The sequence below is a fragment of the Egicoccus sp. AB-alg6-2 genome, assembly GCF_041821025.1.
Taxonomy (GTDB): domain Bacteria; phylum Actinomycetota; class Nitriliruptoria; order Nitriliruptorales; family Nitriliruptoraceae; genus Egicoccus.
This window is the reverse complement of sequence record NZ_JBGUAY010000003.1, coordinates 170623-493968: the sequence shown is the minus strand read 5'-3', so window position 1 is coordinate 493968 and position 323346 is coordinate 170623. Positions and strand designations below refer to the sequence as shown.

Genomic DNA, 323346 nt, shown 5'->3' with positions numbered 1-323346 from the left:
GTGACTTGGTCAAGGAGAAGGCGTTGGGCCGCTGAGCATCGTTGGCGGCCGAGAGGTCGTGGGTGGGTGGGCCGAGCTGGCTGCGCCGACGGATGGTGTCGGGGGTGAGCTTCACGTCGTCCTCATGATTCGGTAGATCGTTTTGATACCTGACGGGGTGCTCGTGCGTCTGCGTAGTGTTGGCCGGACAAGGGCAGGAGGATCGGTGGCACCACCTGACGATCTGGTGGCGTTCTGCCAGCGGGAACACGCCCGGCTGGTTGGCGCCGTCACGCTGTACTGCGGCGACCGTGCCCTTGGTGAGGAGATCGCCCAGGAGTCGCTGGCTGCGGCATGTGAACGCTGGGAGAAGGTCCGGACGATGGACGCACCCGGCGCATGGGTGCACCGGGTAGCCATCAACGCGACGAACTCTCGGTTCCGCCGTCTTGGCGCGGAGCGTCGGGCCCGCCGCCGGCTCGAGGGACGTCACGACGACGTGGTCACGGATCCTGACAGTGCGGACGCGGTCGCGATCCGGCAAAGCCTGGCTGCTCTGCCTGCGCGTCAACGGCAGGCGCTGGTGTTGCGTTTCTACCTCGGCCTGAGCGTGGCTGAGACAGCCAGGTGGATGGACTCGAGCGAGGCTGCCGTGAAGGCGCTCACGCAGCGAGCGATCGCACGGCTGCGCGGGCTGCTCGACATCGACTTTCCGTTCGACGACACGATGGAGGTGGACGATGTCGCGCACTGACCTGACCGATCTGTTGGAGCGCGGGGCCGGGCCGTCCCCGGACCCGGTGGACACAAGTTCCGTGTGGCGCCGCGGGAGGCGCCGTCGTTCGATAAAGCGTCTGAGCGCCACCGCTGGGGTGGCCGCCGTCGTCGCCGCTGTCGTGCTGGTGCAGCCATTCTCCGGCGGCCCGACGCGAGGCATCTCCATCGCGCCTGCGGATCGCCCGACACCGGACGAGCCCGCCGACGTGGTAGCGGTCGACGACGCCGAGGTGGTGCGACTCGCTGCCGCGCCCACCGACGATCCTTCGTTGAAGGACGCGGTGGTGTCCGACGCGGAGGGGTTGCGTGGGCTGTGGCGGATGGCGGACATCGACGGCGAGGCGCCGACCCTGCCCGCCGGGACGGTGGGCATCTTCGTGATCGCACGGCACGCCGAGTCCACCTGCCGCGCCACTACCGACGTCACGGGCGTCGAGATCGACAACGGTGTCGCCGTCGTACTCCTCGACCCCAACGGCGAGTTCCTTCGTCCCTGCCCCGGCCCAGACGGCAGCGGGGCATGGACCGCCTTTGCCGTCGCCATCCCCGATCACTACGACGTGGGTCTTACCGGAGCCAGCTCACGTCTCGCCGCAGCCAGCCAGCCCTCCAGCGAGACGAGCGACGCGGCAGCAGACGATGAGCGCGGCCCGGCACCGGATGTCGGCACACTTCGACAGGCCCAGCTGTCGATCTATGGAAACGAGCCGTTCCTGCACCGGTTCGTCGTCTTCGCCACCGACGAACAACGACGCGAATGGTGTGTCGCCTCCTACCTGGGCGACGACGTGCCCGCCAGCCGCCCCGAGCACTGCCAGTGGCAGTTCACCCTGGACGCGATCCCCTACAACGGTCCGGCACAACCCATGGGATGGATCGACGGAGCTGACGCCGGACTCATCGTGTGGGGTATCGAACCGCGGCCCGACCCCGGCGAGTCGACGAGCACCACCGTCCTCTTCGACGGCGAACCCACCGGCCTCGGCCAAGCCGGATCAGGCGGGACCGTCCCGTTCGCCCTCTGGAGCGCCGGCGACCCCAGCGTCTCGCTCGAGAGCATCGAGATCCGACAAGCGGCCGAGACCGTCGCAACGATGGCGTGGCCACCCAGCGACGACGACCCATGGGGAGCGCAACAACTCCAGCCGCCCAGCCCCGACACCACAGGAAGCATTCGGTGAACGACTGAGCGAACGATCGATCGACGACTTCACCGACGAACAACGTGCCGCCCAGAACCTGCACCCCGACGACGACTTCTACACGATGCCAATCGATGGCACAGACCGGACCGTGGGCATCCACGTCAGAGACGGCGACAACCCCGTCATGTTCGCGACAAGCTGCGACGTACTCAACCAGGTTGAACTCCCCGCCGGATGGGACGGATGGTGCCTCGAATACATCGACGCCGACGAAGGACGCATCACCGGCGTGTTTCCGTACGGCGTCACTTCAAGATGAGGGCGAGCGGGCGTTGTCGCACTGTCTTGTCCTCGGCGGTGCCGGCTGTTCAACTTCCATACCGCCGATATGGGTAGGTAGCCGGTGAGCGTCACAACATGGCGGGGGTCCGTCGCCAACGCTGAACTGAACGCTCTGCACGTCGAGGGCTTCGGCGGCGCGCTCCTCGACGAGGACTGGGAACGCCAGCTCGCTCGTCACAGCCTCGGATGGGTCGTGGCTCGCGACGCGGATCGACTGGTCGGGTTCGTCAACGTTGCGTGGGATGGCGGCGCCCATGCCTTCCTGCTGGACACGGTCGTCGCGGTCGACCACCGGAGTCGCGGCGTCGGGAAGGCTCTGGTTGAGGCTGCGGTAGACGGCGCTGCGGAGGCGGGCTGCGAGTGGCTCCACGCGGACTGGGAACGCGGTCTCGACCGGTTCTACACGGACGCCTGTGGGTTCACGCCGACCTCCGCAGGCCTTCGTTCACTGCGCGGGTAGGCCGCCGACGCCGCAAACGCGTGGCGATACCGGGCGTTACCTCCCGCCGAGCAGCAGGCGCGAGCGCCGTTGGTCAGAGCGAGTGCTCGCTCGACTTAGGCCACTGCCAGGACCATCGGACCGAGCGCTGTCGAGCGAGCGAGAACGCCTCGTCGTCCGACCGGGCCTCACTGAACGGCGGACTGGGGCACCAGCCGCACACGTCGATGCAGCCTCCTGCGTGCTCAAACTCGAGCCATGCCGCACGGCGTTCGCAGATCTCGCAGGTTCCGTGGGGAGTGCCATCGGTCCACCAGCCGATTTCCCAACGCTCGTCCAATGCAGCCGAGAGCTTGGCCAGGTCGCACTCCCACCACCGGGGCATCCACATGGTGGCCTTCACCACGGCTGGACGGTAGAGCACGTCATCAAACAGCTCGCAGGTTCGTCCGAGGCCGCGAACGACCAGACGCCTCGCCGCGCGACCTGCTGCAGAACGCATGGACCTACCCCCTCGGGACGATGCTACTGGCGCGGTTAGGTCGTCATCCGGCACCGCGTGTCCATTGGCATAGCGGGCGTTGTCCCTATGCGTGCCTCTACCCGTGCCGCACGAGCTCGCAGTACACGTCCTGCGTCGAAACGTGTAATCTCTGGTCATGAGCGGACAACGATTGAACATCACCCTCGACGGCGAGCACGCAGCCAAGCTGGCCACCCTCGCTGCACGGGTCCACGTCAACGAGGGGACGCTGGCGCGATCACTGCTCAGCAGCGCCATCGACGGGCTCGATCCTGACCCCGCGAACGTCGCCGAGATGCTCGATGGGATCGATGGAGCCTTCGAACGCGCCCAGCTCGGCGCGGAGCAGGCCGCCACCGGCGACACCATCACACTCGACGAGCTGTAGGGCGTGGCGAGGGTCGAACTCGCCCGCGCGGCCGTTGCCGATCTGGATCGGCTCATCCGCACGCACTCGCTCCCGCGCGATACCCGCCAGCGGGTTCGCGAGTCACTCGAACCGCTGGGGCGATTCCCGCGACTCGGCCCGGAGCTCTCCGATCGATGGGAGGGGTTCCGGTTCATCCTCGGCCCTTGGCGGTGGATGCTGCTCGTCTACGTCTTCGACGAGCCCAGCGATCGCGTCATCGTCGTCACCATCCAGGACGCGCGAACTTCGAGTGCGGTGTCGGGTATGTGACACGGGCGTTCTGCTGCAGTTGCTACGCAGCGCCTCACCGGGGTTCTACCTCAGCATGGCGCAATCATTGTCGGCGCCGCCGGAAGCAGGCGTTGCGTCGCCGTCGGCTGGCGTGAGGTGCCGCGCAGACTCGGCCCAAGACACAGTGGCCAACACTGGGCCCGATGTTGGTGCCTTCGTGCGACACTGCAGCTGTTCCCAGGGTGAGGGGAACGACAGGGATCACGATGCAGGGGTGGCCGTGACCAACGTCGAAGCAGATTTCGTGGCGCGCGTGCCGTCCCGACGACGCCTGTGGCCGTCAGGTGTTGGCCGTCGGCCTCTTTGCGGTGGGGATCGTCGTCTGGATAGCGACCGTTCCCAACACGGTGCGGACAGCAGACATGGCCTCGGCCCTGGTCCCGATCGGTCCGGGCGAGACCTACTACGAGGGCTACTACGCACTCAACGATCGCGACATCGTCGTCGAGCAGGTGACGGCCGTCGCCACCCCTGGTGTGACCGCCGAACCGCTGCTGTGCGACCCCGTGCCCGACGTCGGCTACATCGGCAACATCACCAGCGACGAGCTTCACCAGTTCTGCTCATCGACCGACCCAGTCGTGGCCGGCACGGTGCTCCCCGGGCACAGTCGAGACGTCGTGCAGCCGTACGTCCTGGTGCGGATCACGAAGCACACCGACTCGACTGAGGCGTTCTGTGGCCTGGACATCACCTACCGCGACCGCTGGCGACATGGGACCAACCGCCAGGCAAGGCACCCACCAAGTGCTTCTCACAAAGGACGAGCTCGATCCGGCCGACGATTGGACCGAGCTGGCAGGCTGCCCTGTCCGCTCCAGCAACTGAACGGCGCCGACGTTCACCCTCCTCGCCGGGTCGTGCCGTATCGGTGAGGAGCGAGCGGTGGTGACTGCGGGCGTTCTCTACGGTTGGTCGACAGCCCATAGCCGTCGGGTTGGGTCGCATGCCGGGCATGGTGTCGCGTCCCACGGAACAACGACGACCTGGTCCGCGTCTTCGTAGACGATGCGGCCTGGCTGTGTCGAGAAGACCACCTCGTAGTTCACGGCGTGGGCACGGAGCACCTCGAGGTAGCCCTCGACGCGCTCCAGCAGGTACGCGGCGGAGACTTTGAACCAGGAGGTCGCGCCAGGGTTGAGCTGGTGGGAGTAGATGTCGGGGACGACGTCAGCGGGGTTCGTGTAGTTGCGCGTGTACCAGGCGTTGGTGTCGCGACGGAACCCCTGCTGGGCCTCGGTGAGCCTCCCGTCGAAGGCAAGGCCGTTGACCAGCGCGAATACGCCCGGCCGGATGCCATGCCGGTTGCCGTGGACGGCCTGGAAGCGCACGTAGCCTGTACCGAACACCCGTCTGTCACCTCCGCCGCGTGAGCCTACGCCCGGCTTGGAGCGAGATGAACGACGTCCCGTTCGACGTGTCGTACTCCATGCCGTCGGGTGGTCGTGCCGTGCCTCACGCGCCGCAGCAGATGCGTCAGGCTGTGGCGTGGCTGGAACGGCAGGCCGCTTCCGAGGAGGATCCGCCGACGCGGGTACGGCTCTTGGCACGCGCGGGCGGTTACGCGGGCATCCTGCGCGATCTCGACCGCGCGGAGGCCCTGTTGCTGCAAGCCATACGTCTCGCTGACGAGGTCGGCGAGAAACGGCAGAGTCTCGTGGCGCGGATCCGCCTGGCTGATGTGGCGGCCTTGCGCGGTGAGCCACACGAGGCTGTGGCGCAGCTCGAGCGGCTGCTCGACGCCCGGCGGGTCGAGTGCGAGCAGCATGGTTTGATCGACTTCGTGCACCAGCATCTGGGAAAGGCGCTGCTTGAGGCCGGTGATCCGAGACGAGCTGTGGACCACCTCGAGAGCGCCCGCGTGCTTCGGGAAATCAGCGGCGACCGCGAACTGCTCGACTCGACCATCGCCGCTCTCGAGGCCGCCAAGCAGCGTCTGTGATCACTGGGTGCATATTGTGCGGGTACTGCCCGGGGGGACGCATGAGCAGCAAGGGTCTCGCATGGAAGATCACTGCGGTCGTCGGCTGCTTGCTGCTGTCGGCCGGCGCCGTGTACGTCCTCGTGGGTCCCGTGGGGCAAGACCACGGTTGGTCCGAGCACGACTATGCGGCTTGGGGTCTGGTGGCCTCCGGCGTCGCGTTCCTCTTGTTCGTCGCGCTTCCGGCGCTACTCGTCGAACGCCGTCGCCGTCCCGCGTGAGGACCGACCCGACGGGCAGGCAACGGCGTGTTCCCCCGGATTCCTGATCGGCGTACCGCCACGCCAGTTCCCCAAAGGTGGCTGCACGAACCGGACGTGACCGGGCCGACGCAGCCGTGCCCTGCTGTTGACCGCAGCGCAGCCAGAGTGGCGGTGGTCCGTCCACAGGCATGCCAGTAGGCCTACGGTCGTACGGGGACACTCGGACACGGCAAGACCCATGAGCGCCAGGCAGAAGCGCCCATGACGAACGATAAGAACTGGGGACTACCGCAGGTGAGGCATCGCGGGTTCTGTCGGCTGTGCTGCACCCTCGATCAGATGACGTTCGAACACCTGCCGCCGAAGGTGGCAGGCAACCGCTCCACCGTACGCAGTGTGAGCTACGCGACGTGGAGCAACCATGGCAAGATCCGAGGCTTCCCGTCATCCGGCTGGACGCAGCAACAGAAGGGCACGGGCGGCTTCGTGCTTTGCGCGAGATGCAATAACTCAACGGGGCGACAGTGGGCCGGGGAGTACGGGCGTTGGGCGGTCGCCATCGGAAGCGAACTCCAACGCCATGGTCCCCTGGCGGATCCACCCGCGGGAGCACACCATCGCCTCAACGTGAAGATGGCCGGCGTATACCCCGGTCGGTTCGCACGGCAGGTCCTCACGATGCTGCTCGCCGTCTCCGGTGGCCCCACCACCTCCGCACAGAACCCGCAGGTTCAGTCGATCGTTCTTTAAGGCGCGACTGGGGTCCCGGGCCGTATCCGAGTGTTCATGCGCTTCTACGCCGGTCCCCACATCCGCCTGCTTCCGATCATGGGTGCAATGAACCTCAGGAGCCGCCGGATCGAAGTCTCGGTGGAGCTGGCCTTCCCGCCGTTCGCCTTCGTGGACGTGGTATCTGGCGTCCCCCACAAGGACGATCCCGGGCTCGAAATCACCGACTGGACCCAGTTGGCGGGCGACGATCGCTGCAATGTCGAACTGGATCTACCCATTGGTTTCGGTTTCACGCCGTTCCCTGGTGACTATCGCCCTGCCGAAAAGATCATCTCCGAGGCGGGCGACGGCTGATCGCCGTCCCAGCGGGCAGCTCGAACGGGCGTTGCGCACCGGTTCGAAGCCGCGTCCCTCCCGGCTTCTGCGGCCCTACGCCGGCAGCCGACCCGGTCGCCGTCGGGCAGCAGGACAACCGTTGCGGGGTTGCCGCCGAAGACGTCTTCGGTGAAGGCGCCCACGACCCCAGGCTCCACGACTTGCCCTCCGACTCCCGATTCGATGCACAGCGTAGTGCAGTATGCTGCACCATATGGACGCACATCTCACAGACGAGCTGGCCCTGGCGATCGGTGCCCGGGTCAAACAGGAACGGCAGTCGCGGCGGTGGACGCTGGACCGGCTGGCCGAAGCGTCCGGCGTGAGCCGCCGCACTCTCGTAAACGTCGAACAGGGCACGGCGAACCCGAGCGTCGGCACGCTGCTGAGGATCAGCGACGCGCTCGGCGTCGGACTGCCGGCGCTGGTCGAGCCGCCACAACCCAGGACGCTGAAGGTCACGCGCTCCGGTGACAGCGCCACCCTGTGGCGCGGCGAAGGTGGCGGTTGCGGCGTGCTCGTGGCCGGCACGCAGCCGCCCGATGTCGTGGAGCTGTGGGACTGGACGCTGGGGCCGGGCGACCGGCACGAGAGCGAGGCTCACGCGCGTGGGACCCGGGAGTTGGTGCACGTCCTGGAAGGCACGGTCACGTTCGAGGTCGCCGACGAGTCGGTCGTGCTGGAGGCCGGCGACGCAGCTGCCTTCGCCGGCGACGTCCCCCATGCGTACGCCAACACCGGCGCCGAGCTCGCGCGGTTCTCACTGACGGTGTTCGAGCCCGCTGTGGGCTCGGCGCCACGATCGGAGGTCACCGGTGGCTGACGTCACTGCACTCGAGGAGTTCCTCAACGCAGCCGTCGTTGACGACGCCGTGTTCGCGCTGCGACCCGACTACCGCGCGCTGCTCGTGGCGGTCGACGGTCTCGTGGGAGGAGCCAGCGACGCCACCAGCGACGCGCTGCTCACCACCGCCGAGACGGCGGCTCGCGACGCGCTGGCGGACCGTCCGGTCACTGAGCTCGACCACGTGGCGGCGTGGCGGGAGGCGTACCGGGCGTTCGGCGCCAAGCCGGGACGCACCCGCAACAGCGTGGAGGCGCTGCTGCGCCGTGCCGAGGGCGGACTGCCACGGGTGAACCGGCTCACCGACATCTACAACGCGGTGTCGGTCATCCACCAGATCCCGCTCGGTGGTGAGGACCTCGCCCGCTACGACGGACCACCACGGCTGCTCCACGCTGCCGGCGACGAGCGGTTCGACACCGTCGCCGACGGCGAACCGGTGGTCGAGAACCCGGAGCCGGGCGAGGTCGTGTGGTGCGACGACACGGGCGTGACGTGCCGCTGCTGGAACTGGCGTCAGGCCCGCCGTACGCAGCTCACCGACGACACCACGACGGTGTTGTTCATCCTCGACGCACTCGACCCGCTCAGCGACGAGGCACTGGATGCAGCTGCTGACGACCTCGTCGGTCACCTGACGGCGGCAACGCCGGACCTCAGGGTCGCCCGCCGCTTGATCACCGCCACGGCGGCGACCGCTCGGGGAGAATGACGTTGCTGATCCATCCCTGGGACGCCGCCCGCGACGCCGGCGAGTGGCAGACGTGGCTCGCCGCGACCGACCGGTTCGGGATCCTCGCGGTCAACAACGTCGACCCCGCAGCGGCGCCGCTGCTCGTGCCGACCCACTTCACCCCGGTCGACGAGCAGCTGGTGCTCCACTTGGCGCGACCCAACCCCGTCTGGCCCCATCTCGAGGCCGCCGTCGAGGTGAGCCTGGCCGTCACCGGTGACCAGGCGTACGTGCCCGGCTACTGGCGAGCCAGAGCGGATGTGCCGGAGGAGCAGGGGGTCCCGACCAGCTACTACACGTCGGTGCGGTTCGTGTGCCGTCCGGAGATCATCGACGAACCCGACGCCAAGGCCGCGATCCTCGCGGCCCAACTGGCGGACCTCCAGCCCGAAGGCCGCCACGTCGACGCCGACGCGGACCCGTACGCGCGGATGCTCCCCACCATCCGTGGCATCCGGCTCACGGTGCTGAGGGTCGAAGCGAAGTTCAAATACGACGACGACAAGCCCGCCGAGCACCGGCAACACGTCGCGGAACAGCTCGAAGGGCGTGATCAGCGCAGTGATGTCGCCGCGGCCGTGCAGCGGCGCCGGCGGCTCGCCGAGGTCGGCGACCGGCGGACGCACCGGGGTGGACGATGACCCGCGCCGCATCTGTCGATGCCACCCGCATGCCGCCGTGGGCGCTGACCATCGCGGCGATGTTGTCGGTCCAGCTCGGCTCAGCCCTGTCGGTCGGCCTCATCGCGGCCGTCGGCCCAGCAGGGACCGCCTGGCTGAGACTGACCATCGGCGCCCTCATCTTGCTTGCCCTCGGACGACCGCCGCTGCGGAAGATCCGTCGTCGGGACCTCCCCGCCCTGATCGGCCTCGGCGTCGCCACGGGCCTGGTCACCATCGCCTTCCTGGCCGCGATCGAACGGATCCCGCTCGGCACCGCCGTCGCGATCGAGTTCCTCGGACCGTTGACCGTGGCGGCCGTCCGCAGCCACAGCCGCCGCGCCCTCGCCTGCCCAGCCGCCGCGCTGGTCGGGGTCGTGCTGCTCACCAAACCCTGGCACGGCACCATCGACCCGAGCGGCGTCGGGTTCGCCGCGTTCGCAGCCGTCGGATGGGCCACCTACATCGTGCTCACCCAACACGTCGGCGACCGCTTCACCGGCATCACCGGGCTCTCGCTCACCGTCCCGGTCGCGGCCGCCACCGCGGCCATCTTCGGCGTCCCACAAGCCGCCGGCCATCTCACCCCGGGAGTGCTCGCCGCCGCCGTCGGGCTCGCCGTGCTCCTGCCCGTCCTGCCCTTCGCCCTCGAGATGCTCGCCCTGCGCAAGATGACACCCACCGCGTTCGGGACGCTCATGTCCCTCGAACCCGCCTTCGGCCTACTGCTCGGACTCATCCTCCTCGGCCAAGGTGCTTCGCCCATCCAGATCGCAGGCATCGCCATCGTCGTGTGCGCCGGCGCCCTCGCCCAACGCGACGGCAAGCGCCATCAAAACGTCGGCGACCAACCGGTCATCCGCTCGGAGCTCGACCTCGTCGGCTGACGGCGGCATGCCAGAGGTTCGAGCTCCGCCCGGCGGCGGAGCCATCGGTAGCCCGTCGTTTCCCTCTTGGTTCGCGCTCAGAGAGGCACGATCTTGCCAGCCACAGCCAGGTGCTCCACCCGCAACCACAGGGCACGGTCATTCCCGTGAACACGTTCGCGCAACTGCGTTTTCATCGCCCAAGCGAACGCCGTTGGTCAGCCGACCTACATGTAACGAACCGCCGTATCTACACGCTGCCCCGCCGTGGCTGACAATGGCCACCGGCGGCGACTGTCGGGCCTATCGAGCAACACCCGCTGCCGAACTCACCGACGAGTGAGTCCCGCGACGTCGACGCGGTGCCGCGACATTGGGCGCGGCCTACGCTGACGCCTCGACGAGTCGGAGGGCGACGGCGTGCACGTGCTGGTGACGGGCGGTGCCGGCTTCATCGGTGGGCACTTCGTCCGGCACGCACTCGCCGCCGACCCCGCGGTGCGTGTCACCACCCTCGACGCGCTGACCTATGCCGGCAACGCCTCGACCGTCGCCGACCTCGACCGCGAGCCGCGACACCGCTTCGTCCACGGTGACGTCCGCGACGCCGCGCTGGTGCACCGCCTCGTCAGTGAGGTCGACGCCGTGGCGCACTTCGCCGCCGAGTCGCACGTCGACCGCTCGATCGACGACCCTTCACCGTTCCTGCACACCAACGTGGTGGGGACCGGGGTCGTGCTCGACGCGGCGCGCCGCCACGGCGTCGACCGCGTCCTGCATGTGTCGACCGACGAGGTGTACGGATCCGTTCCCGCCCCCGACCACGTCGACGAGGACGCGCCGCTGCGGCCCAACTCCCCGTATGCGGCGTCGAAGGCGGCGGCCGACCTGCTGGTGCGCAGCCACCGTGTCACCTACGGCCAACCCGTGCTGGTGACCCGCTCCACCAACTGCTTCGGCCCGTTCCACCATCCCGAGAAGGCGATCCCGCGTTTCGTGACGCGCCTGCTCGACGGCGGCAGCGTCCCGCTCTACGGCGACGGCTCGCACCGGCGGGACTGGACCTTCGTGGCCGACAACGTCGCCGCCCAGTGGCTGGTGCTCACCGAAGGGGAGCCCGGCACCACCTACAACGTCGGTGCCGGCAACGAGCGCAGCAACCGCGAGTTGGTGGCGGCGTTGCTGGCCCTGTTCGGACGCGACGACACCGCGATCGAGTCCGTGCCCGACCGCCCGGGTCACGACCGCCGGTACGCCGTCGACACGACGCGGATCCGGGCGCTCGGCTGGAAGCCCGAACACGACCTCGAGGCGGCGCTGGCCGACACGGTGGCGTGGTACCGCGCCAACGAGGACTGGTGGCGGCCGCTGGTCGACGACGCACGACGGGGCCGCGGATGAGGGTGCTCGTCACCGGCGCCGGGGGACGACTGGCCCGCGAGGTCGTCGCGGCCTTCGAGGGCCACGACGTGACGGCGCTCACGCGCGAACACCTCGACATCTCGGTGGAACCGGCCGTCGCGGCCGCGGTCCAGGAGTTCGCGCCCGAACTCGTCGTCAACGCGGCGGCGGTCACCGACGTCGACGGCTGCGAAGCCGATCCCGACCGCGCGCACCGCGTCAACGCTCTGGGGCCGTGGTGGCTGGCTCGCGCCTGCGCGCGCACGGGCGCAACGCTGGTCCACGTGTCGACCGACGCCGTCTTCGGCGCCGAGGTGCCCACGGACGGCCACGGCACACCACGCCCGTTCACCGAGTTCGACCCGGTCGGTCCCGTCAGCGTCTACGGGCGCACGAAGGCCGCCGGCGAGACGCTGGTACGCCAGACCCTCGACCGTCACCACGTCGTGCGGGTCGCGTGGGTTCTCGACCGCGAGGGCACAGACTTCGTCGGCGCCATCCTGCGTCGCGCCCGGGACCGCGGCCGGGTCGAGGTGGTCCACCGCCAGGTCGGCTCACCTTCGTGGGTCGGCGATCTCGGCCTGGCGGTGCGTGAGGTCGCCGTCAGCGGTCGGTACGGGACCGTGCACCGCACCAACCACGGTGCGGTCAGCCGCGTCGAGCTGGCCAGCGCCGCGCTCCGCCTGGCCGGCGTCGACGCCGAGGTGGTCCGGGTCGACCCGGGCCGACGGCCCGACCTCGCGCCGCGGCCGGCGTGGTCGCCGCTGGACGACCAGCACGCCGTGTCGAGCGGACTGCGACGCCTCCCGGCCTGGGACGAGGCCCTGCGCAGCGCGATGGACGCGAGGGGCGAACTCGCGTGACCGGTCCGGACGTGCAGCGCCCACGTGCGGCGGTGGTCGTGGTGTCGCACCAGACCCGCGAGCATGCCCTCGCCTGCCTGCGGACGCTGTCGGCCGCCGGTGCGGACGAGATCGTCCTGGTCGACACCGGGTCGACGGACGGGACCGTCGACGCCGTCCGCGCCGCCCATCCCGAGGTCGAGGTGCTGGCCGTCGACAACCTCGGTTTCGGGCGTGCCGCCAACCTCGGCGTCGCGCACACCCGTGCGCCGGTGGCCGTGGTGGCCAACGCCGACGTGCGCTTCGAGCCGGGCAGCGTCACGGAGCTGGCCAGCCGGCTCCTCGCTGCCAACGACCTCGCCGCCGTCGGTCCGCACGTGCGCTACCCCGACGGCCGCCACCAGGCCTCGGCCCGCCGGCTGCCCGACCTCGCCACGACCTTGGGGCATGCCGCGTTCGCGCGGGTGTGGCGGACCAATCCGTGGACGTCGAGGTACCGCGCGACCGACCATGACCCGGACCACCCGCGTGACGTGGACTGGCTCTCGGGCTGCGCCCTCGCGGTCCGTCGCGAGGCGTTCGACGCCGTCGGCGGCTTCGACCCCGGCTACTTCCTCTATGTCGAGGACGTCGACCTCGGCGTCCGGCTTCGCGGGGCCGGCTGGCGGCTGCGCTACGAGCCCACCGGCCGCGTGGTCCACCGCGTCGGCGCGTCGACCGGCACCCGTCGACGATGGTGGTCGCTGACCACCCACGCCCGCAGCCTCGACCGGTTTTACGGCCGCCACCTCGCCACCACCCCACTGCGGCGGCTGGCGCGTCCGCTGGTGCGGGTCGGCCTGGGCGCGTGGGTGGTGCTGACCCTGGTCACGGAACGTCTGACGGGCCGAGGGCGCAGCACGACGGGTGAGTGACGCCCGCTACGGTCGCGTCCCCAGACGCGGATCGCACCAGCAAAGGACCGACGTGAGGCGAGTTCGCGAGGCGATGATCGTCGCCGGTGGCGCCGGCAGCCGGTTGCGCCCGTTGACCGACACCACGCCCAAGCCGCTGCTGCCGTTCTGTGGTGGGCCCTTCCTCGAAGGTGTGGTCCTACGCCTCGCCGCCGTCGGCGTCGAGCGGGTGCTGCTCGTCGTCGGTGCCGACACCGCCCCGTTCGCCTCGTTCGCCGGCCTGTTCCGGAACCGCGGCGTGCACGTCGACATCGTTCCCGAACCCGAGCCGCTCGACACGGCGGGCGGGGTGCGCAGCGCACTGGACCGGGTGACGGGCACCTTCCTCGTCCTCAACGGCGACATCCTCACCGACGTCGACCTCGCCGGTGCCGTGGCCCACCACCTCGACGCCGACGCCGACGCGACGCTGGTACTGACCCGGGTCCAGGACACCTCCACGTTCGGGGTGTGCGTGCTGGAGGAGGGACGGATCACCGCGTTCGTCGAGAAGCCCGAACCCGGGTCGCTGCCGGGCCAGGACACCGTCAACGCCGGCACGTACGTGCTCGAGCCCGATGCCATCGCCCGGTTCCCTCAGGGCCGCCTCAGCTTCGAGCGCACGGTGTTCCCACAACTCGTCGAGGGCGGAGCCGCCGTGCACGGCTTCGTCGCCGACGGGGTCTGGGCCGACCTCGGCACGCCGGAGCGGTTCCTCGCCGGTCAACGGCTGGCCCTGTCCGGCGCGATGCGGTGGCCGACGCTGGACGCCTTCGACGGTGACGCCGAGGGGGTGCGGCTCGCATCCGGGGTCGTGGTCGAGGAGGGCGCCAAGCTCGTCGGGCCGCTGCTGCTCGAACCCGGCGTACGCGTCCACGCGGGCGCCGAGGTCGGTCCCGACGTCGTGCTCGGCGCAGGGGTCCAGGTCGGCCGGAACGCCCGGCTGCAGGACTCGGTCGTGCTCGCCAGCAGCGTCATCGAGGCCGATGTGGAGGCCGACGGGCTGCTCGCCGGGATCGAAGTGCACGTCGGCCGCGGGGTGCACGTCGGCCGTGAGGTGGTGCTCGGCGACGGGCAGCGCATCGCGCCCGGCACCCGGTTGGAGGCCGGTGTGCGCCGGCCGCTGCCGGGCGCATGATCGTTTCGACCCCACGGCGGTGGCGCCGATGAGCCTCGAGACCCCGTTCGACGAACCGGCCGGGCGACGTCTGGCGCGCGCGGCTTCTGGCAAGCTCGTCGAGCTGTGGCGCGCCCGCGAACTGCTGCTGCAGCTCGTGCGCAAGGAACTCAAGGTCCGCTACAAGAACTCGGCGCTGGGATTCCTGTGGTCGATGATCACGCCGGTGCTGATGACGATCGTCTTCAGTGTCGTGTTCACGGTGGTGGTGCCCATCCCCGTCGACGACTTCCCCGCCTTCTTCGTCGCCGGCTACCTGCTGTGGCAGTTCTTCCAGAATTCCTGCCGGGGCGGCACCGACTCCATCGTCGGCAACGGCGACCTCGTCAAGAAGGTGTACTTCCCGCGCGAGGTGCTGCCGCTGTCGCACGTGCTGTCCCAGCTCGTCCACCTGCTGCTGGCGCTGCTGGTGATCAGCCCGTTCCTGATCTACTTCCGTGGTTGGGGTCTGCTCGTGCACCTGCCCGCCACCCTGCTCGCGGTCGTGTTGCTGACCGTGTTCACCAGCGGTGCCGCCATGTGGTTCGCGGGCGTCAACGTGGTCTTCCGCGATCTGCAGGAGCTGTTCATCGTCATCTTCCAGGTCTGGTTCTACGCGACGCCGGTGCTCTACCCGCTGGCGCTGGTGCAGGCCTCGCCCGAGCTCGAGCGGCGCTCCCTGGACTGGATCGCCACGGCGCTGACCTACAACCCGATGACGTGGTTCGTCGAGGTGTTCCGCGAACCGCTCTACGGCCCCGTCATCCGCCGCGGCGTCGACGACATCGAGTCGCTGGCACCGGCCTGGCCGAGTGTGTCCGCCATCGGTATCGCGGCGCTGTGGGCGCTCGGCGCGTTCGTGTTCGGCTACGCCGTGTTCCTGCGGCGCGCACGCACCTTCGCCAAGGAGGTGTGAGATGCGACGCACCATCGGGCAGTTCGCCGGCATGCAGGTCGACCCCTCGCGGCCCGCGGTCGTCGTCGAAGGGGTCACCGAGACGTTCCGGCTGTTCCACGAGCGGCCGGGCGGGCTCAAGGAACGGCTGTACCGGCTCCGCCGCGCGTCCTACACCGACTTCAACGCCGTCGAGGACGTCACCTTCCACATCGACCACGGCGAGTCGGTGGCCGTGATCGGTCACAACGGCTCGGGCAAGTCGACGCTGCTCAAGCTCATGGCCCGGATCCTGCCGCCCGACGAGGGCACGATGTTCACCAACGGCCGCGTCGCCTCCCTGCTCGAGCTCGGCGCCGGGTTCCACGGTGACCTGACCGGCCGCGAGAACATCTACCTCAACGGCGCCATCCTCGGCCTGAGCCGGGCCGAGATCGACGAACGCTTCGACGAGATCGTCGACTTCGCCGGGATCCGACCGCTGCTCGACACGGCGGTCCGTACCTACTCCTCGGGGCTCTACGTCCGGCTCGGCTTCGCGATCGCCGTCACCGTCGACCCCGACATCCTGCTGGTGGACGAGGTACTCGCGGTCGGCGACGCCGAGTTCCAGGACCGCTCCCTCGAGCGCATGCAGGCGTTCCGCGACTCGGGCAAGACCTTCGTGCTCGTCAGCCACGACCTCGACGCCGTCCGCGAGATGTGCGACCGCACCCTGGTCATGGAGCACGGGCGCGTCGTCTTCGACGGCCCCGTCGCCGAAGGAGTCGAGCTGTACCGGCAACGGGTGGCGTCCGCCTCGGCGCCGCCGGGACCGCGGCGCCGTGACGCCCGACGCGTCCGGGTCGAGGAGGTGGCCCTTCTCGGCCCGGACGGGCAGCCGGTCGAGGAGATCGCCCCCTCGACGTCGATGACCGCGCGGGTGCGGCTGCGTGCCATCGCCGAGGTCGACGTCTGCAGCGTCGGGCTGATCGTGACGCGCGGCGACGGCACCCACCTCTACGAGCTGCACACGACCTGGCAGGGCGTCGGGGTCGGCCCGCTCGTGGTGGACCAGGAGGCGGTGGTGGACATGCGGTTCACGGCGCACCTGCTCGCCGGCCACTACGCCATCACGGTGTCGGTGACGGACGCGTCGGGCCGCGAGACCTGGGCCGTGGTCCCGGACGCGACCCGGTTCTCCGTCGCCCCGGCGCCGGGCGGCGCCGGCCTCGTCGACCTTGCGGCGACCACCGCGGTCTCGGAAGGTCCCGCCCGGCGACTCAACGACGCGACGCAGACCGCGCCCATCCCGCTGGCGCGCCTGCAGCGGCGGCGGCGTCTGAACCGATGAGCCGGCGCCGATGAAGGTCGTCGCCGTGGTGGTCAGCTGGAACGCCGCGACGCAGTTGCCGGCGTGTCTCGCGCGCCTCGACGCGCAGGACCACGACGACCTCGAGGTGGTCGTGGTCGACAACGCCAGCACCGACGTGACCGCCCGGATCCTCGCCGAAGCCGAGACGCGGCCGTGGCGGCATCCGCTGCGGATCGTCCGCAACCACACCAACCGTGGCTTCGCCGGTGCGATCAACGACGGGCTGGCCGTCAGCGACGGCGACGCGGTGCTTTTCTGCAACGTCGACATCGAGCCCGATCCGAGCCTGGTGTCGCGCTGCGTCGCCGTGCTCGAGCAGGACGAGCGCATCGGCTCGGTCCAGCCGAAACTGCTTCGCACGGTCGCCGCCCCCGACGGCGCCCCGGTGATCGACACCACCGGTCACGTGCTCACCAGCGCCCGGCTGGTGCGCAACCGGGGCGAGGGCGAGCGTGACCTCGGACAGTACGAGCAGGCCGGCGAGGTGTTCGGTGCCTCGGGGGCGCTGGTGCTCCACCGCCGGGTCATGCTCGACGACGTGGCGTGGCGCGGCGACGACGGACGACGTGAGGTGCTGACCGAGGACCTGTTCGCCTACTTCGACGACGTCGAACTCGACTGGCGGGCGCGGCTGCTCGGCTGGCGTGCCTGGTACGAGCCGACCGCCGTCGGCCGGCACGAGCGCGGCGGCGCCGGGGTGCGGCGAACGCCGCTCGTCGAGGCGCTCAACTATGCCAACCGGCTGGTCGTGGTCGCGACCTGCGACGACCTCGCGGCCCTGGTGCGGGCGGCGCCCGTGGTGGTCGCCACCACCGCCCTCAAGACGATCGAGCTCGCCGTGACCGTCCCGAGTGCCCTGGTCCCGGCCGCGCGCCGACTCGCGTTGCTGCCCGGGGCGCGCCGGCGGCGGCGCCAGGTGTTGGCGCGCAGCCGCGTTTCGACCGGCGAGGTCGTCGCGCGCTGGGTCGAACCGTTCCGGTGGCGCCCGTGGATCGGGACCTGGTGGCGGCGCGTGACCGGCCGTGCCCTCGGCGTCGCGCGCTGACCACCCGCGTCACTCGTCGGCGGGCTCGTCCTCGGTCGTCTCCTCGGTTGGCTCGGCGTCGCCGTCGTCTCCGGTCGACTCCGTGTCCGCGTCGTCCTCGGGCTCCTCCATCAGCTGCCCGTCGACGGGAGCGTCGGTGTTGTCGTCGACCTCGACGTCCTCGTACTCGAGGACCCCTTCGGGGTAGGGGCCGAGCGGACGTTCCGGCGCGATGCCGTGCGTGCCGTAGTGGTCGATGACGAACCCGTTGGCGACGTCCTCGTCCCAGGAGTCGCAGTCCATCGCGACGCCCCAGGCACGGAACGCGATCGCCTTGCCGGAGCTGATGCCCGGGTCGGTGTAGGGGGAGACGAAGATGGCGGCACCGCCGCGGCTGTTCGCGAAGCCGTTGGCGTTGAGCGTCTCGCTCCAGTCGCCCATCTCCCCGCCGGCGTCGGTCTGGTCCGGGTCGTGCCAGACGATGACGGCGCCGTGCTCGAGGTTGTGGGTGGTCGAACGCTCGTCGAGCTGGCTGTTGGCGCCCGACGAGACGATCGGGTGCGTCTGCAGCATGTGCGGGCCCGAGTGCGTCGGCCGGACGTCGGTGTAGATCGCATCGGGCGACGGGGCGGCATTGGCCTCGAAGTGGCTGCGGTCCTCGAGCGGCTCCCGGTCGACCAGCATCTCGCAGCCGGCGGCGGCGCGGGCGTCCTCGACCTCGCTGGAGTTGACCAGGATGGCGTCGTCGAGGGTGGCCGGTCCGCCGATGAAGGCCTGCAGGAGCACGGCACCGACGACGGCGACGACCGCGGCGGTGATCAGCCCGTTGCGCAGCGAGTTGCGCTTGCGCTTCCGGGCGAGCTCCGCCTCGCGGCGCTTGCGCTCGTCACGTGACTGGGCACGGCGCTCTTTGTTGGTGAGACGTTCGCGTTCGGCCACGGGGGCAGCACCTCGTCGGGCAGGGGTGGGACAGGAGGCATGAAGCGTACCCATCCCGCGGACGTTGCCCCCGTCGCCGCCCGAGGCGGCTCAGCGCTCCTCCAGGAAGTCGGCCACGTCGATCGGCGGTCGCTCCGGCGACTCGGCGGTGTCGGGGTGGCCGACCGCGATCATGCCCAGCGGCTGCCAATCCGGCGGCAGCTCCAGGACGGCTCGGACCGTGGGGGCGCAGAACGCGGTCGAGGAGATCCATGCCGAACCGAGTCCGTGCGCCCGCAACACCACCTGCAGGTTCTGCAGCGCCGCACCACCGGACAGCAGGAACAGGTCGCGCTCGGCCGTGGCGCGGCGGGGGTCGGGGTAGGGATGCGCCGCGTCGGTCACCACGAACGGCACCAGGAGGACCGGTGCATCCCGCAGGACCGCGTCGGAGCGGGCGAGGCGGCGGCGCACGACCTCGGGATCGAGGCCGTCGCCGTCCAGGTCCGTCCGCCACTGCTGTGCCATCGCGTCGAGCAGGCGCTCGCGCGTGTCGGGTCGCAGCCGTACGAAGCGCCACGGCCGGCTGTGGTGGGGCGCGGGAGCGGTGGCCGCGGCGGCGACGGCGGCCTCGACCGCCTGCTCGGGCACCGGTCGGTCGGGGGCGAACCGCCGGACGGTGCGGCGCTCGGCGACGGCGCGCTGGGCCGCGGTCGGACCGCCGGCTCGGAACGCGTCCTGCCATGCGGGACGCAGCAGCTCACGCCCCGTCCCGGGCCGCCCCGCCTCGAGCCCCCGGACGAGGACGAACGGCGTGCCGCTGGCCTTGTGGCGGACCAGGTCGGCCGCACCGGCGACCTCGTCGGCGACGGCGGCCTGCGTCACGTCCAGCGGGCGACCATCGAGGTCCGTACCGCCGCGCTCGTCGCGCAGTGCCGCCGTGCCGGCGACCCCGAGCGCGACCTCGGTCTGCCCCAGCCGCCAGGGCCGCCCGAAGGTGTCGGTGACGACCACGCCGACCTGCCGGCCGGTGCGTCGCCGGAGTTCGGCGCACAACCGGGCCGCGGAGGCGTCGGGGTCGTCGGGCAGCAGCAGGGCGGCGTGCTCGCCAGGGACGTTGGAGGCGTCGATGCCGCCGTTCGCACAGACGAACCCGTGCACGGTCTCGGTCACGAGTACCGCGGGCGTGTCCGCCACGATCCTCGCCGCCAGTTGCCGGGCCAGGTCCCGTCGCGCCTGCCGCGGATCGTCGCCGGCGAGCGGATGCGTCGCGTCCTCGACGAGGCTGACCACCTTGCTCGCGACGCACAGGGTGTCGCCGTCGCGCAGGGTCACGCCGGCGTCCCCGGCCGCCTCGAGCAGGTGGCGGGCGAGGTCGTCGCCGGCCGCGAACCGGTGCGCGGTCGGAAGGGCGACCACCTCGACGCGTGGGGTCACGAGCCGCCGCCAGCCAGCGCGAGACAGGTGCGGGCCAGGGCGGCTGCGACCTCGGGGTCGTCCATCATGGTGTCGGTGGCGACGGCGCGGACGCCGGTCGCCTCGACCGTCGCCACGGCGTCGCGGTCGCGGTCGTCGACCACCCAGGCATCGAGGAGGTCGCCGTAGTACGCGGCGACGCCTGCGGCGCTGACCTCGGCGCCGACCGCGGGCAGGAGACGATGGGCCATGCCACGGACGACGCGGCCGCCCACGATCGGGGACACCCCGACCACCGGTGCCGGTGACTGGTGCACCGCGGCACGCAGCCCCGGCACCCGGAGGATGGGGTCGATGGACACCACCGGGTTGGACGGAGCGACCAGCACGACGTCGGCGTCGAGGATGGCCTCGACGACGCCGGGGGCCGGCTCCGCGTCGGCCGCTCCGGCGAACGCGATCTCCGCGACCTGCGGTCGGGCGCGTTCACGGACCCAGTACTCCTGGAAGTGCAGGTCGCGCCCGTCGCTGGTGTGGATGCGGGTCTCGACGGGGTCGTCGGTGACCGGCAGCAGGCGTGTGGAGACGCCGAACGCACGACGGATCTCGTCGGTGACGACGGAGAGTGGTGCGCCCTCGCGCAGACGGGCCGTGCGGTGCAGGTGGGTCGCGAGGTCGCGGTCCCCGAGCGTGAACCAGCCGGGGTCGCCGAAGCGGCGCAACTCGTCCGCGACCGTGTGCCGCTCGTCGGCACGACCCCACTGCTGCTCGGGGTGCACCACGCCGGCGAGCCAGTAGGTGATGGAGTCGAGGTCGGGGCAGATCCGCAGGCCGTGCAGCGTCAGGTCGTCGCCGACGTTGACCACCGCGACGATCTCCTCGCCCGGCACCGCCGCCGTCAGACCGCGCAGGAACCGGGCCGCTCCGACCCCGCCCGCCAAGACCGCGTACACGCCTGTGCCCTTCGCCCGTGGGACCGCCGGCAGGGTAGTGGCGTCCCCGGGACGGCCCGGCGCGGGGATGCCCCGTCCGAACGAACCTCGACAGACCTTGACAGAACCTGGACAGCTTGCCAAGCTTATGTTCCGCCCCCCGGTACTGCTTGGAGCCACCATGAGCGTGACCACCGCCGTCGCCGTCCCGATCGCGTCCGGCCGGTCGCGCCGAGCGACGCCGGCCGTGTCGCGGCCGCGCACCCGGCCGTCGGCGGCCGAGCCGCTCAGCGGTTGGACGAGCGAGGCGCTGCTGCTCGCGGCGGCCGGCGGCGACCAGCCGGCCTTCGCCACGCTGTACGACCGCGTCAGCCCGCAGGTGCTCGGCATCACCATGCGGGTGCTGCGGGACCGGGCGCTCGCCGAGGAGGTCGCCCAGGAGGTGCTGGTCGAGGTCTGGCGCAAGGCCGACCGGTTCGACGCCGACCGGGGCACGGCGTCGGGCTGGGTCAGCACGCTCGCCCACCGTCGCGCCGTCGACCGGGTGCGCAGTGAGCAGGCCAGCCGCGACCGCGACCAGCGCGTGTCGCGACGCGACCAGTCCCGTGAGTTCGACGAGGTCGCGGATGCGGTCGAGGTTCGCCTCGAGCACTGGCAGGTCCGCAAGGCGCTCGCCGATCTCACGCAGCGCCAACGTGAGGCGATCGAGCTGGCCTACTTCGCGGGTCACACCTACCGCGACGTGGCGCGGGTGCTCGGCATTCCCGAAGGCACCGCCAAGAGCCGCCTGCGCGACGGGCTGCTGCGGCTGCGCGAGGTCCTGGCCGACGAGATCTGATCCGCGCGGCCCACCGTCGGGGTCGGATGCGCCCGCACGGGCGGGCGCATTTGCGTGCGCGTGGCGCGCCCGACCCCACCCCTGGGGCCATTCCGGGCCTCAGGACCCCACCGCTAGTGGTGTTTCGCTTGACAGACCTGGCTGCATGTCCAGAATGACGACCGTGTAGTTCCATGGTTGTCGAGGATGCGGCTCCCCAGCGTGGGGGCGCGGTGACAGGAGTCAGCGGATGGGGGCCATTGCGGAGCTGAGTGCCCGGCTGGCGTTCGACGCCGACGACCGTGCGTGGATGCTCGAGGCCAAGTGCCTCGACGCCGATCCCGAGGCGTTCTTCCCCGAGAAGGGGGGATCCACGCGGGAGGCCAAGCGGATCTGCACCGCCTGCCCCGTCCGTGACGACTGCCTCGAGTTCGCCCTCAGCAACGACGAGCGCTTCGGTATCTGGGGTGGCCTGTCGGAGCGCGAACGGCGACGCGCGAAGCGCCTGACCGCCTGAATCCCGCCGCATCGCTCGGCGGAGGATCTTCGAGCCGCCGTCAGGTGGTACCGTCCCGGCGCGCTCCGCCAGGAGTGCTCCGGCGGCTGGATCCGGCCACCTTCGAGGGCTCCGCGCCGACGGCTCGGCCGCCCGCCGCCCGGTCCCACCTCGCCGCCCCGTCGCGAACGGCACGACCACGTGCGTCCGGCGCGGGTGCGCCGTCCGACGGATCCAGGAGCGCCCGCGACCGTGCCGGCTTCGCCCGAGCTCTCGACCGTGCTCGTCGTGCTCGTCACCCACGATGGTGCGGGCTGGCTGCCGCGTACCCTCGACGCCCTCGCCGCCCAGACCTACGGCTCCCTCGATGTCGTCGCCGTCGACAACGGCAGCACCGACGCGACGCGTGACGTGCTCCTCCAGCACCTGTCCCCCGACCAGGTCCTGGTCGCCGAGCGCGACCTCGGGTTCGGCGCCGCGGTGTCGATGGCGCTCGATGCCCGCCCTGCCACCACGGCGGGCGGCGCCCCGTTCGTGTTGTTCCTGCACGACGACACGGCACTCGAGCCCGACGCCATCGACCGGATGGTGCAGGCGATGCAGGCGGATCCCCGTCTGGCGATCGTCGGGCCCAAGCAGCGGGTCTGGGGTCGCGAGCACGAACTGCAGTCGGTCGGCTGGACCGTCGACCTCACCGGCCGCGCCGACAGCGGCATCGACGAGGGCGAGCTCGACCAGGGCCAACGCGACAACGAACGCCGCACCCTGTACGTCTCCACGAGCGGGATGCTGGTCCGTCGTGACGTCTTCGACACGCTCGGTCGCTTCGATCGCCGGTTCCACCTCTTCCGCGACGACCTCGACCTGTGCTGGCGCGCCTGGCTCGCCGGCCACGACGTCGAGGTGGTGCCCGAGGCGGTCGGTGCCCACGTCGCGGCCGCCACGAACTACCTACGGCTGGGACAGACGCGCCACATCGGCCCGCGCTACTTCGCCGAGCGGAACACGCTGGCGACGCTGCTCAAGAACTACGGGTTCGCGCGGCTGCTCCTGGTCGTGCCGCTGTACTTCCTCGTCGGCGTCGCCAAGGTCCTCGGCTTCCTGCTGACCCGGCGGGTCTCGGACGCGTGGCAGACCGTGCGGGCATGGCTGTGGAACGTGCTGCACCTGCGCGAGACCCTGCGACTGCGCCGCGAGGTGCAGGCCTCGCGCCGGCGCGGCGACCGCGAACTCCGGGAGCTGTTCGGACGCATCATCCCGCGCGTGCGGGCCTACGCCGAGGCCATCGGCGAGTGGATCGCGGGCGGCGACGTCGACCACGGCGGATACGCCGCGCCGGCGCCGCAACCGACGCCGCCAGCGGGTGGCTTCCGTCGTCTCGCCCGGGGCATCAAGCGCCGGCCCGTCCTGGCCGTCGGCGGCGTCCTGACGCTCGTGGTCCTCGTCGGCGCCTGGCCGTTGCTGCTGCCCGGCGAACTGCGGGGCGGCCAGCTGGCGCCGTGGCCGGCGAGCCCGGCCGCCTTCCTCGGCGACTACGTGTCCGGGTGGCACGGCGCCGGTGCGTTCGGCACCGCCACGGCGGCGTCGCCCGCACAGGCCGTGCTCGGCGCACTTCACCTGTTGGCGTTCGGCTCCAGCTACGCCGCCCCACGCCTGCTGCTGCTGGGACTGCCGCTGCTCGCCTGGTTGCTGGCGCTGCGCGCGGCCCAGGGTTTCTCGTCCCGTCGCCTCGCCCGGGTCGTCGCGGCCACCGCCTACGTGCTCTCGCCGCCCGCCTTCGCCGCCCTGACGACCGGCCACATCGGTGCGCTCGTCGTCCTCGCCGCGCTGCCGGGCATCGTCGCGGCCGGCACGGTGCTCGCACGTCCCGCCACCAGCTCGACCCGTGCCTGGCGCGCGGTCGCCGGAGTCGTCCTGCTGGCCGCGATCGCGGGCGCCTTCGAGCCGGTGGTCGTCCCCGCCCTGCTCGTCGCCGGGCTCGTCCTGCTCGTCGTCGGCTGGTTCGCGCCCGCCGCGGCGGACGGGGCGTGGCGACGGGCGCTCGCGGTCCGGACGCTGACGGCGTCTTTGGCTCCCTTCGTGCTGCTCATGCCGTGGAGCCTGCGTCTGTTCGCGGAGGACGGCCCGCTGCGAGCCACGGACGGCGAGGTCGTCGTGGACGAGCTGTGGCGGTGGCTCAGCCTGACTCCGGACCTGGCCGGGATCCCGGTCCCGATCGTCGGCGGCGCCTTCGTGCTGGCCGGCCTGCTCGGGCTCGTGCTGGGCACGCCACGGCGACCGGCCATCGTCGCGTCGCTGTGGTCGGTCGCGCTGGTGGGGGCCGTGGCCGCGTGGCTCTTCGGGCGGTTCGGGATCGTGACCTGGCCCGGCGTTCCGCTGATGCTCACGGCCGCCGCGTTCGCGGGACTGCTCGCGCTCGCCTTCGCGACGGCCGAGGCGCAACTGACCCGGCACGCCTTCGGCTGGCGGCAGCTGGCCGCGCTCACCACCGGCCTGGCCGTCGCCGTCGGGCTCGGCGTGGTGGCGGCCGAACTGGCGCGCGGTCCGTGGCAGGCCTACGCGATCGACCGTCCGGCGCTGCCGACATTCGTGAGCGCCGCCGCGGTCGAGGAGGGCCCCTTCCGGGTGCTCGTGCTGGCCGACGACGGCGAGCAGGTCCAGTGGGAGGTCGTCGACGGGCGGGGACCGACCATGGCGGCCTTCGGTGTCGCCGACGGCGCCGTCGCGGAGGCCCTGGTCGCTCCGATCGTCACGGCGACGCTCGGTGGCGGGGATCCGGCCGCAGCCGCGCGCCTCGGGGCCCTCAACGTCCGGTACGTGTTCGTGCCCGACGGCGGCGTGAGCGAGCGCGTCGACCTCGCGCTCCGCGCCCAGTTGGGCCTCGAGCCGCGCCCGATCGCCGACGGCCGCCTGTTCGCCGTTCCGAACTGGCTGCCGCGCGCGGCCGCGCTCAGCGGCGTCGACGCGGCGGACCTGGCCGCCGGCCTGGTTCCCGGTACCGCCGAGGTCACGCCCCTGGAGCAGGTCGAGCCGGGCGCCTTCCGCGGTCCGGCAGCGGGGAACGACGTGATCGCGATCGCCGAGGTCGGCGACCCCGGCTGGTACGCGGTGCAGGGCGGTCGCACGCTGTCCCGTACGCGCGGCGACAGTGGACTGGTCGTCTTCGGGTCCTCGGAGAACGACGGGCGTGTCGAGGTGCTCCACCTCGGCGACCGTGCGCGCGGCGCCGCCGTCGCCGGCCAACTGCTCGCCCTGCTGGTCGTGATCTCGCTGGCTTTGCGGCCGCCACGGTTCGCCCGCCGCAACGACGTCGAGACCGAGCCGCCGGCAACGCCCCCGACGGCGCCGAGCCGTACCCCCGAGGTGGTCGCATGAGGCGCCGCCGGACCTGGATGGCCGCCGCACTGACCCTGCTGGGTGCCGTGTCGGTCGTCGGCGCGGACGAACTGCTGGAGCTGCCCGGAGCGGCACCGGCAGGATCCGTGGTCGACGTCGACGAGGCCGTCTCGGGGGCGTGGACGTGTGCGGTCGGGGACGGCCGCAGCGGCAGCGAGCTGGCCGTGACCGCGGCACGCCCGGGTGCCGACGGCGACGAGCCGGGCACGCTGGACCTGCGCACGTTCGCGACCGACGGCGGTCGGGCCGTGGGGGTTCCCCCGGTCTTCCCCGGCGCGCACGTTCGCGCCACGCCGTCGGCGGGAGACGCGAGCGCCGTGTTCGGGCGCTGGAGCGACGGTCCGCTGACGTTGGCCAGGGAATGGCGCCTCGAGGAGGTGGACGACGTCCCCCGTGGGACCGTCGCAGGCCCGTGCCACAGCTCCCTCGCCGACCGCTGGGTCATCCCCGGACTGAGCACCGAAGGCGGCCACGAGGCCCGCCTGCGGGCGGCCAACCCGTTCCCGACCGACGCGACGATCGCGATCGGGTTCGTGACCCCGCAGGGGCCGCAGGAGCCACTCGCTCTGCAGAACCTGACCGTGCCGGCCGAAGGCGTGTTCGAGCTCACGGTCAACGAGTCGATGCCGGAGCAGGCCGACCTCACGGCCGTCGTCCGGGTGCTGTCGGGCCGCGCGGTCGCCGAGGGCTACCAGCTCGCGCGCAGCGCCATCGGCGACGTCGACGGCGTTTCGCTGCTCGGCGCCAGCAGCACGCCCGCGGAGACGTGGACGGTGCCGTGGGTGTCCGACCGCGAGGGCGACACGTCCTGGCTGTGGGTGGTCAACCTCGGCGATCGCCCCGCGCCGGTGGAGCTGACGCTGCACACCCCCGACGGTGGCGTGCCGCCCGTGGGACTGAGCGACGTGACCGTCGCCCCGGGTCAGGTGCGGCGCGTCGACCTGCGGGGCACCTTCCCCGAAGGCGTGACGGCGGCCGCCGTGACGGCGCGCTCGGACGGCGCGCCGATCCACGTTTCGGGTGCGGTGCTGCGCTCCGGTGACGGGGCGGCGAGCACCGGCTTCGCCGTCCAGCTGGGCATCCCGGCCGCGGACGACCGCTGGGTGGTCTCGGGCGGCGCGACGGCCGACCGGAACGAACGGCTGGACGTCGTCAACCCCGGCAGCGAACCGGCCACCTTCTCGGTCGCCCTGTTCAACGGCTCCACGGTGCTCCGACCGGAAGAGCTGGCTGAGCTGGAGGTCGGTCCCGGCCAGGCCCTTTCCGTGCCGCTGCGCGAGGTGCTCGGAGCCGTGAACGGCTGGTCGGCGTTCGTCGTCGCTTCGGAGGGCGAGGTCGTCGTCGCCCGGGTCGGGACCGGGGGCGCCGAGGCGCTGCACCTGGTCGCGCACCCCGCGACGCCGTCCGCTGCGTGGCGACCGAACGGCCAGGCGGTGCCGGCGACCGCCGCGCACGGTGTCGTGCAGCGGCTCGGGACGGCCGGCGGCATCGGCGTCGCCGAACCCCTCGGCCCGGACGTCGAGGAGGAGTTCGAGGATCCCTCGGCTCCGGTGCTCGACTCCGACGGTGACGGTTGACGCCACGTCGTCTGGACGACGGCGCCGACGGCCCCGCCCCTCGGATCACCGTGGCGCGGTGGCCGTGATGAGGTACTGCAGCCGGATGTCGTGGTCGCTCGGGATGGCGGCCTGGGTCTGGAGACGCTCGAGCGGTTCCAGCGGTTCGAGCGTGACGTCCTCGAAGCCGGCGGCTTCGACGGCACGGACCGCGGGCGTGATGCTGTCGGCCTCGGCCAGTGGCAGTCGGGCGGTCACGGCGCGGGTGTAGTGGCGCTGGAACTCGGGCAGCCTGGAGGCGTCGCCGGCGGGCCCGGTCGGGTGGATGCCCTCCGGGAACCAGGTGCTGTCGACGGCGACCAGCCGGCCGCCGGGGCGGAGCAGCGCCCGCCAGCGTTCGAGCGCGGCGACCGGGTCGCGCAGGGTCCACAGCACATAGCGGCTGGTGACGGCGTCGAAGCTGGCCGGTGGGAAGGGCGGCCGGACGGCGTCACCGTGCTGCCAGACCACCGACCCGCCGCCGGTGCTGTCCAGTGGGCGCTGCCTCGCGAGCTCCAGCATGCCCGCGGCGGTGTCGATGGCGGTCACCCGGTGACCGAGGCGGGCGAGCACGGCCGCGACCTCGCCGGTCCCCGTCCCGACGTCGAGGACCTCGATCGGCGCGGCGGGAAGCGCGTCCTGCCACAGCCGCGTCCAGAAGTCACGGATCGCGGCCGTCTGGGTGCGACGTTGATGGTCGTGGTAGTGGGGGGCGCGACGGTGCCAGTAGGTGTCCATCGCCTGTTGGACGTCGGTGGAGGTTCCTGAACTGGTCATGGGAGAACTCCTCAAGGGTGGTCGGGGACCGGCAGGAGGCCGACCTCGGCGTCCTCGGCGATGGGCGAGAACAGCAGCTGCGGATGGCCGTCGTGCTCGAAGCGTTGGACGTGCACGCCATAGACGGGTTCGAGGACCTCGGGGACGAGGACGTCGGCCACCGGACCGGCGCGGGCGACCCTGCCGGCGTCGAGCAGCACGAGGTGGTCGCAGTAGCGGGCGGCCAGGTTGAGGTCATGAAGGACCACGACCGTGGTGACGTCCAGCGATCCGACGAGGGCGAGGACCTCGTGCTGGTAGCGGATGTCGAGATGGTTGGTCGGCTCGTCCAGCAGCAGGTGGTCGACCTCCTGGGCGATCGCGCGTGCGATGAGCACGCGCTGCCGCTCACCACCGGAGAGGGTGGCGTACACCCGGTCGGCCAGGTGCCGGGCCCCCACCCTGCGCAGGGCCGCGGCGGCGACGCGGTGGTCGTGTCCGCGCGGGCGGCCGAACATGCCCTGGTGCGGGGCCCGGCCGAGCAGGACCATCTCCGCGACCGTGTAGGGCAGGTCGGTGGGATGCTCCTGCACCACGACCGCCAACCGTTCGGCGATCTCGCGGGCACCGAACGTCGTGATGTCGGTTTCGTCGAGCAGTACCCGGCCCGCGTGGTGCTGCAGCGACGCGTAGAGCGTGCGCAGGAACGTGGTCTTGCCGCAGCCGTTGGGCCCGATGACCCCGACCGTCTCGCCGGTCGGGACCTCGAGCCCCACGTCGTCGAGGACGAGCGTGTGGTCGTAGGCGAAGCGGACGCCCTCGGCGGTGATCATGAGCCGTCCCCGAACGTGGCCGTGATCCGCTCGAGCCCGTCGATCGACAGCGGCGTCGGTGGTTCGGAGAAGTTGAACAACTGCACGAGGATGTCGTCGTTGGCGACCGCGGTCAGCCCGTCGGCGCCGGGGAGCCCGCGGATCTCCGCTTCGACGCGCTCGGGGTCGCCGTCGACGTGCAGCAGGACCAGCACGTCGGGGTCGCGGTCGAGGACCTCCTCGAGGGTGACCTCGAAGACCCGCTCGTCGACGTCGGCGAAGGCGTTGGTGAACCCGGCGGCCTCGAGCTGGGGATGGGTCATGCTGCGGGTGCCGTAGGCGTAGCCGGCCCCGGCACCGACCGTGGGAAACAGCACCGCCGCCGTGCGCCCGCCGGCGGCCTGGGTCGTCAGCGTCGCGACCCGTGCACGCAGGCGTTCGATGGCCTCGGCGGCCGCGTCCTGCTGGTCGAACACCTCCCCGTAGAGCGCGACCTGCGCGTAGATGTCGTCGAACCCGGGGTCGGGGAGGCCCTCCGGGCACATGGCCGGTTCCTCCAGCACGGGGATGTCGGCATCGGTGAGCGCGTCCCGCGAGATGCCGTCCGGCAGCCCCAGCACCAGGTCCGGTTCGTGGGCCAGGACCACCTCCTGCGAGATCTGGAAGTGACCTGCGGCGTCGATGTCGTCCCCGCCGAGGGAAGGAATCGCCTCGAGCGTCGACCGGGTCGCCTCGTCGAAGTACGCGGGCGGGAAGGCGCCGGCACGCGCCACGGTCCGCTCGAGCACGCCGATGGCCTGCAGCGCCGAGGTCGGGGCGCTGTTGAGCAGCACGACGCGTTCGGGTGCTGCGTGGAAGACGACGGTGTGCCCACAGTTGGCGACCTCGAGCGGATACGAGGTCGCCGCGGGGCCGCTGCCGGGCGCCGTCCGGGCGCCGGCTCCCTGCTCGGTCGTGGGGGCGCTGGCGCAGGCGGTCAGCAGCGACGCCGTCGCGAGGTGGGAGAGGAGGCGGACACGTCGACGCATCGGGGCTCCGGTTCGGGGGAGGGCGGCGAGGGCGGACGAAGCGTCGTCCTGGGGGCGTCAGTCAGCGGCGGCGTGGAAGCGGCGGACCAGCAGCAGCAGGAACGGGGCACCGACCAGGGCGGTGATGATTCCGATGGGCAGTTCACGGGGCTGGAGCAGGGTGCGGGCGGCGACGTCGGCCCAGACCAGGAAGATCGCGCCGATCAACGCGGCGGCCGGGACGACCCGCGCGTGGGCCGCGCCGACGAACCGGCGGGCGACATGGGGGATCACCAGCCCTACGAAGCCGATCCCCCCGGCCGCGGCGACCACCGTGCCGACGCACAACGACACCAGCACGAGCAGTTGGGCGCGGAACCGGGTCGGGGAGGTACCGAGGGTCAGCGCGGTCTCGTCACCGATCGCCAGTGCGTCGAGCTTGGCGCCCGCCGCGGCCAGCAGCACGACGGTCGCGACCACGGTGACCACCGTGACCGTCAGCGCCGACGACCAGCGCGCCAGGCTCAGCGATCCCAGCAGCCAGAACAGCACCGAGCGTGATCCCTCCGCGGAGTTGGCCGCGAAGATGAGGAAGCTCGTGGCGGCGTAGAGCGCGTACCCGACGGCCACGCCGGCGAGCAGCAGCCGGACCGAGGTGACCCGGCCGGCGGCGCGGGCGATCAGGAACACCGCCACGGACGCCCCCATGGCGCCGAGGAAGGCGCTGCCGGCGAGGGCGTTGGCGCCCAGGCTGGAGCCGAACCCGAACAGGATGGCTGCGGCGGCTCCGGTCGACGCTCCCGAGGTGACCCCGAGCAGGTAGGGGTCGGCGAGCACGTTGCGGACCATCGCCTGAAGCGCCACCCCGCTCACGGCGAGGCCGGCGCCCACCATCGTCGCGAGCAGTACCCGCGGTACCCGGACCTGCCACACGATGGAGGCCTCCGAGGCGGACCACGTCACCTCGGCCGGGACGCCGAGCAGCTCGTGACCGACGATCGCGGCGACGGTGGCGGGCGCCACAGGGACCGCGCCGATCGCGACGCCGGCGACGACCGTGGCGACCAGCACCGACCACAGCGACGACATCCACCGTCGAGCGCGACGGCGCCGCCGTTCACGGCCGAGGTCATCGGCTCGCGCGGCGGAGACCGCCAACTCGTACGGCGGTGACGCCACACCCACACACCCTCACTCGAACGGGGGCACGACCTTATCGCGAACAGGTCGCAACAAGCCAGCCGAGGGTCTCAGCCCCAGCCGAGTTCGTCGAGACGGTCGTCGCCGATGCCGAAGTGGTCGGCGAGCTCCTGCACGACGACGAGCTGGATCAGCTCGAGCAGGTCGGCGCGGTTGTGGGCGCGTGCCTCGAGTGGGCGTCGGTAGACCGTCAACCGTGCTGTGGCGGCGCCCGGGCCGCGCGACGAGGCGTTCGCCGGTAGTCGCCGCAGACGGCCCAGCACCACCTCACGCTCGTCCGCGCCGCCGGGGGGCACCTCGGCCACCGCCATCTCCACCTCGTCGAGGTAGCGCAGCAGCTCGTCGGGCAGGCCTCCGACGGCGTCGTCGACGAGCCGGTCGAAACGGTCGGCGTCAGCGACGCGGTAGCCGTCGACCGGTCGCCGCCGGCGATCGGCGGGAGAGCGGCGGTGGCGAGCATGACGGTCGGACACGTTCGGGAGCGTAGCCAGGCCGCCGTCCGCTCCCGGTGCGGCGAATGACAAAACCGTCTTGGGCTCCGTCCCTCCCCAAGAAGCGATCAGGGAACGGTTGCTCGGGCGAATTCCACGCGTGTGATTCACTCCGCCGGTGTCCGAATCCGCAGAGATCCGACGGGGCGTCGTGCGCGGCGCCGTGGTCCGCCCGCTCGCGCTGGCGGCGGCCCGGGCATGCTCGCGTCCCGGTTGTCCCGGTCCCGCGAATGCGACGCTGACGTTCAACTACGCCGAGCGCGAGGCGTGGCTCGCCGAACTCGCCGAGACACGCGCCCCCCAGTCCTACGACCTGTGCGCCACCCATGCCGCGCGCACGCAGCCGCCGCACGGATGGCGCCTGCGTGATCGCCGACCGGCGGACGACCAGGCCGCTCCGCCCAGCGGCACGCGCCCTGCCTTCGACGGGCCCGACACCGTGGCGCTGCTCGCCGCGGCCCTCCGGGCCGTACCCGACCTCCCGAACCCGGATGCCGCGGTCCCCGCCGACGCGTCCGCCCCGTCGGGAACCGCCGCGTCCGAGCCCGCTGCACCCGGGCCCGCGGCGCAATCCTCCTCGCCGGCGCCATCGTCGGTCGTGCGCGACGCGCGGGACCGCAAGCCGGGCGAGGCCGCCGCCGCGACGCTCGAGGGCTGCACCACTTCCCCGGCCCTCGAGTCGTCCGCGCCGGCCACCTCGGTGCCGCAGGCGCCGAGACCGCGACCGGTCCTGGCCGAACGCCGACGACCGGTGGCGCCCGCAGAACCCGCCGCCGACTGGTAGCGGGCGCGCACGCCGGCGCGCCCCGGTGCGCGAGCCCGTGTGCCGTGCCGACCTACGATGGCCGTTCGACGAGGTCGCGAGGGGAGCAGGGCGTGGGCGTGCCGCGGGAGCTGATCGCGCAGGTCCGCAAGCTCGACGAGTACGAGCTGCGTCGCCTGCTGATCCTGGTCCGGGGCCTGCTCCACCAGGCGGACGGACCGCCGACACCGGCCGAAACCGACCTGCCGGACGGACTCCGCTACCGGCAGGAGCACGTCCGCTGCGGCAAGGCCGGTTGCACCAGGTGCCCGCACGGTCCCTACTGGTACGCGTACTGGAAGGAAGACGGCCGCAGCCGCAAGCGCTATATCGGCCGCACCCTCCCGGCGGGGCCGGCGGAGCCAGCGGAGTAGGCTCACCGCCGTCGTCGCGAAAAGGTCGTGCTGTGCCGGTCTCACGTGAGATCCTCGACGCGGTGGTCAAGGCCTACGACGTGCGGGGGCTCGTCGGCGAGCAGCTCGACGCCGACTTCGCGCGCGCGTTCGGAGCCGCGACCGCCGAGGTCCTGCTGCCCGAGGGCGGTCGCCTGGTGGTCGGCTACGACATGCGCCCCTCCTCGCCCGGACTCGCGCATGCCTTCGCCGACGGCGTGAACTCCCGGGGCGTCGACGTGGTCGACATCGGGCTGGCCTCGACCGACCAGCTCTACTACGCGTCGGGGGTGCTCGACGCGGCCGGCGCGATGTTCACCGCCAGCCACAACCCGGCCGCCTACAACGGCATCAAGCTGTGTCGACCCGGCGCCGTCCCCGTGGCCATCGACACCGGGCTGGGGGACATCCGTGACCTCGCCGTCGCTGTCGACGGGTTGCCGCCGGCCGAGCCGGGACGGCGCAGCGAGGACGACCTGACCGACCGCTTCGCGGCCCACGTGCGCTCGTTCGTCGACACCGCCGCGCTTCGCGAGGTGTCGGTCGTCGTCGACGCCGGCAACGGCATGGCGGGACACGTCTGGCCCGCCGTGGTCGACGGCTTGCCCATCCGCACCACGCCGTTGTTCTTCGAGCTCGACGGGTCCTTCCCCAACCACCCCGCGAACCCCTTGGAGCCCGAGAACCTGCGCGACCTGCAGGCCGAGGTCCGTCGCGGCGGGCACGCGCTGGGGCTCGCCTTCGACGGTGACGCCGACCGGGTCTTCGCCGTCGACGAAGAGGGCCGCCCGGTGTCGTCGTCGTTGATCGGCGCGGTCGTCGCCGATCGGCTGCTGGCGCGCCACCCGGGTGCGACGGTGCTCTACAACCTCATCTGCTCACGCACCGTCCCCGAGACGATCGAGGCGGCCGGCGGTCGGGCCGTGCGGACGCGCGTCGGCCACTCCTTCATCAAGCGGCGGATGGCCGAGACCGACGCCGTGTATGCCGTCGAGCACTCCGGTCACTACTACTTCCGTGACAACTTCCGCGCGGACTCCGGCGTGATCGCGGCGCTGGTCCTCCTCGAGGCGGTCGCAGACGCGGGCGCGCCCCTGTCGCAGGTCGTCGCCCCCTACGACCGCTATGCCGCGTCCGGCGAGCTCAACTACGAGGTGGCCGACCAGCAGGCGGCGCTGCAGCGGGTCGCCGACGCCTTCGCGGATCGCGGCCGCTGCGACACCGAGGACGGGCTGACCGTCGTGACCGCCGGTGGCTGGTTCAATCTGCGCCCCAGCAACACCGAGCCGCTCCTGCGGCTCAACGTCGAGGCCGACGACGCGGACGCCATGGCGCGACTGCGCGACGAGGTCGCCGCCCTCGCGACCAGCGCCTGACCCTTTCCCGACGGCAACGACTGCAGGAGCATCCCGTGGCACTGGACGAGCGTCTGCTCGAGATCCTGGTCTGTCCCGCCTGCCAGGCCGACGTCGAGCACAAGGAGCGACGCCACCTCATCGTGTGCACCGGCTGCGGGCTGCAGTACCCGGTGCGCGAGGGGATCCCCGTCATGCTCGTCGACGAGGCCACGCGCACCCGCCGCAGTGCCGGCTGAAACGACTGGTCCGTCCGGTTCGCGCCGCTAGCATCCGCCGGCCCAGCCGTCGCGTCCCAAGAGGTGGCTCCGTGCCCGACACCACCCAGCCGCGCTCCGACCCGCGTCCCGGGGTCGTGGTCGACCATCGGCCCTGGGGCCAGTTCCGGCGCTACACCTGCGACGAGGTGTCGACGGTCAAGCTGATCACCGTCCAGGCCGGTCGTCCGCTCAGCCTCCAACGTCACCAGCACCGCGACGAGCTGTGGATCGTGCTCGACGACGGCCTGGTGGTGCAGGTGGGCGACGAGATCACCGTCGCCACGGCGGGTGACGAGTTCTACATCCCCCGCGGCACGGTGCACCGCGTGACGGGCGGTGCCACGGCCGGACGGTTCGTCGAGATCTGTTTCGGTGCCTTCGACGAGGACGACATCGAGCGTCTCGCCGACGAGTACGGCCGCACCTGACCTGCCGTCGGGCGACGTCCACAGGCGGCCACGCAAACCCGTCGACGTCGCTGCCGGCGTGGTGCTCGGCTGTCGTCATGGCGCTGACCGACGTGGCCGAGCTGCTGGCACCCTCGCGGTGCCTGGCTTGTCGGCGGCGGGCAGCGCTGCCCTGGTGTGCGGGCTGCCGCGCCCACGTCGACCCACTCCCGCCGGGCTGTCCTCGGTGCGCGGGTGACCGCGGCGCCGGTCACCCCTGCTGGCCGGCCGGATCCCCGTACACGACCACGGTGGCCGTCTACGACTACCGCGGGCCGGTCGCCGCGGCGGTCGTGACCGCGAAGCTGGCTGGCGCCCGTCGTGGCTGGCAGCCGCTCGGCGAGCTGCTGGCGCAGCGGGTCGCGGCCGACCCACCCGACGTCGACGCCGTGACCTGGGTGCGTACGGCGGCCCGTCGTCGTCGGGTACGCGGTGTCGACCATGCGATGGTGCTCGCGCGGGCGGTGGCGGACCGCCTCGAACTGCCCACGGTCCCGACGTTGTCCGCCACGCACACGCGAGACGGCCCGGACCGGTTCGTCGTCACCACGACGCTGCCGGGCTCCAACCTGCTCGTAGTCGACGACGTGCTGACCACAGGCGCGACGGCCGCAACGGTCGGGAGGCTGCTGGCCGCCGCCGGTGCGGGACGCCTGCACCTGGCCGTCCTCGCGCGGGCGGGTTCGCACCAGCTCGTCTCGGTTCCTGACGCGCTGGGGCCGGACGTCGGTGTGCGCCGGGTCCTTGGACCCGCTCGCGGCGAAGGGGGCGACTGCTAGCGTCGCCCGCACACGGCCGGGAACGTCGCTTCCCCGCCAGATCTGCCGACGGCCCCGACGTGGCACCGCGGCCATCCGCCGCGGTGGTTCGACACCGCACGCGGTGCGGCCGACGGCCCCGTCGCTGTCGCATCCGGGTGGTGGTCACGCGCACCCGCCGGGTGCGACCACACGCCCCTTTCGGGGCGCGAGGCGAGGAGGAGCCGTGCGGATCACCGTCAAGGGCAAGAACTTCGATGTCCCCGAGCACGTGCGGGACGAGGCGATCGCGAAGCTGTCGCGCGTCCGGCGCCTGTTCGACCGGTTCATCGACATGGAGGTCGTGTTCTCCGAGGAGAGCAACCCCCGCATCGAGGACCGGGTGCACTGCGAGGTGGTGCTCCATGCGAAGGGCAAGTATCTGCGGGCGGCCGCTGCGGCGCCCGACCCCCTGACGGCAATCGACCGGGTCGAGGCGAAACTGACCCGGCAGGTACGCAAGCTCAAGACGCGACTGGTCAACCGGCCACGTCGCCAGGCCGTGGGCCCCGACCTGGTCGGGGTCGCCTCAGTGACGACTGAGCCGTTCGAGGACGACGAGATCTAGAGGTGCGATCGCCCGGGGCCGCGACGCGCACCTTGCGCCGCGGCCCCGTCCCCGTCCCGGTCTCGTTTCGGCAGGCGAAGCTGGTCACGACGACCCCTTGCGTGGTGCCGAACGTGGGGGAGGGGCTGCCCGCCCGTGTGCGCCCAAGGGGCTAGACTCCCCCGCCTGCGCACTTCCGCTTGACCCATGCGCCGCTGGGACGATTGGAGGCGTGACGCTCCCCGCTCGGGGAACGGGGACGGCGAGTTGGAACGAGGGCAACGTGGCCGACGACCGGATCCGCATCCTCATCGCAGACGACCACGAACTGTTTCGTCGTGGCTTGCGCATGGTCCTCGAGGACGAGGACGACATCGAGGTTCTCGGCGAGGCCGGGGACGGCCAGGCCGCCGTCGAGCTGGCGCGCGAGCACGCGCCCGACGTCGTGGTCATGGACGTGCGCATGCCGACGTTGTCAGGTATCGACGCCGCTCGCCGCATCAAGGAGGAGGAGCCGGGCACCAAGATCCTCGTGCTGACGATCAGCGACGAGGAGGATGACCTCTACGAGGCCATCAAGGCCGGTGCCAACGGTTACCTGCTCAAGGAGATCTCGATCGACGAGATCGGCAACGCGGTGCGTTCGGTCCATGGCGGGCAGTCACTGATCTCGCCGTCGATGGCCAGCAAGCTCCTCGACGAGTTCGCGGCCATGATCAAGAAGGACGAGGAGAAGGAGCAGGTCCCCGCGCCGCGGCTCACCCCGCGCGAGATGGAGGTCCTGCAGCACGTGGCCCAGGGCATGAACAACCGCGAGATCGCCAAGGCGCTGTTCATCTCCGAGAACACGGTCAAGAACCACGTGCGCAACATCCTCGAGAAGCTGCACCTGCACTCGCGCATGGAAGCGGTCGTCTACGCCGTCCGCGAGAAGTTGCTCGAGATCAAGTAGGCCACCCCGGACCGAACTGCGTCGCCGCGGGACAGGGCCCATCCTGTGTGGCGGCATGGTGGCGTACCATCGAGCGCGTCTTTCGCGTCGTCCGCCGTTGCGCGCGCGCGAGAGCCTTTCCGAGCGATGTCGCGAGCGTAGAAAGCCGCCCCCGATGGTGATGGACAAGATCCTCCGCATGGGTGAGGGCCGCAAGGCCAAGCAGACCCAGAAGGTCGTCGACGCGATCAACGAGCGCAGCGACGAGATGGCGGCGCTGTCCGACGCGGAGCTGCAGGCCAAGACCGACGAGTTCCGTGCGCGCCTGGCCGACGGCACCGATCTCGAAGACCTCCTCGTCGAGGCCTTCGCCGTCGTGCGCGAAGCGGCCTGGCGGGTGCTCAAGCAGCGCCCGTACGACGTCCAGGTCTTCGGTGGCGTCGCCCTGCACAACGGCAACATCGCCGAGATGAAGACCGGTGAGGGCAAGACGCTCACCTCCACGATGCCGGTGTACCTCAACGCCCTCGCGGGCAAGGGCGTCCACATCGTCACGGTCAACGAGTACCTGGCGAAGCGTGACGCCGAGTGGATGGGGCGGGTGCACAACTGGCTCGGGCTGACCGTCGGGGTCGTGCACTCGGGCCAGACGCGCGACAACAAGCGGGCCGCCTACGCGTGTGACATCACCTACGGCACCAACAACGAGTTCGGGTTCGACTACCTGCGCGACAACATGGCCTGGGACAAGCGGCTGCAGGTCCAGCGCGGTCACTACATGGCGCTGGTCGACGAGGTCGACTCGATCCTGGTGGACGAGGCGCGAACGCCGCTGATCATCTCGGGTCCGGCGGAGCAGTCGGCGGACCTGTACCAGGTGTTCGCCCGGCGCGTCGCGCCGAATCTGACGCGCGGCGAGGAGGGTGAGCGGCCCGGCGAGGCGAGCGGCGACTATGTCGTCGACGAGGCCAAGCGCACCGTCGCGGTGACCGAGGAGGGCGTGACCAAGGTCGAGCAGTTGCTCGGCATCGAGAACATGTACGAATCGGTCAACACCCCGCTGATCCACCACCTGCAGAACGCGCTCAAGGCGAAGGATCTGTTCAAGCGCGACCGCGAGTACATCGTCGTCGACGGCGAGGTGAAGATCGTCGACGAGAACACCGGTCGCGTCCTCGACGGGCGTCGCTACTCCGAGGGCCTGCACCAGGCCATCGAGGCCAAGGAAGGGGTGAAGGTCAAGGAGGAGAACCAGACCCTGGCGACCATCACCCTGCAGAACTACTACCGCACCTACGACAAGCTGGCCGGCATGACCGGTACGGCCAAGACCGAAGAGGTCGAGTTTCTCGAGATCTACGACCTCGGGGTGGTCGAGGTCCCGACCAACCGTCCGATCCAGCGCGACGACCGGGCCGACCTGATCTTCAAGAGCGAGGCCGCCAAGTTCCAGGCCGTCGCCGACGAGATCGCGGAACGGCACGAGGCCGGCCAGCCGATCCTGATCGGCACGACCTCGGTCGAGAAGTCGGAGTACCTCGCCACGCTGCTGACCCGCATGGGCATCAAGCACGAGGTCCTCAACGCCAAGAACCACGCCCGCGAGGCCCACATCGTGGCCCAGGCCGGGCGGCTGAACGCCGTCACGGTCTCGACCAACATGGCTGGACGCGGTACCGACATCGTGCTCGGCGGCAACGCCGAGGAGGTCGCGCGCCACGAGGTGGCCCGCATGCCCGAGGACACCCCGCCGGAGGAGCGCGACGCCGCCTACTTCGAGGCGATCGAACGACTCGAGCCCGAGTTCAAGGCCGAGGGCGACAAGGTCAAGGAACTCGGTGGCCTGTACGTCATCGGGACCGAGCGTCACGAGTCGCGTCGTGTCGACAACCAGCTCCGTGGTCGTTCCGGACGTCAGGGCGACCCCGGTACCAGCCGCTTCTTCCTGTCCCTCGAGGACGACCTCATGCGGCTGTTCAACGCCTCGGCGGTCGAACGGATCATGACCCGCCTGAAGATCCCCGAGGACGTGCCGATCGAGCACAAGTGGGTCACCAAGGCGGTGGCGAACGCCCAGCGCCAGGTGGAGAGCCTCAACTTCGACCGCCGCAAGAACGTCCTCAAGTACGACGACGTCATGAACGAGCAGCGCAAGGTGGTCTACGGGCAGCGGCAGGCCCTGCTCGAGGGCGAGTCCGAGACGATCTCGGAGTTGGCGCAAAAGTACGTCGAAGACACCATCGAGGGTCTGGTCGACGAGCACTGCCCGCCAGGGGTGTACCCCGAGGAGTGGGACCTCGATGGTCTCGCCGAGCGGGTCCAGATGGTCTACGACACCGGGTTCGACTTCGGGGCGATCGACCTCGAGAGCATCGACCGCGACCAGCTGGTCGAGTCGCTCATCGAGGACGCGTTCGAGGTCTACGAGCGTCGCGAGGAGGAGGTCGGCGGCGAGGAGGCCATGCGCGAGATCGAACGGCGCGTGATCCTGTCGGTGGTCGATCGCAAGTGGCGCGAGCACCTCTACGAGATGGACGCACTGCGCGATGGCATCGGTCTGCGCGCGGTCGGCCAGCGCGACCCGCTGACCGAGTACCAGCGCGAGGCCTACGACTCGTTCGTGGCGATGATGTCGGGGGTCAAGGAGGAGGCGACGACCTACTTCTTCCGCCTGCCGGTCAAGCAGGACGAACCCGAGGCACCCGCCGCGGACGCCGCTCCGGCCGCGAAGGCCGTCGCAGCCGGTGACGGTCAGGAGGCCGCCAAGCGGGTCGAGCAGGCCATTCCGCTGGGCCAGAGCGAGAACAAGGCGGCCCGCCTGACCTACAGCGCCGGTGCGCCGGCGGGCTCGGCGAGCTACGCCGTCTCCGGTGGCTCGACCACGGCGTCGGTGCAGACCGATGCCTCGGGCCGGTCGGTCGAGCAGAAGTCCGACGGGACCACGGTGCGGCGTGTCGCCGCCGGAGACACCTACCGCGCCGAGGACAAGGTCGGACGCAACGATCCGTGCCCGTGTGGCAGCGGGAAGAAGTTCAAGAAGTGCCACGGGGTCGAGGGCGCGGCACCGTAGGCACCTCGTCCGGTTCGAGCACTTCGTCGAACGCGTCGCGGGACCGCCACCCCGGCGGCAGGGGCCGGGTGGTCAGCGGCCCGAGCCCGGCCTCGGGCGCGGTCAGCTCCACCGCTCGCCAGCGTCCGAGGTGCCGTTCGAGCCGAACGGCCACCGCAGTCGTGCGCACGCCGTCGGTCACGGTGACGGCGGCCTCGCAGACACCTGCGGCGGGGCTGCAACCGCGGACGGCCACGACGCGGGCAACCGGTTTCGACGTGCGCGACGGGAGCAGTTGGCCCGCCAGACGCCGGTAGACGACCGGCGTGACGAGCGGCTCGAGCTGCGCCAGCGGCCGTACCCCGGCGCGGACCTCGAGCCAGACGCGGACGAGCAGCCTGGCGAGTCGCCGTGGATCCGGCGCGGACGGTGGCGGCCGGTGCGTGTCGCGGGCGGAGCGGCGCACCGGACGACGTGCCGGCGCGGGACGGACGGTGGAACTCATCGAACGACCTCCTGCCCCTGCATCGACGGCAGGGCCTCGGTGAGTGGGAGACCAGCGACGACGAACTCGTTGACGTGCCGGCGAAGCCACACGACGTGGTCCTCGTCGCCGTCCGGCCCCGAGGTTCGCACCGATGCCAGGACCGGCCAGCCGGCGGTGCGCTGGAGACCGCGGAGCTCGAAGTCGGTGAATCCAGCCGCGGTCAGCGCCTCCTCCGCCGCTGGCCGGAACGCCTCGTCGAGCTCGTCGGTCACGGCTGGACTCGTGACCGTGAACGCCGGCACCGGAAGCGGCCAGGGCTGCCCGGCCGGCTGTGGCTGCAGGCCCGACTCGTCGACCGGCACGGCTACGCGTCGCAGGTGCGCCTGCCCCTCGTCGCTGGCGTCGAGCATGACCGCCAGCAACGTCACCACGGCGGCGCCGGCGGCCGGCCGCTCGATGGCTTCGACGACGAGGTGCTCGGCATAGTGGTCGGGCTGTCGCGGGCCCAGGACGTCGACGTGCAGTTGCGGACCGAGGCCGGTCAGCCAGGCACGTGCGACGGCAAGGGCGACCACCACCGTGGCCCCGTCACCCGGCATCTCGCGCCACCCGCCACGCAACTGCTCGACGTGCAGGTCCGGATCGACGAACACCTCGTCGTCCGCGGCGCGCGCTGCGGTCGTGTCGCCAGCGGACGGAACGGTGTCGGCCGGCGGAGCTGCGACGTCATCGGCGTCGTCGTCGGCGGGTGGCGAACTCGACGGATCGGACACGCTCGGCCCGGCCGTCTCGTGCGTACCCGCCGGCCCGGACGTGGTGCGGGTGGGCTCGGCCGGCGCACTGCGCCAGGCGACGAGCGCGGCCACCACCACCCACGGCACGGCCGCGAGCACCAGGAGCCGATGGAGTCGCCGGCGGGGGGCGGCCGCGTCCTCGGCGGGCGGATCCATCCAGTCCGGCAGTTCGTCGCGCATCGAATGCCTCCTCGGGCAAGCGGTGGAGTGCCGGGTGCGAGCTCCGGGGGGCGAGTCGATACTCGCACCCGGCGTGTATCAACATACGCGGAAGAAAATCGAGACGACATGAAAATACACGAAAGACTGTGGAAGGGGCGAGGGTCATGGGCCCGCGCGGTCGTGACCGCCATCCCCCCCGGGCGGCGTTACGCTGGTCGATCCCGTCAATCGCCCCAGGAGGCATGACCCTTCGTGAGTGAGGTCCCCGCCCCCGAGATCGGTGACGGCCGCCAGCCAGACGGCTCCATCGCGCGCCAGGAGCTGTCCGAAACCGACCGCCAGGTCCGGTTCGAGGCCGAGGTCATGCCCCACCTCGACCGCCTCTACTCGGCCGCGCTGCGCTACACCCGCCATCGCGCCGATGCCGAGGATCTCGTCCAGGAGACGGTCGCGAAGGCGTACCGCTCGTTCCACCAGTACCGCCCGGGTACCAACCTGCGCGCATGGCTGTACCGGGTCCTGCACACCACCTACATCTCCATGTACCGCAAGGCGCAGCGGCGTCCGCAGGAGGACCTGCAGGAGACGCTCGACGACTACTCGTTCTACGACGAGATCGCGCGCTCCGGCGGGCGATCCGCGGAACGCGAGGTGCTCGAGGCGCTGACGGCGGACGAGGTCAAGCAGGCGATGGCGGACCTGCCGGAGACGTTCCGCCTCGCGGTCTACCTGGCCGATGTCGAGGGCTTCGCCTACAAGGACATCGCCGAGATCATGGACACGCCGGTCGGCACCGTGATGTCGCGGCTGCATCGAGGAAGGAAACAGCTGCAGAAGGCGTTGTCCGGCTATGCCCGTTCCCGAGGTCTGATCGACGAGACGGAGGTGGAAGCGTGAGCGCCGGATCCCCCGAGTGCGGAGCCGAGTGCCAGGAGGCACTCGAACAGCTCGAGCTCTACCTCGATGGTGAGCTTCCCAACACGACCCTCGAAGAGGTCAAGGCGCATCTGACCGCCTGTTACCCGTGCACCGACCGGGCCTCGTTCGAGGAGCAGCTGCGCGCCATCGTGCGGCGCGACTGCGTCGAGAGCGCGCCGCCGTCGCTGCTGGTGCGCATCCGGGAGCACCTCGCGGGCGTCGCCACGGACGGCTGAGCGTCCGCATCCGCGGGGGGTGGCGCCGGCTGCACCTGCCGGATCCGTGGAGGGCCGCCGATAGGCTGCGCGTCCACTTCGCCGCCGGTGCCCCTCGAGGTCTGTCGTGTCCGATCCTCCGGTCCTGGTCACCGGCGCCGCCGGCTTCATCGGCTCCAACCTCGTCGCCCGGCTGCTCGAGGACGGACGCCGCGTCGTCGGCGTCGACGACCTCTCCAGTGGTTCACTGGCCAACCTCGCGCCGGCCCGCGCCCGACACGCCGGCCGGTTCGAGTTCGACCGGCTCGACATCCGCCAGGGTGGCCTCGCGCGGCTGTGCGACCGCCTGCGGCCCGAGGTCGTGTTTCACCTCGCGGCGCAGGTCGACGTGCGTCGCAGCGTCGAGGACCCGCAGTTCGACGCTTCCGTCAACGTCCTCGGGACGCTCGCCGTGCTCGAGGCCGCGCGGCACGCCGGCGTCCGCAAGGTCGTCTACGCGTCCTCGATCGGCTCCTACGGGGAACCCGACGTTTCCGAACTCCCCGTCGACGAGTCCTTCGACCGGCCGGCGCTGTCTCCCTACGGGGTCTCCAAGCGCGTGGCCCTGGACTACCTGCGGACCTACGAGCTGCTCCACGGACTCGACTGGACCGCGGTGACGCTGGCGAACGTGTACGGGCCGCACCAGACCACCGCCGGTGAGGGCGGGGTCGTGGCCACCTTCGCCGGGCGCATGCTCGCCGGGCAGCCGTGCACGATCTTCGGCGACGGCGAGCAGACCCGGGACTTCGTCTACGTCGACGACGTGGTCCACGCGCTGGTCCTGGCGGCGGACCGGGCCGACGGGCAACGGCTCGTCATCGGCACGGGCCAGCGCACCAGCATCTCGCAACTGTTCCGGGCCCTGGCGGCCGCGACGGGCTACCCCCACGAGCCAGTCCACGCGCCGGCCCGTGACGGCGAGATCCAACACAGCAGCGTCGATGCCCGACGCGCTGCACGCGAGCTGGGGTGGAAGCCGTGGACGACGTTGGAGGAGGGACTGGCCGCAACGTTGGCGTGGGCCGCGGAAATGGCGGAGCGGTGATCGCAGCGGGGTCGCGCCCGCTACGGTTCCCGCTGCGGAACCGGAGGCCGAGATGACGTACACGCATGAGGTGGGCGAGCGCCTGCGTCGTGTCCGCGTCGATCGCGGCCTGTCCCTGCAGGACGTGGAGCGACGTTCGGAAGGGCGTTGGAAGGCCGCGGTGATCGGTTCCTACGAACGTGGGGACCGCAACATCACCGCGACCAGGTTGCTCGAACTGGCCGAGTTCTACGGTGTCGCGCCCGGTGAGGTCCTGCCGGGGGAGGCGCAGGTCCGCCATCCCGACGAGACGGTCGGCATCGTGCTCGACCTCGAACGCCTCGACGCCCTCGGCGAGCGGTGGCGTGCGCTGCGCCGGTACTGCGAGTCCATCCAGGTCCAGCGCGGCGACTTCAACCGCAGGGTGCTCTCCGTCCGTGGCGACGACCTGCGCGCACTCGCCGTGATCCAGGACGTCGGACCGGACGAACTGCTCGAGCAGTTGCGCGAACTCGGCGTCGTGCAGGAGGCCTGACGCCGCCCGCCACGTTCCGGTCGGGCGTCAGCTCTGCTCGCCGGCGACCTCGGCACAGAGCGCCGATTCGGTCACCGCCGGGTCGGTCGCCTCGGTGCAGGCATCGGCGAGCCAGACCTGCGGCTCGACGTCGCCGAGGGCGTCGGGGTGCTCGGCGGCGGCGCTGGTGAACGAGGCGATGTCCTCGCAGGCGCCGATCGCCGCCTCGAGCTCGCCGTCGCCGGCCGCAGCCTGCGCGAACGCCTCGGCGCAAGCTTCGCCCGCTGCCGTCGGGTCCTGCTCCTCGACCGCGCTGTCGTCGCCGCGTGGCGGCGGCGCGTCGCTCTCGTCGGTGCCCTCGGGGCCACCCGAACAGGCGGCGAGCAGGGTCGCGGCAACGAGCGTGGTGAGCAGTCGCGGACGGCGCATGAGTTCCCCCGTGGTCGGCGTGAACCCGATCCAAGCGCCGCCGCGAGTGTCCCGGCGTGGCGGGCGCGTCCCGACGGTCGGGGTAGCCGACGCTCAGCGGACGTTCGGCCGGGTCACTGGTCCGTGTCGTCGATGGTCCGGTTGAGGGCGTCGAGGACGCTGCGGACGATCGCGTCGACGTCAGCCTCGCGCACGATGGCGCTGCCCGTCAGGGTGGTCTCGTACCGGCCGGCCCGGAGGTGCACCAGCGTGATGGCCAGGCGACGCCCCATCGTCTCGACGATGTCCACGCCTTCGAGGTGCAGCGTCGCGCGCGGTCCCAGCAGTTCGGTGACGGCGTCCAGGGCGGCCTCGGCGGGGGCGCGGTAGCGACCGTGGCCCGTGGGGCTGCCGTCGCCGGTTCCGCTCAGCTCCCGGTCGCCGAAGCGCAACCCGACCTCGACGTGCAGTTGCCCGGCGGTCAGACTGGTCGAGACGCGTTCGAGGACGAGGCGCTCGACGCTCGCTCCCAGCGCGCGCGGAAGTTCGTCGAGTTGGACGACGCTCACCACGCGATGGTCGATGGTGACGCCGAACCGCGCCATCAGCAGGGTCTGGACGTCGCGGACCGCCTGCTTGGGTTGCTTCTCGAGCGAGGCCAGCACGTGCAACTCGTCGATCGCCCGCTCGTAGCCGGGGACGACCCGCGCGCCGATGATCCCGGGGATGGTCGCGATCGCGTTCTCGACCGTCTCGCGCGCCGCCGGTAGGTGCAGATCCGTGCCGACCGAGGCCGGCGAGAGGTCCACGTCCGCCATCAGGTCCCCACCGTTCTCGCTCCCCGACGACGGCTCCACGCTGACTCCTGTTCGACGGCCGCAAGCGTACGGGGCCGCGTACCGACAGGGAAAGAATCGCTGCAGACAGGCCGTGCGTGCGGGACAAGGTACGAGACGGTGCGAGAAGACACGCGCAACCTGTGAAATATCTTCGAAGTCGTTCACTGACGGTGGTCGTATGGGCATACTCTGCGGTGATCACTTGGGGCGGCCGGTGTTCGGCCGATGGTGATCTTCGATCGACTGACAACTGCAGAGCGAGCGGTGCACGGGGGAGGTCCGCGGTTTGCGATTTCCTGCTGCACAGCAACTCGCGAGCCCCGTGCTCGCCCTGAACCATGCACCCGTTACGACACATCGCCCTCCCTCGGGACGGGCGGACATCGAGCGAAGCGGAACCCAGCAGGAGCCAACTAGCGGCGGCTCGTGACCGGGACGAACTCGATGGAGGTGTTGCATGTCGAAGAGGCTTCTCGTCGCCATGTCCAGCCTGGCAGCCCTGGTGCTGTCGGCTGGTGCAAACGTCAGCTGGATTCGCTGACCCCTGGCCTCCCCCGTACACCGCTCGCCCTCCAACAGTTCGAAGGAGCCCCAGTTGTGAAGGGGCAACGCCGACTGGTCACCTTCATAGCTGGAACGGCGACCGCCGGTCTGGCCGCCGTGGCATGGGCTGTACCGCAGGTATCTCTGCTAGCGGCATGCATCGCCTGTCTGGCGGTGCTCTTCAGCGAGGAGTTCGCTTCACGGGTTCGCGACGATGTCGAAGCGTCGCTTACAAATGTCGTGATGCTGGTCATCATCATGGTCGGTGGACCCTCTCTGGCGGTCGTGGCTGCAGTCGGCGGGGTCCCGTCGTTCATCCGACGCGTTACGCACATGCGCGTCTTGCGCGTCAGCTTCAACTTCGGGCAGTTTGCGGTAACAGCGCTGTTGACCGGCCTCGTCTTCCAGTGGATCGCGACCGCTCTCGATGCGTCGTTTATCGGTCCCGCCTACTTGCTGGCCGTAGTGGCTGCCTCGATTGCGCACAGCGTTTCTAATCACGCCCTCGTGGCGGGCGTGGTTTCGATCGCGAGCAGCGAGCGGTTCTGGGGCGCGTTCCGTTCGATCGGGTCCTCTCTTGTCATGCAGGTCCCCTACGTGGGGATCGCGGTCCTCGCGGCCGTCGTGATGCAGGCGGCCTCCCCGTGGGCGCTGTTGCTGATGGCGGTGCCGACGCTGATCGCGCGGCATGGGTTGCTGGCGTTCCAGCGGCTCGATGAGTCCTACGACCGGCTCGTGCGCGGTTTCGTCAAGACCATCGAGATCAAGGACCTCTACACCCGGGGACACTCGGAACGCGTCGCCGAACTGTCCGTACACGTCGCCGAAGAGCTCGGCGTTCCGTACGACCAGCGCCGGTTGACCCGCTACGCCGCGTTGCTGCACGACGTCGGCAAGGTCGGCGTGCCGCTGTGCATCATCAACAAGCCCGGGCCGTTGGACGACGACGAGTTCGGCCGGATGAAGCAGCACCCCTCCATCGGCGCCGAGATCCTGCACGACATCGACTTCCTGGCCCCCGCGATCGACATCGTCCGCTTCCATCACGAGCGGCTCGACGGCGGCGGCTACCCCCACGGGGTCGGCGGCGAGGAGCTCACCGACATCGTGCGCATCGTGACCGTCGTCGACGCCTTCGACGCCATGACGTCCACGCGCTCCTACCGACGGGCCCTGCCGGTCACGGCCGCCGTCGAAGAACTCCGGCGCTGCGCCAACACCCAGTTCGACCCCCGCATGGTGGAGGCGCTCGCACGCGTCGTCGAACGCATCGGGTGGGAGCCGACGACGGACTTCGCCAGCGCTGAGCACCTCCACGGCCACGAGATCCCGGTCGGCACGGCCGAGGAACGCCTCGTCGGCGAGCCCGCGGGACCCGCGGCGCCGGAAGGCCTGGCATGAGGGTGCACGACCACCGGCCCGTCTGGGCCCTGGGCCTGCTGTTCGCGCTGGCCATCGGCGGCCTCTGGTGGCTGCTGCCCGGCGGCATCCAACGCGTGACGCCCGCCTTGGCCGTGCTGCTCTTCGCCAGCGCCGCCGCGATCACCGAACTGCTGCCCATCCGGCACCGGCGCGGGGACCCGATCCCGGCCGCCGTCGCCGTGATCGGCGCGGCGGCGATCATCGGCATGTCGCCGGTCGCCGTGGCGCTGATCGCCGGCCTCGGGTGGTCGGTGGCGCGCCTGTTCGACCGTGATCTGCGGGAACCGCACGGCCTGCTGTTGCGGCTCGTCAGCGGCTGGACGCTCAGCGGCATTGCCGCGATCGGTGCCTGGGCCAGTTCCGCCCGGTTCGTCGGCGCCGTCTCCGACGGATTCCGGGCCGCCGAGCTCGCCCTGGGACCCACCGTCGCCGTCTCGGCGGCGATCACGCTGGGCATCCCGGCGGTGTGGGCGGTGGGACGGCTCGGTGGACGCTGGCGCTTCGTCGGGCGACGCGTCCGGGAGGCGATCGCGACGACCTGGCTGATCAGCCTCGCGATCACCTCGACCGCGGTCCTCGGCGCCCTCGTGCATCCGGTGCTCGGCCACTGGACGCTGCCGACGATGCTGCTGCCGCTGCTGGCGGCACGCATCGGCCTCGACCGCTACGCGATCGCGTCGCGCGCCTACGACCAGACGATCCGGGCGATGTCGCGTCTGCCCGAACACCTGGGCACGATCGAGCGCGGCCACGGTGTCCGCGTGGCGAACCTGGCACACGACGTCGGGCTGGAACTCGGACTGGACGCCGGCACGCTGGCCGACCTCGAGCATGCCGCCCACCTGCACGAGCTCGGCCGCGTCGCCGTCGAGCGCGACGAGTCACGCGGCGGCGGTGGCCGCCGGGTGTTGGCAACCGCGGGCGCGTCCGTGATCGCCGAAGCGACGTCGTCGCTGGACCGCGTGGCGCGGATCGTGGCGGCGCACGGCGAACCGTCGCTGGCCCACCCGACCGACGTCCGTGTCGCCGCGCGCATCGTGGCCGCGTGCTGCGAGGTGGACCAGTACGCCCCCGACCTGCGGCGCAGCGGTCAGCGCGACGAGTTGGTGGTCCGGCTGGTGCGCGACATCGGCGACCTCGACGTCGTGTCGGCCGTTGCGCGCATCATGGACCGCCGGGCGTTCGGTTCCTGAGCTGCGGTTCACCCTCACCGGCGGCTCACGCCTCACCGGCGGCTTCGGTGGCCGGTTCCCGGTCGGCGCGTGAGGACCAGGTCATCAGGGCGTGCGTGAGCGGGACCAGCCCGGCGGCCAGGACGAGGTCGCCGACGGAGATGATGGAGCGGATGGGCGGCACGGGGATGATGTCGGCCAACCACGGCAGGCGGGTGTCGGCGTCGAGCAGCATGTGCTTGCCCGGGGGGACCTCGGCCCCTTCGATGCCGAGCGCGGCGATGGCCTCGGGGGACACCGGCATGGCGCCGTTGGCGGCCATCACGAGGGCGTTCGCGGCCAGGCCCGCCGCGACCAGCACCAGTCCGGGCAGATGGCGGTTCGCGACCACCCAGCCCACCACCAGCAACTGGCTGAGCAGCAGCAACGCGTAGGTCCACCAGGCCCCGGGGACCAGCACGTCGCGTGCCGCGGCCACGTCGACGCCGACCTGCAGTGCCACGCCGAGCGCGAGGAGCCAGCCGTGGTGCAGTGGCGCCTCGGCGACGTCGCGCAGTCGTCCGCCGCGGACCGCGGAGATCGCCACGGCCACGAGCACCACGAGCAGGACGAAGGGCACGGGTCTTGGCCTCGGCAGATGACGGCCCGCATGGTGCCACGCCGACCGGTCCGACCGCCAAGGTCCCGCGCGGCTACGCTCGGCGCGATGAACGAGTCCTCGAAGCGCGAATCCAGGGGCGGCGGCCGCGACAGCCGACGCGGCGGCGGCAGTGGGCGCGGGCAACCGCGTCGCCAGGCGGCGTCCGGTCAGGGCCGCGGCGGCCGCCCGCAGAGCGCCGAGAACGAGACCGTGTCGCAACTCGCCGGGCCGCTCGAGAAGGTGCTCAAGCGTCTGCCCGAAACCCAGCGGCGCGTCCTCGAACTCCGGATGGGGCTCACCGACGGGCACCCGCACGACCTCGCCGACACCGCACGGGCACTCGGTCTGTCCATGTCCGAGGCCCGCGACATCGAGAAGCGGGCGTTCGAACACATCCGCGAGGCCGTGCCGCTGCAGCAGCTGCAGCGTTTCCTGCCGAAGTAGCGCGTCGGTGTCCTCCCTCCAGGATCTGGTCGAAGAACACGGCGGGTTGTACGGCGCTGCGGTCGACACGCTGCAGGCGATCGTCTCGGACTGGCAGATCCTGGCCGACCTCTCGTTCGCCGATCTGCTGATGTTCTGCCGCGACCCCGCCACCGGTCAGCTGACGGTGGTGGCCCAGATGCGGCCCTACACGGCACAGACGATCTACTACGACGACCTCGTCGGAACCGTGTACGGCGAGGGTGAGCGTCTCGCCGTCCGACGCGCGTTCGACGAGGGCCACATCGTCCGTGACGGCGAACCCGACTGGTCGACCGGCGTGCCGGTCCGGGAAGAGGCCATCCCCGTGCCGTTCGAGGGGGAGGTCATCGCCGTCGTCACGCGCGAGGCCAACCTGTCGATGGTCCGGGCCCCTTCACAGCTGGAGCTGACCTACCTCCAGGTCGCCAACGAGTTGTCGAACATGCTGGCGGAGGGTTCCTTCCCCTTCCCCGGCGAGGATCCCGAGCGCGAGTTGGCCCCCCGGGTCGGTGACGGCCTTCTCCGTGTGGATCCCTCGGGCACCGTGGTCTACGCCTCGCCCAACGCCATCAGCGCCTACCGCCGCCTCGGTGTCGTCGACAACATCCTGGCGCGCAACCTCGCCAGCTTCGACCTCGACGACGTGGCGGTGCTCGAGGCGCTGGCGGACGGCGAGCCGCTCGAGTCCGAGGTCGAGGCGCGCGGCGCGGTCGTGCTCCGCCGGCTGCTGCCGCTCACGCGCGACCACCACGTGCTGGGCGGGCTGATGCTCGTTCGCGAGGTGACCGAGTTGCGCCGTCACGAGCGGCTGCTGCTCTACAAGGACGCGACGATCCGCGAGATCCACCACCGCGTGAAGAACAACCTGCAGACGGTGGCGTCCCTGCTCCGCCTGCAGTCGCGGCGGCTGACGTCCGAGGAGGCGCGTGAAGCCCTGGGGGAGTCCGTCCGCCGCATCTCCTCGATCGCGCTCGTCCACGAGACGCTGTCGCAGGACTCGCGGCAGCGGGTCAGCTTCGACAAGGTCGCGCAACGCCTGATCGAGATGCTCTCGACGGGCCTGACCGACCCCGACCGGCCGGTGCACATGCTGCTCGACGGCAGCGCCGGTGAGCTCCCGGCCGAGGTGGCCACACCGCTCGCGTTGGTGATGAGCGAACTGCTGCAGAACTCCGTCGAGCACGCCTACCCGGACTCTGGCGGCGACATCGTCGTCGCGCTCGAGCGCCGCTCGGCCAGCCTGCACCTCGAGGTACGCGACGACGGGGTCGGGGTGCCTCCGGGCTGGGCGCTCGAGACGGGAGCGAACCTCGGGTTGCAGATCGCCGCGACGCTGGTCGAGTCCGAGCTCGGTGGGACGCTCGAGGTGCGGCGCCGTGACGACGTCCCCGGCACCGTGTGCGAGTTGCTGCTACCGCTGCCCCGCTGAGGTCAGTGACAACGCGGGATCCTGCGTCTGGCGATCGGCCACCGCCTGCAGGGTCGAGAGGAGCAGGGCGCCGAGCAGGAGCGCCACGGCGACGACGTACCGACGCCGCCGGCCGGGCGACGCCGGCTCCGTGGGCACCGCCGGTCCGGGGACCCAACGTTCGACGACCCCGTCCGGGAACGCGTCCAGGAGTGGCACGCGGCCGGGCGGGGTCGTCAGATAGGTGCGGGTGTGCACCGTGTCGCTTCCGTGGTGGTTCGAGGTGGTCGAGATCAGCTCGCCATGCGGCGGCGCCGCTGGCGCGCGCGCTTGAGGGTCCGTCGCTCGTCCTCGGTCAGGCCGCCCCAGATGCCGGCGTCCTGGTTGGTGTTGAGGGCCATCTCGAGGCAGGGTTCACGTACCTCGCAGCGGGCGCAGACGCGCTTGGCGGCGTCGGCCTGCTCGACCGCCGGTCCGGTCGTCCCGATCGGGAAGAACAGCTCGGGGTCTTCATCGATACACGAAGCGCGGCTCCGCCAGTCCATGGGGATTCTCCCTGTCGGCATCACGTACGCAGCCCGGGGGGAGGCCTCGGCGTACCTGACGCGGGAAACGTGGTGGGGGTGGGGTGGGACGATCCGGTGCGCACGAGCGGGCCGTGGCAGGCCCGCCTCGCCCGAGGTCCGGCATCGTTCGGTTCGCGCGTTCAGGAACTTGCGGCGTGGGGGACGCCGGCTTGTGAACAAATTCTCGAACCGGAAACGGGAACGTAACGTCTGTGGCAGGCAAGTCAAGAGCTTCGGTGAGACCGTGCTAACTCTTGCGTGCAGTCGAGCGGGGGACGCACGGCGGCGCCCGTCAGGCGAGTACCCGGAGCGCGTCGGCGACGGCGGTGAAGGTGACGGCGAGGTGCTCGCCGGAGTAGTCGCCGTCGACCATCAGCGGCTGAGGCTCGGACGACGACAGGGTGAAGCTGCCGAGGTCGTGGTGGTAGTCCACGCCCTTGGCGTGGATGTGCGAGCCATCGCGGAACACCTGACCGATGATCTTCAGCAGCGCCGGCGTGCTCAGCCGCCGCAGTCCGATCAGGTCGAGTCCGAGGTCGAACCGGGCCGACGGATGGACGTGCATCGGTCGCTGACCCAGGTAGGTGTAGGGGTCGGTGTTGGCGATCATGGAGATGAGATACGGCCCCGCGAGGCTGCCGTCGGGCAGCGTCGCGGTGATCACCGGCTGTTCGCGCCCCTCGCCGACGGCCCACTCGCGGGTGGTCGAGGCCACGAACGCCGCCTGACGGAAGACGCGCTTCATGCGGGCGTGCTGCTCGACGTGGCGCACGACGGCGGCGTCGAACCCGAACCCGGCGTTGAACCCGAAGTAGCGGTCCCCGGCCCGTCCCAGCGTGATCCGGCGGGTCCGGTCGCTGCGCAGGTGCTCGAGCAGGACGGAGGTGGCCGCCACCGCGTCGTTGGGCAGGCCCAGTGCCCGGGCCAGCACGTTCGCGCCGCCGCCGGGGATGATGCCCAGGCGGACGTCGGTCCCGGCGAGTGCCTGCAACACCTCGTTCGCGGTCCCGTCACCGCCGAGGGCGAACACCGCGTCGACGCCTTCGTGCACGGCCCCGGCGACGATGTGGGTCGCGTGGCCGCGCTGCTTGGTCGCTTTCACGTCGAGGTCGACCGCCGACGCCAGGGCCGACGCGATCACGTCCCGGACCCGGTCGTCGGTGGTGGTCGCGTTGGGGTTGAACAGCAGCAGGGCGCGCACGGACGGTCGCTTGTCGGCAGGCTCGGACGCCGCGAGGTCGACGGCGGCGCGGGAGCCTACCGCTCGGGGTCCGCGACCCGGCCGGTCGGGACCGGTGGCTGCTGGTCCCGGAGGGCCTCGGTGACCGTGTCGGCGAAGATACGCGCCGGCAGCGTCCCACCCGTCACCTCGGCGACTCCGCGGACGTCGCGCAGCGGTATCCGGCCCTCGGCGTGTCCGATCCAGACCGCCGCCGACAAGTTCGGCGTGTAGCCGACGAACCAGGCGTCGGCGTTGTCCGAGGTCGTGCCGGTCTTGCCGGCGATCTGCCAACCGGAGACGTGGGCGGCGACGCCGGTGCCGTTGGTCACCACCTCGCGCAGCACCGCGCTCGTCTGCTCGGCCACGTAGGACGAGAGCACCGGCCGTGGGGAGCGGTCCGGCTGCCAGACGGTACGGCCGTCCCGGTCGAGGACACGCCGGATCGGCGAGGTGGGGACGTGGGTCCCGCCGTTGGCGAGCGTGCCGTAGGCGGCGGCGAGGTCGAGCGGCGTGACGGAAACACGCCCGCCACCGAGCGCGATCTGGGGCTCGTCGGACGGCAGCGTCGAACGCACGCCCATCGCGCGAGCCGTCCCCGCGATCCGATCGGCGCCGAGCTCCACCCCCAGACGGGCGTAGGCGGTGTTGACCGACGCGCGCGTGGCACCGGCCAGGGTCACGTCGCCGTAGCTGCGCCGGTCGTAGTTGCGTACGTCCCACCCGCCGTGGGCCGTCGTCACGACGCCCTGGCTGCCATCGACGAGATCGTCCGCGTGCCAACCGTCGGCGATGGCGGTGGTGAGCACGAAGGCCTTGAACGTCGAGCCGGGCTGGCGCCGGGCCTGGGTCGCGAGGTCGAACTGCAACTGTTCGTAGGTGCGGTTGCCCACGGCCGCCAGGATCTCGCCGCTGGCCGGCTCGACGATCGCGATCGCGCCGTCGGGACCGTCGGCCTCGGGCAGATGGCGCAGCAGGCTCGCGCGCGCGAGCGCTTGCAGGTCCTGGTCGAGGGTGGTGTGGATGTGGAGTCCGCCGGCCCGGAGCCGGGCGGCGCGATCGGCCTCCGTGGCGCCGAATCCGGGGTCGGCCAGCAGCGTGCGTACGACGAGGTCGACGAAGTGCGGTTCGGTCGCCGCGGGCGCACCCTCGCGGCCCGACACCTCGATCGGCGCGGCGACGGCGCGGTCGCGCTGCTGAGCGGAGAGGTGTCCAGCGGCCGCCATGCGTCGCAGGACGTCGTCACGGCGGGTCCTGGCGGCCTCGGGATCGTGACGAGGCCCGAACGCCTCCGGGGCGCGGATGATGGCGGCCAGCAGCGCGGACTGGTGCACCTCGAGGTCTTCGGGAGCGCGGCGGAAGTAGGTCCACGCGGCGGCAGATATCCCGTAGGCGCCCTCGCCGAAGTAGACCGTGTTGAGGTAGTCCGCGAGGATCTTCGCCTTCGACCGCTGCCGTTCCAGTTCGCGTGCGTGGACGGCCTCCTGCAGCTTCGTGGCCGCCGTGCGGTCGGCGCCGGGCATCGTCCGCAGCTTGACGAGTTGCTGGGTGATGGTGGAGCCGCCCTGCTGGGCGTGGCCGGCACCGTGGTTGGCGATGGCGGCACGGGCGATGGCCCGCGCGTCGATGCCGCGGTGGTCGTAGAACCGGTTGTCCTCAGCGGTCAGGACGGCGTCGACGAGGTGGGCCGGCAGGTCGGCGAGCGCAGCGGGCTCATGGGCGGCGGCGTGCAGCACCGCCAGTTCGTGGCCCTCGGCGTCGTAGACCACCGAGCGGGCGGGAGCGGGCGGGACGTCGGTCCCGATCCCGTCGGCGGCCGGCAGTTCGAGCGTGACGACGCTCCCGCAGCCGGTCGAGAGCACGGTGAGCAGGGCGAGCACGGCGACTCGCCCAATCGCTGACGCGTTGCGCTCCACCGTCACCTTCCGGCCGACCCGGTCAGCACAGGTATCGGCGGGTGACGGGGGGCACTGCAGCGCTTCCTGCGCCGCCGCGCGTCAGCCGAGCGCGCGTTCGAGGTCGGCGAGCAGGTCGTCGGCGGACTCGATGCCGACGGAGATCCGCAGCAGGTCGTCGGCCACTTCGAGGTCGGTGCCCGCCACCGAGGCGTGGGTCATGATGCCGGGGTGCTCGATCAGGCTCTCGACCCCACCGAGCGACTCGGCCAGGAAGAACAGCTCCGTGCGCTCCGCGACGCGTCGTGCCGCGTCGGCGCCCCCGGCGACCCGGAACGACACCATGCCGCCGAATGCGCTCATCTGCCGGGCGGCGACGTCGTGGCCGGCGTGGTCGGCGAGCCCGGGGTAGAGCACCTGCTCGACCGCGGCATGCCCGGCGAGGTAGTTCGCGATCCGCCCCGCGTTCTCACTGTGCTTCTCCATGCGGACGCCCAACGTCTTGACGCCACGCAGGGTCAACCAGGAGTCGAACGGGCCGGGCACGGCCCCGACCGCGTTCTGGAGGAAGGCGAGGTCCGCCGCGGTCTGTTCGTCGGTGCACACCGCCCCGCCGACGACGTCGGAGTGCCCGCCGAGGTACTTCGTGGTCGAGTGCACGACGAGGTCGGCGCCGAACTCGGTGGGCCGCTGCAGGTACGGCGTGGCGAAGGTGTTGTCGGCGACCAGCCAGGCATCACGGTCGTGCGCGAGCTCGGCGAGCGCCGCGAGATCGAGGATCTTGAGCAACGGGTTCGACGGCGTCTCGGCCCACACGAAGCGGGTGGTCGGCCGGAAGGCGGCGGCGACGGCATCGAGGTCGGTCATGTCGACCGCGGACACCTCGATGCCGTAGCGGGCGTGCACCTTGGTGATCAGGCGCCACGTGCCGCCGTAGACGTCGTTGGCCATGATCACGTGGTCGCCCGGGGCGAGCAGCCGCAGGATGGCGTCCTCGGCGGCCATCCCCGAGGCGAAGCAGACCGCCTGCTCGGTGCCCTCGAGGCTGGCGAGGCACTCCTGGAGCGCGGTGCGCGTGGGATTGCCGGTGCGGGCGTACTCGTAGCCGGTGTGTTCACCGACGGCCGGCTGCGCGAACGTCGACGTCTGGTAGATCGGGACCACCACCGCCCCCGTGCGGGGGTCGGGGTCCTGACCGACGTGGATGGCGCGGGTTTCGAACTGCATGGTGGTGACCTTCAGCGTGCGGCGAGGAAGGTGAGCAGGTCGGCGCGGGTCAGCACACCGATGGCGCGGCCGGCGTCGTGGACGACGATGGCGGGGGCGCCGGTGGCCAGGCCGGCCAGCACGTGGTCGAGCGCGTCGTCGGTCGAGGCCGTCGCCAGCGGGGGCTGCATCACCTCGATGACCGGCTTGCTCATGGCCTCGGGATCGCGCAGTGCGGCGTCGAGCAGGGCGTTCTCGCGGACGGAGCCGAGGATGTCGTCCGCGGTCGCGTCGTCGTGCACGCCCTCGCGGAACACCGGCATCTGCGACACGCCGTACTCCTTGAGCAGCGCGATCGCCTGGGCCACCTGCTCGCCGGGGTGCAGGTGGACCAGCGGCGGCAGGTCCTCGCCCTTGGCGCGCAGGACGTCACCGACGGTCCCGGTGCCCGAGGCGTGCTCGACGAAGCCGTGTTCGGCCAGCCAGCGCTCGTCGTAGAACTTCGACAGGTAGCCCCGGCCGGAGTCGGGCAGCAGCACCACGATGGTGGCGTCCTCGGGCTGGTCCTTGGCGTACTCGAGCGCCGCCCACAGCGCCGTGCCTCCCGATCCGCCGACGAGGATGCCCTCCTCGCGGGCGCAGCGGCGGGCCGTGAGGAACGAGTCGCGGTCACCGACGCGGTACCAGTGGTCGACGATTCCCGGGTCGAACGTTTCGGGCCAGAAGTCCTCGCCGATGCCCTCGACGAGGTAGGTGTGGATCTCGTCGCCGGAGTACAGCGAGCCCTCGGGGTCCGCGCCGACGACCTGCACGTCCGGCTTGCGCTCCTTGAGGTAGCGGCCGACGCCGGTGGCGGTCCCGCCGGTGCCGACGCCACAGACGAAGGCGTCGATGAGGCCGTTGGTCTGCCGCCACAACTCCGGACCGGTCGAGAAGACGTGGGTCTGCGGGTTGGCCTGGTTGAAGTACTGGTTCGGCTTGAACGCGTTCGGCTGGGCCGCCAGCCGGTCGGACACCGAGTAGTAGGAGCGGGGGTCGTCCGGCTCGACCGAGGTGGGGCAGACCACGACCTCCGCGCCGTAGGCCCGCATCAGCGAGATCTTGTCGGTGCTGACCTTGTCGGGCACCACGAACACGCACCGGTAGCCCTTGCGGGCGGCGGCGATCGCGAGGCCGACGCCGGTGTTGCCCGAGGTGGGCTCGACGATGGTGCCACCGGGCTTGAGGACGCCGGCGGCTTCGGCCGCCTCGACCATGGCGATGCCGATGCGGTCCTTCACGCTTCCGCCGGGATTGAGCATCTCGAGCTTGGCGATGAGCGTCGGCGGCACGGCACGGGAGAGCCGGTCGAGCCGCACCAGCGGCGTTTCACCCATCAGCGCGAGCAGGTCGGGGGCGACCTCGCGTCCGCGTTCGTCGACCGGCCGGTGCGGTCCCGTGAGCGGGTCGTGCGCGATGCCGAGCGTGCGCGTGTAGATCGAGCGGTCGGCGACGTCGATGGGGGCGGCCATGGGGTCCTCGGGAAGACGGGGGCGGCTGGCGCCCCGGACGCGGGCCTGCGTGGCGGGGGCGGCGCCGAGGGTAGTCAGGTGCCTTCGGGCGAACGTCGGGACGCACGACGTCCGCCCGTCGTGCTACGAACAGCCATCGGACAGGAGCACGAGCGGTGGACGCGTCGACGACAGCGGGCGAGGAGCGGACCGTCGACGGGCTCGCGCGAGCGGGGTTCGCGGCGAAGGGCGTGCTCTACAGCGTCGTCGGCGTCCTCGCGGTGCAGTTGGCCCTCGGCGGAGGTGGCGGGGAGGACGCGAGCCAGCAGGGCGCCATCAACGCCGTGTCGCAGCAGCCGTTCGGGCGCATCCTGGTGTTCGCCCTGGCCCTGGGACTCACGGGGTACGCGCTGTTCCGGGCGGTCCAGACCTTCCGTGGCACGGCCGCCGCGAACAGTTCGCTGCCCGACTGGCTCGCCAGGATCACGTTCGCGGTCCGGGCGGTCCTGTACGGGTTGCTGTCCGTCCTGGCCTGGCGCGAGGCCTTCGGTGTCGGGGACGAGGGCGGTGGGACGGAGGAGAGCCTGACGGCCACGGTGCTGGCCGCACCCGGTGGGACGTGGGCGGTCATGGCGGTCGGCGTCGTCATCGTGATCGTCGGCATCGTGCAGTTGCGCGAGGGCTGGACGTGCGGGTTCCGCGACCACCTCGACTTCCACGGCGTCAGCGGCGGCACCCGTCGGCGCCTGGAGTGGCTGGGGCGCATCGGACACCTGGCCCGGGGCGTGGTGTTCCTGGTGGCCGGCGGGTTCGTGGCCATCGCCGCCTGGCGCCACGACCCGGAGACGGGCGTCGGCCTCGACGCCGCCCTGCAGGAGGTGGCCGCGGCGCCCTACGGGACCGTGGCGCTCATCCTTCTCGGACTCGGACTGGTCCTGTACGGCTGCTTCTGTGGGGTCGAAGCCCGGTTCGTCCGGCCCGCCCGCGCGGACTGACGTGCCCCGGACAGGCGGAGGCGAGGTCGCCCCGGACGGCTCGCCGGTGCCGGTGTACCTCGCGATCCCCGCGGAGCGCGGGTTCGGTCCGGTCCTGGACCACCTCGCTGCCGGGGCGTCGGTGCTCGACCTCGGCTGCGGTGTGGGGCGGCTCGCCAACGCACTCGCCGCGCGCGGGCACGAGGTCGTCGGCGTCGACGAGTCGCAGGGGATGCTGGCGCACCTCGACGACGCGGTGGCGGCCGTCGAGGCCAGCATCGAGGAGCTGCGCCTCGGCCGTCGCTTCGACGCCGTGGTGCTGGCCAGCCATCTCGTGAACGTGGCCGATCCGGTCCAGCGTCGCGCGTTCCTCGACGCGGTCGCCCGGCATCTGGCGGTCGAGGGGACGGCCTACATCGAGCACTGGAGCCCGGACGTGATCGGCGGCCTCGCCGACGGTGACGGCCCGATCGGCGACGTGATGGTCAGGTTCCGGGTCCTGGCCCAGCGGGGGCGGGTGTTCGACGCGTCCGTGACCTACGAACTGGACGGGCGCGCGTGGACGCAGGCCTTCACGGCAGAGCTGCTCGACGAGACGCAACTCGACACGGAGCTGGCGGCGGCCGGGCTGCGCCGTCGGCGCCGCCTGGACCCCAAGTGGCTCGCCGCCAGGATGGGCTGAGGCGCTTCCCACCTCGCGGGCTGAAGCGTGAAGCGGCACCGCGCACCCGGACGGGAGCGGCGCATCCCGTTCACCGAGCGCATGAGCGGAATCCTCGACGAAAGTGAACCCGTCGATCGTGACGCACGCTGCGCACTTCAGGCATTCGGCGCCAGGTGGCCGTCTAGCGCGCTGCCAGCCGGTGCCTGCCCGTCGGCGGCAGGTCGGCGTCCACCGTGACGGTGCGGTGCCGGCGATGCCGGCCGAACACGTCGATGGTGCGGCATGATGCGCGGCGAACGACGAGAGCCGCCGGGCTCACCGGGAACGGGGCGCTCGGCGGCTCGGGTCGTACGGGTACCCCCGGTAGGAATCGAACCTACGCTTCTGGCTCCGGAGGCCAGTGCTCTATCCACTGAGCTACGGGGGCGTGCAAGGCGTCGTGGCGCCACCGGTCGGTGGGTCGCGGACGCGGCCACCGAAGGTAGCACGCGCGCCGATCGGCCCGAACGCGCGGCCCGAGCGCGTACGGAAGAACCGCAGGTGAAGGAAGATGTTCCGCGAACCGAAGGGGATAGCGTCCGATGCGATGGAGGTGGACGACGTGGCTCGGGTGCTCGCGGTCGATGACGACCCCACGATCCTGCGGTTGCTCCAACTCAACCTCGAGATGGAAGGGCACGACGTCCTGACCGCCGAGAACGGCAACGCGGCGCTCGCGACGATTCGCGCCGAACGGCCCGAGGTGGTGCTCCTCGACGTCATGATGCCCGAGCTCGACGGCTTCCAGGTGTGCGAAGCCGTGCGCGCCGACCCCGACATCGCGCACACGCCGATCGTCTTCGTCTCCGCCCGTGCTCAGCAGGCCGATCTCGCGCGCGGGTTCGCGATCGGCGGCGATGCCTACATCACCAAGCCGTTCGATCCCATCGACCTGATCGAGACGATCGAACGCCTCGCGGCCGGACGCCCCTGACGCTCGGGTAGCGTCGGCCTTCCGATCCGGCGTTCCCGAAAGCCCGCGCATGGCCCGTCCTGAACTCCTCGATCCCGTCCTCGCCGATCTCGGCGCACGCATCCGTGCCGCGCTCCTGGCCGCGGGACTGCCCGAGACGGACGCCGAACTCGAGCGCCCCCGCCAGGCCGAGCACGGCGACTGGGCGACGACCGCGCCGCTGCGGCTCGCCAAGCCGGCGAAGCGTCCGCCGCGCGAGATCGCCCAGGCACTGGTCGACCACCTCGAGCTCCCGGACGCCGTCGCCTCGGTGGACATCGCCGGACCCGGCTTCGTCAACTTCCGGCTCGCGCACCGCTACCACGAAGACCTCGTCCGGCGCGTGGTCGCCGCCGGCGACACGTTCGGGCGCCGCCAGCGTGCGCCGGAGGAGCGCGAGTCCGTCAACGTCGAGTTCGTCTCCGCCAACCCGACCGGCCCCTTGCACGTCGGCGCCGGCCGGTGGGCGGCCACCGGCGACGCGATCGCCGCACTGCTGGAAGCGGACGGCCACGAGGTGGTGCGCGAGTACTACGTGAACGACGCCGGCGAACAGATCCGTCGCTTCGGCGAGAGCGTGGTCCTGACCGCACGCGGACTGCCCCTCGGCGACGACCACTACCGGGGCAGCTACATCCCCGAGCTCGCCGCCGAGCTGCGCGAACAGCACGGCGAGGCGGTCTTCGAGGAGATTCCCGACGTCGACATCGCGTTCGGTGGTGGGGTCGAGCACGAGGGCGGAGCAGGCGGCGAGCTGGTCGAGGACGCGGCCGCCAGCGCCGATCCGCGGGTCGACCCGCGCATCGGCGCCCGGGTCGGGGTGCTGGCGGTCGAGGCGATGCGGCGGCGCATCGCGGCCCAGATGCATCAGCTCGGGGTCGACTTCGACGTCTGGTTCTCCGAGCGCACCCTGCACGACCGCGGCGCCATCGAGGCCACGATCGGTCAGCTGAAGGCCGACGGCCGTACCTACGAGCAGGACGGCGCCACCTTCCTGCGCACTGGGGACTTCGGCGACGACAAGGACCGGGTCATCGTCCGCTCCGACGGGCGTCCCACCTACTTCGCCGCCGACTGCGCCTACATGCGGGACAAGTGGACGCGGGCGAGCGCCAGCGGAGCCGGTGGCGGGGCGAGGCTGTACTACCTGCTCGGTGCGGACCACCACGGCTACGTCGGACGTCTGCTCGCGGCCGCCGAGTGCCTCGGCATCCCCCGCGACCGGGTCGAGGTCCGCATCGGCCAGATGGTGAACCTGCAGCGGGGCGGCGAACCGGTGCGCATGTCCAAGCGCACCGGCGAGATGGTGGCGCTCGACGAGGTGGTCGAGGAGGTCGGCCCCGACGTCACCCGCTACCACTTCCTGCGGCAGGGCCTCGACACGACCGTGGACTTCGACCTCGACGTCGTCGCGCAGCAGTCCATGGAGAACCCGGTCTACTACGTCCAGTACGCCCACGCACGCATCAACTCGCTGATCCGCACCGCGGACGAGCGCAACTTCGACCACGGCAGCCTCGAGTCGGCCGACCTGTCCCGGCTGACCCATCCCGCCGAACTCGAGTTGCTGACCGCGATGGCACAGCTCCCCCTGGTCGTCGACGACGCCGCCGACCTGCGCGCCACCCAGCGCCTGGCCCGCTACGCCGAGGAGTTGGCCGGCACCTTCCACCGCTTCTACGCCGAGTGCCGCGTGCTCGTCGAGGGCGACGAGCCGCTGGGGCAGGCCCGCTACTGGCTCGCGGTCGCGGCCAAGCAGGTGCTGGCGAACGCGCTGGCGCTGCTGCGCGTGAGCGCACCCGAACGGATGTGAGCCATGACTTCCCCTGGCCCCTGGCCGCTGACCGCTGAACGCGACGATGGTGGCGTGCTGCGCGTCGGCGGGGTCGCGATGACCGAGCTCGCCCGATCACACGGCACCCCGCTGTGGGTGGTCGACGAGGCGGACCTGCGCGAGCGGTGCCGCCGCTACCGGGACGGGTTCCCCGGTGTCGAGGTGGCCTACGCATCGAAGGCGTGGTGCACGATCGGCGTCCTCCAGGTCGTCGACCAGGAGGGGCTGCTCATCGACGTGGTGTCCGGCGGCGAGCTGCACACCGCGCTGGTCGCTGGCGTCGATCCCGCCAACATCGTCCTACACGGCAACAACAAGTCGCTGGACGAGCTCGACCGGGCGCTCGAGGTCGGGGTCGGCCGGATCGTCGTCGACTCGTTCGAGGAGCTCGAACGGCTCGAGAAGCTCGCGGCCGACCGGGACACCGTCGCGACCGTGTGGCTACGCATCACGCCCGGCATCGACGCCCACACCCACGACTACGTGCGCACCGGCCACGACGACTCGAAGTTCGGGTTCACGCTGTCGCTCGGCCTTGCCGACCGTGCCGTGATCACCGCCCGTGACCTGGCGCACGTCGACGTGGTCGGCATCCACGCCCACATCGGGTCGCAGATCTTCGGAACCGACCCGTTCGTCGCCAACGCCGAGGTCGCACTCGACCTGCTGGCCCGGTGGCGCGACGAACTCGGCATCACGCTCACCGAGCTCAACCTCGGGGGCGGCATGGGCATCCGCTACACCCACGAGGACCACCCCGTCGAGGTGGCCCGCTACGGCGAGGCGGTGCTGCGCGCCGTCGACGACCGCTGCGCGCGTCTGGACCTCCCGCGGCCGCGGCTGGTCGTCGAGCCCGGCCGCGCCATCGTGGGTCCCTCCACGCTCACCCTCTACGAGGTCGGCACGATCAAGGTCCTGCCGGGCCTGCGCACCTACGTCAGCGTCGACGGGGGCATGTCCGACAACATCCGTCCCGCGCTCTACGACGCCCAGCACGAGGTGGCGCTCGCCAACCGTTCCGGTGCCGACGAACCGATCTCGACCACGGTGGTCGGCAAGCACTGCGAATCGGGCGACCTCGTACGCGAGCACGCGGCACTGCCCAGCGACGTGGCGGTCGGCGACCTCCTCGCCGTTGCGGCCACCGGCGCGTACACGGAGTCGATGGCGTCCAACTACAACCGGCTGCCACGCCCCGCCGCCGTCCTGGTACGCGACGGCGAGGTGCGCACCATCATCCGGCGCGAGACCCTCGACGACCTCGTCGCCCGCGACGTCCCCCTTCCATGAGCGGGCGCCGCGGCGCTGACGTTCGGGCGACGACGTGACCGGCGGCGGCCTGCGGCGGGTCGACGAACGGCTGGGACTGGCCGTGTGTCGCGTGTCGCTCTCGGGACGTTCGCTCGTGACCTACGCCCGCGACCACGTCACCGTCCGCACCCCCTCGCGGCCCGACTTCCGCGACGGCAACACCCTGGATCTGATCGACCCGCCCGATGCGGCGGACGTCGCCCGCTGGATCGCACGGTTCCACGACACGATCGGGGTACTGGGCGTCCCCCACGTGCAGCTGCGGTGGGAGCTGCCGCTGGCGCCCGATGCGCCGCCCGAGCCTCCGGTGGCCGACGCCGCCCTCGGGGACGCGGCGCGGGCCCAGGGCCTGGAGCTCGCTCCGCTGACGGTGCTGCTGCTCGACGCCCCCGTCGTGCCGCCCCCGGCACCCGTGGCGATCGCGCCGGTGCCGCCGCCGTCGGCGGTCGACCCCCAGCCCACCGACCGCCGCTGGCACGCGGCCACGGTGCTGTACCGCTACGACGCTCCCGACCGCGACGATCCCGAGGTCTGGCGCACGTGGAACGAGGAGTTCGTCGCCTGGAGCGTCGACGTCCAACGTGAGCTGGCCGCGGCCGAACGGGCGCAGGTCTGGGTCGCGCAGCGGCACGGCGCGCCGGTCGCCCGGGCGACGCTGGTCCACGACCGGCAGGGGCTGGCCGCCGTCGAGGACGTGATCGTCCACCCGGTGCACCGGCGTCTCGGAATCGCCGCCGCCCTGACGCACACCGCCGTCGCCGCGCACCTGCACGTGGCGCCGTCGACACGCGTCGGCATCGCCGCCGAGCCAGGCGGTCCGGCGGACCGGCTCTACCGGCGCCTGGGCTTCGCTCCGCACGCCACGGTGTGGACCGCCCGGCGGGTCTGAGCGGCGGTAGGCTCGGCGCCCGTCTGTCGTCCCACCGCGAGGAACCGCTCTTGGACCGCGTCCTGCGCATCGGCCTGCTGGGTTGCGGCACGGTCGGCGGTGGGGTGGTGACGCTGCTCGACCGCGAGTCCGTCGACATCACGGCCCGCACCGGCGCCCGCCTCGAGGTGACCCGCATCGGGGTGCGCGACCTCGGCAAGGCCCGCGGGCGTGGGTTACCCGTGGCCGACGACGTCTTCGGCGACGACCTCGCCGCGATCGTCGAGGACCCCGACGTCGACGTGATCGTCGAGGTCATGGGTGGCCTCGACCCGTCCGACCGGCTGATCCGGCGGGCGCTCGAGCTCAAGAAGCCGGTGGTGACGGCGAACAAGGAACTGGTGGCGCACGCCGGTCCGGAGCTGTACGAAGCCGCCCGTGCCGCCGGCGTTGACCTCGCCTACGAGGCGGCGGTCGCCGGCGCCATCCCGATCATCCGCCCGCTGAAGGAATCGCTGGCCGGCGACCGCGTGACCCGCGTCGTCGGGATCCTCAACGGCACCACCAACTACATCCTCACCAAGATGGCCGAGGAAGGCGCCGACTACGCCGAGGTCCTCGCCGACGCGCAGGCACTGGGTTATGCCGAGGCCGACCCCACCGCCGACGTGGGCGGGCACGATGCCGCGAGCAAGTGCGCCATCCTCGCGTCGCTCGCGTTCGACACCGTCGTCCACGGCTCCGACGTCTTCCGCGAGGGGATCGAGGGCGTCACCTCGACCGACCTGCGGGTCGCCGACCGGCTCGGGTACGTGATCAAGCTCGTCGGGATCGCCAGCGAGGTCGACGACAAGGTCGGGGCGCGCGTCCATCCGGTGTTCCTGCCCAAGGAGCACCCCCTGGCCAGCGTCCGTGACGCCTTCAACGCGGTCTACGTCGAGGCGGAGGCGGCCGGCCAGCTGATGTTCTACGGACGGGGCGCGGGCGCCATGCCGACCGCCTCCGCGGTGGTGGGCGACGTCATCGACGTGGCACGCAACCTGCTGCAGACCGCGCGGGGCGCGGCCGAGTCGGTGCACCGGGCCAAGCCGCTGCGCCCCATCGAGGACCTGCAGACCCAGTACTACGTCCTGCTCGACGTCGACGACCAGGCCGGCGTGCTCGCCGACGTGGCGCGCACGTTCGGCGACCACGAGGTCTCCATCGCCCAGGTCTGGCAGGAGGGCGCCGGCGACTCGGCGCAGCTGGTGCTCATCACCCACCGCGCCCGTGAGGGCGACCTGCAGGACACGGTCCGGTCGCTGGCCGCGATGGCCAACGTGCGCAGCGTCGCCAGCGTGATGCGGGTCGAGTCCGAGGTCTTCTCCTCGTGAGCGACGGCGCCGACACCACCGCTCCGGACGCCGCCGGACACCGGCGTGGACCCCACGTGTGGCGCGGCATCATCGAGGAATACCGCGACCGGATGCCGGTCACGGACACGACCCCGGTCGTGACGCTGCGCGAGGGAGGCACGCCCCTGATCGCCTCCGAGCGGTTGTCGGAGCTGACCGGGTGCGAGGTCCATCTCAAGTTCGATGGTTCCAACCCCACCGGGTCCTTCAAGGACCGCGGCATGACGATGGCGATCACCAAGGCCAAGGAGAAGGGCGCCGAGGCGGTCATCTGCGCCTCCACCGGCAACACGTCGGCGTCGGCGGCCGCGTACGCCGGCAAGGCCGGGATGACCTGCGGGGTGATCATCCCCAAGGGCAAGATCGCGATGGGCAAGCTGGCGCAGGCGCTGGTCCACGGCGCCAAGGTGCTGCAGATCGAGGGCAACTTCGACCAGGCGCTCACGCTGTGCCGGCAGCTCGCCGACACCTACCCGGTCGAACTGGTCAACTCGGTCAACCCCTACCGCATCGACGGCCAGCGCTCCGGCGCCTGGGAGATCGTCGACCAGCTCGGTCGCGCCCCCGACGTCCACTGCATGCCGGTCGGCAACGCCGGCAACATCTTCGCGTACTGGCGTGGGTACCGCGAGTACTCCGCCGACGGGCACAGCGACGTGCTGCCGGTCATGCGCGGCTACCAGGCTGCCGGCGCCGCGCCGATCGTGCTCGGCCACCCGGTGGAGAAGCCGCAGACCATCGCGACGGCGATCCGCATCGGCAATCCGGCGTCCTGGGAGCAGGCGGTCGCGGCGGCCGACGAGTCCGGCGGCTCGATCCGCTCGGTGACCGACCGCGAGATCATCGCGGCCTTCCGCGAGCTCGCCGCCCATGGCGTGTTCGCGGAGATGGCGTCGGCCTCCTCGGTGGCGGGTCTGCTGCAACTGCACGCCGCCGGCGAGCTGGAGAAGGGCTCGGTCGTCGTCTGCGTCCTGACCGGGCACGGCCTCAAGGACCCCGAGTGGGCGATCGCCGGGGCGGCCGACCCCATCACCATCCCGGCCGAGCTGGACGCGGCCGCCCACGCGCTCGCGCTCACCTGAGATGGATCGCGTTGCCATCGTCGAGGCGGCGCTCGATCGCGCCATCGCCGAAGGAACGGCTCCGGCCGACACGCTCCCGGGGGACGCGCCGCTGCATCCCGGCACGTCGCTGACCGTCGCCGCCGCGCTGGCGCTGTTCGAGGACATGGTGCGGTCGCGGTCCCTGGACGTGGTCGCGCGCGAGATGAAGGCGCAGGGACACGGCTACTACACGATCTCGTCGGCGGGGCACGAACACACCGCCGTCGTCGGGGCGCTCACCCGGACCACGGATCCGGCGTTCCTGCACTACCGCGACGGTGGCTTCGTGGCAGCCCGGGCGCGACGCGCTGGTACGGACGTGACCTGGGACACCCTGCTCTCCCTCGCGGCGTCGCGCGAGGACCCGGTCTCGCAGGGCCGTCACAAGGTGTGGGGGAGCCCGAACAGCTGGATCGTGCCGCAGACCTCGACCATCGCCTCCCACCTCCCGAAGGCGGTCGGCGCGGCCTTCGCCGTCGGACGTTCCCGCCGGCTGGGCGCCGGCGTGGTGGCCGAAGGCGAACTGCCGGCCGATGCGCTGGTGGTGTGCTCGTTCGGGGACGCCTCCCTCAACCACGCCACCGCCCTGGCGGGTCTGAACGCCGCCCGTTGGGCGCGGCGCGTCGGCAGCCCGGTCCCGATCCTGTTCGTCTGCGAGGACAACGGCATCGGCATCTCGGTGCCCACCCCGCCGGGCTGGGTCGAGAACACCGCCTCGGCCCTGCCGGGTTGCAGCTACGTCCGGGCGGAGGGCGAGATCGACGAGGTCTGGGACCGCGTCGCCGAGGCCGTCGGCCTGGTCCGCTCCCGGCGGGCGCCGGTGTTCTTGCACCTGCCGACCGTGCGGCTGTGGGGGCACGCCGGCAGCGACCTCGAGGCCGCCTACCGGGGACGGAACGAGATCGAGGCGGCCGAAGCGGCGGATCCGCTGGCCCGCGCCGCGAGGCGGCTGCTCGCACTGGGCGCCGTGGACCGTGCCGGGCTGGTCGACCTCGTCGCCCGCGTCCGGGAAGCGACGAGGTCCCGCGTCGACGCCGCCGTCGCGACCGGAACGTTGCGCGACCGCGCCGAGGTCGTGGCCCCCCTCGCGCCGCACGACCCCGAGGCGGTCCGTGCCGACGCCGGCCGTCCGCTCGACGAGGCAGCGCGACGGACGGTGCACGGCCGGCGGTTGCCGGAGGCGGCGGTGACCGCCGGCGAGCGCACGCTGGCCGGGTTGCTCAACGCCGCGCTGCGCGACGAACTCGTCCGGCGGCCCGGTGCCGTCGTGTTCGGCGAGGACGTCGGCCGCAAGGGTGGGGTCTACGGCGTCACGGCGGGACTGCAGGCCGCCTTCGGCACCGGGCGGGTGTTCGACACCCTGCTCGACGAGACCTCGATCCTGGGGCTGGCCCAGGGGCTCGGGCTGCTCGGGCTGCTGCCCGTGCCGGAGATCCAGTACCTCGCCTACGTCCACAACGCGCTGGACCAGTTGCGCGGTGAAGCGGCCTCGACCCAGTTCTTCTCGGCCGGCCGGTACCGCACCCCGATGGTGGTGCGCATCGCCGGGCTCGCCTACCAGAAGGGGTTCGGGGGGCACTTCCACAACGACAACGCGATCGGCGCGTTGCGGGACATCCCCGGTCTCGTCCTCGCGGTCCCGAGCCGAGGCGACGACGCGGTGCGGATGCTGCGCGGCTGCCTCGCGATGGCCGAGGTGGACGGTCGGGTGTCGGCCTTCCTCGAACCCATCGCGCTCTACCACGAGCGCGACCTGTACGAGCCGGGCGACGGCGGCTGGCTCGCCGACTACCCACCGCCGGGTGAGGCGCTGCTGCCCGGTGAGGTCGGCGTCCGGGGAACGGATGCCACCGACGTCCTCGTCGTGACGTATGGCAACGGCGTTCGGATGTCGTTGCGTGCCGGGCGCCGACTGGCCGACCGCGGCGTGCGTGCACGGGTCCTGGACCTGCGGTGGCTGTCCCCGCTCCCGTTCGATGCCCTCCGGGCACATGCGTCCGAGTGCGGGGCGGTGCTGGTCGCCGACGAGTGCCGCCGCACCGGTGGAGGCATCGCCGACGCCGTGGTCGCCGACCTCGCCGAGTACGGCTACGACGGGCGTCTCGGCACCGTCCGCGCCGAGGACAGCTACGTGCCGCTCGGGCCGGCCGCCGACCTGGTGCTGCTGTCCGAGCAGGACATCGTCGATGCGGCCCTGCGGCTGACGCGCCCCTGACGCCGGGCGCGTCGCCGACTCCGGGTGCGTTGCCGAGTCCGGGCGCGTCGCCGAGTCCGGGCGCGTCGCGGACCCGGCGGGGGCAGACCGCTAGCCTGCGCGCGGCCGCTGGCGAGGCGGTGTCCGCACGCGCGACGAGGGCTGCCCAGTGACCGACGTCCGGCACGCGACGGTCCGGGTGCCGGCGACCAGCGCCAACCTCGGCCCCGGTTTCGACGCCTTCGGGCTCGCGCTCAGCCGCTACCTCGTCGTGCGTTCGCACCCCCGATCGGCATCCGCCGATCGCGTGGCCACCCGCGGTGACGGCGCGGGCGAGGTCGCGACCGGCGACGACAACCTGCTCTGGCGCAGCGTGGTCGCCTTCTGTGACACCTACGACGCGCCGACACCGGACGTGCATCTCGAGGTCGTCAACGACATCCCGCTGGAGCGCGGCCTCGGCTCCTCGTCCTCGGCGATCGTCGCCGGGCTGGTCATGGCGCGCGCGCTGACCGGGGTCGTGGTCGGTGACCGGCACCTCGTCGAGCTCGCCGACCGCTTGGAGGGCCACCCCGACAACGTGGCGCCGGCGTTGCTCGGCGGCCTGGTCGCCTGCGCGCTCGGCGACGACGGCCGGCTCGTCGTGCGTCGCGTGAACCCGGCACCGCACCTGCGGCCGGTGGTCCTCGTCCCGACGACACGCCAGGCGACCACGGCGGCGCGTGCGGTCCTGCCGGCGTGCCTGCCCCGCGAGGACGTCGCGGTGCAGGCCGGCCGGGCCGGGCACGTGCTCGGGGCGCTGGTCGGTGCGTGGCCGGCGGATGCCACCGCTTCCGGCGACCGCCTGCACGAACCCGCCCGCCTGCAGGTGATGGGAGCGACCGGAGCGGTCGTCGCGGGGATGCGGGCGCTCGGCATCCACGCCTGGCTGTCGGGCGCGGGGCCGAGCGCCGCGGCCATGCTCGCCGACGGCCCGGACGGCGAACGCGACGAGGTGCAGCGCCTCGCGGACACCCACGGCTTCGACGTCCGCGACCTACGGGTGGACCTCGGCGGCGCGGTCGCCTGCCTCGACGGCGGGTGCGCGTTCTCCGGCACGGCCGAGACCTGCGCGCAGTGTCCACGCCAGCGGATATGATGCGGCCTCGCCGCGCCGATCGGTCGCGGGTCGAACTCGTTGTTCTGGGGCTCTCCCTCCGCCGGTCGTCATGCGGCGAGCGTCCTTGCATCCACCGCCGTCGTGCGGTGCCACGTGTCGGCACGTCCCCCGGGTGAGGGGGCGACGTCCGGCGTCACCTCCTCGGGAGCGCACTCGTGAAGCTGTTCCTCGACACCGCAAACCTCGACGAGATCACCGAGATCAACCGGTGGGGCGTCCTCGACGGGGTGACGACCAATCCGACCCTGGCCGCGAAGGAGGGCAAGGACTTCGCGTCGATGATCAAGGAGATCTGCGCCGAGGTCGCGGGCGACGTCAGCGCCGAGGTGGTCTCCACCGACACGCAGGGCATGCTCGACGAAGCCCACAAGCTGGCCGGGATCGCCGACAACGTCGTGATCAAGCTGCCGCTGACGCCCGAGGGGCTGGCCGCCTGCTCGCAGCTCTCCAGCGAGGGCATCCGGACCAACGTCACGCTGTGCTTCTCGCCGACCCAGGCCATCCTCGCGGCGAAGGCAGGGGCGACCTACGTGTCGCCGTTCCTCGGGCGCATGGACGACCTGGCCAACGACGGCATCGCGCTGCTGACCGAGATCTGCGAGATCTTCCGCGTGCAGGGCTACGAGACCGAGGTCCTGGCCGCGTCGCTGCGCAGCCCGCAGCACGTCGCGCAGTCCGCCCTCGCCGGTGCCGACATCGCGACGCTGCCCGCCAAGGTCTTCCACCAGATGATCAAGCACCCGCTGACCGACGCCGGGCTCGAGCGCTTCCTGGCCGACTGGGACGCCTACCAGCAGGCGATGCGCTGACCGACCGCCGCTGCTGAGCACGACGGCAGCCCGGCGCCGGTTCTCGGCGTCGCCACGCCCGAACACAGGGAGACACATGGACCGCTCGACGCTGGAGCGCAAGGCGCTCGCCGAGCTGCGCCAGATCGCCTCGGCGCTGGAGCTCAAGGGCTACCAGCGCATGAAGAAGGCCGACCTGGTCGACCTCATCATCGACGCCGGTCAGGCCGGCGCTCCGTCGGCTGGCAACGGCGCCGCCGCCGAGAGCACGGCCCCGCCGGCCGCCGCTGCCGACTCGGCCGCGCCGGCTGCGGCCCAGCAGCCGGAACTGTCGGCCGATGGTGACCGTGGCGAGTCGGAGACGTCGGAGGGTTCGGGTCGCGTGCGTGCCCGTCAGCGGCCGACCGACCGCCCCTTCCGGGCGCGCGAGAACGACCGCGACACGGGCGACGGCAACGACCGGGCGCGTGAGCGCCGGGACGACGACCAGCGCTCGCGGACCCGCGACGACGACCGCGACGAGCGTGGACGTGGCGACGACCGCGACGAGCGTGGGCGGGGCGACGACCGCGACGACCGGGGCCGCGGCGACCAGCGCAACGACGACGACGGTGACGACGGCGGGCGGGGCAAGCGCGACCGGCGCCGCAAAGGCCGCGGCGGCGCCAACCAGGACAACTACGACGACGCCGAGGTCCGCGAGGGCATTCTCGACCTGCTGCCCGAGGGCTACGGCTTCCTGCGCTGCACGGGTTACCTGTCCGGTAGCCGGGACGTCTACGTCAGCCAGTCGTTCGTCCGCAGGTTCGATCTGCGTCGCGGCGATCGGGTCTCGGGACCCATCCGCCGTAACAAGAACAACGACAAGTTCCCGGCTCTGGCCCGGATCGACGCCATCGAGGGGGAGTCGGTCGACGAGGGGGCGCTGCCGCGCAAGCGGGTCGAGTTCAAGGACCTGACGCCGCTGTTCCCCGACGAGCGGCTCAAGCTCGAGGTCGAGGAGAACTCCCCGATCGCGATGCGCATCGTCGACATGATGGCCCCCATCGGGCGCGGTCAGCGCGGATTGATCGTCTCGCCGCCCAAGGCCGGCAAGACCTCGATCCTGAAGCAGCTCGCCGCCGCCATCGAGGTCAACAACCCCGACGTGCACCTCATGGTCGTGCTGGTCGACGAACGCCCCGAGGAGGTCACCGACTTCGAGCGTTCGACCGGTGGCGAGGTCATCTCCTCCACCTTCGACCGTCCGGCCGAGGACCACACGCAGGTCGCCGAGCTCGCCATCGAGCGGGCGAAGCGCCTGGTCGAGGCCGGCCGCGACGTCGTCGTGCTGCTCGACTCGATCACCCGGCTCGGACGGGCCTACAACCTCGCGGCCCCCGCGTCGGGACGCGTGCTCTCCGGCGGCATCGACTCGGCCGCGCTGTACCCGCCCAAGCGGTTCTTCGGCGCCGCCCGCAACATCGAGGACGGCGGCAGCCTCACCATCATCGCCACGGCACTCATCGAGACCGGGTCCAAGATGGACGAGGTGATCTTCGAGGAGTTCAAGGGCACCGGGAACATGGAACTGCGGCTCGACCGGCGGATGGAGCAGAAGCGCATCTTCCCCGCCGTGGACATCCAGGCGTCCGGCACCCGTCGCGAGGACCTGCTGTTGCCCCGCGACCAGATCGAGACGGTCTGGAAGCTGCGCCGGCTGCTGTCGTCGATGGACTCCGAGGCGGCCCTCCACCTGCTGATCGAGAAGCTGCGCGCCACCAAGAACAACGCCCAGTTCCTGCAGATGATCTCGAAGTCCAACCTGTCCTAGCCCGCTGGGCGCTATGGCGCGGTCGCCACGGCGAAGGCGGCGGTGTCGGTGAACTGACGGAACCGACGGATCTCGTCGTTCTCCACCCACCACAGGTGGCAGAACTCGGCCTCGATGCTCCGGCCGGTGGCGCGGTAGGTGCCGCGGTAGGTGCCCGTTGCGATCACGCGACCACCGGCGGCGATGAGCTCGTCGACCTCCTCGGTGAAGCCCTCCCATTCGCGTTCGAGCGGGACGACGACTCGGTCGATGAGGGCGTCTGCGCCGGTCGCCGTCTGGCCGGCGGCCGGCACGGCAGCGTCTGCCTGTCGCCACTGCACGTCCGACGCGAGGCAGGCTCGGATCGCCTCGTGGTCACCGTCTTCGAACGCCTGGTAGAGCCGGCAGACGAGTGCAGCAGCGGCATCAACGGTCACGGTGTCTCCATCCGGGTCGCGCGAGCAGCGTGCCGCAACGAGGTGGAAGGTGCGGACCGGTAGGCGTACGAGTGGGCCGCCTGCGAGGGCCCGTTCGAGCTGGCCGCGTCCGCGATCGGGGGCAAGGCCGCATCGGGGCTGGTCTCGGCGATCAGTTACCGTGCGGCGCGAGCCGATGATGATCGCCGTTCACACGATTGGGTGACTCCTGGTCCGCGACGGTCGGCCGTTCGGAACCCCGTGAGGATGTGGCCAGTGGGATGGGAGGCACTCGCGCGGTGGGGCGACGACGCCGCCCGAATCGAACGGCTCGCTGGCGGGGTCGCCAACGACGTGTGGCGCGTGCGAATCAGCGGGCACCTCGCGGTCGCTCGTCTCGGTGCCAGGAGCGACGCTGACCTCGCGTGGGAAACCGAGCTCCTGCAACACCTCGACCGTGAGGGTCTGAGCGTGCCGGTGCCGATCCCGGCGAACGACGGACGGTTGTTCGCCGATGGCCTGGTGATGATGACCTACGTGCATGGCGGACCGCCCGAGACAGATGCCGACTGGCGTCGCGTAGCCGACACGCTCCGCCAGTTGCATCGGTTGACGCAGGACTGGCCGCAGCGCCCGGGCTGGCGTTCGTCGACCGACCTCCTGCACGCCGCGACCGGGACCAAGATCGACCTCCGCGCCATGCCGCCCGAGGGCGTGGCTCGATGCCGAGCAGCGTGGGCGCGGCTCAGCGGACGTCGGACATGCGTCGTCCACGGCAACCCCAACAACCCCGGCAACGTCCGCGTGACCACGGAAGGGGTTGCGCTGATCGATTGGGACGAATCGCACGTCGACGTCCCGGACCTCGACCTGGTGCTGCCGTACAACGCCGCGGGTCTCGACCACGGCGCCCACGACATCGCCGCGCAAGCGTCGGCCGCATGGGAAGCCGCCGTCTGCTGGGACGACGACGACGCGCTCAGGCGGCTCGCCGAAGTTCGAGCGGTGTGAGCAGCGGTCGCGAATGCGTGCCCGATCGGCGGATCCGACGGGCTCCAGCCGGCGCGTCGCTGAGTACACTGGTTGTAATCGATTGCAACTCCATGAGGGACGCAATGGCGGACGTCGACGTCGCCGTCATCGGCGCGGGTCACGCGGGGCTGGCCATGAGCCACGTCCTGACCGAGTACGACCTCGCTCACGTCGTCCTCGAGCGCGGGCGCATCGCCGAGCGTTGGCGGTCGGAACGCTGGGACTCGCTGCGCCTGCTCACACCGAACTGGGCGACCGGGCTGCCCGGCTGGCGCTACACCGGTTCCGAGCCGGACGGTTTCATGGATCGCCAGGAGGTCGCCGCGTATCTCGAGGCCTATGCGGACGCCTCCGGCGCGCCCGTCCGTACCGGCATCGACGTCCAGTCGCTCGAGGCGACGACCGCCGGCGACCGGCTCCTGGTCAGGACCGACGCGGGCGATCTCGAGGCCCGCAGCGTGGTCGTCGCCACGGGAGCGTTTCAGGCCCCACGTCTGCCGGCCGTGGCGGGCCGGTTGCCGGCCGATGTCCACCAACTGCACTCGAGCCGTTACCGGAACCCGGACGAGCTGCCGCCAGGCGCCGTGCTGGTCGTGGGAACGGGCGCTTCCGGTCAGCAGATCGCGCACGAGCTCGTCGCCGCGGGACGTCGGGTGTTCGTCTCCGTCGGCAACCACAAGCGCGTGCCACGCCGTTACCGTGGGCGCGACTACTACTGGTGGCTGGAGAACACGGGGTTCTACGACAAGACGGTCGCCGACGTCCCGGAGGCGGTGCGCCGCGGGGCAGCATCGCCGGCGCTCACGGGGAGCAGGGGCGGCGGCTACGACCTCGACCTGCGCGGTCTGGCTGCGGATGGGGCCGTCCTGCTCGGCCGGGTCGAGGCCGTGGACGGAGCGCGGCTCCTGCTCGCTTCGGACCTCGCCGACAGCCTCGTCAAGGGCGATCGCGCCTACCAGGAATTCGTCGATTGGGTCGAGGCCCGCCTCGAACTGCCGGGTGTTCCCGTCGACGATGCCGTCCCGCCGGTGCGCTACCCGGACCCGCCCGAGGTCGCGGAGCCGAGGCGGGAGCTGCACCTCCGAGGCGAAGGCATCGGCGCCGTGATCTGGGCCACCGGTTTCCGTCCGACGTTCGATGCGTGGGTGCGGCTGCCGGTGCTCGACGACCGGGGCGAGCCGATCCACCGGCGTGGGGTGACGGATCACCCCGGGCTCTATTTCGTTGGACTCCACTGGCTGCACCGCCTGCGGTCCGCCTTCATCCGCGGCGCCGAGGAGGACGTGCGATACGTCGGTGAACACCTCGCCGGGCGCCACGGCGTCGGCCGTAACGCTCGGCGGGCGTGAGTTTCGGACTGCTCAGCTCATCGGAGCGCCGGCCCGGTAGCCCTCTGGAACCGCGCCATACCCGCCCCCGCTCGGTGCCCTACGCGGGGTCACCGCCCTCGTCGGCGCGCTCGAACGGATCCACCACGGCGTAACGCGCGCAGGCGAACGCCTCGTTGCGCGCCAGCTCCTCGAGCCGGAGGTCGAGCTTGCGCGGCAGCAGCGGCGCCCCACCGCCCAGCGTCACCGGCGCGATGTAGACGATGATCTCGTCGAGGAGGCCGGCGTCGGCGAACTGACCGGCCAGGTCGCCGCCGCCGATGATCCAGAGGTCGCTGCCCGCCGCCGCCGCGGTCATCTGCTCGTGCACGGCACGGACGTCGCCACGGGCGAACCGGACCTGGTCCCCGGCGGCAGGCAGGTCGCGGGTGGTCATCACCCAGGTCGGCAGCTCGTAGGGCCACCGGCCGTCCTCGTGGCGCAGGACCCACTCGTAGGTCGTGGAGCCCATCACCATGGCGCCGATGCGCGCCGAGAAGTCGTCGTAGTTGAGCGGCCCGGACGCGTCGTGCTCCTGGCGCAACAGCCAGTCCAGCGAGTGCCGCTCGTCGGCGATGAAGCCGTCGAGGCTGGTCGCGGTGTAGTACGTGGTCAAGCTCATCCGGTCCCTCCGTGTCGAGGGACCACGATGTCACGCGAAAACACCAATGTCGCGGCATTCCCGCACGAATGCGGAAACGCCGCGACATGGCGTTGCTGGCCCGACGTCGCCGTCGGAGCTCAGCGACGCATCAGCAGCTGCAGGACGTACCAGAACAGCAGCGCGATCGAACTGAAGAGGTGCATCGCGGCGATGACCTCGGTGCCCGGCGGGAACGCCCGATAGATCTTCTGCGTGTCGTAGAGGATGGCGCCACCCGCGAAGCCGATCATCGCCACGATGAACAGCGTGCCGAGTCCGTTGCCCGTCAGGACGCCGACCACGATCGCGACCAGGGCGAGGATGCCACCCCACTTCAGCAACGTGCCGAGGAAGCTGAAGTCCTTCGAGCTCCGGATCGCCACCAGCGACAGGCCGACGAACGCCACGACCGAGATCAGCGCGGCCGTCCCGACGGTGCCCTCGAGCTCGGGGACCTGGGTCGCCATGTACAGCGGGATCGCGAACAGCAGGGCGTTGGCGAAGATCAGCAGGCCGTAGCCGCCCCATTGCTGGGCCGGCGTGCGGGCGTTGACGCTGAGCCGGCTGGCCATCCACGACACCAGCATGAAGCCGCCCAGGATCAGCAGCCAGTTGGTGCTGCGCGCCAGCTCGAAGATGTAGGCGGCCGGCGGCGTCGCGAACAGGGTCTCGCTCAGCAGCACGAACTCGATGCCGATGAAGGCGACGATGCCGAGGACGAGATTGGTGTAGACCCCGCGCATGTAGCTCTCGCGGACGGCGACCGGTTGCTGCGCGATGGGGGCGTTGACCGGCGCGCTGGGCGGTGGGGGAGGCGTGAAGGCCTGGCTCATGGTCGGTCGATGCTCCTCGTCGATGGCGGCCCGGGAACCGCGAAAAACCGTCGCGGTGGCCGGTGCAGAGGCTACCGTCTGCGCCTTGTGCGAGGTGGCGGAAACGGTGCGACGGTGTCTGAGGTCCTGACGGGACTGGTGGCGGGGCATCGCGCCGTCTACGACGGGCTCCTGGCCGCCACCGACGGACTCGACGACCCGGCCTGGCGCATGCCGACCGGGTGCCCCGGCTGGAGCGTGCACGACCAGTTGGCGCACTGCATCGGGACGGAACGCCTGATGCTCGGACATCCGCTCGCCGACGTCGAGGTTCCCGACCTCCCGCACCTGCGTTCGGACTTCGGCCGGCAGGTCGAGCGCGATGTCGAGGCCAGACGCAACGTCGCCGCCGTGTTCCTGCGCGAGGAGGCCGAGGTGACCTTCGTCCGTCGGCAGGCCAAGCTGGAGGCGCTCGTCGATGCCGATCTCGACGCCGACCTCGAGACCCCGCTCGGGCGTATGCCCGCGCGCCGCGGCCTGCGGATGCGGCTGTTCGACCTCACCTGTCACGAGGAGGACGTGCGCCGGGCCCTCGGGCTGCCGGTCGCGAGCGGGCCGCACGTCGAGATCGCGGTCGTGACGGCCACGCGGTCGCTGGCCGCGGTCCTGCCACGACGATTGCCCGACGCGGCAGGCGTCGTCGCCGTGACCGTCGACGGTGCGGAACCGGTGGCGATCGACGCGGCCACGGGTGCCCTGCTGCCCCCGTCGGAGGCCACACCCGACGCGACGCTGACGTGTACGACGCGCCAGTTCCTTGCGCTCACCTGCGGACGCTCGGACGCACCCGCGGCTGCGGAGCTCGACCTGGCTGGCGATCTGGACCTCGCGAGGCAGGTGGTGGCCGTCGCCGGCTTCACGCCCTAGCGGGCCGCGCGTCAGGTGCTACCATCATCAGGTGCGCGCCGTCGGTGGCGCGCTGTCGTGTGAGCGGGCGACATCGCATCCCGGGACCCCGCACCGTCCCGACTCGCGAGACCAGCCGCGTTTCCGCGCGTCCCCACACGCCGACCAACGCCGTCCACTCCCGCGGTGCCAGCCGCACGGAGGAACCCATGAAGCAGGGCATCCACCCCGAGTACTCGCTCGCGACCGTCACGTGCTCGTGCGGCAACTCGTTCGAGACCCGCGCCACCGTCGACAAGATCAGCGTCGAGCTGTGCAACCAGTGCCACCCGTTCTACACCGGCAAGCAGAAGCTGGTCGACACCGGTGGCCGCGTGGACCGGTTCAAGCGTCGCCTGGAGAAGGCGCAGGGCTGACCGCCTGGAGAAGGCGCAGGGCTGACCACCTGCCACAATCTCGACACGCCGCCGGCTGGTGCCGGCGGCGTCGTCATTGGGGCGCAACCGTCGCCCCGCGTGCAACGAGTTCGCGGAAGCGCCCGAGGCGTCGGCGGTGGAGCTCGGCGGTGCCGGGACGTGGCTGTGCCGCCGGCGTGACGTGCGGCGCGAGCGGTCCGAAGACGTCGTCCTCGGTCAGGTCGCCGACGGCGACGGCGGCGAGGAGCGCGGCTCCGCGGGCCGACGCGGCCGGCGTGTCGACGGCGTGCAGCGACCGTTCGAGGACGTCGGCGAGCAGCTGACGGAAGCCGGGGTGGCGGCTGCCGCCACCGGCGATGCGGATGGTCTCGACGTCGTGCGCGTCGGGCAACGCGTCGAAGGCGTCGCGGACGGCGTGGGCGACCCCTTCGAGGGTGACGCGAAGCATGGTCTGCCGGTCGTGGTCGAGTCCGAGGCCGACCCAGCCGGCGCGTAGCCCGGGATCGAGGTAGGGGGTCCGTTCACCGGCGAGGTGCGGGACGAAGTACGGGTCGTCGGGGCGAACGCCCGCTGCGGCGTACAGCTCGTCCCAGCTCGCTGCGAGGCTGCTGCGCACCCAGTCGAGGACGAGGCCGGCGTTCAGCGTCGCCGCCATGGCGTACCAGCCGGCGGAGGTTGCGGCCCGGTACAGGTGTGTGCCCGACTCCGGTCGGCCGCGGGCCTGCGACGACGGCGCCACGAGCTGGCCGCCGGTTCCGAGCGTCAACTGCACCTGTCCGGGGTCACGCAACCCGCTGCCGAGTGCCGCCGCTGCCGTGTCCGCCGCGCCGATCGCGACCGGGGTACCCACCGGCAGCCCCAGGGCCGCGGCCGCCGCCGGGAGCAGGGCGCCGCCGACGGCCGCCGACGGCGCCAGCGGCGGGAGCAGGCCGTCGTCGATGCCCAGTGCCCGGCACAGCTCCCGGTCCCACTGCTCGCCGGGAACGTCGTAGAGCAGGGTGGCCGACGCGTCGCTCGGGTCGCCGGCGACGTCACCCGTCAGGCGCAACCGCAACCAGTCCTTCGGTTGCAGCGCCCAGCGGGCGGCTGCGAGCGTCGCGGGTTCGTGTTCCTGCAGCCAGCTCAGGATCGGGCCGGCCATGCCGGGGGACAGGGGGTTGCGCTGCCGCTCGCGCATGGCCGCCGGGAGTTCGGCGTACCGCTCGAGGTGCTCGACCGCCCGGGTGTCGGGCCACAGCACGGCGGGGCGGGTGGCCCGCCCGGCCGGGTCGGTGAGCACGACGCCGTGCATCTGACCGGACAGGCCGATGGCGCGTGGCGGCGCCGCCGCGCTGGGGGAGAGTTCGGACACGGCGGCGACCGTGGCCGTCCACCACTGCTCCGGGTCGATGTCGGCGTGGCCGGGCTGGGGACTGGCGAGCGCGTAGCCGGCGCCCGCCTGGCCGAGCAGCCGTCCCGCGCCGTCGGTGAGGACCGCCTTGACCGAACTCGTGCCGAGGTCGAGGCCGAGGTAGGTGACGTCGGACACGCGCGCTCCTCGACTCGTTGGACGGCTGGCACGCGGCCCGGTCTGTGGCGCTCGGCGCAGGCGGTGACTAGGGTCGGACGCGGTCCCTGGGAGGTGCCGGTATCAGCCAGCCTACTTGCCGACGTTCCGGCAAGACAACGTTGTCATTCGCAGTCGCCGGTGTGCAGCGATGACCGGCCGTCGGCCCAACATCCTCCTGGTCATCGCGGATGACCACGCCGCCCATGCCATCAGCGCCTATGGCAGTCGCATCAACACCACGCCGGGCATGGACCGCATCGCCGCCGAGGGCATGCGGCTCGATGCCTGCTTCTGCACCAACTCGTTGTGCTCGCCGAGCCGGGCGGCCATCCTCACCGGCACCTACAACCACGTCAACGGGGTCACGTCCAACTCGTCGCTCTTCGATGCCCGTCAGCAGACCTTCGTGTCGTTGTTGCAGGGCGCGGGCTACCAGACGGCGATGATCGGCAAGTGGCACCTCGGGCACGGCGGTATCCACGACCCCGTCGGCTTCGACCACTGGACCGTGCTGCCCGACCAGGGCACCTACCACGACCCCGAGTTCCTCGAGTCGGACGGCACCCGCACCCGACGTCCGGGGTACGTCACCGACCTCATCACCGACCTCACCATCGACTGGCTCGACCGACGCGACCGGGACCGGCCGTTCTGCGCCATCGTCGGCCACAAGGCCCCGCACGAGGCATGGGAGCCGGCGCCGCGCCACCTCGCACTGTTCCGCGACGACGAGATCGCCGAGCCCGAGACCCTGCGCGACGACTACGAGGGCCGGGCCACCCCGGCGCGTGAAGCCACGATGCGCATCGTCGACCACATGCCCGAGGAGGACTTCAAGGAGCCCGTGCCCGGAGGCCTCGACGACGACGAGCGGCTGCGTTGGAAGTACCAGCGCTACATCAAGGACTATCTGCGCACCGTGGCCTCGCTCGACGAGAACGTCGGGCGCCTGTTGGATCACCTCGACGCCGACGGCAGCGCCGAGGACACCGTGGTGGTCTACACCTCCGACCAGGGCTTCTTCCTCGGCGACCACGGGTGGTACGACAAGCGGTTCATGTACGAGGAATCGCTCAAGATGCCGACGCTGGTGCGGTATCCCCGCGAGATCGCGCCCGGCAGTACCAGCGACGACCTCGCCCTCAACGTGGACTTCGCGCCCACCTTCCTCGACTACGCCCGGGTCGAGGTGCCGCCGACCATGCAGGGCCGCTCGATCCGTCCACTCCTGGCGGGACGGACGCCGGCGGACTGGCGCCGCTCGATGTACTACCGCTACTGGGTGCACCAGGACGTGATGCACAACGTCTGGTCCCACTACGGCGTCCGGACCGCGCGTCACAAGCTGATCTACTTCTACGCCGAGCCGTGTGGCACCTCGGGCGCCAGCGAACGACGTCGTCCCCCCGAGTGGGAGTTGTTCGACCTGCACACCGATCCCCAGGAACTGCGCAGCGTGTTCGACGACCCCGCCTACGCCGAGATCCGGGCCGAACTGACCGCCGAACTGAGACGCCTGCAGCGCGAGATCGGCGACGTCGACTGCGCCCCGCTGCCCGACCCCCAGCAGCTGTGAGGAACCCCATGTCCGCGCAACGGTCCTTTCCGCCCGGCTTCACCTGGGGGGTGGCGACCTCCGCGTACCAGATCGAGGGCGCGACCGACGTCGACGGCCGCGGCGAGTCGATCTGGGACCGCTTCTGCCGGGAGCCCGGACGCGTCGACGACGGCCACACCGGCGACGTCGCCTGCGACCACTACCACCGGTGGGAGGCGGACCTGGACCTGCTCGCCGAGCTCGGGGTCGGCGCCTACCGGTTCTCGATCGCCTGGCCACGCATCCACCCCGACGGCGGCACGACCCGCAACGAGGCCGGGCTGGACTTCTACGACCGGCTCGTGGACGGGATGCTCGAGCGTGGTATCGCGCCGGCGCCGACGCTCTACCACTGGGACCTGCCGCAGGCACTGCAGGACCGCGGCGGGTGGGCCGACCGCGACACCGCGTACCGCTTCGCCGAGTACGCGAACACGGTGTTCGAGCGCCTCGGTGACCGCGTCCGGTTGTGGATGACCCACAACGAGCCCTGGATGGCCAGCTTCATCGGCCACCTGCGTGGCGTCCACGCGCCCGGCCACTACGACCTGCAGACCGCCCTGCGCGCCGCGCACCACCTGCTGCTCTCGCACGGTCTGGCCGTCGAGCAGTTCCGCGCCCTCGGCCTCGAGGGCGACATCGGCATCGTGCTCAACCTGATGCCGACCTACCCCCACACCGACTCGGAGGCCGACCGCGACGCCGCGTGGGGCTCGGACGGGTTCACCAACCGCTGGTTCCTCGATCCGGTGTTCCGCGGCAGCTATCCGCAGGACACGGTCGGCCGCTTCGAGCGGGCGGGCGGTCGCGTGGACTTCGTGGAGGACGGCGACCTGGCGACCATGTCGCAGCCGACCGACTTCCTCGGGGTCAACTACTACGCGCCGCGCCGTGTCAGCGCGGTCGACGTCGAGTTCGGCTGGAAGGTCGAGGAGCCGCCACCGCCCGGCGTGCCCCGTACCGGCATGGACACCGAGATCTACCCCGAGGGCCTCACGGCGCTGCTGCAGCGACTCCAGCGCGACTACGGCGGGATCCCGTTCTACGTCACCGAGAACGGCGTGCCCTACTACGACGACGAGGTCGCCGACGACGGCGGGGTGCACGACACCAGGCGGGTCGACTTCCTGCGCGACCACTTCGCCGCCGCGCACGACGCCATCGCCGCCGGCGTCGACCTCGCCGGCTACTTCGTGTGGTCGTTCATGGACAACTTCGAATGGGCCGCGGGCTACGGCCCCCGGTTCGGGATCGTGCACGTCGACTACGCGTCGCTCGCGCGCACCCCCAAGGACAGCTTCCATTTCTATCGCCGGGTGATCGCCGCCAACGGCCTGTACGACGAGGAATCCCGCCATGTCTGACGGCACGCTGCACCTGATCGGCCACGCCCACATCGACCCCGTGTGGTTGTGGCAGTGGCCCGAGGGCTACCAGGAGATCAAGGCGACCTTCCGTTCCGCGCTCGATCGCACCGACGAGGACCCCGAGTTCGTGTTCACGGCCTCGTCGGCCGCCTTCTACGAGTGGGTCCAGCGCAACGAACCGGAGATGTTCGACGAGATCCGCCAGCGGGTCGCCGACGGGCGCTGGCGCGTCGTCGGCGGCTGGTGGTGCGAACCGGACTGCAACGTGCCGAACGGGGAATCGTTCGTCCGTCAGGCACTGGTCGGCCAGCGCTGGTTCCACGAGCACCTCGGCGTCATCGCCACGGTGGGATTCAACCCGGACAGCTTCGGCCACCACGCCATGCTGCCGCAGATCCTGGCCAAGAGCCGGCTGGACTCCTACGTCTTCATGCGCCCCGGTGACCACGAACTGGGCCTGCCCGCCCGCACCTTCTGGTGGGAGTCCGACGACGGTTCGCGCGTGCTGACCTACCGGATCCCCTACGAGTACCTGACGTGGGGCAAGGAGATCGACGCCCACGTGGCACGGTGCGCCGCCGAGATCAAGCCGCCCCAGTCCCACATCATGTGCTTCTACGGCGTCGGCAACCACGGCGGGGGACCGACGCGCGAGAACATCGAGTCGATCCACCGGCTGCGCGAGAAGGACGACCTGCCCGAGCTGGCCTTCTCCGATCCGGACCGCTTCTTCGCCGCGGTCCGCGCCTCCGGCGTCGCGGTTCCGGTGGTCCACACCGAACTGCAGAACCACGCCCGCGGGTGCTACTCCGCCCACGCCGGCATCAAGCTGTGGAACCGTCGCGCCGAGCGCCTGCTCCTGACCGCCGAGCGCATCGGCACCATCGCCGCCCGGGTCACGGACTTCCGCCCGACCCAGGACCTGCAGCGCGCCTGGAAGAACGTGCTGTTCAACCAGTTCCACGACATCCTGCCGGGCACGGCGATCGAGCCGGCCTACACCGACGCGCGCGACGAACTCGGTGAGTCCGCCGCCATCGCCGGCCGCGCCATCCAGGACGGCCTGCAGTCGATCTCGTGGAACATCGACATCCCCCAGCAGGACGGCACGATCCCGGTGGTCGTGTTCAACCCGCACTCGTGGCGGGCCCGGGTCCCGGTCGAGCTCGAGACCGGCAAGCTGCCCGAGGCGGCCGTCGTGCTCGACGACGACGGGGTCGCGCAGCCGGTGCAGTCGGTGCAGTCGCTGGCGACGGTCGAGGGTGGTCGTGCCCGGATCTGCTTCCTCGCCGACCTGCCGCCGCTGGGCTACCGCACCTACCTCGTGGTGCCCGGCGAGGGCCACACGGTCGCCGACCCGAACCTGCACACGACCGACCTCAGCCTCGACAACGGCCGGCTGCGGCTCGAGTTCGAACCCGGCGTCGGTCTGACCCGCGTCCACGACCAGCGTCACGACGTCGAGGTCGTCGCGCCGGGGTTCCTGCGCGCCGAGGTGCTGCGCGACGAGAGCGACACCTGGTCCCACGGCGTCGTCGCCTACACCGACACCCTGGACCACTTCGAGGTGACCCGCGTCCAGCTCGTGGAGTCGGGTCCGGTCCGTGCCGTCATGCGCATCCACGCCAGCCACGGCACCTCGCAGCTGGTGCAGGACGTGATCCTCTACGACGACCTCGACTACGTCGACGTCCGAGCGACCGTCGACTGGCACGAACAGTTCCGGGTCCTCAAGCTGCGCTTCCCCGTGGCGATGCAGTCCCCCAAGGCGACCTTCGAGATCCCCTTCGGCACGATCGAGCGTGCCACCGAAGGTCAGGAGGTCCCGGGCCAGCGGTGGGCGGACCTGTCCGGGCGGGTGCGTGGGGTCGGCTCCATCTACGGCCTGACGGTGGCCAACGACGCCAAGCACGGGTTCGACGTCCGGGGCAACGACCTCGGCGTGACGATCCTGCGCAGCCCGATCTACGCCCACCACGATCCCAAGGTCCCCTCCGCGGACGAGAAGTACGCCTTCCACGACCAGGGGCCCCACGACTTCGCGCTGCGGCTCGTCCCGCACGCCGGCGGCTGGGTCGAGGCAGACGCCGTCCGTCGCGCCGCCGAGCTGGACCTGCCGGTCGTGCCGCTGATGGAGTCCCCGCATCCAGGCCCGCTCCCGCAGTCCGACTCGTTCGTGGACGTCGACGTCCGCAACGTCGTCGTCAGTGCGCTCAAGGAGGCCGAGGACGGTGGGGCGGCGGTCCTGCGCTGCTACGAGACCGCCGGCCGACAGACCGACGCCGTCATCACGCTCGACCGCTGGCAGCGCACCATCGAGACCGGGTTCGGGCCGAACGAGATCAAGACGTTCCGTCTGCCCGACGACGCCGCCGAACTGGTCACCGAGGTCGACCTGCTCGAGTGGGACCCGCAGCAGCCACCGCCGGGCGCCGCGGCGTGACCACCACCCCGACCCTGCCTCCGACCGCGCCGTCCGCGCTCGCCGGGACCAGCCCGTCGATCCCCCTCGACGGGGACGAGTGGTCAAGCAAGGGCTACGTCGGCGAGGAGTGGCTGCTTCGCCGTGCCCACACCCCTGACACGGGGGACGTGCACGGCTGGGTGCCCGCGCGTGTGCCCGGCAGCGTCGTCGCCGACCTCGTGCGTGCGGGGCAGGTGCCCGACCCGCTGGTCGACCGCAACTCGCTCGCCAGCGAGTGGGTGGCGCAACGCACCTGGGTCCACCGGCGCACGTTCGAGGTGCCGGCCGACGTCGAGCGCGCCGTTCTCGAGTTCGACGGCATCGACCACGCCGCCAGGATCTTCGTCAACGGCATCGAAGTGGGCGAGCACACCGGACCGTTCACCGTCGCGCGGTTCGACGTCGCCGCCGCGCTGGTGCCCGGGCGCAACCTGGTCGCGGTCGTGCTGGCCCCCGCGCCGGACGGGCAGCCGCACATCGGACGCACCGAGCTGGTGCGCACCATGAAGAGCCGGATGACCTACGGCTGGGACTTCTGCCCGCGGCTGGTCCACCTCGGGATCTGGGACCGGGTCCGGCTGCACCTGCCCGGTCCGGTGCGGATCACCGACCTCGCCGTGCGCGCCGACGTGGCCGGACCGAGCGGCGGCACGCTGGACTGGCAACTCGACTTCGACCGGGACGAAGCCGGCGCGGCGCGGGTCGAGGTCGTGCTGCTTCGCGACGACGCCGTGGTCGCACGCGACGGCGTCGAGGTCGCGGAGCCCGGGTCCGGATCGCGCGTCCGAGGCACCCTCGAGGTGGCCGACGTGGAGCACTGGTGGCCCAACGGCTCTGGCGCGCAGCCGCTGTACGAGGTGCAGGCACGCGTCGTGGTCGGCGACGCCGAGGACGTCCGGCGCGTCACGACGGGCTTCCGTCGGGTGCGACTGGTCGACAACGAGGACGCACCCGCGGACGCGCGTGGCTACACGCTCGAGGTCAACGGTCGGCGGATCTACCTGCAGGGCTGGAACTGGGTCCCGATGGACATCCACCACGGGGTCGAGGACCCGCAACGCCTGACCCACCTGCTCGAGATGGCGGCCGACGCCGGCACGAACCTGCTGCGCGTCTGGGGCGGCGGCCTGATCGAGAAGGCCGACTTCTACGCCACCTGCGACCGGCTCGGCATCCTGGTGTGGCAGGAGTTCCCGCTGTCGAGCTCGATGCACGGCAGCGTGCCGTCCGAGGCCGAGGACTACGTGCGAACCGTGGTCGACGACGCCCGGGAGATCGTCGTCCGCCGTCGCAACCATCCCAGCCTGGCGCTGTGGTGTGGCGGCAACGAGCTCGACGGCCGGGACGGCCGGCCCGCGGACGGCGGTCAGCCCGTCCTCGCGGCGCTGGCGGCCGTGGTGGCCGAACTCGACCTCGGCCGGCCCTGGTTGCCGACCTCCCCGACGGGGCCGACGGCGACGCTCACCGCGGCCGCGCTCGAGCAGGACCCGGACGCGCTGCACGACGTCCACGGCCCGTGGGAGCACCAGGGGCCGGCCGCGCACCGGCGGCTGTACAACCGGTCGACCTCGTTGCTGCACAGCGAGTTCGGCGTCGAGGGGATGGCCGACCTGACCACCATCGAGGCGTACCTGGACGAGGCACGCCGATGGCCGGCCGACCGGTCCAACCCCGACGTCGTGCACCGCGGCGACTTCTGGGTCAACACGCCGTTGCTCGAGCAGGTCTTCGGCCCCTTCGACGACCTGCGCAGCCTGGTCGAGGCGAGCCAGTTCCTGCAGGCCGACGGGCTGCGCTACGCCCTCGAGGCCAACCGGCGGCGGCAGTGGCGGCAGAGCGGCTCGATCCCGTGGCAGTTCAACGAGCCGTTCCCGAACGTCTTCTGCACCAGCGCGGTGGACTACGCCGGTCGCCCCAAGGCCGCCTACCACGCCGCCGCCGCGGTCTACGCCCCGTTCCTGGTGGCTGCCACCTCCCCGACCCAGGTGTGGGCCGGCTACGACGCCTTCACGGCCGAGGTCTGGGTCAGCAGCCGCCTCGAGGCACTTCCGGGCGGGTGGGTCCGAGCCTCGATGCACGCGGTCGACGGCCGGATGCTCGCCCGGCACGACGTCGTCGTCGACGTCGCCGGCGCGGCGACCACCGAGGTGGCGGCGCTTCGTTGGCCGCTGCCGGACGCGGCCGACACGCTGTTCTGGCTCGACCTCGTCCTGTGCGATGCCGATGGGGCGGTGCGGGCGACCAACCGCTCGCTCTTCGCCACCGGTGACGACCTCCGGTCGATGCGCAGCCTGCCGGCCGCACGACTCGAGGTACAGCGCGACGCCAGCGGACGCCGGGTCACGGTTCGCAACGCCGGCGACACGGTGGCCGTCGGCGTGACCGCCAGGGACGCGCGTGCCGTGACCGCCGCGGGTCACGTCCGTTTCCGCGGCGGGCACCTCACCCTGCTGCCCGGCGAGTCCGCATCCATCGCGGTGGACTGGATCGGCCTCGACGCCCCTCCGTCCCTCCGCGTCGACGCCTGGAACACCGCGAGCCGGCATGTCGGTTGACTCCGTGCCGCAGATCCACGTCGACCGCGACCGCATCACCGTCTCCGACGGCGACGCCCGGCTGCACGTGCGCGAGCTGCTCGAGTTGCGTGACGAGGACGGCACCGTCACCACCGTCCCCATCGCCGCCGTGGAGTCCGACGCCGACGGCGTCCTCGCCTCCGCCACCACCGACCGCCTCGACGCCGGTCTGCGGCTTCGTGTCGACGGTGGCGTCGTCACCGCCACCCTCGAGGTGAGCTGGCACGGCCCCGCCGCGACGGCCGGGCTGCGGGTGCAGGCGCACCTCGACGGTGGGGTCACCGCACCACGCTGGCTCGTGCCCGCCTGCTTCTACCGCGAGAACCGCCCCAAGGGCACGGCCGGGGCCTATCCACGCGCCGTCGTGCAGGGCGGCCGGCCCGAGGCGTTCGACTCCTCGTGGTGGTCGTTCCGGGCCGACCGCGCCGCCACCCCGGCCGTGTTCGGCTGGAGCGACACCACCTGCGGCGGGATCGCAGCGACGCATGCGACCCCCGTGGGCATGAGCGGGATCGGCTTCGCCGCGGAACCGGCTCCGCGGATCTGGGTCGACCTGCCCTTCCGCGAGGAGCCGGTCGTCTACCGCGGCGACCCCGACCCGTCACCTCCCAACGTCGCCCACCACCGCTGGGAGCCCGGCCAACGGCACCGCTTCGCGTTGTTGTTGTGGGTCGGACCGCCCGACCCGCACGCCTACGTGCCGCTGCTGCGGGCCGGCTACGCCCGCGACCGCGCCGCCCATCCGCTCGCGCCATGGATGGATGCCGCCGCCGGTGCCGAGCTCACGGCCCACGGGCTGCACGCCTGGCACTGGCGTCCCGAGCACGACGCGCTGTTCGAGACGGCCGCGTTCGACCGCGCGCATCCCGACCTCGACCGCCCCTCGATGCACGTCGCCTGGGTCAGCGGGATCCCCTGGGCGCAGACGCTGCTGGCGTACGGACGGCGCGGCGACGACCATCGCTACGTCGAAGCCGGGACGCGGGTCATCGACCACATCTGCGCCAATCTCACCCCCGCGGGAACGTTCTGGGGCGAGTGGCGACGCGACCGTGGCTGGGGGTGTGGCTGGAACCGCGATCCCGATCGCCTGCACGCACGCACGCTGGCCGAGGCGACCCTGTTCACGCTGCGGGCCGTCCGCGCCGAGCGCGCCGACGGCATGGAGCATCCCGACTGGATCGCCGCCGCCGCGAGCAACCTCGACCGAGCCGTCGCCAGCGCGGACGAGACCGGCAACCTCGGTTCGTACTACCACCAGGCGACCGGCGAGGTGGTCGACCGGCGCGGCGCCGCCGGGCTGCTGTGGGTCGCCGCCCTGGTCGAGGGCGCCGACGTGCTCGGTCGCCCCGAACTGCTGGCTGTCGCCGAACGGGCGGGCGGACACTATGCCCACCACGTCGAGGAGGCCTTCGTCCACGGCGCGCCCGAGGACGTCCACCTCGCCCCGACCAGCGAGGACGCCTACAACGCCGTGCTCGCCTACGTCGCCCTGCACCGCGCGACCGGCGACCAGCGCTGGCTCGGCCTCGCACGACTCGCCGCCGACTGGACCATGACGTTCCGGTGGAGCTACAACATCGAGTTCGGCGCCCACACGATCCTGCGGGCCTACGACTTCCGCACCCGTGGCGCCGACAACGCCTCGCCGCCCAACCAGCACCTGCACGCCTACGGGCTCATCGTCCTGCCCGAGCTGATGTACCTGTGGCGTGCCACCGGCGACGACTACTTCCACCAGCGCGCCCAGGACAACCTGGCCTGCTTCCTCCAGCTGATCGCCCGCGAGGACGGCGACTTCAACGCCCGGCGGGGCATGGTCACCGAGCGCTACTACCACACCGACTGCTTCCAGCCGAAGGGCTCCATCCTCACGCTGTCCCACGCCTGGTGCGTCGGCGTGACGCTGATGGGGTGCCAGGCCGCCCTCGACGACCCGGAGTTGCTCCCCGCATGAGTGTCCATGTCGACCGACGCCCCGACGGGGTGTACCTGCGCGCCGATGCCTACCTGCTGTGGCTGCCCGACGAGCGGCCCTACGCGATGATCACCGACACCGAGGGCGAGCCCTGGGTCGAGGTGCTGCTGCCGTGGAGCGTGCACACCGCCGGCGAGCTCGATGACACCCTGCAACTGCACCCGCCCGAGATCGAGCAGGTCGACAACGGTCAGCGCATCACGATCGGCATGGTGTCGACGGCGTGGGACGACAAGCGGCTGGTCGTCGACCTCCGCGACACCGAGGTGCAGTTCGCGCTGGTCGTCGAGGGCACGGGCCTGTTGACCGACGTGCACCTGCTGGGCGGCTACTACAGCGGCGACCGCCGCCACGGCAGCGGCTTCCACCACAGCGGCGCCGATTTCCGCAGCATCTGCAACCCCGAGCCGTGGGGGAGCGAACGCCGGGTGCTCGCGGCCGGCGAGAGCACCATCCTCGACGTGCTCGGCAGCTCGGTACCCGGCAAGGAGCACTGGCTGTTCACCCCGCCGCCGCTGTGTCTGGCGGTCGCACGCGAGCCGGTCGCCGGTGACACCGACGACCTGCCGGACGGACCGATCCTGGGCATCGGGATCGAGGCCGCCCCCGAACGGCACAACTTCACCGCGCTGCACTACGACGCGGTGGAGGGGGCGTTCTCGTTCCGGTTGGCGTACGAGGCCCAGACCCGGGTGGACGGGACGTTCACCACCCCGACCCTCAGCCTGCGGTTCGGCGCGGACGACCCCTACGAGGCGATCGCGCGCCAACGGGCGGCGCTGCAGGAACGCGGCTGGGTGCCTCGGGCCACCGGCCCGAAGACCCCGCCGGCCTGGTGGCGTGAGCCGATCTTCTGCGGTTGGGGATCGCAGTGCGTGCGCAGCAGCGAGGTGGGAGGCGGCCCGCAGGACCATGCCACCCAGGCCAACTACGACCACTTCCTCGCCGCCCTCGCCGCCAACGACCTGCGGCCGGGCACCGTCGTGCTCGACGACAAGTGGCAGCGCACCTACGGCGGTTGGGAGGCGGACCTCGACAAGTGGCCCGACCTGCGCAGCTGGATCGACGGCCGCCACGCCGACGGTCAACGCGTGTTGTTGTGGTGGAAGGCCTGGGATCCCGAGGGACTCCCCGAGGCGTGGTGCGTGCGCAACCGCGCCGGCGAGCCGATGGGGGTCGACCCCTCCAATCCCCACTATGAGGCCCACCTGCGCCAGACCGTGCGACGCATGCTGGGTCCCGACGGCTACGACGCCGACGGGTTCAAGGTCGACTTCAGCGCCCGCACCCCGTCCGGCCCTGGTCTCGAGCGTCACGGTGAGGCATGGGGCATGGAGTTGCTGCACCTGCTGCTGTGGATCCTCTACGACGAGACCAAGCGGGTGAAGCCGGACGCGCTCGTGATGACCCACACGCCCCACGCCTACTTCGCCGACGTGACCGACATGATCCGGCTCAACGACATCAACACCCGTGCGCCGGTGGTCAGCCAGATGGTGCACCGCGCCCGGGTGGCCGAGGCCGCCTGCCCGTCCCTGCTCATCGACACCGACAACTGGCCGATGCCCGACCCCCAGAGCTTCCACGACTACCTCGAGGTGCAGCCGGCGCTGGGCGTGCCCTCGCTGTACTACGCCACGCACCTCGACGACCTGCCGCCGTGGACCAAGGGCCGTGGGCACGTCGCCATCGACGGTTTCGTCGCGGCCCGCGCCGACGACGGTGCCCCCGGCGAGCGCCCTGCCGGGCAGCCCGTCCCCATGACCGACCGCGACTACGCCGCCATCCGGTCGGCGTGGGCGCGGTCCCGACGTCCCCAGGAGCGACCATGACGCCGCGCCAGCTGCCGCCACCACCGGGCGCGTCCACGCTCGGCGAACTGCTCCCGGCCGCGCAACGGGCCGGCTACGCCGTGCCCGCCTTCTCCCCGCGCTACCTCGCCTGCGTGCAGCCGGTCATCGAGGCCGCCGTCGAACTACGGGCCCCGTTCATCGTCGAGATCAGCCAACGCGAGCTCGGCTGGTTCGCGCTGACCCCCGCCGCCTTCCGTGACGAGGTCGACCGCGTCGTTCGTGACCTGGCGGTCGACGTGCCGTACGCCCTGCACCTCGACCACACCTGGGAGGAGGACCGCATCCGGCAGGCCATGGACGCCGGGTTCACCTCCGTGATGTTCGACGCGTCGCAGCAGCCCTACGACGAGAACGCGACGCGCAGCCGGGCGGTCGTCGAAGAGGCGCACGCGCGCGGGGTCAGCGTCGAGACCGAGCTCGGGAAGCTGACCACGACCGCGCTGATGGCGACCGAAGGCGGCCCCGACAGCTACACCGACCCCGACGAGGCGGCGCGGTTCGTCGAGACGACCGGCTGTGACGCGCTGGCGATCTCGGTGGGGACGGCCCACGGTGCCTATCCGCCCTCCGGCGCGACGATCGACTTCGCGCGCCTGGCCGCGATCCGTGCCGCGGTCGGCGACGTCCCGCTCGTGCTGCACGGGGGGTCCGGGCTCCCGGCCGCGATGGTGCAGCAGGCGATCGAGCTGCCCGGCGGCGGCATCTCGAAGATGAACATCGCCACCGACTTCGAGGAGGCCCTGCTCGCGGCGGTCGGCGGCGAGCGCCGCACCTCGGCGGAGCTCGCCGCGCTGCCCGACGAGGTGCTCGCGCAGGGCCGGGCCGCCGTCAAGCAGGTCGCCCGCGACAAGATCCGGCTCCTGCTCGCCGGGGGGCACGGATGAGTCGGCCGGGAAGTGGCGCTGCCGGCCCAGAAGCTGGCAGGATGGGACCGGCGGGGATCGATCGTGTTGACAACGTTGTCCCAGGTTCCCACGTGAAGCCGTCAGCGACCCGGCCCGTCACCTCGCGGCCGACCATGCACGACGTCGCCAAGTTGGCCGGCGTCAGCCTCAAGACCGTGTCCCGGGTGGTCAACAAAGAGCCCACCGTGCGGACCGCCACCTTGGAGCGGGTCAACGACGCCATCACCGCACTGGGCTTCCAGCGCAACGACCTGGCCCGCAGCCTGCGCCCCGGTCAGACCTCCTCGACCATCGGACTCGTGATCGGTGACGTCGGCAACCCGTTCTTCTCGGGCATCGCGCGTGCCGTCGAGGACGTGGCGCGTGAGCACGACCACCTGCTCGTCGCGGGCAGTTCCGGGGAGGATCCTCGCCACGAACGCGAGCTGCTCGCGACGCTGTACGCCCGCCGGGTCGACGGCATCCTCGTGGTCCCCGCAGCCGGCGACCACAGCTTCCTCGCGCCCGAGATCGCCCGCGGCCTCCACGTCGTGTTCGTCGACCGCCCCCCGGTGAACGTGGACGCCGATGCGGTGCTGCTCGACAACCTCGGCGGAGCCAGGCGCGGTGTCGAACACCTGATCGCCCAGGGACACCGCCGGATCGGTCTGCTCGCCGACGACCCGGACATCTACACCGCGCGCGAACGCATCCGTGGCTACCACGACGCGATCGCCGCGGCCGGGCTGACGGTGGACCCGACGCTGCTGCGCCTGGGCTGCTCCGACGTGGTCGCCGCGCGTGACGAGGCCGCGCAGTTGCTCGAGCTTGACGAACCGCCGACCGCCATCTTCGCGGTCAACAACCGCATGAGCCTCGGAGCGCTGCGCGCCCTGCACGACCGGCCGGACCGCGTGATCGCGCTCGTCGGATTCGACGAGCTCGAGTACGCCGACATGTTGCGCACGCCGGTGACGGTGGTCGCGCACGACCCCCAGGCGATGGGCCGCCGCGCCGCCGAGGTCATGTTCGAGCGGCTCGACGGCGACCACCAGCCCGTCCGCGAGATCGTGCTTCCGACCACCCTGCGCATCCGTGGGTCGGGCGAGGTCAAGCCATGACGGCGGCCCGGCGTCCTTCCGTTGCCGTCACGTGCCAGGTCACGCGGTGACCGACGGTTTCCTGCTCGGCATCGACATCGGCACCAGCAGCTGCAAGGCGGTGGTGCTGGGGGCCGACGGTGCCGAGTACGGCGGCGCCGAACGTCCGACCCCCTGGTCGACGACGTCCCGCTCGCCGACCCTGGATGCGCGCGACCTGCTGGCGACGACGCTCGAGACGTGCGCGGCCGCCCAGTACGGCATCGGGGGTCCGATCGTGGGGATCGGCGTCGCGAGCATGGCCGAGGCGGGCTTCCTGCTGGACGTCGACGGGGCGGCGCTCGCTCCTGCCCTGACCTGGGGTGACGCACGCGCCGCCGAACTGGTCCCGAGCCTGGCCGAGGACCTCCCGGACTTCACGGCCATGACCGGCCTTCCCGTCTCGGCCAAGCCGAGCCTCGTCAAGCACCGTTGGCTGGTCGACACCGACCCTGCCCTCGCCCGCTCCGTCGGCTGGTCGAACGTCGCCGAGTACGTCGTCCACCTCCTCGGTGGCGAGCGGGTGGCCGAACCCTCGCTCGCGTCGCGGACCGGCTGGCTCGACGTCGAGCGCCTCGACTGGTGGCCGGATGCGCTCGCCTGGTCGGGCGTGGACGCCACCTTCCTCCCGCCGCTGCGAACCGCGGGCAGTCCGCTCGGCGTCGTCGACGGCATCCCCGGGCTCGAGGGGGCCGCGCTGACCGTCGCGGGTCACGACCACCTCTGCGCCGCCGTGGGCGTCGGCGCCGTCACCGCCGACGACGTCGTCGACTCCTGCGGCAGCGCCGAGGTGCTGCTGCGCGCCGTGGCCCCGCCGCTTCCGCGCCCTCGGCGACGGTGGGCGGCGGCGTTGGGCTTCACCACCGGCCGTCACGTCGTCGCCGGGCAGCTGGCCCTGATCGGCGGCTTCCCGTCCGGCGCGCGCCTGCGTCGCCTCGCCGCGTTGCTGGGGTTCGCCGATCCACGGGGCGCCGACCGCAACGCGTGGCTCGGGTCGCCGTCGGCACCGCCCGTCGACGCCGAACGACTCGACCAGTGGATCGACGAGCTGACGGTGACCGGGCCGCCGCCCGACGCCGCGTCGGCCGGACAGATGTGGCGCGCCGCGGTCGAGAGCATCGCGGCGAAGGCGGCCGAGCGCCATGCCACGCTGATCGAGTTGACCGGTCCGGCACGGCGGGTGATCACCACCGGCGGCTCGAGCCGCGACGCACTGGTCGCCGAAGCCCGCCAACGGCACCTCCCCGGACTCGAGCACCGACCGGTCTCCCAGGCGGCCGCACGGGGCGCCGCACTGTTCGCCGCGGTGGCCGCCGGCGTCGACGTCGCGGACGCCGCGGCGCTGCGGCCACGGGGCGGGAGCGCCGGGCCGGAAGGCCGATCATGAGACTGCTCGACGCCACCACGCTGCCGCGGTTCGTCGCCTCCGACGACGGACCGCGCCAGGTCGTGCGGGTCCGCCTCGCCGGGCGCGGCACGGGCACCGTCCGTGTGCGCGGCGACGGGGTGACCGGCGCCGCGGCCGTCACCCTCGCCGACGGTGGCGAGCAGGCGGTCGAGGTCCCGGTCACCGTCGGCGCCGGCCTGTCGGCGGGCCACCGCGCGGACGCGACCGTCATCCTCGAGGCCGGCGGCGACGACCAACGGCCCGAGCTGCCGCTGGCGTTCGAGGTCGCCGAACCGGGCTGGCGCATGTTCATGGTGGCGCACTTCCACTACGACCCGGTGTGGTGGAACACGCAGGCCTTCTACACCGAGACGTGGGAGAAGCTCCCCCGCGAGGAACGACCGTGGGAGGGCCGTCGCCAGCAGCCGGCGTTCACCCTGATCGACGCCCACCTCGACATGGCCCGCCGCGACCCCGACTACCGCTTCGTGCTCGCCGAACTGGACTACCTCAAGCCGTACTGGGACACCTTCCCCTGGCGCCGTGACGAACTGCGGCAGTTGCTGGCCGACGGACGCCTCGAGCTGATGGGTGGTACCTACAACGAACCGAACACCAACCTGACCAGCGCCGAGAGCACCGCCCGCAACGCGGTGTACGGCATCGGCTACCAACGCGACGTGCTCGGGGGCGATCCAGGGTCGGCGTGGCAGTTGGACGCGTTCGGTCACGACCCGCAGTTCCCGGGCATGATGGCCGCGGCCGGGCTGACCTCCAGTTCGTGCGCGCGCGGCCCGTTCCACCAGTGGGGCCCGTCGCGCTCGCCCGGTGGCAATGCCTCGATGCAGTTCTCCAGCGAGTTCGACTGGGTCGCGCCCAGCGGCGTCGGGCTGTTGACCAGCTACATGGCCAACCACTACTCCGCCGGCTGGGAGCTCGACCACGCCACCGACCTCGAACACGCGATGGACGAGGCCGACCGGCTCTTCCGCGAACTCGCGCAGGTGGCGGCCACCCGCAACGTGCTGCTGCCCGTCGGCTCGGACTACACGCCACCCAACCGCTGGATGACCGAGATCGCCAGGGCATGGAACGCGCGGTACGTGTGGCCCCGGTTCCAGGTCGCGCTGCCGCGCGAGTTCTTCGCCGCGGTCCGCCAGGAGTTGGCGTCGGGCGTCGGCCCGAGCCCCCAGACCCGCGACATGAACCCGATCTACACCGGCAAGGACGTGTCCTACATCGACACCAAGCAGGCGCAGCGAGCCGGGGAGAACCGCGTTCTGGCCGCCGAGCGCTTCGGCACCGTCGCCGCACTGCTGGGCGCCCGCTATCCGGCCGAGGCGCTGGACAAGGCGTGGCGGCAACTGCTGTACGGCGCCCACCACGACGGGATCACGGGCACCGAGTCCGACCAGGTCTACCTCGACCTGCTGGGGGGATGGCGCGACACCTACGAGCTGGCCGGTGAGGCGCTCGACGACGCGCTCGACCACATCGGCTCCTGCATCGACACGCGCGGCGAGGGGCAGCCACTGGTCGTCTTCAACCCGCTCGGGTGGACGCGGAGGGACCCGGTCACCGCCCGGGTGTCCCTGCACCGGCCGGCGCGCGGGCTGCGGGTGCTCGACGACGCCGGCGAAGACGTGCCGTTCGTCGTCGAGGCGATCGACCGGTCCTCGGACGGGCACCTGCGCGCCTGCACGCTCACCCTGCTGGCCGACGCCGTGCCGTCGCTCGGCTACCGGACCTACCGTCTGGTGCCGGCACCCGATCTGCCGCCAGACGCCCAGTGGTCGCGCGACGACGGCCTGGTCATCACCAACGACGTGCTGCAGGTCACCGTCGACCCGCGACGTGGCGGTGCGATCAGCTCGCTCCGCGACCTGCGCGACGGCACCGAGGTCCTGCGCCCGCAAGGGCTGGCCAACGAGATCCTGGCGTACCGCGAGTACCCCACCCATCCCGAACACGGCGAGGGGCCCTGGCACCTGACGCCGACCGGCGAGGTCACGGCGAGCTCCGAGCGCCCGGCCCAGGTCGTCCGCGAGCACAGCGCGGTCGGGCAACGCCTGGTCGTCCGGGGCGGGATCGCCGGCTGCGACCTCGTGCAGACCATGACGCTCCACCCCGGCGTCGACCGGTTGTGCTGCCGCACCGACCTCGACGGCTTCGCCGACCAGGACGTGCTGCTGCGCATGCGGGTGGCCGCCGACGTGCCGGGCGGTCTGCCGTTGTCCGAGGTGGGCAACGCCGTCGTCGGACGAGGAGCCGGCTTCCCCGCCATCGACGTGGCGGACAGCCCGTACACGCTGGACAACCCCGCGTACAACTGGTTCGGCGTCGGGACGACCGCCGCGGTCGACCTCGTCGACGACGACGCCCCGCCGGCGTCGCGCGCGATCGCCGTCGCCGAGGTCGTCGCTCCCGACCACGACGGGCAGTCCGAGGGCGTCCGCGACCTGGTCGTGGCGCTGGTCCGTCGCGGCGTCACGTCCACGGTCTCGCGCGGCGACGGGCCGCGCTACGGGAGCATGGACACCGACTCCAACCTGCCCGACGTGCGATTCGCCGTCGGGGGTCCACAGGACAACGCCTTCGTCGCGCAGCTGCTGGCCGCCGCCGACCCGGCCTACGCGGCCCGGCTGAAGCAGCAACTCCACGACCGTGGCCGTGCCCGGCTCTGGGTGCCGGCCGCCACCCCGCTGCGGGAGGTCTGGTCGCCCGACGCCGACCTGCGCGGCGTCCGTGACCTGCCGGTGCTGGTCGTCGCCGGCGTCGACCCACGGGCCACCCACCTCGAACTGGCCGAGGTGACGACGCAGCTCGCCGGGACCGCCCGCGTCACGGTGCCCCAGCCGGCCGCCCTCCACGCCGACGAGGGGACGGCCGCCGACCGGACCGTCGTCGTCGTCAACCGGGGCCTGCCCGGTTGCAACGTCGACGTCGACGGCAGCTTGTACCTGTCACTGATGCGCTCGTGCAGCGGGTGGCCGTCCGGTGTGTGGCTCGATCCACCACGCCGCACGGTTCCCGACGGCTCCAGCTTCCAGTTCCAGCACTGGACGCACCGCTTCGAGTACGCCATCGCGGCCGGTGCCGGTGACTGGCGCGATCTCGGTCTCGTTCGCGCCGCCGCCCAGCACAACGAGCCGCTGCTGGCGCGCACCACCGGCGTCCACGACGGTGGGTTGCCGGCCGCGCAGGCCTTCCTGCTGGTCGAGGGCGACGACGTCGTCGTGACGACCCTGAAGCCGGCCGGCAATCCCATGGCGGTCATGGCCGATCCACGGATGGACCCGACGCACGCCATCACGGTGCGGGCCTACGAGTCCAACGGTCGCGGGGGACGCGCCTCGGTCGCGCTGTTCCGGCCGATCCGTTCGGCGCAGACCGCCGACCTGCTCGAGGTACCGCTGACCGGCGCCGAGGTGGTGGACGGCGCGCTCGTCCACGACTTCTCACCCTACGAGATCGCCACCTTCCGGCTCGCGACGGACCCGCTGCCGGCCGCGTCCGGCCCGCAACTCGGGCGCCGCCGGGAACCGGCGCAGCCGGTGTTCGGTGACTACTGGCTCCACAACAAGGGCGCGGCCCCGATCGGCTACCAACCGGTGACGGTCCGCATCGTCGACCGTGCCGTCCTCGCCGACGGGCCGTTCGAACTCGACGTCGTCGTCGCGTCCCAGCGCACGGACGCCGAGGTCGCCGGCATGGTCGAGCTGCGACCGCCCGACGGCTGGGAGGCGTCCCCTCCGCAGCGTTCCTTCCACCTCGCGCCCGGCGCCCACGACGTCTTCCGCGTCCGGGTCGAGCCGGCCGCGCACGCCGCTCCCGGCCGCTGGTTCGTCGCCGCACGAATCGGGGACGACGCCGGCCAGGTCCACGAGGACGTGCTCACGGTCGATCTGGGGCACCGGTCTCGTGCACCCGCGGACGGGCAAGCCCGGGTGCTCTACCTGGAACGGTCCACGCGCAAGGCGGCGATCGTCGAGCAGCCCACCGACGTGGACCGGGTCGCGGCCATCGGCGGTGAACTGACCGCCGAGGTGCTGACCGAGCGGGTGCACGCCACCGAGGGTCACCCCGGCGAACTCCTCGTCGACCTGCACAACCACGTCGCGGGCGACGTCCGCGGCGAGGTGCAGGTCGTGAGTCCATGGGGGACCTGGGACGAACTGGGGCCGTGGACCACCGGGTTCGCGGTCGCGGGGGGTGGGCGCTCCACCGTGCGCTTCACGCTGACGTGCCCCGTCGGAGCGTCCGGCGTCACGTCCTGGGCGTTGGTCAAGGTCATGTACTTCGGGCGCGTGCTCTACACGCGCAGCGTCCCGGTCGTGTTCGGCCCGCGTGAGGGCGACGAAGCGGGGGACCGGTGAGTCCGACCACGAGTCCCCGGGCCCATCGGGACGCGAGCGCCGCCGCGGTGGTGGCCGTCGTCGGTGATCTCGTGCTGACCGGACGCGACGTCGACGCACGCGAGCTCCTCGTCGGCATCGAGGCCGGCGCGTCCAACCTGCCCGCCCCGGGCAGCCCCGAGGCACGCCGCCTGCGCCGTTGGCTCGTCCACACCCTGGTCGAGGAGGCGATCGTCGAGGCGGAGGCCGCCAGCTCGGGGACGCCGCGTCGCACCGACCCGGCGGCGCCGCTCGCCCCCGACGTGGTGCGCCGGGTCTTCGAGACGGTCACGGCCGACGTCGCGGTCACCGAGGACGAGATCGAGTCGCACTACCGACGCAACCTCGACCGCTTCGTGCGCGCCGAGACCCGTACCCTCGCGCAGGTCGTCCTCGCCGATCACGGATGCGCGGCCCGGCTGGCGGCACACGCCCACGAGGTCGGGCTGCGCGAGGCCGGGGCAGCCGTCCCCGGGGCCGTGGTCGAACACCACGACGTGATCAGAGGCCAGCGGGGGGCCGCCACCGAGTCCGCCGTCTTCGGCGCCGCCGCCGGCGACGTGGTCGGGCCGTTGGCCGGACCGCTGGGCTGGCTCGTCGCCGAGCTGCTGCGCGTGCGTCCGCGACGGACGACACCGCTGGCGGAGGTCAGCGAAGCGATCGCTTCGGACTTGTGGGCTGCGAAGCGCGGCCGACGCTTCGACCAATGGCTGGCGCAACGGCGTCGGCGCGACGTCCGGCTGATGCCGGGAAGCGAACACCCGGGGGACCCACGCGTGCCCGAGCGCATGCACCGTCACTGAGCAGTACAAGGGAATCTCGTGCAGATCCAGCAGTTGTCCGAACACCTGTACCGGTTCGAGGACACGTGCAACGTGTACGTGATCCGGGCCGGCACCGACGCCGTGCTGATCGACTTCGGGTCCGGCGCGGTGTTGCAGGAGTTGCCCGAGATCGGGGTGAGCCGGGTCACCGACGTGCTCATGACCCACCACCACCGTGACCAGGGGCAGGGCTTGCCGCTCGCCACGGCCGCCGGCGCCAGGATCTGGGTGCCGCACGCCGAGCAGGAACTGTTCGACCGTGCCGAACAGCGCTGGCTCGCGCGCGACGTCGCCAACAACTACAACACGCGCGAGGACCGGTTCTCGCTCGTCACCTCGATCCCGATCGACGGGACCTTCGTCGAGTACGTCCCCACCAGCTACGGCGAGATCACCGTGACCGCCATCCCGCTGCCGGGGCACACGGTCGGCTCCGTCGGCTTCCTCGCCACCGTCGACGGGGTCGACGTCGCCTTCACCGGCGACCTGCTGGCCGGCCACGGCAAGGTGTGGTCCCTGGCCGCGACCCAATGGTCCTACGCCGGCCCCGAGGGGCTGGCCATGACGTGGCTGTCGCTGATGGACGTACGCGACCGTGCGCCCGACGTGCTGCTGCCCTCGCACGGCCCCGTCATGGACGATCCCGTCGCCGCGCTGGAGGACACCGCCGCCCGGGTCCGCGAGCTGCTCGACCTGCGCAACCAGCACCTCGGGCTCACCGGCCGCCGCGACGAGCCGTTCGAGTCGCTGAGCCCGCACCTGCTCTACAACCGCTCGTCGCACGCGCGCTCGTACGTCCTGCTGTCGGAGTCCGGCAAGGCCCTCGTGGTCGACTTCGGCTACGACTTCGAGGCGGGGCTGCCCGCCGGGACCGATCGCGCCGCCCGCAGGCCGTGGCTGTACACCGTTCCGGCGCTGAAGCGGCAGTTCGGCGTCACCTCGATCGACGTGGCGATCCCGACCCACTACCACGACGACCACGTCGCCGGGTTCGAGCTGTTGCGCCGCGTCGAGGGGACCGAGGTCTGGGGACCCGAGAACTTCGTCGACGTCCTGCAACGTCCCCGCGCCTACGACCTTCCCTGCCTGTGGTACGACCCGATCGAGGTCGACCGCGTCGTGCCCCTCGAGCAGCCGCTGACCTGGGAGGAGTACGAGATCGTCCTGCACCCGTTGCCGGGGCACACGCTCTACGCCGTGGCGATCGAGATCGAGGTGGACGGGCGCCGCGTGGTGGCCACCGGTGACCAGATCGACGACCACGGCCGCCTCAACTACGTCTACCAGAATCGTTTCAGCGCCAGCGACTACCGGGTCACGGCGGACCTGTTCGAACGCATCCGTCCCGACCTGCTGCTGACCGGCCACTGGGGCGCGATCCCCTGTGACGACAGGCTCGTCACGACCCTCAAGGAGCGCGGCCGTGACCTCGAGCGGTTGCACCGCGACCTGCTGCCCCTCGACGACACCGACTTCGACGCCGAGGGTCGTGGCCTGTGGGTGCGCCCGTACCACACCGACATCGTCGCCGGACAGTCGTTCGAACTCGAGGTCGAGGTCCGCAACCCGGCGCCCGAGGCCGAGGAGGTCGAGGTCGCGCTCGTCGTTCCCGACGGCTGGCAGGTGAAGCCGCCCCGCGCTCAGCTCGAGCTGGAACCCGGGGAGCACGGTTTCACGGGGTTCTGGCTGACCTCCCCGGCGGGCGAGCCGGACCCACGCGTGGTGGTCGCCGCCGACCTGACCGTCGCCCACCGCCGCTACGGCCAGATCGCCGAGGCACTGGTGCACGTCCGATGAGTGCCCTCGCCGTCCGAGGCGTCGTCGAGGGTTTCTACGGCCGGCCCTACACCTGGGAGGACCGGCACCGCATGGTGCAGTTCCTCGGCGGCTGCGGGGCCAACACCTATGTCTATGCCCCCAAGAACGACCCGCTGCACCGTGACCGCTGGCAGGAGCCCTACCTCGCCGAGGAGTGGCGCCGATTCGCCGAACTGGCCGAGGCCGGCGCCCAGGTCGGCGTCGACGTCTGGTTCGGGCTCAGCCCGCTCGGCCTGCGTCTCACCGAGGACGACGACGTCGCCGCGCTGCGCGCGAAGCTGGCGGCGGCCGACGATGCCGGGCTGCACCGGATCTGTCTCCTGGTCGACGACATGCCCGAGGACTTCGCCTCCAGCGGTGACGCCGAACGCTTCTCCACGCTGGCGGCGGCCCACGTGCACCTCGTCGACCTGGTCCGGAGCTTCCTGCGCGAGCGCGGCCCCGATCGGCGACTTTGGTTCGTCCCGCTGCACTACCACGGGGATCCCGACGACGCCTACGTCCGCGAGATCGGCGCCGGGATCGACCGCGACGTCCCGATCATGTGGACCGGTCCCGAGGTCTGCTCGCAATTCCTCACCCTGGAGCACACTCGGCAGGTGGCCGCCAGCCTCCGGCGGCCGGTGCTGTACTGGGACAACCACCCGGTCAACGACGGCGAGATGCGGCACGACCCGCACCTCAACGCGCTGACCGGCCGCGACCCGCGCCTCGGTGGCACCGAGACCCTCGGTCTGCTCGCGAACGTGGCGATCCAGCCCGAGGCGTCACTGATCGCGGTCGCCACCGCCATGGCGTACGCGACCGATCCCGCCGGTTACGAGGCGGATCGGGCCTGGTGGGCGGCACTGCACGAGGTGACCGGAGACGAGCGTGACGCCCGCGACGTCGCGGCGCTCGCCGACCTCGCGCGCCGGACCCCGCTCCGGCGCGGGGACTACCGGCTCGACAACCGCCTGGCGGAGCCGCTGCGGCGCTGCATCACGGGATTCGAGGCCGCGGCCGGCGACCGGCGGAAACCCCTGGACGAGGTCGGCGCGCTGCTGGGCGAACTCGCGGAGACGGCCGACCACCTCGCGAGCGGGCTCCGCAACGTCCGGTTGCGTCGCGACCTCGCCCCCTGGAGCGCAAAACTCGTCCACCAGTCCCGCGCCGCACGACTCGCCCTCGAGGTCCTGCGTCGTGCCGTCGACACCGGCGCCGGGGACGCCCCCGGCACCGTGGAGGTGCTCGACGCGCTGGAGCGGGCACGGGCGAGCTTCCACTGGGTCGCGGGTGACCAGCTCGAGGTCTTCGCACGCTGGTGCCTCCGTCAGGCCGAAGCCATGGCATCGTGAGCGCCACGACGCCGTTCGTGGTCGTCGACGACGACCCGACGGGCACGCAGACCATGGCCGGCGTCCGGGTACTGCTCGGGCTGGACCGCGAGGTCCTGCAGGCGGCGGCGTCGCGACCCTGGCCGGCCGTGCACCTCATGACCAACAGCCGAGCGGCGGCTCCCGAGGTCGCGAAACGCCTGGTTCGCGACGCCTGCGAGGCGGCGGCTGCGTTCTGGCCGGACGCCGAGTACGTCCTGCGCGGCGACAGCACCCTTCGCGGCCACCTCGTCGAGGAGTACGACGCCGTCCGCGAAATCCGGTTTCCGGGCCGGGAACCGGTGCTGCTGCTCGCCCCCGCCCTGCCCGAGGCCGGCCGGATCACCGTCGACGGGGTCCACCTGCTGGCCCGTGACGGCGCACGCCAGCCACTGCACGACACCGAGTACGCCCGCGATCCCGCGCTCGGCTACCCCGACGCGCACCTGCTGCGCTGGGCGGAGCATCGTTCCGCGGGCCGGTTCGCCGCCGCCGACGGCCTGCACGTCCCGCTCGCCGACCTGCGTGCCGACGGGACCGACGCGGTGCTGGAGCGGCTCCGACGTCTGGCTGCGAGCGGCGCCGCCGTGTGCGCCACGGACGCCGAGACGGTCGAGGACCTGCGGGCGGTCGCGGACGCCTTTCTGGCCGCCCGCGCCGAAGATCTTCCGGTCGTCCTCCGCTGCGCCCCCACCCTCGCCGGCATCCTCAGCGGCGCCACCGCCGACGGTCCCGCCGCACTGCCGCCTCCTGGTCCTGGTGGTGTCCTGCTCGTCTGCGGCTCGTTCGTGCCGACGACGACGCGACAGCTGGCCGCCGTCGCCCGTGCCCATCCCGACACCGTGGTCGAGCCGGACCTGGCCGCCCTCGTCGACCCCTCGTTGCGCGAGGTGCAACGCTGCGCGGCGGCGGTGGCCGCCCGTCTGGCCGCGACGGGGTTCGCGGTCCTGGCCACGCCGCGGCCCGACATCGCCGCCCCGGGTGGTCGCGAGGACCAGGAGCGGGTCGCCGACCGGATGGCCCGGGTGGTGGCGTCCCTGCCGGTCGCACCCGCGACCCTGGTCACCAAGGGCGGCGTCACGTCCGCGGTGACCATCGCGGCCGGGCTCGGTGCCCTCGCCGCGGACGTCGTCGGACCGGTCGCTCCCGGGGTGGGCCGATGGGACGTCATCACCGGTGCCGGCAGGTCGATGAGCTGCCTCGTCGTGCCGGGCAACGTCGGCGACGACCGCCTGCTGGTGGACCTGGTCGACGCGCTGCTCGCCCCTCCGGCGGCGCGTGCATGAGGTTCGCCGCGAACGTCGCGTTCCTGTTCACCGAACAGCCCTGGTTGCGCCGCTTCGAGGCGGCGGCCGAGGCCGGTTTCGGCGCGGTCGAGTTCCCCTGGCCCGACCACCCGCCGCGTGACGTGATCGCCGCCGTCGCCGCCGCCGGCGTCGACGTCGTCCTGCTCAACGTCCATGGGGGGGACCTGTCCGCAGGCGACCGGGGCTACGCCAACGACCCGCAGCGGATCGAGGCGTTCCGCCGTGCCCTCGACGAGGCCCTGCAGTTGGCGACCGACCTCGGATGCCCCGTCATCAACGTGCTCGCCGGACGTGCCGTCGGAGGCGTCCCGCCCGCCGTGCAGCAGCGAACCCTCGAGACCAACCTCGCCTGGGCGTTGTCGCGCGCGCGCGGCAGCGGCATCCGGTTGCTGATCGAGGTGCTCAACCACCACGACGTCGCCGACTACCTCTTCACGCGCCTGGCGCCGGCGGCGGCGCTGGTTCGCGCGTTCGACGATCCGGGACTGCGGCTGCAGTTCGACGCCTACCACGTGGCGCGGGTCGAACCGGACCTGCTCGACGCGTACCGCTCGGTCGCCGAGCTCGTGGCCCACGTCCAGCTGGCGGACACCCCGGGCAGGGGCGAGCCGGGGACCGGTGCGGCACCGCTGTTCGCGCTGCTCCGGCAGCTCGCGACCTCCGGCTACACCGGGGCCGTCGCGCTCGAGTACGTCCCCTCGGTCGAAACGCACGGTGCGCTCGACTGGTTGCCGCGCGCGTTGCGGTCGGGCGTGGTGACCGACCTGTCGGCGCTAGGACCCGGCGACGACTGACGCCACGTGGTCGGCAGCGAGTTCGGGGCTCGACAACACCGGGACGGAGGGCGGCTCGTCGAGCGTGTCCAGCACCCGGGCCATCGAGGCCTGGGCCAGCACCACCACCTCGACGTCGTGGTCCAGCAGTCGGTCGAGGCCGGCACGCACGAGTTCGTCGTGACGTTCGCCGTCCCCCTCGCGGACGGCCTCGAAGGCGCCCTCGCACAGCTGTGCCACCACCTCGACGTCCTGCCCCTCCTCGGCGGCGAGACGCTCCAGCAGCCCTACCGTCGGCTCGAGGGTGCTGGTGAGCGTCGCCAGGACCCCGATCCGTCCGCCCAGTCGCAGCGCCTCGCGGCCCATCGCCTCGTCGACGCGGACCACCCGGGGCCCGTCGCCACCGGCGAGCGCGTCCACTGCGGGACCGAGCGTCGAGCAGGTGACCAGCACCAGGTCGGCCCCCGCCCCGACGTCGCCGACGACCTCGGCCAACTCGTGCGCGGTCGCCTCGGAGAGGTGGCCGTCCGAGATCGTGCGCTGCAGCAACTGCTCGTGCACGGCGTGGTGCAGGTGGGCATCCGGCAGACGCTGGGCGAGCAGGGCCTCGAAGTGCTCGGCCAGGGCCGGGACGGTGTGGACCAGGGCGATCGTGGGGGCCAAGAGGGGTACTCCGGACGTCGCGGCGGCAGCGTCGCGGGGGTCACCGCCACCGATCCGACAAGGGGTCTACCACAACGGTCGTTGCGCGGGTAGGGTTCGGCGACGGTCGTCCCCTCGCGGGAGAGCGAATGGGGAGACCGCAATCTTCGAAAGAGGGTGTCATGGCGAGGCGTTCACGGTTTCTGTCCCTGATCTTCGCCATCGCGGTCCTCGGAGCGGCATGTGGCTCCGACGATGGCGATGGTACTGCGGCCCCGGATGACAACGATGTCATCGACAGCGGCGACGACGGCAACGGCGGCGAGACCGACGGTGAGACCACCGACGGCGACGCGGCGGCCGGCGACGTCAGCGGCGACCTGTTCGCCTTCGGCTTCGGCTACGAGACCGGCGACCAGATCGCCCAGGTCCGTGTCGACCGCTTCCGCGAGCTGTACCCCGACGTCAACCTCGAATTCAGCGAGAGCGGGTTCGACGAGCAGGGGTTCCTGTCGGCGCTGGCCAGCGACGATCCGCCGGACCTCGTCAACATCCCGCGCAACGAGATCGGGACCTACATCGCCCGCGGCGTGCTCGCTCCGCTCGACGAGTGCATCGCGCAGCACGACGTCGACACCAGTGTCTACTACGACGGTGCGATCAACCAGGTGACGGTCGACGGCACCGTGTACGCGTTCCCGGAGTTCTTCAACTCCCGCGTCTGGATCCTGAACAACGCGGCGTTCGAGGACGCCGGACTCGACCCCGAGACCGTCGACCTCTCCGACTGGGAGGCGCTGGCCGAGGTCAACGAGCAGCTCACACGCAACGAGGGCGGCCGGCTGGAACGAATCGGCCTCGACCCCAAGCTGCCCGAGTTCCTGCCCCTGTGGGCCTGGGCCAACGGCGCGCCGATGATCAGCGAGGACGGCCTCGAGGCCAACCTCGACGACCCGGGTGTCATCGAGGCGCTCGAGCTCACGGTGCCCTTCCACGAGCCGGCCGGCGGCCGCACCACGTTCCTCGACTTCCGTGACACCTGGGACTTCTTCGGCGGCGACAACCAGTACGCGGCAGACCAGCTCGGCGGCATGCCGATGGAGCAGTGGTACCTCAACGTGCTCGCCGGCTCCTCGCCGGACGCCGAGGTCACCGTGCGTCCCTTCGAGGGTCCCGACGGGCAGCCGATCACGTGGGCGGACGGCAACAGCTGGGCCGTCACGGCCTCGGCACAGAACCCCGAGGCGGCGTGCACCTTCGCCAAGACCATGACCGAGGCCGACACCTGGATCGAGGCCGCGCAGGCCCGTGCGGACACCCGCGCCGAGGAGGGCGCACCCAACACCGGTGTCTACACCGGCAACCGTGAGGCCGACGACGTGATCTTCAGCGAGATCGTCGACCTGTCGGACATGCCGTCGTTCGAGCAGGCGGTCCAGACGGTGGTCGAGAACCAGGAGAACGCGTTCGGCCTGCCGCCGTCGCCCGCCTCCGCGGCCTTCAAGGCGGCGTGGGAGGACGCGGTCAACGCGGTGCTGACCGGCGCCGACCCGGCGTCGGCCATGGCGACCGCCCAGCAGGAGGCCCAGGCGGCCATCGACGCGGCCCGATGAGCGCGTAATCTGCCCGGGGGAGAGGGGGAGGAAATGGACGCTCGCACAGAGGTGGACGAGGGTCGTGGCGGGTCGAAGATGACCCACAAACGACGTCAGACCATCTGGGCGTTCGTCTTCCTCTCCCCCTGGCTCATCGGCTTCGTGGTCTTCATGATCGGGCCGATGCTCTGGAGCCTGTGGCTGTCGCTGACCAACTACGACCCACTGGTTCCCGACACCCAGTTCCTCGGGATGGAGAACTACCAGCGGGCCATCGCCGACCCACGGGTGCGCATCAGCCTCTGGAACACGCTCTACTTCACGGTCTTCTACGTCCCCGGGACCCTGCTCAGCGGCCTCGGACTGGCGATGATGCTCAACCGCGTCGGCCGGGCCGGCGGGTTCTTCCGCACCGCGTTCTACGTCCCCAACGTCGCCCCCGCCGTCGCGGTCGGGGCGCTGTTCCTGCTCCTGCTCAACGGCCACAACGGCCTGGTCAACCAGGGTCTGCGGGCGCTCGGCCTTCCCGGCCCCAGTTGGCTCAACGACCCCACCTGGGTCAAGCCGGGCATCATCATGATGATGCTGTGGAGCGTGGGTACCACCGTCATCATCCTGTTCGCGGCGCTGCGCAACGTGCCGGCGGGCCTCTACGAGGCGGCGCTGGTCGACGGTGCCGGCCCCTGGCAGCGGTTCCGTTCGGTCACCGTGCCGATGATCAGCGGCGCGCTGTTCTTCGTGCTCGTCATCAACACCATCGCCTCGCTGCAGTTGTTCACCGAGGTGTATGCGATGTTCTTCGGCCAGCAGCCGACCGGCGCCGGGTCGCAGGCCGCCCTGTTCTACGTGATCTACCTGTTCCAGCAGGCGTTCCAGTTCTTCAACATGGGCTACGCCTCCGCGCTCGCCTGGCTGCTGTTCGTGGTCATCGGCATCGTCACGGTCGTGCAGGTCGTCACCAGCAAGCGCTGGGTGTACTACGAGGGAGGGTGAGCCATGAGCGACACCATGCCGCTGGAGGACGACGGCGTCGAGGTCGTCGAGCCTCCCAAGCGTGAGCTCGCCCCCCAGGACGTCGGCGCCAGGCCCGAGCGCACGCCCGGCTACATCGCTTCGCGCGTCGTCTTCATCGCCACGCTGCTGTTCTTCACGGTGCTGTTCATCTACCCGTTGATCTGGCTGCTGTCCGCGTCGCTGAAGCCGCCGTCGGAGGTGTTCAGCGCGGCGCTCATCGGTTCCGAGATCCGCTGGAGCAACTATTCGCGCCTGTTCGCCATCGCACCGATCATGCGGTGGACCTGGAACAGCGTGCTGGTGGCGACGTTGGCCGCCATCTCGGTGACCATCTCCTCGGCGATGGTCGCCTTCGCGTTCTCCTACTTCAAGTTCCGGTTCCGCGATCCGCTGTTCTACTCGGTGCTCGCGACGATGATGCTGCCGGGCGCCGTGCTGTTCATCCCCCAGTTCCTGATCTGGGACGCGCTCGGATTCAACAACACGCTCTACCCGCTGTGGGCCGGCAACCTGTTCGGTTCGGCGTTCTACATCTTCATGCTGCGCCAGTTCTTCCTGACGCTGCCCGGGGAGTTGTTCGAGGCGGCCCAGATCGACGGCGCGTCCTATCCGCGCCTGTGGTGGTCGGTGGCGCTGCCACTGACCAAGCCCGCGCTGGTGGTCGTCTTCCTGCTGGAGCTCAAGGTCGCGTGGACGGACCTGGTCCGGCCGCTGATCTTCCTGCGTGACTCGGAGCTGTTCACGCTCGCGCGTGGACTGAAGGCGATCATCGACAACCCCTCGATCGGGCTCGAGCAACGCTGGGAGCTGTTGGCGGCGGGCAGTGTGATCGTCACGTTCCCCATGGTCGTCATCTTCTTCGTGTTCCAGCGCCACTTCGTCGAGGGAATCGCGACCACCGGGATCACCGGCAAGTGACGGGCGGCGCCCCCGTGGACGTGCTCGTCCATGGCGCGACCGCCGGCGGGGTCGTCGCGGCGGTCGCCGCCGCGCGCCGCGGGGCCCGGGTGGTCCTGACCGATCCCACCACGCACGTCGGCGGGATGGTGACGGGCGGCCTGACGCGCAGCGACGTCGAGCGCCAGGAACACGTCATCGGTGGCTTCGCCCGCGACTTCTTCGTCGAGGTCGGTGCCCGCTACGGCGACGAGCACCGGTGGCGCTTCGAGCCCTCGGCAGCCGACGAACTGCTGCGCTCGTGGCTCGACGTGCCGGAGATCGAACTCGTGCCGTCATGGCGGCTCGCCGACGTGGTCGGTCGGAACGGTGGGATCGACGAGGTGGTCGGCGCCGACGGCCGCAGCTTCCGGGCGACGACGTACGTCGACGCCTCCTACGAAGGCGATCTGCTCGCGATGGCCGGCGTCAGCCACGACATCGGCCGCGACGGTCGTGACCGCTACGGCGAGTCGCTCGCCGGGAGGATCGAGCTGCTGCCCAACCCGCACCAGTTCCTGGTACCGGTGTCCGCCGTCGACGACGACGGCGCGCTGCTGCCCGGCATCCACGCCTACGACGAGATCGGCGACACCGGCCAGGGCGACGGGAAGCTGCAGTCCTACTGCTACCGCATGTGCCTCACCGACGATCCCGACCTGCGCGTCGACATCCCGGCCCCCGAGGGCTACGACCCCGCGACCTTCGAACTGGCGCGGCGCTACCTCGACGCCCTGGGGGAGGACGCGACGCTGCGGCACTTCATGGGGATCGGCGCGGTCCCCAACGCCAAGGCCGACATCAACAGCGGCGGACCCGTTTCCACCAGCCTCCTCGGCGGCAGCTTCGACTACCCCCGGGCGGACGCGCAGCGGCGGCGCGAGATCGAGCGCGCCCACCGCGACTGGGCCCAGGGGCTGCTGTACTTCCTGGGCAACGACCCGTCCGTGCCACCCGTCGTGCGCCGGCAGATGGCCGCCTACGGGCTCCCGGGTGACGAGTTCGTCGACAACGACCACTGGCCGCCGCAGCTGTACGTCCGCGACGCCCGCAGGATGCGCGGCGAGTTCGTCCTGACCCAGCACGACCTGCAGGGACGCACCGGCCCCGTCGACGACGCCATCGGCATGGGCGGCTACAACATCGACATCCGCGAGGTCCAGTGGGTCGCCGCGCCGGTGTACCGCTTCCCGGACGTGTTCCCCGAGGCCATGACCGAGGGGTACCTCAGCGTGCCGGTCGATCCCTACCCGATCCCGTACCGGACGATGTTGCCCCGGCCGGACGAGTGCACCAACCTGCTGGTCAGCGCGTGCGTCTCGGCCTCGCACGTGGCCTTCGCCTCGTTCCGTATGGAGCCCCAGTTCATGATCGCCGGGCAGGCCGCAGGCACGGCCGCGGCACTGGCCAGCGGCATCGACGGCCGCGTCCACGACGTGGACGTCTCCGAACTGCAGCGTTGCCTGCGCGAGGACGGCCAGATCCTCGAGGCCCGCGGCGCGTGACCGAGCCGGTCACCGACGACGACGGCGAGCGCTCCCTCTGGCAGGCACTGCGCCGGGCCGGCGAGGCCCTGGTCGACGACGTCTGGCCGTTCTTCGCGGTCTCGGCCGCCTGGCTGGCCCTGGCCATGCTCGGGTTGCTGCTCGGCCGGCTGCACGTCGGCCTCAGCGCGTCGCTCCTGCTGCTGCTGCCGCTCACGTGGGGGCTGGGCCGCATGGCCGCCGTCACGGTCCGCTACCGGCGGGCCCGCTTCCGCGACCTGGCGGCCGGTGCCACGGTCCGCTGGTGGGCGAAGGTCGCGCTCGCGCTGGCACAGGTGGTCGTCGGGCTGGTGGCCTGGCTCAACATCGAGCTCGCACTGGCGACCGGCCGGACCGCACTCGTCCTGGCCGCGGTCGCGTCGGCGAACGTCGCCCTGGCCGTCGCCGCGAGCGCCGTCACGATCTGGCCGCTGTTGCTGGATCCTTCGCGCGACGGACGAGCCGTCCGCGAACTGCTGTGGCTCGGCGTCGCCGTGCTCGTCCTCCGGCCGGCCCGGGTGCTCGCCACCCTGGCCGTCGGCGTGGTCTTCGCGGCCGTGAGTCTGCAGACCGTCGTCGCCGCCCTGCTGCTGGTGCCGCTGGGCGTGTTGCTGGCGGCACACGTCGTGCTGCCCATCGCCGACGCCGTCGAGACACCCCCGCCGTGAGGGGGCCGGTCACGGGCAGCGGGTCGGGGGTGCGGGCGGCACACTGGTCCGGGCTACCGTGGCCCGACCGTGCGTGACGGTCCCGTTCGTCGTCCCTGAACGGTGACGGTCGTCTCCTCGTCTCCGATGTGCCGAAAGATGCCGATTTGAGCGCTGGATCCTCGGGTCCGTCCACCGATCCCCTCCAGGCCGCCCCGCACTACTACGGGGGACAGGCCGTCATCGAGGGCGTGATGATGCGCGGTGCCGACCGGTGGGCGGTCGCCGTCCGCCGCCCGAACGGCGACATCTGGCTCGAGTGCCACGCCGTCTCCGACCTGCCCAGACGACGGCCGATCCTGGCCAAGCCGATGGTGCGTGGGTGCTACGCGCTGGCCGACTCGCTGGCGATCGGCATGAAGGCGCTCGGCATCTCGGCGACGCAGGCGTTCGACGACGAGGAGGAGGAGCCGCTGGGCTCCGGCGCCGTCGGCGCGTCGCTGCTGATCGCGCTGCTGATGTTCATCGGGATCTTCATCTTCCTGCCGTCGGCCGGAACCAAGGGCGTGGACGCGCTGTTCGGCCACCGGCTCGGTGACGGCGTCTGGTTCCACCTCGTCGAGTCCGCCGTCCGGATCGGCATCTTCCTGGCCTATCTCTGGGCCATCTCGCTCATGGCCGACATCCGCCGCGTGTTCCAATACCACGGTGCGGAGCACAAGACGATCGCGGCCTGGGAGCACGGCGAGGTGCTCGAACCCGAGCGCGTCGACACGTACTCGACCCTGCACGTGCGTTGCGGTACCAACTTCCTGATCATGGTGATGCTGCTGGCGGTCGTGGTCTACACGCTGGCCGGCGTCCTGGTACCGCCGCCGGAGGGCATCGGCCTGCTCGGTTCGATCCTCTACCACGTCGTGCTGCGCATCGTGCTGCTCCCCGTGGTCGCCGGCCTCGCCTACGAGGGTCTGCGCCTGGGCGCCTCCCGCGGCGAGAACCCCTTCGTGCGCGCCCTCATGAAGCCCGGTCTGTGGTTGCAGCTGATCACCACCAAGCAGCCGACCCGCGACCAGATCGAGGTCGCGATCCGCTCGTTCGAGGCCGTCGTGCCGCAGGAGTTGCGGGAGGGCCGGGTCCCGCACACGCTGGACAGCCAGATCACGCTCGCCCGGGACGGGATGCCGGTCCAGCTCACCGAGGCGCGGGTGCGCGTCGACGGTGACCCCGAGCCCTCACCGGATCCGGCGCCCGCGGATCCGGCCGAGTCGTCCGACGACGAAGGCTGAGCGGTGTTCGACAAGCTCGAGCAGCTCGAGGCCCGGTTCCGCGACCTCGAAGCGCAGTTGTCCGACCCCGAGGTGGTCTCCGACGGCCAGCGCTACACGACCATCGCGAAGCAGCACGCCGAGATCGCCGAGGTGGTCGCCGCGTACCGCGACTGGCGTCAGACCGGTGAGGACGTCGAGGCCGCGACCGAGATGCTGGCCGAGTCCGCCGGTGACGAGGCCGACCTCGCCAAGGCGGAACTCGACGAGCTCGCCGCCAGGCGTGCCGCGCTCGAAGAGCAGCTGAAGCTGCTGCTGGTCCCCACCGACCCAAACGACGACAAGGACGTCATCGTCGAGGTCCGCGCCGCCGCGGGCGGCGACGAAGCGGGGTTGTTCGCCGCGGAGCTGCGCGAGATGTACCTCCGGTACGCGCAGCGGCAGGGATGGCGGACACAGTTGTTGTCCGAGTCGGCCTCCGGTATCGGCGGCGTGAAGGAGGCGATCCTGGAGATCGTCGGCCGCGGCGCCTACGCCCACCTCAAGCACGAGTCGGGGGTGCACCGCGTGCAGCGCGTCCCGGCCACCGAATCGCAGGGGCGCATCCACACCTCCACCGCCTCGGTCGCGGTGCTGCCCGCCGCCGAGGAAGTGGACGTCGAGGTCAACACCAACGACCTGCGCATCGACGTCTACCGCTCGTCCGGCCCGGGCGGCCAGAGCGTCAACACCACCGACTCCGCCGTACGGATCACCCATCTCCCGACCGGCCTGGTCGTCTCGTGCCAGGACGAGAAGTCGCAGCACCAGAACCGGGACAAGGCGATGCGCATCCTCCGGTCGCGCCTGTTGCAGGCCGAGCAGGACCGGCAGGCGCAGCAACGCGCCGACGCCCGGTCCGGCCAGATCGGCACCGGCGACCGCTCCGAGAAGATCCGGACCTACAACTTCCCTCAGAGCCGCGTCACGGACCACCGGATCGGACTGACGGTGCACAACCTCGCCGATCTCCTCGGCGGCGACCTCGACGAGGTGGTCGGCGCCCTGCGGCAGGCGGAGCGTGAGTCACGGCTGGCGTCGATCCAGGACGAGGGGTGAGCCGCGACCACGAGCGCATTCGGCAGGTGACCGAGCGGCTCGCGGCCGCCGGCGTGCCCAGCCCCCGCGTCGACGCACGGCTGCTGGTCGAACACGTCGTCGCCGTCGCCGGCAGCTGCGACGGCTGCGGTGCGGCACTCCTCGACGGTCTCGTGTCCCGCCGTGCCGACCGGGAACCGCTGCAGCTGGTGCTCGGGCGGACCTGGTTCCGCGAACTCGAGCTGCGTTGCGCGCCGGGGGTCTTCATCCCGCGACCCGAGACGGAGATCGTCGCCGGCGTCGCCATCGACGAGGCGCGCCGCCACGGCGCGGCGATCGTGGCCGAACCCTGCACCGGGACCGGCGCCATCGCCTTGTCCGTGGCGGTCGAGGTGTCCGGTGCCCGGATCGTGGCCACCGACGTCGACCCACGGGCCGTGGCGACGGCGCGCGACAACCTCGGGCGGGTCCTTGCCGGCGAGGCCGGCGCGCCGCTGGTGGCCGACCAGGTCGAGATCCTGGACGGGGACCTGCTGGCGCCGCTCGCGCCCGAGCTGCGGGGCCGGATCGACGTCCTGGTCGCCAACCCGCCCTACCTCCCGGCGTCGGACCGCGGCAGCTGGCAGCCCGAGGTCGCCGACCACGACCCCGACCGGGCGCTGGTCGGGGGCACCGACGGCCACGAGGTCGTCGAGCGCCTGCTGGCCGACGCCACGGCGTGGTTGCGGCCGGGAGGCCTGGTCGTGCTCGAGATCGACGACCGCCGGGCCGGGGACGCCCGCGCCGCCGCGACCGCGGTGGGCCTGACGGCCGTCGACGTCGTGCGTGACCTCACCGGCGCCGACCGCGCCGTCGTGGCCCGCCGCGCGCGGTAGCGTCGTCCGACGAAACAGGAGTGCGGCCCACGTGCCTGGCGAACTGCTCGACGTCACCGGTGACGCCCGCGAGGAGGCGGTGCTGCGCGCCACGGAGGTGCTGCGCCGCGGCGAGCTCGTCGTGCTGCCGACCGACACGTTCTACGGAGTCGCCGCGGACGCGTTCAACGCCCAGGGCACCGGCCGGCTCTTCGCCGCACGCGAGCAGCCCCGGCGCGTTCCGCTGTCGGTCCTGGTCCGCTCGCCCAAGCAGCTGGCCGGCCTCACCACGATCGTGCCGGAGGCCGCCGAACGCCTCGTCGCCGCGTACTGGCCCGGGCCGCTCACCATCGTGCTGCACGCCGAACCGAACCTGCGGTGGGAACTGGGTCGCACCGAGGGCACCGTGGCCGTCCGCATGCCGCTCGACGACCTGGCCCTGGCCGTCGTCCGGGCGGTGGGTCCGGTCGCGTCGACGGCGGCCAGCCGCCGCGGTGGGCCGGCGCCCACCACCGCCGAAGCGGCCCGCGACCAGCTCGGCGAGGCGGTCGAGCTCTACCTCGACGACGGTGCGCGTCCTGGCCGGTCCGCATCCACCGTCGTCGACCTCACCCGCCGGCAACCGCACGTGTTGCGCGACGGACCGCTCGACAGCGCCGAGGTCCTGAAGGTGGCGCGCGGCGAACTCGATCCCTTCGCCGCGACGATGCCCGACGACCGGGACGCGTGACGAGGGCCGCCTCGTCCGGGGGTGACCACCGGGACGGGCAGGGGTAGATTGGCTCGGCCGTCCACGGTGCCGTCGCGCACCTCTCCTCGACGTGGAGCCTGTCTTGAGCACCTTCTGGGGTCCGGACTTCGACCAGTTGCGCGACCTCGACCCCGAGGTCGCCGACGGACTGCTCACCGAACTCGACCGCCAGCGCAGCAAGCTGCAGCTGATCGCCAGCGAGAACTTCGCGTCGCCCGCCGTGATGGCGGCGCAGGCGTCGGTGCTCACCAACAAGTACGCCGAGGGTTATCCCGGCCGCCGGTACTACGGGGGCTGCGAGGAGGCGGTCGACCCGCTCGAACAGCTCGCGATCGACCGCGCGAAGCAGCTGTTCGGCGCCGATCACGCCAACGTCCAGCCGCACTCGGGTGCCAGCGCCAACATCGCGGCCTACTTCGCCACGGTCGCCCCGGGCGAGAAGGTCCTGGCCATGTCGCTGCCCCACGGCGGGCATCTCACCCACGGCATGGCGATCAACTTCTCCGGCAAGTGGTTCGACGTCGTCTCCTACGGCGTACGCGAGGACGACCACACCATCGACATGGACGAGGTCCGTCGCCTGGCGCTCGAGCACCGTCCCAAGCTGATCATCGCCGGCTGGTCGGCCTACCCGCGCCAACTCGACTTCGAGGGCTTCCGCGCCATCGCCGACGAGGTCGGCGCGGTCCTGATGTGTGACGCGGCGCACTTCATCGGCCTGGTCGCTGCCGGCGTCCACCCGAGCCCGGTCCCGTACTGCGACATCGTCACCTTCACGACCCACAAGACGCTCCGCGGGCCTCGTGGGGCGATCATCCTCACCAACGAGCAGTGGGCGAAGCCCATCGACAAGGCCGTCTTCCCGGGAACCCAGGGTGGGCCGCTCGAGCACGTGATCGCCGCCAAGGCCGTCGCGCTCAAGGAGGCGATGGAGCCCGGCTTCAAGGAGTACGGTCAGCGGATCCTCGACGACGCCCGCACGCTGGCGCAGGCGCTGGTCGAACGCGGGTACCGGATCACCTCGGGCGGCACCGACACGCATCTGTTCCTCGCCGACGTCACGCCCCGTGGGCTGACGGGTGCCGAGGCCGAGGCGCGTTGCGACGCGGCCGGGATCGTGCTCAACAAGAACGCCATCCCGTTCGACACCAACCCGCCTGCGGTCGCCTCCGGCATCCGCGCCGGCGCCTCCTGCGTCGCCACGCAGGGCATGGGTCCGGACGAGATGGTCAGGATCGCCGATCTCGTCGACCGGGCGCTCACCGGCTCGGACGCCGACCGTGGCCGGGTGCTGGCCGAGGTGACCGAACTGGTCACCGCGTTCCCCGCCTACCCGCAGGCGGGTCCCGTGCCGCCGGCGCGGCAGCGCTGACGTGTACCAGGCCTTCATCCCGCATCTCGTCGTCGCCCTGACGGCGGCGGTGGTGACGGCCGGTGTGACCCCCTTCGTCGCGCGCCTCGCCCGCCGGCTGGGGGCGATCGACACGCCCAACGACGCGCGCCGCGTCCACCGTCAGGCGGTGCCGACGCTCGGCGGGTTGGCCATGTTCGCCGGCCTGCTCGCGGCACTGGCCGTCGCCGCCCTGCTCGGTGACCCGTTCAACGAACTGTTCGCCTCGACCTCCGAGCCGCTCGCGGTCCTGGTCGGATGCGCGGTCATCGTGCTGGTCGGCATCGCCGACGACCTCGTCGGGCTCCCTCCCACGGTCAAGCTGGCCGGCCAGATCGTGGCCGCCCTGGGCGTGGTGCTCTTCGGGGTGCAGGTGGTCTACGTCTGGGTCCCCGGGGTCGACATCGTCGCCCTGTCGTCGGACCTCGGGCTGCCGCTGACCATCCTCGCCCTGGTCGCCATGATCAACGCCGTCAACCTGATCGACGGACTCGACGGCCTGGCGGCGGGGGTCTGCGTCATCGCGGCCGTCGCCTTCTTCCTGTTCGCCGCCGCCACCGAGGGCTCCGGACTGCGCGAGGGCGTCCCCGCCTCCGCGATGCTGGTCGCCGCGGCCGTCGCCGGCATCGGGGCCGGCTTCCTGGTGCACAACTGGCATCCCGCCCGCATCTTCATGGGGGACACGGGGGCGATGCTGCTCGGCCTGCTGCTGGGCACCGCCGGCGTGTCGTACACGGCCCGGTCGACCTCGCCGTCCAACACCGACTTCTACGGCTCGATCCCGCTGCTGGTCCCGGTGCTCGTGCTCGCCATCCCGTTCCTGGACTCCGCGTTCGCGATCGTGCGTCGCGCACTGCAACGCCGGCCGCTGGCCGTCGGCGACCGGGGGCACCTGCACCACCTGCTGCTGGCGTTCGGGCACTCCCACCGCCGCGCCGTGCTGGTGCTGTACTACTGGTCGGCGCTGCTCGCCTTCGGCTCCGTCGGCCCCACCTTCGTGCCGCTGGTCCGGCTGCTGCCCTGGCTGCTGGTCGCCGCCGGCGTCGGCCTCGCCCTGACCGCCCTCGGCACCCGGACCGGCCGGGCGCAGGAGCCGGTGACCGAACTCGAGGAGCGGCGCACCACGAGCGCGTGAACGGGTGCGGAAGCCGCCTGCGCGCCAGCCCGGCGTTGGCGGTCCAGGGACCGAATTGGTAGCGTGCGGCCCGCTACGCGGGGTCGAGCGCGCTTCTTTGCTGTTCGCCGCCCTGCGCTGTCGCTCGACGACACCCGGACCTGTCTCTTGGCCCTCCCCGATTCCGATGCTGCCGACGCGCGTCCCGATGCGCGCGCGGCGGTCCGTCGTGATCCCACGGTCGCCACGCAGGGGGTGCTCAGCGACTCCTTCCGGCGCTCGTTGCGTGGGCTCGACCATGCCAACGTCATGAGCGTCGAACTCATCTCGGCGATCCTGTTGTGGGCCGGCCTCGGGTGGCTGGTCGACCGGTGGCTGGGGACCCCGCCCTGGTTCCTCGTGATCGGTGGCCTCATCGGCAACTTCGCGGGCCTGTACCTGGTCTACCTGCGTGGCGAGCGCATGAACGCCGAGGAGGAGCGCACCCGCGCCCTCGCGGCGGGCCGGGGTCCGGCGATGCCGACCGGAGGTGCCGAGTGAGCGGTGCCCCGGTGGCCGACGCCGCCGACGACCTGCTGCGCGGCACCCTGCGCGTGCTGGGCCTCGTCGCCGTCGTCGTGGTCACGGCCGCCTCGCTGCTCGCGGGACCGGTCGCCGGACTGAGTGCCCTGATCGGCGTCGGATTCGTCGCCGTGCTCTTCGGGGTCTCCACCGCCGTCCTGGCCTGGCTGGCCCGTCGGGGCGCGGGCAGCGCGCTCGGTGTGCTCGCCGGTGCCATGGTCGGACGCCTGATCCTCTACGCTGCCGCACTGAGCGTGCTCGCGCAGGTGGCCTGGGTGCACCGGACCAGCCTCGCGCTTGCCACCGCGGTGGCGGTCGCGCTCACCCTCGCGTACGAGCTGCGGGCACTGTCGCGCATGCCGCGCTTGTTCTGGATCGACGCAGACGCCAGCCACACGGCGGCGTTGGACACGACACGGAGTCGATAAGTGACACCGATTCTTGCCGCCGCCGAATACGGCGGGGAGTTCGACGGCGCCTTCGACAACATCAACGCGCTGTTCGACATGCCCACGCTGATCGAGTTCAGCATCGGCGGGCTCGACCTGTCGATCAACCGCACCATCCTGATCGCCTGGATCATGACGCTGGTGGCGGGCCTGCTGATGTGGGCGGCGTTCAAGAACCCGAAGATCGTGCCCAGCAAGATGCAGTCGGTGGGCGAGAGCATCATCGAGTTCGTACGCAACATCGCGCTCGAGATCATCGGCCCCAAGGGTGCGGCCTACGTCCCGCTGCTGACGACCTTCTTCCTCGCGATCCTGTTCCTCAACCTCGCCAAGATCACGCCGATCTTCATGCTGCCGCCGACCTCGCGGATGGCCTGGCCGGCGTTCTTCGCGATCGTGGCCTGGCTGACCTACGTGGGCGCCGGCATCAAGGAGCAGGGCGCGGGGCACTACTTCAAGGAGATGGCGTTCCCGCCGGGGGTACCGAAGGCGCTCTACCTCATCCTCACCCCGCTGGAGCTGCTCTCCAACCTCGTCCTGCGACCGTTCACCCTGGCGGTACGACTCTTCGCCAACATGGTCGCCGGCCACATCCTCGTGGTCATCACGCTGGTGACGGTCCACGTGTTCCTGTACCCGCGACCCGGCCTGCCCATCGGCATCGTCGGCCTGGTCGCCTCGCCCCTGGTGTTCGGCTTCGAGCTCGTCATCATCGTGCTGCAGGCCTACATCTTCACCATGTTGACCGCCGTCTACATCAGCTCTTCCGTGGAGCCGGCGCACTGACCATCACGTCCCAAGACGTGACAAACCACGCGTCGCCGAACCGGCGCCGCAAGGAGGAACAGAGAACAGATGGAGAACCTCGGTAACGGCGTCGTGTACGGGTTCGCAACGCTCGGCCCCGGCATCGGCCTCGGCATCCTCATCGGCAAGGCCATCGAGTCGATGGCCCGCCAGCCCGAAGCGGCGGGCATGGTCCGCACCACGATGTTCATCGGCATCGCCGTGGTCGAGGCGCTGGCGCTGCTCGGGTTCGTGCTCGCCTTCGCCATCTAGGAGTGACCATGCTGACCACCATCCTCGCGGTTGCCGCCGAAGGTGAGGCGGAGGGCTTCCAGCTCCTGCCCGATGCGGCGGAGCTGATCTGGGGGTCGGTCGCGTTCCTGTTGCTGCTGGCCTTCATGTACAAGTTCGTGTTCCCCAAGGCGAACCAGGTCCTCGACGACCGCTCCGCCGCGATCCAGGGGAAGATGGAGGAGGCCGACGCGAAGCTGGTCGAGGCCGAGGAGGCCCGTCGCAGCTTCGACGCGCAGATCGCCGACGCCCGCGGTGAGGCCAACGCCATCATCGAGGAAGCCAAGGTGACGGCCGAGACGCTTCGACGTGACATCGTCGCCAAGGCCGAGGCCGAGGCGGCGGCGATCGTCGAGCGGGCCCAGGCCGACATCAACGCCGAGCGGGACCGCGCCCTGCAGGAACTGCGCACCCAGGTCGGTGCCATGTCCGTCGAACTCGCCTCGCGCATCGTCGAACGCGAGCTCGACGCCACGACCCACCAGTCGCTGGTGGACGACTACATCCAGCGACTGGCCAGCCAGAACTGACCCGCCGTCGCCGTACCCGTCGAAGACACATCTCGACGGGTGGGTGACGCGGACCGGACCAACGAGGACCGGCACATGACGACCGAACGGACGGGCGCCTACGCGCAGGCCGTCGTCGCACTCGCCGAGGGCGAGGGCGCGCTCGACGCCGTCGGCAACGAGCTGCGCACCATCGCCAGCGCGGTGGATGCCAGCGACGACCTGCGGCAACGACTCACCGACATCCACCTGCCCGTCGGGCAGCGACTGAAGTTCGTCGAGTCCGACGTGCTGCAGGCGGCGCACCCCGTCACGCGCAGCGCGCTGGCGATGATCATCGCCGCCGACCGCGCGAACGAGCTGACCGCGATCGCCGACGCCGTGTCCGAGAAGGCCGCGGAGCTCCGCAACCGCGAGGTCGCCGAGGTCTACGTCGCGGCGCCGCTCGACGAGCCACGCCAGCGGGCGCTCATCGAGGCGCTCGAGCGGACGACCGGCAAGCGCCTCGACGTCCAGGTGCACGTCGACCCGACCGTCGTCGGCGGGGTGCGCGCCAAGATCGGCGACACCGTGATCGACGGTTCCGTCGCCCGTCGCCTGCAGGACCTGCGCACCCGCGTCGGCCGCTGACCGCCACGCACCGAGGCCCCGGGACGGGGTATCGGGATCCGACACACCGCCCCGTGGGGGCGACCCAGAGGACATACGAGATGGCTGACCTCACGATCCGCTCGGAGGACATCACCTCCGCGATCCAGCAGATGCTCGAGGGCTACGAGCCGGGCCTCGCCACCGAGCAGGTCGGACGCGTGCTCGAGACCGGTGACGGCATCGCCCGCGTCTCCGGCCTGCCGGGGACCCTGGCCAACGAGCTGCTCGACTTCGGCGGTGGCGTCTTCGGCATGGCCATGAACCTCGACGAGCACGAGATCGGTGCGGCGGTGTTCGCCGACGCCGCCCGCATCGAAGAGGGCCAGAGCGTCAAGCGCACCGAGCGCGTCCTGTCGATCCCGGTCGGTGACGCGATGCTCGGACGGGTCATCGACCCGCTCGGCCGCCCGCTGGACGGCAAGGGCCCGATCGACCAGTCGCGCATCGACGGGCAGCGCCCGCTCGAGGTCCAGGCGCCAGGCGTCGTGGACCGCCAGCCGGTGGGTGAGCCGCTGCAGACCGGCATCAAGGTCATCGACATCATGACCCCGATCGGTCGCGGCCAGCGCGAGCTGATCATCGGTGACCGCCAGACCGGCAAGACGGCGATCGCCATCGACACGATCATCAACCAGAAGCAGCTGTGGGGTACGCCCGAAGCCGTCAAGTGCATCTACGTCGCGGTCGGGCAGAAGAACTCCACCGTGGCCGAGGTCGTCTCGACGCTCGAGCGGCACGGGGCGATGGAGTACACCACCGTCGTCACCGCTCCCGCCTCCTCGCCGGCGCCGTTCCAGTACATCGCGCCGTACGCCGGCGCGGCCATCGGCGCCAACTGGATGTACAAGGGTGAGCACGCCCTGATCATCTACGACGACCTGTCGAAGCAGGCCGACGCCTACCGTCAGCTGTCGCTGCTGCTGCGCCGCCCCCCGGGCCGTGAGGCCTACCCCGGCGACGTCTTCTACCTGCACAGCCGTCTGCTGGAGCGCGCCGCGAAGCTCAACGACGAGCTCGGTGGCGGGTCCATGACGGCGCTGCCGCTGGTCGAGACCAAGGCCAACGACGTGTCGGCCTACATCCCGACCAACGTCATCTCGATCACCGACGGGCAGATCTTCCTCGAGACCGACCTGTTCTTCCAGGGCCAGCGCCCCGCCATGAACGCCGGTGTCTCGGTCTCGCGCGTCGGCAGCGCCGCACAGCGTCCGGCGATGAAGGCGGTCTCCGGCACCGTGCGCCTCGAGCTGGCGCAGTTCCGCGAGCTCGAGTCGTTCGCCCAGTTCGGCTCCGACCTCGACAAGGCCTCGCAGCAGCAGATCGCCCGGGGCCAGCGCGTGGTCGAGATCCTCAAGCAGCCCCAGTACCAGCCGCTGTCCGTGCCGTTGCAGGTGGCGTCGATCTTCGCGGTCACCAACGCCAAGCTCGACGACATCCCGGTCGGCGACGTGCGCCGGTTCGAAGCGGGCATGCACGAGTACCTGCAGTCCCGGCACACCGACCTGCTCGACGCGCTGAAGACCTCGAAGCTCACCGACGACCTGCGGGAGCAGCTGTCCGCGGCGATCGACGGGTTCAAGCAGAGTTTCACGCCGTCGGAGCAGGCGCCCGAGGACGACCGCAACGAGGGCTGGGACGCGATGTCGTCCACCAGCGAGGCCGTCGAGGCCTGAGCGGTCTGACCACGAGAAGGGACGCCCATGGCCGGTAGTGGCCAGATCCGACTGCTGCGGCGGCGCATCAGGACCGTCAAGAGCACGCAGAAGATCACGCGTGCCATGGAGATGATCGCCGCGTCGCGGATCATCAAGGCGCAGCGTCGTGTGCAGGAGGCACGACCCTACGCCGAGCAGATCACCGAGGTCATCAAGGGGCTCGCGCTCGCCAACGAGGTGCGCAACCACCCCCTGCTGCGCACGCCCGACGAGCCCGTCGGCCGGGTCGCCGTCCTCGTCAACACCTCCGACCGTGGCCTTGCCGGCGCCTACAACGCCAACGTGATCAAGGCTGCCGAGCGCACCATCCGCCAAGAGGAGGGCGACGGCAACACGGTCGACCTGTACGTCGTCGGCAAGAAGGGCATCGGGTACTTCGCCTACCGCGGGCGCCGCCCCGTCAACTCCTGGCAGGGCGTGTCCGACGAGCCCCGACTCGACGCCGCCGCCGGCATCGCCGAGGAACTCACCCGCCGCTACGCCGAGGGACAGGTCGACCGGGTCTGGGTCGTCTACACCGACTTCAAGTCGTCGCTGACCCAGCAGCCGGTCCGCATGGAACTGCTGCCGGTCAAGACCGAGGAGTTCGCGGGCGGCGACGAGATCGCCCCCGAGATCATCTTCGAGCCCAGCCCCGCCGAGCTGCTCGACGCCCTCATCCCGCGCTACATCGACGCCAAGGTGTTCCACAGCCTGCTCGAGTCGGCCGCGTCCGAGCACGCGTCGCGGCAGCGCGCCATGAAGTCCGCGACCGACAACGCCGAAGAGGTCGCCGGCAAGCTCTCCCGCGTCATGAACCAGGCCCGCCAGGACCAGATCACCACCGAGATCTCCGAGATCGTCGGCGGTGCCGAGGCCCTCTCGGCCGGCTAGATCCCCCACCTTTTTCGCAGCACCAGCTTCCACGAGCTCGATACCGAGGCGTCGCCGCCAGCACGGGCGCCCAATGAAGGAGCAAGAGATGTCGACCCAGACCGTCGGTGTGAACGAAGGCCGCATCGTGCGGGTCATCGGCCCCGTCGTGGACGTGGAGTTCGCGGTCGGCGAGCTGCCCGAGATCAACACGGCGCTCACCTTCGAGCGCACCTACGAGGGCGAGACCCGCACGCTGACCGCCGAGGTGGCCCAGCACGTCGGTGAGCACCGCGTCCGTGCGATCTGCATGCAGCCCACCGACGGCGTCTCCCGCGGCGGCACGGTCATCGACACCGGCGCGCCGATCTCCGTGCCGGTCGGCCCGGGGATCCTCGGCCACATCTACAACGTCCTCGGCGAGCCGCTCGACTCGCCCGCCGACTCGATCCAGGCCGACGCCCGCTGGCCCATCCACCGTGACCCGCCGCCGTTCGACGAGCTCGAGTCGCAGGCGACGATGTTCGAGACCGGCATCAAGGTCATCGACCTGATCGAGCCCTACGTGCAGGGCGGCAAGATCGGCATGTTCGGCGGCGCCGGCGTCGGCAAGACCGTCGTCATCCAGGAGATGATCAACCGCGTCGCCCAGCAGCACGGTGGTGTGTCGGTGTTCGCCGGCGTCGGGGAGCGCACCCGCGAGGGCAACGACCTCCTGCTCGAGATGCGCGACTCGGGCGTGCTCGACAAGGCCGCGCTCGTCTTCGGTCAGATGGACGAGCCGCCGGGCGTGCGTCTGCGCGTGGCGCTGTCGGCACTGACGATGGCGGAGTACTTCCGCGACGAGATGCGCCAGGACGTGCTGCTGTTCGTCGACAACGTGTTCCGGTTCGTCCAGGCCGGCATGGAGGTCTCGACCCTGCTCGGCCGCATGCCGTCGGCCGCCGGCTACCAGCCGACGCTGTCCAACGAGATGGGCCAGCTGCAGGAGCGGATCACCTCGACCAAGGGCCGCTCGATCACCTCGCTGCAGGCCGTGTACGTGCCCGCTGACGACATCACCGACCCGGCGCCGCACACGACCTTCGCCCACCTCGACGCGCAGACGGTGCTCTCCCGCGACATCGCGTCGCTGGGCATCTACCCGGCCGTCGACCCGCTCGACTCGACCTCGCGCATCCTCGACCCCGCGATCGTCGGCGAAGAGCACTACCGGGTCGCGACGGGGACCCAGGAGGTCCTGCAGCGCTACAAGGACCTGCAGGACATCATCGCCATCCTCGGTATCGACGAGCTCTCCGAGGAGGACAAGGTCACGGTCGCCCGTGCCCGCAAGGCGCAGCGGTTCTTCTCGCAGAACTTCTACGTCGCCGAGCAGTTCACCGGCAACCCGGGCGTCTACGTCCCCGTCAAGGACACCATCGAGGGCTTCAAGGCGCTCATCGAGGGCGAGCTCGACGACATCCCCGAGCAGGCATTCCTCTACTCCGCCGGCGTCGACGACGTCCTGCGCCGGGCCAAGGAACTGGGCAACTGATGGCTGCCTCCACGATGCACGTCGAGGTGGTGTCGGCGGAGCGCCACGTGCTCTCCGCCGACGCCAAGGAGCTGTACGCACGCTCCGTCGAGGGCGAGATCGGCATCCTGCCCGGCCACCAGCCCGCACTGATCGAGCTCGACATCGCGCCGGTGCGGGTCAAGCTCGAGGACGACTCGTGGGAGACCATCGCCGTCCACCACGGACTGCTCTACGTCGGCCGCGAGAAGATCATCGTGCTCGCCGACATCGCCGAACCGGCCAGCCAGATCGACGCCGCGCGTGCACAGGCGCGTCTGCGTGAGCTCGAGGCCGAACTCGCCGACGGCGAGGACCCCGTCGCGCGTGCGTCCCTGCAGCGCGCCCGGACCCGCGTCGCCGTCGCCGGCGGCTGACCCGCGGCCGTCCGTCGTCGCGGATCGCCCGTCATGCGTCCGCGGACGCGGCGTCCGAGGCGCCGTGGCCGCCGGTAGTCTCGATCGACATGCTGGATCCCACCTCCTCCTCCGACGTCTTCGTCGTCCGCGGCGGCGCCCCGCTACGGGGCACCGTCCGGCTGTCGGGCGCCAAGAACTCCGCGCTCAAGCTCATGGCGGCCGCGATCCTGTGCGACGGCAAGCTGGAGCTGTCGGCGATCCCTCGCATCGCGGACGTGCCGGTCATGGCCGACGTCCTGCGCGGCATCGGTCTCGACGTCGATCTCGACCTGCCGAACGAGCGCTGCACGATCGACGCCACCGACGAGCCGGACTGGTGTCCGCCACGTGACGCGGTCACCCGCATCCGCGCCTCCATCTCGTGTCTCGGGCCGCTCGTCGGCCGACTGCGCCGGGCGAGGATCGCGCTGCCCGGCGGGGACAAGATCGGTGCCCGAAGCATCGAGATGCACGTCCGCGGCCTGGTCGCGATGGGTGCCGAGGTCGACGAGCGCGCCGACGAGATCGAGGTGCGCGCCCGCGAACTGCACGGAGCGATCCTCACCCTCGACTTCCCGAGCGTCGGCGCCACCGAGAACCTCGTCATGGCCGCCGTGCTCGCCGACGGCACCACGGTGCTCGACAACGCCGCCCGGGAACCCGAGATCCAGGACCTGTGCCGCATGCTCGAGGCGATGGGGGCACGCATCGACGGGATCGGGTCACCGACGCTCGAGATCGAGGGCGTCGACCGTCTCGCGCCGATCAGCTGGGAGACCTGCCCCGACCGCATCGAGGCCGGCACCTACGCCGTCGCCGCCGCACTGACCGGCGGCGACGTCGTCATCGAGCGCGTCCGCCCGGCCGACCTGACGCTGCCGCTGCTGAAGCTGCGCGCCGCCGGTGTGGCGGTCGAGGAGGGCGGGGACTCGCTGCGGGTGAAGGCCGGTGACCTCGACCCGGTCGACTTCGTCACGCTGCCCTACCCGGGCTTCCCGACCGACCTGCAGCCGCAGATGATGGTGCTGCTCACGCAGGCCGACGGCACGTCGCGCTGCACCGAGAACGTCTTCGAGTCCCGGTTCTCGTTCGTCGCCGAACTCGCGCGGATGGGGGCCGACATCCAGATCGACGGCCACCACGCCCTGATCCGCGGTCCTGCGCCGCTCGTCGGGGCGACCTTCACGGGACTCGACGTGCGGGCCGGCGCGGCGGGCACCCTGGCCGGCCTGGTCGCGCGTGGCGAGACCATCGTGCGCGACGTCCACCACGTCGACCGCGGGTATGCGGACTTCATCCCGCGACTGCAGGCGCTGGGCGCCGATGTCGAACGGGTGCCCGCCGCCGATGTGGATGGCTGACCGCGACGGCGTCGGCGGGGTTGGCGGCCGACCGGCACCGGTGACGGTGACGCTCGCGTCGCTGTGCGCGCTCCTCGCCGTTCTGCTCGTGCCGTCCGCCCCTGCAGCCGCGGCCGAGACCGTTTCCGGTGTCCTGCGCGCCGAGGCCGCCGGTGGGGTCATCGAGATCACCGACGACGTACGCGGCCCGCGGCGCTTCCTCGACACCCTCGAGATGCGTGCCGGGAGCTCCGGAACGCTGTTGGTCAACGAACTGGGCCTTGACGACTACGTCGCCGGGGTGGCGGAGATGCCGCCGCGGTGGCACCTCGAGGCGCTCAAGGCCCAGGCCGTCGCGGCCCGCACCTACGCCTGGTACTCGATCCGCCTCGGCACCTTCACCCACTACGACATCTGTGCGACCGTCGCCTGCCAGGTGTTCCGCGGCGCCGACGTCGAGCTCGACGACCTCGGCGCCCGCTGGCGGCAGGCCGTGGACGCCACCGCGGGTGAGGTCCTCGTCGACGAGGAGGGACGGCCGATCCTGGCGCGCTACTTCTCGACCTCCGGGGGCCAGACGTACGCGAACGAGTTCGTGTTCCCGAACGAGGGACCGCGGCCGTACCTCGTCGGCACCGACGATCCGCTGGACGCCGTGTCCCCCTACCACCGGTGGACCGTGCGCTTCACCCGGGCCCAGTTCGACGACATCATCGGCCGAGGGGACACGCTGGGCCGGGCGGCGCCGGTCGCCGACGTGCGGCGCGAGGGCAGTCTCCACGACCCGTTCGGGGACATCACCGTGGTGGGCGAGGACGGCACCGAGGTCACGATCGGCGTGCGGCCCTTCCGCGAGTTCGTCAGCCGCATCGCGGCCGAGCGCTATCCCGACCAGTTCCCCGGCATCCGCGGCGACGGTCTGCGACGGCTGCCCGAGACGCTGCCCTCCAGTCGGTTCGAGGTCGTGGTCGACGCCGAGGCGGTCACGTTCGAGGGCCGCGGCTGGGGACATGGCGTCGGGATGAGCCAGTACGGCGCACGCGGCCGTGCCGAGGACGGACAGGACTACCGTCAGATCCTCGCGGCCTACTACGACGGCCGGGAACCGACCGTCACCGACGACCTCCCCTCCCGGGTCCGGGTCGGCCTCAACGTCGACGACCGGTTCACGCTCCGGCCGACGCGGTCGATGCGTCTCGTCGCCGGCGACATTGTCGTCGCCGAGGCCGCGCTCGGTACGTGGACCGTGGCGCGTGAGGGCGACGGGTGGTCCGTCTCGCCGCCCGACGGGCACGACCGCGACCTCGAGGTGTCCGCGACGCGTGCCGCCGACGGCCTCGAGTTCGGCGACGCCGTGGTGGTCGAGGCCGAGATCAACAAGCCGGCCCTGCTGCGACTCGTGGTGCAGGACGCGGACGGCGGGGAGATCCTCGTCAACGAGCTCGGCGCCGCGGACCCCGGCGTCCATGCCGCGACGTGGCGGTACGACGACGCGCAGGGCGACCCGGTCGCCCCCGGCGAGTACACGCTGACCCTGTTCGGCCGCGACGCGGCCGGTGCCGAGGACGGGGCGCCGTACACCGTGACCGTCGCACGCGACGACGTGGCCGCCGCAGAGGACACGCGCGACCGGGCCGCCGCCGGCGGCACGCGGGCCCGCGTCGTCGCCCTCGCGGTCGTCGCCGTCCTCCTCGTCCTTCTCGTTCTCGCCAACCGCTCCCGCAGGAGATCGGCATGAGTCAGCCCCCCGTTCCGCCGCCTCCCGCACCGGGGGGCGGTCCGCCGCCGAGCGCCGCCGGCCACCGCTTCGACCCGGCGTGGCCGGGCGGCGGGCGTCGCGACGGTGCCCGCCCCGCCGACGCGTTCCCCGTCCCGTTCACCGCGGTGGACGGCGCCCTGCTGGTGCTGTGGACGCTGGTGGCCCAGTTCGTCGTCATCGTGCCGGCCATCGTCTTCGGCGTCGTCAACGACGACAGCGGCCCGGTGATGCTGCTGCTCGTCGTGGTCGCCCAGGCGGTCGGCCTCGGCGGTGCCCTGGCCTACCTCGCCGCCCGGGGCCGGTTGTCCTGGCGCCTGCTCGGACCACTGCGGCCTTCAGGGCTGCATGCGGCCTACGGCGTGGTCGTCGGCATCGCCGGCTTCCTCGGCGTGAACGCGTTCATCCTCGCCATCCTGCAGTTCATCGGCCCGGTGGACCCGCCCGAGCAGCAACTGCTGTCTGAGCTGACCCAGGGGGGCATCAGCACCTTCCTCGCCATCGTCGCCGCCGTCGTCATGGCGCCGCTCCTCGAGGAGGTGGCGTTCCGGGGCGTGCTGTTCCAGGGGCTCAAGCGCAAGGTCGGGCTGTGGCCGGCCGCGCTCGTCTCCGGCCTGGTGTTCGCGGCCGTCCACGTCGAGGTCACCCAGCCGCTCTACAGCGCGGGCCTGCTCACCCTCGGCGTCGCGTTGGCCTGGTCGCTGCACCGCTTCGGCAGCCTGATCGTGCCGATCGCCGCCCACGCGGTCTTCAACGCCATCTCGGTCGGGCTCACCCTGCTGGGCGCCGAATTCGTCGACACCGTCTGACCATCCACACCATTTTCGTGCCGGGGCACGAAAATGGGAGCGCGGCCGGGGTGCGGGCGGCGAGGCGGCGCCGGCTTTCGTTCCGGGGCACGAACGTGGGAGCGCGGCCGGGGTGCGGGGGGCGAGGTGGCGCCGGCTTTCGTGCCGGGGCACGAATGTGGGGAACGTGGGCGGCCGGGATCAGTGGCGGACGAGGCGTTCGGCGAGCGTGCGGCCGGTGGGTGCCCGGCCGGTGCGGGCTGCCTCGGCATCGAGGCGCGCCAGGGCGGTCTGCAGGTAGCGGGCGGCGAGCCATCGCAGGGGCTCGGGCTCCCAGCGGCGTGGGCGGTGGCCGACCATGGGCAGGTCGGCGAACTCGGTCTCGCCGTGCACGATGAGGTCGGCGAGCACACGACCGGCCAGGTTGGTGGTCGCCACCCCCTGTCCCGTGTAGCCGTACGCGGCGCCGATCCCGGTGCGTGGGTCGAAGCGGAACGCGGGCATCCAGTCCCGAGGCATCGCCAGAGGACCACCCCATGCGTGTGCGATGCCGACGCCCTCGAGGTCCGGGAACCACGACGTCAGCTGGCGTCGTAGCTCGGCGTGGGTCGGCTCGTGGCGATCGAACGCCGGCGCGACCGCGGAGCCGAAGTGGTAGGGCGCGCCTCGACCGCCGAACAGCACCCGACCGTCGACGGTGCGGGACAGGTAGTCCACGGTGTAGCGGTGCGACGACAGGCACTCGTGACCCTGCCAGCCGATGCTGCGCCAGCGGGCGTCGTCGACGGGTTCGGTCAGCACGATCAGCGAGTACAGCGGCATGACGTCGCGGGCACGCCCGGGAAGCTGCGGCAACCATGCCTCCGTGGCGAGCACCACCGCCTCGGCACGGATCTCGCCCCGCCCGGTGACCACCACGGCCGAGGGCGGTCCCGGGCGCACGTCGGTCACACGCGTGCCCTCGACGATCCTGACGCCGCGCGCCTCGAGACGACGTCCGAGCCCGCGGACGAGGCGGCCGGGGTGCACCGTGGCACCGTGCGGATCGAACAACGCGCCCTCGGCGCCGGCCACCGCGACCCTCGCGCCGAGCTCGTCCCCGTCCAGCACCGTCAGGCCGTCGTCGACGCCGAGGTCGCGCATCGTCTGCATGCCGGCGGCCAGTGCCGGGCGTTCGTGCGGACCGCGAGCGATGCGCAGGATCCCCCCCTTGCGGACCTGGGCGTCGAGCCCGACCCGCACGCAGACGTCGGCCACCTCGTCGACCGTGGCCCGCATGGCCCGGATGGTGTCGGCCGCGATGCCGGGCGAGCTGCGGCGGGCCAGCTCGGCGGGGCTGACACCCAGTCCCGGCGACAGCCAGGCGCCGTTGCGACCCGATGCGCCGAAGCCGACCGTCTCGGCCTCGACCACCACGACATCCAGGGCCGGGTCCCGGTCCAGGAGGTACCACGCGGTCCACAGTCCGGTGTAGCCGCCGCCGACCACGACCACGTCGGCGCGCGCGTCGCCGTCCAGCGGGTCGCGCGGGGTCAGGTCGTCGCCCGATGTCGCCAGCCAGAAGCCCGGCATCAGCGCTCCACGTCCCGGCCGGCGGCCTGGCGGGCGTGCAACTCCAATGCCAGTCCGTACTCCAGCAGGTGCTCGCCGCCGCGTGGATCGCGACCCGTGAGCTCGCGGACCCGGTCCAGGCGGTAGGTCAGCGTGTGCCGGTGCACGCACAGCTCGGCGGCCGCAGGGCCCGGCCGACAGCCATGGGCGAGGTAGGCCCGCAACGTGTCGACGAGGTGGGTCGACTCGCGCGCATCGTGTTCCAGCACCGGGCCGAGGACCTGGGACACGAAGTCGGTCGCGCCCAGGTCGTCGCGTATGCCGGCGAGCAGCCCGGTGATGCCGAGTTGGTCCACGTCGTGGATCGGACCCGGATCGTCGATCAACAGGGCGACGTGGGCTTCGCGCATCGCCGCGCGGAGCGCGTCGAGTTCCTGCTTGGAACGGCTGCGTCCCACCCGCGGGGACGGCCAGCCGCGGGAGCGCATGGCCCCGACGACGCGTTGCGCCGCGTCACCGAGTTCGTCGCCGTCGTCGTCGCTCACGACCGCGTACAGGACGTCGTCGAGGTGGCCGACCACGGGCCGACCGAGCGGCAGCAACGCATCCTCGACCACCATGGACAGGTGCGCGTCGCTGACGCCGTCTGGACGGCCGACGCACAGGACGTGGAACGCGGCGGGCGGGGACACACCGAGGCGGCGCAACGCGCGGGCGATCAGTCCCGCCGTGCTGCGGCCGGCCGCGGTCTCCTCGAGCAGTTCGTCGACCCGCGCCCGTTGGGCCTCGCGGACCGAACGACGTCGCGACAACTCCAGCGACACCCCCGCCAGACCCTGCTCGAACAGCAGCACCTCGTGCTCGAGGAGTGGCGCGTCGGTCACCGCGACGACGACGGCCTCGAGCTCGTCGCCGATCCTGACCGGCCCGCTCGTGCGGGCCTGGCCGTCCGGCAGGACCCCGGCGTCGCCGCCCGGGCCGTCGGCGGCCGCCCGCCACAGTGGACCGAGTTCGACGTCGGCGAGCCGGCCTCCGGGGTCGTGACGGCCCAGTTCCGCCCCCGCGAAGTCGAACGCGACCAGCGCCGCGCCCGGCATCGCGCGACCGACGGTGCTCAGGACCGCGCCGATGCCGTGGTCGGACACCACGGCCGCGAGCACCTGGCGGTGCAGCGTGACCGCGCTGCGCAGCGTCGCGAAGTGCTCCTCGTACATGTGGCTGGACACCCGGCGCGTCACGGCCAGGAACGGCACCTCGTAGGGCACCGTGATCAGTGGCAGGTCGTTGGCGTCGCAGGCGGCGACCATGGCCGGCGGCACCTCGTCGAGGGACACGCCGGTGCCGAAGCCGACCGCGACGACGCCGCGCGCGGCGAGACCCGCGATGAGCCGTTGCTGCAGGTGCTCGCTGTCCCGGACGCCGAGGCCGGTCGTCAGCAGCAGTTCGCCGCCTTCGAGCCACGGCGTCGGGTCCGGCGTGTCGGAGATGTGCGCCCACCGGATCGGGCCGCGGCGGTCCAGGCCGCCGCGGCCGGCGACGATCTCGAGGCCGAGGCTGCGGTCGGCGAGCAGTTCCGAGGGCCACAGCGGCACAGGACCCCCACGGTCGGCGACCGGCCGAGCGTAGTCGATGCGCCCGATCGGAACCGCGGCCCGGATCGGGATGTCGAGCCCTGCCACCGGTGCGCCACCTCCCGTCGGTCGCCGGGCGCACGCTAGGCCCCGTGCGCCAGCCCGGCATCGGCCGAAGCGCCCATGGCGGTGTGCTTGGCTTGGCCGATCGGTGAAGGTGGGGGCAGGGAGCCGCACCCGTTTGCCAGGTGGCCAAGTCGGTACGGGCGACGAGCGCCGGACGGCCAACGACAGCGGTCGGGCGTTCCTCCTAGCGTCCGTCGGCGGAGAGCGAACCGGGAGGTCGTGAGCTGTGCGTGAGATCCAGAACCTGATCGGCGGGAAGCTGCAGGGCCCGATGTCGGGCGAGACGATGGACCTGATCGACCCCGCGACCGGAAAGGCGTTCGCCACGGCGCCCAGGTCGGGAGCGGACGACGTCGACGCCGCCTGCCGCGCGGCCGCCGACGCCTTCCCCGCCTGGCGGGACGCGACGCCGTCGGAGCGCAGCCGCGCGCTGCTCCGGATCGCCGACGCCATCGAGGAGCGCGGCGAGGAGCTGATCCGGCTGGAGTCGGAGAACACCGGCAAGCCGTTCCAGCTCACGATGGATGAGGAACTGCCGCCCGCCGTCGACCAGATCCGGTTCTTCGCGGGTGCCGCCCGTGTGCTCGAGGGCCGCTCCGCCGGGGAGTACATGCCCGGGCACACCTCGTACGTGCGACGTGAGCCGATCGGCGTGTGCGCCCAGGTGGCGCCCTGGAACTACCCGATGATGATGGCGGTGTGGAAGTTCGCGCCCGCGCTGGCGGCCGGCAACACCGTGGTGCTCAAGCCCAGCGACACCACGCCGGTGTCCACGGTGTGGATGGCCGAACTGATGCAGGAGTTCCTGCCGCCGGGCGTGATGAACGTGATCTGCGGCGACCGCGACACCGGCCGCAGCCTGGTCACCCACGAGATCCCGCAGTTCGTGTCGGTCACCGGCTCGGTCCGTGCCGGTATGGAGGTCGCCGAGGCCGTCGCCCGTGACCTCAAGATCACCCACCTCGAACTCGGGGGCAAGGCGCCGGTGCTGGTCTTCGACGACGCCGACGTCGAGCACGCGGCGGCCGGCATCGCCGGTGCCGGCTACTTCAACGCCGGCCAGGACTGCACGGCGGCCTCGCGGGTCCTCGCCAGTGCGCGGATCTACGACGACCTGGTCGCGGCCCTGGCCGAGCAGGCCCGCGGGACCACGACCGGGGCACCCACCGACGACGAGGAGGCCGACTTCGGTCCCCTCAACAACGTCGACCAGCACGAGCGGGTCAAGGGCTTCCTCGACCGCGCACCCGACCACCTCGAGGTCGTCGCCGGCGGGCACCCGCTCGCACGTGACGGGTTCTTCTTCGAGCCGACCGTCGTCGCGGGGCTGCAGCCGGACGACGAGATGAGCCAGACCGAGATCTTCGGTCCCGTGCTCACCGTCCAGCGCTTCGACGACGAGGAGCAGGCGCTGGGCTGGGCCAACGGCGTCAAGTACGGCCTCGCGTCGAGCGTGTGGACCAAGGACCACGGACGCGCGATGCGGATCGCGAAGGGGCTGGACTTCGGCGCGGTCTGGATCAACACCCACATCCCGATCGTGGCGGAGATGCCGCACGGCGGGTTCAAGCACTCGGGCCACGGCAAGGACCTGTCCATGTACAGCCTCGAGGACTACACGCGCATCAAGCACGTCATGTCGGACATCACGGTCTGACGGCGCGACGCATGGGGGCAACGGCGCCCCGGAAGGCGACGAACATGAGTACGGCGGAACTGAGCCACGGCAACCTCTGGTTGCACTTCACCCGCACCTCCGACTGGCTGGGCGACGACCCCACCGTCCCGACCCTCGCGAAGGCCGACGGCTGCTACGTCTGGGACTCGAAGGGGAAGCGCTACCTCGATGCCCTGTCGGCGCTGTTCTGCGCGCAGATCGGGTACGGCCATCCCTCCATGGGGGAGGTCGCCAAGGCGCAGATGGACACCCTGCCGTTCTGGACCAACTGGTCGTACGCCCACCAGCCGGCGCTCGACCTCGCGGCGGCGCTCGCCGAACGGTTCCCGGGCGACCTCGACCAGTTCTTCTTCGTCAACTCCGGTTCCGAAGCCGTCGAGGCGGCCGTGAAGCTCGCGCAGCAGTACCACGCGCTGGCCGGCGAACCGACCCGCAAGCTGGTCATCAGCCGCAACTACGCCTACCACGGCACCACCCTCGGCGCCCTGGGCGTGACCGGTCTGCCGGGCCTGCGCGAGGCCTTCGAGCCGTTGCGCCCCGTGCACCACTACGTGCCGAACACCAACGCCTACCGGCCACAGCACGACGACCCGGCCCAGGCGGTCGAGGACAAGATCCTCGAGCTCGGTCCCGAGAACGTGTCGCTGGTCATCGCCGAGCCGGTCCAGAACGCCGGTGGCTGCTTCACGCCGCCGGCCGACTACTGGCCCCGGCTGCGCGAGATCTGCGATCGGCACGGGGTGCTGCTCGCCTGCGACGAGGTCATCACGGCCTTCGGCCGGCTGGGGTACTGGACCGGGGCGGAGAAGTACGGCGTCGTCCCCGACCTGCTCACGTTCGCGAAGGGCGTCACGTCGGCCTACATGCCGCTGGGTGGCGTCGCCTTCAACGAACGCGTCGCCAAGATCATGCAGCTCGAGAAGACGACGATGTTCGTCCACGGCGCCACCTGGGGCGGGCACCCGGTTGCCGCCGCCGTGGCGCTCGAGAACCTGCGCCTGTTCGACGAGCTGCAGGTCCTCGAGAACGTGCGCGCCAACGAGGGCTGGTTCGAGGAACAGCTGCGCGGGCTGTACGACCGTCACGAGATCGTGGGCGACGTACGCGGCACCGGCTACTTCTGGGCGCTCGAGCTCGTCAAGGACCGCCGGCACAAGGTCATGTTCGACGACGCGGAGTCCGAGCTGCTGCTGCGCGGGTTCCTCTCGGCCCGCCTGCTCGAGCTCGGCATGATCTGCCGCGCCGACGACCGCGACGAACCGGTCATCCAGCTCTCGCCCCCGCTCGTGGCCGACCGCACGATCCTCGGCGAGATCATCGCGATCCTCGACCAGGTCCTCGGCGAGGCCACCAAGCGGATGGAGTCGTGGTGATGGGGGCTTCCCGGGTCATCGGCCTGCCCGCCGAGGTCAAGGACCGTGAGCGGCGGATCGCGCTGACGCCGTCCGCGGTCGCGTCCGTCGTCGACCGCGGCCACCGGGTGCTGGTCCAGACCGGTGCCGGCGAAGGCGCCGGGTTCGCCGACAACGACTACAAGGAGGCGGGCGCCGAGCTCGTCGCCTCGGCCGCCGACGCGTGGGCGGCCGAAGTGGTGGTCAAGGTCAAGGAACCACAAGCGGGCGAGTACCCCCACTTCCGCGACGACCTGACCCTGTTCACCTACCTGCACCTCGCCGCCGAGCCCGAGCTGGCCGCCGCGCTCGTCGGGGCGGGCGTGCGGGCATATGCCTACGAGACGCTCACCGAGCGCGGCGGACTGCCCCTGCTGGCGCCCATGTCCGAGATCGCCGGACGCGCGGCCGCCATCGTCGGCGCCGAGAAGCTCTCGGCCGCCCAGGGGGGCTCGGGCACGCTGATGGGTGGTGCGGCCGGGGTCCCGCCCGCCAAGGCGGTCGTCATCGGCATGGGGGTCGCCGGCACCATGGCGGCACGAGGCCTGCGTGGTCTCGACGCGCACGTCACCGGGGTGGACATCGACCTCCAACGCCTCTACGACCACCACCTCGACGGGACCGTCGACGCGACCCAGATCAGCGAGCCGGCAGCGGTCGCCGACCACGTCTGCGACGCCGACCTCGTCATCGGGGCCGCGCTGGTCCCCGGCGCCCGCGCCCCGATGGTGGTCACCGAGGCGATGGTCACCTCGATGCGTCCTGGCTCCGTGGTCGTCGACCTCGCCATCGACCAGGGCGGCTGCATCGAGACCGCCCGCCCCACGTCGTTGTCCGAGCCCACCTACGTCGAGCACGGCGTCGTCCACTACTGCGTCACCAACGTCCCGGGCCAGTTTCCCCGCACGGCTTCGGCGGCACTGTCGGCCGCGGTCGCACCGCGACTGCTGCGCCTGCTCGACGACCCCGACCATCCGGGCCTGGAGGGCGCGCTCAACATCGCCGAGGGTGCGGTCGTCCACCCGGCGGTCGCGGCGACCTTCCCCGACCTGCCGAGCCGGGACTGACATGACCGGCACCACCGCTCCGACGTCCGGCCGCGCGGTCAGCTTCTGGCTCGACCGCGACCCGGACACCGACGTGGTGGGTCCGGTGCTGCAGGGCCAGCAGGTCGCCGACGTGGTCGTCGTCGGCGCCGGCTTCACCGGGTTGTGGACCGCCCTGGCGCTGACGGGTCGGAACCCGTCGCTGTCGGTTCGGGTGGTCGAGGCGAACGTCGTCGGCCACGGCGCGTCGGGCCGCAACGGCGGGTTCGTCGAGCCGTCGTTGACGCACGGGCTGGCCAACGGTCGCAAGCACTTCCCCGACGAGATCGACGAGTTGACCCGGCTCGGCAACGACAACTTCGCCGACCTGCTCGACGACGCCCAGCGGTTCGGCGTCGCCGACGCGTTCGAGCGCACCGGCGTGCTCGAGGTCGCCACCGCACCGTGGCAGGTCCACGGGCTGGCCGAGGACGCCGAGCAGTACGCCGCCCTCGGCGAATCCCACGAACTGCTCGACGCGGGCGCCGTCCGGGCCGAGGTGGACTCGCCGACCTACCTGGCCGGCCTGCACCGCCCGGAGGCGGGCGCACTGGTGCACCCCGGCCGGCTCGTCCGTGGCCTGGCGACCGAGGCACGACGGCGCGGCGTCGTGGTGCACGAACGCAGCCAGGTCACCGACATCGAGGCGGCCGGCGCCGGCGCGATCGTGCGGACGGCCCAGGGAAGCGTCCGTGCCGACCGGGTCGTGCTGGCCACCAACGCCTACAGCCATCGACTCCTGCGACGCACGGCCCGCCACTTCGTCCCGGTCTACGACTACGTCCTGCTGACCGAGCCGCTGAACGCCGAACAGCTGGCACGGATCGGCTGGAAACGCCGCCAGGGCGTCGCCGATGCCGGCAACCAGTTCCACTACTACCGCCTCACCGACGACGACCGGATCCTGTGGGGCGGCTACGACGCCATCTACCGCTTCGGGAGCAGCGTCGGTCCCCGCAACGACCACCGGCGGGCGACCTACGACCTGCTCGCCCGCCATTTCCGGGCCACCTTCCCCCAACTCGCCGACGTGCGCTTCGAGCGCTGGTGGGGCGGTCCGATCGCGACCACGACCAGGTTCACGGCCACGTTCGGCGACGCGCTGGGCGGTCGGGTCGTCTACGCGCTCGGCTACACCGGACTGGGCGTCGCGGCGAGCCGGTTCGCCGGTCGGGTGCTCACCGACAAGCTGCTGGCGCCCGACTCCCCGCTGCTGCAGTTGCGCTTCACGAGTACGCATCCCTTCCCGTTTCCGCCCGAACCGTTGCGGTGGGCGGGCGTGCAGATGACGCGACGGGCGATCGCGCGCGCCGACGCCCGCGACGGCCGCCGCGGACCGTGGCTGGGACTGCTCGACCGTTTCGGCATCGGTTTCGACTCGTGACCGGCATGCTGCGCACCTCCTCCGGACCCGCACGAAAGGACCGTCGTGTCTGACGTCTCGCTGGACGCCGGTCGTCCTACCTCGCCGGCGAGCCCCGGCGACCCGGCCGCGGACGTCGCGGTCGCCCTGCACGGGGTCACCAAGCGGTTCCCCGGTCCGAAGGGCGCCGACCCCGTCACCGCCGTGAAGGCCATCGACCTCGACATCGCCGACGGCGAGTTCTTCTCCCTGCTCGGCCCCTCGGGCTGCGGCAAGACCACGACCCTGCGGATGATCGCCGGCTTCGAGTACCCGACCGCGGGGAGCATCCGCATCTTCGGGGACGAGGTCGGCCTGGAACCGCCCAACAAGCGCCCGGTCAACACCGTGTTCCAGTCCTATGCGTTGTTCCCCCACATGACGGTGGCGCAGAACATCGCATTCGGTCTGCAGATGCAGGACGTGGACAAGAGCGAGGTCTCGCGTCGGGTCGCCGAGGTCATCGACCTGGTGCAGCTGCAGGGCCGTGAGCAGCGGAAGCCGAAGCAGCTCTCCGGCGGTCAGCAGCAGCGTGTCGCGCTGGCGCGGGCGCTCGTGAACCACCCGAAGGTGCTGCTGCTCGACGAACCATTGGGGGCGCTCGACCTCAAGTTGCGCCAGGCCATGCAACTCGAACTCAAGCAGTTGCAGGAGCGGGTCGGCATCACGTTCGTCTACGTCACCCACGACCAGGAGGAGGCGCTGACCATGTCCGACCGCATCGCGGTCATGGAGGGCGGGCAGCTGCTGCAGGTGGGCGCACCGAAGGAGATCTACGACCGGCCGCGTACCCGCTTCGTCGCGGACTTCATCGGGGACACCAACCTGTTGGCCGCGACCGTGCTGGATGCGCGGACGGCCCGGCTGGGCGACGGCAGCACCATCCGTGTCGACAGCGACGCGGCGGCCGGCACGGCGGTCACGGTCGCGATCCGGCCCGAACAGCTCGGGCTGCGCCACCCCGACCACGAGCGTGACCCCGCGCTCGACGCGGTGCACGGGCGCGTGGACCGGCTGACGTTCCTGGGCAATGCCACCTCCTACGAGGTCGTGGCCGACGGCGACCCGGACCTGCGCATCCGCGTGCGGCAGGGCAACGCGCCGGGTATCGAGCACTTCGCGCAGGGTGACCGCGTGCGGGTGCGATGGATGCCCTCCAGCGCCTCGGTGCTCGACGACTAGGAGCGCCGGATGTCCACGACCGTCCCACCGCCCGACGTCCAGCCGGAGCTCACCGAGCCGGCGGCGCCGGCCGGTCCCGGGCTCGAACACGACGCCGAGCGGGCCGAGTCGCGACGCGGCTTCCTCATCGGCCTGCCGAGCTACGCCTACCTCGTCGCCTTCTTCGCCACGCCGCTGCTGATCGTCATCGTCTACTCCTTCGCGAGCCGGTCGGTCCGCGGCGCGACCGTCCTGGCCGGGTGGAACCTCGACTCCTACGCCCGGATGACCGATTCGCTGGTCCTCACCATCGCGTGGCGCTCGTTGTGGATCGCGACCGTGACGACCCTGGTGTGCCTGTTGGTCGCCTATCCGTTCGCCTACTACCTGGCGACGCGACCCGCACGCAGCCGGGCCGTGCTGCTCGTGCTGGTCATGATCCCCTTCTGGTCGAACTTCCTGGTACGGACCTACGCCTGGCGGATGCTTCTCGGCGGCGACGGACCGTTCACCCGGCTGCTGCACGCCATCGGGTTCACCGACGCGCAACTGCTGTTCACCCCGACCGGCGTCCTGATCGGGCTGGTGTACGGCTACCTGCCCTTCATGATCCTGCCCCTCTATGCCGCCATCGAGCGGCTCGACCACTCGCTGGTCGAGGCGGCGCGTGACCTGTACGCCAGCGGATGGCAGGCGTTCTGGAAGGTGACCTGGCCGCTGTCGCGCCCGGGCGTCATCGCCGGCTCGATCCTGGTGTTCATCCCGTCCTTCGGCGCCTACGTCACCCCCGAGATCCTCGGGGGACGCGGTTCGACCATGCTCGGCAGCTACATCGCCCGGCAGTTCATCGGCACCGCCAGCGACTGGCCGTTCGGTTCCGCGCTGTCGGTGACGATCCTCGTGCTCATGATGGTCGCCGCCACCGCGTACTTCCGCAGCGGAGGGAAGAACCTGTGACCCGGTCACGTGCGGAGGAACGCCGATGAGCGTCCTGGAGATGCCCGGCAGCGGCGGCGCCGACGTCGCCGAGGACTCGCTGGCACGCCCCAAGAAGGCGGTGGACCGGCTGCTGGCCGGCAACGCCTGGCTCGTGTTCGCGTTCCTGTACCTGCCGATCCTGGTGCTGATCGTCTATTCGTTCAACGACAACCAGCGGGTCGGGATCTGGACCGAGCCGTCGCTGCGCTGGTACGGCGAGATGTTCGGCAACGCCCGCGTGCTGGACGCCTTGTGGAACTCGATCCGGGTGGCCCTGGTGTCCACCGTGGTCGCCACCATCCTGGGCACGGCCGCGGGGCTGTCCATGGAACGCTTCCGCTACCGCGGCCAGCGGGCCTTCGACGGCCTGCTGTACCTGCCGGTGATCATCCCCGACATCACGATGGCCGTGATGCTGCTGCTGTTCTTCGTGCAGGCCTTCGACCTGATCTTTCTCGCCACCGGCATCCAGTTCAGCCGGGGCATCGGCACGATCATGCTGGCGCACATCGCGTTCAACATCTCGTTCGTCGCCCTCGTGGTGCGTGCCCGCCTCGCCGGACTGGACGGGGCCCTCGAGGAGGCGGCGGCCGACCTGTACGCCAACCGGTGGCAGGCGTTCCGGCGGGTCACCCTGCCGCTGATCGCGCCGGGGGTTGCCGGTGGAGCGCTGCTCGCGCTGACCCTGTCGCTGGACGACGTGGTCATCACCGAGTTCGTCAGTGGCGCCGGCTCGACCACGCTGCCGGTGTACGTCTTCGGTTCGCTGCGGCGCGGGGTGACGCCGCTGATCAACGCCGTGTCGGTCCTGATGCTGCTCGGATCGATCGGGTTGGTGCTGTTGTCGCTGGCGGTGTCGCGCCGGCGCGAGGGTTCGGGGGGATAGGCCCCAGCGGCCACGCTGCGCGGTCAGACACGAGTTCGAGACGATGTTCGACGACGAAAAGGGACGAGGATGAGGTACCGCATGACGGCGGCGCTGCTGGTCGGCGTGCTCGCACTGGCGGCCTGTGGCCGCGAGGTCGGCGAGGACACGGCGGACGGCACGCCCGAGGGAACCGAGACCGCCGCCGGCGACGGCGGCGACGCCGAGGCGGTGGCGTGCGAGATCGACGAGGTGGACGGCGACCTGCTGCTCTACAACTGGTCCGAGTACATGGACCCCGACCTGCTGGCCGCGTTCGGTGAGGAGTACGGCGTCAGTGCCACCGAGGACACCTTCACGTCCAACGAGGCCCTGCTCGCCCAGATCCGCGCCGGCGGCGCCGAGTACGACGTCATCGTCCCGTCCGACTACATGGTCGCGATCATGATCGAGGAGGGGCTGCTGCTCCCGCTCGACCACGAGGCGATCCCCAACGCGTCCAACGTCGCCGAGGAGTTCACGACGCCGCCCTACGACCCCGACCTGGCGTACTCCATGCCCTACCAATGGGGCACGACCGGGCTCGGCGTGAACCTCGACGTCGTCGGTGACGACCCCGAGCCGACGTGGGGCTGGCTGTTCGACGAAGAGCTGCGTGACGGGCTCAACATCTCCATGCTCGACGACCCGCGTGAGGCCATGGCCGCCGCGCTGTACTACCTCGGCCACGATCCCAATACCACCGACGAGGGCCAGCTCGAGGAGGCCGCCGACCTGATCGCTCAGAACGACCGGATCGTCACCTTCACCTCGGACCAGTTCACCGAGTTGCTCATGAGCGGCGAGACCGACGTGGCGCAGGGCTACAGCGGCAACTTCCTCGACAACTTCGGCGACGAGAACTACGCCTACCTGATCCCCGAGGAGGGCGCCACGATCTGGACCGACAACATGGCGATCCTCAACTCGACCAACAGCCCGTGCACGGCGCACACGTTCATCAACTTCATCCTCGACGCCGAGAACGGGGCCCAGCTCACCAACTGGACCTACTACGCCTCGCCGAACGAGGCCGCCACCGAGTTCATCGACGAGGAGGTGAGCGAGAACCCGGCGATCTACCCGGACGAGGACGTGCGCGAGAACCTGTACTTCCTCGAGAACACCGGCGACGCCGAGGTGCTCTACACCGACCTGTTCACCCGGGCGCAGGGGTAGTCGATGACCCCGCTGCTGTCCCACCACGTCGGTGGTCAGCCGCTGGCCGACGACACCGCCCGACGCGGGGAGATCTTCGACCCCGCGTCGGGACGGGTCGTCCGCCAGGTGCCGCTGGCCGACGCGGCGACCGTCGACGCGGTCGTCGGCGTCGCCCGTGACGCCTTCGTCGGCTGGCGCGAGAGCACGCTCGCGCAGCGCACCCGCGTGCTGTTCGCCTTCCGCGAACTGGTGGCGGCGCGACGTGACGAACTGGCCGCGCTGATCGTCGAGGAGCACGGCAAGGTCCACGACGACGCGGTGGGCGAGGTGCAGCGGGGCCTCGAGGTGGTCGAGTTCGCCTGCGGCATTCCGCAACTGCTCAAGGGCGGCTACTCGGAGAACGTCTCGACCGGGGTGGACAGCTACTCGTTGCGCCAGCCGCTGGGGGTCGTGGCCGGGATCACCCCGTTCAACTTCCCCGCGATGGTCCCGATGTGGATGTTCCCGGTCGCGATCGCCTGTGGGAACACCTTCGTGCTCAAACCGAGCGAGAAGGACCCGTCGGTCGCGGTCGCGCTGGCGGAGCTGTGGGCGCGGGCCGGGCTGCCCGACGGGGTGTTCAACGTCCTGCACGGCGACCGTGAGGCCGTCGACGCGCTGCTGACCCACCCGGGTGTCGCGGCGGTCTCGTTCGTGGGCTCGACCCCCATCGCCCGCCACGTGTTCACCACCGCGACCCAGCACGGCAAGCGCGTCCAGGCCCTCGGCGGCGCGAAGAACCACATGGTCGTGCTGCCCGATGCCGACATCGACCTCGCCGCCGACGCCGCGGTCTCCGCGGCCTACGGATCGGCGGGGGAGCGGTGCATGGCGATCTCGGCGGTGGTCGCCGTCGGCGACGTCGCCGACCGCCTCGTCCCCGCGATCGCCAAGCGCATGGAGGGACTGCGGGTCGGGCCCGGCACGGACCCGGACGCCGAGATGGGTCCGCTGGTGACGCGCGAACACCGCGACCGCGTCGCCTCCTACGTCGCCACCGGCACCGAGGAGGGCGCCGAGGTCGTCGTCGACGGGCGCGGCCTGACGGTGCCGGGAGCCGAGGACGGCTTCTGGCTCGGTCCGTGCCTGCTCGACCACGTGCGCCCGGAGATGACCGTCTACCGCGACGAGATCTTCGGGCCGGTGCTGTCGGTGGTGCGCGTCGACGACCACGGCGCGGCGATCGACCTCGTCAACGCCAACCCCTACGGCAACGGCACCGCGGTGTTCACCGACTCGGGGACCCAGGCGCGGCGATTCCAGCACGAGATCGAGGTCGGCATGGTCGGCATCAACGTGCCCATCCCGGTCCCGATGGCGTACTACAGCTTCGGCGGCTGGAAGGACTCGCTGTTCGGCGACACGCACGTCCACGGCGCCGAGGGCGTGCACTTCTACACCCGCGGCAAGGTGGTCACGGCCCGCTGGCCGGTGCAGGACACGCGTACCAGCCTGCACTTCCCGACCTCCGACTGAGCACCCGACCCCGGCCGTCGGGCCGGAGAAGGCGACGCAGCCAGATGAACGACCGCGCCATGTGGATCGGCGGCCAGCACGTGACCGCCCCCGACGCCGGCTGGATCGACAGCCGCGACCCTGCCACCGAGGAGGTCATCGGCCGGGTCCCGGCCGGCGGCGCGGCCGAGGTCGCGCAGGCCGTCGCCGCGGCGCGCGATGCGGCGGACGACTGGCGCTACACCGCCGCCAACGACCGGGCCGAGCTGCTGCACGAGGCCTACGCGAAGTCGATGGCACACCACGGCGAGCTGGTCGAACTGCTCACCCGCGAGCAGGGCAAGGCGCGACCGGAGCAGGAGGAGGAGGCCGAGTGGGCGCTGACGTCGCTGCGCTACTACGCCGAACTCGGCCGCAACGGCGTGGGGCGGGTCGTGCCGTCCGCGGAGCCCCGGACGCAGCTCAACCTGGTGCTCAAGGAGCCGTATGGGGTCGTCGGTGCCATCGTGCCGTGGAACTATCCGCTGCTGCTGTTGTCGTGGAAGCTGGCGCCGGCGCTCGCGGCCGGCAACACCGTCGTGGTCAAGCCGTCCGAGCTGACCTCGCTGGTCACGCTCGAGTGGATCGAGCGCTGCTTCGACCACTTCCCGCCCGGCGTCGTGAACGTCGTCACGGGCTACGGCACGGACGCCGGCGAGGCGCTGGTGGCGCATCCCGACGTCCGGGTGATCGCGATGACGGGCTCGGTCGCGACCGGGCAGCGCATCGCCTCGGTCGCCGCACCGATGATGAAACACCTGCACCTCGAACTCGGCGGCAAGGACGCCTTCGTGGTCGCGCCAGACGCCGAACTCGACACGGCAGTCGACGCGCTGGCGTACTCGGCCCTGCTCAACGCCGGGCAGGTCTGCACGTCCTCCGAGCGCATCTTCGTCCCCCAGGGGATGCGCGACGACTTCGCCGAAGCGCTCAGCGCCAAGGTTTCCGGCCTCCGCCTCGGGCACGGGCTGGAGGAGGGCACCGACATCGGGCCGCTCGCCGACGACCGGTTCCGGGACAAGGTCGACGCCCACGTCCGCGACGCCCTCGACCGCGGCGCCCGTGTGCTGACGGGCGGGGTCCGTCCCGACCGGCAGGGGTGGTTCTACGAGCCGACCGTGCTCGTCGACGTCGACGACGACATGGTGATCATGACCGAGGAGACCTTCGGCCCCACGATCCCGGTGGCGAGCTACGACGACTTCGACGCGGCGATCGAGCGCGTCAACGCCTCGGAGATGGGACTGGGAGCCACGTTGCGGTCGTCGGATCCCCTGCTGATCAAGCGCTTCTACGAGCGGGTGAAGGCGGGCACCGTCTGGATCAACGATCCACTCACCGACAACTACGCTGGCCCGTTCGGGGGCACGAAGATGACCGGCGGCGGCCGCGAACTCGGACCCGAGGGCCTCGAGACCTTCCTCGAGACCAAGCACGTCCACTGGGACTTCGACCAGGCCAGCAAGGACTGGTGGCTGCCCTACTGAGCCCCCGACACGTCCGCACGCCGACCACCATGCTGCGCGAGCTCGACCGCCGCCACGGCCGGTACGCGCTCGAGACCATGTGCATCGGCGGCGGTCAGGGCATGGCCGCCCTGTTCGAGCGCGTCGCCTGATCAGACCAGCGAGAGCTGCGCGTGGCCGCGTTCGAGGTCCAGTAGCTGCTGCTTGCGCTCGAGGCCACCGCCGTACCCCGTGAGCGTGCCGTTCGCGCCGACCACCCGGTGACAGGGGACGATGATGCCCAACGGGTTGCGTCCGTTCGCGAGTCCGACCGCCCGCGAGGCGGTCGGTTGGCCGATGCGCGTCGCGAGCTCGCCGTACGAGATCGTCTCGCCGTACGGGATGTCGCACAGGGCCCGCCACACCTGCTGCTGGAACGCCGTCCCACGTGCGAAGGACAACGCGAGCTCGAACGTCCGGCGGTCGCCGGCGAAGTACGCTGCCAACTGCTCTGCCACGTCGGCGAAGGCGCCGTCCTCCCGCGGCCCGAAGCCTTCCTGCTCGGGCCGGTGCCGCTGCGGCTCGAGGTAGCAGCCCACCAGGGCACGGCCGTCGCGCACCAGCGTGATCGGGCCGAGCGGACTGTCGACGATGCCGTGGTGCATGGGGGCGTCTCCTTCGGAAGCGGTCAGGCGGCGGTGCGGGGCAGACGGTTGACGGCGTGGTCGCCCGTCGCCCACAGGTACTGGACGGCGTAGGCGCGCCACGGGCGCCACGCCTCGGCACGGGCGACCAGCGCGCCGGGCGTGGTCGGCAGGCCGAGGTGTTCCGCTGCGGCCCGGACGCCCAGGTCACCCGGGAGGAACGCGTCGGGATCGCCGAGGCCGCGCATGGCGATCACCTCGACGGTCCAGGGACCCAGGCCCGGCAGGGCGTGCAGCCGGGACCTCGCCTCCGCGCGATCCGCCCCGGCACCGAGGTCGATCGTGCCGCCTGCCAGGGCCTCCACCAGTCCCTGCAGCGCCCGCACGCGGCTGGCGGGCAACCGCAGCAGCGACGGATCGGCATCGGCCAGGGCCGCCACGGACGGGAAGAGGCGGTGCAGGCCACCGTCGGGATCCTCGACCGTCTCACCCAGCGCGGCGGCGAGCCGTCCGGCATGGGTGGCGGCCGCGGCCGTCGACACCTGTTGCCCGAGCACGGCGCGGACGGCCAGTTCCTCGGCGTCGACGGCGCGTGGGACCCGCCGGCCGGGGGCGGCGCGGACGAGTGGCGCCAGGACGGGGTCGGCCGCGAGCAGGTCGTCCACGGCGACGGGATCGGCGTCGAGGTCGAGCAGCCGCCGGCTGCGCGCGATGGCGGTGCCGAGGTCGCGCAGGTCGGTCAGGCGCAGGTCGCAGGCGACGTGGTCGTTCTCGGGGCGGAGGGCGACGATTCCGCTGCCGTGGGGCAGCCGCAGGGTGCGCCGGTACGCCCCGTCGCGCCATTCCTCGACGCCGGGCACGGCCGTGGCCACGAGGTGTCCGAACAGGTTGTCGGGGCACAGGGGCCGTCGGAAGGGCAGCCGCAGCGTCACCGTGCCCGTCCCGGCGCTCGCCGCGCCGCCCCGCGCCCGGCGTCGCAGATCGCGAGGCGTGGTGGCGAAGACCGTCCGGACGACGTCGTTGAACGCCCGCACGCTGCCGAAGCCGGCGGCGTAGGCGACCTCGGTCAGGGCCAGATCGGTCGTTTCGATCAACAGCCGGGCGGTCTGTGCCCGCTGCGCCCGCGCGAGTGCCAGCGGCCCCGTCCCCACCTCGTCGCGCAGGTGGCGCTGCAGCTGGCGGGGGCTGTACCCGAGACGTGCCGCGAGTCCCGACACCCCCTCGCGGTCGACGGTGCCGTCCCCGATCAGGCGCATGGCCCGTGCCACCACGTCCGCTCGATGGTCCCATTCCGGCGAGCCCGGACTCGCGTCCGGCCGGCACCGCTTGCACGCCCGGAACCCGGCCTGCTGCGCCGCCGCCGCGGTCGGGAAGAAGCGCATGTTGTGCGGCTTCGGCGGGACCACCGGGCAACTCGGCCGGCAGTAGATACCGGTCGTGAGCACGGCGCTGAAGAACCAGCCGTCGAACCGTGCGTCCTTGGACTGCACGGCCCGCACGCAGCGTTCCAGGTCTTGGTACATGCGGGCAGGATGCTCGGTCCGGACGGCGCGGTCCAGCAGATTTGCGACATGACCCTGCCGCCGCACGCGGGCGCGCCCGGGGTCAGCGCGTGAAGCCGCCCCCGACGAGTCGGTGCTCGGGATCCTCGGGGTCGGACGGCGTCGCCTCCCGCAGGACCTCGTCCGCGTACGCCTCGGCATCGTCCTGGGGCTGGTAGCCCAGCTCACGCGCCCCGTCGAGGGACCACCAGTTGCGCGTGTTCGCGGAGACGCCCCATACGACGCGGAAACCGGGCGACGGGGCCGTCAACGCGGCGCCGACCAGCCGCGCCGCGTCCGCCGGCGACAGCCAGGTCGACAACGACCGGACGTTGTTCGGCCGCTCCCGGCAGGTGCCGATCCGCAGGCACACCACGTGCATGCCGTAGCGGTCCACGTACAGCGACCCCAACGCCTCGGAGGCGACCTTGGCGACCCCGTAGAAGGTGTCGGGTCGCGGATAGGACCAGTCGGGCGCGGGCCGTTCGCCGCGCGGCTGGAACCCGACCGCGTGGTTCGACGAGGCGTACACCACCCGCGTGATGCCGGCGCACCGGGCCGCTTCGAGGACGCCGCGGGTGGCGGCGATGTCGTCGCTGGCCGCCTCCCAGTCCATCGAGCGTCCCGTCGTGGCCGCCAGGTGCACCACCGCATCGACACCGTCGCAGGCGTCCCGGATCGTCCCGGCATCGAGCACCGATCCGACGACGGTCTCCTCGTCGGCGTGCCGGTCGGCAATCGGCTCGACGTCGAGCAGGCGCAGGTGCCACCCGAGGCCGGGCAGCCCCGCCCGCAGGTACCCGCCGATCCGTCCGGCGGCCCCGGTGATCAGCACGCGTCCCATGGTCGTCTCCTCGCCGTGTCCGCGGTGACCGTAGACGGCCTTTCGGTGACGGCCGGTGTGCAACCGGGTCGGCGACGGGGAACACTGCCGGTCCGAGGGCGAGGAGCGGACCATGCCACGGCGACCACCGGTCGAGGACCAGGGCGACGAACACCTCGAGGTCGGCCCACCCGAGCGGGCTGCTGCGGGTCTGCCGGCCGTGGCGTGGTCCCTCCGGCACGCCGCCGAGCAGATGGGCGTGCGTCGCAGCCTGCAGACGCTGCCGAAGCTCAACCAGCACGACGGCTTCGACTGCCCGGGCTGCGCCTGGCCGGAAGCCGACCGGCGGCACCTGGCCGAGTTCTGCGAGAACGGGGTCAAGGCCGTGGCGGCCGAGGCCACGGTCCGACGCGTCGACCGCGGCTTCTTCGCCGAGCACGCCGTCAGCGACCTGCGCCAGCGTTCCGAGCACTGGCTCGGACAGCAGGGTCGACTGACCGAGCCGATGGTCAAGCGCAACGGCAGCGACCACTACGAACCGATCGGCTGGGACGACGCCTTCACCCTGGTCGCGTCCCACCTCCGTTCGCTCGCGTCACCCGATGAAGCCGTGTTCTACACCTCGGGCCGGACCTCGAACGAGGCCGCCTTCGTCTACCAGCTGTTCGTGCGGGCATTCGGTACCAACAACCTGCCCGACTGCTCCAACCTGTGTCACGAGTCGTCGGGGGCGGCGCTGACCGAGACCATCGGGGTCGGCAAGGGCACCGTGCAGTTGTCCGACCTCGAGGACACCGACCTCATCTTCGTCGTCGGTCAGAACCCGGGGACCAACCATCCGCGGATGTTGTCCACGCTCGAGACGGCGAAGCGAAACGGTGCGCGGGTCATCACGGTCAACCCCCTGCCCGAGGCGGGGTTGCTCCGCTTCGACAACCCCCAGACGGCCCGGGGCCTGGCGGGACGCGGTACGGCGATCACCGACCGCTACCTCAAGATCCGCCTCAACGGCGACCTCGCGCTGTTCAAGGCGCTCAACGCCGGCCTGCTCCAGGCCGAGGAGGATGCACCGGGCACGGTGCTCGACCACCACTTCATCGCGGCCCGGACCTCGGGGTTCGAGGCGTTCGCCGAGGCTGCGCGGCAGGTCGACTGGCGTGACGTCGACGCGGCGACAGGACTGACCCGCGACGAGATCGCGGCCACCCTCGCCGACGTGCTGCGGGCGCAGCGGATCGTCGTGTGCTGGGCGATGGGTCTCACCCAGCACCGCAACGCCGTGGACACCATCCGGGAGATCGTCAACTTCCTGCTTCTGCGCGGCAACCTCGGGCGTCCCGGCACCGGCGTCTGCCCGGTGCGCGGCCACTCCAACGTGCAGGGCGACCGCACGATGGGCATCCACGAGCAGCCGGGCGACGACTTCCTCGACGCCCTTCGTGACGAGTTCGGTTTCGAGCCGCCCCGCCGGCACGGCGTCGACGTGGTCGAGGCGATCCGCGCGCTGCGTGACGGCCGCGCGAAGGTGTTCCTCGCCGTCGGCGGCAACTTCGTCGGCGCCTCCCCGGACACGGCGACGACGGAAGCCGCCATGGCCAACGCGCAGCTGACGGTGCAGGTGTCGACCAAGCTCAACCGCTCGCACGCCGTCGTCGGCCGCGAGGCACTGATCCTGCCGACCCTGAGCCGCCCCGAACGCGACGCCCGCGCTGCCGGACCCCAGTTGGTCACGGTCGAGGACTCGATGAGCCTGGTGCACGCCTCCCGTGGGGTGCTCGCGCCGGCGTCGGAACACCTGCGGTCCGAGGTGGCCATCCTCACCGGCATCGCCCGGGCGACCCTGGGCGCGGACGGCCCAGGGATCGACTGGGCCGGCATGGCCGACGACTACGACCGGATCCGCGACCACATCGCCAACGTCGTGCCCGGTTTCGCCGACTTCAACCGGCGGCTGCGCGACCTCGGCGGCTTCCTGCTCCCGAACGCGGCGCGCGACGCCGCCGACGAGTTGGCGACCGACACGGGCCGGGCGCAGTTCAGCGTCAACGAGCTCGAGGTGCTCCGGGTGCCTCCCGGTCGGTTGCTGCTGCAGACCATCCGCAGTCACGACCAGTACAACACGACCATCTATGGTCTCGACGATCGCTACCGCGGGATCACGCAGGGCCGTCGGGTCGTGTTCGTCCACCCCGACGACCTCACCGGGCTCGGCCTGGCCGACGGCGACACGGTCGACCTCGTCAGCGAGTGGGAGGACGGCGTCGACCGCCGCGCCGAGGCGTTCCGGACGGTGGCGTTCCCGACCGCGCGTGGCTGTGCCGCCGCCTACTTCCCGGAGACCAACGTGCTCGTGCCGCTCGACTCGACCGCCCGTCGCAGCAACACGCCGACCTCGAAGTCGGTCGTCGTCCGCCTCGAGCCGTCGGTGGCGCCCTCGTGAGCACGACCACCACCATCCGGGTCCGGTTCCACGAGCTCGACCCGAACGGGCACGTCAACCACGGTGTCTATGCCAACTACTTCGAGACGGCCCGTATCGAGCTGCTCGACGGACTCGGGTTCGGTCCCGGCGTGCTGGCCGCGAGGGGCGTGCACCTGGTCGTGGTCGAGTTGCGTATCCACTTCCGCCGGCCCGCCCACGCCGGACAGACCCTCACGGTGCGGACCTGGGTCGAGGAGCTGCGACGGGCGTCGTCGTGGTGGGCACAGCAGATCGTCGACGAGACCGGCCAGATCGTGGCCGAGGCCGAGGTGCGCTCCACCGCCACCAACCCCGCCGGCCGTCCGATCCCCCCGCCGCCCGAGCTCGCCGAGAAGCTGGCCACCTTGCAGGCCTGACGGAGCTGCTCAGCCGGTCAGCGAGCGGTACAGGGTGGCGGTCTCGGCGGCGATGGCGTCCCAGCTGAACCGCTCCTCGACGCGCGCCCGCCCGGCGCGTCCCATCGTTGCGGCCGCGTCGGGGTCGTCGAGCACGGCGACCACGCGGTCGGCGAGTTCGTCCGCGAACGACCCGGGATCGGCGGGGCTGCCGAGTTCGTCGTCCCCGGGTTCGAACCCGACCAGCCAGCCCGTCTCGCCCGGCACCACGATCTCGGGGATGCCGCCGACGGCGCTCGCCACGACCGGCAGCCCGCACGCCATGGCTTCGAGGTTGACGATCCCGAACGGCTCGTAGATCGACGGGCACACGAACACGGCGGCGTGGCTGAGCACCTCCAGCAGCTGCTCGCGGGGCAGCATCTGTTCGATCCACACCACGTCGACCGGCGCGTCCGCCAACTCCGCGACCCGGGTACGGAACTCCTCGGCGATCTGCGGCGTGTCGGGTGCGCCGGCGCACAGCACGAGCTGGCTGCCGGCGGGGAGGCGCTCGGCGACGTCCAGCAGGTGGGTCACGCCCTTCTGGCGCGTGATCCGTCCCACGAACACCGCATACGGGCGGGACGGGTCGATGCCGTGGTCGTGCAACGTGCCGGTGCCCTCGACCGGATGCCAGCCCTGGGGATCGACGCCGTTGTGGATCACGACCACCCGCTGCGGGTCGATCGCGGGGTAGCAGGCGAGAACGTCGTCGCGCATGCCGTGCGAGACGGCGATGACCGCATCGGCCGACTCGAGCGCCGTTCGTTCGCAGAAACTCGACAACGCATAGCCACCACCGAGCTGCTCGCGTTTCCACGGACGCAGCGGCTCGAGGCTGTGGGTGGTGACGACGTGGGGGATGTCGTGCACCAGCTTGGCGAGGTGGCCCGCGAGGTTGGCGTACCAGGTGTGGCTGTGCGCGAGGTCGACGCCCGCCACGCCGGCGGTGATCGCGAGGTCGGCCGACATCGTGCGCAGTGCCGCCAGCTCCGGCGCCTCACCCGCCAGCGCGTCCCACTCGCGGTAGGTGGCCGCCACCAGCGGGTCCCTGCGTGGCGCCCCGAAGCAGTGGACCTCGAGCGCGACGCGTCCGGCCAGCGCCCTGGCGAGTTCGGCGACGTGGACGCCCGCGCCTCCGTAGACCTCGGGTGGGTATTCCTTGGTCAGCAGGCCGACCCGCGGCGCGACGCTCATTCGGCACCGCCCGTGGCCGCGGTGTCCGGGTCCGGCGGTTCGATGCGGTCCTCCTTGCCGATCACGACGATGCCGCCCTCGGAGACGTCGAACCGGGCGCGGTCCTGCGCCGGGTCGACGCCGATCCGGGTGCCGGGCGGGATCACGACGTTCTTGTCGATGATGGCATTGCGGACCACGGCGCCGCGGCCGACGTCCACCCCGTGCAGGAGCACCGAGCGTTCGACCAGGGCGCCGGTGTGCACGTGGACCCCGGGGGACAGCACCGAGGCCCGCACGGTGCCGCCCGAAACGACCACGCCCGAGCACACCATCGAATCGGTCGCCGTCCCGCGACGGTCCTCGGTGTCGAACACGAACTTCGCGGGGGGAAGGGGGTCGTGCCAGGTGTAGACCGGCCAGTCGAGGTTGTAGAGATTGAAGATCGGATGGACCGAGATCAGGTCCATGTGGGCGCTGTGGTAGGCGTCGATGGTCCCGACGTCCCGCCAGTAGCCACGGTCGCGGTCGGTGGAGCCCGGCACGTCGTTGTCGTTGACGAAGTCGTGCACCGCGGCCTCGCCACGCTCGACCATCATCGTGATGATGTCGCCGCCCATGTCGTGGGTCGACGCCTCGTCGGCGGCGTCCAGCCGCAGCGCGTCGATCAGCGCTTCGGTCGTGAACACGTAGTTGCCCATGGAGGCGTAGACGCTGTGCGGGTCGTCGGGCAGCCCGGCCGCGTGCGCCGGCTTCTCGTGGAAGGCACGGATGCGGCCGCCTTCGCCCGGTTCGATGACGCCGAAGGCGAAGGCCTGCTCGACCGGGACCCGCAACGCGGCGACGGTGGCGCCGGCGCCGGAGTCGATGTGTGCCTGCACCATCTGCGCGGCATCCATCCGGTAGAGGTTGTCGGCGCCGAAGACGCAGATGTAGTCCGGCCGCTCGTCGCGGATGATGTTGAGGTTCTGGAACACCGCATCCGCCGAGCCGGAGAACCAGCTCTTCCCGGTGCGCATCTGGGCCGGCACGGGGGTGACGTAGTTGCCGAGCAGCGGCGACATCCGCCACGTCTTGGCCAGGTGGGTGTCGAGGCTGTGGCTCTTGTACTGCGTCAGCACCACGATGCGGCGGTACCCGGAGTTGACCAGGTTCGACAACGCGAAGTCGACCAGCCGGTAGTTCCCCCCGAACGGCACGGCCGGCTTGGCGCGGTCGCGGGTCAGCGGGTGCAGCCGCTTCCCCTCGCCGCCCGCGAGGACGACCCCCATGACCTTCGGTGCGCGGGCGGCCATCGCGTCGCTCCCAGTTCGATTGCGGCCGAGACTAGGCCCGGCAACTAGCGTCTGCCGGACCAGGAGGTGGTGCAATGGGCGACCGGGATCGCGCCGAGGTGCTGTTCGTGCTCGACGACCCGCGTTCGGCGTCGATCTGGACCGGCACCGGCGCCCACACCGATGCCGTGGCGGTCGCGGACGGACGGATCGTCGCCCTCGGCGACGAGGCACGTGCGCGCAGGATCGCCGGCACCGAGGTGGTGGCGCTGCGCGGACAGTCGCTGCTGCCCGGATTCCGGGACGGGCACCTGCATCCGCTCAACGGCGGCGCGGAGACCCTCGACTGTGACCTGGTGGACAGCAGCGACGTCGACGAGGTCCTGGCGCGGCTGGAACGGTTCGTCGCCGAACATCCCGACGCCGAGGCGACGCCGTGGGTGCTCGGGTGGGGCTACCCGCCCGAGATCCTGCCCGGCGGCGTCGGCCGCGCCGAGGTGCTCGACGCCGTGGTCGGGGACCGGCCCGCCGCACTGTGGTCCTCGGACCACCACATGGTGTGGGCCAACACCCGGGCCTTGCAGCTCGCCGGCATCACCGCCGCCACCGACGACCCGCCGCGCGGCACGGTGGTGCGGGACGCCGACGGTCATCCCGTCGGCACCCTGCTCGAGGAGGCCGAGCACCTGCTGGACGCGGTCATTCCGCCCCGCGGCGTCGACAAGCAGGCCCGGGGACTGGAGGTCGGCCTTCAGCGGATGGCGGCCGCCGGCCTGGTGTTCGGGCAGGACGCGTGGTGCGTGCCCGAGATGCTCGCCGCCTACCGTCGCGTGGCCGACGCCGGCGCGCTGACCGCCGACCTCGACCTCGCCTGCAAGGTCGAGGTGGACGCGTGGGACGACCAGGTCGCCGCGTTCGAGTCGCTGCGGGCCGAAGCGGCCGGTGACGCCGCACGGCGCCTGGCCGACGGCGTCCCCGGTGGCCGGCTGACGGCGACGACCGTGAAGTTCTTCGTCGACGGCGTCATCGAGGGCGGCACCGCGGCCCTGTTGGGCCCCTACGTGCCGCTCGACGGCTGCGGGGACGTTCACGACCACGGCATCGCGAACTGGGACCTCGACGAACTCGCTGCGGCGGCGACGGCCATGGATGCCTCCGGGTTCCAGCTCCACCTGCACGCGATCGGTGATGCCGGCGTCCGGCTCGCCCTCGACGCGATCGAACGCGTCGCGCAGCGCAACGGGCCGCGCGACCGCCGTCCCGTCATCGCGCACACGCACCTGGTCCACCCCGACGACCTGTCGCGCTTCCGTTCCCTGGGCGTGATCGCCAACTTCGAACCCCTGTGGGCCCAACCGAACGCGATCATGCGCGAGCTCACCGAACCGCGGCTCGGCCCGGAACGCGCGCGGTGGCAGTACCCGATCGGCGCCCTGCTGCGCGCCGGCGCGCCGATCTCGTTCGGCAGCGACTGGCCGGTGTCGTCGCACGAACCGCTCGACGGCATCGCCGTGGCGGTCACCCGCCAGATCCCCGTCGGCAACGCGGGCTCGGACGACGACGAGGTGCTGCAGCCCGAGCAACGGATCGACCTCGACGAGGCGCTCCGTGCCTACACGCAGGGCACGGCGTTCCAGGCCGGCGACGAGTCCGAGGCGGGCACCATCGCCGTCGGGCAGCGCGCCGACCTCGTCGTGACCGCGCAGGACGTGTCACGGGTCCCGGCACGAGAGCTCGACGCCGTCGAGGTGGACGGCACCTGGCTGGCGGGGCACCGGGTCTTCGGCCAGTCGATCGGTGTCTTCGGCTAGTCGATCGGCCCGGATCGGGTTCGGAGTTGGCCGCCCGTACTCCCTAGGCTCGGCGGACGCCCGGGTGGGCCGGTCGAGGAGGCAGGGACATGGCGGACCAGATCGTCGCGGAGATCCAGAAGGTCGGCATCGTGGGGTGCGGAACCATGGGTTCCGGCATCGCCGAGATCGTGGCGCGGAACGGGTTCGAGGTCGCGTTCGTCGACATCGACGGGGGCGCGGTCGATCGCGGGTTCGTCCGCATCCGGGCCTCGCTCGACCGGCAGATCGAGCGGGGGCGTCTGGACGCTGCCGAGCGCGACGCCGTCCTCGCGCGCATCCACGGCGACACGGAGTGGGAGGCGCTCGACGACTGCGACCTGATCATCGAGGCGGTGCCCGAGGTCCTCGAGGTCAAGCAGGACACGTTCCGCAGGATCGACGAGGTCGCGCGTCCGGACGCGATCATCGCCACCAACACCTCGTCGTTGCCGGTGATGGACATCGCGGTGCACACCCGCCGTCCGAACCGGGTGCTCGGCTTCCACTTCTTCAACCCCGCGCCGGTCATGAAGTTGATCGAGCTGGTGCGCACGGTCGTCACCGACGAGGCCGTGGTCGCCACGGCGAGCGACTTCGCGGCGACCATCGGCAAGTCGCCGGTGGTCGTGGGCGACCGCCGGGGGTTCATCGCGAACCAGTTGCTGTTCCCCTACCTCAACCAGGCGGTGTGGATGGTCGAGGGCGGCTACGCGACCAAGGAGGACGTCGACGCCGCCATGCGCTTCGGCGCCGGTCTGCCCATGGGCCCGATCTCGCTGACCGACCTGGTCGGGATCGACACCTTCGTCGGCATCATGGAAGCGATCCACTCCCAGTTCGAGGACACGCGCTTCGCACCCCGTCCGCTGCTGTCGCAACTGGCCGCCGCCGGGTTCACCGGCCGCAAGGCGGGTCGCGGCTTCTACACCTACGAGCAGCCGGGGAGCTCCAGGACGGTCCCGGACAGCGACGTGCGCGAGTCGGCCGACCCGGCCTCGATCGCCGGCTGGCGGACCATCGGCGTGGTCGGCACCGGCACCATGGCCAGCGGCATCGTCGAGGTGTGCGCACGGGCCGGGTTCGACGTGGTCGTGCGGGGCCGCAGCCGTGAGAAGGCCGAAGGCGTGATCGCCAGCGTCGCCAAGTCCATGCAGCGGATGGTGGACAAGGAGCGGCTCAGCGAGGAGGACATGGTGGCCGCGCTGCAGCGGATCCGGCCGACCTCGGAGCTGCTCGACCTCGGCGACGCCGACCTCGTGATCGAGGCCGTGGCCGAGGAGTTGGCCATCAAGCGCGAGCTGTTCGCGGAGCTCGCGGCGGTCCTCAAGCCACAGACGGTGCTGTCGACGACGACCTCGTCGCTGCCGGTCATCGACTGTGCCATGGTGACCGACCGGCCCGACCGTGTCGTCGGCCTGCACTTCTTCAACCCGGCCGCGATCATGAAGCTGGTCGAGATCGTGACCACGGTGCGCACCGAGCCCGAGGTCGTCGAACAGGCCCGCGCCTTCGTCGACCGCATCGGCAAGGTCGGCGTGCTGTGCGGCGACCGGGCCGGCTTCATCGTGAACACGCTGCTGTTCCCCTATCTCAACGACGCCGTCAAGATGCTCGAGTCGCACTACGCGACCGCCGAGGAGATCGACACGGCGATGAAGCTCGGCGCGGCCTACCCGATGGGGCCGTTCGAGCTGATGGACGTCGTGGGTCTCGATGTCACGCTGGCCATCATCCAGCGCCTCCGCGACGAGTACCGCCAGCCGTCCTACGAACCGGCCCCACTGCTCCGGCACATGGTCGACGCCGGCTTCCTCGGCCGCAAGGTCGGGCGCGGGTTCTACGTCTACGACTGACGAGCAGGTACCAAGCAGGTGTGAGCGAGACCACCACCGTCGAGTCAACGGTCCCCGGCGGGCCGGATGACGAGCAGGGTCTGGCGCCCGCCCGACCGCTGCCACGCGGTCGGTGGCGCGAGGCCGTGGCCATGCTGCCCGACCTCCTCCGGCTGTTGCGTGACCTCTCGAGCGACCCGCGGGTGCCGCGCCGTGCGAAGCTGTACGGGCTCGCGGCCGCGGCGTACGTCGCCGTCCCGATCGACGTCGTTCCCGATTTTCTCCCCGTGGTCGGGGCCCTCGATGACATCGCCGTGGTCGTCCTCGCCCTGCGTCGCCTGGTCGCGGCCGCCGGGTACGACCTCGTCCGCGAACGGTGGACGGGAACCGACGACGGGTTCGCGCTCTTGATCGTGCTCACCGGGGTCGAACGGTGAACTTCCCGCCCCGCCCCGATCCGTTCCTGCCCCAACTCACCGGCTACGAGGTGCAGCGGGTGCCGGCCTACCAGGCCAGCAAGGACTACGTCTGCCCCGACTGCGGCAACTCCATCCGGACCGGCCAGGGCCACGTGGTCGCCTGGCCCGAGGGCTACGTGGCGGATCGCCGGCACTGGCACCTGCACTGCTGGCGGCACGCCGCCAATCGTGGCTTCGCGTGACCCGATGCGGGGCCGGGGTCCGGTGCGCGGGTAGCCTGCCGGCGTTTCCGTTCCGAGGCACAGGGTGAGCAAGCGGCAGCACCAGAAGCAGCTCGACAAGGCACGCTCCCGGCGTCAGGCCGACGCGCTGCGGCGCCGCGAACGCCGGACGCGCATCACCGTGCTCGTCATCGTCGTGTTCCTCGTCGTCGGCCTGGTCGGTGCCGGGCTCGTCATCGGCGGCGATGATCCCGTCCCCGAGATCGACGACGTCGAGGCGCCCAACGGCGACGAGGACGGCTCCGCGGCGAGCGACGTCGAACCGTGCCCACCGGCCGACGACGCCCCCGAGGTGGACGCCCGCTACTACGACGACTCGCCGGCCGTCGACCTCGATCCCGAGGCCGACTACGTCGCGACGATGGCGACCACCTGCGGGAACATCACCATCGACCTCGACGTCGAGGGTGCCCCGGGGGCGGTCGCCAACCTCGTCGGGCTGGCCGAGGACGGGTACTACGACGGCGTGCTCTTCCACCGCGTCATCGACGGTTTCGTGATCCAGGCGGGCGACCCCGCGGGGACGGGCTGCGGCCAGGCGGACTGCACCGCGGCCGGCTTCGACCCCGAAGCGCCGACCTACCCCGGGTTCTCGATCCCCGACGAGACCTCGGCGGCCGAGGACTTCGCCGCCGGCGCCACCGGCGGGGTCGAGTACCCACGCGGCACCGTCGCGATGGCCCGCACCGACGCGCCGGACTCGACCGGGTCGCAGTTCTTCATCGTGCAGGGCGACCCGATCGGACTCCCCGACGCGAGCTACATCGTGGTCGGCACGGTCGCCGAGGGCATGGACGTGGTCGACCAGATCGCGGGTCAGCCCACCGAAGCGGGCGATCGACCCGTCGACGAGGTGCGGATCGTCTCCTTCACGGTCGAGCAGGGCTGAGTGCCGGGTGGCCATGCCGCGAGCGTTCACTACGCTCGGGGCTTTCCGTTCCCGTGCACGCAGGAGACCCCGTGGCAAAGCAGTGGAGTTCACCGCCCGAGATGGCGATCGACGCCTCGAAGACCTATACGGCGACGATCCGGACCAGCCGCGGTGACATCACCGCCAAGCTGTATCCCGAGGACGCACCGCAGACGGTGAACAACTTCGTGTTCCTCGCACGCGAGGGGTTCTACGACGGGGTGATCTTCCACCGCGTCATCGAGGGGTTCGTGATCCAGGGCGGCGACCCGACCGGCACCGGGACCGGCGGTCCGGGGTACCGGTTCGGCGACGAGCTGGAGTCGTCCCGCAAGCACGGCTACCGGATGGGCACGCTCGCCATGGCGAACGCCGGCCCCGACACCAACGGCTCGCAGTTCTTCGTCTGCCACCAGGACGTCGGCCTGCCCCCGTCGTACACCGTGTTCGGCAAGGCGACCGACGGCCTCGACGTCGTCGACGACATCGCCACCACCCAGACCGACGCCCGCGACAAGCCGGTCGACGACGTCGTCATCTCGACCATCGAGATCACCGAGTCGTAGGACGCCCGAGTCCGTAGCGGCGCCCGGCGTGGTTCGCGTCGGGCGCCGTCGTGTGCGGTGGGCGAGCGCCTGCAACTTCCGGGTCGCCTTCTGCGTCCTTTTCGGTGAGCGTGCGGGACGCACGCACCGTCGGTAGGGCCCGGGACCTCCCCGGGAGGAATGACACGTACGTGGGGCGACGCAGGTGGCCGGTCGTGATCGCACTGGCCGGGGCAGTGGTGTTCGGGTTGCAGGGCTGCGCGCAGCCGGGTGCCGGCACCGCCGGCGGACCGACGGCGACGGCCGGTCATGACGTCCGCATCGACGACGGTCGGCTGGTGCTGACCTCGCCGGACGGCGGGGAGCGCGTGGTCGCGCACACCGATCCCGACGCCGACGGGGAACTGGTCCACGCCGCCGTCCGGCCCGGCGACCACGACCGGCAGACGGTCCTGGCGTTGGCGCGGGCCGCTGGCGACGGTCGCAGCCGCTACGAGTTGCGCTACCTCACCGTCGACGGCGACACCGTCACCGACCTCTACTGGTTCCCGTGGCGCCTGCAGGTCGCCGACGACCTCGCCGACACGCTCGACCTGCCTCCACTGCCCGTGTGGTCTCCCGACGGCGACGCGCTCGCCTGGCTCGAGTGGGACGGTTCGGGGACCCGGCTGCGCACCGTCGGCTGGCACGACGAGGACGTGACGTCCAACCCGTCGGACGACGTGGCCTCCTACCGGGTCGACGAGGTCCCGGCGGGCACGCAGCTGCAGGCCTGGGAGACGGGCGACGGCGTTCCGGTCCTTCGCGGCAGCGACGGCGACACCACCTGGCGGATCGAGCTGGACCTCGATGCGGCGGCGGCGATCGCGATGGCCGAGGCCGGGAGCCTCCCGGCGTCCTGAGGTGGCTCAGTCGCCGTGGGTGACGACCATCCGGATGGGGTTGCCCTCGCGGGTCTCGAGCCGGCGCAGGGCGTCGGGGAACTCGTCCAGCGTGAGCCGGTCGGTGACCGACCGCGTCAGGTCGAGGCGTCCCGATTCCACCAGGTCGTACAGCTCGCCGAGGTCCTGCTGCGTGTAGCCGAACGAGCCGACCAGTTCGGTCTCCTGGGCCACGAACAGCGCGATCGGCACCGTCTGGATCGCCTGCGGCCCGAGCCCCACGATCGTGGCGCGACCGCCGGGCCGCAGGCTCTTGACCGCCTGGTCCACCGTTTCGGGCAGCCCGACGAACTCGAAGCTGCGGTCCACGCCGCCCTCGCTGAGTTCGCGGATGCGGCGGGCGACCGATCCCTCGGACGCGTCGACGACCTCGTCGGCGCCCCACGCCAGCGCACGCTGCAGGTTGACCTCGGAGACGTCGATCCCGACGACGGCTGCGCCCGCGAGCTTGGCCAGGAGGACGGCGTGCATCCCCAGCCCGCCGAGGCCGAACACGGCGACCGTCATGTCCGCACCGACGCCGCCACGCTTGAGGGCGTGGTAGGGGGTCGCGACCGCGTCCGTGACGATCGCGGCCTGGTCGAAGGGCAGCCCGGCCGGCAGGGGAACGAGGTAGCGGGCGTCGGCCACCGCGTACTCGGCCTGGACGCCGTCGTGGTCGACGCCGGCGACCGACGTCGTCACGCACAGGTTCTCGCGACCGAGTCGGCAGTACTCGCAGACGCCGCACGGGCGCGACATGACCCAGGCGACGCGGTCGCCGACCTGCCAGTCGCGCACACCGTCGCCGAGCGCGGCGACGACGCCGGCCGGCTCGTGGCCCAGGATCTGGGGCAGTTGGGGGCCGTGGGGCGTGATGCCGGCGACCACGTGGAGATCGCTGGCACAGACCCCGCACGCCTTGACCTGGACCAGCACCTCGCCGTGCGCCGGCCGGGGCAGGGGCACCTCGTCGATGCGCACGTCCTCGGCCTGCTCGGCGGAGCGCGGGCGGTGCAGGCGCGCAGCCCGCATGGTCTCGGGCAGGCTCATGGTCGGCTTTCGGCTCGTCAGTCGCGTGGCGGGGCGGGCGGCGGCGCGGGCGGGCCGCTCTCGTCGGTCCCGTCGCTCGGCCACGGCGGCAGGTCGTCGAGGTCGATGCGTTGGGGGCGGACGCCGCGGTCGTAGTCCTTCATGCGGCGCGGATAGCCGACCTTCGCCGCGTCGTAGAGCGGGATGTTCGTCTTCCCGCAGAACTCGACGGCGTGGGCGCGGTCGCGGACCGGACGTCGCAGGTACTCGCCGTCGTCGGCGACCAGCAGCAGCGTGGTCGAGTAGATCGCCGTCCGGGGCTCGAGGTAGGCCTCGACGCCGATCCGGCTCTCGACGAACGCCTCGAGTTCACGAACGGTCGTGCGGCTCGACCGGTCCGTGCTGGGGCTCGGCGCAGCACGCCTCAACTCGCCCTTGAACCAGGCGCGCAGGCGGTCGGAGAAGCCCATCGGGCACCTCGAGGTCGTGGGGAGCGTGCGAAGGAGCGGGGCGCCGAGGCTACCCGAGGGGGTCTCGGGCGGTCAGGCGGCGCCGTGGTCCTCGACGAGCTCGACGAGGACGCCGCCCGTGCCCTTCGGGTGCACGAACGCGACCGTGTGGCCGCCGCCACCGGGTCGGGGCTCCTCGTCGATGAGGCGGACGTCCTGGTCGCGGAGATGATCGAGGGCGTCGGCGACGTCGGCGACCCCGAAGCCGAGGTGGTGCAGCCCCGGGCCGTTCTTGGCCAGGAACTTCGCGATCGGGGAGTCGTCGCGGGTGGGCTGCAGCAGCTGCAGGTACACGCCACCGACGTCGAGCATCGCCTCCTCGACCCCGTCGGAGTCGACGCGTTCGCGCGAGTCGGGCGTCAGGCCGAACGCACGCTCGTAGAAGGCCAGCGCCTCGTCGAGATCCGGAACGGCGATCGCGATCTGGTCGATGCGGGTCACCTGCATGGCGCGCGCTCCTTCGGGGTCGTCGTCGTCGCCGGTGCTCCGGCTGTCGCCCATCCTGCCGGGTCCGCAGCGGCGGTCCCAACCGCCGGGGCGATCGCCTGGACGCGCGCCCGCGCCGCGCGAACTCGGGTTCGCACGGTTCGCACTCGAGCTGCTCGCCGAACCGCACGCGGCGGGGCACCTTTGCCCCATGGACGACCTCACCGCCACCTCGCCCCAGACGCCGACCGCAACCTCCCTGTCGTCGTGGCCCGTCGGCGACGTGATGCGCCGGGTCCAGGCCCAGTTGCGTGCTGGGGACGCCCCGTCGTTCGAGGCGTTGCTGGCGTTCGGGGCACCGGCCGGCCCGACGCGCTGAGCCGCGGTCGCCGGCCCCGGCCGGCCGGTTCGGTCCTGCTCCCCGAGCGGCCCTACGATGGCTGCGAGCGCCTCGTCGTGGCGGTACGCCGGGGCTTGATCTCCCAGGGAGGACCGTCGTGAACGAGGTCGTCGTCGTCGGCTATGCCCGCACGCCCGTTGGCAAGTTCGGTGGTGGGCTCGCCCCACTGAGCGCGATGCAGCTTGGCGGGAGGGCCATCGCCGGCGCGCTCGCGCACGGCGGCGTGCCGGCCGACCAGGTCGGCTACGTCGTCATGGGCCACGTCTTGCAGGCGGGCCAGGGGCAGATCACCTCGCGGCAGGCGGCGGCCGAGGGCGGGGTCGCCATGGGCGTGGCATCCGAGACCATCAACAAGGTGTGCCTGTCCGGCATGACCGCCGTGTCCCGCGCACGCGACCTGATCCGCGTCGGCGACTTCGACCTCGTGGTCGCCGGGGGCATGGAGTCGATGTCCAACGCGCCCTACGTGCTCGACAAGGCACGCTTCGGGCTGCGGATGGGCGACGCCAAGCTCACCGACGTGATGATGCACGACGGGCTCACGTGCGCCTTCGACGGGTGCGCCATGGGCCTGGCGACCGACACCTACCAGTCCGACAAGGGCCTCGACATCTCCCGCGAGCAGCAAGACGCCTGGTCGGCCCGGTCGCACGAGCGCGCCGCCCGGGCCTGGAAGGACGGGCTGTTCGACGACGAGGTCGTGTCCGTCGAGGTGCCGCAGCGCAAGGGCGACCCGTTGACCGTCGCCGAGGACGAGGGCATCCGCGAGGGGACCACGGCCGAATCGCTCGCCGGCCTCCGGGCGGCCTTCAGCAAGGAGGGCACGATCACGGCGGGCAACGCCTCGCAGATCTCCGACGGTGCCGCCGCCCTGGTGCTGGCGAGCCGGACCAAGGCGGACGAGCTCGGCCTGCCGGTGCTGGCGACCATCCGCTCGTGGGGGACCGTCGCCGGGCCCGACCCCTCACTGCACCATCAACCCTCGGCCGCGATCCGCGACGCCGCGCGGCGTGTCGACGTCGATCCGTCCGGGTTCGACCGCTACGAGATCAACGAGGCCTTCGCCAGCGTCGCGATCGCCTCGACCCGTGACCTCGGCCTCGACGAGGACAAGGTGAACGTCAACGGTGGCGGCATCGCGCTGGGGCATCCCATCGGCTGTTCCGGGGCGCGCATCGTCGTGTCGCTGATCAGCGCGCTGCGCCAGCGCGGCGGTGGGACCGGCGCGGCCGCCCTGTGCGGCGGAGGCGGCCAGGGCGACGCACTGCTGCTCGCCGTCGAGTAGGCGGTGACCTCCGGCCGGGTGGACCTCAACAGCGACCTCGGCGAGTCCTTCGGGCCGTGGGTACTGGGCGACGACGCCGCGGTGCTGGCCGAGGTCACCAGCGCGAACGTCGCCTGCGGCTTCCACGCCGGTGATCCCACCACGCTGCGCCGGACGTGCGCGCAGGCGGCCGCAGGCGGCGTCGCGATCGGGGCCCAGGTCTCCTACCCCGACCTGGTCGGGTTCGGCCGGCGGTTCATGGACGTCCCGGCCCCCGAGTTGACCGACGCGGTGCTGTACCAGGTCGGCGCCCTGGAGGCGTTCGCGCGGGTGGCGGGGACGCGGGTGGCCTACGTCAAGCCGCACGGCGCGCTGTACAACGCCGTCGTCCACCACGAGACCCAGGCGGCGGCCGTGGTCGACGCCGTCCATGCCTACGACCCGGACCTGCCGGTGCTCGGCCTGCCCGGATCGGCGCTGCTCCGGCACGCGCACGAGCGTGGCCTTCGGGGGGTCCCCGAGGCGTTCGCCGATCGTGCGTACACGCCGCAGGGCACCCTCGTCCCGCGTGACACGCCCGGTGCGGTCCTCGACGACGTGCGCGAGGTCGCCCGGCGGGCCGTCACGATGGTGACCGAGCGCGAGGTCGTGGCGATCGACGGAACCGGCGTACCCGTCGAGGCAGAGTCGGTGTGCGTCCACGGTGACACCCCGAACGCCGTCGCGATGGCCGCCGCCATCCGTTCCGCGCTGGAGGCCGCAGGCATCGAGATCCGGGCGTTCGTGTCGTGAGGCTGTTGCCCTGCGGCGATGCGGGCGTGCTGGTCGAGGTGGACGATCTCGACGCGGCCCTGACGCTGCAGGCGGGGCTCGTCGCCGCGGCCGTGCCCGGCGTCGTGGACGTGGTTCCCGCCCTGCGGACCGTGCTCGTGCGCATCGATCCCGGGCGGACTTCCATCGCGGCCGTGGCCGAGACGGTCGGAGCGCTGCCGCGCGGCGCGGACCACCGACCTGACGTCGGCACGCTCGAGATCCCGGTCCGCTACGACGGAGCCGACCTCGACGAGGTCGGAGCGGTCACCGGCCTCGGCCGCGCCGGCGTCGTCGAAGCCCACACGGGGCAGACCTGGACCGTCGCCTTCACCGGGTTCGCACCGGGTTTCGGTTACCTCCTCGGCGAAGACGACCGGCTCACGGTGCCGCGACGTCGTGATCCCCGGACACGGGTCCCGCAGGGGGCCGTCGGCCTGGCGGACGGCTTCAGCGGCGTCTATCCGCGGCCGTCACCGGGCGGGTGGCAGCTGATCGGCAGCACCGCGCGGCCGATGTGGGATCTGCAGCGCGATCCGCCGGCGCTGCTTCGCCCGGGCGTCCGTGTGCGGTTCGTGGCCGTGTCGTGACCGGCATCGTGGAGGTGGTGGACCCGGGGCCGCTCACCACGGTCCAGGACCTCGGTCGTCCCGGCCACGGCGGGTGGGGCGTCAGCCCGTCAGGGGCCGCCGACCGCGGGGCGTTGCGGCTGGCCAACCGCCTGGTCGGCAACGACGAGACGGCTGCGGCGCTTGAGGCCACCATGGGCGGACTGCGGGTCCGCGCGGACGTCGACCTGCAGGTCGCGCTCACGGGGGCCCGGGCCCCCGCCCGGATCGACGACCGTCCGGTCGACCACCTCACGGCGCTGCGCCTCGCGCGTGGGGCCACCCTGGAGCTCGGGTCACCCGCGGCCGGACTGCGCACCTACCTCGGCGTGCGCGGCGGGATCGACGCCGAACCCGTGCTCGGTTCGCGCTCGACCGACGTGCTGGCCGGACTCGGGCCGGCGGCGCTGGTCGCGGGCCACCGGCTCGCCGTCGGCCGCCCCACGGGACGCCTTCCGGTGCTCGACCTCGCGCCATGGCCGGACCCGCCTGGCGGCGAGGTCACCCTGCGCGTCCGCCTCGGCCCGCGCGACGACTGGTTCACCGCCGCAGCGCGTACGGAGCTGGGAACCCGTTCCTGGACCGTCACCTCGCAGAGCAACCGGGTCGGACTGCGGCTCGACGGGCCGCCGTTGGCGCGTGCCCGGACGGGTGAGCTGCCGACCGAGGGCATGGTGCGGGGTGGCCTGCAGGTCCCGCCGACCGGCCTGCCGACGCTGTTCCTCGCCGACCATCCCGTCACGGGCGGCTACCCCGTCATCGCGGTCGTGCTCGATGCCGACCTCGATGCCACGGGCCAGCTCCGGCCCGGCCAGCAGGTGCGGTTCCGCCCGCTCTGAGCGGCGACGCCGACCATGTCGCGGCTCCTCGCCGATGTCGCGGCTGCACTTCACCATTGAGGGCCAGGCGCGACACCGACGATCACGCGCGACACGATGGCCTGCGTCGCGCCGCGGTCAGGCCAACCGGTCGAGGAAGGCGAGGCTGCGCGACACGACCAGGTCGGTGGCCGCCGGGTCGTGGACCTCCAGGCTGGCGTCGGTGAACAGGTGCGCGTCGCCGGGATAGAGGAACAGCTCGCCTCCGGCCTCCTCCACGAGACCCCGCGTCACGTCGAGTTCGCACCAGGGGTCCTGCTCGCTGACATGGACCTGCAACGCGACACCCGTGGGCCACGGCCCGCCGAACCACGAGGACGCGACGCCCTCGTGGTACAGCAGTGCCCCATGCGCCCCGGGGCGGGTCTGCGCCAGCTTCTGCGCCGGCATGACCCCCAGGGAGAACCCGGCGTAGACCATCGTCTCGGGGAGTTCGGCGGCGGCCGCGACGCCCCGCTGAACGAGGGTGTCGAAGCCGATCTCCTCGGCGTGGGCGACGCCGGCGTCGAGGTCGGCGAACGTGGCGCCGTCGTAGAGGTCGGGCGCGGTCACCCGGTGCCCAGCGGCGCGCAGTCGCTCGGCGAACGCCTGGACGCCCGCGGTCAGCCCCTGGGCGTGGTGGAACAACAGCACGTCCGACATGGTGAACCTCGCTACGGGGGTGCCGGGCCTCGTCGCCGGCGGCTGGTGCAGCTTGCCCCACGACGCGGTCCCCGCGCGTCCGGAACGCCGAGCGCTGGATGCGGATCGGACGCGAACCGGTGCGATCGTCGCCGGCACTACGCTCGCCGCACGCACGAGCGACGGGACGGAACGGGTAGTGACGCAGACGGTCGAGGAACTGGTCGACGGGCTCGAGCGTGGCGAACGGCGCGCCCTGGCGCGGCTGCTCACCCTGGTCGAGGACGGCAGTCCCGAACGACTCCGCGAGGTCGTCGCGACCCTGTACCCGCGCACCGGCAATGCGCGCGTCATCGGGATCACGGGCTCGCCGGGCGTCGGCAAGTCCACGTTGACCAACGCCATCGCAGCCGAGCTGCGCGCGCAGGACCGATCGGTCGCGATCCTGGCCGTCGACCCGTCGTCACCGTTCTCGGGCGGTGCGCTGCTCGGTGACCGCGTCCGGATGCAGTCGCACCACGCCGACCCGGGCGTCTTCATCCGTTCCATGGCCTCCCGCGGGCACCTCGGTGGTTTGTCCTTCGCGACCCCACAGGCCGTACTGGTGCTCGACGCCGCCGGCTTCGACGACGTGATCGTCGAGACCGTCGGCGTCGGCCAGTCCGAGGTCGAGATCGCCGCGACCGCCGACACGACGGTCGTCGCGCTGGCGCCGGGGATGGGCGACGGGATCCAGGCGGCGAAGGCGGGCATCCTGGAGGTCGCGGACGTCTTCGTGATCAACAAGGCCGACGCGTCCGGCGCGGGGAAGCTCGAATCCGAACTGCGCGGCATGCTCGAGATGGGACACGCACTGGAATCGGCGGACGCGCCGGCCGGCTGGTGGCCACCGATCGTGCGTGCCGTTGCCGTCCGCGGCGAGGGCATCGGCGACGTCGTGTCCGCGTTCGGGACCCACGCGGACTGGCTCACCGACACCGGACAGGGGCAGCGCCGCCGCCGTGACCGGGCCCTGCACCTGATCCGCGAGATCGCGCTCGAACAGGTACGGCTGCGCTTCGCCAGGCTCGACCACGGCGACGACCCGCTGCTGGACAAGCTCGCTGAGCAGGTCGCTGGCCGCGACCTCGATCCCTACGCTGCTGCCGACGAACTGCTCGAGGCGCTGGACGGCGGTGAGGCATGAGCCTGCACGACGAGATCGTGGCGATGGAACGCGCGTTCTGGGGCGCCGGCGGGGATGTGGCGTTCTCCCGCGAGCACTTCGCCGAGGACGGGCGGTCCGGGTGGTTCCACATTCGTTCGGGGGCACGAAACCGGGGGGTACGCGCGCGGCAGCAACGGCCGCGCGGGTCCACTTTCGGTTCCGGGCACGAAAGTGGGGGCCCTGTGGCGCTGCGAGTCCGGGCGGGCGGCCCCACTTTGGGCTCCCGGGACGAAAGCGGTCGGAGTGCTCAGTCCGTCGCTGGCGCCCCGGGTGCCGATGTCCGCCGCAGCGCCTCGAGTTCCTGCTCCAGCAGCGCCAGTGTGGCCGTCAGCCGCTCGTCGGTCGTGCGCAGGTTGCCGAGCGCCAGCCGCAGCACGTAGCGCCCGTTCAGTTCGGTGTGTGACAGGTAGGCCGCGCCGCTGCGGTTGACGCGCGTGAGCCAGGCACGGTTGAGGGTGCGCAGGTCCTCCTCGTGGTCCCCGGCGGCCCAGGGAGGTACGGCCCGGAAGCACACGGTGGAGAACGGGGTCGGCGCCGCCAGCTCCAGGTCGGGGTGATCGCGTACCCAGGCCGCGACGCGCTGGCCCTGGGCGACGTGCTCGCGCACCCGGGCGGCGAGGCCGTCGCCGCCGAAGTAACGGATGACCAGCCACAGCTTGAGAGCCCGGAACCGGCGGCCGAGCTGCACGCCCCAGTCCATGTAGTCGGTCACGCCCTGGTCGTCGGTGGTGAGGTACTCGGGCACCAGCGAGAACGCCCGCGTCAGCCACTCGGGTTCGCGGACGAACAGCGCGGAGCAGTCGATGGGGGTGAACAACCACTTGTGCGGGTTGGTCACGAAGGAGTCGGCCCGTTCCACGCCGTCGAGGACGTGGCGCAGCTCGGGGCAGATCGCGGCCATGCCCCCGTAGGCGCCGTCGACGTGGAGCCAGATCGGGTGAGCGAGTTCGTGCTCGAGTTCGTCGCGCAGGTCCGCTACGGCCGCCACCGGGTCGATCGAGGTGGTCGAGGTGGTGCCCACGGTCGGCACGATCGCCAGCGGCCGGTACCCGAACCGGCCGTCCTCCCGCACCGCGTCGGCGAGCGCGTCCACCTTCATCCGGAACTGCGCATCCGTCGGGATCGTGCGCACGCTGTCACGGCCGAGGCCCAGGGTGATCGCGGCCTTCTCGATCGAGGAATGGGCATGCTCGGAGGTGTAGATCCGCAGCAGCGGGACGTCGGCCCGGCCGGCCAGGCCCCGCTGGCGGACGTCGAGGCCGGTGCGTTCCCGGGCCGCGGCCAGCGCCAACATCGTCGACATCGAGGCGCTGTCGGAGATGATGCCCCGCAGCCCCTCCGGCAGGCCGAGCAGTTGGCGGAGCCAGTCGAGGACCAGTTCCTCGAGTTCGGTCGCCGCGGGTGAGGTACGCCACAGCATCCCGTTGACGTTGAGCGCGGCCGTCAGCGCTTCACCGAGGATGCCGGGTCCCGACCCGGTGATGGCGAAGTAGGCGTGGAACGCCGGGTGGTTCCAGTGGGTGACCCCGGGCAGCAGCACCTCGTCGAGGTCGGCGAGCGCGTCGTCGAACGGCTCGGGCGCGCTGGGCGGTGACTGCGGCAGGCGATCACGGACCTGGCCGGGTCGGACCTGCGCCAGCACCGGCCGCTCGCCGACGCCCGCGAGGTAGTCGGCGATCCAGTCCACGACGGCGTGGCCGTGGCGCCGGAACGCCTCGGCGTCCATGTCGCCGAGTCCGTGTTGGGCGGCATCGAGTCCGACCTCGTCCGGGCCGCTGCTCATGGGGTGCCGAGGTCGGGCTCGCCGGGGTCGGGATCGACCGGGGGCTGCTCGGTCACGGGTGGCTCGACCGGGGTGGTCTCGGTGGGCTCGGGTTCCGGTTCCGTGGTGGCCGTGGGCTCCGGCGTCGGTGTGGTCGTGGGGGGCGGGTCCGGTGCGGCCGTCGTGGTGGGTTCCGGCTCGGGCTCCACGGTGGCCTGCGGGTCGGGATCGATCGTGGTCGGCAGGGGATCGGTCTGCCCCGAGGACTGGGGCTCTTCGTCGGGAACGCTCGGGAACGAGAACGTCGGCGTCGGCGTCGCGTCCTCGTCGGGCACCGTCTGCTCGGCGTTCTCGTCCACCACCGGGTGGGCCGACAGTTCCTGGACCTCGCGTGGAGGCGCCTCGTCGGCCAGGAACACCAGGGTCGGCACGAGTGCCGACAGCAGCACCAGGCCCACGACCAGGACCGTCCGTCGCAGGGCCGTACGGGGCGCACGCGGCCGCCCGGGCCACGCCTCGACGAGGCTGGCCCAGATGGCGTCGCGCTCGTCCTCCCGCAACGGGATGATGGGATCGGGCACCTGGTCGGTCCCGGCGATGTCGAGCAGCCACTCACGGACCGGGAACTGCGGATCCATCTGGGGCAGTTCGTCGATCGCGGTCAGGAACACGTCGCGCGTGGCGGTGATCGGGTCCGCCTCGTCGCGAACGGCGCTTCGCACGGCCGGCCCGTGGCGGTGGAGCAGCACCGCGAAGGCCGGGGACCACCCGGCCTGTGCCGACGCCATCAGGTCCGCGTCGGAGCGGTCGCCATAACGCACGAGGGCTCCCAGAAATCGTTGCCGGAAGCGTACCGGCGTACGGTCACCGTCTCGTGTCGCGCGAACCGGGGCGCGCCGGAGCGGTCCGCGGCCTGCGTAGGCTGCCCGGGAACCGTCCGACCGCCCGGCCACGCACGTTGCGGCGTCGGGTCGCGCGCACGGGCCGGTACCGCGACCGCAACCAGGAGACCCGATGGAGGAGCCCGCCGCGCCGTTGGCGTTCGACCCCATCGCCGAGGCCGAGCGCAACTGGCGACGACACGGCTGGCCGGCTCCCGCCGCCATGGCGGCGGTGACCTCCCTGACGCGGGCGCACCAGATCCTGTTGCGGCAGGTGGACGCGGCGCTGCGACCATTCGGCCTCACCTTCGCCCGGTACGAGGCGCTGGTGCTGCTCCACTTCTCCCGCGAAGGCCAACTCCCGCTGGGCAAGATGGGTGCCCGACTGCAGGTCCACCCGGCGTCGGTCACGAATGCGATCGATCGGCTGCAGTCGGCCGGCTACGTCGAGCGGGCGTCGCATCCGACCGACGGTCGCACCACGCTGGCCCGCATCACGCCGCAGGGGCGCGCGGTCGTCGTCGAAGCGACGAGCGCCCTCGGTGAGATCCGTTTCGGTGCGGTCGGACTCGACGACGCGGCCGCCGAGCGCGTCACGGCCGAGTTGACGGCCATGCGGCGCGCGGCCGGCGACTTCTGAGCCGGCGTTCCCGCCTACCGGTACCGCGACCACGCACCTGCGTCGGCCGCTCGGCCCGGATTTGCTTGGACGTCCAACTATCTGCGCCGTACGCTCGACGCCGGCGTCGATGTCGGGAGCAGACCATGTCGTGGCAGGAGCAGTACGAGCGCTGGAAGGCGGCCTACGAGGGCGCGGGCGAGCGCGATGCGGACTTCGAGACGCTCTCGGGCATCCCACTCGAGCCGCTCTACGGGCCGCACAACGTGCAGGTGGACGCCGAGCGCATCGGCGCCCCCGGCGTGTACCCCTACACCCGCGGTGTCTACGCCTCGATGTACCGGACCCGGCCGTGGACGATCCGCCAGTTCGCCGGGTTCGCCGACCCGACCGAGACCAACAAGCGCTTCCACGACCTGGTGCGTGGCGGCCAGCACGGGCTGTCGGTCGCCTTCGACATGCCCACCCTGATGGGCCTCGACTCCGACGACCCGCGCTCCGAGGGCGAGGTGGGCCACTGCGGGGTCGCGATCGACACGGTCGCGGACATGGATGCGCTGTTCCACGGGCTGCCGTTGGGCGAGATCACGACCTCGATGACGATCAACGCGCCGGCCGTCACCCTGTTCTGCATGTACGCCGTCGCCGCGGAACGCCAGGGGTTCTCGCTGTCGGAGCTCGGCGGCACGCTGCAGACCGACATCCTCAAGGAGTACATCGCCCAGAAGGAGTGGCTGTTCCCGCCCGAGCCGCACCTGCGCCTCATCGGTGACCTCGTCGAGTTCTGTACCCGCGAGGTGCCGCGCTACCACCCGGTGTCGATCTCGGGCTACCACATCCGCGAGGCCGGCTCGACGGCGGTGCAGGAGTTGGCGTACACGCTGGCCGACGGCTTCGCCTACGTCGAGCTCGGCATGCAGCGCGGGCTGCACCCCGACGAGTTCGTGCCACGGTTCAGCTTCTTCTTCGACGCCCACATCGACTTCTTCGAGGAGATCGCCAAGTTCCGCGCGGGCCGACGCATCTGGGCCCGCTGGCTCAAGGAGCGCTACGGCGCGACCGCGGAGAAGGCGATGCTGATGCGCTTCCACACCCAGACCGCCGGGGTGTCGCTGACGGCGCAACAGCCGGACAACAACATCGTCCGCACCGCCATCGAGGCGCTGGCCGGCGTGCTCGGCGGGACGCAGTCGCTGCACACCAACGCCCTCGACGAGGTCCTCGCGCTGCCGTCGGACCACGCCGCGAAGGTGGCGCTTCGGACCCAGCAGGTCATCGCCGAGGAGACCGGCGTCACCAACGTGATCGATCCCCTCGGCGGGTCCTGGTACGTGGAATGGCTCACCGACGAGATCGAGCGCCGGTGCGAGGAGGAGTTCACCCGCATCCTCGAGCTCTCGGACGACGACACCATGCTCGGCGGGATCCTGCGCGGGGTCGAGGACGGCTACTTCACCTCCGAGATCGCCGACGCCGCCTTCGCCTTCCAGAACCGGATGGAGAAGGGCCGCTTCAGGATGGTCGGCGTCAACGCGCACACCGACGATGACGACGACGAGCTCGAGATCCTGCGCATCGGCGCCGAGGTCGAACGTGGCCAGGTCGATCGCCTACAGGCCGTGAAGCGCGACCGGGACCCGCACCTGCTCGAGGCGGCGATGCAGCGACTGCGTGCCGCAGCGGACACGGACGAGAACATGGTGCCGCTGATCATGGACGCCGTCCGCGCCGATGCGACCGTCGGCGAGATCTCGGCGGTCCTGCAGGACGTGTGGGGCACCTACAGCGAGACCCCGCGCCTCTGAGCCCTCTCGACGCCGGCGACGGGCCGGCGACGGGCCGGCGGCGGCGTCAAGTGGCGTCGCGGGCGGTCGAGGGTGCGGGCGCGGGTTCGGGCGCGACGAGATCGCGCAACTGGTCGCCGTGGCCGGTCAGTACGACGAGTTCGTCGCCCGGCTCGAGCACGGTGTCGCCGCGGGGAACCACGACCTCGCCGTTTCGGCGGACGCTGGTCAGCACGCTGCGTTCGGGCCAGGGCACCTCGCGTACGGCGCTGCCGGCCACCGGTGACCCCGGCTGCAGTACGAGCTCGACGAACCCGACACCGGCGAGGTCACGCAACCGTCCCGAGGCGGCACGCTGCTGGGCGCCGAGGCTGCGCGAGATGCCGCGCTGGTAGGCACGGACCACGTCGGACCGACGCAGGACGCCGACGACCTGGCGGCTCTGCGGGTCGATGACCGGCAACCGGCCGACGTCGAGGCTCGCCATACGTCGCACCGCCCGGAACGCCGGATCGGCGGCCGTCACCGTCAGGGCCCTGCGGGTGCACACCTCGCCGGCCGTTTCGCCGTCTCGGGTCAGGTCGGAGACCGCGACGACGCCGACGAGCCGCTGACGATCGTCGACGACCACCAGCCCGTGTGCGCCGGTCTCGACCAGCCGACGTCGGACGGCGTCGAGGTCCTGGTCCTGCCGGACGACGTTGTCGGGCGCCGGCGACATCACCTCACCGACGGTCACGGTCTGCAGGACGTCGAGGTCGTCGACCTGGCCGAAGACCACGCCGCGCTGCCGGAGTTGGTGCAGGTACAGCGAGTCCCATCCCAGCAGCTCGGTGACGAACATCGCGATCCCGACGGCCAGCATCAGGGGGAGCACGAGGTCGTAGCTGCCGGTGAGCTCGAACACGATCAGGATGGCGGTCAGTGGCGCCCGGGCGGTCGCCGCGAAGACCGCCGCCATGCCGACGAGGGCGAAGGCGCCCGGCTGGGCCGCTTCCGCACCGAGCATCTGGGTGGCCGCGATACCGAAGGCGGCCCCGAGGGCAGCGCCGGTGAACAGCGTCGGTGCGAACGTGCCGACCGCCGAGCCGGAGCCGACGGAGAGCAGGGTGGCCACCAGCTTCGCGACCAGCAGGGCCAGCAGCAGTGCCGCGGCGGTCCAGGTGCTGCCGATGCGGCCGTCGAGCATCGCCTGGATCGGCTCGCGGGTTCCCGCGACGCCGGGCAGATGAGCACCCTCGCCCAGGACCTGGGGGAACACGAGGGCGACGAGTCCGACCCCGAAGCCGCCGACCGCCACGGTCAGCGGCATCCCGATCCGCCGCCGCAGCCGGGCGAACGACTGACGGGCGGCGTCCTCGCCGCGACGGAACCCGAAGGCCACCGCGACCGCCGCCAGGCCCAGCCCGGCGTACAACAGCAGCTCGACCGGCTCGCCGAGGCCGAACCCACGCTGGGCCTGGAAGATCGGCAGGCTCTCGCCCACGAGTTGTCGCGCGGTGACGGCACTGACCACCGAGGCGACGACCACCACCTGCAGCGACCCGGCGCGGCGCAGCCCGCCGAGCAGCAACTCGATGGCGAACAACATGCCGCCGATGGGGGCGTTGAAGGTCGCGCCGATGCCGGCGGCGGCGCCGGCGGCCACGAGCGACCGCATCCGGTCCTCGTCGAGGTGCATCGCGCGCCCCACGGCGGAGCCGATCGAGCCACCGATCAGCACGATGGGTCCCTCACGTCCTCCGGATGCGCCCGTGCCCAACGCGATGCTGGTGGCCGCGGTGCCCGCGAGCGGGATGCGGCGCGAGAGTCGGCCACCCCGGATCGCCAGGGACTCCATCGTCGGTACGACGCCGCCGCCGCTGCTCTCGGGGACGACGCGCCAGACCAGGAGGCCGACGACCAGCCCGCCCAGTGTCGGCACGACCAGCAGCTGCCAGGTCGGCACCTGCGCCGACCAGGCGAGCCGCTGCACCAGTTCGATGCTGCTGATCAGCAGCCACACCACCACACCGGTCGCCAGTCCGGTCGTGGCACCCAGTCCGAGCATGACCGGTTCCATCGCACCGGGCCGGAGCAACCGACGTCGCAGTGCGCCCGCGAGCGTCCGTGCACGATGGGCGACGTCCCGGACGGCGGCGTGCGGACCGGCGGCCGTACCTCGACCCGTGGGCCGGTCCGTCATCCGTCTGCCTGCAGCACCTGGAGCAGCGCCTCGGCGTAGGCCTCGTCGGCCTCGGCCGCGGCGACCTCGACCAGACGTCGGTCGACGCGCACCGTGCAGCGCCAACCGTCCTCGGCACGCACCAGTGAGAGCATCGCGCTGCCGAGTGCCTCGCGCAGCTGCTCCTCGCGCGGCAGCCAGATCGCCTCCGCCTGCTCGACGGCGTCGAGCGCCCACTCGGTCGTGCCGTTGAAGGCGATCAGCCGGCCCGCTGGGGCGTCGCGGACCTCGACGACCATTGCCGCGATGGTGAAGACGTCGGCGTCCATGCCGCGTCCGGGGAGCACGAACCGGTCCCCTTCGCTGGGGGTCCACGGCAGCCCGGCGTCGTGCAGACGCCTGGCGGTGCGGTTGGTGATCACGTCGATGGCCTCCGGCAACGTGCCCCGCACGCTAGGGCGGATCACGGTTCGTCGTCGTCCCCGGCCAGCTGCGATGCTGGCGGTCCGCTCGCCGAGGAACGTTCGTGCCCGTACTCGTCACCGGTGCCCACCGGCCACTCGCACGCCGCATCGCGCTGCGCCTGCTCGAGGAGGGCGGCGAGGTCCGCGCCTACGGTGACGGCGACACCGCGGTCCTGCGCAGTGCGGGGGCGTTCGTGGCGACGGGCACCACCGACGACGAGGGCCGCCTGGAGTCGGCGCTCGCCGACGTCCACACGGTGGTCCACGTCGGCGGCGGACTGCTCGGCCGCGACGCGGAGGCGGACGTCGCGGCTGCCGAGGTGCTGGTGACCGCTGCGACCAACGCGGGGGTCGCGCGCTTGGTCGTGCTCTCGCTTCCGGGAGCCTCGGCCGATGCAGAGGACCCCTACCGCCGGGCGCGCGGGCGCATCGAGGAGCTGGTCGCCGCCGCCGCACCGCCCAGCGTGGTGATCCGTACGTCGCTGGTGGACACGCCGGCGATGCGTGATGCGCTGGCGACGGCGGGCTTCGGTCCGACGGTGCTGGACACCGAGGTGGCGCCGGTCGACCCGGGGGACCTCGTCGAGCTCGTGGTGGCGTTCGACCGGGCCCGTTCGCGCAGCGAGCGCGGCCACCTGCTCGTCGCTGCCGACGGCCCGGTGCGGCTGTCGATCGGCGACTGGCTCGGGCGACTGGGCGTCGCGCGGCCGGGGCGTGGCTCATTGCTGGGACGCCGCCTCACCGACCCGGAGCAGAGCCCGCTGCTGGCCGACGCCCTCGCGACGGGTCCCTGGTACAGCGACGGGCCGGGCGTGCTGGACGGCTGGGAGTTCGCGGGATTCCATCCCTCCCCGCCCGGCGTCGGAGGCTGACCGCCGGTCCGCCCCCGCCGCGCCCTGTCCGGGTGCCGGCATCGAGGCGTCGGCGGCGGAGCGCGCCGTGGTTACGGTCGTCGGACGCGACGAGAAGGAACGTCCATGCGACGCATCCTCGGCACCATGGCCGTGGCCTCCCTGGCGCTGCTGGGCTGTGAGGGCGAGACCGACCAGCCCGGACCCGAGCTGGGTGAGCTCGACGACACGGCGATCGATCCGACGGAGCCGCCCGAGAGCTGATCCGCCTACTCGAGCGCTTCGCTGGGCGTGTCGATGAACGGCATCATCGCGCGCAGTTCGCGACCGACCTGCTCGACCTGGTGGTCACGACCTGCCTTGCGCCTGGCCGCGAACGTCTCGCCACCGCCCTCGATCTCGGCGACGAACTGGCGGGCGAAGGTGCCGTCCTGGATCTCGGCCAGGATCTGGCGCATCGCGGCCTTGGCCTCGTCACCGATGACGCGGGGACCCGAGACGTAGTCGCCGTACTCGGCGGTGGTCGACACCGAATGGCGCATCCAGCTGATGCCGCCCTCGTACATCATGTCGACGATGAGCTTCAGCTCGTGCAGGCACTCGAAGTACGCCGCCTCCGGCTGGTAACCGGCGTCGACCAGCGTCTCGAAGCCGGCCTGGACGAGGTGGCTGACGCCGCCGCACAGCACCGCCTGCTCCCCGAACAGGTCGGTCTCGGTCTCCTCGGCGAAGGTCGTCTGCAGGGTGCCCGCCCGGGTCAGGCCCAGCCCGGCGGCGTAGGACTTGCCGAGTTCGAGGGCGTTGCCGCTGGCGTCCTGGTGCACCGCCACCAGACCGGGAACGCCCTGCCCCTGCTCGTAGGTGCGGCGGGCGATGTGGCCGGGCGACTTGGGGGCCACGAGGAACACGTCGACGTCCTCGGGCGGCGTGATCAGGCCGTAGTGCACGTTGAAGCCGTGCCCGAAGACGAGCGCCTTGCCGGCGGTGAGGTGCTCGGCCAGGCCGCCTTCCCACATGCCCTTCTGGTGGGTGTCGGGGGCCAGGATGACGACGACGTCGGCTTCGGCCGCGGCGTCGTTGGTGTCGAGCACCCGCAGGCCCTGTTCCTCGGCGCGGGTACGGGAGGTGGAACCCGGCCGCAACCCGACCCGGACGTCGACGCCGGAGTCGCGCAGGTTGAGCGCGTGCGCGTGTCCCTGGCTGCCGTAGCCGAGGACGGCGACCTTGCGGCCCTGGATCAGGGAGAGGTCGGCGTCCTGGTCGTAGAAGATCGTGGCCAAAATGAGTGCTCCTCGAAGGTGCCCGCGGTGATCGACGGCGGCCGCAGCCTAGGGCGGCGGGCCGAAGGGGCCACAACCCCGGCTCGCCGGCCGTGCGGGCCCCGGAACGGTGCGAGCGCACAGACGCCCACGGTCACCCGTGCGGATGCAGGCGCAGGACGAGCAGCGCGAGTTGCACGTCCAGCCGCCGGCGGGCGTCGGTCATGAACGGGCCGAGGATCGATTCCAGCTTCTCGATGCGGTAGCGCAGGGTGTTGTAGTGGAAGTGCAGGCGTCGGGCCGCCTCGGCGACGTTGCCGCCGCTGTCGAGCAGGGCCTGCAGCGTCTGCCGCAGGTCCAGCGCCGCGGGATCGTCCGCGGCCAACTCCCGGAGCGTCTCGACGGCGAAGGCCCGCAGCTCGTCGCGATCGGGGACGAGCGCGAGCAGCCGGTAGGCCCCGAGGTCGTCGAAGTGGGTGACCGCCGCCCGACCGGAGATCTCGCGACCCAGTTCGACGGCGCGGGACGCCTGTTCGTAGGCGCGCGCCACCTCGCGGACGTCGACGACCGGTCGCGAGAGCCCGGCCGAGGCGGACACGCCCGCGGCGCGCCCCGCCCGCGCCGCCAGATCGGCGGCGAAGGCGCACGCCTCGGCACGGCCGTCGGGGGCATCGGTACCGGGCGGGGGATCGAAGGCGGCGGTCAGCACCACCACCTCGGAGCTGAACTGCACCACGGCCGCACCGGGGTCGCGTTCGAGCACCGAGCCACGGAGACTGCCGGCCAGCGGTGGTCGGGCGCGCGCGTCCGCGGCGTCGTCGACGCGCTCGTCGAGGCGCAGGACGATCGCGATCAGCCGGCGGTCGAGGTCCCACCCGAAGCCGGCCGCACGGCGTCTGACGTCGTCGACGTCCCCCGCACCGCGCAGCAGGTCGTGGACGAGGTCCGACTGGTACTTGCTCTCCACGGCCCGCAGTTCCATGCGTTGCGTCAGCACGAGCGCGGCGACGGTCGCGGCCGACTCGAGGGCGAGCAGGTCGCCCGTGCGGCTGCCGTTCGCGGTGATGGCCACGACGTGGCCGTGCTTGCGCGGGCCGGCCACGATCGGCACCGCGACACACGGCAACTGGGTCCCGTCGACGCGTACGTGACGGTCGTCCTGGGCGATCACCATGGGCGCAGGGTCGTCGACGTCGGCCAGCCCGAGGTCGGCGAGCCGCGCCGCACCGAGCACCGTCCCGTCACGGTCGACCACCGCGGCCGGCCCGTCGAGGAGCTCGGCGAGGTCGCGCGCGATCTGCTCGACGCCTTCCCCGCGCAGCACGACCTGCAGGAACGCCTGGTGGACCCGCTCGGCGCGCTCGAGCTGTCGCGCCTGGCGGTCGAGCATCGCCCCGAGCACGTCGTTGAGGATGTCGTCGAAGGCCACGCCCTCGGGCAGCCGGACGACGGGGAACCCGCGCCGGTCCGCTTCGTCGAGGGCGGCGCCGGGGATCGCGTCGAGGTAGCGACCGAGCTTGACGCCGAGCCCGGCGAGACCGCGGTCGTCGAGGTCGGCGATCAGTCGAGGCAGTGCATCCGGCCGGTCCCGCAGCGGATAGCCGGTGGTGAGCAGCAGCTCGTCGGGTTTGACGAACGCGAGGACGTCGGGCACCTCCATGACATTGAGGCGCGTCACGATCCGACCCAGGCCGCCGGCACCGGCCATGACCTCGGCGCCGGCGAGGATCGGCGTGGCCAGCACGCCGCGCAGCGGCAGCGAGGAGCGTGGGGCGGCGACGGTCACGGGGCGCTCGCGGGCGACGGAGTTGGCAGGTCACGCTAGCGAGGCAGGGGCCCGATCGTCGGAAATGCACATGTCGTCGCCGCTGGTCGCGCGGCTAGCGTCGTCGCACGTCGCCGCGTCTCGACCCCACAGGAGCGTCCCATGCCGTTCGAGGTCCGCAAGATCGAGATCAAGAGCGTCACCGACGCGTCCGGGCTCGCCGAACTCATCGACGACGGCGTCTTCGCCGCCGACGACGTCATCGCGGTCATCGGCAAGACCGAGGGCAACGGCGGGGTCAACGACTACACGCGCATCCTGGCCGACCAGGCCTTCCGCGGCGTCCTGCTCGACAAGGGCAGCCGGTCCGCGGACGAGGTCAAGCAGATCCCGATGGCGTGGTCTGGTGGTTGTGACGGGGTCATCACGCCGCACGCCGCCGTGTTCGCCCGCATTCCCGACGACAAGGGCGTGGACACCGACGAGAAGCGCCTGTCGGTGGGCTTCGCGATGTCGGACGTGCTGCTGCCCGAGGACATCGGGCGCCCGGCGATGGTCGAAAAGGTCGCCGAGGGCGTGAAGCGGGCGATGGCCGAGGCCGGCATCACCGACGTCGCCGACGTCCACTACGTGCAGACCAAGACGCCGCTGCTGGTCCAGGAGACCATCCAGGACGCACACCGGCGCGGCGAGACGGTGTTCACCGAGGACACGCTGTACTCGATGGACATCTCCAACGGCACCACCGGCCTGGGGATCGCGTACGGACTCGGGGAGATCGACGAGGTCCCGGCGGCCGAGGAGATCTGCCGCAACATGGAGCTGTACTCCAGCGTGGCCTCGTGCTCGTCGGGGGTGGAGCTCGACCGCGCCCAGATCGTGGTCGTCGGCAACGCACCGGGTGCTCGCAGCCGCTACCGCGTCGGGCACAGCGTCATGAAGGACGCCATCGACCAGGACGGCATCTGGGAGGCCATCCGCAGCGCCGGGCTCGACCTGCCCGAGCGCCCGCACCACACCGACCTCGGCGACCGCCTCGTCGGCGTGTTCCTCAAGTGCGAGGCCGACGCCAGCGGGCAGCTGCGCGGGCGGCGGCAGCTGATGCTCGACGACTCCGACGTCCACCACCACCGCCAGATCAAGGGTGCGGTCGGTGGCGTCACGGCCGCCACGGTCGGCGACACCGCCGTGTTCGTTTCCGTCGGCGCGATGCACCAGGGGCCGCAGGGCGGCGGGCCGGTCGTCGCGATCGTGCGTGCGGACTGACGGGTCCTCGAGGACAAGGCCCGCGGCGCGTTCCCGCGCCCCGGAGCTGCCCGCTCCGTGCGCAGGTTCCTAGGTTCTCGGCGAATTCGACCGGACACTGTCCGACGGGGGAATACCGTTTCCATCGGTGGCGCGCGGTCGGGAGCCGCGTGGACAACCGGACCGGGTGACGCCGCAGCCGGCGGACCCGCCCGCGACGCGGCAACCAGCCGCAGGACCAAACAAGGGGAGCACATGAGCGCGGAAGCGCCCAACCGCCCGCACGGGCTCAAGTACGGACTCGACGAGATTCCGAAGCCGCTGCCGAAGGCCATGGCCCTCGGCCTCCAACACGTTTTGACCATGTTCGGGGCGACGGTCGCCGTGCCGTTCATCCTGTCGCCGTTCCTGGAGTTCGACTCGGGGCAGCTGGCGATCCTCATCAGCTCGGTCTTCATCTGTTCGGCGATCGCGACCTTCCTGCAGGTGCAGTTCGGCTCACGCCTGCCGATCGTGCAGGGGGTCTCGTTCGCCTTCCTCGGCCCCTTCATCGGCATCGCCCTCACCTACCAGGGCGAGGACGCGATGCGCTACATCGCCGGTGCGATCATGGCCGGTGCCGTGGTCGAGATGGCGATCGGCTTCGGCGGCATCGGTGGGCTGCTGCGGCGCTACGTGACGCCGATCACCATCGCTCCGGTCATCGCCCTGATCGGTCTGTCGTTGTACGACGCGACCGTGATCAACGCCTCGCCCAACTGGTGGCTGGCGCTGGCCACGACCGCGCTGATCGTGCTGTTCGGTCTCGTGCTGGCGCCGCGTTCGCGCATGATCTCGCTGTTCCCGATCCTGCTCGCGGTGGTCACGGCCTACCTCGTCTGTCTGCTGCTGTCGGTCACGGGGGTCCTACCCGAGACGGTTGCCGGCTACGTCAGCTTCGGCGTCGTCGGTGAGACGCCGTGGGTGCGCGGCTTCGACGTCGGCGGTGGCGGGTTGATCTTCCCGTGGGGGACGCCGCTGTTCGACCTCGGCTTCTTCTTCGCCATCCTTGCCGCCTACCTCGCCTCGACCATCGAGTCGTTCGGCGACTACCACGCCATCTCGCGTATCGCGGGCGCAGGCGACCCCGACGCGAAGACGATCAACCGGGGCATCGGCATGGAGGGCGTCGGCTGCTTCTTCACCGGCATCTTCGGCGGGTTCTCCTCGACCTCGTACTCGGAGAACATCGGCCTGGTCGGCCTGACCAAGGTCGCCAGCCGGGCGGTGGTGCTCATCGGTGCGGTCTTCCTGCTCCTGTTCGGCTTCGTCGCCAAGATCGGCGCGTTCATCGCCACGATCCCCGGCCCGATCGTCGGCGGGGTGTACCTGGCGCTGTTCGGGCTCATCGCCGCGATCGGTCTGTCCAACCTGCGGCGGGTCGACCTCGATTCGCAACGAAACCTGATGATCCTGGGCATCGTGCTGTTCAGCGGCTTCGTGTTCCCGCAGTACTTCGGCAACTACGCCGGTGACGAGTGGTCGCTGTTCGGCATCGGCTGGTTGACCAGCATCGTCCGCGCCATCGGCAGCTCCGGCATCGCCGTCGCCGCCGTCCTCGGCCTGCTGCTCGACAACCTGGTGCCTGGCACCGACGAGGAGCGCGGGGTCGGCACCTACGACCTCGGCACCAAGGACCCCGTCATCCCACCGGGTGACATGCAGGGCGTCTGAGCGACACCTGCCCGATTCGGACGGGGCCGCGACCGGGAGGTCGCGGCCCCGTCCTCGTCGGTGACGAACGGCGGGTTGTGACGACGCGCGGGGTGTCGGATCGGTGAGAGTCGCCGAACCGTCGCCCACCGGGACTGCCTAGGCTCGTCCCCCGTCGACCAGGAGCAGCAGCAGGTGGCATCGCGCACGGTGCTCGCGTTCGGCGGCAACGCCATCGCACCCGACGGGGCGGGTACCGCCGCGCAACAGACGGAACGTCTGTGGTCGACGATGGGCCAGGTCGCCGAACTGGTCGCCGAGGGCCGCACCGCGCTGGTGCTCACCCACGGCAACGGGCCCCAGGTCGGCAACGTGCTGATCAAGAACGAGCTCGCCCGCGACGTCGTCCCGCCCGTCCCGCTGGACTGGTGCGTCGCCCAGACCCAGGCGACCATCGGGTTCACGATCGCCGACACCCTGACCTACGAGCTCGCGCAGCGCGGCCTCGACCAGCCGGTCGTGCCGGTGGTCAGCCGGGTCCTGGTCGCCGCGGACGACCCCGGATTCGGCGCGCCCAGCAAGCCGATCGGGCCCTGGCTGCGCGACGAGGCCGAGGTGCGCCGCCGGGAAGCCGAAGGACTTGCCTTCACCCACGTCCCCGGACGCGGCTGGCGACGGTTGGTCGCCTCGCCGCAGCCCCTGCGCTCGGTCGACCGGCCCGCCGTCGAACTGCTGCTCGACGACGGAGCGATCGTGGTCGCCAACGGCGGCGGCGGCATCCCCGTGGTCGACGACGGCGACGGTCCGCTGCGCGGAGTCGAGGCCGTCATCGACAAGGACCTGGCCGGGGCGCTGCTCGCCGAGGAGATCGGCGCCGACAGCTTCGCCATCCTGACGGACGTCGCCGGCGTCGCCGTCGACTACGGCACGCCGTCGCAGCGCTGGCTGGAGACCGTCACGGTCGCGGAGCTGCGCGAGTTCGCGGCCCAGGGCCAGTTCGGTGCCGGTTCCATGGGCCCGAAGGTCGACGCGGCCTGCCGCTTCGTCGAGCGGACCGGCCGGCGGGCCGTGATCGGTGCGCTCGAGGACATCGTCGCCGCCGTCCACGGTGACGCGGGCACGCAGGTCGTCGCCTCATGAGCGGGTCCCCCGCGGTCGTGGGTGCCAGCGCCAGCGACGCGATCCGCCGACGCGTCGCCGGTCCGACGATCCGGGTCGAGGTGCTCGCGGCGTTCCCCGCCGCGGTCTACCTCGCGCACACCGACGGCGTGCTCGCGCTGGTCACCGCGGACGGCGTCCGCCATCCCAACGCCATCGCCATCGGCGCCAAGGTCGACGACCGTCCCTTCGCCGGGATTCCCGTCGGCGGGCAGGGCACGGTCGGTGACCACCACGTCCGTCTGCCCGGATTCGCGGCCGCCGTGCGACGCTGGTGGCGTCCCCGCCCCGCGCTGCCGCCGGTCGTCCCCGGCGTCCTCGGCGACACCGTGTCCGCCCTCCAGCTGCTGCTCGCCACGGCCGCCGCGCCGCTGCCGCACGAGCTCGCGGTCCCACGGTCCCGCCTGCACCGTGCCCTGGCGGACGGCGACCGGGACGCCGCCCTGGGCCAGGCCGACGCGCTCCTCGGGCTCGGGCCCGGTCTGACCCCCTCGGGCGACGACGTGCTGTCGGGCATCTTCGCCGCGGTGTCGTTGCTCGGGCCGGTCGTCGACGGCCACGACCTCGCCGGTCTGACCGGCCTGGTCCGTCAGGTCGGCGATGCCAGCGTGCAGCGTGCGAGCACGCGCACCACCTCCATCTCTGCGGCCTTGCTCGCGCACGCGGTCGCCGGCGAGGTGAGCGACGCCGCCGCTGACGTCTTCACCGCGCTGGCCGGCGCGGCACCGATGACCCCGGCCGTCCAGCGGCTGCTTCGGGTCGGAGCCACGTCCGGCCGCGATCTCGGCGTCGGCATCCTGACCGGCGCGCGTCTGATCGCCTCCGTCGTCGTGCCCGCGCCACCGACGTCCCCCGTTCCCGAGGAGACCCGCTGATGGTCGACCACCTCGACGTCCGCCGCGGCGTCTACCACGACTCGGTCAGTCTCATGCAGGTCAGCCGCCGCGTCGGCGACCTGCCCGGCGTCGACAAGGTGCTGGTCGCGATGGGCACCGAGCTCAATCGCGAACTGCTCGTCGGCATGGGCTTCGCAGCGCCCGACGCAGGACCCAACGACCTGCTCGTCGCGATCCGCGCCCAGGACGACGCCCTGGACGCCGCACTCGCCGAGGTCGAGGTCGCCCTGGCCGCGACCCGTGGCGGCGCCAGCGGCGGCGGGTTCGGCGACGCACCCCCCGCCCGCACCACGGCGGCGGCACTGACCGGCGGTGCGGACCTGGTGCTGGTCTCGGTCCCCGGCGAGTACGCCTACCTCGAGGCCATGGACGCCGTCCGCGCCGGCGCATCGGTCATGGTGTTCAGCGACAACGTGCCCGTCGAGCAGGAGGTCGCGCTGAAACAGGCCGCCGCCGACCGGGGCGTGCTGGTGATGGGCCCAGACGCCGGCACGGCGATCGTCTCGGGCGTCGGCCTCGGGTTCGCCAACGTCGTGCGGCCGGGACCCATCGGGATCGTCGCCGCGTCCGGTACCGGTGCACAGCAGTTGACCTGCCTGCTCGACGACGCCGGCGTCGGCATCAGCCACGTCCTCGGTGTCGGTGGCCGTGACCTCTCAGCCGCCGTCGGGGGCAGTTCCACCCAGCAGGCGATGCGCGCGCTCGACGCCGACCCGGCCACGACCACGATCGTCGTGCTGTCGAAGCCGGCCGACCCCGACGTCTCCCAGGCGTTGCACGCGCTGGCCGACGAGCTGACGACGCCCGTCGTGTTCGCCTTGCTGGGGCCGGACGCGAACGACCTCACGAGCACGGCGGGGACCGTGGTGCAGATCGCCGGCGCGACCTTCACGCCCCCGGCCTCGTGGCCCGCGCCGCGCGAACGGCAGGGCACCTACACCGAACTCCGCGGCCTGTTCGCCGGTGGCACCCTCTGCGACGAGGCGATGCTGATCGCGGCGTCCCACCTCGACGCACCCATCGCCTCCAACATCCCCCTGGCGGACGGCCGGCCACTGGACGACGGCCTCGACACCCCCGGTCACGTCTTCGTGGACTTCGGCGAGGACGAGTTCACCCGCGGCCGTCCGCACCCCATGATCGACCAGGGGCTGCGGCTCGAGCGCATCGCCGCCGAGGCCGCCCGCCCCGGTGGCAGGGTCCTGTTGCTGGACGTCGTGCTCGGGCACGGCGCGCATCCCGACCCGGCGGCCGAACTGGCGCCGGCCATCGCCGAGGCGATCGCCGATGGCGAGGACCTCGCGGTGGTCGTGTCGCTGTGCGGCACGGCCGGCGACCCCCAGGGCCGGGACAAGCAGGTCCGGGCCCTGGTGGACGCCGGCGCCTCGGTGCACCTCAGCAACGCCGCCGCGGCCCGGAAGGCCGTCGAACTCCTGGGAGGCGCGCTGTGAGCAACGACCAACCGCTCGCCGGCCTGCTGGCCGGCCAGCCACGCATCGTCACCGCCGGCGTCGAGTTGTTCGACACCACGCTGCGGGCGCAGGGAGTGGATCCGGTGGTCGTCGACTGGCGACCGCCGGCCGGCGACGTCGCCGCCGAGCTGGCCACCGTCGCGGCCGACCCCCGGATCGCGGACGCCAACGCCACCGCGCTGGAACGCATCACGTCCGCCGAACCACGTTGGGTCGGCATCACGACCGCCCGCGAGGCGGTGGGCATCGACACCGGCCAGTTCCTGCACGCCGGTCCGCCGATCACCTGGGACCGCGCCAGCGGACCGCTGCGCGGGGCGTTGATCGGGGCGATGCTCTACGAGGGGATGGCCCAGACGCCCGACGAGGCCGTCGCCATCGCCGAGCGGGGCGGCATCGAGCTCGCGCCGTGCCACTCGCGCCAGGCGGTCGGGCCGATGGCGGGCGTGGTGAGCCCGTCCATGCCGATGTTCGTGATCGAGAACGCCGCCTTCGGCAACCAGGCGTACTGCAGCCTCAACGAGGGCCTGGGCAAGGTGCTGCGCTACGGCGCCTACGGCCCCGAGGTGATCACCCGCCTGCGGTGGATGCACGACGTGCTCGGACCGGCGATGGCCGCGGCCGTGGAACGTCTCGAGTCGCTCGACATCCGGGCGTTGATGGTGCAGGCGCTGCAGATGGGCGACGAGCTGCACAACCGCAACCGGGCCGCCTCGTCGCTGTTCGTGCGCGAGGTCGTCCCGCCCCTGCTCGAAGCCGGCATCGACCCGGGCGACCTCGCCGACGTGGTCCGCTTCATCAACGGCAACGAGCACTTCTTCCTCAACCTCGGGATGCCGGCCGGCAAGGCGGCGGTCGACCCGGCCCGCGACCTCCCCGGTTGCAGCGTCGTGGTCGCGATGGCCCGCAACGGCACCGACTTCGGCATCCAGGTGTCGGGAACGGGCGACCGGTGGTTCACGGCGCCCGCCCAGGTCCCGGACGGCCTGTTCCTGGGCGACTACGGCCCCGACGACGCCAACCCCGACATCGGCGACTCCACCATCACCGAGACCTCCGGCGTCGGCGGCTTCGCCATGGCGGCCGCACCCGCGATCGTGCGGTTCGTCGGCGGCGCGGTCGGCGACGCGCTGACGGCGACGCAGACCATGTACGACATCGCCCTCGGTGAGCACCCGCACTTCCAGATCCCGATCCTGGAGTTCCGCGGCACCCCGGTCGGCATCGACGTCACGCGGGTCGTTCGCACCGGCATCGTGCCCGCCGTCAACACCGGCATCGCGGGGCGCGAAGCCGGCACGGGCCAGGTCGGGGCGGGCCTGGTCGAGCCACCGATGGCGGTGTTCGTCGAGGCCGTCCGGGCGCTGGCCGCGGCCGGCTGAACACCGCCAGCGAAAGCGGGCGAAACGCGCTCGACGGGCGGCGGCGGGCGTTACGCTCCGGCGATCGTGGCCCGTTCGACGGCCACCGGGTGCTGGGGCGGTGTTGGACGACGTGACCGGGGCCGCCATCGGCCTGTTCATGGCGCTCGAGGACGGAGCCGTCGTGCTCGAGGTCCTCGACGACGACCTGCGCATCGTCGCGGTCAATCCGGCGATGGCGGCGCTGTTCGGCATCGATGCCGCGTCGCTGCGGGGGCGCCTGGGGAGCGAGCTGTATCCCCCGGCGGAGCTGGCCGACGTCGTGCGGCGCGCCCGCGAGACCCTCGCCGGCGGTCACCCGACCGACTACGAGGCGGTCCGTGAGCTGCCCCAGGGACGCCGGGTGGTCCGCGCGTCGATGATCCCGGTCGGCGGCGATCGGATCCTTGCCTACGGGCGCGACGTCTCCGACCAGGTCGAGGCGACCCGCAAGCTCGAAGAGCTCGAGACGCTCGCCGACATCGGCAGCTGGGACTGGAACCTCATCGACGACACGCTGCAATGGTCGGCGCAGTACCGGCGCATCATCGGACTCCGCGAGGACGAGCCGGCGTCGATGGACCGGGTCCTCGAACTGATCCATCCCGACGACCTCGATCGGGTGACAGGTCGGATCGATCTGGTCAGCAGCGGCCGGGACGTGGTGCGCGGCGTGACCTACCGGGTCGTGCGGCCCGACGGTGAGGTCCGCGTCGTGCAGGGTCGGGGCGAGGTGGTCACCGACGACGCCGGCAACCCGATCCGGATGTTCGGCACGGTCCAGGACGTCACCGACGTACACCGCGCCGAGGAGGATCGGCAGCGGTTGCAGCGCGCGATCGAGGGCCAACGCCAGGCCCTGGAACTCAACGACAACGTCGTGCAGGGGCTGTCGGCGGCGTGGCTGGCCTTCGAGCTCGGGCAGGTCGACGAAGGCGTCGCGCTGGTCCGTCGCACCACCAGCGACGCGCAGGAGCTGGTGACCACGGCCCTGCGCGAGGCGGCCCGCGACGAACCCATCGGTCCGGGCGACCTCGCCCGCGCCGCGCCCGCCAACGTCGAGAGCCCGGACCGATGATGACGTGGCGCCTGGTGCTCGCCGACGACGACGCGACGCTGCGGCGGCTGCTGCGGCTGCTGTTCGAGCGCGACGGACGGTTCGAGGTGGTCGGTGAAGCCGAGGACGGAGCCGAGGCCCTGGAGCTGGTCGCGGACCTGCGTCCCGACCTGTTGCTGCTCGATCTCGCCATGCCGCGGATGGACGGCCTCGAGGTCCTCACCCACCTGCACGACCCCTCGCCCCGCGTCGTGGTCCTGACCGGTTTCGCCGAGCCGTCGCTCTGCGAGCAGGTGATCGGTCTGGGTGCCCGTGCCTGCCTGCAGAAGGGCAGCGACTTCGCGAGCCTGACGGCGCAACTGGCCGAGATCGCCGCCGCGTGAGGCGTCACCCGACGGGCACGGTCGCACAGTCGGGCGGCGTTCGATTCGGCAGAGGTTGACGAGCAGCGCACGAGCCGCCTTCGCTAGCGTCCCGGGTTCGGCGGAGCGGGAGCCGTCCGGGAGCGGCGTCCGGCCAGGGGCGAGGGAGGCAGGACACGTGAAACCGCCGGTGTTCGCCTACCACGCCCCCCGCTCGCTCGACGAGGCGCTGGCGCTGCTGGGCGAGCTCGGCGATGACGGCAAGGTCCTCGCCGGCGGTCAGAGCCTGGTTCCGATGCTCAACATGCGCCTGGTCGCGCCGGCCGCGCTCGTGGACATCCGCCACCTCGACGCGCTGGACACCGTCGAGGTGGACGGCGACCGGGTCCGCGTCGGTGCCCGCGTCACCCACCGTCGTCTCGAGGGCGACGACGAGGTGGCGTTCGCGGTGCCGCTGCTGCGCGAGGCCCTGCGGCTGGTCGCCCATCCGGTCATCCGCAACCGTGGCACGAGTGTCGGCTCGATCGTCCACGCCGACCCCGCCGCGGAGATGCCGGCGGTCGTGGCACTCCTGGACGCCCGACTCGAGTTGCGCAGCAGCGACGGCGTCCGTTCCGTCACGGGCGCCGAAGCGTTCACCGGTCCGCTGGAGTCGGCGCTGCGGCCCGGCGAGCTGGCCACCGCCGTGGAGTTCGCCGTCCCGGACCCGGGGACCGGCATGGCGATCGAGGAACTGGCGCGGCGGCACGGCGACTACGCGCTGGCCGGCGTGTGCGCGCGGATCGACCTGGACGACGACCGCAGGGTTCGCAGCGCGCAGGGGGCCTTCTTCGGCGTGGGCGGTCTGCCCGAGCGCATCGAGCTCACCGACACCCTGGCGGGCCAGTCCGCCGACGCGCTGCGCCCGGCCGACGCGACGGCGTTCGCGCGCGAGGCCATCGATCCCGACGACGACATCCACGCCACGGCCGCCTACCGCCGCCACCTGGCCGGCGTCCTCCTCGAGCGGGCACTGGTCCGGGCCGCCGCGGCTGCCGGAACCGACACGGAGGTGCGCGCGTGACCGAGCCACACCACGAGGTCACGGTGACCGTCAACGGCGCGCTGCACCGTGCGACGGTGCCCGCCCGCCGGTTGTTGTCGGACTTCCTGCGTCACGATCTGCGGCTGACCGGGACCCACGTGGGTTGCGAACACGGGGTGTGCGGTGCCTGCACCGTGCTGCTCGACGGGCGCAACGTGCGGTCGTGCCTGGTCTTCGCCGTCGCCGTCGACGGCGCGGAGGTGACGACCGTCGAAGGGTTGGCCGCCGACGACGGCACCCTGCACCCGGTGCAGGCCGCGTTCCGCGACTGCCACGGGCTGCAGTGCGGCTTCTGCACGCCCGGCATGGTGATGTCGGCCTGTGGCTTCCTCGCCGAGCACCCCGACGCCGACCACGACGACGTCCGCGAGGGCATGGCGGGCAACCTGTGCCGCTGCACCGGTTACGCCGGCATCCTGGCCGCGGTCGAGCAGGCCGCCGGGGCCTTTCGCGCGACGGGCGCCGACCCACGCCAGCAGCACCGGCCGGAGGTGCAGCCGTGACCACGCGCCAGTTCGGTGCCGCGGTCGCCCGGGTGGAGGACCCCCGGCTGCTCCGCGGCGAGGGCCGCTACCTCGACGACCTCGGCCACGACGCCCTGGCGGTCGCCGTGCTGCGCAGCCCCCACGCGCACGCCCGCATCCTCGACATCGACGTCACCGACGCCGTCACCGTCGACGGGCTCGTCGCGATCTACACCTACGAGGACCTGCCGCCGCGGCTGCAGCAGTCCATGCCGTTGCTGATCCCGCATCCGTCGCTGACCGCGCCGGTGACGCAGAAGGTGCTCGCCGACGGCGTGGTGAACCACGTCGGCGAGGCGATCGCGATGGTGGTGGCCAGCGACCGCTATGTCGCCGAGGACGTGCTCGACCGGATCCGGGTCGACTACGAGATCCTTCCGGTCGTCGTCGACCTCGAGGCCGCCGTGGCCGACGGCGTGGACGTCCACGAGAGCGTCCCGGGCAACGTCGCGGCTGAACTGACCCAGACCATCGGCGACGTCGACGCCGCCCTCGCCCGCGCCCCCCGCCGGCTGTCGCTGCGCCTCGACATCGAGCGTTCCGCCTCGACGCCGCTGGAGGGCCGCGGTGTCCATGCCCGTTGGGACGCCGACGACCGTCGCCTGCGCGTTCACACCTCGACCCAGGCGCCGACGAGCGTGCGGGCCGCCATCGCGACCTTCCTCGAACTCGACTTCGCCCAGGTCGACGTTGTCGTGCCGGACGTCGGCGGCGGCTTCGGCGTCAAGATCATGCACCCCTGGCCCGAGGAGATCCTCGTGCCCTGGGCGGCGCGGCTGCTCGACCGCGAGGTCAAGTTCACCGAGGACCGGCACGAGCACTTCGTGTCCGCCAACCACGAGCGCGGCCAGGTCCAGTGGGTCGAGGTGGGCTTCGACGACGAGGGGCGGATCCTCGGGCTCGACGTCCGCTTCCTCCACGACCACGGCGCCTACATCCCCTACGGGCTGATCGTCCCGATCATCACCTCGACCCAGCTGCTCGGCCCGTACCGGATCGAGCACTACCGCGTCGAGTTCCGCAGCGTCTACACCAACAAGACCCCCGTCACACCCTATCGCGGCGCCGGCCGCCCCCAGGGTTGCTTCCTGATGGAGCGCACCGTCGACGCGATCGCGGCGGAGCTCGGCCTCGACCGCACGCGGGTGCGGGAACGAAACTTCATTCAGCCCGACGAGATGCCCTACGCCTTCGGCCTGACCTTCCAGGACGGCCGCGACTACACCTACGACTCCGGTGACTTCCCGGCGTCGCTGGCGAAGCTGAAGGAGCTGGTCGACTGGGACGGCTTCGCCCAGCGCAAGGCCGACGCGGCGGCCGAGGGCCGACTGCTCGGCATCGGACTCGCCTGCTACGTCGAGGGCACCGGCGTCGGTCCCTACGAGGGCGGCCACGTGCTCGTCGAACCGAACGGCACGGTCCAGGTCGCGACCGGCCTGGGCACCCAGGGGCAGGGCCATCAGACCGCCTTCGCCCAGATCGTGGCCGACGAACTCGGCGTCCCGCTCGACCAGGTGAAGGTCGTCACCGGCGACACCCGCCGCTTCCCCTATGCCGTCGGCACCTTCGCCTCACGTGCCGCGGTGATGTCGGGCAACGCCGTCCACCTCGCCGCGAAGAAGGTGCGCGAGAAGGCGCTGCAGCTCGCCTCCGACGCGTTGGAGGTCGACGTCGAGGACCTCGAGCTCGCCGACGGGCGCGCCCAGGTGAAGGGCAGTCCCGACACCTCCCTGCCGCTGTCGATGCTGGCCACCCTGTCGAACCCGCTGCGCTACGCCTTCGACGAACACGCCAAGGCGGCGACGCAGTTCGCCGGGCCAAACGACCCGACCAGGCCACCGGTCGCCGAGGGGCAGGCACCGGGCCTCGAGGGCACCGACTACTACTCTCCGGTGCGCTCCACCTTCGCCAACGGCATGCACGCCGTCGAGGTGGAGGTCGACCCCGACACCTCCGACATCGCCATCCGCCGCTACGCCGTCGTCCACGACTGCGGCAACCTCGTCAACCCGATGATCGTGCGCGGCCAGGTCCTCGGCGGCGTCGCGCAGGGCGTCGGCGGCGCGCTCTACGAGAAGATGGCCTACGACGAGCACGGCCAGCTGCTCAACGCCTCGTTCATGGACTTCTTGATGCCGTACGCCACCGAGGTGCCGGCCGTCGACATCGACCACCTCGAGACGCCCTCCCCGCTCAACCCGTTGGGCATCAAGGGTGCCGGAGAGGCCGGCGTCATCCCCGGCTCGGCGGCCATCGCCGCCGCCATCGAGGACGCCACCGGCGTCACCGTCCGCGCCATGCCGATCTCGCCGTCGCAGCTGCACGAGCTGCGACTGGCCGCAGGAGGTGACTCGTGAAGATCTCCGGTACCTACACCGTGGCGGCGCCGCGTCAGCAGGTCTGGGACGCGCTGCAGGATCCCGCCGTCCTCGCCCGCACCATCCCCGGCTGCGAGGCACTGGAGGTGACGGGCGACGACACCTACGCCGCCACGGTCACCGCCGGTGTCGCGAGCGTCAAGGGCACCTACCAGGGGCGGGTCCAGCTCTCGGACCGGCAGGAGCCGTCGAACTACCGCCTCCGGGCCGAGGGAGCCGGCGCGCCCGGCACCATCCGCGCCGATGCGGTGATCGACCTGGCCGAGCAGGGTGACGGCACCACGGCCGTCACCTTCGACGCCGACGCCGTGATCGGCGGCATGATCGGCGGCGTCGGGCAGCGGATGCTGGCCGGCGTCGCGAAGAAGACAGCGGGCGAGTTCTTCGCCGCCGTCGAACGCGAGCTGCTGCACGGCCCGGCGGCGGCCGCGGCTCCCGCCGTCGGGGGGGACGCCCGGGCCGCCACCACCGCCGAGGTCGGCCAGGTCTTCGCCGGCCGTGCCGCGGCGGGCGGGTCCGGCAGCCGGCTGCCGGAGCTGCTGGCCGCGTTCGGGCTCGGCGCGCTCGTCGCGCTCGCCGGCGTGCTGGTCGGCCGGCGCCTGCGGCCGTGACGGCGCCGCTGGGAACCGCCGGGGAGATCCGCGCCCGCGTCGAGGCCGGCGAGACGTCGGTCGTCGAGGTCGTGCAAGGCCACCTCGACGCCATCGCGGCGCGCGAGGACGACCTGCACGCCTGGGCGCACCTCGATCCCGAAGCCGCACTCGTGCAGGCCCGGGCGCTCGACGCCATGCCGGCCGACGAGCGTGGCCCGCTGCACGGCGTGCCGGTCGGGGTCAAGGACATCGTCGACACGGCCGACCAACCGACCGCGCACGGCTCCCCGATCTACGCCGGCCGCCGGCCCGATGCCGACGCCGTCGCGGTCGCCAGGCTGCGCGCCGCCGGTGCCGTCGTCATCGGCAAGACGGTCACCACGGAGTTCGCCCTGTTCCAGCCCGGTCCGACGCGCAATCCCCACGACCAGACCCGCACGCCGGGCGGGTCCTCCAGCGGCTCGGCCGCGGCGGTCGCGGCCGGCACGGTGCCGCTGGCGATCGGAACCCAGACCGCCGGGTCGGTCGTGCGCCCGGCCTCGTTCTGTGGCGTCGTCGGCGCCAAACCGACCTTCGGCGCGTTGCCGCTCGACGGGGTCAAGCTGTGCTCGCCGAGTCTCGACACGGTGGGCCTCCTCGGCAACGACGTCGACGACGTCGCGCTGGGCCTGGGCGTGATGGCCGACGACCACGAGCGGTTCCGGCCCGTCGAACCCGGTCCGCGACCCCGCATCGGCTTCGTGCGCACGCCGTGGTGGCAGGCCGTCGAGCGCAGTGCCCGGGGGCGCATCCTCGGGGCCGTCGAACGTCTCGCCGACGACGTCGAGTTCGTCGAGGTCACCCTGCCCGGCGCCTTCGCCGGGCTGGTCGAGGCACAGCAGGTCGTGATGGGCACCGAGGTGCTCGACGCCCTCGCCGACGAGATCGACCACCACGCCGCCCGGCTGAGCGCCCGGCTGCGCGCCTACCTCGACGACGCCCGGCAGTTGGTCAGCGACTACGACCGGGCGGTCGCACTGCGGGAGCGGTGCCTGGGACAGCTCGGCGACGTCTTCGCCGACGTCGACGTGCTGCTGGCCCCGAGCGTGCTCGGTGAGGCGCCCGACGCCGCGACGACCGGGGACCCGATGCTGTGCCGCCCCTGGACGCTGCTCGGTCTGCCGACCGTCGCGGTCCCGGGGCTGACCGGGGCGGACGGGCTGCCGCTGGGCGTCCAGACCGTCGCCCGCGCGCACGACGACGGCCTGGCCCTGGGGGCGGCACGTCTGCTCGCGTCCCTGTTGCCGGCATGAGCAGGAGTGAGACCACCGTGTCCGAACATCGCGAGACCAGCGGCGGCGTGCGCATCGGCATCGACACCGGTGGCACGTTCACCGACGTGGTCGCCGTGGAGCACGACACCGGCCGGATCATCACCACCAAGACCCCGTCGACCCCGGCCGACCCGTCGATCGGCTTCCTCGACGGCGTCCGCAAGGTCCTCGACATCCTCGGCGCGTCGGGGCAGGACGTCACCGGCGTCTCGCACGGCACCACGGTGGCGACCAACGCGCTGCTCGAGGACGCGGTCGAGCGGGTCGGGCTGATCACCACCGAGGGCTACCGCCACATCCTCGAGATCGCGCGGCAGTCGGTTCCCGACGGCTACGGCAACAGCTACTTCTGGGTCAAGCCGGACCGCATCGTGCCGGTCGACCTGGTCCGCGAGGTCCGCGGACGGCTCGACCACACCGGCGCCGAGGTGCGCCCCCTCGACGTCGACGGCGCCGTCGAGGTCGCCCGCTGGTTCCGCGACCGCGGGATCGACACCATCGGGGTGTGCCTGCTGCACGCCTACGCCGACGACCGGCACGAACGGCGTCTGCGCGAGGTCCTGGCCGCCGAGCACCCCGACGCCGTCGTGTCGCTGTCGAGCGAGGTGCTGCGCGAGTACCGCGAGTACGAGCGCACCGTCACGACGCTGGTCGACGCGTCGGTCAAGCCGAAGGTCACGCGCTACGTGCGCAACATCGCAGCCCGCCTGGACCAGGCCACCCGTGGTGACGAGCCGGTCTCGGGGGGTCTGCGGGGGGCGGAGCCCCCCGCATCCGTTCCGTTCTACGTCATGAAGTCCAACGGCGGCGTCATCAGTGCCGACGAGGTCGTCCACCAGCCGATCACCACGGTGCTGTCGGGGCCTGCGGCCGGCGCCCTCGGCGCCGCACTGGTGGCCGGCGAGGCCGGCTACGACAAGCTGCTCACGTGCGACGGCGGGGGCACCTCGACCGACGTGTCGGTCGTCCTCGGGGGCGAGCCGACGCTGACCACCGAGGGTTCCGTCGGCCGGTTCCCGTCCAAGATCCCCATGATCGACATCGTCACCGTCGGTGCGGGCGGTGGCTCGATCGCCTGGATCAGCCCCGAGGGCACCCTCAAGGTCGGTCCTCGCTCGGCCGGCGCCGACCCGGGTCCGATCTGTTACGGCCGCGGGGGCACGGAACCGACCGTCACCGACGCGCACGTGTTCCTCGGACGCATCCCGCCGCATCTGCTGGGCGGCGAGATCGGCCTCGACCGCGACGCGGCGCGTGCCGGCATCGAGACCCTGGCCGGCGAGCTCGGCCTGTCGCCCGAGGACGCCGCCCGCGGCATCCTCGAGATCTCGGCGTGGAACCAGGCCAATGCCATCCGCCAGGTCACCGTCAAGCGCGGGCTCGACGTGCGCGACTTCACCATGGCCGCCTTCGGGGGATCGGGGCCGCTGCTGATCTGCCGGCTCATCGACATCCTCGGCCTGCCGGCCGTGATCGTGCCCCGCGATCCCGGCAACCTGTCCGCCTTCGGGCTGCTGACCGTCGACGTCAAGAACGACTACGTCCAGACCCACGTGGTGCGCGACGACGCGCTCGACCGCGACGAACTGGCGGCGGTCTATCGCTCGTTGCAGGCGCGCGCCGCCGATGCACTCGACCGCGAGGGCTTCGACGCGGACGAGCACCGGTTCGTACGCACGGCCGATCTGCGCTACGACGGCCAGGCGTTCGAGGTGCGGGTCCCCGCGCCGGACGGGCCGATCGACGAGGCCTTCCAGCGCTCGGTGGTCGACGCGTTCCACGACGAGCACGAACGCCTCTACGGCTATGCCTATCGCGCCGATTCGGCCGCCAGCGGTGGGGAGCACCGTCACCGCCACCCGGTGGAGTGGGTGAATCTCCGAGTGACGGGCATCGGCCCCATCCCGCGGCCGGTGCTTCCGCGCCTGCCGGAAGGCGACGGCGACGCGACGCGCGCGCGCACGGGCGACCGGCCGGTCGTGTTCGAGGGTGCCGCCGCCGGCGCGCAGGTCTACGCCCGCGAACGGCTGCTCGCCGGCGACGTGATCGTCGGCCCGGCGATCGTCGAGGAGTTCGGCTCCACCGTGCCGATCCACCCCGGCTTCCAGGCCCGCGTGGACGGCCTCGCCAACCTCGTGGTCGAGCGCGACAGGAGCGACCGATGACCACCGCCGAGCTCGCCGCCACCGGCGTCGACCCGATCGTGCTCGAAATCGTGCAGGGCACGCTCGCCTCGATCGAGAAGGAGGTCGAGGACGCCATCGGCCGCACGTCGCGCTCGCCGATGATCCGTGACGCCCACGACTACCGGGCCGGCATCCACGACGCGAAGCTGCGGAAGCTGACCGGCCGGTCCTACTCCGCACTGGTGCATCCGGTCGCGCGCGACTTCCCGCTGGACACGATGCAGCCGGGTGACGTGTTCTTCCACAACGACGTCTACCTCTCCGAGGGCGGCATCGGCCACCTGCCGGACCTGTGTGTCACGGTGCCCGTCTTCCATGCCAGTGCCGGTGAGCAGCCGCGCGTCGTCGCGTTCGTGCAGGCGTTCGGGCACCACGACGACATCGGCGGGTGCGTCCCCGGCTCGATGCCGTCGGGCGCCCGCAGCGTCTTCGAGGAAGGCCTGATGGTCCCGCCGATCAAGCTGTGGGACCGCGGCGTGCCGAACCAGGCGGCGCTGACGATCATGACCCGCAACTCGCGGATGCCCGAGTCGCTGGCCGGCGACCTCGACGCCGAGTGCTCGGCCTGCCTGATGGGCTCGCGACGCCTGTCGGAGCTGTTCGACCGCTACGGGGTCGCCACCGTCGAGGCCTGCTTCGACGCGATCGTGTCCAACAACACCGACACCTACCGCCGCGAGATCCTGCCGAAGATCCCCGACGGGACCTACGTCTGGGAGGACTACGCCGAGCACGACGGCGTCGACGCCCCGAAGCTGCACCGTCAACGGATCACGTTGACCAAGGAGGGCGGCGACACCGACCGGGCGCGCCTGGTGATCGACTTCACCGGCACCTCCCCGCAGGCGAAGGGTCCGATCAACCACTGCGGCGACTACGCCGACGGCAACTTCCTCAAGAAGTGGCTCGCCCCGATCCTGCGCAACCTCGCCGACACGCCCGAACGCATGGCGGAACTCGACGTCAACGAGGGCATCGTCGACCTGATCGAGATGCGGTTCCCCGACAAGGGGACGCTGCTCACCCCGGTCTTTCCCGCACCGACCAACGCCCGGACGTTCGTGATCCTGCGCCTCCTCGGCGTCCTCGCGGGCGTGCTCGCCAAGGCCACGAACGGCCGCATGCCCGCCGACCAGGAGACGATCCGCTACACCGGCGTCTACGGCACCCGCGCCGACGGCAGCTCGTACCTGATGCGCGAGGTCCTCGGCGGCGGCTCCGGTGGTCGCTACTACAGCGACGGCGAGGACACGATCCACGTCGTGCCCGACTCGCGAAACCTGCCGACGGAGTTCACCGAGTCCCGGTTCCCCTTCCGGGTCGAGAAGCTCGGTCTCGCCACCGACTCCGGTGGTCCCGGGCAGTACCGCGGAGGCCTCGGCTACGACAAGTGGATCCGGATGCTCGAGGATGCCTCGTTCATGTCGATCGCGGACCGCTCGATCCTCGCCTGCTGGGGCGTCAACGGGGGGCGGGCCGGAGCCCCGTTCCGCGTGACGATCGATCCCGGAGGCCCAGACGAACGCGAACTCGAGGGACTCGTGGACGACGAGCCGATCCGGGCCGGCCAGGTCGTGCGCATCCGCACGACGGGCGGAGGGGGTTGGGGCGATCCGCTCGAACGCGACCCCGACCTCGTCCGTCGCGACGTGCAGTGGGGCAAGGTCAGCCGGGACGGTGCGCGCGACGACTACGGGGTCGTGGTGACCGGTTCCGACGACGACCCGCAGGTCGACGGCGATGCCACCGACGCCCTCCGCGCCCGCCTGCGCGAGGAGCGGGGTCAGCCGTCGGCGTTCTTCGACCGTGGACCGGGGTACGCCCAACTCGACCCCGATGGTCGTGCCTTCCCCGAGGTCGACGTCCTCTGAGAGGGCCACGCCCGCACCACTAGGCTCGATCTCCATCGGCGGACGAGGACCAGACATGGCGGAGCAGCGAGCGGCGACCGGACCCCTGGCCGGGATCCGCGTGGTCGACCTGTCGCGCGCCCTGTCGGGCCCCTACGCCACGATGATGCTGGCCGACGCCGGCGCCGAGGTGATCAAGGTCGAGCGGCCGGGCGCCGGTGACGACACGCGCGGCTGGGGGCCGCCGTTCGTGGGTGAGGGGGAGTCCGAATCGGCCTACTACCTCTCCATCAACCGCTCCAAGAAGTCGGTCACCCTCGACCTCAAGGACGACGACGACGTCGCTCGCCTGCACACGCTCATCGACGAGGCGGACGTCCTCGTCGAGAACTTCCGGCCCGGCGTCATGGAACGGCTCGGCCTGGGACCCGACGCGCTGGAAGCCCGCAACGAACGCCTCGTGGTGTTGTCGATCACCGGCTTCGGTGAAGGCGGCCCGGACGGCGAGCGCTCGGGATTCGACCAGATCATCCAGGGCGAGGCCGGCCTGATGGGCATCACCGGTCCTGTCGGGGGGCCCCCGACGAAGATGGGCGTCCCCATCACCGACATCCTCTCGGGCATGTTCGGCGCCTACGGCGTGGTGGCCGCGCTCCACGAGCGCGAGCGCACCGGCAAGGGCCAGCGGGTCTCCACCTCGCTGCTGGCATCCGCCGTCGCCGTGCACACCTTCCAGGGCACGCGGTGGACCCTGGCGGGTGAGGTGCCCGAGCCCGGTGGGAACCGCCACCCGACGATCGCCCCGTACGGCGCGTTCACCTGTGCCGACGGCTGGGTGAACGTCGCCGTGGGCTCCGAGGGCCTGTGGCAGCGCTTCGCGCCGGCCGTCGGGATCGCCGTCGACGACCCCCGCTATGCCACCAACCGTGATCGCGTCGCCAACTGGGACGAGCTCGAGGCCGAGATCAACGCCGTGCTCGTGTCCGACGACGTCGACACGTGGATGGCCCGGTTCAACGACGCGGGCGTTCCCGCCGGCCGGATCCGCACCATGGACCAGGTGTACGGCTGGGACCAGCTGGAGCACCTCGGACTCGTCGACCGGGTCACGCACCCGACCGCAGGTGACCTCGAGTTGCCGGGCGCGCCGGTCGACTGGTCCCGCTCCGGCCGTCGGTCGCCGACCCCGCCGCCGATGCTGGGCGAACACGACGCGGAGATCCTCGGCGAGCGCTGAGCGCGGACGGTCGTGTCGTGCTCACCGGCTGTCGTGGCGCACGGCCGACCGCGCGTACTCGTCGACGAGCCAGCCCCCGAGTCTGTCGACGATCTCGACGGCGCGCCCGACGTCCGGCGCGACCGGCATCGGTGCGTCCTCGCCGTAGCGCAGGGCGTCCGCCGCGAGCTCGTACAGCTCAGGTGCGTGCCGACCGACGAGTTCCACCGCCGTCCGCCGATCGGTCGACCAGCCTCCCTCACGGACGCTGAGCAGCGTCGCGGCCGCCATCAGGATCTTGCGGCAGGCTCGGGCGGCGGCCGCGGCGCGCTGGTCCCCGTCGTCTGCCCCCAGCAGCGGTGGCCGTACCTGGTCGAGCACCCTTCGAAGGTCACGGTTGAACCCGCAGGCGAGATCCTCCGTCGCACGACACGTCGGGTGGTCGGCGCGCAGGTCGGGACCGGCCAGATGCACGGCGTAGTGCTTCAGGAAGCACCGCTCGGCGCGGCCGACGCGGTCCTGCCGACGCAGCGTCTCGAGGTCCACGCTCCCGATCGCGACCTCGCGCACGAGGTCTCGGTGCCGGTGGCTCAACCCGGTGGCGGCCGCACGAACGGCTTCGGGCGCCGACGTCTCGACGACGACGATCAGGTCGAGGTCCGAGCGCGGAGGTCTCGCCTGGCCGGTCGCGACGCTGCCGTAGACGTAGACGCTGTGGGCGAGCTCGCCGAGCGTGTCGCGCAACGTCGAAACGGCATCGGCGATCGTCTCGCGGTAGGCGGCCGGGATCCGCCGGGCATCGGCTCCGGTGGTGATCGTGCCGTCCTCGGTGACCCCTTCGCGAGGATCGCGAACCATCGGCCCTCCCAGCGTCGTGGCGACACTTCGCGACGACCGTAGCCCCCGGTGCGCGCACGACTACGGTGCTCGCCTGGCAGGGGAGTGGTATGGGGACCGGACCGTTGCGCGGAGCGCTCCTCGATCGCGCCACACAGCGCTGGGTGATCGCCACGGGCCGTCCGGTCGCATTCGTCGAGCACGCGTGGCTCGATGGACCGGTCGGCGCGCCCGAAGCGATCGGTGACGCCTGGATCGGCGAGCACGCCGCACGGGTGGGGGCGTCACTCGCCGAGGACGGTGACGGCGGGTTACTGCCCGACTTCCGTTCCTGCGACGGTCCGGGCTTCGACGCTGCCCGGCTCCTCGGCGAGGTACGGGACTTCTACGAGTCCACCGCACGGTGGGACCTCGAGGTGTGGTCGCGATGGTCGCGGTGGGCCGAGCCCGGAGGCCGCGTGCTCGACGCACTGTTCGCGCGACGACTTCGGCAGCTCGCACTGCCGCTCGACCCCCTCCACACCGTCTACGGGATGGAGAGTCGCGTCATCACCTTCGCCGACGCCGAGGGGCGGCACCTCGGCACGGCGTGGCAGCGGACCCTGCGGGCGACCGGTGCCACCGTGTTCGGCGGCTTCTACGGCGTCGTGAGGTTGCCGGGGGCGGCGCGCCCGTCGATCCGCGTGGTCTTCCCCCTGCCCAACGGCAGCGCGACCGTGTTCCTGCGTCCCGACGCCACGGACGGGGGCGGCCTCCGACTGGCGTCACCCCGCGGTGACTTCGGGGAGGACGGCGCCTATCTGGTGGTGCGTCCCGCCGGCAGCGACCGCGGGTGGGCCCGGCGTATCCCGCTGCCGGAGCGTTTCGAGGTCTTCGTCGACGCTTCAGGGGTGGTGCGCTGCGACCACCAGCTCCGCCTCCACGGTGCCGAAGTCCTCCGCCTGCACTACCGCCTCCAACGGCGAGCCTCGGCTGGCGTCTCCGGCGGACCTACCGGGCAGCGCTGACTCGCGCGACTACCCGCGCACACGTCGAGCCCACCACGGATCGGCCGCGGGTGCGGCGCGATCGTGGTGGGCTTGGTGCGGTGGGGTGGGTGTTGGCGGGTTCAGAAGGGCAGGGGCGCAGCCGGGTCGTCGGCGTGGTCGGGCGGTCGGTCCAGGGGTGGGGGCCGGCTGCGGGAGCCGCGGGGTCGGTCGTCGAGGGGGCCGGCGCGGGGCTGGTGTCGGTCGGGTCCTGCGCGGGGTTCGTGCCGGTCGGGGGGTCTGGCGGCTGGGAGCCAGGGTGGGCGGGTGCCGGCGGGGATGGTGGTCGTGGTCAGGCCGGTGCGTGGGTGGCGCCAGCGTCTGGTGCCGTCGGCGGTCTGGGTGCAGGTCCAGCCGTCCGCTTCTTTGGTCCGGTTCGCCGAGGTACACAACGGGGCGAGGTTGTCGGCGTCGGTGCGTCCGAGCAGATCGCCGGGCCGGGCGGGATGCCATGCGATGGCGTGGTCGATCTGGCACGACCGTGACGCGGTGGTGCAGCCCGGTTCGGTACAGGTGTCGTGCAGCGCCAGCAGTCCCTCGGCGAGCCAACCGGGTGGGTCCCGGTGTTTGCGTCCGATGCCGACCACCGCGCCGGTGTCGTCGAGGATGGTGGTACGCAGCTCCGCGCCGCGTTGGTCGACCAGCCGGCGTGCCGCGGTGCTGGTGAGGTACATGCGTCCGCCGGCGAGATGGTGCAGCAGACGGGCCGGGGTCTGGTCACGGTCGCACAGGGTGTCGAGATCGGCGACGACCAGCAGGGTCGGCCGCGACCTCCGGTTGTCGCCGTCGGCTTCGGACCCGCCGCCGGGGTCGCAGGTGTGGTCGAGCAGGTCGATCAGGCGGGTCAGCCGCCGCCGTCCGGCCGATTCGGCCAGCTGGCGGGTGGTGTCGCGGTCGGCGTGCTGGCCGAACCGGCGTCCGGTCGCCACCTCGGGCGGGCCGGGGTTGGTGGCGTTCTCCAGGATCGCGAACGAGGCCGGTCCGGCCTCGCCGAAGAACCGGCCGCCGGTGCCGTCCAGGCGGGGCTGCAACGCCAAGAACTCGGCCGGCTCACTCGCCTCACGGTCGTTGTCGCTGACGCCGCGGTCACCGAAGTCGTGGTCGATGAAGCGGGCGAGCTGTCCGAGCTGGTCAGCGTCGCCGCCCTCGGCGCGGTGGATCAACTCTGCGAGGGCGGTGTCGAGCTGTTCGTCGTCGGCGTGGGGCAGCCGGTGCACCTGCAGCACCAGGGTGCGGACCTGGCTCCACGACACCCGACCCTGCACGAACGCTTCCAACAGTGCGGGCAGACGTCGGCACACGTCCGCGGTCGTCATCAGCATGCGGCGGTCGGTGCCGGTACGGCGGGCGACGATCAGCAGCCACTGCTCGAGCGGCACCCGGTGACCGTCTCGGCGACTGAGGCGTCCTGCAACCGGATGATCGACGCGATCGCGGACGCGATCAACCGGTCCACCTGCCGCAACGTCGCCAACAGCCCGGCCGGCTCGGGCACCTCGGCCAACACCGGGAACGTGTCGGCCGGGTCCGCCCACCCAGGCACCGTGGTGGTCCGTGGTCCCGAGATCGCCCCGTCGGGCAACCGCGGGTACGGCACGGGGGCGTGTGGTGCGGTCGTCGTGAGCATGGATCGACCATACGAGACCCAGGGGGCACCACCCGATCGGATCGTCGGCAGCCTGTGGGAAAACACCGGCGCACCTGCGCCGCAGCGTCAGGTGCCGGTGCTGATCCACAGGCAGAAAGGGTGACCGGCCGGATCGATGAGCACGCGGACGTCGTCCTGCGGTTGGAACTCGGCCACGACCGCCCCGGCGTCGACGGCGTACGCGACGGCCGCCTCGAGGTCGTCCACCTCGAGGTCGAGGTGGAGTTGCATCTGCTGCTCGTCGCGGCCGGCCGGCCACGTCGGCGGGGTGTGCTGGTCCTCGACCTGGAACGACAGGCCGGCGCTGCCGTCAGCAGGGCGCAACGTGACCCAGTCCGGCTCGTCGCTACCGAGGTCCCAACCGAGCAACCGCTGGTAGAACCAGGCGAGCCCGCGCGGGTCCGGGGTGCCAAGAACGGTCGAGGTGAGCGAGAACTGCGGCATTCGTCATCGCCTCCGAGGCATGCTTGCCGGAAGGTCATGATGCCGCGTCGCACGACGCGTACACACGAAGCGTGGCACGACTGAGGAGGACACCGGCGTGGACATCGCAACCTGGGTCGAGCGCTACCGCGTCGCGTGGGAGCGCGCCGACGTGGCCCTGGCGTCGTCGCTGTTCGTCGAGGACGGCACCTACCGCAACGACATCTTCGCGGACCCGAACGTGGGGCAGGACGGGGTCGCGGCCTACTGGGAGCGCGTGACCTCGCACCAGAGCGACGTCGAGGTGCGCATGGGCGCCCCGTTCGTCGACGGCAACCGGGCCGCGGTCGAATTCTGGACGAAGATGGCGGTCGACGGCGCCGACGTCACGCTCGCCGGCACCCTGCTGCTGGTCATGGGGGAGGACGGCCGGTGCCGGTCGCTGCGCGAGAACTACAACCTCGCCGAGGGGCGCCTGGACCCGCCACCGGAGTGGGGCAGCTGACACGGCAGGACGTGGGAGGTCGGCACCTCGGTCGGTGGGAACCACGAAGCGCCAGCGACTAGCGTGGCCGGCCGTGCCCGACACCCCCGGACCAAGTGAGCACCGACGTGCCGACGCCCACGCCCCACATCAGCGCCGCCCCCGGCGACTTCGCCGAGGCGGTCCTGCTGCCAGGTGATCCGCTGCGCGCCAAGCACATCGCCGACAACCACCTCGACGACGCCCGTCAGGTCAACGCGGTCCGCAACGCGTTCGCCTACACGGGCAGCTACGAGGGCATGCCCGTCTCGGTGCTCGGCACCGGCATGGGCATCCCGTCCGCGTCGATCTACACCACCGAGCTCGTCAACGAGTACGGCGTGAAGCGGCTGGTGCGCGTGGGCTCGTGCGGGGCGGTCCAGGACCACGTCAAGCTGCGCGACGTCATCCTCGCCGTCGGCGCCTGCACCGATTCGCAGGTGAACCGGGCCCGCTACGGCGGGCTCGACTTCGCGGCCACGGCCGACTTCGGACTGCTGCGCACCGCCGCCGAGGCCGCCGAGCGACATGGCATCGACGTCCACGCCGGCAACGTGCACAGCTCGGACCTGTTCTACGACCCACGTGGCGCGACGGGCTACTTCGACATGATGAACGCCATGGGGGTGCTGGCCGTCGAGATGGAGGCCGCCGGCATCTACGGGGTGGCGGCCGAGCACGGCGCCCGCGCGCTGACCATCCTCACCGTCAGCGACCACATCCGCAGCGGCGAGGCGACCACGTCGGACGAACGGCAGACCACCTTCGACGAGATGGTCCAGATCGCGCTCGAGGGCCTCAAGCTCGACGCCGACCGCAGCAGGCCTGACGCCGACCGCACCCAGGCCTGACACGACCACGCCCCCGGCCTGACGCCTCCGCAACGCGGCCCCGGAACGGAACGTTTCAGCGGTGGTCGAAGAAGCCGCCGTCGCGACCGTTGCGGTCGGCGAGCAGTCCAGCGAGCGTGGACAGGGCGATCTCCGCCGGTGCCTTCGAGCCGATGTCGAGGCCGATGGGGCGGCGGACCGTCGCGATCAGTGCCTCGTCCACGCCCTGGGCACGCAGGGCGTCGCCGTGCGGTCCCTGATGCCGCGGCGAGCCCATGATGCCGATCCAGCGTGGTCGTGCGCGGACCAGGGGTGCCATGACGGCACCGATGTCGTCGCGGTGGTGGTCGGTGACCACCACGTCCGCGCCGGTGACCTCCACGCGGGCCGGGTCGTGCGACACCTCGTCCGCACCGGCGCGGTGTGCCCGGGTGACCCGCGACGGGTCGGGTTCCAGCAGGACCGTCCGGAAGCCCAGCTCGCGGCCCCAGTGCAGCAGGTACGAGGCGACGGCGTTGGCGTACACCGCGACCAGCACCTTTCGCTCGGCGGGCTCCGGGTCGCCGTCGCCGTGGGCGACGTCGCAGGCCGGATCGGACGCGGCCATGTGGGCTCCTTCGTCGGTGGCAGCGTTTCCCGCCCCCGACGACGATACTGCGCGTCCCCCGACCGACGGAGTGGTTCGTGGCACGACCCGAGGGACCGGCCGAGCTCGCCGACGCCCTGGCGCAGCGCGCCTATCTCGCCGACCGAGGGCTCGTCACGGCCCTGCACCTGGCGCACCGGTTGGGTCGTCCCCTGTTGCTCGAGGGTGATGCCGGCGTCGGCAAGACCGAGGCCGCCAAGACCATGGCGGAGGTGCTCGGGGCACGACTGGTGCGGCTGCAGTGCTACGAGGGGATCGACCGGTCGCAGGCGCTGTACGCCTGGGACCACCCGCGCCAGCTGCTCCACGTGCGGACCCTCGAGGCGTCGGGGGAGCGGCCGGACCAGCACGAAAGCGAGTTGTACACGCGCCGGTTCCTGCTGCCGCGGCCGCTGCTGACAGCGCTCGAAGCGGGGGACGGTGCGGTCCTGCTGGTCGACGAGATCGACCGTGCCGACGACGAGTTCGAAGCGTTCCTGCTGGAGATCCTCAGCGACTTCCAGGTCTCGATCCCCGAGTTGGGCACCATCACGGCGGCGCGGCCCCCGATGGTCGTGCTGACGTCGAACCGCACCCGCGAACTCTCCGAGGCGCTGCGACGTCGCTGCCTCTACCACTGGATCGACCACCCCGACGTCGAGCGCGAAGCGGCGATCGTGCGGGCGCGCGTGCCCGACGTGCCGGATGGACTCGCGCAGCGGGTCGCGGGCGTGGTGGCCCGGTTGCGGGCGCTGGACCTGCACAAGCCACCGGGTGTGGCTGAGACGGTCGACTGGGCCCGGGTGGCGGTCGACCTCGGCGGACACCTCGATGCCGAGGTGGCGGCGGACACGCTCGGCGTCGTGATCAAGGACCGCGACGACCTCGCCACGGTGCGCGGTGTGATCGACGAGGTGGTCGGGATCGAGGCGTGAGCGGTCCACGTCGGTTGCTCGACGATGGCGCCGCGCACGTCGCGGCGCTGGCGGCCGGTCTGCGCCGCGAAGGGGTCGCCGTGGGGACGGGCCAGGCGACCGCGTGCGCTGCGGCCCTCGCCGGCATCGACCCCGAGGACCTCGAGGCCCGCTACTGGGCCGGCCGGGTCGCCCTGTGTTCCAGGCGCGACCACGTTCCGGTCTACGACCGTGTTTTCGCCGAGGTGGTGGCTGGTGGGGGTTCGCCGCTGCCGTCGCTGGTGGCCGAGGCGTCGCATCCCGGCATCGATGCCGGCTCGGACCGCTCCGGTGGCGCCGCCCCCGACGACGACCTGGTCGCTGGCGGGTTCGCCATGGTCGAGGAGCGCCTGCGTCACCGCCGCTTCGACCGGCTGGCGGAGCACGAACGCCACCAGGTGGACCGGCTGGTCGACGCCCTGCGGGTGTCGATCCCGGCACGACGCACCCGGCGCCGGATGCCGGGAGCGGGGGAGGAGTTCGACCTGTCACGCACCCTGGAGCGGGCCATGCGGTTCGAGGGTGAGGTGCTGGAGTTCGAACGGCTCACGCGTCGGCCACGTCCGCGGCCGCTGGTGGTGCTCCTCGACGTGTCCGGGTCGATGGCCGCCCACGCCCGCCCGTTGCTGCGGTTCGCCGTCGCGGCCGGTGCCGGGTCGCACGGCCGCCGGGCACGCGTCGAGGTGTTCGCCTTCGGGACGCGGCTGACCCGACTCACCGACGCGCTCCGTACCCGTGACCCCGATGCAGCACTGGCCGAGGCCGCCGCGAGGGTCGTGGACTGGGACGGCGGGACGCGCATCGCCGCCAGCGTCGACCGGCTGGTGCGAACGTGGGGCCGTCGCGGGGTGCTGCGAGGTGCCGTGGTGGTGGTGTGCTCCGACGGACTCGAACGCGGTGACCCGCAGCGACTCGGCCGTTCCGTCGCACGACTGCGCCGCAGCGTCCACCGACTCGTGTGGGTCAACCCGCTGGCGGGTGATCCGCGGTACGCGCCGACGCAACGGGGCATGGCAGCGGCGCTGCCGCACGTCGACGCGTTCCTGCCCGGACACGACCTCGGCAGTCTCGAGGACCTCGTCGACGTGCTCGCCCGCCTGCGCTGAGCGGCGGACCGTCACTCGATCGATGCGAGCTTCCGCAGGCGGTCCGCGAGCGCCCGGTCGCCCTCGACGGTCAGTCCGGACGCGTCGACGCGCCCCCACAACCAACGGTCGAGGTCCCACGCCGAGCCGGTGACGGTGGCCTCGGCGTCCGCGCGATCCTCGACGACGGTCAGCGCGTCGTCGTCGTAGGTGGTGCCCGAGTGGGGCGAGGTCCCACGGAAGCGTCCGAACACCACCGACCAGATGTCCCCGGTGTCCGAGGCGACCAGGCGGGCGGTGCGGTCGTCCGGGTCGAAGGAGCCCCAGCTCGGGACACCGTCGAGGAACACCCGCAGCATCTCGTCGACGCCGTCGGCGGCCAGCGGCGCGGGACATCCGCCGACCTCCGTTCCGGCGACGAGTTCGGCGTCGACCCGGTGGATCAGCGCCTCGTGTGCCTGTCGCCGCGCCACCCAACCGATGGACTCGCCGCGCTCGTCCCAGGACCAGCACCACTCCTCGGGTCGGCGGCTGCGTAGGGCGTGCAGCAGGCTCAGCGTCTGCTCCTCGAGCACGGCCATGAGGTGTTCGTCCGCCGGTCGGGCGAGGTCGGGCACCTGCTCGGGGTCGGCGACCTCGCCGGCGATGCGGGCCCAGAAGTACTGCACCTCGGCGAGGTGCCACAGCAGGTCGGCCGTGGTCCACTCCGGGCACGAAGGCACGGACGCGGACATCGGGGCGGTCGTGGCGATCCGCGCGAAGCGCGCCGTTTCGTCCGCGAGCACGTCGAGGTAGTCGTCGTGGTCCATGCGCCAACGATAGGCAGCCGGCAGCGGGGCCCGCGCCCTGGCAGGACGGATCGCTCAGTCGGTGTGCGCCCACGCCACGCCCAGCGCCAGGAGTTCCTCGGCGATCAGGCGGTGGCCGGCGTTGCTCGGATGGATTCCGTCGACCGAGATCAGGAAGTCGTCCTCCGGATCGCCCTGTCCGTCCTCGCCGTGGAAGGCGGTGTGGACCTGCGCGACCGGGATGTCGCGGGCGTCCGCCGCCGAGGCGATGGTGGCGTTGACGGCATCCAGTGACGGGCGCAGACGCTCCAGGTCGTCGGCAAGTCGCTCGTCGCCGACGAACGGCAGGTACAGGTCGAGGGTCACGATGCCGGTCGCATCGCCGCCGCGCAGGTCGAGCAGTTCGTCGAGGATCTCGCCCCAGCGCTCCTCGAAGCCGTCGGTGGCGTCACGAAAGCACTGCAGCCCGTCATCGCCTCCGCAGCGGTCGGACAGGAACAGCGGCAGCGCGCGCAGCAGGTCGTTGCCGCCGATGTCGAGCGAGACGAGGTCGGCGTCAGCGACCGCCGCGCGCACCCCCTCGTCGTCGTACAGCGAGGTCAGCAGATCCTGGCTGGTCCAGCCGTCGATCGCGAAGTTGGTGAGCTCGACGTCCACGCCGGTCCGGGTGCGCAGGCCCTCGGCGTATTCCTCGACGTACGACGTGGTCGCCCCGGCACCGGTGGCCAGCGAGTCGCCGAGCGCGACATAGGTCATCGCGTCGCCCGAATCAGGGGCGACCTCGGGACCGGCCGTGGGGTCCGGCGCCGGCGTCCCCTCCTGGTCGGGCACATCGTCACCGGCTGGCGCGTCGAGGTCGGCCGGTGCGGCGCCGGGTGCGTCCGGGGCGTCGTCGCGGTCACAGCCCGTGACGAGCAACGCGCCGACGAGCAGGGCGGGCAAGAGCGAGCGGGAGGACACCATGTCGCCACGGTATCCAGGTCCGTGAAGGGCTCAGGCGCCGTAGCGACGCTGCCGCATGGCCAGCCGGTCGGGTGCCGCGTCGAGGTCGGCGATGGTGGCGGCCAGCTCCGCCCGCAGGGCCGTGACCGCGGTGTGCGGGTCGTAGGTGGTCGGGCCGGGCACGACGCGATCGCAGATTTCGAGCCGCCGCAGGTCCGACGCGGTCGGCCGCAGCAGGGGCGCGACCTCCTCGGCGCGGGTCGGATCGCGATGGAGGATCGACGCGGCGCCTTCCGGAGCGATGACCTCGAAGACGGCGTCGTCCTGCATCAGCAGCCGGTCGCAGGCCCCGATGGCCAGCGCGCCGCCGGAGCCACCCTCGCCCGTGACCACGGCGACGGTCGGGGTGCGCACCGCCAGCACGGCCACGAAGGTCTCGGCGATGGCGGCGGCCAGGCCGGCCCGGTCCGAGTCGGGCGAGGGGTCCGCACCGGGCGTGTCGATGAAGCTGACCAGCGGCAGCCCCCACCGCTCGGCGAGTTCGGCGGCACGCCGCAGCTTGCGGAAACCGGCAGCGGTGGGCTGACCCGGTCGCCGGCCGGGTTCGCCGGCGGCGCCACGACGGTCGAACCCGAGCACCACGACCCGCCGACGGCCGAGACGTGCCACCGCGGTCACGACCGCGTCGTCGTCGGCACCGGCCCGGTCGCCGCGGAGTTCGAGGTGGGCGTCGAAGACGTGCGCGAGCAGGTCGCGCGCCGAGGGGCGGTCGGGACGGCGGGCGGCGCGGACCGCCTGCCAGGCCTCGTGCTCGACGACGGGTTCCTCGACGTGTTCGGCGGCCGGCAGTGGTCCGTGCCGCAGCGCCGGGTGCAGCAGGTCCACCCAGGCGTCGAGGTACAGCGGGGCGTCGCCCTCGGCTGCGACCACGTCGACCAGCCCGCTGCGCAGGGCGCTCGCGGCGGTGTGGCTGTCCTCGCCGACGGCGTCGCCGGTGAACGCCTCGACCACCCGGGGGCCGGCGAAACCGATGGTGGCGCCGTCGTCGGCGACCACGACGTCGGCGAGCGCACCGTAGGACGCGTGCACGCCACCGGTGGTCGGGTGGGTGAAGTGGGCGAGCACGGGAAGTCCGACATCGCGGAGGCGGCGGACACCCTCGGCGAGGCGGGCCATCTGTACCAGCGAGACCATGCCCTCCTGCATACGGGCGCCGCCCGAGGAGGTGACCGCCAGGAACGGCAGGCGGTGTCGCAGGGCCACGGCCATGGCGTGCGCGACCCGGTCGCCGTGGACCCGGCCCATGGACCCGCCGAGGAAGGCGAAGTCCCCGAGGGCGACGACGACGTCCTGGCCGGCCAGCGTCGCGAGGCCGACGGCGACCGACTCGTCGAGGTGGGCCAGACCGGCGAGCTTGTCCGCGTAGCCGGGGAAGTCGAGGGGATCGGGTGCCGCCGTGGCGGGGGCGGCGGCCGACGGCAGCGGGCGCAGGTCCTCGCGTCGCAGGGTGCGCGGCAGCTGGATCCGGGTCATGGTGCTCATCGGTCGGCCTCCTGCGCCGGTGCGGCCGCGGGGTAGAGCTCGAACAACCGCAGGTCGGCGACGTGGTCGAGGTGGGCGCGCATCGCCGCGGCGGCCCGGTCGGCGTCACCGTCGGCGATCGCCTCCGCGATCGCCTCGTGGTCGGCGAGGGAGCGTGGTGGCCGCCCCGACTGCGACAACGACTCGCCCCGTGTCTCGGCGACGGCTTCGTGCAGACGCTCCATCAACTCGGCGAGCACGGGGTTGTGTGCCGCCGCGGTGACGGCCCCGTGGAACGCGCCGTCGCCCTCGAGCCCGATCTCGCCCGCCTCGACCTGGCGTCGCATCAGTTCGAGGCCGTCGCTGATCGCGGCCAGGTCCTCCGAGGTGCGGCGCGTTGCCGCATGGGCGGCGATGGGGATCTCCAGGGCACGCCGCGCCTCGAGGACGGCGGTGAGTCGGTGGCGTCGGTCGACGACCTTCGCCAACGGCCCCGAGGAGGGATCGAGTTCACGCACGAAGGTGCCGCCGCCGTGGCGGACCTCCAGGATGCCCTGGGTCTGCAGTACCACGATGGCCTGACGCACGGTGGTACGGGACACGCCGAGCCGACGCGCCAGTTCCCGCTCGCCTGGCAGCTTGTCGCCCACCTGGAGGCCAGACTGCACGACGTGTGAGAGCAACCGCTCGGCGATCGCCTCGTGCAGAGGGGTGCGCGCGACCGGGCGCAACGCCGGGGTGTCGGCGAGAGGGGGGGTGCCCGCGGCCATCGTGGTGCCTCGTCGTCGTCCAACCTGACACGGACGTCAGATTGGTCTACTTACTGGACCAGTATGCCAGTTGCGGGTGGACGGCGCCACCGGTTCCCGCTGGCCGGCCGGGCGATGGCCGTCGCTAGGCTCGGCCGGCGCCCGCGATGGGCCGTCCTCGCCACCGCACTCCGGGAGACCACGCCATGGGAGAGTTCGTCCGACTCGAGGTCGACGCCGAGCGTCGTGTCGGCACGATCCGCATGGATCGTCCACCGATGAACGCGATCTCCGACCAGGTGTGGCTCGAGATCGGCGACTGCGCCCAGGAGGCCGCCGATCACCCCGACGTCGGTGCGATCGTGGTGTGGGGTGGTCCCAAGGTCTTCGCGGCAGGCGCCGACATCAAGGACTTCCCCGATTACGACTACCAGGCCATGAAGGCCGGTGGCGGCGTCCTGCAGCGTTCCCTCGACACGTTGGCGCGCGTGCCGCTGGTGACCATCGCCGTGGTCAACGGTTATGCGCTCGGCGGCGGCTGCGAGGTGGCGTTGGCGTGCGACTTCCGCTTCGCCGCCGACAACGCCAAGCTCGGCCAACCCGAGGTGCTGCTCGGGCTCATCCCCGGCGCCGGAGGGACCCAGCGACTCCCACGCCTCGTCGGCCTGTCCCGCGCCAAGGAGCTGCTGTTCTCCGGCCGCATGGTCGACATGGTCGAGGCCCAGCAGATCGGCCTGGTGGACCAGGTGCACCCCGCCGACGAGGTCTACGACCGCGCCGTCGAGGCCGCGGCCCGCTACGCCGCCGGCCCGTTCGCGCTGCGGCTGATCAAGCAGGCGGTCGAGGAGGGCACCGAGATGCCGCTCGACCAGGGTCTGCGGCTGGAACAGTCGCTGTTCGCCGAAGCGTTCGGCACCGACGACGCCACGACCGGTATCCAGTCGTTCCTCGCCAACGGCCCCGGCAAGGCGGAGTTCACCGGCCGGTGACGGCGCGATGGCCCCGGCACGGCACGTGCCGGGACCATCGCGACGCCGTCGAAACCGGTTCTTGCGCCGCCGGCCCGACTGCGCGTCAGCGGGTGACGTTGGCCACGCCGGTCGGAAGCGGCCGCGGCGTGCGCCACATGGCGTAGGCGAACACGGACATCCCGGCCGCGAACGGCACACCGTGCAGCAGCGTCGGCAGTGCGAGGTTGAATGCGGCGTTGACAGCGACCGGGGTCAGCATGATCACGACGCCGATCCAGCGCGGATGTACCCCGGATCGCAGGAGACCCGCGCCCAGCACCAGCATCCCCACCGAGATCAGCAGTGGCCCGGTGTTGATGCCCAGGATCGCCGGGTGCGCGAAGTAGGCCTCGTGCGCCTCGAACGAGGTGGCGGGATCGACCGCCGTGAGGGCGAAGCCGACGGCACCGTGCGCCACGTCACCGAGGGCCATCGTGATGGCGCCGAGCGTGGTCGCGACGATCCCCATCGCGGTCACCGTCGCTCCGCGGTCGCCACGGAGGACGGCGAGGTGGCTGCCGGCTCCGACCGCCACGAGGGCGAAGCCGAAGCCCATCAACAGGTGGGAACCGAGCCAGCGTGTCGGCGCGTCGGCGATCGCCATCGGGATGGCGAGGTCCTCGGCCATCGCGGGGAGATGCAGCGCCATGCCGACAGCAGCGAGCACGGAACCGAGCACCACCGTGACCGGGCCACCGAGGCGGGCGAGAGGGTGCCACGGCACCGGGTGGTCCAGATGGACGTCCTCCGCGGTGATGCTGGGCGTCGGGGTCGTGTCGGACATCGGAAACCTCCGGTATCGGCGTCGGGTTCGCTGCGGCAGTGACGAGTCCACTCTGCGGCCCCTGCTGGTGCGGCGCGTCCGCCGGTGGTCGTCACCTGGGGTGCGAGGGAGGTATCCCCCGCGACTCGCGGTGGGCCGGATCTACGACCTGGGGATGACGACAGTGACGACCTGAATCGGACGCCCGCACGACCCCGCACCGGTAACGTTGGTCGATGCCCGTGACCCTGCGCCGCATCCCGGTCCCGCCCGCCACCGACGTGGCCATCGCGGTCGTGTTCGCGGTGATCGGGCAGGCGGTCACGTGGCACCCGCTCGAGGTTCAGACCACCTGGGTCGGGTCACGTCCCATGAACGCGGTCTTGAACCTGTTCTTCATGGCGACGCTCGCGTGGCGCCGCCGGGCGCCGCTGGCTGCGGTATCCCTCGCGGTGGGGGTCTATCTGCTGCCGATGCTGGTGGTGCCGCACGACATGTCGTTTCTGGCGGGGGGCGTGCCGCTGATCCTGCTGACGGCGTCGGCCGGTTACTACTCCCCGCGCCGGCGGGCCATCCTCGCGCTCGTCATCGGGCTGATGGGGTTGGCCGCGGCGTCGCTGTCCACGCCCGAACTGCGTTCGTGGGACGCCTTCGCGTGGAACACCGGTTTCATGCTCGTGCCCTGGCTGGGCGCGCGAGGCATGCGGGAACGGGAGGATCGAGCGGCGGCCCTGGCGACCGAACTCACCACCGAGCGGGCGAGCAGGGAAGCCGCGCGACGTGAGGCCGCCGCCGCGGAACGCGCCCACATCGCCCGCGAGCTGCACGACATCGTCGCCCACTCGGTCTCGATGATGGTGATCCAGATCGGGGCGGCGCGGGTGGTGCTGCCAGCGGGAGCCGCGGACGCGCGGACGCCACTGCTCGATGCCGAGGCCACCGGCCGTCAGACGCTCGACGACCTGCGTCGCCTCCTCGGGGTGCTGCGCGCCGACCCCGATGGCGATCTCACGACCGCAACGGGGCCGGCAGCGCCTCAGCCGGGCCTGTCCGAGCTGGAGGCGCTGCTCGCACCTGTCCGTGAAACCGGTCTCGACGTCGAGGTGAAGGTGCACGGGCAGCGCGTGGTACTCCCGGCCGCGCTCGACCTGACGGCGTACCGGATCGTGCAGGAGGGACTGACGAACACGCTCAAGCACAGCGGTGCGTCCCGGGTCACGGTCCGGCTCACCTACACGCCCACGACGTTGCACATCGACCTCGTCGACGACGGGACGGCCGCGCACACCGACGGGGCCGGTCATGGCCTCGTCGGCATCAGCGAGCGGGCATCGCTGTTCGGTGGCAGCGTCTCGGCGGGGCGAGCCGACGACGGCGGCTGGAAGGTGCAGACCAGGCTGCCGCTCCCGGCCCCACAGGAGCGTCACGCCCCCGCGCTCCCGGCTCCGTGATCCGCGTCGTCATCGCGGACGACCAGGCGCTGGTGCGTGGTGGGCTCGCCATGATCCTCTCGGCTGCGCCGGACCTCGACGTCGTCGGCGTGGCCGAGGACGGCGCGCAGGCGGTGCGGCTGGCGACGGAGCGCACGCCGGACGTCATGCTGATGGACGTGCGCATGCCGGTGATGGACGGACTGGAGGCGACCCGACGCATCCTCGCCACGCCGGGCCTCAGCTCGAAGGTGGTCATGCTCACGACCTTCGATGCGGACGAGTACGTCTACGAGGCACTCACGGCAGGCGCATCCGGGTTCCTGCTGAAGGAGACCCGCCCCGAAGCGCTCGCCGACGCGGTTCGCACGGTGGTCGGTGGCGAGGCACTCATTGCACCGAGCGTGCTCCGCCGGCTCGTGGACCAACACACCATCGGCACCGCGGTCGCTGCTGAACGGCTGTCCGAGCTGACCGGGCGGGAAGCGGAGGTGCTGCGGCTGGTCGGCCGGGGAGCCAACAACGCCGAGATCGCCCGGGAGCTCTGGATCACCGAACCCACGGTGAAGACCCACGTCACCCGGATCTTCCGCAAGCTCGATCTGCGGGACCGGGCGCAGGCCGTCGTGCTCGCCTACGAGTCGGGGCTCGTCACGCCCGGCAGGACGGCGCAGGTGCAGGACGCCGACACGTCGCCCTGACGCGACCGCTCCGACGACCGTCGCCCGCGGCTCACGGTTCCCGGTCGGGTGGTGCGGCCGGCGTGGTCGATCCTTCCGTGGCGAAGGCCGAGACGAGCATGGCCAGCCGTTCGCCGTTGCCGAGCCAGGGGGCATGGCCGGCGGGGTACACCTCGAGGCGCCCATCGGGCACGAGGTCGGCGAGGGCACGCGCCACGTCGACGGAACCGAGCGGTTCCCGGTCGCCCCAGATCATCAGCGTCGGGGGTTTCAGGACGCGCAGCTCGTCCTCGGTGACCCGGAAGGTGCGCCGGAACGCCGAGGGCACGAGCAGGACGTGGGGCGCCAGGACCGCGCGCACCTCGTTGCGGTCGGTCGTCGCGGCGACCGGGTCCCGGCCCGTCGCCACGAGCAGCTCGATGAGATCGGGATGGTCGCCGATGGTGGCTCCCTCGCCGACCATCGTGGCGAACCTGACGGTCGACGCTGCGGTCGGCGGTGCCATCCGTTGCACCAGCCGGCCGAGGCCCGGGGTGCCCATCACGCGGTAGGGCAGCGGCGCCACCTCACCAGGCAGTGCAGGCGCGCCGGCGAGGAGCACGAGCCGTGACACCCGCTCCGGGTTGGCGAGCGCGAACCACGTCGACCACAGCCCGCCCATCGAGTGGCCGACGAGCGTTGGTGCGTGGAGCTCCAACGTGTCGAGCAGCCCTGCCACCCACGCCACCGCCGCTTCCCGAAACCGGCGGCGCGGCAGAGCGCCCGGGTCGCTCAGCCCCTGACCCGGCCGATCCGGTGCGAACACCCGCACGCCGGTGAGGCGCTCGAGCAGCGGTCGGTAGAACAGCGCCGGGCCGCCGGTGCCGTGCAGCACGACGACCGGCGGACCGACGCCGCCCTCGATCACGTGCACCCGCCGTCCATCGACCTCGATGTACCTGCGCGTCAGGGGGGACCCGTCCAGGCGTCCGTAGAGGGCGTGCACGTCATCGGGGTGTCCGGATTGCGACGCCATGGTTCGCCTCCCTGACCGCGATGCCGCCAGCTGATCGCGGATGCGCCGGCCGGTGACGCGGTCACGTCGGCGACGCTACGGGCGTCCCCTGCGCTGGGGTATCGGGAGATCTCCCCATGGCACCAGCCCGTGCTCGACGGCGAACAGGGTGGCGCCGGCACGGGTCGAGACGCCCATCTGCGGTAGGCGTGTTGCAGGTGGCGGTCGGCCGTCTTGACCGAGATCCCGAGCTCCTTCGCGACCTGTTTGGTGAGCAGCCCTCGTGCGACCAGGCCGACCACCTGCGTCTCGCGGACCGTGAGCTGGGACGGCCGCGCGATCGGCGGCACCGGCTGACCGGCCGCCGCGAGCACCGCAGCCACCGCGTCCGGGTCGTGACGGCCGGCGTCGGCGTCGGCGGCGAGGATCGCTCCCGCCTGACGGGCGGTCAGGGCGGCGCGGTGGGGACGTGGCTCGGTCATCGCATGGAAGGCGTCCGCGACGGCCAGCAGCCGGGCGGCCCGGGGCAACGACGCGGCCGGTAACGCGCGGTGGTAGCCGCTGCCGTCGAGTCGTTCGTGGTGTGAACGGGCGAGGTCGGCGAGCGGGGCGAGCGACGGCGCCCGCGCCAGTACCCGCTCGGTGTGGTAGGCGTGCAGCCGCACCTGTTCCCACTCGTCGGCGCCCAGCGGGCCCCGCTTCTGCCAGACGGCCGGGTGCGTCGCGGCCCGTCCCACGTCGTGCACGAGCGCCGCCCGGCGCACCCGCACCACCTCGACATCATCGAGGCCGCACTGCCGAGCCGCCGCCTCCGCGAGCGCCGCCACACCCGACGAATGACCGGACTGGAACGGAGACGTGAGATCGGCGAGCATCCCCATCGCGGCGAGGGCTCGATCGATCCCGCCCCCGTCGAGGTGCCGCCACGGTGCCGGTTCCGCGTCGAGTGTGGCCTCCCACGCCGACGACGCGACGTCCGCTGCGGCGAAGACGTCGCGCCACGCGGCCACGAACGCGCCGACCACCTTCGGGTCGAACGCGTGCCCGGACCGGTCGCGGACCACCTGCACGGCTCCCTCGTCGCCATGCACCAGCCGCTGGAAGGCGACGTCGCGGGCTACCTGGGCGATCCGCAGGGCCAATGGGAGCTCGTCGCCCTCGGCCCGGCGCAGCGGCCCGCCGCCATCCCACCGCTCCGTCAGGAGCCGCATGAGCCCTTGTACCGTCGCCGGCAGCCCCAGGCGCTCGGCCAACATCTCGGCCACCTCGCAGAAGGCCGCGAAGTGCGGTCCGGCCTGACGTGCCGCTCGTGGCAGCCGCACGGCGATCTGCGCGGCGCGGCGCAGGGGCGGGGCCTCGGGCGACGGAAGGGCCCGGACGACCCCGCCGATCCGCCGCAGCCGGCGATCGAAGTGCACCGGCGTGACGTGCTCGGTCTGGGACCCACCGAAGAGCCGCATCGAGACGTCGGCATCGCTCGTGCATCCGCTGTACATCAGCAGGCTGGTGAAGTAGGTCATCGCGACCGTGTCGCGGTCCACCTCGAGCAGCTCGGCGAGCCGCATCGCCATCAGCGTGGCGTGCAGTCCATGTTCGAAGGGAAAACCCATCGCCAGGTCAGTCGCCAGGCAGGTAGCCGCTATGACCTCGGCGGACCGGAGGCGATCCGCTGCGTCTTCCGGATGTGCGGACACGAGATCACGCTAGTGGCCACCTTTCGTGCCGGCAGCCGAACGTGGGCACAGGGCTGGGCCTCACCGAACCGGATACCCCTCGGTTTCGTGCCGGGAACCGAAAGCGGGGCCGATGGCGAGGGTGAGCGTCGGAAATCGGGCCCTTCATCGTGCGGGGAGCCGAAAGCGGGTGTGGGTCAGGCGGGCCGGCCGTGCAGGGCGCGGTCGAGGATCTGCATCGGGTGGACGGCCGGCACGCCCGCGGCCGCCAGGTGCAACGAGCAGCCGGGGTTGGCGCTCGCGACCAGGTCGGGGCCGACGCGTTCGATCGCGGCCACCTTCAGGTCGCGGACGTCGCGGGACAGGCCGGGCTGAACCATCGAGTAGGACCCACCGGCGCCGCAGCACAGGCCCTTGTCGTCGAGCTCGACCAGGTCACGCACGTAGGGCCGCAGAACGGTGCGGGTGGCGTCGTGGACGCGCTGGACGTGCCGCAGGTGGCACGGGTCCTGGATCGCGACGCGCCGGTCCAGCGGGACCGCGTCGGGCAACCGGTCGAGGTTGGCGGCCAGCCACTCATGGACGTCGTGCACCCGGGCGGCGAACGCCGTTCCCTGCGGGGACCCGAGCAGGTGGCCGTAGTCCTTCATCGCGGCCCCGCATCCGGCGGAGTCGACCAGCACCGGGCGGCCGTCGTCGAGGCGGTCGACGACACGCTGGGCCAGGGCGCGGGCCTCGTCGCCCAGACCGGCATGGGTGTGCAGGGCGCCGCAGCACGGCGCCGCGTCACCTGTTGGCGCCACGCCGAACCCGGCCGCCTCGAGGACCCGCTTGGTGGCGGCATGGACGTCGCGCTGCCAGGCGTCCATCACGCAACCGGTGAACAGGTAGACGTCGCTGCCCGACGCCGGCAGGGGAGTCCGCCGCAGTGGCAACCGGCGAGGCAGTCCGAGTTGCGTGGGCAGCGGCACCAGGCGCTGGACGAGGGCGATGAGGCGTGTGCCGGCTCGGAGCAGCCGCGGCGCGGCGAGCACCCGCAGCAGCATCCGCAGCCACCAGGGTGTGAAGCGCCCCGCGGCGGTCAGCGTCTCGCGTGTCTGCTCCATCAGGTGCCCGAAACGCACGTTGCTGGGGCAGGCCGGTTCGCAGCCACGGCACTGGATGCAGGTCCCGAACGACTGCACCACCTCGTCGGTCACCGGTGCGCCGCCGTCCTGCACCGCCCGCATCAGGGCGATGCGGCCCCGTGGCGAGGCCGACTCGTCGCCGGTCACCTGGTAGGTCGGGCACGCGGTGAGGCACAGGCCGCACTGCACGCACGCGTCGAGCAGTTCGCGGTCGAGCCCCAGATCCATGCCAGCCTCCTCGTCCTCACCCCGCCGCGGGGTCACGGCCGGGGTTGAGTCGTCCCTGCGGGTCGAACGCTTCCTTCACGCGCACGTGCAGCTCGCGGATCGTGGGCGACAGCGGCCGGGTCGGCTGCCGCCGCTGTGCGAACACGGTGCCGACGCCGACCGAGGCGACGAACGCGTCACCGAGATCGAGTCCGTCCAAGGCGCGCAGGTCCCGCTTGGTCAGCGACCAGCGATGTGGCGGCAGCGCGGGTGGTCCATCGACCTCGGCGAAGGCGCCGATCGACCGCAGGGTCCGGCCTTCGGCCGCGACGTCCGGCGCGTGGCCCTCGAGCAGCACCCAGGTGCGGCTGCCGTCCCACAGCACCGCACCCGGCCGGAACAGCGCGTCCCGGACCGCGAACGGATCGACGTCGTCGGCGCGCAGCCAGACGCGAGCCAGGGGGATCGGGTTCGTGCGCAGGATCACTTCGGCGAACAACCCGAGCGTGCCCAGCGAGCCGACCATCAGGCGCGGCAGGTCGAAACCGCTGACGTTCTTCACCGTCGGTCCTCCCCCGGTGATCACACGTCCCTCGGCGGAGACGTAGCGCACCTGCAGCAGGGCCGTCCGCACCCTGCCGACGCCGAGCACGCTCAGGGCGTCCTCGCCGACCGCCAGCGCACCACCGACGGTGCCGCCGCGTTCGGGCAACGCGGTCCGCTGGCCGGCTTCCGCCAGTTGGGCGTGCAGGTCGGCGACCGCCGTCCCGGCACGGACCTGCACGGTCATCTCGTGGGGGAGATAGGACACGATCCCGGTCGGTGCTCGGACCAACCGGACGTCGATCGCCGGTGGGCCGCCACGCTCCCAGCGGGTGCGCGCACCCTCGACGGCGACCGGACCTTCGCTGCCGACCGCCTCGGCGAACGCGGTGAGGACCGGGTCGGTGCTGGTGAGGGTCGCGCTCATCCCCACACCCCGGTCGGGACGCGCGTGAGCGCCTGGATGTCGGCGCAGCTGTGGCCGGTGGGGAGGACCTTGCCCGGGTTGCAACGGCAGCCCGGGTCGAAGGCGCGACGCACCCGGGCCTGGTGGTCGAGGTCGTCGTCGGTGAACAGCGCCCGCATCGCGTCGCGCTTCTCCACGGCGATGCCGTGCTCACCCGACAGCACGCCGCCGGCGTCGAGGGAGACCCGCACGATCTCCGCCCCGGCCAGGTGCACGCGGGCGACCACGTCCGGGTCGCTGCCGTCGAACAACAGCAGCGGGTGCAGGTTCCCGTCACCGGCATGGAACACGTTCATCACCATGATCTGGTGCCGGTCCGCGATCTCGTACACCTGCTCGAGCACGTCGGCGAGCCGCGAGCGGGGCACGACCGTGTCGTTGAGGTAGTACCTCGGCGCGATCTGGGCGGTCGCCCCGAACGCCGTCTTGCGGCCCTTCCAGAGCAGCGCGCGTTCGTCCTCCGTCCGCGCCAGGCGGACGCTGGTGGCGCCGTTGGCGCGGCCGAGCCGGTCGATCCGCTCGGCTTCGATCTGCACCCCGTCCTCGAGCCCCTCCACCTCGGCCAGCAGGACCGCCGCGGCGTCCCGGGGGTAGCCCGCGTGGACGTAGTTCTCGACCGCCTCGATGGCGCGCTGGTCCATGACCTCCATCGCGGCGGGCACGATCCCCTCGGCGATGACGGCGCTGACCGTGCGGGCCGCGTCGCGCACCGTCCCGAAGGCCAGCAGCAGGGTCCGGACCGCCGGGGGGTTGGGCGTGAGCACGACGGCGACGCGTGTGGCGATGCCCATCGTGCCCTCGCTGCCGACGAACACGCCGCGCAGGTCGAGCCCGGGGGTCTCGGCGTCCAGCCCGCCGAGGACGACCGCCTCACCCGACGGCAGCACGACCTCGACCGCCGCGACGTGGGGGTTGGTGACACCGTAGGCGAGGCAGTGCGGCCCGCCGGAGTTGTTGGCGACGTTGCCGCCGATGGTGCACACCTGCTGGCTCGACGGGTCGGGGGCGAAGTGGAAGCCCAGGGGCCGCAGGTGCTCGGTGAGCGCGAGGTTGACCACGCCCGGCTCGACCCAGGCGATCCGCTCGTCGAGGTCGACCTCGAGGATGCGCTTCATGCGGGACAGCGAGACCACGATCGGGGCCCCCAGGGGGACCGCGCCGCCGGACAGTCCCGTACCCGCGCCACGGGGGACCACGGCCCGGCCGTGCTCGGCCGCGATCCGCATGATGGCCTGCACCTCGGTGGCGCTCTCGGCGAAGCAGACCGGTCCGGAGACCCCGAGGTCGTAGATCGAGGCGTCGTGGGCGAACAGGGTCCGCTCGGCGCCGTCGTACCGGACCCGCTCGGGCGCGAGCGCGGCGCGCAGGTCCGCGAGCAACGGGTCGGACGCCGCCGCGCCCGGCGGGCGCCCGAGCAGCCTGCGCAGCCTCGCCACCGCGTGCTCCCTCGTCCGCGTCGCCTGCCCACGGTAGCGATCTGGGCGCCGGCGTCCGGCTTCAGTACCGTGCACGTTCGCAGCCGGTCGGTCGCCGCCGGTTCAGACAGGAGACCGTGATGCCCGCCGAACTGCACGCCGTGCCCGACACGACGTCGATGGACATCAAGCAGAAGCAGGAGGCGTACCACGACTGGGAGGCCGGGACCTACGACGAGAAGTTCTCGATCTCGTACGACCAGCGCTGCATCGACTACGCGCGCGACCGGTTCCGCAAGGTCGTCCCCGAGGGCGCCGTCTTCCACCGCGTGCTCGAGGTCGGCGCGGGCACCGGCTTCTTCCTGATCAACCTCGCGCTCGGCGACTGTCTCGAGGGCGCGACGTTGGAGGCCACCGACATCTCGGAGGGCATGCTGGAGGTGTGCCGACGCAACGGCGCCGAGCACGGCCTGACCATCGCCACGCGTCAGGGCGACGCCGAGGCACTGCCCTACGACGACGACAGCTTCGACCTCGTCATCGGACACGCCTTCATCCACCACCTGCCCGTCCCCGGGGCCGCGATCCGCGAGATGCACCGGATCCTCAAGCCCGGCGGGACGCTGGTCATCGCCGGCGAACCGACCGAGATCGGTGACAAGGTGTCCTGGTTCGTCAAGCGCAACACCTACCGCGCGTTCCGGGCGGCGACAGCACTGCCCGGCCTGACGCAGTACCGCAAGCCGAGCATCGTCGAAGCGGGCGGAACCGTCGAAGACGCCACCCTGGCCGGCCTGGAGTACGAGGTCGACCTGCACACCTTCCGCCCCGGCGACGTCGAGAAGATGGCCCGCCTCGCCGGGTTCCGTGAGGCCCGGGTCGTGACCGAGGAGCTGACCGCGAACTGGGTCGGGTGGGCAGTGCGCACCATCGAGGGTGCGATGCGTCCGGGCGTGCTCGGCATGCGGTGGGCATTCGCGGCGTTCAACGCCTACACGCGTCTGCACCGGTTCGACGACCGTGTGCTGGCGCGGTTCGTGCCCCGCGACGTGTTCTACAACCTCATCCTGCACGCGACGAAGTGAATCCCGACCCCGACGAGCGCGAACTGGTCGCCGACCTCGACCTGCCGCTGCCGCACCTCGGGCCCGACCTGGACCCGGACGCCGGTTCGGACCTCGCGGGCGCTTCGGACGCCGACGTGGAGGAGGCCGCGCGCTCCGCGCTGCGCGAGCACACCGAGGCACTCATCCGGGCCGAGACCGCCCGTGAGGGGCAACGGCGGGCGAGCCTGCTGGCGGCGGACCTGCTTGCCGAACGGCCGCTGCCCGACCACGTCCGGCGCCCGCCGATCCGGCTGCACTACCCGCGGTGGGGTTGGCGGCAGGCCATCCGTCACGCGGTGACCCACCGGATGGTCACGCGTCAGTACCTGACCCTGTACCGACGGTTCCTCTGGCACCGCGCCCGGGCCGTCGCCACCGGCAACCACGTCGTGTTCCAGGGCGTGGTCTTCAGCGGCCGGCGGGTCGAGTTCCGCGGTCGCCCCGGGCACGGCCGGCTCGTGGTCGGGCCGTGGTGCTGGATCGGCGACGACAACAAGCTGCGCGCCCACGAAGGCCAGCTGACGCTGGGCGCGAAGGTGGTGATGGGCCGCGACAACGTGGTCAACACCTATCTCGACGTCGAGATCGGCGAGGCGTCGATCCTCGCCGACTGGATCTACATCTGCGACTTCGACCACCGATTCGAGCGGCTCGACGTCCCCATCAAGGACCAGGGCATCGTCAAGTCCCCGGTGCGCGTCGGTGGTGACGTGTGGATCGGCGAGAAGGCGACGGTATTGCGCGGGGTCGACATCGGGCACGGATCGGTGATCGCGAGCCACTGCCTCGTCAACACCGACATCCCGCCGTTCTCGATCGCCGTCGGCATCCCGGCTCGGGTCGTGAAGTCCCGCCTGCCCGGCGGTATGGATCCCGAGGAGGCGCTCGACCGCCTGCGCCGCGGCCTGTCGATCCCGGGCGATCCGATCGGGTGAGCGATGGAGGGCGCCTGCCAGGCACCCTCCATCGCGACGCGGTCGCGTCATCGCCGACCGGGGGTCATCGCCGACCGGCGGTCAGCTTCACCTCGTAGCGGGTGAGGGACTCGTCGTCGTCCGTGCTCGTGTCGAACAGCTTCGCCTGTCCGCTGGCGCCGAGGTACTGGCCGGTGCCGCCGGTGATGGCCACGGTGGCGAAGGGCATCGCGGGATCGAATTCCGTCATCGAGCTGAACTGCACGGCGCCCTGCCAGGCGAGCGTTCCGGCGCCGTCGACGGTCACGACCCCGTGACAGAGCAGGTTCTGCGAGAAGTCCTCCTCGCTCGTGCCGGAGAACGCGGTGACGGTGCACTCGATGTCGTTGCGGCCGACCAGCGCGGTGCGCGCCTCGTCGCTGTAGAGCGTGTCGACGAGGAGGAACCGGTCGCCGGCGCTCGGCATCAGGTCATCGACCTCTTCCTCGTCCTCGTCGGTGAACACCCTGCCGTCGGCGGTGATGTAGGTCGCGGACGTCTCGGTGGCGTGCAGGACCAGCACGCCCTTGTGGTGACCACCCTTCTTGCCGTGGTCGTCGCGGTGCTTGGTGCCGCCCTCGGCGAAGGCGGCCGTGCTGCCCAGGACGAGCAGCACGATCATGAGCAGCGGAATGGTTCGGATACGCATCTTCCTGGCCTCTTCTACCCGCTCCGAAAGGAGCCGTGGACGTGAGCCTGCCGGAGCTCCCGGGACCGGATCTCGGGATCCGGTCACCGATGCGATCGCGCGGGCGGAGGTCGGTCCGGCGGCGTCCCGCCTCTCGAAGGGCCTCCCCGTTTCCACCCGTGCTGCCAGTCTGGGCACAAGGCCACAGGCGCGTCAACGGAGGCAGATGTCCCGAATCCGGACCGCGAACCGCGCCCGCACGACGTAGCGTGTGGGTATGGACACGCGCGAACTGCTCACGGACGCCTTCCACCGCATCCCGCCACTGATCCGGCGGCATGCCGAGGGGGCCGACGACCGACTGCTGCACACCCGTCCCGATCCCGAGGCCAACTCGCTTGCCTGGCTGCTCTGGCACACCATCCGCCAGCAGGACGCCCAGGTGGCCGAGCTCGCCGGCCGTGCCGAGGTGTGGGCCGCTGACGGGTGGCGGGACCGTTTCGACCTGGCGCTGGAACCGGACGACCACGGGTACGGCCACGACGCCGACCAGGTCGCCCTCGTACGCGTCGACGACGTCGACCTGCTCGGGGGCTACCAGGATGCCGTCACCGCGATGATCGACGACTATCTCGCGACGGCCACCGCCGAGGACCTCGACCGCGTCGTCGACGACCGCTACGACCCGCCGGTCACGGCGGGGGTCCGCCTGGTCAGCGTCGTCGGCGATGCCATGCAGCACCTGGGGCAGGCCGGGTACCTGCGCGGCCTGCTGGAACGTTCCGGATGAGCATCCGGCGCGTAGGGCTGGTCGCGCCGGGCGAGATGGGCTCGGCCGTCGCGGCCGCGATCACCGCCGCCGCGGTCCGCGTGGTCTGGGCGTCGCATGGTCGTGGTGACGCCTCGCGCCGCCGGGCCGAGGATGCGGCCATCGACGACGTCGGTGACCTCGGAGCCCTCGTCGCGGCCAGCGACATGCTGCTGTCCGTCTGCCCGCCCCACGCGGCCGTCGAGGTGGCCGGGGAGGTCGCCGCCCACGGGTTCACCGGGCTGTACCTCGACGCCAATGCCGTCGCTCCGCAGACGGCGCGCGGGATCGCGGCGACGGTGACGAGCGGTGGTGCCGACTACGTCGACGGCGGCATCATCGGAGGACCACCCCGCGAACGTGGGACCACCCGGCTCTACCTCGCCGGAGCGCGAGCCGCCGAGGTGGCGGCCCTGTTCGACGCCGGACCCCTCGAGGCGCCCGTCGTCGGCGGTGCCGCACCGGCGGCATCGGCACTCAAGATGGCGTACGCCGGCTGGACCAAGGGCAGCGCCGCGCTGTTGCTCGCGGTGCGGGCGATGGCCAGCGCCGAGGGGGTCGAGGCCGAACTGCTCGCCGAATGGAAGCGTTCGCAGCCGGCGCTGGCCGGCCGGAGCGAGCGTGCCGCCGCGAGCGCCGCACGCAAGGGGTGGCGCTGGGTCGGGGAGATGGACGAGATCGCGGTCGGCCTCGGGGCCGCCGGACTACCCGACGGCTTCCACGTCGCAGCCGCCGCGGTCTTCGAACGCGTCGCCCACCTGCGCGACACACCGACGACCGACGTGGCCGCGGTGACGACCGCGCTGCTCGAAACCGGGGAGGAACGATGACCGACGCCCACGTCCACCACGACGGCGACGACGAGGGCCACGGCAGCTTCGACGCGCGTGCCGCGACCTGGGACGACGACCCGGAGAAGGTCGAACGGGCCAGGATCGTGGCGGACGCCATCGTGGAGGCGGTCCCCGTCACCGGTGACGCCCGCCTGCTCGAGTACGGGGCGGGCACCGGGCTGCTGGCCCAGTTCCTCGCGCCGCACGTCGGCACGATCACGGTGGCCGACCCGTCCGAAGGCATGCGCGCCGTCATGCTCGACAAGGTGGAGCGGGGCGAGCTGCCAGGCGCAAAGGTCGTCGACATCGACCTCGATCCCGACGAGCGCTTCGATCTCGTCGTCTCCCTGATGGCCCTGCACCACGTGCCCGAGCCGGCCGACGCCCTCGCGCTGCTCGCCACCGTCACCGAGCCGGGCGGCACCGTCGCGCTGGCGGACCTCGAGGCCGAGGACGGTTCGTTCCACGGCGAGGGCTTCGGCGGCCACCACGGGTTCGAACCCGCGACGTTGGACGACTGGCTCGTGGCCGCCGGGTTCGGGACGTCGACGTTCTCGCGCGTGCACACGGTCACCAAGGACGGTCGCGACTACCCGCTGTTCCTCGCCGTCGCGCGGCGGCGCTCGCCCTGACAAGACCCGGAGCCGTCATGCCACCCCGTCCCCGCCTGCACCACGTATCCGTCAGCGTCACCGACCTCGAGGCGTCCGCGAACTGGTACCGACGTGTCCTCGCCGTCGAGGAGATCGGAACCCGACAGGGGGCAGGGTGGCGGAAGTCCGTGCTCGGCACCGACGGCTTCCTGGTGTCGCTGACCAGGCATGACGCCGCCGACGCGGACGACCGCTTCGACGAGACCCGCGTCGGCCTCGATCATCTCGCCATCGGTTGTGACCGCCGCGAGGATCTCGACGCCTGGCTCGCCCACGTGGACGAGCTCGGGCTCGAGCGCTCGCCGGTCACCGAGGCACCCCACGCCCACCTGTTCACCTGCCGCGACCCCGACGGCATGCCGGTCGAGTTCTACTGGCCCGTCGGCTGAGCGGTGTCGGCTTCGGCCTCGGCGGCCCGGATGGCCTCGATGGTGCGCCGGCTGCGTTCGCGGCGCGTCACGGCGTCGGTGCGTTCCTGCTCCTTCGCCCACCGCATGAACAGCGTGGCGATGATGCCCCACAGCACGAACCCGCCGACGACGTTCATCACGATGCCCGCCGCCTGCTGGTCCTGAATGGCGTCGAAGCCGAGCCACAACGGCGGTGCGAGCTCGTACAGCCCGTACAGCGGCAACGGGTTGAAGGTGAGGAAGGCAGCGGGAACGAACATCAGCACCGAGCTCGCGAACAGGTAGAAGGCCCGCAGCGGTTCGTGGATCGCGTTGCGGTCCGGTTCACGGCGCAACGCCGGCCACCACCAGACCAGTCCGGCGAACAGGTGCAGCACGTCGATGCCGAACGAGCCGAGTTGGCTGGTCTTGAGCGTGTCGACGACGACCGGGACATGGGTGCCGAAGAGCACCAGGTTGAAGATCAGCAGCGCGTTCGGCCAGCGCGTCAGCGACGAGACCACCTGCTGTCGGCGCGACCCCCACGGCAGCCACCGGTCCAGCAACCACGTGGGGACGCCGACCAGCAGCAAGGGGGCGGCGACGAAGGAGTACACGATGTAGCGCGCGATGCCCAGGGTGGCGAGGTAGCCGACGCCGAGCTGGCCGATGGGCCACTCGGAGACGACGAACAGCGCCAGCACACCCAGACACCACAGCCGGAAGCGGGAGCGGTCGAGTGCACGGCCGGCCCGCCGATGCGCGAGGACGTACCCGCCGATCAGCGCGGTCGCGACCGCCCAGACGCCGAGGAACGGCGTGTAGCGCCAGGTCCACACCTGGCCGGTCGAGGAGCACCACCACGCCACGTTGTTCATGCCGCCGACTCCGACGACCACTCCTCGAGGATGCGGGGAAGGTCGCGGATCCAGTCCGAGCGGCGGGCACCGAAGGGCCACACGCGCCGCGCCTCACCGTCGGCGTCGAAGCCGATGACCTGTGCCGGGTGGCCGATCAGGTCACCTTCGCCCCGGGGGTCGGCCCCCTCGATGACCGGACCGGGAAGGTCGAGTTGGCGCAGGGCGTCCTCGACCACCTCGCGGTCACCGTGCACGCCCAGGAACCGGTGGTTGAAGTTGGCGAGGTAGGCGTCGATGCGATCGGGCGTGTCGCGCTCGGGATCGACCGAGACGAACACCATCTGGACCTGCTCGGTGGTGACCCCGAGCTCGCGCATCGCACCGGCGATCACGGCGAGGTGGATCGGACAGATGTCCGGACAGCTGGTGTAGCCGAAGAACAGCAGCGTCGGGGTGCCGGCGGTCGCCTCGCGGAGGTCGACCTGGTTCCCGGCGGTGTCGAGCAGCGTCACGTCCGGCATCGTGCGCTCGACCTCCAGCGGCACCCCGTGCCAACCGTCGGCCTGGCGCTGGAGCCCCTGGGCGGAGATCGCGGTCGCCGTCGTCGGTTCGCACGCGCCCGCGAACAATGCGAGCGCGAGGAGCGGGAGCAGCAGTCGGCGCAGGGTCATGGCTGATCAGTCGTCGGCGCCCGGTTCCGGCGCTGGCTGGTCGAAGGCGTCCTCGGCGAGGTCGAGGAGCGACACCACCTCGACCGGGATCGTCCGGTCCCCGGAGCGCTCGAAGTGGAGGGTGAGCTCGAAGGTACCGCCCACGACGACCGACTCGTCCGGCACGACCAGCATCAGGTGCAGACCGCCCGGGCGGAAGCGGACGGTGTCGCCCGAGGGAACGGCCACGGTCTCCTGCTGGCGCATCGACGCGCGACCATCGGTCACCTCGGTCAGATGCATCTCGACGCCGGCCGCAGCGGGGGTGCTCGCTCCGAGCAGCGTGTCGTCCCCCTCACCGCTGTTGCGGATCTCGACCACGACCTGGGACGACCCGGCCGCGGGCGCACCCGCCTGGGCCGGGCTGACCGCGATGTCGGGCTCGCCGCGGGTGCACCCGACGAGCACGGTCACCGCCACGAGCAGCAGCAGGACCGGGAGCGTGGCGCGTCGGAGGGCAGGCATCGCGGGCGATGCTCGCATGCCGCGCTCGCGGGGGCAAAGCGGCTGCCGTGCCCTGCGCGGCGTAGACTCCCGACGCCGTGGGCCGGGGACGAGAAGGGGTCGAGGTGGCGTTGCAGGGCAGGGCTGACGGCGTGCTGCCGCTCGTGCTGGGCCTGCTGCTGGTGCTCCTGGGTGCGACGGGTGCGACGCTCACGCAGCGGCGCTTCGAGCTCGAGGGGCGATCGCAGCACGCCCCGCTGTGGCTGGTCCCCTTCGGCATCCTGGTCGGTGCGGGCGCGGCGCTCGTCCGCGGATGGGACCTGGCCGGGTCCATGCTGATCGGCGCGGTGCTGGTGCCCCTCGTCGGTGCCGTCGGTCGGCTGCTGGAGGTCCGACGTCGCAACCGACGGGGCGGCCGCACGTGAGCACGCCGCCGCCCCCACCGCCGCCTGCACCAGCGCCTGCGTCCACGCCGGCGGTCTCGGTGCGCGGGCTGACGAAGTCGTACGGCGGCCAGCTCGTGGTCGACCGGGTGAGCTTCGACGTCCCACCCGGGCGCGTCGTCGGCTTCCTCGGCCCCAACGGCGCCGGCAAGTCGACGACGATGCGCATGATCATCGGTCTCACCGCGCCCTCGTCCGGCGAGGCGCGCATCCTCGGCACACCGTTCGCCAAGCTCGACGACCCGGTCCATACGGTCGGCTCGATCGTCGACGGCGTCGGCCACCACCCGGGCCGCCGTGCCATCGAGGAGCTACGCGTCAACGCCCGCGCGGTCGGCATCCCGCTGGACCGTTGCGACGAGGTGCTCGAGCTGGTCGGTCTGGAGAACGCGGCCCACAAGCGGGTCGGTGCGTACAGCCTCGGCATGCGCCAACGGCTGGGCATCGCCCAGGCCATGCTGGGTGACCCCCGGGTCCTGCTGCTCGACGAGCCGGCCAACGGCCTGGATCCCCAGGGAATCCTGTGGGTGCGGCGGTTCCTGCGGCGCCTCGCCGACGAGGGCCGCTCCATCCTCGTCTCGTCACACCTCATCAACGAGGTGGCCCGGCTCGCGGACGACGTCATCGTGATCCGCCAGGGTCGCATCGTCACGGAGGCCTCGGTCGCACAGCTCACCGCCGTCGCCGGTGGTGCCGCCGTCAGCGTCGCCAGCAATGATGACGTGCGACTCCACCGGGTCCTGGCGGCCGAGGGTGCCGAGGTCGCCGCAGGATCCCACGGTCTGACCGTGCGCAATCTCCCGCCCGAGCGGATCGGCGAGCTCGCGCTGCAGGCCGGTGTGGCGCTTCGCGAGCTCCGGCCGATGACGGCCGAGCTCGAGGACGTCTTCATGGAGCTGACGGCCGGAGGCGAGATCGCATGAACCAGTTCGCCGCCGAACTGCGCAAACTGCGGACCGTGCCGACGACCTGGGTCATCACCGGGATCGGCCTGGCCCTGGTCGTGCTGAGTGCGCTGCTGCCCTTCCTCGTCCCCGGGTTCGGGGGCGACTTCACGGGCGCGGCCGGTCAGGTCGCCAGCAGCGTCGACACGATCGGGGGCAACTCCATCATCGTGCTGATCATCGGGGTGCTCGTCGTCACGACCGAGTTCCGGCACGGGACCATCGGACGCACCCTCCAGCTGGTGCCGTCACGGACGCGGGTGCTGGCCGTCAAGCTGGCGGCCGGGGCGGCGTACGCGGTCGCCTTCGTCGGCGTCAGCCTGGTGCTGGTCGCGGTCATCCTGTTCGCCATGGCGGCGGTCGAGAACGTGTCCTTGTCCTGGGGCGCGGAGGTCTGGACCGCGCTCTGGCAGGTGTTCGTCGGTCTCGGGCTGACGGCGATGCTGGGCGTCGCGGTCGGCGCGCTTCTTCGGAGCCAGGTGGTGGCGGTCACGCTCGTACTGGTCTGGGTCTTCGTCGTCGAGAACCTCGCCATGCTGCTGCCACGCGTGGCGCAGTGGCTGCCGTTCCAGGCCCTCAACTCCGTGTTCCTGACCGCCGAGACGCGGGCCCAGATGCCGCCCGGCATGCGCTATCTCGAGCCGGCGGCCGCGCTCGCGACCTTCCTCGGCTACGTCGCGGTGCTGACCACCGCGGCCGTGGTCCTGATGCGCGAGCGCGACGTCTGAACCGCCATGTCCCGACGGCTATCCGTCTCGGGCGTGGCGGTAGTAGTTCGACCGCTGAGGCGGAAGCGGTGTCGTGCCCGTGATCAGGTCGGCGGCCTTCTCGGCGATCATCATCACCGGGGCATAGATGTTGCCGTTGGTGATCGACGGCATCACGGACGCGTCGACCACCCGCAGGCCGTCGACACCGTGGACCCGCATGGACGTCGGATCGACGACGGCAGCCTCGTCGGTCCCCATCCTGGCGGTGCAGGAGGGGTGCAGGGCCGTCTCGGCGTCGCGCGCGACCCAGTCGAGGATCTCCTCGTCGGTGGCGACCTCGGGGCCGGGGGAGAGCTCGCCGCCGTTGAAGGGCTCCAGGGCGGGCTGTCCGAGGATGGTGCGTGCCACGCGGACCGCTTCGATCCATTCGCGCCGGTCGTTCTCGGTCGAGAGGTAGTTGAAGCGCAGGGCCGGGTGCACGCGCGGGTCGCGTGCGCGGATCGTCACCGAGCCGCGCACGTCGGAGTACATGGGACCGACGTGCACCTGATAGCCGTGCCCCCTGGCCGGCGTGCTGCCGTCGTAGCGGATCGCCAGCGGCAGGAAGTGGAACATGAGGTTTGGGTAGTCGACCGTGTCGTTGGAGCGGACGAAGCCACCGCCCTCGAAGTGGTTGGTCGCCCCCGGGCCCCGGCGCGCGAACAGCCACTGCATCCCGATCCACGGTCGCCGCCACCACGCCAGCTGCGGTTGCAGGCTGACCGGCTGCTTCGAGGCGTACTGGATGTAGACCTCGAGGTGGTCCTGCAGTCCCTGACCGACCCCCGGCAGGTGCTGCACGGGAGTGATCCCGAGCGGGCGCAGGTGGTCGCCATCCCCGACGCCGGACAACTGCAGCAGTTGCGGCGTGTTGATCGCGCCACCGCAGAGGATCACCTCGGTCGCCTCGACGTGGCGGAGACGGCCGCGGTGGATGTAGTCGACGCCGGTCGCCCGGGTGCCCTCGAAGCGGACGCGGGCGGCCAGGGCGCGGGTCCGGACCTGCAGGTTGGGGCGGTCGAGCACCGGATGCAGGTACGCCCGCGAGGCCGAGAGCCGGCGTCCGCGGTGGACGTTGCGATCGAAGGGGGCGAACCCCTCCTGCTGGTAGCCGTTGACGTCGTTCGTGAGCGGGTAGCCGGCCTGACGGCCGGCTTCGAAGAACGCCGCGAACAACGGGTTGGTGGCCGGTCCCCGTTCGAGGACCAGCGGCCCTTCGCCGCCGCGCCACTCGTCCGCGCCGGCCGTGCACGTCTCCATGCGCTTGAAGTACGGCAGGCAGTGCGCGTAGTCCCAGTGGTCCATCCCGGGTGCCGCGGCCCACTTGTCGTAGTCCATCGGGTTGCCGCGCTGGAAGATCATGCCGTTGATCGAGGACGAACCGCCGAGCACCTTGCCCCGCGCGTGGTAGATGCGCCGGCCGTGCATGTGCGGCTCGGGCTCGGAGGAGTACTTCCAGTCGTAGAACCGGTTGCCGATCGGGATCGTGAGCGCGGCCGGCATCTGGACGAAGACGTCCCACCGGTGGTCGACACGGCCGGCCTCGAGCACCAGCACGCGGGTCGAGCCGTCGGCGGTCAGGCGGTTGGCCAGCACGCAGCCGGCCGAGCCGCCGCCGACGATGACGACGTCGAAGCGCCCGCTCATGCGCCTGCCCCCCGGCCGGTGCCGAACCAGCCGGTCGGTTGCGGCGCGAGATTGGTGGCAACGTGCTTGGTCTCGACGTACTCGGCCAGCCCCTCGCGACCGAGCTCGCGGCCGATCCCGGACCGCTTGTAACCGCCCCACGGTGCCTGCGGGAAGTAGGGGTGGAAGTCGTTGATCCACACCGTCCCCAGCCGCAGCCGCCGCGCCACCCGCTGTGCCCGCGCCAGGTCGCTGGTCCAGACGCCGCCAGCGAGACCATAGACCGTGTCGTTGGCGCGCGTCACCGCGTCCTGCTCGTCCGCGAACGCCTCGACGGTGAGCACGGGCCCGAAGACCTCCTGCTGCACGATCGCCATGTCGGGCCGGCAACCCGTCAGTACGGTCGGCGCGTAGAAGAACCCGTCCGTCAGCGCGGGATCCGAGGGCCGCTCGCCGCCACAGCGCAGCTCGGCGCCCTCCGCGATCGCCCGGGCGACGTGTGCCTCGACCTTCGCCCGGTGTTCGGCCGAGATCAGTGGACCGCTCTCCGTGGCGGGGTCACGTCCATCGCCGAGCCGGATCCGCTGCGCCCGTTCGACGACGGCGTCGACGAACCGGTCGTGTATGGCCTCCTCGACCAGCAGTCTGGCGCCCGCGGAGCACACCTGGCCCGCGTGCAGGAACACGGCCAGGAGCGCGTAGTCGACGGCGGTCTCGAACTCGGCGTCGGCGAACACGATGTTGGGGTTCTTGCCGCCGAGCTCCAGGGCGATCTTCTTGACGTTGCCGGCGGCGGCACGCATGACCCGCTGCCCCGTCTCGATCCCGCCGGTGAACGAGACCAGGTCGACGTCGTGGCTCGCACTCAGTTCGGCGCCGACGGTCGCGCCGTCGCCGAGCACGAGGTTCACGGTGCCGGCCGGGAACCCGGTCTCGTCCATCAACTCGAAGACGCGGATCGTCGTCAGCGGCGTGAGCTCCGCCGGCTTGACGACGATGGTGTTGCCGGCAGCGAGTGCCGGCGCGAACTTCCACGACGCCTGCAGCAGCGGGTAGTTCCACGGCGAGATCTGCCCGCACACCCCGACGGGTTCGCGGTGCACCACCGAGGACAGGCCCGGGGTCGGTGCGTCGACCACCTCGCCCGCGTCCTTGTCGGCGAGCGCCGCGTAGTACCGCACGACACCGGCGATGTCGTCGATGTCCATCCGGCTCTCGGCGAGCGTCTTGCCGGTGTCCTGGGTCTCGAGGGCGGCGAGGTGCTCACGGTCGGCGGTGATGGCGGCCGCGAGCCGATCCAGGCAACGACCGCGCTCCACCCCGGGCAGCCACGGCCAGTCCCCGTCGTCGAAGGCGCGGCGGGCGGCCGCGATGGCCAGCCGGGCGTCGTCCGCGTCCCCTTCGGCGACGGTGCGGACGACCCGGCCGTCGAACGGGTCGACGACGTCGCGGGTGCCTCCGGCCAGCGGCGGACGCCAGGCGCCGTCGATGTACAGGTCGTGCACGGGTGCCGGCTCCTCGATCGACGGTCCGCCGGTGGTCGATGACCGGCCCGCGGGGCGCAGCATCGTAGGGCCGTTGGTGGCCTCGCGGCTTTTTCACTAGGGTCACCGTCACGGGGGATGCGGCACGAGGCGTGAAGGCGGGGACCCGCCTCGAAGACGATTGCTGCCGACCAGTAGGGCACCGTGACGGTCCTGGACTACCTCGAACGACGGTGGGACACCGTGCTCGAGCTGACCATCGACCACCTCGTGCTGGTCGCGGGTTCGGTCCTGCTCGCCACGACCCTCGGGGTCCTGCTCGGGGTGCTGGTGCACCAGCGGCCGCGCGCCGCGACCGTGCTGATCGCGACCACGAGCGCGCTGTTCACGGTCCCGTCCCTGGCCTATTTCGCCATGTTCATGGTCTTCCTCGGCCTGGGCGCGCAGCCGTCGGTGCTCACGTTGGTCATCTACGCGCTGCTCCCCATCGTGCGCAACACCATCACCGGCCTGCGGCAGGTCGACCCGGCCATGGTGCGGTCGGCCCGTGGGATGGGCATGGGGCGTGTCCAGACCCTGACGCGGGTCGAACTCCCGCTCGCGTTGCCCGTCATCCTGTCGGGTGTGCGCATCGCCACGGTCCTGACGGTCGGCATCGCGGCGGTCGCGTCCTACGTGGGCGGCCCCGGTCTCGGCAGCGAGATCTTCGGAGGGCTGCGGTCGATCGGGTCGGTCCGTGCCGTCCCACAGGCGACCGTCGGCGTCCTGGCGATCGTCGCGGTGACCGTCGTCCTCGACGCCGTCGTCGCGCTGGGCGGCAGGCTCCTCACCCCGAAGGGACTCCGTTGAGCGAATCCGCCGAACCGATGATCCGGCTCGAGGCCCTGACCAAGCACTATCCGGGGCAGACCGCGCCGGCGGTCGACGCGCTCGACCTCGACATCGCCGCGGGTGAGATCGTCATGCTCGTCGGCCCCTCCGGGTGCGGCAAGACGACCACTCTGGAGATGATCAACCGGCTCGTCGAACCCACCTCCGGCCGCATCATCCTCGAGGGCCAGGACGTCACCCACATCAACACCGAGGAACTGCGCCGCCGCATCGGGTACGCGATCCAGGAGATCGGCCTCTTCCCGCACCGCACCATCGCGCAGAACATCGCGACCGTCCCGCGCCTGCTCGGCTGGCAGCGTCAGCGCATCGAGGAGCGCGTCGACGAACTGCTCGAGCTCGTCGGCCTCGAACCGACCGAGTACCGCGACCGCTACCCGAAGGCGCTCTCCGGGGGGCAGCGACAGCGGGTCGGCGTGGCGCGCGCGATGGCGGCGGATCCGCCGGTCATGCTCATGGACGAACCGTTCGGGGCGACCGACCCGATCACCCGCGACTGGCTCCAGCGCGAGTTCCTGCGCATCCAGGACGAGATCGGCAAGACGATCGTGTTCGTCACCCACGACATCGACGAGGCGATCACGTTGGGGGACCGGGTGGCGATCCTGCGCGAGAGCGCGCAGGTGGCCCAGTACGCCCGTCCCGAGGACCTGCTCTCCGCCCCGGCCGACGACTTCGTGGTCGACTTCCTCGGCAGCGGCAGCGTGTTCAAGCGGCTCAACCTCGCCCGCGTCCGCGACGTCCGTCCCGTCGCCGACTGGCCCACCATCGCGTCGTCGGGCAGCGTGGAGGACGCCCGTCGTCTCGCCGAGCAGCACCCCGAGCGTTCGGTCCTGGTCATGGGCGACGGCGGCCTGCCGCAGCGGTGGGTGCGACTCGACGACCTGCGCTCCGCGACGGACCTGGCCACGTCGGGACAGCCGGTCGAGCGCTCCCTCGGCCCGAAGGACCGGCTCTCCGAGGCGTTGGCCGAACTGCTCGTCGGCGCCGTCCCGGCCGCCACGGTGGTGGACCGCGACGGCTTCGTCGGGGTGCTCGACCTCGACACGCTGCATGCCGCGGTCGCCGGGATGCGGGCGCGGTCCGAGGACGCCGCCGACGAGGTCGAAGCGGCGCCGGCATGAGCGCACCGGGAACGCTCGACGAGCAGGCCCCGGTCGACGAGCAGGTCGCGCTCGAGCCGGCGGCGGACGGCACCGGCGGCGCCGGGCGCCGGCGCCTGCTCGGCTACCTGTGGACGCCGCTGCTCGTCGGGGCGAGTTGGCTCGCGTTCTACCTCTGGCTCGACCAGCGCGAACTCGGCAGCATCGAGCGCCGGTCGCTGACCTGGGGCAACGTGCGGACGGCCTTCCTGCAGCACCTCGACATCTCGCTGTGGGCGACGTTCTGGGTCATCGTGCTCGCCGTGCCCGTCGGCATCGCCCTCACACGTCCCTGGGCGAAGCGCTTCGCCGGACCGGTCGTGACCGTCGCCAACGTCGGTCAGGGGATCCCGTCCCTGGGCACGATCGTGCTCGCCTTCCTCATCGTGAGCAGGTCGGGTCGCAACGCGGCCATCATCGGACTGGTCGCCTACTCGTTCCTCCCCATCCTGCGCGGCACGATGGTCGGCCTGCAACAGGTGCAGCGCGACGTGATCAAGGCCGCGCGCGGCATGGGGATGAGCAAGGGCCAGGTGCTGCGGCAGATCGAACTGCCGCTGAGCGTTCCCGTCGTCCTCACCGGCGTGCGCACCTCACTGGTCCTCACCGTCAGCTCGGCGCCGCTGGCCGCCTTCATCGGGGCGGGGACGCTCGGCGCCTTCATCACCAGCGGGTTCGCCCTGACGCGCCCGACCCTGATCTACACCGGCAGCATCCTCGCCGCCGGTCTCGCCCTCCTCGCCGACTGGGCCGGCGGCATCGTCGAGGACGTGCTGCGCCCCAAGGGCCTGTGACGTCCGAGCCGGCCGGGTGCGTGCCCACCGACCGCCTTCTCCAAGACCTCAGACGTACCACCACCAACCGATTCCGAACGAAGGATGATCACGATGACGTTCCTGGCAAGGCGCCGGCTGCGCGTTGCTGCCGCAGCCCTCGCGACCGGCCTCGTCGCCGCTGCCTGCAACGGCGACGGCGGCGGAGACGGTGACGAGGGCGGCGACGGCGAGGCGGCCGGCAGCGTCGCGCAGAACTACGACTTCTCCGGTCTGTCGCTGCACGTCGGCACCAAGGACTTCGACGAGCAGTACATCCTGGCCCAGATCGTGGTGCAGGCGCTCGAAGCCGCCGGTGCCGAGGTGGAGTACACCGCGGACCTCGCCAGCCCCGACGGCGCGCGCAACGCGTTGCTCGCCGGTGAGGTCGACCTCGCCTGGGAGTACACCGGCACGGCCTGGTTCAACTACCTCGGCAACGAGGAACCGATCGACGACCCGATGGAGCAGTACCAGGCGGTCGCCGAGCAGGACCTCGAGCAGAACGGCGTCGTCTGGTCCGAGCCGGCTCCCTTCGACAACACCTACGGCTTCGCGATGAGTCGCGAGGCCTACGAAGAGCACGGTTTCGAGACCGTGTCCGACCTCGCCGAATGGGTCGAGGCCAACCCCGACCAGGCGACCCTGTGCGCCGACGCGACGTTCCCGACACGTGACGACGGGCTGCCGCGGATCGAGGAGGTCTACGGCTTCGAGTGGCCGAGCGGCTCCATCATCGGCAACATGGACTTCGGCGTCATCTACGAGTCGATCGCCGATCGTGACCCGTGTGAGATCGGCGAGATCTTCACGACCGACGGTCGCATCCTGACGCTGGACCTGCACGTGCTCGAGGACGACCAGGGCGGCTTCGTCAGCTACCTGTCGTCGGTGCAGATGATGCAGGAACTCGCCGACGAGCACCCCGAGCTGCTCGAGCTGTTCGCCGAGCTCGGTGCCCCCATCGACGAGGAGCTGATGACCGAGATGAACGCGGCGGTCAGCTCCGAGGGCGAGTTCCCCGAGGACGTCGCCGAGCGCTACCTGCGGGATCACGGGTTCATCTGATCGTGCGGACACCTCGACGCGTCGAGCGCGGGCAGGGACCGGCCACAGGCCGGTCCCTGCCCATGTCCGCAGTGCAATGCGCCATTTCCGCGTCCGGCCACGGGCCCTCTCGGTAGCATCGAAGTCGGCCGGAAGGTGTCGGGGTGCGCCAGGTGATCGAGGGGACGGCCGGGGCGAGCCGTTCCGGGGAGGACGGGGAGGCGGCGGGGCGTCGCGACCCGTCGGTGACGGAGCCGCTACCGGGACCACTCGCCAGGTGGCGCGCCACGCCGCTAGCCCTCCGGGTGGTCGCCTTCGGGGTGCTGTACCTGCTGCTGGCGGTGGGCGGCGCCCCGCTCTCACCCGTCGAGGGTGTTGCCGTCCTGTGGTTGCCGGCCGGCCTGACCGTCGCCGTGCTGCTGATCAGCGACCGCCGCGAGTGGCCGTGGCTGCTGGCCGCCCTGGTGCCGGGCGGTGCCCTCTTCGACGTGCTCTACGCCACGCCACCCCTGGCGAGCGCCGGGTTCATCGCGACCAACGTCGTGCAGGCCTGGCTCGGGGCCTGGCTGGTCCAACGGTGGGGTGGATCCGTCATCGGCTGGCGTCGCCTGCGGCCCGTGGCGGTCTTCTTCCTGGGGGCCGCCGTGGCCGCGCCCGCCATCGGCGGCATCTTCGGTGGGGCGACCTCCGCGGCAAGTTTCGGTGGCAGCTTCGCGTCGGCCTGGGCGGCGTGGTTCATCGGCGATGCGATCGGGATCGCCCTCGTCGGTCCGCTGGTGCTCGCCTGGGTGGCACCGCGCGCGGCGCCGCCGGCCGCGACGCGGCTCGAGGCCGTCGGCGTCCTGTTCGCCACGGCCGCCGTGGGGGTCCTCGCGTTCGCGCCCGCGGACCTGCGCTTCAGCTTCCTCGCCCTGCTGCCCCTCGTCTACGCCGGACTGCGGCTCCGACCGCCTTCGGCGACGTTGGCCGTCGCGGTCGTCGCGGTCGTGGAGATCGTGCAGGCCGTCGGGGGGTTCGGTGCCTTCCGGGATCCGGCGACCGGCCTGCTGCGGCAGGTGCAGACGCTGCAGCTGTTCCTCGGTGTGGCGGCGGTCGTCACCGGCCTCCTCGTGGCACAGGCGGCCGAGCGACGCCGCGCGCAGGCGCAGCAGGCGGCGCTCGAACGCGAGGCCTGGCGTCAGCGCGCCCGCCTCGGCCTGGCCGTGGAGAGCGCTGAGCTCGGGGTCTGGGAATGGGACCTCGCCACCGGTGAGGTGCACTGGAGCGAGGGCACGGAGCGGATCTTCGGCCTGGAACCGGGCAGCTTCTCGGGGCGGATCGAGGAATTCGTCGAGCGCAGCCACCCCGACGACCGCGACCGCATCGCCGAGGCCATCCGCCGCGCCCTCGAGGAGGACCAGGACGCGTACCGCATCGACCACCGGCTGGTGCGGCCCGACGGCACCGTCCGCTGGGCCGAGGGGCGCGGCGTCGTCCTGAGGGGCGAAGGCCGCACGCCGGTCGGCATGATCGGGGTCATCGCCGACGTCACCGAGCAGCGGACGTCGCGTGAACGGCTGGTCCGGCACGCCCGTCACCAGGAGGCACTGGCGACGCTCGGTACGCGGGCGCTGCAGGTCGACGGACCCGAGCGGTTCCTCGAGGACGCCCTCGAGCTGCTCACCCCCGCCTTCGGGGAGGCGACGCTCGCCGCCCACCGCTACCTCGCCGACACCGGCGCCCTCGAACGGGTGGGCGCGGGCGACGACCGGCTGCCGTCGACAGACGCTGAACGCAACGTCGCCGCGGCCGCACTGGGCAGCGACGAACCGGTCCTCGTCCAGGACGGTCCGTCGGCGAACGGTGATCTCAGGCAGGAGGACACCGGCAACGGTCCGGATCGTGCCATCGCCGTCCGGATCCCCGGGAGCATGCACCCGCACGGGGTCCTCACCCTGATGGGCGCGTCCCCAGCCACCGCGCCGGACGACGCCCGGGTGCTGGCGTCGGCTGCATCGCTGATCAGCACGGTGCTCGAGCTCCACCGGGTCCAGCTCGAACGGATGACCGCCAGCAAGATGGAGGCGGTCGGTCGGCTGGCCGGCGGGATCGCGCACGACTTCAACAACCTGCTGACCGGCATCCTCGGACTGGCCGAGTTGAGCCGGCTCCACACCACCGACGATCGGCTCGTCCACAACCTGCAGGAGATGCAGAACCTCGGCCGCCGCGCGGCGGCGCTGGTGGACCAGCTGCTGGCGTTCAGCCGTGGCGCCTCGCGTCCGCCGGTCGACGTCGAGCTCGGGGCGGCCGTCACCGACGTCGTCGGACTCCTCGACCGCATCATCGGCGAGCAGGTCACGATCGAGACGGCGCCCCCGTCGGCGCCGGTCTGGATCCGGATCGATCCGGTGCAGCTCGAGCAGGTCATCGTGAACCTCGCGATCAACGCCCGTGACGCGATGCCGGCCGGCGGCGTGCTCGGTATCGAGGTCGAGGCGGTGGACGGCGAGGGCGAGGTCCGCCAGGCGGTTCTGCGGGTCAGCGACGCCGGGACGGGCATGAGCCCGGAGGTCGCCGCCCGGGCGGTCGAGCCGTTCTTCACCACGAAGGCGGCCGCCGGCGGTAGCGGCCTGGGACTGGCCACCGTCTACGGCATCGTGGAGCGCGCCGGCGGTCGCGTCGCGATCGACAGCGTCCCGGGTCGGGGCACGACCGTCGAGATCCGCTTCGACGCCGTGACGCCCGTCGCCGTCTCACCATCTCACGAGACCGCCGACGTCGACGCGGGTACGAGGGGGGTCGGCCGCGTCCTGGTCGCCGAGGACGCCGCCATCGTCCGTGAGGTGGTCCACGACGTGCTCGTCGGCGCTGGCTACGAGGTGGCCGAGGCGACCGACGGACAGACCGCCCGTGAGCTGCTGGATCGCCAGCGGTTCGACGTGCTGGTCACGGACGTGGTGATGCCGCGCCTGCCGGGGCCCGAGCTGGTGGCCCATGCCGCCGAGCACCACCCCGCCGTGCGGATCGTGGTGATGTCGGGCTACGCCGACACGGGCGAACTGCCGATCGCGCCGTCGAGGGTCACCTACCTGCCCAAACCGTTCACCGTGGCAGAACTGCTCACGGCCGTCGGCCAGTCCCCGCCCGGGAGCGTCCGGACGGCGACCAGCACCCCGGGACCATCATGAGCGATGGTCGGCCGCACGGGGTCGAGCTGACCCTGTTCGAAGCGCTGCCGCACAAGGTGTGGCTCGCCGACACCGACGGCAACGTCTTCTACTTCAATACCGCCGGTCTGGACTACGTCGGGCTGGGCCTCGAGGAGTTCCTGGAGCGCGGCTGGGAATCCTCCGTCCACCCCGAAGACCTGCCACTGGCGCAGCAGGCGTGGAGCGACGCCCTGGCGACCGGGCAGCCGATGCAGGCCGAATACCGCCTGCGTCGCCACGATGGCGTCCACCGCTGGCACGAGGAGCGTGGTGCGTTCGCGCCCGCCGGTGGCGGTGGGCCCGACCGCTGGATCGGCACCCTGACCGACGTGCACGACCGGCGCGAGGCCGAGCGGCAGTTCGCGGACGCGGAGCGCCGGGCCGCCCAACGGCTCGCGATGCTCGACGCCATGCAGCAGCATGCGCCCATCGGGCTGGGCTTCCTGGACCGGGACCTGCGCGTGCTTCACGCCAACGCCGCGCTTGCGGCCGTGCCCGGGTGGACGGTCGGTGACGTGCTCGGACGCCGCATCGTGGAGTTGGTGGGAACGGAGCAGTGGCTCGAGCTCGCCCCGACGTTCCGACGCGTCCTCGACGACGGTGAGACGGTGCTCGACCTCGAGGTCACCAGTCGCGACCCGGAGGGGAAGCGGCGCGACTGGCTGGTCAGCTACTACCCGGTCGAGCATGCGGGGGACCGGCTGGGGGTGGGGGCGATCGCCCGCGACGTCACGCGTGCGCGTGTGCAGGAGCGCCGCCGGCATGCCCTCGAGACCGAGCGCCTCGAGCTGCTCACCCGGCTGGCCACCGTCGCCGACGAGGAGCGGCGCCGCATCGCCGAGCACCTGCACGACGACGCCGTCCAGACCGTCGCCGCGACGCTGTTGCGCCTGGACCACGCGATCAGCACCGGGTCGACGGCTGCGTTGCAGGCGGCACGGCAGCCCCTCGAGGCCGCCATCCGCACCTTGCGGCTGACGATCCAACGGCTGGCACCACCAACCGCTTCTGCGGCCTCGCTGGAGGAGGCGATCGAGACCTACGCCGAGTACCTGCTGCGCCACGAGGGCATCGAGGTCGAGCTCGACGTGCGGATCGCGCCGGACCTCCAGCTGCCCACCCAGGTCGTGCAGGCCGTCCACCGCCTCGTGCAGGAGGCCCTGGCCAACGTCCTGGGGCATGCGCGGGCGTCCGGTGTGCGGATCCAACTCGAGCTGGTGGACGAGTGGTTACGCGGCAGTGTCACCGACGACGGCATCGGGTTCGATCCGACGGACGAGGCGATCGAGCATCGCGGCCTGCGGCTCATGCGTGAGCAGGCCGAGGTGCTCGGAGGGGCCTGCCGCGTGGTGGCCCTCCCGAACGGTTCGGGTACCTCGGTGACCTGGGCGTTGCCGTCGCGGCCGGGAGACTCCGTCGCGTGACCGCGACGTCCGGCACGGGCGGGTACGCCCGACCGGGGGATTGACGCGGCTGCGTCATGACACCGTTCGACGTGCCGCGCAGACTGGGGCTCCGCTGCCGCAGGTCCCGCCGTGTCCATGATCCTCCACGTCGTGGTCGTCGACGACGACCCGAGGGTGCGTGATGCCCTGAAGCTCATCATCGACTTCGAGCGGGACCTGTGGCTGGCCGGCGAGGCGACGACCGCCGAGGAAGCCGCGAGGCTGTGTGCGGAGGCGCGTCCTGACGTCGCCATCGTGGACGTCCGTATGCCGGGTGGCGGGCCCGAGGCCGCCAGGCAGATCCGCGAGGTCTCGCCGACGACCGCGGTGATCGCCTTGACGGCGGACAACACGCGTTCGGCGCGTGAGCTCATGCACGACGCCGGCGCCGTCGCCTACCTGGTCAAGGGCGCCACGGCCGGTGAGATCCTGGCGGCGGTCCGTCGCGCCGCGGATGGCGGCTGAGCCTGCATCACTCGGCGTGATGCACCCGCTCGTCCGTCACGAGCCCCTCGCGGTTGGCGATCGCCACCGCCTCGAGCCGTGACCGCGCCCCGAGCTTCGTCGTGAGGTTGCGGACGTGGTTGCGGACCGTGTGCAGCGACAGGTACAGCTGCTCGGCCATCTCCCGCGTGGACGCGCCCTGGGTGAGCAGGGTCAACACCTCGAGTTCGCGGGCGGAGAGGTCATCGCCGACCCGTCCGGTGGACTGGCGCAGGTGCCGGGTCACGGCGCGCAACAACTCGGGCGCGAACAGGACGGCTCCCTCCTGCACGCGCATCACGGCCGTGGCCAGTTCGGCGAGCGGCGTGTCCTTCGTGAGGAAACCCGCGGCACCTGCCTCCACGGCGCGTGCGACCACGTCCAACCCCGCCTGCGCGGACAGGACGAGCACCTTCGTGTCGGGATGCCGACGCAGCGCCTCGGCCGTGCCCGCCGCGCCGTCGCCGTCCGGCAACCGGACGTCCATGATGACGACGTCGGGTCGTTCGGACTCGACCAGCGCCAGTCCTGCCGCGAGGTCGCGTGCGGTCCCGACGACCTGCAGCCCGTCGACGGCGGACAGGGCATCGTGCAGCGCGTCCGACAGGATCTGGTGATCGTCGACCAGCACGATCCGCGTCGCCGTGCGACGTTCTGGCACCCCGGCCTCCCCACGTGACGCGAATGCGTCACGACAAGATGCCGGCCGTGTGTCTGCTTGTCCATTCCCGAGCGGAATATCGTGCGAACACGAGGCAGCGCATCAGACCGCGGCGCCTGCCCGCCACCCGATGACCAGGCCCGACGCGTCCGACCGCCACGGTCGGGGCAGCTCGTGCAGATGGCGGGGTGCGGCGACGTCGCTCGGATCGGGGACGTCGGACGGCGCCTCGCAGAACAGCGGGCGGATCTGCTCGGCGGGCATGGGCCGGTGCAGGTGGAACCCCTGCACGAGCTCCCAGTCGAGGTCGGCCAGCTGTCGCAGCTGACCGGCCGTCTCGATGCCCTCGGCGATGACGGTCATGCCGTACGCCTGCGCCATGGTCTGCACGGCACGGATGACGGTCAGGCCGCCGGGTTCGTTCATCTTGGTGGCGAAGCTGCGGTCGAGCTTGCAGACGTCGAAGGGCAGGTCACGCAGCCGCGCCAGCGACGCGTACCCCGTGCCGAAGTCGTCCAGCGCCAGTCGCACCCCGAGCGCCCGCAGGGACTGCATCGCCGACAGCGTGTTGTCGAGGTCCGTGATCGCCTGCTCGGTCACCTCGATCATGATGTCGTGCGGGTCCACACCGGCCGCGGTGCACGCGTCGCCGATGTGATCGGTGAGGCGACTGCGGACGGTGTGTTCGAGCTCGCGCGGCGACAGGTTGATGCTGACGTAGCTGCCGGCCGGCCAGTTGGCACGTTCGCGGATGGCTTCCTCCACCACCCACGTGCCGAGCTGGACCAACAGGCCCATCTCCTCGGCTTCGTGCAGGAACGCTGCGGGTGTCAGCAGCCCGCGGGTCGGGTGCTGCCAGCGCAGGAGCGCCTCGGCGCCCACCACCCGCCCCGACCGCACCGCGACGAGAGGTTGATAGAACAGCCGGAACTGGCCGCTGGCGAAGGCGAGCTCGAGCTCGTCGCGCAGGCTGGCACCGTCGCATGGCATGCCGACGGGGGTCCCCGGGGGCGCGGTGGGTACCGCACCGACGGTGGGTCGCGCCACGGCGACCCGGGCCCGTCCGCTGCACTTGGCGACGTAGAGGGCCTGGTCGGCGCGGGCGAGCAGGTTCCGTGTGCCCTGGGCGGGAGCGTGATGCGCCACGCCGGCGGAGCAGGTCTGGCTGCCTGGGACCAGGGCGAGGAGTCGCTCGACGATCTGCTCGGCCTCGTCGGCCGTCGCGCCGGGAAGCAGGACCACGAACTCCTCGCCCCCGAACCGTGCCAGGACGTCGGTCGGCCGCAACTGGGTGCGCCAGGCGGCGGTCATCTCCTGCAGGAGTTGGTCGCCGGCGAGGTGGCCGTTGCGGTCGTTGAACCGTTTGAAGTGGTCGAGGTCGAGCACGGCGAGACTGACCCCGGTGTTTTCGCTCGCGGCCTGCGCGAGCGCCCGTGTCAGCGCGTCCTCGAATTGCCGGCGGTTGACGGCGCCGGTCAACGGGTCCGTCGTGGCCAGCTGTCGCAGCTCCGCCGCCTGCACACGGATCCGCGAGGTCAGGCCGTGAAGCTGGTGGATGACGAGCACGGACAGCAGCATCGAGCCGCCGGTCAGGGCTACCCCGTGCGGTGCAGCCATGGTGCTGTGGTGCAGCATCAGCAACGGTGCCAGCATCGCGGCGGCCGTGAGGGCCAGCAGCCGGTGCCAGACGGCCGGACGCTCCGGCGGGTTCCCCTTGCGGTCCACGGCTGCTCCCTCGGCCTTCGTGCTGCTCGATCGATGCCATCCTGCGCGGCCATCGACCGCTTGCGCAGACCCATCCGGCCCTGATCGCACTGATGCAGATGCGTCAGTTCGGTGCCGCCGTCGGAGGCGCGAGCCTGCCCCGTGCCGACAGACGTGACCGGCACGGGCAGCGCGGACGGGGGGAGCTCGCGCCGGCCGTGCCGGTCCGGCGACAGGGCGGGGGCACCGTCGCCGCCCAGATGATGGCACCGCTGGTTGGCCGCGACGAGACCCAGGTGGGGCACCTTCGCCTGACATCGTTGCGTCATCGGCAACGACCGGGAGGCACCGGTCCTGCGTCCTCGGCACCTACCCGACGGAGGTGCCGTCGGCCTGCAAGGCGGCGACCAGTGCGTCGGGATCCCGCGGTGCGGCGTCGATGGCGGCCAGTCGGGCTGCCTCGACTTCGGCCGCGGAGTCCCCGTCGTCGGACTCGAGCAGCCGGCAGAGGCGATCGATCGCGCCGGCGTGCGCCGAGACACGTTCGTGCGCGTACCCGGCGGCGTTGCCTCGGATCACCATGTAGGGCCAGTCGGAGGTCGTGAGCAGCGCCAGTTCCCGCGCGAGCTGCCGCCGGACCCGTGCGCTGCCTCTGCCACCGGCCAGGGCTGACCGGGCCCGGCCGCGGGCGTCGTCGATCGCCTGCCACATCGGTCGGGTCGCCCCGTCCACCCAGCTCGCGTGGCTCTTGGCGTGGCCCCAGGACGATTCGGGCAGCGTCAGCCGGCGTGTCGGCGGCCGCCGCTCCCGCCGTGACGCGAGCGTCGAGGTGCGCAGGTCCGGATCATCCGCGACGCGACGAAGGACCGCCTCGAGCCAGGCCGGTCCCTCGAACCACCAGTGCCCGAAGAGCTCGGTGTCGAAGGCCGCGACCACCAGCGTGTCCGGACGCGGCCGGAGCGTCGCACGCAGGGCCGTGTGGAAATGGTCGGCGTGTACGTCCACGCGGGCGTCCGCCGCGGCAGGGACGTAGGGCTCCTTGGCGTCCGGGGGAAGTGCGTGGTCGGTGACCCGCCACGAGGGGTGCGTGCCGAACGTGCCGTGTGCGTAGTAGTCGCGGTACCACGCGTCGGCGGGGTAGCCGGCCGACGCCGACCACACGTGGCTGCTGATCGTGACGTCGCGGGCGTAGGCGACGACGTCGCTGTCGCCGATCAGGACGCCGTCGTGGATCTCGTCGAACCCGGCCACCTCTCCGGGCGAGAGCACCTCGTCGGCGGTCCAGTCGCGGGTGGGCCGGCCGGCGGCGTCCCAAAGCGTGGCGGTGTCCACCAGCACGTGGTCGATCCCGTGCGCGGCGTACTGCGTCTCGAGGCCGGGCAACTCGCGACCCACCCGCAGCAACGTCGGCGTCCCGTGGCGATCGACGTGCAGCGGCTCGGCGGTCGGGTCGGCGACCCGTCCCTGTGGGCGGTAAGCCATCTCCGGAGCCCACAGGCCCGTCGGTCGCCGCGGCGCCCAGGTCGCATGGTCGTCGAGGCCGACGGCGAGCTGCGCATCGATCTCGGCCGGGTCGGCGATCAGCGGCAGGTAGGGGTGGGTCGCCGGCCCGCCGAGCAGCTCGACCACCCCGTTGGCCGCAAGGTCGGCCCACACCGACGTCAGGCCGCCTCGGGACTGCACGTCCTCGTGGTAGGCCAGCAGGTCGGCGAAGTGGCGCCAGTAGTAGGTGGCGAGTTCGACGACCTCGATGCCCATGTGCCGGTGCCAGCGCTGTTCCTCGCTGCGCCACATCTGGCCGGCGATCCAGATACCGAGATCGTTGCCGAGCTGCGCGTCCCGGACCTGGTGCGCCGCCAACGGCGTGACCCCGAGGGTGAGGACGTCGCGGTGCCCGTCCTCGGCCAGGCGCTCGAGTACCCGCGTCACCGGCAGCCACGACCCCGCCCAGGCCTGGAAGAGCCACTCCTCGCCCACCGGCCACACCCCGTGCCCCTTCAGGTAGGGCAAATGGGTGTGCAGGACCAGGGCGAGCTCCCCGTTCATCCCACCACCCGGCAGACCGCGACGAGGTCGAGGCTGGCGTCGAGTGCGTCGTCGCGCAGTTCGAACCACGACGGCCGGACCGCATGCACGGTGCGTCGCACCCAGGACGGCCAGGCGTCGGGCGTGGCTTCCGTCAGCAGGTCGGTCAGCGGTCGACCCGCCGCAGCCTCGATGCCCCGAAGGCGGTCACCGTGATGGACGCCCAGCAGGCGTTGCACCTCCAGCCCCGCCGTCGTCAGCTCCTCGTGGAGTTCAGCTGCGGTGAACTCGCGGGTGTGGAACGGGTTGACGGGGACGTCGCTGCCAGGGGTGAAGGTCAGGCGATTGGGCGTGGCGATGGCGACCACGCCGCCGTTCCGTGTGACGCGGCGCAGTGCGCGCAGATAGCCCGGGATGTCGTGGAGGTGCTCGATCACCTGGAACGACACGGTCAGGTCGATCGCGTCGTCGTCCAGTGGCAGCGCCATCAGCTCCGCCGCGTGCACCTCGATGGCCGGGTTCAGGCCGTACCGTGCGCCGGCGTGCGCGACGGCCGCCTCGTCGAGGTCGACGCCGACAACACGGCTCAGCCCGGTTGCCGCCAGCATCGCCAGCCCGTAGCCCTCGCCGCACCCGGCGTCGAGCACGGTCTCGACGCCGGACGCCGTCGCGAGCTCGGCGCCGAGTTCGTAGGCCACGACGTGCCGCTGGAACCAGTAGTTCTCGTCGGGAACGCCGGGCAGCGTCCGCTCGCCGGTCAGCGCCAGGTCCCGCGGCGTGCCGCGTACGCCGTCGGCGCGGACGGGGTCAGTGTGGTCGGCTGGGGGCGGCGCATCAGGCATGGATCCGAGCCTACGGTTGCGCTCCCCGCGGCCGGACATCGGCTCGGACGCTCGCCGCGCCGCGTCGTTGGGACGGCCCGGGGATTTGACTTTGAGCGTCCGCTCCAATTCGATCGCGTGCAGAGCACCCGAGCACCGCGCCGCCACGCCGGCGGTGCGTCGGACCACGAGAGGGAAACGGCTTCATGAAGGTCATCGTCCCGGTCAAGCGCGTGCCCGACACGGCAGGCGAGAAGAACATCGATCCCAACGACAAGACCGTGGATCGTGACGGGATCGAGTCGGTCCTGTGTCCGATCAACGAGTTCTCGATCGAGGAGGCGGTGCGGCTCAAGGAGAGCCACGGTGCCGAGGTGAAGGTCCTGCTCATGGGCCCGGAGTCCGCCCAGCCGATCTTGCGCAAGGCGCTGTCGTACGGGCTCGACGCGGCGGTACAGATCACCGACGACGCCCTGGCGGGCTCGGATGCGATCGGGACCGCGCGCGCGATCGCCAAGGCGCTCGAGGGCGAGGAGTTCGACCTCGTCATCTTCGGCAACCAGGCCACCGATGCCCGCACCTGTGTCGTGCCGGCTGCCGTCGCCGAGATCCTGGGGCTGCCGTCTTTGACGTACGCACGCCACCTCGAGGTGGACGGTGACAAGGTCGTGGTCCACCGCGAGCACGAAGAGGGCTACGACGTGGTCGAGTCCACGTTGCCGGCGATCGTCAGCGTCGTCGAGGCGATCAACGAGCCCCGCTACCCCTCCTTCAAGGGGATCATGGCCGCCAAGTCCAAGCCGCTGGACGTCAAGTCGGCCGCCGACCTCGGCGTCGACACCTCGCAGGTCGGGCAGGCCAACGCCCGCGCGGTGCTGACCGAGTTCGAGCAGCGCCCGCCGAAGGAGGCCGGGACCATCGTCGAGGACGACGGGTCCGGATCCACCGCGGCGCAGCTGGCCGACTGGATGCAGTCCAAGAAGTTCGTCTGAGCCGGCTCGCGGCAGATGCGACGATTTCGAGAGGAAATGTTCGATGGGTGAGCTGCTCGTACTGATCGACCACGCCGAGGGTCAGCCCCGCAAGCTGTCCCTGCAGATGCTCGCGGCCGCGAACCAGGTGGCCGGCCAGACCGGTGACACCGTCTCGGCCGTGTGGCTGGGCGAGGGTGGCGCCGGAGCCGCCGAGGTGCTCGGCCGCCACGGCGCGACCAAGCTGTACAGCTGGAATTCGTCCGACGCCTTCGGGTACGTGACCCTGCCGCAGGTCGAGGCCCTGCAACAGGTGATCGACACCTCGGGCGCACAGGTGCTGTTCTTCGCTTCCACCAACCTGGTCAAGGACGTCGCCGCGCGGCTCGCGATCCGTGTCGAGGCGGGGGTGATCACCGACGCGACCGGCGTCGAGGTCGTCGACGGCAAGCTGCAGGCCACCAAGGAGGTCTTCGGCGGCGAATTGATCACGCGCTGCACCTTCGCCGACGGGGTGAAGCAGTTCGTCGGGATCTCCAACAACGCGTTCGTCGCCGAGGAGACCGGCGGCGGCGCTGCCGAGCTCGTCGAGATCGACGTCACGCTGTCCGAGACCGCGACCAAGGCCAAGGTGACCTCGGTCGAGAAGCAGGTCACCGCGGACCGTCCCGACATCGCCGAGGCGGCCATCGTGGTCTCCGGCGGTCGGGGCCTGGGCAGCGAGGACGGCTTCAAGCTGATGGAGGAGCTCGCCGACGTGCTCGGTGCCGGCGTCGGTGCGTCGCGCGCCGCGACCGATGCCGGTTGGTATCCCCACCGCTACCAGATCGGCCAGACCGGCCGGACCGTGTCGCCGATGCTCTACATCGGATCCGGCATTTCCGGTGCGATCCAGCATCGCGCCGGCATGCAGACGTCGCAGAACATCATCGCGATCAACAAGGACGGCGAGGCGCCGATCTTCCAGATCGCCGACTTCGGCATCGTGGGCGACCTCTACACCGTGGTTCCCAAGCTGATCGAGGAGCTGAAGGCGCGCAAGGGCTGACCCACTTCGAGCGACGGCGCGGGCGCTTCTGCGGAGGCGCCCGCGTTCGCGTGCGACAGGGGAATTACGCTGCGCGGCGGGCGGAGGAGCAGGCGGGTGGCGGCGACGTGGGACCAACGTGACCCCGACGAGCAGGCTCGGGTGCGGGACCGGCTGCTCGCCGACTGGCTCCCCACGGTGGTCGCTGCCGCGCCGTTCTGGGGCGCGCTCGCCGAGGCGTCCGGGATCGCGGCCGCCGATGCGGGCGACCTCGGCACGCTGCGGCGCCTGCCGACCGTCCGCGAAACCGAGCTGTTGGCCGGCGGTGACCGCGGCTCGTCCGCCGTGGTCGCCCCGACCGAGGACGAGGTCAGGGCTCATGCGCCCGCCACCACGATTCGTCGGCTGACGGCCGGGATCGGACGCCGTGGCGCCGCCGGCAGGCGCGACCTGCTCCTGCACGAGTACCAGCCGCTGCTCCTGCAGCGGGCGGGCAGCGACGGCTCGTGGTGGGTCGCCTCGTCCCGCAGCGATCTCGACCGCATGCATCGAGCGGGCGCACGCTCGGCCGCCGTGGCCGGTGTCGACCCGAGCGACGTGCTGGTCTCGGCCGTTCGGTGCGGCCCGACGTTGCACCACCTCGGGATGGTGCACCTCGCGGCGGGCGCCTCGATCACGGCCGCGCATCCACGCACGGACGCCGGCTATGCCGAGGTCGTCGACGCCATCCGCGCCCTGTCACCGACGGTGCTGGCGGTCGCGGCCGACGAGGTCGACGCGCTCGCCGACGCGTTGCGTGCCGCACGGGTGACGACCGCGGGACTGCGCCGTCTGCTGGTGCTCGGCCCGCCACCCGACGAGGCGCGGCGCAAGGCCCTGGCCGGCGCCTTCACCGACGGGGACAGCGGCGTGCCCGTCCTCGCCCTGTGGGGACCCACCGAGTCGCGTGTACTGTGGGCCGAGTGCGCTCCCGCCAGTGGGCTGCACACCTACCCCGACCTCGAGCACCTCGAGGTCGTCGACCCGTTCACCGGGGCGCCGACCGAAGCCGACGGGGACCTGACGCTGACCTCGCTGGGGTGGCACGGCACGGCCCTGGTGCGCTACCGGACCGGCGCCTGGGTCGAGCCACTGGTGACCGGGGCATGCCCGGGCTGCGGGCGCACGCTGCCACGCCTGGGCGGAACCATCGAGCCGTCCGCGTGGCAACTGCCCTTCCGCACCGGCGCGGATGTGGGCACGGTCGACCTCCGCGGCGTCGCCAGCGTGCTCTCGCGCGCCCCGGGCGTCGTGGACTGGCGGGTCGAGGTGGTGGCTGCCGAAAACGGCGACCACCTGCGCGTCGAGGTGGCCGGCGGCCTCGGCGAGGACGGGCACGAGTTGCGCGACCGGCTCGCACAGGCGTGCGGCATGGTCCCCGAGGTGCGACTCGGGGTGGCCCCCGACGAGATCGCCGCGGGCATCGAACGGGTCGGCGGCGTCTTCGCCGACCTCCGGTAGGCGGCTCGCCGATGGTGCCGTGCGTACGCCAGGATCCCGGGTTCGTGGGGTGACGGTGCGGTCAGGGGGCGACGCCCGGCTCCAGCAGGGCGGCCGAGTCGCGCACGACCCGTGCCTCGGAGCGGCGTACGACGACGATGCCACCCACGATGGCGATCGCGCCGAGCACCTGCCTGGGACCCGGGACCTCACTGAGCAGCACCCACGCGGTCAGCACGGCGAACAGGACCTCGGTCAGGCCGACGAAGGACGACAGCCGCGTGCCGAGTCGCTGTACGGCGCCGATGCCGGCGAGATAGGCGACGGCCGTCGAGACGGCGACGAGCCACAGGGCCGGCACCCACCACGCGGTCTCGATGCCCACGAGGACCACGTCCACCGCCGTGAACGCGATCGGGACGAGGCCGATCGCGCCGGCCAGCGCGATGACGATCGCGCCGACCAGCGTGCCGCCGGCGGCCATCACGAGCGGCGGCAGGTCGTCGTGCTGGCGCTCGGACAGCACGAAGAACGCCGCGACGCACACGGCGGCGAGCATGCCCCAGGCCACGCCGACCGGGTCGACCGAGCCGGCGCCGGCGAGGTCGAGCACGAGGACCAGCCCCACGACGGTCAGGGCCGCGCCGAGCATCGTCGCCCGAGCCGGCAGCGTGCGGGTGCGCAGCGCGGTCCACAGCACGAGCAGGACCGGGGCCGTGAACTCCAGCAGCAGGGCGACGCCGACGTCCAGGGTGCGGACGGCGTTGAAGAACGCCAGCTGCACCCCGGCCATGGCCACGATCCCGTAGACGACCAGGTGGCGCAGCGAGGTCGCCGACACGCGCACGCGGCCACGGCGCACCACCAGTGCCACGGCCCCGAGCAGCAGGGCCGCCCCGCCGATGCGCACCAGTACGGCCGCCGCGGAGGTCCACCCCGATTCGATCAGGGCCTTGGCCATCGGCCCGGACGAACCGAAGGTGAATGCCGAGAGCACGGCCATGCCCAGGCCGACACGCGTGGCGCGCGCCACCGGCCGGGTCTCCGTCGCCGTCATCCCACCACCTTCGTGTCACCGGTCCGGTCAGTGGACGTCAGGACCGTGGGAAAGTACGGTCCTGACCCTACGGGACGGTCGTGTCAGGAGTCAACTTGCAGTTCGCCCATGACACCGAGGTCGCGTTGGACGGCGCCGCGGCCCTGGTGAACACCGCGCGGGGCGGACAGGAGCGGCTGACCGACCCGGAGGTGCTCGGTGCGTTCCTCGATCGCGAGCGCTACAGCGGTACGCGTGCGGGCGACGAGGCGGAGTTGCAGACCATCCGCGACCTGCGCGACCGGGTCGCCGCGCTGTGGGACACCGACGCCCTCGAGCAGGTCGTCACGCTGGTCAACCGGATCCTCAGCGACGCGCATGCCCTGCCGCAGCTGATCCGGCACGACGGCTGGGACTGGCATCTGCACCTGACGCCGCGTGATGCGCCGCTGGTCGACCGCATCGGCACCGAGATCGCGATGGCCGTCGCCGACCTGATCCGCGCCCAGGACCTCGAGCGGCTCAAGCGGTGCGAGGGCGAGGACTGCGACGCCGTCTTCGTCGACCTCTCGCGCAACCGCGCACGCCGCTTCTGCGACCTCGGCAACTGCGCCAACCGGGCCCATGTCGCCGCCTATCGTGCCCGAAAGGCCGCCCGGGCCGCCGAGTGACCCTTCTCGCCGGCTCAGTCGGTGAGTGCGGGCTTCGGTGGGGGCGGCGGGGTCTCAGGGTCCTGCACGAGTTCGGCGAGCTCGCGGAGTTCGCCGGTCTCGTTCGGGGGACAGACCTCGTCGGGGATGCGGGCTTCGACCACGCGCACCCGTGCGGACCCGTACCGCTCGCGCGACCAGACCCGCAGCCGCGCCAGCGTGCGACGCCCCCAGGGCCACTGTGACAGCGACAGCGCGACACCGGCGGCGATGGCGAGCAGCCCGGGTCCGGGCAGAACCAGCATCGCGATGCCGGCAACGACGAGCAGCAGGCCCAGCCCCGCCTTGAGCAGCCGTACGGCCACGATGGTCTCCGAGACTCGCGTCGAAGCCGCATTCTGCCCGGTTAACCCCCGTGCCGCCGCCGTCCGGACGGTCCGTCAGACCGCCACCTCGACGACATCGGCACCGGTGACCTCCAGCAGGGTTCGGGGTGTCAGCGGGAAGACGGTGGACGGCGTCCCGGCCGCCGCCCAGATGCGGTCGTGGCCGGTGAGGTCGCGGTCGCAGAGGACGCGCAGCGGCCGGACGTGCCCGAACGGTGGCGTGCCGCCGATCGCGTAGCCGGTCGTGGCCCGGACCTCGTCGGCGTTCGCCTTACGGCAGGTGGCGGCACCGAGCGCCGTACGCACCCTGCGCTCGTCGACCCGGTTGGCGCCGGAGGTCAACACCAGCACCGGCTCGTCGTCGGCCATGAACACCAGGGACTTGACGATCTGCGCCACCTCGCAGCCGATTGCGGCCGCGGCGTCTGCGGCTGTCCTGGTCCCCTGGGGAAATTCGCGCACCTCGAGGTGCAGACCGTGCGCGGCGGCGGCATCGGTGAAACGTCGTGCTGCGGTGGCCATGGGGCGCCTTCGGCTTCGGGTCCTTGTCGCGGCAGGCTCAGCGCTCGCCGCTGGCGTGCGGGTCCGTGGACAGCCTGACCGTCGCGCCGTCCGGCAGGTCGCGCAACTGCGCGGCGAGCTCCCCGCGAAGGCGCATGCCCTGCGTCGCGTCGAGCGCGTGCAGATTCTCGAGATCGAACGGCCCGCCGAGCACGAACGGTACGACCGGCACCAGGCGTTGGGCGGGTGGGAGCGGTCCATGACGCGTCTGCCAGGCGCGGGCCAGGGGATGGCCGGTGAGCACGGCGTGGTCGTCGAGGATCGCCTGCGCCCACTCGTCGAGGGTCGCCGCGAGGTGGTCGACCGCGCCGGTCTCGGGGTCGAATGCGACGATCCCGTCGGGCGTCAGCGCGAACTGGCCGCCGAAGACGTCCTCGGCGAAGCACAGCAAGCCGTCGGCGAGCCCGTCGTAGGACCGCTTCCACAGCGCGTCCGCGTTCCAGGCGTCGAGGCCCGGATGGCCGTCCGCGGCAGCGTCGGGGAAGACCCGCAGGGCGGACTCGACGCCACGAAACCGTTGCGGCGCCGCAGCAGCTGACCGAGGTCGCCGGCGTCGATGCTCGCGTGTACGAGCGGCCGAGCCGCGCGGGGGCAGGTCGCCGGGCCGGCGATGTCCAACAGCCGGTCGAGCCCGGTCGCGGACGGGCTCACAGCTGCACCGTCGCGGACGCCGGTGGCTGGCCGGGTACCACCTCGACGCGGACATCCAGCGAAGCGCCGGCCGCCGGTGCCGGCCGCAGCCGAATCTCGCCGTTGCTGAAGTGGCGGTCGCCGCGCCCGACCGCGTCGAGCACCTCGAGGGGCCGGCCGTCGCAGGAGACCTGCCAGGCGCCGACCGGTGGGACCCGGCGGGGGAGCGGACGGTCGGCCCCGACGTCGATGCGCGCGAACCGCAGATCCGCCCATTGCGGCCACACCTCCAGGCTCAGCAGCACGAGGCGTTGGCCCGCCACGACGCCCAGATCGGCGGTCAGCGGCACGACACGGACGGGCGCGTCCGGCACGCGCAGGCCGTCGGGGAGGTGGGGGGCGGTCACGGGACCTCCGGGGCAGACGGCGCGTCGTCAGGGGGACGCTACCGTCGTGGACGTGGATGTCCTGCTCGATCACGCCGCCAGTACGCCGCCGCGCCCCGAGGCGCGCGCGGCGTTGCAGCGTTGGCTCGACGCCGCGAACGCCTCGGCCACCCATGCGGCCGGCCAGGCCGCGCGCGTCGCTGTCGAGCAGGCCCGGGAGCAGGTGGCCGCGGGCCTGCGCTGCTCGCCCCACGAGGTCGTGTTCACCTCCGGCGGCACGGAAGCCGACAACCTCGCCCTGAAGGGCATCGTGTGGGCCGCCCGTGAGCGCTCCTCCGGCCCGGTCCACCTGGTGACGACCGGCGTCGAACACCCGGCGGTGCTCGGGCCGGCGCGTTGGCTGGCCGAGCGGGGCGACGTCGCCCTGACGGTGGTCGCCCCCGATCCCGACGGGCGCGTGCCGGTCGAGCGCGTCCTCGACGCCGTTCGCGCCGACACCTGCCTGGTCAGCGTGATGACGGCCAACAACGAGCTCGGTGCGGTGAACGCCATCGCCGACCTGGGCCCGTCGTTGCGCGAGCGCGGTGTCCCGCTCCACACCGACGCCGTGCAGGCCGTCGCGACCCTCGACGTCGATGTCACCGCCTGGCAGGTGGCGGCGCTGTCCGCATCGGGCCACAAGTTCGGCGCTCCGCAGGGGGTGGGCGTCGCCGTCCTGCGACGTGGTCTGCCGGTCGTACCGCTCACGCACGGCGGGGGCCAGGACCGCGGCGTCCGCTCGGGCACCTTCGCCGCCGGGCTCGACGCCGCGTTCGGAGCCGCCATCGAGGCGGCGGTCGCCGACCGCAGCGAGGTGCGCGCGAGGCTGCGGGCCCTCGGGGACCGGCTCGCTGACGGTCTCCTCGGTCTCGACGGGGTCCGTCGCAACGGTCCGTCGGCTGCGGCCCACCGGTTGCCGTCGCATGTCCACGTCTCCCTCGACGGGGTCGACGGCGCCGCGCTGACCCTGGCGCTCGACCGCGCCGGGATCGCGGCGTCGTCTGGTGCGGCGTGCGGGTCGGGCGCCGCAACCGCGAGTCCGGTGCTCGAGGCCTGCGGCGTCGTCGGTACACCGCTGCGCCTGTCACTCGGATGGACCTCCACCGAGGCCGAGGTCGACCGCGCCCTCGACGTGTTCGGCGACGTCGTCCCGCGTCTGCGACGACGGCAGCCCGCCGCCCACGGGGCCTGAGCGATGGCCCAGGTGCTGGTCGCCATGTCGGGCGGCGTGGACAGCGCGGTCGCAGCCGCGCTGCTGGTCGAGCAGGGGCACGATGTCACCGGTGTGCACCTCAAGCTCGCCGACATCGCGTTGGAGGAGCAGGTGCCGGGGCACGGGTGCTGCACCCTGGACGACGCGCAGGACGCCAGGCGGGCGGCGCAGGTCCTCGGGATCCCGTTCTACGTCTGGGATCTCTCCGAGCTGTTCCGCCGCGAGGTCCAGGACCCCTTCGCGCGGGCCTACGCGGGCGGGGTCACCCCCAACCCCTGCGTCACCTGCAACGAGCGGGTCAAGTACGCCGGCCTGCTGCAGAAGTCGGCGTCGATGGGGTTCGACGCCCTGGCCACCGGGCATCACGCCCGCCTGCGTCGGAACGGCGCGGTCGTGCGGACACCGGGCCCGGCCACCAGGCTGCACCGGGCGGCCGACCGCCGGAAGGACCAGTCCTACGTGCTGTACGTGGCCACCCCCGAGCAGTTGGACCGCACGTTGCTGCCGGTCGGCGAGATCGAGAAGGACGAGGTCCGTCGCCTCGCGCACCTCCACGGCCTGCGGGTCGCCGACAAGCCCGACAGCTACGACGTGTGCTTCATCCCCGACGGGGACACGACGCGCTATCTGGGCCAGCACCTGCCCGCACGACCCGGTCCCGTCGTGGATCTCGACGGCCGCCGGGTCGGGGAGCACGAGGGCGTGTGGCGGTACACGGTGGGACAGCGTCGCGGTCTCAACCTCGGGACGCACGAGCGTCGTTTCGTCGTCGACGTCGATGCCGCGTCGGCCACCGTGCGTGTCGGCCCGCGCGAGGCCCTGGCCTGCTCGTGGGCCGAGGTCGGCGCACCGACCTGGACGACGGGGGACGTGCCCAGCGGTGACGTTCGGGTGCAGATCCGCGCCCACGGGGCGACGGTGCCCGGCCGGGTGGAGACCGGCGGCGACGACGCCGTTCGTCTCCACCTCGACGAGCCGGTCCACGGGCTCGCGATCGGGCAGGCCGCGGTCGTCTACGACGCCGCGGACGAGGTCTGCCTCGGCGGGGGGCGCGTCACGCGGGCCGAGCGACCGGCTGGACTCCCCGTCGTCTGACGCAGGTGTGTCGGTGCCGTCGTGGTCTCACCGCGACACGGCCTGGTGAACGGCGGCCCAGTGCAGGCCGATGGCCGCCAACGTGAGCGCGTGGAACACCTCGTGGTAGCCGAACCACCGCGGCCAGGGGTCGGGACGTTTGCGGGCGTAGACGACGGCGCCCAGCGTGTAGAGCAGGCCCCCGGCGCCGACGAACACCGCCAGGCTCATGGAGTGGCGCCACATCCAGGGCAACAGCACGACCCCGACCCACCCCAGCGCGACGTAGGGAACGACACGGGCGCGCGGGCCGGCATGGTGGAACACGTTGCGGATGGCGATGCCGGCGATGGCGCCGGCCCAGACCAGGGCGAGCAGCAGCCAGCCCGGCCTCGACCGCATCACGGCCAGCACGATGGGCGTGAACGTTCCTGCCACGCCGAGGAAGATCGTGGAGTGGTCCGCGCGGCGGAGGACGGCCACCACCCGCGGTGGCCAGTTCGGTACGTGGTAGGTGGCGCTGGTCGCCAGCATGATGGTCACGCCGGCCACGTAGACGGCGACCGCACCGCGCAGAAGCCCGTCGGAGGCCGCGTTCCACAAGGCGAAGCCGCTCGCGGCCATGACGAGCGCGCCGACGAGGTGCAGCCAGCCCCGCAGCCGTGGGCGCCGACCGACCGTCGGCGCCGTGCGGGTCTCGGACGTGGTGGGATCCACCGGGCGCTCCGGGTCTTCGAAGTTACGCAACCGTAGCTCAGGCCGGAGGCGGCGATCGTGCCGGTCGAGGTGCCCCACCGGGCCGCAGGCACGGTGGGGCACCTCGTAGCATGCCGCCCACCTGCCCCAGGAGCGACGTCGTGCAACTGTCACCTCGCGGTCAACGGATCCTCGGTTGCCTGGTCGAGAAGGCGCTGGCGACCCCCGACCAGTACCCCCTGTCGCGGAACGCGCTCCGGACCGCCTGCAACCAGTCGACGGGGCGTGATCCCGTCGTCGCCTACGAGGAGACCGACATCCAGGCCGGGCTGGCCGAGCTCCGCGGACTGGAGCTCGTCAAGACCGAGTACGGCCGCAGTTCGCGGGTCCCGAAGGCGGCGCACCGGCTCGCCGAGCACCTCGACCTCGACGTGGCCCAGCAGGCCGTCCTCGCACTCCTGTTGCTGCGTGGGCCACAGACGCCCGGCGAGCTGCGGACCCGGGCCGGGCGGATGCACACCTTCGGCTCGGTCGAGGCCGTGGAGGCGGTCCTGCGCTCGCTCGCCGAGCACCGGTTCGGAACCCTGGTCGAGGTGCGACCGCGCGAGCCCGGACGACGCGAGGCGCGGTGGGCCCACGCGCTCGGCGACCCGGCCGCGGTGCAGGTCGCCGAGGCGCCCGCGACGACGGACGCGCGGACCAGTGGCCGCCACCGGCCGTTCCACGACGCCGTGCTCGCCGGTGACTGGGACGCCGCCGTGGCGCAACTCGCCGAGGACGTGGTGTTCCGCTCACCGGCGGTGCACCACCCCTACGAGGGACGCGCGGCCACGGCTGCCGTGCTGCGGGCGGTCGCGACCGTCTTCGAGGACTTCCGCTACACCGACGTCCTCGACGCCGGCGACCGGGTGGGACTGGTCTTCGAGGCGCGGGTCGGGGACCGCGTGGTCCAGGGGTGGGACTACCTGCACTTCGACGACCAGGGGCGCATCCGTGACTTCACCGTGATGGTGCGTCCGCTGTCGGGCCTGCGGGCACTGGTGGAGGCGATGCAGGGCGCCCTGGCCCGCTGAGTCGACGGCGTCGGCGCTCCCGCCGTTAGGGTCGTCGGCGTCCGCCGCACCTGGAGCGCCCATGCCGGTCACGTCACGCGGGATGCGTCCCACCCTGGCCGGCCGCCTGCTCATCGGCATCGGTGTCGCCGGCAGCCTGGCCGGACTGCTGGGCATGGTGGTCGGTCTCCGGCTGCTGGGGCTGCTCGACCAGGCGCTCGAGGACAGTCTCGGCGTGAGTGCGCAGGCCGTGGACGCGCTCGGCGCGTCGGTCGAGGTCGCCGGCGACACGCTCTCGGTCCTCGAGCGCACGCTGAGCAACACCGCGACGACGACGCGCGACCTCGGCGCCAGCCTGGCCGACGCGGAAGCGGTGTTGCTGGCCACGGCCGACCTCAGCGAGGACGACATCGCGGGCGGCCTGGAAGCCGTCGAGGACACGCTGCCGGCGCTGATCCAGGTCGCTTCCGTGATCGACACCACGCTCGGCGCGCTCAGCCGCATCCCCTTCGGCCCCGACTACAACCCGCAGGAGCCGTTCCCCGACTCGTTGCGGGCCATGCAGGCCGAACTCGACGGGATGCCCGAGGCGCTGCGTGACCAGGCGGCGCTGATCCGCGACGGCGCCGGCAGCCTCGACACCGTGCGCGCCGGCACGGCCGACATCGCCGACGACCTCGACGAACTGCAGGTGACGATCGGAAGTGCGAGCGAGTTGGTGGGGGAGTACGCGACGACGGCCACGGAGGCACGCGAACTCGTCACGGCCAATCAGGGTGCGCTCGACGACCAGCTCGCGTGGGCCCGGGTGCTGGTCGTGGTGCTGGCCGTGACGTTCGTGGTCGGCCAGGTGGTGCCGATCGGTCTGGGTCTGCTGCTCGTGCGACCCGGAGCACTGGCGGCGTTCGTCGCCCGTGACGTCGCCGAACGGTCCTGATCGCCAAGTAGCCTCGCGCCTCCGCCGACCGGTCTCCTCCCAAGGCACCCGCGTGGCCGTCTCCGTCCCGAAGGACTTCGCCGCCGCCAGGCAACGTCACGACGAGGTCGCCCGCCTCGTCCGCGACGCGCGCTACCGCTACTACGTGCTGTCCGACCCGCCGATGCCGGATGCCGAGTTCGACGCGCTCTTCCAGGAGCTGCTCGCCCTCGAGGAGGCGCACCCGCGGTTGGTGACGTCCCACTCCCCGACCCAGCAGGTCGGCGCACCACTGGACACGGCCTTCGCCCCGTTCCGGCACCTGCAGCCGATGCTCTCCCTCGACAACGCCTTCTCGCGCGAGGAACTCGAGTCGTGGGCCCAGCGCGTCGAGCGCGGCCTCGGCGAGGACGCCGACGCGGTCGCCTACGTCTGCGAGCTGAAGTTCGACGGGGTGGCGATCAACCTGGTGTACCGCGACGGTGTGCTGGCGACGGCGGCCACCCGCGGTGACGGGACGACCGGCGAGGACGTCACGGCGCAGATCGCCACGATCGACGCCGTGCCCTACCGCCTCGGCGTGGCCGACCCGCCCGCCGTCCTCGAAGTGCGCGGCGAGGTGTACTACCCACTCGAAGCGTTCGAGGCCATGAACGCCGCCCGCATCGAGCGTGGCGAGGAAGCCTTCATGAACCCGCGCAACGCCGCCTCCGGTGCGCTGCGTCAGAAGGATCCCGAGGTGACCCGGCAGCGACCCCTGTCGGTGTGGTGCCATGGGTTCGGCGTCGTCGAGGGCATCGCGTTCGAGCGGTACGCGCAGGCACTGGACTGGCTGCGCGGCGCCGGCCTGCCGATCGCGACCGAGACCGGTGTCGTCGACACCGTCGACGAGGTGTGGGCGTTCGTCGAGCGTTGGACCGACGCGCGCCACGAGGTGCCGTACGAGATCGACGGCGTCGTGGTCAAGGTCGACGACCTCGCCCAGCGCGAGCAACTCGGCTTCACCGCCCGTGCACCCCGATGGGCGATCGCCTACAAGATGCCGCCGGTCGAGCAGGAGACGACGCTCGAACGCATCGACATCAACGTCGGCCGCACGGGCAAGGTCACCCCGTACGCGGTGCTCGAGCCCGTGGTCGTCGCCGGCACCCGCATCACCTACGCGACCCTGCACAACGAGATCCAGATCCACGCGAAGGACGTCCGCGAAGGCGACCGGGTCATGGTCCGGCGCGCCGGCGACGTCATCCCCGAGGTCGTCGGTCCCGTGCTGTCGAAACGGAACCCTGCCGCCGAGGTGTGGCGGATGCCCCCGGTGTGTCCGTTCTGCGGCCAGCCCCTGGTCCGGCCCGAGGGTGAGGCGCACCACATCGACGAGAACGTCGACTGCCCGAACCGGCTGCTCGAGTCGCTGGCGCACCTCGCCGGCCGTGGCGCCCTGGACATCGAGGGCCTCGGCGGCCAGACCGTGGAACTGCTGGTCGACGAGGGGCTGATCGGCAACCTCGCCGACGTGTTCCGCCTGCACCACCATCGCGACGAACTGCTCGCCCTCGACAAGTGGGGGCAGAAGCGGGTCGACAACCTGCTGGCCGGCATCGAGGCCGCGAAGCAGCAGCCCCTCGACCGGCTGCTCGTCGCGCTCAACATCCGCCACCTCGGTCCCACCTACGCGAAGCTGCTGGCCCGCAACCTCGGCTCCCTCGCCGCCATCCGCAGGGCCGGCGCCGACGAGCTCGAGGCGATCGACGGGATCGGCCCCACCATCGCCGCCGCGGTCGTGGCGTGGTTCGCCACGCCGCGCAACGCCGAACTGATCGACGAACTCGTCGCCCTCGGGGTCGATCCCCGGACCGAGACGACGTCCGGTGCGACCGGCGCCGACGCCGCGATGCTCGAAGGCTGGACCCTGGTCGTCACCGGCACGCTCGAGGACTTCACCCGCGACGAGGCGAAGGAGGCGCTCGAGGCGCGTGGCGCCAAGGTCACCGGCAGCGTCTCCAAGCGCACCACCGCGGTCGTCGCGGGCGAGAACGCGGGCTCCAAGCTGACGAAGGCCGAGGAACTGGGGCTGCCCGTGTTGGACGAGGCCGCGTTCCGGCACCTGCTCGACACCGGCGAACTGCCCACCTGACGTCGTCTGCGCCGTATGGTGGCGTCGCTGGGGGAGGCCGTCGTGTCACGTGGTGGGGTCGTCGCGGCCGCGATCGTGGCGCTGGTCGCGGGAACGGTCGCCTTCGCCCTGATGCGGCCGGGCGCCGGCGAACCCGTGCGCGAGCCGACGCATGCGCTGCTCGTCCTCGAGGACGGCAGCCTGGTCGCCGAAGAGCTCGCGAGTGGGGATCGTGAGCAACTCGCCCCGGCACCCCATGCCAACGCCGTCGTCATCGACTTCGCGGTCGGGGCCGATGGCACCATCGACGACTTCACGGCCATGGCCTACGACGACGGCGCGGGACCATTGGGGTTTCTCACCTATGCCCGCCGGGACGGCGGTCCGGTGCGGGTCAACTTCGTACCGACGGAGGTCCTGCCGGGGCGGATCTCCAATCGCGGGAGCCGCACGATCTCGCCCGACGGACGGTGGCTCGCCTACGACGCGGCCATCGGCGACGGCCAGCCGGCGACGGTGCTGGTGTCGATCGCCGCAGAGGACGGCCGGCTGGTGGTCGACGACGCACACGTCCTCGACCACGCGGTCGGACCGATCGACTGGCGGGGTGCGACGTCGGATTCCGGTGACGTCAGCCGCCTGACGGGTCGGGTCCGCGACGGCTACGCCCAACTGGTGCTCGAACGCGGCGACGACGGCTTCGCGGTCGACGAGATGGTCCCCGTGCTGGCGGACGACCCCGGCGGCGGCCGTCTGCTGGCGACCACGGGCCTGCGGGCCGGAGCGTCGGACGACCCCTGGTTCGAACTGTCCGTCCGCCGTGGCCCGCTCGTGGTCGGCGAGCCCAGCCCGCCGGACGTGGCGACGCTGCGCTACCACGGGGCCTCCGGCAGGAGCGTGACCACGGAGTTCGAACTCGGAAGCGGCGCCGGAAACCCGATGCTGCGGGCCCAGGGACACCATGCACTGGTGACGGTCGACCACGTCATCGAACCGGAGACCCCGGAGCTGCGCCGCGGTCGCGCCTTCGTGGTGCGGGTCGTCGACGGCCCGGGCGGCGGTAGGTTCGCGGCGCCGGTGCGCCTCGACGGTGGCCCGGTCGGCGGCGCGCTGTTGGGTGGCGGCGCTCGGGGTGACGACTAGGGGCGCAGCATGGCCGGGTGCAGGCGACTGGCGCGCCCGCGGCGGTAGCGCTTGGCCGGTCGCCCACCACCGGGACCCGGCGCCGACGTGCCCTCGACCTCGACGACGAAGTCGCGGGTGGAGACGACCTTCCGGCGGAAGTTGGCCGCGTCCAGTTCGACGCCCCAGACGGCCTCGTAGACCCGCCTCAGCTCACCGAGCGTGAACGGCTCGGCGACGAACGCGGTCGCCAGCGAGGTGTACTCGAGCTTCGATCGGGCCCGCTCGATGGCATCGGGGACGATGCGATCGTGGTCGTAGGCCAGCTGGGGGCCGTCGTCGTCGGTCAGTCGGCCGACGTCGAAGAAGGCGGCCCGGCCGGTGGCGAGCGGGCCGTCGGCGACGACGGTCTCGAAGGTCGGCGTCAGGGCGAGGTAGGCGACCGACACCACCCGGCCGCGCGGATCGCGGGTGGGATCGCCGTAGGTGCGCAACTGCTCGAGGTGCGCGTCGGGGGCCGCCAGGCCGGCCAACTCGCGCAGGGCACGGTTGGCGGTGTCGTCGAGACTCTCGTCGTCCCGCACCCGTCGACCCGGCAGCGCCCACTGGGTCGTGAAGGGACCGGCGTCGGGCTGGACGAGCAGGAGCTGGAGCTCGCCGTCGTGCACCGTGAGCATCGCGACGTCGACGGCGACGGCACAGGTGGAGATCGGGGCAGGCGCCGCCGGGTCCGGGAGCGCCGTCGGGCCGATGCTCACGCCGGCACGACCTCGACGCCCGCCGACCGCAGTTCCTCGACGGCGCGCTGACCGTCACCCGCCTCGAGCTCCACGAAGCGGGTCGTCGCCAGCGGTACCACGACCTCGTAGCCGAGCGCCCGGGCGTCCAGTGCCGTGGCCTTGACGCACACGTCGCCGGCCAGGCCGGTGACGACGACGCGGCGGATCTGCGTGTCCTCCAGGATGCGGCCGAGCTCGGTGGCCGACTCCTCGCCACTGACCGGGTCGCGCACGCTGAACCCGGAGTACCCGTCACCCCCGTCCACGCCCTTGCGGACCACCGGACCGTCCACCGTGAGGTCGGGGTGCAACTCGGCCCCCCACGTCCCCTGGACGCAGTGGGTCGGCCACACCCCGCCGTCCTTGCTGAAGTGGGGGGTCGTCTCCGGATGCCAGTCCTGGGTGTAGACGACCATGGCGCCGGCCTCGCGGGCCGCGTCGATCTCGGCGTTGACGGCGGGGACGACGGCTTCACCCTGCGACACGTACAGCCCGCCGTCGGGCGCGGCGAAGTCGTTCTGGACGTCGACGACGACCAGCGCCGTCGTGGTGTCGTATCGCGGTGTCATGCGCACGCCTCCGGGTGCTTCCGTGCCTCGGGATCGTCGTCGAAGACGGTCGGGAACGCCACCGGACCGTCCGTGATCGCCCGGGCGTCATCGTCGAGTTCGTCGAGTGAGCGTCGCAGCCGGGCCCGGCCCTCCTCGAGGTCGTCGGCGGCCACGGGTTCGCCGTCGACGACCAGGGGCAGCTGCAACGGGCGGACGTCACCGGCGGGGGCCGAGGCGGTGAACGGCCGCAGGACCTCGGCCACGGCGTTGCCGGACGTGAGCCGGCGCCACGCCGTCTTGCGTCCCCCCCGGGTCGCCTTCTCGCCGCCCCTCTTGGCCACGGGGTGACAGATGCCGCCGGGCGCGTCGGCGCGTGCGACCAGCTTGTAGACGAAGCCGGCGGTGGGCGCGCCCGAGCCCGTGACCACCGAGGTGCCGACCCCGAAGGCGTCGGCCGGCGCGTCCCGGAGTTCCTCGAGGCGGTACTCGTCGAGGTCACCCGAGAGCACGACCCGCGTCTCGGTGGCACCGGCCTCGTCGAGCAGCTTGCGCGCCCGCACCGCCTCGCTGCCGAGGTCACCCGAGTCGATGCGTACGGCGCCGAGCTCCGTGCCGGCGACGCGGAGCGCGGTGCGCAGGCCCTCCTCGGTGTCGTAGGTGTCCACGAGCAGGGTGGTGCCCGCGCCGAGGGCGGCCACCTGGGCCGCGAAGGCGTCCTGCTCGCTGTCGTGCAGCAGCGTGAAGGCGTGGGCGGAGGTGCCGAACGTGGGGATGCCGTACCGGCGTCCGGCCTCGAGATTCGAGGTCCCGGCGAAGCCGGCGAGGTAGGCGGCGCGCGCCGCGGCGACGGCGGCTCGTTCGTGGGCGCGCCGGCCGCCGAACTCGAAGAGCGGACGACCCCCGCTCGCCGCGACCATGCGCGCCGCCGCCGCGGCGACCGCGCTGTCGTGGTTGAGCACGGACAGCACCAGGGTCTCGAGTACCACCGCCTCGGCGAAGCTGCCGTGCACGGTGAGGACCGGCGAGCCCGGCACGTACACCTCTCCCTCGGGGTAACCGTGGATGCTGCCGGTGAAGCGGTAGGACGCCAGCCACTCCAGCGTTGCCGTCGAGACCACGGAGGCGTCGTCGAGCCAGTCGAGGATGTCCGCGTCGAACCGGAACCGTGCCAGCGCCTCGAGGATGCGGCCCGTCCCCGCGAGAACCCCGTAGCGCCGTCCGGGCGGCAGGCGACGGGCGAACACCTCGAACACCGCGGGACGCAGGCCGCGTCCGTCGCGCAGCGCCGCGTCGAGCATGGTCAGTTCGTAGCGGTCGGTCAGCAGCGCCGTGGAGAGGGGATCGGGCATGGCCATCTCCAGTCGAGGTTCGGGATGGTGCGCCCAGCGCCTGTGGGGCTGAACCGTAAACGGCACCTGCCGACCACGCCAGGGGCGCGGTGCCGACGAACGATCGGCGCGGGTGGGCTGGTCATTTCCGCCTAGGCTCGCGGCCGTCCTCACTCAGGAGCATGCACGTGCGGTTGTTGCTCGTCGAGGACGACCTCGATCTCGCGGCACTGCTGCAACTCGTGCTCGGGCAGGCGGGCTTCGACATCGTGCTCACCGACCGTGTGGCGGGCATCGTAGAGCGCGCCGTCGACGTCGACGGCGTCGTGACCGACGGTGCGCTGCTCGATGGCACGGCCGACGACGTGCTCGAGGCACTTCAGCACGACGAACGCACGGCGAGCCTGCCGGTGGTGGTGTGCTCGGTCCGTCCCGACGCGATCCGGCACCCACAGGTGGTCGGACGGCTGCGAAAGCCACTCGATGCCCTGACCACGGCGGCGCGCCTGCGCCGGCTGTTCGACGGCGAGCGGGCCGGATCGGAAGCGCCCCTGCGGGCGTCGAACGCCCGGCCTCCTCAGGCCCCGCCCACGCTCATGGGCGATCAGGACGGCGAGGCGGTGCGCCTGCGCCAACGTGGCCTGCAGGAGCTCGAGATCCGGGCGCGCCTGATCGGAGACGCGGGCGCGGCCGTGCTGTGCGGGGACCTGACCGTGCAGCGTCGCGAGGACGCGCGGGTCGCGGCGCACAAGAGCATCGGCCTCGCCGGCGCACTCGGCGAGCACGACCTCGCCGAACCGGCCAGGCGCGCCGAACGTCTCCTGCTCCGTGACGGCGCCCTCGGTGTCGACGACGCGGTCGAGCTGTGCGAGGTCGCGGCGGCGCTCGAGGACGAGGCCCGCGGGCGGATCGATGCGGCCCCCGTCCGTGAGGCTCGCGCCGTCGCGAGGGCGACGGCGGCCGGTCTGGTCGCCATCGTCGACGACGACGAGATCCTGGTCGCCCTCGTGCGCCGGCGGCTGGAGCTGGCCGGCTTCGAGGTGGTCGGCTACGACCATGGCGGCCACGCGCTGGACGAGCTCTCACGGAGCGACACGCTGCCCGACGTCCTGCTGCTCGACGTGGACCTCCCCGGCCTGAACGGTCTCAGCGTGCTGGACGGGCTCGCGTCCACAGGTGCACTGCGCGACACCCGGGTCGTGCTCGCGACGGTGCACGACAACCCGACCGAGCTGGCCCGCGCGCGGGCGGCCGCGGCGGAGATCGACCACCTTCCCAAGCCCTACGACCTCGACCGGCTGGTCGCGCTCGTCGGCGCCCGGAGCCGGGTCTGATGGTGGGGCTCGACGTCGTCCTCGGCCTCACCATCGCCCTCACGTCACTGGTGATGCTCGCCGGACTCGACATGCTCGGTGGCACCTGGCGCCGTCGTCGCCGCTGGCACCGCAGGCGCCGCGCCGAACAGGAGGTGATGGCAGCCGTCGTCGACGCCCTGGCGGTCCCGGCGCGGCTGCCGAACGCCATCACGGTGATGCGAGCCGCGGATCCCGCCGTGGCGGAAACCGTGTGCCTCGCCGCCGGGCGCGTGGTGGCCGAGGACGACCGCGGGGTCCTCGCGGCCCTGGCCAGGGCCGCCGACGTCAACCGCCGCGCCCGCGTCCACCTGCGTTCGTCGCGCTGGTGGCGCCGGTTGCGGGCGGTCCGCCTGCTGCACCTCGCCAGCGACGATCCCGCCGACCTGCGGGTGCTGAACGACCCCCATCCAGAGGTCCGCGCGGCCGCACTGCTGTGGCTCTCGGACCGGCCGGGCCAGCTGGTCCGGCAACCCGACTCCGGTCGCGCGCGCCGCTCCGCCTCGCGCGACGCGGGTGGGCTGCTGGCCGAGGCGCTGGTCTCGGACGCCGCCCTGGTGCGGATCGCGGCGAAGCACGTCTGCGTCAAGGCCGACATCGCGCCGGTGTGGGTGCTCGAACACGCCCTGGAGCAGGCGCGGCGTCCCGGGGCCCACCCGCTGGCGCCGGTCGCGCCGCTGTCCACCGTCGCCGCGCTCGGCGATCGGGTCCGGTTGCCGCTGGACGACTTCCTGTACGCGAGGGCTGCCCCGGTGCGCGCTGCGGCCGTGCGCGCGATCGCCGCCACCGCGCCGGACCGAACGGCAGAACTGGTGCGCCGCCACGTCGGTGACGCCCAGGTCGTGCGGCTCGCCGTGGCCGACATCGCCGGCCGCGATCCGGCGGCGAGCCCCGTGCTGCTCGACCTCGCGGACGACGCCGCATGGCAGGTCCGGCAGGTCGCGCGTCGGTCGCTGCTGCGATCCGGGGCCGTCGGCCGCGCCCTGCTGCGTCGGCTCCAACAGGCGGTGGTCTGATGATCGCCTGGCTCGAAACGGTCCTGTACACCACCGCGACCCTGGCGTTGGGCTACTTCCTCCTGGTCAACGGCACCTACAGCCTGCAACTGCTGCTGGCCAGCCGCGAGCTCAAGCAGCGTCGGCGTCGCCTGGACCTCGCCACCCTGTCGTGGTGGCATCGCACGCCCGACGCCCCGACGGTGTCGGTGATCGCTCCCGCCTACAACGAGTCGGTCACGATCGTCGACTCGGTCGAGGGCATGTTGACGCTCGAATATCCGGGGCTGGAGGTCGTGGTCGTCAACGACGGCTCACCCGACGACACGCTCGCCTGCCTGGTCGAAGCGTTCGGTCTCGTACCCGATCCGCACGCGCCGACCGACCTGAGCGACCTGCCGACCCGACCGGTGCGCACGGTCTACCGTTCGCGTCTGCACGCCAACCTGGTCGTGGTCGACAAGGACAACGGCGGCAAGGCGGACGCGCTCAACGCGGGCATCGGCGTCGCGTCCGGCGACCTGTTCGTCGCCCTGGACGCCGACACCGTCGTGGCGCCCGACGCGTTGCTGCGACTCGCGCGCGCCTTCCTCGAGTCGCCGGGCAACGTCGCGGTCGGGGGGACGATCCAACCGGTCAACGGCGACGAGGTCCGCGACGGCCGCGTCGTCAACAAGGCCATCGATCGGCGGTGGCTCAGCGCCGTGCAGAGCGTCGAGTACGTGCGCGCCTTCTTCATCGGCCGTCTCGGCTGGAACCGGCTGGGCGGCAACGTCATCATCTCGGGCGCCTTCGGGGCCTTCCACCGCGCCACCGCCATCGCGGTCGGCGGGTACCGCAACGACTCCATCGGCGAGGACTTCGAACTCGTCGTGCGCATGCGCCGCCACGGCTACGACACCGGTGGCCCCTCCCGGGTCCAGTTCCTGCCCGACCCGGTCGCCTACACCGAGACGCCGATCTCACGGGCCGTTCTGCGCCACCAGCGGCTGCGGTGGCACCGCGGACTGCTCGACACCCTGTGGACCCACCGCGACGCCATCTTCCGGCCGCGTTACCGCGGCATGGCGTTCGGAGGGCTGGGCTTCATGACCGGCGTCGAGGCGCTCGGCCCGATCGTCGAGGCGCTCGGGCTGGTCGCGCTGGTCCTCGGTTTCTCGCTCGGTATCGTCAACGTCGAGTTCGCCCTGCTGTACTTCGCACTGGCCTACCTGTGGGGGGTCGGTCTCAGCGTCGGGGCGCTCGCCGTCGAGGACCGGGCCACCGAGTCCGAACTGCGCGTCCGGGACCGGGCCTGGCAGCTCGTGGCCGCCATCACCGAACCGGTCTGGTACCGGCAGATGTCCCTGTGGTGGCGACTGCGGGCCACCGGGCGCTGGCTGCGCCGGGACCAGCACGAGTGGGGGACCATGACGCGGGCCGGCTTCGGCGGGGGGACCGCCGACCGACCGAATCCGTCCTGATACCCGTCGCCGCTTCAGTGGAGGCCACGGGCGGCCGACCAAGACGACGAGCGAAGATGTCGTCGAGCTGGGGGAGGGCAGGTCGTGCGCGACCGCACACGTGGCCCGCACCTGGCCCCGGTCCTCCGCCGCACGCCCTTCGCCGCCTGGTGGTGGACGGTCGTTCCTGCCGCCGTCACGGCGCTGCTCCTCCTCGGCATACCGGGGTGGAGCGAACTGCGCCTCGCCGGTATGGCCTTCTGGGTCATGCTGTGCTTCGTCGTGCTCGGCGAGTTACGCCCGGTGGTGGCGTCGGGACGGTTGGATCCCGACGGCGTTTCGCTCAGCACGGCGTTCCTCTTCGCCGTGATGCTCGCCTGGGGCGCCGAGCTGGCGGTCTTCGGGGTCATCGTCGCGACCCTCGTCGGGGAGACCGCCCGTCGCAAGCGCGCCTTCGCCGGCATCTTCAACGGCGCCCAGTACGTGCTGTCCTACGCGGCCGCGTGGGCGATCCTCTCCGTGTTCGGCTGGTCGGCGACCCCGGCCGCGCCGGCCCTGCTCACGCCGACCAGCCTGCTGCCGACCATCCTCGCCGCCGTCGCCTACCACCTGGTCAACCTGGCCGTCGTGGGTATCGCCATCGGCGCCCTCGAGCGCCGGCCCGTCCGTGTCACGATCTTCGAGAACGTGCGCTACTACACCCTCACCACCGGCGCGGTGCTGGCCCTCGCCCCGCTGGTCGTCGTGGTGGCGGAGAAGCACTGGGGGTTCCTGCCGCTGCTGCTGCTGCCGCTGTACCTGCTGTGGAAGACCGCGGCGATGTCGCTCGAGCGTGAACAGCATGCGCTCCACGACGGCCTCACCGGCCTGGCGAACCGGCTGTCGCTGGCCGACCAGGTCAGCCGCTACCTCGCGGAAGGGAAGCCCGGGGCCATCTGTCTGCTCGACCTCGACCGCTTCAAGGACGTCAACGACACCCTGGGCCACGCCGTCGGCGACGACCTGCTCAAGCTCGTGGCGGAGCGGTTGCGGACCGGCGTGCGCGAGGGTGACGTCGCCGCCCGCATCGGCGGGGACGAGTTCGTGCTGCTGCTCGACGTCGAGGACGAGATCGAGGCCCTCGACGTCGTCGAACGGCTCGGGCGCCGGCTGACCGACCCGTACGACCTCGGTGGGGCCCGGCTCGAGGTGGAGGTCAGCATCGGTGTCGCGCTGCTGCCCCAGCACGGCGACGACCTCGAGATCCTGCAACGCCGCGCCGACGCCGCGATGTACGCCGCCAAGGCCGCCGGTGAGGTGGTCGTCGTCTTCGACGAGGACCTCATCCGCGACACGCCCCAGCGCCTGTCCCTGCTCGCGGAGCTGCGCCAGGCCGTCGCCAACGGCGAGCTCGAGGTTCACTACCAGCCCAAGGTCGCCGTGAGCGACGGTCGTCCCCTCGGCCTCGAGGCGTTGGTGCGGTGGCGCCACCCCGAGCGGGGCCTGCTCGCGCCCGCCGCCTTCCTGCCCCTGGCGGAGCGCACCGCCGTCATGCGGTCGCTGACGGCCTCGGTACTCGACCAGGTCATGCGGCAACTGGCGACGTGGCGGGCGGACGGCCTCGCCGTCCCCGTCGCGGTCAACACCTCGCTGCACGACCTCTCCGACCCGGGCTTCACCGCGACGGTGCAGGCCGGCCTGGCCGAACACGGGCTCGACACGGGGCTGCTGGTGCTCGAGATCACCGAGGAGGCGCTGCTCGGGGACCCGACGCGGGCGTTGGCGACCCTGGACGCCCTGCAGGCGGCCGGCGTGGAGCTCTCCCTCGACGACTTCGGGACCGGCCACGCCTCGCTGACCCGGCTGAAGCGACTGCCGGTCGCCGAGGTGAAGATCGACCGCTCGTTCGTGCTGAACCTCGACGCCGACGTGGAGGGCCAGGACACCGCCATCGTGCGCTCGGTCGTCCAACTCGCCGCCGGGCTCGGACTGCGGTGCGTCGCCGAGGGCGTCGAGACCCGGGCCTCGCTGGACATCCTCGCCGACATGGGCTGCCAGATCGCCCAGGGTTACCTGATCGCGCGCCCCCTCCCGGTCGCCGAGGCCACCGACTGGCTCCGGGCGCACGTTGTGCCCGCGGTCGGGGACCTGATCGGCGAGCGGTAGCCTCGGGGCCCGAGTCCGGCTCGCGCCGTCGTGCGTGGCGACTCCTTTCGGCCCCCGCGCGGGGCGACTCGATCCGAGCCCAGGAGGTCCCGTGGCACTCTCCGCCGACGAGGTGCGTCACGTCGCCCGGCTGGCGCGCCTCGCGCTGACGGACGACGAGGTGGACGCCCTCGCCCCCCAGCTGTCGCAGATCCTCGCCTATGCCGAGCAGGTCGGCGAGGTCGCGGCACAGGACGTCGAGCCGACCACGCACCCCTTCGCGCTACGCGACGTCAGCCGTCCCGACGATCCGCGCCCCTCGCTGCCACGCGAGGCCGTACTGGCCGCCGCCCCGCACGCCGAGCAGGACCGCTTCGGTGTGCCCCGCATCGTGTCCGAGGAGGGCTGACGTGGAGCTCACCCAGTCCTCCGCGGCGGAACTCGCCGAGCGTCTGCGGGCCATGGACGTGTCGGCCCTCGAGGTGGTCGAGGCGCATCTGCAGCGCATCCTGTCGGTCGACGGCGTCGACGGCGACGGTGACGTGTGGACCGCCGTCGGCAGCGACGACCTCGACCAGCGCGACGTGCACGCCTACCTCCACGTCACCGCCACCGCAGCGCGCGAACACGCCGCTGACGTCGACCGTCGCCGGGCCGCCGGCGAGGAACTCGGCCCCCTGGCGGGCGTCCCGCTGGCGCTCAAGGACGTCCTGACCATGCGCGGCGTGCCGACCACCTGTGGCTCGCGCATGCTCGACGGCTGGGTCCCGCCCTACGACGCCACCGTCACCGAGCGCCTGCGCGCCGCGGACGTGGTGGTGCTGGGCAAGACCAACATGGACGAGTTCGCGATGGGCTCGTCGACCGAGAACTCGGCGTACGGCCCGACCCGAAACCCGTGGGACCTCGGCCGCGTGCCGGGTGGTTCCTCTGGCGGCTCCGCCGCCGCCGTGGCCGGACTGATGGCCCCGCTGGCGATCGGGACCGACACCGGAGGCTCGATCCGCCAACCGGCCGCGCTCACCGGCATCGTCGGTGCCAAGCCGACCTACGGCACGGTGTCACGCTACGGCCTGGTGGCGTTCGCGTCGTCGCTGGACCAGGCGGGCCCGTTCGCCCGCACCGTCGAGGACGCGGCCCAACTGCAGGCGTTGATCCACGGCCACGATCCGCGCGACGCCACCTCGATCACCGACACGCCCGCCGACGTGCTCGGCACCCTGCGGGACGGCATCGAGGGGCTGCGCGTCGGCGTGGTCACCGAACTGCAGGGCGACGGCTACGAGCCCGGCGTCCGGCGGGTGTTCGAGCAGGCGCTGGAGCGCTTCGAGCGGCTCGGCGCCAAGATCGTCGAGGTGTCGCTGCCCCACGCCGGCTACGGCCTTCCCGCCTACTACCTCATCGCGCCATCGGAAGCGTCCTCCAACCTCGCCCGCTTCGACGGCGTGCGCTACGGGTTGCGCGTCGACGCGCCCACCGCCGAGGAGATGAACGCGGCCACGCGCGCGGCCGGGTTCGGTCCCGAGGTCAAGCGGCGCATCATGATCGGGACGCACGCGCTGTCCAGCGGCTACTACGACGCCTACTACCTGCAGGCGTCGAAGGTCCGCACCCTCATCGCGCAGGACTTCGCCACCGCATTCGAGCAGGCCGACGTGCTGGTCAGCCCGACCTCGCCGACGGTGGCGTTCGGCCTCGGGGACAAGACCGCCGACCCCCTGGCGATGTACCTCAACGACGTCGCCACCGTGCCGGCCTCGCTGGCCGGGATCCCGGCGCTGTCGCTGCCGGCCGGCACCGCCGAGGCGCCCGACGCGCCCGACGCCTCGCTTCCCGTGGGTCTGCAGATCATGGCGCCACTGCTGCGCGACGACCTGATGTACCGCGTGGGATGGGCGTTCGAGCGCGACCTCGGGTTCACCCCGATTCCCGCCGGCGACACCGCCGTGGAGGTGCTCTGACATGACCGCGACCGACCTCGGCGAGATCTCCGCGACCACGGCCGCGGAGCACGGTGTCGCCCTGCTCGAGGGCACGACCGGACCCTGGGAACTGGTCGTGGGCCTCGAGGTCCACGTCGAACTGCAGACCCGCACGAAGATGTGGTGCGGCTGCTCGACCAGCTTCGGCGGCGACCCCAACACCAACGTCTGTCCCGTCTGCACGGGACAGCCCGGCGCGCTGCCCGTGGTCAACGAGCAGGCCGTGCAGGACGCCACGCTGCTGGGCCTGGCACTCAACGGCGAGATCGCGCCGGTGTGCCGGTTCCACCGCAAGAACTACTTCTATCCCGACCTGGCGAAGAACTACCAGATCAGCCAGTACGACGTCCCGCTGGTCCACGACGGGTGGCTGGACGTCGACGTCCCGGTCGGCGACGACCTCGTGACCCGCCGGGTGCGGATCGAGCGTCTGCACATGGAGGAGGACACGGGCAAGTCGCTGCACGTCGGCTCGACCGGGCGGCTGCACGGCGCCGACCGGTCGCTCATCGACTACAACCGGTGTGGCATCCCCCTGCTCGAGATCGTGTCGCGTCCCGACATCCACGATCCCGACACCGCCCAGGCCTATCTGCGCGAGCTGCAGTCGATCGTGCGTGCCACCGGGGTCTCCGACGCCCGCATGGAAGAGGGCTCGATCCGCTGCGACGCCAACGTCTCCGTCCGCCGACCGGGCGATCCGCTCGGCACGCGGACGGAGATCAAGAACCTCAACTCCGTCCGGTCCCTGGGCCGCGCCATCGCCTACGAGGCTCAGCGCCAGATCGCCGTGCTCGAGGACGGCGGCACCATCGTGATGGAGACCCGCCACTGGGACGAGGGTCGCGGGGTCACCGAGACGCTGCGGGTCAAGGAGTCGGTGACCGACTACCGCTACTTCCCCGATCCCGACCTCGTCGAGATCACCTCGCCGGCCGACAAGGTCGAAGCGGTCCGTGCCCGCCTCCCCGAACTCCCGGCGGCATCACGTGCGCGGCTGCATGCGGCGGGCGTGGCGACGCACCAGGCGTCGACCATCATCGTCACGGGCCTGCTGCCGGCCTTCGACGAGGCGGTCGCCGCGGGCGCGGACGCCTCCGCGGCGGCGAACTGGCTCGTCGGTGACGTCGCCGGTCAGCTCTCGGCCGAGGGCGTCGACTTCGCGGGCTCCGGCCTCACCGGCACGCACGTCGCGGAGCTGATCGCGCTGATCGAGGACGGCACGCTGTCGACCAACCTCGCCAAGCAGGTCCTGACCGGCATGATCCAGTCGCGCGGCGCCAAGGGCCCGGCCCAGATCGCGAAGGAACAGGGCCTCGAGCAGGTCTCCGACGAGGGCGAGCTCCGCGGCATCGTCGAACAGGTGGTGGCCGACAACGCCGACACCGTCGCCGCGATCCGCGGTGGGAACGACAAGGCCATCGGCGCCCTCGTCGGCCAGGTGATGAAGCAGACGCGGGGCAAGGCGGACCCCCGCACGACCAACCAGCTGCTCCGCGAGCTCATCGGCTCCTGAGTCTGCGACCCGATGCGTGCGTCCACGCGCGCAGGCGCCGGCGTCCGGACGCACGGATCGCCGATGTCGGGTGAGCCGCCCGCAGGTGGGTCATCCCTCGCGGAACCTGCGACGAACCTCCACGAAACCCGTGCATGACGGTGGCCGCGTACGTGCGCCGGCCATCCTGTGGTCCCCTACGCTGGCGCACCGACGCGTGGAGCACCAGAGGAGGAGCCCGACGTGGTGCTCGAGACCATCGATTCACCGGCCGATCTGAAGGCGCTTCCGGCCGAGCAGCTGCCCCTGCTCGCCGAGGAGCTGCGCGCCGCGATCGTCGCCGCCGTCGCCCGTGTGGGCGGCCACCTCGGCTCCAACCTCGGCGTGGTCGAGCTCGGGATCGCACTGCACCGCACCTTCGACTCGCCCCGCGACCAGCTGGTCTGGGACACGGGTCACCAGGCCTACGTGCACAAGATGCTGACGGGCCGGCGACCCCTGTTCGACACGCTCCGCCAGGCGGGCGGCCTGTCGGGCTACCCCTGTCGGGCCGAGTCGCCGCACGACCTCGTCGAGAACTCGCACGCGTCGACGGCGCTGTCGTGGGCGTTCGGGCTCGCCCGCGCACAGGTCGGTCTGCCGCGCGAGGAACGGCGGCGCGTGGTCGCCGTCGTCGGCGACGGTGCGCTGACCGGCGGCATGGCGTACGAAGCGCTCAACAACCTCGGCCACCACCAGTTGCCGGCGATCATCGTGCTCAACGACAACGGCCGGTCGTATGCGGAGACGGTCAGCCGGCTCTCCGAGCGGCTGGCGGACCTGCGCACGGACCCGCGGTACCGCAAGGTGCGCGGCCGCTTCGACCGCGCGTTGGACCGGGTCCCGCTGGTGGAGCGCCTGACCGACGCCGGCTTCGGAGCCGTGAAGGCCGCCGTGTCCGAGGCGCCCGCGTTGCAGGCCTTCGTCGAGGCGCTGGGCGTGCGCTATCTCGGCCCCTACGACGGCCACGACGTCGGCAAGCTCGAGCACGCGCTGGTCACCGCCGCCCGGCTCGACACCCCGGTGCTCGTGCACGTGCTGACCCAGAAGGGCAAGGGCTACGAGCCGGCCGAGACCGACCCCGAGAAGAAGCTGCACGACACCTCGGCGTTCGACATCGCCACCGGGCGCTCGACCGGCAGCAAGCCGCGGTCGTGGACCCAGGCGTTCAGCGAGGCGGTCCTCGAGCTCGCGGACGAGCGGCCCGACCTGGTCGCGATCACCGCCGCCATGCCGGGCTCGACCGGGCTGCTGCCGCTGGCCGAGCGGGACCCCGAACGCGTGCTCGATGTCGGGATCGCCGAGCAGCACGCCGTCACGGCGGCCGCCGGGATGGCGCACGCCGGCAAGCTGCCGTTGTTCGCGGTGTACTCCACCTTCTTCGCCCGCGGGTTCGACCAGGCGAACCTCGACGTCGGGCTGCACGACGCGCACGTCCTGTTCGTCTTCGATCGTGCGGGCATCACCGGCGATGACGGGCCGAGCCACCACGGCATCCTCGACCTGTCACTGTCGCTGCGCATCCCGACGATGACCGTGCTGGCCCCCTCGTGCGAGGAGGACCTGCAGGCCCTGTTGGGCGTGGCCGCCGGACTCGACGGTCCGGTGAGCCTGCGGTTCCCGAAGGGAGCGGCCGTTGCCGGTGCCGGTCTCGGCGTCAAGGCCGCCGACCGCGCACTCGGCCTGCGGGCGCGGCGCCTGCGCGCCGGGGAGGACGTGTGCGTGCTCGCGGTCGGGGACCGCGTCAGCGCCGCACTCGAGGCCGCCGAACTGCTCGCCGAGCAGGGTTACGACGCGGCGGTGTGGGACGTACGCAGCGTGCGTCCGGCCGATCCCGCCATGCTCGATGCCGCGGCAGCGGCCCCGCTGGTCGTCACGGTCGAGAACGGGGTCGTCGGCGGTGGGGCGGGGGCCGAACTGGTGGATCGCCTCGTCGAGCGGGTCGGCGTGCGGCACGCGCCGCCGGTGCTCAAGCTCGGGGTCCCCGACGGCTATCTGCCGCACGGCAAGCCCGACCACATCATGGCCGAGCTCGGCCTGGATGCGGCCGGGGTCGCCGCCGCCACCCGCAAGGTGCTCACCGACGACCGCTGACGCCCGGCACGCCGTGCGCAGCGCATTTCGGTGGACGGAAAACTTCTTCTGCCAGTTGGTACGTTTCTGCGTGGGGTGAGCAGGAGGAGCGTGCATGGCGGCACGGAGCATGGGGGTCCAGTCGGTCGAACGTGCGCTCGACGTCCTCGAGGTGCTGGCCGCGTCGGGACGGGAGATGGGGATCAGCGAGCTCGGCCAGGCGACGCAGCTGCCCTACGCCACCATCCACCGCCTCACGGCGACGCTGGTCCGACGGGGGTACGTGCGCCAGGACCCGCGGTCGCGCAAGTACGTCCTCGGTGCCCGGCTGGTCGAGCTCGGGACCGCCGCCGGCCGCATGCTCGGAGGGTCGGCCCGGCCCTATCTCGAACGGCTGGTCGAATTGACCGGCGAGACGGCCAACCTCGCGCTCCTCGAGGACGGGTACGTGGTCTACGTGGCGCAGGCGTCGTCCCGGCGGATGGTGCGGATGTTCACCGAGGTCGGCAACCGGGTGCTGCCCCACAGCACCGCGGTCGGCAAGGTGCTGCTGGCGCACCAACCGCGTGCCGTGGCCGAGCGCATCCTCCAGCGCAACGGCCTGCCGCCGGCGACGGCCAACACCGTCACCGACGCCGCCGTCCTGCTCCGTGAACTCGAGCGTGTTCGCGAGCGCGACTACGCCCTCGACCTCGAGGAACAGGAGGAGGGCGTCAACTGCGTCGCCGTGCCGCTGCTGCCCGCGAACGGCCTCGTTGCCGCCATGTCGGTCTCCGGACCGACGGGGCGCCTCGACGAACCGCGCCGGCGGGAGGTCATCGAGCACCTGCGCACGGTCGCGGCGGACCTGGTGGCCTGGATGGACGGGGGGGACATCGTCGAGGTGCCCGCGGGTGTCACCGACGAGGGCTGACGCGCGGCCATGCGCCCGGGGTCACGAGGCGGCGAGGCGCTCCATCGCCACCTCGACACCGCCACGGCGGATCGGGACGCCGGCGATGCCGAGCGCCGCCTCGACGCCGGCGAGCGTGCCGGCGAGCGTGAGGTCGTTGAGGTCGCCGAGGTGGCCGATGCGGAACACCTTCCCCGCGAGACGGGCCAGCCCGGCCCCGAGCGAGAGATCGAACCGCTCCAGTGCGATCCGCCGGAACTCGTCCGCGTCGTGTCCGTCCGGGAGCAGGACGGCGGTCAGGACGCTGGAGCGCTGCTCCGCGACGGTCGCCCACAGCTCGAGTCCCCAGTGCTCGACCGCCCGGCGCGTCGCCTCGGCATGGCGGTCGTGGCGGGCGAAGACGGCGTCGAGGCCCTCCGCGTGCAGCAGGTCGATGGCTTCGGCGAGGCCGTACAGCAGGTTCGTCGCCGGGGTGTAGGGGAACATGCCGGCGGGCGCACTGGCCAGCATGTCCTCCCAGTCCCAGTACGACCGGGGGAGCCGGGCATCGGCGGCGGCCGCCCGGGCCTTGTCGCTGATGGCGTTGAAGCCCAGGCCCGGTGGCAGCATCAGGCCCTTCTGCGACCCGCACACCGTGACGTCGGCTCCCCACTCGTCGTGGCGGTAGTCGATCGAGCCGAGCGAGGAGATGGTGTCGACGAGGAGCAGCGCCTCCGAACCGGCGGCGTCCATCGCCCGCCGTACGGCCTCGATGTCGCTGGTCACGCCGGTCGAGGTCTCGTTGTGCACGACGGCGACGGAGCGGAAGCGCCCGGGCTGCGCCTCGAGCGCGCCCTGGATGCGCTCGGCGTCGACGCCGGTGCGCCAGTTCCCTTCGAGGACCTCGACGTCCAGCCCGAGCCGGGTCGCCATCGTCGCCCACAGGGTCGAGAACTGACCGGTCTCGTACATCAGCACCGCGTCGCCCGGTGAATGGGTGTTGACCAGGGCCGCCTCCCACGCGCCGGTGCCGGACGACGGATAGATCACGACGGGACCGGAGGTCTTGAACACCGTGCGGATGCCCTCGAGCACGCGCCGGCCCAGTGCGGCGAACTGGGGTCCGCGATGGTCGATCGTCGGCCGCGCCATCGCCTGGAGCACCCGATCGGGCACGTTGGTGGGGCCGGGAATCTGCAGGAAGTGCCGACCGGCGCGCACGAGCACCCTTCCATCGTCTCCACGGTCCGAGAACCGTCGTGCGAGGACCCTAGGACGCCCTCAACCCGCCGGCAACCGACCTCGCGTGCCTTGACCACCGGTCGCGGCGGCCCCTAGGTTCTTCCGCCTGGCAGACCGTTCGTTTCACCGAGCGGAAAGCGCCGGTCAGGGGAGGGTCGCGTGGCGGACGTGCTGGACGAGCGGGCCCGGATCGGGGAGCAGCGCCGGGATCTGGCCGCCGATCTCGGTGAAGCGCTCGACGGCGAGGTGCGTTTCGACGCCTACACGCGTCACCTGTATGCCACCGACGCCAGCATGTACGCGATCGAGCCGCTCGGCGTGGCCTATCCCCGGCATGCCGACGACGTGGCCGCCGCCGTGTCGGTCGCGGCGCGGCACGGGGTCCCGGTGCTGCCGCGCGGTGCGGGGACCAGCCACTGCGGACAGACCGTCGGCGCCGCGGTCGTGCTCGACTTCTCACGCCATCTGCACGGCCTCGAGGTCGACGCGGAGACGGCGACCGCGCGCGTCCAACCGGGCGCGGTCCAGGACGAACTCAACCGCGCCGCCGCGCGTCACGGGCTGTGGTTCGCCCCCGACACCTCGACGAGCAACCGGGCGACGCTCGGCGGGATGATCGGCAACAACTCCTGCGGGTCGCGCAGCGCCCGGTACGGGATGACCATCGACCACGTGCGCGACCTCGACGTCGTCCTCGCCGACGCGAGCACGGCACGGTTCGGTCCGGTCACGGCCGAACAGGTGGCCAGCCGCGCCAGGGGCAGCTCCCTCGAGGCGAGGCTCTACCGCGAGTTGCCCGCCCTCGTCGAACGTCACCGACAGGCCATCGCCGACCACATGCCTCCCTTCTGGCGGCGTGCCGGTGGCTACCGGCTCGACCGGCTCGCGCAGGACGGGCCGTTCGACCTCGCCCGGTTCGTGGTCGGCTCGGAGGGCACGCTGGTCACGGTGACCGGGGCCACGGTCGAGCTGGTCCCGATCCCCGAGGCGGTGGTCCAGCTCGTCGGCCACTTCTCCTCGACCCAGCTGGCGATCGCCGCCACCGCCGACGCGATGGATGCCGGCGCGGCGGGGATCGAACTCGTCGACCGCTTCATCCTCGACCTGGCCCGCCGATCGCTCGAGCACGCCCACCTGGTGCGCTTCCTCGACGGAGACCCCGAGGCCCTCCTGGTGGTCGAGTTCTACGGCGACACCCCCGCCGAGGCCGAAGCCGCGGCGCGCGCGCTCGAGGCGACCTGGCGCGCAAACGGGCACGGTTATGCGGTGCTGCGGGCCGCGACGTCCGAGCAGCAGGGGCAGGTCCGCGCCCTGCGGAAGGCCGGCCTGGGTCTGCTGATGGCGTCGGGTGTGGGTCGGGAGCGATCCCTCGCCTTCGTCGAGGACACCGCCGTCGATCCGCGGCATCTGGCCGAGTACACCGAACAGTTCGCCGCCATCCTCGAGGCGCACGGGCTGCGGGCGGGCTTCTACGGGCACGCGTCGGCGGGCTGCCTGCACGTGCGTCCCTTCATGGACCTGACCCGGCCTGGTGAGGTCGACAAGCTGCGCACCGTGGCCCGCGAGGTCGCCGAGCTGGTGACCAGCTTCGGCGGGGTGAACTCCAGCGAGCACGGCGACGGACTGGTGCGCAGCGAGTTCAACCGCGAGCTGTTCGGCGACGAGCTCTACGGCGCCATGCGCGAGGTCAAGGGCCTGTTCGACCCCGATCAGCGCATGAACCCGGGCAAGAAGGTCGATGCACCGCCCATGACCGACCACTTGCGGGAGCCGGCGTTGCCGGTCGCCCGGCCGTTGCCGACGGCCTTCGATTTCGGTGGTGGCACCGGCATGTTCGACGCCGCCAACCGCTGCATGCGGATCGGTGCCTGCCGCAAGCCGGCCACCTCGGGCGGCACGATGTGCCCCTCGTACATGGCCACCCGGGACGAGGAGCACTCCACCCGGGGTCGGGCGAACGCCCTCGTCCTCGCACTGGGATCACCCGATCCGCGGGCCGCGCTCGCCGACGACCGGCTCCACGAGGTCCTCGACCTGTGCCTCGAGTGCAAGGCGTGCCAGCGCGAGTGCCCACTCTCGGTCGACATGGCCACGATGAAGAGCGAGGCGTTGCACGCCCGCCACGCCGAGCACGGCATCCCCGTGCGGTCCCGGGTCTTCGCAGGCATCCGCCGCCTCAACCGGCTCGGATCCGCGACCGCGCCCCTGTCCAACCTGCCTGGCCGCTCGCGGCCCGTGCGCAGGATGCTGGAGCAGGTCGTCGGCATCGACCAGCGGCGTCCGCTGCCCCGCTTCGAGCGCGAGACCCTGCCGCGATGGTTCGCCGGCCGCGCCCGCCCGACGACGCCGAGGACCCGGGGCCGTGTGGTCCTGCTCGCCGACAGCTTCACCAGCTTCACCGAACCGGGGATCGGTCGTGCCGCCGTCGAACTGCTCGAGCGGGCGGGGCACCAGGTCCGGCTCGAGTCCCGGGGATGCTGCGGGCGGGCGGCGATGTCGAAGGGAGTGCTCGACCAGGCGCGGGCCGAAGTGGCAGCCCTGGTCGAGCGCCTGGCGCCGGACGCGCGGCGTGGCATCCCGATCGTCGGCGTGGAGCCGTCGTGCCTGCTGACCCTCAAGGACGACGGGCCGCGACTGCTGGGCGTCGACGATCCCGACGTGCGCGCGGTCGCCGAGCAGGCCCGATTGGTGGAGGACCTGGTGGTGGCGGCGATCGACGACGGCGCCCTGGAACTGGACGCCGACGCCGAGGTGGCGCACCGGCGGATCCTGTTCCATGGTCACTGTCACCAGAAGGCCAGCGTGGGGACCTCGGCCAGTGTCGCGTTGCTGCAGCGCATTCCGGGGGCCCAGGTGGTCGAGGTCGATGCCGGCTGCTGCGGGATGGCGGGCTCGTTCGGATTCGAGACCGAGCACTACGACCTCTCCCTCGAGATCGGCGGCATGCGGCTGTTCCCCGCGGTGGAGGCCGAGCCGGCGGACACGTTGGTCGCGGCCACCGGGGTGTCCTGCCGGCAGCAGATCGGGCACGGCACGGGGCGACGCGGCGAGCATCCGCTGACGCTCGTGCGGGCGGCGCTGCGGTGACCGTCCTGCCGTGCCGGCAGCCGCCCGGGGCGTGCACGTGAGCGGCGGGGCGCTGGCGGTCGTGATCGTCGCGGTGGTGATCGGCTCGATCACCAAGGGGGTCACCGGCTCGGGGCTGCCGACGGTGGCCATCCCGGTCATGGCCGGGTTCATCGGCGTCGAAGCGGCCGTGGTCCTGATGGCGTTCCCGACGGTCGTGACCAACTCGTGGCTGCTGTGGGAGCATCGGGGCCACGCCCGCAACGCCCGCCATCTCAAGCGGATGCTGGTCGCCGGCGCGGCCGGATCCGTCGCGGGCGTATGGCTGCTGACGACGCTGCCCGGCAACGTGCTCTCGCTGGCCCTGGCGGTGGTCATCTTCGGATACGCCGCGCTGAAGCTCTGGCGTCCCGAGGTTGCACTGCCCGAACGTGCCGCACGGCTGCTGTCGCCACCCGTCGGGTTCGCCGGCGGTGTCGCCCAGGGGGCGACGGGGATCGCCGGCCCCCTGACCGCCACCTACGTGCACGGGTTCCGCCTGGAGCCCGGCGCCTACGTGTTCACCATCGCCGCGCAGTTCCAGCTCTTCGCGGCGGTCCAGGTCGCGACCTTCGTCGCGCTCGGGCGCTACACGGGGGAACTGGTGCTCGGCAGCCTGCTCTCCCTGATCCCGGTCGTGCTGTTCCTGCCCGTCGGCATCCGGCTCGGACGCCGGCTGGACCGGCACCGCTTCGAGCGGGTGGTCCTGGTCGTCCTGGTCGTGATGGGGACCAAGCTGCTGTTCGACGGCCTCAACGGCTGAGGTGACCGCCGGCCCCGGTGTCGCCGAGGAGGGCCGCGACGCGCTGGAGGCTGGTGGCGGCCTCGTCCATCAGCGCCGTCAGCACCTCGGCCGCCGCCGGCAGGTCCTGGACGAGCCCGCTGGCCTGCCCGGCGTACACGTGGGCCACGTCGCGGTCGTCGCGGGCGACGGCGTCACGGAACTGTTCCTGCACGTCCGGGAGATCGTCGGCGAGCGCCTCCTCGCGGCCGTGCCACCGGTCGGTGAGCCGGTTCCGCAGCGCCCGGCCGGGGAACTGGGCCGGCCAGTCGGCCTCCTGCACGAGGTCGAAGACGTGCGTGAGCACGGTGTCGGTGGACTCGGCCGCCAGGATGCGGTCCTTGGCGCCCGCGCTGAACGCGGCCTCGCGCGTCGCGGCGAACCGGGTCCCGATCCAGGCGGCGTCGGCTCCCATCGTCAGGACGCCCGCGACGGCCCGGCCGGTCGCGATCCCCCCGGCCGCCAGGACCGGGACCCCGGCCTGCGCACCGAGGGGCAGGACCTGCTGCAGCAACGGGAGGGTCGCGATGCTGCCGGTGTGGCCCCCCGCCTCGGTGCCCTGCGCCACCAGGACGTCGACGCCGGCGTCCAGCGCCTGGCGGGCCGCCGCGACGGTCTGGACCTGTGACGCGACCAGGGCGCCCGCGTCGTGGACGCGCGACACGTACGGCGCCGGGTCGCCGAACGACAGCGACACCAGCGCGGGGCCGTGCTCCAGGACGTGCCCGAGCAGGGCACCGTCGCCCAGGGACCACAACAGCAGCCCGACCCCGAAGCGCCCTCCCCGAGCCGCGATCGCGGCCTGCTCGGCCACCCAATCCGTCGACGCGTCGCCGCGGACACCGAGCATGCCGAGTCCGCCGGCGGCACTGACGGCCGCCGCGAGGTCGCCGTGGGCCACCCCGGCCATGGGCGCCTGCACGATCGGGTGCGCGAGGTCCAGGCGGGTGCAGAAGGGGGTCATGACGGCTCCAGGTTCGCGGCGACGGACTTCGCCTGCAGGATCATCCGCCGTCCCAGCATGCACACCGCGGCGGCGGTCAGCATCACCCCGCCGGCGACCGACCACGCCACGGCGAACGTGGTCGCGGCGGCGACGGTGCCGAAGACCAGTGGGCCGATCATGCCGCCGAGCCACAGTCCGGTCTGGGTCAGGCCGGTGGCGGTGGCCGCCGCGTGCGGGTAGCTGCGCACCACCGCGAAGGTGAACAGGCCGTTCCAGCCCCAGCCGGCGACGAACGCGATGACGGTGCCGACCAGGAACAGGATCGCGGGCGTGGCGACCGCCAGCAGGGCGAAACCGAGCGAACCCGCCACGAGCATCGCCGCGACCCGGTTGACGTGGGCTCCTTCGCGCCGATCGGCGAGCGCGCCGACGATCACGCGGGTCACGATGCCGAGCACGCTGCCCATCGCCAGCAGGTAGCCGGCCGTGCTGTCGGCGAAGCCGGCATCGACCGCGGAGGACACCAGGAAGACGCCGATGGAGTTCGCCGCCGCGGCGCCGAGCATCGCGCCGGCCGCCAGCACGGCCAGCGGGAGCCGGTCCACCGTCGCCGCCGGGGCCGATGGATCCGACCGTCCGCGCCCGCGGGGCCGTGACCGGGACGCGGAACGGGGCGCGAGGAGGGGCAGGGCCACCGAGCCCGCCGCCACCATCACGAACGCCCAACGCCAGCCGATGGTGAGCCCGACGAGCGGCACGGAGACGCCCGCGAGCAGGGTCGTGATCGGGACGGCGGACTGCTTGATGCCGAAGAACAGGCCCTGGCTTCCGCTCGGCACCTCGGACGCGAGGAGCAGGTTCGCCGCCGGTTGCGCGAACGCGTTGCCGATACCGGCGACCACGAGCATGCCGACCAGGGTGGTCCAGCTGGTCGCCAGGCCGGCGATGCCGAGGAGGGCCAGCCCGCTCAGGGCCGCCGTCGCGACGATGCCGCGGTAGGCGCCGGACCGCTGGACGAAGCGACCGGCCGGCGCCGAGCCGACTGCGGAGACGGCGAAGTAGATCGTCGTTGCCAGGCCGAGCTCGCGGGTACCGAACCCGAGCTCGGCGCCCATCTGCACCGACAGGCCCCCGAGCATGTAGACGGGCAGCATGCCCTGTGCGGTGGACACCAGCGCTGCGCTGACGGCCCGGTGCCTGCTCACCGGTCCGGCCCCGTCCGCGGTCCCCGCGCCGCCGTCAACCGCGCCAGGACGTCGGGAAGATCGCGCAGGTCGTCGACCTCGTGCGTCGGGCGCGGCCCCGACGGGTCGAGCTCGTGCCCCGGGCGCCGCACGCGCACCACGGACAGGCCGGCCTCCAGCGCGCCCCGGGTGTCGCGGGACGAGGCCGGCACGTGGATCAGGTCGTCGCCGAAGCGGGCGCGGGCGGCGAGGTAGAGCCCGGCGTGCGGCTTGTACACGCGGGCCTGCTCGGAGGTCAGCCGGTCCTCGACCCAGGAACACACGTCGGTCGCGCGCAGCAGGTCGTCGTCGATGTTGCTGAGCAGCGCGACGGGGTGGCGCCGTGCGACCTGCCGCACGCCCGCGTCGGCGTCGGGCCACAGCGGCCAGTCCGGCAGCGACGCCAGCAGGTGGTCGGTCGCCGTGACCGGGTCGCCCGGCAGGTTCTCGTCGTCGAACAGCTCACGCATGGCACGGTGCGCGAGGGCCCGGAAGCCGACGAACTCCGTGGTCGTGCGGTGCAGCGTCTTGTTGCGCCGGTCCCACGCCACGAACACCGCCTCGGGATCGGGCGGCCACGCCTCGCCCGTGAAGAGCTCGGCCAGGGCGGTGCTGCCGCCGGTGCGCGAGTCGACGAGCGCGCTGTAGACGTCGAAGGTGACGGTGGGCGCCCGACTCACGTGAGGTCCCCGACCAGGTCGATGTGCGCGCGCATCGCCGTCTGCGCCGCGGCGGGGTCGCCGGCCTCGATGGCCTCGGCGATGCGGCGGTGCTGTGCGCTCGATCGCTTCGGCCGACCGGGCTGCGACAACGAAGCGATGCGCGTGTCGTGGATGACGCCGGCCAGGTAGTCCATCAGCTCACGCAACAGGGCGTTGCCCGCGGCCGCGGTGACGGCGGCATGAAAGTGCTTGTCGCCCTCGGCCCCGATGCCACCGGCGGCGATGTCGGCGTCCATCAGGTCGAGTGCGAGCCAGATGCGCTGCAGGTCGCCATCGGTGCGCCGTTGCGCCGCCAGGCCGGCCAGGGCGACCTCCAGGGCCTGGCGGGCCTCGATCACCTCGGGGAGCCGACGGCGTTTCGCCAACAGGGACTCGAACGCGAGCCGCTCCTCGGGGCGGCGACGCAGATAGATGCCGTCGCCGTGACGAATCTCGATCAGCCCCTGGGCCTGCAGGGCAGCCAGCGCCTGACGCACCGACGCCCGGCTGACGTCGAACCGTTCCGCGAGCGAGCGTTCGGTGGGCAGGCGGTCGTCGACGGCGACGCCGCGCTCCGCGATGTAGGCGATGAGCCAGTCGGCGACGCGCTCGTACAGCGCGGTGCGCGCGACACCGGGTGCCACGCGGCGCGCGCGGTCGTCCGCCTCTGACGACATGCGGACCATCCGGTCCTCTCCCCGGCTCGCCAGTGCCCCGGGGTCGGGGATTCCGGCGGATTCCTTGACACCCGGGACCGTACCCATTATCACTGTCCAGTGTCCAGACCAATCCGCAGTGCGGAAGCTTGTCTTCCATTCAGCGGTTCTTCAGGTTCGCCGTGGGAGCGACGAACCGGGTGTCAGCAGGCGCGCGACGAGAAGCGTGACCGGCACCAACGGTCGGGGACGGACGAGGGAGAGGTCCATGAGGATTCGCAGCAAGACACGCCAGTTCGCCGTCGTCGTCATCAGCGTGCTCGCGTTGGTCGCCTGCGGCTCGGACGCCGACGTGGCCGATGACGCGCCACCCGGTGACGACGGCACCGCTGCCGAGGACCCCGGTGACACCGAGGGCGACGACGGCGACACCGGTGACACCGGCGAGACCGGCGGGAACCAGGCCGACGTCCTGGCCGCCATCGACGAGATCGCCGCACAGGTCGAGGCGGGCGAGCTCGCCTACGACCCGGGCTCCGACGCCGACGAGGCCATCGAAGCGCTGCGCGAGGCGATCCCGCAGCCCGAGGGCTACCCGGGCCGGCCGATCGAGATCCTGATCGGCTTCGGCGAGGGTGGCGGCTCCGACAACTACACCCGCAACGTTGGCCGGGACGCCGAGCGCATCCTGGGTCAGCGGCTGATCTACAACAACATGCCGGGTGCCTCGGGTGAGGTCGCACTCGGCCACATGTTCACCCAGGCGGCGGACGGCTACACGATCGCCAGCGCCATCACGAACCAGGTGATCAACGACGCGCTCGACATCCAGCCCTACAGCTTCGTCGACGACGTGGCGTTCATCATCCGGCAGCAGGGTCCCACCGAGATCTACTGGGTCGCCGCGGACAACGAGTGGGAGACCTTCGAGGACATGCTCGACTATGCCGCCGAGAACCCGGGACAGGTCCGCGTGTCGGGCTCCGGGATCGGCAGCGACGACGAGTTCCGCCTCCTCGCGCTCGGGTCCGAGATCGACTCGACGTTCGGGTTCGTGCCCTTCGACGGCGTCGGTGGCCGCATCTCGGCGCTGCTCGCCGGGGACATCGACGTCCTGCACGAGACGGCCGGCACCGTGATGGACCTGTACGAGGACGGCCAGATCCGGCCGCTGGCCTACGGCGGCGACATCGTGTTCGAGGACATCGACCCCGACATCCCGTCGGTGGCCGACCTCGGCTACCCGGTCCCCACCGGCCGCTGGCGCGGGATGGTGGCGCCCGGCGACGTCGACCAGGAGATCATCGACTACCTCCACAACGTCTTCTACGCATCGGCGCAACTGCCGAGCTACAAGGAGTACGAGGTGGAGTTCCTGCAGCACGTGGCCGGCGGCTACCTCAACGGCGAGGAGTTCGAGGCCGAGGCCCGGCGTGAGCGCGACGAGATCGCCGCGCTCGCCGAGGAGTTCGGCTACGACGCCGGCGCCCTCCAGGAGTAGAAGTCCGTTCACACCGGTAGGAAGGCCGGTCGCCGGCCCGGGTGGGAGCCCGGGCCTGCGACCGGGTGACACGGCAGGGAGGACCACCGATGGGTGAGCAACGCACCGAGGCGCACACCCCGGCGAGCGGCGACGCGCACCGACCACGATTCGGTCGCGCGCGGCAGGAGATCGTGGTCGCGGCGGTCCTGCTCCTGGGGTTCGTGTACCTGCGCCTGCAGTTGCACGTCCTGATCCGGGGTCGCCGCGGCGCCGCCTACCTCGATCCTGACTTCTGGCCGAGCTGGCTGCTCAACGTCGGCATCGTGCTCGCGCTGCTCTACCTCGTGTTGTCGATCGTGCGCGAGCGTCGTGGCGCACCCGACCCCGACGTGGCACCCAAACCGCCGGCCGACCCCACCGCGACGGGCGTCGACGCCCCGGCCGAGGACCATCACCACGACGTGGCGATGAGTGGCAACCCGCTCGCGCTCGCCGTCGGGTTCCTGCTGCTGTTCGCCTACATCTGGGGGATGACGCGGATCGGCTTCGTCCCGGCGACGGTGGCGTTCGCGGTGGCGTTCCTGGTCTTCGTCGGCGAGCGCCGGTGGTACGTCATCACCGCCTTCCCGGTGATCCTCCTCGCCGGGCTGCTCTACGTCTTCACCAGGCTTCTCGTGGTCCCGCTCCCGCGAGGGCGAGGATTCTTCATCGAGCTGAGTACGTACTTCTACTGAGCCGGCCCCGTCGCCAAAGGCGCTCCCATGGACCTCCTCACCGGGATCGGCTCGGTACTCGAGCCGTTCCACCTGCTGCTCCTGCTCGGCGGCGTGGTCATCGGCCTGATCTTCGGCACCATCCCCGGCCTGTCGGGCATCACGGCGGTGGCCCTGCTCGTGCCGTTCAGCTACGTGCTGGGTGCCGAGGCGGCGATCATCATGATGATCGGTGTCTACATCGCCGCCACCTGCGCGGGCTCGCTGGCCGGCTCGCTGTTCAACATGCCCGGCGACGTCATGGGCGCCGCGACCGCGCGTGACGGCTACCCGTTGACGCAGCAGGGACAGGCCGGACGCGCGATCTCGATGGACATCACCGCCTCGGCGGTCGGTGGCTTCATCGGCACGGTCCTCCTGGTGCTCATCGCGCCGCAGTTCCTGCGGATCGCGCTGCGCTTCGGGCCGCCCGAGTTCTTCGCGCTGGCCATCCTCGGCATGACGTCGGTGGCCAGTCTCGCCATGGGTTCGCTGGTCAAGGCGCTGCTCGCCGGCACGTTCGGCCTGCTGCTCGCCACGGTCGGCCTCGACCCCGTTTCGGGAGCGGTCCGTTTCGTGTTCGGCGTCCAGCCCCTCCAGGGCGGCATCGACTTCATCCCGGCCATCATCGGCTTCTTCGCCGTGGCCGAGATCTTCCACGCGCTGTACTACGGCACGGGATCCGGCGGCTACAGCAAGGAGGACATCAAGAAGGTTCCCCGCTTCGCCCTGCCGTCGATCGCCGACCTCAAGTGGACCAAGTGGACGATGCTGCGCTCCAGTCTGCTGGGCAACTTCATCGGCATGCTGCCGGGCGCCGGTTCGACGGTCGCGGCCTTCCTCGGGTACGGCACCGAGGTGCAGATGGCGAAGGACCCGAGCAAGTTCGGCAAGGGAGAGATCCGTGGCGTGGTCGCGCCGGAGGCGGCGAACAACTCGGCGGCCGCCGGATCGATGGTGCCGTTGCTGACCCTGGGCATCCCCGGCGGCGCCGTCACGGCCATCATGCTCGGCGTCTTCATCCTCAACGGCCTGCGTCCCGGCCCGCTGCTCTTCCGTGACGCGCCCGAGATCGCCTCGTCGGTGTTCGGGGCCCTGATGGTCGCCAGCGTCGTGGTCTTCTTCGTCGGACTCCTGCTCGTGCGGGTCCTCCTGCGGCTGCTGACCATCCCCTTCGAGATCTTCAGCACGATGGTGCTGGTGTTCGCCGTCGTCGGCACGTTCGCCATCTTCAACCGCCCCATCGACCTGTGGATCATGCTGATCTGCGGCGTCCTGGGCTTCTTCGCCAAGCAGTACGAGTTCCCGGTGTCGGCCCTGGTGTTGGGGCTGGTCCTGGGCGACATCGCCGAGATCGGGCTGGTCAACGGCGTCAACGTCACCCGCGGCAGCTGGGGCATCTTCTTCACCCGCCCGTTCACGATGGCCACGCTCGCGATCTCGCTGCTGCTGCTGCTCATGCCGATCTACTTCGCGGTGCAGCGTCGCCGCGAACGCGCCGCGGACGCGCCCACCCGTGAACCGGTGGGCTGACGGCCGCGTGACGCAGGCCGCACAACGGCGTGCGAGTTGCGTCCCGGGCAGCGATGGGCGACCATCGGCGAGCGGTACCCGTCATGGGCGCCGCCGACGGACGTGCAGGAGCGATCGTGCAGCGGGACATGACGACCACCGACGGGCGCTGCGGCGTCCGTGTCGTGGTGTGGTTTCCGCACGTGCAGCGCGTCGGCATTCTCGTCGTTACGTAGCGCGTACTCGGCTCCGAGTACGCGCGAACCTCCCGGGCCGGGGGGTTTTTGCGTAGGAGGGGCCGCACCGCCGAACGGGTCGGCGGTCGTCGGGCCAACGCAGGAGAACAGCGCATGTCGGGTGACAATCACGCAGGTGCCGCGGAGCTGGTCACCGGCGCGCAGGCGGTCATCAAGAGCCTCGAGGCCCTCGGCGTCGAGGTGGTGTTCGGGTATCCGGGCGGCGCGATCATGCCCGCGTACGACCCGCTGATCGACGCCGACCTGCAGCACGTCCTCGTCCGCCACGAGCAGGGCGCCGTGCACATGGCCGAGGGCTACGCGCATGCGACGGGTCGTGTCGGCGTGTGCATCGTCACCTCCGGCCCCGCCGCCACCAACCTCGTCACCGGTCTGGCCGACGCGCACATGGACTCGATCCCGGTCCTGGCCATCACGGGCCAGGTGGCGCGATCGGCCATCGGCTCGGATGCGTTCCAGGAAGCCGACGTGACCGGCATCACGATGCCGATCACCAAGCACAACGAGTTGGTCCAGTCGCCCGAACGCATCGCCGGTGCGATCAAGGAGGCCTACCACGTGGCCCAGTCCGGCCGGCCCGGCCCGGTGCTGGTCGACATCCCCAAGGACGTGCTCAACGCCACCTTCGCCTGGGCATGGCCCGAGCGCGTCGACCTCCCCGGATACCGGCCGACGGTTCGCGGTCACGGCAAGATGATCCGGGAAGCACTGCAGCTGATCGCCGCCTCCGAGCGCCCGGTCATCTATGCGGGTGGGGGGCTGGTCCGCGCCGGAGCCGGCGAGGAGCTGTTCGCGTTCGCGACCCGGCTCGGGCTTCCGGTCGTCACCACGCTGATGGCACGCGGCATCTTCCCCGACACCCACGAACTCGCCGTGGGCATGCCCGGGATGCACGGCCACTACAGCGGCGTGATCGCCCTGCAGGAAGCGGACCTGCTGGTCACGCTCGGTGCCCGGTTCGACGACCGCGTCACGGGCGACCTCGACAGCTTCGCCCCGCACGCGAAGGTCGTCCACGTCGACGTCGACCCGGCCGAGATCGGCAAGAACCGCGCGGTCGACGTTCCCATCGTCGGCGACGTCAAGGTCGTGCTCGGTCAGCTGCTCAAGGTGCTCGACGACAAGGACGACACGGCGTTCGCCCCCGCCATCGACGCCTGGCGCGAGCACGTCCGCGACCTCAAGCGCGACCATCCGCTGCGGGTCGACCAGCCGGACACGGGCGTCCTCAAGCCCCAGACGGCGATCCGTGCCGTGTACGAGACCTGGGGTGACGAGGCGGTCTACGTGGCCGGCGTCGGCCAGCACCAGATGTGGTCCGCGCAGGTGATCCCGTACACGCGCGGCCGCCAGTGGATCAACTCCGGCGGGCTGGGCACCATGGGCTTCGCCGTGCCGGCCGCGATCGGCGCGAAGGTCGGCGTCGGCCGGGACACGCCCGTGGTGGCCATCGACGGCGACGGCTGCTTCCAGATGACGTTCCAGGAGCTCGCGACCGCCGTCCAGCACGACATCCCCGTGATCTTCTGCGTGGTCAACAACGGCTACCTCGGCATGGTGCGACAGTGGCAGCACCTGTTCTACGACGACCGCCTGTCCCAGGTGGCCCTGCCGCAGGACTGCCCCGACCTGATGAAGATCGCCGACGCCTACGGCATCCCCGGGTTCCGCGTCATGACGGTCGACGAGCTCGACACCACCCTGGCCAAGGCGCGCGAGATCACCGACCAGCCCGTTCTGGTGGAGTTCCGGGTCGACCCGGACGAGATGGTGTTCCCGATGGTTCCCGGCGGCGCCAGCAACGACGACATCATCGAGTCCGCCGACGAGTGGCGGGCACGGCTCGCCCGAGCCGGCCGGTAGGAGACCCCATGGATCGCCACACGCTGTCGGTACTGGTCGAGAACAAGCCGGGTGTCCTGACCCGTATCGCGGGCATGTTCGCCCGCCGCAACTACAACATCCACTCGCTGGCCGTCGGACCCACCGACGACGCCCGCGTGTCGCGCCTGACCCTCGTGGTCGGCGCCGAGGCCGTCCAGCTGGAACAGATCGTCAAGCAGCTCAACAAGCTGGTGCACGTGCTCAAGATCGTCGAGCTCGAGGCCGACGAATCCGTGGTCCGGGAGATGCAGCTGGTCAAGGTCGCCGCCGAGGGCGCCCACCGCAGCCAGATCATCGAACTCGCCGACGTCTTCCGCGCGAAGATCGTCGACGTCGACCACGACTCGATCACCATCGAGGCCGCCGGCGACCCGAGCAAGCTCGAGGCGATGGTCAACCTGCTCGAGCCCTACGGCATCCGGGAGATGGTCCGCTCCGGCACGATCGCGCTCGCGCGCGGTTCGAAGTCCATCACCGACGGCTCCAAGGTGCGGATGCAACGCGTCGTGTGACCACGCTGCGGACGGTCGTCAGGCCGCGGCATCGATGGCGGCCAGCAACTCGCGCGCCCCGAGTCCCTTGTGCAGGTACAGGTCCGCGCCGGCCGCCCGTGCGGTGTCGGCGGCCGCGCTCCCGGCCAGGCCCGACAGCACGACCAGGCGCGCGGCGGGCAGCGAGACCCGCAGGTGCGGCAGCGCCGCGAGCCCGTCCATGACCGGCATCGAAAGATCGATCAGCACCAGGTCGGGCAGCAGTTCGCCGGCCATCGTCAGCGCCGCCTGGCCGTCCTCGGCCTCGCCGACCACCTCGTAGCGGCCGCTGCGTTCGAGCACGGTCCGCATCAACAGCCGCAGTGCCGATTCGTCGTCCACCACCAGGGTCCGCGTCCGACGCGACGTCCCCCCGCACCCACCCCGCACGACCGCTCCGATCGGTGCATCGGCGCCCTTCTCAGTAGGGTGTCGGGTCGCCGGTCCACGTACGGGCCCATCGGCAGTTCGAGGAGACACCAAAGCATGCAGCCCGTTCCGGCCGCCATTCCGCCCGAGCGGTTGCTGCTGGGCCCGGGCCCCAGCCCGGTGCACCCCCGCGTCCTCGAGGCGCAGGGCCGTGGCGTCGTCGGCCACCTCGACGACTTCACGTTCTCCCTGGCGGACGAGGTCGCAAGCATGCTCCGCAGCGTCTTCCGCACCGACAACGCGCACACCTTCGCCGTGTCGGGCACCGGGTCTGCGGGCATGGAGACCACGGTGCTCAACCTCGTGGAGCCCGGGGACACCGTGGTCGTCGGCGTGAACGGTGTCTTCGGGGCGCGGATCGCCGACATGGCGCGTCGTGCGGGGGCCGAGGTCGTGGCGCTGGAGGAGCGGTGGGGACGCGCCATCCCGCCCGACCGGGTCGAGTCCGCCGTGCGTGCCCACCCGGAGGCCAAGCTGGTGGCGCTGGTGCACGCCGAGACCTCGACCGGTGTCCACCAGCCCCTCGAGGAAGTCGGTGCCCTCCTGCGCGACACGGACACGCTGTTCGCCGTCGACGTGGTCACCAGCCTCGGTGGGCTCCCGGTCGAGACCGACGCGTGGGGGATCGACGCCGCCTACGCCTGCACCCAGAAGTGCCTGTCGGTCCCGCCGGGCCTGTCACCGGTCACGTTCTCCGCGAAGGCGATGCGGGCCCTCGCCGCGCGGGCGACCACCGTGCGGTCGTGGTACCTCGACCTGCAGGGCGTCTACCGCTGGTGGGGACCGGAGCGCGGCTACCACCACACCATGCCCGTCACGGCCCTCCTCGGCCTCCACGAGGGGCTGCGCCTGGTGCTCGAGGAGGGGATCGAGAACCGGTGGGCGCGCCACGCCGAGGTCGGCCGGTTGTTCCAGGAGCACGTCCAGGACCGCGACGCGGTCCTCCTCGCCGATGCGGCGCACCGTCTACCCCACCTGACCGCCCTGGCCTGGCCCGACGGGATCGACGAGCGGGCGCTGCGGTGCGGGCTGCTCCGCGAACACGGCATCGAGGTGGCCGGCGGACTCGGCGCGTACGCCGGTCGCGCCTGGCGCGTGGGGCTCATGGGCGAGGGGGCTCGGCACGAGCACGTCGACCGCCTCCTCGACGCCGTCGACGAACTGCTCGAGCCGTGATGGTCGCCGGGGGTCGTCAGCGCCTGACCTGGAAGTGGCGGGCCGTCGCGGGGGTCGTGATCGCGATGGTCAACGCCTGCCGGTGGCGCGTCCGGGTCGAGGGGCTCGATCACGTCCCCGCCGACGCGGGTGCCGTGCTCGCCTTCAACCACCACAGCTATCTCGACTTCCTGATGGTCGCCTGGGCGCCGGTGCGGCGGTTGCGGCGGCCGGTCCGGTTCCTCGCGAAGCGCGAGATCTGGACCAGCCCCTGGCTCGGATGGCTCGTCCGCTGGGCCGAGGCCGTGCCGGTGGACCGCGCGTCGACGACGGCTCGTGCCGACGCCTTCGACGCCGCCGGTGCCGCGCTCCGCAACGGCGACCTGGTCGCGGTCGCCCCGGAACAGACCATCTCGCCCTCGTTCGAGCTGTTGCCGCTCCGCACGGGGGCCGTCCGCATGGCCCAGGCGGCCGGCGCGCCCATCGTGCCGGTGGTCGGCTGGGGATCGCAGCGGATCGCGACGAAGGGCCGGCGTCCCCGACCGGCGCTCGGCACGCCGATCGTGGTCCGCTACGGCCCGCCGTTGTCCGTGCGCGCCGACGAGGACCCGGTCGCTGCGACCCGGCGCCTGGCGCAGACCATGGCGGATCTGCTCGAGCGCGTCCAGCGCGACTACGAGGACGGGACCCCGGCCGGCGCCTGGTGGGTGCCGGCCCGGCTGGGCGGCGGTGCGCCGCCGCACGACGAGGTCCTGCGCGCCCACGAGGAGCGCATCAGCGGCTGGCGTGATCGGCCCCCCGAGGAGGCCTGACCGCGATCGCCTCGATCGCCTCGGCCTGCGCGAGTGCCCGGCGTGCCTCCTCGACGTGCAGGTTCTCGATCATCCGCCCGTTGACGGTCACCACGCCACCGCGCCCGGCACGCTGCGCCGCTTCCCAGGCGTCGATGACCTCGCGCGCGTCGGCGATCTCGGCCGCCGAAGGCGCGAAGATCCGGTTGCAGGGCTCGAGCTGGCGCGGGTGGATCAGCGTCTTGCCGTCGAAGCCGAGCTCGCGGCCCTGCCGGCACTCGGCCTCGAACCCCTCGGCGTCGTCGAGGTCGTTGTAGACGCCGTCGAGGACCGTCTTGCCGGCCGCACGGACGGCGAGCAGCGCCCAGGCCAGGGCCGGCAGCAGCGGCGCCCGACCGGGGACCCGCTGCGCCCGCAGTTCCTTCACGAGGTCGTTGGTCCCCATGACGAAGCCGGTGAGGCGAGTGGAGGCGGTCGTGATCTCGGCGGCACGCAGGATCGCGGCAGGCGTCTCGAGCATGGCCCACAGCCGGGTGTGCTCGGGGGCGCCGGCGGCCTCGAGTGCGTCCTCGATCGTGCGAACGTCGTCGACCGAGCCGACCTTCGGCACCAGCACGGCGGCGGGGCCGGCCGGGGCGACGGCACGGACGTCGTCGGCGAACCATGCGGTGTCGAGCGCGTTCACCCGCGCGACGAGCTCGCGGTGGCCGTAGGCGCCACCGGCGACGGCGGCCGCGACGCGTTCGCGCGCTTCGCCCTTCGCGTCGGGGGCGACGGCGTCCTCGAGGTCGAGGATCAACCCGTCGGCCGGCAGGCTCTTCGCCTTCTCGAGCGCGCGCTCGTTGGCACCGGGCAGGTACAGCACGCTGCGCCTCGGGCGGTGGTCTGCGTTCACAGGGCGTACTCCCGGGCCAGTTCGGGATCGCGGTCGGCGAGTGTCCGAGCGAGGTCGAGCACCACCTGGCACTGTTTGTAGGTGGCGTCGTCCTGCATCTTGCCGTCGATCATGACCGCGCCGCTGCCGTCACCCATCGCCTCGACGACCCGTTTCGCCCAGGCGACCTCGGACGGCTCGGGAGAGAACACCTTCTTGGCGATCTCGATCTGCACCGGGTGCAGGCTCCATGCCCCGACACAGCCGAGCAGGTAGGCGTTGCGGAACTGGTCCTCGCAGGCGACGGTGTCCGCGATGTCACCGAACGGACCGTAGAACGGCAGGATCCCGGCCACGCCGCAGGCGTCCACCATGCGGGCCACGGTGTAGTGCCACAGGTCCTGCTGAGAGGTGGCGCGGGCTGCCTCGACGTCGTCGCCGGTGGGGTCCTCGCGCACGAGGTAGCCGGGGTGGCCGCCCCCGACCCGCGTCGTCTTCATGCGCCGATCGGCGGCGAGGTCGGCCGGGCCGAGCGAGAGCCCCTGCATGCGGGGCGAGGCGAGGCAGATCTGCTCGACGTTGGTCACACCACGGGCCGTCTCGAGGATCGCGTGCAGCAGGATCGGGCGGGTGATCCCGGCCCGGGCCTCGAGTTGGGCGAGGAGTCGGTCGGCGTAGTGGATGTCCTCGGGGCCCTCGACCTTCGGCAGCATCACGACGTCGAGGCGGTCGCCGATCTCGGTGACCAGCGTGGTGAGGTCGTCGAGGACCCAGGGGGAGTCGAGCGCGTTGACCCGCGTCCACAGCTGGGTCGCTCCAGGTTGCCACGCACGGCCGACCTCGACGAGGCCGGCCCGTGCCGCCTCCTTGTTCTCGACCGGGACCGCGTCCTCGAGGTTGCCGAGCAGGATGTCGACCTTCGGCGCGAGGTCGGGGACCTTCGCGACCATCTTCGGGTTCGACGGGTCGAAGAAGTGGATCATCCGCGAGGGGCGGAAGGGGATCTCGCGCACCGGGTCGGGTGCGCCGATCGCCAGCGGTCGGAAGAAGTCCTTCGGGCTGCGCATCGAGCCTCCTGCGGCCGGTTCGCAGGGGACGGTAGGACCGGGTCGTCGCGCGCAGGAAATCGAGCGGGTGCCCCTTCGGACGCGCCCGTGTGGCCCGACGGTCGTCACACGGTTTGCGGAGCGTGGCCGCGGCGGACCACGATGCGCCAACCGACCAGGAGCACTGCACATGCCGACCGCGGACTTCGGGCGCTTCCTCGACGACTTCGAGGTGGGCGACGTCTACAAGCACTGGCCCGGCAAGACCATCACGCAGGCCGAGGACATCCTGTTCTGCTCGATCACGATGAACCAGCACCCGCTGCACAGTGACGACAACTACGCGGCGGCCGCGACCACTCACGGCCGGGCCATGGTCGTCGGCAACCTGGTGTACTCGATCGTGCTGGGCCAGTCGGTCCCCGACGTCTCGGGCCGAGCGATCGCCAACCTCGAGATCGAGTCGCTCAAGCACGCCAACCCGACCTTCCACGGGGACACGATCTACTCGGAGACGGAGGTGCTCGAGAAGCGCGAGTCGCAGTCGAAGCCCGACCGCGGCATCGTCAAGGTCCGCACCATCGGCTACAAGCAGGACGGCACCGTGGTGTGTGAGTTCACGCGCAAGGTGCTGGTCCCCAAGCGCGGTCACGGGTTCGACGGCCAGCCCGGCCGTCCCGAGCCACAGGCGGGCTGACCCGGACGCGGACGGTCCGCCGCTTTGCAGTACCGTCCGCCGTCATGACCTCGCCCGCGCCCGCCTCGCCGACCGCCATGACCGCGACCGGACCGATGGTCCACGCCCAGGGTCTGGTGAAACGCTTCGGGGACTTCACGGCCGTCGCCGGCATCGACGTCGAGGTGGCACCCGGCGAGGCCTTCGGCTTCCTCGGTCCCAACGGCGCGGGCAAGTCCTCGACCATGCGCATGATCGGCGCGGTGTCACCGGTCACCGAGGGCCGGCTGCGCGTGCTCGGGCGCGACCCCGCCACCCACGGGCCCGAGATCCGCGCGCGGCTCGGGGTGGTTCCCCAGGAGGATGCGCTCGACCTCGAACTGACGCTGACCGAGAACCTGCTCATCTACGGGCGCTACTTCGACCTGCCGCGCAAGGTGCTGCGCGAACGGATCGGCGAGCTGCTCGACTTCGTGCAGTTGACCGATCGTCGCCACGCCAAGGTCGAGTCGCTGTCGGGAGGCATGAAGCGCCGGCTGGTCATCGCCCGGTCGCTGATCAACGACCCCGAGCTGATCCTGCTCGACGAGCCGACCACCGGACTGGACCCGCAGGCACGCCACGTGCTGTGGGACCGGCTGTACCGGCTCAAGCAGCGCGGGGTGACCCTCATCCTCACCACCCACTACATGGACGAGGCCGAGCAGCTTTGTGACCGCCTCGTCGTCATGGACGGCGGCCGGATCGTGGCGCAGGGTTCGCCGCGCCAACTCATTCAGACCCACACCTCCCGCGAGGTGGTCGAACTGCGCTTCGCCGTGGGTGCCCAGGAGGTCGCACTCGAACGGCTCGACGGGATCGCCGACCGGGTCGAGGTCCTGCCGGACCGGGTCCTGCTCTCCACCGACGACGCCGACGCCACGCTGGCCGAGGTCGTCGGGCGGGGCCTCGCGCCGGCAGCGACCGTCACGCGCCGCAGCACCCTCGAGGACGTCTTCCTGCACCTCACCGGCCGACGGCTGGTCGACTGATGGCCCGCGCGGTCACGCTGCGGGTCGTCGAGGGCCACGCCCGCCACTACCGGCACACCTGGCGCGGGACCACCTTCTCGACCATCGTGACCCCCGTGCTGTTCCTCAGCGCGATGGGTCTGGGCTTGGGCGGCCTCGTGGATGCCGGCCGTGCCGAGGCGCTGGGCGGGGTCGACTACCTCACCTGGCTGGCGCCGGGACTCCTGGCCGGGGCGGCGATGCAGAACGGCGCCGGGGACGGCACGTTTCCCGTCATCGCCGGGATCAAGTGGCTCAAGACCTACGAGGCCGCGCTCAGCACGCCGGTCCGTCCGGCCGACCTGGCCCTGGGCAACCTGCTCTGGGCGACCGCCCGCGCGAGCATCGCCGCGGTCGTGTACGTGATGGTGGCCAGCGCCTTCGGCGCCATGACGCCCGGTCGCGGGCTGCTCGCCGCGGTTCCCGCGGTCGCGACGGCCGCCGGGTTCTGTGCCGTGATCAGCGCCTTCACCGCGCAGTTGCGGACCGACCAGGGCCTCGCCGCGATCCAGCGCTTCCTCGTCATGCCGCTGTTCCTGTTCGCCGGCACCTTCTTCCCGGTGTCGCAACTGCCCGACCACGTCGAATGGCTGGCGTGGTTCGTGCCGTTGTGGCACGGCGTCGAACTTGCTCGCGCCCTCGCACTGGGCACCTCGCCGGCCGGCCCGTGGGTGCTGCACGTCGGGGTGGTGGCCGGCTTCCTCGCGATCGGCGTCCTGCTCAGCGTGGCGAGCTTCCAGCGCAGGTTGCACCGATGAGCCGTCCCGCACCGGTGCGTCCGGCGACCTCGGCGATGCTGGCGCTGCGCACGACACCGCCGATCCTGCTCGGACGGGGCGCCCGCCTGGTGGAGCGCAACGTCCTGGCGTACCGACAGGCCTGGCTGGTGTTCGTCAGCGGGCTGCTCGAGCCGGTCTTCTATCTGTTCGCCGTGGGCGTCGGCATCGGCGGCCTGGTCGGCGACGTGACCACCTCCGACGGCACGACCGTCCCCTATGGCGTGTTCGTCGCTCCCGCCCTCCTGGCGGCATCCGCGATGAACGGCGCCGTGCTCGAATCGACCTTCAACGTCTTCGCCAAGCTCAAGTGGGGCAAGCTGTACGACGCCGTGCTCGCGACCCCGTTGCAGCCGCGCGACATCGCCGTCGGGGAACTGACCTGGGCGTTGCTGCGCGGCGCCTTCTACGCCTTCGGGTTCCTGCTGGTGGCCTGGATCAGCGGCCTCGTCGTCTCGCCGTGGGCCGTGCTGGCGCTGCCGGCCGCGATCCTGATCGGCTTCGGGTTCGGGGGCGTCGGCCTGGTCGTGACGACCTACCTCACGAGCTGGCAGGACTTCGACCTCATCACCATGGCGCTGCTGCCGCTCTTTTTGTTCTCCGCCACGTTCTATCCGATCCAGGTGTATCCGGCCGCCCTGCAGCCGATCATCTTCCTCTCGCCCCTGACGCACGGGGTCGAGCTCGTGCGCAGCCTGATGCTGGGAGACCTGCGGATCGCGCTGCTGGGCCACGCGGCGGTCTTCGTGGCCATGGGGCTGGTCGGCCTGCGGGTGGCGAACCGCCGTTTCGGCGCGCTGCTGCTGAAGTGAGCAGCGGCGTGGCCGCCACCGTCGCTTATGGTGGCCGACATGGGACCGCGACCTCACCTCGACCTCGCCGCCACGGGACTGCGCCTGCGCACCCGCGAGGTGCGCGAGCAGGAGGAACGCACCTGGCTGTCGCCGATCGCCACCCGCGCCGCCGATTCGCGCGGCCGTGACCGCGACGAGCCCGAGGACGATCACCGCACCGCCTTCGAGCGCGACCGCGACCGGATCCTGCACAGCAAGGCCTTCCGGCGCCTCAAGCACAAGACGCAGGTGTTCCTCAATCCCGACGGCGACCACTACGTCACGCGCCTGACCCACACGTTGGCGGTGGCGCAGGTCGGCCGCTCGATCGCGGCGGCGCTCGCGCTCAACGAGCCGCTGACCGAGGCGATCTGCCTCGGCCACGACATCGGCCACGCCCCGTTCGGACACACCGGTGAGGACGCATTGACCCCCTACGTCGAGGGGGAGTGGCAGCACGCGATCCACGGGGTGCGGGTGGTCGAGAAGCTCGAACCGCTCAACCTCACCCTCGAGGTCCGAGACGGCATCAGCCAGTCGTCGTGGAAGAACGACCCGCCGCCGTTCACGCCCGAGGGCTGGATCTGCCGCTTCGCCGACCGCATCGCCTATCTCGCCCACGACGCCGAGGACGCCATGCGCGCCGGCGTCATCGAGGCATCCGACATCCCGGCCGTCTTCCGGAAGCGGTTCGGCGACCCCGGCCGGCAGTGGATCGACACGATGATCGGCATGGTGGTCACGGCATCGGTCGAGGCGGGGCACGTGACGATGCAACCGGCCCACCTCGAGGCCATGAACGACCTGCGGAACTGGATGTTCGACACCGTCTACCTGCGACCGGTCGCTCGCGAGCACTCCGCCCGTGCCGTGCGGGTGATCCGTGACCTCGTCGAGTGGTTCGCGCAGCGGCCCGACGAGGTTCCCGACGCCTACCGCCTGGCCGACAGCAGCGACCTGCAGGCGGCCGTCGACTACGTGGCCGGCATGAGCGACAAGTACGCGATGCGCCTGCACGACGAGCGCTTCCGCCCGGCCGGGCTCTATTAGGGCTGCGGCCGGTTCCTGCTGCCGCTCGCCTGCGTTCCCTCTCGGGGCGTGAGGACAACGGTCACCGCTTGCGGGGGTACGGTGCGCGACCGTGGACACCCTCACCGTTCGAGACGCGAGCCCGGCCGACCTGCCGGCGGTCGCCGCGATCTACACCCACTACGTGCTCAACACCACGACCACGTTCAACACCCAGGTACGGACCCCCAGGGAGTGGACCGAGCGGTTCGAGAGCGAGGTGCGCGACGGGCCCTACCACCTGCTGGTCGCCGAGGCGGACGGTGCGGTGTCGGGCTACGCCGAGACCCAGCGCTTCCGTCCGAAGCCGGCCTACGACCGGTCGCTGGAGTTGTCGATCTACGTCGCCCCGGACGCCCAGGGCCGTGGCACCGGCGGCGCGCTCCTCGCCGCCCTGCTCGACCGCCTCGCCGGCGGGGCGTTCCACCGCCTGTACTCGGTGATCGCGCTGCCGAACGAGGCGTCCGTCCGGTTCCACGAGCAGTGGGGCTTCACGCACCGTGGCACCCTCACGGAAGCCGGACACAAGTTCGGGCGTTACCTCGACGTCGCCTTCTACGAGAGAGCCCTGTGAGTTCGGCCGACGACGCCACCCCGCGATCCGCACCCCTCGAGCCCGCCGGCGTGTTCGAACGCGTCGGCGGCATGGAGGCCTTCGAACAACTCGTCGAGGCCTTCTACACGCGCGTGGAGACCGACGAGGTGCTGCGGCCCCAGTACCCCGACGACCTCACGCCGGGCAAGCGCCATCTCGCCATGTTCCTGGCTCAGTACTGGGGCGGCGGTGACGTCTACTCCTCGGAGCGCGGCCATCCCCGGCTGCGGATGCGCCACGCCCCCTTCGACGTCACCCCGGAGGCGGCTCTGCGTTGGGCGCAGCACATGTCGGCGGCGATCGAACAGCTGCGATTCCCGTCGGACGTCGAGGCGCTGCTGCTCGCCTATGTCCAGCGCGCGACGCCGACGCTGATCAACCGCCTGCCCGACGACGTCGTGGAGCTCCCCAGCGACGATGCTCGGCCCACCGACGGGTGACCACGCCGTGATGCCAGGACGCGGTCGTGCGCCCGGGGCGAGGTTCGCCTCGGGCTGGCCGCACCACCGCGCGCCGGCATCACGAGGCTGAGGAGACGGCGCGCCGGAGGTCCACGTCGCCCGTCGTCGCCCGGACGCGGATCTCGAGGTCGGCGCCACCGTCCGAGGTGGCGGACGTCTCCTCGAGCTCGGAGCGGATGCTGCCGATGGTGCTGCTGACGTCGAGGTGGAGCCGACGCCCGGGCGGCACGCCGATCGTGACGTCGCCCGTGGTGGCGGTGACCGCGACGCGCCCGCGCTCGGCGCAGGCGATGCCGACGTCGCCGGCGGCAGCCGTCACCTTCACGGCGTCGCAGGTGCGCCCGAGGGCGATGGCGCCGGACGCCGTGCGGATCCGGACCGGCCCCTGCACGGCGCCGGCGTCGACCGCGCCGGCCGCCGTGTCCACGTCGAGCGCTCCACCGACGGTGCCGACCCGGACGTGGCCCGTGGCGACCTTGACGGCGGCGTCGTGCGCGACGTCCCCGAGGGTGACGTCACCCGTGCCGGTCACGACGTCGACCGCAGCGAGGTCGAGTCCGGCGTGGACGTCCGCGGCACCGGTGCGTGCGTGCAGTTCGCATCCGTCCGGCGCGTGAATCGTGACCGTGACCCCGCCACGGCCCGTGATCGAGAACAGGCCGGAGAACAGGTTGCGCGCCGGCAGGTGCACGACCAACCGCTGACGGCTCCCGCCGTCGTCGTAGAGCTTGACCTCGCCGCGGCGGAGGAGTTCCTCGCCCACCTCGCCGTGCGCGGTCAGTTCGACCCGGGCGTGACCGGGTGGGGCCGCCACCACCCGCACGGCGCCGACGCTCAGCCGGCAGTCGACCCGCAGGTCGGGTCCGACCTCGAAGAGGTGTTCCATGCTTGGCTCCTGTCGCGCCGCCGGCCGTGGCCGTCGGTGGTGATTCGGTGTCGTTCAGCTGCGGGCCCAGCCGCTGAGGCGGGCGCCCACGATGGGGGTGGAGGGCGCCCGCCGCGTCGCGGCGGCGAGGGCCCGGACGATCCAGGCATTCACGGAGATGCCGTCGCGGTCGGCGGCGCGGGTGACCGCGTCCTTGAGGTCCTCGGGCAGACGCAGCGTCATGCGCGCCTCGCCGCCACCCGCGGGCGGAGAAGGCGGCGTCGGCGTCTCCTGGTCGGCGACGACCGCGAGCGTCGCGTCCCGACCGTCGAGGCGGACCTCGACCCGGGCGGCGTCGAGTTGTCCGGTGAGCTCCGCCGCGAGGCTGCCGAGCAGGTCGAGCAGCGCCACGCGCAGTGCGTCGTCGAGGGCGTCGGCCATCGCCTCGGCGGCCTGCCCGGCCCCGGGCGACAGTCCCGCCAGGCTGCGCAGCCGCTCGCGCACGGTGGCGATGGTGGTGGTGAGCACGACGACCTCCGAACTCCAGAGCTGCCGGTGGCGACCACTGGTGTCATGAGTGACGTCACTATGACAGCATCGTGGCGTCATGGCAACCCCTGCGCCGGTTTTCACCGGCCCGTTCGAGGGCACGGGCGAGCACCCGTACGCTGGCGCATCGACGCGCGTTCCCCTGTCCCGCGCTCGTGGAGTACCCGCCGTGAGGATTTTGGTTGCCGACCCGCTCGCCGAAGCCGGCGTCGCCGCGCTGGCGGCGCAGCACGACGTCGACGTCAAGACCGGCCTGTCGAAGGAAGAACTGCTGCAGATCGTGGACGTCTACGACGCGATCGTGGTGCGGTCGCAGACGACCATCGACGCGGACGTGTTCGCCGCGGCGACGAACCTGAAGGTGGTCGCGCGCGCCGGTGTCGGACTCGACAACGTCGACGTCGAGGCCGGGACGCGGCACGGCGTCATCGTCTGCAACGCCCCCCAGTCCAACATCGTGTCCGCGGCCGAGCACACCGTTGCCCTGCTGTTGTCGCTGGCTCGCAACATCCCCCAGGCCCACGCCGCGCTGGTGGAGGGCAAGTGGGAACGCTCACGGTGGTCGGGGACCGAGCTGCACGACAAGACACTCGGGGTGCTCGGGCTGGGACGCATCGGCACGCTGGTGGCGCAGCGCTGCCACGCGTTCGGGATGCGGCTGGTGGCCTACGACCCCTTCGTGGCGCCGGACCGCGCCGCCCGCCTGGGGGTCGAGCTGCTCGACACCGTCGACGAGGTGCTGGCCCGGGCCGACTTCGTGACCGTGCACCTGCCCAAGACGCCCGAGACGGTCGGACTCCTCGACGCGGACCGGCTGAAGCTGATGAAGCCGACCGCACGGCTGCTCAACGTGGCGCGCGGCGGGATCGTCGACGAGCACGCGTTGGCCGACGCCCTGCGCGCGGGCGTCATCGCGGGCGCCGCCATCGACGTGTTCGCGTCCGAGCCGACGACCGAGTCGCCGCTGTTCGGACTGCCCAACGCGGTGGTGACCCCGCACCTGGGCGCGTCGACCGAGGAGGCGCAGGACAAGGCGGGCACGCAGGTGGCGGACTACGTCAACCTCGCGCTGGCCGGCGAGTTCGTCCCCTCGGCCGTCAACGTCCAGGGCGGCCCGGTCGACGAGGACGTCAAGCCGTTCCTCCCCCTCGGTGAGAAGCTCGGCCGGTTGCTGACGGCCCTGGCCGAGGACGGCCTCGCCGGCGACGTGACCGTGGAGTACTGCGGGGCGCTCGCCGATCACGACGCACGGGTCGTCGGCCTGAGCGTGCTGAAGGGCATGCTCGCCGGGGTGTCCGGTGAACCGGTGACGTTCGTCAACGCCCCACTGCTCGCCGACGAGCGGGGGCTGCGCGTCCGTGAGGTGTCCGACAGCCACAGCGAGGACTACGTCTCGTTGCTGCGCGTGTCCGGCGCCGCCCGCGACGGCAGCACCATCCAGGTCGCGGGGACCCTGCTGCATCCGGGCGGGCGCGAACGCCTCGTCGAGGTGTGGAACACCCCCGTCGACGTCGAGCCCGCCGCCCACATGGCGTTCTTCCGCTACTCCGACCGTCCCGGTGTCGTCGGCGCGGTCGGGACCGGGTTCGGCGAGGCGGGCGTCAACATCGCGGCGGCCCAGGTCGGACGCGCCGAGGCGGGTGGCGAGGCCATCATGGCGCTCTCCCTGGACGACGCCGTGCCGCGCGACGTGCTGGAGCGCATCACGGCCCAGATCGGGGCCAGCGAGGGACGCACGATCTCGCTCGGCTGAAACGGTCCGGGGTGTGCCGGCGAGCGATGCCGGGACGCCGCTACGCCGGCTCGTCGTCGTCGTCGGGATCGTAGGCGTCGAGGTGCTGCTCGATCTCGTCCGGGGTCAACGGCCGGTCGGGGACGTCGCGGTAGACGCCACCGTCCTCGTAGGAGCCGTCCCTGGTCTGCCGCTGCTCGAGTTCGTCGGGCGTGCGCGGGACGTCGGGGTCCACGTGGCTCATCGCTGCTCCGTCGTCGGGGGAGGACCATGGTGCACCGGGCAGCGGGAGGCCGCGCCGGCGGCACCCGGCCGGGCGGCGGCGGCTGCCCGTCCGACGCCGCCCCGGCCTCCCCGCTCGTCAAGTGACCGTGCGTGCCCGGTGGTACTCGGGCCGGTCCCAGGCGCCGGTCCCGAGCACGTCGGCGAGGACATCGACGGCGTCGTGGACGTCGACGTGGCCCACGTACAACGGCGCGAAACCGAACCGCACGAGGTCGGGCGGGCGGTGGTCACCGATCACGCCGCGGGCGATCAGGCACTGGGTCACGGCGTGGGCATGGGGGTGCCGTAGGGACACCTGTGCGCCACGCGCGGCGGCGTCCCGTGGCGAGGCGATCTCGACCGCGCCGCCACAACGCTGGTCGACCAGCGTGATGAACGTGTTCGTCAGGCGGCGGGCTTTTGCCTCGAGGTCGGCGGGCCGGACACCGTCGAAGGCCTCGAGGGCCGCATCGAGGGCCGCGGTCGACAACACGTGGGGCGTGCCGGCCTGGAAGCGGCGCGCATCGGGGGCCGGCACGTAGGTGTCGCCGAACGCGAACGGCTTCGCGTGCCCGAACCAGCCCTGCAAGGGGGTGCGTGCCCGGTCGTGCCATCGTCTGGCGACGTAGAGGTAGCCGGGGGCGCCGGGTCCACCGTTGAGGTACTTGTACGAACAGCCAACGGCGAAGTCCACGCCCCACCCGTGCAGGTCGACCGCGAGGGCCCCCGTCGAGTGCGCGAGGTCCCACACCGTCAGCGCGCCGGCGGCGTGCGCGGCGGCCGTCAACGCCGCCACGTCGTGGCGGGCACCGGTGCGGTAGTCCACCTCCGTGAGTGCGAGCACGGCGACGTGGGCGTCGATACTCGTCGCGAGCTCGGCGGGCGGGACGACGCGGACGTCGAGGTCGCCGATCAGCTCGGCCAGCCCGTCGGCGACGTAGCGGTCCGTCGGGAAGTTCGCGGTGTCGGTCAGCAGCACCCGCCGATCGGGCCGCAACCGACGAGCCGCGGCGAGCACCTTGAACAACGCCACGGACGTCGAGTCGCCGACGGCCACCTCGTCGGCGTCGGCGCCGAGCAGGGGTGCCAGCCGGTCGGCGACCCGCGCGGGCAGGTCGACCCACCCGGCGTCGTTCCAGGACCGGATCAGTCCGGTCCCCCATTCCTGCGCGACGACCGTCTCGAGGCGATCCGCGACCCCGGCGGGCAGCGCGCCGAGCGAGTTGCCGTCGAGGTAGATGACCCCGTCGGGCAGCGTGAACCGCGCGCGGTGGCTCGCGAGGGGGTCGTCGGCGTCGCGTTCGGCGCAGGCCGCGCGGTCCATGCATCTCCTGTCTCGGTGCACGCAGGGCCGGAACCGTAGTGCGAACCCGCAGGTGAGCCGGGGGTTCCGCCGACGCATGGCGCGCCGGCCGCCCAGGGCGGCGTGCAGACGTCCTTGACAACAGGCTGACGTCGGTGTCAACTCGCCGAAGTGAAATTGACGTCGGCGTCAAGTTGGCCGGCGCGTCGGCCCCTCCGTGCGAGCGGTTGCTGCCGACATCCCGGTTCCGCCGCCGTCCCGTCCCCCGCGAAGGAGTCTCCGTGCGTCTCGCGTTCGTGTTCCCCGGCCAGGGTTCGTTCCGTGCCGGATGCCTCGACGCCTGGGACGACCACGAGGCCGCCTCGGTCGTCGACGAGGTCGGCGACGCCATCGGTCGCGACCTGCGCAGCCTGGCCGCGGATGCGGCGACGGGGGCACGGACGGCCGACGCGCAGCCGACGATCATGACCGCCTCGTTGGTCGCCTGGCGGGCGCTGCTCGGGGCTGGTGTCAGCCCCGACGTGGTCGCCGGACACAGCCTGGGAGAGGCCACCGCCGCCATCGCCGCCGGGTCACTTCCGGTCGCCGACGGGGCCCGGGTCGTCGCCGCACGCGGCGCCGCCATGGGTCGTGCCTGCGCCGCGAACCCCGGCGGCATGGCGGCGCTGGTCAAGCTGCAGCCCGACGCCGTCCAGGTGCTCGTCGACGAGGACCCCGACCTGGTCGTCGCCAACGACAACGCACCGGGCCAGGTCGTGCTCGCCGGCACGCCCGACGCCATCGAACGCATCCGCGAGCGTGCCCGCGAGGCCGGCGGGCGGGCCCTGCCGCTCGACGTCGAGGGCGCCTTCCACTCGCCGGCGATGGCGCCGGCCGTCGACGACCTCGCCGCCGCGCTGGCCGACGTCGAACTCCGCGACCCGCGGGTGCCCCTGGTCACCGGCACGACCACCGACGTGCTCCGCGACGGCGATGCCATCGGCCGCGCCCTGGTCGCCGGCGTCCTCGCCCCGGTCCGGTGGCGCGAACTGCAGGCCCGACTCGCCGAACTCGGCGTCGAGGACCTGGTCGAGGTCGGACCGGGCGGCGTCCTGGCCGGTCTCGCCAAGCGCAGCGTGCCCGACCTGCGCGTCCACACCGTGTCGGCCCCCGAGGACGTGGTGGCCGTCGCCGATCGGTTCGCCGGCGCCCGCGCCTGACACCTGTTCCTCCCCGCACCTTCGACGCACCGGAGTACCTCGTCATGATCCCGATCCCCGCCATGACCCTCGTCACCTCGCCCGTCGACGGCCGGGTCCGCAGCCTGGTCGCTGCCGACACCGTCGTCTCCCGGGGCGACATCGTGGCCACCGTCGAGGGTGCCTACGGTCCGGCCGAGATCCGCGCCAACTGCAGCGGACGGGTCGGTGGTGCGCTCGCGGGTGCCCGCCAGGCCGTCTCCGCCGGCGAGGGCGTGCTCTGGGTGCGCCGCTGATGGTGCGCCGCCGCACCGGTGCTGCCGGGGCCCCCGTGACCATCGCGGGCCTCGGTGCCTACCTGCCCGAACGGGTCGTCACCAACGACGACCTCGCCGCGACGGGGCTCGACACCTCCGACGAGTGGATCCGTTCGCGGACCGGCATCGTCCAGCGCCACTACGCCGCGCCCGAGCAGGCGACCTCCGACCTCGCGTTGGAAGCGGGCAAGGCGGCCCTCGCCGACGCCGGCCTCGGTACCGATGACGTCGCCGCGGTGATCGTGGCCACCACGACCCCGGACCACATGGTCCCCGGGACCGCGCCCCTGGTCGCCGCCGCACTCGGCACCGAGGTCGGCGCCTTCGACGTCCAGGCCGCGTGCTCGGGATTCGTGTACGCGCTGCGTGTCGGCACAGCCCTGGCGCTGGCCGAGGACGCGCCCGTGCTCGTCATCGGCGCCGAGACGCTCAGTCGCATCGTCGACCCCCGGGACCGGGGCGTGTCGATCCTGTTCGGTGACGGTGCCGGCGCCGTCGTCGTGGTCCCCGACGAGACCGGACGCATCGGACCCTTCTCCCTCGGTGCCGACGGCCGCGACCCGTCGATGCTGTGGACCGCGACGGGCGGAACCCGCGCCCCCGTCAGCCACCAGGTCGTCGACGACCGCAGCCACTTCCTGACGATGCGCGGCGGCGACGTCTACCGCAACGCCGTGTCACGCATGGCGGCCGCGTCCAGGGACGTGCTCGAGCAGGCCGGTCTCACCATCGACGACGTCGACCTGTTCATCGGCCACCAGGCCAATGTTCGGATCCTCGACGCCGTCGCCCAGCGCGTCGGCATCGAACCGGCCCGCTGCCACGTCACCGTGGGCCAGCACGGCAACACCTCGGCGGCCTCGGTGCCCCTGGCGCTGGCCGACGCGCGCGACGGCGGCCGGCTGCGGCCCGGCGACACCGTGTTGCTGACCGCGTTCGGTGCAGGGCTGACCTGGGGCGCCTGCCTGCTGACCTGGAACCCCACCACCGGCGGAGGGAACGCATGAACCGCGTGGCACTCGTGACCGGCGGCAGCGGCGGCATCGGCGCCGCGACCTGTCGCGCCCTGTCCGCCGACGGCTACCACGTGCTGGTCGGCTACGGCGGCAACGAGGACGCGGCGACCAAGACGGCCGCCGACTGTCCCGGCGATGCCGAGGCGGTCCATGTCGACGTCACCGACGAGGACTCGGTCGCGGCCGCGGTCGCCCGTGCCGGCGAGGTCGGCACCCTGGCCGTGGTGGTCAACAACGCCGGCGTCGCCGACGACGACCTCCTCCTGCGCCTGGACCCCGCGCGCTTCGACCGCACCATCGAGGTCAACCTGCGCGGTGCCTACCTCGTCTCCCGCGCCGCGATGCGGCCGATGCTTCGGGCGCGCTTCGGGCGCATCGTCAACGTCGCGTCCGTCGTCGCCCTCCGCGGCAACGTCGGGCAGACCGCCTATGCGGCGTCCAAGGCCGGCCTGATCGGTTTCAGCAAGTCGCTGGCCCGCGAGCTCGGCCGCAAGGGCGTCACCGTCAACGTGGTCGCACCCGGCTTCGTCGCCACCGCCATGACCGACGCGCTCGGCGACGAGGCCCGCGAGGCCCTGCTCGCCCAGGCGCCCACCGGTCGTGCGGTCGAGGCCGACGAGGTCGCCGCGACGATCGCCTTCCTCGCCTCCGAACGTGCCGGTTCGACCACCGGCGCCGTCATCCCCGTCGACGGCGGCGCCGGCATCTGACCGACCCGACTTCCGGCCCCGTGGGCCGGGCGACCGTCTCGCCGAGATGGTCCACGCACGACCCGTGTCACCGGATCCGCCGGGGCACACGCCCGAAACGACTGCTGAGGAGCACCCCATGAGCCAGGACCTGTTCGCCACCTTCAAGACCATCCTCGTCGACACCTTCGGCGTGCCGGCCGACGACATCGCCCCCGAGGCCACCTTCGAGGCGCTCGGTCTCGACTCGCTCGACGTCGTCGAGCTGACCCTGGTGCTCGAGGAGGAGACCGGCGTCAAGCTCGAGGACGAGGAGCTCGAGGACGTCCGCACCGTGCAGGACGCCATCGACAAGATCACCGAGAAGCAGCAGGCCGCCGCCTGAGGCAGCCCACCCGCCAGGACGCTCCCGCGTCCCGCACCGCGAACGACCTAGGAGGTCCGCGATGAACGCACCACGCAACGTCGTGGTCACCGGCATGGGTCTGGTGACTCCCGCAGGCCGCGGGGTGGTCGACGCCTGGAACGGCGTCCTGGCCGGTAAAGCCGCCGCGACGGTCGACGAGGAACTGGCGGCCGCCGGCACGCCGGTGACGATCGCCTGCCGCGTGCCGGCCTTCGATCCCGACGCCGAGATCGGTCGCGGCGCGAAGCGGCGCCTCGACCGCTTCACGCACCTCGGCGTGATGGCCGCCGCCGATGCGGTGGCCGACGCCGGCCTCGGGGACCCCGACGCCGACGAACCCGAGCGGATCGTCGCGACCGATCCCGACCTGGTCGGGATCCTGCTCGGTTCGGGCATCGGCGGCGCCGAGACCTGGGCCGACGAGTATCCCCGCTTCATCGACAAGGGCCCGGGCCGCGCGTCGCCGATGTTCGTGCCCAAGATGCTGTCCAACACCGCGGCCGGGACGGTGGCGATCCGCACCGGCGCCCGCGGTCCGAACATGACCGTCAACACCGCCTGCGCGGCCGGGGCCTCGGCGATCCACCTCGCCCGCGACCTGATCCGGTCCGGTTCGGCGGACGTGGTGCTTGCGGGCGGCGTCGAAGCCGGCATCACCGCGCTCTCGATCAGCGCCTTCGCGCAGATGGGCGCCCTGTCACGCAATCCCGACCCCGCGGCGGCCTCGCGCCCGTTCGACGTCGACCGCGACGGCTTCGTGATGGGCGAGGGCGCCGGCGTGCTGGTGCTCGAGTCCGAGGAACACGCCAGGCGGCGCGGGGCGCGCCTGCTGGCCACCATCGCCGGTGCCGGCGCGTCGGCCGACGCGTTCCACGCCACCGCGCCCCCCGATGACGGCGGCGGCGCTGTGCTCGCGATCCAGCGGGCGCTCGACGACGCCGGGATCGACCCGACCAGCATCGGCCACCTCAACGCCCACGGCACCTCGACGCCGCTCAACGACGCCGCCGAGGCCCGCGCCATGCGCGCGGTGTTCGGCGACCACACCGACGCCATCGCGGTCACCTCCACCAAGGGCGTCACCGGCCACCTGCTCGGCGCGGCCGGTGCCGTCGAGGCGGCGTTCGCGATCCAGGCCCTGCGCGAGGGCCTGATCCCCCCGACCGCCAACCTCACCACCCAGGACCCCGAGATCGCCCTGGACGTCGTCGCGGGAGAACCGCGCCGCGTCGAACTCGAGGCCGTCCTGTCCACCTCGATGGGCTTCGGCGGGCAGAACTCCGCGCTCGTCATCACCCGCGCCTGACCACCGGCGCCTCCCGGCGCCGGCTTCGGCCGGCGCCGCCTCCCCGCGACAACGAGGTACTTCGTGACCGAGACCATGCACGTCGAGACACCAGCGCTCGACCCGATCTCGCTGCAGCCTGGCGACGGTGCGCGTGTGCGCCTGTCCCGACTGCTCGATCCCGGCACCCTCGTCGAGCTCGGTTCGCAGCGACAGCACCGCGCGAACCAGTTCGGCCTGGACAAGCGGCGCCCTGACACCGACGGTGTCGTCGCCGGCACCGCCGCGATCGGTGGCCGCCAGGTCAACGTGTACGCCCAGGACCGTCGGGTGCTCGGCGGCTCGCTCGGCGAGGCCCATGCCGACAAGATCGCCCGCAGCATCGAGCAGGCGGCCCGCGGTGGGGTCCCGGTCGTGGGGATCAACGACTCGGGCGGCGCCCGTATCCAGGAGGGCGTCGCCGCCCTCGACGGCTACGGCCAGGTGTTCCGGGCCAACGTGGCCGCCTCCGGCCGGGTGCCGCAGATCGCGCTGATCCTCGGTCCCTGCGCGGGCGGCGCGGTCTACTCGCCGGCGCTGATGGACTTCACCGTCATGACCGACGAGGCCTACATGTTCCTCACCGGGCCGCGGGTGGTGAAGGCGGTCACCGGCGAGGACGTGGATGCCCGCTCGCTCGGGGGGCCCGAAGTCCACGGTGAGCGTTCCGGCTGCGCCTCGTTCGTCGTCGACGACGACGACGCGGCGTTCGAACTGACGCGGGAGCTGCTGAGCTACCTGCCCTCGTCCTCGTCGTCGCCGCTGCCCGAGGTGGCCCCCGAACCGCCGCCACCGGTCGACCTGCGTGCGCTGGTTCCGGTCGACGGTCGTGAGCCCTACGACGTCCGGGACGTGATCCGCGGCGTCGTCGACGGCGGGCGGTTCCTGGAAGTCCAGGAGCGTTGGGCCCGCAACCTCGTCGTCGGTTTCGCCCGCATCGACGGTCGCACCGTCGGTGTCGTCGCGAACCAGGCGAAGTGGCTCGCGGGCGTGCTGGACCTGACGGCGAGCGAGAAGGGGGCGCGGTTCGTGCGGTTCTGCGACGCCTTCGGCATCCCGCTGGTCGTGGCGGTCGACGTGCCCGGCTTCCTGCCCGGGACCGCCCAGGAGAACGGCGGCGTCATCCGCAAGGGCGCGAAGCTGCTGCACGCCTTCGCCTCGGCGACGGTGCCCCGCGTGTCGGTCGTCCTGCGCAAGGCGTTCGGCGGCGCCTACATCGTCATGAACTCGCGCAGCCTCGGCGCCGACGCGGTCCTCGCGTGGCCCGATGCCGAACTCGCCGTCATGGGCGCGGAAGGGGCCGCGGACATCATCTTCCGCCGGCAGCTCGACGCCGAACCGGAGCGGCGCGACGAGATGGTCGAGCAGTACCGCGCCGACGCCATGCACGTCGATCTGGCGGCGCGACGCGGCAGCGTCGACGAGATCATCGCCCCCGAGGAGACCCGCGACGCCCTGGTCGGCATCCTGCGATCGCTGAAGGGCGCACGCCAACCCGCATTCGTGCACGACAACCTCCCGCAGTGACCGTGCCCCTGCCCGCCTCGCCCCCGCCACACGAGCCGCAGGCGGGCTCGCAGGGTCGCACCGTCGAGCGTCAGCCGACCGTCGCGCCGATGGTGCCGGGTGCCCGTTCGGTCGTGCGGTTGACCCTGCGTCCGGTGTTGCAGTTGTGGCTGCGTCTGCACGTCGAGGGGGCTCATCACGTCCCGGCGGAAGGGCCCGTGCTGGTCGCCTCGACGCACCAGTCCCACGCCGACTCCGTGGCTCTGGGGGTCGCGATTCGGCGCCCGATCCACTTCCTGGGCGACGTCCGGTTGACGCAGTGGCCCGTCATCGGGCCCCTGCTGCCGAAGCTCGGCATGGTCCCGCTGCGGCGCGGCGAGGCCGACGCCGACGCGATGCACGTCCTCGGTGACCTCCTCGCCGACGGACGGGCGGTGGCGGTCTATCCCGAGGGATCGCGCAGCCGGGACGGTCGGGTGCACCGTCTGCGGAGCGGCCTGGTACGCCTCGCGGTGAGCAGCGGCGCGCAGGTCGTTCCGGCTGCCGTCGCCGGCATCTACGACGTCTGGCCGATCGGCGCCCGTCCCCGGTTGCGTGGCGGGCGGGTCACGGTCCGTTTCGGCCCACCGCTCGCACCGCCCGAGCCCACGCCGCGGGCCCGGCGCGAGTTCAACGACCGGCTCCAGGTGATCCTCGCCGAACTCGGTGGCACCGAGTGTGCCGACGACTTCTCGCCCTTCGGAGGCGGCGCGTGAGCGAGACCACCCCGGCCCTCGCGCTCGCCGCCGGTTGCGACGTCGTCGACGTCGCCCGTCTGTCCGCCGCCATCGACCGCCGCGAGGGGTTCCTCGTGCGCGTCTTCACCGATCGCGAGATCGCCGACGCCCGCCGCGGCGACGTGGCGGCCGGCTCCGAGCTCGAACGGGCGCGCCTCGCGGCCCGTTTCGCGGCCAAGGAGGCGACCCGCAAGGCCCTGGGTGATTTGCGGTTGCCCTTTCACGCCGTCGAGGTCCGAAGCGACCCGTCGGGCGCCCCGAACCTGTTCGTCAACGGCCGGCCCAGCGGCCTGACGTGTTCGTTGTCCCACGACGGCGGCGTCGCCATGGCCCTGGTCGTCGGCCCCCGCCCCACCACCTGACCGCTCCCCGAACCGAGGACGAGACCAGATGCTGCTCGACGGCAAGAAGCTGCTCATCACCGGCGTGCTCGACCCGCGCTCGATCGCGTTCGCCGTGGCGAACACCGCGATCGTGCAGGGCGCCGAGGTGGTGCTCACCGGGTTCGGGCGGTCGCGTCGGCTGACGGAACGATCCGCCGCGCGCCTGCCGGGGGAGGTCGAGGTGCTCGAACTCGACGTCACCAGGCCCGAGGACATCGCCGCCGTCGCCACCGCGCTGGGGTCGCGCTGGGGCCGGCTCGACGGCCTGCTGCACGCCATCGGGTTCGCGCCCGCCAGCTGTCTGGGCGGGGGTTTCCTCGACGCGCCGTGGGACGACGTCGCCACGGCGTTCCAGGTGTCGACGTACTCCTACGCGGCACTCGCCAACGGCTTCGCCGATCTGCTCGGGGCCGCGGACGGGGCGTCGGTGGTCGGCCTCGACTTCGACGCGCAGGTGGCCTGGCCCGGCTACGACTGGATGGGCGTGGCCAAGGCCGGCCTGGAGTCGGCCAACCGCTACCTGGCGCGCGAACTCGGCCCGCGCGGCGTGCGGGTCAACCTCGTGGCCGCGGGACCGCTCAACACCATGGCGGCGCGCTCGATCGACGGGTTCGCCGACTTCGAGACGGTGTGGAAGGAGCGGGCGCCGCTCGGCTGGGACCTCGGTGACCCCGAGCCGGTGGCCCGCACGGTCTGCGCCCTGCTGTCGGACTGGACCCCCGGGGTGACGGGCGAGATCGTCCACGTCGACGGCGGGGTGCACGCGATGGGTGCGGGGATGCCTGCCGCGGCGGAGGCACCCGTCCCGCCGACCGATGGCTGAGAGGCCGGGATCAGGGTCGTTCGGGCAGTGTGGCGGCATTCGGTCCGACGTGTGGCCGGGCCAGGGGGGCAGACGTGCCGGCCCACGCCGACGAGAATGTGCTCACGACCTACACATCGGAGAAGAACATGGGCGGTCTCGCCATTCTGTTGCTCATCCTGGCCCTCGTCATCGGCGGCGTCGGACTCCTCGTCGAGGGGCTGATGTGGCTGCTGATCATCGCCGTCGTGCTGGCCGTGGTCGGCGCGATCGCCGGTCGCGGGAAGGGCCGCAGCGGCGTCTGACCTCTTGACTCCGACCGACGGCGTCGCGGCCACCTGCCGCGACGCCGTCGGCGTGTTCAGGACTCCGTCGCGGCCTTGACGGCCAGGACCGGACAGTCCGCCTGGAGCAGGATGTCCTGTGCGTTGCTGCCGAGCACGAGCTTGCCGACCGGCGAACGACGGCGGATGCCGATGACGATCAGGTCGGCATCCTCGTCCTTGGCCACCTGCAGCAGGTCCTCGTCCGGCGCATTGCCCCGGACGAACTCGCGGAGGGTGTAGCGGACGCCCTCCGTGCTGAGCTGGCGCTCGAGGCGCTCGAACTCCTCCCGGTAGGCGATGACCTCGGCCTCGTCCTCCCGGGGCCCGCCGCGGAAGGAGTGCACGACGAGCAGTTCGGCATCGCGCAGCCGCGCCTCCTCGACAGCCCGTTGCAGAGCGGCGCGTCCCTCGGGCGACCGCAGGAATCCGACGACGATGCGCATGCGTTGTTCGACCTCCCCATGGCCCGACGGTCGAGCCACGGCCATGCTAATCGTGTGGGCACCGCCAGGCCGGCCCGGTGAACGGCGCCGTGCGCGGCTCGTGCCACACGAACATGCTCCGGCCAGCGCGGGTGACTAGGGTTCGGGGCCACACGCCTCCGCCCGAGTCGTGTGACCGGCGCGACGCACGGTGATCCCGCGCACGCTCCGGTGGAGAGACCAGTACACCGTCTGCCCCCAATCGGGCAGCATGCGGTGACACGGTGTGTCGGGGAGGAATTGGCACCCGTGACGGCTGGGCGTCGCCGGACACCCCGTGCGACCGCCCCGACAAGCGAGGAGTGGGCACGTGGCCGACGCTGCCATCGATCCCCGGGAGCTGCTTCCTCCCGACGAACCGGTGCACCTGCTGGACCCGGACGGGACCTACCACGAGGATCCCGAGCATCCGATCGATCTCGACGACGCCGGCCTGCGCGAGCTGTACCGCCTCATGCTCGTCACCCGCAAGGTCGACCGCGAGGCGATCAACCTGCAGCGGCAGGGGCAGCTCGGCGTCTATGCCTCGTGCATGGGGCAGGAAGCCGCCCAGGTCGGTTCGGCCTATGCACTGGCCGAGGAGGACTGGATCTTCCCGTCGTACCGGGAGCTCGGCGCCGCGCTCGTGCGCCAGGTCGATGCCGCCGGGCTGTTGCACCTGTACCGCGGCACCTGGCTCAGCGACCACGACCCCTACAAGCACCACTTCGGCCTGATGTCGATCCCGATCGGCACGCAGGCGCTTCACGCCACGGGCTTCGCCATGGGTGCGCGTCTCGACAACAACCCGATCGTCACGATGACCTACTTCGGTGACGGCGGAACCTCCGAGGGCGACCCGCACGAGGCCATGACCTTCGCCGGCGTGACCCGTGCGCCCGTCATCTTCTTCGTGCAGAACAACCAGTACGCGATCTCGGTGCCGCTCGAGAAGCAGACCGCGGCCCCGACCCTGGCGCACAAGGCCATCGGTTACGGGTTGCCCGGCCGCCGCTGCGACGGCAACGACGTGCTGGCCACCTACGCGGTGACCAAGAAGGCCGTCGACCGGGCCAGGGCCGGCGAGGGCCCCACCTTCATCGAGGCGCTGACCTACCGGATGGAGGCCCACACGACCTCCGACGACCCGTCGCGCTACCGCACCCAGGCCGAACTGGACGAGGCCGCCCTGACCGACCCCATCGCGCGGATGCGCAACTTCCTGCAGCAGCGCGACCTGTACGACACCGAGCTCGAAGAAGCCGTCGAGGACCAGGCCAAGGAGGTCGCCTCGTACGTGCGCGCCGGCATCTACGACGCGCCGCACGGCGACCCGATGGAGCTGTTCGAGCACGTCTACGTCGACCCGACGGGCCACTTCGACCTGCAGCGCGAACAGCTGCGGTCAGAGCTCGACGCGGGTCAGGGGGAGGGCTGACGATGGCGGTCACACTGGCACAGGCGATCAACCAGGCGCTGCACGACGCGATGTCCGAGGACGAGCGTGTGCTCGTCTTCGGTGAGGACGTCGGCAAGCTCGGTGGCGTGTTCCGCGTCACCGACAAGTTGCAGGAGAAGTTCACCGAGGACCGCTGCTTCGACACCCCGCTGGCCGAGTCGGGGATCATCGGCACCGCGATCGGGCTGGCGATGTACGGGTTCCGGCCCGTTCCCGAGATGCAGTTCGACGGGTTCACCTACCCGGCGTTCGAGCAGATCGTCAGCCACCTCGCGAAGATGCCGAACCGATCACGCGGCACGGTCAAGCTCCCGGTCACGATCCGCATCCCCTACGGCGGCGGGATCGGCGCGGTCGAGCACCACTCGGAGTCGCCCGAGGCCTACTGGGCCCACACGGCCGGCCTGAAGGTGTTCACGCCCGGCACGCCCGAGGACGCCTACTCGATGATGCGGGCCGCGATCGCGATGGACGACCCCGTCATCTTCCTGGAGCCCAAGCGTCGCTACTGGATGAAGTCCGACACCACGCTGCCGGTGCAGACCGAGCCGCCGCACCGGGCCGTCGTCCGGCGTGAAGGCACCGACGTGTCGGTGTTCTGCTACGGCCCGATGGTGCGCACGGCCATGGAGGCCGCCGAGGCCGCAGCCGACGAGGGCTGGTCGCTCGAGGTCGTCGACCTCCGTTCGCTCAGTCCGCTGGACACGCCCACGATGGTCGCCTCCGTCGAACGCACCGGTCGTGCGATCGTCGTGCACGAGGCCGCCCAGACCCTGGGCATGGGCGCCGAGATCGCCGCACGCATCCAGGAGCAGGCGTTCTACTCGCTCGAGGCCCCGGTGCTGCGGGCGACGGGCTACGACACGCCCTATCCGCCGGCCAAGCTCGAGGAGTTCTGGCTGCCCGACGTCGACCGGATCCTCGACCTCGTCGAGCGGTCGCTGAACTACTGACACACGGGTGGCCGGTCAGTACCCGGCTGCCGCCCGCGACGTCGATGAAGGGTGATCCGTGAGTGACGTGAAGGACTTCAAGCTGCCCGACCTCGGGGAGGGTCTCGAGGAGGGCGAGGTCGTCGAGTGGCACGTCGCCGTCGGCGACGTGATCGAGCTCAACCAGACCGTGGCGTCCATCGAGACCGCCAAGGCCGTGGTCGACGTCCCCTCGCCGTTCGCCGGCAAGGTCGTCGAACGCGTCGGCGAGGTCGGCGAGGCGCTGCAGGTGGGCACCGTGTTCCTCCGCATCGACGTCGCGGTCGAGGGGGGCGCGGTCGCCGAGGAGGCCGCGGCCACGCTCGCCGCCACCGAGGCGTCGCCCGCGCAGGGCGGGTTCGAGGCCGGCGCGAGCGCCGCCGCGAAGTCGGTGGAGGAGACCGCCGGCCTGTACGGCGAGGTCCACGACGGCGAGGCGGGACGCAAGTCGACCGGCCTCGACGCGGACGAGGAACCCCAGCCGCTGGTCGGCTACGGCGCGGGCAAGTCGGGGGCGCGGCGGCGTCGCCGAGGGGGCGGCGCGGGCGACACCGCGGGCGACGGGCAGGCTCCGGTCGTCGTCGCGCCCCTGGCCAAGCCACCCGTACGGAAGCTGGCGAAGGACCTCGGCGTCGACCTCGCCTCGATCGCTCCCGGATCCGGTCCCGACGGCGTCATCACACGCGACGACGTCCACGCGGCGGCCTCGCGGTCCGGTGACGACGCCGCACGCGACCACGCACCCGCCACGGCCCCGGCGCGCTCCGAGGTCGCGACCGCGTCCGGCACCGGCCAGCGGGCGGCGCCCGCCACCGACCCCTTCGCGGGCTTCAGCGGTGGCGGCGAGAAGGTGGTGCCCGGCTTCCGTGGGCGTACCCCCGGCGAGGTGGAACCGATCCGCGGGATCCGGAAACGGATCGTCGAGAAGATGGAGGTCTCGCGCACGGAGATCCCGGAAGCGACCTGCACCAAGTGGGCCGACCTCACCACGCTGTGGGAGCTGCGCAAGGACCTGACCGCCCAGGCGCAGGCCGACGGGTTCGACGTCAAGGTGACGCCGTTCGCCCTCATCCTGCGCGCCGTCGTGCTCGGTCTGCGGCGCTTCCCGACCCTCAACGGCGTGATCGACCGCGAGGCCGGCGAGATCCGTCTGCACGAGCACGTCAACCTCGGCTTCGCCGCCGACACCGACCGCGGCCTGGTCGTCCCCAACATCAAGGACGCGCACGCCAAGTCGACGCTGCAGATCGCGGCCGAGCTCAACCGGCTCGCGACCGCGGCACGCGACGGCAGCATCGGCGCCGGCGACATGACCGGCGGCACCTTCACCGTCTCCAACTACGGCGCGTTCGGCAACGACGACGGCAACCCGATCATCAACCACCCCGAAGCCGGGATCCTCGGGGTCGGCGCGATCGAGGAACGCCCCTGGGTCGTCGACGGCGAGGTGGTGGTGCGGCGCACCTGCAAGTTCTCGCTCGTGTTCGACCACCGGATCAGCGACGGCGGCGAGGCGGGACGGTTCGTGACCTACGTCGCGAACCTGTGCGAGAACCCCGCCCGCATCCTGCTGCACAGCTGACGCGACCAAGGAAAGCGCACATGCATGACATCGTCGTCGTCGGGGGCGGCCCCGGTGGGTACGCCACGGCGTTCCGGGCCGCGGCCCGCGGACTCGACGTCGCGCTCGTCGAGGCGGACAAGGTCGGTGGTACCTGCCTGCACCGCGGCTGCATCCCGTCGAAGGCGGTGCTGCACGTCGCCGAGGTGCTCGAGGAGGTGCACCGTGCCGACGTC

General features: G+C 71.9%; 307 protein-coding genes and 1 tRNA gene (1 of these 308 only partly in view). 219 read left to right on the top strand and 89 right to left on the bottom strand.

What is annotated here, in order from left to right:
* Positions 1-205: 205 nt before the first annotated feature.
* From ACERMF_RS07245 to ACERMF_RS07215, 7 genes are all read left to right on the top strand, one after another.
* Complete coding sequence (locus tag ACERMF_RS07245; protein ID WP_373668367.1) at positions 206-733, top strand: sigma factor-like helix-turn-helix DNA-binding protein; 528 nt, start codon at positions 206-208, stop codon at positions 731-733.
* Positions 734-962: 229 nt separating this feature from the next.
* On the top strand, positions 963-1937 hold the full coding sequence (locus tag ACERMF_RS07240; protein WP_373668366.1) for a hypothetical protein: 975 nt from the start codon (positions 963-965) through the stop codon (positions 1935-1937).
* Positions 1938-2049: 112 nt separating this feature from the next.
* A complete protein-coding gene (locus ACERMF_RS07235; protein WP_373668365.1) occupies positions 2050-2220 on the top strand; it encodes a hypothetical protein in 171 nt (56 codons plus the stop codon).
* A gap of 84 nt (positions 2221-2304) precedes the next feature.
* Positions 2305-2703, top strand: coding sequence for a GNAT family N-acetyltransferase (locus ACERMF_RS07230; RefSeq protein ID WP_373668364.1), 399 nt, complete (start codon positions 2305-2307; stop codon positions 2701-2703).
* A 638-nt stretch (positions 2704-3341) separates the two neighbouring features.
* On the top strand, positions 3342-3593 hold the full coding sequence (locus tag ACERMF_RS07225; protein WP_373668363.1) for a hypothetical protein: 252 nt from the start codon (positions 3342-3344) through the stop codon (positions 3591-3593).
* A gap of 3 nt (positions 3594-3596) precedes the next feature.
* On the top strand, positions 3597-3884 hold the full coding sequence (locus ACERMF_RS07220) for a type II toxin-antitoxin system RelE/ParE family toxin (RefSeq protein WP_373668362.1): 288 nt from the start codon (positions 3597-3599) through the stop codon (positions 3882-3884).
* Between the two features lie 305 nt (positions 3885-4189).
* Positions 4190-4780: a hypothetical protein gene (locus ACERMF_RS07215; RefSeq protein ID WP_373668361.1), complete on the top strand. Its 591-nt coding sequence runs from the start codon at positions 4190-4192 to the stop codon at positions 4778-4780.
* 30 nt (positions 4781-4810) lie between these two features.
* On the opposite strand, the gene ACERMF_RS07210 is transcribed toward ACERMF_RS07215, so the two are convergent.
* Positions 4811-5236, bottom strand: coding sequence for a hypothetical protein (locus ACERMF_RS07210; protein WP_373668360.1), 426 nt, complete (start codon positions 5234-5236; stop codon positions 4811-4813).
* A 65-nt stretch (positions 5237-5301) separates the two neighbouring features.
* Here ACERMF_RS07210 and ACERMF_RS07205 point away from each other — a divergent pair, with 65 nt between their 5' ends.
* The 14 genes from ACERMF_RS07205 (at position 5302) to ACERMF_RS07140 (ending at position 17923) form a co-directional block, all read left to right on the top strand.
* Positions 5302-5847, top strand: coding sequence for a hypothetical protein (locus ACERMF_RS07205; protein ID WP_373668359.1), 546 nt, complete (start codon positions 5302-5304; stop codon positions 5845-5847).
* Positions 5848-5888: 41 nt separating this feature from the next.
* Entirely contained in the window at positions 5889-6107 is a 219-nt protein-coding gene (locus ACERMF_RS07200; protein WP_373668358.1) for a hypothetical protein, read from the top strand.
* A gap of 768 nt (positions 6108-6875) precedes the next feature.
* The gene (locus ACERMF_RS07195) at positions 6876-7175 is read left to right on the top strand and encodes a hypothetical protein (protein WP_373668357.1); all 300 of its coding nucleotides are present in this window, start codon (positions 6876-6878) and stop codon (positions 7173-7175) included.
* A 223-nt stretch (positions 7176-7398) separates the two neighbouring features.
* On the top strand, positions 7399-8019 hold the full coding sequence (locus ACERMF_RS07190) for a helix-turn-helix domain-containing protein (protein ID WP_373668356.1): 621 nt from the start codon (positions 7399-7401) through the stop codon (positions 8017-8019).
* A complete protein-coding gene (locus tag ACERMF_RS07185) occupies positions 8012-8752 on the top strand; it encodes a B3/4 domain-containing protein (RefSeq protein ID WP_373668355.1) in 741 nt (246 codons plus the stop codon). Before ACERMF_RS07190 ends, ACERMF_RS07185 begins: the two co-directional genes overlap by 8 nt.
* Positions 8753-8754: 2 nt before the next feature.
* Complete coding sequence (locus tag ACERMF_RS07180) at positions 8755-9414, top strand: FMN-binding negative transcriptional regulator (RefSeq protein WP_373668354.1); 660 nt, start codon at positions 8755-8757, stop codon at positions 9412-9414.
* Complete coding sequence (locus ACERMF_RS07175; protein ID WP_373668353.1) at positions 9411-10319, top strand: DMT family transporter; 909 nt, start codon at positions 9411-9413, stop codon at positions 10317-10319. The genes ACERMF_RS07180 and ACERMF_RS07175 overlap by 4 nt, the downstream gene beginning before the upstream one ends.
* Positions 10320-10718: 399 nt before the next feature.
* Entirely contained in the window at positions 10719-11699 is a 981-nt protein-coding gene (rfbB, locus tag ACERMF_RS07170) for a dTDP-glucose 4,6-dehydratase (RefSeq protein WP_373668352.1), read from the top strand.
* Entirely contained in the window at positions 11696-12562 is an 867-nt protein-coding gene (gene rfbD, locus ACERMF_RS07165) for a dTDP-4-dehydrorhamnose reductase (protein ID WP_373668351.1), read from the top strand. The genes rfbB and rfbD overlap by 4 nt, the downstream gene beginning before the upstream one ends.
* Positions 12559-13455, top strand: coding sequence for a glycosyltransferase family 2 protein (locus ACERMF_RS07160; protein WP_373668350.1), 897 nt, complete (start codon positions 12559-12561; stop codon positions 13453-13455). The genes rfbD and ACERMF_RS07160 overlap by 4 nt, the downstream gene beginning before the upstream one ends.
* Before the next feature lie 52 nt (positions 13456-13507).
* Positions 13508-14611 (top strand): sugar phosphate nucleotidyltransferase, encoded by a 1104-nt coding sequence (locus ACERMF_RS07155; protein WP_373668349.1) that lies wholly within the window; start codon positions 13508-13510, stop codon positions 14609-14611.
* Between the two features lie 28 nt (positions 14612-14639).
* Positions 14640-15545 (top strand): ABC transporter permease, encoded by a 906-nt coding sequence (locus tag ACERMF_RS07150; protein WP_373668348.1) that lies wholly within the window; start codon positions 14640-14642, stop codon positions 15543-15545.
* 1 nt (position 15546) lies between these two features.
* Positions 15547-16857, top strand: a complete 1311-nt coding sequence (locus tag ACERMF_RS07145; RefSeq protein ID WP_373668347.1) for an ABC transporter ATP-binding protein — start codon at positions 15547-15549, stop codon at positions 16855-16857.
* A 10-nt stretch (positions 16858-16867) separates the two neighbouring features.
* Positions 16868-17923 (top strand): glycosyltransferase, encoded by a 1056-nt coding sequence (locus ACERMF_RS07140; protein ID WP_373668346.1) that lies wholly within the window; start codon positions 16868-16870, stop codon positions 17921-17923.
* Positions 17924-17932: 9 nt separating this feature from the next.
* Here ACERMF_RS07140 and ACERMF_RS07135 read toward each other — a convergent pair whose 3' ends face one another.
* The 3 genes from ACERMF_RS07135 to cofD form a co-directional block, all read right to left on the bottom strand.
* Positions 17933-18841 carry a DUF3105 domain-containing protein gene (locus ACERMF_RS07135; protein ID WP_373668345.1) on the bottom strand — a complete coding sequence of 303 codons (909 nt, stop codon included), beginning with the start codon at positions 18839-18841 and terminating at the stop codon, positions 17933-17935.
* A gap of 90 nt (positions 18842-18931) precedes the next feature.
* Positions 18932-20257, bottom strand: coding sequence for a coenzyme F420-0:L-glutamate ligase (locus ACERMF_RS07130; RefSeq protein ID WP_373668344.1), 1326 nt, complete (start codon positions 20255-20257; stop codon positions 18932-18934).
* Positions 20254-21189, bottom strand: coding sequence for a 2-phospho-L-lactate transferase (gene cofD, locus ACERMF_RS07125; RefSeq protein ID WP_373668343.1), 936 nt, complete (start codon positions 21187-21189; stop codon positions 20254-20256). The genes ACERMF_RS07130 and cofD overlap by 4 nt, the downstream gene beginning before the upstream one ends.
* 160 nt (positions 21190-21349) lie before the next feature.
* On the opposite strand from cofD, the gene sigK reads away from it, so the two are divergent.
* The 4 genes from sigK to ACERMF_RS07105 all read left to right on the top strand — a co-directional run bounded on the left by sigK (position 21350) and on the right by ACERMF_RS07105 (position 27454).
* Complete coding sequence (sigK, locus tag ACERMF_RS07120) at positions 21350-22006, top strand: ECF RNA polymerase sigma factor SigK (protein WP_373668342.1); 657 nt, start codon at positions 21350-21352, stop codon at positions 22004-22006.
* A gap of 229 nt (positions 22007-22235) precedes the next feature.
* Positions 22236-22502 (top strand): WhiB family transcriptional regulator, encoded by a 267-nt coding sequence (locus ACERMF_RS07115; RefSeq protein ID WP_373668341.1) that lies wholly within the window; start codon positions 22236-22238, stop codon positions 22500-22502.
* Positions 22503-22733: 231 nt separating this feature from the next.
* Complete coding sequence (locus ACERMF_RS07110; RefSeq protein ID WP_373668340.1) at positions 22734-25856, top strand: glycosyltransferase family 2 protein; 3123 nt, start codon at positions 22734-22736, stop codon at positions 25854-25856.
* Positions 25853-27454, top strand: a complete 1602-nt coding sequence (locus tag ACERMF_RS07105) for a DUF5719 family protein (RefSeq protein WP_373668339.1) — start codon at positions 25853-25855, stop codon at positions 27452-27454. The genes ACERMF_RS07110 and ACERMF_RS07105 overlap by 4 nt, the downstream gene beginning before the upstream one ends.
* A gap of 45 nt (positions 27455-27499) precedes the next feature.
* Here ACERMF_RS07105 and ACERMF_RS07100 read toward each other — a convergent pair whose 3' ends face one another.
* From ACERMF_RS07100 to ACERMF_RS07080, 5 genes are all read right to left on the bottom strand, one after another.
* Entirely contained in the window at positions 27500-28249 is a 750-nt protein-coding gene (locus ACERMF_RS07100) for a class I SAM-dependent methyltransferase (RefSeq protein ID WP_373668338.1), read from the bottom strand.
* Between the two features lie 11 nt (positions 28250-28260).
* Positions 28261-29061, bottom strand: coding sequence for an ABC transporter ATP-binding protein (locus tag ACERMF_RS07095; protein ID WP_373668337.1), 801 nt, complete (start codon positions 29059-29061; stop codon positions 28261-28263).
* Positions 29058-30068: an ABC transporter substrate-binding protein gene (locus tag ACERMF_RS07090; RefSeq protein ID WP_373668336.1), complete on the bottom strand. Its 1011-nt coding sequence runs from the start codon at positions 30066-30068 to the stop codon at positions 29058-29060. Before ACERMF_RS07090 ends, ACERMF_RS07095 begins: the two co-directional genes overlap by 4 nt.
* A 57-nt stretch (positions 30069-30125) precedes the next feature.
* Complete coding sequence (locus ACERMF_RS07085) at positions 30126-31136, bottom strand: FecCD family ABC transporter permease (protein ID WP_373668387.1); 1011 nt, start codon at positions 31134-31136, stop codon at positions 30126-30128.
* Between the two features lie 161 nt (positions 31137-31297).
* A complete protein-coding gene (locus ACERMF_RS07080; RefSeq protein WP_373668335.1) occupies positions 31298-31720 on the bottom strand; it encodes a metallopeptidase family protein in 423 nt (140 codons plus the stop codon).
* Positions 31721-31889: 169 nt separating this feature from the next.
* Here ACERMF_RS07080 and ACERMF_RS07075 point away from each other — a divergent pair, with 169 nt between their 5' ends.
* The 9 genes from ACERMF_RS07075 (at position 31890) to secA (ending at position 40338) form a co-directional block, all read left to right on the top strand.
* Entirely contained in the window at positions 31890-32522 is a 633-nt protein-coding gene (locus ACERMF_RS07075; protein ID WP_373668334.1) for a DUF3499 family protein, read from the top strand.
* A 92-nt stretch (positions 32523-32614) separates the two neighbouring features.
* On the top strand, positions 32615-32914 hold the full coding sequence (locus tag ACERMF_RS07070) for a hypothetical protein (protein ID WP_373668333.1): 300 nt from the start codon (positions 32615-32617) through the stop codon (positions 32912-32914).
* A 32-nt stretch (positions 32915-32946) separates the two neighbouring features.
* Positions 32947-34308, top strand: a complete 1362-nt coding sequence (locus ACERMF_RS07065) for a phosphomannomutase/phosphoglucomutase (protein ID WP_373668332.1) — start codon at positions 32947-32949, stop codon at positions 34306-34308.
* A gap of 35 nt (positions 34309-34343) precedes the next feature.
* Positions 34344-34526 (top strand): Trm112 family protein, encoded by a 183-nt coding sequence (locus ACERMF_RS07060; protein WP_373668331.1) that lies wholly within the window; start codon positions 34344-34346, stop codon positions 34524-34526.
* Positions 34527-34597: 71 nt separating this feature from the next.
* The gene (locus tag ACERMF_RS07055; RefSeq protein ID WP_373668330.1) at positions 34598-34975 is read left to right on the top strand and encodes a phosphomannose isomerase type II C-terminal cupin domain; all 378 of its coding nucleotides are present in this window, start codon (positions 34598-34600) and stop codon (positions 34973-34975) included.
* Between the two features lie 269 nt (positions 34976-35244).
* Entirely contained in the window at positions 35245-35772 is a 528-nt protein-coding gene (locus tag ACERMF_RS07050) for a ComF family protein (protein WP_373668329.1), read from the top strand.
* 205 nt (positions 35773-35977) lie between these two features.
* Positions 35978-36358 carry a ribosome hibernation-promoting factor, HPF/YfiA family gene (hpf, locus tag ACERMF_RS07045; protein WP_373668328.1) on the top strand — a complete coding sequence of 127 codons (381 nt, stop codon included), beginning with the start codon at positions 35978-35980 and terminating at the stop codon, positions 36356-36358.
* Positions 36359-36620: 262 nt separating this feature from the next.
* Positions 36621-37289, top strand: a complete 669-nt coding sequence (locus ACERMF_RS07040) for a response regulator (protein WP_373668327.1) — start codon at positions 36621-36623, stop codon at positions 37287-37289.
* A 154-nt stretch (positions 37290-37443) separates the two neighbouring features.
* Positions 37444-40338, top strand: coding sequence for a preprotein translocase subunit SecA (gene secA, locus ACERMF_RS07035; RefSeq protein WP_373668325.1), 2895 nt, complete (start codon positions 37444-37446; stop codon positions 40336-40338).
* Here secA and ACERMF_RS07030 read toward each other — a convergent pair.
* Both ACERMF_RS07030 and ACERMF_RS07025 read right to left on the bottom strand, forming a co-directional pair.
* The gene (locus ACERMF_RS07030) at positions 40301-40822 is read right to left on the bottom strand and encodes an Rv3235 family protein (protein WP_373668324.1); all 522 of its coding nucleotides are present in this window, start codon (positions 40820-40822) and stop codon (positions 40301-40303) included. The genes secA and ACERMF_RS07030 overlap by 38 nt on opposite strands.
* Positions 40819-41778: a hypothetical protein gene (locus tag ACERMF_RS07025; RefSeq protein ID WP_373668323.1), complete on the bottom strand. Its 960-nt coding sequence runs from the start codon at positions 41776-41778 to the stop codon at positions 40819-40821. Before ACERMF_RS07025 ends, ACERMF_RS07030 begins: the two co-directional genes overlap by 4 nt.
* 234 nt (positions 41779-42012) lie before the next feature.
* Here ACERMF_RS07025 and ACERMF_RS07020 point away from each other — a divergent pair, with 234 nt between their 5' ends.
* The 4 genes from ACERMF_RS07020 (at position 42013) to ACERMF_RS07005 (ending at position 44494) form a co-directional block, all read left to right on the top strand.
* Positions 42013-42657, top strand: a complete 645-nt coding sequence (locus ACERMF_RS07020) for a sigma-70 family RNA polymerase sigma factor (RefSeq protein ID WP_373668322.1) — start codon at positions 42013-42015, stop codon at positions 42655-42657.
* The gene (gene rsrA / locus ACERMF_RS07015; protein ID WP_373668321.1) at positions 42654-42914 is read left to right on the top strand and encodes a mycothiol system anti-sigma-R factor; all 261 of its coding nucleotides are present in this window, start codon (positions 42654-42656) and stop codon (positions 42912-42914) included. The genes ACERMF_RS07020 and rsrA overlap by 4 nt, the downstream gene beginning before the upstream one ends.
* 106 nt (positions 42915-43020) lie before the next feature.
* The gene (locus tag ACERMF_RS07010; RefSeq protein ID WP_373668320.1) at positions 43021-43980 is read left to right on the top strand and encodes an NAD-dependent epimerase/dehydratase family protein; all 960 of its coding nucleotides are present in this window, start codon (positions 43021-43023) and stop codon (positions 43978-43980) included.
* 52 nt (positions 43981-44032) lie between these two features.
* Positions 44033-44494, top strand: a complete 462-nt coding sequence (locus ACERMF_RS07005; protein ID WP_373668319.1) for a transcriptional regulator — start codon at positions 44033-44035, stop codon at positions 44492-44494.
* A gap of 27 nt (positions 44495-44521) precedes the next feature.
* On the opposite strand, the gene ACERMF_RS07000 is transcribed toward ACERMF_RS07005, so the two are convergent.
* Positions 44522-44902, bottom strand: coding sequence for a hypothetical protein (locus ACERMF_RS07000; RefSeq protein ID WP_373668318.1), 381 nt, complete (start codon positions 44900-44902; stop codon positions 44522-44524).
* 113 nt (positions 44903-45015) lie between these two features.
* Positions 45016-45738 carry a hypothetical protein gene (locus tag ACERMF_RS06995; RefSeq protein WP_373668317.1) on the bottom strand — a complete coding sequence of 241 codons (723 nt, stop codon included), beginning with the start codon at positions 45736-45738 and terminating at the stop codon, positions 45016-45018.
* Between the two features lie 579 nt (positions 45739-46317).
* Between ACERMF_RS06995 and ACERMF_RS06990 the strand changes: the two genes are divergently transcribed.
* Both ACERMF_RS06990 and ACERMF_RS06985 read left to right on the top strand, forming a co-directional pair.
* Entirely contained in the window at positions 46318-47664 is a 1347-nt protein-coding gene (locus tag ACERMF_RS06990; protein ID WP_373668316.1) for an HD-GYP domain-containing protein, read from the top strand.
* Complete coding sequence (locus ACERMF_RS06985) at positions 47661-48878, top strand: hypothetical protein (protein ID WP_373668315.1); 1218 nt, start codon at positions 47661-47663, stop codon at positions 48876-48878. Before ACERMF_RS06990 ends, ACERMF_RS06985 begins: the two co-directional genes overlap by 4 nt.
* Before the next feature lie 25 nt (positions 48879-48903).
* Here ACERMF_RS06985 and ACERMF_RS06980 read toward each other — a convergent pair whose 3' ends face one another.
* A complete protein-coding gene (locus ACERMF_RS06980; protein WP_373668314.1) occupies positions 48904-49476 on the bottom strand; it encodes a DUF5317 domain-containing protein in 573 nt (190 codons plus the stop codon).
* A gap of 87 nt (positions 49477-49563) precedes the next feature.
* Here ACERMF_RS06980 and ACERMF_RS06975 point away from each other — a divergent pair, with 87 nt between their 5' ends.
* Positions 49564-49941, top strand: coding sequence for a sigma factor-like helix-turn-helix DNA-binding protein (locus tag ACERMF_RS06975; RefSeq protein WP_373668313.1), 378 nt, complete (start codon positions 49564-49566; stop codon positions 49939-49941).
* 7 nt (positions 49942-49948) lie between these two features.
* Entirely contained in the window at positions 49949-51391 is a 1443-nt protein-coding gene (locus ACERMF_RS06970; RefSeq protein ID WP_373668312.1) for a sensor histidine kinase, read from the top strand.
* Here the strand turns inward: ACERMF_RS06970 and ACERMF_RS06965 are convergent.
* The 6 genes from ACERMF_RS06965 to ACERMF_RS06940 all read right to left on the bottom strand — a co-directional run bounded on the left by ACERMF_RS06965 (position 51374) and on the right by ACERMF_RS06940 (position 57632).
* Complete coding sequence (locus tag ACERMF_RS06965) at positions 51374-51628, bottom strand: hypothetical protein (protein ID WP_373668311.1); 255 nt, start codon at positions 51626-51628, stop codon at positions 51374-51376. The genes ACERMF_RS06970 and ACERMF_RS06965 overlap by 18 nt on opposite strands.
* Before the next feature lie 35 nt (positions 51629-51663).
* Positions 51664-51915, bottom strand: a complete 252-nt coding sequence (locus tag ACERMF_RS06960; protein WP_373668310.1) for a WhiB family transcriptional regulator — start codon at positions 51913-51915, stop codon at positions 51664-51666.
* A gap of 313 nt (positions 51916-52228) precedes the next feature.
* Complete coding sequence (locus ACERMF_RS06955; RefSeq protein ID WP_373668309.1) at positions 52229-53137, bottom strand: diacylglycerol kinase family protein; 909 nt, start codon at positions 53135-53137, stop codon at positions 52229-52231.
* Between the two features lie 56 nt (positions 53138-53193).
* Positions 53194-55035 carry a transglycosylase domain-containing protein gene (locus ACERMF_RS06950; protein ID WP_373668308.1) on the bottom strand — a complete coding sequence of 614 codons (1842 nt, stop codon included), beginning with the start codon at positions 55033-55035 and terminating at the stop codon, positions 53194-53196.
* A 117-nt stretch (positions 55036-55152) separates the two neighbouring features.
* Entirely contained in the window at positions 55153-56277 is a 1125-nt protein-coding gene (locus tag ACERMF_RS06945; RefSeq protein ID WP_373668307.1) for a cystathionine gamma-synthase, read from the bottom strand.
* A gap of 11 nt (positions 56278-56288) precedes the next feature.
* Entirely contained in the window at positions 56289-57632 is a 1344-nt protein-coding gene (locus ACERMF_RS06940) for a cystathionine beta-synthase (RefSeq protein ID WP_373668386.1), read from the bottom strand.
* 290 nt (positions 57633-57922) lie between these two features.
* Between ACERMF_RS06940 and ACERMF_RS06935 the strand changes: the two genes are divergently transcribed.
* Together ACERMF_RS06935 and ACERMF_RS06930 are read left to right on the top strand one after the other, a co-directional pair.
* Positions 57923-58741 (top strand): DUF1206 domain-containing protein, encoded by an 819-nt coding sequence (locus ACERMF_RS06935; protein WP_373668306.1) that lies wholly within the window; start codon positions 57923-57925, stop codon positions 58739-58741.
* A gap of 1 nt (position 58742) precedes the next feature.
* Positions 58743-59402 (top strand): class I SAM-dependent methyltransferase, encoded by a 660-nt coding sequence (locus ACERMF_RS06930; protein WP_373668305.1) that lies wholly within the window; start codon positions 58743-58745, stop codon positions 59400-59402.
* 337 nt (positions 59403-59739) lie between these two features.
* Here ACERMF_RS06930 and ACERMF_RS06925 read toward each other — a convergent pair.
* Positions 59740-59811, bottom strand: a tRNA-Arg gene (locus tag ACERMF_RS06925).
* A gap of 123 nt (positions 59812-59934) precedes the next feature.
* On the opposite strand from ACERMF_RS06925, the gene ACERMF_RS06920 reads away from it, so the two are divergent.
* The 10 genes from ACERMF_RS06920 (at position 59935) to rho (ending at position 72839) form a co-directional block, all read left to right on the top strand.
* Positions 59935-60357: a response regulator transcription factor gene (locus ACERMF_RS06920; protein WP_373668304.1), complete on the top strand. Its 423-nt coding sequence runs from the start codon at positions 59935-59937 to the stop codon at positions 60355-60357.
* A gap of 49 nt (positions 60358-60406) precedes the next feature.
* Positions 60407-62188: an arginine--tRNA ligase gene (locus ACERMF_RS06915; protein ID WP_373668303.1), complete on the top strand. Its 1782-nt coding sequence runs from the start codon at positions 60407-60409 to the stop codon at positions 62186-62188.
* A gap of 3 nt (positions 62189-62191) precedes the next feature.
* Complete coding sequence (lysA, locus tag ACERMF_RS06910; protein ID WP_373668302.1) at positions 62192-63499, top strand: diaminopimelate decarboxylase; 1308 nt, start codon at positions 62192-62194, stop codon at positions 63497-63499.
* A 34-nt stretch (positions 63500-63533) separates the two neighbouring features.
* Entirely contained in the window at positions 63534-64409 is an 876-nt protein-coding gene (locus tag ACERMF_RS06905) for a GNAT family N-acetyltransferase (protein ID WP_373668301.1), read from the top strand.
* Between the two features lie 50 nt (positions 64410-64459).
* Positions 64460-65761 (top strand): homoserine dehydrogenase, encoded by a 1302-nt coding sequence (locus ACERMF_RS06900; protein ID WP_373668300.1) that lies wholly within the window; start codon positions 64460-64462, stop codon positions 65759-65761.
* Between the two features lie 92 nt (positions 65762-65853).
* Positions 65854-66864 carry a threonine synthase gene (gene thrC / locus ACERMF_RS06895; protein WP_373668385.1) on the top strand — a complete coding sequence of 337 codons (1011 nt, stop codon included), beginning with the start codon at positions 65854-65856 and terminating at the stop codon, positions 66862-66864.
* A gap of 1 nt (position 66865) precedes the next feature.
* Complete coding sequence (locus ACERMF_RS06890) at positions 66866-69100, top strand: thiamine pyrophosphate-dependent enzyme (RefSeq protein WP_373668299.1); 2235 nt, start codon at positions 66866-66868, stop codon at positions 69098-69100.
* Between the two features lie 148 nt (positions 69101-69248).
* Positions 69249-70217, top strand: coding sequence for a homoserine kinase (thrB, locus tag ACERMF_RS06885; RefSeq protein ID WP_373668298.1), 969 nt, complete (start codon positions 69249-69251; stop codon positions 70215-70217).
* A 176-nt stretch (positions 70218-70393) separates the two neighbouring features.
* On the top strand, positions 70394-71047 hold the full coding sequence (gene fsa / locus ACERMF_RS06880) for a fructose-6-phosphate aldolase (RefSeq protein ID WP_373668297.1): 654 nt from the start codon (positions 70394-70396) through the stop codon (positions 71045-71047).
* Positions 71048-71123: 76 nt separating this feature from the next.
* The gene (rho, locus tag ACERMF_RS06875) at positions 71124-72839 is read left to right on the top strand and encodes a transcription termination factor Rho (RefSeq protein ID WP_373668296.1); all 1716 of its coding nucleotides are present in this window, start codon (positions 71124-71126) and stop codon (positions 72837-72839) included.
* An 11-nt stretch (positions 72840-72850) separates the two neighbouring features.
* Here the strand turns inward: rho and ACERMF_RS06870 are convergent, their stop codons facing one another.
* Entirely contained in the window at positions 72851-73255 is a 405-nt protein-coding gene (locus tag ACERMF_RS06870) for a nuclear transport factor 2 family protein (protein WP_373668295.1), read from the bottom strand.
* Positions 73256-73510: 255 nt separating this feature from the next.
* Here ACERMF_RS06870 and ACERMF_RS06865 point away from each other — a divergent pair, with 255 nt between their 5' ends.
* Together ACERMF_RS06865 and ACERMF_RS06860 are read left to right on the top strand one after the other, a co-directional pair.
* Positions 73511-74245 carry a phosphotransferase enzyme family protein gene (locus ACERMF_RS06865; protein ID WP_373668294.1) on the top strand — a complete coding sequence of 245 codons (735 nt, stop codon included), beginning with the start codon at positions 73511-73513 and terminating at the stop codon, positions 74243-74245.
* A gap of 104 nt (positions 74246-74349) precedes the next feature.
* Positions 74350-75615, top strand: a complete 1266-nt coding sequence (locus ACERMF_RS06860) for an NAD(P)-binding domain-containing protein (protein ID WP_373668293.1) — start codon at positions 74350-74352, stop codon at positions 75613-75615.
* Positions 75616-75694: 79 nt separating this feature from the next.
* On the opposite strand, the gene ACERMF_RS06855 is transcribed toward ACERMF_RS06860, so the two are convergent.
* A complete protein-coding gene (locus ACERMF_RS06855; RefSeq protein ID WP_373668292.1) occupies positions 75695-76255 on the bottom strand; it encodes a dihydrofolate reductase family protein in 561 nt (186 codons plus the stop codon).
* Positions 76256-76374: 119 nt separating this feature from the next.
* Entirely contained in the window at positions 76375-77109 is a 735-nt protein-coding gene (locus ACERMF_RS06850; protein ID WP_373668291.1) for a Bax inhibitor-1 family protein, read from the bottom strand.
* Between the two features lie 114 nt (positions 77110-77223).
* Here ACERMF_RS06850 and ACERMF_RS06845 point away from each other — a divergent pair, with 114 nt between their 5' ends.
* Positions 77224-78015 carry a maleylpyruvate isomerase family mycothiol-dependent enzyme gene (locus ACERMF_RS06845; protein WP_373668290.1) on the top strand — a complete coding sequence of 264 codons (792 nt, stop codon included), beginning with the start codon at positions 77224-77226 and terminating at the stop codon, positions 78013-78015.
* Positions 78016-78203: 188 nt separating this feature from the next.
* On the top strand, positions 78204-78410 hold the full coding sequence (gene rpmE / locus ACERMF_RS06840) for a 50S ribosomal protein L31 (protein WP_373668289.1): 207 nt from the start codon (positions 78204-78206) through the stop codon (positions 78408-78410).
* 73 nt (positions 78411-78483) lie between these two features.
* Here the strand turns inward: rpmE and ACERMF_RS06835 are convergent, their stop codons facing one another.
* Positions 78484-79938: a xylulokinase gene (locus ACERMF_RS06835; RefSeq protein WP_373668288.1), complete on the bottom strand. Its 1455-nt coding sequence runs from the start codon at positions 79936-79938 to the stop codon at positions 78484-78486.
* 169 nt (positions 79939-80107) lie between these two features.
* Here ACERMF_RS06835 and ACERMF_RS06830 point away from each other — a divergent pair, with 169 nt between their 5' ends.
* The 15 genes from ACERMF_RS06830 (at position 80108) to ACERMF_RS06760 (ending at position 105696) form a co-directional block, all read left to right on the top strand.
* Positions 80108-81535 carry a sulfatase gene (locus ACERMF_RS06830; protein WP_373668287.1) on the top strand — a complete coding sequence of 476 codons (1428 nt, stop codon included), beginning with the start codon at positions 80108-80110 and terminating at the stop codon, positions 81533-81535.
* Positions 81536-81543: 8 nt separating this feature from the next.
* The gene (locus ACERMF_RS06825; RefSeq protein WP_373668286.1) at positions 81544-82920 is read left to right on the top strand and encodes a GH1 family beta-glucosidase; all 1377 of its coding nucleotides are present in this window, start codon (positions 81544-81546) and stop codon (positions 82918-82920) included.
* Positions 82913-85366, top strand: a complete 2454-nt coding sequence (locus ACERMF_RS06820) for an alpha-mannosidase (RefSeq protein WP_373668285.1) — start codon at positions 82913-82915, stop codon at positions 85364-85366. The genes ACERMF_RS06825 and ACERMF_RS06820 overlap by 8 nt, the downstream gene beginning before the upstream one ends.
* Positions 85363-87942 carry a glycoside hydrolase family 2 TIM barrel-domain containing protein gene (locus tag ACERMF_RS06815; RefSeq protein WP_373668284.1) on the top strand — a complete coding sequence of 860 codons (2580 nt, stop codon included), beginning with the start codon at positions 85363-85365 and terminating at the stop codon, positions 87940-87942. The genes ACERMF_RS06820 and ACERMF_RS06815 overlap by 4 nt, the downstream gene beginning before the upstream one ends.
* A complete protein-coding gene (locus tag ACERMF_RS06810) occupies positions 87932-89920 on the top strand; it encodes a hypothetical protein (RefSeq protein ID WP_373668283.1) in 1989 nt (662 codons plus the stop codon). Before ACERMF_RS06815 ends, ACERMF_RS06810 begins: the two co-directional genes overlap by 11 nt.
* Complete coding sequence (locus tag ACERMF_RS06805) at positions 89917-91773, top strand: hypothetical protein (protein WP_373668282.1); 1857 nt, start codon at positions 89917-89919, stop codon at positions 91771-91773. The genes ACERMF_RS06810 and ACERMF_RS06805 overlap by 4 nt, the downstream gene beginning before the upstream one ends.
* Positions 91770-92678, top strand: coding sequence for a class II fructose-bisphosphate aldolase (locus tag ACERMF_RS06800; RefSeq protein WP_373668281.1), 909 nt, complete (start codon positions 91770-91772; stop codon positions 92676-92678). Before ACERMF_RS06805 ends, ACERMF_RS06800 begins: the two co-directional genes overlap by 4 nt.
* Before the next feature lie 92 nt (positions 92679-92770).
* Entirely contained in the window at positions 92771-93799 is a 1029-nt protein-coding gene (locus tag ACERMF_RS06795) for a LacI family DNA-binding transcriptional regulator (protein ID WP_373668280.1), read from the top strand.
* Positions 93800-93845: 46 nt separating this feature from the next.
* Positions 93846-95204 carry an FGGY family carbohydrate kinase gene (locus ACERMF_RS06790; protein WP_373668279.1) on the top strand — a complete coding sequence of 453 codons (1359 nt, stop codon included), beginning with the start codon at positions 93846-93848 and terminating at the stop codon, positions 95202-95204.
* The gene (locus ACERMF_RS06785; protein WP_373668278.1) at positions 95201-99580 is read left to right on the top strand and encodes a glycoside hydrolase family 38 C-terminal domain-containing protein; all 4380 of its coding nucleotides are present in this window, start codon (positions 95201-95203) and stop codon (positions 99578-99580) included. Before ACERMF_RS06790 ends, ACERMF_RS06785 begins: the two co-directional genes overlap by 4 nt.
* Positions 99577-100401, top strand: coding sequence for a peptidyl-prolyl cis-trans isomerase (locus tag ACERMF_RS06780; RefSeq protein ID WP_373668277.1), 825 nt, complete (start codon positions 99577-99579; stop codon positions 100399-100401). The genes ACERMF_RS06785 and ACERMF_RS06780 overlap by 4 nt, the downstream gene beginning before the upstream one ends.
* An 18-nt stretch (positions 100402-100419) precedes the next feature.
* Positions 100420-102219, top strand: a complete 1800-nt coding sequence (locus ACERMF_RS06775) for an MBL fold metallo-hydrolase (protein ID WP_373668276.1) — start codon at positions 100420-100422, stop codon at positions 102217-102219.
* Positions 102216-103577: a beta-N-acetylglucosaminidase domain-containing protein gene (locus ACERMF_RS06770; RefSeq protein WP_373668275.1), complete on the top strand. Its 1362-nt coding sequence runs from the start codon at positions 102216-102218 to the stop codon at positions 103575-103577. Before ACERMF_RS06775 ends, ACERMF_RS06770 begins: the two co-directional genes overlap by 4 nt.
* Positions 103574-104881 carry a four-carbon acid sugar kinase family protein gene (locus tag ACERMF_RS06765; protein WP_373668274.1) on the top strand — a complete coding sequence of 436 codons (1308 nt, stop codon included), beginning with the start codon at positions 103574-103576 and terminating at the stop codon, positions 104879-104881. Before ACERMF_RS06770 ends, ACERMF_RS06765 begins: the two co-directional genes overlap by 4 nt.
* Entirely contained in the window at positions 104878-105696 is an 819-nt protein-coding gene (locus ACERMF_RS06760) for a hydroxypyruvate isomerase family protein (protein WP_373668273.1), read from the top strand. The genes ACERMF_RS06765 and ACERMF_RS06760 overlap by 4 nt, the downstream gene beginning before the upstream one ends.
* On the opposite strand, the gene ACERMF_RS06755 is transcribed toward ACERMF_RS06760, so the two are convergent.
* Entirely contained in the window at positions 105676-106338 is a 663-nt protein-coding gene (locus ACERMF_RS06755) for an aspartate/glutamate racemase family protein (RefSeq protein WP_373668272.1), read from the bottom strand. The two genes, ACERMF_RS06760 and ACERMF_RS06755, sit on opposite strands and share 21 nt — an antisense overlap.
* A 161-nt stretch (positions 106339-106499) precedes the next feature.
* Between ACERMF_RS06755 and ACERMF_RS06750 the strand changes: the two genes are divergently transcribed.
* The 24 genes from ACERMF_RS06750 to ACERMF_RS06635 all read left to right on the top strand — a co-directional run bounded on the left by ACERMF_RS06750 (position 106500) and on the right by ACERMF_RS06635 (position 130155).
* A complete protein-coding gene (locus tag ACERMF_RS06750) occupies positions 106500-107930 on the top strand; it encodes an extracellular solute-binding protein (protein WP_373668271.1) in 1431 nt (476 codons plus the stop codon).
* 33 nt (positions 107931-107963) lie between these two features.
* Positions 107964-108905, top strand: coding sequence for a carbohydrate ABC transporter permease (locus tag ACERMF_RS06745; protein ID WP_373668270.1), 942 nt, complete (start codon positions 107964-107966; stop codon positions 108903-108905).
* 3 nt (positions 108906-108908) lie between these two features.
* Positions 108909-109844 (top strand): carbohydrate ABC transporter permease, encoded by a 936-nt coding sequence (locus tag ACERMF_RS06740; RefSeq protein WP_373668269.1) that lies wholly within the window; start codon positions 108909-108911, stop codon positions 109842-109844.
* Positions 109845-109858: 14 nt separating this feature from the next.
* Positions 109859-111367, top strand: coding sequence for an FAD-dependent oxidoreductase (locus ACERMF_RS06735; protein WP_373668268.1), 1509 nt, complete (start codon positions 109859-109861; stop codon positions 111365-111367).
* Positions 111364-112053, top strand: a complete 690-nt coding sequence (locus ACERMF_RS06730) for a hypothetical protein (RefSeq protein WP_373668267.1) — start codon at positions 111364-111366, stop codon at positions 112051-112053. The genes ACERMF_RS06735 and ACERMF_RS06730 overlap by 4 nt, the downstream gene beginning before the upstream one ends.
* Before the next feature lie 146 nt (positions 112054-112199).
* Positions 112200-113318, top strand: coding sequence for a DUF1385 domain-containing protein (locus tag ACERMF_RS06725; protein ID WP_373668266.1), 1119 nt, complete (start codon positions 112200-112202; stop codon positions 113316-113318).
* 3 nt (positions 113319-113321) lie between these two features.
* Positions 113322-114395 (top strand): peptide chain release factor 1, encoded by a 1074-nt coding sequence (prfA, locus tag ACERMF_RS06720; RefSeq protein WP_373668265.1) that lies wholly within the window; start codon positions 113322-113324, stop codon positions 114393-114395.
* Positions 114392-115249 (top strand): peptide chain release factor N(5)-glutamine methyltransferase, encoded by an 858-nt coding sequence (gene prmC / locus ACERMF_RS06715; protein WP_373668264.1) that lies wholly within the window; start codon positions 114392-114394, stop codon positions 115247-115249. The genes prfA and prmC overlap by 4 nt, the downstream gene beginning before the upstream one ends.
* 31 nt (positions 115250-115280) lie before the next feature.
* Positions 115281-115958, top strand: a complete 678-nt coding sequence (locus tag ACERMF_RS06710) for an L-threonylcarbamoyladenylate synthase (protein WP_373668263.1) — start codon at positions 115281-115283, stop codon at positions 115956-115958.
* A 103-nt stretch (positions 115959-116061) separates the two neighbouring features.
* Complete coding sequence (glyA, locus tag ACERMF_RS06705) at positions 116062-117351, top strand: serine hydroxymethyltransferase (RefSeq protein ID WP_373668262.1); 1290 nt, start codon at positions 116062-116064, stop codon at positions 117349-117351.
* Between the two features lies 1 nt (position 117352).
* Positions 117353-118504 carry a glycosyltransferase family 4 protein gene (locus ACERMF_RS06700; protein ID WP_373668261.1) on the top strand — a complete coding sequence of 384 codons (1152 nt, stop codon included), beginning with the start codon at positions 117353-117355 and terminating at the stop codon, positions 118502-118504.
* Between the two features lie 147 nt (positions 118505-118651).
* Positions 118652-119023, top strand: coding sequence for an AtpZ/AtpI family protein (locus ACERMF_RS06695; RefSeq protein ID WP_373668260.1), 372 nt, complete (start codon positions 118652-118654; stop codon positions 119021-119023).
* Positions 119020-119472, top strand: a complete 453-nt coding sequence (locus tag ACERMF_RS06690; protein WP_373668259.1) for a hypothetical protein — start codon at positions 119020-119022, stop codon at positions 119470-119472. Before ACERMF_RS06695 ends, ACERMF_RS06690 begins: the two co-directional genes overlap by 4 nt.
* Complete coding sequence (gene atpB / locus ACERMF_RS06685; RefSeq protein ID WP_373668258.1) at positions 119473-120279, top strand: F0F1 ATP synthase subunit A; 807 nt, start codon at positions 119473-119475, stop codon at positions 120277-120279.
* Between the two features lie 69 nt (positions 120280-120348).
* Positions 120349-120552, top strand: a complete 204-nt coding sequence (gene atpE, locus ACERMF_RS06680; protein ID WP_325231777.1) for an ATP synthase F0 subunit C — start codon at positions 120349-120351, stop codon at positions 120550-120552.
* An 8-nt stretch (positions 120553-120560) separates the two neighbouring features.
* Positions 120561-121100, top strand: a complete 540-nt coding sequence (gene atpF / locus ACERMF_RS06675; protein WP_373668257.1) for a F0F1 ATP synthase subunit B — start codon at positions 120561-120563, stop codon at positions 121098-121100.
* A gap of 75 nt (positions 121101-121175) precedes the next feature.
* Positions 121176-121709: an ATP synthase F1 subunit delta gene (gene atpH / locus ACERMF_RS06670; RefSeq protein ID WP_373668256.1), complete on the top strand. Its 534-nt coding sequence runs from the start codon at positions 121176-121178 to the stop codon at positions 121707-121709.
* An 80-nt stretch (positions 121710-121789) separates the two neighbouring features.
* A complete protein-coding gene (atpA, locus tag ACERMF_RS06665) occupies positions 121790-123403 on the top strand; it encodes a F0F1 ATP synthase subunit alpha (protein ID WP_373668255.1) in 1614 nt (537 codons plus the stop codon).
* 27 nt (positions 123404-123430) lie between these two features.
* On the top strand, positions 123431-124318 hold the full coding sequence (locus tag ACERMF_RS06660; protein WP_373668254.1) for a F0F1 ATP synthase subunit gamma: 888 nt from the start codon (positions 123431-123433) through the stop codon (positions 124316-124318).
* A gap of 88 nt (positions 124319-124406) precedes the next feature.
* On the top strand, positions 124407-125834 hold the full coding sequence (gene atpD, locus ACERMF_RS06655) for a F0F1 ATP synthase subunit beta (RefSeq protein WP_373668253.1): 1428 nt from the start codon (positions 124407-124409) through the stop codon (positions 125832-125834).
* Entirely contained in the window at positions 125834-126229 is a 396-nt protein-coding gene (gene atpC, locus ACERMF_RS06650) for an ATP synthase F1 subunit epsilon (protein WP_373668252.1), read from the top strand. Before atpD ends, atpC begins: the two co-directional genes overlap by 1 nt.
* An 89-nt stretch (positions 126230-126318) precedes the next feature.
* Positions 126319-127611: a UDP-N-acetylglucosamine 1-carboxyvinyltransferase gene (gene murA, locus ACERMF_RS06645; protein ID WP_373668251.1), complete on the top strand. Its 1293-nt coding sequence runs from the start codon at positions 126319-126321 to the stop codon at positions 127609-127611.
* A complete protein-coding gene (locus ACERMF_RS06640; protein WP_373668250.1) occupies positions 127604-129328 on the top strand; it encodes a SpoIID/LytB domain-containing protein in 1725 nt (574 codons plus the stop codon). The genes murA and ACERMF_RS06640 overlap by 8 nt, the downstream gene beginning before the upstream one ends.
* On the top strand, positions 129325-130155 hold the full coding sequence (locus ACERMF_RS06635) for a lysostaphin resistance A-like protein (protein ID WP_373668249.1): 831 nt from the start codon (positions 129325-129327) through the stop codon (positions 130153-130155). Before ACERMF_RS06640 ends, ACERMF_RS06635 begins: the two co-directional genes overlap by 4 nt.
* A 180-nt stretch (positions 130156-130335) precedes the next feature.
* Here ACERMF_RS06635 and ACERMF_RS06630 read toward each other — a convergent pair whose 3' ends face one another.
* Positions 130336-131706 carry an NAD(P)/FAD-dependent oxidoreductase gene (locus ACERMF_RS06630; RefSeq protein ID WP_373668248.1) on the bottom strand — a complete coding sequence of 457 codons (1371 nt, stop codon included), beginning with the start codon at positions 131704-131706 and terminating at the stop codon, positions 130336-130338.
* Positions 131706-133364, bottom strand: a complete 1659-nt coding sequence (locus ACERMF_RS06625; protein ID WP_373668247.1) for a PucR family transcriptional regulator — start codon at positions 133362-133364, stop codon at positions 131706-131708. The genes ACERMF_RS06630 and ACERMF_RS06625 overlap by 1 nt, the downstream gene beginning before the upstream one ends.
* Before the next feature lie 253 nt (positions 133365-133617).
* Here ACERMF_RS06625 and ACERMF_RS06620 point away from each other — a divergent pair, with 253 nt between their 5' ends.
* The 11 genes from ACERMF_RS06620 to ACERMF_RS06570 all read left to right on the top strand — a co-directional run bounded on the left by ACERMF_RS06620 (position 133618) and on the right by ACERMF_RS06570 (position 146293).
* On the top strand, positions 133618-135039 hold the full coding sequence (locus tag ACERMF_RS06620) for a gamma-aminobutyraldehyde dehydrogenase (protein WP_373668384.1): 1422 nt from the start codon (positions 133618-133620) through the stop codon (positions 135037-135039).
* A gap of 44 nt (positions 135040-135083) precedes the next feature.
* A complete protein-coding gene (locus ACERMF_RS06615; RefSeq protein WP_373668246.1) occupies positions 135084-136433 on the top strand; it encodes an aspartate aminotransferase family protein in 1350 nt (449 codons plus the stop codon).
* Positions 136433-137518, top strand: coding sequence for an alanine dehydrogenase (gene ald, locus ACERMF_RS06610; protein ID WP_373668245.1), 1086 nt, complete (start codon positions 136433-136435; stop codon positions 137516-137518). The genes ACERMF_RS06615 and ald overlap by 1 nt, the downstream gene beginning before the upstream one ends.
* Position 137519: 1 nt before the next feature.
* Positions 137520-138920 (top strand): NAD(P)/FAD-dependent oxidoreductase, encoded by a 1401-nt coding sequence (locus tag ACERMF_RS06605; protein ID WP_373668244.1) that lies wholly within the window; start codon positions 137520-137522, stop codon positions 138918-138920.
* A 45-nt stretch (positions 138921-138965) separates the two neighbouring features.
* Complete coding sequence (locus ACERMF_RS06600) at positions 138966-140120, top strand: ABC transporter ATP-binding protein (protein WP_373668243.1); 1155 nt, start codon at positions 138966-138968, stop codon at positions 140118-140120.
* A 9-nt stretch (positions 140121-140129) separates the two neighbouring features.
* The gene (locus tag ACERMF_RS06595; RefSeq protein ID WP_373668242.1) at positions 140130-141056 is read left to right on the top strand and encodes an ABC transporter permease; all 927 of its coding nucleotides are present in this window, start codon (positions 140130-140132) and stop codon (positions 141054-141056) included.
* A gap of 25 nt (positions 141057-141081) precedes the next feature.
* Positions 141082-141963: an ABC transporter permease gene (locus ACERMF_RS06590; protein ID WP_373668241.1), complete on the top strand. Its 882-nt coding sequence runs from the start codon at positions 141082-141084 to the stop codon at positions 141961-141963.
* A 69-nt stretch (positions 141964-142032) separates the two neighbouring features.
* Positions 142033-143160, top strand: a complete 1128-nt coding sequence (locus ACERMF_RS06585; RefSeq protein WP_373668240.1) for a PotD/PotF family extracellular solute-binding protein — start codon at positions 142033-142035, stop codon at positions 143158-143160.
* 3 nt (positions 143161-143163) lie between these two features.
* Positions 143164-144657, top strand: coding sequence for a CoA-acylating methylmalonate-semialdehyde dehydrogenase (locus ACERMF_RS06580; RefSeq protein ID WP_373668239.1), 1494 nt, complete (start codon positions 143164-143166; stop codon positions 144655-144657).
* A 44-nt stretch (positions 144658-144701) separates the two neighbouring features.
* A complete protein-coding gene (locus tag ACERMF_RS06575) occupies positions 144702-146162 on the top strand; it encodes an aldehyde dehydrogenase (RefSeq protein ID WP_373668238.1) in 1461 nt (486 codons plus the stop codon).
* Positions 146147-146293 carry a hypothetical protein gene (locus tag ACERMF_RS06570; RefSeq protein WP_373668388.1) on the top strand — a complete coding sequence of 49 codons (147 nt, stop codon included), beginning with the start codon at positions 146147-146149 and terminating at the stop codon, positions 146291-146293. Before ACERMF_RS06575 ends, ACERMF_RS06570 begins: the two co-directional genes overlap by 16 nt.
* On the opposite strand, the gene ACERMF_RS06565 is transcribed toward ACERMF_RS06570, so the two are convergent.
* The 3 genes from ACERMF_RS06565 to ACERMF_RS06555 form a co-directional block, all read right to left on the bottom strand.
* A complete protein-coding gene (locus ACERMF_RS06565) occupies positions 146294-146785 on the bottom strand; it encodes a methylated-DNA--[protein]-cysteine S-methyltransferase (protein WP_373668237.1) in 492 nt (163 codons plus the stop codon).
* 23 nt (positions 146786-146808) lie between these two features.
* Positions 146809-148287, bottom strand: coding sequence for an AlkA N-terminal domain-containing protein (locus ACERMF_RS06560; RefSeq protein WP_373668236.1), 1479 nt, complete (start codon positions 148285-148287; stop codon positions 146809-146811).
* An 82-nt stretch (positions 148288-148369) separates the two neighbouring features.
* On the bottom strand, positions 148370-149149 hold the full coding sequence (locus tag ACERMF_RS06555) for an NAD-dependent epimerase/dehydratase family protein (protein ID WP_373668235.1): 780 nt from the start codon (positions 149147-149149) through the stop codon (positions 148370-148372).
* 112 nt (positions 149150-149261) lie between these two features.
* On the opposite strand from ACERMF_RS06555, the gene ACERMF_RS06550 reads away from it, so the two are divergent.
* Together ACERMF_RS06550 and ACERMF_RS06545 are read left to right on the top strand one after the other, a co-directional pair.
* Entirely contained in the window at positions 149262-151568 is a 2307-nt protein-coding gene (locus ACERMF_RS06550; protein ID WP_373668234.1) for an FdhF/YdeP family oxidoreductase, read from the top strand.
* Positions 151565-151966, top strand: coding sequence for an acyl-CoA thioesterase (locus ACERMF_RS06545; RefSeq protein WP_373668233.1), 402 nt, complete (start codon positions 151565-151567; stop codon positions 151964-151966). Before ACERMF_RS06550 ends, ACERMF_RS06545 begins: the two co-directional genes overlap by 4 nt.
* A 9-nt stretch (positions 151967-151975) precedes the next feature.
* On the opposite strand, the gene glgA is transcribed toward ACERMF_RS06545, so the two are convergent.
* Positions 151976-153184 carry a glycogen synthase gene (glgA, locus tag ACERMF_RS06540; protein WP_373668232.1) on the bottom strand — a complete coding sequence of 403 codons (1209 nt, stop codon included), beginning with the start codon at positions 153182-153184 and terminating at the stop codon, positions 151976-151978.
* Positions 153181-154458, bottom strand: a complete 1278-nt coding sequence (gene glgC / locus ACERMF_RS06535) for a glucose-1-phosphate adenylyltransferase (protein ID WP_373668231.1) — start codon at positions 154456-154458, stop codon at positions 153181-153183. Before glgC ends, glgA begins: the two co-directional genes overlap by 4 nt.
* A gap of 74 nt (positions 154459-154532) precedes the next feature.
* On the opposite strand from glgC, the gene ACERMF_RS06530 reads away from it, so the two are divergent.
* From ACERMF_RS06530 to ACERMF_RS06500, 7 genes are all read left to right on the top strand, one after another.
* Positions 154533-156248 (top strand): amidohydrolase, encoded by a 1716-nt coding sequence (locus ACERMF_RS06530; RefSeq protein ID WP_373668230.1) that lies wholly within the window; start codon positions 154533-154535, stop codon positions 156246-156248.
* Positions 156249-156337: 89 nt separating this feature from the next.
* Positions 156338-158122 (top strand): 3-hydroxyacyl-CoA dehydrogenase family protein, encoded by a 1785-nt coding sequence (locus ACERMF_RS06525; RefSeq protein ID WP_373668229.1) that lies wholly within the window; start codon positions 156338-156340, stop codon positions 158120-158122.
* 20 nt (positions 158123-158142) lie between these two features.
* Positions 158143-158538 (top strand): YkvA family protein, encoded by a 396-nt coding sequence (locus ACERMF_RS06520; RefSeq protein ID WP_373668228.1) that lies wholly within the window; start codon positions 158143-158145, stop codon positions 158536-158538.
* The gene (locus ACERMF_RS06515; RefSeq protein WP_373668227.1) at positions 158535-158762 is read left to right on the top strand and encodes a hypothetical protein; all 228 of its coding nucleotides are present in this window, start codon (positions 158535-158537) and stop codon (positions 158760-158762) included. Before ACERMF_RS06520 ends, ACERMF_RS06515 begins: the two co-directional genes overlap by 4 nt.
* A 64-nt stretch (positions 158763-158826) precedes the next feature.
* A complete protein-coding gene (locus ACERMF_RS06510; protein ID WP_373668226.1) occupies positions 158827-159690 on the top strand; it encodes a peptidylprolyl isomerase in 864 nt (287 codons plus the stop codon).
* Between the two features lie 71 nt (positions 159691-159761).
* Positions 159762-160277, top strand: a complete 516-nt coding sequence (locus tag ACERMF_RS06505; RefSeq protein WP_373668225.1) for a peptidylprolyl isomerase — start codon at positions 159762-159764, stop codon at positions 160275-160277.
* 194 nt (positions 160278-160471) lie between these two features.
* Positions 160472-161158, top strand: a complete 687-nt coding sequence (locus ACERMF_RS06500; RefSeq protein WP_373668224.1) for a hypothetical protein — start codon at positions 160472-160474, stop codon at positions 161156-161158.
* A gap of 6 nt (positions 161159-161164) precedes the next feature.
* Here ACERMF_RS06500 and ACERMF_RS06495 read toward each other — a convergent pair whose 3' ends face one another.
* From ACERMF_RS06495 to mce, 3 genes are all read right to left on the bottom strand, one after another.
* Positions 161165-162229, bottom strand: a complete 1065-nt coding sequence (locus ACERMF_RS06495; protein ID WP_373668223.1) for a zinc-binding dehydrogenase — start codon at positions 162227-162229, stop codon at positions 161165-161167.
* A 17-nt stretch (positions 162230-162246) separates the two neighbouring features.
* A complete protein-coding gene (locus ACERMF_RS06490) occupies positions 162247-162678 on the bottom strand; it encodes an oxidoreductase (protein WP_373668222.1) in 432 nt (143 codons plus the stop codon).
* Between the two features lie 72 nt (positions 162679-162750).
* Positions 162751-163164: a methylmalonyl-CoA epimerase gene (mce, locus tag ACERMF_RS06485; RefSeq protein WP_373668221.1), complete on the bottom strand. Its 414-nt coding sequence runs from the start codon at positions 163162-163164 to the stop codon at positions 162751-162753.
* A 190-nt stretch (positions 163165-163354) separates the two neighbouring features.
* Here mce and ACERMF_RS06480 point away from each other — a divergent pair, with 190 nt between their 5' ends.
* The 5 genes from ACERMF_RS06480 to ACERMF_RS06460 all read left to right on the top strand — a co-directional run bounded on the left by ACERMF_RS06480 (position 163355) and on the right by ACERMF_RS06460 (position 167064).
* Positions 163355-163522 (top strand): hypothetical protein, encoded by a 168-nt coding sequence (locus ACERMF_RS06480; protein WP_373668220.1) that lies wholly within the window; start codon positions 163355-163357, stop codon positions 163520-163522.
* 118 nt (positions 163523-163640) lie between these two features.
* Positions 163641-164828, top strand: a complete 1188-nt coding sequence (locus ACERMF_RS06475) for an acetyl-CoA C-acetyltransferase (protein WP_373668218.1) — start codon at positions 163641-163643, stop codon at positions 164826-164828.
* 3 nt (positions 164829-164831) lie between these two features.
* On the top strand, positions 164832-165599 hold the full coding sequence (locus ACERMF_RS06470) for a LamB/YcsF family protein (RefSeq protein ID WP_373668217.1): 768 nt from the start codon (positions 164832-164834) through the stop codon (positions 165597-165599).
* Complete coding sequence (locus ACERMF_RS06465; protein WP_373668216.1) at positions 165596-166207, top strand: allophanate hydrolase subunit 1; 612 nt, start codon at positions 165596-165598, stop codon at positions 166205-166207. Before ACERMF_RS06470 ends, ACERMF_RS06465 begins: the two co-directional genes overlap by 4 nt.
* A complete protein-coding gene (locus ACERMF_RS06460) occupies positions 166204-167064 on the top strand; it encodes a biotin-dependent carboxyltransferase family protein (RefSeq protein WP_373668215.1) in 861 nt (286 codons plus the stop codon). The genes ACERMF_RS06465 and ACERMF_RS06460 overlap by 4 nt, the downstream gene beginning before the upstream one ends.
* A gap of 117 nt (positions 167065-167181) precedes the next feature.
* Here ACERMF_RS06460 and ACERMF_RS06455 read toward each other — a convergent pair whose 3' ends face one another.
* Positions 167182-167745, bottom strand: coding sequence for a dienelactone hydrolase family protein (locus tag ACERMF_RS06455; RefSeq protein WP_373668214.1), 564 nt, complete (start codon positions 167743-167745; stop codon positions 167182-167184).
* A gap of 178 nt (positions 167746-167923) precedes the next feature.
* On the opposite strand from ACERMF_RS06455, the gene meaB reads away from it, so the two are divergent.
* Positions 167924-168910, top strand: coding sequence for a methylmalonyl Co-A mutase-associated GTPase MeaB (gene meaB, locus ACERMF_RS06450; RefSeq protein WP_373668213.1), 987 nt, complete (start codon positions 167924-167926; stop codon positions 168908-168910).
* A 268-nt stretch (positions 168911-169178) separates the two neighbouring features.
* Here the strand turns inward: meaB and ACERMF_RS06445 are convergent, their stop codons facing one another.
* Positions 169179-170714, bottom strand: coding sequence for an aspartate aminotransferase family protein (locus tag ACERMF_RS06445; RefSeq protein WP_373668212.1), 1536 nt, complete (start codon positions 170712-170714; stop codon positions 169179-169181).
* The gene (locus tag ACERMF_RS06440; RefSeq protein ID WP_373668211.1) at positions 170711-171514 is read right to left on the bottom strand and encodes a hypothetical protein; all 804 of its coding nucleotides are present in this window, start codon (positions 171512-171514) and stop codon (positions 170711-170713) included. Before ACERMF_RS06440 ends, ACERMF_RS06445 begins: the two co-directional genes overlap by 4 nt.
* Before the next feature lie 193 nt (positions 171515-171707).
* Here ACERMF_RS06440 and ACERMF_RS06435 point away from each other — a divergent pair, with 193 nt between their 5' ends.
* Positions 171708-172214, top strand: coding sequence for a MarR family winged helix-turn-helix transcriptional regulator (locus ACERMF_RS06435; RefSeq protein ID WP_373668210.1), 507 nt, complete (start codon positions 171708-171710; stop codon positions 172212-172214).
* A 125-nt stretch (positions 172215-172339) separates the two neighbouring features.
* Positions 172340-173998, top strand: a complete 1659-nt coding sequence (locus ACERMF_RS06430; protein ID WP_373668209.1) for a methylmalonyl-CoA mutase — start codon at positions 172340-172342, stop codon at positions 173996-173998.
* 46 nt (positions 173999-174044) lie between these two features.
* Here ACERMF_RS06430 and ACERMF_RS06425 read toward each other — a convergent pair whose 3' ends face one another.
* Positions 174045-176027: a chloride channel protein gene (locus ACERMF_RS06425; RefSeq protein WP_373668208.1), complete on the bottom strand. Its 1983-nt coding sequence runs from the start codon at positions 176025-176027 to the stop codon at positions 174045-174047.
* A gap of 131 nt (positions 176028-176158) precedes the next feature.
* A complete protein-coding gene (locus ACERMF_RS06420) occupies positions 176159-176608 on the bottom strand; it encodes a pilus assembly protein CpaE (protein WP_373668207.1) in 450 nt (149 codons plus the stop codon).
* Between the two features lie 59 nt (positions 176609-176667).
* Between ACERMF_RS06420 and ACERMF_RS06415 the strand changes: the two genes are divergently transcribed.
* Both ACERMF_RS06415 and ACERMF_RS06410 read left to right on the top strand, forming a co-directional pair.
* On the top strand, positions 176668-177477 hold the full coding sequence (locus ACERMF_RS06415; protein ID WP_373668206.1) for an SDR family oxidoreductase: 810 nt from the start codon (positions 176668-176670) through the stop codon (positions 177475-177477).
* Positions 177478-177582: 105 nt separating this feature from the next.
* Complete coding sequence (locus tag ACERMF_RS06410; RefSeq protein WP_373668205.1) at positions 177583-177720, top strand: hypothetical protein; 138 nt, start codon at positions 177583-177585, stop codon at positions 177718-177720.
* A gap of 5 nt (positions 177721-177725) precedes the next feature.
* On the opposite strand, the gene ilvC is transcribed toward ACERMF_RS06410, so the two are convergent.
* Together ilvC and ACERMF_RS06400 are read right to left on the bottom strand one after the other, a co-directional pair.
* Positions 177726-178736, bottom strand: a complete 1011-nt coding sequence (ilvC, locus tag ACERMF_RS06405; RefSeq protein WP_373668204.1) for a ketol-acid reductoisomerase — start codon at positions 178734-178736, stop codon at positions 177726-177728.
* Positions 178737-178869: 133 nt separating this feature from the next.
* A complete protein-coding gene (locus ACERMF_RS06400; protein ID WP_373668203.1) occupies positions 178870-180501 on the bottom strand; it encodes a PucR family transcriptional regulator in 1632 nt (543 codons plus the stop codon).
* Positions 180502-180642: 141 nt separating this feature from the next.
* Between ACERMF_RS06400 and ACERMF_RS06395 the strand changes: the two genes are divergently transcribed.
* The 16 genes from ACERMF_RS06395 (at position 180643) to ACERMF_RS06320 (ending at position 200927) form a co-directional block, all read left to right on the top strand.
* Positions 180643-181746, top strand: coding sequence for a ring-opening amidohydrolase (locus ACERMF_RS06395; protein ID WP_373668202.1), 1104 nt, complete (start codon positions 180643-180645; stop codon positions 181744-181746).
* A gap of 234 nt (positions 181747-181980) precedes the next feature.
* Positions 181981-183438 (top strand): uracil-xanthine permease family protein, encoded by a 1458-nt coding sequence (locus tag ACERMF_RS06390; RefSeq protein ID WP_373668201.1) that lies wholly within the window; start codon positions 181981-181983, stop codon positions 183436-183438.
* Positions 183439-183612: 174 nt separating this feature from the next.
* A complete protein-coding gene (locus ACERMF_RS06385) occupies positions 183613-184557 on the top strand; it encodes a carbamate kinase (protein WP_373668200.1) in 945 nt (314 codons plus the stop codon).
* Positions 184554-185450, top strand: a complete 897-nt coding sequence (locus ACERMF_RS06380) for a DUF2877 domain-containing protein (protein WP_373668199.1) — start codon at positions 184554-184556, stop codon at positions 185448-185450. The genes ACERMF_RS06385 and ACERMF_RS06380 overlap by 4 nt, the downstream gene beginning before the upstream one ends.
* Positions 185450-186922 (top strand): FdrA family protein, encoded by a 1473-nt coding sequence (locus ACERMF_RS06375; protein ID WP_373668198.1) that lies wholly within the window; start codon positions 185450-185452, stop codon positions 186920-186922. The genes ACERMF_RS06380 and ACERMF_RS06375 overlap by 1 nt, the downstream gene beginning before the upstream one ends.
* Positions 186919-188325: a DUF1116 domain-containing protein gene (locus ACERMF_RS06370; protein WP_373668197.1), complete on the top strand. Its 1407-nt coding sequence runs from the start codon at positions 186919-186921 to the stop codon at positions 188323-188325. The genes ACERMF_RS06375 and ACERMF_RS06370 overlap by 4 nt, the downstream gene beginning before the upstream one ends.
* Before the next feature lie 100 nt (positions 188326-188425).
* Positions 188426-189421 (top strand): PAS domain-containing protein, encoded by a 996-nt coding sequence (locus ACERMF_RS06365; protein WP_373668196.1) that lies wholly within the window; start codon positions 188426-188428, stop codon positions 189419-189421.
* Entirely contained in the window at positions 189421-189783 is a 363-nt protein-coding gene (locus tag ACERMF_RS06360) for a response regulator transcription factor (RefSeq protein ID WP_373668195.1), read from the top strand. The genes ACERMF_RS06365 and ACERMF_RS06360 overlap by 1 nt, the downstream gene beginning before the upstream one ends.
* Positions 189784-189940: 157 nt before the next feature.
* On the top strand, positions 189941-190825 hold the full coding sequence (locus tag ACERMF_RS06355) for a xanthine dehydrogenase family protein subunit M (RefSeq protein ID WP_373668194.1): 885 nt from the start codon (positions 189941-189943) through the stop codon (positions 190823-190825).
* Positions 190822-191349, top strand: coding sequence for a (2Fe-2S)-binding protein (locus ACERMF_RS06350; protein WP_373668193.1), 528 nt, complete (start codon positions 190822-190824; stop codon positions 191347-191349). The genes ACERMF_RS06355 and ACERMF_RS06350 overlap by 4 nt, the downstream gene beginning before the upstream one ends.
* Positions 191346-193727, top strand: coding sequence for an aerobic carbon-monoxide dehydrogenase large subunit (gene cutA, locus ACERMF_RS06345; RefSeq protein WP_373668192.1), 2382 nt, complete (start codon positions 191346-191348; stop codon positions 193725-193727). Before ACERMF_RS06350 ends, cutA begins: the two co-directional genes overlap by 4 nt.
* Complete coding sequence (locus ACERMF_RS06340) at positions 193724-194359, top strand: carbon monoxide dehydrogenase subunit G (RefSeq protein WP_373668191.1); 636 nt, start codon at positions 193724-193726, stop codon at positions 194357-194359. Before cutA ends, ACERMF_RS06340 begins: the two co-directional genes overlap by 4 nt.
* Entirely contained in the window at positions 194356-195633 is a 1278-nt protein-coding gene (locus ACERMF_RS06335; RefSeq protein ID WP_373668190.1) for an amidase, read from the top strand. Before ACERMF_RS06340 ends, ACERMF_RS06335 begins: the two co-directional genes overlap by 4 nt.
* A 17-nt stretch (positions 195634-195650) precedes the next feature.
* The gene (locus ACERMF_RS06330) at positions 195651-197819 is read left to right on the top strand and encodes a hydantoinase/oxoprolinase family protein (protein WP_373668189.1); all 2169 of its coding nucleotides are present in this window, start codon (positions 195651-195653) and stop codon (positions 197817-197819) included.
* Positions 197816-199711 (top strand): hydantoinase B/oxoprolinase family protein, encoded by a 1896-nt coding sequence (locus ACERMF_RS06325; protein WP_373668188.1) that lies wholly within the window; start codon positions 197816-197818, stop codon positions 199709-199711. The genes ACERMF_RS06330 and ACERMF_RS06325 overlap by 4 nt, the downstream gene beginning before the upstream one ends.
* A gap of 55 nt (positions 199712-199766) precedes the next feature.
* Entirely contained in the window at positions 199767-200927 is a 1161-nt protein-coding gene (locus ACERMF_RS06320) for a CaiB/BaiF CoA transferase family protein (protein WP_373668187.1), read from the top strand.
* A gap of 21 nt (positions 200928-200948) precedes the next feature.
* On the opposite strand, the gene ACERMF_RS06315 is transcribed toward ACERMF_RS06320, so the two are convergent.
* The gene (locus ACERMF_RS06315) at positions 200949-201764 is read right to left on the bottom strand and encodes a nucleotidyltransferase domain-containing protein (RefSeq protein WP_373668186.1); all 816 of its coding nucleotides are present in this window, start codon (positions 201762-201764) and stop codon (positions 200949-200951) included.
* An 89-nt stretch (positions 201765-201853) separates the two neighbouring features.
* On the opposite strand from ACERMF_RS06315, the gene ACERMF_RS06310 reads away from it, so the two are divergent.
* Positions 201854-202750 carry a hypothetical protein gene (locus ACERMF_RS06310; RefSeq protein WP_373668185.1) on the top strand — a complete coding sequence of 299 codons (897 nt, stop codon included), beginning with the start codon at positions 201854-201856 and terminating at the stop codon, positions 202748-202750.
* A gap of 101 nt (positions 202751-202851) precedes the next feature.
* On the opposite strand, the gene ACERMF_RS06305 is transcribed toward ACERMF_RS06310, so the two are convergent.
* On the bottom strand, positions 202852-204147 hold the full coding sequence (locus ACERMF_RS06305) for a DUF222 domain-containing protein (protein ID WP_373668184.1): 1296 nt from the start codon (positions 204145-204147) through the stop codon (positions 202852-202854).
* 39 nt (positions 204148-204186) lie between these two features.
* On the opposite strand from ACERMF_RS06305, the gene ACERMF_RS06300 reads away from it, so the two are divergent.
* Entirely contained in the window at positions 204187-204519 is a 333-nt protein-coding gene (locus ACERMF_RS06300) for a hypothetical protein (protein WP_373668183.1), read from the top strand.
* Here ACERMF_RS06300 and ACERMF_RS06295 read toward each other — a convergent pair.
* Entirely contained in the window at positions 204483-204860 is a 378-nt protein-coding gene (locus tag ACERMF_RS06295) for a VOC family protein (RefSeq protein ID WP_373668182.1), read from the bottom strand. The genes ACERMF_RS06300 and ACERMF_RS06295 overlap by 37 nt on opposite strands.
* Before the next feature lie 97 nt (positions 204861-204957).
* Here ACERMF_RS06295 and ACERMF_RS06290 point away from each other — a divergent pair, with 97 nt between their 5' ends.
* Positions 204958-205344, top strand: coding sequence for a nuclear transport factor 2 family protein (locus tag ACERMF_RS06290; RefSeq protein WP_373668181.1), 387 nt, complete (start codon positions 204958-204960; stop codon positions 205342-205344).
* A 107-nt stretch (positions 205345-205451) separates the two neighbouring features.
* The gene (gene deoD / locus ACERMF_RS06285; RefSeq protein ID WP_373668383.1) at positions 205452-206213 is read left to right on the top strand and encodes a purine-nucleoside phosphorylase; all 762 of its coding nucleotides are present in this window, start codon (positions 205452-205454) and stop codon (positions 206211-206213) included.
* A 55-nt stretch (positions 206214-206268) separates the two neighbouring features.
* Here deoD and ACERMF_RS06280 read toward each other — a convergent pair whose 3' ends face one another.
* On the bottom strand, positions 206269-206799 hold the full coding sequence (locus tag ACERMF_RS06280; RefSeq protein WP_373668180.1) for an XdhC family protein: 531 nt from the start codon (positions 206797-206799) through the stop codon (positions 206269-206271).
* A 77-nt stretch (positions 206800-206876) separates the two neighbouring features.
* Here ACERMF_RS06280 and ACERMF_RS06275 point away from each other — a divergent pair, with 77 nt between their 5' ends.
* Positions 206877-207752 (top strand): AAA family ATPase, encoded by an 876-nt coding sequence (locus ACERMF_RS06275; RefSeq protein WP_373668179.1) that lies wholly within the window; start codon positions 206877-206879, stop codon positions 207750-207752.
* Positions 207749-208876: a VWA domain-containing protein gene (locus ACERMF_RS06270; protein WP_373668178.1), complete on the top strand. Its 1128-nt coding sequence runs from the start codon at positions 207749-207751 to the stop codon at positions 208874-208876. The genes ACERMF_RS06275 and ACERMF_RS06270 overlap by 4 nt, the downstream gene beginning before the upstream one ends.
* Positions 208877-208887: 11 nt before the next feature.
* Here the strand turns inward: ACERMF_RS06270 and ACERMF_RS06265 are convergent, their stop codons facing one another.
* The 4 genes from ACERMF_RS06265 to ACERMF_RS06250 are packed head-to-tail and all read right to left on the bottom strand — an operon-like array spanning position 208888 to position 212876.
* A complete protein-coding gene (locus ACERMF_RS06265; RefSeq protein ID WP_373668177.1) occupies positions 208888-209664 on the bottom strand; it encodes a maleylpyruvate isomerase family mycothiol-dependent enzyme in 777 nt (258 codons plus the stop codon).
* Between the two features lie 54 nt (positions 209665-209718).
* Positions 209719-210606 (bottom strand): SGNH/GDSL hydrolase family protein, encoded by an 888-nt coding sequence (locus tag ACERMF_RS06260; protein WP_373668176.1) that lies wholly within the window; start codon positions 210604-210606, stop codon positions 209719-209721.
* 30 nt (positions 210607-210636) lie between these two features.
* Positions 210637-212127 (bottom strand): carboxyl transferase domain-containing protein, encoded by a 1491-nt coding sequence (locus tag ACERMF_RS06255; RefSeq protein ID WP_373668175.1) that lies wholly within the window; start codon positions 212125-212127, stop codon positions 210637-210639.
* The gene (locus ACERMF_RS06250; RefSeq protein ID WP_373668174.1) at positions 212124-212876 is read right to left on the bottom strand and encodes a FadR/GntR family transcriptional regulator; all 753 of its coding nucleotides are present in this window, start codon (positions 212874-212876) and stop codon (positions 212124-212126) included. Before ACERMF_RS06250 ends, ACERMF_RS06255 begins: the two co-directional genes overlap by 4 nt.
* A gap of 185 nt (positions 212877-213061) precedes the next feature.
* Here ACERMF_RS06250 and ACERMF_RS06245 point away from each other — a divergent pair, with 185 nt between their 5' ends.
* Positions 213062-213844 (top strand): enoyl-CoA hydratase/isomerase family protein, encoded by a 783-nt coding sequence (locus ACERMF_RS06245; RefSeq protein ID WP_373668173.1) that lies wholly within the window; start codon positions 213062-213064, stop codon positions 213842-213844.
* Positions 213845-213929: 85 nt separating this feature from the next.
* On the opposite strand, the gene ACERMF_RS06240 is transcribed toward ACERMF_RS06245, so the two are convergent.
* On the bottom strand, positions 213930-214649 hold the full coding sequence (locus ACERMF_RS06240) for a hypothetical protein (RefSeq protein ID WP_373668172.1): 720 nt from the start codon (positions 214647-214649) through the stop codon (positions 213930-213932).
* A 215-nt stretch (positions 214650-214864) separates the two neighbouring features.
* Here ACERMF_RS06240 and ACERMF_RS06235 point away from each other — a divergent pair, with 215 nt between their 5' ends.
* Complete coding sequence (locus ACERMF_RS06235; protein WP_373668171.1) at positions 214865-216079, top strand: sensor histidine kinase; 1215 nt, start codon at positions 214865-214867, stop codon at positions 216077-216079.
* Positions 216076-216759 (top strand): response regulator, encoded by a 684-nt coding sequence (locus tag ACERMF_RS06230; RefSeq protein WP_373668170.1) that lies wholly within the window; start codon positions 216076-216078, stop codon positions 216757-216759. Before ACERMF_RS06235 ends, ACERMF_RS06230 begins: the two co-directional genes overlap by 4 nt.
* A gap of 31 nt (positions 216760-216790) precedes the next feature.
* Here the strand turns inward: ACERMF_RS06230 and ACERMF_RS06225 are convergent, their stop codons facing one another.
* The 5 genes from ACERMF_RS06225 to ACERMF_RS06205 all read right to left on the bottom strand — a co-directional run bounded on the left by ACERMF_RS06225 (position 216791) and on the right by ACERMF_RS06205 (position 223184).
* On the bottom strand, positions 216791-217753 hold the full coding sequence (locus ACERMF_RS06225; RefSeq protein WP_373668169.1) for an alpha/beta fold hydrolase: 963 nt from the start codon (positions 217751-217753) through the stop codon (positions 216791-216793).
* A complete protein-coding gene (locus ACERMF_RS06220; protein ID WP_373668168.1) occupies positions 217684-219342 on the bottom strand; it encodes an HD domain-containing phosphohydrolase in 1659 nt (552 codons plus the stop codon). The genes ACERMF_RS06225 and ACERMF_RS06220 overlap by 70 nt, the downstream gene beginning before the upstream one ends.
* Before the next feature lie 260 nt (positions 219343-219602).
* A complete protein-coding gene (locus tag ACERMF_RS06215) occupies positions 219603-220760 on the bottom strand; it encodes a (Fe-S)-binding protein (protein WP_373668167.1) in 1158 nt (385 codons plus the stop codon).
* Positions 220761-220776: 16 nt separating this feature from the next.
* A complete protein-coding gene (locus ACERMF_RS06210; protein ID WP_373668166.1) occupies positions 220777-221709 on the bottom strand; it encodes an FAD-binding protein in 933 nt (310 codons plus the stop codon).
* On the bottom strand, positions 221706-223184 hold the full coding sequence (locus ACERMF_RS06205; RefSeq protein WP_373668165.1) for an FAD-binding oxidoreductase: 1479 nt from the start codon (positions 223182-223184) through the stop codon (positions 221706-221708). Before ACERMF_RS06205 ends, ACERMF_RS06210 begins: the two co-directional genes overlap by 4 nt.
* 119 nt (positions 223185-223303) lie before the next feature.
* Between ACERMF_RS06205 and ACERMF_RS06200 the strand changes: the two genes are divergently transcribed.
* On the top strand, positions 223304-224248 hold the full coding sequence (locus ACERMF_RS06200) for a methyltransferase domain-containing protein (protein ID WP_373668164.1): 945 nt from the start codon (positions 223304-223306) through the stop codon (positions 224246-224248).
* On the top strand, positions 224245-225204 hold the full coding sequence (locus ACERMF_RS06195; RefSeq protein ID WP_373668163.1) for an acyltransferase: 960 nt from the start codon (positions 224245-224247) through the stop codon (positions 225202-225204). Before ACERMF_RS06200 ends, ACERMF_RS06195 begins: the two co-directional genes overlap by 4 nt.
* 64 nt (positions 225205-225268) lie before the next feature.
* Here ACERMF_RS06195 and ACERMF_RS06190 read toward each other — a convergent pair whose 3' ends face one another.
* Complete coding sequence (locus ACERMF_RS06190) at positions 225269-225871, bottom strand: hypothetical protein (RefSeq protein ID WP_373668162.1); 603 nt, start codon at positions 225869-225871, stop codon at positions 225269-225271.
* A 256-nt stretch (positions 225872-226127) separates the two neighbouring features.
* Between ACERMF_RS06190 and ACERMF_RS06185 the strand changes: the two genes are divergently transcribed.
* The 4 genes from ACERMF_RS06185 to ACERMF_RS06170 are packed head-to-tail and all read left to right on the top strand — an operon-like array spanning position 226128 to position 228533.
* Positions 226128-226640 carry a DinB family protein gene (locus ACERMF_RS06185; RefSeq protein WP_373668382.1) on the top strand — a complete coding sequence of 171 codons (513 nt, stop codon included), beginning with the start codon at positions 226128-226130 and terminating at the stop codon, positions 226638-226640.
* Positions 226637-227488: a DUF1932 domain-containing protein gene (locus tag ACERMF_RS06180; RefSeq protein ID WP_373668161.1), complete on the top strand. Its 852-nt coding sequence runs from the start codon at positions 226637-226639 to the stop codon at positions 227486-227488. The genes ACERMF_RS06185 and ACERMF_RS06180 overlap by 4 nt, the downstream gene beginning before the upstream one ends.
* Positions 227485-228123 carry a class I SAM-dependent methyltransferase gene (locus ACERMF_RS06175; RefSeq protein WP_373668160.1) on the top strand — a complete coding sequence of 213 codons (639 nt, stop codon included), beginning with the start codon at positions 227485-227487 and terminating at the stop codon, positions 228121-228123. Before ACERMF_RS06180 ends, ACERMF_RS06175 begins: the two co-directional genes overlap by 4 nt.
* A gap of 17 nt (positions 228124-228140) precedes the next feature.
* Positions 228141-228533, top strand: coding sequence for a VOC family protein (locus tag ACERMF_RS06170; RefSeq protein WP_373668159.1), 393 nt, complete (start codon positions 228141-228143; stop codon positions 228531-228533).
* Here the strand turns inward: ACERMF_RS06170 and ACERMF_RS06165 are convergent.
* From ACERMF_RS06165 to ACERMF_RS06155, 3 genes are read right to left on the bottom strand one after another with little or no spacing between them, the layout of a single operon-like run.
* A complete protein-coding gene (locus ACERMF_RS06165; protein ID WP_373668158.1) occupies positions 228515-229411 on the bottom strand; it encodes a cytochrome c oxidase assembly protein in 897 nt (298 codons plus the stop codon). The genes ACERMF_RS06170 and ACERMF_RS06165 overlap by 19 nt on opposite strands.
* Positions 229408-230064, bottom strand: a complete 657-nt coding sequence (locus ACERMF_RS06160; protein ID WP_373668157.1) for an SCO family protein — start codon at positions 230062-230064, stop codon at positions 229408-229410. Before ACERMF_RS06160 ends, ACERMF_RS06165 begins: the two co-directional genes overlap by 4 nt.
* 6 nt (positions 230065-230070) lie before the next feature.
* A complete protein-coding gene (locus ACERMF_RS06155) occupies positions 230071-230568 on the bottom strand; it encodes a copper chaperone PCu(A)C (RefSeq protein WP_373668156.1) in 498 nt (165 codons plus the stop codon).
* A 104-nt stretch (positions 230569-230672) separates the two neighbouring features.
* Between ACERMF_RS06155 and ACERMF_RS06150 the strand changes: the two genes are divergently transcribed.
* Genes ACERMF_RS06150 through ACERMF_RS06140 form a run of 3 tightly spaced genes read left to right on the top strand, consistent with a single transcriptional unit; the run spans position 230673 to position 232662 of the window.
* Positions 230673-230972 (top strand): hypothetical protein, encoded by a 300-nt coding sequence (locus ACERMF_RS06150; protein WP_373668155.1) that lies wholly within the window; start codon positions 230673-230675, stop codon positions 230970-230972.
* A 59-nt stretch (positions 230973-231031) separates the two neighbouring features.
* Positions 231032-231913 carry an ABC transporter ATP-binding protein gene (locus ACERMF_RS06145; RefSeq protein WP_373668154.1) on the top strand — a complete coding sequence of 294 codons (882 nt, stop codon included), beginning with the start codon at positions 231032-231034 and terminating at the stop codon, positions 231911-231913.
* Positions 231910-232662, top strand: coding sequence for a hypothetical protein (locus ACERMF_RS06140; RefSeq protein ID WP_373668153.1), 753 nt, complete (start codon positions 231910-231912; stop codon positions 232660-232662). The genes ACERMF_RS06145 and ACERMF_RS06140 overlap by 4 nt, the downstream gene beginning before the upstream one ends.
* Positions 232663-232680: 18 nt before the next feature.
* Here the strand turns inward: ACERMF_RS06140 and betA are convergent, their stop codons facing one another.
* Entirely contained in the window at positions 232681-234330 is a 1650-nt protein-coding gene (gene betA / locus ACERMF_RS06135; RefSeq protein WP_373668152.1) for a choline dehydrogenase, read from the bottom strand.
* The gene (locus ACERMF_RS06130) at positions 234327-235814 is read right to left on the bottom strand and encodes an aldehyde dehydrogenase family protein (protein ID WP_373668151.1); all 1488 of its coding nucleotides are present in this window, start codon (positions 235812-235814) and stop codon (positions 234327-234329) included. The genes betA and ACERMF_RS06130 overlap by 4 nt, the downstream gene beginning before the upstream one ends.
* Before the next feature lie 183 nt (positions 235815-235997).
* Here ACERMF_RS06130 and ACERMF_RS06125 point away from each other — a divergent pair, with 183 nt between their 5' ends.
* The 7 genes from ACERMF_RS06125 (at position 235998) to ACERMF_RS06095 (ending at position 244786) form a co-directional block, all read left to right on the top strand.
* Positions 235998-236642, top strand: coding sequence for an ABC transporter permease (locus ACERMF_RS06125; protein ID WP_373668150.1), 645 nt, complete (start codon positions 235998-236000; stop codon positions 236640-236642).
* The gene (locus tag ACERMF_RS06120) at positions 236639-237808 is read left to right on the top strand and encodes an ABC transporter ATP-binding protein (protein WP_373668149.1); all 1170 of its coding nucleotides are present in this window, start codon (positions 236639-236641) and stop codon (positions 237806-237808) included. Before ACERMF_RS06125 ends, ACERMF_RS06120 begins: the two co-directional genes overlap by 4 nt.
* A complete protein-coding gene (locus ACERMF_RS06115; protein ID WP_373668148.1) occupies positions 237805-238620 on the top strand; it encodes an ABC transporter permease in 816 nt (271 codons plus the stop codon). Before ACERMF_RS06120 ends, ACERMF_RS06115 begins: the two co-directional genes overlap by 4 nt.
* Before the next feature lie 93 nt (positions 238621-238713).
* Positions 238714-239706 carry a glycine betaine ABC transporter substrate-binding protein gene (locus tag ACERMF_RS06110; protein ID WP_373668147.1) on the top strand — a complete coding sequence of 331 codons (993 nt, stop codon included), beginning with the start codon at positions 238714-238716 and terminating at the stop codon, positions 239704-239706.
* Between the two features lie 143 nt (positions 239707-239849).
* Complete coding sequence (locus tag ACERMF_RS06105) at positions 239850-242855, top strand: MASE1 domain-containing protein (RefSeq protein ID WP_373668146.1); 3006 nt, start codon at positions 239850-239852, stop codon at positions 242853-242855.
* Entirely contained in the window at positions 242852-244300 is a 1449-nt protein-coding gene (locus ACERMF_RS06100; RefSeq protein ID WP_373668145.1) for a PAS domain-containing protein, read from the top strand. Before ACERMF_RS06105 ends, ACERMF_RS06100 begins: the two co-directional genes overlap by 4 nt.
* A gap of 117 nt (positions 244301-244417) precedes the next feature.
* A complete protein-coding gene (locus ACERMF_RS06095) occupies positions 244418-244786 on the top strand; it encodes a response regulator transcription factor (RefSeq protein WP_373668381.1) in 369 nt (122 codons plus the stop codon).
* Between the two features lie 7 nt (positions 244787-244793).
* Here ACERMF_RS06095 and ACERMF_RS06090 read toward each other — a convergent pair whose 3' ends face one another.
* The 4 genes from ACERMF_RS06090 to ACERMF_RS06075 form a co-directional block, all read right to left on the bottom strand.
* On the bottom strand, positions 244794-245465 hold the full coding sequence (locus ACERMF_RS06090; RefSeq protein ID WP_373668144.1) for a response regulator: 672 nt from the start codon (positions 245463-245465) through the stop codon (positions 244794-244796).
* Between the two features lie 102 nt (positions 245466-245567).
* The gene (locus ACERMF_RS06085) at positions 245568-247190 is read right to left on the bottom strand and encodes a putative bifunctional diguanylate cyclase/phosphodiesterase (RefSeq protein ID WP_373668143.1); all 1623 of its coding nucleotides are present in this window, start codon (positions 247188-247190) and stop codon (positions 245568-245570) included.
* A gap of 348 nt (positions 247191-247538) precedes the next feature.
* Positions 247539-249215, bottom strand: a complete 1677-nt coding sequence (locus ACERMF_RS06080; protein ID WP_373668142.1) for a 1,4-alpha-glucan branching protein domain-containing protein — start codon at positions 249213-249215, stop codon at positions 247539-247541.
* Entirely contained in the window at positions 249212-250036 is an 825-nt protein-coding gene (locus tag ACERMF_RS06075) for a class I SAM-dependent methyltransferase (RefSeq protein WP_373668141.1), read from the bottom strand. Before ACERMF_RS06075 ends, ACERMF_RS06080 begins: the two co-directional genes overlap by 4 nt.
* A gap of 185 nt (positions 250037-250221) precedes the next feature.
* On the opposite strand from ACERMF_RS06075, the gene ACERMF_RS06070 reads away from it, so the two are divergent.
* The 3 genes from ACERMF_RS06070 to ACERMF_RS06060 all read left to right on the top strand — a co-directional run bounded on the left by ACERMF_RS06070 (position 250222) and on the right by ACERMF_RS06060 (position 253513).
* Positions 250222-251007 carry an electron transfer flavoprotein subunit beta gene (locus ACERMF_RS06070; RefSeq protein WP_373668140.1) on the top strand — a complete coding sequence of 262 codons (786 nt, stop codon included), beginning with the start codon at positions 250222-250224 and terminating at the stop codon, positions 251005-251007.
* Between the two features lie 43 nt (positions 251008-251050).
* Positions 251051-252034, top strand: coding sequence for an electron transfer flavoprotein subunit alpha/FixB family protein (locus ACERMF_RS06065; RefSeq protein ID WP_373668139.1), 984 nt, complete (start codon positions 251051-251053; stop codon positions 252032-252034).
* Positions 252035-252130: 96 nt separating this feature from the next.
* Positions 252131-253513 carry a phenylacetate--CoA ligase family protein gene (locus tag ACERMF_RS06060; RefSeq protein WP_373668138.1) on the top strand — a complete coding sequence of 461 codons (1383 nt, stop codon included), beginning with the start codon at positions 252131-252133 and terminating at the stop codon, positions 253511-253513.
* Between the two features lie 61 nt (positions 253514-253574).
* Here ACERMF_RS06060 and ACERMF_RS06055 read toward each other — a convergent pair whose 3' ends face one another.
* On the bottom strand, positions 253575-254549 hold the full coding sequence (locus ACERMF_RS06055; protein WP_373668137.1) for a DMT family transporter: 975 nt from the start codon (positions 254547-254549) through the stop codon (positions 253575-253577).
* Positions 254550-254644: 95 nt separating this feature from the next.
* Here ACERMF_RS06055 and ACERMF_RS06050 point away from each other — a divergent pair, with 95 nt between their 5' ends.
* Complete coding sequence (locus ACERMF_RS06050) at positions 254645-255199, top strand: CGNR zinc finger domain-containing protein (RefSeq protein ID WP_373668136.1); 555 nt, start codon at positions 254645-254647, stop codon at positions 255197-255199.
* A 14-nt stretch (positions 255200-255213) separates the two neighbouring features.
* On the opposite strand, the gene ACERMF_RS06045 is transcribed toward ACERMF_RS06050, so the two are convergent.
* From ACERMF_RS06045 to ACERMF_RS06030, 4 genes are all read right to left on the bottom strand, one after another.
* Positions 255214-255543, bottom strand: coding sequence for a PGPGW domain-containing protein (locus ACERMF_RS06045; protein ID WP_373668135.1), 330 nt, complete (start codon positions 255541-255543; stop codon positions 255214-255216).
* Between the two features lie 75 nt (positions 255544-255618).
* Positions 255619-256086, bottom strand: a complete 468-nt coding sequence (locus ACERMF_RS06040) for a YbaK/EbsC family protein (RefSeq protein WP_373668134.1) — start codon at positions 256084-256086, stop codon at positions 255619-255621.
* Between the two features lie 37 nt (positions 256087-256123).
* Positions 256124-256516 (bottom strand): SMI1/KNR4 family protein, encoded by a 393-nt coding sequence (locus ACERMF_RS06035; protein WP_373668132.1) that lies wholly within the window; start codon positions 256514-256516, stop codon positions 256124-256126.
* A gap of 256 nt (positions 256517-256772) precedes the next feature.
* Complete coding sequence (locus tag ACERMF_RS06030; RefSeq protein ID WP_373668131.1) at positions 256773-257162, bottom strand: hypothetical protein; 390 nt, start codon at positions 257160-257162, stop codon at positions 256773-256775.
* 46 nt (positions 257163-257208) lie between these two features.
* Between ACERMF_RS06030 and ACERMF_RS06025 the strand changes: the two genes are divergently transcribed.
* Positions 257209-258372: a cysteine desulfurase family protein gene (locus tag ACERMF_RS06025; protein WP_373668130.1), complete on the top strand. Its 1164-nt coding sequence runs from the start codon at positions 257209-257211 to the stop codon at positions 258370-258372.
* Between the two features lie 3 nt (positions 258373-258375).
* Positions 258376-259488, top strand: coding sequence for a tRNA 2-thiouridine(34) synthase MnmA (gene mnmA / locus ACERMF_RS06020; protein ID WP_373668129.1), 1113 nt, complete (start codon positions 258376-258378; stop codon positions 259486-259488).
* A gap of 27 nt (positions 259489-259515) precedes the next feature.
* Here the strand turns inward: mnmA and ACERMF_RS06015 are convergent, their stop codons facing one another.
* Positions 259516-260184 carry a hemolysin III family protein gene (locus ACERMF_RS06015; RefSeq protein WP_373668128.1) on the bottom strand — a complete coding sequence of 223 codons (669 nt, stop codon included), beginning with the start codon at positions 260182-260184 and terminating at the stop codon, positions 259516-259518.
* Positions 260185-260324: 140 nt separating this feature from the next.
* On the opposite strand from ACERMF_RS06015, the gene ACERMF_RS06010 reads away from it, so the two are divergent.
* From ACERMF_RS06010 to ACERMF_RS05995, 4 genes are all read left to right on the top strand, one after another.
* Positions 260325-261236 (top strand): DUF480 domain-containing protein, encoded by a 912-nt coding sequence (locus ACERMF_RS06010; RefSeq protein ID WP_373668127.1) that lies wholly within the window; start codon positions 260325-260327, stop codon positions 261234-261236.
* A 61-nt stretch (positions 261237-261297) separates the two neighbouring features.
* Positions 261298-262152 (top strand): hypothetical protein, encoded by an 855-nt coding sequence (locus tag ACERMF_RS06005; RefSeq protein WP_373668126.1) that lies wholly within the window; start codon positions 261298-261300, stop codon positions 262150-262152.
* A 52-nt stretch (positions 262153-262204) separates the two neighbouring features.
* Positions 262205-264265, top strand: a complete 2061-nt coding sequence (gene ligA / locus ACERMF_RS06000) for an NAD-dependent DNA ligase LigA (protein WP_373668125.1) — start codon at positions 262205-262207, stop codon at positions 264263-264265.
* Between the two features lie 42 nt (positions 264266-264307).
* Positions 264308-265387, top strand: a complete 1080-nt coding sequence (locus ACERMF_RS05995; RefSeq protein ID WP_373668124.1) for a hypothetical protein — start codon at positions 264308-264310, stop codon at positions 265385-265387.
* Here the strand turns inward: ACERMF_RS05995 and ACERMF_RS05990 are convergent.
* Genes ACERMF_RS05990 through ACERMF_RS05980 form a run of 3 tightly spaced genes read right to left on the bottom strand, consistent with a single transcriptional unit; the run spans position 265384 to position 268051 of the window.
* Positions 265384-266124, bottom strand: coding sequence for an NUDIX domain-containing protein (locus ACERMF_RS05990; protein WP_373668123.1), 741 nt, complete (start codon positions 266122-266124; stop codon positions 265384-265386). The genes ACERMF_RS05995 and ACERMF_RS05990 overlap by 4 nt on opposite strands.
* Positions 266121-266714 carry an isochorismatase family protein gene (locus ACERMF_RS05985; RefSeq protein WP_373668122.1) on the bottom strand — a complete coding sequence of 198 codons (594 nt, stop codon included), beginning with the start codon at positions 266712-266714 and terminating at the stop codon, positions 266121-266123. The genes ACERMF_RS05990 and ACERMF_RS05985 overlap by 4 nt, the downstream gene beginning before the upstream one ends.
* Positions 266711-268051: a nicotinate phosphoribosyltransferase gene (locus ACERMF_RS05980; RefSeq protein ID WP_373668121.1), complete on the bottom strand. Its 1341-nt coding sequence runs from the start codon at positions 268049-268051 to the stop codon at positions 266711-266713. Before ACERMF_RS05980 ends, ACERMF_RS05985 begins: the two co-directional genes overlap by 4 nt.
* A gap of 161 nt (positions 268052-268212) precedes the next feature.
* Between ACERMF_RS05980 and ACERMF_RS05975 the strand changes: the two genes are divergently transcribed.
* From ACERMF_RS05975 to ACERMF_RS05935, 9 genes are all read left to right on the top strand, one after another.
* Positions 268213-269358, top strand: coding sequence for a response regulator (locus ACERMF_RS05975; RefSeq protein WP_373668120.1), 1146 nt, complete (start codon positions 268213-268215; stop codon positions 269356-269358).
* Positions 269358-270392: a hypothetical protein gene (locus ACERMF_RS05970; protein WP_373668119.1), complete on the top strand. Its 1035-nt coding sequence runs from the start codon at positions 269358-269360 to the stop codon at positions 270390-270392. Before ACERMF_RS05975 ends, ACERMF_RS05970 begins: the two co-directional genes overlap by 1 nt.
* Positions 270392-271834: a glycosyltransferase gene (locus ACERMF_RS05965; protein ID WP_373668118.1), complete on the top strand. Its 1443-nt coding sequence runs from the start codon at positions 270392-270394 to the stop codon at positions 271832-271834. The genes ACERMF_RS05970 and ACERMF_RS05965 overlap by 1 nt, the downstream gene beginning before the upstream one ends.
* 84 nt (positions 271835-271918) lie before the next feature.
* On the top strand, positions 271919-273958 hold the full coding sequence (locus ACERMF_RS05960) for a putative bifunctional diguanylate cyclase/phosphodiesterase (protein ID WP_373668117.1): 2040 nt from the start codon (positions 271919-271921) through the stop codon (positions 273956-273958).
* Between the two features lie 91 nt (positions 273959-274049).
* Positions 274050-274346 (top strand): Asp-tRNA(Asn)/Glu-tRNA(Gln) amidotransferase subunit GatC, encoded by a 297-nt coding sequence (gene gatC, locus ACERMF_RS05955; RefSeq protein WP_373668116.1) that lies wholly within the window; start codon positions 274050-274052, stop codon positions 274344-274346.
* Between the two features lie 52 nt (positions 274347-274398).
* On the top strand, positions 274399-275898 hold the full coding sequence (gene gatA / locus ACERMF_RS05950; protein ID WP_373668380.1) for an Asp-tRNA(Asn)/Glu-tRNA(Gln) amidotransferase subunit GatA: 1500 nt from the start codon (positions 274399-274401) through the stop codon (positions 275896-275898).
* 1 nt (position 275899) lies between these two features.
* Complete coding sequence (gatB, locus tag ACERMF_RS05945; protein ID WP_373668115.1) at positions 275900-277435, top strand: Asp-tRNA(Asn)/Glu-tRNA(Gln) amidotransferase subunit GatB; 1536 nt, start codon at positions 275900-275902, stop codon at positions 277433-277435.
* A gap of 222 nt (positions 277436-277657) precedes the next feature.
* Positions 277658-279547 (top strand): 1-deoxy-D-xylulose-5-phosphate synthase, encoded by a 1890-nt coding sequence (gene dxs / locus ACERMF_RS05940; RefSeq protein ID WP_373668114.1) that lies wholly within the window; start codon positions 277658-277660, stop codon positions 279545-279547.
* Positions 279548-279641: 94 nt separating this feature from the next.
* Positions 279642-280439, top strand: a complete 798-nt coding sequence (locus ACERMF_RS05935) for an IclR family transcriptional regulator (protein WP_373668113.1) — start codon at positions 279642-279644, stop codon at positions 280437-280439.
* 21 nt (positions 280440-280460) lie between these two features.
* On the opposite strand, the gene ACERMF_RS05930 is transcribed toward ACERMF_RS05935, so the two are convergent.
* On the bottom strand, positions 280461-281624 hold the full coding sequence (locus ACERMF_RS05930) for an alanine--glyoxylate aminotransferase family protein (RefSeq protein ID WP_373668112.1): 1164 nt from the start codon (positions 281622-281624) through the stop codon (positions 280461-280463).
* Positions 281625-281807: 183 nt separating this feature from the next.
* Between ACERMF_RS05930 and ACERMF_RS05925 the strand changes: the two genes are divergently transcribed.
* Positions 281808-284726 carry an FAD-binding and (Fe-S)-binding domain-containing protein gene (locus ACERMF_RS05925; RefSeq protein WP_373668379.1) on the top strand — a complete coding sequence of 973 codons (2919 nt, stop codon included), beginning with the start codon at positions 281808-281810 and terminating at the stop codon, positions 284724-284726.
* A 37-nt stretch (positions 284727-284763) separates the two neighbouring features.
* Positions 284764-285507, top strand: a complete 744-nt coding sequence (locus ACERMF_RS05920; RefSeq protein ID WP_373668111.1) for a sulfite exporter TauE/SafE family protein — start codon at positions 284764-284766, stop codon at positions 285505-285507.
* Here the strand turns inward: ACERMF_RS05920 and ACERMF_RS05915 are convergent.
* The 4 genes from ACERMF_RS05915 to ACERMF_RS05900 are packed head-to-tail and all read right to left on the bottom strand — an operon-like array spanning position 285497 to position 289072.
* Entirely contained in the window at positions 285497-286489 is a 993-nt protein-coding gene (locus tag ACERMF_RS05915) for an NAD(P)H-dependent flavin oxidoreductase (RefSeq protein WP_373668110.1), read from the bottom strand. The two genes, ACERMF_RS05920 and ACERMF_RS05915, sit on opposite strands and share 11 nt — an antisense overlap.
* Positions 286486-287676 (bottom strand): MFS transporter, encoded by a 1191-nt coding sequence (locus tag ACERMF_RS05910; RefSeq protein ID WP_373668109.1) that lies wholly within the window; start codon positions 287674-287676, stop codon positions 286486-286488. Before ACERMF_RS05910 ends, ACERMF_RS05915 begins: the two co-directional genes overlap by 4 nt.
* Positions 287673-288374, bottom strand: a complete 702-nt coding sequence (locus ACERMF_RS05905; protein WP_373668108.1) for a haloacid dehalogenase — start codon at positions 288372-288374, stop codon at positions 287673-287675. Before ACERMF_RS05905 ends, ACERMF_RS05910 begins: the two co-directional genes overlap by 4 nt.
* The gene (locus ACERMF_RS05900) at positions 288371-289072 is read right to left on the bottom strand and encodes a FadR/GntR family transcriptional regulator (protein ID WP_373668107.1); all 702 of its coding nucleotides are present in this window, start codon (positions 289070-289072) and stop codon (positions 288371-288373) included. The genes ACERMF_RS05905 and ACERMF_RS05900 overlap by 4 nt, the downstream gene beginning before the upstream one ends.
* Positions 289073-289319: 247 nt before the next feature.
* Here ACERMF_RS05900 and ACERMF_RS05895 point away from each other — a divergent pair, with 247 nt between their 5' ends.
* From ACERMF_RS05895 to ilvN, 5 genes are all read left to right on the top strand, one after another.
* Positions 289320-290552 carry a tripartite tricarboxylate transporter substrate binding protein gene (locus ACERMF_RS05895; RefSeq protein WP_373668106.1) on the top strand — a complete coding sequence of 411 codons (1233 nt, stop codon included), beginning with the start codon at positions 289320-289322 and terminating at the stop codon, positions 290550-290552.
* Between the two features lie 89 nt (positions 290553-290641).
* Positions 290642-291268, top strand: coding sequence for a tripartite tricarboxylate transporter TctB family protein (locus tag ACERMF_RS05890; RefSeq protein ID WP_373668105.1), 627 nt, complete (start codon positions 290642-290644; stop codon positions 291266-291268).
* Between the two features lie 27 nt (positions 291269-291295).
* The gene (locus tag ACERMF_RS05885) at positions 291296-292819 is read left to right on the top strand and encodes a tripartite tricarboxylate transporter permease (protein ID WP_373668104.1); all 1524 of its coding nucleotides are present in this window, start codon (positions 291296-291298) and stop codon (positions 292817-292819) included.
* Positions 292820-293148: 329 nt separating this feature from the next.
* Positions 293149-294918 carry a biosynthetic-type acetolactate synthase large subunit gene (gene ilvB / locus ACERMF_RS05880; RefSeq protein WP_373668103.1) on the top strand — a complete coding sequence of 590 codons (1770 nt, stop codon included), beginning with the start codon at positions 293149-293151 and terminating at the stop codon, positions 294916-294918.
* 8 nt (positions 294919-294926) lie between these two features.
* Positions 294927-295451, top strand: a complete 525-nt coding sequence (gene ilvN, locus ACERMF_RS05875) for an acetolactate synthase small subunit (RefSeq protein ID WP_373668102.1) — start codon at positions 294927-294929, stop codon at positions 295449-295451.
* Positions 295452-295469: 18 nt separating this feature from the next.
* Here ilvN and ACERMF_RS05870 read toward each other — a convergent pair whose 3' ends face one another.
* Positions 295470-295811: a response regulator transcription factor gene (locus tag ACERMF_RS05870; RefSeq protein WP_373668101.1), complete on the bottom strand. Its 342-nt coding sequence runs from the start codon at positions 295809-295811 to the stop codon at positions 295470-295472.
* A 144-nt stretch (positions 295812-295955) separates the two neighbouring features.
* On the opposite strand from ACERMF_RS05870, the gene ACERMF_RS05865 reads away from it, so the two are divergent.
* Together ACERMF_RS05865 and ACERMF_RS05860 are read left to right on the top strand one after the other, a co-directional pair.
* Positions 295956-297074 (top strand): alanine--glyoxylate aminotransferase family protein, encoded by a 1119-nt coding sequence (locus ACERMF_RS05865; RefSeq protein ID WP_373668100.1) that lies wholly within the window; start codon positions 295956-295958, stop codon positions 297072-297074.
* Positions 297074-297865, top strand: coding sequence for a lysophospholipid acyltransferase family protein (locus ACERMF_RS05860; protein ID WP_373668378.1), 792 nt, complete (start codon positions 297074-297076; stop codon positions 297863-297865). The genes ACERMF_RS05865 and ACERMF_RS05860 overlap by 1 nt, the downstream gene beginning before the upstream one ends.
* Here the strand turns inward: ACERMF_RS05860 and ACERMF_RS05855 are convergent.
* Positions 297828-298709 (bottom strand): CoA ester lyase, encoded by an 882-nt coding sequence (locus tag ACERMF_RS05855; RefSeq protein ID WP_373668099.1) that lies wholly within the window; start codon positions 298707-298709, stop codon positions 297828-297830. The genes ACERMF_RS05860 and ACERMF_RS05855 overlap by 38 nt on opposite strands.
* A gap of 26 nt (positions 298710-298735) precedes the next feature.
* Positions 298736-299785 carry a CoA ester lyase gene (locus ACERMF_RS05850; protein WP_373668098.1) on the bottom strand — a complete coding sequence of 350 codons (1050 nt, stop codon included), beginning with the start codon at positions 299783-299785 and terminating at the stop codon, positions 298736-298738.
* A gap of 169 nt (positions 299786-299954) precedes the next feature.
* On the opposite strand from ACERMF_RS05850, the gene ACERMF_RS05845 reads away from it, so the two are divergent.
* The 7 genes from ACERMF_RS05845 (at position 299955) to ACERMF_RS05815 (ending at position 305201) form a co-directional block, all read left to right on the top strand.
* Positions 299955-300461, top strand: coding sequence for a MaoC family dehydratase (locus tag ACERMF_RS05845; protein WP_373668097.1), 507 nt, complete (start codon positions 299955-299957; stop codon positions 300459-300461).
* Between the two features lie 44 nt (positions 300462-300505).
* Entirely contained in the window at positions 300506-301471 is a 966-nt protein-coding gene (locus ACERMF_RS05840) for an ABC transporter ATP-binding protein (protein WP_373668096.1), read from the top strand.
* Positions 301471-302247: an ABC transporter permease gene (locus tag ACERMF_RS05835; RefSeq protein ID WP_373668095.1), complete on the top strand. Its 777-nt coding sequence runs from the start codon at positions 301471-301473 to the stop codon at positions 302245-302247. Before ACERMF_RS05840 ends, ACERMF_RS05835 begins: the two co-directional genes overlap by 1 nt.
* Entirely contained in the window at positions 302244-303077 is an 834-nt protein-coding gene (locus ACERMF_RS05830) for an ABC transporter permease (RefSeq protein WP_373668094.1), read from the top strand. The genes ACERMF_RS05835 and ACERMF_RS05830 overlap by 4 nt, the downstream gene beginning before the upstream one ends.
* A gap of 39 nt (positions 303078-303116) precedes the next feature.
* Entirely contained in the window at positions 303117-304148 is a 1032-nt protein-coding gene (locus tag ACERMF_RS05825; protein ID WP_373668093.1) for an HD domain-containing protein, read from the top strand.
* A gap of 91 nt (positions 304149-304239) precedes the next feature.
* Entirely contained in the window at positions 304240-304740 is a 501-nt protein-coding gene (locus ACERMF_RS05820; RefSeq protein ID WP_373668092.1) for an N-acetyltransferase family protein, read from the top strand.
* On the top strand, positions 304737-305201 hold the full coding sequence (locus ACERMF_RS05815; protein WP_373668091.1) for a globin: 465 nt from the start codon (positions 304737-304739) through the stop codon (positions 305199-305201). The genes ACERMF_RS05820 and ACERMF_RS05815 overlap by 4 nt, the downstream gene beginning before the upstream one ends.
* Before the next feature lie 79 nt (positions 305202-305280).
* Here the strand turns inward: ACERMF_RS05815 and ACERMF_RS05810 are convergent, their stop codons facing one another.
* Together ACERMF_RS05810 and ACERMF_RS05805 are read right to left on the bottom strand one after the other, a co-directional pair.
* Positions 305281-306108: a DUF4097 domain-containing protein gene (locus ACERMF_RS05810; RefSeq protein ID WP_373668090.1), complete on the bottom strand. Its 828-nt coding sequence runs from the start codon at positions 306106-306108 to the stop codon at positions 305281-305283.
* Between the two features lie 54 nt (positions 306109-306162).
* A complete protein-coding gene (locus ACERMF_RS05805) occupies positions 306163-306615 on the bottom strand; it encodes a toxin-antitoxin system HicB family antitoxin (RefSeq protein WP_373668089.1) in 453 nt (150 codons plus the stop codon).
* A 190-nt stretch (positions 306616-306805) separates the two neighbouring features.
* Between ACERMF_RS05805 and serA the strand changes: the two genes are divergently transcribed.
* The gene (gene serA, locus ACERMF_RS05800) at positions 306806-308389 is read left to right on the top strand and encodes a phosphoglycerate dehydrogenase (RefSeq protein ID WP_373668088.1); all 1584 of its coding nucleotides are present in this window, start codon (positions 306806-306808) and stop codon (positions 308387-308389) included.
* A gap of 40 nt (positions 308390-308429) precedes the next feature.
* On the opposite strand, the gene ACERMF_RS05795 is transcribed toward serA, so the two are convergent.
* Positions 308430-308612 (bottom strand): hypothetical protein, encoded by a 183-nt coding sequence (locus ACERMF_RS05795; protein WP_373668087.1) that lies wholly within the window; start codon positions 308610-308612, stop codon positions 308430-308432.
* A gap of 117 nt (positions 308613-308729) precedes the next feature.
* On the bottom strand, positions 308730-309956 hold the full coding sequence (gene kynU, locus ACERMF_RS05790) for a kynureninase (protein WP_373668086.1): 1227 nt from the start codon (positions 309954-309956) through the stop codon (positions 308730-308732).
* Between the two features lie 260 nt (positions 309957-310216).
* Here kynU and ACERMF_RS05785 point away from each other — a divergent pair, with 260 nt between their 5' ends.
* The 11 genes from ACERMF_RS05785 (at position 310217) to ACERMF_RS05735 (ending at position 318637) form a co-directional block, all read left to right on the top strand.
* Positions 310217-311134 carry an ACP S-malonyltransferase gene (locus ACERMF_RS05785; protein ID WP_373668085.1) on the top strand — a complete coding sequence of 306 codons (918 nt, stop codon included), beginning with the start codon at positions 310217-310219 and terminating at the stop codon, positions 311132-311134.
* Between the two features lie 44 nt (positions 311135-311178).
* A complete protein-coding gene (locus ACERMF_RS05780; RefSeq protein ID WP_373668084.1) occupies positions 311179-311409 on the top strand; it encodes a hypothetical protein in 231 nt (76 codons plus the stop codon).
* A 35-nt stretch (positions 311410-311444) separates the two neighbouring features.
* Positions 311445-312437 (top strand): beta-ketoacyl-ACP synthase III, encoded by a 993-nt coding sequence (locus ACERMF_RS05775; RefSeq protein WP_373668083.1) that lies wholly within the window; start codon positions 311445-311447, stop codon positions 312435-312437.
* Positions 312434-313156: an SDR family oxidoreductase gene (locus ACERMF_RS05770; RefSeq protein ID WP_373668082.1), complete on the top strand. Its 723-nt coding sequence runs from the start codon at positions 312434-312436 to the stop codon at positions 313154-313156. Before ACERMF_RS05775 ends, ACERMF_RS05770 begins: the two co-directional genes overlap by 4 nt.
* Positions 313157-313274: 118 nt before the next feature.
* A complete protein-coding gene (locus ACERMF_RS05765; protein WP_373668081.1) occupies positions 313275-313520 on the top strand; it encodes an acyl carrier protein in 246 nt (81 codons plus the stop codon).
* Between the two features lie 61 nt (positions 313521-313581).
* Positions 313582-314847: a beta-ketoacyl-ACP synthase II gene (fabF, locus tag ACERMF_RS05760; protein ID WP_373668080.1), complete on the top strand. Its 1266-nt coding sequence runs from the start codon at positions 313582-313584 to the stop codon at positions 314845-314847.
* 63 nt (positions 314848-314910) lie between these two features.
* The gene (locus ACERMF_RS05755) at positions 314911-316392 is read left to right on the top strand and encodes an acyl-CoA carboxylase subunit beta (RefSeq protein WP_373668079.1); all 1482 of its coding nucleotides are present in this window, start codon (positions 314911-314913) and stop codon (positions 316390-316392) included.
* Positions 316389-317126: a lysophospholipid acyltransferase family protein gene (locus tag ACERMF_RS05750; protein ID WP_373668077.1), complete on the top strand. Its 738-nt coding sequence runs from the start codon at positions 316389-316391 to the stop codon at positions 317124-317126. The genes ACERMF_RS05755 and ACERMF_RS05750 overlap by 4 nt, the downstream gene beginning before the upstream one ends.
* On the top strand, positions 317123-317509 hold the full coding sequence (locus ACERMF_RS05745) for a holo-ACP synthase (protein ID WP_373668075.1): 387 nt from the start codon (positions 317123-317125) through the stop codon (positions 317507-317509). Before ACERMF_RS05750 ends, ACERMF_RS05745 begins: the two co-directional genes overlap by 4 nt.
* Before the next feature lie 28 nt (positions 317510-317537).
* Positions 317538-318353, top strand: a complete 816-nt coding sequence (gene fabI / locus ACERMF_RS05740) for an enoyl-ACP reductase FabI (RefSeq protein ID WP_373668074.1) — start codon at positions 317538-317540, stop codon at positions 318351-318353.
* Positions 318354-318427: 74 nt separating this feature from the next.
* Positions 318428-318637 (top strand): hypothetical protein, encoded by a 210-nt coding sequence (locus tag ACERMF_RS05735; protein ID WP_373668073.1) that lies wholly within the window; start codon positions 318428-318430, stop codon positions 318635-318637.
* Positions 318638-318693: 56 nt separating this feature from the next.
* Here ACERMF_RS05735 and ACERMF_RS05730 read toward each other — a convergent pair whose 3' ends face one another.
* Positions 318694-319101 (bottom strand): universal stress protein, encoded by a 408-nt coding sequence (locus ACERMF_RS05730; RefSeq protein WP_373668072.1) that lies wholly within the window; start codon positions 319099-319101, stop codon positions 318694-318696.
* 349 nt (positions 319102-319450) lie between these two features.
* Here ACERMF_RS05730 and pdhA point away from each other — a divergent pair, with 349 nt between their 5' ends.
* The 4 genes in view from pdhA to lpdA are tightly spaced (at most 58 nt apart) and all read left to right on the top strand, a layout consistent with a single transcriptional unit that may run on beyond the window.
* Positions 319451-320557 carry a pyruvate dehydrogenase (acetyl-transferring) E1 component subunit alpha gene (gene pdhA / locus ACERMF_RS05725; protein ID WP_373668071.1) on the top strand — a complete coding sequence of 369 codons (1107 nt, stop codon included), beginning with the start codon at positions 319451-319453 and terminating at the stop codon, positions 320555-320557.
* A 2-nt stretch (positions 320558-320559) separates the two neighbouring features.
* Complete coding sequence (locus ACERMF_RS05720; RefSeq protein WP_373668070.1) at positions 320560-321531, top strand: alpha-ketoacid dehydrogenase subunit beta; 972 nt, start codon at positions 320560-320562, stop codon at positions 321529-321531.
* A 58-nt stretch (positions 321532-321589) separates the two neighbouring features.
* Positions 321590-323131, top strand: coding sequence for a dihydrolipoamide acetyltransferase family protein (locus ACERMF_RS05715; RefSeq protein ID WP_373668069.1), 1542 nt, complete (start codon positions 321590-321592; stop codon positions 323129-323131).
* A 20-nt stretch (positions 323132-323151) separates the two neighbouring features.
* Positions 323152-323346, top strand: the beginning of a protein-coding gene (gene lpdA / locus ACERMF_RS05710; protein WP_373668068.1) for a dihydrolipoyl dehydrogenase. It continues 1236 nt past the right edge of the window; the window shows 195 of its 1431 coding nt (coding positions 1-195); the start codon lies at positions 323152-323154; its stop codon lies beyond the right edge, outside the window.

Bases quoted from the DNA above. Each gene is read 5' to 3' on its own strand.
- ACERMF_RS06560 (WP_373668236.1), bottom strand. From the start codon at position 148,287: ATGTACCAAGACCTGGAACGCTGCGTGCGGGCCGTGCAGTCCAAGGAC.
- ACERMF_RS06940 (WP_373668386.1), bottom strand. From the start codon at position 57,632: ATGGGTGAAACGCCGCTGGTGCGGCTCGACCGGCTCTCCCGTGCCGTG.
- glgC (WP_373668231.1), bottom strand. From the start codon at position 154,458: ATGGCCGCCCGCGCACCGAAGGTCATGGGGGTCGTCCTCGCGGGCGGC.
- sigK (WP_373668342.1), top strand. From the start codon at position 21,350: ATGAGCGTGACCACCGCCGTCGCCGTCCCGATCGCGTCCGGCCGGTCG.
- ACERMF_RS06565 (WP_373668237.1), bottom strand. From the start codon at position 146,785: ATGCACCACGGCATCGTCGACAGTCCGCTCGGCCCGATCACGCTGGTG.
- ACERMF_RS06185 (WP_373668382.1), top strand. From the start codon at position 226,128: ATGGACACGCGCGAACTGCTCACGGACGCCTTCCACCGCATCCCGCCA.
- ACERMF_RS05845 (WP_373668097.1), top strand. From the start codon at position 299,955: ATGCCGACCGCGGACTTCGGGCGCTTCCTCGACGACTTCGAGGTGGGC.
- ACERMF_RS06325 (WP_373668188.1), top strand. From the start codon at position 197,816: ATGACCACCGCCGAGCTCGCCGCCACCGGCGTCGACCCGATCGTGCTC.
- ACERMF_RS06555 (WP_373668235.1), bottom strand. From the start codon at position 149,149: ATGGGACGCGTGCTGATCACCGGGGCCGCCGGACGGATCGGCGGGTAC.
- ACERMF_RS06320 (WP_373668187.1), top strand. From the start codon at position 199,767: ATGGCGGAGCAGCGAGCGGCGACCGGACCCCTGGCCGGGATCCGCGTG.
- ACERMF_RS06750 (WP_373668271.1), top strand. From the start codon at position 106,500: ATGGCGAGGCGTTCACGGTTTCTGTCCCTGATCTTCGCCATCGCGGTC.
- ACERMF_RS05730 (WP_373668072.1), bottom strand. From the start codon at position 319,101: ATGCGCATCGTCGTCGGATTCCTGCGGTCGCCCGAGGGACGCGCCGCT.
- ACERMF_RS06810 (WP_373668283.1), top strand. From the start codon at position 87,932: ATGTCGGTTGACTCCGTGCCGCAGATCCACGTCGACCGCGACCGCATC.
- ACERMF_RS06850 (WP_373668291.1), bottom strand. From the start codon at position 77,109: ATGAGCCAGGCCTTCACGCCTCCCCCACCGCCCAGCGCGCCGGTCAAC.
- ACERMF_RS05965 (WP_373668118.1), top strand. From the start codon at position 270,392: ATGATCGCCTGGCTCGAAACGGTCCTGTACACCACCGCGACCCTGGCG.
- ACERMF_RS06745 (WP_373668270.1), top strand. From the start codon at position 107,964: ATGGACGCTCGCACAGAGGTGGACGAGGGTCGTGGCGGGTCGAAGATG.
- ACERMF_RS06590 (WP_373668241.1), top strand. From the start codon at position 141,082: ATGAGCGTCCTGGAGATGCCCGGCAGCGGCGGCGCCGACGTCGCCGAG.
- ACERMF_RS05935 (WP_373668113.1), top strand. From the start codon at position 279,642: ATGGCGGCACGGAGCATGGGGGTCCAGTCGGTCGAACGTGCGCTCGAC.
- thrC (WP_373668385.1), top strand. From the start codon at position 65,854: ATGCCGGTCACGGACACGACCCCGGTCGTGACGCTGCGCGAGGGAGGC.
- ACERMF_RS06175 (WP_373668160.1), top strand. From the start codon at position 227,485: ATGACCGACGCCCACGTCCACCACGACGGCGACGACGAGGGCCACGGC.
- ACERMF_RS06065 (WP_373668139.1), top strand. From the start codon at position 251,051: ATGGGTGAGCTGCTCGTACTGATCGACCACGCCGAGGGTCAGCCCCGC.
- ACERMF_RS06820 (WP_373668285.1), top strand. From the start codon at position 82,913: ATGTCTGACGGCACGCTGCACCTGATCGGCCACGCCCACATCGACCCC.
- ACERMF_RS06300 (WP_373668183.1), top strand. From the start codon at position 204,187: ATGATCGACGCGATCGCGGACGCGATCAACCGGTCCACCTGCCGCAAC.
- ACERMF_RS05720 (WP_373668070.1), top strand. From the start codon at position 320,560: ATGGCGGTCACACTGGCACAGGCGATCAACCAGGCGCTGCACGACGCG.
- mnmA (WP_373668129.1), top strand. From the start codon at position 258,376: ATGGCCCAGGTGCTGGTCGCCATGTCGGGCGGCGTGGACAGCGCGGTC.
- ACERMF_RS06915 (WP_373668303.1), top strand. From the start codon at position 60,407: ATGGCCCGTCCTGAACTCCTCGATCCCGTCCTCGCCGATCTCGGCGCA.
- atpH (WP_373668256.1), top strand. From the start codon at position 121,176: ATGACGACCGAACGGACGGGCGCCTACGCGCAGGCCGTCGTCGCACTC.
- ACERMF_RS06480 (WP_373668220.1), top strand. From the start codon at position 163,355: ATGGACGACCTCACCGCCACCTCGCCCCAGACGCCGACCGCAACCTCC.
- ACERMF_RS06110 (WP_373668147.1), top strand. From the start codon at position 238,714: ATGACGTTCCTGGCAAGGCGCCGGCTGCGCGTTGCTGCCGCAGCCCTC.
- atpE (WP_325231777.1), top strand. From the start codon at position 120,349: ATGGAGAACCTCGGTAACGGCGTCGTGTACGGGTTCGCAACGCTCGGC.
- ACERMF_RS06240 (WP_373668172.1), bottom strand. From the start codon at position 214,649: ATGTCCGACACGACCCCGACGCCCAGCATCACCGCGGAGGACGTCCAT.
- ACERMF_RS07175 (WP_373668353.1), top strand. From the start codon at position 9,411: ATGACCCGCGCCGCATCTGTCGATGCCACCCGCATGCCGCCGTGGGCG.
- ACERMF_RS06075 (WP_373668141.1), bottom strand. From the start codon at position 250,036: ATGCCTGATGCGCCGCCCCCAGCCGACCACACTGACCCCGTCCGCGCC.
- ACERMF_RS05900 (WP_373668107.1), bottom strand. From the start codon at position 289,072: ATGTCGTCAGAGGCGGACGACCGCGCGCGCCGCGTGGCACCCGGTGTC.
- ACERMF_RS06495 (WP_373668223.1), bottom strand. From the start codon at position 162,229: ATGAGCCTGCCCGAGACCATGCGGGCTGCGCGCCTGCACCGCCCGCGC.
- atpD (WP_373668253.1), top strand. From the start codon at position 124,407: ATGTCGACCCAGACCGTCGGTGTGAACGAAGGCCGCATCGTGCGGGTC.
- fabF (WP_373668080.1), top strand. From the start codon at position 313,582: ATGAACGCACCACGCAACGTCGTGGTCACCGGCATGGGTCTGGTGACT.
- ACERMF_RS07140 (WP_373668346.1), top strand. From the start codon at position 16,868: ATGAAGGTCGTCGCCGTGGTGGTCAGCTGGAACGCCGCGACGCAGTTG.
- ACERMF_RS06770 (WP_373668275.1), top strand. From the start codon at position 102,216: ATGAGTGCCCTCGCCGTCCGAGGCGTCGTCGAGGGTTTCTACGGCCGG.
- ACERMF_RS07095 (WP_373668337.1), bottom strand. From the start codon at position 29,061: ATGATCACCGCCGAGGGCGTCCGCTTCGCCTACGACCACACGCTCGTC.
- fabI (WP_373668074.1), top strand. From the start codon at position 317,538: ATGCTGCTCGACGGCAAGAAGCTGCTCATCACCGGCGTGCTCGACCCG.
- ACERMF_RS07105 (WP_373668339.1), top strand. From the start codon at position 25,853: ATGAGGCGCCGCCGGACCTGGATGGCCGCCGCACTGACCCTGCTGGGT.
- ACERMF_RS06315 (WP_373668186.1), bottom strand. From the start codon at position 201,764: ATGGTTCGCGATCCTCGCGAAGGGGTCACCGAGGACGGCACGATCACC.
- ACERMF_RS06295 (WP_373668182.1), bottom strand. From the start codon at position 204,860: ATGCCGCAGTTCTCGCTCACCTCGACCGTTCTTGGCACCCCGGACCCG.
- ACERMF_RS06380 (WP_373668199.1), top strand. From the start codon at position 184,554: ATGAGCGGGTCCCCCGCGGTCGTGGGTGCCAGCGCCAGCGACGCGATC.
- atpA (WP_373668255.1), top strand. From the start codon at position 121,790: ATGGCTGACCTCACGATCCGCTCGGAGGACATCACCTCCGCGATCCAG.
- ACERMF_RS07090 (WP_373668336.1), bottom strand. From the start codon at position 30,068: ATGCGTCGACGTGTCCGCCTCCTCTCCCACCTCGCGACGGCGTCGCTG.
- ACERMF_RS07100 (WP_373668338.1), bottom strand. From the start codon at position 28,249: ATGACCAGTTCAGGAACCTCCACCGACGTCCAACAGGCGATGGACACC.
- ACERMF_RS06390 (WP_373668201.1), top strand. From the start codon at position 181,981: ATGAGCGCGGAAGCGCCCAACCGCCCGCACGGGCTCAAGTACGGACTC.
- ACERMF_RS05890 (WP_373668105.1), top strand. From the start codon at position 290,642: ATGGGTGAGCAACGCACCGAGGCGCACACCCCGGCGAGCGGCGACGCG.
- mce (WP_373668221.1), bottom strand. From the start codon at position 163,164: ATGCAGGTGACCCGCATCGACCAGATCGCGATCGCCGTTCCGGATCTC.
- rho (WP_373668296.1), top strand. From the start codon at position 71,124: ATGGACCGCTCGACGCTGGAGCGCAAGGCGCTCGCCGAGCTGCGCCAG.
- ACERMF_RS07005 (WP_373668319.1), top strand. From the start codon at position 44,033: ATGACGTACACGCATGAGGTGGGCGAGCGCCTGCGTCGTGTCCGCGTC.
- ACERMF_RS07115 (WP_373668341.1), top strand. From the start codon at position 22,236: ATGGGGGCCATTGCGGAGCTGAGTGCCCGGCTGGCGTTCGACGCCGAC.
- ACERMF_RS06805 (WP_373668282.1), top strand. From the start codon at position 89,917: ATGAGTGTCCATGTCGACCGACGCCCCGACGGGGTGTACCTGCGCGCC.
- ACERMF_RS07200 (WP_373668358.1), top strand. From the start codon at position 5,889: ATGAGCAGCAAGGGTCTCGCATGGAAGATCACTGCGGTCGTCGGCTGC.
- ACERMF_RS06595 (WP_373668242.1), top strand. From the start codon at position 140,130: ATGTCCACGACCGTCCCACCGCCCGACGTCCAGCCGGAGCTCACCGAG.
- rfbD (WP_373668351.1), top strand. From the start codon at position 11,696: ATGAGGGTGCTCGTCACCGGCGCCGGGGGACGACTGGCCCGCGAGGTC.
- ilvB (WP_373668103.1), top strand. From the start codon at position 293,149: ATGTCGGGTGACAATCACGCAGGTGCCGCGGAGCTGGTCACCGGCGCG.
- ACERMF_RS06640 (WP_373668250.1), top strand. From the start codon at position 127,604: ATGGCTGACCGCGACGGCGTCGGCGGGGTTGGCGGCCGACCGGCACCG.
- ACERMF_RS06220 (WP_373668168.1), bottom strand. From the start codon at position 219,342: ATGGGTTTTCCCTTCGAACATGGACTGCACGCCACGCTGATGGCGATG.
- ACERMF_RS05830 (WP_373668094.1), top strand. From the start codon at position 302,244: ATGAGCCGTCCCGCACCGGTGCGTCCGGCGACCTCGGCGATGCTGGCG.
- ACERMF_RS06360 (WP_373668195.1), top strand. From the start codon at position 189,421: ATGACGTGGCGCCTGGTGCTCGCCGACGACGACGCGACGCTGCGGCGG.
- ACERMF_RS06190 (WP_373668162.1), bottom strand. From the start codon at position 225,871: ATGCGTATCCGAACCATTCCGCTGCTCATGATCGTGCTGCTCGTCCTG.
- ACERMF_RS05850 (WP_373668098.1), bottom strand. From the start codon at position 299,785: ATGCGCAGCCCGAAGGACTTCTTCCGACCGCTGGCGATCGGCGCACCC.
- ACERMF_RS06165 (WP_373668158.1), bottom strand. From the start codon at position 229,411: ATGAACAACGTGGCGTGGTGGTGCTCCTCGACCGGCCAGGTGTGGACC.
- ACERMF_RS05895 (WP_373668106.1), top strand. From the start codon at position 289,320: ATGAGGATTCGCAGCAAGACACGCCAGTTCGCCGTCGTCGTCATCAGC.
- ACERMF_RS06630 (WP_373668248.1), bottom strand. From the start codon at position 131,706: ATGCCGGGCTTCTGGCTGGCGACATCGGGCGACGACCTGACCCCGCGC.
- ACERMF_RS06180 (WP_373668161.1), top strand. From the start codon at position 226,637: ATGAGCATCCGGCGCGTAGGGCTGGTCGCGCCGGGCGAGATGGGCTCG.
- ACERMF_RS06225 (WP_373668169.1), bottom strand. From the start codon at position 217,753: ATGGCGTCGCAATCCGGACACCCCGATGACGTGCACGCCCTCTACGGA.
- ACERMF_RS07205 (WP_373668359.1), top strand. From the start codon at position 5,302: ATGAACGACGTCCCGTTCGACGTGTCGTACTCCATGCCGTCGGGTGGT.
- ACERMF_RS06890 (WP_373668299.1), top strand. From the start codon at position 66,866: ATGGATCGCGTTGCCATCGTCGAGGCGGCGCTCGATCGCGCCATCGCC.
- rpmE (WP_373668289.1), top strand. From the start codon at position 78,204: ATGAAGCAGGGCATCCACCCCGAGTACTCGCTCGCGACCGTCACGTGC.
- ACERMF_RS05970 (WP_373668119.1), top strand. From the start codon at position 269,358: ATGGTGGGGCTCGACGTCGTCCTCGGCCTCACCATCGCCCTCACGTCA.
- ACERMF_RS06140 (WP_373668153.1), top strand. From the start codon at position 231,910: ATGAACCAGTTCGCCGCCGAACTGCGCAAACTGCGGACCGTGCCGACG.
- murA (WP_373668251.1), top strand. From the start codon at position 126,319: ATGCTGGATCCCACCTCCTCCTCCGACGTCTTCGTCGTCCGCGGCGGC.
- ACERMF_RS06490 (WP_373668222.1), bottom strand. From the start codon at position 162,678: ATGGGCTTCTCCGACCGCCTGCGCGCCTGGTTCAAGGGCGAGTTGAGG.
- ACERMF_RS06740 (WP_373668269.1), top strand. From the start codon at position 108,909: ATGAGCGACACCATGCCGCTGGAGGACGACGGCGTCGAGGTCGTCGAG.
- ACERMF_RS07150 (WP_373668348.1), top strand. From the start codon at position 14,640: ATGAGCCTCGAGACCCCGTTCGACGAACCGGCCGGGCGACGTCTGGCG.
- atpF (WP_373668257.1), top strand. From the start codon at position 120,561: ATGCTGACCACCATCCTCGCGGTTGCCGCCGAAGGTGAGGCGGAGGGC.
- ACERMF_RS06040 (WP_373668134.1), bottom strand. From the start codon at position 256,086: ATGGCCACCGCAGCACGACGTTTCACCGATGCCGCCGCCGCGCACGGT.
- ACERMF_RS06235 (WP_373668171.1), top strand. From the start codon at position 214,865: ATGCCCGTGACCCTGCGCCGCATCCCGGTCCCGCCCGCCACCGACGTG.
- atpC (WP_373668252.1), top strand. From the start codon at position 125,834: ATGGCTGCCTCCACGATGCACGTCGAGGTGGTGTCGGCGGAGCGCCAC.
- ACERMF_RS06055 (WP_373668137.1), bottom strand. From the start codon at position 254,549: ATGACGGCGACGGAGACCCGGCCGGTGGCGCGCGCCACGCGTGTCGGC.
- ACERMF_RS06945 (WP_373668307.1), bottom strand. From the start codon at position 56,277: ATGCAGTTCGAAACCCGCGCCATCCACGTCGGTCAGGACCCCGACCCC.
- ACERMF_RS06430 (WP_373668209.1), top strand. From the start codon at position 172,340: ATGTCGTGGCAGGAGCAGTACGAGCGCTGGAAGGCGGCCTACGAGGGC.
- ACERMF_RS05865 (WP_373668100.1), top strand. From the start codon at position 295,956: ATGCAGCCCGTTCCGGCCGCCATTCCGCCCGAGCGGTTGCTGCTGGGC.
- ACERMF_RS06095 (WP_373668381.1), top strand. From the start codon at position 244,418: ATGATCCTCCACGTCGTGGTCGTCGACGACGACCCGAGGGTGCGTGAT.
- ACERMF_RS06985 (WP_373668315.1), top strand. From the start codon at position 47,661: ATGAGGGTGCACGACCACCGGCCCGTCTGGGCCCTGGGCCTGCTGTTC.
- ACERMF_RS06395 (WP_373668202.1), top strand. From the start codon at position 180,643: ATGCCGTTCGAGGTCCGCAAGATCGAGATCAAGAGCGTCACCGACGCG.
- ACERMF_RS06455 (WP_373668214.1), bottom strand. From the start codon at position 167,745: ATGTCGGACGTGCTGTTGTTCCACCACGCCCAGGGGCTGACCGCGGGC.
- ACERMF_RS06825 (WP_373668286.1), top strand. From the start codon at position 81,544: ATGTCCGCGCAACGGTCCTTTCCGCCCGGCTTCACCTGGGGGGTGGCG.
- ACERMF_RS06210 (WP_373668166.1), bottom strand. From the start codon at position 221,709: ATGAGCGCGACCCTCACCAGCACCGACCCGGTCCTCACCGCGTTCGCC.
- ACERMF_RS06410 (WP_373668205.1), top strand. From the start codon at position 177,583: ATGCGACGCATCCTCGGCACCATGGCCGTGGCCTCCCTGGCGCTGCTG.
- ACERMF_RS06080 (WP_373668142.1), bottom strand. From the start codon at position 249,215: ATGAACGGGGAGCTCGCCCTGGTCCTGCACACCCATTTGCCCTACCTG.
- ACERMF_RS06525 (WP_373668229.1), top strand. From the start codon at position 156,338: ATGGCGGACCAGATCGTCGCGGAGATCCAGAAGGTCGGCATCGTGGGG.
- ACERMF_RS07000 (WP_373668318.1), bottom strand. From the start codon at position 44,902: ATGCGCCGTCCGCGACTGCTCACCACGCTCGTTGCCGCGACCCTGCTC.
- ACERMF_RS06580 (WP_373668239.1), top strand. From the start codon at position 143,164: ATGACCCCGCTGCTGTCCCACCACGTCGGTGGTCAGCCGCTGGCCGAC.
- ACERMF_RS06585 (WP_373668240.1), top strand. From the start codon at position 142,033: ATGAGGTACCGCATGACGGCGGCGCTGCTGGTCGGCGTGCTCGCACTG.
- ACERMF_RS07225 (WP_373668363.1), top strand. From the start codon at position 3,342: ATGAGCGGACAACGATTGAACATCACCCTCGACGGCGAGCACGCAGCC.
- secA (WP_373668325.1), top strand. From the start codon at position 37,444: ATGGTGATGGACAAGATCCTCCGCATGGGTGAGGGCCGCAAGGCCAAG.
- ACERMF_RS05860 (WP_373668378.1), top strand. From the start codon at position 297,074: ATGGTCGCCGGGGGTCGTCAGCGCCTGACCTGGAAGTGGCGGGCCGTC.
- ACERMF_RS05780 (WP_373668084.1), top strand. From the start codon at position 311,179: ATGATCCCGATCCCCGCCATGACCCTCGTCACCTCGCCCGTCGACGGC.
- ACERMF_RS06255 (WP_373668175.1), bottom strand. From the start codon at position 212,127: ATGAGCACCATGACCCGGATCCAGCTGCCGCGCACCCTGCGACGCGAG.
- ACERMF_RS07085 (WP_373668387.1), bottom strand. From the start codon at position 31,136: ATGTCGTCGCTGTGGTCGGTGCTGGTCGCCACGGTCGTCGCCGGCGTC.
- ACERMF_RS06200 (WP_373668164.1), top strand. From the start codon at position 223,304: ATGCCCGCCGAACTGCACGCCGTGCCCGACACGACGTCGATGGACATC.
- kynU (WP_373668086.1), bottom strand. From the start codon at position 309,956: ATGGACCGCGCGGCCTGCGCCGAACGCGACGCCGACGACCCCCTCGCG.
- ACERMF_RS06115 (WP_373668148.1), top strand. From the start codon at position 237,805: ATGAGCGCACCGGGAACGCTCGACGAGCAGGCCCCGGTCGACGAGCAG.
- glgA (WP_373668232.1), bottom strand. From the start codon at position 153,184: ATGAGCGTCGCGCCGCGGGTCGGCCTGCTGACCAAGGAATACCCACCC.
- ACERMF_RS06280 (WP_373668180.1), bottom strand. From the start codon at position 206,799: ATGGCCGCGTCCGATCCGGCCTGCGACGTCGCCCACGGCGACGGCGAC.
- ACERMF_RS06575 (WP_373668238.1), top strand. From the start codon at position 144,702: ATGAACGACCGCGCCATGTGGATCGGCGGCCAGCACGTGACCGCCCCC.
- ACERMF_RS06800 (WP_373668281.1), top strand. From the start codon at position 91,770: ATGACGCCGCGCCAGCTGCCGCCACCACCGGGCGCGTCCACGCTCGGC.
- ACERMF_RS06425 (WP_373668208.1), bottom strand. From the start codon at position 176,027: ATGCTCGGACTGGGTGCCACGACCGGACTGGCGACCGGTGTGGTGGTG.
- ACERMF_RS06920 (WP_373668304.1), top strand. From the start codon at position 59,935: ATGTTCCGCGAACCGAAGGGGATAGCGTCCGATGCGATGGAGGTGGAC.
- ACERMF_RS07025 (WP_373668323.1), bottom strand. From the start codon at position 41,778: ATGCGCGACGAACTGCCGGACTGGATGGATCCGCCCGCCGAGGACGCG.
- ACERMF_RS06250 (WP_373668174.1), bottom strand. From the start codon at position 212,876: ATGGCCGCGGGCACCCCCCCTCTCGCCGACACCCCGGCGTTGCGCCCG.
- ACERMF_RS06530 (WP_373668230.1), top strand. From the start codon at position 154,533: ATGGGCGACCGGGATCGCGCCGAGGTGCTGTTCGTGCTCGACGACCCG.
- betA (WP_373668152.1), bottom strand. From the start codon at position 234,330: ATGAGCGGGCGCTTCGACGTCGTCATCGTCGGCGGCGGCTCGGCCGGC.
- ACERMF_RS05765 (WP_373668081.1), top strand. From the start codon at position 313,275: ATGAGCCAGGACCTGTTCGCCACCTTCAAGACCATCCTCGTCGACACC.
- ACERMF_RS07145 (WP_373668347.1), top strand. From the start codon at position 15,547: ATGCGACGCACCATCGGGCAGTTCGCCGGCATGCAGGTCGACCCCTCG.
- ACERMF_RS06070 (WP_373668140.1), top strand. From the start codon at position 250,222: ATGAAGGTCATCGTCCCGGTCAAGCGCGTGCCCGACACGGCAGGCGAG.
- ACERMF_RS06260 (WP_373668176.1), bottom strand. From the start codon at position 210,606: ATGGTGTCCTCCCGCTCGCTCTTGCCCGCCCTGCTCGTCGGCGCGTTG.
- gatB (WP_373668115.1), top strand. From the start codon at position 275,900: ATGACCGCGACCGACCTCGGCGAGATCTCCGCGACCACGGCCGCGGAG.
- ACERMF_RS05985 (WP_373668122.1), bottom strand. From the start codon at position 266,714: ATGACACCGCGATACGACACCACGACGGCGCTGGTCGTCGTCGACGTC.
- ACERMF_RS06245 (WP_373668173.1), top strand. From the start codon at position 213,062: ATGGGAGAGTTCGTCCGACTCGAGGTCGACGCCGAGCGTCGTGTCGGC.
- ACERMF_RS05810 (WP_373668090.1), bottom strand. From the start codon at position 306,108: ATGGAACACCTCTTCGAGGTCGGACCCGACCTGCGGGTCGACTGCCGG.
- ACERMF_RS06310 (WP_373668185.1), top strand. From the start codon at position 201,854: ATGGGGACCGGACCGTTGCGCGGAGCGCTCCTCGATCGCGCCACACAG.
- ACERMF_RS05770 (WP_373668082.1), top strand. From the start codon at position 312,434: ATGAACCGCGTGGCACTCGTGACCGGCGGCAGCGGCGGCATCGGCGCC.
- ACERMF_RS05795 (WP_373668087.1), bottom strand. From the start codon at position 308,612: ATGAGCCACGTGGACCCCGACGTCCCGCGCACGCCCGACGAACTCGAG.
- ACERMF_RS06215 (WP_373668167.1), bottom strand. From the start codon at position 220,760: ATGGATCTGGGGCTCGACCGCGAACTGCTCGACGCGTGCGTGCAGTGC.
- ACERMF_RS06860 (WP_373668293.1), top strand. From the start codon at position 74,350: ATGGCGGACGTCGACGTCGCCGTCATCGGCGCGGGTCACGCGGGGCTG.
- ACERMF_RS05840 (WP_373668096.1), top strand. From the start codon at position 300,506: ATGACCTCGCCCGCGCCCGCCTCGCCGACCGCCATGACCGCGACCGGA.
- lysA (WP_373668302.1), top strand. From the start codon at position 62,192: ATGACTTCCCCTGGCCCCTGGCCGCTGACCGCTGAACGCGACGATGGT.
- ACERMF_RS05980 (WP_373668121.1), bottom strand. From the start codon at position 268,051: ATGGCCATGCCCGATCCCCTCTCCACGGCGCTGCTGACCGACCGCTAC.
- gatA (WP_373668380.1), top strand. From the start codon at position 274,399: ATGGACGTGTCGGCCCTCGAGGTGGTCGAGGCGCATCTGCAGCGCATC.
- ACERMF_RS06660 (WP_373668254.1), top strand. From the start codon at position 123,431: ATGGCCGGTAGTGGCCAGATCCGACTGCTGCGGCGGCGCATCAGGACC.
- ald (WP_373668245.1), top strand. From the start codon at position 136,433: ATGGGGGCTTCCCGGGTCATCGGCCTGCCCGCCGAGGTCAAGGACCGT.
- ACERMF_RS07195 (WP_373668357.1), top strand. From the start codon at position 6,876: ATGCGCTTCTACGCCGGTCCCCACATCCGCCTGCTTCCGATCATGGGT.
- ACERMF_RS06445 (WP_373668212.1), bottom strand. From the start codon at position 170,714: ATGAGCAGCGGCCCGGACGAGGTCGGACTCGATGCCGCCCAACACGGA.
- ACERMF_RS05835 (WP_373668095.1), top strand. From the start codon at position 301,471: ATGGCCCGCGCGGTCACGCTGCGGGTCGTCGAGGGCCACGCCCGCCAC.
- ACERMF_RS06760 (WP_373668273.1), top strand. From the start codon at position 104,878: ATGAGGTTCGCCGCGAACGTCGCGTTCCTGTTCACCGAACAGCCCTGG.
- ACERMF_RS06615 (WP_373668246.1), top strand. From the start codon at position 135,084: ATGAGTACGGCGGAACTGAGCCACGGCAACCTCTGGTTGCACTTCACC.
- ilvN (WP_373668102.1), top strand. From the start codon at position 294,927: ATGGATCGCCACACGCTGTCGGTACTGGTCGAGAACAAGCCGGGTGTC.
- ACERMF_RS06005 (WP_373668126.1), top strand. From the start codon at position 261,298: ATGCCGGTCACGTCACGCGGGATGCGTCCCACCCTGGCCGGCCGCCTG.
- ACERMF_RS06435 (WP_373668210.1), top strand. From the start codon at position 171,708: ATGGAGGAGCCCGCCGCGCCGTTGGCGTTCGACCCCATCGCCGAGGCC.
- ACERMF_RS06830 (WP_373668287.1), top strand. From the start codon at position 80,108: ATGACCGGCCGTCGGCCCAACATCCTCCTGGTCATCGCGGATGACCAC.
- ACERMF_RS06100 (WP_373668145.1), top strand. From the start codon at position 242,852: ATGAGCGATGGTCGGCCGCACGGGGTCGAGCTGACCCTGTTCGAAGCG.
- ACERMF_RS06155 (WP_373668156.1), bottom strand. From the start codon at position 230,568: ATGCCTGCCCTCCGACGCGCCACGCTCCCGGTCCTGCTGCTGCTCGTG.
- ACERMF_RS06375 (WP_373668198.1), top strand. From the start codon at position 185,450: ATGGTCGACCACCTCGACGTCCGCCGCGGCGTCTACCACGACTCGGTC.
- ACERMF_RS06855 (WP_373668292.1), bottom strand. From the start codon at position 76,255: ATGAGCTTGACCACGTACTACACCGCGACCAGCCTCGACGGCTTCATC.
- ACERMF_RS05885 (WP_373668104.1), top strand. From the start codon at position 291,296: ATGGACCTCCTCACCGGGATCGGCTCGGTACTCGAGCCGTTCCACCTG.
- ACERMF_RS06605 (WP_373668244.1), top strand. From the start codon at position 137,520: ATGACCGGCACCACCGCTCCGACGTCCGGCCGCGCGGTCAGCTTCTGG.
- ACERMF_RS06975 (WP_373668313.1), top strand. From the start codon at position 49,564: ATGAACGAGTCCTCGAAGCGCGAATCCAGGGGCGGCGGCCGCGACAGC.
- ACERMF_RS06785 (WP_373668278.1), top strand. From the start codon at position 95,201: ATGAGACTGCTCGACGCCACCACGCTGCCGCGGTTCGTCGCCTCCGAC.
- ACERMF_RS06550 (WP_373668234.1), top strand. From the start codon at position 149,262: ATGCCACGGCGACCACCGGTCGAGGACCAGGGCGACGAACACCTCGAG.
- ACERMF_RS05825 (WP_373668093.1), top strand. From the start codon at position 303,117: ATGGGACCGCGACCTCACCTCGACCTCGCCGCCACGGGACTGCGCCTG.
- ACERMF_RS07190 (WP_373668356.1), top strand. From the start codon at position 7,399: ATGCTGCACCATATGGACGCACATCTCACAGACGAGCTGGCCCTGGCG.
- ACERMF_RS06170 (WP_373668159.1), top strand. From the start codon at position 228,141: ATGCCACCCCGTCCCCGCCTGCACCACGTATCCGTCAGCGTCACCGAC.
- ACERMF_RS06265 (WP_373668177.1), bottom strand. From the start codon at position 209,664: ATGGACCACGACGACTACCTCGACGTGCTCGCGGACGAAACGGCGCGC.
- ACERMF_RS06635 (WP_373668249.1), top strand. From the start codon at position 129,325: ATGAGTCAGCCCCCCGTTCCGCCGCCTCCCGCACCGGGGGGCGGTCCG.
- ACERMF_RS05915 (WP_373668110.1), bottom strand. From the start codon at position 286,489: ATGACCCCCTTCTGCACCCGCCTGGACCTCGCGCACCCGATCGTGCAG.
- ACERMF_RS06160 (WP_373668157.1), bottom strand. From the start codon at position 230,064: ATGACCCTGCGCCGACTGCTGCTCCCGCTCCTCGCGCTCGCATTGTTC.
- ACERMF_RS06960 (WP_373668310.1), bottom strand. From the start codon at position 51,915: ATGGACTGGCGGAGCCGCGCTTCGTGTATCGATGAAGACCCCGAGCTG.
- ACERMF_RS07030 (WP_373668324.1), bottom strand. From the start codon at position 40,822: ATGAGTTCCACCGTCCGTCCCGCGCCGGCACGTCGTCCGGTGCGCCGC.